454 protein-coding genes, 8 tRNA genes, 3 rRNA genes and 6 pseudogenes (2 of these 471 only partly in view) are annotated in these 452,495 nt (G+C 63.2%); 263 read left to right on the top strand and 208 right to left on the bottom strand.

Going from position 1 to position 452,495, the window contains the following annotated elements; all coding sequences use genetic code 11:
- The 7 genes from E2L06_RS08745 to E2L06_RS08715 form a co-directional block, all read left to right on the top strand.
- Positions 1-763, top strand: partial view of a hypothetical protein gene (locus E2L06_RS08745; protein ID WP_138780560.1) — the 3' portion only. 497 nt of this gene lie to the left of the window's left edge; only the last 763 of its 1,260 coding nucleotides appear in the window; the start codon falls outside the window, past its left edge; the stop codon is at positions 761-763.
- A complete protein-coding gene (locus E2L06_RS08740; RefSeq protein WP_138780558.1) occupies positions 760-1,764 on the top strand; it encodes a two pore domain potassium channel family protein in 1,005 nt (334 codons plus the stop codon). The genes E2L06_RS08745 and E2L06_RS08740 overlap by 4 nt, the downstream gene beginning before the upstream one ends.
- A 107-nt stretch (positions 1,765-1,871) precedes the next feature.
- Complete coding sequence (locus E2L06_RS08735; RefSeq protein ID WP_138780556.1) at positions 1,872-3,308, top strand: dihydrolipoyl dehydrogenase; 1,437 nt, start codon at positions 1,872-1,874, stop codon at positions 3,306-3,308.
- Positions 3,309-3,386: 78 nt separating this feature from the next.
- Positions 3,387-3,743 carry a DsrE family protein gene (locus E2L06_RS08730; RefSeq protein ID WP_138780553.1) on the top strand — a complete coding sequence of 119 codons (357 nt, stop codon included), beginning with the start codon at positions 3,387-3,389 and terminating at the stop codon, positions 3,741-3,743.
- A 119-nt stretch (positions 3,744-3,862) separates the two neighbouring features.
- Positions 3,863-6,322, top strand: a complete 2,460-nt coding sequence (locus tag E2L06_RS08725; RefSeq protein ID WP_138780551.1) for a DNA topoisomerase VI subunit B — start codon at positions 3,863-3,865, stop codon at positions 6,320-6,322.
- A complete protein-coding gene (locus E2L06_RS08720; protein ID WP_138780549.1) occupies positions 6,319-7,410 on the top strand; it encodes a DNA topoisomerase IV subunit A in 1,092 nt (363 codons plus the stop codon). Before E2L06_RS08725 ends, E2L06_RS08720 begins: the two co-directional genes overlap by 4 nt.
- A gap of 142 nt (positions 7,411-7,552) precedes the next feature.
- A complete protein-coding gene (locus tag E2L06_RS08715) occupies positions 7,553-7,861 on the top strand; it encodes a hypothetical protein (RefSeq protein ID WP_138780546.1) in 309 nt (102 codons plus the stop codon).
- A gap of 20 nt (positions 7,862-7,881) precedes the next feature.
- Here the strand turns inward: E2L06_RS08715 and E2L06_RS08710 are convergent, their stop codons facing one another.
- Both E2L06_RS08710 and E2L06_RS08705 read right to left on the bottom strand, forming a co-directional pair.
- The gene (locus tag E2L06_RS08710; RefSeq protein ID WP_138780544.1) at positions 7,882-8,586 is read right to left on the bottom strand and encodes an MBL fold metallo-hydrolase; all 705 of its coding nucleotides are present in this window, start codon (positions 8,584-8,586) and stop codon (positions 7,882-7,884) included.
- Between the two features lie 10 nt (positions 8,587-8,596).
- A complete protein-coding gene (locus E2L06_RS08705) occupies positions 8,597-9,334 on the bottom strand; it encodes a fumarylacetoacetate hydrolase family protein (RefSeq protein ID WP_138780542.1) in 738 nt (245 codons plus the stop codon).
- A gap of 280 nt (positions 9,335-9,614) precedes the next feature.
- Between E2L06_RS08705 and E2L06_RS08700 the strand changes: the two genes are divergently transcribed.
- Positions 9,615-9,689: transfer RNA gene (locus tag E2L06_RS08700), tRNA-Glu, on the top strand.
- A 413-nt stretch (positions 9,690-10,102) separates the two neighbouring features.
- Positions 10,103-10,558, top strand: a complete 456-nt coding sequence (gene lrp, locus E2L06_RS08695; protein ID WP_138780540.1) for an HTH-type transcriptional regulator Lrp — start codon at positions 10,103-10,105, stop codon at positions 10,556-10,558.
- Between the two features lie 181 nt (positions 10,559-10,739).
- Here the strand turns inward: lrp and E2L06_RS08690 are convergent, their stop codons facing one another.
- Complete coding sequence (locus tag E2L06_RS08690; RefSeq protein WP_138780538.1) at positions 10,740-12,770, bottom strand: PQQ-dependent sugar dehydrogenase; 2,031 nt, start codon at positions 12,768-12,770, stop codon at positions 10,740-10,742.
- A 263-nt stretch (positions 12,771-13,033) separates the two neighbouring features.
- On the opposite strand from E2L06_RS08690, the gene E2L06_RS08685 reads away from it, so the two are divergent.
- Positions 13,034-13,288, top strand: a complete 255-nt coding sequence (locus tag E2L06_RS08685) for a HalOD1 output domain-containing protein (RefSeq protein ID WP_138780536.1) — start codon at positions 13,034-13,036, stop codon at positions 13,286-13,288.
- A gap of 147 nt (positions 13,289-13,435) precedes the next feature.
- Positions 13,436-14,209 (top strand): MOSC domain-containing protein, encoded by a 774-nt coding sequence (locus tag E2L06_RS08680; protein WP_138780534.1) that lies wholly within the window; start codon positions 13,436-13,438, stop codon positions 14,207-14,209.
- A 105-nt stretch (positions 14,210-14,314) separates the two neighbouring features.
- On the opposite strand, the gene E2L06_RS08675 is transcribed toward E2L06_RS08680, so the two are convergent.
- Positions 14,315-14,644 carry a hypothetical protein gene (locus E2L06_RS08675; protein WP_138780532.1) on the bottom strand — a complete coding sequence of 110 codons (330 nt, stop codon included), beginning with the start codon at positions 14,642-14,644 and terminating at the stop codon, positions 14,315-14,317.
- A gap of 395 nt (positions 14,645-15,039) precedes the next feature.
- Here E2L06_RS08675 and E2L06_RS08670 point away from each other — a divergent pair, with 395 nt between their 5' ends.
- Positions 15,040-15,267: a DUF5795 family protein gene (locus E2L06_RS08670; protein WP_138780530.1), complete on the top strand. Its 228-nt coding sequence runs from the start codon at positions 15,040-15,042 to the stop codon at positions 15,265-15,267.
- Positions 15,268-15,300: 33 nt separating this feature from the next.
- Here E2L06_RS08670 and E2L06_RS08665 read toward each other — a convergent pair whose 3' ends face one another.
- The 4 genes from E2L06_RS08665 to E2L06_RS08650 all read right to left on the bottom strand — a co-directional run bounded on the left by E2L06_RS08665 (position 15,301) and on the right by E2L06_RS08650 (position 20,001).
- Complete coding sequence (locus E2L06_RS08665; protein ID WP_138780528.1) at positions 15,301-15,753, bottom strand: response regulator; 453 nt, start codon at positions 15,751-15,753, stop codon at positions 15,301-15,303.
- 110 nt (positions 15,754-15,863) lie between these two features.
- Positions 15,864-17,387 carry a DUF790 family protein gene (locus E2L06_RS08660; protein ID WP_138780526.1) on the bottom strand — a complete coding sequence of 508 codons (1,524 nt, stop codon included), beginning with the start codon at positions 17,385-17,387 and terminating at the stop codon, positions 15,864-15,866.
- A gap of 75 nt (positions 17,388-17,462) precedes the next feature.
- Positions 17,463-18,155, bottom strand: a complete 693-nt coding sequence (locus E2L06_RS08655) for a hypothetical protein (protein ID WP_171052330.1) — start codon at positions 18,153-18,155, stop codon at positions 17,463-17,465.
- Positions 18,156-18,483: 328 nt separating this feature from the next.
- Complete coding sequence (locus tag E2L06_RS08650; protein WP_138780521.1) at positions 18,484-20,001, bottom strand: DEAD/DEAH box helicase family protein; 1,518 nt, start codon at positions 19,999-20,001, stop codon at positions 18,484-18,486.
- A 548-nt stretch (positions 20,002-20,549) separates the two neighbouring features.
- On the opposite strand from E2L06_RS08650, the gene grpE reads away from it, so the two are divergent.
- Both grpE and dnaK read left to right on the top strand, forming a co-directional pair.
- Positions 20,550-21,509, top strand: coding sequence for a nucleotide exchange factor GrpE (gene grpE, locus E2L06_RS08645; RefSeq protein ID WP_138780519.1), 960 nt, complete (start codon positions 20,550-20,552; stop codon positions 21,507-21,509).
- Between the two features lie 178 nt (positions 21,510-21,687).
- Positions 21,688-23,628 carry a molecular chaperone DnaK gene (gene dnaK, locus E2L06_RS08640; protein ID WP_138780517.1) on the top strand — a complete coding sequence of 647 codons (1,941 nt, stop codon included), beginning with the start codon at positions 21,688-21,690 and terminating at the stop codon, positions 23,626-23,628.
- A gap of 168 nt (positions 23,629-23,796) precedes the next feature.
- Here the strand turns inward: dnaK and E2L06_RS08635 are convergent, their stop codons facing one another.
- Complete coding sequence (locus E2L06_RS08635) at positions 23,797-24,618, bottom strand: alpha/beta fold hydrolase (protein WP_138780515.1); 822 nt, start codon at positions 24,616-24,618, stop codon at positions 23,797-23,799.
- 203 nt (positions 24,619-24,821) lie between these two features.
- On the opposite strand from E2L06_RS08635, the gene E2L06_RS08630 reads away from it, so the two are divergent.
- The 4 genes from E2L06_RS08630 (at position 24,822) to E2L06_RS08615 (ending at position 28,688) form a co-directional block, all read left to right on the top strand.
- On the top strand, positions 24,822-25,508 hold the full coding sequence (locus tag E2L06_RS08630; protein WP_138780513.1) for a helix-turn-helix domain-containing protein: 687 nt from the start codon (positions 24,822-24,824) through the stop codon (positions 25,506-25,508).
- Between the two features lie 182 nt (positions 25,509-25,690).
- Positions 25,691-26,863 carry a molecular chaperone DnaJ gene (gene dnaJ, locus E2L06_RS08625; protein WP_138780510.1) on the top strand — a complete coding sequence of 391 codons (1,173 nt, stop codon included), beginning with the start codon at positions 25,691-25,693 and terminating at the stop codon, positions 26,861-26,863.
- 162 nt (positions 26,864-27,025) lie between these two features.
- Positions 27,026-27,859 carry a ZIP family metal transporter gene (locus tag E2L06_RS08620; protein WP_138780509.1) on the top strand — a complete coding sequence of 278 codons (834 nt, stop codon included), beginning with the start codon at positions 27,026-27,028 and terminating at the stop codon, positions 27,857-27,859.
- Between the two features lie 91 nt (positions 27,860-27,950).
- Positions 27,951-28,688: a hypothetical protein gene (locus E2L06_RS08615; protein ID WP_138780507.1), complete on the top strand. Its 738-nt coding sequence runs from the start codon at positions 27,951-27,953 to the stop codon at positions 28,686-28,688.
- 19 nt (positions 28,689-28,707) lie between these two features.
- On the opposite strand, the pseudogene E2L06_RS08610 reads toward E2L06_RS08615, so the two are convergent.
- Positions 28,708-30,256 (bottom strand): annotated as a pseudogene (locus tag E2L06_RS08610) (FAD-dependent oxidoreductase).
- A gap of 122 nt (positions 30,257-30,378) precedes the next feature.
- Entirely contained in the window at positions 30,379-31,584 is a 1,206-nt protein-coding gene (locus E2L06_RS08605) for an MFS transporter (RefSeq protein ID WP_138780505.1), read from the bottom strand.
- A gap of 238 nt (positions 31,585-31,822) precedes the next feature.
- On the opposite strand from E2L06_RS08605, the gene E2L06_RS08600 reads away from it, so the two are divergent.
- The 8 genes from E2L06_RS08600 to mce all read left to right on the top strand — a co-directional run bounded on the left by E2L06_RS08600 (position 31,823) and on the right by mce (position 38,220).
- Positions 31,823-32,476, top strand: a complete 654-nt coding sequence (locus tag E2L06_RS08600; protein WP_138780503.1) for an HAD family hydrolase — start codon at positions 31,823-31,825, stop codon at positions 32,474-32,476.
- A gap of 111 nt (positions 32,477-32,587) precedes the next feature.
- On the top strand, positions 32,588-33,514 hold the full coding sequence (locus tag E2L06_RS08595; RefSeq protein WP_138780501.1) for a hypothetical protein: 927 nt from the start codon (positions 32,588-32,590) through the stop codon (positions 33,512-33,514).
- Between the two features lie 207 nt (positions 33,515-33,721).
- Positions 33,722-33,847: a hypothetical protein gene (locus E2L06_RS22760; RefSeq protein WP_283241353.1), complete on the top strand. Its 126-nt coding sequence runs from the start codon at positions 33,722-33,724 to the stop codon at positions 33,845-33,847.
- 415 nt (positions 33,848-34,262) lie between these two features.
- Positions 34,263-34,847: a GNAT family N-acetyltransferase gene (locus E2L06_RS08585; protein ID WP_138780497.1), complete on the top strand. Its 585-nt coding sequence runs from the start codon at positions 34,263-34,265 to the stop codon at positions 34,845-34,847.
- An 86-nt stretch (positions 34,848-34,933) separates the two neighbouring features.
- The gene (locus E2L06_RS08580; protein ID WP_138780495.1) at positions 34,934-35,263 is read left to right on the top strand and encodes a hypothetical protein; all 330 of its coding nucleotides are present in this window, start codon (positions 34,934-34,936) and stop codon (positions 35,261-35,263) included.
- 84 nt (positions 35,264-35,347) lie between these two features.
- Positions 35,348-37,033, top strand: a complete 1,686-nt coding sequence (locus tag E2L06_RS08575; RefSeq protein ID WP_138780493.1) for a methylmalonyl-CoA mutase — start codon at positions 35,348-35,350, stop codon at positions 37,031-37,033.
- Positions 37,034-37,251: 218 nt separating this feature from the next.
- Positions 37,252-37,614 carry a hypothetical protein gene (locus E2L06_RS08570; RefSeq protein ID WP_249361395.1) on the top strand — a complete coding sequence of 121 codons (363 nt, stop codon included), beginning with the start codon at positions 37,252-37,254 and terminating at the stop codon, positions 37,612-37,614.
- 219 nt (positions 37,615-37,833) lie between these two features.
- Complete coding sequence (gene mce / locus E2L06_RS08565) at positions 37,834-38,220, top strand: methylmalonyl-CoA epimerase (protein WP_138780491.1); 387 nt, start codon at positions 37,834-37,836, stop codon at positions 38,218-38,220.
- Positions 38,221-38,470: 250 nt separating this feature from the next.
- On the opposite strand, the gene E2L06_RS08560 is transcribed toward mce, so the two are convergent.
- On the bottom strand, positions 38,471-39,109 hold the full coding sequence (locus tag E2L06_RS08560) for a ferredoxin--NADP reductase (RefSeq protein WP_138780489.1): 639 nt from the start codon (positions 39,107-39,109) through the stop codon (positions 38,471-38,473).
- A gap of 272 nt (positions 39,110-39,381) precedes the next feature.
- Between E2L06_RS08560 and E2L06_RS08555 the strand changes: the two genes are divergently transcribed.
- Both E2L06_RS08555 and E2L06_RS08550 read left to right on the top strand, forming a co-directional pair.
- Positions 39,382-41,139, top strand: a complete 1,758-nt coding sequence (locus E2L06_RS08555) for a 2-oxoacid:acceptor oxidoreductase subunit alpha (RefSeq protein ID WP_138780487.1) — start codon at positions 39,382-39,384, stop codon at positions 41,137-41,139.
- The gene (locus E2L06_RS08550; protein WP_138780485.1) at positions 41,136-41,999 is read left to right on the top strand and encodes a 2-oxoacid:ferredoxin oxidoreductase subunit beta; all 864 of its coding nucleotides are present in this window, start codon (positions 41,136-41,138) and stop codon (positions 41,997-41,999) included. The genes E2L06_RS08555 and E2L06_RS08550 overlap by 4 nt, the downstream gene beginning before the upstream one ends.
- Positions 42,000-42,186: 187 nt before the next feature.
- Here E2L06_RS08550 and E2L06_RS08545 read toward each other — a convergent pair whose 3' ends face one another.
- Positions 42,187-42,897: a helix-turn-helix domain-containing protein gene (locus E2L06_RS08545; protein ID WP_138780483.1), complete on the bottom strand. Its 711-nt coding sequence runs from the start codon at positions 42,895-42,897 to the stop codon at positions 42,187-42,189.
- Between the two features lie 186 nt (positions 42,898-43,083).
- Here E2L06_RS08545 and E2L06_RS08540 point away from each other — a divergent pair, with 186 nt between their 5' ends.
- From E2L06_RS08540 to E2L06_RS08525, 4 genes are all read left to right on the top strand, one after another.
- On the top strand, positions 43,084-44,652 hold the full coding sequence (locus E2L06_RS08540) for an AarF/ABC1/UbiB kinase family protein (protein WP_138780481.1): 1,569 nt from the start codon (positions 43,084-43,086) through the stop codon (positions 44,650-44,652).
- 70 nt (positions 44,653-44,722) lie between these two features.
- Positions 44,723-45,367, top strand: coding sequence for a metal-dependent hydrolase (locus E2L06_RS08535; protein WP_138780479.1), 645 nt, complete (start codon positions 44,723-44,725; stop codon positions 45,365-45,367).
- Positions 45,368-45,590: 223 nt separating this feature from the next.
- Positions 45,591-46,934: a hemolysin family protein gene (locus E2L06_RS08530; protein ID WP_138780477.1), complete on the top strand. Its 1,344-nt coding sequence runs from the start codon at positions 45,591-45,593 to the stop codon at positions 46,932-46,934.
- Between the two features lie 125 nt (positions 46,935-47,059).
- Positions 47,060-47,731, top strand: coding sequence for a hypothetical protein (locus E2L06_RS08525; protein ID WP_138780475.1), 672 nt, complete (start codon positions 47,060-47,062; stop codon positions 47,729-47,731).
- A gap of 62 nt (positions 47,732-47,793) precedes the next feature.
- On the opposite strand, the gene E2L06_RS08520 is transcribed toward E2L06_RS08525, so the two are convergent.
- Positions 47,794-49,308, bottom strand: a complete 1,515-nt coding sequence (locus E2L06_RS08520) for a hypothetical protein (protein ID WP_138780473.1) — start codon at positions 49,306-49,308, stop codon at positions 47,794-47,796.
- 191 nt (positions 49,309-49,499) lie between these two features.
- Between E2L06_RS08520 and E2L06_RS08515 the strand changes: the two genes are divergently transcribed.
- Together E2L06_RS08515 and E2L06_RS08510 are read left to right on the top strand one after the other, a co-directional pair.
- Complete coding sequence (locus tag E2L06_RS08515; RefSeq protein WP_138780470.1) at positions 49,500-50,987, top strand: replication factor C large subunit; 1,488 nt, start codon at positions 49,500-49,502, stop codon at positions 50,985-50,987.
- A gap of 140 nt (positions 50,988-51,127) precedes the next feature.
- Positions 51,128-51,325, top strand: coding sequence for a hypothetical protein (locus E2L06_RS08510; RefSeq protein WP_138780468.1), 198 nt, complete (start codon positions 51,128-51,130; stop codon positions 51,323-51,325).
- Positions 51,326-51,333: 8 nt separating this feature from the next.
- On the opposite strand, the gene bioD is transcribed toward E2L06_RS08510, so the two are convergent.
- The 7 genes from bioD to rbcL form a co-directional block, all read right to left on the bottom strand.
- Positions 51,334-52,032, bottom strand: coding sequence for a dethiobiotin synthase (gene bioD / locus E2L06_RS08505; RefSeq protein WP_138780466.1), 699 nt, complete (start codon positions 52,030-52,032; stop codon positions 51,334-51,336).
- Complete coding sequence (locus E2L06_RS08500) at positions 52,029-53,252, bottom strand: 8-amino-7-oxononanoate synthase (RefSeq protein WP_138780465.1); 1,224 nt, start codon at positions 53,250-53,252, stop codon at positions 52,029-52,031. The genes bioD and E2L06_RS08500 overlap by 4 nt, the downstream gene beginning before the upstream one ends.
- Positions 53,253-53,410: 158 nt before the next feature.
- On the bottom strand, positions 53,411-54,469 hold the full coding sequence (locus E2L06_RS08495; protein WP_138780462.1) for a transcriptional regulator: 1,059 nt from the start codon (positions 54,467-54,469) through the stop codon (positions 53,411-53,413).
- A 27-nt stretch (positions 54,470-54,496) separates the two neighbouring features.
- Positions 54,497-55,603 carry a biotin synthase BioB gene (gene bioB / locus E2L06_RS08490; RefSeq protein ID WP_138780460.1) on the bottom strand — a complete coding sequence of 369 codons (1,107 nt, stop codon included), beginning with the start codon at positions 55,601-55,603 and terminating at the stop codon, positions 54,497-54,499.
- Positions 55,604-55,670: 67 nt separating this feature from the next.
- Positions 55,671-57,197, bottom strand: coding sequence for an amidase (locus E2L06_RS08485; RefSeq protein ID WP_138780458.1), 1,527 nt, complete (start codon positions 57,195-57,197; stop codon positions 55,671-55,673).
- Between the two features lie 113 nt (positions 57,198-57,310).
- Complete coding sequence (locus E2L06_RS08480) at positions 57,311-57,808, bottom strand: hypothetical protein (RefSeq protein WP_249361393.1); 498 nt, start codon at positions 57,806-57,808, stop codon at positions 57,311-57,313.
- 123 nt (positions 57,809-57,931) lie between these two features.
- Positions 57,932-59,182, bottom strand: coding sequence for a type III ribulose-bisphosphate carboxylase (gene rbcL / locus E2L06_RS08475; RefSeq protein ID WP_138780456.1), 1,251 nt, complete (start codon positions 59,180-59,182; stop codon positions 57,932-57,934).
- A gap of 274 nt (positions 59,183-59,456) precedes the next feature.
- On the opposite strand from rbcL, the gene E2L06_RS08470 reads away from it, so the two are divergent.
- Positions 59,457-60,461, top strand: a complete 1,005-nt coding sequence (locus E2L06_RS08470; RefSeq protein WP_212750767.1) for a hypothetical protein — start codon at positions 59,457-59,459, stop codon at positions 60,459-60,461.
- Between the two features lie 46 nt (positions 60,462-60,507).
- On the opposite strand, the gene E2L06_RS21815 is transcribed toward E2L06_RS08470, so the two are convergent.
- From E2L06_RS21815 to sucC, 3 genes are all read right to left on the bottom strand, one after another.
- Complete coding sequence (locus E2L06_RS21815) at positions 60,508-60,660, bottom strand: hypothetical protein (RefSeq protein ID WP_171052329.1); 153 nt, start codon at positions 60,658-60,660, stop codon at positions 60,508-60,510.
- A 152-nt stretch (positions 60,661-60,812) separates the two neighbouring features.
- Entirely contained in the window at positions 60,813-61,685 is an 873-nt protein-coding gene (gene sucD / locus E2L06_RS08465; RefSeq protein WP_138780454.1) for a succinate--CoA ligase subunit alpha, read from the bottom strand.
- Positions 61,682-62,833, bottom strand: coding sequence for an ADP-forming succinate--CoA ligase subunit beta (gene sucC / locus E2L06_RS08460; RefSeq protein WP_138780452.1), 1,152 nt, complete (start codon positions 62,831-62,833; stop codon positions 61,682-61,684). Before sucC ends, sucD begins: the two co-directional genes overlap by 4 nt.
- Before the next feature lie 225 nt (positions 62,834-63,058).
- Here sucC and E2L06_RS08455 point away from each other — a divergent pair, with 225 nt between their 5' ends.
- Positions 63,059-63,931 (top strand): UbiA family prenyltransferase, encoded by an 873-nt coding sequence (locus E2L06_RS08455; protein ID WP_138780450.1) that lies wholly within the window; start codon positions 63,059-63,061, stop codon positions 63,929-63,931.
- 12 nt (positions 63,932-63,943) lie between these two features.
- Here E2L06_RS08455 and E2L06_RS08450 read toward each other — a convergent pair whose 3' ends face one another.
- On the bottom strand, positions 63,944-64,630 hold the full coding sequence (locus E2L06_RS08450; protein WP_138780447.1) for an RNA ligase partner protein: 687 nt from the start codon (positions 64,628-64,630) through the stop codon (positions 63,944-63,946).
- 103 nt (positions 64,631-64,733) lie between these two features.
- On the opposite strand from E2L06_RS08450, the gene E2L06_RS08445 reads away from it, so the two are divergent.
- The 3 genes from E2L06_RS08445 (at position 64,734) to E2L06_RS08435 (ending at position 67,029) form a co-directional block, all read left to right on the top strand.
- Positions 64,734-65,861 (top strand): RNA ligase, encoded by a 1,128-nt coding sequence (locus tag E2L06_RS08445; protein ID WP_138780444.1) that lies wholly within the window; start codon positions 64,734-64,736, stop codon positions 65,859-65,861.
- A gap of 74 nt (positions 65,862-65,935) precedes the next feature.
- A complete protein-coding gene (locus E2L06_RS08440; RefSeq protein WP_138780441.1) occupies positions 65,936-66,202 on the top strand; it encodes a DUF5827 family protein in 267 nt (88 codons plus the stop codon).
- Positions 66,199-67,029, top strand: coding sequence for an ATPase (locus E2L06_RS08435; protein ID WP_138780439.1), 831 nt, complete (start codon positions 66,199-66,201; stop codon positions 67,027-67,029). Before E2L06_RS08440 ends, E2L06_RS08435 begins: the two co-directional genes overlap by 4 nt.
- 26 nt (positions 67,030-67,055) lie before the next feature.
- Here E2L06_RS08435 and E2L06_RS08430 read toward each other — a convergent pair whose 3' ends face one another.
- Entirely contained in the window at positions 67,056-67,634 is a 579-nt protein-coding gene (locus E2L06_RS08430; RefSeq protein ID WP_138780437.1) for an MBL fold metallo-hydrolase, read from the bottom strand.
- Between the two features lie 177 nt (positions 67,635-67,811).
- Between E2L06_RS08430 and E2L06_RS08425 the strand changes: the two genes are divergently transcribed.
- The gene (locus E2L06_RS08425) at positions 67,812-69,008 is read left to right on the top strand and encodes a hypothetical protein (RefSeq protein ID WP_138780435.1); all 1,197 of its coding nucleotides are present in this window, start codon (positions 67,812-67,814) and stop codon (positions 69,006-69,008) included.
- Between the two features lie 98 nt (positions 69,009-69,106).
- Positions 69,107-69,181, top strand: a tRNA-Glu gene (locus E2L06_RS08420).
- A gap of 206 nt (positions 69,182-69,387) precedes the next feature.
- Here E2L06_RS08420 and gdhB read toward each other — a convergent pair.
- Positions 69,388-70,414 (bottom strand): annotated as a pseudogene (gene gdhB, locus E2L06_RS08415) (glutamate dehydrogenase GdhB); the annotation flags it as partial.
- A gap of 210 nt (positions 70,415-70,624) precedes the next feature.
- Positions 70,625-72,100: a methyl-accepting chemotaxis protein gene (locus tag E2L06_RS08410; protein WP_394348742.1), complete on the bottom strand. Its 1,476-nt coding sequence runs from the start codon at positions 72,098-72,100 to the stop codon at positions 70,625-70,627.
- Positions 72,101-72,138: 38 nt separating this feature from the next.
- Between E2L06_RS08410 and E2L06_RS08405 the strand changes: the two genes are divergently transcribed.
- On the top strand, positions 72,139-72,969 hold the full coding sequence (locus E2L06_RS08405) for an IS5 family transposase (protein ID WP_138782522.1): 831 nt from the start codon (positions 72,139-72,141) through the stop codon (positions 72,967-72,969).
- Positions 72,970-73,510: 541 nt separating this feature from the next.
- On the opposite strand, the gene E2L06_RS22365 is transcribed toward E2L06_RS08405, so the two are convergent.
- The gene (locus E2L06_RS22365) at positions 73,511-73,741 is read right to left on the bottom strand and encodes a hypothetical protein (RefSeq protein WP_138782521.1); all 231 of its coding nucleotides are present in this window, start codon (positions 73,739-73,741) and stop codon (positions 73,511-73,513) included.
- A 108-nt stretch (positions 73,742-73,849) separates the two neighbouring features.
- On the bottom strand, positions 73,850-74,797 hold the full coding sequence (locus E2L06_RS08395) for an oxaloacetate decarboxylase (protein ID WP_138780433.1): 948 nt from the start codon (positions 74,795-74,797) through the stop codon (positions 73,850-73,852).
- A 148-nt stretch (positions 74,798-74,945) separates the two neighbouring features.
- Here E2L06_RS08395 and E2L06_RS08390 point away from each other — a divergent pair, with 148 nt between their 5' ends.
- The 3 genes from E2L06_RS08390 (at position 74,946) to E2L06_RS08380 (ending at position 78,555) form a co-directional block, all read left to right on the top strand.
- Positions 74,946-77,639 (top strand): PAS domain S-box protein, encoded by a 2,694-nt coding sequence (locus E2L06_RS08390; RefSeq protein WP_138780431.1) that lies wholly within the window; start codon positions 74,946-74,948, stop codon positions 77,637-77,639.
- A gap of 299 nt (positions 77,640-77,938) precedes the next feature.
- Complete coding sequence (locus E2L06_RS08385; RefSeq protein WP_138780429.1) at positions 77,939-78,118, top strand: protein translocase SEC61 complex subunit gamma; 180 nt, start codon at positions 77,939-77,941, stop codon at positions 78,116-78,118.
- Positions 78,118-78,555 carry a transcription elongation factor Spt5 gene (locus E2L06_RS08380; protein WP_008012489.1) on the top strand — a complete coding sequence of 146 codons (438 nt, stop codon included), beginning with the start codon at positions 78,118-78,120 and terminating at the stop codon, positions 78,553-78,555. Before E2L06_RS08385 ends, E2L06_RS08380 begins: the two co-directional genes overlap by 1 nt.
- 159 nt (positions 78,556-78,714) lie before the next feature.
- Here the strand turns inward: E2L06_RS08380 and E2L06_RS08375 are convergent, their stop codons facing one another.
- On the bottom strand, positions 78,715-79,002 hold the full coding sequence (locus E2L06_RS08375) for a hypothetical protein (protein ID WP_138780427.1): 288 nt from the start codon (positions 79,000-79,002) through the stop codon (positions 78,715-78,717).
- A gap of 204 nt (positions 79,003-79,206) precedes the next feature.
- On the opposite strand from E2L06_RS08375, the gene E2L06_RS08370 reads away from it, so the two are divergent.
- Complete coding sequence (locus tag E2L06_RS08370; protein ID WP_138782520.1) at positions 79,207-79,959, top strand: PHP domain-containing protein; 753 nt, start codon at positions 79,207-79,209, stop codon at positions 79,957-79,959.
- Here E2L06_RS08370 and E2L06_RS08365 read toward each other — a convergent pair.
- From E2L06_RS08365 to E2L06_RS08355, 3 genes are read right to left on the bottom strand one after another with little or no spacing between them, the layout of a single operon-like run.
- A complete protein-coding gene (locus tag E2L06_RS08365; protein WP_138780425.1) occupies positions 79,953-80,396 on the bottom strand; it encodes a Mut7-C RNAse domain-containing protein in 444 nt (147 codons plus the stop codon). The two genes, E2L06_RS08370 and E2L06_RS08365, sit on opposite strands and share 7 nt — an antisense overlap.
- Before the next feature lie 10 nt (positions 80,397-80,406).
- The gene (polX, locus tag E2L06_RS08360; RefSeq protein ID WP_138780423.1) at positions 80,407-82,158 is read right to left on the bottom strand and encodes a DNA polymerase/3'-5' exonuclease PolX; all 1,752 of its coding nucleotides are present in this window, start codon (positions 82,156-82,158) and stop codon (positions 80,407-80,409) included.
- Complete coding sequence (locus tag E2L06_RS08355) at positions 82,155-82,595, bottom strand: DUF5788 family protein (RefSeq protein WP_138780421.1); 441 nt, start codon at positions 82,593-82,595, stop codon at positions 82,155-82,157. Before E2L06_RS08355 ends, polX begins: the two co-directional genes overlap by 4 nt.
- Positions 82,596-83,037: 442 nt before the next feature.
- Here E2L06_RS08355 and E2L06_RS08350 point away from each other — a divergent pair, with 442 nt between their 5' ends.
- The 3 genes from E2L06_RS08350 (at position 83,038) to E2L06_RS08340 (ending at position 86,054) form a co-directional block, all read left to right on the top strand.
- Positions 83,038-83,964, top strand: coding sequence for a rhomboid family intramembrane serine protease (locus E2L06_RS08350; RefSeq protein WP_138780419.1), 927 nt, complete (start codon positions 83,038-83,040; stop codon positions 83,962-83,964).
- A gap of 74 nt (positions 83,965-84,038) precedes the next feature.
- The gene (locus tag E2L06_RS08345; RefSeq protein WP_138780417.1) at positions 84,039-84,830 is read left to right on the top strand and encodes an endonuclease V; all 792 of its coding nucleotides are present in this window, start codon (positions 84,039-84,041) and stop codon (positions 84,828-84,830) included.
- 285 nt (positions 84,831-85,115) lie between these two features.
- The gene (locus E2L06_RS08340; protein ID WP_138780415.1) at positions 85,116-86,054 is read left to right on the top strand and encodes an SDR family oxidoreductase; all 939 of its coding nucleotides are present in this window, start codon (positions 85,116-85,118) and stop codon (positions 86,052-86,054) included.
- Between the two features lie 57 nt (positions 86,055-86,111).
- Here E2L06_RS08340 and E2L06_RS08335 read toward each other — a convergent pair whose 3' ends face one another.
- Complete coding sequence (locus E2L06_RS08335; protein WP_138780413.1) at positions 86,112-86,639, bottom strand: hypothetical protein; 528 nt, start codon at positions 86,637-86,639, stop codon at positions 86,112-86,114.
- A 115-nt stretch (positions 86,640-86,754) separates the two neighbouring features.
- Between E2L06_RS08335 and E2L06_RS08330 the strand changes: the two genes are divergently transcribed.
- The 4 genes and pseudogenes from E2L06_RS08330 (at position 86,755) to E2L06_RS08315 (ending at position 90,473) form a co-directional block, all read left to right on the top strand.
- Positions 86,755-87,105 (top strand): ArsR family transcriptional regulator, encoded by a 351-nt coding sequence (locus E2L06_RS08330; protein ID WP_138780411.1) that lies wholly within the window; start codon positions 86,755-86,757, stop codon positions 87,103-87,105.
- A 191-nt stretch (positions 87,106-87,296) separates the two neighbouring features.
- Positions 87,297-88,426 (top strand): IS630 family transposase gene (locus E2L06_RS08325; RefSeq protein WP_138778477.1). Its coding sequence is split into 2 segments (ribosomal slippage): positions 87,297-87,723 and positions 87,723-88,426, totalling 1,131 coding nucleotides; the frame shifts between segments, so codons are not numbered across the junction.
- Positions 88,407-88,753, top strand: a pseudogene (locus E2L06_RS08320) (DUF192 domain-containing protein). The gene E2L06_RS08325 and the pseudogene E2L06_RS08320 overlap by 20 nt, the downstream one beginning before the upstream one ends.
- Positions 88,754-88,940: 187 nt before the next feature.
- The gene (locus tag E2L06_RS08315) at positions 88,941-90,473 is read left to right on the top strand and encodes a (R)-citramalate synthase (RefSeq protein ID WP_138780409.1); all 1,533 of its coding nucleotides are present in this window, start codon (positions 88,941-88,943) and stop codon (positions 90,471-90,473) included.
- A gap of 169 nt (positions 90,474-90,642) precedes the next feature.
- Here the strand turns inward: E2L06_RS08315 and E2L06_RS08310 are convergent, their stop codons facing one another.
- Together E2L06_RS08310 and E2L06_RS08305 are read right to left on the bottom strand one after the other, a co-directional pair.
- Positions 90,643-90,843, bottom strand: coding sequence for a hypothetical protein (locus E2L06_RS08310; protein WP_138780407.1), 201 nt, complete (start codon positions 90,841-90,843; stop codon positions 90,643-90,645).
- A gap of 117 nt (positions 90,844-90,960) precedes the next feature.
- On the bottom strand, positions 90,961-92,625 hold the full coding sequence (locus tag E2L06_RS08305; RefSeq protein WP_138780405.1) for a 4Fe-4S ferredoxin N-terminal domain-containing protein: 1,665 nt from the start codon (positions 92,623-92,625) through the stop codon (positions 90,961-90,963).
- 538 nt (positions 92,626-93,163) lie between these two features.
- On the opposite strand from E2L06_RS08305, the gene E2L06_RS08300 reads away from it, so the two are divergent.
- From E2L06_RS08300 to E2L06_RS08290, 3 genes are all read left to right on the top strand, one after another.
- On the top strand, positions 93,164-95,731 hold the full coding sequence (locus E2L06_RS08300; RefSeq protein WP_138780403.1) for a calcium-translocating P-type ATPase, PMCA-type: 2,568 nt from the start codon (positions 93,164-93,166) through the stop codon (positions 95,729-95,731).
- A 263-nt stretch (positions 95,732-95,994) separates the two neighbouring features.
- Positions 95,995-96,639, top strand: coding sequence for a TMEM175 family protein (locus E2L06_RS08295; RefSeq protein ID WP_138780401.1), 645 nt, complete (start codon positions 95,995-95,997; stop codon positions 96,637-96,639).
- A 196-nt stretch (positions 96,640-96,835) separates the two neighbouring features.
- The gene (locus E2L06_RS08290) at positions 96,836-98,185 is read left to right on the top strand and encodes a TIGR00341 family protein (RefSeq protein ID WP_138780399.1); all 1,350 of its coding nucleotides are present in this window, start codon (positions 96,836-96,838) and stop codon (positions 98,183-98,185) included.
- A gap of 61 nt (positions 98,186-98,246) precedes the next feature.
- Here E2L06_RS08290 and E2L06_RS08285 read toward each other — a convergent pair whose 3' ends face one another.
- Positions 98,247-98,828 (bottom strand): HdeD family acid-resistance protein, encoded by a 582-nt coding sequence (locus E2L06_RS08285; RefSeq protein WP_138780397.1) that lies wholly within the window; start codon positions 98,826-98,828, stop codon positions 98,247-98,249.
- Between the two features lie 167 nt (positions 98,829-98,995).
- Between E2L06_RS08285 and E2L06_RS08280 the strand changes: the two genes are divergently transcribed.
- Together E2L06_RS08280 and E2L06_RS08275 are read left to right on the top strand one after the other, a co-directional pair.
- Positions 98,996-99,289 carry a DUF211 domain-containing protein gene (locus tag E2L06_RS08280; RefSeq protein WP_138780395.1) on the top strand — a complete coding sequence of 98 codons (294 nt, stop codon included), beginning with the start codon at positions 98,996-98,998 and terminating at the stop codon, positions 99,287-99,289.
- 12 nt (positions 99,290-99,301) lie between these two features.
- A complete protein-coding gene (locus E2L06_RS08275; RefSeq protein WP_138780393.1) occupies positions 99,302-99,871 on the top strand; it encodes a VIT1/CCC1 transporter family protein in 570 nt (189 codons plus the stop codon).
- Positions 99,872-99,896: 25 nt separating this feature from the next.
- Here the strand turns inward: E2L06_RS08275 and E2L06_RS08270 are convergent, their stop codons facing one another.
- The gene (locus E2L06_RS08270) at positions 99,897-100,442 is read right to left on the bottom strand and encodes a DUF1684 domain-containing protein (RefSeq protein WP_138780391.1); all 546 of its coding nucleotides are present in this window, start codon (positions 100,440-100,442) and stop codon (positions 99,897-99,899) included.
- A gap of 194 nt (positions 100,443-100,636) precedes the next feature.
- Between E2L06_RS08270 and E2L06_RS08265 the strand changes: the two genes are divergently transcribed.
- The 5 genes from E2L06_RS08265 to E2L06_RS08250 all read left to right on the top strand — a co-directional run bounded on the left by E2L06_RS08265 (position 100,637) and on the right by E2L06_RS08250 (position 104,628).
- Positions 100,637-101,530: an alpha/beta fold hydrolase gene (locus tag E2L06_RS08265; RefSeq protein WP_249361390.1), complete on the top strand. Its 894-nt coding sequence runs from the start codon at positions 100,637-100,639 to the stop codon at positions 101,528-101,530.
- Between the two features lie 70 nt (positions 101,531-101,600).
- Positions 101,601-102,401 carry an NAD(P)/FAD-dependent oxidoreductase gene (locus E2L06_RS08260; protein ID WP_212750766.1) on the top strand — a complete coding sequence of 267 codons (801 nt, stop codon included), beginning with the start codon at positions 101,601-101,603 and terminating at the stop codon, positions 102,399-102,401.
- Positions 102,398-102,742 (top strand): NAD(P)/FAD-dependent oxidoreductase, encoded by a 345-nt coding sequence (locus E2L06_RS22195; RefSeq protein ID WP_212750765.1) that lies wholly within the window; start codon positions 102,398-102,400, stop codon positions 102,740-102,742. The genes E2L06_RS08260 and E2L06_RS22195 overlap by 4 nt, the downstream gene beginning before the upstream one ends.
- A gap of 102 nt (positions 102,743-102,844) precedes the next feature.
- Complete coding sequence (locus tag E2L06_RS08255; protein ID WP_138780389.1) at positions 102,845-103,489, top strand: helix-turn-helix domain-containing protein; 645 nt, start codon at positions 102,845-102,847, stop codon at positions 103,487-103,489.
- Entirely contained in the window at positions 103,486-104,628 is a 1,143-nt protein-coding gene (locus tag E2L06_RS08250; RefSeq protein WP_343192872.1) for an ATP-binding protein, read from the top strand. The genes E2L06_RS08255 and E2L06_RS08250 overlap by 4 nt, the downstream gene beginning before the upstream one ends.
- Before the next feature lie 508 nt (positions 104,629-105,136).
- Here E2L06_RS08250 and E2L06_RS08245 read toward each other — a convergent pair.
- Positions 105,137-105,592, bottom strand: a complete 456-nt coding sequence (locus tag E2L06_RS08245) for a TRAM domain-containing protein (protein ID WP_138780387.1) — start codon at positions 105,590-105,592, stop codon at positions 105,137-105,139.
- Between the two features lie 323 nt (positions 105,593-105,915).
- Between E2L06_RS08245 and E2L06_RS08240 the strand changes: the two genes are divergently transcribed.
- Together E2L06_RS08240 and E2L06_RS08235 are read left to right on the top strand one after the other, a co-directional pair.
- A complete protein-coding gene (locus E2L06_RS08240) occupies positions 105,916-106,656 on the top strand; it encodes a recombinase family protein (protein WP_138780385.1) in 741 nt (246 codons plus the stop codon).
- A gap of 490 nt (positions 106,657-107,146) precedes the next feature.
- A complete protein-coding gene (locus E2L06_RS08235) occupies positions 107,147-108,499 on the top strand; it encodes a Cdc6/Cdc18 family protein (RefSeq protein WP_138780383.1) in 1,353 nt (450 codons plus the stop codon).
- A gap of 1,549 nt (positions 108,500-110,048) precedes the next feature.
- Here the strand turns inward: E2L06_RS08235 and E2L06_RS08230 are convergent.
- From E2L06_RS08230 to E2L06_RS08215, 4 genes are all read right to left on the bottom strand, one after another.
- Positions 110,049-111,215, bottom strand: coding sequence for an ISH3 family transposase (locus tag E2L06_RS08230; protein ID WP_138780381.1), 1,167 nt, complete (start codon positions 111,213-111,215; stop codon positions 110,049-110,051).
- A gap of 51 nt (positions 111,216-111,266) precedes the next feature.
- Positions 111,267-111,341 (bottom strand) — tRNA-Val (locus E2L06_RS08225).
- A 67-nt stretch (positions 111,342-111,408) separates the two neighbouring features.
- A complete protein-coding gene (locus E2L06_RS08220; protein WP_138780379.1) occupies positions 111,409-111,651 on the bottom strand; it encodes a hypothetical protein in 243 nt (80 codons plus the stop codon).
- Between the two features lie 189 nt (positions 111,652-111,840).
- Entirely contained in the window at positions 111,841-112,386 is a 546-nt protein-coding gene (locus E2L06_RS08215) for a cob(I)yrinic acid a,c-diamide adenosyltransferase (protein WP_138780376.1), read from the bottom strand.
- 132 nt (positions 112,387-112,518) lie between these two features.
- Here E2L06_RS08215 and E2L06_RS21810 point away from each other — a divergent pair, with 132 nt between their 5' ends.
- Positions 112,519-112,695: a hypothetical protein gene (locus E2L06_RS21810; protein WP_006186796.1), complete on the top strand. Its 177-nt coding sequence runs from the start codon at positions 112,519-112,521 to the stop codon at positions 112,693-112,695.
- Between the two features lie 137 nt (positions 112,696-112,832).
- Here E2L06_RS21810 and gcvPB read toward each other — a convergent pair whose 3' ends face one another.
- From gcvPB to E2L06_RS08200, 3 genes are all read right to left on the bottom strand, one after another.
- Complete coding sequence (gene gcvPB, locus E2L06_RS08210) at positions 112,833-114,344, bottom strand: aminomethyl-transferring glycine dehydrogenase subunit GcvPB (protein WP_138780375.1); 1,512 nt, start codon at positions 114,342-114,344, stop codon at positions 112,833-112,835.
- Positions 114,341-115,678 carry an aminomethyl-transferring glycine dehydrogenase subunit GcvPA gene (gcvPA, locus tag E2L06_RS08205; protein WP_138780373.1) on the bottom strand — a complete coding sequence of 446 codons (1,338 nt, stop codon included), beginning with the start codon at positions 115,676-115,678 and terminating at the stop codon, positions 114,341-114,343. The genes gcvPB and gcvPA overlap by 4 nt, the downstream gene beginning before the upstream one ends.
- Positions 115,679-115,882: 204 nt before the next feature.
- Positions 115,883-117,019, bottom strand: a complete 1,137-nt coding sequence (locus E2L06_RS08200; protein ID WP_138780371.1) for an AI-2E family transporter — start codon at positions 117,017-117,019, stop codon at positions 115,883-115,885.
- A gap of 146 nt (positions 117,020-117,165) precedes the next feature.
- Between E2L06_RS08200 and E2L06_RS08195 the strand changes: the two genes are divergently transcribed.
- Complete coding sequence (locus tag E2L06_RS08195) at positions 117,166-117,612, top strand: universal stress protein (RefSeq protein WP_138780369.1); 447 nt, start codon at positions 117,166-117,168, stop codon at positions 117,610-117,612.
- Between the two features lie 15 nt (positions 117,613-117,627).
- Here the strand turns inward: E2L06_RS08195 and E2L06_RS08190 are convergent, their stop codons facing one another.
- The 5 genes from E2L06_RS08190 to E2L06_RS08170 form a co-directional block, all read right to left on the bottom strand.
- On the bottom strand, positions 117,628-118,845 hold the full coding sequence (locus E2L06_RS08190; RefSeq protein WP_138780367.1) for a CBS domain-containing protein: 1,218 nt from the start codon (positions 118,843-118,845) through the stop codon (positions 117,628-117,630).
- A gap of 251 nt (positions 118,846-119,096) precedes the next feature.
- Positions 119,097-120,434, bottom strand: a complete 1,338-nt coding sequence (gene hmgB / locus E2L06_RS08185; RefSeq protein WP_138780365.1) for a hydroxymethylglutaryl-CoA synthase — start codon at positions 120,432-120,434, stop codon at positions 119,097-119,099.
- A gap of 89 nt (positions 120,435-120,523) precedes the next feature.
- Entirely contained in the window at positions 120,524-122,050 is a 1,527-nt protein-coding gene (locus tag E2L06_RS08180) for a hypothetical protein (RefSeq protein WP_138780363.1), read from the bottom strand.
- Positions 122,051-122,127: 77 nt separating this feature from the next.
- Positions 122,128-122,706 carry a DUF2150 family protein gene (locus tag E2L06_RS08175; protein WP_138780361.1) on the bottom strand — a complete coding sequence of 193 codons (579 nt, stop codon included), beginning with the start codon at positions 122,704-122,706 and terminating at the stop codon, positions 122,128-122,130.
- Between the two features lie 198 nt (positions 122,707-122,904).
- On the bottom strand, positions 122,905-123,756 hold the full coding sequence (locus E2L06_RS08170; protein ID WP_138780359.1) for a TatD family hydrolase: 852 nt from the start codon (positions 123,754-123,756) through the stop codon (positions 122,905-122,907).
- A gap of 232 nt (positions 123,757-123,988) precedes the next feature.
- Here E2L06_RS08170 and E2L06_RS08165 point away from each other — a divergent pair, with 232 nt between their 5' ends.
- Positions 123,989-125,560: a Na+/H+ antiporter NhaC family protein gene (locus E2L06_RS08165; RefSeq protein ID WP_138780357.1), complete on the top strand. Its 1,572-nt coding sequence runs from the start codon at positions 123,989-123,991 to the stop codon at positions 125,558-125,560.
- Entirely contained in the window at positions 125,557-125,829 is a 273-nt protein-coding gene (locus E2L06_RS08160) for a TRAM domain-containing protein (RefSeq protein ID WP_138780355.1), read from the top strand. The genes E2L06_RS08165 and E2L06_RS08160 overlap by 4 nt, the downstream gene beginning before the upstream one ends.
- A 27-nt stretch (positions 125,830-125,856) precedes the next feature.
- On the opposite strand, the gene E2L06_RS08155 is transcribed toward E2L06_RS08160, so the two are convergent.
- The gene (locus tag E2L06_RS08155; protein ID WP_138780353.1) at positions 125,857-126,333 is read right to left on the bottom strand and encodes an NYN domain-containing protein; all 477 of its coding nucleotides are present in this window, start codon (positions 126,331-126,333) and stop codon (positions 125,857-125,859) included.
- A 130-nt stretch (positions 126,334-126,463) separates the two neighbouring features.
- Here E2L06_RS08155 and gcvT point away from each other — a divergent pair, with 130 nt between their 5' ends.
- Both gcvT and gcvH read left to right on the top strand, forming a co-directional pair.
- Positions 126,464-127,561, top strand: a complete 1,098-nt coding sequence (gene gcvT / locus E2L06_RS08150) for a glycine cleavage system aminomethyltransferase GcvT (protein ID WP_138780351.1) — start codon at positions 126,464-126,466, stop codon at positions 127,559-127,561.
- A 1-nt stretch (position 127,562) separates the two neighbouring features.
- A complete protein-coding gene (gene gcvH / locus E2L06_RS08145) occupies positions 127,563-127,946 on the top strand; it encodes a glycine cleavage system protein GcvH (RefSeq protein WP_138780349.1) in 384 nt (127 codons plus the stop codon).
- 5 nt (positions 127,947-127,951) lie between these two features.
- On the opposite strand, the gene E2L06_RS22755 is transcribed toward gcvH, so the two are convergent.
- The 3 genes from E2L06_RS22755 to E2L06_RS08135 form a co-directional block, all read right to left on the bottom strand.
- Positions 127,952-128,074, bottom strand: a complete 123-nt coding sequence (locus E2L06_RS22755) for a hypothetical protein (RefSeq protein ID WP_283241352.1) — start codon at positions 128,072-128,074, stop codon at positions 127,952-127,954.
- A gap of 229 nt (positions 128,075-128,303) precedes the next feature.
- Entirely contained in the window at positions 128,304-129,482 is a 1,179-nt protein-coding gene (locus tag E2L06_RS08140; RefSeq protein ID WP_138780347.1) for a redox-regulated ATPase YchF, read from the bottom strand.
- A gap of 219 nt (positions 129,483-129,701) precedes the next feature.
- A complete protein-coding gene (locus E2L06_RS08135) occupies positions 129,702-130,433 on the bottom strand; it encodes a GNAT family N-acetyltransferase (protein WP_138780345.1) in 732 nt (243 codons plus the stop codon).
- 333 nt (positions 130,434-130,766) lie between these two features.
- Here E2L06_RS08135 and E2L06_RS08130 point away from each other — a divergent pair, with 333 nt between their 5' ends.
- Positions 130,767-131,216, top strand: a complete 450-nt coding sequence (locus E2L06_RS08130; RefSeq protein WP_138780343.1) for a hypothetical protein — start codon at positions 130,767-130,769, stop codon at positions 131,214-131,216.
- Positions 131,217-131,251: 35 nt separating this feature from the next.
- Here E2L06_RS08130 and E2L06_RS08125 read toward each other — a convergent pair whose 3' ends face one another.
- The 3 genes from E2L06_RS08125 to E2L06_RS08115 form a co-directional block, all read right to left on the bottom strand.
- Positions 131,252-131,833 (bottom strand): hypothetical protein, encoded by a 582-nt coding sequence (locus E2L06_RS08125; RefSeq protein WP_138780341.1) that lies wholly within the window; start codon positions 131,831-131,833, stop codon positions 131,252-131,254.
- A 443-nt stretch (positions 131,834-132,276) separates the two neighbouring features.
- Positions 132,277-132,972, bottom strand: coding sequence for a helix-turn-helix domain-containing protein (locus E2L06_RS08120; protein WP_138780339.1), 696 nt, complete (start codon positions 132,970-132,972; stop codon positions 132,277-132,279).
- A 357-nt stretch (positions 132,973-133,329) separates the two neighbouring features.
- Complete coding sequence (locus E2L06_RS08115) at positions 133,330-134,253, bottom strand: A/G-specific adenine glycosylase (RefSeq protein ID WP_138780337.1); 924 nt, start codon at positions 134,251-134,253, stop codon at positions 133,330-133,332.
- A gap of 102 nt (positions 134,254-134,355) precedes the next feature.
- Here E2L06_RS08115 and E2L06_RS08110 point away from each other — a divergent pair, with 102 nt between their 5' ends.
- The 3 genes from E2L06_RS08110 to E2L06_RS22750 all read left to right on the top strand — a co-directional run bounded on the left by E2L06_RS08110 (position 134,356) and on the right by E2L06_RS22750 (position 135,302).
- The gene (locus tag E2L06_RS08110; RefSeq protein WP_138780335.1) at positions 134,356-134,625 is read left to right on the top strand and encodes a hypothetical protein; all 270 of its coding nucleotides are present in this window, start codon (positions 134,356-134,358) and stop codon (positions 134,623-134,625) included.
- Positions 134,626-134,706: 81 nt separating this feature from the next.
- On the top strand, positions 134,707-135,030 hold the full coding sequence (locus E2L06_RS08105; RefSeq protein ID WP_130499877.1) for a hypothetical protein: 324 nt from the start codon (positions 134,707-134,709) through the stop codon (positions 135,028-135,030).
- A 143-nt stretch (positions 135,031-135,173) separates the two neighbouring features.
- Positions 135,174-135,302: a hypothetical protein gene (locus tag E2L06_RS22750; protein WP_283241351.1), complete on the top strand. Its 129-nt coding sequence runs from the start codon at positions 135,174-135,176 to the stop codon at positions 135,300-135,302.
- An 84-nt stretch (positions 135,303-135,386) separates the two neighbouring features.
- Here E2L06_RS22750 and E2L06_RS08100 read toward each other — a convergent pair whose 3' ends face one another.
- Positions 135,387-137,291, bottom strand: a complete 1,905-nt coding sequence (locus E2L06_RS08100) for a DHH family phosphoesterase (protein ID WP_138780333.1) — start codon at positions 137,289-137,291, stop codon at positions 135,387-135,389.
- Between the two features lie 138 nt (positions 137,292-137,429).
- Between E2L06_RS08100 and E2L06_RS08095 the strand changes: the two genes are divergently transcribed.
- The 3 genes from E2L06_RS08095 (at position 137,430) to E2L06_RS08085 (ending at position 138,918) form a co-directional block, all read left to right on the top strand.
- On the top strand, positions 137,430-137,840 hold the full coding sequence (locus E2L06_RS08095; RefSeq protein ID WP_138782518.1) for a MaoC/PaaZ C-terminal domain-containing protein: 411 nt from the start codon (positions 137,430-137,432) through the stop codon (positions 137,838-137,840).
- Between the two features lie 87 nt (positions 137,841-137,927).
- The gene (locus E2L06_RS08090; RefSeq protein WP_138780331.1) at positions 137,928-138,425 is read left to right on the top strand and encodes a Mov34/MPN/PAD-1 family protein; all 498 of its coding nucleotides are present in this window, start codon (positions 137,928-137,930) and stop codon (positions 138,423-138,425) included.
- 61 nt (positions 138,426-138,486) lie between these two features.
- Complete coding sequence (locus E2L06_RS08085) at positions 138,487-138,918, top strand: adenylyltransferase/cytidyltransferase family protein (protein WP_138780329.1); 432 nt, start codon at positions 138,487-138,489, stop codon at positions 138,916-138,918.
- Positions 138,919-139,003: 85 nt separating this feature from the next.
- On the opposite strand, the gene E2L06_RS21805 is transcribed toward E2L06_RS08085, so the two are convergent.
- The 3 genes from E2L06_RS21805 to E2L06_RS08075 all read right to left on the bottom strand — a co-directional run bounded on the left by E2L06_RS21805 (position 139,004) and on the right by E2L06_RS08075 (position 141,223).
- Positions 139,004-139,159, bottom strand: a complete 156-nt coding sequence (locus tag E2L06_RS21805; protein WP_171052327.1) for a hypothetical protein — start codon at positions 139,157-139,159, stop codon at positions 139,004-139,006.
- A 112-nt stretch (positions 139,160-139,271) separates the two neighbouring features.
- On the bottom strand, positions 139,272-140,999 hold the full coding sequence (gene ilvD / locus E2L06_RS08080; protein ID WP_138780327.1) for a dihydroxy-acid dehydratase: 1,728 nt from the start codon (positions 140,997-140,999) through the stop codon (positions 139,272-139,274).
- A 29-nt stretch (positions 141,000-141,028) separates the two neighbouring features.
- Positions 141,029-141,223, bottom strand: coding sequence for a hypothetical protein (locus E2L06_RS08075; protein WP_138780326.1), 195 nt, complete (start codon positions 141,221-141,223; stop codon positions 141,029-141,031).
- On the opposite strand from E2L06_RS08075, the gene E2L06_RS08070 reads away from it, so the two are divergent.
- The 10 genes from E2L06_RS08070 (at position 141,222) to E2L06_RS08030 (ending at position 149,625) form a co-directional block, all read left to right on the top strand.
- Positions 141,222-142,229 (top strand): beta-ribofuranosylaminobenzene 5'-phosphate synthase family protein, encoded by a 1,008-nt coding sequence (locus tag E2L06_RS08070; protein ID WP_138780324.1) that lies wholly within the window; start codon positions 141,222-141,224, stop codon positions 142,227-142,229. The genes E2L06_RS08075 and E2L06_RS08070 overlap by 2 nt on opposite strands.
- Positions 142,230-142,488: 259 nt before the next feature.
- A complete protein-coding gene (locus E2L06_RS08065) occupies positions 142,489-143,325 on the top strand; it encodes an HTR-like protein (RefSeq protein WP_138780322.1) in 837 nt (278 codons plus the stop codon).
- 80 nt (positions 143,326-143,405) lie between these two features.
- A complete protein-coding gene (locus E2L06_RS21800; RefSeq protein WP_171052326.1) occupies positions 143,406-143,567 on the top strand; it encodes a hypothetical protein in 162 nt (53 codons plus the stop codon).
- On the top strand, positions 143,564-144,004 hold the full coding sequence (locus E2L06_RS08060) for a hypothetical protein (RefSeq protein WP_138780320.1): 441 nt from the start codon (positions 143,564-143,566) through the stop codon (positions 144,002-144,004). Before E2L06_RS21800 ends, E2L06_RS08060 begins: the two co-directional genes overlap by 4 nt.
- A gap of 54 nt (positions 144,005-144,058) precedes the next feature.
- Positions 144,059-144,388: a transcription factor S gene (locus E2L06_RS08055; protein ID WP_138780318.1), complete on the top strand. Its 330-nt coding sequence runs from the start codon at positions 144,059-144,061 to the stop codon at positions 144,386-144,388.
- Positions 144,389-144,502: 114 nt separating this feature from the next.
- Positions 144,503-145,234: a GNAT family N-acetyltransferase gene (locus E2L06_RS08050; protein ID WP_138780316.1), complete on the top strand. Its 732-nt coding sequence runs from the start codon at positions 144,503-144,505 to the stop codon at positions 145,232-145,234.
- A gap of 81 nt (positions 145,235-145,315) precedes the next feature.
- Positions 145,316-146,578, top strand: coding sequence for a DNA polymerase IV (dinB, locus tag E2L06_RS08045; protein ID WP_138780314.1), 1,263 nt, complete (start codon positions 145,316-145,318; stop codon positions 146,576-146,578).
- A 133-nt stretch (positions 146,579-146,711) separates the two neighbouring features.
- Complete coding sequence (locus E2L06_RS08040) at positions 146,712-147,989, top strand: J domain-containing protein (RefSeq protein ID WP_138780312.1); 1,278 nt, start codon at positions 146,712-146,714, stop codon at positions 147,987-147,989.
- Between the two features lie 171 nt (positions 147,990-148,160).
- Positions 148,161-148,685: a multiprotein-bridging factor 1 family protein gene (locus tag E2L06_RS08035; RefSeq protein WP_138780310.1), complete on the top strand. Its 525-nt coding sequence runs from the start codon at positions 148,161-148,163 to the stop codon at positions 148,683-148,685.
- A gap of 70 nt (positions 148,686-148,755) precedes the next feature.
- The gene (locus E2L06_RS08030; protein ID WP_138780308.1) at positions 148,756-149,625 is read left to right on the top strand and encodes an alanyl-tRNA editing protein; all 870 of its coding nucleotides are present in this window, start codon (positions 148,756-148,758) and stop codon (positions 149,623-149,625) included.
- Positions 149,626-149,703: 78 nt separating this feature from the next.
- Here E2L06_RS08030 and E2L06_RS08025 read toward each other — a convergent pair whose 3' ends face one another.
- Complete coding sequence (locus E2L06_RS08025; RefSeq protein ID WP_138780306.1) at positions 149,704-150,513, bottom strand: high-potential iron-sulfur protein; 810 nt, start codon at positions 150,511-150,513, stop codon at positions 149,704-149,706.
- Positions 150,514-150,687: 174 nt separating this feature from the next.
- Here E2L06_RS08025 and E2L06_RS08020 point away from each other — a divergent pair, with 174 nt between their 5' ends.
- The 4 genes from E2L06_RS08020 to E2L06_RS08005 all read left to right on the top strand — a co-directional run bounded on the left by E2L06_RS08020 (position 150,688) and on the right by E2L06_RS08005 (position 154,053).
- Positions 150,688-151,926 (top strand): mandelate racemase/muconate lactonizing enzyme family protein, encoded by a 1,239-nt coding sequence (locus E2L06_RS08020; protein WP_138780303.1) that lies wholly within the window; start codon positions 150,688-150,690, stop codon positions 151,924-151,926.
- A 105-nt stretch (positions 151,927-152,031) separates the two neighbouring features.
- Positions 152,032-153,111 carry a S1C family serine protease gene (locus E2L06_RS08015; protein WP_138780301.1) on the top strand — a complete coding sequence of 360 codons (1,080 nt, stop codon included), beginning with the start codon at positions 152,032-152,034 and terminating at the stop codon, positions 153,109-153,111.
- 184 nt (positions 153,112-153,295) lie between these two features.
- Positions 153,296-153,544 carry a hypothetical protein gene (locus E2L06_RS08010; protein WP_138780299.1) on the top strand — a complete coding sequence of 83 codons (249 nt, stop codon included), beginning with the start codon at positions 153,296-153,298 and terminating at the stop codon, positions 153,542-153,544.
- A gap of 89 nt (positions 153,545-153,633) precedes the next feature.
- Positions 153,634-154,053: a CBS domain-containing protein gene (locus E2L06_RS08005; protein WP_138780297.1), complete on the top strand. Its 420-nt coding sequence runs from the start codon at positions 153,634-153,636 to the stop codon at positions 154,051-154,053.
- Positions 154,054-154,133: 80 nt separating this feature from the next.
- Here the strand turns inward: E2L06_RS08005 and E2L06_RS21795 are convergent, their stop codons facing one another.
- A complete protein-coding gene (locus E2L06_RS21795) occupies positions 154,134-154,277 on the bottom strand; it encodes a hypothetical protein (RefSeq protein WP_171052325.1) in 144 nt (47 codons plus the stop codon).
- 91 nt (positions 154,278-154,368) lie between these two features.
- Positions 154,369-154,554, bottom strand: coding sequence for a hypothetical protein (locus tag E2L06_RS08000; RefSeq protein ID WP_138780295.1), 186 nt, complete (start codon positions 154,552-154,554; stop codon positions 154,369-154,371).
- Between the two features lie 124 nt (positions 154,555-154,678).
- Here E2L06_RS08000 and E2L06_RS07995 point away from each other — a divergent pair, with 124 nt between their 5' ends.
- Both E2L06_RS07995 and E2L06_RS07990 read left to right on the top strand, forming a co-directional pair.
- Complete coding sequence (locus E2L06_RS07995) at positions 154,679-155,749, top strand: sodium:phosphate symporter (protein ID WP_249361386.1); 1,071 nt, start codon at positions 154,679-154,681, stop codon at positions 155,747-155,749.
- 353 nt (positions 155,750-156,102) lie between these two features.
- Positions 156,103-157,041 (top strand): ABC transporter ATP-binding protein, encoded by a 939-nt coding sequence (locus tag E2L06_RS07990; RefSeq protein ID WP_138780293.1) that lies wholly within the window; start codon positions 156,103-156,105, stop codon positions 157,039-157,041.
- A 9-nt stretch (positions 157,042-157,050) separates the two neighbouring features.
- Here E2L06_RS07990 and E2L06_RS07985 read toward each other — a convergent pair whose 3' ends face one another.
- Entirely contained in the window at positions 157,051-158,199 is a 1,149-nt protein-coding gene (locus tag E2L06_RS07985) for a COG1361 S-layer family protein (protein ID WP_138780291.1), read from the bottom strand.
- A 253-nt stretch (positions 158,200-158,452) separates the two neighbouring features.
- Between E2L06_RS07985 and E2L06_RS07980 the strand changes: the two genes are divergently transcribed.
- Positions 158,453-159,253 (top strand): ABC transporter permease, encoded by an 801-nt coding sequence (locus tag E2L06_RS07980; RefSeq protein WP_138780289.1) that lies wholly within the window; start codon positions 158,453-158,455, stop codon positions 159,251-159,253.
- Positions 159,254-159,312: 59 nt separating this feature from the next.
- Entirely contained in the window at positions 159,313-159,780 is a 468-nt protein-coding gene (locus tag E2L06_RS07975; protein ID WP_138780287.1) for a universal stress protein, read from the top strand.
- An 11-nt stretch (positions 159,781-159,791) separates the two neighbouring features.
- Here the strand turns inward: E2L06_RS07975 and E2L06_RS07970 are convergent, their stop codons facing one another.
- On the bottom strand, positions 159,792-161,267 hold the full coding sequence (locus E2L06_RS07970; protein ID WP_138780285.1) for an AMP phosphorylase: 1,476 nt from the start codon (positions 161,265-161,267) through the stop codon (positions 159,792-159,794).
- Between the two features lie 159 nt (positions 161,268-161,426).
- Here E2L06_RS07970 and E2L06_RS07965 point away from each other — a divergent pair, with 159 nt between their 5' ends.
- A complete protein-coding gene (locus tag E2L06_RS07965) occupies positions 161,427-162,089 on the top strand; it encodes a dienelactone hydrolase family protein (RefSeq protein WP_138780284.1) in 663 nt (220 codons plus the stop codon).
- 589 nt (positions 162,090-162,678) lie between these two features.
- Here E2L06_RS07965 and E2L06_RS07960 read toward each other — a convergent pair.
- Complete coding sequence (locus E2L06_RS07960; protein ID WP_138780282.1) at positions 162,679-163,095, bottom strand: cobalamin B12-binding domain-containing protein; 417 nt, start codon at positions 163,093-163,095, stop codon at positions 162,679-162,681.
- A 114-nt stretch (positions 163,096-163,209) separates the two neighbouring features.
- Here E2L06_RS07960 and E2L06_RS07955 point away from each other — a divergent pair, with 114 nt between their 5' ends.
- Entirely contained in the window at positions 163,210-163,716 is a 507-nt protein-coding gene (locus E2L06_RS07955) for a GNAT family N-acetyltransferase (RefSeq protein ID WP_138780280.1), read from the top strand.
- A gap of 12 nt (positions 163,717-163,728) precedes the next feature.
- Here the strand turns inward: E2L06_RS07955 and E2L06_RS07950 are convergent, their stop codons facing one another.
- Complete coding sequence (locus E2L06_RS07950) at positions 163,729-165,426, bottom strand: methylmalonyl-CoA mutase (protein ID WP_138780277.1); 1,698 nt, start codon at positions 165,424-165,426, stop codon at positions 163,729-163,731.
- 167 nt (positions 165,427-165,593) lie between these two features.
- Here E2L06_RS07950 and E2L06_RS07945 point away from each other — a divergent pair, with 167 nt between their 5' ends.
- A complete protein-coding gene (locus tag E2L06_RS07945) occupies positions 165,594-167,231 on the top strand; it encodes an acyl-CoA synthetase (RefSeq protein WP_138780275.1) in 1,638 nt (545 codons plus the stop codon).
- Between the two features lie 48 nt (positions 167,232-167,279).
- On the opposite strand, the gene E2L06_RS07940 is transcribed toward E2L06_RS07945, so the two are convergent.
- Positions 167,280-167,666, bottom strand: coding sequence for a Zn-ribbon domain-containing OB-fold protein (locus tag E2L06_RS07940; RefSeq protein WP_138780273.1), 387 nt, complete (start codon positions 167,664-167,666; stop codon positions 167,280-167,282).
- A complete protein-coding gene (locus E2L06_RS07935) occupies positions 167,666-168,835 on the bottom strand; it encodes a beta-ketoacyl synthase N-terminal-like domain-containing protein (protein ID WP_138780272.1) in 1,170 nt (389 codons plus the stop codon). The genes E2L06_RS07940 and E2L06_RS07935 overlap by 1 nt, the downstream gene beginning before the upstream one ends.
- Positions 168,836-168,966: 131 nt before the next feature.
- Between E2L06_RS07935 and E2L06_RS07930 the strand changes: the two genes are divergently transcribed.
- Positions 168,967-169,830 (top strand): 3-hydroxyacyl-CoA dehydrogenase family protein, encoded by an 864-nt coding sequence (locus E2L06_RS07930; protein ID WP_138780271.1) that lies wholly within the window; start codon positions 168,967-168,969, stop codon positions 169,828-169,830.
- A gap of 9 nt (positions 169,831-169,839) precedes the next feature.
- Here the strand turns inward: E2L06_RS07930 and E2L06_RS07925 are convergent, their stop codons facing one another.
- Positions 169,840-170,964 carry an acyl-CoA dehydrogenase family protein gene (locus E2L06_RS07925; protein WP_138780270.1) on the bottom strand — a complete coding sequence of 375 codons (1,125 nt, stop codon included), beginning with the start codon at positions 170,962-170,964 and terminating at the stop codon, positions 169,840-169,842.
- 136 nt (positions 170,965-171,100) lie between these two features.
- Between E2L06_RS07925 and E2L06_RS07920 the strand changes: the two genes are divergently transcribed.
- The 3 genes from E2L06_RS07920 (at position 171,101) to E2L06_RS07910 (ending at position 174,622) form a co-directional block, all read left to right on the top strand.
- Positions 171,101-172,657: an acyl CoA:acetate/3-ketoacid CoA transferase gene (locus E2L06_RS07920; RefSeq protein ID WP_138780269.1), complete on the top strand. Its 1,557-nt coding sequence runs from the start codon at positions 171,101-171,103 to the stop codon at positions 172,655-172,657.
- 77 nt (positions 172,658-172,734) lie between these two features.
- Positions 172,735-173,523 carry an enoyl-CoA hydratase/isomerase family protein gene (locus tag E2L06_RS07915; protein WP_138780268.1) on the top strand — a complete coding sequence of 263 codons (789 nt, stop codon included), beginning with the start codon at positions 172,735-172,737 and terminating at the stop codon, positions 173,521-173,523.
- 115 nt (positions 173,524-173,638) lie between these two features.
- On the top strand, positions 173,639-174,622 hold the full coding sequence (locus E2L06_RS07910; RefSeq protein ID WP_138780267.1) for an LLM class flavin-dependent oxidoreductase: 984 nt from the start codon (positions 173,639-173,641) through the stop codon (positions 174,620-174,622).
- A 26-nt stretch (positions 174,623-174,648) separates the two neighbouring features.
- Here E2L06_RS07910 and E2L06_RS07905 read toward each other — a convergent pair whose 3' ends face one another.
- Entirely contained in the window at positions 174,649-175,401 is a 753-nt protein-coding gene (locus E2L06_RS07905; protein WP_138780266.1) for an IclR family transcriptional regulator, read from the bottom strand.
- Positions 175,402-176,289: 888 nt separating this feature from the next.
- Between E2L06_RS07905 and E2L06_RS07900 the strand changes: the two genes are divergently transcribed.
- On the top strand, positions 176,290-177,120 hold the full coding sequence (locus tag E2L06_RS07900; protein WP_138780265.1) for a CoA ester lyase: 831 nt from the start codon (positions 176,290-176,292) through the stop codon (positions 177,118-177,120).
- A gap of 16 nt (positions 177,121-177,136) precedes the next feature.
- Here E2L06_RS07900 and E2L06_RS07895 read toward each other — a convergent pair whose 3' ends face one another.
- Positions 177,137-179,143, bottom strand: a complete 2,007-nt coding sequence (locus E2L06_RS07895; RefSeq protein WP_138780264.1) for an AMP-binding protein — start codon at positions 179,141-179,143, stop codon at positions 177,137-177,139.
- 101 nt (positions 179,144-179,244) lie between these two features.
- Here E2L06_RS07895 and E2L06_RS07890 point away from each other — a divergent pair, with 101 nt between their 5' ends.
- On the top strand, positions 179,245-179,967 hold the full coding sequence (locus E2L06_RS07890) for a class I SAM-dependent methyltransferase (RefSeq protein WP_138780263.1): 723 nt from the start codon (positions 179,245-179,247) through the stop codon (positions 179,965-179,967).
- 29 nt (positions 179,968-179,996) lie between these two features.
- Here E2L06_RS07890 and E2L06_RS07885 read toward each other — a convergent pair whose 3' ends face one another.
- From E2L06_RS07885 to E2L06_RS07840, 10 genes are all read right to left on the bottom strand, one after another.
- Positions 179,997-180,461 (bottom strand): MaoC family dehydratase, encoded by a 465-nt coding sequence (locus tag E2L06_RS07885; protein WP_138780261.1) that lies wholly within the window; start codon positions 180,459-180,461, stop codon positions 179,997-179,999.
- A gap of 33 nt (positions 180,462-180,494) precedes the next feature.
- Entirely contained in the window at positions 180,495-182,231 is a 1,737-nt protein-coding gene (locus E2L06_RS07880; RefSeq protein ID WP_138780259.1) for an acyl-CoA carboxylase subunit beta, read from the bottom strand.
- 6 nt (positions 182,232-182,237) lie between these two features.
- A complete protein-coding gene (locus tag E2L06_RS07875) occupies positions 182,238-184,016 on the bottom strand; it encodes an acetyl-CoA carboxylase biotin carboxylase subunit (RefSeq protein ID WP_138780257.1) in 1,779 nt (592 codons plus the stop codon).
- 2 nt (positions 184,017-184,018) lie between these two features.
- On the bottom strand, positions 184,019-185,185 hold the full coding sequence (locus E2L06_RS07870) for an acyl-CoA dehydrogenase family protein (RefSeq protein ID WP_138780255.1): 1,167 nt from the start codon (positions 185,183-185,185) through the stop codon (positions 184,019-184,021).
- 57 nt (positions 185,186-185,242) lie between these two features.
- On the bottom strand, positions 185,243-186,925 hold the full coding sequence (locus E2L06_RS07865) for an acyl-CoA synthetase (protein ID WP_138780253.1): 1,683 nt from the start codon (positions 186,923-186,925) through the stop codon (positions 185,243-185,245).
- A 188-nt stretch (positions 186,926-187,113) separates the two neighbouring features.
- A complete protein-coding gene (locus tag E2L06_RS07860) occupies positions 187,114-188,520 on the bottom strand; it encodes a UbiD family decarboxylase domain-containing protein (protein ID WP_138780251.1) in 1,407 nt (468 codons plus the stop codon).
- Positions 188,521-188,522: 2 nt separating this feature from the next.
- Positions 188,523-190,037 (bottom strand): UbiD family decarboxylase, encoded by a 1,515-nt coding sequence (locus E2L06_RS07855; RefSeq protein ID WP_138780249.1) that lies wholly within the window; start codon positions 190,035-190,037, stop codon positions 188,523-188,525.
- 2 nt (positions 190,038-190,039) lie between these two features.
- The gene (locus tag E2L06_RS07850) at positions 190,040-190,570 is read right to left on the bottom strand and encodes a ubiD operon protein (RefSeq protein ID WP_138780247.1); all 531 of its coding nucleotides are present in this window, start codon (positions 190,568-190,570) and stop codon (positions 190,040-190,042) included.
- A gap of 271 nt (positions 190,571-190,841) precedes the next feature.
- Complete coding sequence (locus tag E2L06_RS07845; RefSeq protein WP_138780245.1) at positions 190,842-191,870, bottom strand: NAD(P)/FAD-dependent oxidoreductase; 1,029 nt, start codon at positions 191,868-191,870, stop codon at positions 190,842-190,844.
- Positions 191,871-192,759: 889 nt separating this feature from the next.
- Positions 192,760-193,320, bottom strand: coding sequence for a class I SAM-dependent methyltransferase (locus E2L06_RS07840; protein ID WP_138780243.1), 561 nt, complete (start codon positions 193,318-193,320; stop codon positions 192,760-192,762).
- Positions 193,321-193,553: 233 nt separating this feature from the next.
- Here E2L06_RS07840 and E2L06_RS07835 point away from each other — a divergent pair, with 233 nt between their 5' ends.
- The 3 genes from E2L06_RS07835 to E2L06_RS07825 all read left to right on the top strand — a co-directional run bounded on the left by E2L06_RS07835 (position 193,554) and on the right by E2L06_RS07825 (position 194,888).
- Complete coding sequence (locus E2L06_RS07835) at positions 193,554-193,964, top strand: helix-turn-helix domain-containing protein (protein WP_138780241.1); 411 nt, start codon at positions 193,554-193,556, stop codon at positions 193,962-193,964.
- A gap of 126 nt (positions 193,965-194,090) precedes the next feature.
- Complete coding sequence (trxA, locus tag E2L06_RS07830; RefSeq protein ID WP_138780239.1) at positions 194,091-194,510, top strand: thioredoxin; 420 nt, start codon at positions 194,091-194,093, stop codon at positions 194,508-194,510.
- Between the two features lie 144 nt (positions 194,511-194,654).
- Complete coding sequence (locus E2L06_RS07825) at positions 194,655-194,888, top strand: hypothetical protein (protein ID WP_138780237.1); 234 nt, start codon at positions 194,655-194,657, stop codon at positions 194,886-194,888.
- Positions 194,889-194,945: 57 nt separating this feature from the next.
- Here the strand turns inward: E2L06_RS07825 and E2L06_RS07820 are convergent, their stop codons facing one another.
- Entirely contained in the window at positions 194,946-195,806 is an 861-nt protein-coding gene (locus E2L06_RS07820; protein WP_138780234.1) for a UbiA family prenyltransferase, read from the bottom strand.
- A 109-nt stretch (positions 195,807-195,915) separates the two neighbouring features.
- Between E2L06_RS07820 and E2L06_RS07815 the strand changes: the two genes are divergently transcribed.
- Positions 195,916-197,604 carry a thiamine pyrophosphate-binding protein gene (locus E2L06_RS07815; RefSeq protein WP_138780232.1) on the top strand — a complete coding sequence of 563 codons (1,689 nt, stop codon included), beginning with the start codon at positions 195,916-195,918 and terminating at the stop codon, positions 197,602-197,604.
- 1 nt (position 197,605) lies between these two features.
- On the opposite strand, the gene E2L06_RS07810 is transcribed toward E2L06_RS07815, so the two are convergent.
- On the bottom strand, positions 197,606-199,153 hold the full coding sequence (locus tag E2L06_RS07810; RefSeq protein WP_138780230.1) for a TrkH family potassium uptake protein: 1,548 nt from the start codon (positions 199,151-199,153) through the stop codon (positions 197,606-197,608).
- 226 nt (positions 199,154-199,379) lie between these two features.
- Complete coding sequence (locus E2L06_RS07805; RefSeq protein ID WP_138780228.1) at positions 199,380-200,246, bottom strand: hypothetical protein; 867 nt, start codon at positions 200,244-200,246, stop codon at positions 199,380-199,382.
- A gap of 187 nt (positions 200,247-200,433) precedes the next feature.
- Here E2L06_RS07805 and E2L06_RS07800 point away from each other — a divergent pair, with 187 nt between their 5' ends.
- Both E2L06_RS07800 and E2L06_RS07795 read left to right on the top strand, forming a co-directional pair.
- The gene (locus E2L06_RS07800; RefSeq protein ID WP_249361383.1) at positions 200,434-201,456 is read left to right on the top strand and encodes a TIGR04024 family LLM class F420-dependent oxidoreductase; all 1,023 of its coding nucleotides are present in this window, start codon (positions 200,434-200,436) and stop codon (positions 201,454-201,456) included.
- Between the two features lie 152 nt (positions 201,457-201,608).
- Positions 201,609-202,010 carry a hypothetical protein gene (locus tag E2L06_RS07795; protein WP_138780226.1) on the top strand — a complete coding sequence of 134 codons (402 nt, stop codon included), beginning with the start codon at positions 201,609-201,611 and terminating at the stop codon, positions 202,008-202,010.
- Positions 202,011-202,021: 11 nt separating this feature from the next.
- Here the strand turns inward: E2L06_RS07795 and E2L06_RS07790 are convergent, their stop codons facing one another.
- Positions 202,022-202,987, bottom strand: coding sequence for an NADPH:quinone reductase (locus E2L06_RS07790; RefSeq protein ID WP_138780224.1), 966 nt, complete (start codon positions 202,985-202,987; stop codon positions 202,022-202,024).
- Between the two features lie 150 nt (positions 202,988-203,137).
- Here E2L06_RS07790 and E2L06_RS07785 point away from each other — a divergent pair, with 150 nt between their 5' ends.
- Positions 203,138-203,704 (top strand): type 1 glutamine amidotransferase domain-containing protein, encoded by a 567-nt coding sequence (locus E2L06_RS07785; protein ID WP_138780222.1) that lies wholly within the window; start codon positions 203,138-203,140, stop codon positions 203,702-203,704.
- Between the two features lie 14 nt (positions 203,705-203,718).
- On the opposite strand, the gene E2L06_RS07780 is transcribed toward E2L06_RS07785, so the two are convergent.
- A complete protein-coding gene (locus E2L06_RS07780; RefSeq protein WP_138780220.1) occupies positions 203,719-204,840 on the bottom strand; it encodes a pyridoxal phosphate-dependent aminotransferase in 1,122 nt (373 codons plus the stop codon).
- Between the two features lie 207 nt (positions 204,841-205,047).
- On the opposite strand from E2L06_RS07780, the gene E2L06_RS07775 reads away from it, so the two are divergent.
- The 4 genes from E2L06_RS07775 to E2L06_RS07760 all read left to right on the top strand — a co-directional run bounded on the left by E2L06_RS07775 (position 205,048) and on the right by E2L06_RS07760 (position 208,935).
- The gene (locus E2L06_RS07775; RefSeq protein WP_138780218.1) at positions 205,048-205,716 is read left to right on the top strand and encodes a DUF6517 family protein; all 669 of its coding nucleotides are present in this window, start codon (positions 205,048-205,050) and stop codon (positions 205,714-205,716) included.
- Positions 205,717-205,930: 214 nt separating this feature from the next.
- Complete coding sequence (locus E2L06_RS07770; protein WP_138780216.1) at positions 205,931-207,277, top strand: FAD-dependent oxidoreductase; 1,347 nt, start codon at positions 205,931-205,933, stop codon at positions 207,275-207,277.
- 118 nt (positions 207,278-207,395) lie between these two features.
- Positions 207,396-207,614: a DUF2892 domain-containing protein gene (locus tag E2L06_RS07765; protein WP_138780214.1), complete on the top strand. Its 219-nt coding sequence runs from the start codon at positions 207,396-207,398 to the stop codon at positions 207,612-207,614.
- Between the two features lie 187 nt (positions 207,615-207,801).
- A complete protein-coding gene (locus E2L06_RS07760; protein WP_138780212.1) occupies positions 207,802-208,935 on the top strand; it encodes an aminotransferase class V-fold PLP-dependent enzyme in 1,134 nt (377 codons plus the stop codon).
- 26 nt (positions 208,936-208,961) lie between these two features.
- Here the strand turns inward: E2L06_RS07760 and E2L06_RS07755 are convergent, their stop codons facing one another.
- From E2L06_RS07755 to E2L06_RS07745, 3 genes are read right to left on the bottom strand one after another with little or no spacing between them, the layout of a single operon-like run.
- Complete coding sequence (locus E2L06_RS07755; protein WP_138780210.1) at positions 208,962-209,210, bottom strand: HalOD1 output domain-containing protein; 249 nt, start codon at positions 209,208-209,210, stop codon at positions 208,962-208,964.
- A 43-nt stretch (positions 209,211-209,253) separates the two neighbouring features.
- On the bottom strand, positions 209,254-209,835 hold the full coding sequence (locus E2L06_RS07750) for a DsrE/DsrF/DrsH-like family protein (protein ID WP_138780208.1): 582 nt from the start codon (positions 209,833-209,835) through the stop codon (positions 209,254-209,256).
- Position 209,836: 1 nt separating this feature from the next.
- Positions 209,837-210,082 carry a sulfurtransferase TusA family protein gene (locus tag E2L06_RS07745; protein ID WP_138780206.1) on the bottom strand — a complete coding sequence of 82 codons (246 nt, stop codon included), beginning with the start codon at positions 210,080-210,082 and terminating at the stop codon, positions 209,837-209,839.
- Positions 210,083-210,327: 245 nt separating this feature from the next.
- Between E2L06_RS07745 and E2L06_RS07740 the strand changes: the two genes are divergently transcribed.
- From E2L06_RS07740 to E2L06_RS07720, 5 genes are all read left to right on the top strand, one after another.
- A complete protein-coding gene (locus E2L06_RS07740) occupies positions 210,328-211,521 on the top strand; it encodes an MBL fold metallo-hydrolase (RefSeq protein WP_138780204.1) in 1,194 nt (397 codons plus the stop codon).
- Between the two features lie 8 nt (positions 211,522-211,529).
- Positions 211,530-212,087, top strand: coding sequence for a YeeE/YedE family protein (locus E2L06_RS07735; RefSeq protein ID WP_138780202.1), 558 nt, complete (start codon positions 211,530-211,532; stop codon positions 212,085-212,087).
- Entirely contained in the window at positions 212,087-212,545 is a 459-nt protein-coding gene (locus tag E2L06_RS07730) for a YeeE/YedE family protein (protein WP_138780200.1), read from the top strand. The genes E2L06_RS07735 and E2L06_RS07730 overlap by 1 nt, the downstream gene beginning before the upstream one ends.
- Before the next feature lie 21 nt (positions 212,546-212,566).
- On the top strand, positions 212,567-213,748 hold the full coding sequence (locus E2L06_RS07725; RefSeq protein ID WP_138780198.1) for an inorganic phosphate transporter: 1,182 nt from the start codon (positions 212,567-212,569) through the stop codon (positions 213,746-213,748).
- A 104-nt stretch (positions 213,749-213,852) separates the two neighbouring features.
- Positions 213,853-214,644 (top strand): 2-oxo acid dehydrogenase subunit E2, encoded by a 792-nt coding sequence (locus E2L06_RS07720; RefSeq protein WP_138780196.1) that lies wholly within the window; start codon positions 213,853-213,855, stop codon positions 214,642-214,644.
- A 101-nt stretch (positions 214,645-214,745) separates the two neighbouring features.
- Here the strand turns inward: E2L06_RS07720 and E2L06_RS07715 are convergent, their stop codons facing one another.
- Complete coding sequence (locus E2L06_RS07715; protein ID WP_138780194.1) at positions 214,746-215,597, bottom strand: universal stress protein; 852 nt, start codon at positions 215,595-215,597, stop codon at positions 214,746-214,748.
- A gap of 368 nt (positions 215,598-215,965) precedes the next feature.
- Between E2L06_RS07715 and E2L06_RS21790 the strand changes: the two genes are divergently transcribed.
- From E2L06_RS21790 to E2L06_RS07690, 6 genes are all read left to right on the top strand, one after another.
- Positions 215,966-216,115: a hypothetical protein gene (locus tag E2L06_RS21790; RefSeq protein ID WP_171052324.1), complete on the top strand. Its 150-nt coding sequence runs from the start codon at positions 215,966-215,968 to the stop codon at positions 216,113-216,115.
- Between the two features lie 2 nt (positions 216,116-216,117).
- Positions 216,118-217,149 (top strand): sulfite exporter TauE/SafE family protein, encoded by a 1,032-nt coding sequence (locus E2L06_RS07710; RefSeq protein WP_138780192.1) that lies wholly within the window; start codon positions 216,118-216,120, stop codon positions 217,147-217,149.
- A 70-nt stretch (positions 217,150-217,219) separates the two neighbouring features.
- Entirely contained in the window at positions 217,220-217,630 is a 411-nt protein-coding gene (locus E2L06_RS07705; protein ID WP_138780190.1) for a helix-turn-helix domain-containing protein, read from the top strand.
- A gap of 276 nt (positions 217,631-217,906) precedes the next feature.
- Entirely contained in the window at positions 217,907-218,830 is a 924-nt protein-coding gene (locus E2L06_RS07700) for a sulfite exporter TauE/SafE family protein (protein ID WP_138780188.1), read from the top strand.
- Positions 218,831-219,047: 217 nt separating this feature from the next.
- Entirely contained in the window at positions 219,048-219,707 is a 660-nt protein-coding gene (locus tag E2L06_RS07695) for a bacterio-opsin activator domain-containing protein (protein ID WP_138780186.1), read from the top strand.
- A 172-nt stretch (positions 219,708-219,879) separates the two neighbouring features.
- Complete coding sequence (locus E2L06_RS07690; protein WP_138780184.1) at positions 219,880-220,239, top strand: hypothetical protein; 360 nt, start codon at positions 219,880-219,882, stop codon at positions 220,237-220,239.
- A gap of 225 nt (positions 220,240-220,464) precedes the next feature.
- On the opposite strand, the gene E2L06_RS07685 is transcribed toward E2L06_RS07690, so the two are convergent.
- From E2L06_RS07685 to E2L06_RS07670, 4 genes are all read right to left on the bottom strand, one after another.
- The gene (locus E2L06_RS07685) at positions 220,465-220,728 is read right to left on the bottom strand and encodes a hypothetical protein (RefSeq protein WP_138780182.1); all 264 of its coding nucleotides are present in this window, start codon (positions 220,726-220,728) and stop codon (positions 220,465-220,467) included.
- Complete coding sequence (locus E2L06_RS07680) at positions 220,728-221,087, bottom strand: winged helix-turn-helix domain-containing protein (RefSeq protein ID WP_138780180.1); 360 nt, start codon at positions 221,085-221,087, stop codon at positions 220,728-220,730. Before E2L06_RS07680 ends, E2L06_RS07685 begins: the two co-directional genes overlap by 1 nt.
- A 96-nt stretch (positions 221,088-221,183) precedes the next feature.
- A complete protein-coding gene (locus E2L06_RS07675; RefSeq protein WP_138780178.1) occupies positions 221,184-221,672 on the bottom strand; it encodes a hypothetical protein in 489 nt (162 codons plus the stop codon).
- Positions 221,669-222,217 (bottom strand): hypothetical protein, encoded by a 549-nt coding sequence (locus tag E2L06_RS07670; protein ID WP_138780177.1) that lies wholly within the window; start codon positions 222,215-222,217, stop codon positions 221,669-221,671. Before E2L06_RS07670 ends, E2L06_RS07675 begins: the two co-directional genes overlap by 4 nt.
- Before the next feature lie 110 nt (positions 222,218-222,327).
- Between E2L06_RS07670 and E2L06_RS07665 the strand changes: the two genes are divergently transcribed.
- Complete coding sequence (locus tag E2L06_RS07665; protein WP_138780174.1) at positions 222,328-223,056, top strand: thioredoxin domain-containing protein; 729 nt, start codon at positions 222,328-222,330, stop codon at positions 223,054-223,056.
- 90 nt (positions 223,057-223,146) lie between these two features.
- Here the strand turns inward: E2L06_RS07665 and E2L06_RS07660 are convergent.
- Both E2L06_RS07660 and E2L06_RS07655 read right to left on the bottom strand, forming a co-directional pair.
- Positions 223,147-223,463, bottom strand: a pseudogene (locus tag E2L06_RS07660) (DUF302 domain-containing protein).
- 36 nt (positions 223,464-223,499) lie between these two features.
- Positions 223,500-224,171, bottom strand: a complete 672-nt coding sequence (locus E2L06_RS07655; RefSeq protein WP_138780172.1) for a helix-turn-helix domain-containing protein — start codon at positions 224,169-224,171, stop codon at positions 223,500-223,502.
- A 144-nt stretch (positions 224,172-224,315) separates the two neighbouring features.
- On the opposite strand from E2L06_RS07655, the gene E2L06_RS07650 reads away from it, so the two are divergent.
- From E2L06_RS07650 to E2L06_RS07635, 4 genes are all read left to right on the top strand, one after another.
- Positions 224,316-225,584, top strand: a complete 1,269-nt coding sequence (locus E2L06_RS07650; protein ID WP_138780170.1) for a hypothetical protein — start codon at positions 224,316-224,318, stop codon at positions 225,582-225,584.
- Between the two features lie 198 nt (positions 225,585-225,782).
- Positions 225,783-226,433 (top strand): class I SAM-dependent methyltransferase, encoded by a 651-nt coding sequence (locus E2L06_RS07645; protein WP_138780168.1) that lies wholly within the window; start codon positions 225,783-225,785, stop codon positions 226,431-226,433.
- A gap of 299 nt (positions 226,434-226,732) precedes the next feature.
- Positions 226,733-227,089 carry a thioredoxin gene (trxA, locus tag E2L06_RS07640; RefSeq protein ID WP_138780167.1) on the top strand — a complete coding sequence of 119 codons (357 nt, stop codon included), beginning with the start codon at positions 226,733-226,735 and terminating at the stop codon, positions 227,087-227,089.
- Entirely contained in the window at positions 227,086-228,126 is a 1,041-nt protein-coding gene (locus E2L06_RS07635) for an NAD(P)/FAD-dependent oxidoreductase (protein ID WP_138780165.1), read from the top strand. The genes trxA (E2L06_RS07640) and E2L06_RS07635 overlap by 4 nt, the downstream gene beginning before the upstream one ends.
- Before the next feature lie 48 nt (positions 228,127-228,174).
- Here the strand turns inward: E2L06_RS07635 and E2L06_RS07630 are convergent, their stop codons facing one another.
- Positions 228,175-228,630 (bottom strand): MaoC family dehydratase, encoded by a 456-nt coding sequence (locus E2L06_RS07630; protein ID WP_138780163.1) that lies wholly within the window; start codon positions 228,628-228,630, stop codon positions 228,175-228,177.
- 103 nt (positions 228,631-228,733) lie between these two features.
- Here E2L06_RS07630 and E2L06_RS07625 point away from each other — a divergent pair, with 103 nt between their 5' ends.
- The 4 genes from E2L06_RS07625 (at position 228,734) to E2L06_RS07610 (ending at position 233,571) form a co-directional block, all read left to right on the top strand.
- Positions 228,734-229,663: an NAD-dependent epimerase/dehydratase family protein gene (locus E2L06_RS07625; RefSeq protein WP_138780161.1), complete on the top strand. Its 930-nt coding sequence runs from the start codon at positions 228,734-228,736 to the stop codon at positions 229,661-229,663.
- A gap of 314 nt (positions 229,664-229,977) precedes the next feature.
- On the top strand, positions 229,978-232,668 hold the full coding sequence (gene ppc / locus E2L06_RS07620) for a phosphoenolpyruvate carboxylase (protein WP_138780159.1): 2,691 nt from the start codon (positions 229,978-229,980) through the stop codon (positions 232,666-232,668).
- Between the two features lie 144 nt (positions 232,669-232,812).
- A tRNA-Ser gene (locus E2L06_RS07615) sits at positions 232,813-232,897 on the top strand.
- A gap of 374 nt (positions 232,898-233,271) precedes the next feature.
- A complete protein-coding gene (locus E2L06_RS07610; protein ID WP_138780157.1) occupies positions 233,272-233,571 on the top strand; it encodes a hypothetical protein in 300 nt (99 codons plus the stop codon).
- A gap of 448 nt (positions 233,572-234,019) precedes the next feature.
- Here the strand turns inward: E2L06_RS07610 and E2L06_RS07600 are convergent, their stop codons facing one another.
- On the bottom strand, positions 234,020-235,213 hold the full coding sequence (locus E2L06_RS07600) for an MBL fold metallo-hydrolase (RefSeq protein WP_138780153.1): 1,194 nt from the start codon (positions 235,211-235,213) through the stop codon (positions 234,020-234,022).
- Positions 235,214-235,444: 231 nt separating this feature from the next.
- On the opposite strand from E2L06_RS07600, the gene E2L06_RS07595 reads away from it, so the two are divergent.
- From E2L06_RS07595 to E2L06_RS07560, 8 genes are all read left to right on the top strand, one after another.
- A complete protein-coding gene (locus tag E2L06_RS07595) occupies positions 235,445-235,690 on the top strand; it encodes a sulfurtransferase TusA family protein (protein WP_138780151.1) in 246 nt (81 codons plus the stop codon).
- 112 nt (positions 235,691-235,802) lie between these two features.
- The gene (locus E2L06_RS07590) at positions 235,803-236,222 is read left to right on the top strand and encodes a hypothetical protein (protein WP_138780149.1); all 420 of its coding nucleotides are present in this window, start codon (positions 235,803-235,805) and stop codon (positions 236,220-236,222) included.
- A gap of 225 nt (positions 236,223-236,447) precedes the next feature.
- Entirely contained in the window at positions 236,448-237,872 is a 1,425-nt protein-coding gene (locus E2L06_RS07585) for a cytochrome ubiquinol oxidase subunit I (protein WP_138780147.1), read from the top strand.
- Positions 237,865-238,866 carry a cytochrome d ubiquinol oxidase subunit II gene (locus tag E2L06_RS07580; RefSeq protein ID WP_138780145.1) on the top strand — a complete coding sequence of 334 codons (1,002 nt, stop codon included), beginning with the start codon at positions 237,865-237,867 and terminating at the stop codon, positions 238,864-238,866. Before E2L06_RS07585 ends, E2L06_RS07580 begins: the two co-directional genes overlap by 8 nt.
- A complete protein-coding gene (locus tag E2L06_RS07575) occupies positions 238,866-239,201 on the top strand; it encodes a hypothetical protein (protein ID WP_249361380.1) in 336 nt (111 codons plus the stop codon). Before E2L06_RS07580 ends, E2L06_RS07575 begins: the two co-directional genes overlap by 1 nt.
- A 327-nt stretch (positions 239,202-239,528) precedes the next feature.
- Entirely contained in the window at positions 239,529-239,951 is a 423-nt protein-coding gene (locus tag E2L06_RS07570) for a CBS domain-containing protein (RefSeq protein WP_138780143.1), read from the top strand.
- 152 nt (positions 239,952-240,103) lie between these two features.
- Positions 240,104-240,733, top strand: coding sequence for a metal-dependent hydrolase (locus tag E2L06_RS07565; RefSeq protein ID WP_138780141.1), 630 nt, complete (start codon positions 240,104-240,106; stop codon positions 240,731-240,733).
- 86 nt (positions 240,734-240,819) lie between these two features.
- Positions 240,820-241,380 (top strand): hypothetical protein, encoded by a 561-nt coding sequence (locus tag E2L06_RS07560; RefSeq protein WP_138780139.1) that lies wholly within the window; start codon positions 240,820-240,822, stop codon positions 241,378-241,380.
- A 27-nt stretch (positions 241,381-241,407) separates the two neighbouring features.
- Here E2L06_RS07560 and E2L06_RS07555 read toward each other — a convergent pair whose 3' ends face one another.
- Together E2L06_RS07555 and rdfA are read right to left on the bottom strand one after the other, a co-directional pair.
- Positions 241,408-243,357 (bottom strand): archaea-specific SMC-related protein, encoded by a 1,950-nt coding sequence (locus E2L06_RS07555; RefSeq protein ID WP_138780137.1) that lies wholly within the window; start codon positions 243,355-243,357, stop codon positions 241,408-241,410.
- A gap of 39 nt (positions 243,358-243,396) precedes the next feature.
- Positions 243,397-244,020, bottom strand: a complete 624-nt coding sequence (gene rdfA / locus E2L06_RS07550; RefSeq protein ID WP_138780135.1) for a rod-determining factor RdfA — start codon at positions 244,018-244,020, stop codon at positions 243,397-243,399.
- A 243-nt stretch (positions 244,021-244,263) separates the two neighbouring features.
- Between rdfA and E2L06_RS07545 the strand changes: the two genes are divergently transcribed.
- The 3 genes from E2L06_RS07545 (at position 244,264) to E2L06_RS07535 (ending at position 249,396) form a co-directional block, all read left to right on the top strand.
- Complete coding sequence (locus E2L06_RS07545; protein WP_138780133.1) at positions 244,264-246,519, top strand: NADP-dependent malic enzyme; 2,256 nt, start codon at positions 244,264-244,266, stop codon at positions 246,517-246,519.
- A gap of 1,387 nt (positions 246,520-247,906) precedes the next feature.
- Positions 247,907-248,917: a Gfo/Idh/MocA family protein gene (locus E2L06_RS07540; RefSeq protein ID WP_138780131.1), complete on the top strand. Its 1,011-nt coding sequence runs from the start codon at positions 247,907-247,909 to the stop codon at positions 248,915-248,917.
- A 263-nt stretch (positions 248,918-249,180) separates the two neighbouring features.
- On the top strand, positions 249,181-249,396 hold the full coding sequence (locus tag E2L06_RS07535; protein WP_138780129.1) for a hypothetical protein: 216 nt from the start codon (positions 249,181-249,183) through the stop codon (positions 249,394-249,396).
- Positions 249,397-249,516: 120 nt separating this feature from the next.
- On the opposite strand, the gene gvpM is transcribed toward E2L06_RS07535, so the two are convergent.
- The 8 genes and pseudogenes from gvpM to E2L06_RS07495 all read right to left on the bottom strand — a co-directional run bounded on the left by gvpM (position 249,517) and on the right by E2L06_RS07495 (position 253,923).
- On the bottom strand, positions 249,517-249,828 hold the full coding sequence (gene gvpM, locus E2L06_RS07530) for a gas vesicle protein GvpM (RefSeq protein WP_138780127.1): 312 nt from the start codon (positions 249,826-249,828) through the stop codon (positions 249,517-249,519).
- Positions 249,825-250,769 (bottom strand): gas vesicle protein GvpL, encoded by a 945-nt coding sequence (gene gvpL, locus E2L06_RS07525; protein ID WP_138780125.1) that lies wholly within the window; start codon positions 250,767-250,769, stop codon positions 249,825-249,827. The genes gvpM and gvpL overlap by 4 nt, the downstream gene beginning before the upstream one ends.
- Positions 250,766-251,110, bottom strand: coding sequence for a gas vesicle protein K (locus E2L06_RS07520; RefSeq protein ID WP_138780123.1), 345 nt, complete (start codon positions 251,108-251,110; stop codon positions 250,766-250,768). The genes gvpL and E2L06_RS07520 overlap by 4 nt, the downstream gene beginning before the upstream one ends.
- 14 nt (positions 251,111-251,124) lie before the next feature.
- Positions 251,125-251,502: pseudogene (gene gvpJ, locus E2L06_RS07515) on the bottom strand (gas vesicle protein GvpJ); the annotation flags it as partial.
- 77 nt (positions 251,503-251,579) lie between these two features.
- Positions 251,580-252,482 carry a hypothetical protein gene (locus tag E2L06_RS07510; RefSeq protein WP_138780119.1) on the bottom strand — a complete coding sequence of 301 codons (903 nt, stop codon included), beginning with the start codon at positions 252,480-252,482 and terminating at the stop codon, positions 251,580-251,582.
- Positions 252,479-253,045 (bottom strand): Hsp20/alpha crystallin family protein, encoded by a 567-nt coding sequence (locus E2L06_RS07505; protein WP_138780117.1) that lies wholly within the window; start codon positions 253,043-253,045, stop codon positions 252,479-252,481. Before E2L06_RS07505 ends, E2L06_RS07510 begins: the two co-directional genes overlap by 4 nt.
- Entirely contained in the window at positions 253,045-253,299 is a 255-nt protein-coding gene (gene gvpF, locus E2L06_RS07500; RefSeq protein ID WP_138780115.1) for a gas vesicle protein GvpF, read from the bottom strand. Before gvpF ends, E2L06_RS07505 begins: the two co-directional genes overlap by 1 nt.
- Positions 253,300-253,302: 3 nt before the next feature.
- Positions 253,303-253,923 carry a GvpL/GvpF family gas vesicle protein gene (locus E2L06_RS07495; protein WP_138780113.1) on the bottom strand — a complete coding sequence of 207 codons (621 nt, stop codon included), beginning with the start codon at positions 253,921-253,923 and terminating at the stop codon, positions 253,303-253,305.
- Between the two features lie 367 nt (positions 253,924-254,290).
- Between E2L06_RS07495 and gvpA the strand changes: the two genes are divergently transcribed.
- From gvpA to E2L06_RS07475, 4 genes are all read left to right on the top strand, one after another.
- Positions 254,291-254,578, top strand: coding sequence for a gas vesicle protein GvpA (gvpA, locus tag E2L06_RS07490; protein ID WP_138780111.1), 288 nt, complete (start codon positions 254,291-254,293; stop codon positions 254,576-254,578).
- 6 nt (positions 254,579-254,584) lie between these two features.
- Positions 254,585-255,610 carry a gas vesicle protein GvpN gene (gene gvpN / locus E2L06_RS07485; RefSeq protein WP_138780109.1) on the top strand — a complete coding sequence of 342 codons (1,026 nt, stop codon included), beginning with the start codon at positions 254,585-254,587 and terminating at the stop codon, positions 255,608-255,610.
- Positions 255,611-255,666: 56 nt separating this feature from the next.
- Positions 255,667-256,209 carry a gas vesicle protein GvpO, halophile-type gene (gene gvpO, locus E2L06_RS22360; protein WP_138780107.1) on the top strand — a complete coding sequence of 181 codons (543 nt, stop codon included), beginning with the start codon at positions 255,667-255,669 and terminating at the stop codon, positions 256,207-256,209.
- Positions 256,210-256,396: 187 nt separating this feature from the next.
- Positions 256,397-256,726, top strand: a complete 330-nt coding sequence (locus E2L06_RS07475; RefSeq protein WP_138780105.1) for a CHY zinc finger protein — start codon at positions 256,397-256,399, stop codon at positions 256,724-256,726.
- On the opposite strand, the gene E2L06_RS07470 is transcribed toward E2L06_RS07475, so the two are convergent.
- Complete coding sequence (locus E2L06_RS07470; RefSeq protein WP_171052323.1) at positions 256,727-258,052, bottom strand: winged helix-turn-helix transcriptional regulator; 1,326 nt, start codon at positions 258,050-258,052, stop codon at positions 256,727-256,729.
- A 131-nt stretch (positions 258,053-258,183) separates the two neighbouring features.
- Here E2L06_RS07470 and mutS point away from each other — a divergent pair, with 131 nt between their 5' ends.
- From mutS to E2L06_RS07460, 3 genes are all read left to right on the top strand, one after another.
- On the top strand, positions 258,184-260,904 hold the full coding sequence (gene mutS, locus E2L06_RS07465; RefSeq protein WP_138780101.1) for a DNA mismatch repair protein MutS: 2,721 nt from the start codon (positions 258,184-258,186) through the stop codon (positions 260,902-260,904).
- Positions 260,905-261,017: 113 nt separating this feature from the next.
- Positions 261,018-261,161 (top strand): hypothetical protein, encoded by a 144-nt coding sequence (locus E2L06_RS21780; protein ID WP_165396921.1) that lies wholly within the window; start codon positions 261,018-261,020, stop codon positions 261,159-261,161.
- A 123-nt stretch (positions 261,162-261,284) separates the two neighbouring features.
- The gene (locus tag E2L06_RS07460) at positions 261,285-261,740 is read left to right on the top strand and encodes a YbhB/YbcL family Raf kinase inhibitor-like protein (protein ID WP_138780099.1); all 456 of its coding nucleotides are present in this window, start codon (positions 261,285-261,287) and stop codon (positions 261,738-261,740) included.
- A gap of 13 nt (positions 261,741-261,753) precedes the next feature.
- On the opposite strand, the gene nucS is transcribed toward E2L06_RS07460, so the two are convergent.
- Positions 261,754-262,497 (bottom strand): endonuclease NucS, encoded by a 744-nt coding sequence (nucS, locus tag E2L06_RS07455; RefSeq protein WP_138780097.1) that lies wholly within the window; start codon positions 262,495-262,497, stop codon positions 261,754-261,756.
- 125 nt (positions 262,498-262,622) lie between these two features.
- On the opposite strand from nucS, the gene E2L06_RS07450 reads away from it, so the two are divergent.
- Positions 262,623-263,183 (top strand): hypothetical protein, encoded by a 561-nt coding sequence (locus E2L06_RS07450; RefSeq protein WP_138780095.1) that lies wholly within the window; start codon positions 262,623-262,625, stop codon positions 263,181-263,183.
- A gap of 4 nt (positions 263,184-263,187) precedes the next feature.
- Here E2L06_RS07450 and E2L06_RS07445 read toward each other — a convergent pair whose 3' ends face one another.
- Positions 263,188-263,670 (bottom strand): hypothetical protein, encoded by a 483-nt coding sequence (locus E2L06_RS07445; RefSeq protein ID WP_138780093.1) that lies wholly within the window; start codon positions 263,668-263,670, stop codon positions 263,188-263,190.
- A gap of 434 nt (positions 263,671-264,104) precedes the next feature.
- Between E2L06_RS07445 and E2L06_RS07440 the strand changes: the two genes are divergently transcribed.
- Positions 264,105-266,039, top strand: a complete 1,935-nt coding sequence (locus tag E2L06_RS07440) for a beta-CASP ribonuclease aCPSF1 (RefSeq protein ID WP_138780091.1) — start codon at positions 264,105-264,107, stop codon at positions 266,037-266,039.
- 257 nt (positions 266,040-266,296) lie between these two features.
- Here the strand turns inward: E2L06_RS07440 and bluB are convergent, their stop codons facing one another.
- The 6 genes from bluB to E2L06_RS07415 all read right to left on the bottom strand — a co-directional run bounded on the left by bluB (position 266,297) and on the right by E2L06_RS07415 (position 270,853).
- The gene (bluB, locus tag E2L06_RS07435) at positions 266,297-266,998 is read right to left on the bottom strand and encodes a 5,6-dimethylbenzimidazole synthase (RefSeq protein WP_138780089.1); all 702 of its coding nucleotides are present in this window, start codon (positions 266,996-266,998) and stop codon (positions 266,297-266,299) included.
- Positions 266,999-267,183: 185 nt separating this feature from the next.
- Positions 267,184-267,996: an endonuclease III gene (gene nth, locus E2L06_RS07430; protein ID WP_138780087.1), complete on the bottom strand. Its 813-nt coding sequence runs from the start codon at positions 267,994-267,996 to the stop codon at positions 267,184-267,186.
- A gap of 73 nt (positions 267,997-268,069) precedes the next feature.
- Entirely contained in the window at positions 268,070-268,483 is a 414-nt protein-coding gene (locus tag E2L06_RS07425; protein ID WP_138780085.1) for a DUF371 domain-containing protein, read from the bottom strand.
- Positions 268,484-268,549: 66 nt separating this feature from the next.
- Positions 268,550-269,893, bottom strand: a complete 1,344-nt coding sequence (locus E2L06_RS07420; RefSeq protein ID WP_138780083.1) for an alkaline phosphatase family protein — start codon at positions 269,891-269,893, stop codon at positions 268,550-268,552.
- Between the two features lie 157 nt (positions 269,894-270,050).
- Complete coding sequence (locus E2L06_RS22745; RefSeq protein WP_283241350.1) at positions 270,051-270,185, bottom strand: hypothetical protein; 135 nt, start codon at positions 270,183-270,185, stop codon at positions 270,051-270,053.
- 134 nt (positions 270,186-270,319) lie between these two features.
- Positions 270,320-270,853, bottom strand: a complete 534-nt coding sequence (locus tag E2L06_RS07415; protein WP_138780081.1) for an inorganic diphosphatase — start codon at positions 270,851-270,853, stop codon at positions 270,320-270,322.
- Positions 270,854-271,059: 206 nt separating this feature from the next.
- Between E2L06_RS07415 and E2L06_RS07410 the strand changes: the two genes are divergently transcribed.
- Complete coding sequence (locus E2L06_RS07410) at positions 271,060-271,419, top strand: PadR family transcriptional regulator (RefSeq protein ID WP_138780079.1); 360 nt, start codon at positions 271,060-271,062, stop codon at positions 271,417-271,419.
- On the opposite strand, the gene E2L06_RS07405 is transcribed toward E2L06_RS07410, so the two are convergent.
- Positions 271,416-272,033, bottom strand: coding sequence for a rnhA operon protein (locus E2L06_RS07405; protein WP_138780077.1), 618 nt, complete (start codon positions 272,031-272,033; stop codon positions 271,416-271,418). The genes E2L06_RS07410 and E2L06_RS07405 overlap by 4 nt on opposite strands.
- Positions 272,034-272,107: 74 nt before the next feature.
- Entirely contained in the window at positions 272,108-272,701 is a 594-nt protein-coding gene (gene rnhA, locus E2L06_RS07400; protein ID WP_138780075.1) for a ribonuclease HI, read from the bottom strand.
- A 162-nt stretch (positions 272,702-272,863) separates the two neighbouring features.
- Between rnhA and E2L06_RS07395 the strand changes: the two genes are divergently transcribed.
- Positions 272,864-273,826 (top strand): transcription initiation factor IIB family protein, encoded by a 963-nt coding sequence (locus E2L06_RS07395; RefSeq protein WP_006184711.1) that lies wholly within the window; start codon positions 272,864-272,866, stop codon positions 273,824-273,826.
- Positions 273,827-273,913: 87 nt separating this feature from the next.
- Here E2L06_RS07395 and gfcR read toward each other — a convergent pair whose 3' ends face one another.
- The gene (gene gfcR / locus E2L06_RS07390) at positions 273,914-274,567 is read right to left on the bottom strand and encodes a transcriptional regulator GfcR (RefSeq protein ID WP_138780073.1); all 654 of its coding nucleotides are present in this window, start codon (positions 274,565-274,567) and stop codon (positions 273,914-273,916) included.
- Positions 274,564-275,688, bottom strand: a complete 1,125-nt coding sequence (locus E2L06_RS07385) for a glucose 1-dehydrogenase (RefSeq protein WP_138780071.1) — start codon at positions 275,686-275,688, stop codon at positions 274,564-274,566. The genes gfcR and E2L06_RS07385 overlap by 4 nt, the downstream gene beginning before the upstream one ends.
- Positions 275,689-275,850: 162 nt before the next feature.
- On the opposite strand from E2L06_RS07385, the gene E2L06_RS07380 reads away from it, so the two are divergent.
- The 4 genes from E2L06_RS07380 (at position 275,851) to E2L06_RS07365 (ending at position 279,570) form a co-directional block, all read left to right on the top strand.
- Positions 275,851-277,122: an HAD family hydrolase gene (locus tag E2L06_RS07380; protein WP_138780069.1), complete on the top strand. Its 1,272-nt coding sequence runs from the start codon at positions 275,851-275,853 to the stop codon at positions 277,120-277,122.
- Positions 277,123-277,322: 200 nt separating this feature from the next.
- Entirely contained in the window at positions 277,323-278,003 is a 681-nt protein-coding gene (locus tag E2L06_RS07375; RefSeq protein ID WP_138780067.1) for a helix-turn-helix domain-containing protein, read from the top strand.
- A 56-nt stretch (positions 278,004-278,059) separates the two neighbouring features.
- On the top strand, positions 278,060-278,977 hold the full coding sequence (locus E2L06_RS07370; RefSeq protein WP_138780065.1) for a dihydrodipicolinate synthase family protein: 918 nt from the start codon (positions 278,060-278,062) through the stop codon (positions 278,975-278,977).
- Positions 278,978-279,030: 53 nt separating this feature from the next.
- Positions 279,031-279,570, top strand: a complete 540-nt coding sequence (locus E2L06_RS07365; protein ID WP_138780063.1) for an HAD family hydrolase — start codon at positions 279,031-279,033, stop codon at positions 279,568-279,570.
- A gap of 106 nt (positions 279,571-279,676) precedes the next feature.
- Here E2L06_RS07365 and E2L06_RS07360 read toward each other — a convergent pair whose 3' ends face one another.
- Entirely contained in the window at positions 279,677-279,910 is a 234-nt protein-coding gene (locus E2L06_RS07360; protein WP_138780061.1) for a DUF5822 domain-containing protein, read from the bottom strand.
- A gap of 103 nt (positions 279,911-280,013) precedes the next feature.
- Here E2L06_RS07360 and panB point away from each other — a divergent pair, with 103 nt between their 5' ends.
- On the top strand, positions 280,014-280,826 hold the full coding sequence (gene panB, locus E2L06_RS07355; RefSeq protein ID WP_138780059.1) for a 3-methyl-2-oxobutanoate hydroxymethyltransferase: 813 nt from the start codon (positions 280,014-280,016) through the stop codon (positions 280,824-280,826).
- Between the two features lie 208 nt (positions 280,827-281,034).
- Positions 281,035-281,229 (top strand): hypothetical protein, encoded by a 195-nt coding sequence (locus tag E2L06_RS07350; protein WP_138780057.1) that lies wholly within the window; start codon positions 281,035-281,037, stop codon positions 281,227-281,229.
- Between the two features lie 87 nt (positions 281,230-281,316).
- On the opposite strand, the gene E2L06_RS07345 is transcribed toward E2L06_RS07350, so the two are convergent.
- On the bottom strand, positions 281,317-282,093 hold the full coding sequence (locus tag E2L06_RS07345) for an alpha/beta fold hydrolase (protein WP_138780055.1): 777 nt from the start codon (positions 282,091-282,093) through the stop codon (positions 281,317-281,319).
- A 234-nt stretch (positions 282,094-282,327) separates the two neighbouring features.
- On the opposite strand from E2L06_RS07345, the gene E2L06_RS07340 reads away from it, so the two are divergent.
- A complete protein-coding gene (locus E2L06_RS07340; protein WP_138780053.1) occupies positions 282,328-282,576 on the top strand; it encodes an Hsp20/alpha crystallin family protein in 249 nt (82 codons plus the stop codon).
- Positions 282,573-284,833, top strand: a pseudogene (locus tag E2L06_RS07335) (CDC48 family AAA ATPase). The gene E2L06_RS07340 and the pseudogene E2L06_RS07335 overlap by 4 nt, the downstream one beginning before the upstream one ends.
- Positions 284,834-284,977: 144 nt before the next feature.
- Here the strand turns inward: E2L06_RS07335 and E2L06_RS07330 are convergent.
- The 5 genes from E2L06_RS07330 to E2L06_RS07310 form a co-directional block, all read right to left on the bottom strand.
- Positions 284,978-286,060, bottom strand: a complete 1,083-nt coding sequence (locus E2L06_RS07330; RefSeq protein ID WP_249361378.1) for a mechanosensitive ion channel family protein — start codon at positions 286,058-286,060, stop codon at positions 284,978-284,980.
- Between the two features lie 394 nt (positions 286,061-286,454).
- A complete protein-coding gene (gene bcp, locus E2L06_RS07325) occupies positions 286,455-286,928 on the bottom strand; it encodes a thioredoxin-dependent thiol peroxidase (RefSeq protein ID WP_138780049.1) in 474 nt (157 codons plus the stop codon).
- A gap of 226 nt (positions 286,929-287,154) precedes the next feature.
- Positions 287,155-288,108 carry a hypothetical protein gene (locus E2L06_RS07320; RefSeq protein ID WP_138780047.1) on the bottom strand — a complete coding sequence of 318 codons (954 nt, stop codon included), beginning with the start codon at positions 288,106-288,108 and terminating at the stop codon, positions 287,155-287,157.
- Positions 288,105-289,280: a DNA primase small subunit PriS gene (gene priS, locus E2L06_RS07315; protein WP_138780045.1), complete on the bottom strand. Its 1,176-nt coding sequence runs from the start codon at positions 289,278-289,280 to the stop codon at positions 288,105-288,107. Before priS ends, E2L06_RS07320 begins: the two co-directional genes overlap by 4 nt.
- Before the next feature lie 75 nt (positions 289,281-289,355).
- The gene (locus tag E2L06_RS07310; RefSeq protein ID WP_138780043.1) at positions 289,356-289,832 is read right to left on the bottom strand and encodes an N-acetyltransferase; all 477 of its coding nucleotides are present in this window, start codon (positions 289,830-289,832) and stop codon (positions 289,356-289,358) included.
- A gap of 187 nt (positions 289,833-290,019) precedes the next feature.
- On the opposite strand from E2L06_RS07310, the gene E2L06_RS07305 reads away from it, so the two are divergent.
- Positions 290,020-290,454, top strand: a complete 435-nt coding sequence (locus tag E2L06_RS07305; RefSeq protein ID WP_138780041.1) for an archease — start codon at positions 290,020-290,022, stop codon at positions 290,452-290,454.
- 128 nt (positions 290,455-290,582) lie between these two features.
- Complete coding sequence (locus E2L06_RS07300; RefSeq protein ID WP_138780039.1) at positions 290,583-292,043, top strand: RtcB family protein; 1,461 nt, start codon at positions 290,583-290,585, stop codon at positions 292,041-292,043.
- Here E2L06_RS07300 and E2L06_RS07295 read toward each other — a convergent pair.
- From E2L06_RS07295 to E2L06_RS07280, 4 genes are all read right to left on the bottom strand, one after another.
- Positions 292,040-293,047 (bottom strand): hypothetical protein, encoded by a 1,008-nt coding sequence (locus E2L06_RS07295; protein ID WP_138780036.1) that lies wholly within the window; start codon positions 293,045-293,047, stop codon positions 292,040-292,042. The two genes, E2L06_RS07300 and E2L06_RS07295, sit on opposite strands and share 4 nt — an antisense overlap.
- 6 nt (positions 293,048-293,053) lie before the next feature.
- The gene (locus tag E2L06_RS07290; protein ID WP_138780034.1) at positions 293,054-294,244 is read right to left on the bottom strand and encodes a M20 family metallopeptidase; all 1,191 of its coding nucleotides are present in this window, start codon (positions 294,242-294,244) and stop codon (positions 293,054-293,056) included.
- Positions 294,241-294,846 (bottom strand): flavin reductase, encoded by a 606-nt coding sequence (locus tag E2L06_RS07285; protein ID WP_138780032.1) that lies wholly within the window; start codon positions 294,844-294,846, stop codon positions 294,241-294,243. Before E2L06_RS07285 ends, E2L06_RS07290 begins: the two co-directional genes overlap by 4 nt.
- Before the next feature lie 158 nt (positions 294,847-295,004).
- Complete coding sequence (locus E2L06_RS07280) at positions 295,005-295,226, bottom strand: hypothetical protein (RefSeq protein WP_138780030.1); 222 nt, start codon at positions 295,224-295,226, stop codon at positions 295,005-295,007.
- 306 nt (positions 295,227-295,532) lie between these two features.
- On the opposite strand from E2L06_RS07280, the gene moaA reads away from it, so the two are divergent.
- The 15 genes from moaA to E2L06_RS07205 all read left to right on the top strand — a co-directional run bounded on the left by moaA (position 295,533) and on the right by E2L06_RS07205 (position 303,554).
- Positions 295,533-296,504 (top strand): GTP 3',8-cyclase MoaA, encoded by a 972-nt coding sequence (gene moaA, locus E2L06_RS07275; RefSeq protein WP_138780028.1) that lies wholly within the window; start codon positions 295,533-295,535, stop codon positions 296,502-296,504.
- 189 nt (positions 296,505-296,693) lie between these two features.
- Positions 296,694-296,776: transfer RNA gene (locus tag E2L06_RS07270), tRNA-Ser, on the top strand.
- Between the two features lie 73 nt (positions 296,777-296,849).
- On the top strand, positions 296,850-297,371 hold the full coding sequence (locus E2L06_RS07265; protein WP_138780026.1) for a 30S ribosomal protein S13: 522 nt from the start codon (positions 296,850-296,852) through the stop codon (positions 297,369-297,371).
- Complete coding sequence (locus tag E2L06_RS07260) at positions 297,371-297,892, top strand: 30S ribosomal protein S4 (RefSeq protein WP_138780024.1); 522 nt, start codon at positions 297,371-297,373, stop codon at positions 297,890-297,892. Before E2L06_RS07265 ends, E2L06_RS07260 begins: the two co-directional genes overlap by 1 nt.
- Before the next feature lie 3 nt (positions 297,893-297,895).
- A complete protein-coding gene (locus tag E2L06_RS07255) occupies positions 297,896-298,285 on the top strand; it encodes a 30S ribosomal protein S11 (protein ID WP_008012909.1) in 390 nt (129 codons plus the stop codon).
- A gap of 3 nt (positions 298,286-298,288) precedes the next feature.
- Positions 298,289-299,038 (top strand): DNA-directed RNA polymerase subunit D, encoded by a 750-nt coding sequence (locus E2L06_RS07250; RefSeq protein WP_138780022.1) that lies wholly within the window; start codon positions 298,289-298,291, stop codon positions 299,036-299,038.
- Between the two features lie 129 nt (positions 299,039-299,167).
- Positions 299,168-299,252 (top strand) — tRNA-Leu (locus tag E2L06_RS07245).
- 84 nt (positions 299,253-299,336) lie between these two features.
- Positions 299,337-299,690 (top strand): 50S ribosomal protein L18e, encoded by a 354-nt coding sequence (locus E2L06_RS07240; protein WP_008012913.1) that lies wholly within the window; start codon positions 299,337-299,339, stop codon positions 299,688-299,690.
- Positions 299,687-300,136 (top strand): 50S ribosomal protein L13, encoded by a 450-nt coding sequence (locus E2L06_RS07235; protein ID WP_138780020.1) that lies wholly within the window; start codon positions 299,687-299,689, stop codon positions 300,134-300,136. Before E2L06_RS07240 ends, E2L06_RS07235 begins: the two co-directional genes overlap by 4 nt.
- Positions 300,130-300,528 carry a 30S ribosomal protein S9 gene (locus tag E2L06_RS07230; RefSeq protein WP_008012916.1) on the top strand — a complete coding sequence of 133 codons (399 nt, stop codon included), beginning with the start codon at positions 300,130-300,132 and terminating at the stop codon, positions 300,526-300,528. Before E2L06_RS07235 ends, E2L06_RS07230 begins: the two co-directional genes overlap by 7 nt.
- Positions 300,529-300,540: 12 nt before the next feature.
- Positions 300,541-300,735, top strand: a complete 195-nt coding sequence (locus tag E2L06_RS07225) for a DNA-directed RNA polymerase subunit N (protein ID WP_138780018.1) — start codon at positions 300,541-300,543, stop codon at positions 300,733-300,735.
- A gap of 2 nt (positions 300,736-300,737) precedes the next feature.
- The gene (locus E2L06_RS07220) at positions 300,738-300,923 is read left to right on the top strand and encodes a DNA-directed RNA polymerase subunit K (RefSeq protein ID WP_138780016.1); all 186 of its coding nucleotides are present in this window, start codon (positions 300,738-300,740) and stop codon (positions 300,921-300,923) included.
- Complete coding sequence (gene eno / locus E2L06_RS07215; RefSeq protein WP_138780014.1) at positions 300,920-302,125, top strand: phosphopyruvate hydratase; 1,206 nt, start codon at positions 300,920-300,922, stop codon at positions 302,123-302,125. The genes E2L06_RS07220 and eno overlap by 4 nt, the downstream gene beginning before the upstream one ends.
- A complete protein-coding gene (rpsB, locus tag E2L06_RS07210; RefSeq protein WP_138780012.1) occupies positions 302,122-302,928 on the top strand; it encodes a 30S ribosomal protein S2 in 807 nt (268 codons plus the stop codon). Before eno ends, rpsB begins: the two co-directional genes overlap by 4 nt.
- A 188-nt stretch (positions 302,929-303,116) precedes the next feature.
- A complete protein-coding gene (locus E2L06_RS07205) occupies positions 303,117-303,554 on the top strand; it encodes a hypothetical protein (RefSeq protein ID WP_138780010.1) in 438 nt (145 codons plus the stop codon).
- Between the two features lie 75 nt (positions 303,555-303,629).
- On the opposite strand, the gene E2L06_RS07200 is transcribed toward E2L06_RS07205, so the two are convergent.
- Complete coding sequence (locus E2L06_RS07200; RefSeq protein ID WP_138780008.1) at positions 303,630-304,556, bottom strand: thiamine-phosphate synthase family protein; 927 nt, start codon at positions 304,554-304,556, stop codon at positions 303,630-303,632.
- A 116-nt stretch (positions 304,557-304,672) separates the two neighbouring features.
- On the opposite strand from E2L06_RS07200, the gene mvk reads away from it, so the two are divergent.
- Both mvk and E2L06_RS07190 read left to right on the top strand, forming a co-directional pair.
- Positions 304,673-305,659, top strand: coding sequence for a mevalonate kinase (gene mvk, locus E2L06_RS07195; RefSeq protein WP_138780006.1), 987 nt, complete (start codon positions 304,673-304,675; stop codon positions 305,657-305,659).
- Entirely contained in the window at positions 305,656-306,396 is a 741-nt protein-coding gene (locus E2L06_RS07190; protein ID WP_138780004.1) for an isopentenyl phosphate kinase, read from the top strand. Before mvk ends, E2L06_RS07190 begins: the two co-directional genes overlap by 4 nt.
- Positions 306,397-306,426: 30 nt before the next feature.
- On the opposite strand, the gene E2L06_RS07185 is transcribed toward E2L06_RS07190, so the two are convergent.
- Complete coding sequence (locus E2L06_RS07185) at positions 306,427-307,965, bottom strand: TrkH family potassium uptake protein (protein ID WP_138780002.1); 1,539 nt, start codon at positions 307,963-307,965, stop codon at positions 306,427-306,429.
- Positions 307,966-308,090: 125 nt separating this feature from the next.
- Positions 308,091-309,422: a Trk system potassium transporter TrkA gene (gene trkA / locus E2L06_RS07180; RefSeq protein ID WP_138780000.1), complete on the bottom strand. Its 1,332-nt coding sequence runs from the start codon at positions 309,420-309,422 to the stop codon at positions 308,091-308,093.
- A gap of 353 nt (positions 309,423-309,775) precedes the next feature.
- Between trkA and E2L06_RS07175 the strand changes: the two genes are divergently transcribed.
- Together E2L06_RS07175 and idsA3 are read left to right on the top strand one after the other, a co-directional pair.
- Positions 309,776-311,128: a ribonuclease J gene (locus E2L06_RS07175; protein ID WP_138779998.1), complete on the top strand. Its 1,353-nt coding sequence runs from the start codon at positions 309,776-309,778 to the stop codon at positions 311,126-311,128.
- 1 nt (position 311,129) lies between these two features.
- Positions 311,130-312,182 (top strand): geranylfarnesyl diphosphate synthase, encoded by a 1,053-nt coding sequence (idsA3, locus tag E2L06_RS07170; RefSeq protein WP_138779996.1) that lies wholly within the window; start codon positions 311,130-311,132, stop codon positions 312,180-312,182.
- Here idsA3 and E2L06_RS07165 read toward each other — a convergent pair.
- Positions 312,176-313,174, bottom strand: coding sequence for a sulfite exporter TauE/SafE family protein (locus E2L06_RS07165; RefSeq protein ID WP_249361377.1), 999 nt, complete (start codon positions 313,172-313,174; stop codon positions 312,176-312,178). The two genes, idsA3 and E2L06_RS07165, sit on opposite strands and share 7 nt — an antisense overlap.
- A gap of 38 nt (positions 313,175-313,212) precedes the next feature.
- On the opposite strand from E2L06_RS07165, the gene E2L06_RS07160 reads away from it, so the two are divergent.
- Positions 313,213-314,475, top strand: coding sequence for an NRAMP family divalent metal transporter (locus tag E2L06_RS07160; protein ID WP_138779994.1), 1,263 nt, complete (start codon positions 313,213-313,215; stop codon positions 314,473-314,475).
- A 104-nt stretch (positions 314,476-314,579) separates the two neighbouring features.
- Complete coding sequence (locus E2L06_RS07155; protein ID WP_138779992.1) at positions 314,580-316,298, top strand: glutamate--tRNA ligase; 1,719 nt, start codon at positions 314,580-314,582, stop codon at positions 316,296-316,298.
- A 4-nt stretch (positions 316,299-316,302) separates the two neighbouring features.
- On the opposite strand, the gene E2L06_RS21775 is transcribed toward E2L06_RS07155, so the two are convergent.
- From E2L06_RS21775 to tmcA, 4 genes are all read right to left on the bottom strand, one after another.
- Entirely contained in the window at positions 316,303-316,467 is a 165-nt protein-coding gene (locus E2L06_RS21775) for a hypothetical protein (RefSeq protein ID WP_171052322.1), read from the bottom strand.
- Positions 316,468-316,512: 45 nt separating this feature from the next.
- On the bottom strand, positions 316,513-316,998 hold the full coding sequence (locus E2L06_RS07150; RefSeq protein ID WP_138779990.1) for a DUF456 domain-containing protein: 486 nt from the start codon (positions 316,996-316,998) through the stop codon (positions 316,513-316,515).
- A 287-nt stretch (positions 316,999-317,285) separates the two neighbouring features.
- Positions 317,286-317,672: a hypothetical protein gene (locus E2L06_RS07145; RefSeq protein ID WP_138779988.1), complete on the bottom strand. Its 387-nt coding sequence runs from the start codon at positions 317,670-317,672 to the stop codon at positions 317,286-317,288.
- Between the two features lie 64 nt (positions 317,673-317,736).
- Positions 317,737-320,034 (bottom strand): tRNA(Met) cytidine acetyltransferase TmcA, encoded by a 2,298-nt coding sequence (tmcA, locus tag E2L06_RS07140; RefSeq protein WP_138779986.1) that lies wholly within the window; start codon positions 320,032-320,034, stop codon positions 317,737-317,739.
- A gap of 197 nt (positions 320,035-320,231) precedes the next feature.
- Here tmcA and E2L06_RS07135 point away from each other — a divergent pair, with 197 nt between their 5' ends.
- The 9 genes from E2L06_RS07135 to E2L06_RS07095 all read left to right on the top strand — a co-directional run bounded on the left by E2L06_RS07135 (position 320,232) and on the right by E2L06_RS07095 (position 329,345).
- Positions 320,232-321,845 (top strand): oleate hydratase, encoded by a 1,614-nt coding sequence (locus E2L06_RS07135; protein WP_138779984.1) that lies wholly within the window; start codon positions 320,232-320,234, stop codon positions 321,843-321,845.
- Between the two features lie 241 nt (positions 321,846-322,086).
- The gene (rpl7ae, locus tag E2L06_RS07130; RefSeq protein ID WP_138779982.1) at positions 322,087-322,449 is read left to right on the top strand and encodes a 50S ribosomal protein L7Ae; all 363 of its coding nucleotides are present in this window, start codon (positions 322,087-322,089) and stop codon (positions 322,447-322,449) included.
- An 11-nt stretch (positions 322,450-322,460) separates the two neighbouring features.
- Positions 322,461-322,685 (top strand): 30S ribosomal protein S28e, encoded by a 225-nt coding sequence (locus E2L06_RS07125; protein ID WP_006064297.1) that lies wholly within the window; start codon positions 322,461-322,463, stop codon positions 322,683-322,685.
- A complete protein-coding gene (locus E2L06_RS07120; protein ID WP_138779980.1) occupies positions 322,685-322,978 on the top strand; it encodes a 50S ribosomal protein L24e in 294 nt (97 codons plus the stop codon). The genes E2L06_RS07125 and E2L06_RS07120 overlap by 1 nt, the downstream gene beginning before the upstream one ends.
- Positions 322,975-323,439, top strand: coding sequence for a nucleoside-diphosphate kinase (ndk, locus tag E2L06_RS07115; RefSeq protein WP_097379945.1), 465 nt, complete (start codon positions 322,975-322,977; stop codon positions 323,437-323,439). The genes E2L06_RS07120 and ndk overlap by 4 nt, the downstream gene beginning before the upstream one ends.
- Positions 323,440-323,669: 230 nt before the next feature.
- Positions 323,670-324,047: a hypothetical protein gene (locus tag E2L06_RS07110; protein ID WP_138779978.1), complete on the top strand. Its 378-nt coding sequence runs from the start codon at positions 323,670-323,672 to the stop codon at positions 324,045-324,047.
- A gap of 313 nt (positions 324,048-324,360) precedes the next feature.
- Positions 324,361-324,963 (top strand): superoxide dismutase, encoded by a 603-nt coding sequence (gene sod, locus E2L06_RS07105; protein WP_138779976.1) that lies wholly within the window; start codon positions 324,361-324,363, stop codon positions 324,961-324,963.
- 173 nt (positions 324,964-325,136) lie between these two features.
- Positions 325,137-328,151 (top strand): FAD-binding and (Fe-S)-binding domain-containing protein, encoded by a 3,015-nt coding sequence (locus tag E2L06_RS07100; RefSeq protein WP_138779974.1) that lies wholly within the window; start codon positions 325,137-325,139, stop codon positions 328,149-328,151.
- Positions 328,152-328,244: 93 nt separating this feature from the next.
- The gene (locus E2L06_RS07095) at positions 328,245-329,345 is read left to right on the top strand and encodes a Xaa-Pro peptidase family protein (RefSeq protein ID WP_138779972.1); all 1,101 of its coding nucleotides are present in this window, start codon (positions 328,245-328,247) and stop codon (positions 329,343-329,345) included.
- A 22-nt stretch (positions 329,346-329,367) separates the two neighbouring features.
- Here E2L06_RS07095 and E2L06_RS07090 read toward each other — a convergent pair whose 3' ends face one another.
- The 9 genes from E2L06_RS07090 to E2L06_RS22740 form a co-directional block, all read right to left on the bottom strand.
- A complete protein-coding gene (locus tag E2L06_RS07090; protein ID WP_138779970.1) occupies positions 329,368-330,009 on the bottom strand; it encodes a helix-turn-helix domain-containing protein in 642 nt (213 codons plus the stop codon).
- 54 nt (positions 330,010-330,063) lie between these two features.
- A complete protein-coding gene (locus tag E2L06_RS07085) occupies positions 330,064-331,146 on the bottom strand; it encodes a glutamate--cysteine ligase (protein ID WP_138779968.1) in 1,083 nt (360 codons plus the stop codon).
- 121 nt (positions 331,147-331,267) lie between these two features.
- Entirely contained in the window at positions 331,268-332,605 is a 1,338-nt protein-coding gene (gene hcp, locus E2L06_RS07080; protein WP_138779966.1) for a hydroxylamine reductase, read from the bottom strand.
- Between the two features lie 164 nt (positions 332,606-332,769).
- Positions 332,770-333,402, bottom strand: a complete 633-nt coding sequence (locus E2L06_RS07075) for a fibrillarin-like rRNA/tRNA 2'-O-methyltransferase (RefSeq protein ID WP_138779964.1) — start codon at positions 333,400-333,402, stop codon at positions 332,770-332,772.
- Positions 333,395-334,255, bottom strand: coding sequence for an NOP5/NOP56 family protein (locus tag E2L06_RS07070; RefSeq protein ID WP_138779962.1), 861 nt, complete (start codon positions 334,253-334,255; stop codon positions 333,395-333,397). Before E2L06_RS07070 ends, E2L06_RS07075 begins: the two co-directional genes overlap by 8 nt.
- 117 nt (positions 334,256-334,372) lie before the next feature.
- Positions 334,373-335,500: a DUF63 family protein gene (locus tag E2L06_RS07065; RefSeq protein WP_138779960.1), complete on the bottom strand. Its 1,128-nt coding sequence runs from the start codon at positions 335,498-335,500 to the stop codon at positions 334,373-334,375.
- An 87-nt stretch (positions 335,501-335,587) separates the two neighbouring features.
- Entirely contained in the window at positions 335,588-336,388 is an 801-nt protein-coding gene (locus tag E2L06_RS07060; protein WP_138779958.1) for an inositol monophosphatase, read from the bottom strand.
- 134 nt (positions 336,389-336,522) lie between these two features.
- Positions 336,523-336,605, bottom strand: a tRNA-Leu gene (locus E2L06_RS07055).
- 127 nt (positions 336,606-336,732) lie between these two features.
- Complete coding sequence (locus E2L06_RS22740) at positions 336,733-336,861, bottom strand: hypothetical protein (protein ID WP_283241349.1); 129 nt, start codon at positions 336,859-336,861, stop codon at positions 336,733-336,735.
- A gap of 101 nt (positions 336,862-336,962) precedes the next feature.
- Here E2L06_RS22740 and E2L06_RS07050 point away from each other — a divergent pair, with 101 nt between their 5' ends.
- The 7 genes from E2L06_RS07050 to E2L06_RS07020 all read left to right on the top strand — a co-directional run bounded on the left by E2L06_RS07050 (position 336,963) and on the right by E2L06_RS07020 (position 342,378).
- Positions 336,963-337,448, top strand: coding sequence for a DUF309 domain-containing protein (locus tag E2L06_RS07050; RefSeq protein ID WP_138779955.1), 486 nt, complete (start codon positions 336,963-336,965; stop codon positions 337,446-337,448).
- 49 nt (positions 337,449-337,497) lie between these two features.
- The gene (locus E2L06_RS07045) at positions 337,498-338,295 is read left to right on the top strand and encodes a succinylglutamate desuccinylase/aspartoacylase family protein (RefSeq protein WP_138779953.1); all 798 of its coding nucleotides are present in this window, start codon (positions 337,498-337,500) and stop codon (positions 338,293-338,295) included.
- Positions 338,296-338,351: 56 nt separating this feature from the next.
- A complete protein-coding gene (locus E2L06_RS07040; RefSeq protein ID WP_138779951.1) occupies positions 338,352-338,696 on the top strand; it encodes a glutaredoxin in 345 nt (114 codons plus the stop codon).
- A gap of 120 nt (positions 338,697-338,816) precedes the next feature.
- Positions 338,817-339,401, top strand: coding sequence for a hypothetical protein (locus tag E2L06_RS07035; RefSeq protein WP_138779949.1), 585 nt, complete (start codon positions 338,817-338,819; stop codon positions 339,399-339,401).
- 121 nt (positions 339,402-339,522) lie between these two features.
- Positions 339,523-340,509: a patatin-like phospholipase family protein gene (locus E2L06_RS07030; RefSeq protein ID WP_138779947.1), complete on the top strand. Its 987-nt coding sequence runs from the start codon at positions 339,523-339,525 to the stop codon at positions 340,507-340,509.
- Positions 340,510-340,685: 176 nt separating this feature from the next.
- The gene (locus E2L06_RS07025; RefSeq protein WP_138779945.1) at positions 340,686-341,960 is read left to right on the top strand and encodes a sorbosone dehydrogenase family protein; all 1,275 of its coding nucleotides are present in this window, start codon (positions 340,686-340,688) and stop codon (positions 341,958-341,960) included.
- Between the two features lie 103 nt (positions 341,961-342,063).
- Positions 342,064-342,378, top strand: a complete 315-nt coding sequence (locus E2L06_RS07020) for a zinc ribbon domain-containing protein (RefSeq protein ID WP_138779943.1) — start codon at positions 342,064-342,066, stop codon at positions 342,376-342,378.
- A gap of 69 nt (positions 342,379-342,447) precedes the next feature.
- On the opposite strand, the gene E2L06_RS07015 is transcribed toward E2L06_RS07020, so the two are convergent.
- The gene (locus E2L06_RS07015) at positions 342,448-343,560 is read right to left on the bottom strand and encodes a glutamate-cysteine ligase family protein (RefSeq protein WP_138779941.1); all 1,113 of its coding nucleotides are present in this window, start codon (positions 343,558-343,560) and stop codon (positions 342,448-342,450) included.
- Between the two features lie 379 nt (positions 343,561-343,939).
- On the opposite strand from E2L06_RS07015, the gene E2L06_RS07010 reads away from it, so the two are divergent.
- On the top strand, positions 343,940-344,911 hold the full coding sequence (locus E2L06_RS07010) for a phosphoadenosine phosphosulfate reductase family protein (RefSeq protein WP_138779939.1): 972 nt from the start codon (positions 343,940-343,942) through the stop codon (positions 344,909-344,911).
- A gap of 139 nt (positions 344,912-345,050) precedes the next feature.
- Here the strand turns inward: E2L06_RS07010 and E2L06_RS07005 are convergent, their stop codons facing one another.
- The 4 genes from E2L06_RS07005 to E2L06_RS06990 form a co-directional block, all read right to left on the bottom strand.
- Positions 345,051-345,245, bottom strand: a complete 195-nt coding sequence (locus E2L06_RS07005) for a hypothetical protein (RefSeq protein ID WP_138779937.1) — start codon at positions 345,243-345,245, stop codon at positions 345,051-345,053.
- 118 nt (positions 345,246-345,363) lie between these two features.
- Positions 345,364-346,122 carry a hypothetical protein gene (locus E2L06_RS07000; protein ID WP_138779935.1) on the bottom strand — a complete coding sequence of 253 codons (759 nt, stop codon included), beginning with the start codon at positions 346,120-346,122 and terminating at the stop codon, positions 345,364-345,366.
- A 142-nt stretch (positions 346,123-346,264) separates the two neighbouring features.
- Positions 346,265-347,107: an aldo/keto reductase gene (locus tag E2L06_RS06995; RefSeq protein ID WP_138779933.1), complete on the bottom strand. Its 843-nt coding sequence runs from the start codon at positions 347,105-347,107 to the stop codon at positions 346,265-346,267.
- A 276-nt stretch (positions 347,108-347,383) separates the two neighbouring features.
- Positions 347,384-348,130 carry a proteasome assembly chaperone family protein gene (locus E2L06_RS06990; RefSeq protein ID WP_138779931.1) on the bottom strand — a complete coding sequence of 249 codons (747 nt, stop codon included), beginning with the start codon at positions 348,128-348,130 and terminating at the stop codon, positions 347,384-347,386.
- A gap of 34 nt (positions 348,131-348,164) precedes the next feature.
- Between E2L06_RS06990 and E2L06_RS06985 the strand changes: the two genes are divergently transcribed.
- From E2L06_RS06985 to E2L06_RS06975, 3 genes are read left to right on the top strand one after another with little or no spacing between them, the layout of a single operon-like run.
- A complete protein-coding gene (locus tag E2L06_RS06985; RefSeq protein WP_138779929.1) occupies positions 348,165-348,371 on the top strand; it encodes a hypothetical protein in 207 nt (68 codons plus the stop codon).
- Positions 348,334-349,242 carry an RsmB/NOP family class I SAM-dependent RNA methyltransferase gene (locus E2L06_RS06980; protein ID WP_138779927.1) on the top strand — a complete coding sequence of 303 codons (909 nt, stop codon included), beginning with the start codon at positions 348,334-348,336 and terminating at the stop codon, positions 349,240-349,242. The genes E2L06_RS06985 and E2L06_RS06980 overlap by 38 nt, the downstream gene beginning before the upstream one ends.
- A complete protein-coding gene (locus E2L06_RS06975) occupies positions 349,242-349,760 on the top strand; it encodes a hypothetical protein (RefSeq protein ID WP_138779925.1) in 519 nt (172 codons plus the stop codon). The genes E2L06_RS06980 and E2L06_RS06975 overlap by 1 nt, the downstream gene beginning before the upstream one ends.
- Before the next feature lie 22 nt (positions 349,761-349,782).
- On the opposite strand, the gene E2L06_RS06970 is transcribed toward E2L06_RS06975, so the two are convergent.
- On the bottom strand, positions 349,783-350,127 hold the full coding sequence (locus E2L06_RS06970; RefSeq protein ID WP_138779923.1) for a cupin domain-containing protein: 345 nt from the start codon (positions 350,125-350,127) through the stop codon (positions 349,783-349,785).
- A gap of 137 nt (positions 350,128-350,264) precedes the next feature.
- Between E2L06_RS06970 and E2L06_RS06965 the strand changes: the two genes are divergently transcribed.
- The 4 genes from E2L06_RS06965 to E2L06_RS06950 all read left to right on the top strand — a co-directional run bounded on the left by E2L06_RS06965 (position 350,265) and on the right by E2L06_RS06950 (position 353,581).
- The gene (locus tag E2L06_RS06965) at positions 350,265-351,116 is read left to right on the top strand and encodes a triphosphoribosyl-dephospho-CoA synthase (RefSeq protein ID WP_138779921.1); all 852 of its coding nucleotides are present in this window, start codon (positions 350,265-350,267) and stop codon (positions 351,114-351,116) included.
- A complete protein-coding gene (locus tag E2L06_RS06960) occupies positions 351,113-351,700 on the top strand; it encodes a DUF447 domain-containing protein (protein ID WP_138779919.1) in 588 nt (195 codons plus the stop codon). Before E2L06_RS06965 ends, E2L06_RS06960 begins: the two co-directional genes overlap by 4 nt.
- Before the next feature lie 215 nt (positions 351,701-351,915).
- Positions 351,916-353,145, top strand: coding sequence for a sodium:proton antiporter (locus E2L06_RS06955; protein ID WP_138779917.1), 1,230 nt, complete (start codon positions 351,916-351,918; stop codon positions 353,143-353,145).
- 244 nt (positions 353,146-353,389) lie between these two features.
- Positions 353,390-353,581, top strand: a complete 192-nt coding sequence (locus E2L06_RS06950; protein ID WP_138779915.1) for a 30S ribosomal protein S17e — start codon at positions 353,390-353,392, stop codon at positions 353,579-353,581.
- 189 nt (positions 353,582-353,770) lie between these two features.
- On the opposite strand, the gene E2L06_RS06945 is transcribed toward E2L06_RS06950, so the two are convergent.
- Complete coding sequence (locus E2L06_RS06945) at positions 353,771-354,028, bottom strand: hypothetical protein (RefSeq protein WP_394348736.1); 258 nt, start codon at positions 354,026-354,028, stop codon at positions 353,771-353,773.
- A 262-nt stretch (positions 354,029-354,290) separates the two neighbouring features.
- Between E2L06_RS06945 and asd the strand changes: the two genes are divergently transcribed.
- Together asd and E2L06_RS06935 are read left to right on the top strand one after the other, a co-directional pair.
- Complete coding sequence (asd, locus tag E2L06_RS06940; protein ID WP_138779912.1) at positions 354,291-355,325, top strand: aspartate-semialdehyde dehydrogenase; 1,035 nt, start codon at positions 354,291-354,293, stop codon at positions 355,323-355,325.
- 168 nt (positions 355,326-355,493) lie between these two features.
- On the top strand, positions 355,494-355,802 hold the full coding sequence (locus tag E2L06_RS06935) for a HalOD1 output domain-containing protein (protein WP_138779910.1): 309 nt from the start codon (positions 355,494-355,496) through the stop codon (positions 355,800-355,802).
- A gap of 12 nt (positions 355,803-355,814) precedes the next feature.
- Here the strand turns inward: E2L06_RS06935 and E2L06_RS06930 are convergent, their stop codons facing one another.
- Positions 355,815-356,246 carry a universal stress protein gene (locus E2L06_RS06930; protein ID WP_138779908.1) on the bottom strand — a complete coding sequence of 144 codons (432 nt, stop codon included), beginning with the start codon at positions 356,244-356,246 and terminating at the stop codon, positions 355,815-355,817.
- Positions 356,247-356,378: 132 nt separating this feature from the next.
- Positions 356,379-357,353: a D-2-hydroxyacid dehydrogenase gene (locus E2L06_RS06925; protein WP_138779906.1), complete on the bottom strand. Its 975-nt coding sequence runs from the start codon at positions 357,351-357,353 to the stop codon at positions 356,379-356,381.
- 204 nt (positions 357,354-357,557) lie between these two features.
- On the opposite strand from E2L06_RS06925, the gene E2L06_RS06920 reads away from it, so the two are divergent.
- Positions 357,558-358,949, top strand: coding sequence for an NAD(P)/FAD-dependent oxidoreductase (locus E2L06_RS06920; protein WP_138779904.1), 1,392 nt, complete (start codon positions 357,558-357,560; stop codon positions 358,947-358,949).
- Between the two features lie 363 nt (positions 358,950-359,312).
- Here the strand turns inward: E2L06_RS06920 and E2L06_RS21770 are convergent, their stop codons facing one another.
- The 7 genes from E2L06_RS21770 to E2L06_RS06890 form a co-directional block, all read right to left on the bottom strand.
- Positions 359,313-359,486: a hypothetical protein gene (locus E2L06_RS21770; RefSeq protein WP_171052321.1), complete on the bottom strand. Its 174-nt coding sequence runs from the start codon at positions 359,484-359,486 to the stop codon at positions 359,313-359,315.
- Positions 359,487-360,462: 976 nt separating this feature from the next.
- Positions 360,463-360,584, bottom strand: a 5S ribosomal RNA gene (rrf, locus tag E2L06_RS06915).
- A 130-nt stretch (positions 360,585-360,714) separates the two neighbouring features.
- Positions 360,715-363,633, bottom strand: a 23S ribosomal RNA gene (locus tag E2L06_RS06910).
- 224 nt (positions 363,634-363,857) lie between these two features.
- Positions 363,858-363,929: transfer RNA gene (locus E2L06_RS06905), tRNA-Ala, on the bottom strand.
- A 136-nt stretch (positions 363,930-364,065) separates the two neighbouring features.
- A 16S ribosomal RNA gene (locus E2L06_RS06900) occupies positions 364,066-365,539 on the bottom strand.
- The 16S, 23S and 5S rRNA genes sit together here with 1 tRNA gene alongside, the layout of an rRNA operon.
- A gap of 644 nt (positions 365,540-366,183) precedes the next feature.
- Positions 366,184-366,816: a metal-dependent hydrolase gene (locus tag E2L06_RS06895; protein ID WP_138779902.1), complete on the bottom strand. Its 633-nt coding sequence runs from the start codon at positions 366,814-366,816 to the stop codon at positions 366,184-366,186.
- A gap of 158 nt (positions 366,817-366,974) precedes the next feature.
- Positions 366,975-367,817 (bottom strand): NmrA family NAD(P)-binding protein, encoded by an 843-nt coding sequence (locus tag E2L06_RS06890; RefSeq protein ID WP_138779900.1) that lies wholly within the window; start codon positions 367,815-367,817, stop codon positions 366,975-366,977.
- Positions 367,818-368,080: 263 nt separating this feature from the next.
- Between E2L06_RS06890 and E2L06_RS06885 the strand changes: the two genes are divergently transcribed.
- From E2L06_RS06885 to E2L06_RS06855, 7 genes are all read left to right on the top strand, one after another.
- Complete coding sequence (locus E2L06_RS06885) at positions 368,081-368,443, top strand: helix-turn-helix domain-containing protein (RefSeq protein ID WP_138779898.1); 363 nt, start codon at positions 368,081-368,083, stop codon at positions 368,441-368,443.
- Between the two features lie 116 nt (positions 368,444-368,559).
- On the top strand, positions 368,560-369,630 hold the full coding sequence (locus tag E2L06_RS06880) for an ABC transporter ATP-binding protein (RefSeq protein WP_138779896.1): 1,071 nt from the start codon (positions 368,560-368,562) through the stop codon (positions 369,628-369,630).
- Entirely contained in the window at positions 369,627-370,469 is an 843-nt protein-coding gene (locus tag E2L06_RS06875) for an ABC transporter permease (RefSeq protein WP_138779894.1), read from the top strand. The genes E2L06_RS06880 and E2L06_RS06875 overlap by 4 nt, the downstream gene beginning before the upstream one ends.
- Positions 370,470-370,536: 67 nt before the next feature.
- The gene (locus tag E2L06_RS06870; RefSeq protein WP_138779892.1) at positions 370,537-370,758 is read left to right on the top strand and encodes a hypothetical protein; all 222 of its coding nucleotides are present in this window, start codon (positions 370,537-370,539) and stop codon (positions 370,756-370,758) included.
- A gap of 43 nt (positions 370,759-370,801) precedes the next feature.
- Positions 370,802-372,094 (top strand): histidinol dehydrogenase, encoded by a 1,293-nt coding sequence (hisD, locus tag E2L06_RS06865; RefSeq protein ID WP_138779890.1) that lies wholly within the window; start codon positions 370,802-370,804, stop codon positions 372,092-372,094.
- Between the two features lie 89 nt (positions 372,095-372,183).
- Complete coding sequence (locus E2L06_RS06860) at positions 372,184-372,381, top strand: hypothetical protein (protein ID WP_138779887.1); 198 nt, start codon at positions 372,184-372,186, stop codon at positions 372,379-372,381.
- A gap of 174 nt (positions 372,382-372,555) precedes the next feature.
- The gene (locus E2L06_RS06855; protein WP_138779885.1) at positions 372,556-372,930 is read left to right on the top strand and encodes an iron-sulfur cluster assembly accessory protein; all 375 of its coding nucleotides are present in this window, start codon (positions 372,556-372,558) and stop codon (positions 372,928-372,930) included.
- Between the two features lie 147 nt (positions 372,931-373,077).
- On the opposite strand, the gene E2L06_RS06850 is transcribed toward E2L06_RS06855, so the two are convergent.
- The 4 genes from E2L06_RS06850 to E2L06_RS06835 all read right to left on the bottom strand — a co-directional run bounded on the left by E2L06_RS06850 (position 373,078) and on the right by E2L06_RS06835 (position 375,685).
- Positions 373,078-373,278, bottom strand: a complete 201-nt coding sequence (locus E2L06_RS06850) for a dodecin (RefSeq protein ID WP_138779883.1) — start codon at positions 373,276-373,278, stop codon at positions 373,078-373,080.
- 76 nt (positions 373,279-373,354) lie between these two features.
- Positions 373,355-374,014, bottom strand: a complete 660-nt coding sequence (locus E2L06_RS06845) for a hypothetical protein (protein ID WP_138779881.1) — start codon at positions 374,012-374,014, stop codon at positions 373,355-373,357.
- Complete coding sequence (locus tag E2L06_RS06840) at positions 374,007-374,624, bottom strand: hypothetical protein (protein ID WP_138779879.1); 618 nt, start codon at positions 374,622-374,624, stop codon at positions 374,007-374,009. The genes E2L06_RS06845 and E2L06_RS06840 overlap by 8 nt, the downstream gene beginning before the upstream one ends.
- A gap of 74 nt (positions 374,625-374,698) precedes the next feature.
- A complete protein-coding gene (locus E2L06_RS06835; protein WP_138779877.1) occupies positions 374,699-375,685 on the bottom strand; it encodes a metal-dependent hydrolase in 987 nt (328 codons plus the stop codon).
- Between the two features lie 174 nt (positions 375,686-375,859).
- On the opposite strand from E2L06_RS06835, the gene E2L06_RS06830 reads away from it, so the two are divergent.
- Positions 375,860-377,071 (top strand): alanine--glyoxylate aminotransferase family protein, encoded by a 1,212-nt coding sequence (locus E2L06_RS06830; protein WP_138779875.1) that lies wholly within the window; start codon positions 375,860-375,862, stop codon positions 377,069-377,071.
- Between the two features lie 27 nt (positions 377,072-377,098).
- Here the strand turns inward: E2L06_RS06830 and E2L06_RS06825 are convergent, their stop codons facing one another.
- Together E2L06_RS06825 and E2L06_RS06820 are read right to left on the bottom strand one after the other, a co-directional pair.
- Positions 377,099-377,407, bottom strand: a complete 309-nt coding sequence (locus tag E2L06_RS06825; protein ID WP_138782515.1) for a hypothetical protein — start codon at positions 377,405-377,407, stop codon at positions 377,099-377,101.
- A gap of 234 nt (positions 377,408-377,641) precedes the next feature.
- The gene (locus E2L06_RS06820; protein WP_138779873.1) at positions 377,642-377,881 is read right to left on the bottom strand and encodes a DUF5816 domain-containing protein; all 240 of its coding nucleotides are present in this window, start codon (positions 377,879-377,881) and stop codon (positions 377,642-377,644) included.
- A gap of 182 nt (positions 377,882-378,063) precedes the next feature.
- On the opposite strand from E2L06_RS06820, the gene E2L06_RS06815 reads away from it, so the two are divergent.
- Positions 378,064-378,474 carry a universal stress protein gene (locus tag E2L06_RS06815; RefSeq protein ID WP_138779871.1) on the top strand — a complete coding sequence of 137 codons (411 nt, stop codon included), beginning with the start codon at positions 378,064-378,066 and terminating at the stop codon, positions 378,472-378,474.
- A 24-nt stretch (positions 378,475-378,498) separates the two neighbouring features.
- Here E2L06_RS06815 and E2L06_RS06810 read toward each other — a convergent pair whose 3' ends face one another.
- Together E2L06_RS06810 and E2L06_RS06805 are read right to left on the bottom strand one after the other, a co-directional pair.
- Complete coding sequence (locus tag E2L06_RS06810) at positions 378,499-378,942, bottom strand: universal stress protein (protein WP_138779869.1); 444 nt, start codon at positions 378,940-378,942, stop codon at positions 378,499-378,501.
- Between the two features lie 101 nt (positions 378,943-379,043).
- Positions 379,044-380,048 carry a mechanosensitive ion channel family protein gene (locus E2L06_RS06805; RefSeq protein ID WP_138779867.1) on the bottom strand — a complete coding sequence of 335 codons (1,005 nt, stop codon included), beginning with the start codon at positions 380,046-380,048 and terminating at the stop codon, positions 379,044-379,046.
- Between the two features lie 139 nt (positions 380,049-380,187).
- On the opposite strand from E2L06_RS06805, the gene trmB reads away from it, so the two are divergent.
- The 3 genes from trmB to E2L06_RS06785 all read left to right on the top strand — a co-directional run bounded on the left by trmB (position 380,188) and on the right by E2L06_RS06785 (position 382,500).
- Complete coding sequence (trmB, locus tag E2L06_RS06800; RefSeq protein ID WP_138779865.1) at positions 380,188-381,252, top strand: HTH-type sugar sensing transcriptional regulator TrmB; 1,065 nt, start codon at positions 380,188-380,190, stop codon at positions 381,250-381,252.
- Positions 381,253-382,039: 787 nt separating this feature from the next.
- Positions 382,040-382,309 (top strand): hypothetical protein, encoded by a 270-nt coding sequence (locus E2L06_RS06790; protein WP_138779861.1) that lies wholly within the window; start codon positions 382,040-382,042, stop codon positions 382,307-382,309.
- Positions 382,306-382,500, top strand: a complete 195-nt coding sequence (locus E2L06_RS06785) for a hypothetical protein (RefSeq protein WP_138779859.1) — start codon at positions 382,306-382,308, stop codon at positions 382,498-382,500. The genes E2L06_RS06790 and E2L06_RS06785 overlap by 4 nt, the downstream gene beginning before the upstream one ends.
- A 592-nt stretch (positions 382,501-383,092) precedes the next feature.
- Here E2L06_RS06785 and E2L06_RS06780 read toward each other — a convergent pair.
- Both E2L06_RS06780 and E2L06_RS06775 read right to left on the bottom strand, forming a co-directional pair.
- Entirely contained in the window at positions 383,093-383,842 is a 750-nt protein-coding gene (locus tag E2L06_RS06780; RefSeq protein ID WP_138779857.1) for a choice-of-anchor W domain-containing protein, read from the bottom strand.
- Positions 383,839-385,371 (bottom strand): hypothetical protein, encoded by a 1,533-nt coding sequence (locus E2L06_RS06775; RefSeq protein ID WP_138779855.1) that lies wholly within the window; start codon positions 385,369-385,371, stop codon positions 383,839-383,841. The genes E2L06_RS06780 and E2L06_RS06775 overlap by 4 nt, the downstream gene beginning before the upstream one ends.
- A gap of 413 nt (positions 385,372-385,784) precedes the next feature.
- On the opposite strand from E2L06_RS06775, the gene E2L06_RS06770 reads away from it, so the two are divergent.
- The 7 genes from E2L06_RS06770 (at position 385,785) to E2L06_RS06740 (ending at position 393,427) form a co-directional block, all read left to right on the top strand.
- Positions 385,785-387,242 (top strand): extracellular solute-binding protein, encoded by a 1,458-nt coding sequence (locus tag E2L06_RS06770; RefSeq protein WP_138779853.1) that lies wholly within the window; start codon positions 385,785-385,787, stop codon positions 387,240-387,242.
- Entirely contained in the window at positions 387,243-388,322 is a 1,080-nt protein-coding gene (locus tag E2L06_RS06765) for a carbohydrate ABC transporter permease (RefSeq protein ID WP_138779851.1), read from the top strand. It abuts the gene before it with no gap.
- Complete coding sequence (locus E2L06_RS06760) at positions 388,322-389,380, top strand: carbohydrate ABC transporter permease (RefSeq protein WP_138779850.1); 1,059 nt, start codon at positions 388,322-388,324, stop codon at positions 389,378-389,380. Before E2L06_RS06765 ends, E2L06_RS06760 begins: the two co-directional genes overlap by 1 nt.
- Before the next feature lie 4 nt (positions 389,381-389,384).
- The gene (locus E2L06_RS06755; protein WP_138779849.1) at positions 389,385-390,569 is read left to right on the top strand and encodes an ABC transporter ATP-binding protein; all 1,185 of its coding nucleotides are present in this window, start codon (positions 389,385-389,387) and stop codon (positions 390,567-390,569) included.
- A gap of 264 nt (positions 390,570-390,833) precedes the next feature.
- Positions 390,834-391,901 (top strand): Gfo/Idh/MocA family protein, encoded by a 1,068-nt coding sequence (locus tag E2L06_RS06750; RefSeq protein ID WP_138779847.1) that lies wholly within the window; start codon positions 390,834-390,836, stop codon positions 391,899-391,901.
- A gap of 127 nt (positions 391,902-392,028) precedes the next feature.
- A complete protein-coding gene (locus tag E2L06_RS06745; protein WP_138779845.1) occupies positions 392,029-392,274 on the top strand; it encodes a hypothetical protein in 246 nt (81 codons plus the stop codon).
- Between the two features lie 184 nt (positions 392,275-392,458).
- Positions 392,459-393,427, top strand: coding sequence for a sugar phosphate isomerase/epimerase (locus E2L06_RS06740; protein ID WP_138779843.1), 969 nt, complete (start codon positions 392,459-392,461; stop codon positions 393,425-393,427).
- A 12-nt stretch (positions 393,428-393,439) separates the two neighbouring features.
- Here the strand turns inward: E2L06_RS06740 and E2L06_RS06735 are convergent, their stop codons facing one another.
- Together E2L06_RS06735 and E2L06_RS06730 are read right to left on the bottom strand one after the other, a co-directional pair.
- Positions 393,440-393,745, bottom strand: coding sequence for a HalOD1 output domain-containing protein (locus E2L06_RS06735; protein ID WP_138779840.1), 306 nt, complete (start codon positions 393,743-393,745; stop codon positions 393,440-393,442).
- Between the two features lie 115 nt (positions 393,746-393,860).
- Positions 393,861-395,258 (bottom strand): deoxyribodipyrimidine photo-lyase, encoded by a 1,398-nt coding sequence (locus E2L06_RS06730; protein ID WP_138779839.1) that lies wholly within the window; start codon positions 395,256-395,258, stop codon positions 393,861-393,863.
- 280 nt (positions 395,259-395,538) lie between these two features.
- Between E2L06_RS06730 and E2L06_RS06725 the strand changes: the two genes are divergently transcribed.
- The 3 genes from E2L06_RS06725 (at position 395,539) to E2L06_RS06715 (ending at position 398,198) form a co-directional block, all read left to right on the top strand.
- Positions 395,539-396,702, top strand: coding sequence for a tubulin/FtsZ family protein (locus E2L06_RS06725; protein WP_138779837.1), 1,164 nt, complete (start codon positions 395,539-395,541; stop codon positions 396,700-396,702).
- A gap of 203 nt (positions 396,703-396,905) precedes the next feature.
- Positions 396,906-397,889: an MBL fold metallo-hydrolase gene (locus E2L06_RS06720; protein ID WP_138779835.1), complete on the top strand. Its 984-nt coding sequence runs from the start codon at positions 396,906-396,908 to the stop codon at positions 397,887-397,889.
- A 123-nt stretch (positions 397,890-398,012) separates the two neighbouring features.
- Entirely contained in the window at positions 398,013-398,198 is a 186-nt protein-coding gene (locus E2L06_RS06715) for a hypothetical protein (protein ID WP_138779833.1), read from the top strand.
- A gap of 33 nt (positions 398,199-398,231) precedes the next feature.
- Here E2L06_RS06715 and E2L06_RS06710 read toward each other — a convergent pair whose 3' ends face one another.
- The 4 genes from E2L06_RS06710 to E2L06_RS06695 form a co-directional block, all read right to left on the bottom strand.
- Positions 398,232-398,939 carry a 6-hydroxymethylpterin diphosphokinase MptE-like protein gene (locus tag E2L06_RS06710; RefSeq protein WP_138779831.1) on the bottom strand — a complete coding sequence of 236 codons (708 nt, stop codon included), beginning with the start codon at positions 398,937-398,939 and terminating at the stop codon, positions 398,232-398,234.
- Between the two features lie 214 nt (positions 398,940-399,153).
- On the bottom strand, positions 399,154-400,347 hold the full coding sequence (gene folP, locus E2L06_RS06705; protein WP_138779829.1) for a dihydropteroate synthase: 1,194 nt from the start codon (positions 400,345-400,347) through the stop codon (positions 399,154-399,156).
- Between the two features lie 134 nt (positions 400,348-400,481).
- The gene (locus tag E2L06_RS06700; RefSeq protein WP_138779826.1) at positions 400,482-401,690 is read right to left on the bottom strand and encodes an AMP-binding protein; all 1,209 of its coding nucleotides are present in this window, start codon (positions 401,688-401,690) and stop codon (positions 400,482-400,484) included.
- A gap of 214 nt (positions 401,691-401,904) precedes the next feature.
- A complete protein-coding gene (locus tag E2L06_RS06695) occupies positions 401,905-403,134 on the bottom strand; it encodes a Cdc6/Cdc18 family protein (RefSeq protein ID WP_138779824.1) in 1,230 nt (409 codons plus the stop codon).
- Positions 403,135-404,194: 1,060 nt separating this feature from the next.
- Here E2L06_RS06695 and E2L06_RS06690 point away from each other — a divergent pair.
- Complete coding sequence (locus E2L06_RS06690) at positions 404,195-404,971, top strand: RNA methyltransferase (protein ID WP_138779822.1); 777 nt, start codon at positions 404,195-404,197, stop codon at positions 404,969-404,971.
- Positions 404,972-405,026: 55 nt separating this feature from the next.
- Positions 405,027-406,064 carry a hypothetical protein gene (locus E2L06_RS06685; protein ID WP_138779820.1) on the top strand — a complete coding sequence of 346 codons (1,038 nt, stop codon included), beginning with the start codon at positions 405,027-405,029 and terminating at the stop codon, positions 406,062-406,064.
- 27 nt (positions 406,065-406,091) lie between these two features.
- Here E2L06_RS06685 and E2L06_RS06680 read toward each other — a convergent pair whose 3' ends face one another.
- Both E2L06_RS06680 and E2L06_RS06675 read right to left on the bottom strand, forming a co-directional pair.
- The gene (locus E2L06_RS06680; protein ID WP_171052320.1) at positions 406,092-406,751 is read right to left on the bottom strand and encodes an HTH domain-containing protein; all 660 of its coding nucleotides are present in this window, start codon (positions 406,749-406,751) and stop codon (positions 406,092-406,094) included.
- A gap of 70 nt (positions 406,752-406,821) precedes the next feature.
- Positions 406,822-407,775 (bottom strand): DMT family transporter, encoded by a 954-nt coding sequence (locus E2L06_RS06675; RefSeq protein ID WP_138779817.1) that lies wholly within the window; start codon positions 407,773-407,775, stop codon positions 406,822-406,824.
- Positions 407,776-407,955: 180 nt separating this feature from the next.
- Between E2L06_RS06675 and E2L06_RS06670 the strand changes: the two genes are divergently transcribed.
- Entirely contained in the window at positions 407,956-408,438 is a 483-nt protein-coding gene (locus E2L06_RS06670) for an Lrp/AsnC family transcriptional regulator (RefSeq protein WP_138779816.1), read from the top strand.
- 36 nt (positions 408,439-408,474) lie between these two features.
- On the opposite strand, the gene E2L06_RS06665 is transcribed toward E2L06_RS06670, so the two are convergent.
- On the bottom strand, positions 408,475-409,599 hold the full coding sequence (locus E2L06_RS06665; protein ID WP_138779814.1) for a DUF1214 domain-containing protein: 1,125 nt from the start codon (positions 409,597-409,599) through the stop codon (positions 408,475-408,477).
- Between the two features lie 227 nt (positions 409,600-409,826).
- Positions 409,827-411,695: a Glu-tRNA(Gln) amidotransferase subunit GatE gene (gatE, locus tag E2L06_RS06660; RefSeq protein WP_138779812.1), complete on the bottom strand. Its 1,869-nt coding sequence runs from the start codon at positions 411,693-411,695 to the stop codon at positions 409,827-409,829.
- 239 nt (positions 411,696-411,934) lie between these two features.
- Between gatE and E2L06_RS06655 the strand changes: the two genes are divergently transcribed.
- Positions 411,935-412,228: a hypothetical protein gene (locus E2L06_RS06655; RefSeq protein WP_138779810.1), complete on the top strand. Its 294-nt coding sequence runs from the start codon at positions 411,935-411,937 to the stop codon at positions 412,226-412,228.
- Positions 412,229-412,400: 172 nt separating this feature from the next.
- Positions 412,401-413,051, top strand: coding sequence for a site-specific integrase (locus E2L06_RS22955; protein WP_138779808.1), 651 nt, complete (start codon positions 412,401-412,403; stop codon positions 413,049-413,051).
- 370 nt (positions 413,052-413,421) lie between these two features.
- Here E2L06_RS22955 and E2L06_RS06645 read toward each other — a convergent pair whose 3' ends face one another.
- The 3 genes from E2L06_RS06645 to btuC form a co-directional block, all read right to left on the bottom strand.
- On the bottom strand, positions 413,422-414,282 hold the full coding sequence (locus E2L06_RS06645) for an IS5 family transposase (protein WP_138779806.1): 861 nt from the start codon (positions 414,280-414,282) through the stop codon (positions 413,422-413,424).
- Between the two features lie 293 nt (positions 414,283-414,575).
- Positions 414,576-415,937 (bottom strand): heme ABC transporter ATP-binding protein, encoded by a 1,362-nt coding sequence (locus E2L06_RS06640; protein WP_138779804.1) that lies wholly within the window; start codon positions 415,935-415,937, stop codon positions 414,576-414,578.
- Positions 415,934-417,031 (bottom strand): vitamin B12 ABC transporter permease BtuC, encoded by a 1,098-nt coding sequence (btuC, locus tag E2L06_RS06635; RefSeq protein WP_138779802.1) that lies wholly within the window; start codon positions 417,029-417,031, stop codon positions 415,934-415,936. Before btuC ends, E2L06_RS06640 begins: the two co-directional genes overlap by 4 nt.
- 60 nt (positions 417,032-417,091) lie before the next feature.
- Between btuC and E2L06_RS06630 the strand changes: the two genes are divergently transcribed.
- The 4 genes from E2L06_RS06630 (at position 417,092) to E2L06_RS06615 (ending at position 419,918) form a co-directional block, all read left to right on the top strand.
- On the top strand, positions 417,092-418,156 hold the full coding sequence (locus E2L06_RS06630) for a PGF-CTERM-anchored ABC transporter substrate-binding protein (protein WP_138779800.1): 1,065 nt from the start codon (positions 417,092-417,094) through the stop codon (positions 418,154-418,156).
- A gap of 107 nt (positions 418,157-418,263) precedes the next feature.
- Positions 418,264-418,545: a signal recognition particle subunit SRP19 gene (gene srp19 / locus E2L06_RS06625; protein WP_138779798.1), complete on the top strand. Its 282-nt coding sequence runs from the start codon at positions 418,264-418,266 to the stop codon at positions 418,543-418,545.
- Position 418,546: 1 nt separating this feature from the next.
- A complete protein-coding gene (locus E2L06_RS06620; protein ID WP_138779796.1) occupies positions 418,547-418,795 on the top strand; it encodes an H/ACA ribonucleoprotein complex subunit GAR1 in 249 nt (82 codons plus the stop codon).
- Positions 418,796-418,889: 94 nt separating this feature from the next.
- Positions 418,890-419,918 carry a presenilin family intramembrane aspartyl protease PSH gene (locus tag E2L06_RS06615; protein ID WP_138779794.1) on the top strand — a complete coding sequence of 343 codons (1,029 nt, stop codon included), beginning with the start codon at positions 418,890-418,892 and terminating at the stop codon, positions 419,916-419,918.
- A 2-nt stretch (positions 419,919-419,920) separates the two neighbouring features.
- On the opposite strand, the gene E2L06_RS06610 is transcribed toward E2L06_RS06615, so the two are convergent.
- The 4 genes from E2L06_RS06610 to E2L06_RS06595 form a co-directional block, all read right to left on the bottom strand.
- A complete protein-coding gene (locus tag E2L06_RS06610; RefSeq protein WP_138779792.1) occupies positions 419,921-421,051 on the bottom strand; it encodes a PAS domain-containing sensor histidine kinase in 1,131 nt (376 codons plus the stop codon).
- Between the two features lie 130 nt (positions 421,052-421,181).
- A complete protein-coding gene (gene cysS / locus E2L06_RS06605) occupies positions 421,182-422,684 on the bottom strand; it encodes a cysteine--tRNA ligase (protein ID WP_138779790.1) in 1,503 nt (500 codons plus the stop codon).
- A gap of 93 nt (positions 422,685-422,777) precedes the next feature.
- On the bottom strand, positions 422,778-423,824 hold the full coding sequence (locus tag E2L06_RS06600) for a PAS domain-containing sensor histidine kinase (protein ID WP_138779788.1): 1,047 nt from the start codon (positions 423,822-423,824) through the stop codon (positions 422,778-422,780).
- An 83-nt stretch (positions 423,825-423,907) separates the two neighbouring features.
- Entirely contained in the window at positions 423,908-424,411 is a 504-nt protein-coding gene (locus E2L06_RS06595) for a hypothetical protein (RefSeq protein ID WP_138779786.1), read from the bottom strand.
- Between the two features lie 93 nt (positions 424,412-424,504).
- Between E2L06_RS06595 and E2L06_RS06590 the strand changes: the two genes are divergently transcribed.
- Entirely contained in the window at positions 424,505-424,831 is a 327-nt protein-coding gene (locus tag E2L06_RS06590) for a NifU family protein (protein ID WP_138779784.1), read from the top strand.
- A gap of 66 nt (positions 424,832-424,897) precedes the next feature.
- The gene (locus E2L06_RS06585; RefSeq protein ID WP_138779782.1) at positions 424,898-425,158 is read left to right on the top strand and encodes a BolA family protein; all 261 of its coding nucleotides are present in this window, start codon (positions 424,898-424,900) and stop codon (positions 425,156-425,158) included.
- A gap of 26 nt (positions 425,159-425,184) precedes the next feature.
- Here E2L06_RS06585 and E2L06_RS06580 read toward each other — a convergent pair whose 3' ends face one another.
- Positions 425,185-425,997 carry an enoyl-CoA hydratase/isomerase family protein gene (locus E2L06_RS06580; protein ID WP_138779780.1) on the bottom strand — a complete coding sequence of 271 codons (813 nt, stop codon included), beginning with the start codon at positions 425,995-425,997 and terminating at the stop codon, positions 425,185-425,187.
- A 209-nt stretch (positions 425,998-426,206) separates the two neighbouring features.
- Between E2L06_RS06580 and E2L06_RS06575 the strand changes: the two genes are divergently transcribed.
- The 3 genes from E2L06_RS06575 to E2L06_RS06565 are packed head-to-tail and all read left to right on the top strand — an operon-like array spanning position 426,207 to position 429,698.
- Positions 426,207-426,668, top strand: a complete 462-nt coding sequence (locus E2L06_RS06575) for a PH domain-containing protein (RefSeq protein WP_138779779.1) — start codon at positions 426,207-426,209, stop codon at positions 426,666-426,668.
- Positions 426,658-428,262 carry a PH domain-containing protein gene (locus E2L06_RS06570; protein WP_138779777.1) on the top strand — a complete coding sequence of 535 codons (1,605 nt, stop codon included), beginning with the start codon at positions 426,658-426,660 and terminating at the stop codon, positions 428,260-428,262. The genes E2L06_RS06575 and E2L06_RS06570 overlap by 11 nt, the downstream gene beginning before the upstream one ends.
- A gap of 20 nt (positions 428,263-428,282) precedes the next feature.
- Positions 428,283-429,698, top strand: a complete 1,416-nt coding sequence (locus E2L06_RS06565) for an aspartate ammonia-lyase (RefSeq protein WP_138779774.1) — start codon at positions 428,283-428,285, stop codon at positions 429,696-429,698.
- A 116-nt stretch (positions 429,699-429,814) separates the two neighbouring features.
- Here E2L06_RS06565 and E2L06_RS06560 read toward each other — a convergent pair whose 3' ends face one another.
- A complete protein-coding gene (locus E2L06_RS06560; protein WP_138779772.1) occupies positions 429,815-430,894 on the bottom strand; it encodes a hemolysin family protein in 1,080 nt (359 codons plus the stop codon).
- 299 nt (positions 430,895-431,193) lie between these two features.
- Here E2L06_RS06560 and E2L06_RS06555 point away from each other — a divergent pair, with 299 nt between their 5' ends.
- The 7 genes from E2L06_RS06555 (at position 431,194) to E2L06_RS06525 (ending at position 439,183) form a co-directional block, all read left to right on the top strand.
- The gene (locus tag E2L06_RS06555) at positions 431,194-431,427 is read left to right on the top strand and encodes an HVO_2901 family zinc finger protein (RefSeq protein ID WP_092933652.1); all 234 of its coding nucleotides are present in this window, start codon (positions 431,194-431,196) and stop codon (positions 431,425-431,427) included.
- 190 nt (positions 431,428-431,617) lie between these two features.
- On the top strand, positions 431,618-432,106 hold the full coding sequence (locus tag E2L06_RS06550; protein ID WP_138779770.1) for a PH domain-containing protein: 489 nt from the start codon (positions 431,618-431,620) through the stop codon (positions 432,104-432,106).
- Complete coding sequence (locus E2L06_RS06545; protein WP_138779768.1) at positions 432,103-433,701, top strand: PH domain-containing protein; 1,599 nt, start codon at positions 432,103-432,105, stop codon at positions 433,699-433,701. The genes E2L06_RS06550 and E2L06_RS06545 overlap by 4 nt, the downstream gene beginning before the upstream one ends.
- 1,487 nt (positions 433,702-435,188) lie before the next feature.
- The gene (locus E2L06_RS06540; RefSeq protein ID WP_138779766.1) at positions 435,189-435,584 is read left to right on the top strand and encodes a DUF5805 domain-containing protein; all 396 of its coding nucleotides are present in this window, start codon (positions 435,189-435,191) and stop codon (positions 435,582-435,584) included.
- A complete protein-coding gene (locus E2L06_RS06535) occupies positions 435,574-436,620 on the top strand; it encodes a tyrosine-type recombinase/integrase (protein ID WP_138779764.1) in 1,047 nt (348 codons plus the stop codon). The genes E2L06_RS06540 and E2L06_RS06535 overlap by 11 nt, the downstream gene beginning before the upstream one ends.
- Positions 436,621-437,066: 446 nt before the next feature.
- The gene (locus E2L06_RS06530; RefSeq protein ID WP_138779763.1) at positions 437,067-437,873 is read left to right on the top strand and encodes an N-acyl homoserine lactonase family protein; all 807 of its coding nucleotides are present in this window, start codon (positions 437,067-437,069) and stop codon (positions 437,871-437,873) included.
- Entirely contained in the window at positions 437,870-439,183 is a 1,314-nt protein-coding gene (locus tag E2L06_RS06525) for a hydroxyacid-oxoacid transhydrogenase (RefSeq protein WP_138779761.1), read from the top strand. Before E2L06_RS06530 ends, E2L06_RS06525 begins: the two co-directional genes overlap by 4 nt.
- Before the next feature lie 20 nt (positions 439,184-439,203).
- Here E2L06_RS06525 and E2L06_RS06520 read toward each other — a convergent pair whose 3' ends face one another.
- The 6 genes from E2L06_RS06520 to E2L06_RS06495 all read right to left on the bottom strand — a co-directional run bounded on the left by E2L06_RS06520 (position 439,204) and on the right by E2L06_RS06495 (position 445,662).
- Positions 439,204-440,130 (bottom strand): hypothetical protein, encoded by a 927-nt coding sequence (locus tag E2L06_RS06520; protein WP_138779759.1) that lies wholly within the window; start codon positions 440,128-440,130, stop codon positions 439,204-439,206.
- An 80-nt stretch (positions 440,131-440,210) separates the two neighbouring features.
- Complete coding sequence (locus E2L06_RS06515) at positions 440,211-441,953, bottom strand: AAA family ATPase (RefSeq protein ID WP_138779757.1); 1,743 nt, start codon at positions 441,951-441,953, stop codon at positions 440,211-440,213.
- Positions 441,954-442,009: 56 nt separating this feature from the next.
- Complete coding sequence (locus tag E2L06_RS06510; RefSeq protein WP_138779755.1) at positions 442,010-442,843, bottom strand: MBL fold metallo-hydrolase; 834 nt, start codon at positions 442,841-442,843, stop codon at positions 442,010-442,012.
- A gap of 115 nt (positions 442,844-442,958) precedes the next feature.
- Positions 442,959-443,720, bottom strand: a complete 762-nt coding sequence (locus E2L06_RS06505) for a hypothetical protein (protein ID WP_138779753.1) — start codon at positions 443,718-443,720, stop codon at positions 442,959-442,961.
- Between the two features lie 236 nt (positions 443,721-443,956).
- Entirely contained in the window at positions 443,957-445,006 is a 1,050-nt protein-coding gene (gene dph2 / locus E2L06_RS06500; protein ID WP_138779751.1) for a diphthamide biosynthesis enzyme Dph2, read from the bottom strand.
- Between the two features lie 65 nt (positions 445,007-445,071).
- Positions 445,072-445,662, bottom strand: a complete 591-nt coding sequence (locus E2L06_RS06495) for a response regulator (RefSeq protein WP_138779749.1) — start codon at positions 445,660-445,662, stop codon at positions 445,072-445,074.
- Between the two features lie 250 nt (positions 445,663-445,912).
- Between E2L06_RS06495 and E2L06_RS06490 the strand changes: the two genes are divergently transcribed.
- Entirely contained in the window at positions 445,913-446,830 is a 918-nt protein-coding gene (locus E2L06_RS06490) for a permease (RefSeq protein WP_138779746.1), read from the top strand.
- A gap of 96 nt (positions 446,831-446,926) precedes the next feature.
- The gene (locus E2L06_RS06485) at positions 446,927-447,958 is read left to right on the top strand and encodes a hypothetical protein (protein ID WP_138779744.1); all 1,032 of its coding nucleotides are present in this window, start codon (positions 446,927-446,929) and stop codon (positions 447,956-447,958) included.
- A gap of 73 nt (positions 447,959-448,031) precedes the next feature.
- On the opposite strand, the gene E2L06_RS06480 is transcribed toward E2L06_RS06485, so the two are convergent.
- Complete coding sequence (locus tag E2L06_RS06480) at positions 448,032-448,214, bottom strand: zinc finger domain-containing protein (RefSeq protein ID WP_138779742.1); 183 nt, start codon at positions 448,212-448,214, stop codon at positions 448,032-448,034.
- 132 nt (positions 448,215-448,346) lie between these two features.
- On the opposite strand from E2L06_RS06480, the gene E2L06_RS06475 reads away from it, so the two are divergent.
- Entirely contained in the window at positions 448,347-448,991 is a 645-nt protein-coding gene (locus E2L06_RS06475; RefSeq protein ID WP_138779740.1) for an METTL5 family protein, read from the top strand.
- Positions 448,992-449,021: 30 nt separating this feature from the next.
- Here the strand turns inward: E2L06_RS06475 and E2L06_RS06470 are convergent, their stop codons facing one another.
- Positions 449,022-450,857, bottom strand: a complete 1,836-nt coding sequence (locus tag E2L06_RS06470; RefSeq protein WP_138782513.1) for a rhomboid family intramembrane serine protease — start codon at positions 450,855-450,857, stop codon at positions 449,022-449,024.
- A gap of 166 nt (positions 450,858-451,023) precedes the next feature.
- Here E2L06_RS06470 and E2L06_RS06465 point away from each other — a divergent pair, with 166 nt between their 5' ends.
- Positions 451,024-451,308 carry a DNA-directed RNA polymerase subunit L gene (locus E2L06_RS06465; RefSeq protein ID WP_138779738.1) on the top strand — a complete coding sequence of 95 codons (285 nt, stop codon included), beginning with the start codon at positions 451,024-451,026 and terminating at the stop codon, positions 451,306-451,308.
- Positions 451,309-451,393: 85 nt separating this feature from the next.
- Here the strand turns inward: E2L06_RS06465 and E2L06_RS06460 are convergent, their stop codons facing one another.
- A complete protein-coding gene (locus tag E2L06_RS06460; protein WP_138779736.1) occupies positions 451,394-452,269 on the bottom strand; it encodes a hypothetical protein in 876 nt (291 codons plus the stop codon).
- A 63-nt stretch (positions 452,270-452,332) separates the two neighbouring features.
- Positions 452,333-452,495, bottom strand: partial view of an imidazole glycerol phosphate synthase subunit HisF gene (hisF, locus tag E2L06_RS06455; RefSeq protein WP_138779734.1) — the 3' end only. It continues 653 nt past the right edge of the window; 163 of the gene's 816 nt are visible here — the last part of the coding sequence; its start codon lies beyond the right edge, outside the window; its stop codon occupies positions 452,333-452,335.

Here is a 452,495-nt window from a genome sequence, read left to right as displayed (position 1 = left end):
CGTCTTCATGGTCGTCACCGCCTCCTCGATCGCGCGCATTTTGAGCGTCTGGAAACACTACCAGGAGTTCGGCAATATTCTGGCGGTCAAACCCCGGTACGTGCTGGGAGAGAACGGCCTCAAGCGCGTCGAGAGTCCCATCGACGAGAAGGAAGACCTGCTCGACCTCGAGTCGAAGGCCGACTTCCTCCGTGCGTACGACTTCCACTACGATCACTGGTTCGAGCCCCACTTCGCGACGTGGCCGTACACGATTGATTTCCTCGAGAAGGGAGAACACCTCCGGTACGCCGGCTACACGGCCGGGAAGGAACTCGAGCGCCGATTCGGCCGGTTGGTCCCTGGAATCGACTTCGATCAGGCACAGACGCGGTCGGCGCTGCGGCTGGAACGGCCCCGGGTGCGGTACCACGATCGGCTATTCGAGACCCACGAACCCCTCTTCGACGCGCTCATCGAGGAGTTCGTCGACTACGCGGACGACCAGGAGTTCGAACCGGTCTTCGTGATGGTCCAGCAGCTTCGCTACGCGAAATACGAGGCCGAACATGGGCCGATCTACGGCGATCTCATGGAACGTCTCGACGAGCGCTACGACGAGCTGACGACAATCGACATGGCGACGCACCTCTCACCCGACGACGGCGACGTCGAGTCGCTGTACGTCGAGCGTGGAGAGGGTGGCCACTACAGCCCCGAAACGAACGCGGAAATCGCGGACGTGCTGGCCGACGTCGTCGAGCAGCGAGCGGTCGTCGAATGAACACGATCTATCTCGCCATCGGCGTCGCGTTGCTCGGTGGCGGGATCGTCGACATCCTCTGGACGACCCTCTGGGTTGACGGTGGTTCGGGGCCGATCTCCGGCCGATTCACGACCGGTGTCTGGAAGGGGCTCCGTCTCGTGACGCGGGACCACGACCGGGCGCTCAGCCTCGCCGGCCCGCTCATTCTCACCCTGACGCTCGTGCTGTGGATCGGCCTCATCTGGATCGGCTGGACGTTTATTTTCGCCAGCTACCCGACCGCGCTGGTCGACACGCGCACTGGCGGGACCGCCGACTGGTGGGGACGGTTCTACTACGTCGCCTACACGATGTTCACCGAGGGGAACGGCGACTACACCCCGCTGTACGGCGGCGACGTCTGGGAAGTCGCCAGCGCGTTCACGACGGCCACGGGCATGGCCTTCGTCACGCTCGGCGTCTCCTACGTCCTCACCGTGCTCGGGGCCGTCTCCGACAAGCGAGCCTTCGCCAGCACCGTCACGGGACTGGGCGGCCGGAGCGAGGCGTTCGTCCGTGCGGGCTGGAACGGCCAGAATTTCGACGGCCTCGAGCGAAGCATCGAGACGCTTGGCTCCGAGTTGAGCACCCTCGCCGAGCAACACAAGTCGTATCCGATCTTGCACTACTACCACAGCGAGAAGGGCGAACGCGCCTCGGCCGTGGCCGTCCCTATCTTCGACGAGTCGCTCATGCTCTTTCGATATGCCGTTCAGGACGACGCCAGTCCCGATCCTGCCATCGTCGAGAGCGCCCGCTCGAGCGCCCAGAGCTACCTCGAGACACTCGATGAGTCCTTTATCGACCCCGAGCCGGCGGTCCCCCGATCGCCGAACCTCGAGCGGCTCCGTGCGGACGACATTCCGACCGTTTCGGATCCGGAGTTCGCCGACGCCCTTGCGGACCAGACCGACCGCCGTCGGCGATTGCTCGGCGTCGTCGAAGCCGACGCGTGGGAGTGGCCGCCGCTCGAGGAGTGACGTGAGCCAGCCTGCTCAGGACGCTCGACTGGCTGTCGACGGGGGGCGCCCGCGTCCCGGAATATCCCGGACCGGTCTTCATTGCGCTTCGGGTCGTGTCCGGCGGTATGGAGGCGTACGATTTCCTCGTCATCGGCTCCGGGTCGGGGCTCGACGTGGCGAACGTGGCGGCAAATCAGGAGCAGTCGGTCGCGGTCGTCGAGAAGGGACGACTCGGCGGTACCTGCCTCAATCGTGGCTGTATCCCGTCGAAGAAGCTGTTGTATCGCGCCGAAGTGATGGAGACGATCGAGCGCGCCGACGAGTTCCATATCGACGCCACGGTGAACGACGTTCAGTTCGCGGACATCGTCCGCGACGTCACCGAGGACGTTCACGGCAGTTCGGACTCGATCCGGCGCGGTCTGCACTCGTCGGATCGGATTGACCTGTACGAAGCGGAGGGCCGGTTCGTCGACGAACGGACGATCGAACTCGACGGCGGGAGCCATGACGGTGAGCGCCTCGCCGCCGACACCGTCCTCGTCGCAGCGGGAACACGCCCGGCGATTCCACCGATCGACGGCATCGAAACCGTCGACTACCTCACCAGCACCGAGGCACTGCAGTTGGAGACCCTGCCGGATCACCTCGTGATCGTCGGCGGCGGCTACATCGCGGCCGAACTGGGCCAGTTCTTCGGGACGTTCGGCAGTGACGTATCCATTATCAGTCGGCGGCCGAACCTGCTTCCAGACGCCGACGAGGAAGTTGCCGTCGAATTCACCGAGCGCTACGCGGACCGATTCGACGTCTATCCCGGCTACGAGGCCACTGCGGTCCTACAGAGCGAGGACCCGATCACCGTCGAGGCGCGCCCGTATACCTACGATGATGGTGGCGGGGCACGCCCGGGAGACATGATTTCCGTCACCGGCGACGAACTGCTCGTCGCGGCCGGTCGCGTTCCCAATACCGACACGATGAACGTCGAGGCCGCCGGTATCGAAACCGATCGCGACGGGTTCGTACAGACCGACGAGTACCTGCGGACGACCGCAGACGGCGTCTGGGCGCTCGGCGACATCGTCGGCGAGTACCTGCTGAAACACAACGCGAACCACGAAGCCCGGGCCGTCATGCGCAATCTGTTCGGCGACGACCTCGAGCCGGTCGACTACACGGCGATGCCGTTCGCCGTCTTCGCCTCGCCAGAGGTCGCCGGCGTCGGGCTGACCGAACAGGAACTGCGCGCCGCGGACCGCGAGTACGCGAAACGAACGTATCGATACGAGGAGACTGCCCGCGGGAGCGCGATGAACGCCGAGGGGTTCGTCAAGCCGCTCATCTCCCTCGAGGGAGAGATCCTCGGCTGTCACATCATCGGCCCCGACGCCTCGAACCTGATCGAGGAAGTCGTCGTGGCGATGACGGCCGGTTCCGGGACGATCTACGATATCCGGGAGTCGGTCCACGTCCACCCCGCGCTCTCGGAGGTCGTTCAGCGCGCGTTCGCGGGGCAGTTCACTCGTGGTGGCCACGAACACGGACACGATCACAGCTAGTAGATCGTCGCCGGATCTGCAAACGCGGTACACGACCGACATCGGCTTTTCTATTCCCGGACCGCAGTCTCGGCTGCAATGGCAAACGCAGCGATCGTTATCTTGGCAGGGACGGAATCGCACGCCGACCTCGGCCGGCTCGTCAACGGTCTCGAGACGGCCGCGGAATTCGCTGATACTCCCGACGACGAGGTAGAGCTGATCTTCGACGGCGCCGGAACGCAGTGGATTTCGGAACTCGAAGACGAAGGGCACGACTATCATGACCTCTATCGGTCGATCCAAGACGAAGTGGTCGTCTGTGATTACTGTGCCAACGCCTTCGGCGTCGACGACGTCGCCGATCAGGCCGATATCATCACCGCTGACGAGAACGACGGCCATCCAAGTATTCGGTCGCTGGTCGACGACAAATATGAGATTATCACGTTCTGAGTAAGCAACGGTCTCAATTTCGGGTCCCACTGCCCATCGAACCAGCACGATGTCCCTTGTGATCCACTTTCACTCCGGTAGCACACAGCTTTTAGCCCCGCCGTTAGTACAGGAAGACGATGACGTCGTTCCAGTCGACACTCGGTGACGAGCCGGGGATCGCCGAGGAGCTGGCCGAAAGCCAGCAGTCGATCTCCATCGCCGAGTTCTTCGAGAAGAACAAGCACATGCTCGGCTTCGACAGCGGCGCTCGAGGCCTCGTCACGGCCGTCAAGGAAGCCGTCGACAACGCCTTAGACGCCGCCGAGGAGGCCGGTATTCTCCCGGATATCTATGTCGAGATTCAAGAAGCCGGCGACTACTACCGCCTGATCGTCGAGGACAATGGGCCTGGCCTAACCAAAGACTCGCTCCCAAAGGTCTTCGGGAAGCTACTCTATGGGTCTCGCTTTCACGCACGCGAACAGTCCCGTGGCCAACAGGGGATCGGAATCTCCGCTGCGGTGCTTTACTCGCAACTGACCAGCGGGAAGCCCGCCAAGATCACCAGCCGAACCCAGGGCTCGAGCGAAGCACAGTACTTCGAACTCATCGTCGACACCGACGCAAACGAACCCGAGATCAGCGTCGAGGAGACGACCACGTGGGATCGGCCCCACGGCACCCGCATCGAACTCGAGATGGAGGCCAACATGCGCGCCCGCGGGCAACTCCACGACTATATCAAGCACACGGCGGTCGTCAACCCTCACGCTCGCCTCGAGCTGCGCGAACCCCAGGAACACTTCAAATTCGAGCGCGCGACCGACCAGCTCCCCGAAGAGACCGAGGAGATCCGTCCACACCCCCACGGCGTCGAACTCGGGACCGTGATGAAGATGCTGGCGGCGACGGACTCCCAGACGGTCTCTGGCTTCGTCCAGGAGGAGTTTACTCGTGTTGGGAAGAAGACCGCCGACTCGATCATCGACGCGTTCCGCGACCGTCACTACGGCCGCGAGATGCGCTGGCGGCCGCCCACGGCACACGACGATGCCGATCTCGCCGCCGCAGTCGAGGACGCGACGGCGAACAAGGGCCCCGAGGCGACGACGGCCTTTGCCGACGCCATCGCTGACGCGGTCGCAGACGAGGACCGCATCGCTTACCACGAACTGCTCGCGGTCGTCGACGCGGCCGCCGAGGAGGTCGCAGTCGATCACGGAACGACGTTCGGCGACACCGTTCGCGAAAACGCCGTCGAGGCGGTCTGGCTCGAGCTTATCGACGCTACTGAGGGGGACACAGACGACGCTGATGCAGCCACCGGAGCGGACGGCGACTCGCGGCTGGTTGCTGACCTCTACGAACTCGCAGACGACGCGACGAGCACGCGGAAAGACGACGAGACGATCCACGCCTTCGCAGATCGGCTCGCGGGGAAATTCGATGATCTCGAGGATCGACGACACCGACTCACACGCGCGACGCTTCGAGAGTTCGTCGACCGAGCCGCAGACTTGACCGAGGAGTACGACGAGGTCTCCTTCGGCGAAACGGCCCGCGAAAACGTCGTCGAGGCCGTCTGGAACGTAATGGCGACGGTTCCCGACGACCCGCCGCTCGTCCGCGAACTGAACGGCGACCGCGACGCCACCAGCGACCTCGTCGACGCGATGCGCGAGACAGACATCATGGCACCGCCGACGCGGTGTCTCTCACCGATCTCCGAGGACCTCATCACCGCCGGCTTAGAGAAGGAGTTCGACGCCGATTTCTACGCCTCCGCGACGCGTGACGCCGGCGTCTCCGGTGGCGATCCGTTCATCGTCGAGGCCGGCATCGCCTACGGTGGCGACCTTCCCGCCGAGGGCACCGGCGAAGTCATGCGCTTTGCGAACCGGGTCCCACTGGTCTACCAGCGCGGTGCCTGTGCGACGACGGACGTGGTCAAATCGATCGGCTGGCGCAACTACGGCCTCGACCAGCCCGGTGGCTCCGGCCTGCCGAACGGGCCGGTCGTGATCATGGTCCACGTCGCCTCGACGAACGTCCCCTTCACCAGCGAGTCGAAAGACGCCATCGCTAACGTCCCCGAAATCGAAGACGAGATCGAACTCGCAATTCGGGAGGCGGCACGCGATCTCAAGAGCTATCTCAACAAGCGCCGGTCGATGCAAAAGCGCCGGAAGAAACAGAACGTCCTCGGGACGATCCTCCCCGAGATGGCCACGAAGGTCGCCGAAGTCACCGGCCGTGAGGAACCCGACATCGACGACGCGATCGCCCGCATCATGAACAACGTGCTCGTCGAACGCCAGACCAAAGCGAACGGCGACGGACAAGCCGTCTCGGTCACCGTCGAGAACAACTCGAGTACGAATGAATCCCTCGAGATCATCGACATCGTCTCGGCCGAACCCACGTCCCTCTCCGACGGCGCGACCGTCGTCGAGATGGACGGCGAGTGGTTCGTCAAGTGGGAACCCGAGGTTGGAAGTGACGACGAGGCCACGCTCGAGTACGAGGTCCCGGACGACGCGACGTTCGATCTGGACGTGAAAGGCGTCGAGAGCGAGAAACTTACCGTGAAACAATGAGTGCAGACAACGACCAGCAGGCACGAGAGCAGTTGATCGATCTCGCAGCGCAGTTCTACGACCAGTTCGAACTCGGCGAGATCCCCCACATGTCCGTTCCGACACGGACGAAGAACAACATCGAGTACGACGAGGACAAAGCCGTCTGGGTCTACGGCGACCGCGAGTCGACCCGGTCGGCCAACTCCGTCCGCGGCGCGCGGAAGCTCCTGAAGGCAGTCTACACCATCGAGTTCCTCGCCGACCAACTCGAGGAGGATCGCTCCTCGACCCTGCGTGAACTCTACTACCTCTCGGAGAGCTGGGACAACGAGGAAGCTCAGTTCTCGGATCAGGACGAATCGAACGGGCTCATCGAAGACTTAGAGATCGTCTCGGGGGTCACCCGCGAGGACTTCCACATGCGCCCCGAGGAGTCGGGCGCGACGCTCATGGGACCGCTGCACCTCCGCGAGCAGACCCGCCGCGGCGAACGCGAAATCCACTGTCAGAAAGACGTCGGCGAGGGCGGCTACCAGATTCCGAACAACCCCGACACGATCGACTTCCTCGATTGTGACGCCGACTTCATTCTCGCAGTGGAGACTGGTGGGATGCGTGACCGACTCGTCGAGAACGGCTTCGACGACGAGTACAACGCCCTGATTGTCCACCTCAAGGGGCAGCCCGCGCGGGCGACTCGCCGGATCACGAAACGGCTCCACGACGAACTCGACCTCCCCGTCACCGTCTTTACGGACGGTGACCCGTGGTCGTACCGCATCTACGGCTCGGTGGCCTACGGCTCGATCAAGTCCGCCCACCTCTCGGAGTACCTCGCGACCCCCGCAGCACAGTTCATCGGCATCCAGCCCGCCGACATCGTCGAGTACGACCTGCCGACCGACCCTCTCTCGGATTCGGACATCAACGCCTTGGAGAGCGAACTCGAGGACCCGCGCTTCCAGACCGACTACTGGGAAGAACAGATCGAACTGCAACTCGATCTCGGGAAAAAGTCCGAACAGCAGGCGCTGGCGTCGCACGGATTGGATTTCGTGACGGAGACGTATCTCCCCGAACGGCTCACCGAGATGGACGTCTTCTAGAGCGTCGTATCGAATCCTCTCTCGAGGCGCGGTTCTACTGCTGGGTTTCGACAGTCGCTCTGTCGTGTGTTCGGCCATGGCCTGTGTCTGCAGGTGTAACGGGTTCCCGGCTACATCGCCAGTCACCGTCTAGAATAGTGATATGGCAGACGAAAACGACAGCCAACGGCCGATGCACAGCGACCCGGACAAGGAGGCGATCGACGAGCCGACGACTTCCGGCGCGCAGGAGGCCGACGAGACCGCATGGATGATGAAAGAGGGTGTCTCGATCGGCCTGATCTCGATTGCACTCGTCCTCGTGCTGGCACTGGTGCTCCTGCAAGCGACTGACTCCGCGATCGACATCTTCGGATTGTTCATCGACAGCGCACTGGGTCAGTGGCTCGTGGTCGGCGTCCTCGCGCTCGTCGTTCTCGGGGCGTTTGCCTGGTCTCGTGTCGGCGTCTGAGCGCTGGCGTTGGGTAGCTGTTACTCGTCGAGAACGACCGGGACGCCCCGGTGTGCGACATCGACGACGAACGCGTCGGCGTCGGTTTCGATCGCCGCGAACGTATCGTAGTGCACCGGGAGCACGAGATCTGGCTCGAGCCGGGCAACCAACGCTGCCGCCTCGTGGCGATCCATCGTGAACGTGCCGCCGATCGGTGGGAGGAAGCAATCGACCGGAACGTCCTCGTGGACAGGCAGCACGTCGGTATCGCCGGGCCAGAACGCCGTGACGCCGTCGATGGTGAGGCCGAAGCCACAGCCCTGTCCCTCGGGATGGTAGGGACGACCGTCGTCGTCAGTGTGTGGTCCGTCCGGATCGTTGTACGCGGGCGTCGTGAACAGGTCGAGCGGCCCGAGGACGAACGATTCGTCCATCCCGACACGTTCCACGTCGAACGGGAGGTCGTCGGGACCTTCCTCGACACGGTCGATCTCGCTCGCGTCGATCGACTCGTGAACGACGACCAGCGCGTCCTCGCGGGCGACCCGTCGGATCGAGTCGGGATCGTAGTGGTGATCGTGGCTGACGAGGATCAGATCACCGTCTCGAGGCTCGAGTCCGTCTAACACGCCGTATTCCTCGGGACCGGGATCGATGTAGACGACGGCACCGGTCTGACCTTCGATCCGGATGGTCGCAAGGCCGAACCAGTCGACGGTCACGGCGTCGAATCGGACGGTCATGGAAGTTCTCTCAGGGAATCCGAACCGAGTGCTCGAGTGTCCCGACGCCCTCGACTTCGATCTCGATTTCGTCGCCGTCGGCGAGCGGACCCACGCCCTCGGGCGTGCCGGTCGCGATCACGTCACCGGGCTCTAAGGTGAGATAGGTCGTGATCTCGGCGATCAGCTCCGGAATGGAGAAGATGAGGTTCTCGCGGGAGCCGTCCTGTTTGAGTTCGCCGTTGACGCGGGTTCGGACAGCGGCATCCTCGGGGACTTCGTCAGGGGTCGCGAGAACCGGCCCCATCGGTGCGGCACCGTCGAAGGCCTTGCCGCGGATCCAGTTCTGTTCCTGGCGCTGGTCGTCGCGGTTCGAGAGGTCGTTGACGCAAGTAAAGCCCGCGACGACGTCCATCGCATCGGCTTCGGAGACGTGGCGACACTGCTCGCCGATGACGACGCCGAGTTCGGCCTCGTGGTCGATCCGGTCTTTTCCTGCCGGCAGGGTGACGGTGTCACCGTGGGCCGCGAGCGCGTTCGGCGGTTTGAGAAAGAGCATCGGCCGATCGGGAACCTCCGAATCGAGTTCGGCGGCGTGTTTGGCGTAGTTCTTCCCGATACAGACGACCTTCGAGGGCTCCGACGGCGGCAGGACGTCGATTTCGTCGCTCTCGAGGGCGTAGCTCTCGGTTGCGAAGTGGACGGTCCCGTTGTCGTACTCACCACGGCGGACTGCACCGGCTGGATCACGAAAGCGGACGTATTTCATGGTCGGTGGAATGGGTACCGGGGATCAAAAGCGTTGAGGAGGCGGCCAGTGTGCGGTGACAGCAATACGTCTCGCGCTCACGTCCCCGCGATCGGCTGGTTCGATCCAATCTGTTAGAACCCGAACGTGATCTCGGGATGGGACTCGGCGGAATGTCACGCTCTCAACAGTGACTGCTGCCTTGATGGGTGCGTGAGAGCGTGCCATCGTCGCCTCGGAACGGAACGCTTTTTACTAGCCCCCGGCAACGATGAGTTGCACACAAGGTGTGTGACGGATCGCTCCGTTGGTGTAGTCCGGCCAATCATTTCGGCCTTTCGAGCCGATGACCTGGGTTCAAATCCCAGACGGAGCATTTTACGGCGAGCAAACTCACGAGTCGTACGTGCGACCCTGGATTTGAAGTAGAGAAATGCGAGCGGTAGCGATCGTTTCGCGTAGTTCAAATCCCAGACGGAGCACTTCTACCGAACTTTCACGATTCGATAGCCGTCAGTTCCGGCAGTCGGTGACGGTGTCCGGATCGGCGGTCATCGACGAGTCAGCAGTCGACTCGAGCACGGCTGGAGACAGCCGTCACCAATGACGATCGGCATCCGAGAGAAGTGAACACGAACTGATCCCTCGCTGCCATGAACGCTGGCGTTGGTCTCACCAATTCACACCTATGCAAGAGACTGCCGCTCGACTCGCAACATCGACTCACTGACCTCGAGTAGAACTGGATGTTCGTAAACCTCTAGTACGTGGCGTACGTGGAGCCAGCTAATGACCTACGAGAATCTGGACGCGGACCTGGTAAACGAACTTCTCGGCGACGGTCGGGCAAGTCTCCGCAGTCTCGCCGAAAAACTCGACGTCTCCGTCACGACGGTCTCGAATCACCTCTCCGATCTCGAGGAGAAAGGCGTGATCGAAGGCTACACGCCGAAGGTCGATTACGACGCCGTCGGCTACGACGTCACGGCGGTCATGCAACTGAAAGCCGAAGGGAGCGCACTGCCAGAAATCACACGGACACTCAAAGACCACCGGCAGATGATCTCCGTCTACGAAGTCACAGGGGACTACGACGTCATCGCGATCGGGAAGTTCAAAGATACGGACGACATGAACGAAGAGATCAAATCGTTGATCACCGATCCCGATATCAAGCAGTCGAATACGAGCATCGTGCTCAACACCGTCTCCGAGAACGAACAGTTCGAACTCGAGACCGAGTAATCAGTTATCGTCGCCCGCTGCCGTCTCATACGGACTCCTGTCAGTAGGTGCCGGCCGGCCGCGATCGCTCTGCGATCCCACCGGTCACTCGCTACCGTAGACCGTCTCAGCCCCTGTTGTTCCGGGCCGAAGCGATACCGTCGTGCGTTCGATGTACGCTCGAGAGTGGGGAGAATGCCAGCTATGCTCCGTTCGTCTCGTTACCGACAGCCGCCGTCTCGTTATCCGCTGTCGGTTCAGCGTCGCTGTCGACACCGTCTTCGTCTGCCGGTTCCTCACTACCGTCGCCATCGGCTGGGACGAGTCGGTGGACCGCCCCGTCTCCTTCGACCGTCGACGTGCTGGTCGTGAGGACGTAGATCTCGCCGTCGGCACCCTCCCCGAAGGCGTAGACGAAGCCGGTCGGCCGACCGTTTTCGGCCGCCTCGCCCTCGAGTTGAAGCTGTTCGATGGGCCACAGTCCGTCCTGACCGGAGTCCTGTGTGGCGTCTCCCTCGATGTCCTGCCAGCCCTCGGGCGGCCGTGCGAGGAAGACGGTCCCCGGACTCTCGCCGTCGAGGCTCCAGTCGCCGAAGACGTACGTTCCTTCGAGGTCGCTGATTTCGTCGCCCTCGTAGAGGGTGCCACCGGTGACGGAGACGCCGATCTGACCGCTACTGACTCCCGCACCGCTGCCGGTTCCGCCGGCGGTTTCGTTGCCGGCCGCAGTCTCGTTGCCGCTCGTGGTTTCGTTCCCGGCGTCGGTCTCGTTGCCGCCATCGTCTCCGGCACCGGGTTCTGGCTCGCGGACGCTGATTTCGTGGGGATACTCGATCACTGGATCGAGGAGGGGTTCGCCACCGCGAACGTCCTCCGGCGTGCGCTGGGGACAGTTCTGCGGTGGCTCACTGGGCGTCTCTGTGCTAAAGCAGTGGGTTCCTTCCTTGACGTTCCAGCTGTAGTTGCCGCCCCGCTGGACGTGGTTGACGCTCTCGAAGAGATTTTGTCCGACGTCCGCGGCGAGGAGTTCGCCACTGTCGGTAAAGGACATCCCCCACGGGTTTCGGAAGCCCCAGGCGTAGTGTTCGCCGAGCTCGCCCTCCTGATCGACCAGCGGATTGTCGTCCGGAATCGCGTACGGCGTCTCGTCGCCCTCTTGATCGACATCAATCCGGAGGATTGCGCCGAGCAGGTTCTCCTGGGTGTCCTGACCGTTGCCGCCGTCGTTCTCGTCGTACCAGTCGTCGACGTGGCCGGTTCCGATGTCGTTTGCGCCGCCGCCGTCGCCGGTTCCCACGTAGAGGTAGCCGTCGGGACCGAAGCAGACGTTCCCCGAGTTGTGATTGAATTGCGGCTCCGGAATCTCGAGGATCACCCGCTCGGAGTCCGGATCTGCCGTCGCGTTGTCGTCGCTTGCCGTCTGGAACTCCGAGAGGACGAACGTGTGGTCGTACTCCTCGGGCGTTCCGTCCCGTGGTGGCGAGCTATACCGGACGTAGAACTGACCGTTGTCGGCGAACTCAGGGTGGAACGCGAGGCCGAGCAGCCCGCGCTCGTCGAACTCCATGAACTCGACGAGTTGGTCCGAGATGTCGAGGAACGGCTCGTCCTCGAGTCCGTCGGGTCCGTGGACGTAGATCTGTCCCGTCTGATCGGTGATGAACCGCCGGTCGGCGTCCTCGTCGGCGACCGTGAGGCTCGTCGGGGCAGTCAGCCCCTCCGCGACCGTCTCGATGCCGACGGTCGGTCCCTGACCGATCACCTGGTCTGGTGTCGCGGCCATATCGCCGTCGCCCTCCTCCTCGACGAGTTCGATATCGCCGCGCATCCTGCTGGAGTGAGGTCGGCAGTAGTACTCTCCCATTCCCTCCTGTGCGGTGAACTCGATGGTCTGGGTCTCGCCTTCCGTCACGAAGATGTCCGTCGAAATGAACTCCTCATCGCCCGCCTCGTTTTCGATGACGAAGTTGTGCCCCGCGCCGTCCAAGTTCTCCCAAACGAGCGTATAGTCGCGGCCCTCCACGAGTCGGAGCGTCGGGTTTCGTTCGTCCGCAATCGTCTCCGGTGCTTGTCCGACCCACCCGCTTATCTGACCGCCCAATCTGATTTCATCGGTGATGGCGTCTTGCTGGCCCACTACAGGAAGTGCAAACCCCGCCGCGGAAAGCGCCGCGGATGAGCGAAGAATCATCCGCCTCGAAACCGCCGGTGTGGAATCGTCGTTTCGTGTCATGATAACCGTTAACTGCCGTTCTGGATCGCGTCTCTCGCCCTGCACCCGAGATGTGTTGGTATCGCACAATAAACCGAATCGATCGTTCCTCGAATAAGTCGATCTTGTTCGAATTCCGATGCCCTAATCCGGTTTTATTGAACGCTAATAACCGATTTCGACCCTGCTACGGTCCGTATTCGGGTGTTTGCACCAATCCATAATGGTTGTTGATAATAAATATTCCGAAAGGTACTAATGGAGAGATGTGGCGGTAGCTGGCAATGGTGCAAACGCTTGCCGTCGACACTGACGAGGTGTCCGAACGAGTCGTCACTGGCGTCGCAACACTCGAGGGAACCGATCCGGTAGAGTTGCCGCCCCTGTTCGACGCGATCGATCCAGATGCACTCGCGTCGGTCTTCGCAACGACTGCAACCGGTATATGCCGCTCTGGCACCGTCGAATTCACGTATGCGGATCACCAGATTCAGGTCTCGTTTGACGAAACCGGGAACACTGTCGTGACGATCGATTGAGTGGGAGGCGGCACCTGCCTACCCTGCTTGCTGCTCTCCGTTTTTCCTCCGAAGTCAGGTCGTGAGCCACTCGCTCGCAAGATACTGCGGTGACGGGCCAGGGTGGAGTCGCTACTGTAATGCGACAGCGCCCGATACGAGCCATCAATGGCACGACTCGAGCGGCTCAGGGCCTATCCGGTGAAGGCACTCGACGGCATCGACCTCGAGCAGGCGGCCATCCTCGAAGGCGGGACTATCGAACACGACCGAGAGTTCGCGTTGTTCGACGCCGACGACGGGGTGATAAACGGGAAACGAACCGCCCGCGTCCACGACCTCGATACGGTGTTCGATCCGGAGACGGCCGTGCTCACGGTCGCAACGCCTGACGGAGAGTGCCAATGGTTTGACCTCGAGAGCGAGCCGAAGGCGGCTGCGGCTTGGTTCAGCGAGTGGTTCGACGGAACGCTCTCGCTCGAGCGGGATCGGTCGCTTGGATTCGTCGACCGACGCGAGATGGGGCCGTCGGTGATCAGCACGGCGACACTTCGTACCGTGGCCGACTGGTTCGACGAGACGACGGTCGATGACGTGCGCCGGCGACTCCGGACGAACGTCGAGATCGGCGGCGTCGAGCCGTTCTGGGAGGACCAATTCGTCGGCGCGGATGCGCCGGCATTCGAGATCGACGGCGTCCGGTTCGAGGGTGTCAAACCGTGTGCTCGATGTATCGTCCCCCAGCGCGATCCCGACACCGGTGAGGTGACAGCGGGCTTTCGAGAACGATTCGTTCGCCGTCGCGAAGCGACGTTTCCCGACTGGGCAGACGCCGACGCGTTTGAGCACTACTATTCGCTGACAATTCTTACGCGCGTTCCCGACCGCGACCGTGGTGAGTGCCTTCGCGTCGGCGATCCGGTCACGGTCGTTACGGATTGAGTCCTGTAGCGATCGGCCATCGACCTAGACGGTCTGCTGTCAGACGGGGTCAGTACACCCACGCCCGCCTTGCGGGTGGGCGGTACCCAGTGACGGGAAACCGTATCAGTGGTCGATCAAGGGATGCTCGAACGTCGTCTCGGCTCCCGATCGTTCGTCAGCTGATTCCTCCAGAGCCGTCTCGAGGTCCAGCGTGGCCAGTAGTTCGTTCCGCGCCGGCTCGTCCGGCCGTCGAAAGTAGTAGGTGGATGCACAACCGGCGATCATCCCCGAGAGCGGCCGCTCTTCGTCGTGGACGATCGAAACGAGGTCTCCCGTCACCGCGATCAGGGCGGCGTCGTCCGGCTTGTACAGGGCCGCACGGAGTTCGCCGGCGGTACAGTCGGCCGGTAGTTCGAGAGTGACGCCGTCGACGGTTGCCCATCGCGTCTCCATACAGCACTAGTCGGATACGTGCATCTATACGATTGTGCCCGCAGACACATGCCGGTCGTACCCGGGGTTCAAGCGTGGAGCGCCACCGCTGACCAGCGCGGCCAGGCGGTAAGTGGGTTCGTCCGGAGAGTCCATGGCTGGTCGATCGAAGGGGAGAGGCGATCGGGTGCTCGAGTTCGTGGCCGACTATCGTGTCGATACACTGATGAGACAGGAGGTGGGTCAACAGCCGCACAGCGTACACCCGGTCGTGGTCTCCGGAGGGTGACTCGTCCGCTCGGCGGGCCGCGTCGGTCCGGCGGACGAGACATCGACGCCGGTTCCGGCCCGCCCCGGATCGGTCTTTCTCTACGGTGTCAGGAAACGCTTTGAGCGTCCAGTCCAACACTGCGGGTGTGAGCGAAAATCGCGTCGTCGAAGGGCGAATGGTGACGGCCAGAAAACTCGCTGAGATCGTCGAAGGCGACTCCGTGATGGAGGTCGATTCGATCGAAGAGGCCGACCGAGAGTGTCCGGCGTGTGGCGGCTCCGTCTTGACGGTGACGTACATGCCATCCGTGACCGAACTCGTCACTGGCTGGAAGTGTCAAGACTGCGAGTGGAGCGAGACCGACCGAAACTGATCGGCCGCGAGACAGCGACTCCTCGTCGGCGACTCACGAGAAGACGGACGGCAGCGTCGCCTCGTCGATCCAGAACTCCTCGACGGCCCGTCCGAGTGCAGCGAACTCGACCGGATCGCTCGGTTTCGTGAGATACGCGTTCGCACACAGCTCGTAGCTTTTGCGGATGTCTTCGGCCGCTTCCGAACTCGTTAGGACGATGACCGGAACGGACGTCAGGTCCTGTTCGTCTTTGATGGCCTCGAGGACCTCGAAGCCGTCCGTTCTGGGAAGATTTAGATCGAGTAGCATCAGATCGATGCTGGGGCTGGACGTATCGCAGACGTGCTCTTGCAGGAACTCGAGGGCTGCGTCGCCGTCGACGACCGTGTGAAACGTCGGCTCGAACCCCGCCGTTCCAAACGCTTCCTGTATCAGACGGACGTCGCCGGGATTGTCCTCGACGAGTAAGATGGACACTGACTCGGAGTCGGACTTCTGAGACACGGGTCGGTTCGCTCGGATGGTGGGTGGCTGGCGAATTAAGGCTACGTACAAAGTGTGTTGGGTTCACGTCGTTCGCTTCAGTGATCGACGACTATCACTGCAGTCGTCTGCTACCGCTCGACGATCGTCCCACCGGCCAACCCGTCCCACTCGACGCGGTAGCCGAGTCGCGAGAGGATCGTGCTCGCATCGGAGAGGCCGTTTGCCTCGAGCACCGCCTCAGCGTCTTCGAGCGCCATCCCGGCCTCGAGATCGTCCTCGAGTCGATTGAGAACGGCAGGCCGAACCAGTGCCCGGCCGACCCGTTCGTGGTCGGGCGTGGCTTTGTCCGCGAGGGCAGCCGCGCTCACGCCGTGGCGCTCGGCGAGCGTCTCGAGCGTGACGACATCGTCGTCCGGCTGCAACGTGTCGGGAAGCTGTGTTGCATCCTCGGCAACCAGCTGTCGTTCGTACTCCCGGAGGACATCGGCGACGTCTTTGATCCGCACTGTCCCCGAGTAGGGGACCGCCCGGTGGTCGCGGGCGGCGATCTCCTCGCCGACGCCCAGCGACTCGTCGACAGCGACCAGCATGGCGACGTCCTCGAGATCGGCGAGCTGGCCGAGCTTCTTTCGAACGTACTCGGGCGTCCAGAAACCCATGATCTCGAAGTACACGCGGAAGTCGCCGTGTGCGTACTCGAAGGCGAAATCGGGGATCATCACCCGTGTGCCCGTCGCGAGCGGCTCGGGTTCGCGAACGAGTTCCCAGTCGAAATCGAGAGTGGAAAAGCGGGCGGCGAAGTCGGCTTCGACGCCGCTGTCGAAGCTGACCTCGGCGACTGGCTCGGCGTCGGGTACCCGAATCGGGTCCACGTCGGAGAGTTCGAGCGTCCGTTCCGTGCCTCGGTCGTCGATGGTTGCCTCGAGCCGCCACGCGTCGGCTTTCGCGACGGTTCGCAGAAGCCGTGCAAAGCGGGTGCCGTATCGGCGGGTCGCTCGAAAGAGGTGGGTCGGCCCGGTGACGACGACCTCGCGTTCGGAGAGCCGGTCCGTCCGATCGTCCTCGAGCCGGTGGATCTCGTACATCAGTCGCAGGCGCTTGATCGCCGAAATCAGCGCCTTGGGATCGCTCGAGCGCACCCGCACCTCGGTCGCGTCGAACAGCGCCGTCTGCGCCAGTGAGAGGTTGTACTGGGCGAGCAGCCCGTCGGGGTCCCAGCGCGGGTCGACCGCGGTCAGGACCTGGCGTTCCTCGAGATCGGCGTACAGCGCCGTCTCGAGGTCGTCGGCCGACACGTCGAGCGATTCGCTCGCACGAATGAGCGCCATCGCGCGCTCGTCTTCAGTGACGACATCGACCGCTTCGGCGGCCTCGAAGGCGGTCCGACGGGCGCGTTCGGGCTCGAGTTCGGTGTCCGTCTCGAACGTCGCCTCCCGATCGACCAGTGCGGCAAGGCCGCGAGCGAGTTTGAAATCGTCGGCCTCACGCTCGAGAGCAGTCACTGCGTCCTCGAGAGTCGCCCGCGGTTCGCCGACGTGACCCTGATACGTGCCGATGACACGGGCGGCAAGCGGCCGATGCTCGCGGCTGGCGAACTGTGGGTGATACCCCCCGCCGGCCCGCGAGACGCGCAGCAGGTCCTTCGTCAGCATCAGTCTCGAGTCGGGACGGCGACGGCAAAAGTCACCCGGACGGTGGTGACTCGAGACGAGCTGTCGCCAGCATCGTTAGAGGAAGCCGGCCGCGGCGAGCATGAGGGCAACGCCACCGAGGACCAGTCCGAGCCCGAGCGGTCCATCTCTGCGCACCGTCGACCGAAGCACTCGCTCGCCAGTCAGGCCGACCGACACCGACTCGGCCTCGACCACGCGTTGCGAGCGGGTTTCCTCGAGCGATCGCCCGTCGGCGACTCGGCCGACGACGCTGACCGGATCACCTGCCTTCAGCGTTCCTTCGGTGTACCGACTGCTCGGTCCGTCGGGATCAACGCTTGCCCCCTCGAGGACGCGACGGAGCAGCAGCGTCGTGGTCTCCGCACTCGAGACCGGGGAAAGGGGCATCCGAACGCGTGCGTCGCTCGACTCGACAGTGACCGTTCCGGTCTCGTCGTCGAGGACGAACGGGTGACTCTCCGTTCGGCGATCGTCCACGATCCAAAACGTGATCGAGCGTTGCAGGTTTCGGGCCTGTGTTTCGATCCGGGCGTCGTAGGCGACACATGACGTCTCCGTACACGGAGCGACGAGTTCGCCGTCGGAATCGATGGTGCCGGTGAGCGCGACCGTGTCACCGACATCACAGCCCCGAACAGTGGTCGAATCGGCGGATGTGAGCCGACGATACTGCGGATACCGGCCGATCGCCCGCCCGGCGATGGCGATTCCCGCGAGAAAGAGTGTGCCTCCAGCGATCGATGCCACCGTCGCATCGTCACCGAGCAGCGGGCACCGACCACGGCCCCGGCGGTAAGCCCGCTGAGACCGACGAGACAGATGCCCACGACGGATGCCCACCCCAGTCCCTGTTGTTCCAGCGAGATTTCGAAATTTGTCGTGACGCCACTCCGCGTTGCGATCACGGCGAAGAGTCCACCGAGAACGAGCATGAGAAGCAAAACCGTGAGCCCCGAAATGACATTCAGTTCCATGTTACTGTCGGCCTTCGAACCAGTTGCTTAATTATTGACCGATAGTACCAGAATACTGGGTCGCGTGACGGTCGCCATTTCTCCCTCACCGGACCGGAGCGCTACCGGCGTCGATCGGCGATGGTCTCTTCTCCTGTCTCGACGCTGACGATCTCGTAAAGGATTGCCCGCCCGACTCGAGACGGGCTAGTCGGCTGGCTGTCATCCGAATTATTTTCGGTGGCTCCCTCGACACCCGTCGGTCGCAGGATCCGCCCGAGTCGCTGGGTGAATTCCCGTTCGCTACCGCTGCCCGAGAGGACGACCGCGACGTTCGCGTCGGGCACGTCGACGCCCTCGTCTAACACGTTCGAGGTCGCGATCCGGGTATATGTCCCCTCGCGGAAGCGCTCCAAGATCTCTCGGCGTTCTGCCGCCCCGGTCTGGTGGGTGACCGTCGGGATCAGGAACCGCTCGCTGACGTCGTACGCGAGGTCGTTGTGGGCCGTGAAGACGATGATCCGCTCGTCGCGGTGGTCGTCGAGAACGTCGGCGAGCGCCTCGAGTTTGGCGTCGCTTCCAAGCATGATCTCACGCGCACGCTGGCGCGCGAGCAGCGCTTCGCGGGCTTCGGGATCGTTCCCGGATCGTTTGACGAGTTCTTGATAGTCCGACCCGCTGCGCATGTCGATGCCCGACTTCGCGAGGTAGCTCGTGAACACGTCCTGCTTGCGCTCGTATTCCTCGCGCTCGTCAGGAGTCAGTGCCACCTCGAGTCGCTTGATGTCGTAGTCGGCGAGGTGGTCGCCGGCAAGCGAATCCACGTCGACGCGGTGGACCAGCGGGCCGACGAGGTCCTCGATCACCTCGTGTGCGCCATCGGGTCGCTCGAACGTTGCGGTCAGCCCCAGCCGTGCCGGTGCGGCCAGCAGGCGTGCGATCTCGCGGTAGCCTTCGCCGCCGAGGTGATGGACCTCGTCGAAGACCACGCAGCCGAAGCGATCGCCCACGGAACCGGCCTTGAGATACGCCGAGTCGTACGTCGAAACGGTGATCGGCTCGAGACGCTGTTCGCCGCCGCCGAACCGACCGATCTCTCCTCCAAATTCGCGCTCGAGTTCGCGCTGCCACTGCTCGAGGAGGTCGATCGTGGGAACGACGATCAAGGTCGGGACCGCGAGCCGTTCGATCGCCTTCAACGCGATGACGGTCTTGCCGCTGCCGGTCGGCAGTTCGAGGACGCCGGCGGGGGCTCGCCCGATGGATTCGAGGGGCGGCCCGCTGGCCCAACGGTCGGTCTCGAGCCACGTCTCGAGCGCCGTCTGCTGATAGTCGCGGAGTTCGTACGCCGACGCGAGCGGTGCCACCGACTCGAGCTCGAGGACGCGATCGTCGATCGCGATGGCCGTTCCGTCCAGCACAGCCCGCAGGGCGGCATACTGGCTGGCGGGGATCCGCCAGCCGTCAGTGCGTGGATCCATCTCGAGATCGGGAACGGCCGTTCGGAGCGATGCTGGCGAGAGCGACGACTGCTCGAGTCCATCGATTCGGACCGTTCCGTCCTCATAGCGGAGCTCGATCGCTGTGGCGTCGTCCGCTGAAGCCCGCGTCACGGGACACATTCGGGGCAGGACACACATATACGGTCGGATGTTCGGTGTCAGCGTGACTGCCGTTTGGGTGACAAACGGGATGCTTTCGTCGCATCGAGAGCTGGAAACCGACGCTGTCGGTCAGAGCTCGTTTGCAAGTGACATTGTACCGACCACCAGTCGATAGAATATTAATTTATATAGCGTTCGAATATAGGTCCATAATATTGTATTTACCGTGAGTAGACAGTTCGTACTTACCAGTCAGATAGTTGTTGGCATGGTCTATGACGCGGGGGGAAGCGAAAAACGCGCGGTCCGGGATCGACTTAGATGGATTACCATCGGCTGGTAGGTCGACGACACAGCCACCGCACACGATCGATCTGGAATTCGAGTGGTACCAACTTTGTCATGGCTGTGGGAGGCGGAAGTGGTTCAGCGCGTTGATCTGTGACGAGTGCCGGGAGAAACACGACGTCTAGTGGTTATCTGGTTCGACCCGCACGTCGACGCGTGACGGAGTACTGGGCCTGGACGGAACACGGTAATCGGGTACCTCAACCCTTTTATTACCGCTGTTCGTTGACTGCCATATGAGCGAAGACGAGGGCACGAACGCGTCAGCCCAAGGTGTCCCGTCCGAGGAGCAATCCGACGACGGCGAGGCGGCCGACGTCGATCCCGAGACGGCGACGACCGGGGATTCGGAATCGGCAGCCGAATCGGTCGACTCGGAATCGGACGCGGCTGTTGATACTGACTCGAACGCGGGAGCCGAAACCTCCGACAACGAAACCGGTGGCGCTCCAGAAACGAGCGAGGACATCCAGCGTGTACTCGATCGCATCACCGAGTTCGACGACGAACTCGCCCACAAGGTCAACTCGATCATTGAAGAGGCCCGCGAACTAAACGGGACCGTGACCCACCAGCGCGAGGAACTCGAGGACCTCACGGAACGCATCGAGTCCCAGGCCGAGACGATCGGCGACCTCCAGGACGAACTCGAGGAGGCCGAAGCGACGATCGAGGAGTACGAAGCCGAGATCGACGATCTGAAAAGTCGGCTTAAGCGCAAGCAGGCGGACTTCCAGAACTACAAGAAACGGGCCAAAAAGCGCCAACAGCAGATCAAAGACCGCGCCACCGAGGACCTCGTCGAGCGACTCATCGGCGTCCGCGACAACCTCAAACGCGCACTCGAGGAGGACAGCGGCGACGCCGAGAGCCTCCAGCAGGGCGTCGAGATGACGCTGCGGGAGTTCGACCGCATCCTCGAAGACGAGAACGTTTCCGAGATCGATCCCGATCCCGGCACCGAGACCGACCCACAGCGCCACGAGGTCATGATGAAGACCGACAGCGCCCATCCCGAAGGAACCATCGCTGATGTCTACAACCCTGGCTACGAGATGGGCGAGAAGGTCATCCAGAACGCCCAAGTGACCGTCTCGAACGGCGAGCTCGAGGGAGACGGCCAGAGCAACGACGATAGTGACGATGGCGCTGACACGCCGACCGGCGACGACGTCGCCGACTCTGACGACTCCTAATCTACCTGCCCACCATCTCCGGAGCCGATCGCTCGAGTCCCTGTTCGGTCGTGGTGGCCGTTTTTACTGGAACCAAACTACTGGAATCCGACGTGTGAGTGGCTACAGCGACGTTTTATTCGCAGCCCGCTCGTCCCTAGTAACCTTTAAAACAAAGTGCGCACAATAGCCGTCCAGAATGGCGAGCAACAAGATTCTCGGAATCGACCTTGGGACGACGAACAGCGCGTTCGCGGTAATGGAAGGTGGCGATCCGGAGATCATCGTCAACGCGGAGGGTGAACGGACGACGCCCTCGGTCGTCGCATTTACCGACGACGACGAACGGCTCGTCGGCAAACCGGCGAAGAATCAGGCGATCCAGAACCCCGAAAAGACGATCGCCTCGATCAAGCGCCACATCGGCGAGGACGACTATACGGTCGAGATCGAGGGCGAAGAGTACACGCCCGAAGAGATTTCGGCGAAGATCCTCCAGAAGATCAAACGTGACGCCGAAGACTATCTGGGTGACGAGGTCGAGAAAGCCGTCATCACGGTCCCCGCATATTTCTCGGACCGACAGCGTCAGGCGACCAAAGACGCCGGCGAGATCGCCGGCTTCGAGGTCGAACGCATCATCAACGAGCCGACGGCCGCGTCGATGGCCTACGGCCTCGACGACGACTCCGACCAGACCGTGCTCGTTTACGACCTCGGTGGTGGCACGTTCGACGTCTCCATTCTCGATCTCGGCGGCGGCGTCTACGAGGTCGTCGCGACCAACGGTGACAACGACCTCGGTGGCGACGACTGGGACGAGGCCATCATCAACTGGCTCGCCGACAACTTCGGGGAAGAACACGGCATCGACCTCCGCGAGGACCGCCAGGCCCTCCAGCGGCTCAAAGACGCCGCCGAGGAAGCCAAGATCGAACTCTCCTCGCGCAAAGAGACCGAGATCAACCTGCCCTTTATTACGGCGACCGACGACGGCCCGATCCACTTGGAAGAGTCGATGACGCGGGCCAAGTTCGAGTCGCTGACCCAGGACCTTATCGACCGCACCGTCGAGCCGACCGAGCAGGCCTTAGCGGACGCTGACTACGACAAGGACGACATCGACGAAGTCCTGCTGGTCGGTGGCTCGACCCGGATGCCCCAGGTCTCCGAGAAGGTCGAGGAACTCATCGGCGAGGAGCCCCAGAAGAACGTCAACCCCGACGAGGCCGTCGCACTGGGTGCGGCGATTCAGGGTGGCGTCCTCGGCGGCGAGGTCGACGACATCGTCCTGCTCGACGTCACGCCGCTGTCGCTGGGAATCGAGGTCAAAGGTGGCCTCTTCGAACGGCTCATCGAGAAGAACACGACGATCCCAACCGAGGAGTCGAAGATCTTCACCACCGCGGCGGACAACCAGACCACGGTGCAGGTCCGTGTCTTCCAGGGTGAGCGCGAACTGGCCGCCGAAAACGAACTGCTCGGCGAGTTCCACCTGACCGGCATCCCGCCGGCCCCCGCGGGAACCCCACAGATCGAAGTTTCCTTCTCGATCGACGAGAACGGCATCGTCAACGTCTCCGCCGAAGACAAAGGCAGCGGCACGACCGAGGAGATCACCATCGAGGGCGGCGCCGGCCTCTCCGACGAACAGATCGAGCAGATGCAAGAGGAGGCCGAGAAACACGCCGAAGAGGACCAGCAGAAGCGCCAGCGCATCGAGGCCCGCAACACCGCTGAGGCCACGATCCAGCGCGCCGAGACGCTCCTCGAGGAAAACGACGAGCAGGTCGACGACGACCTCCGTGCCGACATCGAGGCCGCGATCGAGGACTTAGAGGAGACGATCGACGACGACGATGCCGACGCCGAGGCCATCGAGTCGGCGACCGAAGAGCTGAGCACGCAGCTTCAGGAGATCGGCAAGCAGATCTATCAAGAAGCCGGTGCCGCGGGTGCTGGCGGCGCTGCCGGCGGCGCAGCAGGCGCAGGCGCTGGCGGTGCAGGCATGGGTGGCATGGGCGGCGGCCCGAACCCCGGCCCCGACGCCGGCGCGGGCGCTGCCGGTGACGAAGACGAGGAGTTCGTCGACGCCGACTTCGAGGACGTCGACTTCGACGAAGACGAAGCCGACGAATAATACGGACTCCTGTCAGTTCGCTCCGGCGCGACCGCGAACCAGCTTGCAGTCGCGCCGCGAACTCATGACAGCAGACCGTATACTACCCAACGGCTCGCCGCCGACTCCGTGAATCGCCATTTCTGACTTGACAGGTGCCATTGACGGGTACTTCCGACTCGATCGCTCTCACTGGGTTGTTTCCGGGATCGGTATCCCGTTCGCACGAAGGAAGGACTCGACTGCTGTCGAAATCACGCTCGGTGCTTCGCCAGGACCGCTGTGGCTCACCCCGTCGAACTCGACGAGGCGGCTGTTCGGGAGCGCGTCGTGGGTAGCGCGGGCGCTCTCTCGGAGAAACTCGGGACCGTCGGTCCCGGTCAACACGAGCACAGGAGCGGCAACGTCGAGACTGGTCGGGAGCTGATACTGTTCAACAGCGCGGTTCATTCGGACGACCTCCTCAGCGAGATCGACACACGCCGGCCAGACTGGCCACTCTGCCAACCACGCGTCAAGATCGTCGATCCCGTTGGGATGGAGGACCTGTTCGATATAGCGCTTTACCGCCTCACGCCGGTTCCCTGCCTCGATGAGTGTCTGCATTCGATCTGCAAGGTCGGCATCACCTCGATAGTCCTCGAGAAGGATCGCCGGTTCGTACGCGACGACGGCCCCAACTGCTGCGTCCGTCGCTGCTTCGATCGCAGTAAGTGCACCGTAAGAGTGGCCGAACAGCACGGGTTCGCCGTCGACAGCGTCAACGAGCGCTCGTACGTATTCGACCTCGCGATTCAGCACGTCTCCGGCACTCGTCTCGGTTCGATCGTCGAGACACGTCCCGAACCCTGGTCGCTGTGGGACGATCGCGGCGTACCCGTCCAGGTGTGGGATGACTGGGTTCCAGTATTCACGGGGCGCCATTCCCCCATGGAGGAACACGAGCGGGTGGCCCTCGCCGTGGCGTTCGTACGTTACCTCGAGACCAGTTGTCGACCGTGTGGTCTGCATGCAACTTTGCGTTCGCGGCGGATCGGGCTAAGCGACTCTCTCAGTGGTGGGGGCCTTTAAGTCGGTGGTGGGTGTGCGATCGTGAATACCCCCTCTCGCCGAGACTGGAGACAACCGAGTGTGACCGCCGATTCTCACACGGCGTGTTCGTGGCTCATCGCAGGTTTCGACACCTCCATGAGGACAGATCGGAACGGAGGCATATGGGACTCGTTGCAGAGTTTGCTATTCGCTGCGATGCGCTCCCGCTCGTTGGGGTTGCGAGAGCAGTATCCGAGGCGACGATCGTTCTCAGGCTGCAGTTCAACCACGGTGACCAGCCGCTCTTTATCGCCACCGTGACGAACGGTTCACGGACGGCGGTTGAAGCCGCCTTGACCGATGCCGACGACGTTGACGAGTGGCTGTTGATCGGGGAGGCCGGCGACACGCGACGATATCAGGCAGTCCCGGCGCTCAGTTTAGCGGAACAGCTCGGCGACCACATCGACGACCTTGACGGACTCAAAGCGCTTGCCACCGCCGAAGCCACTATCGAACGGATCGAAGTGACCACGGACGGGTGGCGACAATCAGGGTGGTTTGCCAACAAAGACGCGTTCACTGAGTTTTCGTCCTTCTGGCAGGACGTTGCCGGGTTTCGGTTACACCGTCTCGTTCACGATGGCGATCCCGAACCGGCCGGTAATGGCCTCTCCGACCGGCAACTCGAGGCGCTCAGAACGGCCTACGAAATGGGGTATTTCGAGGTTCCACGGCGAACATCTCTAGAAGCGATTGCGGCAGAGCTAGACATCTCGGCATCCTCAGTATCGGAGCGGCTTCGTCGCGCTCACACACAGCTCATCGAGGAAACAGTAGCCACAACGTGGCCACCACTTCCGGACTGATACGGACGACTGTCAGTGCAGGCGCATCCACTTCCGTCATGTGGTGTGCCAGTACCCAATGACAGCAGACCGGATGACAGATGTGACACCATCACACATACTGACGCCAGTCCAGACGAGAAACGAGTGCTCCGGGGAACGTTCGTTTCAAGTGTCTCAACCGACTATCGGTGGAACAACGAATGAGCGAGGACTTCTACGACGTTCTCGGCGTGAGCCCCGACGCGTCCCCAGAGGAGATCAAACAGGCGTATCGGGAGAAAGCCACCGAGTACCATCCCGACGTCAGCGACGACCCTGACGCTGAGGAGAAATTCAAGAAGATCCAGAAGGCAAAGCAAGTCCTGACCGACGAGAAAAAGCGCCAGGCCTACGATCAGATGGGCCACGACCGCTACGAACAGGCCGAGAAACACGGCTTCGACGCCAGCGACGCGGGCGGTGCCGGCGGCATGGGCGGCGGCCCGTTCGGCGGGATGGGCGGCATGGGCGGCGGTGGGATGGGTGGTGGCGGTCTCGGCGACCTCTTCGAACAGGTCTTCGGCGGTGGCGGTGGCCGCGGTCGCCGCCGTCCCCGCAAGGGTCGGGACCTGCGGACCGAACTCGAGATCGACTTAGAGGAGGCATACGAGGGTGCCGAAAAGCAGTTCACGGTCGAACGGCCCGAGGAGTGTGCGGTCTGTGATGGGGCAGGCCATCCGCCGGAGGCCGACGCCGAAACCTGTCAGGAGTGTCAAGGACGCGGGCAAGTGACCCAAGTTCAGCAGACGCCGCTGGGTCGGGTCCAGCAGACGACGACCTGCCCCCGGTGTGAAGGCGAGGGGACGCTCTACTCCGAGACCTGCGATGAGTGTCGCGGCGAGGGCTACGTCCGCAGCGAGGCGACGTTGACCGTCGAGGTGCCGCCGGGCATTCAGGACGGGCAGACGCTCCGGATGGAAGGCGAGGGCGCGCCGAGCCCCGAAGGAGGCCGCCACGGTGACTTGCTGATCGACGTTTCCATCCGCGAGCACGAACAGTTCGAACGCGAAGGCGACGACCTGCGCTACCGGCTGCCGATCTCGTTCCCGCAGGCCACCTTTGGCGATACTGTCTCCGTGCCGACGCTCGACGGGGCTGTCGAGTTCGAAATCCCCGAGGCCACCCAGAGCGGCGAGACCTTCCGCCTCGAGGGGAAAGGCATGCCCCGACTGCGCGGGCGCGGCCAGGGTGACCTCTACGTGCAGGTGCAGGTCGTCACTCCCGACAGTCTGAACGAGGACCAGCGCGAGGCGCTCGAGGAATTCGCCGAGGCCGGTGGCGACGAGATTGAGGTCAAGGAGGGCTTCTTCGAGAAGATCAAACGGGCGTTCTAGATCGGCGTTGGGACTCGTACCCGCGTTTTGTCCCGTCGTCGCTTCTCATACGGTCTGCTGTCAGTCGAATCAGCTGCTGGTGATTTTATATGTGCGACCTCGGTACACACGAACGAATGGCGTCAGTGAGCGACGGGGTGGTGCTGTGACTCGAGGGACGACATGACGTCGATCGCCGATCTGTTCGTGCAGGTGGCCGGCAGCGACCCGGTGATACAGGGGCTCGTCGGCGGAATCGTCATCGCGACGCTGAATCTGTTCGGCGCATTGTTGGTGCTCGTCTGGCGAGACCCCTCGAAGCGGGCGCTCGACGGCGCGCTCGGGTTCGCGGCCGGCGTCATGCTCGCTGCGGCGTTTACGAGTCTCATCATCCCCGGGATCGAGCAATATGCCGACGGAAATCCGATCCCGACGCTCGTGGGCGTCGCGCTCGGCGCGCTCTTTCTCGACCGGGCCGACGGACTCGTGCCGCACGCACACTTTCTCCTGACCGGCCGCACGCGGGCGGACGAAGCCAATCCGAGTACGTCGCTGCCGCTGGACAACGAGCGACTGGTCCCCGTCGTCCTGTTTATCTTAGCGATTACGCTTCATAACATGCCCGAGGGGCTGGCCGTGGGCGTCGCCTTCGGCTCCGGTAACGTCGAAAACGGAATCGCGCTCATGCTCGCGATCGGGATTCAAAACATTCCCGAGGGGCTCGCCGTTTCGGTGGCGGCGATCAATGCCGGACTGGATCGGCGCTTCTATGCGGCCTTCGCCGGCATCCGGTCGGGCGTCGTCGAGATTCCGCTAGCGGTGCTCGGCGCGCTGGCAGTCAGCGTCGTCGAACCGTTGCTGCCCTACGCGATGGGCTTCGCTGCGGGGGCGATGCTGTTCGTGATCTCCGACGAGATCATCCCCGAGACCCACACCCGCGGCTACGAGCGGATCGCCACGCTCGGCGTGATGGCCGGCGTGATCGTGATGCTCTATCTCGACGTCAGCTTAGGGTGACAGCCCTCGATCCCGTCGTATGACGGCATTCGATGACGTCGGCGGGGAGCCGAGTCGGCGCGCTTTTTTGCCGCGCTTCCCAATTTCACATATGAACGCCGCGACGGTCGACGACCTACTTACCCGGGAACTCCGCGATGATCGAACCGGGCTCGTCGACGTGACGGGCCGGGAGTACGACTACCACTGGCTGTGTACCACCGCCTGGAAGTCCGGCAACTTCCTGCGCCACGCGGGCGTCCGCGAGGGCGTCACCGTCGGCGTCGTCGGCGATGGCCCGCTGGCCCTGCTTGCCTTTCTGGGGACGACGCTACTCGAGAGCCGGACCCGCTTCGAGCCACCGACTGACCTCGCCGCCGACGAAGAGTTCCGGGCGCTCGTTGCACCCGTCGCCGAACTCGACGACTACGACCTGCCACGGGGCGCACAGCGAGTCGGCTACGGCGACAAACCCGACGCACCGGACGTCCACCACTTCGACGCCGGCGTCTGGACCGAGAACCCGTCGTTCCCGCCGCTGTCGATCGATCCCGACACGGCGATCCTGACTGACGGCGAGCGGACGGTGAGCCACGAGCAGGTGCTCGCGGCCGCCCGCGGGGTCGTCGACGATGTCGGCCTCGAGGCCGGCGACCGCGTGGTCATCCGCGCACCGCTGTCGGACCCACGGACCGTCACGGCCGGCGTGATCGCGTCGCTGCTGGCCAGGGGGGTGATCGTGTTGCCCACTGGTGACGAGGAGCCGACCGAACGGGGGACGTACGCCGTCTCGAGCGACCCGGTTCCGGAACCGACGCGGATCGACCTCGAGTCGGTGTCGCTCCCATAGGCCGCCCTCGCCGCCGTGATCAGAGTTGTCGGTACAACGGCCCTTCGACGGCAGGTCCCGAGAGTACGTCACCGTCGTAGGTGAACCGCGAGCCGTGACAGGGGCAGTCCCAGGTCCGCTCAGCGTCGTTCCATCGGACGAGACAGCCCATATGTGGACAGGTCGCCGAGACGGCGTGGGTCGTTCCGTCCGCATTGCGATAGAGACCGACCGGTTGGCTCGTCCGCCGGACGACGCGGGCGTCGCCGGGTGGGATGGCAGCCGCACCGCCCTTCTCGAGACCGGCGAGCAGCGCCCTGATTCGATCGGCGACGAAGCTGCCGCCGACTTTAGCGTTCTCCTCGAGGAAGGACTTCGCTGAGGCCCCGGGCGTGAGCCGCTGTGGGTCGAACACGTCGGCCCAGGGACTCGAGTCCTCCGCGATGAGATCGGCGAGGATCATCCCCGCGGCGGTGCCGCCGGTCATCCCCCAGCCGCCGAATCCGGTTCCGACGTAAATGTGCTCGGCGAACGGATTGATCCGCCCAATGAAGGGAATTCCATCGACCGGCGAGTAGTCCATCGTCGACCAGCGATATTCGACCGATTCGACGGTGAAGTGCTCGCGGGCGAACGCCTCGCAGCGCCGGTACCGCTCGGAGGTCGGAACGCCATCGACGCTGGGTTTGTGGCTCTGACCGCCGACGAGGAGGAGTTCGTCGTCTCCGTCGTCGGCCGGATGCGTTCGGATCGTCGCCGGCGGCGAGTCGGTGCTGTAGTACATCCCTTCGAGGGGCGTCTCCGCGACCCGGACGCCCAGCAGGTACGCGCGGTGTGGGTGCATCCGCGCGAAGTACCCCGCGCGGTCGAAGACGGGGAGGTGCGTCGCGACGACCACGTCGTCGGCGACGACCTCGCCACGGTCCGTCTCGACGCGACACGGCGAGCCAGGGTCGATATCTTCTACGTGCGTCTCTTCAAAGACGTAGCTACCGTTCCCGTGGATCGATTCGGCGATCGCGAGGCAGGTACTTCCGCGGGTGGAACTCGGCCTGCTCGTCGAACCGGACCGCGCCGGCGACGTCGAACGGCAGGGGTGTCTCCTCGACGTACGAGGCTGGGAGGCCGACCCGCTGGGCGGCGGCCACTTCGTCGCGGAGCTGATCGATATCTGAGGCGGAGCTAGCGTAGGTGTACGCCGCCGTCCGCTGAAAGTCACAGTCGATATCCTCGGCCTCGACGCGTCGCTCGACGGCGTCGATCGCTGCCTCGTTCGCGTCGGCGTACTGTCGCGCCGTTTCTTCGCCGAACTGCGAGACGAGTCTGTCGTATTTCAGCCCGTGCTGGGAGGTGAGCTTGGCCGTCGTGTGGCCGGTGGTGCTCTCGACGATCCGGTCGGCCTCGAGCACCGCGACGGTCTTTCCGGCTTCCCGCAGTTCGATCGCTGCGGTCAGACCGGTGATGCCGCCGCCGACGACCGCTACGTCGACATCGAGGTCGTCCTCGAGGGGGGCGTACTCGGTCGTCGTCGTCGTTGTGAGCCACAGCGATTCCTCGCGCGGGGACGCCGGTGGGGACTGGTCCGACATGCAGATCAGTGGGTTGGGTTGCCCACGTCGAGCCACAAGGAACGAAGGGTGGCCAGTCCAAGGGACGATGTGCCGCTGTGACCGGATCGCCGAGCACACGAACAGCGCCGGAATCGTCGTGCTCAGCTGGCCGTCCTGTGGAGTCGGCTCGTGCCGAGTCCGACGGCGGCAAGACCGGCAACCGCCCCAGCGGCGACGAAGACGCCCCTGACGCCTGCGAGCGGGAGGAGCGCCCCGAACAGAACCGGCGAGAGGAACTGTCCGGTGTAGCCGAAGGAGGCGATGTACGAACTGAACTGGCCCTGTCGCGCCTGTGGTGCGAACGCCTCGACCCACGCGAACGTCGAGGGGAAGACTAACCCGACGCCGAGGCCGAACAGGACGACCGGAATCGCCGCGCCGACGGGGGTTCCAACGGCGGTCGCGATCCCGAATCCGGCGGCCCAGAGAACGAGCGCCGTCAGCACGAGCGTCGACCGGTCGACGTATCGCAGCAGACGGTCGTACGCGACGGCAGAGACGCCGCCGGCAGCGCCGTTCGCCGCGAGATAGAGGCTGATCTGCAGGGAGTCGGTCACGTCGATGCCGGCCAGGAACTGTGGATAGAATACGACGATCACGTACAGCAACGCGTTCGCGCCGAAGTACAGCAGGTACACGAGCGGAAGCGCCGGTCGGTCGCGGAACACGGCGAGCACCGACGCGACGTCGCCGGTCTCGTCTTGGTTCCCGCTCCCGTCCGTGGCCGCGCGAGTGTCGTCACCCGGGTCGGTTTCGGGGATCGTCAATGCCGCGACGACGCCGAGCGGTAGCGCGACGAGATAGATGCCAAACGGCAGGTTCCACGCGATTGCCCCGGCCGCGCCGCCGACCAGCGGCCAGACTGCCGCGCCGGCGCTGTTCGCGCTGCTGCGATAGCCCAGCGCCCGCTCCATCGCCTGTCCCTCGTAGCAGTCGTAGATGAGCACGGTCACCGACGTGTAGACCGCGGCGGTGCCGAGTCCGAGGACGACCCGGGAGGCAAGCAGTGGGTAAAACGAGTCAACGAACAGGCCTGCACCGCCGCCGATACCGTAGACGACGAGGCCGCCCACGAACGGCCGGCGGGCCCCGATCCGATCGACGAGCGTTCCCATAAGCGGGCTCGCAAGGACGATGACGCCGCCATGGGTGGTGATAACGAGTCCGGCTGCGAGCCCGGAGACGCCGAGTTCGCGCTGGATCCGCGGCACGACCGGGCCGAGGATCGCCCCCGCCATGACCGTCAGCGTCGCCGCTGCCACCAGTACCCAGAGCGTCCGCCGAAGCTGCTGTCTCGAGGATGCCACTGCCTGCTTCTCGGGAGACGAGTCGCAACAGGATTGTGGTCGGCCGCCGGGCCGTCGCACGAGTACCCGCTCGAGATCGGGGACCTCGGAGGGTGATGTCGACGGTGAGCGGTGGCGCGTCCGCGTGTGGCATACAAAGGGCCACGAATCTGGGCCACTAGGAGGCGGCCGACGATTTCCAACCAGGCGGGCCCATCAGATAGGGTTATAGCCTCGGAGTAGATATGATCCGGTAGCAATGCAATACGACGCGGTCCTGTTCGACTTCGACGGGGTCGTGGTCGAGACCCCCTCGTCCCAGCGGCTCTACGACGCGCTCGGCCGGACCTACGAAAAATTCGGTCGCTCCGGACCGGCGCCCGAGACGTTTCAGGAACTCATGCGCGGTGACTTCGAGTCGATCACCACACGGTGTCGCAGTCTCGGGATCAAGACGGACTCGTTCTGTGCGCAGGCCGCTCGAGAGATGGTCCGAACCCAGCGCGAAGAGGTCGAACGCGGGCTCCGCTCGGCCTACGACGATGTCGCTGCAATGCGGTCGATCGAGGCACCGCTCGGGATCGTCAGCGACAACCATCCGACCGTCGTCTCGACGCTGCTCGATCGGTTCGGGCTCCGATCACTGTTCGAGACCGTCTACGGCTGTCCGTTGACCGCCGACGGGTTGGCCAGACGCAAACCCAACCCGACGAACATCGAGGCCGCGATCGACGACCTCGAGGCCGAGGCCGCGCTGTACGTCGGCGACCGGGCCGTCGACGTCCGCGCGGCCGACAACGCCGGTATCGATTCGGCGCTCGTCTCGCGGGCCGACGACGATGGGACCGACCTGGACGTCACGCCCACCTATCAGTTCTCGTCACTGTCGCAGCTCCCGACTGTGCTCCGGTAGAAGGGACGCTCTCCGACACACGGTCCGACACTCGTCGCTCGAGCCGCGACGAGACGGGATCGACGCAGATTCCTGGCTGCGGTTTTTGCGCGTGCATGCCATACGTGACGTATGGAACCCGACGATACCTGGACGAGCATCCGGACCCAGTGTGAGGCTCTCGAGCCGGGTGCAGAACTGATTACCCCGGTCTCCGAGCGGCCGTTCGGCATCGAACGAACCGCGGCCGACCGGATCGTCGTCCGGTTCGAAGACAGCGGCGAGCGTCGATCGCTCTGGCGCGAGCAGTTCGTCGTCTTTCTCGAGCGCCTCGACGAGGGGACGGTCGCCATCGAACACCTTCAGCCGGGGGTCGAGCCGTACGCAAGTATCGTGACCCTCAGCGACGAGTACGGGGTCGACGACGGGACGATCAGTTACGACCCCGACGCAGTCGGCGGGCAGAGTCCGTTTCTCGTCCCGGCGGCGGATTCGCGCGCCCCACCCGAGCACGTCCACGACGACGCGGTGCTGTTGGCGGCGCTGCTCGAGCGCCTCGACGCCGACGACCCCGCGGCGCTCGATACCGACTCTCTGACGGACCTGTACGTCCTCGCGTCCGACGTCCAGCACGGCGCCGACCGGCTGCGCCGCTCGACGCGAGCGCCGTTGCTCGAGCGTCTGGGACCGGACCAGCAACTCCACGGTCGGTACGGAACCGTCCGGCGGACGACGCGGGAGCGTCGGCGGCCGAAGGACGCCGAAACCGTGTTCGCCGCACTCGACGAGCGCGGTATTCCCCGCGAGTGGGTCACCGGCATCGACCGGGATAAACTAGACATCGTCCTCGCGGTGACCGAACTGGAGGAAGACGAGGTCTACGACGTCGACGAGGACGTCTACGTCCAGAAAACGAGCGTCGACGAGGACGAGAAATACTCGCGGCTGCAGGGACTCGCCGACCGGATCGACGACCTCGAGGACGCTGAGGGCGCTGCCCTACGCGAGGAACTGGACGACATCGAGGATCGACTCGAGGAAGCGCTGTCGGCGGGGTAGCTCTTCGACCAGCACCGAGTCGGTCCTGCCGACACCCGTTTCAGTCAGCCGGTCGCGGGACGATCGGATCGAGCGACTGCTCGAGCGGGCACGGGAACGCGACGAGTGGACGCGAATACCAGTTCAGTGATGGCCGATCCGTCGAACCGGTTCCGGTGCGGACCAACGCACAGCTATCGTCTGCCGGTCCACCCACAGTCGACGCACGTGTACGAGTCATCGACGGCGATCGTGGCTCCCGAACAGACCGGGCAGGCGGCGTGCGTTCCGCCGTCGGCGATCGGTCTCTCGGAGGGACGCTCGGATCGGACTGCCTTCGAAACGGACGGATGACAGGCCGCACAGACTTCTCGAGTACGGCGGTGAGTCATGGTGTCGGATCGGTGTCGATGCGTAAAAAGCCGGGTGACCTCATCGCCACAACGGTCGCATTCTACCATAGTGTGCTATTTGTTGTCATTGTGGGTCATAAGTCTTTGCCATATATCGTCTCTCGTCGTATCGTTCGGACGTATCGCCCTCTTCTCCGGTAAATTAGTCGTGATTCATGGCCTGGAAGAGGGCATAACACAATATATGTCAAAAGCGATTTAGCGAAGATGGAGTTCGAGTCCGGACAGAGTTGTCCGATCAGCGTCGTCGAGGTGCCGCCCAATCGGCCCGACAGACGACGTGAGGGACGCGGGCTGTCGATCGACAGTATGGCAACCCACAAACCCTTTTGGCTGCACGTCGCCTATGTCAAATCATGTACGTTCGGGACGCGAAAAACAGAGAGGAGGTCTGGTTGCTGGATCACATCGAGGCGATGGGACTCGACGAGACGTCGTTTCGCTCTCGCGACTACGTCGTCGCCGTCGACGAGGCATCCGGCGAGAAGGCCGGCTTCGGCCGCATCCGCGTCCACAAGCCCGACGACTCGGATAACGTCTGTGAGTTGACCAGCATCGGCGTCCTCGAGAACTGGCGCGGGCAGGGCGTCGGGGCCCACGTCGTCGAACGACTCGTGGAGTACGCCGGTGACGAGGGGTTCGACACCGTCTACGCCCTGACCGGAGAGGGTGCCTATCTCGCCCAGTTCGGCTTCCAGCGGGTCGGGGAGTCGGATCTGCCGGCCGTGTTGCAGGACCGACTCGAGGCCAAACGCGAGGGTTCCGATCCGGACGCGGTACCGCTATCGATCGACGTCGATGAGTTCCGGATGCCCGAGCGGCTCCGGGAGGCGTTCAAGCACGCGCCGGACGGACGCGAGGACGTCAGCAACGAGGAATCACCGGAGGACTTCGGCATCGATCCCGATTCGGCGACGTACAAGTACGATACGGGCCGGTAACGATGGGACCGCCTCCAACGGCGCTGCGCCGGCTAGGTCGTCGACGCCACAACACATAACCGGATGGGGGAGGAGAAACAACAGTCATGACCGCGAACGGCTCAGAGGGTGCGACCGGAACCGAACACGCCGACAGCGACGAAGCGGACGATGTTCGCGTCTGGCTCGTCGAGCGAACCTACGGGGACGACGAACTCAACATTATCATCCTCGTGTACGCGACCGAAGACGGCCGGCGCTATCATCGCCGTGAGCGGGCACTGACGAGCTTTTCGGGCCCAGTTCGCGAGACCAAGGCCGGGTTGTGCGTCCCGCCCGAGGCACTCGGGTCCGTCGACGACCCCGACACGCAAGCTCGCTACGCCGAGGAAGCGTCGCGGATGGCCGCCCGACACGAGCCGGACGATACCGTCTAACCCGCTCTGTTCTATTCAGCGACACGACACGTCCCTGGCCGTGTTCATCAAAGTTCAAGCCCCGTGCCGTCCACGCTTTCGATAATGTTCGATCCCGACGAACTCGAGGAGATCCGTGCCAGCAAGGAGGAGTGGCACGAGGAAGAGGTAGAACCCGTCCTCGACCGCTTCGGCGAACGCAAGGAAACGTTTACGACCGATACGGGTGGCCAGGAAGTCGATCGGCTCTACACCCCGGCGGACGTCGACGATCTCGACTACGAGGAGGATCTCGGCAACCCCGGCGAGCCGCCGTACACGCGCGGTGTCTACTCGACGGGCTACCGCGGTCGCCTCTGGACGATGCGCCAGTACGCCGGCTTCTCGACCCCCGAAGACACCAACGAGCGCTATCACTACCTGCTCGATCAGGGTCAGACCGGCCTCTCGATGGCCTTCGACCTGCCGACCCAGATGGGCTACGACTCCGACGCCGACATGGCCGCCGGCGAAGTCGGCAAGGCCGGCGTCGCGATCGACTCGCTCGAGGACATGGAGACGGTCTTCGACGGCATTCCGCTCGATGAGGTCTCGACCTCGATGACGATCAACGCGCCGGCGTCGGTGCTGCTGGCGATGTACATCGCTGTCGGCGACCAGCAGGGCGTCGACCGCGAGGAACTCCGAGGGACGATCCAGAACGACATTCTGAAAGAATACATCGCACGCAACACCTACATCTACCCGCCGGAATCGTCGATGCGGATCATCACGGACATCTTCGAGTTCTGTGCCGAGGAGACGCCGAAGTTCAACACGATCTCGATCTCGGGCTACCACATCCGCGAGGCCGGCTCGACCGCGGCCCAGGAACTCGCCTTCACGCTGGGTAACGGCATCGAGTACGTCGAGACGGCGATCGAGGCCGGCCTCGACGTCGACGACTTTGCGCCCCAGCTCTCGTTCTTCTTCAACGGCCACAACAACATCTTCGAGGAGGTCGCGAAGTTCCGCGCGGCCCGTCGGATGTGGCACGACATCATCGACGAGCGCTTCGACCCGGACGATCCCAAGTCCAAACAGCTCAAGTTCCACACCCAGACCGCTGGCTCGATGCTGACCGCCCAGCAGATCGAGAACAACGTCGTCCGCGTCGCCTATCAGGCGCTCGCGGCCGTCCTCGGCGGCACCCAGAGTCTCCACACCAACGGCAAGGACGAGGCACTCGCGCTGCCGACCGAAGAATCCGTCCGCACGGCGCTGCGCACCCAGCAGATCCTCGGCCACGAGTCCGGCGCAGCCGACACCATCGACCCGCTTGCGGGCAGCTATTACGTCGAATCCCTGACCGACGAGGTCGAAGAAGAAGCCTACGAGATTCTGGACGAAGTCGAAGAACGCGGCGGCATGCTCGACGCCGTCGAACAACAGTGGGTCCAGCGTCAGATCCAGGATACGGCCTTCGACCGCCAGCGCGAAATCGAGGAGAAAGACCGGATCATCGTCGGCGTCAACGAGTTCGAAATCGAGGATGAAGAACCCGAGATGGACGTCGAAGAGGTCACCGAGGAAGACCAGCAACGCCAGATCGACAGTCTCGAGGAGACGCGCGCGGATCGCGACGACGAGGCAGTCGACGCGGCACTTGAGGCCCTGCGGGACGCCGCCCAGAGCGACCAGAACCTGATGCCGTACATCATCGACGCCGTCAAAACCTACGCGACGGTCGGCGAGATCTGTAACGTCCTGCGCGACGAGTTCGGCGAGTACCAGCCCGGCAGCGCGGTCTAACGGGACGACTGCGAGCGCAGTCCACGACCGAGTCACCGCGACTGGTCGTCTGTACACCCAACTGTGGGCTATCGGACGGGGCTGGTGTCGAGTCCTGCCAACCGTTATTCGTTGGTACTGTCTCTTCCGATCGGCCGTTTTATAGGACAGCGAACATGTAACGACGGATACCGCAACGGTAATACTGTCAAATTTCGTCACGCCAACATAGTTCACTAATGTATACCATTGAACAGACGGATTTCGGCTTTCAGATTACTTTTGCCGGGAAGATGGACGAGGAAGAACTCCGTGAGTGGGCCGCCGACTCTCGAGCGGCGCTTCGGAGTTCGCCCGACGAGTTCGGCGTCCTCGTCGACATGCGGGATCTGAAACTACTCAGCGACGACGAGCAGCGCGTCATGCGGGAGGGACAACAACACTATCAGGACGCAGGCATGGTCCGCTCGAGCGTCATTCTCGATTCGGCGATTCTGACACTGCAGTTTCGTCGACTGGCTGGTCGATGGCATCGATCCGGACTATCAATGAGTCATACGGACTCCTGTCGGTGGGTTCCGGCGCACCCGCAGGACGGGTAGCGGGTACGCCGGAACATCGGGACAGCAGACCGTATCAGCGATGAACCGGATGAAGACACCAAGCGAGGCGTCGAAGCTACCATTTGGACACGGACGGTCCACCTGCTCGTCACTCCCGCGTGCGTTAACTTATGGATCTGCGTTCTTCTCTGATCGACGCCGGTTCGATTCGACGGCGAATCACAACAATAACGCAGTCGCCACGAGGAACACAGCCTGATGCACTTCGATCACGCCGGCATCGCGACCGACGACGCACAGGCACTCGCGGAACTGTACGGTGATCTCTTCGGTCTCGAGGTCGCCCACGAAGAGGAGTTCGACGGCATGCGCGTCGTCTTTCTCGACTGTGGCAATGGCTACTTCGAGCTGCTCGAGCCGCTCGAGGACGACAGCACGATCGCGCGCTATCTCGAGGACGGCGGCGCGGGCATCCACCACCTCGCGCTCGCGACCGACGACATCGAGGCCGCCCTCGAGACGGCACGCGACCACGACGTGACGCTCATCGACGAGGAGCCACGCCCGGGCGCGTGGAGCCACTCGGTTGCGTTCCTCCATCCGAAAGACACCGGCGGCATTCTCGTGGAATTCGTCGAACACTGACAGCCGTCGGTGGTTGAGACGGGCTGCTGTCACGCTGTCCCGGCCCGACCGCAGGGTGATCACGGGACCACCAGCACTGCCGGACAGGGGTCCGGCTCAGTGATGCCAAACGCGGCTACCGCGTCTGCGACGAGATACACGTGGAGAGTCTACTGACCGTGAGCTGTGGCTCTGGTGTCTTGTCGGAATGTCTATCATTAGCAACGTCCACCGACAATCGAAAGTGGGGACGCTGCGAGCTCGGACAGTGCTATCCGAAGTTCTCGATCAGCGCGTCGTCGGGATCACCGCCGTCGCGTTCGATCGTGTCGGCGACAGTCGTGACGAAATCGTCGAAACCGAACGCATACAGCTGGCCGTCCTCGCGGTGGGTCACAACGGCGTCTGCCAGTTCAGCGTCCGCATCTTCGTCGACGATCGTGACCGTCGCGCCCGCGTTTTCGAGTGCCTCGAGTCGGGCTTCGTGTGCAGGGTCGTCGTCCTGATAGATCACGACGGCGTCGTGGCCAGCGTCCTGTGCCGCTTCGGCGATCGCGACCGCCGCGCCGACGCCGGGACCGCCGGCGACGGCGACCACGTCGTCGTCACCGTCGTAGGTGGTCCGGCCGAACGGCCCGTCGATGGCAACCGTTTCGCCACCCTCGAGGTCGGCCAGCCACGGCGAGAGGTCCCCGTCAGGATCGATGCCGACGGTGAGTTCGAACGTCTCCTCGACGGACGACGACGAGAGCGTGTAGTGGCGTGAGAGCACCTCGTCGTCGGGCTCGGCCCGGAGCAAGACGAACTGGCCCGGCTGGGCGTCGAAGTCTGCGGGTGTTTCGAGCTCGAGTGCGACGGTACCGGGACCGACTTCGCTGACTGATGCGACGGTGACTGGCGTCCCCTCCATATGAACCGGTTGAGTGGCCGATTGAAAAGACGTTCCGTTTCGCCCACAACGCTATCAACAGTTGCGTTCGTCTAGATGTATTGGAATGCGCGCTGCGAAACCAAATCCCTCCCTTTTCGTCGGCTATTTCTTTCTCCCGCTAGTTGTTTCGGCAATAGTATGAAACAATTAATTTAGTGTCATTGGACACCAAACGGCTCGAGCGCTGTTGCGGTGGTTCTGTTGGGGTTTCAGAAGCCTTTTCATTTATGGGGGGTAAGGCTCAGGACAACATGGCTGAGGATCTCAACTGGGCGGTCGGTGGCGAAGCCGGAGACGGTATCGACTCCACCGGGAAAATCTTCGCTCAGGCACTTGCCCGAGCCGGACGGCACGTATTCACGTCGAAAGACTTCGCATCGCGAATCCGAGGTGGCTACACCGCCTACAAGATTCGCACGTCGGTCGACCAGGTGCAAAGCGTCGTCGACCGTCTCGACATCCTCGTCGCGCTGACACAGCGTACCATCGACGAGAACCTCGACGAACTCCACGAAGGCAGCGCCATCATCTACGACGGCGAGCGCTCGTGGGAGGCCGAGATTCCCGAGGAGATGACGGCGGTCGACGTCCCACTGAAGTCGCTGGCCGAGGAAGCCGGCGGCGCGATCATGCGCAACATCGTCGCGCTCGGTGCGGCGTGTGAGATCACCGGCTTCGACGTCGAGTACCTCGACGAAGCCCTAGAGAAGCGCTTCGGTGGCAAGGGCTCGAAGATCGTCGAGAACAACAAAGAGGCTGCCCGGGCAGGTCAGGAGTACGTCCAGGAGAACTACGACCTCGATCACCTCGGCTACAACCTCGAGACGACCGACAACGACTACGTCCTCCTCAACGGCAACGAGGCGGTCGGTATGGGTGCACTCGCCGCCGGCTGTCGGTTCTACGCCGGCTATCCGATCACACCCGCGACCTCCATCATGGAGTACCTGACAGGGCGGATCGAAGAGTACGGCGGTCACGTCGTGCAGGCCGAAGACGAACTCTCGGCGATCAACATGGCACTCGGTGGCGCACGCGCCGGTGCCCGATCGATGACCGCGACATCCGGCGCGGGGATCGACCTCATGACCGAGACGTTCGGACTGGTCGCGACCAGCGAGACGCCGCTGGTCATCGCCGACGTTCAGCGCTCGGGCCCCTCGACGGGGATGCCGACGAAACAGGAACAGGGCGACCTCAACATGGCCCTGTACGGTGGCCACGGCGAAGTCCCACGCTTTGTCGTCGCGCCGACGTCGATCGACGAGTGTTTCTGGAAGACCGTCGAGGCGTTCAACCTTGCTGAAAAGTACCAGACCCCCGTGTTCCTGGTTTCCGACCTGGCGATGTCCGTCACCGAACAGACGTTCCCGCCGGAGGCCTTCGACATGGACGCAGTCGAGATCGACCGCGGCAAACTCGTCGACGAGGACGATGTCGACGAGTGGCTCGACGCACAGGGTCACTTCCGCGCCCACGCCGTCACCGACGACGGCATCAGCCCGCGTGCCATCCCCGGCATGACCGACGGTGCACACATGAGCACGGGCCTCGAGCACGACGAACTCGGCCGCCGAACCGAAGACGAAGACGAACGCGTCCACCAGGTCGACAAGCGCAACCGCAAGGTCGAGACGGCCCGCGAACGAGAGGACTGGGACTACCGCGAGTTCGGCGACGAAGACGCCGACAACCTCGTCATATCCTGGGGTTCCAACGAGGGCGCACTCGCCGAAGCGCTCGAGTATCTCGAGGAGGACGGCATCGACGTCCGCGTCATCTCGGTGCCCTACATCTTCCCACGGCCGGACCTCTCCGATGAGATCGAGGCCGCCGACGAGACGATCGTCGTCGAGTGTAACGCGAACGGACAGTTCGCCGACCTGATCGAACACGACGTGCTTACCCGCGTGAAACGCATTAACAAGTACACCGGCGTCCGCTTCAAGGCGGACGAACTCGCAGACGAGATTACCGCGAAACTCTCCGAAGAGGTGCCAGCACAATGAGCTCCGACGTACGATTCACCGACTTCAAATCCGACAAGCAGCCGACCTGGTGTCCTGGATGCGGCGACTTCGGGACGATGAACGGCATGATGAAAGCCCTCGCGAACACCGGCAACGACCCCGACAACACCTTCGTGGTGGCCGGGATCGGCTGTTCCGGCAAGATCGGGACCTACATGCACAGCTACGCCCTCCACGGGGTTCACGGCCGTGCGCTCCCGGTCGGTACCGGCGTCAAGATGGCCCGTCCCGACATCGAAGTGATGGTCGCCGGCGGCGACGGTGACGGTTACTCGATCGGTGCCGGTCACTTCGTCCACGCCGTTCGCCGGAACGTCGACATGACCTACTGTGTCATGGACAACCGCATCTACGGGCTGACGAAGGGACAGGCCTCGCCGACTTCGCGGTCGGACTTCGAGACCTCAACGACCCCCGAAGGTACCAAACAGTCGCCGGTCAACCCGCTTGCACTGGCGCTTGCCTCCGGCGCCTCTTTCATCGCGCAGTCCTTTAGCTCCGACGCGATGCGCCACGCTGAAATCGTCCAGAAGGCGATCGAACACGACGGCTTCGGCTTCGTCAACGTCTTCAGCCCGTGTGTCACGTTCAACGACGTCGACACCTACGACTACTTCCGCGACAACCTCGTCGATCTTCAGGAAGAGGACCACGACCCGACCGACTACGAGGCCGCCAAGGAAGTCATCCTCGACAGCGACAAGGAGTACCAGGGCGTCATGTACCAGGACGAAAACTCCGTGCCGTACCACGAGAAACACGGCGTCACCGAGGACATGTCCGAGATTCCCGACGGCGCGCCCGACGACGCGATGGACCTCGTCCGCGAGTTCTACTGAGATCGCTGATCGCGTCCATCGGGACTGATTCGTTAAGCCGTTTTTTCGCGACGTACTCGAGCCGACGACAGCCAGTCGCTCGTCCAGTGGTCGAACGACAGCGTGTCGCTACTGCCGGTCACTGTCACTGCACACTCGGTCCCCACCGATCCAGGCTTCAAAACCAATGTCTCGCGGTGTCCCGTGACTACTCGAGACTGACGAGATACTCGAGCATGTCGTCCAGCGGTGCGTTCGTCACGGCGAGCGAGTAACCGTCGATCCGCGCGAGGTCGGCCGCGTGATCCCAGAGATCGGCTTCCTCGATACCGTGAAGGATGACGGCGTTGGGCGTCGGATTGACGACGCGTAACGCCACGAGCGGCGACTCTCCGCGGGTCACGCCGGTAAAGACGAGGACGCGATTCGTGCTCTGTCCGTAGAGCCGGAAGAACTCCTCACTCGAGAGGCGCGTGATCGCCTCGATGCTGTCGATGACGGTGTGGCCGCTGACGCGGTCGGTGCCGCTCGAGGCCACTTCGGTCGCCTCGAGGTCGTCGTACAGTTGTGCGAGTGGAATCGAGGTGGCATACTCACGGAGGTCGTAGACCACATCGCTCTCGAAGCCCGCCGAGAGGACCCGACCGTACTGTCGGATACGCTCACCACCGCGTCGCTCGTCGATCGCGAGCAGTCCAGAGACGAGTCGGCCGACGACGCCGATGCCGGGGCTCTCTCGGCGGCCGCTCTCGTAGTCGGAGATGACCGACGAGGAGACCTCGAGTTCTGCCGCGAGATCGGTCTGTGAGATGTCGAAGTCGGTGCGCCACTTGCGCAGCGTCGCGCCAGGGTCGTCGCTCAGCGTGATCTCCCCGGCAATCTTCTCCGCGAGCTCCCGTTTCGGGCCGCGTCCGCTCATACCCGTCGGTCATCCGGTCGACTCAAGTAGCTACCGGAGACCGGTCGGAGACCGGCCGGTGTCCGACGACGTAGCCGGCGATCGTCGCGGCGGTATCTCCCGCCGGAGCACTGACGTATTTGTGCCCGGTGTTCGAAGACGACGTATGAACTGTCTCCCGATTGAGTGTTCGGTCCCCGACGACCGATGAAGGGCTACTATCTCCGCTACGTGCAGGTTCTCCTGCAGTTCTTTCCCCTCGCGATTGCATTTCTCAGGGACCGACGGCGGTTCCTGCTGTTCGGCCCGTCTCGGCAGGTCTCGACCGAGGTCCACCGCGATCGCGCCCAGCGACTCACGGAGACGATGCTCGAGTTGGGACCGGCCTTCATCAAGGTCGGCCAGGTGCTGTCGACGCGGCCGGACATCGTTCCGCCGACGTACGTCGAGGAGTTCGCGACGCTGCAGGACGAAGTGCCCGAAGACGCGGGCGGCGACCCGATGACCGTCGTCGAGTCCGAACTCGAGGACGTTATCGATCTCGAGACGCTCGAGCCGGTCGCCGGCGGCTCGCTGGCGTTCGTCTACACCGCCGACTACGAGGGCGAACGGATCGCCCTGAAGGTCCGGCGGCCGGGGATCGTCTCGCTGATCGAGCGCGACCTGCGGGTCATCAGGGGGTTCGTCCCGTTGCTCCTGTTGGTCGCCGACGAGCGCCAACGGTATTCGATCGAGAACCTCGCCGGCGACTTCGAGGATATCATCCTCGAGGAACTCGACTTCGCCCGCGAAGCGTCGATCATGGCGGAGATCGACGACAACTTCGCAGACAACGATCGGATCGTCGTCCCGGAGACCTACCCCGACCTGTGTTCGGAGCGTGTCGTCGCGATGGAGTATATCGAGGGAAGGAAGATCACTGACGAGCACGCGCTGGCCGAGGTCGGCATCGAACCGACCGAGCTGGCGACGTTGATCGCCCGCACCTACCTGAAGATGGGGCTCGTCGACGGCGTCTTCCACGCGGACCCCCATCCCGGCAACCTCTCGGTGACCGACGACGGCCGGCTCGTCATCTACGATTACGGCATGAGTCAGCGGCTCACGGACAAAGAGCAAGCCGACATCACGGCGCTCTACCGGGCCCTCGTCCGCCGCGACGTCGACGGCCTCCTGAACACGCTCATCGCGCTCGAGGTGCTCGATCCGTCGGTCGATCGGGTCCAGGTCCGGCGGGTGCTCGAGCTGGTCATCGAGAGCCTTGAGGGCCGTTCGGCGATTACCTGGCGGGAGATCATCACCGAACTGTTCGCGCGGCTCCACGAGTTCCCGTTTCGCATCCCGCCGAACGTGATGCTGCTCATGCGTGTCGGCACGGTCGGCGAGGGTGTCTGTCGCACCCTCGATCCCGAGTTCGACTTCATCGGCGTCACGCGCTCGTTTCTCGTCGACCACGGGTTCATCGAGAGCGAACTCGAGACGCTGGTCGCGGACGTGCGCGGTGATCTCCGCGAGTCACTGCCCGTCCTCGCACGGGCCCCGGCCCGATTCGACACCGTCTTTGGCCAGCTCGAGCGCGGCGACCTCGTCGTCAGGACTGACCCGCTCGAGCCGACCAGCGGCGGTGATCCGTCTGTCGGCTACGCCATCGTCGCCGGGGCGCTGTTCGTCGCCGCGTCCGTGTTGACCCTTCAGGACGGCTCGCTCGGGATCGTGGCTGGGCTCGTTGGGCTCCTGTTTCTCGGGCAGTACGTGCGCACGCGACGTCATCGGTGAGGGCGGGCCGACACGCTTTCGGGTCCAGTGTCCCCAACAGTCAAGCCCTCACGGTTCGAGTCGGGGGACTGTGCCATCGACCGTCGTCCACGTCGCGTTCGCCGGCCTGCTCGGGACTGCGTTGCTTGCCGACGCGTTCGATACCCGCGCGATTCTGGTCGTGATGGGTTCGAACGCGCTTTTCGATCTCGATACGCTGATCGGAATCGTCGTCCCCGGAACGCATCGGGCGGCGTTGCACAACGTCTGGATCGTCCTCGTTCCCGCGGCCGTTCTGTTGTGGGACGGTGCGATCCGCGAGGAGTCGCTCGTCCGAAAGCGGTGGGGCGACGCCGCCCCGCGCGTCGCGTGGGTCACACTGGCGGCGCTGCTGTTCGCACACGTCCTGTTCGACGCCTTTTTCAACGGCGTTAACCTCTTTTGGCCGCTTCACGACCGCTTTTACGACCTCTCCGGAACGTTGCTCGTGACCGACCAGCGCGGGCTCGTCCAGACGTTCGTCGAACTCGACGCCGGCGACGTCGCCGAGACGACCGCCCGCGGGACGACCGAGAACACCCACTACCGGACCGGGTTCGATCCAACCCGCGAGGAGCCCGCGACCGGCGTCGAACGGATCTTCCCCATCGCGGCAACCGGCGAACGGTTCGTCCTCACCGTCGCCGGCTTCGCGGCGGTTCTCGTGCGGGTCGTCGAAAAACGGCGAGCGGAGTGAGACGGAGCGCCGCCTGCCAGCGCCACGGTTTTGTAAGTGGTGTGCCAAGTGAGCGTATGATCGCGTGTGCCGGCGAGTTGGCGACCGCGCTAGTCCTGCCGCCGAGCGTCGTCTCTCGCGCTGTCGAATCGGACAGTCGAAGCCAGCGGCCCGAGTGGCGATCACGGCTCGTCACCGAGCTAGCGACGGTATCGGGACGTTCACGACCGTCGGAGAAGGGACGATGGTAGACCTCGCGTTCTCGTTCGGGCGGCTCCTCTTTGCCCTCTTTCTGGTCTTCCTGAACGGCTTTTTCGTCGCCGCGGAGTTCGCGTACGTCCGCATCCGATCGACACAGATCGAAACGCTCGTCGAGGAGGGGCGGTCGTCGGCGAAGCTCGTCCAGGAAGCCGAGGAGAACTTAGATGACTACCTCGCGACCACCCAGCTCGGGATCACGATCGCCTCGCTGGGGCTTGGCTGGGTCGGCGAACCGGCTATCGCTTCGCTGCTCGAGCCCGTGCTCGGCTCGCTCCTCCCGGCGGGCACGCTCCATCTGGTCTCGATCGCGATCGGGTTCAGTGTCATCACCTTCCTCCACGTCGTCTTCGGAGAACTCGCGCCGAAGACGCTCGCTATCGCAGAGGCCGAGCGGATCGCGTTGCTGGTCGCTGCGCCGATGAAGTTCTTCTACTACATTTTCATCCCGGGGATCGTCGTCTTCAACGGCACGGCGAACTTCTTTACGCGACTGATCGGCGTCGCGCCGGCCTCCGAGCGTGAGGAGAGCCACAGCCCTGAGGAGATCCTGCGCATCGTCTCGCGATCGGGCGAGCAGGGAGCCGTCGATACGGACGAAGTCGAGATGATCGAGTCGGTCTTCGACCTGGGCGAGACGCCCGCCCGCGAGGTGATGGTTCCCCGGCCCGACGTCGTCACCGTCGACGCCGATATGCCCCTCTCGGAACTGCGTGCCGTCGCCGCAAGTGGGAGCTACACCCGGTTTCCCATCGTCGACAAAGACGCCGACGACCCGGTGATCGGCTTCGTCCACGCGAAGGACGTGCTCCACGCGATCGAAACGGCAGCCGACACCGAGGCCGAGCCGACCGCGCGGGACCTCGCTCGAGACGTCATCTTCGTCCCGGAAACCCGCCGGATCGACGAGGTCCTGACGGAGTTTCGCCGGCGGAACGTCCAATTGGCCGTCGTCATCGACGAGTGGGGTGCCTTCGAAGGGATCCTGACGAGCGAAGACGTCGTCGAGGTCGTCATCGGCGAGATCCAAGACGAGTTCGACGTCGCCGAGATGGAACCCTCGATCGACGAACTCGAGGACGGCCGTTACGCCGTCGACGGCGGCGTCTCGCTGGCCGACGTCAACGAGGCGTTCGCGACGAGCTTCGAGAGCGAGGCGTTCGACACCATTGGCGGACTGGTGTTGAGTCGCCTCGGCCGCGCCCCCGAGATCGGCGACGTGATCGAGGCAGACGGCTACGAGTTGACCGTCGACGCCGTCGAGGGAACCCGCATCGCGAGCGTGACCGTCGACGAGGCGACGGCCGAGGTCGAGGAGTCGTCGGACTGAGTCGGCCGTGGTCGGCGGCTCGAATCGTCCAGTTGATACTCTGGATAGTCACGTCCGATCCGATGACTGTATCCAAAAGTAACATATTCCAGACATTTTATGGTGCAAGGCGGACTGGACCGGATATGGATCGCCGGACGTTCATCGGCGCGACAGGTATCGGAGTCGGAGTGACAGGCTGTCTCGACACGAATCGCACCGACTCGGCCGGCGGGAACGGGACGGACAACGGTCCCGAATCGCGCGGTTCGGACGATGTAGCGACCGGTTCCGACGAGGGCCATACAGGGCCCACCGAGTCGTCGAACGACACTGCTGGGAGTCCCGATGACTCGAGCGAGGCCGACGCGGAACCCGAGGAGTCGGACGATCCCGGTGATAAGGCCACTAAGTCGAAACGGGACGTGGCGTTCGACTCCTGTACTCGAGCCACGGTAACCGGCTCGTTCGAGGACGGCGACGTCGCCTTGGCGAGTACGGGATTCTACGATGATGGCCTCTACGGCAATACCCTCCTCGAGGACGGGGTCGTCTTCGGGGACGACGTCGACGCCCCGTTTTCGGGAACGGTCGTCTTCGAGATCGCCGACGACTCGAACGTCCGGGAGCGGCCACGCGATGGTGAGATCGTTATCGGGATTCCGGACTACGGCAGCGACGGCACCGTCATCTCGTCGCTGACGACTCGACGGGCAGACTACGAGCGAGTCACGCCGACACACGAAAACCCACACGCCGGGAACTGTCTCAGCGACCTCGAGGCCGACAGCGCCGACGCGACGCTCGAGGGTGGGTAACGCGGGGAAACTAGGGTCGGCGTGGCTCGCGGAAGCGAGGAAAGAACGGGCGACTACTGCGCTCAGGGCCACTCGACGATCGGGTCACCGGCCCCTGACCGACGGATGTACTCGGTTTGCATCTCGTGGACGGCGTCGGTAAACCGCATGCCAGCGTCGAGGTGGTCGGCGACGCGGGCCAGCTTCCACCGACTTGGGGTCAGTCGATCGGTCCAGCGCGTCTCGATCGGGGCGAGATACTCTTCGATGGCTTCACCGGGAACGCCCTGCTCGTGGAGTCCCCGACGAGCGAACTCGAAGACCTCCTCATAGATCACGGTTCGATCGGTGGTCCGGTCGCCGTCGACAGTGATCCAGGCGAGGTCGGCGTCGAGCCCGTCTTCGACCGCATTGTAGAAACTCCGTTCGGCCGCGTCGCGCTCGAGGCTCGCGAGCGGATGGTCGGCCGCACACAAGCCTCGAACGAGGCCGGCGACGAGCCACTGGAACCCGACGTTTTCGACGATCGTCGGCTGCGTGGGGAGGGGCCGATATTCGATGCGGATCGACCAGTGGTCGCCCTGGCCGACCGGCTGTCCACCGACGACGGCGCGGAGCCACCGCCAGTAGGTCCCCCGCTTGTGGCCGAGTTCCCAGAACCGGTCGGGAAACGTCTCGCGATCGCCCGCCTCGAGCCACTCGCGGAGAAACGGGGCACACGTCGGGTCGGCGACGAGCTCGTCGATCGTGTCGGCTGCGCTCCCGATCTCCTCGGGGAAGCGGACCTTCTCCCACGCGTGATTGATCGACTGCTCGAACACCGGAATCCGGAGTTCGTGATAGGTTTCCTCGAGTAGGCGAGACGGCTCCGCGACATCGTACAGATCCGGCGGCAGGAGCGGCGAGTTCGTCGCTAACGCGAGTACGGGACCGAGCGTCCGAACGGCGATGTTGTGATAGTCGGAGAACGATTCGGCGCGAGGGATCTGGATATGGGGCTGGATCGAACTCGTCAGCGACTCGAAGAGGATCGACGGGAACTGACACTCGGCTCCCGGAACGGTCAGGCTGACGGATCCTGCGGTTCGCTTCAACACGTCGTTGTCGATCGCGTAGTACCGAGGCGAGGCGGTCATGTTCTCGGCGATCGTGACCTCCTCGCGCTCGCGGACGGCCCCGAGGTACGCCTGCGTTCCGCCTTGGGGCGGGATCGTCCACATGGCATCTAGAACGATCTCCGTGCCCGCTCGATCCGCTGCTTGCTGGACGCGCCGGTAGCGGCGCTGGAGCTGTGTCGCCTGGGCGAGGACCCCCTCACCGTCGAACGGGCTCGGACTGGTGTTGAACTCGACGTTGTGCCGCCCGAGTTCCTTCTCGCAGGGCCCCTCGAGGACGGGATCGGGCACGCGAGCCAGCCGCCCGTCGTCGTCGACGGCGTACGCCTCGAGTTCGATCCCGAGGCCGAAGCTGGGGTTGTCGAGACGACCTGCACGAAGGGCGTCGGTGAGACGGACGGCTTGCTCGTCGACGCGTCGGTCGAACTCGCTTCGCGTCGCGTCTCGAAGCGAGCGCCTGACGAGGTCGGTGTGATCCGCCATCACCTGGATAAAGCTATCCCAGTCGCTTAGAAGTATGGTGCGACCGCGCCGCTTGCGGTGCCGTTGTCACGGTTGTAGTAGCTATTATATAGCCAGCGGCGAGGACGTCATACCGCGTTTCGACGTGAAAACGGTTAGCGAGGAGTGACGCTCCGCAATCCCTAAACGCCGAACACACCAACTACAGCGCAATGACCGACTGGACCGAAACGTACCGCCCGACGACGCTGTCGGAGGTACGCGGCAACAACAAGGCCCGCGACCAGCTGAAAGAGTGGGCCGAAACCTGGGACGACCACCGACAGGCGGTGATCGTCCACGGCAGCCCCGGCGTCGGGAAGACATCCGCCGCTCACGCGCTGGCGAACGATATGGGCTGGCCCGTGATGGAACTCAACGCCAGCGACAGCCGAGGAGCGGACGTCATCGAGAAGATCGCCGGGGAGGCCGCAAAGAGCGGGACGCTGACGGGCGGCGAGGCGGGCCGCCGACTGGTCATCTTGGACGAGGCGGACAACTTCCACGGGAACGCCGACTACGGCGGCTCGCGGGAGGTGACTCGCGTCGTCAAGAACGCCAACCAGCCGATCGTCCTCGTGGCAAACGAGTTCTACGACATGAGCCAGTCGCTGCGCAACGCCTGCGAGACGATCGAGTTCCGCGACGTCTCGAAGCGTTCGATCGTCCCCGTCCTGCGGGACATCTGCCGGCGCGAAGGCATCGAGTTCGAGGAGGAAGCTCTCGAGAAGATCGCCGAGTCGACCAGCGGCGACCTGCGCTCGGCGGTCAACGACCTGCAGGCAGTCGCCGAGGAAACCGAGCGGCTAACCGTCGAGGACGTGGTCACGAGCGAGCGCGACACCACCGAGGGGATCTTCGACTTCCTCGACGACCTCATCAAGGAGAAAGACGCCGAGGGCGCGCTGCGGGCCTCCTACGACGTCGACGAGACGCCCGACGACCTGTTGAACTGGATCGAGGACAACGTCCCGAAGGACTACGAGGGCGCCGAACTGGCCGACGCCTACGAGTTCCTCTCGAATGCCGACCGCTGGCTTGGCCGGGTGCGAGCCACACAGGACTACTCCTACTGGCGGTACGCGACGGACAACATGACCGCCGGCGTCGCCGCCTCGAGACGCGGTGACAAGGGCGGCTGGACGCGCTACGGCCCGCCGAGTTACTGGTCGAAACTCGGTCGCACCAAGGGAACCCGGAACACCCGCGATTCGATCGCCGAGCGCATCGCCGAGCGCGAGGGCGCGAGCGTCGCCACTGTCCGCCGGGAGATTCTTCCGTTCCTCTCGGCGATGACCCACCACTGCAAGAACCGGGAGCTGACGGTTCGCATGGCCGCGGCCTACGACCTCGACGAGTCGGACATCTCCTTTATTACCGGAAGCGGAAAAGATACCAACAAGGTCCAGTCGATCGTCGCGGACGCCGACGAGCTGAAAGCTGAGCAGACGGTCGAGCACTCGGGCAACGCCTTCTTGGAGGCCGAGCGCTCGAGTACAGAGACCGACGAGCCGACCGATGGTGACGACGATAGTGACGAACGCAGCCAGCAGACGCTTACGGGTTCGGCAGACGACACAGCAGCGGATGACACCGCAGCCGCCGATTCGGCGACCGACGAACCGGACGCCGATCAATCCGGACTGAGCGATTTCATGTAAGCTGGCGGTTTCATCGAGACCTTCGACAGTCGGTCAGCGGCCGATGGCCCAGATTCTATCGACATACAAATATAGGAATTTTTATTGATCGACACTCTTACGTCGATGAACGGTGAGAGTGGCTGTTGGTGACCCTCTGAATGACAGAATCACGTCGCTGCCCGCTTTGTACGGAAACGTACACCGACCGAACCGACCTTCGGGTCCACCTCGAGGTCGAACATCGGAAGTCCGAAGTAGTGTCACACCTCGTCGACGGCCACACCGAGGACAGGCCACTACCATCGGAGAGCGAGCAGTCGACAGTGGACGAAGAGCGGCCAGCGCCGTCGGCCTGAGGGTGTGATCAGCTGCTTTCTCTCGGCAGTAACTCCCGGAACGCTGGCGACAGTTCATCCCCGACACCGATAGCCATCTGACGCGGATCCGCAGTCGCATCGTCAGCCAGCGGCGGCACCGTCTCGACCGGGTAGCCGGTCATCCGCTCGAGTTCGGCTGGGTTGGTCCGTTCGGCGACCGTCTCGCCGGCATACTCGTTGCAGACGATACCGACGACGTCGATCCCGCGGGCCTCGAGTGCGTCGATCGAGAGTGCGGTATGATTGAGTGTCCCCAGGCCCGACCGTGTGACGACGACCGCCGCGGCCTCGAGGTCGGAAACGAGATCGATCACCTCGTGGTCGCCGGCCAACGGCACTCGTAGCCCGCCGATGCCCTCGACGATCGGGACTGCAGTCGCGTCGATCTCGCGTTCACATGCGGCACGGATCGTCTCGTAAGAGAGGGATTCGTCGGCGACCTCGGCCGCTACGCGCGGGGCCAGTGCTGGCTCGAGATATCGCGGACAGCTTGCAGCCTCGGGATCGGCACAGGCCGCGGCGACGAACGCCGCGTCGTCGTCGGGCGGATGACCCGTCTGGGCCGGCTTGATCGCCCGCGCGTCGTGGCCGGCCTCGCGAAGCAAGCGTGTGAGGCCAGCCGTGATAACCGTCTTCCCGACGCCGGTCCCGGTGCCGACGACGGCGATCGGCTGGGTCGCGGTCACAGCACCCCGACCTCCTCGCCCGCGGCGCGGAACGCCTCGAGACAGGTGATGACGTCGTCCTGATCGTGTGTCGCCATCGGGACGACGCGAATTCGGCTCGTCCCCTCGGGAACCGTCGGCGGTCGAATCGCTGGTGCGACGACGTCTCGTTCGCGGATGCCATCCGCGAGCGCGAGTGCGTCCTGTCGGTCACCGATGACCACGGGCAGGATCTGGGAGTTGCCCAACACCTCGAAGCCCATCGTCTCGAGGCCGTCGCGGAGATGTGCGACGTTCTCCCAGAGGCGTTCACGAACGTCGCTGTGGCGAGCGATATGCAACGCCTCGCTCGCGGCGGCAGCGGCCGGCGGCGCAAGCCCCGTCGAGAAGACGAACGAGCGTGCCTCGTTGATCAAACACTCGATCAGTTCGGTACTGCCGGCGACGTAGCCGCCCTGACTGGCCAGCGCCTTCGAGAGCGTCCCCAGCTGGATCTGGATGCGGTCCTCGAGCCCTTCGGCCTGGACGACGCCGCCGCCGTTCGCGTAGAGGCCGGTCGCATGGGCCTCGTCGACCATCACCCACGCGCCGTACTCCTCGGCAGCGTCACAGATCGCCGCGAGCGGGGCGACGGTGCCGTCCATGCTGAACACCGAGTCGGTGACGATCAGCCAGGATTCGTCGGCCGGGTTTCGGCCGTCCTGTCTCGCCTGATCGGCTCGCTCCGCGAGCTTCGATCGCAGGCTCGCCGCATCGCAGTGATCGTAAACGACGGTCTCGGCATCCGACAGCCGACAGCCATCGATGATGCTCGCGTGATTTAATTCGTCGGAGAAGACGATATCCGGCTCGAGCGCCGTGATCGTCCCGACGTTCGCGGCGTAGCCCGACGAAAAGGCCAGCGCGCGCTCGGTTCCTTTCGTCTCGGCGAGCAGCCGCTCTAGGTCCCGATGGACCATCGTGTCGCCCGTGACGAGCCGACTCGCGCCGGCTCCCGTGCCCACGGTCGCGGCAGCCTGCCGTGCGGCGTCTTGGACCCGCTGGTCGTCCGTCAGCCCCAGATAGTTGTTCGAAGCAAAGACCAGCGCCTCCGCCGAATCGAGCACGGGCAGGTCGCCGCCCGAGGGCTCGGCGAAGTAGCCGCGCTCGGCGACCCGATCGACGGGCGAGAGCGAGCGTTTCAAGTCGTGTTCCTCGAGGGTCTCGAGTCGGTCCTCGAGGTCGAACCCACGGTCGGCCATTCGGCTAAACGGACTCAGCGCCACGGTTTGACTCTCACGGTTCGGATCGATCGTCGGATTCTGCTCGATTCGGTCGGCTCCTTGTCGGTATGAGACTGTTCTTGGTCAGTGTGTGTATCCATCTCACAGAAAGGGCGAAGAAGCTCGTCGCGGTGTCGTCAGAAGCCGGGCATCAGTTCGGCAGGGCCGAAGACGCCGTATTCACCGGCGCGGTTCCGTCGCACGCCGGCCTTCAGATAGCCCAGCGCGGGCCCGTTGACGTTCGCTTCCATACTCGTCTCGTCGCCGAGGTGGAAGGTGTTCGTCGCGGTCTCGCCGTCGAAGGTTCGGCCGGTGACACGCACCGTGGTCGTCGTCGGCTTCTCGTCGTTGTACACGTCGAGGATGCCACCGACCGTGACGTCTTCGGCGTCGCAGACGCCCGCACGCTCGAGGAGCACGTCGTCTGCGTGTTCCATGTCCTCGAACTCGATGACGCCGTCGTGGTCGTCGATGATTTCTTCGATCTCTTCTTCGGAGAGTTCTCGAGCGGTCTCGATGTCGTAGTCGGGGAGGTGGGCGATGTCCTCGCGGACGGTGCCGCGGTTGTCCTCGTAGCCGGATTTGAGGCCGACGCCCCAGTGAATGTCGACGTCCGTGACCTCAACGAACGACTGGGCAGCGAGCGCCGCCGCGCCGGTCAGCAGGCCGGGCGTCGCGCCCGCGCCACAGATGAAGGTGATGCCGGCGTCCTCGAACGCCTCGCGGCGGTCGTCGAGCATATCGATCACGCGCGAGCGTTTGAGCACGTCGATCATGACGCCGGAGTAGTCACCCTCGATGAACCGCTCGGCGGTCCGCGGGATGAAGTCGTGTTCGTAGTTGGGCAGTGCGAGGAGGACGGCGTCGATCTCGTCGCCGTGGTCGATTACGTCCTGGATCGGATCCTCGCTCGGGCGGGCCTGTTCGGAGGCGACGACGCCGAGGTCTTCGCCGTGTTGTTTGACGCCGCCTTCGACGGCCGCCGCGTCCGCTCCGCCGTCAGTTGCAACCTCGTTATCGATGTTGCCCTCGGTTGCCTCGAGTAGTTCGTCGACGTCGAGGCCGTCGAAATCGATCGCGGTCCCGTGGCGGTCACACGCCGCAACGGGTGTCAGGGCGTCTTTGTACTGGCTCACTTCGAGTGCTCGTCGGCCGATACCGCCGGTTCCGAGTACCGCAAACGTAACGTCGTCCATGGTTATCGTGATAAATCGTGTCTTGAATCAGTCGTCGCTCGGTTCTGCGCCTGTTCGTGCTGCTGTCTCGGTCGACGACTCCGCGGCGTCGCTGTGGCGGGCCTTCACTTCCTCGGGGTCGAACTCGTTGGTCTCCCGGTTGGGCTCGAGCCCCGCGCGCTCGATGATCTCGATATCCTCGCCGGGTGACTGGCCCTCTGTCGTGAGGTAGTCGCCGGTGAGCAGGCCGTCCGCGCCGGCTTCCAGCGGCAGGTGCTGCTCGTCGGGGGCGAGGTTGACCTCGCGGCCGCCGGTCAGGCGGACCCGCGACTCGGGATGCAGGAGTTTGTACACCGCGACCGTCTTCACGATCTCTTCGGTCGAGATGCCGACACCCTGCTCGTACAGTGGCGTTCCCTCGACCGGGTTGAGGACGTTGACCGGCAGCGAGGAGATGCCGATGTCCTGCAGCGCGATAGCGGCCTCGACGCGATCGGTCGGGGTCTCGCCCATCCCGAGGATGACGCCCGCACAGAGGTCCATGCCGGCCTCCTTGGCGACCTCGAGGGTCTTCACCCGATCTTCGAAGCTGTGGGTGTCGACGATCTCGGGGAAGTAGTTCGGCGAGGTTTCGATGTTGTGATTGTAGTGGTTGATCCCCTCCTCGGCGAGGATCGCAGCCTCCTCCTCGGTGAGAATGCCAAGGGAGGCGTCGACCTCGAGATCACACTCGTCGCGCACGAGGCGGATCGACTCGATGACCTCCGCCCACTCCTCGGGCCGGTGTTCCTTCGAGACGCCTTTCTCCGCGACGACGATCCCGAAGCGCTGGGCACCGTCACGTTCGGCGCGTTTCGCGGCCTCGAGGACCTTCTTCGGGCCGAGGAAGCCGTAGGTGTCGATGCCGGTGTCGAAGTGGACCGACTGCGCACAGAACCCACAGTCCTCGGCGCAGTTGCCCGCTTTCGCGTTGACGATCGAGCAGGCATCGACCGTGCCATCACCGAAGTGATCGCGCACGGCCGCACCGGCTTCGGCGAGGACGTCGACCGGCTGGGCCATCAGCGCTAACCCGTCGGTCCGGTCGAGTCGCTCGCTGGCCACGACCCGCTCGAGTGCGTCGTCGACCGTCTCGTTTCCAGTCTCGTAAACCACACTCAGAATGGCGGTTAACGAGTATATAATGTTTTTGGACGGTCACGATCTCGTGATCGTCCGCCGCTCACAGGTCGGTGTCGACACCCTGCTCGAACGCGTGCGCACTCGAGAGCACCGTTGCGTCGTCGAAGCGTTCCCCGATCAGCATGAGTCCGACTGGTAGTCCGTCCGCCGTTCCGGCTGGCACCGACGTCGCCGGATGGCCGGTTACGTCGAACGGAGCCGTGTTGTGGAGCATGTTGAGCGCACGGTCGATCGCCTCGAGGCGCGAGATCGACTCGTCGACCGCGTGGGCGGTCTGTGGCGTCGTCGGCATCGCGAGGACGTCGACGTCCGCGAGCGCGTCGTCGTACTCCTCGGCCAGTTTTCGGCTGAGATTCTGCGCTTTCGCGTAGTAGTGGCCGTGGTACTCGTCCGCGAGGTACTCTCCGAGGACAAGCGTGAGTTTCAACGTCGTAATGTAGTCGTCAGCGTCCGACCGCCGTGCTCGCCCGAACGCGTCGGCCAGTTGTGTATCGTAAAAGCCCTTCCCGTAGTGGCCAACGCCCTCACTATCGACCGTCGCGGCCGTCTCCTCAAGTGCGATGGCGTTCCAGACGGTAAGCCCATCGAGGTGCATCGGCACGGAGACCTCCGTCACCGTCGCGCCGGCGTCCTCGAACGCGGCGAGTGCGTCGCGAACGGTGTCGTCGACGCCCGGCTCACCGGTCTCGCGGTCGAACCCCTCCTCGAGGACGCCGACAGTCACATTCGATGGATCGTCCGAAAGCGCCCCGCGGTAGTCGTCGGTCGGCACGGCTCCCTGGCGAGGGTCGAGGCCGTCCTCTCCGGCGATCACGTTCAGCACTCGCGCGCAGTCTTCGACGGTCGAACAGATCGGCCCGGCGTGGTCGAACGAGCGGCCGAGCCCGGCGATCCCGGTGTACGGAACCAGACTGTGTGTGGGTTTGTGGCCGACGACCCCGCTCCACGCGGCGGGGATCCGAATCGAACCGCCCTGATCGCCGCCGATAGCCATATCCACATCGCCGTTACCGACGGCAGCTGCCGATCCCGACGACGACCCGCCCGCGATGTAGTCCGAATCGACAGGATTCAATACCGGTCCGGTCGCTGAGAGTTCGCCGCTCCCGGAAAACGCCATATCCTCCATATTCAACTTGCCAGTGATGGTCGCGCCGGCGTCGAGCAGCCGCGTCACGATCGTCGCGTCCGTTGACGGAACGTATCCTTCGAAGAGCTTCGAGCCGAGCGTCAGCTCGACGCCGGCCAGATTGACGTTGTCTTTGAGCCCGACCTCGTAGCCCGCGAGCGGTCCGTCGTCCGCGCCCTTTACTTGGCACTTCGTAACGAAGGCGTTGAGCGGGTCTTCGTCGGGCCCCGGCCGGTAGCCGGGGTCGCGGTCCGTGTACTCGACGCGCGGTCGATAGTCCGGAAGCCGATCCAATCGCTCGTAGCCCAGCAACGTCTCGGTGATGGCGGCCTCGAAGTCCGAGACCTCCTGATCGGTCAGGTCGATGTGATGGCGTCGTGCGTACTCGCGGATCTCCGCCGGCGTCGGCGGCTGAACGTTTGGTGGCGATTCCGACATACGATCATGGTGGTCGATAACAATGAACAAAAAAGTTCGCCGGAACGGCGACGCTCGAGGGTCGATCGGAGCCCCCGCCGAGAGGCGGAAACCAGTTCTATCGCCGACCGCGGTCAGTGCCGCTCGGCGAAGAACGCCCGGAGCAGGGGGTACCACGCGCCGAAGACGGTCCCGAACGTCGACAGGCCGACGAAACTCTCCCAGTGGTGCATGGGGACCGGATACGCAACTCCCGTGATGAGTCCGAGCGCGAACGGGCCACCGTAGGCGACGACAGTTACCCAGAGGACGACACCGTATGCAAGGCCCACACAGGCACCGAGAAACGGACTTCGGTAGCTCTCGGCGAGCGGGCGCGGGACGTATCGGCCTCGCGAAAGCCAGGTGACGAGCGCGACGAACGGCCCGCCTGCGACGAGGCTGTGACAGAAGACCAGCGTCCACTCGTTTACCACCCCCTCGAGTCCGTAGATGTCGGCCACCGACCGAAGACTGCCGGTCGCGTGTAACACGCCACCGAGCGCCGCCCCGGCGATCAGGGCAGTCGTCACTGTGGTGAGGACTTTCGTTGACGACGGACTGCCACCACGACGTGACTGTCTATACGCCATTACTGTATCTCTCAGCTAGATTTATATGTATTTATCTGAATTCTAGAAGAATGTCTAGTTACGTGAGTGTTACCGGCCACGGCAGCGAGGGCGTTCTGCTCGCGGCGACCGATCTCGACGGCATCACCGTGGCGTCTCTGCCCCCCACTTCTCGAGGGCTGTCGCCAGTTCCGGGTGGTCGTCGGCGTAGTCCGCGAGCGACTCGCCCGCCATCGACGCGTCGACGGACTGCCGGAGGGCTTTCGCGCCTGCGTGGGTCCCGTCGGGGTGGCCGTGGACGCCGCCACCGGCCTGGACGATGATGTCGGTGCCAAGCGCCTCGAGGAGTTGGTCGACGACACCGGGATGAAGTCCGCCGGACGCAACCGGCAGCACTGGCTTCAGTCCGTGACACTCGCCCGTAAGCCAGGCGTTGATCCCGGGCGTGTCTTCGTTTGCGAGTTTGCCGAGTCCAGCAGTGCCGGTGTGGATGTGATCGACGCCACAGAGCCGGGCGATCTGGGCGATGACCCGCATCGAGACGCCGTGGTGCTCGAGCCGGTCGAAGGCGGCGTGCATCGCACGATGGGCGTGAATCGCCAGACCGTGGTCCTCGCAGCGCTCGCGGACGCTCTGGACGGCTGCCCAGCCGCAGGTGATCACGTCGATCATGACGAAACCACCGCCGTGTTCGGCCACGAGATCGACGCGGTCTAACATTTCAGTGGTTTCTGCGGTCACGTTCACGAGGTAGTCCTTGCGTTCGCCCGTCGCCTCTTGTGCACGGTCGCGAGCCGCGAGGCTCTCCGCCAGGCGGTCCTCGAAGGGATTGAACTCCTGATCAGTGAGGTTCTCGTCGTCTTTCAGTAGGTCGATGCCGCCGCGCCAAGCCTCCTCACCGATGTCGGCATGGGCTGCAGTCGAGAGGCCGACCTTCGGTTTCGGGACCGTCGCCAGTACCGGTCGCTCGCCGGCATCGAGTTTTTCGCGGGCGACGCTCGTGCCGAACTGCGGGCCCGGAAAGCCACTGACGATCGAGTCCGGCCAGTGGCAGTCCTCGAGCCGGATCGAGTCGACGGCTTTCATCCCCAGGATGTTCCCCGCGATACACGAGAGGATCTGGGGCATGCTGCCGGCCTCGAACAATGCATCGGGATAGGCGACGGTGATTGCGTTGCCGTCGATCTCGCAGGCCACCGCACCGAGATCCGTCAGTTCGTCTTCGTCGACGTGGAGTGCTGCCCAGGTACCGTTCGAGGACTCGGAGGCGACCCGGCTCGCCGCCGCCTCCATCGACATGTCCGCGGCCGGTTCGATGGTAAACTCACAGGTCAGGTCCGTCGTCGCTGGCTCGTACCCGAGGTCCAGAAAGTCGTCGTATTCGATCCCAGTCATGGTACCGGATCGCATTCACCGCGTCGACTAATAGGACTTGTGCCGATCGTCAGGTGGCCGGTATCGATCGGCCCGCTCTCCAATCCCGGTGTGTGAAACTCGATTCGCTGGATCGACTGCTTCGTTACCGTTCGACTGGGCGTTTGTCAACCTTCGCTCCCGCCATCCCCGGCTGACGGCCAGTAGACTAATACGTCACCGATGTAGTTTGACTGGACTGAAAAAATTCCAAAAGTTAAAGTCTCGTGATAATCCACTACCATAGAGCGAGCGCATGACAGATAGTACGATAGACACACAGGGGGGCGACGCCGGGTTCGACGTGGGCTCGAGCGCCGACCTGTTCGGGGAGATCGAATCGGAGGTCGAGTCGGGAGACGACACGCAGGCCGAAACCGTCGACGGAGACGACGCGACCGTCGACGACGAACAAACGGCTGCTGCCGTCTTCGACCAGCTTCGGACCGACGTTGGCGACGAGGACGGTACCGATGCCATTCTCGCGGACGAGAGCCCGGACGACATCATCGCGAGCGCCGACGAACCCGACCCCGAGCCCGATACGCCGGTCGATGCGGACCTGCTGGCCGCCGACGACGAGGTCGCCGACCTCCTGCTTACCGGCCGTTCGACGGACGACGACGGTGAGTTCCTCTGGATCGATCCCGACACGGACGATGAGGAAGAACACGAGCCGGACAGCGACTCCGACGCGGACGACGAACGCGAGCCGGACGAGTCGGCCGCGAGTGACACTGACGACTCTCCCTCCTCGAGCGAAAGCGACACTGAAACCGCCGGTGACAGTACAGTCCCCACTGACGACGCTGCGACACCCTCTACTCCCGACACGACAGACGCGCCTGCTGACGAGCCACAGACTGCGTCCTCGCCATCGATGCCTGACACCGAGGCGGACGACAGTCCTCCGGAGCGATCAGTCTCGAGCGACGACACTGTCGAGGACGAATCCGGTGAGGACGAACTCGCTGATATCGACTCGAGTGACGACACTGTCGAGGACGAATCCGGTGAGGACGAACTCGCTGATATCGACTCGAGTGACGACATCGCCGAGGACGAAGACATCGAGGGTGACAAAGACGACACCATCGACGCCGACGAAGACGACGCTGTCGACCAAGCACCCGAACTCGGGGATGACGCCGCCGCGCCCGAACCGTCGACGGACGACGACACAGCGGCCGAATCGGATCACACAGACGACGCGACTGGCCCGCTCTCGAAACTCCGCAAAACGTTGGGCGGACTGCTCTAGGAACTGCGCCCACCCAGTCGAGCGTCTCCCCTTTCCATCTGCTCGCTTACGGATCCGGGTGCCACGCGAGCCCCTCTCTTCGAACCGTATACGGGTGCTTGCCGCACTCGGGACAACACGTGCCGCCGCCGGGTGTGTCGGCCCGGTCCGGGATCGTATGTTCGTCTCCGCAGTTGTCACACTCGAGCCACGCAGGCATACCTGTCAGTACCAGAAATCCGTCTATGATCCTGCTGCGAGCGAGCGCCGGGTCACAGTCGCCACACCGGTGAACGGACGCATCCCGGCGCCATCGATCCGAGAGAAATGAAAGACGTCAGTCAGAGCCGTCTCGAACGCCCCTCGACTGCGTTAGTTGAGGAACTCTTCGATGTGGTCGGCGACTTCCTCGGGGGTGTCGCCAACCGGGACGCCGGCGTCGTTGAGCGCCGAGATCTTGCTCTCGGCGGTACCAGTACCGGAGCCGGAGACGATCGCACCGGCGTGGCCCATGCGCTTGCCCGGCGGCGCGGTGCGGCCGGCGATGAAGCCGGCGACCGGCGTGTCGACGTTCTCGTCGATGAACGCGGCGGCTTCCTCTTCGTCTTCGCCACCGATCTCACCGCACATAACGATCGCGTCGGTGTCGGGGTCGTTCTCGAACAGCTCGAGGGCGTCGACGAAGTTGGTGCCGATGATCGGGTCGCCGCCGATGCCGATAGCGGTGGTCTGCCCGATGCCACGGTTGGTCAGGTTGTCGACGACCTGGTAGGTCAGGGTGCCCGAGCGGGAGACGAGACCGACGTTCCCCTCGGAGAAGATGTTGCCGGGAAGAATGCCCAGTTTGGCCTCGCCGGGGGTGATGAGGCCGGGACAGTTCGGCCCGATGAGCCGCGTGTCGGTCTCGGTCAGGCGCTTGTTGACCCGCGCCATGTCCTGAGTCGGGATGCCTTCCGTGATCGCGACCGCGAGGTCGAGTCCGGAGTCGAGCGATTCGAAGATGGCGTCGCCGGCAAAGGCCGGCGGGACGAAGATGACCGAGGTGTCGGCGTTTTCCTCCTCGACCGCTTCGTGAACCGTGTCGTAGACCGGCACGCCACTAACTTCCTGGCCGCCTTTGCCGGGGACTGCACCGGCAACGACGTTGGTGCCGTACTCCATCATCTGTTCGGTGTGGAACTTGCCTTCCCCACCGGTGATGCCCTGTACCACGACGCGCGTGTCGTCGTCGACTAGTACGCTCATTGGTCGTTCACCTCCTCAGCGTACTCGACAGCACGCTGGACTGCGTCCTCGAGGGTCTGTTCGACCGTCACGAGGTCCTCGTTGAGAATTTCCATGCCTTCCTCCCAGTTGGTACCGGCCAGACGCACGACGACCGGCTTGGGGATCTCGTCGAACTGCTCGAGTGCTTCGTTGATCCCTTTGGCGACCTCGTCACCGCGGGTGATGCCGCCGAAGATGTTGAAGACGACGCTCTCGACGTTGTCGTCGGAGAAGACCATGTCGAGTGCGTTCGCAATTCGGTCGGCTTTCGCACCGCCACCGACGTCAAGGAAGTTCGCGGGCTCGCCGCCGTAGTAGTCGACGAGGTCCAGCGTCGTCATCACAAGACCGGCACCGTTGCCGATGATCCCTGTGTTACCCTCGAGCCGGACGTAGTCGAAGCCGTACTCGTCGGCTTTCTGCTCGAGTTCGTCGCCGCCGGCGGCTTCCTCTTCCATCTCGGCGAGTTCGGGCTGGCGGAACAGCGCGTCCTCGTCGATGTTCATCACGGCGTCGGCCGCGATGACCTCGTCGTCGGAGGTAACCATCAGCGGGTTGATCTCGGCGTCGGCGCCGTCCTTGTCGTCCCAGAGCTGGTAGAGCGTGGTGAGCACGCTCGAGACGTCACGGGCGACCGACTGGTCGACACCGGCGTCGTAGACGGCCTTGCGGGCCTGGTAGGGATGCATCCCGAAGGCGGGATCGATGTGTTCGCGGGCGATCGCGTCGGGGTCTTCCTCGGCGACCTCCTCGATGTTGACGCCACCTTTGGTCGAGACCATCGCGACGGGCTTGCCCTCGCCGCGGTCCATCGTGATCCCGACGTAGAGTTCGTCGGTGAAGTCGACCGCTTCCTCGACGAGGACGCGGTCCACGTGGTAGCCTTTGAGGTCCATTCCGAGAATGGACTCGGCTGCCTCGCGGGCTTCGTCATCGTCTTCGACGAGTTTGATCCCGCCGGCTTTCCCCCGACCGCCAACCTGTACCTGCGCCTTGACCGCGACTGGATAGCCGATCTCCTCGGCCGCGGTGACGACGCCATCGACGTCGGACGCGAGCTGCGAGTCCGGCGTCGGTACCCCGGCATCGGCGAAGACCTGCTTCGCCTGGTACTCGTGTAATTTCATACCATTCGAAGGGCCGTTCCGCCCTTGCTTAAATCCTGCCAGTTTCCGCTCGCTACTGACACGCATTCGGGGGCTCTTCCCGTAGATCGTTCACGATTTACCATCCACGATCGGCTGCGCGTGCCATCTACGCAGTCCGGCCCGCAAACGAGCCGGTGCCGATATGGGCCGGTCTGTCACAGCATTCAAAGTTCGGCTTCCCCTAGGGCCACTCGGGGCTCCCCCGTGACAAACCCTACCGCAACTCATCGACCCTCGGGGTGGGTGTCGTCGATAACGACCGTGCTCCGGTTTCTGGTCCACAGCAACCTCTTTATCTCGCTGGCAACGCTCAGCGTGGTCGTTACCACCGCCGTCCTCGCGGACCTGCCACTCGAGGCCCTGCCACTGTTTATCGTCTTCGCGGCCACGATGTTCGTCTACACCGTCAACCGCTTTACCGATCTCGAGGAAGACGAACAGAACGTCCCGGATCGCGCGGCGTTTACGAAGCGGTACGGCCGCGTTTGGTTGGCGGCCGGGATCGTACTCTACGTCGCCGCGATCGGGATCGCCGTCGCGCTCGGGCTTTCGGGAGCGGCGTACCTCCTGCTCCCGCTTGCGGTTGCGCTGCTCTATTCCGTCGGCGGCGTCAAACAGATCTTCCTCGTGAAGAACCTCTTCGTCGGGCTCGCCTGGGGTGCGCTCCCGCTCGGCGTCGGCTACTACTACGGCAGCGTCGGCTCGCTTTCGATCCTGTTCATGTTCGCCTACGTGACGGTCATGATCACAATCGCCGCGGTGATCTTCGACGTCAAAGACATCGAGGGCGACCGCGAGGAGGACATCCCGACGGTCCCGAACCAGTTCGGCCCGCACGCGACGCGCGTCTGGTCGCTGGTCGCGACCATTGCCGTCGCCACAGTGGTCGTCGCCCTCGTGGTGACGGGGGCGATCCCGCGACGATTCCTCGCCGTGCTCGCGATGAACGCCTACGTTTGCGCATACATCCCGTTTGCGACCCCCGACCGCGGCCCGCTGTACTACGGGTTCGTCGTCGACGGCGAACACGTCTTCCTCGCCGCGGTCGTGCTCGCACTCGAGTGGCTCGTCTGGTGACGTGGTGGCCGATCACACGTCGTCCGTGGCCCCGGTCGCGCGCAGGTACTCCTCGAGCAGCGTCGGGAACTGGCCGCCGCGGACGTACCGCAGGCCGAACTCGTCGGCCCACGAGATGATGCCTCGATCCTCCGTGACGACGCCGGCGTCGAGTTCGCGTGCGAGAATGAGTAAGTCGAAATCCTCGCGGGAGTCGAGGACGCCCTGCCGGAGCGCGCGACGATACTTGTCACGCAGATTCGACAGGACGCGATCGGCTTCGGTCATGTAGGCCTCCCGCTCGCCGTCGTCGGCATCTCGCGTGAGGTCTTCCGGATCGAGCTGTTCGACCTCGCGGATTGCCTCTTCGGAGACCCGCAGGCCGCGGTCGACCCGGTCGCTCATCTCGTCGATGAAGTTGTAGACGACGTTCGCGGGGATCGTGACGCCGTAGCGGTCGGGGCTCTTGCGGACGACCCAGGTATCGAGTCGCGAGAACACGGCGTCGTCGACGTCGCGCTCGCGCAACATCGTCCCCAGTTCGTCGTGGATCGACGGCGGCACGTAACAGGAGATGTTGAGCTCGAGGCGTGCGGTCGACACGAGATCGAGCAGGCGGAGCACGGCCGCCTCGAGCGACTCGTCGTCGCGGCGGATCTCCTCGGTGATGAACAGCGAGGTGTCGAGGACGAACCGCTGGCGCGGGAGGTCGCCGGACATACGTCTCGATTGGACGGTGAGCTACATAGGCCTCACCCCGGTTTCGACGAACCGAGCGGGGGCCGGCCCGATGTTTTTGGCGGTCAGCGGTGAGCATCGATGTATGGACCGCGACGAGTACCTCGAGCGGCTCGGAGCGACGACCGACGAGTCGGCTGACCTCTTCGAGCACTTCGAGCAGCGGTCGTTCGACGGTCGGACCTACCACGTCCTGTCGGACGCGCGCCACGGCCTCGAGCGCGGGACCGTCATCGTCGAGGACGCCGACGCCGTCGTCAGAGGGTATCCGAGCATCCCACGACTGCTCGTGCTCGAGCCGGGCGTTCAGTCGTTTTTCGAGGACCACGAGACCGTCGTCGTCGAGGAGAAACTCGACGGGTTCAACGTCCGGCTCGCCGACATCGGCGAGCCGCTTGCGTTTACCAGAAGCGGCTACGTCTGTCCGTACACGACCGCGCGGGCGCGCAAGCTGCTCTCGCTCGAGGCGTTTTTCGACGAGTATCCGGAACAGGTCCTCTGTGCCGAACTCATCGGGCCGGAGACACCCTACACGGCCACCGACTACGAGGGGGTCGACACCCACGACTTCCGCGTCTTCGGCGTTCGTGACCGCGAGTCGGGCGACCCGCTGTCCGTAGCCGATCGCCGCGCGATCTGTGAGACGTACGACTTCAACCAGCCGCGACTGTTCGGACGGGCACCGCCGGAATCCGCCGCCGAGCTGGTCCGCGACACCATCGCCGAACTCGACGCGGCAGGTCGGGAAGGCGTCGTGATGAAATCCGAGACCGGAGACGCGATGGTCAAATACACGACCGAAGCCCAACACCACGGCGAACTCGCCTACGCGTTCTCGCTGCCGTTCGACCACGGCCGGGATTTCGTCTTCTCGCGACTCATCCGGGAAGCGTTTCAGGCCGCCGAGTTCGACGAGGACGAGGATCGACTACAGGCGCGCGCACACGATCTCGGGGAGTCGATCCTTGTTCCGATGGTTGAGGCCATCCAGGACGTCGACGACGGCGAGACGATCGGCCACCGACATACGGTCAGAGGCGACGTCGGCTCGATCGACGCGCTGTTCGACCATCTACACGACCAGTCGATGACGCTCGAGATCGAGGCCGACCGGCGCGAGGACGGCCAGCGCGTCGTCGAGTTCGTCAAGGTGGCCGAATCCAGCCGGGACCGCATCACCTACTATCTCGAGGGCGGCACGCGAACCGAGTGACATGACGGTTCCATCGACGCTCTCGCTCGGGCGCGAACGAACCCTTTAGGCACCGGCCGCCGGAACGAACGTATATGCCCGTTCCCAAATCCGAGTTCGAGAACCTCCCGCCGTGTGACTTCTACACACCGGCTGAGTTGCTCGAGGACGACCAGATGTACACCGTCTACGAGATCGCGCGACTGCTCCAGGGTCTCGAGCCCGACGCCGATATCGACCGCGAGACCGAGGATATCCTGCTCGACTGGGCGATTCCATGGGTCATGACCAACGCCGACGACCTCGTGGTTGCCGAACCCCGCGACGAGGACGAACCCGGCTACTACGGCCTGAAAGAATGATCCTCCTCGTGGTCGGTGCCGACCGTGTCGACGCCGGCAAGACCACGTTTTCGGCCGGCCTGCTCGAGCGCACCGGCGCAGTCGGCTACAAACCCCGCGCCGGCAACGACTTCTGGTTCGATCACGACGACTGCCGACGCGCGCTCGCCGACGGCCGACTCTACGGCAAGGACGCAGCACGGCTCTCGGCGGCCGACGGCCGTGGCCGACCGCCCGAGCGACTTAATCCCGTCCACCGGCTCTGGCAGCCCAGCCCCGGCGGCGGCAGCGGCCTACTCGGCCGAAACGACCGCGAGTTCGTCGCCGACCGAATCGGCCGTGATCCCGACGATGCGCTGTTCGTCCGCAACGCGACCGTCGAGATCCCGGATCCAGTCGCCGACGCGCTCCCCCTTTCCGATGCCGTTCCCGTCGAAACCGTCGCAGAGTTCAACGACCTCGCCGAGCGGGAGTACGTCCCGGCGTTCGACCGCCTGGCGACCGAGATCGAGGACACGGACATCGCCGTCGTCGAATCGTATAGCGACATCGCGCTGCCGCTGTCGTCGCTCAATCCAGCACAGGTCGCCGCCGTCGCGGCCGTCGAACCCGGCCGCGTCCGCGTCTACGACGGCGACCGCTACTGTCGAGCCTGCGAGATCGCCAGCTCGAGCCCCAGGGACGGAGCCATCGAGAAGCGCGTCCCCGACGTCCTCGACTATCTCGAGCCGCTCGAGCGCGTCTCGTTGCCGCCACTCGGCGGGGACGAGCAGGGCGATCCTGCACGAACCGCTCACGCGTACGCGGACGCGTACGATTCGTTCCTCGACGCCGCCGGACGCGTCTGACTGGACTCTCCGTCGGGCCGAGTTGTCTAAGTCTGGCGAGCCATCTGCGCCGAGAGTTCGACGTGGCCATAGGGATCGTTGGTCACGCTCGGCCCGTGGCCCGTGTGCATCTCTTCGAGGTCGGGATCGATCCACTCGAGCACGCGATCGATGCTCTCGATCAGCGTCGGGCGGTCGCCTTCCTCGAGGTCGGTGCGGCCGAAACTGCCGTTCTGGAAGACGAGATCACCTGCGAACAACACGCCCGCGTTGGCCGAGTAAAAGCAGAGGTGGTCGTTTTTGTGCCCGGGCGTGTGCAGCGCCACGTAGTCGTGGTCGCCTAACTGGACCGTCCCCTCGTCGGCGATCGCGTGGTCGACGCCGTCGACTGTGGTATCGTACCCCCACGCATCGACGCCGAAGGCGTCTTTGACTGCTTCGAGGTTCCCGACGTGATCGCGGTGCGTATGGGTCAGGATGACGGCCTCGAGGTCGTCGACGCGCTCGGAAACGGCCGCGACAACGTCGAAGTTCGCACCCGTATCGACGAGGACGGGCCGCTCGCCGGTAACGAGAAAGACGTTGCTGGTAAACGCCTGCACACCCTGTGCGAGATTCGAGATCATGGGCCCTGCTACACAGTCGATCGATTTGTGGGTATCGACACAGGTCGAGCGTGGCGGGAACTGCTGCAATCGAGCGAGACGCCACGCGTCGCATGTGTCGGGCCAGTATCGACTGTTTCTCCCAGCCGTCTCGCTATTCACAAGCATTTTTAGCTCCGACACGTAGTGGATAGACGAATGAATCGGTCGGCCTCCGTCGGATTCGTCGTTCTCGTCGTCCTGACGCTCGTCGCCGGCGTCAGCGCACCGATCACGGTGGCCGACACTGGACCGATCACTTCTTCGGCCGCGGCGACACAGCCCTCGACGATAGCGACCCCACCGGATGGCGGCCAGTTCGCCGTCCAGGAGACCCCGAACTTCGACAAGACGACGTTCGAGATCACCGTTCACGAAAACGGCAGCGCGACGTGGACGTTCCGGCACGAACAGGTGTTCGCAAACGAAGACAACGAGACCGCTGCCGAAGAGAACTTCAAAGCCTTCGCCGAGGAATTCGAAGCCAACGAGACGGACCCCTACGACCAATTTGTCAATCAGTCGCGTCTGATGGTCGAGTCCGGGCAACGAGAAACCGGCCGGGAGATGGAAGCGACAAACTTCCGTCGTTCCGCGCAGATCGAAGAACCGTTCACGAGGGGCGTCGTCGAAATGTCGTTCACGTGGGAGGGATTCGCAGCCGTCGAAGCAGACCGGATCGTCGTCGGTGACGTCTTCGAAGATGTCTTCCTCCAATCGGCGAATCAGACGATCGTCATCGAGGCCAGCGGCGACCTCACGTTCCAATCGATCGAACCCTCCGACGGGCAGTACGCCGGGGACTCGCTCGAGGATGCAGAGTCCGTTCAATGGAGTGGACAACGCCAATTCATCGACGGCCGTCCCCGGGTGGTGTTCGACCGTTCCGGGAGTACCGACACGGGACTGATCACGGCGATGGGCAGCGGTCCCGGCTGGTATCTCCTCGCGGCCCTCTTCGGTCTCGGCCTCGCTGCCGCAGCCGTGATCTGGTATCGACGGTACGGACCCGGCGCTGACGAACCCGCTGCCGGGGAACCACCAGCCGAATCGACCCAACCTGCGCCAGCCACCGTCGACACGGCTGGCGAGTCCGTCGAGAACACTGACACAGTCACCGACGAGGAACTCCTGACGGACGAAGACCGCGTCGTCAAACTCATCCGCGAAAACGGCGGCCGGATGAAACAGGTCAACATCGTCGAGGAAACCGGCTGGTCGAAATCCAAGGTCAGCATGCTGCTCTCGGATATGGAAGACGACGGCACCATCAGTAAACTCCGCGTCGGCCGCGAAAACATCATCAGTCTCGAGGGCTTCGAGCCGGAAGCCACGAAATCGCCGTTCGAGGAGTGAAAGCAGACAGTCACTCTCATGCGACGATTTCCCACCCCGGTATCGAAACGGAATCCTTAAACATAACACCGCTCTACGATTGAGTGAAGACAAAGCCCGCTCCGATGGTGTAGTCCGGCCAATCATATTGCCCTCTCACGGCAATGACCAGGGTTCGAATCCCTGTCGGAGCATTCTACTCAACGCTTTCTCGTGATTGCTTCCCGTACACTCATCTCACCAGCAGCAGTGTCCCCATCCCCATCATACCACGGTGATCGGTCGGGAGGACCGTCTGCTGTCAGCGGTCTCGGCGCACCTGTATTTGTCTTCGCATAGAAGGGGTACATCTAACCGCGATGGTTGCAGCGGACAGTACTAATACAGAGCGGCGAGGAGATCAGGGCCAGAGACCGCGATTGGCGTGGGCGTCAACCAACCGCGAGAGTGCAACAATAGATGCTGCATCTCGCCACGTCACACCCCCCTTTTCGACCTCGACTCGGACATCCTCCCACGCGGACAGCATTTCCTGGTCGAGTTGTTCCTGTACTTCCTCGAGCGACCACGAGCGTCGGTTGATATCCTGGAGCCACTCGAAGTAGGAGACGGTGACCCCGCCGGCATTGGCGAGGATGTCCGGGACAACCGGAATGTCGCGTTCGGCCAGGATCGCATCCGCCGCGAACGTCGTCGGGCCGTTTGCACCTTCGACGATGAGATCGGCTTGAATACTGTCGGCGTTGGCTTCGGTAATCACGTCACCGATCGCTTCCGGAATGAGAAGATCGACGTCCAACGTGAGCAGTTCGTCGTTCCCGATCGTCTCGTCGGCGTAGTCGGTAACAGCCTCGGGTTCCTCGTCGTGTGACGGGATCGTATGTGGATCGAGCCCTGCTGGATCGTAGGCTGCTCCGTTGACGTCACTGACCGCGACGACGGTTGCGCCCCACTCATCGAGCAAGCGGGCTGCGTTCGCCCCGACGCTTCCGAACCCCTGAACAGCGACGGTCGTCTCCTCGAGCGGATAGTCATAGTAATCGCAAGCTTCGCGAGCGATGAGTGCGACGCTCCGTCCCGGGGCCTCCTCGCGGCCGTAACTGCCGCCGATGACGCGGCTTGCCAGTCACGACGCCGGGGAGCGTCTCCGCTTCTTGCATGCTGTAGGCGTCCATGATCCAGGACATCGTCTGGGAATCGGTCCCCATGTCGGGTGCAGGAATGTCCTTGTTCGGCCCGATCGTGTCTCGGAGCTCGTCCGTGAATCGCCTCGTAAGGCGTTCCTTTTCCGCCTCGCTGAGCTCTTTGGGATCGACGACGATCCCGCCTTTCGCACCGCCGAACGGCAGGTCCATCACGGCACACTTCCAGGTCATCCACATCGAGAGGCCGATACACTCCTCGCGAGTGACTCCCGGATGATATCGTCGACGAACGGGGTGGTCGATTCCCCGTCGGCGACCGTGGCCGGTGTAGCCAAACCGCTATCGTAACCACTGGGACTGATCGGACACCTGCATGCTACCCATCATTTCGGTAGGGCGCGATACCTGCATATTCGCGGCTCAGGCGGTCACTTCGAGGAACATCGGTTTTCCGATATTCGCGCGATAGAATCCGTGTGGTCGCTGGCAGTATCAGGCGGCGTCCGGCGAGGCGCTGGCAGTGGCTGCGTCAGTTTCGAAATAGCGGAGTGCCCGTGACAGCCGTGTCGCTTGGTCGCTGAGCTGTTCAGCACTCGTCGAAACCTCGGTCAGCGCTGTGGTCTGTTCTTCGGCCGCAGCAGCGACGCTTTCAGCACCCGTGCTCGTCGATTCGGAGATCGCTGCGACGTCGTCGACCATCGCGGCGACCTCCTGGGTCGAGGCGGCCTGCGCTTCGCTGGCTGCCGAGATCTCTTGCACCCCGACGTTGGTCTCCTCTGCGAGATCGGTGATCTCGGCGAGCGCGGCGACGGCGTCCTGGACCTGCTCACTGGCGTCTTTGATATCGGCGTTCGTGCGCTCGACCTCGGCGGCGGAGTCCTCGGTCCGGTTGCGGATCGCCTCGAGGCGGGCCTCAGCCTCCTCGGCCGCTTCCGCGACGTCTTCGGAGAGCGTTTTGACTTCCGTCGCGACGGCGGAAAACCCGTCGTCGCCGTTCGCACCCGTAGAGCGGGAGACCTCGATGTTTGCGTTCAGCGCCAGCATGTTGGTCTGGCGGGCGATCTCGGAGATCGTCGTGATCAGTTCGTCGATCTGCTGGACCTCGTTCTCGAGGCGGTTCATCTCGGCGACGGCGTCGGCAGCCTCGGCTTCGATCTCGGTCATCGCAGCGATCGCGGTCTCTGCGGCTGCTTGGCCGTCCTGGCCGGTGTCGACGGTCTGTTCGGCGATCTCGGCGACCTCGTTCGAGGAGACGGCGATCTCTTCGGTCGTCGTCGACAGCGAGTCGAGTTCCTGCGTGACCGAGCGGAGATACTCGTGTTGTTGGTCGGCACCATCGGCGATTTCCTGAATCGACGTGGAGACCTGTTCGGAGGCCGAGTGCACTTCTTCGGCACTGGCGGTCACCGACTCGAATGCGGTAGCAACGTCCTGTGCGAACGACATGAGGTCCTCGGTGGTCGACTCGAGTTTGGCGAGCATGTCGTTGAACTCGCGTGCGATCTCGGCCATCGCTTCGTTCTCGCTGTCGGGGTCCATCCGCTGTGTTAGATCACCGGCCGCACACGCCTGCATGACGGCCGCGTACTCGTCGGCTTTCTGCTCTAGGTGCTGGTTGAGCTGGTCGGTTTCTTCACGAAGCGTGACTGCCTCCTGACGTGCTTGGTCGACCTCTTCGATTTTCGTCTGAAGGGACTCGTTTTTGTCCTGCAGGTCGTTGACCGTCATCAGTCCCACGTTGACAACGAGCAAGACGAACACAGCCCCAAACAGGAAGACGAACCCTGTCAGCGCCTGAAAGAGGAGTTCCTGGCCGTCGAAGACGATCCACAGGGCGGCGACGTAGCCCAGCAGGAAAAACACCATCAATGCGAGAAGGCCCCGCCACCGTCGTCGGTAACTCTCTTCGTTTAGTCGCAGGAACAGCCGCCGGGGGCCGTGTTTAGACGCTAGTAATATTGCCTCTATGTCTGGATTTCTGGGAAATGAAGCGAGCACAGGTGGATGTGCACTCCGAACTGGCCCGCTTCACCGAACGATGCGTCGAATTATCTCAAAAAGCTGTCGGAAGCGATCCGAGAAAACCCCTCAGTAAAGGAAAAGATGGCTATGCTGATTGGGTAATCGTGGCGATTCACGGCCTTCGAGAATACCTCGATCACTCCTACCGACAACTGTTAGATGTGCTTCGGGAAATGCCTGCTATTGTCGCTAAACTTGGTCTTTCGCCAGACGAGCTACCGGATTTCACCACCGTTTGTGCTCGAAAGCAAGATCTCAAGATGCCTGTCTGGCGAATGCTGTTGCAGCTGACTGCGGAACTATTCGATACTGGAGAGGTACAGGCAATCGACTCGACTAGTATCGCTCATCGCTCGTCGAGTCACAACTACGCAAAGCGCGTCAAAGGGACGTTTGAGTCGGTCAAAACCACTATTCTTGTAGACTGTTCTACGCGGGCTATTCTCGATGTACACTGCTCGATGAACCTACCACACGACACGCAGATTGCGTGGCAAGTTCTGAAAAGAAATCTCAGTACCGTGGAAACTATCGTCGCTGATAAAGGGTTTGACTGGGACGAACTCCGCCACATGCTGCGAAAAGAGGGAATTAGACCGGTCATCAAGCATCGTGAGTTCTACTCGCTCGATGCAGCACACAATGCTCGGATTGATGATGAAACCTACCACCAACGGTCTATCGCAGAATCGATATTTTTCGCGCTGCGCAAACGTTTCGGTTCAACACTTAAGTCAAGAACGTGGTTTGGACAGTTCCGAGAACTCGTCCTTAAGGCCGCCGTGAGAAACATCGAACAATCTCTCAGGGCCTAACTCAGATGATATCGACCGTCTAAACAAGACCGCCGCCGGGTATACAGAATCGAACCGAGCATCACGACGGCTCCGGCAGCGATCAGCCCGAGTACGATCGTCGATACTGCGACCATCAGCACTCACCCGTGACTGTACTGTTCGCGTGGCTACACTGACGGTTCCAAGTCGACGACTCTGAGGGTCTACGTGGTTTTCGCGTCATCGGTTTCTGAAGTGATCCGCTTCGAAAGAACGAGCGTGTCTCATCGTTGGCTTCGTTCCGTCCACCGGCTTCGACGTGACTGGCTGCTCAGCGCCGGCTCGAGACTATCGCAGCTATCATCGGCACGATCTGACCGATCGATGTCGGTCGAACGTTGCTCGTGTGGAAACCGGAACGACGTGTCTCGCAGGTCGTCCGTTTCGAAGCCGCCATTTTCTTTCGAATATAGTGATAGTCATCCGACGAAACTATTTAATCTTAACGTAACCTTCTTGTGCACCTCAATTATGGAGCAAAAGCCCAGGAATTGGTGCGTGGCTGACAGGCTCTCGTCCGTTAGCCGCCGTATTTCCGATACCAGACTCGAGCCCCGATCGGTGACTCTCCGGCGTCGAGATCCAATCCGCGCACGACCAACTCACGAATCGCAATCGTGACGACGAGTTCGACCGTGTCACCCTCCTCGGGTTGCACCTCGAAGACGCAGTGTCCGCCCCGCTCGCTGACGTGCTCGATCGTGTCGACTGACCACCGGTCGATGTCGTGGGTCGGTTTTCGGGCGTGGATTCGGTCGTGGGGTCACGGACGAAGGGAGGTCAGTCAGGCAGTTGCAATTAGCGCCCCGGGTGGCGTTCGAGTCGCCGGTCTCCCTTCCCGTGCTCCTCGAGCGCCCGGCTATTCGGACTCGAGGTCGTCTCCGAGCGAATCTTCGTACTTGTCTTGTGCCTCGTCGGGGAGATACTGTCGTTCCCACTCGACGACCTCGGGAAAGCCCGAAAACTCGTGGAGGCTCCCGACGGGCTGGGAATTGAACGCGTCGTCGATGTCTCGCATCGCCGCCACGGGATCGTCCGCGAAGGTACTGAGATCCGCGTAGACGTTTGCGATCGTCGACAGCGTCGACGTAATGGGGAACAACACGATGTCGAAGCCCCACTCCTCGAGCGACGCGAGATCGACGTACGGCGAGGAGCCGAGATCGCCAACGAAGTTGTAGACGATCGGCCCGTCGACCTCCCGGCCGATGCGCTCGAGTTCAGTGTCGTCGGTTGGGCCCTCGACGAACGCGACGTCAGCGCCGGCTGCGAGGAAGTCGTTGGCGCGACCGATCGCCTCGTCGAGCGAGCCGTCACCCGTGCCGCGGGCGTCGGTACGGGCGATGAGGACGAAATCTTCGGCACGATCGTCACGAACGTTGGCCGCGGCTTCGATCTTACCGATCGCTTCCTCCCGTGGGATGACCTGTCGCCCTTTCGTGTGGCCACAGCGTTTCGGGACCGTCTGGTCTTCGATGTGGATTGCACCCACGCCGGCTTTGATGTACTCTCGAACGGTCCGGATGACGTTGGTCGCGTTGCCATAACCGTTGTCCGAATCAGCGATGAGCGGGACGTCGATCTGCTCCTGGATGTTGCCAGCGTTTTCGATCATCTCGGGCATTGTGATGAAGCCGGCATCGGGGTAGCCGGTCTTCGACAGCGACGTCCCGTAGCCGGTCATGTAGATGGCGTCGAAGCCGACGGCATCGGCGACTCTGGCGGTAAGCGGATCGTGAACGCCAGGACAGACCAGGAGTTCGTCGCGCTCGAGATACGTTCGGAGCGTGGCACCGGAGTCGGTCATGGCCGATCACACGGTGGTCGCGGCGAAGTCGGTGTCGATGCGGGCCGTCGACCGGGCGGGGCGATAGCGGCTCCCGTGTCTGTGACTCGATTGCGGCTCGAGCGGGGACTACCACACGATGTAAACCGATTGAGGTCCAACTACGGCTATGAGCGACGTGGCCGGCGTCTCGACCGAACTCTTTCGAAGCGAGGAGAGCGATTCCGACTCGCTTCGACGCTGTCGCACGCTCGTCAACGCCATCGACGACGGGATCTTCCAGCTGAACGCCGAAGGCCGGTTCGTCGCTATCAACGACGCCATCGTATCGCTGACGGGGTATCCACGAGCGGACCTCCTCGGCGAGCACGTGTCTACCGTCGTCTCAGCACCGGATGCAAAGCGCCTCGAGGACGCGATCCGGACGCGTCTCGAGGAGGATGTCGATCCCGATACGCCGTTCAACCTCGTTGTCGAGACTGCTGCTGGCGAGCGGATTTCCTGTGAACTTCGGGTGAGCCTGCTCGTGGCCAACGGAGAACTCGAGGGAGCCGTCGGCGTCGTTCGGGCGGTCGACGACCACGATCCGACGAACGAGCAACTACCGTCCGTCTGGACGGCGTCCGACTCGATCGCGTCCGTCATCGACGAGGCCAACGTCGGCGTGTTCGTCCTCGACGACGCGTTCGACATCGTGTGGGCCGACGAAACGATCGAGGAGTACTTCGGCCTCGAACGGGCTGAGATCATCGGCAGAGACAAGCCCACGCTGATTCGAGAGACGATCCGAGATCGCCTTGCCGATCCCGAAACGTTCGCGCAGACGGTACTGGCCACCTACGAGGACAACACCTCCGTCGAACAGTTCGAGTGTCGGGTGACGGCCGGGACAGATCGCAAGGAGCGTTGGCTCGAACACCGCAGCAAACCGATCGAATCCGGACCGTACGCTGGTGGGCGCATCGAACTCTACTACGACATCACGGATCGGAAAGAAGCACAGCAGGCCAGACAGGAGAGCGAAAAGCGGTTTCAATCGATCGTCGACGCCGTCGACGAGTATGCGATTTTCATGCTCGACCCCGATGGATACGTCCGGAGCTGGAACGAGGGGGCCAAGCGGATCAAAGGCTACAGTGCGACGGAGATCATCGGCGAGCACTTTTCGACGTTCTACACCGAGGCCGATCGGGAAGACGATATCCCGGAACGCAATCTGACGCACGCGCGCGAGACGGGGACGGTCGAAGGCGAGGGCTGGCGCGTCCGGTCGGACGGGTCGCGGTTCTGGGCGAGCGTGACGATAACGGCCATCTACGACGAGGGCGAGTTGCAAGGCTACGCGAAGATCACCCGTGATATGACCGACCGCCGTGAACGGGAGCAACGACTGCGCCACGAGTACGAACTCAGCGAGCGGATTCTGGAGACGAGCCCCGTTGGCATCGCGGTCGTGAATCGGGATGGATCGACGGCCAGGGCGAACGAACGGATGGCAGAACTGCTCGACCTCCCGAGCGACGACGAGTCAGTCTATACCACCGCCCAACGAGATATGTACGACACGAACGGCGAGTTCATCCCGATCGAGGAACGACCCGTCCCCCGCGTCTTCGAAACGGGAACCCCCGTGACCGACCGAGAGATCCGCCTGAATCGACCGGACGGACAACAGTGGCTCTCGGTAAATGTCAGACCGATCACCGACGAGCAGGGCGAACCCGAGCAGGTCGTCGAGACGGCAACCGACATCACCGATCTGAAAGAGCTCGCACAGCGTCGCAAACGGGAACTTGAGGAACGGGAGAAAGAACTCGACGCCGTCCAACTCGCGACGAACTTACTCGAGACCGCCGATCAACCGGCATCTGACTTGCTACAGGAGTTCGTGACTAGTCTCCCGCAGTTCTTCCGCTATCCGAACCGAACTGCTGTGTGCGTCTCGGTCGGCGACCACGAAGTGGTCACTGACACGTACGAACCGCTCGAGCAACGGATCACCGCATCTAGCAGCACTGCGAATGGGACGCCGATCGCGATCGATATCGTCCTCCACGACGATCCCGATCTCGCGGCCGACGACGCGGCTGGCTTTTCCGACGAGGAAGCGGACCTGCTCGAGACGCTCGCGACGCTGCTGAAACTGCACTTCGACCGCCGCGAGTACATCGAGGAGTTACAGGCCTCGAACGGGCGCTTGGAGCAGTTCGCGTACGCTGCTTCACACGACCTGCAGGAACCGCTCCGGATGGTCACCAGTTACTTGCAACTGATCGAAACCCGCTACGGCGAGGCCCTCGACGAGGACGGCGAGGAGTTCCTCGACTACGCCGTCGACGGCGCCGAGCGCATGCGCGAGATGATCGATGGCCTGCTCGAGTATTCTCGCGTCGAAACCCGCGGTGATCCCTTCGAAGCGGTCGATCTCGAGACGGTGCTGTCGGACGTCCTCGCGGATCTCCAGTTCTCGATCGAGGAACACGACGCCGAGATCACGGCCGAGTCGCTGCCGACCGTCGTGGGCGACGCCAGCCAGCTCCGACAGGTGTTTCAAAACCTGCTCGACAACGCCATCGAGTACAGCGGCGACGAGCCACCACGGGTCCACGTCGCCGCCGAGCGCACGGGCGACGAGTGGACGATCTCGATACGCGACGACGGGATCGGGATCGCTCCCGACGACGAGGAACGCGTCTTCGAAGTGTTCCAGCGACTACACACCAATGAGGAACACGCCGGCACCGGGATCGGGCTCGCGCTCTGTCGGCGGATCGTCGAGCGCCACGACGGCGAGATCTGGGTCGACTCCGAGCCCGGCGAGGGGACGACGGTGTCGTTTACGCTGCCAGCCACGGACTCGTAATCGACTGGCAGGAATCCGTATGGAACCAGCCCAGCGGAGACGTTCTCGATGGCAGGTGTCACGAACTATCGTGGCTACCATCGCGACCTCCCTCGAACAGCGACGCGAGGGGTCGACCGGCGGACACCTGTCTCGGCTGGCACGAGCTGATACGGACTCCTGTCAGTCGGTTCCGCCACACCCGAAGCGCGTCGTACGGCTACACCAGTAAACAGTTACAGTAGACCGTACGAAAGATCGGTCCACAGTCAGTAGACACGAAAGACAGATAAAAGACCCCACGCTGTGAATAGACAAATATGGACGTTCCGTACGACCTCACCTCGTACGTTCGGGTGTTGAAAATGGCGACGACGCCGACTAGCGAGGAGTTCCTTCAGGTATCGAAAATCGCCGGTGCAGGGATCTTGCTGGTCGGTCTCGTCGGATTCCTCATCGGCGCGGTCATGGTGTTGCTGCCCAGCGGTGGTGGCATCTAATGGGCATCTTCGCTGTCAAAACGACGGCGAGCCAAGAGCGCACCGTCGCGGACATGATTATCAACCGCGAGGAGCCCGAAATCCACGCCGCGCTCGCGCCCGACTCGTTGACCTCCTACGTGATGGTCGAAGCCGACGGCGACGCGGTTCTCAATCGCGTCCTCGAGGACATTCCCCACGCCCGGAGTATCGTCCCCGGCGAATCGGACATCTCCGAGGTCGAACACTTCCTCTCGCCCAAGCCGGACGTCGAGGGGATCGCCGAGGGCGACATCGTCGAACTCATCGCCGGGCCGTTCAAAGGCGAGAAGGCACAGGTCCAGCGGATCGACGAAGGCAAAGATCAGGTGACGGTCGAACTGTACGAGGCGACGGTCCCGATTCCGGTAACGGTGCGTGGCGATCAGATCCGCGTACTCGACAGTGACGAGCGGTGAACGCGCTCAGCAAGCAGTCAGCGCGGTGACACCGTACTGAACACGTCGACTCCGGCGAGCGGTAGCGAGTCAAGGGGTCTCTACACGGCACAGCGAGCTACCGGAGTGAGCGACCGAACCCAACGCAGTACCGGTAAAAAGCGCGACACGACTCGAACTCTATCGCTTCAATTCCGTTGCAACCGCTTTCATATCCACGACGGATTCGATCTGCTCGAGGAGTTCCTCGCGTTCCCGGACCGCTTCGGAACTGGCGCCGTAGGCGCGGACGTATTCGGCGCGGCTGTGTTCGGTAAAGACGTGACGGATCGCGAGGTAGCCGTCCGGCACGATAGTACCACAGACCTGACATTCGCGGCGCTGATGGTCGGTCGCCTGATGGACAACAGCAGACTCGACATCCTCGAACACTGCGCCACAGCCGTCGATTCCGCATTCCCAGGCCATTCGATACTTCCACTCACACGGCCGTCCTAATGATCTTTTCGCAGCAATAGTCTTCGGCCTGAATGACCGTCTCCAAAACAGAATCAATCACTGGTGCTGACAATAGCCGCTGTACTTCGCCCGTGGACGTGCGTCCTCTCTGGCCACCGCTAAATCAGAATCCATAACTCGATTGTGCCAGAAGTGACTGTCGTGAGCGACGGAGTGACGTTCCGAGTAGACTGTCACGTGAAGGTGCTCGACGAGCGCGTGGTCGAGCGGGCTAAACGGGCCGGCCTCGACGCACTCGTCTACGCACCTCACTTCACCCGCCTCCCGGAGATCCGCGAACGCGCCGCGGTCTACTCCGACGACGAGCTACTGGTTGTTCCCGCCCGCGAGGTGTTCACCGGTACCTGGCGAAACCGCAAGCACATCCTCGCACTCGGTCTCGAGGAGCCCGTGCCCGATTTCATTCCGCTCGAGACGGCGATGGCCGAGCTCGAGCGACAGGGCGCGACGGTGCTCGTCCCGCATCCGACCTTCGCAAACGTCAGCTTCGAGGAATCCGACTTCCGGACGTACACGGAGACGATCGACGCCCTCGAGATTTTCAACCCGAAACACTTCCCGATGCACAATCGCCGCGCACGCGACCTCGCGGAAGCGTTTTCGCTTCCACCGATCACCTCCTCGTACGCACACCTTCCGCAAACCGTCGGCGTCGCCCACACTGCCTTCGAGACACCGATCGAGAGCGAAGCCGATCTCGTGACAGCGCTACAGGACGGCGTCGCGCGTTGCGTCGTCTACGAAAACGGCCTCAATCGGTGGGCGACGACGGCGACGGAACTCGGCCATCTCGTCTACGAGAACACGTGGGAGAAGATCGATCGACTGTTTCTGTCGGGCACCGAACCGACCCATCCCGAGCATATCGCCTACGATGGGCGATTCGACGACGTGGCCGTCTACTGAATCCTCGCGAGCGTCTCCGCGACGCGATCCCAGTGACTCCCGCGCCAGAAGTACTGGCCACAGTCACGACAGACCCAAATTTCGCCGGCCGAATCAGGCACGTACTCCGGCGTCGATGCCGTCTCGTCGATACCGACAAGTGGGCCGTTACACCGGCCACAGAACGCAGGCTCGTCGACCAGCGAAAGGTCGACACCCGCCGCAGCGAGTTCTCGGAGTTGGTCCTCGACGTCGCGAGCCTCGAGGAGAATCGCATCGTCGGCCCGGGTCGCCAGCGCCACGTCCCGCGTGACGAGCGTCCGCGCTTCGTCTCGGCCGACCGCGAGGAGGTCGTCGTCGGCCTCGAGCCCTCGATCGCCGGCGTAAACGGTGTCGTGGTTGCACATCCGCAGGTAGGAGACGACACCGCCGCACATGACGTCGACGAGAACGCGCATAGAACGTCTGTTAGTGGAGGTACTCGCGGAATTCCGCGAGCTCCAAGGTGTTGATCACGTCGGCCGGTTCGGCCCAGCCGCGGCGTGCGGTGTGGACGCCCCAGCGCATGTACTCGAGGGTCGCAGGCTGGTGGGAGTCGGTGTCGATCGCGATTTTCGCCCCTTCCCCGATGGCGGCTTGAACGGCGCTGCCCCAGAGGTCCAGCCGGCGGGGGTCGCTGTTGACCTCGAGGGCGGTGTCGTGCTCGGCGGCGGCCTGTGCGACCGCCGTCACGTTGTAGTCGAGCCCCGAGCGCTGATTGAGCAGGCGGCCGCTGGGATGTCCCAGTACGTCGATCGCGGGGTTTTCCACGGCGTGGACGAGTCGCTCCGTGGCGGTCTCGGCGTCCTGATCGAGCGCGCTGTGCGTTGAGGCGACGATCACGTCCAGCGCGTCGATCACCTCGTCGGAGAGGTCGATTTCGCCGTCGGAATCGACGTTAGCCTCGATCCCTGCCAAGACCTCGAGTTCGGCGTCGTCGCCGACTGCACGAATCGCTTCGACCTGTTCCAGAATCTCAGCATCGGAGAGCCCCATCCCGCCGACGATGCCGGGACCCTCGGCGTGGTCGGCGATCCCGAAGTAGTCGTAGCCCCGTTCGGCGGCGGCTTCGACCATCGCTTCGATCGAGGTGTTACCGTCGGACCACTCGGTGTGGGTGTGGAAATCGCCGCGGATATCGTCACGGGTGACGAGCGCCGGTAGCTCGCCGTTTTCGGCGGCAGTGATCTCGCCGCGGTTCTCACGAAGCTCCGGCGGAATCAACGGCAATCCAAGCGCATCGTACATGCTTTCTTCAGTCTCACCCGCGACGCGTTCGCCGACGCGTTGCCCACTGTCGGGGTTGTCGATTTCACTGACGTCGAACGCGCCGTACTCGTTGAGTTTCATCCTGCGCTCGATCGCGTAGTTGCGCAGACTGACGTTGTGGTCCTTGCTGCCCGTAAAGTACTGCAGTGCGGAGCCGAATTCGTCTGGCGCGACGACGCGCAGATCGACCCGGATCTCGCCGACTCGGACGCTTGCCTTCTCGGGCCCGGACTCGATCTCGTCGTCGACCGAGTCCCACGCGACGAACTGGTCGATTACGTCCTCGCGCGCTTCAGTCGCCACGAGCGCGTCGACGTCGCCGATCGTCGCGCGCCATCGGCGGATCGAGCCCGCCACCTCACATCGCTCGACGGCATCGAGCGACTCGAGAAAGGCGAGCACGTCGTCGGCAAGCGGTCGCGCCTCGCCGAGCAACTGGCGCTGGCCGACGGTGCGAGCGAACTCGAGGTTGTCGAGGATGTTCTGCTCGGTTTTCGGACCGAACCCCTTGACCTCCTGGACCTCGCCGGCATCGGCAGCCGCCTCGAGGTCGTCTAGCGTCTCGACCCCGAGTTCGCGATAGAGCTTGCCGGCTGTTTTGGGCCCGACGCCTTCGATCCGGGTGATGTCGGCCATGTCAATCGGCAGCTCGGCGCGGAGTTCCGCGAGTTCCTCGATCGAGCCGGTTTCGACGTACTCGACGATCTTCGAGGCGATCGCGTCGCCGACGCCATCGATGTTCTCGACGGCTCCGCGGTCGCCGGCGTCGACCCGATCGGCGATCGGCGACGGGTGGGCGCGGACGTTCTCGGCCGCCCGGCGGTACGCGCGGGGCTTGTACTCGACGCCGTCGGCCTCGAGCAAGTCGGCGAACTCCTCGAAGCGGGCGGCGAGTTCCGCGTTGGTCGTCATCGACCCCTCCGTGCGCTGGCGTCGTCGTCTTGGCCGAGTGCCTTCTTCAAGAACGACATCCAGCGCTTGCGATCCTGCGCGTGTTGCAGTTTCTGCTCGCGTTCGAGATCCGTCGGCCCCAGACTCTCGAGGGCGTTGAGCGCCCGATCGATGCCGATGATGCTCTGGGCGAGCTCCTCGCCTTTCTCGCGGGTGATGTCGTCCTCCTCGATCTGCTCGAGGCGCTCGAGGCGCTCACGACGCAGGTTCTTTTTCGCCTGCTCGACGCGGTCGCGCTCGCCGGATGGAACCGTCTCGCGACGCTTGATCTCGAAGACGAACGTCCGGAGGTCGATCTCCTCCCCCTGGACCGTGATCGTCTCCGGGATGTCCGCGCCGACGGTCGCACCCTCGCGCTCGACACGCTCGAGCAGTTGCTTGCGCTCGTACTCTTGCACGACCGAATGTGTGCGGCGGGGAGGCAAAAATGTACAGTCCGCGGCGCATATCGTGTGCAGATACGCGGCTTCTGTGCGAACCTAAGCGATTTGAGTCATCCGTCGGTTATTTCAATCGCCGACCACCACCGCAGTACAATACGGAGTACGGAAACGGCCGTCTCCGACTCATACGGTCTGCTGTACCGAGTTCCCGGTGGGACCGCAGTGCGGGTCGCGGTCCCGCCGGCACTGACTGACAGGAGTCCGTATCAGAGATCGGATCAGCCGCGGATAGCGAAGAGACCGCCCGCGAGCCGGCATAACGATCCCATCGGAGTCACGTCCCGTCTGGCGATGGGAAACGAGCCGATCGACTCCACATCCTGATCGGATTGATCGCTATGAAATAATCCGGCCGAAACCCCAAATCCCTTAGCGACGCCGCACATACCTCCGGGTAATGGCCAAGTGCGACGTGTGTGGGAAAGACGAAAACATGCCGTACAACTGTCGGCACTGTGGTGGGACCTACTGTGCCGACCATCGGCTCCCCGAGAATCACAACTGTACGGGGCTCGAAAACTGGAACGACCCGCAGGGCGTCTTCGACAGCGGCTTCGACGAGAGCGTCGACTCTGGTGGGAACACGTCACGGGCCTCGAGTATCATAGACAAACTCCCGATCAATACCGGGCCGGGCGGGCCGCTGGCGTACTTTCGCGGGAACGCGACCTATACGTTCCTCGCGTTGATATGGCTGACGTTTCTCGCACAGTGGTTCGTGCTGTTGGTCGCCGACTCGGCACTCCACCGGTCGCTGTTCATGCTGACGTCGTGGAACGTCGCGTACGTCTGGACGTGGGTCACCTCCGTCTTCGCCCATAGTCCGGGTAACTTCATGCACATCGTTGGGAACAGCATCGTGTTGTTCTTCTTCGGACCGCTCGTCGAACGGTACATCGGCTCGCGTGACTTCGCGATCCTGTTCATCGTCAGCGGCGCGCTCGCCGGACTGGGCCAAGTCCTGATTTCGGCCGCACAGGGCGCTCCGACCGCCGTCCTCGGGGCCAGCGGCGCGGCACTCGCGATCATGGGCGTGCTGACGGTCCTGAACCCCGATCTCAAGGTGTACCTCTACTTCATCCTCCCGGTGCCGATCTGGCTGCTGACTGCCGGCTACGCCTTCTTCAGCGTGTTCTTCCTTTCGGTCGGTGGCGGCGGTCCGATCGCTCACGGGGCCCACCTCATCGGCCTCGTGATCGGTCTCGCCTACGGCCAGTACGTCAAGCGAAACCGGAACCTCAGCGCGCCGAGTCGCCTCGAGTTCGGCGGTGGCGGTCCCGGCGGCCCGGGCGGTCCAGGTGGCCCCGGACGCGGCCGGTTCTGACCGTTCTCGAGTTCCGCGCTCGCACCGCGACACCCCGCAACTGATTTTCGTCCGGCCGCTCTCACCGCAAACGAATGAGTCAGCCCCGGCCAGACCTCGCGCCCGATCCGGGCCTTTCGCGTACGGAGATGGAAACTCTCCAGCGCGAGATTGCCGACATCGCGGTCTTCGAGGACGACTTCGCGTTCGACCCCAGCGCGCTCTCGAATCCCCTCGCCGCCACCGCCAGCGGGAGCGAGCCACCGGTCGTCGTCGGCGTCGACCAGTCGTTTCTCACGAACGCGGCTGGCGAACAGGATCGCGCCTTAAGCGCCGTCGTCGCCACCCGCGGCGGTGAGGTAATCGAGCGCGTCCACGCCATCACCGACCTCGAGATTCCCTATATCCCCGGTCTCCTTTCCTTTCGCGAAGGTGGGCCGATCCTCGCGGCGCTCGAGGAACTGTTCGTCGACCCCGATCTCCTCTTGTTCGACGGCAGCGGCCGCATCCACTTTCGGCAGGCTGGCATCGCGACCCACATGGGCGTGGTCCGGGACGTGCCCAGCATCGGCGTCGCCAAGAGCCTGCTCTGTGGCCGCCCGCGCGAGGATACCGACGGTCTCCCGGCGGGCTTGAGAGTCGCCATCGAAGCGAACGCACGAGTCGACGCCCCCGACGGCACGCTGCTCGGCTACGCCGTCCAGACCCGCCAGTACGACTCGCCGAACCGCCACATCAATCCGCTGTACGTCAGCTCCGGCCACCGCGTCGGTCCCGAGACGGCGGCCGACACCGTTCTCGAGCTAGCTTCGTCGTACAAACTCCCCGAACCAGTGCGACTCGCCGACAAGTACGCCGACGAAGCCAAGCAGGAATTCGGAGAGTAGGCTTGCGGGCCAGTCACTGGCGACAGCTACCCAATCGACTGTCCGCGGCGGGTGGGACTGAAAGGGGCCGGGTCCCTCGGCGAAGCACGATGACGAAAGCACCGCAGCGACCATCGGGAGCGAGGAGCGCATCGAGGCGCGCGAGCCGAGAGATCCGGGGGCTTTCGGGGTAGTTGCTGTCGCCGAACAGGCAATCTCCCCGTCACGATATAATTCATATCCGAAACTAACGACTAGCGCGACAAACCGTCGATACTTAGGTATCGTCTCCCGAACCGGTCACGTATGGCTACCGCTGAGGACGTCGAGGGGACAGCCGACGACGGACCGGACGGCACCGTCGCCGAGGATGACCACGACCGCGAGACCGCTGCCGCCGAGACCGACCGCTACACGCGCAAGAAATCGGTGCTGATCACCGGCTGCTCGTCCGGGATCGGCCGCGCGACCGCTCGCGCCTTCCTCGCTGCGGACTGGCAGGTCTTCGCGACGGCGCGAACCGTCGACGATCTCGCCGACCTCGAGGAGGCAGGCTGTGAGACGCTCGCGCTCGACGTCACCGATCCCGAGGCGGTCGCGTCGGCCGTCGAGGAGACCGTCGACATCGCCGGCTCGATCGACTGCGTCGTCAACAACGCCGGCTACGCCCAGATGGGGCCGCTCGAGGACGTCGCCACGGTCGACCTCCACCGGCAGTTCGACGTCAACGTCTACGGCCCCCACCGGCTCACGCGGGCCGCCCTGCCACATATGCGCGCGCAGGGCGAAGGCCGAATCATCAACGTCTCGAGCGTCGTCGGCCGAATCTCGCTGCCGGGAGCGGGTGCCTACGCCGGCTCGAAACACGCCCTCGAGGCGATGAGCGACGCCTTACGCGGTGAAGCCGAGGAGTTCGGGATCGACGTCGTCGTGGTCGAACCCGGCCCGGTCGAAACGAACTTCAGCGATCGCGTCGACGAGGAACTCCCGGAAGACGAACGAACGCCGGCCTACGAGGGGCTGTACGACCTCTACGACGAGGCACAACTGATCGGCGGCGGCAGCGGCGGCCCCTTCGCCTCCGATCCCGACGACGTCGCCGAGGCGATTCTCGAGGCGGCGACCAGCCCCGATCCGCCGGCCCGGTACCCGGTCGGTCCGCTCGCCCAGTACGGCAGCTACGCGCGCTATCTCCCGGACCGACTGCGTGACGCGGTCTACGGTCTCCTGCGGAAACTGGCGTAGATCCGTTTCGGTCTCCGTCGACACTGTCTCGATCTCTCGAGACGACGTGACGATACGCTACTCGTCTCGATCGTATCGCTCCGCCGCCGACTCGAAGCCCAGTTCCGACTGCTCGCGGCCGCGACGTTCTTCGAGGGCTGCGATCGCCTCGGGGTCGAGTGCGGCATCGTCGGTGATCCGAGCCCACGAATCGTGAACCTTCGAATGGCACCACCGGCAGAGGTAGACCGTGATCTCGTGAGAGAGGGTGTCGCCGTCGCGCGCGTACGACAGGTGGTGCTCCTCGAGCAACGGGCGCTCGTCGTCGTGGGCCAGCCGCTTCTCTTCGAGACCGCAACGAACGCACTCGCGGTCGCGATTGCGCGAGCGAAAGTGCGGACAGTCGGCCCACGACCAGCCGGACTCGGGGTCGACGACGGGACACGCGTACTCGTCGCTCGCACGCTCGCGGGCGAACCCGGGGTCGTGCTCGTAGTGATCGAATGCGTATCGACAGGTCCCCTCACCGGTGAGATGGTCGCAGACACCTGCGAACTCGTAGGGATCGTCGACGCCGACCGAGGTTCCCTGCGGCGTTTTCTCCATCGTCGGCGGTGCTATGGCTCGAGAGGTGTTGAATCGTCCGGCCCGACCATGATACCGTCCCGGACAGTCAGGATTGGCGATGGGATTTTGCCGACGGGCTGCGTCACCACCGAGTATGCTACCGATCGACGACACCGAGACGCTCCTGTCGGCCGATGACGTGATCGACGTCATCGCTGCAATCGGGGATCGCGACCGACTCGAGGTCGCGTACACGGTGTACGACCACCCAGCAGAGGGCGTTACCGTCTCGGACATCACAGCCGAATTGGAGGCAACGGAGGACGAAATCCACGCCCGCGTCGACGCGCTCGTCGACGGCGGTGTCATCGCCGAACGGATGGCATGTCTGGTCGATTGTTCAATCGACGGTCCCCAGTACGAACTGACGCAGTTCGGTCGCCTGCTCTTTGAAGACGGCGTGCTGTCGTTGTTCGATGCCGCGTCAGCAGTCAGCGAGTTGTAAGCGCGTCGCTGCCGGCCTCGGCGGGCGGTCGGGACCTTTTTCTCGCCGCCATGCAGACTCGAGGGCGTGCGACTCGTCCACGAATCGACGTCCGACGGGCAGTCGATCCACAGCGCTGACCGCACCGCCCTAGTGTACTGTCAGCCGTGAGTTGAAAGGCTCATATTGTCGTGGATAGTAGGTTGGTGGCAATGACCCAGTCGACGTATCCAATCGAGTTGACCGAAGAAGAGCGAGATACACTGAACAGCATTACATCGCACGGCGTCCACCGGGCGCAGAAGATTACTCGCGCACGTATCCTCCTCCAAGCCGACGACGGTAAGAGTGACTCGGCGATCGCCGAGTCACTCGGCTGTAGCCCGAGTACTCCGTGGCGAACACGGAAGAAGTTCCACGAACGTGACCGGCTCGAAGCCATCGAACGCAAGGATCCTGACCGCACCTACGAACGCAAACTCGACGGTGAGGACGAAGCTCACCTTATCGCCCTCGCGACCAGCGAACCGCCCGAAGGCTACTCCCAGTGGTCGCTCCGGCTTCTTGCCGACGAACTCGTTGTCCTCGAGGAGATCGACCACGAGTCGATCTCCCACGAGACCATTCGTCAAGTCCTCAAAAAAACGAACTCCAGCCTCACCGATCCAAACAGTGGGTGATTCCGCCGGGTCAAGACTCCGAGTTCGTCTATCACATGGAGGACATCCTCTCGCTCTACCGCGAACCATACGATCCAGACCGACCTCTCGTCTGTTTCGACGAGCACCCGACACAGTTGATCAAGCACGTCAAGCAACCGCGCCCGGCAGAGCCGGGCACGGTTGCCCGTGAGGATTACCACTACGAGCGCAACGGCACCAAGAACCTGTTTCTGGCCTCCGAACCGCTCGCCGGCTGGCGAGCGGTAAGGGTCAAAGACCGACGAACCACCGAAGACTGGGTGCATTTCATCCAGCATCTCGTGGATCAGCACTACCCGGATGCGGACTGCATCCGGGTGGTGCTGGACAATCTCAACACGCACAACCCAGCTGCCTTCTACGAATATTTCGAACCGGCTGAAGCACGTCGGTTACTCGACAAGCTCGAATTCCACTTCACGCCAGTCCATGGCAGTTGGCTCAACATGGCGGAAATCGAGTTCAATACGCTGCAACAGCAGTGTCTCGACCGACGTATTCCCGATGCGGCGACACTCCGTCAGGAGGTCGCCGCATGGAAAAAGGAACGAAACAGCGGTGAAACGGATATTGACTGGCGATTTACGACCGACGATGCTCGCATCAAATTGAAACGCCTATATCCTTCAATTGACGCCTGACAGAGCACTAGCGACGACAGTCGACATCGCGGACTCGCTCGCCAGCCAGGCTCGCGGACTCATGTTTCGTCGCTCCGTCCCTGACGACTACGCGCTCGTCTTCCGGTTCGACTCGGCGAAGGTCCGTGATCTCCACATGCTGTTCGTCTTTTCCCCATCGACGCCGTCTGGGCCGTCGACGGCGTCGTCCGTCGCGTCGAGCGGTTGCGACCGTGGCGTAGCTTCGCCCGTGCTCGCGCTGATTTGATCGTCGAACTCCCCGCCGGGGCCGCAGCCAATGTCGAACCCGGCGACAGGCTGGTGCTCGAGGGCGACGACGAGCACTGACGACCCACAGCACAGGCGCGGACGCATGGCACTGCGCGACCGGCGGATTTAAGTCGGCATGATCCGTTAGCCTGCAGTACAATGGCACGCAATACGCCATCTGACGAGGATAGAGGAAGTCGGGGCAACCCGGCTGGGCGTGAAATTCTCCGACGAACGTAATCGCAGTTCCCCCAATCCACCACTCTTGCCTGTAAGTCATTCACCCGAACAGACGATCGCATCGGACCGTACAGTGCGCCTTCTCGACACGACGCTTCGCGACGGCGAGCAAGCGCCGGGCGTCTCGCTGTCGCCGGACGAAAAAGTCGAAATCGCTCGAGCCCTCGAGCGAGCCGGCGTCTCGACCATCGAGGCCGGCAGCGCCTGTACCGGTGCGGGTGAACGACAGGCCATCTCGCGGGTGACCGACCTCGATCTCGACGCTCGGATCACCAGCTTCTGTCGCGGACTCAAAGGCGACATCGACCTCGCACTGGAGTGCGGCGTCGACGGCGTCCACATCGTCGTTCCCGCGAGCGACCGCCACGTCGAGGACAAGGTCGGCACCTCCCACGAGGACAACCTCGAGAAAACCGCCGAGCTCGTTGCCTACGCCAAAGACCACGACCTCTGGGTCGAAGTCATCGGCGAAGACGGCTCGCGGGCCGACCTCGACTACCTCGAGGACCTCGCGGAAGCGTCGCTCGAAGCGGGCGCGGATCGGTTCTGTTTTGCCGACACCGTCGGCCACACCGGACCGGAACACACCTACGAGGCCGTATCCCGGCTCGCCGAGCTTGGGCCGGTTAGCGCCCACACCCACGACGACCTCGGACTGGGCGTGGCCAACGCGCTCGCGGCGATCTCGGCGGGTGCCGATCTCGTTCACTGTACGGTCAACGGCCTCGGCGAACGCGCCGGCAACGTCGCTCTAGAAGAGGTCGCAATCGCCTTAGCGCACGTCTACGACGTCGAGACTGCCGACCTCGAGGAGCTATACGACCTCGCACAGATCGTCTCGCGCGCAACCGGCGTCCAGTTGCCGCCGAACAAGGCCGTCATCGGCGAGAACGCCTTTACCCACGAAAGCGGCATCCACACCGACGGCACGCTCAAAGACGACAAGATGTACGAGCCCTACCCGCCCGAAACCGTCGGGCGTGAACGCCGGCTCGCACTGGGCAAACACACCGGTCGCGCGGGCGTCAAAGCAACGCTCGAGGAACACGATGTCGAGGCCGACGACGACGAAATCGCCGAAATCGCCACTCGCGTCACCGAACTCGGCGACCGCGGCCGCCGCGTGACCGACGCCGACCTGCTGGCCATCGCCGAGGACGTCACCGGCGAGGACCGCGACCGCGTCGTCGACTTGCTCGATCTCACCGCTACCAGCGGCGGTGCCGTCCCGACCGCCAGCATCCGACTCGAGGTCGACGGCGAGGAACGCGTCGCCAGCGGCACCGGCTCCGGGCCCGTCGACGCCGCCGTCTCGGCCGTCCGCGAAGCGCTTGGCTCGATGGCTGACGCCGAACTCGAGTCCTACCACGTCGACGCAGTTACCGGTGGCACCGACGCCGTCGTTACCGTCGAAGTGACCATGGTCCGCAACGACCGCTCGGTGACCGTCGCCCGCAGCGAGGCCGACATCACGCGCGCCAGCGTCACGGCGATGGTCGACGCACTCGATCGACTGCTGGCTGCCGATCAGCAGCCACTTGCGCCGGCTGACGACTGATACGGTCTGCTGTACCGCTGTCCCGGTGGGACTGCGGAGCAGTCGCGGTCCCACCGGCATTGACTACCAGTAGTCCGTATGACATCGCTGGTCGCCGGTCGACAAACGAGACGATTCGATTTTTACGAGTCGGGGCGACGGCGCGGCTGGCATCCGAACGCCTCCGAGCTCAGTCCTGTCGGAAGGGGTCACTGACGACGTTCCACGGATCGAGCAGGTAGACGCTCGCGAGAAACAGTGCGAGTACGACGACGAACAGGCGAGCAGCCCCGCTCACCGACGACGGAACTCCGAGGTCGAGCGTCGTGGCCATCACGACCGCAACCGCGATCCAGAGGCCCGCGACGATCAGTCGTTTTTGACTGTCCATAGTCGTCCGTTCGACTCGAGTCGCTTGAATACGGGTGGTTTCGGACAGTTCGATACCCGTGGCTCGAGAACAGTGGCCCGCTAACCGGACCCGACAGCGCCGGATCGAGGACGCGTGTTACGACGAGTCGATCACGCCGAGGCCGACAGTCTCGTCTTCGAGGACGTTCTGGCGCTTACTGACCATGCCGACATCTTCGTAGGAGGTCGGCCCGGGGACCTGGTGGGCGTTCGGTCCCGGTTCTTGCCCGAGGTAGGTGACGTTCGGGTTCGTCCCGATATCCTCGAGGAGTTCGAACTCGTTGCCCGAGGGCGGGATGAACGCTTCGAGTCGCTGCTGGGCGACGTCTTCCCGATCGTTCACCACGATGTCTGGGCTATCCTCGCCCGACCCCGCAGGCGGTCCCTGGAACTGGTCGACCGTGAGGCCGAGTTCGCTCAGTACTTCCTCGCTCTGGAGGGCGAGTCCGTGGTCCTCGAGGATCGAGACGACCTCGAGGATCGTCGCTTCCTGATTCACGAGCGTATCGCCCGGCGGTGCCTCCTGGTCGTACTCGACGTTCGTGATCTGGACCGCCGCCGCGAGGGCGATCGATTGCTCGTCGAGGCCATCGACGGCATCAGTGATCGACGCCAGATCGGTGCCGACGCCCTCGAGCATCGACGGGAGGTCGTTGGGCGAGGGCAACATCGTACTCAGCCGAATGAGGGTTCGCGCTCTGGCCGGGTTCTCCTGATATCGCGACGGGTCGCTGTTGGGGTTGTTCTTGTCACCGAACTGGATCACATTCGGCGGGCAAGCCGCTTCGCAGGCCGTGGTGCCGACCAGTTCCTCGCCGAAGTTGCCGTCCTGACGTGGTGGGTCGAAAACGCACTTCGACATGACGCCGCGGGGGGCCCGACTGCTGACGCGTCGATCGCGCTGGTCGTAGACCATGTCTGGGCCGAGTTCCTCTTCATCGACGTTCGGCTCCTCCCACTGGAAGTAGTTGACCCCGTACGGACAGGCGACCTGACAGTACCGACACCCGATACAGACGTCATAGTCGGTCAGCACCAGTCCACCCTCATCGCGAGTGTGGCGGGCCGTCGTCGGACACACCTTCTCGCATGGTGCGTCGGTACAGTGTTGACACGGGCGAACGAGGAAGTTGAAGTCGCGGTGGCTCTCGAAGTTGTCGGGGTCGGGCGACTCGACGTCGCCGTCCTCGAACGCGAGAACGTACATCCAGTTGGCCCCCAGATCCCAGTTGTGCTCTGCGTTGCAGGCAGTCACACAGGAGAGACAGCCGTCGCAGTACTCGAGGTCGATCGTCATTCCCCACTGCGTCGCGTCCTCGTCGGGGTGGACCTCACTGGGGTCTTCGACGGCCTCCTCGGGCTCTTGCTGGTCGACCGCCCCCCAGCCGAGACTGGCGAAGCCGACGCCTGCACCCGCCTTCTTGAGCATCTCGCGACGGGACTCCTCGCCGGTGGCAAGCTTCGAGAGCATCGCGCCGACCCCACCCTCGTCGTCCTCGTCGTCTGGACTGGCGATCGGTCGCTCGTCCTCGCCGAACTCTTCCATCACGTCGTCGTGATACCGCTCGTGGAACTCCTCTTCCGAGAGTTCTCCTTTCGTGACCCGCATCGCGTCTTTCCCCATCTCCATCCCGAGTTCGGTGTCGTACTCGGTTTCGTCGAGAAGGTCCTCGAGTTCGTCCTGCCACGATTCGCCGAGCGGATGAAACGGCTCGTCGGTCGCGTCGGACCCCTCACCCGCTGTCGGGTCGTCGGAACTCATCGTCCCCTCCCTGTCGAAGCTGTCGACTCACGTGCCGTCCCCGCTGGTCGCTGCCGGTTCCACCCTGCAGGTACTGACCGGGAAGATACTAGCGTCGGATACATTGGTTCCTCGTGGCAGCAAAACTACGTCAAGAATTAGCATAGTGGCCGGCCTTGCACACGACGGCAAATCACCAGATTCCTGCGGTTGACCCCGGTCATTTCCCACCAATAGTAACAACTGAACCGAGTGACACACCGATCGGACAGTCGTCGACCGGGTGTGCAGTGACCTTCAGTGGCGACTATCGCAGTAGGTGGGACTCCAGTTCCGCTATTCGGAGTTCGGAGTGAAAACCACGGTGATTTTTACCAAGCGAACGACCGGAAGGAGCGAGCGCAGAGGAAAAGCACATCGACGTGTCAAACTCTGATGGTGCCACCCTGATATCGGCTCTAACGCTACTCGAGCGCCAGCCCGTCAGTCTATCAGTCGCGACACGGCCGTCTCCACACCCGGGGTACGCCTATATGAATCGCGCTTGAAGATCGAGGCGATGGGCGATCTGCCATACGAGTTGCCGTGGTCGCGCGTTCTCGAGGCCCTCGACTCGAGTCCCGACGGGCTGTCGAGTGACGAGGTGCAGCGGCGACGCGAGGAATACGGGGAAAACGATATCGTCGAGGGTGGCGGGCGGTCGGCGGTCGACATTTTCGTCGCGCAGTTCGACAGCGTTCTGATCTGGGTGCTAATCGTTGCAGCCGTGCTCTCGATCTGGGCGGGCCACACTGTCGACGCAGTCCTGATCGGAATCATCGTCGTCGCGAACGGGATCTTCGGCTTCGTCCAGGATTATCGGGCCGAGCGGAGTCTCGAGTCGCTGCGCGAGATGGCCGCGCCGACAGCCACTGTCCGGCGGAACGGGGACACGAGCGACGTCGATGCGACAGCACTCGTCCCTGGCGACATCGTCATCCTGCGTGGCGGCGACGTCGTCCCCGCCGACGCCCGACTGCTCGAGGAGACCGATCTCGAGGTCGATGAAGCAGCGTTGACCGGCGAGAGCGTGCCGGTCTCGAAATCGACCGCGCCGGTCGAACCCGAAACGCCGCTCGCGGAGCGGACGAGTATGGTCTACAAGGGGACGAACGTCACCCGCGGCAAGGGTGTGGCCGTCATTACCGAGACGGGGATGGAGACAGCGGTCGGTGCGATCGCCCGCGAACTCGCCACGACCGAGGAGACGGAGACACCGTTACAGACCGAGCTCGATCAGCTGGGTCGCATGCTCGGCGGCGGCGTCCTCGTCCTCTCTGCGCTGGTTGCACCGCTGTTGCTCCTGCGTGGAACTGCTCCGATTCAGGCTGCGCTCACAGCCGTCTCGCTCGCTGTCGCCGCCATTCCAGAGGGGTTGCCGGCGGTGGTCACGCTTGCGCTCGCACTCGGCGTCCGGCGGATGTCCGACGAGAACGCGCTCGTCCGTCGACTCCCGGCAGTGGAGGCACTGGGTGCCGTCGACGTCGTCTGTACGGACAAGACCGGGACGCTCACGAAGGGCCAGATGACCGTCAGTAGACTCTGGGTCAACGACATGATCCTCGACGTCGACGGCGAGGCAGGGGACGAGCAACTCGCTGATCGCCAAGCCCTGCTCTTGCGAATCGGCGCACTCTGTAACGACGCGACGCTCGAGGAGGGTGATCCGACCGAGCAGGCCTTGCTCGAGGCGGCCGACCGTCGCGGACTCGATCTCGAGGAACTGCGGGACGAGTATCCCCGGACTGGTGAGGTGCCGTTCTCCTCGGATCGAAAGTGGATGGGGACGGTCCACGACGATGTCGGCTACGTCAAAGGTGCGCCGGAGGTCGTCGTCGACCACTGTGACCGGATTCTGACCGCCGATGGTCCGGTGGCGCTGACCGACGCACGCCGCGACCGGATCGAGACGACGATTCGCGAGTTCGGTGACGACGCGCTGCGCGTGCTGGCGATGGCCTACCACGAGGGCCCGACCGGTCCCGACGATCTCGCGGACGGGCTGACGTTCGTCGGGCTGGCTGGCATGATCGACCCGCCGCGAGCGGAGGTCGCCGACGCGATCGCAGCGACGGAACACGCCGGCATCGACGTGAAGATGGTGACCGGCGATAACGTCCGCACAGCCGGTGCGATCGCCAGCGGACTCGGGATCGGCTCCGAGGTGCTCGAGGGCCGAGAGATCGAACGGATGGACGACGAGGGGTTGCGCGAGCGGGCCGAGGCCGTCGACGTGTTCGCGCGCACGTCGCCAGAACACAAGGTTCGAATCCTGCGAGCGCTGCAGGACCGGGGTCATAACGTGGCGATGACCGGCGACGGGGTCAACGACGCGCCGGCGCTGAAAAACGCCGATATCGGCGTTGCGATGGGCATTCGCGGGACGGACGTCGCCAGACAGGCCTCGGACATGGTGTTGCTCGACGACAACTACGCGACGATCGAGCGCGCCATCGAGCGCGGGCGGACGATCTTCGATAACATCTGGAAGTTCGTCGCCTACCTCCTCAGTGCAAATATCGGTGAGGTGGCGCTCGTCTTCATCGCATCGCTGTACGGCTATCTCATTCTGCCCGCAGTGCAGTTGCTGTGGATCAACCTGGTGACCGACGGGCTGCCGGCGCTGGCACTCGGTTCGGATCCGAAAAGCGAGGACGTGATGGACCGATCGCCACGCGACCGCGAGCAGGGGATCATCGGTCGCGAGATGCTCGTCATGATCGGCGGCATGGGTGCCGTGACCACGATCGTCCTCCTTGCGCTCACGTTCTACACCCTCGAGGGAGCACCCGCCGTCACCCCACGCACGATGACGCTCGTCTTCACCGGCTTCGTCTTTCTCGAACTCGTCGGGCTCTACGTCATCCGGTGGCTGCGCGAAACGCCGATACTGTCGAACAGTTGGCTCACGGCTTCGGTTGCGGTTTCGATCCTGCTGCACCTCTCGGTGCTGTATACCCCGCTCTCCGAGTATTTCGGGACAGTGCCACTCGACGTGACCGACTGGGGTCTTATCGCCGCCGTCCTCGCTGTCTGTCTGCCTGGGTATCTCGGAGTTGCCGTCCTCGTCAGGCGCATGCAGGACTGATACGGTCTGCTGTACCGATTTTCCGGCGCACCCGCAGGACGGTCGCGGGTGCGCCGGGAATGACTTATAGCAGTCCGTATGACCACGGTTTAGAACGGCTGGCAGACCACCGATATCAGGAGCACAGCGCCGTGACACGCGAGTCGTGATTCGAACGCGTCGTTCGGATATCGGTCGCGAACTCGAGCAACTCGGCCTCGAGACGGTCGTCCGCCAGCCGTTGGTATCCATTAGCTATACCGATGGGTGCTGTAGTGTCGGATATGGACCATCTCTTTCGCCGAGACGCCGACGAAACGGATCGACTCATCGCGCTGAGCGACGGTGTGATCGCGATCGCGATCACGCTGTTGGTACTCGAAATCACGGTCCCGACCGTGCCGGTGGGAAGTTCGCTGTCGGTTCTCCCGGAACTCGTTCTCGAGCAGTGGGACGAGTTCGTCGGCTACGCGCTGAGCTTTCTGATCATCGGGCTCTACTGGATGCTTCACCGTCACGTCTTCGTCCACATCGAACAGCACGATCGAGGGCTTCTCTGGCTCAATCTCTTGTTTCTGCTGATGGTCGCGTTCGTCCCGTACGGGACGAGTCTGTTCACCACCTATCCGAATCAGTTCGGGATCTCAGTCTACGCGGGTGTGTTGGCACTGACCGGGTTCAGTCTCGCGCTCCTGTGGGGCTACGCGTCACGAAAGGAGCTCGTAGAGGAGGGGCTCACGTCTCGGGTCGCACTCATTCAGGAGGCCCGATTTCTCGCTTCACCACTGGTATTCCTCCTCTCGATCGGCGTTGCCGCCGTCGATCCAACGCTGGCTGTTCTCACCTGGGTACTCCTGATACCGATAAACGCTGTCTTGCAGTCACGGCTCGTCGACAGTCTGGAGCGGACATCGCAACAGCCCCAGTGAACGTTCATCGCCGGGTCCCGCCCACTCCAATGCCGTGATAATTCCGGACCAACGACTGTCTGACAAGAGATATCTTCCTTGTACTGGAGACAAACACGGATCTGTTCCCGATTTCCACGCGTCGGTCTGCTCGCTCGTGTTCACGGATCCCGTCATTTCTATTATACTTTATACGTGAGTCCGTCGTACCGTCCGTATGCGGCTCGTGCAGGTGTTGATTCCGGAGGGGAACCGCGATTCGGTCATAGCGGCATTGGACGAACAGGAACTCGACTACGCTATCTTCGAGGAGACGGGCCGAGGCGAGTTCGAGGCGATGGTGCAGTTCCCAGTGCCACCGACCGGCGTCGAACCAGTCCTCGACAACCTGCGAGCCGCCGGCGTCAGTGAGAGCGCGTACACCATCGTGTTGCCGACCGAGACTGTTGTCTCTACGCGGCTACAGGCGCTGGAGGCGCTCTATCCCGGGGATCGACTCTCGCGCGATGAGTTGAAGGCGAACGCGGAGAGTCTCGCACCGGAACTCGCGACGTATTTCGCGTTCATCGTGCTCAGTACCGTCATCGCCACGGGAGGGTTGTTGCTCGACTCCTCGGCGACGATCATCGGCGCGATGGTCGTCGCGCCGCTGATGGGGCCGGCGATCACCGCAAGCGCCGGCAGCGTGCTGGCGGATCGCGAACTGGCGACTCGAGGCGTTGCGCTACAGATCACCGGCCTCCTGCTTGCGATCGCCGTCGCCGCCGCGCTCGGGTGGCTGCTCAAGGGGACGGTAATCGTCCCGCCCGGAACCGACATCCGGACGATCCCGCAGATCGCAGAGCGGACGAGCCCTGATTTCCTCTCGCTGTTTATCGCGTTCGGGTCGGGAATCGCCGGCGCGATCAGCGTCTCGCGTGGCTCCGGGTCGACGCTCGTGGGCGTCGCGATTGCGGTCGCGCTCATCCCACCTGCGGCGACGGCGGGACTCGGCATCGCGTGGGGATACGCCGGGGTGGCCGGGAGCGCCGCGGTGCTGGTGTTGGTCAATCTCCTAGCGATCAACCTCTCTGCGCTAGTGATCTTCTGGTCCAGTGGATACCGGCCCGAAGTGACGGACCAACATGGTGCTGTGCGCGCCTCGGTTCTCAAGCGCGTCGCGGTGCTCGTCGTCGCGCTCGTCGGGCTGTCGGTCGTGCTCGGACTGGTCACGTACGGGTCCTACCAGACGTCGACGTTCGAGCACCAGGCGACCGCCGAAACGGAACAGTTCTTCGACCAGCCCGAGTTCTCGGAATACGAACTCGAGAGCGTCGAAATTGACTACGACTCCCAAGACATCATCCTCGGTGACGACCCGACCGTCACGGTTGTCGTCGGACGGCCGAGTGACACAGCCGTTCCACCGGATATCGCGGACCGCCTCGATGGGCGTCTCGAAGAGACGACCGGTCAGAACGTTGCCGTTCGGATCGGATTCGTCATCGGGCAGGAGTCCGACCCGATCCCGCCGACGACCGGGACCTCGACGAGTGCAGTGGCAATTAGTGCGCCCCGCGCGGAGTGACCGTTCGCACCGGTCGATCTGGATGGTTCAGGCGAAGCCACAAAAGCAGTTGACGATCGATTCACGCAGCAGTGGCCGATTCGTCGCTGATAACGCGTCGCTCGGCAGACCCGACAGACAGCAACGCGACGCCGCTGACGATCAGGTTGACGCCGAGCAACACGCCGATCGCCCACAGTGCGGTCGCCGGCCAGCCGGCCCAGAGCAAGCCGGACAGCAGGAGTCCGATCACGCCGCTGACGGCGATCCACAATCCGTTGGCTTCACGTGGCATGCTCAGCCCGGCGACGATCTCGAAGATCCCCGCGACGAACAGGTACGCGATCACGAGCAGCGTCAGCGTCGTCAGTCCGAGCACCGGGTTCGCCAGCAGGCTGATTCCCGCGACGACGTAAATCACCGCGAGGATCAACTGGACCAAACTGGCAGTCCAGCCGGGCACCGAGAACGCGTGGGCCACGTGAGCGAAGCCGCCGATCACGAGCAATGCACCGAGGAGCAACGACACCGACACGCCGGTGACGAACGGGAACAGGATCGCGAGCACGCCAAGGACGGCCAGCAAGACCCCACCGCCGGCAGGGACTCGCCAGTCGTGATCGGAATCGAGACCAGTCGAATGATTCGCTACAGTGTCTGCCATTGTCTCTCACCCATTATAAGATACGACGCTGACATCCGTAAACACCACTTCTCTCCGAGCAATAGCTCTCTCGAGGCGACCTGTCACGTGACTTTTCCGTCGTTAGGTCGGTCCGTCCGACTCCGTCGGCCCTCGTCACTAAGGGCATCGAGTGAGACAGATACAGCATGGCAGCCCCGATACGACGGCTCGTTCTCGATGTAATGAAGCCACACGAACCCGACATTCTCGAGTTCACCCAGATCGTCGCTGACCGGGACGGAATCGCCGGCGTCAACGTCGCGTTGATCGAGACCGATCGCGTCGTTCAGAATCTGAAGGTAACGCTCGAGGGTGAAGACATCGACGCAATCGCTGTCGAGGACGCTATCGCCGACCTCGGCGGCACCGTCCACTCGATCGACGCCGTCGTCTGCGGGATGCGCATGGTCGACGACCACGAGACGCCGCAGGACCCCTAACCTAGCTGAGCCGTGACTTCTATCCGCACGCTGCTCAAGGACGAGGACGTCAGGTCGATCTCGCGACGGTACTTCATCTCCAACGGGTTCGACGGCACGCTGACGGCCATCGGAGTCGTCGTCGGCGCGTACCTGTCGGGGGTCTCCGATGGGCTCACCGTCGTGACCATCGGGCTCGGCGCGGCCGTCGGGCTGGGAACCTCCGGCGTCTGGAGCGTCTGGGAGATCGAACGCGCGGAGAAACAGGCCGAACTCCTGCGGATCGAACAGGCCATGCTGACCGACTTAGAGGATACAGCGCTCCAGCAACAACGCGCGGGTGCCCGAAAGATCAACGCGGTCGCAAGCGGTATCGGCCCCTTGATTGGTATCCTCCTGCCGTTGCTCCCCTTCCTCGCCCACGAGGTCCTCTTTTCGCTGCTCGAGGCGACGCTAGTCGCGATCGGGATCGGCGTGGCCGTCCTGTTTACCTTCGGGGCATACCTCGGTTCGATCTCGAAACAGAACTGGATCGTCGCTGGCGTCCGGATGGGGCTGGCAGGGATCGTAGTTGCATTTCTCAACCTGTTTTTGCCCGGGTGACCGCAACGCGAGTCGCGACAGCCGGTCAGTGATCCCCGTAGTCCTTCTCGCCGGCCTCGATCGGTACCTCGAGCCAGTTGTCCATCGGCGGGAGCGGACACTCGTACTGATCCGAGTAGGCACAGGTTGGATTGTACGCCTCGTTGAAATCGAGGATCCAGTCGCCGTCGCTCGTCCGGTGGCTGTCGGACTCGAGGTCGAGATACCGGCCGGCCCCATAGGTCTCGTCGCCGCTGGTCGCGTCGCGGAAGGGCACCCACAGGCGGTCGTCGTCGGGCTCGGACTTGTAGGCCTGGAGCGTCACCTCCTCGCCGTCGACGGTGAACTGGAACTCGCCCCACTCGAGGTACTCCTGTTCGCCGTCCGTGCTCGTCCCGACGGTGATCCGTTCAGGGTCGTCGTACTCCTGCAGCGGAAGTTCGAACCGATAGTCCTCGGCAATTGAATAGTACTCGAGGCCGTCGAACGACTCGCGTTCGTCCGGCGGGAGCGGCGAGTGTGGGTGCTCGCCGAAGTACTGATCCTTCTGTTCGCGCTGGGTCTCGATCGCGTCGTGCCAGTCGGATGCCATCTGTACTGTTCGGTACGGACTCGACACATATGGTTCATCGGGCGACGTGAGTTGGTCGCTCCCGACTGGGCTCTGCAGGTTCGACTGCCAGAGAACGCGGTCGGTCGTCGCTCCCCGGCCGCCGCCGTTCTTTTATAAATACCCGCACTGATCCGGCAGTATTCACTCACGATAGCGGTGAGTATCGACGGGTAATGTCACAGTGGGCCGCCGATCCGTCTCACCGGGAACCAGCCCGTGGCAGCCGTCAGCTGACGACCACGTCGCTGGACGAGGATCGCCAGCTCGCCTACACCGAATACGGCTGTTCGGATGGCGTCCCGGTCGTCTTTCTCCACGGGACACCCGGCTCCTGTCGACTGGGGGCGCTCTTCGAGACGGCCGCACGGGAACAGGGGATTCGATTGCTCGCGTTCGAGCGACCCGGCTATGGCCACTCGACACCGTGGCCGTCACGCTCGTTGCGTGACGCCGGCACGGTCGTCAGCACCGTCCTCGACGACGCAAACGTCGAGAGCGCGGGTCTCGTCGCCTTTTCCGGCGGTGGTCCACACGCGCTCGCGACTGCTGTGACGCAACCGGATCGTGTCACCCGCGTCGATGTCGTTTCGGGGGCCGTGCCACCCGGCGTCAGCGAGGCCCCACCCGCGACACAGCGGCTGCTCGCAGGCTTGGCGACGCAGACACCAACCGTGCTTCGCGGCCTCTTCCGGGGCCAGGCGTGGCTCGCCGCCCGACTCGATCCATCGCTCGTCGTCTCCCAGTACACGGCAGCTGGGGGCGCGGCGTCGATCCCGGACGACGCCGCGGCGATCGTACAGGCGGATTTCGTCGACGCGTTCGCCCAGCACCGGAGCGGTGCCGTCACCGACTTCCGCAACACGGCGTCGGACTGGGGGATTCGTCTGGACGACCTCGAGACCGACGTGTGCTTCTGGCACGGCGAGGACGACACGAACGTCCCGATCGACGGCGTTCGCCGCCTTGCAGCACAGCTCCCGACCGCGCAATTACGGGTTCTCGACGGAGCTGATCACCTGCAGACGCTCCTCCGAACCGTTCCCGAGGTGTTATCCGCACGCCGATGAGGCGATCGATACCGATCTCGTTTCGCTCGACCGCTCTGCATCGCCATGCACACACCTCTGGACCAGCATGATGGAGTCACGACCAACCGAATCTATAGCGGACCGTAATATCTTGATCGTCGGCGGTGGGCTCGCCGGGCTCGCGTTCGCCACTTACCTCGCTCGCGCTGGCGCAGAGCCGACGATCGTCGAACGGCGCACCGAATGGGGTGACGGCGGCTACGGTATCGGCCTCTGGGGGGACGGCCACGCCGTCCTCAACGACCTCGACTGCCTCTCGGCCGTCCGCGAGGCAGCAACCGATCCGCGGACGGTGGCAGTTCGCGCGAGCGAAGACGGCGTCCTCGCACGACTGTCGATCCCGCCGGACCGAACCCTGCAGTTGGCAGTCCACCGTGGCGATTTCCACGCGACTCTCCGAGCGGGGATCCCGCGGTCGTGGCTCCGAATGGACACCGAGCCGACCACCATTACCGAGACCAGCGACGCCGTCGCCGTCACGTTCGACGACGGCTCGACCGAACCGTTCGATCTCGTCGTCGGGGCAGACGGTGTCCACTCGAGCGTCCGCGAGCAGTGTTTCACCGATTGGCGGGTGCGAGAACACGACACGTATATCTGGTCGCTGTGGTCCCGTGAGGACGTCGATATCGGCCCTGACATGACCAGCGTGTTGGACCCCGACAGCGAGGGATTCGTGGCCCGCATCGGTGATCGCGTCGGGTTCAATCTCGCTGCTCGCCTCGAGACGCCGCCGTCCCCACCGGCTCGCGACCTGCTCCGGACGCAGGCGGAGACGATCGGCTGGAAACTTCCGGCCCTCCTCGATCAAACAGACGCCGAGCCGTTTTCGACCGTGTTCGTGACGTGACGTGTGAGCGCTGGCACACGGATCGCGTCGTCCTGATCGGCGACGCCGCACACGCGGTGCATCCGACCTCCGGCATGGGCGCGTCGCTCGCGCTGCAGGACGCTCGCGTCCTTGCACAGGAACTGCTGACAACCACCGATGGACCGCCTCGCCGGGCGTTTCGTCGCTTCGAACGGCGACGCCGCCCGGACGCGAACCACATCCGGCGAGCGGCCCGACTCGAGGCTGCGGTGACGTTCCTCGAATCACCCCTGCTCCGCCGGGTGCGAAACGGACTAACGAAACACACGCCGCTGTTCGAACGGTTCGTACGACGAACCACACGCGAGACCGGTCGATGACGGCCTCGAGAAGACTGGCCGCCGGAACGGAACCGCACCGAAACGGGACGACGGATCAGTGTGATTGATATGTCGATTGACCGAACAGCTGATAGCGGTCGTATGAAACGCGTGCAGTTCTCGGTCACATACCCGGATCGGTTCGTGCACCCGCTTCAGCGGCGGCTCGTGGAGATGACGCCGATATCGCGGGCCGAGTTACTGATGTGGAGTCCGACGGACGACGCGACGACCCTGTTCTGGTGTGACGGCGATCGAGAGGCAACCGAACAGCTCGTCACTGGGCTCGACTCGCTGCTCGGCCACACCGCCATCGACGTCTCCGATGGCACCTGCCTGTTTCTCCGCCAGGCCGACTACGAGTTTGCGCCGGCCGTTCTCGAGACGATCGCGGATGCGGCGGTGATCTTCCTCCCGCCCGTCGTCTTTCTCGAGACTGGCGAAGTGAAATTCGAGGCGGCCGGCGAGTCGACGGCGCTCAGCACGTTCTACGCGAACCTCTCCGAACTCGGCGCGGTCACCGTCGAACAGGTCCACGCGTTCGAACGCCGATCGACGCCGTCGGCGCTGACTGATCGCCAGCGGGCTGCACTCGAGGCGGCCGTCTCGGTCGGCTACTACGACGTTCCGCGAACCGGAACGGTCGCGGACGTCGCGGGGGTTCTCGAGTGTGCCTCGAGTACGGCCGGGGAACTGCTGCGTAAGGCGGAGGCGGCCGTGGTTACGGATTTCCTCGAGCAACGCTGACGGGGACAATCGAGGAGTTCGTCTCGACGCACTTGGCGATCCTCGCAGAGACTGGGAGCGGGAAATCCTACACCGCATCCGTCCTGATCGAGGAGATTATGCGGCCCAGTTCCCGCGCTTCACTACTGGTGTTTGACCCGCACGGCGAGTACGGCACGCTGGACGAAATGCAGGGTCATGAGGCGTTCCAAAGGGAGAACGGGTACCAGCCGGATGTCGCGTACTATGATCCGGATCGGCTCCATGTTCGTATTTCCGAGTTGGAGATTGGGGACGTCATGGCGATTCTGGATAATCCAAGTAACCGGATGCAGGAACGGCTCTCGACAGCGTGGCGCTCGATGCAGAAACGAGAGAGCCGAACCTGGGGAGTCGATGACCTCATCCACGAGATGAAACAGATTTGCGATCCAGATGACTCCAGCGTCGGCGCGTTAGAATGGCGGCTTCGCCGGTCGATCCAGCGGAACGACCTGTTCCACCCCGAAAAGAACGTTCCGCTAGATGAAATCGTGGATCCATGTCAGTGTACGGTCCTCAAGATGGACACGCTGGACAAACGAGATCAGCAACTCATCACGACCGTTCTTGTCCGCCGGCTATATCAAGAGCGTCTTGATGACGTGCGAGAACGTGACTCTGATGTCGATCACCCGGTTTTCGCGCTGTTCGAAGAAGGGCATCGGTACGCTCCTGCGTCGGGAGATGCCCCGTCGCTCGGCATTATGCGGACGATCGCGTCCGAAGGCCGGAAGTTCGGATTCGGACTTGGAATCATCAGTCAACGTCCGTCAAAGATTGATCCGGACGTACTGTCGCAGTGTGGGACGCAGATTTCAATGAAAATTCGGAATCCGAACGACCAAGACGCGATCAAGAAGTCTGTGGAGGCGGCTGGCGAGGACGTCACCCGAGAACTACCTGGTCTGACGCCCGGACAAGCAATCGTCTCCGGCGACGCGATGAACACGCCAGCACTCATCCAAGTACGGCGTCGGCGCACAGAGCACGGTGCCGAGAGTCGCCCGATAATCGAAGACTGGCACGAAGCGTATGAGAAGAAACAGCGTGAGCCGTCTCACTCCGAAGCAGCTGACTTCGGAGGTGGTAATTCGACTGGCGTCCAAAGTCTGGACTAGCCCTGTCTGAATCACGGGATCGATGGGAAAATACGCTCTCGCACGATGATTCTCGCCACTGGTGAAGCCCACGAACTCCAGCGCGTTACATCGTTTTTCATACCGTAGGGTTCGGCCAGTATCAAGCCTCTACAGAGCGATTCTACTTTCACTGTAGCTGGCACACCTTTTTCATCCAAAACGTCAAACACACTGCTTGGAGCCGTGGATTCCCCTGTCACACGCTTCATGGCTCCACACTCGTTCCCCTATGACTGTCGAAAACCAGGCGCTCGGAAACTGCCCGTTCTGCAACGCTAGAGTCCCGAAACACCAAGCTATCATCGGGTTCGAGACGAACGGCGAGCAACGAGTCTTCGCAGAATGCCCTGAATGCGGTGAAGTCGTCGATCCAGAAAGCGGCGGTTGACGGTCAGATATTGCTGAGAAGAAGACTGACAGTACACGTTAATTACGGCTTTTCTGAACCGTAAAAGGGTCTTTCTCCCAGTGAGCTGTCCTGGAACGGCTACTCGTAGTAGTCTTTGCGTTCAATGACTTCGGCGAAGCCGACGTTCTTACTGACGTCCGTGATTTCGATTCGCACCCGTTCGTTTGGCTCGGTATCAGGCACGATAACAACGTAACCTCGTTCAACGCGAGTGATGCCATCTCCTTGATCACCAAGGCTTTCAATATCTACGGTGCGCTGCTCTCCTTTCTCAACAGGTAATTCTCGGTTCGTTTGCTCGTGATTCTGGGAGTGGTCTTCTGAGTGTTTGGCTGTTGAATCTGGTCGTTCCTTGTTTTGAGTTTGAGCTTCGCGTTTCGGTGACGCCGTCTGAACCACCGCTGCACGATAGGTCTGGTTTGGTTGTAACTGGCCTTTGGATACCTCACGGGCGGGTACTTCAATGATGTAGCTGTCGTCCGTTTCCTCTAGTTCCGCAGTGAATAGGCATAGTAAGTTATCTGGAAGGTCCATCAGAAACTGTCTTGTCTGTAAAACCTGTTCAAGAACATCTTGGTTCTACCGGTGATAGAATGGTATGCGATCGCTCTGGCTTGGTGAAGTCATCAAACACTTTTGTTCTCTCAGCAGATAGTAGCACAGTTTATTTGCCTAATAATTTGAAGAAAACAACATCCAGTACAGTAACTCTGTTTCTTGACGATAATAAGAAGACTGTGGAGTGGTTGGTGATTACGTTCCCGAATGGGAGATGCGACTGGGTCGAAAAACATTAGTTTCCCTTATCGTCAAGGAAACACCCTTACTTTATATGTACAAATCAGACAAGGTTAGGTATGGGAGAAACACCAGACTGTCGGAACGTCGCTGCGTATGTGCGTGTTAGCACAGCCGACCAGGATGCCGAGAGACAACGCGACTCAATCGTATCGAAGTACGAAGAGGACAACATTACGTGGTTCGTCGACGTCGAGTCAGGTGCATCTCTCGCCCGGGATCAGTACAACGATCTTCGAGATGAACTCGACGAATACGACGTAGTAGTTTCAACAGAGATCGATAGGCTCGGCCGATCATTCAGCGAGCTCGCGTCTTTCGTTGAGGAACTCCGTGATCGAGGGATCGGTCTAGATTTAGTGGAACAGCCAGTTGACACGACAGGGAAAGAAGACTGGATGGGCGATCTAATGCTGAACATCCTCATCACGTTCGCAGATGCAGAGAGGAGGATGATCAAAGACCGCGTTCAGCAAGGCATCGACAAAGCCCGCCGTGACGGAAAGCGCGTCGGTCGTCCGCCGTTCGGCTACGACGTTGAGGACGGGTTCATGTACCAGGTTCCAGACGAGTATGCCCGCGCACAGAACTTCATTAGGGAAGTGAAGAAGGGTCGGTCGAAGCGAGCGACTGCAGAATTCTTCGAAATCCCCGAGAGTGCTATCCAGTCGATCTTGAAGCGTAGTGAGCAGAACTACGAAATCGCGTTCGATAACAACGAGTGGCGGATCGAGCGAGCAAAGGTTGAGGCTGGGGAGAAAGATCTAGAACCGCTAGAAAGGGGAAGTAATGATTTTTGACTGGACTCTGTGGGAATGATCTGGACCTCACCCACACTGTATTCGAAATGAAATCTGTTATAGAACGTCTAGATAATCGACCCTCACACACCGTTTTCGAAATGAAATTAGGCCGTCAAACACAGATTCAGGGCCTCATACGCGATACTGCTAATAAATATTGATTCTACATGCCTCTTCTTCGAGTTCATTTCGATCACGGTGTCTTACTCAGCCAGTTTCACCACATAATCCGCTCTCAGACTGGAGACGGGACAGTCTTCGTCTTCAATTTCTGTGATTTCATTTCGATTGCGGTGTGAGAGTGATTCGCTTTTGGAGCATCCCCCTCTGCCCAATTTCATTTCGATCACGGTGTCCTCATTTCGATACTGCTCCTATTACTTCGATTTCGATAGCACCCAGAGTCATTTCGATCATGGTGCCTTCATTTCGACTACACCCCCTTCATTTCGAAAAAGGTATTGCAGCTTAGTGTTCATCACCGATAATGAACCACAACCCATCCGACATGCAGGGAGATGGGAGCGAAGATATCACAGATCAGTCTTCTGAGTCATCTATCGTCGATAGCATCCTTGATGGTGAACGAAAAACGGTCTTCGAGAATAAACAACTCGTTGACTCGAACACGATCGTCGATCACAACCGGATCTATGGCCGTGACAAACAACTAGCAGCTGAGGCCCGAGCGTTTCGTGACACCCTCGACGGCGAACGTCCTCCAGATCTCTTACTCTACGGGCCAAGTGGTACTGGAAAAACACTCACGGTGAAAGCGGTCGCTGAGAAAGTAAAAGAACGCGCCACTCAGAACAAGATTGACTTCGACTTTATCGCGGTCAATTTCAAAACGATGGAATCCCACTCGATAGACCGCGCTGTCTGGAAACTTGGCAATCAAACCGCCAAAAAAGCTGGAGTCTCCTGGGATATCCCTCGGAAAGGTGTCTCCACCGATGCAAAATATGTCCGCCTCTACGAGATTGTTGACCGGCATTTCGATGCACTTGTGTTCATACTCGATGAAATTGATACTCTTACCGGTCGCGCTAGTGATGATGAGCCTGCGTATTCCCGGTTACTCTACAGCTTGAGCCGAGTCATGGCCGAGCAGCATGTCGATACCCTCGTCTCAACGGTCGTGATCACGAACCATCCTAAATTCCGCGAGAATCTCGATAGCCGTACCGATAGCTCGTACAACCCGACTGGTATCCATTTCTCCGATTATGATGCTAACGAGCTCATCGAAATCCTCAACCGCCGACGCGACGCCTTCAAAGACGGGGCACTCAATGACGGCGTCATCGAACTCGTTGCTGCATACGGGGCGAAAAACGAGGGTGACGCACGTCGAGCGATCGACTTACTTCGTGATGCAGGAGAGTTAGCAAACAGGAACGGAGAGACAGTTGTTACAGAGCGGCATGTACACGCAGCCAATGACTCAGTCGTCAAAAACCGAGTGCTAGAAATCGTTGGTGGAATGTCACTCCAGAAGAAGCTCTCGCTCTATGCAGCTGCCGTTGTCGCGGATGTGAATAATGGCTCGGCACCAAGTCCAGCAATTTACACGTTGTATCAAGAGATCTGCCAACGAACCGACCGCGACGTCTATACGCAAGAAACCGTCAACAGCCACATCAACAAAGCAGGAACGTATGGTGTACTCGAAAGCGAGCGGACGAGTGGTGGCTTCAAAAGCGGTGTTCACCTTATGTTCACGTTCACAGAACCAGTCGACGCTGTAATTGAGACACTCGAAGAAGACGATACGTTCGACGAGATCGAGTTATCCACTGCTCGCTCGATTGCGCGACAATCTATCCGCAGTAGTTGACGCCCTTGTGATTAACAGTAGTCGAGAGTGTCACAGAACTCTTCTCATAGTGTTGATTACACCCACTTCGATGGTGAATTGGCCGACAAGTAGGTCTGCCTACTTACCGGCTAACTTCCGGTGGTCAAAGTAAGCAACCAGTTTGGGTGTAGTTCGATAGACACTCACCATAAGCCAGCAGATGCACCGGCAAAGATAGTCCCCAATAGAAAGACTGCTAATAGCATTAAGACTAGTACTGGTACCGAGATCTCTCTCCAGTTCATCTCTATATCGACTCTGATTACTCATGCAGTCAAAACTGGCTAACGGTCAATAAGTAAGTCTCCTGTACTTACCGCCGGTTCACGGTTTCCTGTCCGACTCTCTCCGAGTTCTCGGACACAACCCCGCGGTAACTACATGTGCGAATAAAATATTGCCACAGAAAACATATATAGATCGGTTACAGTAAATAATTGGAAGATGATGAAGAGGACTACTATTGTCACCCTACTTGATATCGTCACCTTTCTCGCAACTACCGTTTTGATCTGGGGGATAGAGTCTGTACGCACAGTCCCGCTACATCTTACGGGGTTTACTCTGGACCTCATTTTCTCTGTTTTCTCATTTCGATTCTCTTCCAGTGGGGCTGCTATGTTACTCTTCATCGTTGTGGGGATCATCTACAGTGCTCTCCTTTCGGCAGTTGTGGTGTTTCTCTTCCGAAAAACCAGAAAGTCATTCATGTAGTATCTGATCAAACTTCTGTACTGAACAATACATACTCTGTACTTGTCAAATTAGGATGCCCGCACAGTTGGTGTGTGAGGCGTTCTGTGACTAGACTATGTAACGGTACCTCGTTACTGTACCACGAATCAGTACCCTGATCCTGTACCATGCTTGTGTACCGTGGAATAGTACCATGATACAGTACCAGGACAGTGTACCATAACACTGGACCACACCTTTGTAACACCGATTCCCCGACGATGAGACCAATGCCGAATAATCGCTTCTCGTCGGCGAATCCGTTGACGAGGGAGGAATAGCGAACACTTCCTGTACCCTATAGCGGGTCTCGGACGAGCCGCGCGACCCGCAAGGACGCAGGCACTACAGGCAATCCAAGATGACGCGCGAGAATCGGCGATGTAAATTTCTGCGATGGTGTTTACTCGTATTGATCAGCGATGGGCGAATTATTCTCACTGCATGTGGGTTTAAGTGCTCCTTCAACCTAATGCGCAGACGTGCCTGGGGTGCGGGACAGAATCGCTATGTTTGTTAGCGAATTCAAAATCGGCCTTCGCCCAATGAGAGCGAAAACTACCGATACAGTGGGCTCAGGATGCGAATCTTGGTCCTTCAAAATCGCAGGCGCAAGAGTCAGTACCTCACAAGGCATCCTCCGCTGAGCCGGTCTGAAGTCTGAGTTCCGTTGTCGGTCTCAGTGATCAGTTTGAATCTCCTCGACGATCGGTGAGGAGCTGTCGCTGTCGGCGGCGATCAGCCGCCGACGCGACAGCGTTGCCACTTGGGAGAGGGCATACTCGGTCGGTGGTTAGCGGTGGAACCGGTCGTCCGGTGGTCGGTTTGCGGGGACGGCCCGACGCACTGCGAGGGCCGTCCACGCTGCCCGTCGAATCATGTTGATGAATTCCTTGAACGACCAGGACCAGAGGCGACGCCCGCCACGGCGGGGCGTCGCCACATATTCCCAGTGCAGATACCGCCAGACGTTCTGCAACAGCAGACTCACCACGACGTACAACAGCCGAACTACCGGATCTTGTGTCGACGTTGTCGCAATACTCTGTTCAGAGAGGCGGTAGCTGGCCTCGATACCGAAGCGTTTCGCGTAGTGGTATCGAGCGTCTCGTGGCGTCTCAATGAACGGCGCGTCAGCGGCGTAGCCGTGACGCGCCACGCCATGTTCGTCGTATCGTCCGTTCTGGTAGGTACAGTCGATGTAGACGGGAAACTCGACGGTCCAGCTGTGACCGTCGAGTTTCCCCGTCAGATTGTGCTGGATTATTCGGCTCCATCCAGTCGAGAGTTCCTGCTTGATCGTCTTTCCCCACCGGACGATCGGCATGACGTAGGCGTGATTGTGTGCCTGAAGCAACCTGAGACACTTGCTGTCGTAGAATTCGCGATCAAGATAGACGGCCTTGACTTCAGCGTCAAGGCCGTCGAGAACACCAAGAAACGCTGCAAGGATGCTGCTGGCAGTGTCGCCGTCTTCGAGACGGCGCACTGCCAGCGTGAATCGCTTGTTCTTCACACGCGCGTAGAGTGTGGCATAGGCATGGAAGGCAGTCGTTCCACGTTTTGCTTCCGAGTGATAGAGGCCGTTCGTCTCGTCTTCGTCACCATAGTAGGGTCGCAGGTGGAGGTCAGCTACGACCTCCACCTGCTCAGGCAGAATGTCGAGAACATCCTTCTGAAGCAGTGTATTGCCGGCTTGTTCAACCGATTCTAGATCGAACTTCTTGCGGAGGTGGTACAGAACTGTGTTTTGGTGAAGTGAATCTTCGCTCTTCTCGCAGAGTGTCGAGACCGAGGTCCCGTCGGCGCATGCGCCGACGAGGACCTCGTAAATGTCTTCAGACGTTGCTTCGGCGTTTGGAGCGAAGTCAAGATCGACTTCCTCGTCAATCGTGTTGACGAGGAAATTAAGAAGTTGGTCCTCGTGGATTGAATTGTCTGCTTGCTGGGTACTAGGCACACTTCATGCAAGCAGACTTTTCAACTAACCAGCTTTGTGAAGTACTGAGAGTGGGTTGGGGCAGATTTGAACTGCCGACTTCCTCCGTGTGAAGGAGGTATCATAACCGGACTAGATCACCAACCCGCACGAAACTATTTTCGTCGGTTCGACTTAAGGCTTCCTTTCATCGATCGTCGTCTATACTCGGGCGTCACCGCCTCACACGGTCACGTGCGCCCTTGACGGTCTTCCGAGCGCGCGTTTCGGCGCGATGCTCGAGTGCGCGCACGTCTTCACGGACGCGGTCGACGCGGCTGGGGTCGTGATCGGGTTCCCGGCCGACCCGAGCGCGGCCCCAATTCGTAAGTCGTGCTCGGTACTCGGACGCGCCGAGTCGGGCGTGGGTGATGGCTCGCCGCAGGTAGTAGAGGCTGTCGTGGAAGTGTTTGTTCATGGGATGTGCTGTCGTATATAGGTTGAGCGAGAATATAGTTCTGCCGCGGACAACAGAATTGGTGGGCGACGGTGATTGGCGGTGTGACTCGAGGCGACCGGTCTTGCCGAGTGGGGTTCCAGAGCGACTGAGACAGTAAGCCACCGAACGTCATTGCACAGCCGTCGTGCGATCGGTGTGGAAATCGATTCAGTCGCTACTATCGTAGTCGGGTGCGTCCTCCGGTTCGCCGTCGCGGGCGTTGACGACTCGCGCGAGGGTAAACAACCCATCCGAGAGCCGATTGAGGTACTGGATAGCATCCTCGTTGATCTTCTCTTCGATGGCGAGCGAGACTGCTCGTCGCTCCGCGCGTCGACAGACGGTGCGGGCGTGGTGGAGCGCCGCGCCGTGGTCGCTGCCAGTCGGCAGGATAAAGGAGGTCAGCGGCTCGAGTTCGTCGTCGTACTCGTCGATCCAGTCCTCGACGGTCTCGACGTGGGTGGGACGGATCACGGGGTCGTCGTCGTCGGGATCGGGGTTCGCGAAGTCCGCCTGCACGACGTGGAGGTGGTTCTGGATCGTCGCCAGTCGCTCGTTGATATCGTCGTGGTCGGTCGGCCGGATTGTCCCGATCAGTGCGTTGAGTTCGTCGACGGTGCCGTAGGCTTCGATGCGGGCGCTGGCCTTCGAGACGCGAGTCATATCTCGGAGGTCGGTCTCTCCTTCGTCGCCGCGACCGGTGTAGATCGTCATGGCTGAATCGACGGATGGCGGCCACTTAACTTTCGTGTCACCGGCACTGCCGTCGGCTCGGTCGCTCGAGCGCCGGGCGCGAACCCCGCCGGAACCAGTACGTTAAACTCGCTTCGCTGGCTACCACCGGCCATGGCTCTGGAACTCGAACACGAGTGTCCCAACTGCGGAGGAGAAAAGACGTTCTATCGCGCCGCCAGCACGACGCTGCACCTCGGCGAGAAGGTCAAGTGGCACTGCCCGGACTGTGACTACGGTTTCGTCCGCATCGGCGACAACGGCACCGCCGTCGACTCGAGCACGGCATAATCCGCCTTCTGCCTGCTTCCGTTCTCGCGCCGAGAGCCGTCTTTCTCGTTCCAAATCGATTCGAATTCGGGTTCCCTACCGCGGTTCCAAAACCGTCTCCACGTAGCGACCGCCGCAAAAATCAGCGCGGGAACGGGCTACGAATCGTCCGTGAGCGCCTGCCACGACAGCCGCGGGTTCCGCGCGGCGCTGGTCTGGTCGATCCGGCGGGCAGTGGTCCGTTCCGGCGCGGCCTCGAGCGTGTCGTCGTCCTCACCGGCGACGGCGTTGAACGCGGCGGCGAGTCGATCCAAGGTGTCCTTGCTCTCGATCTCGGTGGGCTCGGTCATCAGCGCCTCGGGGACGATTTCGGGCCACTTGGTCGTCGGCGGGTGGACGCCGTAGTCGAGCATGCGTTTCGCCACGTCGGCGGCGTCTTGCTCGCCGGCGCTGGCGACGAACTCGTGGTGGAACGGCCCGTAGGGGATCTCGTAGTCGATCCGCTCGGCGAGGTAGTTCGCGTTGAGCACTGCGGAAGCGCTTGCATCCAGGAGGCCCTCGTCGCCGAGGCGGGCAATGTAGGCGAAGGTCTTGACGAGGACCAGCCAGTTGCCGTCGAACCCGTGGACCTTGCCGATGGTGTGCTCGGGGTCGAAGCGTTCGTAGACCGATTCGCCCGTCTTCGACTTCTCGTCGCGCTCGCGAACGCGGGGTGCAGGGAGGAACGGGGCCAGCTTCTCGACGACGCCAACCGGACCCGCCCCCGGTCCACCGCCGCCGTGTGGCGTCGCGAACGTCTTGTGGACGTTGTAGTGCATCACGTCGAAGCCCATGTCGCCCGGCCGCGCACGGCCGAGCAAGGCATTGAGGTTCGCCCCGTCGTAGTAGAGCAGCCCGCCGACGTCGTGGACCATGTCTGCAATCTCGGCGATGTCGCGCTCGAACAGTCCAAGCGTGTTCGGGTTGGTCAGCATGAGTGCCGCGGTGTTCTCCGAGAGTGCGGCCTCGAGCGCCTCGAGATCGACCCGACCCTCGTCGTCGCTGGGCAGGGAGACGACGTCGTAGCCGCCGAGTGCGGCGCTCGCGAAGTTGGTGCCGTGGGCGCTCTCGGGGATGATGACCTCGTCGCGGTGGCCCTCGCCGTTGTGTTCGTGGTAGGCCGCCGCGACACGGATGCCGACGAACTCGCCGGCCGCGCCGGCGGGTGGCTGGAGGGTCACTGCGTCCATGCCGCCGATCTGGCCCAGATAGTCTTGCAGCCGGTAGAGCAACTCGAGAGTGCCTTGGACAGACGCTTCGGAGCGGTCGGGGTGGACGGCCGCCGACGGCAGTGCGGCCACGTCCTCCGTGAATTTGGGGTTGTACTTCATCGTACACGACCCCAGCGGATACGGACCGCTGTCGATCCCGTAGATCATCTGCGAGAGGCGCGTGTAGTGGCGCGCCAGTTCGGGTTCGGAGAGTTCGGGGAGTTCGAGGGAGTCCCGCGTGAGGTCGTCAGGTAGCGGCGAGTCGGTCGACTCCTCATCGTCACCGTTGTCACCATAGTCGATATCGATCCGCGTCAGGTCTTTCTCCGAGAGCAGTGGCTCGTACTCGCCGTTCTCGATGTATCGGGCCTGATCGTAGCGCGACTGTGCAGGTGTGGTCTCGCGGCCGTCGTCGCTCATCGTGCCACCTCCTCGAGCGCACCGACGAACCGATCGAGCTGCTCGTCGGGGACGCCGGCGACGCAGATCTGAATCTCGTGGTCGCCGACGACGTGGACCGCAAAGCCCAGTTGTTCGAGGTCGTCAGCAACGGCGCTGGCAGGCTGGTCGACGCGAGCGACGAACTCCCGGAAGTGCCGGCGGTCGTGGACCGGCGCTTGCACGCCGACGATGTCGTCGATGCGCTCTGCGAGGGTTTCCGCGCGCGTGACGGCCCGTTTTGCGAGGTCGACCATCCCGCTCGGCCCGAGGACGGCAGCATGGATCGCCGTTCGCAGCGCGACCCAGGCCTGGTTCGTACAGATGTTACTCGTTGCGCGCTCCCGGCGGATGTGCTGTTCGCGCGTCTGCAGCGTGAGCGTAAACGCCCGGCGGTCGGTCGCGTCCTCGCTGACGCCGACCAGTCGGCCGGGAACCTGCCGAAGGTAGTCTTCCTTGGTGGCAAACAGGCCCAGTCCCATCCCGTAGCTCGTCGGGAGACCGAGGACGCTCGCGTCGCCGACGACGACGTCCGCACCGACGTCGGCGGGGCGTTCGAGCAAGGAGAGCGCGATCGGATCGGTGCCGAGCGCGAAGAAGGCGTCTGTATCGGCCGCGAGCTCGCCGATTGCGCCCAGTCGTTCTTCGATCGTCCCGCGAACGGTTGGGGTCTCGGCATAGATCATGACGGCATCGTCATCGACAGCCGCCTCGAGGCCCGCGAGGTCGACGGTGCCGTCGTCGACCGGATACTCCTCGACGACGAGGTCGGTGCCGGCGACGTAGTTTGCGAGCGTACTCCGTCGTTCCTCGCGGAGCAGTTCGGGTACCAGCACCCGGTGGCCCGAAGTGTCACGAACGCGGTCGGCTAGCGTCGCGGCCTCGCCGAGTGCGGTTGCGGCGTCGTAGATCGAACAGTTCGCGATCTCGAGGCCGGTCAACTCGACCAGCAGCGACTGGTACTCGAATAAGGCTTGCAGGAACCCCTGCGAGATTTCGGGCTGGTACTGCGTGTACGAAGTGAGAAACTCCGAGCGATCCGCGAGGTGGTCGACCAGCGACGGGATATAGTAGCCGTAGTGGCCGCGACCAAGCAGTTCGGTGCGGTCCTCGTTGCGACCCAGGATCGAGCGCACCAGCCGTCGCGTCTCCCGTTCCGTTCGCGCGTCGATGTCGAACTGGCCGTCGAACCTGACGTCGGCCGGAATGTCGAAGAGATCCTCGACCGTCTCCGCGTCGACCGCCTCGAGCATCGCCGTGCGGTCCTCCTCCGTGTGGGGGGCATACGGACTCCCCGTGGCGTGTGATCCGTGCATGACTAACAGTGGTCTCGATCGATCGAGCAGGTCGACCCTCCCCGCCGTCGAGTGCGGCGTTCGATCCGAGACACGATACGCACCTCTAGCGGGCAAGGGGTAATGAACGCACTCGTTTGGTCGTCCGGCCACGTCGTGTGACCCCTCTGGCTCCACTCCCGTGTGAGATCGGTCGAAAGCGCTCGCGGCGGGGACCGCGACCGGTCATTCCTCGGAACTGTCGCCATCCACATCGCTCGGTGCTTCCGTGTCGGCACCTGTATCCGTCTCATCGGATTCGGCCCCCGTGGTCTCGGATGGGGCTCCGGCAATCGACGTCCCGGTACGCACGCGAGCGAACGAATCGAGGACGAGTTTCGCGCCGCCGAGGACGACGGGGCCGACAAAGAGACCCACAGCGCCGAAGACGACGAGGCCGCCGAAGATGCCGACGACGATGATCGCGGAGTTGAAGGCACCGGTTCGGCCGATCAGCGCGGGCCGAAGGTACGAATCCGAGAACGTGACGATCAGTCCGTAGACGACGATCGCCGCGCTGGCGGTCGGTCGTCCTATTGCGACCAGATAGGCCGCTACCGGAATCCAGATCCCGAACGCGCCGACCAGCGGGAGCAGCGTCAGGACGAACGTCGCGACGGTCAGAAAGACGACGGCGGGGACGCCCGCGATCGCCAGCCCGACACCGAGCATCACCGCCTGAATGGCCGCGACAGCGACGTTTCCGACGACCGAGGCCCACATGAGCCGATCCAGTCCGGTACGCAGCTCCGCGAGCACCGCGTCGTCGATGGGTAACACCCATTCGAGCCACGCGACGAACCGATCCCCGTCTCGCAACAGCGCAAAGAGGACGAACAGCGTGATCGTGATGCCGATGAAGATGCCGGGCAGACTCCCGGCGAGGTCGATCGCCCCCGTCGTGACCTGTCGGATACCCGTCGCGATCCGGTCTTGGTTCGATTCGTACAGGGCGACGAGATCGACCGCGTACCCGTTCGTCTCGAGGGCTCCCTCGATCGTTTCGACATCGATCTCCCCCTGTCTGATCGAGCGGACAAGTCGGAGCGACTGCTGGACGGCGATCGTGGCAACGTAAATAAGTGGCAATAATACGACGATTAGGGTCGCCGCCACGACCGTGATCGCCGCGACCGTCGGTCCGATGTAGTTCTCGAGGTGTCGCTGGACGGGCTGTAGAATGTAGGCGAGTACGACGCCGAAGAGGACGTACTGCAGGTATGGCAGGAGAACGAAGAGCGCGAGGAGCCCACTGACCAGCGCGAGTGCAGTCACTCCGGGCTGTTCGACGATCCAGTCCGGGGGCTCGGAACTGCCAGGCATGGCTACATATGTAATGTCCTGATACATTAGTCCAGTGATACAATCACTGGCACAGAAGCGACGCAAACCGGGACCGACCACGTCCGTCCGGTACGATATGCGAATCGGCCTCGTGATTCACATAGCTCGAGCACGAATGTCGGAGCATGAAGGCCCTCGTAGCTGTCGACGGCTCCGAAGAGTCCGAAAACGCCCTCGCCTACGCCACCGACATCGTCGACGCGATGGGCGGCTCGATCACGGTGGTCCACGCGATCGATCCCACCGCATACGACGAGGGCGGCAGCGAACCGACCGCGTCGCTCTGGGAGGACCAGCGATTGATCGTCGAAAGCGTCGAAGACGCCGAACAGCGGGGGATGGACATCACCGACGACGCGGCCGACCTCGCCGCGGAGCTCGGTCGCGACGCCGATGTCGAACTCCTCTATGGCAACCCGATCAGGGAGATCGCCAATTATGCCGAGGACGAGGGATTCGACGCGATCTACGTCGGCCACCGCGGCCGATCGGAGCGTGCTGGGCTGATGCTCGGCAGCGTCGCCAAGTCGCTCGTCGAACGGGCGACCGTTCCAGTGACCGTCGTGCGCTGATCGTATCCGAGGAAATCACTCCTCGAGCAACTCGCCGAAGCGTTTCTCCCAGAACTCCTCGCCCGGGGGTTTCTTGCTCCGGCCGTAGGTCTTCTCGTCGCGGATCTGGCGCTCGAGGATGTCGCTGGCTTCGTTGATCGCGTGGCTCGCACCGTACCCTTCGCCGGAGGCGATGTACAGCCCCCGATCGGTGTAGAGACGGATACGAGCGAGCAAGAGCGGTCGGCCGCGGCGCGTCTCGTCGTGCTCGTGGAGATGGACGTTCGCGTCCAAGACGTTCATCCCGTGGTCCCTGTCGTCGAATTTCTCGACCTGTGCGACGATCTCGTCGTAAGTAATGTCGTCTATCAAGTCAGTGCCGTAGATCTGGACGCCGCGGTTCCCGCCAGCCTCCCAGGTGAGCGAGTCGAGGACATCGGTCTTCGTCACGATGCCGTAGGGAGAGCCGTTCTCGGTGACGACCAGCGACGACGCATCGGCCGCGAACATCTCCTCGACGGCCACATCGAGGGTCTCGTCGGGTTGAATCGTCCGCACCGGCGCTGCCATGACGTCCCGGATCGGCAGGTCCAGCATCCGTGCGGCCTCGCCCTCTCGGGAACCGAACCCGCCGCGTCCAGCGCGACCGGTACTCGAAGAGATTTCACCGCCGAAGGGGTCCGTGCCACCTGCGTCGCCGCCCTGACTCTGGACCTCGGCGCGGACCGTCAGCCCGACCACGTCGTAGAGACTGAGGATGCCGACCGCCGTGTCGGTCTCGATGACCGGCAGGTGGGTGATGCGATGCTCCCGGAACGTGTGAAGCGCCTTTCCCAGCGTCGTTGTCGGGTCCAGCGAGACGAGGTCGCCGGAGTAGGCCTCGGCGACGGTCGCCGCATCGAGGTACGGCTCGACCTTCTCCAAGATCCCATCGACGGTGACGACGCCGAGCAGTTCGTGGCCCTCGAAGACCGGGAGCAGGTGTGCGTCGCTGTCGATCATCAGCTGTGCCACCTTCCGGATGTCCTCGTCGGGCGCGAGGTGTGGCACGTGCCAGACCAGCGAGCCGAGCTTTTCGTTGGGCTTGTGATGCGAGGAGGCGAGCTGTTTTCGCGTCACGACGCCCTCGAACTCGTCGTCACGTATGACGACGCCTTTGACCGCAGAATCTGCGAACGTCCCGACGAGCTTCGAGACGGGTGTCTCCGGTGTGAATTCGACGTACTCCGCTGAGACGATATCGGAAATATCCATGGTTTCGTATGTTTCCGCGCTGTTTGTCCCGCTCCGATACGGTGGCCGCGTGCCGCAGAGACCTCCTTCGTTACAGAGTACCAAATGCTCGAGGGTCGGTCTCGCCACCGTCGGTCTCGGTATCTAGCACGTCACGCGAGCCAGACACTCAGCCATGCTGACGTACTGAGCCGTCGGTCGACACGCTCGAGAGAGGAGCTTTCTCGCTCGCGCTGTGCGCTTGCTCGCAAAAATCGCGAAGAAAAACGCCGTTACTCCACGTATCGGTACTTCCGCTCGCCCATACGGCCCCAGCCGTCGAAGACGAACTCCTCGCTTGGCGTCGTGAACTCCTCGACATCGACGTCCATCTCGTGGTTGTGGACGTCGTGAATCTCCTCGTAGTCTTCCCACGCCATCTCGTAGCGATCGGCGAGTTGCTCGTCGACGTTCAGGGCCTCGAGTTCTTCTTCCCAGCCGTCCTGAATCGTCTCGGCATGGATTTCGGCCTGTGCGCCGCTACCGTAGGAGCCCACGAGCAGTTTCTCATCCGTCATGTCGCGGCCCGTCTCGAGCGCGTGTTTGAGCGCGCTCACGCGGGCGACGTGGACGGAGCCGGTGTACCAGTTGCCGACCTCGCGTGAGATCGTCAGCGTCGGGTCGATCGTCGCGTCGTACCACTCGGCGTAGCGGTCGGTGTCCTTGAGCGCGTCCATGTACTCCCGGAGCGCGTCGCGATACTCCTCGTCGGAGTCGAACGCTTCGGGACGTGGCTGGCGACCGATCTCCTCGGCGAGGTCGTCTTCGGTCGGCGTATCGCGAATAACGTGGCGGAACGCCAGCAGGGCGGCCTTCCGGACCATCCCCGGGAACGGGGTGTGGAACGGCGCGTAGACGAAATCGTCCTCGTGGACCTCGCCCGCGACGCTCTCGAAGTCCTCAAGCGCTTCGCGCATCCGCGCGAGGTAGACCTGCACGGAGCGTTTGCCGTCGACCGACGGGAACTGCTGGTTGGGTTTGAGGAAGTCAGTCTCGTCGGCCGAGCCATACCCCTGCTCGGTCGAGAGTTCGACGAGACTCGGGTCCTCGCTGATGAGCATCGCGACGGCCCCGGCACCCTGGGTCGCCTCGCCAGCATCGCCGCGGGCGTAGAGGGCGGTGTCGGTCGCGATGACCAGCGCCGAGCGACCGCGGTTGCGGCCCGCGCGGATCCAGTTGCAGGCGTCATCCAGACTCTGGGTCCCCGCGATGCAGGCGAACTTCCGCTCGCCTTTGTTGGCGTGGTGGAAGTCGCCGTCGTAGACTTGCTCCAAGCAGCCAGCGACGTACGTCGAAACCGGCTTCGAGTTGTCGAAGGCACTCTCGGTCGCGACGTCGATCCGGCCGATATCGTCGGGCTCGAGGCCCTTACGCTCCATCAAGCGGTGGGCGGCGTTTGCCCCCATCGTGACGATGTCCTCGTAGCTGTCGGGGAACGAACTGGCGTTGAGACCCAGCCCTTTCGTGTATTTTTCCGGGTCCTCGCCCTTCTCCGGGGCAAACGTCCCGGGCAGATCGAGTTTGAGGTTCCCAGTCCAGATCTCGACGGCGTCGATGCCGACTGCTGTCATACTTGTCTACTAGGTGTGATAGTACAAGGTATTGTCGTTCGGCGTTTCGTTGTTCGTCGAAAATAATGGTCCGAACGACTGAACTAATGTCAGCCACCTGCAGTCACTGTTTCCACGGCGGTTCTGTCACCCGTCTCGTTCGATGCAACGATTTCGATCTGATACTCTGAACCATACTGATCGTTCTCTTCGAATGTTTCCCCGCCGGTAGTCCCGCTGTACGTTGCTAATTGTTCGCCATCACGAGTTACGGTGACCGTCACCGTCTCTGCATCATCAGTTGCCCAGGTGACACCAAAGATTGCTTTATTTATACCAGCACTGCCCGTACACTTGTTTTGAGAATTGATCTTCGAGCACTCGCTCTCATCAGTAACGGTAAAATCGGTGATTTGTGGCGGACCAGTCTCAGCGCCTGTCACGGTCACCTCGAATGTAACCGTATCACCACTTCCGCCGCTCGAGACGAACCCCGTAACAGTGCCGTTAGACCACGCTTCGAGATCCGTTGTGTGTTCGCCGTTCTGTACGACACCCGTTCCCGGATCGAACTGTGCAATACCGTTGTCGCTAACCGCGTATTCGACAGTTGCGTCGTCTATAGCCGGAGTCGTCTCTACGAACACCGGAACCGTGTCTCCGGTGTTGGAGACAGTAACCGTACAGTGATCGTCCGTACAGGAAACCTGATCGTCTCCGCTGGCTATCCGTGTCGTGTCCCAGTGAACGTCGTACGCTTCACTGGTATTCGTGGTGCTCGTCTCGGACCGGCTGATATCGAACTCGTCACTGCCATCGTCGCTCGCATCACCAATTCCAACGCGGGCCATCTGCAACTCGTATTCGTCGTCCTCGAGCGTAATCGTGAGCGCCCCATCCGAGAAGCCGGTAACGGACGCGGCCGGCTCGTCTTGGAGGGACTCGTTCCATGCGTCCGGTGCCTGTGTCGGTACCGTGAGCGTGATCTCACCACCATCGGGCTCGATCGTTACGGGATCGGTCGGCCCGTCAAGGAGACGTGTATCGACAGCCGTCGCACCGGTCGACCCGGCCGACAGGTTCCCCTCGAGTAAGACGATCGTAATCCGATCGCCGTCGATAAGCGGTTGGTCGGTCAGCGATACCTGCGCATCGCTGAAGTCGTTGTACGCGAACCCGTGTTCGATTCGAGTCGTCGGTGCGCCCCGATATTCGTTGTAGTCGGGCTGGTAGCGAAGCGTCGTCGTCGAGTGCTCGCCGATCAGGTTCTCAGGATCGCTCGACCCGCCGTGGTCGCTGATTACGTCCGCGTTCCCGATGCGAAGGGTCTGGGTCCCCGTCGTCTCGAGCGTCCCCGCCGGAGCTGACGGATTCATCGAGAACGTTCGAGTCGGATACTGGGTTCCAAGCGTGATAGAAACGGACTCTGAGCCCCCGCTCGTTCCGACGTTCTTGATCGCGTTTCGAAGCTCGTGCATCTCGCCGTGGACCTGCTGGTTGTGCTCGTATTCGACCGCACTGTTTTCCGCAGGGACCGCGTTGACCTGATAAAGCGCGAGCGCGGTAAAGACGATCGCAAGCAGTAGTACCGCCCCGATCTGGACGGTCACTGCACGCTCGTCTCGCCGCGATTCCATAGCCGAGGATAGTCGTGATTGCTTAAACGTCTGGTGGCTACCGACCGGCGAAAAGCAGCGCGCGTCGTCTCGAGTCGCTACTCGTCTTCTTCGACGACTTCCGGATCGCTCATCGCACTCTGGAGGCTGTCGAGCCCGTTGATCCACTCCGTGACCAAGCCGTACTCGAGGTCTTCGGCGACGGTCATATCGAGTTCGTCGCCGTCGATAATGAGCGTGCCAGCCTGAGCGGCGTAGCCGAGGGCAGCATCGAGGTCTTCTTCGGCTTCGGCGTCGGCAGCGGCGCTGAGATAGTCGCTGACAGTGCCGTCTTCCGCTGGACCGTTGGCGACGTACTCCTCGGCCGCAAAGAAGACACAGACCAGACTCGTCTGGACGCCGTCGACGAGGATCAGTTTCTCCTCGTCGTCGATGTCGACTTCGCTGAGAACGATCTCGCGGACGTCTTCGATCTCCGCGAGCGTTTCCTCCTCGGCGAGTTCCCCATCGTCGTAGGCGGCGACGATCTTCGCGATCGCAATCGCCGTGTCGTCTTGCAGGTTCAACAGGAGTCGGGCCGAGTCTTCGTCTTCCGGATCGATGTCTTCGTCTTTGATGCGATCGATCCAGTTCTGCCAGCGTTCCTCCGAGTAGAACTCGGTCGGGGGATTGCTCATACAGACACCTACACCGGCCGCTTGAAATGCCTTTCTCTACACTAGCCGCATTCAGCGACCGTCACGATCTATTGAACGGCGGCGATAGCCGCTGAGGCACCGGTCTTTGGACACCGGCTCAGGACGACCGTCGTTCCCGACCGAACGCTATCCAGACACAGGCAGTCGAGTCCGTCGGCGTTGCCCTCGCGCGTCTGCTCACTCGGCCGACTCGAGCGTCGCGTCCGTGTCGATCCCGTACACCCGCTTCGGCGTCTCGACGTGGGCGTTGCGAACCGCCTCCTCGTAGCCGTTCTCGAGCAGCCACTTGACTCGCCGGGGGACCGTTTTGGGGCCGAGCACCGCTCCCGGTCGGTCGGGGTCGTCGATGTAGTCGGTCTCCATCAGGAACGGCTCGCCGCGCTCGGCAGCGCGCTCGAGCTCGTCTTTGTCGCAGATCACGCTTGGGGTCGGTCCCTCGAGGCGACCGCTCGCGTAGTGTTTGACGACCTTGTGTGCCGGCATGCCGGCCTCGACGGCCCAGTCGGCCACCTCGGTCATGTCTTCGCTGGCCTCGGCGTGGAGCTGGACGGCACACTCGAGGTCAGCCCCGTGTTCGAACGCCCGTCGCATGACCGCGTTCGAGGCGTCCCAGACGGCGTCGTCGACCTCGTAGTGAGGACGGCCGGATTTCAGCGCCAGCGCGTCGCCCGAGTCGACGTATTCGGCGGCGACGTCGATCCCGGCCTGCATGATGTCGCGAGCGTCCTCGGGCGAAAAGCCCCGATCGTCGACCAGCCGCGAGATCAGGCCCGGATGGACGCCCAGTACCGGCCAGGCCTGTCCGTCGAGTTCGCTCGAGGCCTCGTCGACGACCTCGATCGTGCGCTCGAAGACTGCTCGAAAGTCGTCGCCGGTCTCGGCCTCGACGCCGAGATGCCAGGAGGGTTTGTTCACCACGAGCAGGTGGGTGCCACCGACGCGAGCGAAGTCTTTGACGGCGTCGATGCCCCTGTGGTTATCCGGGTCGAGATGGAGGTGATCGTCCAGCACCGGCCGATCGTCGATCATACTCGAGATTCTGCAGGCCGCGCTCGAAAAGTCACCGACTTCGAGACACCGGTGGGAGACTGTGACCTGTCTCCATCGGTAGACAGAGAGGCAGTCTGGAAGGACGCCGAGTCGAATCCCTCCCCGTCGTGGGCAACCCGGTGCCGTGGACGGGTTCGTGGCCGTTCCTATTGGGAATAGTTATACTTGGGGATGCGAATAGTGATAGCGTACACCAATATGGTGATCCTGTATGAGTGATAGCGGAGACGGGTCGGCGGACGACGGACCGACAGACCAGTTTACACAACCGGATCGCGACAGCGGGCCGACCGTCGAGTTCTACGGCGGTCGGGGAATGAGCGCGTTCCCGATCGCGTTTTTCATCGTGTGGGCTATCGTTCAGACTGCCCTCTGGCGGATCGGCGACACCGGCGGTCTCATCGTCGGTATCCTGATCGGCCTGATCCTCGGCATGTTCTTCGTCCGGGGCAACTGGCAGTCCTACGCGAACACGATCTTCGAAGGGATGACCCAGCCGGTCGCCGTGACGGCGATCGTGGCGTGGATCTGGGCGGGGATGTTCGCCCAGCTTCTGCAGGACGGCGGCTTCGTCGGCGGCCTCGTCTGGCTGGCGGACACTGCCGGCATCGGCGCGGCGCTGTTCCCGGCGATCACGTTCGTCCTCGCCGCCGTCTTCACGACGGGGATTGGGACCGGTTACGGCGCGACCGTCGCCTTCGTCGGCCTGTTCTTTCCCGCAGGCGTGTTGCTCGGTGCAAACCCCGTCTTGCTGTTCGGCGCGATCCTCTCGGGTGCGATCTTCGGTGACAACCTCGCACCGGTCAGCGACACGACGATCGTCAGCGCCGTCACCCAGGACGCCGACATCGGCGGCGTCGTCGCCTCGCGGTTCAAGTACGTGATCATCGCCGCGGTGATCGCCTTCGTCGGCTACGTCGCTGCCGGCAGCGCGATGAGCGGCCTCGAGATCAGTGCCGAAGCTCAGGCGATCTTCCTCGAGAGCAGCGAGGCGATCGGTCTCGTCCACGTCATCTCGATGCTCGCCGTCATCGGGGCGGCGATCGCTGGCCGCCACATCGTCGAGGCGATTTCGTGGGGGATCGTGCTCGCAGTCGTGTTCAACCTCGGCTTCGGCCTGACGACCCTCGGCGACATCGTCATGTTCAACGCCCCACCGGACGCGCCGCTGTCCGAACCGCTTGCGAGCCTGCCGATCCTCACCGTCGTCGAGGACCCCAGCGCGATCGGCGTCACCGGCAGTCTGATGACCGGCGTCGCCGGCTTTCTCGAACTCTCGATCCTCGTCTTGCTGATTATCGGTGCGGCCCAGATCATGATCCGCGGCGGCGCGTTCGAGTCGCTCCTCGAGTGGTCGATCGAGAACCTCGCGACGAACGTCCGCAACGCCGAACTCACGATGGTGGGCTCGGCGGCGCTGATCAACGCGATCATCACTATCAACACCGCCGCCGAAGTCGCGATCGGCCCCTACATCTCCAAAATCGGTGAACGGTTCAACCTGAACGGGTACCGGCGCGCGAACATTCTCGACGGCCAGACCGCCGCGCTGGGCTACATCTTCCCGTGGTCGGGAGGGGTGCTGGCCGGCTACAGCGCGATGCAGGAGTTGCCCGGCAATTACGAGTGGCTCGATCAGTCGATGCTTGTCACGCCGATCGACGTCGTGCCGTTCGTCTTCCAGGGCTGGCTACTCGTTGCGGTGTTCATCGTCGCGGCACTGACCGGCTTCGGCCGCGAATACGTTATCGACCGCCAGAGCGAGGAGGTGGCCCGCGTATGAGCCTCTTCAGCAAGTACCTCAAGGGCTGGCGGCTTCGCGCGAACCGACCCGTCCTCGAGCCCGGTTCGGAGATCGACGTCTTCGTCGCCGAAACCAACGGCACCAGCGGCCGCGCGTACATCGGCGATACGGAGCTAATCGTCGACGGCGCCGGCCCGGAGACGGTCGAGAAGCAGGTCCGCGTGCGCGTGACCGAGTTCGACGAGACAACCGCGACGGGACAGGGCGAACTGCTCGAGGTCGTCGGCGAAAGCTCCTATAGCGGCTAAAACACCTCTTTTCCCGGCGCGCTCGAGTTACGGTTCCGGCTCGAGCGTCACCGCCTCGTCGGCGGCATTTCGCAGCGCGTCCGAGCGACCATACGCGCCCGGCGCGATCGCGATCGTCTCGACGCCGACGGTGCCCGCGTGCTCGAGGACGGGTTTGAAATCGGTATCTCTCGAGGCGATCGCGAGCCGATCGATGGTGCCGTCGCCGGCGAACGCGGTCGCGTCGACTGCCAATTTGACGTCGACGTCGCCGCTGGTGACGATCACTTCGAAGCCACGAGCTTCAGCAGCCTGAATGAGGCCTGGCGTGGCGTGTTCGTCGAGGTACAGCCGAATAACGCCGATCCGGCCGAGATCCAGTGCCGCGTCGCGCAGGTCGTCGAGATCGACGTCGAACTCGTCGCGGAAGACGTTCGGCCCGTCGACGAACAGGCCCACCGACGGCTCGGCGGTGTGCTGTGGGTCGATTAGGTGGGCGAGACGAGCGCGAACGCGGTCGAACATACTCGGTGTTCCCGTGGCCGCGAGATAGATGTGACGGAACGCGTCGACAGGCTGGCGGGCCGTGACTGCAAGGCTTGCCGCCGCCCGGCCGACGAAAAGACATTACTATGCTGCGGATGACGATTCGAGTATGCCGCTTCAGACGCCGCCGTTACGTGGGTTACACGACGAGCGCGGGGCGAAGTTTACGGAGTTTGGCGGCTGGGACATGCCGGTCGAGTTCGATTCGATCCAGACCGAGCACGCGGCCGTCCGGGAAGATGCCGGAATCTTCGACGTCTCGCACATGGGCCAGATTCACGTCACCGGCCCGGACGCGACGGAGTTGATGCAACGGCTGACGTCGAACGACGTCTCCCGGCTCGCGGTCGGCGACTCCCAGTACGCCGCGATCACCGACGAGGACGGGATCATCATCGACGACACCGTCGTCTATCGACTCCCCGACGAAGACGAACAACCGACCTACCTGTTCGTCCCCAACGCCGGTACCGACGAGTCGACCCACGAACGGTGGCTCAGCTACCGCAACGAGTGGGACCTCGAGGCGACCGTCGACAACCGAACCGACGAGTACGCCATGTTCGCCGTCCAGGGATCGGCCGCGCCCGAACTGGTCGAGCGCGTCACCGACGAGTCGGTCGCCGACCTCGCGCGCTTCGAAGCCCGGTATGCGACGATCGACGGCGTCGAGTGCTGGACCGCCCGGACGGGCTACACCGGCGAAGACGGCTTCGAGCTGATCGTTCCCTGGAACGCGGCCGAGGAGATCTGGACGGCATTCGACTGTCAGCCCTGCGGGCTCGGCGCCCGCGATACGCTCCGCATCGAGGCTGGACTACTACTCGCCGGACAGGACTTCGACCACGAGACCGATCCGCGGACGCCCTACGAGGCCGGCATCGGCTTTACCGTCGCGCTCGAGACCGAGTTCGTCGGCCGCGATGCCTTGGCCGAGATTGACGAAACCGGCGTCGACGAACGGCTCGTCGGCTTCCAGTTGATCGACCGCGGCGTCCCCCGCCACGGCTACGACATCACGTCCACCGAGAGCCGGGTCATCGGCACCGTCACCAGCGGGACGATGAGCCCGACCTTAGCGCAGGCGATCGGACTCGGCTACGTGCCGGTCGAGTACGCCGAACCGGGCACGACCCTACAGGTCGTCGTCCGCGGCCAGTCGAAAAAGGCAAGAGTTGAGACCACGCCCTTCATTGACACAGTATAACATGAGCTTCGACGTTCCCGATGAGAGACGGTACCTGGAATCGCACGAGTGGGCACTCGAGACAGACGGCGTCGTCCGCGTGGGTATTACCGACTTCGCCCAGGACGAACTGGGCGACGTGGTCTTCGTCGAACTTCCCGACGAGGGCGACGCCCTCGAGCAGGAAGGCGAGTTCGGCGTCGTCGAATCGATCAAGGCCGTGTCCGACCTCTACGCCCCCGTGGGCGGCGAGGTTGTCGCGGTCAATGACGACCTGTTCGACGCCCCCGAACTCGTCAACGACGATCCCTTCGGCGACGGCTGGATGCTCGAGATCGACCCTGACGATACAGACGAACTCGAGGACCTGCTGACGGCCGACGAGTACGAAGATCAGATCGCATAAACGAATTAGTTCTGTTCTTGCTCCTGAGCGATTCGGTGGAGTGCATCCGCGATTCCCTCCACGGCAGCGACGAATCGCCACGAGAGATAGAGTGCTCCAAGCAGGAAACCAAGCCAGATTATAGTCATAGTATGTTGGGCCATAAATAAATATATTGACAGAACCCCGTAGAGGACACCAATCCCGACGAACCACTTCTGGGGAACTGTCGGCGGAGACCAACTAGGCATATTTCAGCCTTGAAAATGTTCGTATATAAAGGCGGCTATTGCTACTCCGAAGTAGATCGCTATAGACGGATCACTGCGCCGTCTATGCACGTAACTGGAAGCGAGACTCGATTTGTAGTGGTGACTCTTAGTTCGTACTCACGATCTTGATCACATCGCCTTCCTCGAGTTCGTAGTTCTCCCCCACTTCTCGATTCGACTTGGCGTTGACGGCGTGCAGATAGCCGTCGCCGATGTCGGAGTGGACCGCGTAGGCGAGATCGACCGGCGTCGCGCCGTCGGGGAGCAGGAACGCGTCGGGCAGAATGTTGCCGCTGCCATCGGACCACTTCGCGGCGTCCTCGACTGGGTAGGCAGTGATGTGCTCGAGTAAGTCGTAGACCGCGTAGTCGAGTGCCGCCTGCACGCCAGTGCCGTCCCACTCGGCCATCGTGTCCGCAAGATCCGCGAGGGCGTCGCGCTGGGCGTCGTTGACGTCGTCGCCGATCGCGATCGTCTCGTCGCCGGGGTCGTAGTCGACGAGGCTGTTGTCGGCGGCCCGGCGGAGCGCGAGTTCACCCTCCGCGGTGGTCGGAATGACGGGCTTGTCCAACTCGAGTAGCCGTTCGACGTTTTCCTCGGGCGCGATATCGATCTTGTTCGCCGCGACGACGATCGGTTTCGTTCGCTGGCGCACGTCACGCGCGAGTGCCTCGCGGTGCTCGTCATCCCACTGGATCGGGTCGTCGGGGTAGTCCAGATCCCGAAGGACCATGGCGATCTGTTTCGGTGAGGCACCGAAGCCCGAGAGCATCTCCGCCAGCGCGTCGTCGATGTCGAAGTCGGGCGAGCGGGACTTGCGCTCGACGGACTCCCAGTTGCGCTCGACGATGCCTGCCAGCCAGAGGTCCATCTCCTCCTCGATGAAGTCGATATCCTCGAGCGGATCGTGCTCGCCGATGTCGACGGGTTCGCCCTTCTCGTTCGTGCCGCCGGAGGCGTCGACGACGTTGACGATCACGTCGGCGTTCGTCAGTTCGTCGAGAAACTGGTTGCCCAGGCCTTTTCCCTCGTGGGCACCCGGGACGAGCCCCGCCACGTCTAGGAGTTCGATCGGGACGTAGCGCTTGCCGTCCTCGCAGTTGTCGGCGTTACAGCGTTCGTCGCGCTCGAGACAGGGGCACTCGGTTCGAACGTAGCTGACCCCGCGGTTGGCGTCGATCGTCGTGAACGGATAGTTAGCGACGTCGACGTCGGCCATCGTCGCCGCAGTGTAGAACGTGGACTTGCCGGCGTTTGGCTTCCCGGCAAGTGCGATCGAAAGCATGCCCCTCCGTAGCACCGTCCGCAGGAATTGTCTTTCGATTCCAACGATGGCGGCCCGGTCGGGCCGGCGACAGTCTCGAGGCGATCACCAGCGACGCTGGTCACGCGAGCGAAGGTCGGCGGCCGGTCTCCGAAAGAGTAACCATCCGGGTTATACGGGCTGCTGTCGCTGGGGCCGACACGGCCACAGCCCGTCCGAACCGAGCGAGACGGACCGACCCTAGAGTTCCACGGCCATCATCACCTCGTCGGCGTACTGATCGTCGAGCTTGTAGTGATCCTCGCGAACCGCTTCGGTCTCCCAGCCGTGGCGCTCGAGGAAGTCGATCGCCTCCTCGTTGGAGGAGGGAACGCTCTGGTAGACTTTCTCGTAGCCGTTCGCGCCGGCCCACTCGAGGCCCCGCGAGAGGAGATGGGAGCCGACACCGTGCCCGCGGTACTCTTCGATAACTCCCACGGTGAGTTCGGCGGTGTGGCTCAGTTTCTCGAGTTCCGGCGCGTGGAGGTGGACCCAGCCGACGACGTCGTCGTCGACGGTCGCGACGAAGAACATTCGCGACTCGATCTCGTTGTGCCGGAGGAGGGCGCTTTCGTGGTCGATCTCGTCGGCGACGGTCTCGGCGACGATGTACGTTTTCTCCTCGGCGACCTGTCTGATCGCGCCGACGATCCCCGTCAGATCCTCTTGACGCGCCGGTCGGATGTGAAATTCGAGATTCTCGTCGACGTACTCTTCTTCCGTGCCTGCCTCGAGTGCAACCCTGAGCGTGCCGTCTGCTTCCTCGAGTCGCCCGTCTCGTTTCAGGATTGCGACGTGATGGCGGAAGCCACCGGGATCGAGCCCGAGTTGTTCGCGCGCCTCCTTGGGATCAACCGCTCCGCGTCGTTCGACGTACTCGTAGATCTGTTTGCGGTCGACGTGACCGAACTCGAGCGTCTCTGTCGTTCCCATGTCAATTGATACCACAAACCATTACTTAACGCTTGGCCGGCCGACCCAGCCAGTGCGATAGCCGACTCAGACTGCAGCGGGTGAGCAGTATTCATACTGGCAGACAGAAATCAGTGAGAAGTCACTCGCGAAACCCGGCCGTCTCCGGCCGTGATGGCCGCGTCTGAGCGAGCGATCTTCAGATAGTTCTGTCCGACAGGTTCCGTTCCCGGATCGCGGTGCTGTCCTTAAGACGACAACTGGTACAGCCGAGTGACCTTCCACCGGCAGGACCTCGACTCGAGTGCGCGAGATGTCGCTCGTGGGGTACAGGGCGTGCATCTCGCGGTCCCTATGATCGGCTCGAACCTGGGTAGTGCTGGCTGCGCGCTCGCCCTCGCCCTCATGGTCGGCTTGGTGGCCCACGAGTGGACACACGCGGCAGTCCTTCGGCTCACCGGAATCGACTACACTGTTTCCTATCTTCCCGGCCGTTCCGATGGGCTCGTGGCGCTAGTGACGACCCACCCGTGGGCCGCTGTCTTCCCCCAGCCGAGCGGAGACGAACCGGCTTGGTCCCTTCGCATCGCCGCACTCGCCCCCGCTGTGCTCGCCGTTCCCGTCTTCGGACTGGGGCTGGCAGGCTACGTGACGACCGAAACGCCGGTCGTCGCTGCCGCGGCTATCGGTTGGCTCGCCTGTGCGCTCCCCAGCCCACAGGACTTCTCGGTTGCGTTCTATGCTGACCGGCTCCTCGAGCGCTCCCGTGACCCGAACACGGCGACCACTTCCCGCGCCGACTGACGGTCGTCGTTCGGTCGCCGTGTTCGGGCGGGCGCTCAGTTGCTCCGGTCGCGGTCGAACGTGCCAGTCGACCACGCGTGGGCGCCCGTGATGACTGCGAACGCGACGAGGACGACCCACGCGCTGACGAGTCCGGCGGACGGCCCGATCACTGCGGTGACCGCCGCGAGACCCAGCCCACAGCAAACGACCGTTCCCGCGTACCGCCGTGGCCACTGGTCGGGTGACGAAGCCTGTGACGGTGGCTCGAGATACGGGTACAACCGTTCGGCATACGGCGTCGGCTCGACCCAGCCGCGGTCCTTATCGTAGTCGACGATGCCGTGGGTGTCGAGTTTCGGAAGATGTGACTGATACAGGGAGATGTAGACACGCTGGCGTTCGTCGGAACTCAGGTCGTCGATGGTCGTCTCCTGCTCCCAGGCGGCGACCTGTTCGGCGAGTTCGCGTAGCCGAACTCGGTCGTCCGCGGTTCGAAGGTATCGAAGCACGTCCCGTCGACGTTGTGTTTGAAGCAGATGATAAATATCGTCAAGTGAGAGCGCAGCCGAATTTTCGATCGACTCGGATGCTTGTGGTGAGTCACCGACGGCGTCCGTCCGGCTACGTCCAATCACGCGGATTCTCAGCCGATAGTATTCTCGGTTAACAAATAAAACTACGCACTCATACGATCCTGATCTCGGGTTCTCCGCGAGAACGCAGGATACGGGTCGTGAGACGACCCGTGACGAGTCCAACAGCAACGCGATCATACAGCCACGAATGATCGCGGATCGTGATTGAGCATGGGTGATCCACCGATACGCGCCGCAGTTCTCGGTGACCGTGCGGTCGGCGTCATGCCGACAACTGCCTATTGCTTTGTCCAGTAATAAATCTATTTATTGGGTCAATTGTGGCGTTCAGATCGGAAAGTGAGCTGTATGTTTGCTATATTGGCATTATATCGGGAGGAATAGGCATCCATTGTCGGTGGATTCAGCGGCATCGATCCGCGCTCACAGTAGACTGCGGGCTATCCGGCCTCGTACAGTGACAATGCGAGTCACCGACGGCGTTACCGGCCGATTTCTATCGGTGCCGTTCGCTCGGACAGCTCGGCACTGACGAGGGCGGCGTGACTTCGACGAAGCCGTTCCGACAGTGCTTGATGGGAAATACCCAGTTCCGCGGCCAACTCCTTGAGCGTCACCCCTCTCGGAACGTCGAAGTAGCCGAGTTCGTGGGCCTTGCAGATGGTCTCGTACTGCGTTTCGGTCAGGGGAGTCTGTGCCCGCGCGAGATCGTCGACGCCGCTAATCCGGGTGACGGTGGCCTGAAACTCGTATTGCTCGAGCAACTCGTGACACGCGGACACCGATTGACGGTCGTGAAAGAGGAGTTTCACCACCCACCGCCCGTCGGCACCACGAGCCGTCAAGATCGCGCCATCGTTCTCGGTGACGATCTGTTCGAACAGTTTCACGCCATCTCCAAACTCGAGTCGGAACAGCCAACGATCGTTCTGGCTGGTTACACCTCCCTCATTCGTTGCGGATCGTTCATCGCCGGCGACGCTCGCGACGACCTCAACCGAGGGATCTGCTTCGAGCGCCTGCTCGATCGTTTCGTGATCCGGCCCGTTCGTCCAGACGAGCGGTGCCGACCCACCGATCATCCCGTCGACCTGAAACTCGAACGTCGACACTCGATCGAACGTCCGGGCGAAGCCGAGTCGCGCAGCCGGAATCTCGAGCTCGACGACTGTGGTCATCATCGAAGCCCACCACGGAGACGTATAGACGGATTTGGTTTCCGGTAGCCTTTCCCGCCACCCAATTCCGACGACTATCACTGCTCCGAAACAGTTCACTCTAGTAATTACTTGTCGCTGAAAGTCCCACGGTGGCAGTCGAGCAGGGGACTCCCAGCAGTGGCGCGCCTCCGAAGCGAACTGGGACCGACGCTGTCGACTCCGAGACTCCAGGAGGGCAGTGGCTCAACAATTATTCTCACCCCCTGTAATTATCGGACACTTACAAGTAGTACCGTATCCTTGGTCCTAGTGGCCAACGAAAAAATTTGGCTGACAGGGAATACAGGCTGTGCGGCGTTTCTTCTCTCCACCGATCTATCGCTGGAGTCGTGCACTGTGGGTGCTCCCATCGCGGTCGAGTTCGACTAGCCCATCCGACTCGAGATCGGTGAGCAGCCCACTGAGCCACTCGCGACCGTACTCGCCGTCTGGAGTGTAATCGATACGGACGCGATGCCCGAGCGTGTCGAGCTCGAGCTCGTCGTACTCCCGGAGGGTGGCAATCACGCGGCCCCGGAACTGTCGGCGACTCCCCTCGAAACTCGGCTGTGTTGGGACGTCGGGAGCGGTGAAATCGCCGCTGGCATAGGCCCCACACCACTCGCGCCATGGACAGCCGGCCTTGTCACAGTGCGGCGTCTGCTCACAGGCGACGCCACCGAGTTCCATGATCGCGTTGTTCCAGACCCGCGAGCGCCCCGCGGGCATGAGGTCGCTCGCAGCGTCCTCGAAGGCCGCGTCGTCGTCCGGGACGTCGAAGGCCCGATAAAGTACGCGTTTCACGTTCGTATCGACGACCGCGTCGCCGTTGTTGAACGCGAAACTCGCCACCGCGTTAGCGGTGTAGGGCCCGACGCCCATCAGCTCCTGGAGTTCGTCAGGCGTGGCCGGGAACTCCCCGTCGTACGCTTCTTCGACCTGCTGGGCCGCCTCGTGGAGGTATTTCGCCCGGTTGTTGTAGCCTAGGCTATGAGCCGTCCAAAAGCTCACGACGTCCGCGCGATCAGCATCGGCCAGATCGTCGGTGGTCGGCCAGCGCTCGAGGAACGTCTCCCAGGCATCGACGACGCGGCCGAGCTGGGTCTGCTGGCTCATCACCTCGCTGACGAGGATCGCATACGGATCGTCGGTCTGCCGCCACGGAAAGTCGCGGTGGTCGGCCTCGTACCACGCGATCAGCGCCTCGCGAACGGCCTCGAGATCGTCGGGCAACGACCACTCCTGGGCCTCTGCTGTCATCGACGGGGATTGGGTTGTCGGCTGTAAGTGGGTGTCGCACTTCGCCGGCCTGAGCGCGACGTATCCCCGTAATTTTTCTGCCGAACGTCATATCTCACAAACATGTCCTCGCGATCGCTCGGCCCGACGCTGATCGCCGTCGGCTTCGGGATCATCGTCGTCCCGTTTCTCGTCATGTTCGTCCTGGCGATCGGTCCGTTCGGCTGGGTGCTCCTCGGCGGCGCTGTCATCGTTCTCGGGATCGTCATCTCGCTGCGGGAATCGGCCGGCTACGACGACGTCGATCGCACCAATCGGACGAACTGCGACGACTGTGGTGCACGGATCGATGCTGACGCCGACACCTGCGAGTATTGCGGCGCTGCCCGCTGAACCGCCGCGGCGGATCACGACGCTGTCTCCGTTCGGCGCTACCACGAAAGGTCTATCCGGCCCGCTCGACTCCCCTCCCGTATGAGCCTCGACGATTTGACCGACGACGTGACGGACTCGTACTCGAGCATCGGCGACGAACTGGCTGTCTCGCTCGACCGCGAGACGCGAAACGAACTCGCCTTGCTCGAGACGGCACTCGAGCCCGAGGAAACCGACGAACTCGTCCGCCGGGCGATCCACATGCTCTTTCAGTCGACCGTCGATACCGGCAAACTCGATTTTCAGCTGCGGACGGCCTACGACGTGACGTACGACGAATACCTCTCGGGGATGACCTTCGAGGAGATGACCGGCGCGGACCAGTACCCGTCGATGGACGACGAACGCCGCTACCAGTTCTAACGCTATCACGGCCACTTACGACCGGGACGCGACCGGCGTGACTGCGTCACCACGTCAACCCATCTCTATGTGTTCTAGGCACAATATATACTTTGGCCAACATAAGAGGTGCGCTTATCAGTCCTCGCTTCTTCGCGTCGCATATGGCAATCAGTCAACGCTCACCCGATGCCGACTACCGCTGTCCCGACTGTTCGGGCGTACTTACGGCCCGATACGACTCGCTGGTCTGTGACGACTGCGGCTACACGCCGCGCCACGGTTCCGACTGACCGATCGCTGGACGCTGGACAGCTCGAGAGAACAGTACAGTTGCGAAGCCGAAAACAGACTTCTATCACTCCGTCCGAACGACTTTAGTCGTCGATCGGGGCCGCACTCGAGAGCGCTTCGTCGATATCTGCCTCGGCCATCTTCTCGACCAAGGCGTCGATGACCTCCTCGCGCTTGCCGGAGACGAACTTGATCGAGCCGACGACGAGGTGGCCGCCGCCGGAGACACCGCCACCTGCGATTTCGGCCTCGAGTTCAGAGACCATGTTGGGGATGTCGAGTCGGACGCCGTCACTGCGGAGCACGGCGAAGTCCGGCCCGTAGCCGACCGTGATGACCGGATCGCCGGTCTCCTCGATCTTGCGGTCGTGGATCTCGCCGGTTGTCTTCCCCGGTGCGGGGTAGGTAAACCGGTGGGCGTAGTTTTCGACGTCGATCCGGTAGAGGTGTGCGCCGTTATCGAGTGTCTCGTGCTCGAGATGGGGCATCGCAGCCTCGAGCTGTTCGTCGACTTCCTCGCGGCCGCGCTCGGCGAAGAACTCGACGAGTTCGCGGTGGCGCTCTTCGTCGCCGTTGGCGATCTGAAGCAGGTCTTCGATCAGCTGGTCGCCGGAGTTGTAGCGCAGCCAGAAGGCAGCGTAGTCGAGTGCCTCACTGACGTCCTGCAGGCGGTCCTCGTCGTAGCCTTCCTCGGCAGCGAGTGCGAGGTAGTCGTCCATCGCGTCGGCCTTCGAGCGGTCCGAGATGCCGGCGACGGCGGGAATGTGACGAAGTTCGTCGGTGAGGTCAGGGTAGATCATCCGTGCGAGCTCGACACAGAGCATACCCGTCGTGATCCGGTAATCCTCGTCGTGGAGATACGGGTTGACGTGGGCGTCGAGTAGGTCCTCGACGGCGTCGGGATCGGGGTGGTGGTGGTCGACGACCGCGATCGGAATGTCGTAATGGGCTAGCGTCTCGTAGGCCGGCACGTCCTCGGCCGTCGAGCCGTTGTCCAGCATGAGCAAGAGCGGCAGTTGCTGGCCGTGTTTCTCGCGGTCCTCGAGCGCGAAGTTCAGGTCGCGCGTCGCGTCTTCCATCTCGTAGAACGGCGCTTTCGCGGGCAGGCGCTTGATGAGGTGGCGTGGCGCGTCCTCGTCCTCGTGGACGTCGGCAATAAAGCGCTCGAGAGCGATCTGGACGGGGACGGCGGCGCACATCCCGTCGCCGTCGGCGTGGTGGCGCACGCGGATGGGACGACCCTCCAGCACTGTCCGTCGGAGCAGTCGGGCGACCTCTTCTAAGTTGGGCCGCAGTTTCTCGAACGCTGGCCAGTCGATCAGTGGCGCGACCTCGTGGGGTTCGGCGCGGGCTTCGAGGGCGTCCTCGAGCCGGTCTCGAGCCTCGGCAGCGTCCTCGCCCTCGAGTTTCGAGAGGCCGTCGACCTCGATCTGGACCGAGTCCTCGCGGTGTTCCGGCGCGCCGGTGACGCGAACGACGTCGCCGATCTCGATGGCGGGATAGGCACGAACGCCGGCCTCCTCGAAGGCAGCACAGGGCACGACGCCGTTCTCGTCGGCGACGTGGAAGATCGTCGGGCCGCCGGTCTGCTTGACCTGTGTGACCTCGCCCTCGAGGTGGATCTGTTCGCCGAGGTTGTCCTCGAGACGGTGGGTCCCGGTCAGCGAGTAGTCGTGGCCGACTTCTTCGACCGAGTAGTCGTCGATCTCGACGGGTTCGAACGCCATGTCGCCGTTCTCACGGACGCTCTCGAGTTCGACGACGAGTTCGTCGCCGACGGCGAAGGTGCCCTCGAGGACGGACTCGTGGACGAGCCCGGAGACGGAATCAGAGAGATCGACGAAGACGCCGTAGTCGACGATACCGTTGATTTCGGCGAGGTAGGGACGGTCTTGCTCGACGTCCTCGGCGGTACAGTCGGGAGCGAGATCGTAGACGACGGAATCCCCGTCGTCTGCGCCGGGTTCCCCGGCGGAGTCACGTGTCATCTTGGTTCGCTGTTTGGAGGGGGTCGCGTATAACCCTTGTCAAGAATGGATGGTCAAGAATAGATGGCGGCTCGAGACGCCGTCCTCGACGTCGTGGTGAACAGTAGCTACAAGGGCACCCGTCGGGACCATCCAGGCATGAACGTCTCACACCCGCCCAAAGCGGGCGACGAGTACACGTTCGAACGGACGTTCGATCACGAGGACGTTCGTGAGTTCGGCGAGCTCTCGGGTGACCAGCAGCCGATCCACACCGAGCCCGACGAGCTGGGTCGGTTGACCGTCCAGGGGCTGCTCACCGCGACGCTGCCGACAAAGATCGGCGGCGACCTCCGCTATCTCGCACGGAGCATGACCTTCGAGTTCGTCCAGCCGGTCTATACCGGCGAGCGGATCACCTGTACGGTGCGTCTCGAGTCGGTGACCGACCGCGACGACTACTACGACGTGGAGAGTTCGGTGGTCTGTACCGACGAAAGCGGCGAGGTGGTGTTGCGTGGCGAGATCGACGGTCTCATTCCGATGGACGCCTTTTCTGAGGCGGCGTAGGCCACGCGGTTTGTCCCGCAGCAGCGAACAGGAACGGGAGCCAGCGGCATCGGAACGTTTAGCACTCGCAAAGCCCCAGGGAGAGACATGGGGCTGTTCGACGCGCTGTTTCGCTCGAGCGAGATCCTCGGTATCGCCGAGGAGACCCTCGAGTTCGCCCTCGAGTCCTCCGAGGAGACACACCCAAACGAGTACATGGGGTTTCTCCGGGGGACCGAGGCCGAGCGGCTGGATCTCGACCGGGACGGCTTGGTCATTACTGACATTCTCGTGGTGCCTGGAACCGAGACAAACAGCGTCAGCGCGACCGTCAAGACGAACCAGATCCCAAACGACGTGAAGGCGCTCGGAAGCATTCATTCCCATCCCAACGGCGTGATCAGCCCCAGCAACGCGGATCTGGATACGTTCGGCCGCGGGAGCGTCCACATCATTATCGGCGCGCCCTACCGCCGAACGGACTGGAAAGCCTTCGACTCGCAGGGCAAGCCGACCCAGTTGAACGTCCTCGATGTCGAGTTGCCCGAGACCGAGGAGTTCTTCGATTTCACGCAGGCGGACATCGACGAGGAACTGCGACGATGAAATTCTGTATGCTCGAGACGATGCCACCCCGACCGACGACGGAACCGAGAGTGAGACAGCCATGACGCGGACGGTTATCGCACAGGGGACATTCGATATCCTCCACCCTGGTCACGTCCACTACTTGGAGGAAGCAGCCGCGATGGGCGACGAACTGTACGTCATCGTCGCGCGCAAGGCCAACGTCGACCACAAGGCGAAACCCATCTGTCCCGCGACACAGCGACGCGACGTCGTCGGCGCACTCGAGGCCGTCGACGAGGCCATCCTCGGCCACGAGGAGGACATCTTCGTCCCGATCGAGGACCTCGACCCAGATGTGATCGCACTCGGTCACGACCAACACCACGACGACGAGGCGATCCGCTCGGAACTCGAAGCCCGCGGCATCGATTGCGAGGTTCGCAGGGCAAGCCCCGGCGATCCGACCGACGACGACCAGTTGCTCTCGACGCGACTGATCATCGACCGGATCCTCGAGCGACGGGGCTAGGATCGGGAGGGTCGTCTCGAGAAACGCCGGTCGCGGCCTTCTGTACGGGACTGCCAGCCATCGGGTCTGGCAGGTCTCTTCTACGTCAGTTTTGTAGGACGATCGGTGGCGGCAACCGGAGCGAATCGACGGTGTGTCCCGTTTCGACGAAGTGTTCGATCGCCTTCTCGGAGACCTCTTTTTCGGTGTAGCCGTCGGCAGTGCTTCGTTGCCAGTCGCACTCGAGACAGTACTTGAACATACATCGATCTACAAGAGAATCGTTCACATGGGCGGGAAAGCCCCGTGCAGGAAATCGAAAGGACCGGCACTGGCCGGGTCCCGAAACGGCAGACTTCGCTTGCGGCTGCCGACTAGTCGTCCTTGACGCCGGGGTTGGTCACCGCGCCGTTTTCGGCCGACCCGAAGTCGCGGCCGAATTTCGCTAAGACGCCGGTTTCGTAGTTGGGCTCGGGCTGGTCCCACTCCTCGCGGCGGGCCTCGAGTTCCTCGTCGGAGAGGTCGACCTCAAGGGTGCGATCTGCGATGTCGATCGTGATCACGTCGCCGTCCTCGATGAGACCGATCGGGCCGCCGACGAACGCCTCGGGGGCGACGTGGCCGATCGAGAACCCGCGCGTCGCGCCGGAGAAGCGCCCGTCAGTGATGAGCGCGACGTCTTCGGCGTGGCCCTGCCCGGCGACCGCGCTCGTGACGCCAAGCATCTCGCGCATTCCGGGGCCGCCCTGTGGGCCCTCGTTGCGGATGACGATCACGTCGCCGGTTTCGACGTGTCCCTCTTGGACGTACTGCATGGCATTTTCTTCGTCCTCGAAGACGCGAACGGGGCCTTCGTGGTGGAGGTCGTCGTCGCCAGTCACCTTGAGGACGGAGCCGCCGGGTGCGAGGTTGCCGGTCAGGATGCGGATGGCACCCTGCTCGTCTTTGGGCTCGTCGACGGTGTAGAGGAACTCGGCGTCGAGCTCGTCGATCGACGGCGGGTCGAGGCGCTCGAGTTCCTCGCCGATCGTGTTGCCCGTGACCGTCAGCGCATCGCCGTGGAGCAGATCGGCCTCGTAGAGGGCATTTAAGACGACCGGGACGCCACCGACCTCGTGGAGGTCTTGCATCACCCGCGTGCCGCCGGGCTGAAGGTTGGCGATCTTCGGGGTGCGCTGGCTGATCTCGTCGAATTCCTCGATCTCGAGGTCGACGCCGGCTTCGGCGGCCATCGCCAGCAGGTGGAGGACGGCGTTGGTCGAGCCGCCGATGGCGACCTGGAGCGCGATGGCGTTCTCGAAGGACTCCTTGCTGAGGAAATCGGAGGGTTTGCGCTGTTCTTCGACGACCTCGACGGCCAGTTCGCCGGCCTCGCGGGCGACGTCGTAGCGCGACTCGGCCTCGGCGGGCGGGCTGGCGCTGCCAAGCGGGGCAAAGCCGAGCGCTTCCGAGATCGAGGCCATCGTATTGGCGGTGAACATGCCACCACACGATCCCGCGCCGGGACAGGCGTGGCGCTCCATCTCGTCGAGTTCCTCGTTGGACATCTCGCCGTTGGCGACGGCTCCGACACCCTCGAAGACGTTCTGGACGGTGACCTCGCGGCCCTCGTGCTCGCCAGGCATGATCGACCCACCGTAGAGGAAGACACTGGGGAGGTCAGTCCGGATCGAGGCCATCATCATTCCGGGCATGTTCTTGTCACAGCCGCCGATGGTGACCAGTCCGTCCATGCGCTCGCCAAAGGAGACCAGTTCGACGGAGTCGGCGATCATCTCGCGGGAGATCAGCGAGGCTTTCATCCCCTCGGTCCCCATCGAGATCGCGTCCGAGATCGTGATCGTGCCGAACTCGATCGGCATCCCGCCGGCCTCGTCGATCCCGGTGAGCGCGGAGTCGGCGACATCGTCCAAGTGAACGTTACACGGCGTGATGTCCGCTGCCGGGTTCGGCACGCCGATCATCGGCGCGCCGAAGTCCTCGTCGTCGAATCCCATCGCACGGAACATCGCGCGGTGTGGGGCCTTCTCTGCACCCTCGGTCACCTCGCGGCTCCGTAACGCCTCGTCTTTGCCGTAGTCGAACTCGCTATCGCCGCTCATAGTCAGACCTTACGTTGAAAGGGCATAAGTCACCCCTTCTCGGTCAGCCCTTCCCGGGACAGCGGTTTGGCCGAACGCGTTCGGATCGAGACCCGGGGATGTCGTTCGTGGTGCCGATCCCCGCCGACCGGCAGGCGAGCCATCGTCAGATCGACAGCACTCGTTGCCACCGTCGAAACCCCCTTGCCGGGGGCCTCCATAGCCAGGAGCAAGATACTGATCATGACGACCGCGACCGTCAGCGTGGGCGCCCGACTCCACGTTGGCTTCCAGAACCTCTCGCTCGCCCGCGAGCGCCTCTATGGCGGCATCGGCGTCGGTCTCGAGGAGCCGCGGGTAACCGTCACCGCCGAACCGGCCACCGATATCAGGACCGATGACGCGCTGGTCGGCAGGTACGCACGTCGGGCCGTCGACGTTCTCGAGGTTCCCGGCGTCGCGGTCACGCTCGAGGAATCGCTGCCCCGCCACGTCGGCCTGGGCAGTGGCACCCAGCTGGCGCTGGCCGTGTTGACGGCGACGGCGCAGGCCCACGGTCTCGAGGCGTGCGTCCGCGAGCACGCCCCGGCGATGGGCCGGGGCGGCCGAAGCGGTGTCGGCGTCGCCACGTTCGAGGACGGCGGGTTCGTCGTCGACGCCGGTCACCCGACGAACCGGTTTACCACCGAGCCACCGGCCGAGGGCGACTGGACGGTCCCGCCGGTCGTCGCCCGTCACGACCTGCCCTCGGAGTGGCGTTTTCTCGTCGTCGTCCCCGATGCCGACCCCGGCCGAAGCGGCGACGACGAGGATGCGAGTATGCGTGCGGTCGTCGAGCGCGCCGACCCCGCTGTCGCCGACGAGATCGCCTGCGTCGTCATCCGAAAACTGCTCCCCGCTGCTGCCGCAGGCCGGCTCGAGGCCTTCGGCGAGGCGATCTCGGAAATCGGTCGCAAGAACGGCGTCTGGTATGCCGACGCGCAGGGCGGTGTCTTCCGACCGCCCGCGGGCGCGCTCGTCGAATCGCTCGAGGGCTGTCCGGTGCTGTCGGGCGTCGGCCAGTCGTCGTGGGGGCCAGTCGTCTACGGCGTTACCGACGTTGCCCACGCCGCAGAAGCCGAGGCCGCGGCGCGAGACGCACTGGCCGAGCGCGGACTCGAGGGACGAGTAATTCTCACAGAAGCGGCACGAACCGGGGCTCGCGTTCGGACGGTTGACAAACAGCAGTACAGCGATAGCGGCGTACAGTGAGACAGCCGCGAGCGAAGCCGTGCGCGGCGCTACGCGCCGCGGATAGTCGAGCGGCCGAAGGCCGTGAGACGGGCTGAGCGAGCGGGCCGACGACGGATGTGGAGTGACGCGAAGCGTCACGGAACGGACAGAGGAGGCTTTTGATCAACCTTTTACCGAGGGACATCGCGAGCGAGGCGCTGTGTGCCTCGCTCGCGATAGACTGCAGAGTAAAAGGTTGGCCCACAACTGGTAAACCGATTCGACCGAACGAATCCGTATGGAGCGGATGCCGCTTGGAATCTCGCGGCTCGATCGGATCATCGGCGGTGGCGCACCCGTTGGGAGCGTCGTCTTGCTTGCCGGCGAATCCGGGGCCGGCGCACGCGAGTTCTGCTACACCAGTGCCGCGATGAACGGCCTCGTCGAAACCGACGCCGACCTGTTTGACCTCTACTACGGCGACCTCGAGCCGGAAGTGACGGTCCCTGACGCCGTCCACTACGTGTCGTTTACGGACGAACGGCGTGCCATCGTCGACGAGATGGAAGTCGTCATGGACGAGGACCTGGTCGGGGCGGGGATGAACGACGTCTCCTTTGTCGAACTCGCCGAGGAGTACTTCCAGCTGACGCCGGTCCCTACCAACTGGTACGCTGACGGGATGGCCGACATCACCGAACTCGGCACGCACAACGAGCGTACCGACGTTCTCGAGGCGCTGGGGGAGTACCTAACCGATCACGCGACGGGCAATCTCGTCGTGATCGACTCGCTGACCGACCTCCTCGCCCTGGTTGACGACCGGCTCGATCTCTCGGATCTGATCGTCCTGTTGAAAGGGCTCAAACGGGCGTCACACCGCTGGGGCGGCGTGATCCTGTTGCTGATCAACTCGGACCCCCTCGAGCCGACCGATCTGGGGCGGCTCAAGGAGGCGACCGACGGCACGCTGCTGTTCGAGTGGGAGTCCGGCGGCTCCGAGCGGTCCCGGACCCTCGTCGTCGAGCAGTTTCGCGGCGTGCTCTCCCGGCTCGAGGACGAGAACATCGTCCGGTTCGAGACCGAGATTCATGACGGCGGCTTCGACATCAGTAACGTTCGAAAGATTCGATAGGCGTGACCCGCCGACTGCGAACAGCGATCGCAACCCGGCTGGCACAAATGCTTATGCGACTGATCTTCCTACGAGAACGCATGTCGGGCCAGAACCACGACGAGGGCGGCGTCTCGTTTGCACCGCCGGCCGCGGTCGACGACCGACTGACCGTCACAGTCACCGCCGCTCCGTCCGCGAACCGCACTGACGGTCGCAAAAACGCCGCGGAGCCGACAGCGTTCGGAGGCGACGATCGATGACCGACACCTCGAGTCACGACGATGATCACGACGATGACGAAGACCCAGCCGACGCGGACGGAACGGAACTCTCCCACGACGAAACTGAGGCCCTGATCGACGAGACCGAAGCGGACCCGAGCGATCGACCGACGCATGACGATTCGTTCGACCGACACGATAGCGACGAACTCGACGGCGACCGACTCTGGGCGCAACTCGAGACCGACGATTCCGACGCGCCCGAGACCGAGATTCCATACCGATCGGCCGACCGCGAGATCCGCGAGGTCGAGAAAGGGTCGTACTGTCACGGCTGTGAACACTTCGCCGACCCACCCGCTCTCGCGTGTACCCGCGATGGGTCCGAGATCCTCGCGGTTCCGTCGATGACGACGTTTCGGGTTGCAGATTGTCCGTTCGTCCTTGAGGACGAAGCACTCGAGCGTCCGGACTGAGACGGATCTGACGAAGTGGTGCGTTTTTGCGTGCCGAGTCCGTAGTCGACCGACATGCAATTCTGCGACGACTGCGGCTCGATGATGAAAGCCCAGGGCGACCGCATGGTCTGTACGAACGACGACTGTGGGGCCTCGAGCGAACGGGACCGCGAGCAGGAAGACGCGTTCGTCACGACCGAGTCCCAGACCGACGGCGACGTGATCGAATCCGACGAGAACGCGAACTTCGAGGGGAAACCGAAGGCGACCGACGTGATCTGCGACGAGTGTGGCAACGAGGAAGCGTGGTATACGCTCAAGCAGACCGCCTCGGCAGACGAGCCGCCGACGCGCTTTTTCAAGTGTACCGAGTGCGGGAAGAAGTGGCGCGGCTATAATTAACACTGGCTTTTCAGCAGCTTCGATTACTGGTGGCGATAGCAGATCGCTCGACGATCTGTTAGAGACACGGTACCAATACACAAGGAATAAGCAGTGGGTCTTCATACAGTGCGTATGGACGCGATAGATCGGCCGACGTTTGCGTCTGAAGCTAGCAGACGAATCTACGAATACGTCGAGCGACACGGGACCGTCGAACGCCACAAGCTCCGTGACGCCGTCTCGCTTCCGTCCGAGGAGTTTCGGGACCGACTCGAGGAGTTGAAAACGGACGGCTATCTCGAAGAGGAGGGTGGCACGCTCCGGATCGCACTCGAGTTCGGGGCAATCGAAAAGCACGACCTAGGCGAGTTCACCGTCACCGTCCGGCCAGCGCGCCAGCAGGACTTCGATGGTCTCATCGAGACCATCCGGGACGTCACCGCAGAGGAAACCTACGTCGTCGCCGAGACGATCGCCGAGCAGCTCCTGTACGACGACACCGTCAGCAGACACAACGCAGTGGAGTCCCGGGTATTCTTCGTCGCGACCGTCGACGGCGACGTCGTCGGCTGGACTCACCTCGATCTCCACCAGGTCGATCCGGTTCGCGAAGTCGCCCAGCAGACCGTCGGCGTCCGCAAAGCCTACCGGGGACATGGCATCGGGAGCACGCTCTTACAGCGGGGAATCGAGTGGGCCGAAGCCAACGGCTACCGCAAAGTCTACAACAGCGTGCCGGTCGTCAACGACGGCGCGCTCGAGTTCTTGACCGCACACGGGTGGAATACCGAGGCGATCCGCAAGGATCACTACACGATCGACGACGAGTACGTTGACGAAGTGATGATGGCCTACGAGGTGTAGTCGCCACCGTCGTGAACGGCCCCGTTCCCTACATTGGGGCGCAACGTTCACGTCTGTTCGCACGAATCGACGGGTAGGCGAATGTCCGATGGCCCGCGGTTGCCGGGCGTCGAACGCGAGGACGACGAGGACCGCATCGTCTGTCACGTCGACGCCGACTGCTTTTATGCCTCCTGTGAGCGACTGCGCGACCCCAAACTCTGCGGCGAGCCCCTCGTCGTCGGCATGGGCTACGAGGCCGGCGAGACCGTCGGTGCGGTCGCGACCGCCAGCTACGAGGCCCGCGAGTTCGGCGTCGAGAGCGCCCAGGCCATCTCGACGGCCCTCGAGCGACTGCCCAGACGCGCAGCGTACGAGGCCGGCGATTTAGACGACAGTGAACGCGACGAAACCGGCTACTACCGGCCCGTGGACATGGACTACTACGAGTCAGTCGCAGCCGACGTCCGCGAGATTCTCCATGACTGTGCCGACGTGGTCCGCGAGGTCAGCATCGACGAGGCCTACCTCGACGTGACCGACCGCACGGCCTGGGAGGTCGCGGACGGCTTCGCCCGCCACATCAAAGATCGCATCCGCCGCGAGGTCGGCGTCACCGTCAGCGTCGGCGTCGCCCCGACGATGAGCGCGGCCAAGATCGCCAGCGATTTCGACAAACCCGACGGGCTCACCGTCGTCCAGCCGGGCGAACTGCGAGACTTTCTCGAGCCGCTCGAGGTCGACTTGCTCCACGGCGTCGGCCCCGTGACCGCCCGCGAGCTTCGAGAGATGGGCCTCGAGACGGCAGGCGATGTCGCTGCGACCGATCCGGAGCCGCTGGCCGAGCGCTTCGGCGAGCGGGGCCGGGAGTTGTACGACCGTGCCCGCGGCGAGGACGACCGCCGCGTCGAGCCGAAAGGCGATCCCAAGAGCTTCTCCCGGGAGTCGGCGTTCGCCGAGCCGGTCGCGGAGCCGGGTCCGAAGTACGACCTGATCGAAACGCTCGCGGCGGCCGTCGCCGACCGTGCACAGCGGGAAGGTGCGCTCTACCGGACGATCGGCGTGAAAGCCGTCACGCCACCCTACGATGTCAACACGCGCGAGCGGTCGCTGCCCGGGCCGGTCGACGACCCCGACCTCGTCGACCGCATCGCGCACGATCTGTTCGCCGAGTTCAAGACCGAGCCCGTCCGCAAACTCGGCGTTCGGGTGGCCAACCTCGAGTTCGCGGCCACCGATCAGGCCAGTCTCGAGAGCTGGGAACGGAGTGAGGACGATTCCGATTCGACCGACGAGTCGTCGACGGTGAACCCGGCTGGCACCGATCCCACGACTGGGCAGTCGTCGTTGACCGATTTCTCGTAACCTATTCGGCCAATTACGCTTGTGGGGGAACCCCTCTCGAGTGACGAGGACAGGAATCTAAATCGGATCGAACATTGAAATTATAACCCCTCCCCGACAATCACGTGACAGACAACATCGTCTCCATGCTCACATGACAGAGGACTTCTACGACCTTCTCGAGATCCCGTCTGACGCCTCTCAGGACGAGATCAAAGACGCCTATCGTGAGCAGGTTCGGGTCTATCATCCCGATCTGAACGACGACGACCGTGCGCAGGCGCAGTTCACGGCGGTCAAAACCGCCTACGATATTCTCGGTGATCCGGTCGAACGACAGGCCTACGACCGACTCGGCCACGAAGAGTACGTCGCTAAACGGACCAGTGGCCTTCCGTCACCCGATGTCTGGACAAGCGACGACGGGGGCGACGAGGAGGCCGACGACACGGAACTGCGCTACTCGGAAGCCGAGACGCAATCGACCTCGTCGGCGACGGCTAGCTCTGCGACAGCCGGCTCCGCAACGGCCGGTTCGCGTACGACGGGTCGCTCGTCGACGACGGCCAGCGCTGGCACGGGTTCGACGGCAGGAACAGCGTCGGCCGGGACCACAAGCAAGTCCTCGAGCACGACGGGAACTGGAACCAGAAACGGAACAGCGACTGCCGGTGGCGGCGACACGGAAGCGGCTCGCGACACCGACCGGTCGGGCGAGACGAGCACACAGCCCGGATCACGAGCGGAGACGGTAATCGGCAATCCCGTCACTCGCTGGTGGCGTCGGCAGAACTTCTCGCTGCCGCTGCTCTGGCTGTCACTGCTCATTTACGTCGCCGGTCTCGCTCACGTTGCGGTCGCAAATGAGTCGCCGCTTGGATCGCTCTGGGCTGACCTGCGCGCAACTGGGGCGGACCCGGCTGGTATCTGGTCGCTGCTCTCGGAGAGTCGTCACGGACTCGAGACATCCATCGCCTTCGTCCAGCGCGTCGAGGTCGTGACGCCGCCGCTCGAACCGACGCTGTGGAACGCCACGTTAGCGGGTGTCGTCGCGCTTGCGCTGGGTACCCTGCTCGTGATGCGCGTGGTCCGTCGGGAGACGACGTGGAGTGCAGTGACGATCGACGAGACGATCATCGTCGCGCTCGCGCTGGGAACGACGACGATGCTGGTCGGCGGTCCACTGCTCGCGGGGGCAGTCCTCATGCCGTTGCTGTTCAGCGTGATCGTCCGCCACACGAGGCGGCTCCCAGGGTGGACACCGTCGTATCTGTACGTCGTGCCTGTGCTCGCTCCGGCCGCCGGATTCATCGCTACTGCAGCGGGTGTGGCCTCGCTGCCGGTCGACCTCGCTGCGTTCGTCCTCGTCCCGCTGCTTGGCGGGCTGGCGCTGCCTGTGCGGGCGACCGTTCTGAAATACATCGGCCGCTGAGACGAGCTGTGGTCACTGTGCTACGGCACCCGTGGCCCGTCGTGCGAGGTGCTGGCACTGACTGTCATCCGTCGGTATCCATTCGCAATCTCGAGCGACGCTCAGTGGTCGATATCGCCGGGCAGTCCCCCGTACCGAACGGTTGAAATGCGACAGGGGTCAATGGTTCGCATGGCCAAGTACTCGACCGGTTCGTCCGGCGGCGGTGGTGGGACGAACTGCGAACTCTGTGGTGCCGAGAGCGACTCGCTTCGGCTCGCGTCGGTCGCGGGAGCCGAACTCGAGGTCTGTCCGGACTGTGCACCACACGACGATTCGCAGACCCACGGCCGGGACCGGAACCGAAGTGGTGGAAACGCGGACGACGGCTCGAACGACGAGCCGAGTCGCAAACAGAAGGCAGCCCAGAACGTCGCGAAAGCGAATCCGGTCTGGGACGGTGACTCCGAACACTGGGAGAGCGAAGGGACGAATTACGACGACGACCCACTTCCGTACCTCGCTTCGGGCTACGGCGAGGTCGTCGTCGAGGCGCGCCGGGAGGCCGGCCTCCAGCGTGAAGAACTCGCCGAGGAACTCGGCGCGCCGGAGACGGACATCCTCGCAGTCGAACAGGGCCGTGCGACCCAGGCCGGCATCGGTGGCGGTCTGATCGAGGCGCTCGAGGAGCGACTCGACGTGACGCTGTCCGAGTAAGCACCGCTTTTCGGATTCGGAGATAGTTCTAGCGGGCAGACTTTTACTGGCGGCCGACAGACTGTGACCGATGACCGGGCAACGGGCGGCAGCGGAGCCGTACGCCACGCGGTTCGAGACGGAAGTGACGTCGATCGATGGCCGGCGCGTCTGGCTCGAGCGGAGCCACTTCTACGCAGCGAGCAGCGGGCAGCCGGCCGACCGCGGGACGGTCGCTGACATCGACGTCGTCGATGTCGAGCTAGTCGGCGGCGAATCGGTTCACGTGCTGGCCGAGGAGCCGTCGTTCAGGGTTGGCCACCGCGTACTGTGTTCGATCGACTGGGCGTTCCGCATGTACTGCATGCGGGCCCACACTGCCAGTCACGTCCTCATCGGGGCCACACGGCGGCTGGTTGCGGACGGCTCGTACGCCGGCCTCGAGATCGCCCCCGAGACGGTCCGCGTCGACCTCGAGACGGACGCGATCGTCGACGACGAGACGTTGATCGAGCTCGACGGGGCAGTCAACCGCGTGATCTGGGAGTCCCGACCGGTTTCGTGGGACGACATGCCGATCGCGGCGGCACGCGAGCGCGACGAGATCGCGTTCGACGCCTGTGCCGACGCTGGTGCCATCGAGAGCGGCCGAGTGCGTGTCGTTACGATCGAAGACGAACCCGACTCGCGGAACGAAACCCGCCTGTCCGGCCCGACCAGGCCGACGAACCCGTGGGACGTGACGGCCTGTGGGGGAACCCACGTCCGGAACACCCGCGAAATCGGCCCCGTCACCGTACTCGGCTGCTCGCGTCCCGCTGAGGGCGTGATCCGGATCGAATTCGCTGTTGGCCCGCAGGCGATCAGCCGTCGGCTCGCCGAGAAACGAGCCGCGTTCGCCGCGACATCGGCACTCGATGTCGATCTCGAGGCAGTCGGCGACGAACTCGAGCGCGTGTGAATGCGATAGCGTGAGAGGCGCGGCCTCGATTCGCTCGAGAGGAAGGTCACTCGAACCGGCTGTAACCGGTCGTCACTGTCAGCCCTCTTCACTACTGTGTTCCCAGAGGGTACACCAGTCTTCGACTGCGATGTAGCCTTCGACTTTCGCACAGGCACCCCACGTGTCCCCGTTCATATCCGGAATGAACTCCGCACAGTTCCCACAGGACTGGCCCGGGGGTGTTACTTCTTCTGCGATCGCCTCGACGGATTCCATCAAATTCACGTCCGCTTGCGTCTGTAGGGCGTCGGGATCGCGCTGCTCACCGGCCTGCGAGGTTGCATTTTGGTACTCGTCCGGAACCGGAGCGGTGGCTAATTCGTCTTCGGACAGCCCATCTGGAACCGACGGCTCGGGCAGTTCCTCGTAGATCGCACACCAATCCGCACCGTCGATATAGCCTTCGACCTCCGCACAGGCGCCGAACGTGTCACCGTTTTTGTCGGGGATGTAGTCGGCACAGTTCGCACAGCACATGCCCGGCTCGTGTGACGCGTGTTCGTCGGCCTCGTCGTACTCCGAGAAGCCGACGTCCGCTTTCGAGGTCAAGTCGTCAGGATCTCGCTCTTCCTCACCAAGTGACAGCGCCGTCCGGTATTCTTCCGGCACCGGGCCGCGTTCGAACTCCTCTTCTGAGACGCCCTCCGGGAGTTCTTCCTCTTCCGACTCTGGCGCTCCGCTTTCGTCTGCCCCGCCGTCACTGCCACCACCATTGCCTGTGTCATCGATGCACCCGCTCAACCACACGACCCCTGCGGTGCTGCCAGCAGTGGCAGCGAGATACGCCCGCCGGTTCCACTCGTCGATGTCGTCAGGCCACCGCCCAGATGTGTTATCACCCACCATAGTAATTCTATCTCTCCTGCGAGCATAAATGACAAGGGTACACACATCCGATTGTGACCTTCCGGTCGGCGTGTACCCGTGTTTCCCAGCAGTCGTTCACTGCTCGGCCACGTGTGGGTCACCTTGCTTACGGAGGGTGGAAACTATTACTATCTTAGGAGTGAACGATATCCCATGGGCATCGACTACTCACAGTTACGCGACCCGAACGCCGAGTACACGATGCGTGACCTCTCGGCGGAGACGATGAACGTCACGCGCGACCGCGGGGGTGGCCGCGACGTCGAGATCACGGACGTCCAGACGACGATGGTCGACGGCAACTTCCCGTGGACGCTCGTGCGGATCTACACCGATGCAGGCATCGTCGGCACCGGCGAGGCCTACTGGGGGGCCGGCGCGCCGGAACTGATCGAGCGAATGACCGCCTTCCTGCAGGGTGAGAACCCCCTCGACATCGATCGGCTGACCGAACACCTCGTCCAGAAGATGTCCGGCGAGGGCTCGATCGGGGGCGTCACGGTGACGGCGATTTCGGGCATCGAAGTCGCACTGCACGATCTAGCCGGAAAGATCCTCGAGGCCCCGGCCTACCAGCTCCTCGGCGGCAAGTATCGCGACGAGGTGCGGGTGTACTGCGACTGCCACACCGAGGAGGAAGCCGACCCGATCGCCTGCGCGGACGAGGCCGAACGCGTCGTCGAGGAGCTGGGTTACGACGCGCTGAAGTTCGACCTCGACGTGCCGAGCGGCCACGAGAAGGACCGCGCCAACCGCCACCTCCGGCCAGTCGAGATCGAACACAAGGCCTCGATCGTCGAGGCGGTCACCGAACGCGTCGGCCACCGGGCCGACGTGGCGTTCGACTGTCACTGGACGTTCTCGGCGGACAGTGCCAAACGGCTCGCAAAACGCTTGGAAGAGTACGACGTCTGGTGGCTCGAGGACCCGGTACCGCCGGAGAATCACGACGTGCAACGGGAGGTCACCCAATCGACGACGACGTCGATCGCCGTCGGCGAGAACGTCTACCGCACGCACGGCCAGCGCCGACTCATCGAGGACCAGGCCGTTGACATCATCGCGCCGGACATGCCAAAAGTCGGTGGAATGCGCGAGACCCGGAAGATCGCCGATTTGGCGGACCTCTACTACGTTCCGGTCGCGATGCACAACGTCGCCTCGCCGGTCGCGACGGTCGCCAGCGCCCACGTCGGTGCGGCGATCTCGAACGCGCTTGCGGTCGAGTACCACTCCTACGAACTCGGCTGGTGGGAGGAGTTGGTCGAGGAAGACATCATCGAGGACGGCTACATCGAGGTCCCCGAAGAACCCGGACTGGGCGTCACGCTCGATATGGACGCCGTCGAAGCGCACATGGTCGACGGCGAGGAGCTTTTCGACGAGGCGTAGCGCCTCGCCGCCGTCGCGAGCGCTGATCGACCCCGCGTCGGCGTCCCTACGCCGGATGAGTGTGCTGGTTGTTCCTTTATGCCGCTCGTCGGGGTCGCTATGGCCATGCCTTCGGAACAGCCAACCCGCAGACGAGCGCTGCGGACGATCGGGACGGCCGTGGCAGTCGGCGGACTTGGGGCGGGCTCGAGCGTCGCACAGGACGACCAAGACGGCGGCGACGGCGTCGACAGTCCGTACACGGCGGTGTATCGCGACACGATCGACTCCGTCGTCCTGGTTACGGTCACCGGTCCGCGCGGCGGTGGCGGCCTCGGTTCGGGGTTCGTCATCGACGAGCAACATGTTGTGACCAACGATCATGTCGTCTCGAACGCGACCGACGGCGGGGTCGAACTGCAGTTCAACACCGAAGCGTGGCGCACCGCGTCGATCGTCGGCACCGATCCCTACAGCGATCTCGCCGTCCTGCGTGTCGAAAACATGCCCGACGCCGCGTCCGAACTGTCGATCGTCGACCGCGAACCCGCCATCGGGCAGGAGGTACTCGCCCTCGGCAATCCGTTCGGCCTCGACGCCTCGATTTCCCAGGGGATCGTCAGCGGTGTCGATCGGGTCTTACCCAGCCCGTCCGGGTTCTCGATCCCGGCCGCGATCCAGACCGATGCGCCGGTCAATCCCGGCAACAGCGGCGGGCCGCTCGTGAGTCTCGAGCGGGAGGTGTTCGGGGTCGTCTTCGCCGGTGCCGGGCAGGCGATCGGCTTTGCGATCTCGCCGCGACTCGCCAATCGAGTGCTCCCCGCGCTCATCGAGGACGGCACGTACGAGCATCCTTACATGGGCGTCGCCGTCCAGCCCGTCGGGCCGGAGATCGCCGACGCAGTCGGCCTCGAGGAAGCCGCCGGCGTCCTCGTCGTGGAGGTCGTCCCGGACGCGCCCGCCGACGACGTCCTCGAACCGGCGACGCCCGACCAGCCCGGCAGCGGCGATGTGATCGTCGCGATCGACGGCGAGCAGGTTCAGAACCAGGCACAGCTGTTGTCGTACCTCGCACTCGAGACTGCGCCCGGCGACACGGTCGAACTCACGGTCGTTCGATCCGGTGAGGAACAGTCCGTGGAGGTGACACTCGAGTCGCGGCCGGAACCGCAACTGCCAGCGACACCGATCGGCCCCGGACGATGAATCGGTCCTGCGAACTGATCGCCGTCCGGATCGTGTCGTAGACGATCGACGGCGTCTCTCGAGTGTGTCCCAACGACGAATCGGTGTGACCGTCGGTATACGAGGCCGAGAGCAGCGTGTGTCATCTTCAGGCGGGGTATCACGTTGGCGTAGCCTTTTGCCGATCCGTCGCGTACCACGTGTGATGATACCACAACAACGCAGAAACGAATCGATCAGTGAACGGCAGGTCGCTGCAGATCTCAAGCGACTGAAACGACAGGTAGCGAAGACGGAAGCCGAACAACGCCGGCTGCGAAATACGATCCGGGGGCTGGCTCGCGAAACGGATGTCTCGCTTGGCTGTTCGTGTCCCCACTGTGAGCAGGCGTATATGCTCGTTCGAGACGGACTGATGTACTGTCCATCGTGTTCGAATCGACTCTCGGTGTAGTCGGGCAGCAGTCGAAACTGTTTGACTGTCATCTCGATCACCGCTAAAAACTATAGCACTCGTTGTGGGACAGGCACTGGAGGGAACCCATGCCTATTGACAACCTTGCACGGAGCGATGTCGTTACAGCGTCGACTGACGACTCTGTTCACGAACTCGCAGGGATGATGCACGACGAAGACGTCGGGAGTATCGTCATTACCGACGACGGGCCAGTTGGGATCGTCACCGATCGCGATCTGACGATGCAGGTACTCGCCGAGCAGGCAGATCCAGACGAGTTAGTGGCCGAAGACGTGATGTCGGACGGCCTTCAGACGATCGAGCACGACGCCGGATTTTACGAAGCCACCGAGCTGATGAGCGAACACAGTATCCGACGGCTTCCCGTGACGGATGCAGACGGTTCTCTAGAAGGGATCATCACAGCCGACGATCTCAACGAACTCCTCGCGGAGGAACAACAGGGGCTGGCGGAAGTCATCCGGGCACAACGGCCACCGTACTGACCGATCGCCCGGTTTCGGAGTCCAGCCGAACTCGCTTTCAGCCCACATCGTTGGCGTCGCAACGCCAACGATACGGGTCGTTACACTGTCGAAGCCGTCACGACCAACAGATGTCGACCCGTCCGGGCAAGCCAGACATCCGGAATGGACGATCTTCTAGACCTCTTCTGTTCGGAGATCGTGACGAACTCTTCGAGGGTCTCGTCGTCCGCGAGGGAAATCATACCCGTCACGACGGCAGTTCAGTCGATAGTCTGACTGACCGGATTCACAGTTCGCGGTCTCGAATCGCGTGCTCAGCCTCGCCGTGATCGATCACCCGTTCGAGGCCGACAGCAATCGCGTAGCCGCGATCTGCCGGGGACCTCGGAAGGACAGTGAGAACGTCGCCGTTAGTGTGTGAGTCGACTCGTAATACCCCTGGAGCAGGGCGAGTTCGTACCGACCGGTGAACAGCGCACGATCGTGGGGCTCGAGAGAACCGGCTGTCGATCGTGTCATTATCAGTGTGTATTCGGCGCTAAACAGTCACGTTTCGGTGATTTTTGTCTATACTATTGATAATTCTTTAGTTGATTTGGCGCATCCATCCGTGCAGGTGGCGGGGTTGTCAAATCAATCGTCATTGTCTCTTCCAGCCCAGGTGCTGGGAACGGTCGTTCTGTTCCTCTTTGCGATCCAGTTGCTTGGATCGGCGGTCGAGACGCTCTCACCGGTTCTCAAACGCCTTCTCGAGCAAATCATCGTCGGCGATCGCTCGGCGCTCGGCGTCAGTTGGATCGCATCATACGTGTTAGCAAACGGCTCGGTCGTCGCTGCCCTATCGCTTACGCTGTTCCGTTCGGAGCTCATCGTCTCGTCGCAGTTGTTTCTCATGGTCATCGGCTCACGACTCGGTGGGGCTGCGATCGTGCTCTTCATCGGGGCGTTCGATTATCTGAACGAAGAACTCGAGTCGGTGAGCGAGTCGGTGCGGCTCGGACTGCTGACGTTTTTGCTCACCTACTCAGTCTATCTGCCGGTGCTCGTGATCGGATACGTCTTGCTCCCCGTCGTCGAATCGTGGGGCGTCTCCAACCCCGTAATCGCCGGCGAGATAGGAATCGCCGATCGGCTGGTTCCTGAAACGGATGTGAACGTTCCGGATCTCGTCCCAGTATTCACTGAGGGAATCATCAGCGCTGTCGGAGCAGTCGTAGCGTTTCTCTTGGCGCTCGGGTTGATTTTCCTGAGCATGCGGCTCTTTGACCGCACCCTCGACGGCGTCGATAAACAGCGGCTCCGAGAACGGTATGTAAAACGATTGAACGACAAGTGGACCTCGTTCACGATTGGCCTTGTCTTCACCGGCCTCACCATGAGTGTTGCGTTCTCCCTCGGTGTGATCGTGCCACTCTACAATCGGGGACACATCAAGCGACACGAGATTATCCCGTACGTCCTGGGGGCAAATATCGGCACGCTGGTTGATACGCTCATTATTGCCGTTGCGCTGAACATTCCTGTCGGTGTAGTGACTGTCGCACTGTTGCTCGTTCTGGGATTTGTCATTTCCGTGCTCCCGTTGTTGTTCTACGACACGTACGTTACCACGATCTCCATCGTCTACGACAGAATTCTCAATAACGTCATCTACTTCATCATCTTTCTCCTCTCACTGGCGGTCGTTCCGGTGTTGCTCATCGTCCTCCGATGACCGTCATCAGGACACGAACAGACGTCTTGTCGCTATCTGCGTGCCGCGGTTGACTTCTAATGTGACTAGAAGAGAACCAATGGCGATACCGCCAACGAGAACGGACAGGTCCGTTTTGTGCATGTCTTTTGATAACAGACAACATTGCCCCACAGTATAGACTGTAATGAGGGATCGCGACCCGTGAACGTGTGGCCGGCCGGCTTTCTGCGTCTCGGGGCCACCGTCGAGTCACGCGGCCCGTACCGGTCGCAAGCGCGTTACAGCGGCCACCACGTGACGCCAACTCGAGACGATGCTGTCGCGACGCGGCGGGCCGTCACTATAAGCCTCGAGCCGTCGTGTCTGATGCTGTGACCAGCGCCGAGCCACCGCCGATCGAAACCGACGGGCTGACGAAGTACTACGGGGATGTCCGCGGGCTCGAGGACCTCTCGATCACCGTCGAACGCGGGGAGATCTTCGGGTTTCTCGGCCCGAACGGCGCGGGAAAGTCGACGGCGATTCGCGTCCTGCTCGGACTGTTGAACCCCACCGACGGCGAGGCCCACCTGCTTGGACACGACGTCACGGACCGAACCGAACTGCGCGAGGCGAAACGCCACCTCGGCTACCTCCCGAGCGACGTGACGTTCTACGACCGGGTGACGGGTGAGGCGGTCCTCGACTACTTCGGCCGGCTCCGTGGCGACCAGCGACGAGACGAACTACTCGAGCGGTTTCCCGTTCCCCTCGAGCGCAACGTCAAGGCCTACTCGAGCGGCAACAGGCAGAAACTCGCCATCGTCGCGACGTTCATGCACGATCCAGCGCTGGTTATCATGGACGAGCCCACGTCGGGGCTCGATCCGCTCGTCCAGAACGAGTTCTACGATCTACTCGATGAACGCCAGGAACAAGGTGGAACGAGCTTCTTTTCCTCGCACATCCTGAGCGAGGTCCGCCGCGTCTGCGATCGCGTCGGAATCATCAGGAAGGGGCGGCTGATCGAACTCGATACCGTCGACAACATCCTCGAAGCGGGTGGGACGGTCGTTACCGTTCGGCTGGCTGAGGATCCGCCGGTGTCGGAACTCGAGTTTCCGGGCACGGCACGCGTCGAACGACGGGACGGGACGTACCAGCTCGTTCTCGCACAGGGGTTCGACGCGCTGATCGACCGCTTACACGAGTACACCGTCCTCGATCTGACCGTCCGTGAGGCATCCATCGAGGACGTGTTCATGCATTTCTACGGCGAGTCCGACGAGGACGATCCAGAGCGCGAAGCGCAATCGGAGTCCGACAGTTGAGACGATCGATCACCGCCTGCGAAGCCACCAGATCGCCGCGAGCACGAACACGACCGCGACGGCAGCGAACGGAGCGACTGAGTCTACATCGGTCGGCTCGTCAGTGTCAGCGATCGTGACTTGCGCCGTCACTGGATCCGTACGAGTGCGATCCCCAGTCTCGGAGTTGTAGATGAGCGTGATCTCGACGCCGGTCGTCGTCTCGATCGCATCTGTGGACGACTCGAGGGCGAACCGAACCGTTTCCGACTCGCCGGCCTCGAGCCGTCCGATGTACGCCGTCGGCGACTCGCTCGAGAGCGGCGGTGTCACGTTCAGCGCGGCGACGACGTCGGTCACCGTCTCGGAGCCGTCGTTCGTCACCCGAACCCGATAGACACCAGACCCGTCGACCGGAATCCGGTCGCCGACCGGCGTGACATCGAACGAACGAGCATCGTCGACTGGGATCGGAACTGGCGAGGGACCGCCAGTCACGACTGTTTCGTCGGTGTCATCGTCATCGTCGTCGTCATCGTCGTTGTCGTCCTCGTCGATGGTGTACTGGACGGTTGCAAACACCGGATACTCCCCCGGTTCGACCTTGGCTGCACTGACGTCGATGGTGACGGTCTCGGTCTCGTCGTCGTCGAGTTCCTCGAGGGAGATCGACTGACTTGTCTGCGGTGCCGTCGGCGGGCCAAACGTCACCGTCCCTGTCGACTGTAACGTGACGACGACGTCTGTCACGTCCTCGTCGCCGTCGTTTGTCACCTCGAAGGTCATCGTCGTCGTCTCACCGGCACGGACGGACTCGTTCTCTGCGACGGCAACCGTGACGTTGTCGTCAGCCGGTCGTAGTACGGGGAGGCCTGCCGTCTCCGCCGTCGGTGGTCCCGTCTCCGAGGTGGCGATCGTCTCGTTACCTGCGGGTACAGGCGGTTCGGGTTGAGGGCGGACAGGGCGGCTGGTCGTCCCCTCGGCGGTGCCGTCTCCGTCGACCGTCGTGGCCGACTCGTTGCGCTCCGTGGCGTTGTCCGGCGCGCTGACTTGCGGCGTGACACTGCTGCCATCCGAGAGCGCAGCGACACTGCCGACGCCGCTGGCGACCACCACTGCGGCGAGCAAGAGGGCGACAGTGCGGCGCTGTCGCCATGTCGGCTCATACCTTCCAGTCATGTCTGGCGCACCCGCGACCCGTCATGTGGGTACGCCGGTACACAGTGGTAGCAGACTGCATCACGCTCCGCGCCCGTCATATCCGACCCGAAACGAGCGATTACAGAATAAACCACGAGGCCCGTTCCAGCCGCGAACGACAGACTTACTCGAGCGCTCGTCGGAAACAACGTGTTACGTCACGCCGTCTCGCCCGACAGTCCTGCACCTATAAGCCACTGTCACGCGTTGGGGCGCGACGGTTCGACGCCGTATGCTCGAGATGACATCCTTCGAGGCGGGTCGTCGGCTCCGCGGGTCGCTGTTACTCGCCGGTGCGCTGATCGCGTTGATCGTGCTTACGGTCGCGCTCTTTCCGTCGATCGAGGAGACGGGTGTCGATTTCGACGCCTATCTCGAGTCGTTGCCACCCGAGGCAACGCGGGCGTTCGTGGGGAGTGTGACGACGCTGACGACGATCGAGGGCTATCTCGTCTCACAGCTCTATCAGTTCGGCTGGGTGTTGTTGCTCGCGATTTATTATGCGTACGCCGCCGCATCGACGGTCGCCGGTGAGATCGAACGCGGCACGGTAGAAGTGATGCTGTCGTTGCCGATCTCGCGTACGCGGTTCGTCGTCGCGAAGTTTCTGTCACTCGTGCCGGGACTGGTCCTGGTCAACGCGATCACCTTCCTGGCGATCTATCTCGGCGTGGAACTCGTCGGCGAATCGGTGTCCGTGAGCCGGCTGTTTGCCGTCCACGCGTACTCCATCGCGTACTTACTCGCCTGTGCCGGCGTCGGACTGGTCGCCTCGGTCGCGTTCGATTCCGTTCGCCGGGCACAGACCGTGGGTGCCGGGGCGGTCTTCGGGCTGTTCTTGCTCGATACGTTTACGTTCGACACCGAGTACGAGTGGCTCGGCGACCTTGCCTTCTCACGCTACTTCGATCCGGGCGCGATTCTCGTCGACGGCGAGATTGTGTGGCCGGATCTGTCACTCCTCGCGATCGCTATCGTCGTCCTCGTCGTCGTGAGTAGCGAATTCTTCGAGCGGCGCGATCTCTCCGGCTGACAGACCACCTCCGGCGACCCGGAATACTCTTTTGACACTGGGGGTAGCACGACGTGATGATGCCACATACCCTTCTGGTCCCGTTCGACGGCTCGCCGCTGTCAAAACGCGCACTCGAGTACGCGTTCGACGAATACGACGATGGAAACGTCGTCGTGCTCCACGCAATCGACCCGAACGACCCCGGCTACAGCTCCGCCGTCGACGTCGACGTCCGAACCGAACCGCTCCACGGGTCCGAAGACTGGTACGACCGTGCCCACGAGGTCGAAGCACAGCTCTTCGATGAGGCGCGCGAACTGGTCGCCGACGCCGACGCTGACGGCGAGTTCACGACCGAATCGGCAGTCGGCGACCCGGCACGCGAAATCGTCGACTACGCTGACGCACACGACATCGACGAGATCGTCATCGGGAGCCACGGCCGCTCCGAGACGAGTCGAACCTTACTCGGGAGCGTCGCCGAACTGGTCGTTCGCCGCTCGCCGGTGAGCGTCAGCGTGGTTCGCGGCTCGGAGACGCGATAATCGACTCGCGCTCACCGCTGCTCGACGAGTGCGTCGGTCTTGCTCCGTACCCGGATCGGCTCGAGGTCCGCAGCCAGCGTCATCGTCGCAGCACGTTTGCTTTCCGTCTCGGCGTAGATCGTATAGAGATCGTCACCGACGTCGACCGCATCGGCCGTCGATTTGTGGATCGCGAGGCCGGCACGGGTGTCCTTCGGTGCTCCCGCACGTCGTGCGAGGTCACAGAGTTGCCTATTATCGACGCTCGTTACGACGCCCGACCGCTCGGCCTGCACGGTCGTCGATTCGGGCCCCGGCTCGAGGTCGGCAGGCTCGACGTCCGGATCGCCGTCCTGTGCCGCGACGATGCGCCGGAATCGATCGAGTGCCTGCCCCGACTCGAGGATGTCGGCTGCCGACGCGTCGACGCCACAGTGCTCGAGGAGCATCTCGGCCAGCCGGATCGATTTGAGCCGAAGCGACTCCGGGCCGTCCCCGCCCAAGACGGCGAGGACGTCCCGGGCCTCGAGGACGGGGCCGACGCCGTAGCCGATCGGCTCCGTTCCGTGGGTGATCGCGCAGGTGACCGCCACGTCGAGGTGGGAACCGACGCGTTTGACGTCGTCGGCGAGTTCGCGGGCGTCGGTGAGGCTCTCGACCTTCGCGCCCTCACCGTAGGGAATGTCGATCACGACGTGTGTCGAGCCGGCGCTGCGCTTTTTCGAAAGTACCGAGGCCATGAGTTGCCCCGGCGGGTCGATCGACAGCGGGTTCTCGGCACGGATGATCGCGTCGTCGACCGGCGAGAGATCGACGCCGCCGCCCCAGACGAGACAGCCGTTCGTCTCGGCCACGATCGACTCGATTTCGTCCATCGAAAACTCGACATCACAGAAGACCTCCACGACGTCTGCGGTTCCGGCTGGCGAGGTCACGGCACGCGAGGAGGTCTTCGGCATCGTCAGACCGGCGGCTGCGACGATCGAGACGATGATCGGCGTGACGCAGTTGCCGGCCACGCCGCCGATCGAGTGTTTGTCGGCGACGACTGGCACGTCCCACGAGAGTTGCCGGCCGATGTCGGTCATCGCCCGCGTGAGGTGTTTGGTCTCCTGAAGGGAGAGCCCGTTCGCATACACCGCCGACACGTACGCGCTCAGTTCGATGTCCGACAGCCGGTTCTCGTGGATGTCCTCGACGATCGCCTCAAGTTCGTACTCCTCGAGTTCGATATCGTTCAACTTCTTGCGGACGTACTGGACCGATTGCGGTGTTCCGGCGAGCGCCACGTCGACGACACCGTGGACGTGGTGTAGCGGCTCGGTCACCCCGAGGACACCCTCCTCGACCAGTTCGTCGGTCACTTTGACGATCCCGGTCGTCGTGCCGTTTTCGTCGATTCGGAGCCGATCGAGCGGATGGGCACCCAATTCGGTCGCGTCAATGGTGTTCAACAGAACGAGCGGGCGGGTCGTTCCGATGTCGATCCGGGCTGTCTCGAGGCGCATTTCCCCGTGATAAATGGTACCAACAAGCAAAACGATATGGGACGGATCTCAAGCCCCGACCGTGGCGAGTCGTCGCCGATGACCGACGGTGTCACGACACAGTCCTCGCGAGTGACCCATGGGTGGCGCTACTAAGACAGCAGGCGTCGAACGGAGACTATGTCGGGATCGAATCTCGTGTCCATTCCGGTCGACGACGTCGAACTCGAGGGGGAACTTATCGTCCCCGAGGGGGCGAATGGGCTCGTCGTCTTCGCCCACGGCAGCGGGAGCAGCCGAAAGAGCCCGCGCAACAACTACGTCGCCGACGTGATCCGACAGCGAGGGCTGGGAACGCTGCTGTTCGACTTACTGACCGAAGCCGAAGATCAGACGCGCGAAAACCGGTTCGACATTCCGCTGTTGACCGACCGACTCGTCGCAGTCACCGAGTGGCTGCGAGACCACCCCGAAACCGCATCGCTCCGGTACGGCTACTTCGGCTCGAGCACCGGTGCCGCGTCGGCCCTGCGAGGGGCGGCCCGCGACGCGACCGACATCGACGCCGTCGTCTCCCGTGGCGGCCGCATCGACCTCGCGTCAGGAGTTCTCGAGGACGTGACGGCCCCTGTCTTGCTCATCGTCGGCGGCAACGACACGCAGGTGCTCGACTTGAACCGCGACGCCGCCAACGCGCTCACCTGTGAAACCGAGATTCACGTCGTCGAGGGTGCAGGCCACCTCTTCGAGGGGCCGGGCCAACTCGAGGAAGTCGCCGAGGTCGCGGCCGACTGGTTCGAGACACAGCTGCAAGCGCGCCGAACAGCGGCTAACGACCGGTAGCCGAGGGAACAACCTCGCGCACGCTCTCGCGTCCACCCGGCTGTCGGGCTGCTTTCGAGAGTCGCGCCACTATTTTCATTACCCCTAGTAGAATAATATATTCTGTGGGTCGATCCCACGCGCTGTCACCTGCGAGACCAACCCGCGGTGGCGGGACAGACACCCCCACCGCACTTGTGCCATCGATATCGACCACTGACGCTCGTCTCGAGTGGCGATGCTCGAGTCGTCCCAACCGACTGTTCACAGAACGTATTCGCTGTAATGATATATCTGAATACTACTCAGACTTCTGTGAGGACTGTATGGTACGGTCCTCGAGCGGCGAAATATGGTTTCGGAGCCGTCCGCTATTCAACGCGTCTCGAAGCTAGTAGCTGTGACCGGGGTTTTAAACTATATAAAGGGGAAGCCACGAGTTTCATAACGTCGCCGCGGAGTTGACGCTCAACGATGGTCGCCGATGGGACCGAACTATCCATATAGTAAATATGTTTCGTGAACGGTGTATTCCTATATGTCTCTGCGTTCTGGTAGGTTTCGGAAGTCACAGGCTTCCTGGTATCTCGCGATCGACCGGTCGTCGCGCTTATCGGTCGGGAGCGTTCTCGCGGACGAACTCGATCGTCTCCTCGATCGACGTTCCGGGACCGAAGATCGCCGCCGCACCTGCCTCTTTGAGTTCATCGCGGTCTTCCTCTGGGATGACGCCACCGACGAGCACGAGCGTGTCGTCTTTCGCGCCGTACTCCTCTAAACCGTCCATGATCTTCGGCACGAGCGTGTCGTGGGCCCCGGACAGAATAGAGATCCCGAGCACGTCGATGTCCTCTTGGACTGCAGCCTGCACGATGTCGTCGGGTGCCTTGTGCAGGCCGGAGTAGATGACTTCGAAGCCAGCGTCACGGAACGCTCGAGAGATGACGTGTGCGCCACGGTCGTGGCCGTCGAGACCGACTTTCGCTACCATACATCGAATCGTCCGCTCATCGTTCTCGGTACTCATGGATCGCGGTTCGAAGAGGAGATGTATGATTCTATCGGATTCAGACAGTTTGGCCGTCGAAACGGCGCTTCCCACCGGGGAAAGAATTAATCTCGACTAGATGGTGGGTGACATATGACAATCCGCGACGCGACGACCGACGACGTCGACGCGATTCAACGCGTAGCCCACTCCTCGTGGGAAGCAGATTACCCGGATATTCTGAGCCGCGAGTCGATTCAGGAAGGGGTCGACGACTGGTACACCGAGGCGTTGATTCGTGACTCGATCATCTGGTCACAGGCGCTCATGCTAGTCGCCGAGCGAGACGATTCGATCGTTGGGTTCGCACACGCCACGTTCGAACCGGACGAACACACGGGGACGATCCTTCGTGTGTACGTCGACCCCGACCACCGCGGTGAAGGAATCGGACGCGACCTCCTGACCGAGACTCGAGACCGGCTGTTCGAGCAGAGCGTCGAGCAACTCCGCGCGATGGTGCTCGCAGCAAACGACGTCGGCAACGAATTCTACCGAACGTTTGGCTTCGAACAGACGGCAACCGAACCAGTTACGATCGGCGACGAGCGCTACGAAGAGTGTACGTACGTCCTCGAGCGCGAGTCCGAAAGCCAGTGACGGGAAGTCGCCTCAGACCGGGCTGATCTCTTCACGGTAGGCTCCGTGGTGATCCTGGAAAACCTGCATGATCTCACCCATCGTCGCGTAGGCCTTGACGGCGTCGACGATGTACGGCATGACGTTCTCGTCGCTTTCGATTGCGCCCGACAGCGCCTCGAGCGTGGCGTCGACTGCCTCGTCGTCGCGGTCGGCTTTGACCTGTTCTAAGCGCTCGAGTTGGCGGTCGCGCGTCGTTTCGTCGACGTGTAACAGCTCCGGCGAGGTGTCCTCCTCGATGGTGTACTCGTTGACGCCGACGACGACCTCTTCGCCGCGTTCGACGCGTTGTTGGTACTCGTAGCTCGCTTCCTGGATCTCGCGGTGGTAGTACCCTTGGTTGATGCCGTCGAGCACGCCGTCGCGGACCGAGCCGTCGCCCATCTCCTTGATCTCCTCGAGATAGGCCATGATCTCGGCTTCCATTTCGGTGGTGAGTTTCTCGATGGCGAAGGAGCCGCCCATGGGGTCGACGATGTCGGCCGCGCCGGATTCCTCGGCGATGATCTGCTGAGTGCGCAAGGCGACGCGGACGGCCTTCTCGCTTGGCAGCGCCAGCGCCTCGTCGAAGCTGTTGGTGTGTAGCGACTGGGTACCACCGAGGACGCCGGCCAGCGCTTGAATCGTCACCCGGACGATGTTGTTCAGCGGCTGCTGGGCCGTCAGCGACTGGCCCGCCGTCTGGGTGTGGAACTTCATGCGCTTCGATTCGGGGTTGTCCGCGCCGTACCACTCGTCCATCACCCGTGCGTAGACGCGGCGGGAGGCCCGAAACTTCGCGACCTCCTCGAAGATCGAGTTGTGCGAGTTGAAGAAAAACGAGAGTAGCGGGCCGAACTCGTCGACGTCGAGTCCGCGCTCGAGGCAGTCCTCGACGTAGGCAAAGCCGTCGGCGAGCGTGAACGCAGCCTCCTGGGCCGCGGTCGAACCGGCCTCGCGGATGTGATAGCCAGAAATCGAGACGGGGTGGAACTTCGGTGTCTCCTCGACGGCGAACTCGATCGTGTCCGTGACGACCTCGAGGGAGGGCTCTGGCGGGATGACCCACTCCTTCTGGGCGATGAACTCCTTGAGCATGTCGTTCTGGAGGGTGCCCCGGACCTCGTCACGGGGGACACCCTGCTGGTCGGCCAGCGCGATGTACATCGCGTAGATGACTGCTGCCGACGGGTTGATCGTAAAGGAGGTCGACACTTCGCCGATGTCGATGCCGTCGAACAGGACCTCCATGTCCCGGAGCGTGTCGACGGCGACGCCTTCCTTGCCGACCTCGCCCTCGCTCATCGGGTGGTCCGAGTCGAGGCCCATCAGCGACGGCATGTCGAAGGCCGTCGAGAGCCCGGTCTGGCCCTCGTCGATCAGGTAGTGAAAGCGCTCGTTGGTCTCCTCTGCGGTCCCGAAGCCGGCGAACTGGCGCATCGTCCACGTGCGCCCGCGGTACATCGTCGGGTACGGCCCCCGGGTGTACGGCGGTTCGCCGGGGAAGCCGAGGTCCTCGTCGAAGTCGAGGTCAGCGATGTCTTCAGGCGTGTAGAGACGATCGACCTCGTGGTTCGAGACCGTCGCGAACCGGTCTTTGCGTTCCCCGTGCTCCAAAAACGGCTCGAGCGTCTCGTCTTCCCACGACTCCCGTTGCTGGGAGATCTCGTCCAGCTCGTTCTCGTCGAACATTGTCTAGCGTATAGATGCAACTCTTCTAAAGTGTTACCCCCGTCGAGGCGGCTGTCTGGCGGAATCAGCGGCCGACACCAGATGTGAATCATATGCTAACCCGTTACACGATACTTCTTACCAATAGTAACAAAAGCTATAAGAACTGGACTTCTGATTACCAAGACATGGGTGTCAATCACACCACAGAAGTGGACAGTTTCGAGTGGGATATTCCGGAATCGTACGCGATCACGTCGGTCGTCGCAGACCATGCTGACTCGGTCGGCGATCGCGTCGCCGTCCGCTTCCTCGATGACGAGGGGGCCCGCGAAGAACGAACCTACGCTGACATTCGGGACGACATGAACCGGTTTGCCAACGGCCTCGAGTCCCTCGGCGTCGGACAAGGTGACCGGATCATGCACCTGTTCCCGCGCCATCCCGACGCCTTCGCCGTCCAACTGGGCGCGCTGGCGACCGGGTCGCTGTTGGTCCCCTGTTCGTCGATGCTGCGCTCGAAAGACATCGAGTTTCGGGCGAACGACTGCAACGCGACGAGCATCGTCGTCCACGAGTCGCTGACCGACATGGTCGAGCCGGTCCTCGAGGAGACGCCACTCGAGCGAGTCATCGTCCTCGACGGGTCCGAAGACGACCTGCAGGGCGAGGGATGGACGACGGTCGCGGCCGTCATGGCCGAGGGGTCGACCGACTACGACGGCCCCGAATTGGCCGCCGAGGACCCGATGACGATCAACTACACCAGCGGGACGACCGGCCAGCCGAAGCCGGTCCTGCACAAACACCGCTGGCAGTACTGTTTCAACCGGATCAACGCCCCCTACTGGTGGGGCATCGACGAGGACAGCGACCTCGAGGACGAACTGCTGTGGGCGACGACCGGCACCGGCTGGGCGAAGTGGTTCTGGAGCCCGCTCGGCGTCGGCCTGACGACGGGGTCGACCCAGCTCATCTACGACGGCGAGTTCGAGCCCGACACCTTCCTCGAGATCATGGAAGCGGAAGGCGTCACCAAGCTCTGTGCCGTCCCGACGCAGTATCGGATGTTCGCCAACGCCGACCTCGCAGACTACGACGTTCAACTGAACGATGCGCTCTCGGCGGGCGAGCCCCTTAATCGCGAGCCGATCGAGCGGATCCAGGATGCCTGGGGCGTGACCCCACGCGACGGCTACGGGCAAACCGAGACCGTCGCGCTCGTGACGAACTACCCCGGAATCGACGTCAAGCCCGGCAGCATGGGCAAGCCGACGCCGGGCGTCGGCGCGACGATCATCGACGTCGACGACGAGGACGAAGTCGAGGCCGGCGAGATCGGCGAGGTCGCCGTCCCGGTCGATTCGCCGGCAATCTTCGACGGGTACTACGAGAAGCCCGACCTCGACGAGGAGAAACTCTCCGGCGACTACTACCGCACGGGCGACCTCGCCTCCTGCGACGAGGATGGCTACTTCTTCTTCGAGGGGCGGGCCGACGACATCATCATCTCGTCGGGCTACCGGATTGGCCCCTTCGAGGTCGAGGACGCGCTCGTCAGCCACGATGCCGTCGCCGAGGCTGCCGTCGTCGACAGCCCACACGAGGAACGGGGCAGCGTCGTCAAGGCTTACGTGATCCTCGCCGAGGAATACGAGGGCAGCGACGAGTTGAAAGACGAACTACAGGACTTCATGAAAGAAGAGACGGCACCCTACAAGTACCCCCGTCGGATCGAGTTCACCGACGAACTCCCCAAGACCTCGAGCGGGAAGATCCGCCGCGTCGAACTCCGAAAAGAAGAGCAGAAGAAACACGGCCTGTAGCACGGTCGACGGCCGTTCGCGTGCGGTTTTTATCGCGAATCCGTCCCGTTAGTCCGCCGGGTGGAAGACGATCGTCCGCTCGCCGTCCGTCTCGTTCGGCTCGACGGTCGCGGTGACGCGGTCGCCGATCTCGACGTCGTCCTGATCGATGCCCCGCACGATCCCCGTGAGCCGGACGCCGTCGAAGTCGACGACAGCGGTGACGTAGGGTGCATCGTCCTCGAACTGCGGCGTCGGGACGAACACAGTCGTGTGCGTAACGATCTCGCCGGACGCTGGCAGGTCCCGCTCCGTGAGTTCGCGGTCGCCACAGTGGGGACAGGCACGCCGTGGCGGCAGCAGGCCGTGCTCGTTCTCGCAGGTGAGGTAATAGCCCTCGCCCTCTGCAAGCGCCTCGAGGAACGCGTCGTACTCGCCGTTGGTCACGTCAGTCATCACTCCATCACCTCCAGGACGTGAACGGTCGCACTGGCAACCGTCCCACCGGCGTTCTGGGCGACGCCGATCGTCGCGTCGTCGGAAACGGCGTCGGCACGCGGATGGGTGCCATCGAGCAGCGTCGCGACCGCCGCGACCTGTGCGGCTCCGGTCGCGCCCACGGGGTGGCCCTTCGCTTTCAGGCCGCCCGAGAGATTCACGGGCAGTTCCCCGTCACGGCGCGTCTCGCCGCGGCGGGCGGCTCCGATCGCCTCGCCATAGCTGTAGAGGCCGAGCGCCTCGAGGGCCAGCACTTCGGCGATCGTAAAGCAGTCGTGGACCTCAACGAGGGAGACGTCGCTGGGCTCGATATCGGCGTCGTCATAGGCTTCCTCGGCGGCTTCCCGTGTCGCAGGTGTCCGTGAGAGGGACTGACGATCGTGCAGCGCCATCGTATCGCCGCCGTGGCCGGCCCCCGTGATCGCGATCGATGCCTCGAGGTCGTGTTCCGCGGCGTACTCCGGGGACGCCAAGACGAGTGCGGACGCGCCGTCGCTGATCGGACAGGAGTCGTAGAGGGTAAACGGGGACGCGATCTCGGGCGCGCCGAGTGCCTCCTCGACCGTGATCTCCTGCTGGAGGTGAGCGTGGTCGTTGACCAACGCGTTGTCGTGGTTTTTGACCGCGATGTGGGCCAAGTCCTCGTGGGTCCCGCCGTACTCGTCGAAATAGGCACGTGCCATCAGCGCGTACGCGCCAGGGAAGGTGACGCCAGACCGGACTTCGTAGAGGTCGTCGGCCGCACCGGCCAGCCCCTTCGTCGCCCCAGCCGTGCCCATGTTCGTCATCCGTTCCATACCGCCGGCAACGACGACGTCGGCCTCGCCGCTTCTGATCGCGCGGACGGCGTCACGCACCGCGACCCCGCTCGAGGCACACGCGCTTTCGATCCGCCGCGAGGGGGCAGTCGTGCCGATCGCCTCCGCCATGAGCGGGCCCTGGTGACCCTGCTCTTCCGAGAGGGAGCCGACGAAGTTGCCGTAGAAGAGTTCGTCGACGTCTGCAGCCGGGACGCCGGCGTCCTCGAGGGCGGCGAGGCCGGCCTCTGCGAACATGTCTCTGCCCGTCCGATCGGGATGCGATCCAAACGACGTCATACCCGTTCCGGCGAGTCGTACCTGCGACATTAGCTACCAGAACCACATATCAGTTCACACGGTATAGCTGTGTCGGACGACGACCGCGTGCTGTATTCGGCCTTTCCGTTACTGACGAGAGTCGGGACATTTACTACGACAGTACCACCACCACTGAATGAATGGTATCAAACGTAGAGACGATCGACCGTGTCGGCGTCGTCGGTGCTGGCACGATGGGCAGTGGTATCGCACAGGTCGCCGCAACCGCGGGCTACGACGTCGTCATGCGCGACATCGAACAGGAGTTCGTCGAAAACGGCTTCGAGACGATCGACGACAGTCTCGGTCGCCTCGTCAACAGAGACGCCCTGACCGAGGACGAAGCCGACGCGGCTCGCGACCGGATCACGGGCACGACCGCGCTCGACGATCTCGCGGACTGTGACATCGTCGTCGAGGCGGCACTCGAGGATCTCGAGGTCAAACGTGACATCTTCGCCGACCTCGACGAGATCTGTCAGGACGACGCCGTCCTCGCGACGAACACGAGTACGCTCTCGATTACGTCGATCGCGAGCGCGACCGATCGGGCAGCGGACGTCATCGGTCTCCACTTCATGAACCCGGTGCCCGTGATGGAGGGCGTCGAGGTCGTCACCGGCGAGAAGACGGCCGACGAGGTCACGGAACTGGCCCACGCCTTCGCCGAAGACCTCGGGAAGACGACCTGGGAATCCGACGACAAACCCGGCTTCGTCACCAACCGCATCCTGATGCCCTGGATCAACGAGGGCATTCGGGCCTACGACGAGGGGGTCGCGACGAAAGAGGACATCGACGCGGGGATGGAACTCGGCACGAACGTCCCGATGGGGCCGCTGACGCTGGCCGATCACATCGGTCTGGACATCTGTCTGCACGCCTCCGAGACGCTCCACGAAGAGTTAGGCGACCGCTACAAGCCAGCCTACCTCCTCAAACGCAAGGTCGAGGCCGGCGAACTCGGCAAGAAGACTGGAAAAGGCTTCTACGACTACGAGTAAGTACTCGTCCTATTCGCCCAGGTGCCGTGAGATAACCTCCTTCTGTATTTCCGAGGTCCCCTCGTAGATCGTGGTGATCTTGGCGTCGCGGTAGTAGCGTTCGACATCGAAGTCCTTGGTGTAGCCGTAGCCCCCGTGGACCTGCACTGCCTCGTCCGCGACGTCGACGGCCGCCTCGCTGGCGAAGTACTTCGCCATACTTGCCGCCTGCGGGTCGAGTCCGTCGTCGTTTTTGCGAGCGGCGTCGCGCGTCAGCAGGCGTGCGGCCTGCACGTCGGTCTGCATGTCCGCGAGCTTGTGGGCGATCGCCTGGTGGTTGATGATCGGCTCGCCGAACTGTTCGCGTTCGTTGGCGTAGCTCACGGCAGCGTCGAGGGCCGCCTGGGCGACGCCGACAGCCTGACTGGCGATCGCGATCCGGCCACCGGTCAGGATCGAGAACGCAGACTTCAGCCCGTCACCGACTTCCGTCAGGCGATTCTCTTCGGGAATCCGCACATCGTCGAAGATGAGCGTCGTGGTGTCGCTGGCACGCAGCCCGAGCTTGTCCTCTTTCTTGCCGACCTCGAGTCCCGGCGTGTCCTTGGGCACCAAAAACTGGGTCACGGTGTCGGGGTCGTCGCGGTCGGTCTTCGCGAACAGGATGACGACGCCCGCGCGCTTGCCGTTCGTGATCCACTGTTTCTTGCCGTTGATGACGTACTCGCCGTCCTCGAGCCGCGCTTCAGTACTCATCTCGGCCGGGTTCGAGCCGGCGTCGGGTTCCGAGAGCGCGAACGCGCCGACCGGGCGACCGTCGACCATCTCCGGCAGCCACTCGTCTTTGTGCTCCTCGGTGCCGAACTGGCGGATGCACGACGTGGCCAGACAGTGGACCGACAGCGCCGTCGCGACCGCCAGGTGGCCGCGTGCCAGCTCCTCGTTGACGATGCTGTAGGTCACTTCGTCAGCGTCGAACCCGCCGTACTCCTCGGGGACTGTGAGCCCGGTCAGATCGAGCTCCGCGAGCCCATCCCAGACGTCCTCCGGAAACGTCTGGGCCTCGTCGTGCTCGTCGACCGTCTCGACGACTTCTTTGTCGACGAAATCGCGGACGGTATCCTGTATCAGCTGCTGCTCGGCTGTCAGCTCCATACCGGAGTGTTCGAGAGCGGGATAGTAAAGCGTCCGATTCCGTTATGCAACCGTCACCGATGCCGGTGTTACCGCTCGAGACCGCGGTGTGGCCCAGATAGGTAACTAAAAATAGCGCCTCCCGAGAGGGGTACGTATGACAGTTCGGCAGTCAAGAGAAGCGGCAGTCGAATGTATCGACGACGGCGATACGGTCGGCGTCGGCGGCTTCGTCGCCGTCGGGATTCCGGAGTACGTACTCGAGGCGCTTGGCGAACGATATGCCGAGACGGGCAACCCCGAAAATCTGACCCTCTATCATCCCGCGGCGGAAGGCGACCGACAGGGCCGTGGGCTCTCGCATCTGGTCCAGGACGGCATGCTCGAGCGCACGATCGCGAGCCACTGGGGCTTTACGCCCGACCTCATGACGAAAATCGTCGACAACGAGATCGAGGCCTACAACCTGCCCTTTGGCGTGATGGATCACATGCTCCGCGACACCGCCGCGGGCAAGCCTGGCACGATCAGCCACGTCGGGCTGGGGACGTTCGTCGATCCCCGCCAGGACGGCGCGAAGGCCAACGACATCACCGACGAGGACATCGTCGAGCTCATGACCGTCGACGGCGAGGAGTACCTCTTCTATCACTCGGTGCCGATCGACGTGGCGATCATCCGTGGGACGACGGCCGACGAGGACGGCAACATCACCATGGAACGGGAAGCGCTCGACTCGAACGTGCTGGCGATGGCTCAGGCTGCCCACAACTCCGGCGGCACCGTGATCGCTCAGGTCGAGCGCGTCACGGAGTCGGGCACGCTCACCGCCCGCGACGTGGCCGTCCCCGGCGTGCTGGTCGATTCCGTCGTCGAAGCGCCGCCGAGTCACCACCAGCAGACGTACGCCGAAGACTACAACCCCGCCTACAGCGGCGAGATCAAACAGCCGACCGACGACGATCTCGAGCCGCTCCCGCTCGACGTGCGGACGATCATCGCCCGCCGGGCCGCGATGGAGCTCGAGCCGGATTCGGTCATCAATCTCGGCGTTGGCGTCCCGGAACTCGTCCCAGTCGTTGCAGCCGAGGGCGGCGTCGACGACGAGATAACCCAGACCGTCGAGTCGGGGCCGGTCGGCGGCGCTGCCTCCGGCGGGATCAGCTTCGGGACCGCGGTCAACCACGAGGCGCTGGTCTCTTCGACTCAGCAGTTCGACTTCTACGACGGCGGCGGTCTCGATATGGGCTTTCTGGGGATGGCACAGGCCGACGCGATGGGCAACATCAACGTCAGCCGGTTCGGCTCGCAGCTGCCCGGCTGTGGCGGCTTCATCAACATCACCCAGAACGCCGAGAAGGTCGTCTTCTGTGGCACCCTGACGACCGACGGCCTCGAGATCGAGGCCGGCGACGGCGAACTCTCGATCGAACAGGAGGGATCGAGCTCGAAGTTCGTCGACTCGGTCGAGCAGATCACGTTCAGCGGCGAGTACGCCGTCGAGATCGACCAGCCGATCGTCTACGTGACCGAGCGCGCCGTCTTCGAACTCACTCCTGAGGGCCTCGAGCTCACGGAGGTCGCACCCGGCATTGACGTCGAGGATGACGTCATCGATCCGATGGGCTTCGAGCCGCTCGTGGCCGACGACCTCGCGGAGATGAACCCGGCACTGTTTGCCGACGAGCCGCTCGACCTGACCGACGCGGTCTAAGCTGTGCCAACGGAGCCGTCGCCCTCGGAGCGCGAAAGCAGGAACGGTTAAGCGATCGCGTCGAAAACCCGTTTTCCATGGTTGCGTACGATAACCTCTCGATCGATCACGACGACGGTGTCGCGACTGTCACACTCGACAGCACGGCCGGGCGAAACGCACTCACGCTCGAGATGGCCAACGAACTGGTGTCGGCGGCGACGACGCTCGGCGAGGACCCCGACACGCGGTGTATCGTCCTCACACACGCGGGTGATTTCTTCGGCTCCGGTGCCGATCTCGGCGCTCTCTCTGGCGACGAGTCCGATGCGGCACACATCCGGGAACTGGCCGGCCGAGCCCACGAAGCGATCGTCCAGTTCCACCGGTCGGAGACGCCGGTCGTCGGCGGCGTCAACGGCATCGCCGCCGGGATCGGCTTCAGCCTGGCGCTGTTTCCGGACCTGCTCGTCCTCGGCGAGGATGCGACGCTCAAGTTCGCGTATCCGGGCATCGGCCTGACCGGCGACGGCGGCGCGACGTTTTTCCTGCCGCGGCTAGTGGGCCTACGAGCCGCCAAGGAACTCGTCCTAAAAGACGACCCCATCAGCCCCGAGGAGGCCCGCGAGCTGGGGCTGGCCAACGAAGTCGTCCCCACCGATGAGTTCGACGACCGGCTGGCCGAGCTTACCGCCGAGCTTGCAGCGGGGCCGACCCAGGCGTTCGGGACGACGACCCGCCTGCTGACCGACAGCTACGAGCATTCCCTTGAGCGACAGCTCGCGGCGGAGACGAACGGCATCGCAGCCGCAACGCGAACGGAAGACTACGAGCGCGGTCTCGAGGCCTTTTTCGGCGACGACGAGCCCGACTTCGTCGGCCGGTAACACCCCATTCTGACGGCGAGCGTGGCAAATCGCTGCCGTCCCAGTTCGCGGTCGGACGTACTGCCCGAAACACTGAGCATGATTCTTTATGATAGTGTATGTCGAACCGGACGGTATGCATCTCGGAGTAGTCATCCCGCGGACTGGCTCACACGACCCGACCGATCTTGCGATCAGCGCCGAAGCACAGGGGTATGACTCCGTCTGGATGGGCGAGCTGTGGGGCTCGAGTTCGGTCGTGAAACTCAGCGAGATCGCCGCGCTGACCGACGAGATCGAACTCGGTACCGCGATCGTGAACGTGTTCTCGCGGACGCCGGCCGTCCTTGCGATGACCGCCGCAACGCTCGACCAGGTCGCCGACGGTCGTGCGTCGCTGGGCGTCGGCACGAGCACGCCCACTGCCGTCGAGACGATCCACGGGAAATCGTTCGAACGCCCGGTTCGGCGCTCGCACGAGACTATCGAGATCATCCAGCACATCTTGACCGACGACAAGCCGGTCGACTACGACGGCGAACTCGTCAGCGTCTCCGGTGTCCCGCCGCTGGATCGGGACGTTCCAGTCTATCACGCGGCGCTCGGCCCGGCGAACCGCCGCGTCGTCGGCCGCCTCTGTGACGGCTGGCTGCCACACAACATTCCCTTTTCTCAACTCGACGAGGCGTTCGAGGTCGTCGAAACGAGCGCTCGAGAACGCGATCGCGACCCCGGCGAAATCACGATCGCCCCGTACGTCCCGTCGGCTGTCTGCGAAGATTCCGAGGCGGCCTACGACGCCGTTCGCGGTCACATTGCCTATTACGCGGGCAGCGCCGAGGGCTACCGGAAGGCGATCGCCACCGCGTTCCCCGAGCAGGTCGAGCGCGTCGCTGAGGCCTGGCAAGCGGGCGACCGTGCCGACGCGACGGCGCTGGTCACCGACGAGATGGTCGACGACCTCGGCGTCGCCGGAACGCCGTCCGAGGCTCGCGAGCGGCTCCGAACGCTGGTCAGCGACACGATCGTCGACCGCCCGCTCGTGACGATCCCGGAGCAGGCCGCCGACGACGTGGCCGAAGACACGATCGAGGCGCTGGCACCGGTTGCCGACGACTGACGGCGTTCGAACGGACCGGAACCGAGTTAGACGTAATCCAGATTGACCTGCGTCACGTTCGCCGACCGCTTGACGATGTCGGCGATCTCCTCGCGGCGCGGCTCGTCGATGCGACTCTGTGGGCCACAGACACAGATCGCCCCGCGGATCTCGTCGCTTTTGTCTAGCACCGGGGCGGAGATACAGATCATGCCCGCGATGCGTTCGCCCTCGTCGATGGCATACCCCTGCTCGCGGATCGTCTCGAGCTGGTCGAAGAGCACGTCGGGGTCCGTGATGGTCTGGTTCGTCATCTCGACGAGCCCCTGCCGATCGATGATCTCCTGAACGCGGTCGTCGGGCATGTGTGCGAGAATTGCTTTCCCAGGTGCCGCCGCGTGCAACGGCATACGCGCACCGGGGTACGCGAACAGATTGACGGCGTCGGGGCCTTCCTGAACCGCGACGATCACACACTGGTCGTTCTCTTCGATCATCAACGTCACGTGTTCGCCGGTCTCCGCCGCGATGTCCTGCAGTTCATCGCTGACGGCCTGAAACACTTCCAGCCGGTGGCGCTGTCGGTGGCCTACCTCGAGAAACCGGGTCGTCGTCGAATACTCCTTGTCCTCGACTGTAACGTAGCCCGTCTCGACGAGTGCCTGCAGATAGTTGTGGACGGTGCTGACGGGCATCTCGAGGCGGTCTGCGAGTTCTGAGACCCGCCCACCGCCGTTTTCCGCGAGTTCGTCGACGATCCTGAACGCCCGTTCGACCGATCGGTTTGACGCGCCCGTCATCACACAGTGCATTCGACCGGACCCATAGAAGTATTTCGGCTCTCCCGAATGAAGTTTCAATGGTTTCGTGTCAATCGCGGACAAGAGCACAAAACGAACTCGGTCGGCGGCGCCAGTGCCTTCTCGAGCGATCACACACTGCTGGATTCATCCGTCGCTGTCAAACACTGTCGTCACTGAGCGCTTGCCGAACGAGCACCGAATTGCGTTTCGGGTGTGACGGAACTCGTTTTCCCCGATATCTACATCTATTCGTGGCAATTACGCCTCTCAAGTGTTGTGTCTGCTGAAACGCCCACATTCAGCTCTACTGAAAACAGATACCAATCAAAAATAGTCGCGTACCTGCGCCGGACCGATCAGCTGACAGTGATGGCCCGGTTGCGCCGTTCGTGAGATTACAATCATATGATTGTAATGGACGGGCGAAGACGGTGGCCGGTTCGTGCGAACCGGTCCCGCTCCAATCACAAACGCCGTTTGATGCACGTCGACGGAAAATTAGAATAGCTGAGACTATTCCATCACATTCTCATTCTAATCAGGATTAGACAATGCTTGGCGATCGTATAATTTGTAACAGTCACGTTGAGGTGGACACAAGTCTTGTTCTTCATTCAATCGGTAATACCCCCTCAAGAAGGAGATTCAGGACTCTATTCCCGATCTAGAAAGAAACTCGTGCTGTGGGTTTCGGAGATACGAAATGTGGCCATATATGTAAAATCTCAAATACTAAAACCATTGATCCGATTTAGTCATCATGTATTACATTTTAACTGCTTGTCGATCTTTCCCGACAGCGATGCGTTCATATTCGACCGCGCTCGTCATCGCTCCCGCATGCGAACCCATATGATTTAGTTACATGATATGCTCATCCATGGTATGGTTAGACGAAGTGTGCTGTTCTCACCCGGCGATAAGCCCGACCTCATGCGGAAGGCAGCAATGGGCGACGCAGATGTCGTCGTGTTCGACCTCGAGGATGCCGTCGCGCCGGCTGACAAGGGCCAGGCGCGCGAGGCCGTTCGCGAGGTCCTCGACGAGATCGATCCGGACTGTGAGGTCGCCGTTCGCGTGAATCCGATCGGCTTGGGCGCGATGACCGACCTCGAGATGATTCTCGAGGGGCCACGCCCGGACAGCATCATGGTGCCGAAAACGGAAGACGAGACTGATATCCAGCGGATAGAAGCGCGACTCGAGGACGCCGACGCATCGTGTCCGGTGCTGGCGCTGATCGAATCCGCGGCGGGCGTTCTTCGCGCCGACGAGATCGCAGCGGTCGACGCGACCGACGCGCTGCTGTTCGGAGCTGAAGACCTCGCAGCCGATATCGGTGCGACGCGTACGAGCGAGGGCACAGAAGTACTGTACGCGCGCGAGCGGACGGTGATCGCGGCCAGCGCCGCCGGTATCGACGCGATCGACATCGTCTACACCGACTACGGAGATACGGACGGCCTCCGCGAGGAAACGACGTTCGCCCGACAACTCGGCTACGACGGGAAAATGGCGATCCATCCGGATCAGGTGCCGGTGATCAACGACGCGTTCACCCCCAGCGACGACGACATCGAGTGGGCAGAGCGCGTTCTCGCCGCCCATACCCGGTCGGATACGGGTGTGTTCGAAGTCGACGGCGAGATGATCGATGCGCCACTCATCGCGCAGGCCGAACGGATCCTCGAGCGTGCCGAAGAAGCTGAAAACTGAAGCGGTCTCGAGTCGCTTATCGCGCCTGCTCGATCTCCTCGAGCGCCGCGGGATTCTCGATGCTGCTCATGTCCCCGAGATCTTCGCCGGTGTACGTCGCTTCGACCGCCCGGCGGATGATCTTGCCCGACTGCGTTTTGGGGAACTCGTCGACGAACAGCACCTCGCGCGGGCGGAACGGCTTCCCGAGTTCTGCGCCGACCTGCGCGCGCAGTTCGTCACGGAGGTCGTCAGTTTCCTCGATGTCGTTCTCGAGGACGACGTAGGTGACGACGGCGGTGCCGGTCGTTTCGTCGGGCGCGCCGATGGCGGCGGCCTGGTTGACGGCCTCGTGGTCGATGAGCGCCCCTTCGACTTCGGCAGGACCGACTTTTCGGCCGGCCACGTTGAGCGCATCGTCGGCGCGGCCGTGGAGGAACCAAAAGCCGTCTTCGTCCTTCTGGGCCCAGTCGCCGTGGTCCCACAGCGGCGGGTCCTCGAACGTCGACCAGTATTCCTCGAGATAGCGCTCGTCGCCCGACCAGAGCGATTTCGTCATCGAGGGACAGGAGGCACGCGCGACGAGGTAGCCGCGTTCGTGGTCCTCTCTGACGGAATTGCCCGCGCGGTCGACGATGTCGATATCCATCCCCAGTCCGGGTCCGCCGAGCGTACAGGGTTTGAGCGGTTCGCTCGGCATCGGCATCAGGAAACAGCCCATGATTTCGGTCCCGCCGGAGATGTTGACGATCGGGCACTCGCCGCCGCCGACGTGTTCGTAGAACCACTGCCAGGATTCGGGGTCCCACGGCTCGCCTGTCGAGCCGAGGATGCGGAGCGAGGAGAGGTCGTGACCCTCGAGCCAGTCATCTCCATGCTTGCGCAGCGCGCGGATCGCGGTCGGCGAGATGCCGAACTGCGTGACGCCGTGGCGGTCGATCAGGTCCCAGAACCGATCGGGCTCGGGGTAGTCCGGTGCACCCTCGTACATGACGACCGTGCCGCCGAAGGCGTGCGTGCCGATCAGCGTCCACGGGCCCATCATCCAGCCGATGTCAGAGACCCAGAAGAACCGATCAGCCGGTTTGAGGTCGAACCCGAAGTGTAGTTCCTTGGCCGGCTGAACGAGCGCGCCGGCATGGGTGTGAACAATTCCCTTCGGTTTCCCCGTCGTCCCCGACGAGTACAGCAGCATCGATTCCTGACTCGATCCGAGCGATTTCGTCTCGTACGCGTCGTCCTGGGAGGCGACAGCGTCGGTCCAGCGTTCGTCTCGCTCGTCGTTCCAGGGGACCTCGTCGGCACTGACCAGTCCCAGACGGTCGTAGACGATGGTGTGCTCGACGTGGCCCGCTTCCGCGATCGCCTCGTCGGCACTCGATTTGAGGCGAACCTCGCTGCCGCGACGCTGGAACCCGTCGCCGGTAAACAGGACCGAACACTCTGCGTCCGCGATCCGAGTCGCCGTCGCGTCGACGCCGAAGCCTGAGAAGATCGGGACCGCGATCGCGCCGACTTTGAAACAGCCATAGAGGATCGCGATGACTTCGGGCACCATCGGCATGTAGAGGCCGACCGTGTCCCCGGTTCCGACGTCGCGCTCCTCGAGCGCGTTGGCCACCTGATTGGCCTGTCGGTGGAGGTCGTGATACGTGATTTCTCGTACCTCGCCGTCTTCGCCTTCCCAGAGGCATGCGACTTCGTTCCGCGTCTCGCTGGTGGCGGCCGCGTGGCGGTCGACGGTGTTGTGGGCGATGTTGAGCTCGCCGCCGGGATACCAGTCGGTGAACTGCGGTCCCTCGCTATCGTCACGGACGCGGTCGTAGTCCTCGTCGAACTCGAGGCCGAGGTAGTCGATCACCTCGTCCCAGAACCACTCGAGGCCCGACTCCGGGACGCCGTCGACCTCGGTGGTCGTGCGCTCGATGAGCGCGTCGTAGTCGTCGATGTCGTACTCCTGCATGAACTGCTGGACGTTCGTCGATTCGATGAACTCCTGACTCGGTTCGTGGACGATTTCGTCGGTCGCTGGTGTCTCTGTCATTCGTGGGCTTAGATCACTGTGGTTGGGTAGCGGGCGATACGTCGATCCGATGGCGGCGAGCGATGGGAACGCATATTCGCTCATCGGTCGTTGCGGCGCGTATGAAAGCCGTCGTCCGGACGAACTTCGACGACAGCGTCTCTGCCTACGACGCCTACGAGCAGCGAACCGGCCGGTTTACCGCACTCGCTAGACTGCTAGCCGCCGAACTGTCGGCGCGAGCCGATGGGCCGTTCGACGCCGTTCTCGATGCCGGTGCCGGCACGGGCGCGAGCACGCGCGTCTTCGCCGAGCGGGCGCAACGAACGGTCGGACTGGATATCAGCCGCGAGATGCTGCGCGAACTCGAGGCTGCGCCCCGCGTCGAGGGTGATTTCGATCACCTGCCCTTCGTCGACGGCGCGTTCGACGGCGTTGCGTTTACCGCGTCGCTCTTTCTCGTCCCTGAGCCGGCGGTCGCGGCGCGGGAGGCTGCCCGCGTCCTGCGGCCAGGCGGCGTCGTCGGTGCCGTCGCGCCGCTTGGCTGGGTCGACGCTGACGGGACGGACGTCTTTGCCGACCTCGATCGGCAGTCTCGCTCGCCAACGGGTGCCGACGCGGTCGAGGCGGCGCTCGCCGACGCGTTCACCATCACCACGGGCACCTGGCGATTCGCGACGACGGCCGAGAACGTGCGGCGCTTCCACGCGATTCCGGCGATGGCGGCGCGTCTCTATCCGAGACTCGCCGCCGACGAGCGCGTCGCGAAGGCGCGAGAGTTGCTCGCGGGCCTCGAGGGAACCGTCGAACAGCGGTGGCGATGGATCGTCGGCGTCGCGGAGTGAGCCGGTTCGACCGCGCCCAGTCGGCATCGCTACGTTGCGTGCTCGCGTTTCAGTGAGAGTGCCGTCCGGTCGAACTCACAGACCAGCGGCTCCTCCTCCTCATTTACTTTGAACACTTCGACGTGCATAGTGACGATTCCGCGCTCGCCGTCGCTGGTCTCGTGTTTGTCAGTGACCGTCGACTGGACCCGGATCGTGTCCCCGTGATAGACTGGATTCGGGTGTTCGACGTTGTCGTACGAGAGGTTCGCGACGATCGTCCCGTCGGTGGTGTCGGGGATCGTGAGCCCGACGGCCAGGCTCATCGTGTAGAGCCCGTTGACCAGCCGCCCGTCGAACTGCGTCTCCGCGGCGAATTCGGCGTCGAGATGCAAGGGCTGCTGGTTCATCGTCATGTCACAGAACTGCTGGTTGTCGCGTTCGCTGATCGTCCGGCGTTTCTCGTGTTCGATGGTCTCGCCGACCTCGAAGTCCTCGTAGTAGCGTCCTGTCATGGCTGTCGTAGGTAGTAAACGGTTGGCAGGCGATCAGAGGATCGTCCCGTGTTTCTTGTCGGGCAGGTCCTTGTCGATGTCCTCGTAGAACGCAAAGCGGTTCGTGAGTTCCTCCCGCAGACTGCTCGGCGGGACGATCTCATCGATGACGACTTCGCTCGCCATCCGGTGGATGTCGATGTCCTCGCGGTACTCCTCGCGGAGTTCCTGTTCTTTGCGCTCGCGCTCGTCTGGGTCGTCGATCTCCGAGAGCTTGCGCGCGTAGACGGCGTTGATCGCCGCTTCGGGGCCCATAATGGCGATCTCGCCCGAGGGCAGCCCGATGACGCTCTCGGGGTCGTATGCAGGGCCGGACATCGCGTAGATGCCCGCACCGTAGGCCTTCCGGACGACGACCGACTGTTTGGGCACCGTCGCCGAGGACGTGGCGTAGATCATCTTCTTGCCCTGTTCTAAGATGCCGTCTTTCTCGACCTGCGAACCGGCCATGAAGCCCGGCGTGTCACAGAGGTACAGCAAGGGGACGTCGTAGGCGTCACAGGTCCAGATGAACTGGGCTGCCTTCTCGGCGGCGTCCGGGAAGATCGCGCCCGCGCGGTGGGCGGGCTGGTTGGCGACGATCCCGACCGGTCGGCCGTCGATCCTCGCGAAGGCGGTGATGATCTCCTTTCCGAACTCCGGCCGGAGTTCGAGCGTCGAGCCGGCGTCGACGATCCGATCGATGACGTCGAACATGTCGTAGCCCTTGTTTGGTTCCTGAGGTACGACGGCATCGATACCTTCGGGTGAGGCGGCCGGTGCCTGACCGTCCGTCTGGGGTGGTTTCTCGTCCGCGTTGTTCGGTAGGTAGCTCATCAGTTGAGCGACCAATTCTCGAGCGTGTTCCTCATCGTCGGCGACGAGGTCCGCACTCCCCGAGTATTGGGCGTGGACGTCCGGGCCACCGAGTTCCTGCAGGTCGATCTGTTCGCCGGTGACCATCTCGACCATGCGCGGACTGGCGATAGCCATCGCCGACATATCCCGGACCATGACGGTGAAGTCGGCGAACACGGGCGTGTAGGCCGCGCCGGCGATACAGGGCCCATAGAGGACACAGATCTGTGGCACGCGACCCGAGAGCATCGAGTGGTTGTAGTAGTACTTCCCGATACCCTCGCGGTTCGCGAAGAAGCCGGTCTGCTGGTCGATCCGGCCACCCGACGAATCCATCAGGTACAACACCGGCTTGCCCGTCTTCAGGGCGCGCTGTTGCATCCGGAGGAACTTCTCGACGCCCTTCGCGGCCATGCTGCCACGTTTGACCGTGTAGTCGTTGGCCATGAAGTGGACATCCCGGCCCTCGAACTCGGCCGCGCCCGTGATGAGGCCGTCGGCCGGCAGCTGATCGTCGGCGTCGAACTCCGCGAACCGGCCGTCCTCGAAGAGGAAGTCGTCGCCGAACCAGAGGTCGATCCGGTCGCGGACGAACAGTTTGCCCTCCTCGGGCAGTTGCTCCTTGTACTTCTCCGGGCCGCCCTCAAGGATCTCCTCGATCTCCTCGAGCAGCACTTCTTCGCGGTCGGTCGGTCCAAGGTCCCCATCGGGCTGGGCCTCGGCTTCGCCCGCCGCCGTCGCACCGGCGTCGCTGTCGCCGTCGTAGGACGCGCTGCTGATCTCGTCGCCGCCATCGGTGACGACGGTCACGTCCTCCCGGTACTGCGACGCCATGGCTTCGGCGATCGCCTGTGCCTCCGTTTCGGTCGTGTCGTCTGAAATCTTGATTCGCATCGGTGATCACTCCAGTCGGACGAGGGTATCGCCCATGTCGACGGAGTCGCCCGCCGCGATCGGGACCGATTCGACTGTCCCGCCACTGGCGGCGACCACGTCGTTTTCCATCTTCATCGCCTCGAGCACGCAGACGACGTCGCCCGCGGCGACCTCGTCGCCTTCCTCGACGGCGACCGAGAGGATGGTTCCCTGCATCTCCGCGGTGATGGCGTCGGCAGTGGCGACCTCGGCCGTGGATCCGCCGCCAGATCCGGCGGACCCACTGGATCCGCCGCTGTTATCGGCTGACTCGGCCGTCATCCGCACGCTCGCGTCTTCGATGACGACGTCAAACCGCTTGCCGTCGACCTCGACGGCGACCTCCGCGGTTGTCGATTCCGTACCGTCGCCGCCGGCCGCCTCCGCGGGCCCCCAGCGGTCGACAGCGTCTTCGAGCGCGTCGTCCTCGAGTTCTCGATCGAGGTACTTGGTGGTGTGATCGCCGGCGACGAAGGCGTCGTCGTCGAGCATCAGCCGGTGGAACGGGATCGTCGTGTGGACGCCCTCGACGTCGAAGTGCTCGAGCGCGCGCTTCGAACGCTCGAGACAGTGGGCACGATCCTCGCCGCTGACGATCAGTTTCCCGATCATCGAGTCGTAGTCGCCGCCGATCTCGTCGCCCTGTGCGACCGCGTGATCGAGGCGGATCCCGATACTCGTCGGTGGTCGGTAGGTCGTCAGTTGTCCGGGCGTGGGCGTGAAGTCAGTGGCCGGATTCTCGGCGTTGATACGGTACTCGATCGCGTGGCCGTCGATTTCGACGTCGTCCTGGGAAAATGCGAGGTCCTCGCCGGCGGCCACCCGCAGCTGCCACCGGACGATGTCGATGCCGGTCACTTCCTCGCTGACGGTGTGTTCGACCTGGATGCGGGTGTTCACCTCCATGAAGTAGAACTCACCGTCTTCGACGAGGAACTCCACCGTGCCGGCGTTCGTGTACCCGGCCTCGCGGACGCCCTGCCGGGCTGCCTCGCCGATCTCGTCGCGCAGGTTGGCGTCGAGCGCCGGGCTTGGGGCCTCCTCGATGACCTTCTGGTGGCGACGCTGCAGCGAGCAGTCGCGCTCGCCGAGGTGGCGGACGTTGCCGTGCTGGTCCGCGAGTACCTGCACCTCGATGTGTTTGGGTGCCTCGAGGTACTTCTCGACGTAGACCGAGTCGTTACCGAAATAGGCCTCGCCCTCACGTTTGGCGCTCTCGAGGGCGTCGTCGACCTCGGCCTCGCTGCGGACGATCTTCATGCCGCGGCCGCCACCGCCGCCTTCGGCCTTGATGGCGATGGGGTAGCCGAACTCCTCGCCGAGGGCTCGCACCTCGTCGGCGTCGTCGACCGGTTCGGTCGTCCCTGGGACGACCGGAACGCCGGCGTCCTGCATGACGGTTCGGGCCTTCGTCTTCTCGCCGAGGGTCTCCATGGCGTCGCTCGGCGGGCCGACCCACGTGACGCCGGGTGTCTCCTCGACGCGGCGGGCGAACGTGGCGTTTTCGGCGAGGAAGCCGTAGCCGGGGTGGATCGCGTCCGCGCCGGCCCGTTCGGCGACGTCGATGATCGTCTCCTGATCGAGGTACGACTCGCTGGCCGGTGCGGGGCCGACGTTGTACGCCTCGTCGGCGTAGTCGACGTGGCCGCCGTTGCGGTCGGCGTCGCTGTAGACGGCGACCGTCTCACAGCCGAGTTCCTCGCAGGCTGCCATCACGCGCACCGCGATTTCGCCGCGGTTCGCGACGAGAACTTTTTCGAACATGGTCAGTAGGATTTGGGGAAGCCGATCTGTTGGCCGATGTGGTTGTACGCCATCTGCTGGGAGACCGGGGCCAGCCGCGTGAGGTTGATCTCACGCCACCAGCGCTCGACGTCGTACTCCGTGGCGTAGCCCCAGCCGCCGAAGGCCTGCATCGACTGTTTGACCGCTTCGATGCCGGCCTCGACGGCCGTCGCCTTCGCGACGTTGGTCTCGTAGCCACACTCCTTGCCATGATCGTAGAGCCAGGCGGCTTTCTCGCGCATCAGCGCGGCCGTCTCCATCCGCGCGTAGGCCTTCGTGATCGGGAACGAGACGGCCTGGTGGCTCCCGATCGGCGAATCGAACACTTCGCGGTCGTTGGCGTACTCGATCGCCGTATTCGCGGCGAGCTTGCCGATTCCCGTCCCGGCCGCGGCGAAGCCGATGCGCTCGGGGTTGAGCATGTCGACCAGCGCCCACCAGCCCTCGTCTTCCTCGCCGAGCAGATCCTCCTCAGGGACGCGGACGTCCTCGAGGAACACCTCACACGACTTCGAGTAGTTGATGCCATGTTTGGAGATCGGCGAGACGTCGATCCCGGGGGTATCCATGTCGACGATGAACAGGCTAATGCCGTCGGTGCCGCGATCGACCTCCTCGAGCGGCGTCGTCCGGGTGACGATGATCATGTTGTCCGCCCGGTCGGAGAACGTGATCCAGGCCTTCTGCCCGTTGAGGACGTACTCGTCGCCGTCTTTCTCGGCGCGTGTGGCGACGTTCAGCGTGTTCGTCCCTGCTTCGGGTTCGGTAATGCCGATCGAGAAGTTCCGCTCGCCGGTGGCGATGTCAGTGAGGTACTTCTCTTTCTGGGCCTCCGTGCCGTTCTCGCGGATGCCGACGGCGGCCATGCCTGCGGTGAGAACCAGATACCAGGTACCGGCCATGCCACAGCCTTCGGCACAGAGCGTCTCCATGGCCAGCCCCATATCCTGCATTCCCATACTGGCACCGCCGTATTCCTCGGGAACCAGCAGGCCGTGGAAGCCAGCCTCCCCGAGCTCGTCCCAGAACCCCTGGGCAAACTCTTCGGTTTCTTCTTTCTCGCGCCAGTACTCCGGCCCGTATTCTGCTGCGACCGCTTCTGCGGTCGATCGGATCATCGAACGTTCTTGCGTAGACTCGAAATTCATGGTATAGTATATCGTATGTGGAGTCGTCTCTAATAATTCGTCCTTCGAGGCGGATGCTTACGTCGCCGCCTCGGCTTCGTCTTCCGCCTCGTCTTGCAGTTCGGTCCGGCGGATCTTTCCGGTGACTGTCTTCGGCAGTTCGTCGCGGAACTCGAGTTCGCGCGGGTATTCGTGGGCCGATAGCTCCTCTTTGACGTGAGTTTTGATGTTCTCCTTGAGGTCCTCGGAGGGCGTCGCGCTCTCGCTTGGCACGATGTAGGCTTTCACGATGTTGCCTCGCTCCGAGTGCGGTTTGGGGACGACGGCGGCCTCGGCGACGGCCTCGTGTTCGCCCAGCGAACTCTCGACCTCGAACGGGCCGATCCGGTAGCCCGACGAGAGGATGACGTCGTCGGCCCGCCCTTCGAACCAGAAGTAGCCGTCCTCGTCCTTGTGTGCGAGGTCACCCGAGAGGTACCACTCGCCGTCGGGACCGTCGACGAAACACGAGGCGGTCTTTTCCGGTTTGTTCCAGTACTCGGCGAAGAAGCAGGGGTAGTCCCCGCGCTCGGCGATCTCGCCGGTCTCGCCGGGCTCGAGTACTTCGCCCGTTTCGGGGTCGACGATGTCGGCCTCGATGCCCGGCAGCGGTTTGCCCATCGAACCGGGCCGGAGCTCCATCGTCGGGTAGTTGTTGATGATCATGTTGCCCGTCTCCGTCTGGCCGTACGTGTCGAGGATGGTGACGCCGAGTTCGTCCTCGCCCCACTCGACGACACCTGCCGACAGCGGCTCGCCGATCGAGAGCGCGTGACGCAGGTCGAGGTCGACGTCCGCCAGGACCTCCTCGTTCTCCCGGAGCATCCGGTAGGCCGTCGGGACCGAGAACAGCACGGTGATCGGGTATTCGTCGAGCAGATCGGCCCACTCCTCCGGGTCGAATTCGCCCTCGTAGGTGAACAGCGAGGTCCCCCAGAACCAGGCCCCGAGGGTATTGATCGCGCCAGTCAGCCAGCCCAGGTCGCCCGTGCTCCAGTAGAGGTCGCCGGGCTGGAGGTCGACGGCGTACTTCTGGGTCGCCGCGACGCCGGCGACCCAGCGCTGTTTGTGGAGGACGCCTTTCGCCAGCCCGGTCGTCCCCGAGGTGTAGTAGAGCAAGGCGTTGTCTTCGCCGCCGGTCTCAGCAGCGTCGTAGTCGGTGCTCGCGCCGTCGAGGGCCGTATTGAACACCACGTCGTCGGCGGGTGCGCCGTCGCCACGGTCGACGGTGATGACGTGTTCGACTGTCGGCGCGTCCTCCAGTGCCTTCGCAACCGTCTCACGGTTGTCGCTCGTCGTCACGAGGACTTTCGCGTCGCAGTCGTCGAGACGGTAAGAGATGCCGTCCGGCCCGAAGCGTTCGTTGACGCTTCCCCAGACAGCACCCCGTTTGAGCGTGCCGACCAGCGCCACGTAGTGTTCCGGAATCCGTGGCATATACGAGAACACGCGGTCGCCCTGCTCGACGCCCAACTGCTCAAGGACGTTCGCGAACTGGCTCGAGCGGTCGGCCAACTCCCAGAACGTTAGCTTCGTGAGCTCGCCATCGGTGTCGACCTGATAGAGTGCGACCGACTCACGCTCGGTAGCATGCCGATCGGCGACCTCGTGTCCGATGTTCAGTTCCGCCGGTGCGTCCCAATCCGCCTCCGCGTAGATATCGTCCCACGAGAACTGCTCCCGTTCAGTCTCGTAGTCCGAGAGATTGTGGCTGGACACCATACACCAACCCGGATATCGTTCCCCTATATAATGCCACTGGTAAATTCTGCGAAGAAAATAGACGAATATTGAATATGTTATTAGAATACGCTCGTTCTATTCCGCCCCCGTGATGCGTAAACGGTAGTGTTTACGTATCATACTATTTAATATGTGTTTGATATGGGTACTGTGGCTGGTACTATCATTCACCGCTCGCCGTGATCGTCTCCATCACTGTTGTCATCGTGGCGTGTCCACCACGCCGTTCGTGCGACCTCACGAACGGCCGGCGGAAACGACGTTTCGAACGTGACCCGCGGCGCGATATAGGAGTCCTCCCAGCGCGGGTCCCAGGCCGCATTGACGTACAACCGGGAGCCGGTCTCGCCGTCCTGTCGGTACCGGGGGCGCTGTGCCGCCGGCGCGGACGCGTCGCTGAAGATCCAGTCCCGCGAGGGGTGTGCTTTCACCCAGATGTCACCGAGGACGCGGCCGAGATCCGTCGGTGCGACGTCTTCGTCGACGATAATGACGGTATCGAACAAGGATGAGAACGTAAAGAGAATGTTCGCGAGTTGCCACTCGAAACCCGCATAGAGGACATCGGTGGCGACGACACAGATACCGAGTTCAGCCTCTGCAGGTAGCAGGACCCACTCCACGGGCGAGATCCCCCAGTAGTTGTTGACGCGGTGGGACAGCGTCGCCGCCGTCGTCACACCCGTCAGCTGGAGATCGTCCGCCAGAGGCTGCCCGGCGGGCGAAAACGGCACGACCGGCTCGTCGGTCGCGAGCACCCGCTCGACGGACAGCGCCAGCGGCGTGCTCTCGAGGCAGTGTTCCCACGCTTCGCGCCGGTCCGACTGGAAGTCGGGGTTGCGGTCGGCAACCGTCGTCTCGATGACGACCTCGGTTGCGCTCGGTACGAGGCCACCGTTCGTGGGAACGAGCGGGACGTCGTCGGCGACGCCACAGGCCTGGATCGGCACTGCGAGATTGTCGGTCACGGCGAGCAGGTAGGCGGCCGTGATGGCGGCGGGCGGCACACCGAGGGCGATCGAAATCGTCTCGTCGCCGTCTCCAAGCCCGGCCAGGGCTGCGGGCGTCCGGACTCTGAGCGTCTCCTCGCCAACGACCGATCCGTGGATCGGTGCCCAGTGTGTGCCATCGGCCGTCGCTATCGATGCGACACCCAGCGTCAGCACAGGCCAGACGTCGTCAGCGCCCTGTGGCAACGCCAGCGCCTGCACGCCGTCGAGGGTCCGCGACGCGGCCTGTCGGTCGTACGTTGGACCGTCAGTCTCGCCGGCCGGCCCGAGGCCCGTGATCGTCTCGAGTATGGAGACGAACGAGCCGTCAGGATCCAGACCGAGCCCGAGCGCCAGTCGCGACCACGGCTGTGCGTCTCGCCGCTGCATCCCATCAGGGCCGCTGAACGCGCCGCTCGCGAGATCGACGCCGTCGGCCCGATCGTATCGGATCGCCGGCCCGCTCGCGCGGAGCGCTTCGGCCGCGACGACATCGGGCGGAAGGTCGGCGAGTTCGTCGTCCGCGAGGATCAGCAGGTCGTCGTCGCCGTCGAGGCCACGCAGGTACTGCGCGAACGGGATCATAGTCAGTCGCCACCCCCGTACTGGCGCTGCTCGAGGAGATCGAACGGCTCCGGCGAGACGCCCGCGTCGACGAGAAGTTGCTGTGCGCGTGCGCGTAGCGACTCCGTTTCCGTTTCGGCGTCGTCGTCCGCCGGTCGGTCGCTGGTCGCATCGATGTAGGCTTTCGCGGTCTTGGCTTTCGAGGTGCCGACGTCGGCGCTGCCTTTCTCGTCGGGGGTCTGATAGATGTTGAGCGGGACTTTCGGCATCCGCTCGACGCCGAACTGGTGGAAGTCCGTGTCCGGGTCGGCGTTGAGCGCGATCGCCGACAGGACAGCCCGTGGGTCGTGTGCGTCGACCGTCGCATCCACGAACACGAAGAAATCGATGTGCAGCATGCCCCAGGTGGTAAACACGAAGTTCGCCAGCTCGTGGAGGACGCCGGGATACGACCGTTCCGTCGCGATCACCCAGACGGTTCGGGAGGTAAAGCGCCACGGCACAGCGGCGTCGACGTCGAAGCCGGCCGCCTGCAGACCAAGCGTCGCATCGGGGCCGGCAGCGGCCGTCTGGAGCGTGCTGCTCGAGTTCTGGCCGTAGCCGACGCCGGTCCCTTCGACGCAAAACGGGACCTGCGGTTCGGTCCGGTGGGTAATCGCGTCGACGGCGAACACGGGCATCGACCGTCGCGGACCGTTCATGTAACCGAAATAGTCGCCGAAGGGGCCCTCATCGAGGCGTTCGTTCGGGAGCACGTGTCCTTCGATGACAAGTTCCGCCGTCGCCGGGACGTACAGGTCGTTCGTCTCGCAGGCAACGAGGTCGACCGATCGGTCTTTCAGGCCACCAGCGAAGGCCGCCTCGCTTCGACCCGTCGGAATCCACATCTCCGTGCTGCACTGGACGGCCGGTTCCGCACCGACGACGGCCGCCACCGGCATCGGCTCGTCTCGCGGTTCGTACTCGTAATAATAGCGGTTCGGAACCTGTTCACCCGCCAGAAACAGCAGGCTGGCGAGTGCATCGTCGTGGAGCATCATCCGGTGGCTCGACCAGCGGCCCCACTCCGTCTCCGGGTCCGGCGCGACGATGGTGTGCAGGTTCGAGTACCGGCCGCCGTCGCTTCGATGCACGTAGGGCCAGGGAAACGAGAGGAGGTCGACCTCGCCGCCGGTGTGGACGACGTCCTTGCAGGGAGCACGTTCGGGGTCGACGAGCCGTGGCTCGCGGGGCGAGCGAAGGCGGTCGACGACCGCGTCGTAGTAGGCGGCCCCGGACAGACCGGCCGACAGCCCGAACGCCTGCGCGAGGTGATCCCACGGCCGACTCCGTGGCCCGCGGTACGGATCACCGACGAGCGCTGCGTCGCCGTCGGTTGCCCCGACCGACTCGAACAGGGGGACCTCGCCGTCGGTCCGGTTGGCGAGCATCGTGATCGCGCTCGCCTCGAGGTCCCACGACACCGGCTCGTCGAACGTGACGAGCGCGTCGTTGTCGGCTAACAGCCGGAGATAGTCGCGAAACGAATCGGCTGCCATGACTACTCCTGGTCCATCAGCGCACGCCGGAGCGGGTCGGCCTCGAACTCGGTGCGGACGGCGTCGTACGCCTCCAGCAGCGCGGGGTTGTGCTCCGCAAGCTGCTCGAAGGCGAGTTCGCGGAGCGCCTCGGCGGTCGATTCGTACTGACCGGACTCGACGAGGTAGGTGAGTACCACCCTGAGGTCGTCGGAGCGGGTGTTGACGATGTTCGAGGTCGTTTCCTGCTCGCGTGCGAGTCGCCGCAGGAGATCCTCGTTGATCCCTGCCGCGTCGATCTCGTCTATGAGTTCGACGTACCACTCTTTGCTGACAGTCTCGTGTGGGCCGGTCACGACCGTCAGCCGCTGTGGATCGGTTAGCTCGTCGGGCTCGCGAGCGATCCGGACGCGTGCCTCGAAGATTCGCTTGGTCTCGGCGTCGGTGATCTGCAGCGTCGTCTCCGTACACTCCTCGTCGGGCAGATGCTCCTCTGCGGTGATATAGTGGTCCAACGTGGCCTCCTCGCTCCGGTCATGTGTCCCGTGTCTCATACTCTCATGCACCACTGGATCACCGTTACTCGTCACCTCCCTAAAGAGACGTGGTTCCGCGCCTCGGATTCACAATCCGTCGGCCGCTCCAATACGAAAGCGCGTACGAAAACCTGAAACAGTCAGCAGTTACTGCTACGGACTCCTGTCAGTCAGTTCCGGTGCAACCGCGACCGTCCTGCGGTTGCACCGGTACATCGGTACAGCAGACCGTATGACGCACCCGCAACCGGCTTTCGGTTGTGCCGGGGAATCGAGGCCGGAGACCGGCTCAGTCGCCTTCGGCCGACGAGTGCTCGTTGGCCTGCTGGCGCAGGTCGGGCGCGATCCCGGGGACGTCCTGTGGCCCGACTGCACCCTCACCCTCGAGTTCCGCGAGCGATTTCGGGAACTCGCGCAGGCTCATATGGATCGCGATGCCGGCCTGTGCCCCCTGGCCCATCGCGACGGGGACCTGGTTGTGGCCCGGCGTCAGATCGCCGACGGCGTACAGGCCGTCGATCGACGTCCGGCCGTGGTCGTCGACGGCGACCGTGCCGTCGTCGTTCAATTCCGCGCCGAGCGACGTTGCCAGTTCGTTGTTGTACTCGGAGCCGTACATCGCGAAGCCGCCTTTGTACTCGCGGACGGAGCCATCGTCGAACTCGATGGCCTCGAGCCAGCCGTCGTCACCGTTCTGAATGCCGGTGACCTCCGCCTCGACGATGTCGACTGGGTGGCCCTCGAGCTGGGCCGCCGTGTCGTCGCTCCAGGTAGGCTCGTCGCCGCGCAACAGGACGTCGACATCGTCGGTGTAGTTGAGCATGATCATCGCGACGATGGCGGCGCTGTCGTCGTGGCCCATCACGTACACCGGTTCGTCGACGAACATGTACGCATCGCAGTGCAGACAGTAGTGGAGGCCACGGCCGGTCCGGGGCAGCGGTGGGTCGGGCCGACCGTCGGCAAAGCCGGTCGCGAGTACGACAGCTTCGGCGGTGACGGTTTCGTCAGCCGTCTCGAGTTCGAACGCGCCGTCGTCGCGGCGGTCGATGCCGGTCACGAACTCCGTGCGGTAGTCGGCGCCGTAGGATTTGATCTGCTCGATGGCGGTCTGGAGGAATTCGTTGCCCGATACCGATTCGGGAACGCCGATGACGTTGTGGGTCTCTTGCATCATCGCGGCACGACCGCCACCGCGATCGAAGACGGCGGTTTCGTGCCCGAGTCGCGTCGTATACAGTGCGCTCGTCAGACCGGCCGGGCCGCCGCCGACGACGGCGACCTCGTAGTCGTGGGACGTGGATGGATCAGTAGACATCAGATTACCTCCTGTCACCCCGTTACCAGTGGGTGACTATAAACACAAGCCAACGCGTCCGTCACCGGGTTACCAGTTGGTAACCGTGAGGACGGTGGAAAGGACAGTTCAGACAAGTGAATATCGACGGTGAATTGGTCGGTAAGTAGATCTGCTTACTGACCGCTGGGTGGTGATTGGAAAGTAAGGAGATGGTCAGTTGCTATCGGTTGTCTCAAGCGATGAATTGCAGTGCTTACATCGATCTCGGTCTAGTTCGTTCGGTGCACCGCATTTAGAACAATTCGTCCGAGCCGGTGGTTCGTCAGGATCGTTCCACGACAAAATCGCCATTATGATCAGGATGAGAAATACGAACAAGAACAAACCCAGTGGGCCGAATGAGAGGAGAAAGATAGCAACGAAGAAAATAGGGAAGCCAACGAGTACGTACACCAAAATAGTCGAGAGCCGATCCATAGTTTATCTTCTAAACTGTAGGAGCAAAAACCTTTATGATTAACAGATTACGGGTGACTGCTTACTTATTCACCTGTACTTATCGAGCCAAGACGCCTCCACAGTAGGTATGGAGTGGTTCTATGATACCACCACACAACTACGTCGTCGGTGGCGACGAACAGTTCTGATACGCACCTACATGCACGAGGCGCACGATCGATCGGCCATGGCCGAGTCGACACAGCAACTCGAGGTGTGGTGTGTGGGCGAAGACTGGTGGCCGACCACGGCGACCCTGATCGGCAAGAAGTGACGCCCCGTCGTCATCCACCGACTGTGTACTGTCGGCTTGCTTGGCTTCAACGCACTCGAAGCCGAGGGTAAACAACAGTACCACCACCGCGGGGACGACCCTCCGGCCGGACGGGCGATCGGTCGGTGTTCGATCTTACTCGAGCGTCGCGACCAGCAGGAACGTCTCCGGGCGGACGGCTTCGTGCTCGATGGTAAAGCCGTGCTCGCGAAGCGCGGTTGCAGCGTCATCGGCGGTGTAGCGTTCGTCGACCGGCGGGCCGTGCTCGCCGGAGCCGGTCCCCGCCCAGTCGAGGATGACGAGTCGGCCACCGGGCGTGAGGACGCGGCGGATCTCGTCGAGAGAGTCGTCACTTGCGAACTCGTGGTAGGTCATCGTCGAGAACGCGGCGTCGACGGCGTCGGCCTCGAAGGGCAGATCGCCCACACCGGTCGTGACGAGGTCGACGTTTTCGGGGGTGCCTTTGTCCCGATAGTAGTCGTGCATCTCTTCCTGGAGGTCGACCGCGTACACGTCGCCCGCGTGTGGAGCGACGACGTCGGTGTAGAACCCGGTGCCGCTGCCGAGGTCGACGACGGTGTCGGTCGAAGAGGGCTCGAGCGCCCACAGCAGTTCTTCGGCCGAAAGGAACCGATACCGTCGGTCGGCCTGCTCTAGCTTGTCAGCCCGTGATGAGTCGAACGTGTGATGTCCCATTCGTGTGAGATAGTGGGGCGTCCAAGAAAAATTCTTTCGACACTGGTGCTTGCTCGCTTCGAAGGGAGAGCACGCGGCGACGGCAGAATTGAAAGCCAACAGGCGATGTTTTACTGATAGTCTCGCGCAGTTGGGGGATCACTGGCACCCGAGTCTCGTGCCGACGAGATGCACATAGTATTGTGCATTTTATGAACAACTTTATTGGTGATTGGGTCCTACTAGTGATAACGATGACCGATTCGGTGAGCGAATATCTGGACCAGGAGCTACAGTGTATCGACCTCCTCGAGTGTGTCCACGGGCTCAAAGAGCTCGATCGAACCGTGTTCAGGCTGCTGGTAACTGCGGACGAACCGCTGACGGTCGACGACGTCGCCGACGGCATCGGTCGTGATCGGTCGACTGCCTATCGGTCGATCTCTCGGCTGCTCGAGACCGGGTTCGTCACCCAAGAACAGCGGAACTACGAGAGCGGCGGCTACTATTACGTCTATCGGGTGCGCGAGCCGGACGCCCTCGCAGCCGACATGCAACGACTTCTCAACGACTGGTACGCTCGCATCGGTATGCTGATTCAGGAGTTCGAGGATACCTACGAGGCCGCCCGTGACGGACGCTCGCCGGCCCAACACGACGAGTAGGTCGCTCCCGATATCGGTCGTCACCCGAATCGACGGTGTCTCCACTCGTCGCTTATCGCTCCTCCGTGCGCTGTATTGTGTCCACCACACAAAACAACTAAGGCGATGTATCCCGTATCGGCGGCTATGACCGACGATCAAACGCTCGAGGAGATTCGGCAACGGAAACTCGAGGAGCTTCGCGACCGCGCGGCGGGCGAAGCACCCACAGATTCGGCACAGGAGAGTCCGACGGAGCCGATTTCGATTCACGGCTCGGCAGAACTCGACGACACTGTCACGACACACGATGTCGTCCTCGTCGACTTCTACGCCGACTGGTGTGGCCCGTGTCAGATGCTCGAGCCAGTCGTCGAGACGATCGCCGCCGAGACCGACGCGGCCGTCGCGAAGGTCGACATCGACGCCAACCAGCAACTCGCTGCGGAGTACGGCGTCCGTGGTGTCCCGACGCTCGTGCTGTTTTCGGACGGCCAGCCCGCCGAACAGCTCGTCGGCATGCAACAGGAAGGACAGCTTCGCAGCCTCGTCGGGAAGTATACCTGATCGAATCGCTGCCCCACGCGACCCAGCGAGAGCGACGGGACGCCGATCGAACGTAGCTGTCTCTTTCTGTGCCGATGGAGTCGTGCAGTTGCCGCGCCAGCAAACCGCCACAACACCTTTTTTCCGCCCGATCGAACGCTGGGTATGGACGAGGAGTCTGCCTCTCGAGGGTCGCTGCTGGGGCTTGCGACGCTGGCGAGTTTCTGTTGTGTCGGCTCCGGAACCGTTGCCGTCGCTGGCGGGTCCGCCGTTGCTGGTGGTGCCACCGTTGTCGGGCTGAGTAGCGGACTCGTCCAGTTGCTGGCCACAGTCGTCACGCTCGGTCTCATCGGAGTGGTGTTTCGCCTGCGATCGGGCTGTCAGCGCTGCGAATCGTAGCCGATAGGCGCTATGGCACTGATTCAAAACAGCGCCGGCACCAATTCTGTTCGCTGCTCAGACGAGCCCGGCAAGGGGCTCGAACTGAACGGCTGCGACGAGAACGGCGAGAAAGAGATACGAGCCCCGGATGAGCAACATGGTCGCGAGTTCGGGGCCGGCCCGTCGTGCGATGCCCGCGACCGCTGCGAACACGAGCGCCGCGAGAAGCGCCGTGACGGGGAAGAGCCGCACGATGGCGAACCCGATGACGGCCACCAGGGCGACCGCCATCAACCCATAAGCGACGTCGTAAGCACGATCGGGGCCGACTGCGACCGCGACGGTTCGTTTCTCGATCGAGCGGTCGTACGCGTAGTCCTGTGCGTCGTCAATCACCTTGATGCCCGACAGGAGAGTGAGAAAGACGACGGCGAACGCGAGTGAGACGGCACTAATCGTCGTCGCTTGCACGTAGTAGCCGCCGAGCACCGACAGTGCAATCCCGAGCGGGTAGCCGGTCGTCGCCGTCACGGGGTTCGTATCGAGCTGTGGTGCGTGGTGGTAGGCAATTAGCCACGTCGGGACGACCAACATGGCCGCGATGGCGTCGACGAGGACCGCGAGAACGACACAACACAGCCCGACCGTCGCCGTCGACAGCCCGAGTGCGAGCCGACAGCCCCGTTCGGTCAGCGGATGGTCGTCGTCCTCGTCCCGGACGTAGAAATCGACGTAGCCATCCTTGACGTGGGCCGTATAGACTGCTGCGAACATCGCGACGAGATGAATCGCCGCGAGCAGCGGATCGACAGTGCCGGCGAGGATCGCACCGAACAGCGACGCCGCCAGCGGCGGCGTCATAAAGACGGGATGGACCTGCGACCAGAGTGCTCGAGCCGTCGAATCCATCCCAGTTCCGTCCCTCGCGATGGCCATACCCGAGCGACAACGAACTGTCGTATAATACCCGGGTCGGGACCACACCTGCTGGAACCGATCAGTCGAAACGCATAGCTTGATGTGAACTGCCGTGACACGGAACGGCATGACGGACGGCTACACCGGCGCGGAACTCATCGCCGATGCCCTCGAGTCCTACGGCATCGATTACGTCTTCGGAAATCCCGGGACGACCGAGTTGCCGATCATGGAGGCGATCGGAAAGAGCGACCTCGAGTACCGCCTCGGACTCCACGAGGACATCGCAGTCGGGATGGCTGGCGGCTACGCTCAGCGGCGACGGTATCACGCCCATCACGACGACTCGATCACGCCGGTCGGCGTAGCGAACCTCCACATCACGCCCGGGCTGGCCCACGGGCTTGGCAACCTCTATGCGGCCAAGATCGCCGGCGCGCCACTGGTCGTGACCGCGGGCAATCACAGCACCGACTTCCGTCACGAGGAGCCGATCCTCTCGGGCCGGCTCGCCGACATGGCCCGGCAGTTCTGCAAGTGGTCCGACGAGGTCCGCGACGTGGCGGCGCTGCCGACGATGCTCCGGCGGGCGTTCCGGGTCGCGATGACGCCCCCGACCGGCCCCGTCTTCCTCGCGTTGCCGCTGGACGTGACGATGGCCGAAACCGACGCCGAGCCCGAGCGGCTTGGCCCGATTCCGAACGCCGGCGGTGGCGATCCAGCACAGCTCGAGTACGCTGCCGATCTGCTGGTCGAAGCCGACGAGCCGGTGCTGGTCGTCGGCGATGGCGTCGCCCGCTCGGGTGCCGACGCCGTCGCCGCGGCGGTCGACCTCGCGGAGGCGACGGGAGCGCGCGTCCACGGCGAGATCCTCTCGAGCGAGGCCGACTTCCCGACCGACCACGAGCAGTGGGTCTCGTATCTACCGACGAGCGAGGAACTCGCCACGATGTTGCTGGACACCGACACGATCTGCTTCGTCGGCGTCTCGACGAACACGACGCTGACCCGCCACGACGAGGCGCTGGTCGACGCCGACACCACCTGTATCCACGTCAGCGACGACGCCTGGCAGGTTGGCAAAAATCAGCCCGCCGATGCGGCCGTGGTCGGTGATCCCGGACTCGTCTTGGAGGACCTTACCGAACGCGTTCAGGGGCGACTTTCCGAGGACGTCGTTGCCGAGCGACTCGAGGCAGTCGCCGAGGCCCCGGATCTGGTCGAAGCTAAGCTTGGCGACTACGGCGAAGGAAATGGAGACGACCCACGCGCTTCGAAGGCCCAACTGGTCGACGCCATGGAACGCGTCGCGGGCGACGCTGCCATCGTCGACGAGGGCGTCACCTCGAAGTTCGTCATGCTCAACCGGTGGGACCTCGAGCCCGAACAGTACATCTCGAACAAGGGTGGCGGCCTCGGCTACGGGCTGCCGGCAGCGGTCGGCGCCGCCGTCGCGGAAGCACAGCGGGACGGCCCCCGCGACGTGGTCGGCTTTATCGGCGACGGCTCCTACCAGTACTATCCCCACTCGATCTACAGCGCCGCTCGCTACGATCTCGATCTGACGGTCGTCATTTCGGACAACCGTAACTACCGCATCCTCAAGGACAACACGCTCGGCCTCATGGGTGGCACCGAGGACGACTACGACTTCGTCGGCATGGACTTCGAGCCGGGAGTCGATCTCGTCAAAAACGCCGAGAGCCACGGCGCACGCGCCGAACAGATCGAGACACCCGACGGGATAGAAGGGGCACTCGAGGACGCGCTGGCCCGCGACGGGCCGGACGTGCTCGACGTGCTGGTCCACGACTGAGCTACGAGCGCCAGTACGCCGGCGTCAGGATGACCAGCACGGAGAGGATTTCGAGGCGGCCGATCCACATCAGGAAGACCATGTAGAGCTTCGCGGCGTTGGAGAAGGGGTCGTAGCTGTTCATCGGCCCGACGACGCCGACGCCCGGACCGACGTTCCCCAGCGTCGCGATCACGGCACTCGTCGCCTCGAGTGCTGACAGCGAGAGCCCGGGCGTGCGATAGGAATCGAGGAACAACAGGACGCTCGAGACGACGAACAGCGTCAGGAACAGTGCGATGAAGACGAAGATGCTGTGGATCGTCTCCTCGTCGATGACGTCGCCGACGCCGCCCATCCGAACTGGACGAACTGCCCTCGGGTGGACGAGCTTGAAGAGTTCGCGTCGCATGGACTTCCCGACGACGTACCAGCGAACGATCTTGATCGAGCCGGCCGCCGAGCCCGCAGAGCCGCCCAGAAACATCGCGAAGAGGAGGATCACCTGTGTCGACTCGCTCCACGTGTTGAAGTCCATGCTGGCGTAGCCGGTCGTCGTCACGATCGCGAGCGTCTGGAAGAGGCCGTGGCGCAGCGATCGCTCGAGGCTGCCCGGAATCGTCGCGACTCCCTCGGGAACGGTCGTGAGGCCGACGCCGAGAAAGAGCAGCGCGGAGAGGAGGCCGCCGACGATCCCCATCGACAGCAGGTAGGATCGGAACTCGGCGTTGCCGGTCAGCCGCTCGAGGCGGCCACGCCAGGCGTACCAGTAGAGCGCGAAGTTCGTCCCGGCGACGACCATGAAGACCATGATCGCCCACTGGACGATCGGTTCGAACGCCTCGGCGCTGCGCCCCTCCGGCGAGAAGCCGCCGGTCGGCAGCGACGTGAGTGCGTGTGCGACGGCGTTGTAGAAGGTCATGTTCGGGGCCACTCCTGCGAGGTGAAGTCCGTAGTAGACGAGCACGGCGGCGAGCGTAAACCAGGCGTAGATCAGCCACAGCGCCCGCGCGGTCTCTCTGATCCGCGGTGTTAGTTTCTCGACTTCGATGCCCGGCGCTTCCTCGCGGATGATCTGGGTCCCACCGACGGAGAGCTCCGAGAGGATCGCGATCATGAGGACGAGAATACCCATCCCGCCGAGCCACTGGGTGAGCTGTCGCCACATCATGATCGACCGCGAATGAGTCTCGACGGAGATACTTCCCATGACCGTCGCGCCCGTCGTCGTAAACCCGCTCATGCTCTCGAACAGCGCGTTGACGGGATCTGCGATCGTCCCCGTCCCGGCGACGAGATACGGAATCGTTCCCACCAGCGGGACGACGAACCACGTCAGCGCGACCAGCAGAAAGGCCTCGCGATGCTCGAGCGTGGGGTCGGGCTCGAGGCGCTCGAGGACCGTCCCGACGGAAACAGCGACGACCAGCGCGACGAGGAAGGGCAGTGGGGATTCTCGGTAGTACAGTGCGACGACGGTCGGAAACAGGAGCGTCAGTGAGAGGTACTTCAGCACCGTTCCGACGAGACTACAACTGGATCGGACGTCGACGTGAAGCCTCCGAGTCATATTTGAGATGTCGAGTATCGTACCACCGGTCACTCACCGGCAACAGGCTGCAGTATCTGCGACAGACTCACCGTCTTGCAATAAATACTCCGTCTCGGTTCCCTATCCGACGGACCCGACGGCAGTGGGACCGCCCCTCAATATACGGACTACTGTACGTCAGTGGCGGGGCACCCACGATTGTTCTGTGGGTGCACCGGTCACACGGTCCAGCAGACCGTATAACTCACGAGATGAACTGCCGGTAGTGGTCGCCCATCGCCGCTCGAGCCGTCTGCGAGAACGTGGGGACGTAGTCCATGTTGATGTACGACCACGACTCGCCGACGGGGGCGACGGCCTCGCTCACTGCTCCCTGCTCCGTGGCGAACCTGTGTTCCCGCGGCGTATTTCGACTCTCCCGTGCCGAGTACCCGGTCGCCATCACGGTAATCCCGTGGTTGACGAACCAGCCGCTGGCCGCAGGATGATCCTGTGCGCCACAGCTGTGGGCGCGCAGTCCCGGCGATGGGTCCCGAATGGTCGCGTCCGCCGGGTAGTGTGGGAACTCCGCCCAGCCGAGTACCGCATGGCCGCACTCGTGGGCCGTGAAGTTCCGAATCAGCGGCCGGGGCATCCCGACACCCGCGCCAAACAGCCCGCCGAGTGCAGTGTTGACGTAGCCATACGCACCCGGCGCTCCGCTCTCACGACCGTCGTCGCCAGCGTACGACCGCATCGCCCCTGCACTGGCCCTCCCGTCGTCGATGACGAACAGCGTCACCGTCTCGGGCGTCCGATCGGCCCCGAGCGCATCGTCGACTTCGATCGCATCGAGCGTCGCCTCGTACGACGGCTCGATGTCGAAGTCGGCGACCGTCATCACGTCGAGGTCCACCGTGGCCGATCCCGGCGTCGCGTCCGTCCACGTCTGGGTGAACAGCCGTACGCCTTCGAACACGAACCGGATCGCGCTGTTGGTGGGCTCGATGGACGCGTGGCGGACGACTTCGACCGTGAGGGGATCGCCGTCGCTGGCCGAGACGGGGCCGGACGCGCCGACAGTCCCGGCGACAGCGGCAGACGCACACGCGAGAAATCGACGCCGTTCCATTGCACTCGTGATCTCACGAAGACATGATAAGCGTTCCGACGGTCCTCCTGACGAACCAGCGCGGATCGCTTTGCGCTCCAGTGACGGAACGGCTCCATGTGGGAGACGATGGAAACGCGACCGTTTTATGTGAGTTCGTGCCGCGGTGTGCGGTGATGAGACTGCGAGTTGCGACTCGAGGACTGACATGGAGGGGCGTGCCGTGACTGTCGATCTGGATCTACTGGTGCAACTCGGCGACTACGACCGGCCACAGGGAGTCGCTGAGCGGGCCGTCCAGGCCGAAGAACTGGGATTTGACCGGATCACCGTCGGCGAGACGACTGGCTGGAACATCGTCCCGCCGCTGACGCTTGCCGCCGCCCGCACCGAGGAACTTGGCATCTCGAACGACGTCATCTCGCCGTACGGGCGGACGCCCGCGATGCTCGCCCAGACGGCACTGACGATGCAAGACGCCGCTGACGGGCGGTTCCGGTTCGGGATCGGCCCGAGTTCACCGGCGATCACTGAGCGCTGGCACGGCGAGGAGTTCGACCGGCCGCTGCGCCGGACCCGCGAAGTGATCGAGATCATGCGCGGAGTCTACGAGGACGGCACCCCCGCCTACGAGGGCGAGATCTTCGAGATTCCCGGGCTGAACTACGAGCGCGGCCCTCACGAGAACCCGCCACCGATCGACCTCGGAACCCTTGGGCCGAAGGCCACCGAAATGGCCGGCCGCTTCGGCGACGGCTGGGCTCCACAGCTGTTCACGAAAGACGGCCTTCGAGACCGACTCGAGGACTTGGAACGCGGTGCCGACCTCGCGGACAAGGAGCTCTCGGATCTGCGTGTGGCCCCGATCGTTCGCGGGGTGGCGTCCGAGGATCGTGAGAAAGCGCGCGAAAAGGCCCGCAGCACGATCGCGTTCATGCTCGGGGCGTACGGTCCCTACTACGGGAATTCGGTCGCAGAGCAGGGCTACCCGGATGTCGTCGAGGAGATCCGGGCCGCGTGGGACGAGCGAGATACCGACGCGATGGCCGCAGCCTTACCCGACGAGGTTCTCGACGAACTGGCCCCCGCAGGCACTCCCGAAGAGGTACGCGAATGGGTCGAAGCCTACGGCGAGATCGACGGCGTCGACGCCGTCCGCGTCGGGTTCGTCGACGGACTGTCCGAGGAGGACAAGCGGACGACGATGGAAGCCGTCGCCGACCTCGCGTAGCTGCACAGCCATCGTTCCACGACAGGGACTCCCGACAGAGCGATTACTCGAGCACGTCTACGGGTCGTCGCTATCGGAAGCCGGTCGCAGACGAGCGATAGCCGAAGTGCTTTGACAGACAGTATAAGTACTGCCCGATACCTACGGATGGTATGATTCCACTCCTCCGTTCCCCCGAGACCCTCTCTGCGTTCGGCGAATCGGCGTCCGACGGCGTCGATACGGCGATGAAGCTGTTGGCCCATCGCCACCGTCGCTCGGTATTGCAGTATCTCGAGGACGGAGACGGCTCGGCCACGCTGACGGAACTCGCCGTCGAAGTCGCCGCCCGGGAAGCGGCAACGGAACCGAACGTGATCTCGGATCACGGCGACGTCTCTCCGCGAGAGAGACGGACCGCTCGCATCTCCTTGCACCACACCCACATTCCGAAGTTGGCCGCCGCGGACGTAATCGACTACGACTCCAAAACCGAGACGGTCACGCTCCGCGAGCGCGGCCGAATGCTGCTCGAGCGGGACGACGCCGTCCGCGGACTGGGTAACGTCGAGTAGCAGGTCGCTGGCTACGGCTCGACGACGAGTTTCCCCAGGAAACTCTCGTCCATGACGGCGCGTTGTGCGTCAGCGGCCTCCTCGAGGTCGTAGGTTCGTGCCACGTCGATCGACAGTGCACCCGTGTTCATCAGGTGGGCAACGCCCCGCAGCGGGACGCGCAGGTCGGGCGTGTTAAACATACTCATGAATTGATACGTAACGTCCTTCGAGCGAGCGGCACCGTCGTTCGTAAAGCCCGGATCGGGACTGTTTTCGCCGATGCCGACGACGCGGGCACCCGTCGCGGCCACGTCCGCGTCGAACTGCAGGTAGTCGTCGAGCCGGTGGTCGAGCACGGCGTCGACGCCGCCGTCGGAGGCCTCGAGGACCGCGTTCGCGAGGTCGTCATGGCCATAATCCAGGACCGTTTCGGCGCCGTAGTCGGCGAGCGCGTCGTGGTACTCCTCGGCGGCCGTCGTGATCACCCGCGCGCTCACGGCGGCTCCGATCTGGACGGCCGCGTGGCCGACGCCGCCCGAGCCGCCGTGGACCAGGCAGTACTCGGCGGGCTCGAGGCCGGCGTGGTCGATCAGCGCGCGCCAGGCGGTGACGGCGACGACGCCCGCCCCGCCGGCTTCGGTCAGATCCGCACCGTCGGGGAGGTGGACGACGCGGTCGGTCGGGATCGTCGCGTACTCGGCGTAAGAGCCCTGAAAGCCGCCGTTTCCGATGCCGGTGCCGTAGACGCGGTCGCCCGCTTCGAAGCCGTCGACGGCGTCTCCGACCGCGGCGACGACGCCCGAGACGTCGACGCCGGGCGTGAAGGGGACGCCGACCGGCTCGTACGAGCCGTCCCGGAAGTAGGTGTCGACGGGGTTGACACCCGCAGCGGCGACCTCGACCAAGAGTTCGTTCGCGGCCGGCTCGGGCCGGTCGATCTCGTCTACCTGCAGTACGTCCGCGTCACCGTGTTCGTGAAGGCGTACAGCGCGCATGTCGTTCGGGACGACGTAACGAGAGCGTATAATGGTACACGTCAGCAGCCAGCGACGGCGACGCCCGCCGGCTCCCGTGATCGCGCCCTCCCCGTGGCTTGTTGCACCAGCAAGTCCACCACTTGTCTGCGTGCCCGGCGTCGTCGTGGTATGAGCGAATCCGACAGCCAGCCGCTCGAGGGAACGACCGTCGGAATCTTCCTCGCCCCGGCAGGTAGCGAAGAGATCGAGTTCACCGACCCGAAGGCGGCCGTCGCCGACGCCGGCGCGACCGTCGACGTCCTCGGCAGTGAGACGGGCGAGGCACAGACGGTGAACAACGACCTCGAGTGGAGCGACAGCTACGACGTCGAGAAAGCGTTCACCGAGGTCGCCGCGAACGACTACGGCGCATTGATCGTCCCGGGCGGGGCCGTTGGCGCGGACACGCTTCGCACCGACGAAAACGGCGTGGAACTCCTCCGGCAACACCTCGAGGACGGCAAGCCCGCGGGCGTGATCTGTCACGGACCGTGGGCACTGATCGAAGCGGGCGTCGTCGACGGCCGGACGCTGACTTCCTATCACAGCCTCCAGACGGACGTGCGCAACGCGGGCGGCGAGTGGGTCGACGAGGAAGTCGTCGTCGACGACGGTCTAGTGACGAGCCGGAATCCGGACGATCTCGAGGCTTTTTGCGAGACGATCGTCGACGAGTTCGCGGCCGCGTCGGAGTAACAAAGCGGGTCGAACTACTGCACTGCGCGAGTCGCGTCGTCGATGATCTCGAGTGCTTCTTTCAGTTCCTCGGTCCCGGTCGCATAGGAGAGTCGCGCGTAGCCCGCGCCGTTTGCGCCGAAGGCGTCGCCGGGGACGACGACGACGCCGCGATCGAGCACTTCCTCACACCAGCCCTCGGGCACCTTCGGCATCGCGTAGAAGGCCCCCTCCGGGGTGGGCACCTCGAGGCCGGCGTCGGTGAGCCCGTCGAGCACGAGGTCACGGCGCTGTTCGAAGGTGTCGACCATCTCCTGAACCGGCTCCTGGGGGCCCGTCAGGGCGGCTTCGGCGGCGTACTGGGCTGGCGCCGAGGCACAGGCCTGGCCGTACTGGTGGACCCGGAGCATGCGCTCGATGCGGCGGTTCGAGGCCACGACCCAGCCGAGCCGCCAGCCGGTCATCGAGTAGGTCTTTGAACAGGCGCTAATGGTGACGACGTTGTCCGTCTCAGCGAATTTCAACGGCGAGTGGTGTTCGCCCTCGAAGACGATGTGTTCGTAGACCTCGTCGGAAATACAGAGCACGTCGTGTTCGTCGGCGATGCGGGCGAACTCGCGCATGTCTGCCTCGCTCTGGACGGCCCCCGTTGGGTTCGCGGGGCTGTTGACAATGAACGCTGCCGTCTCGTCGGTGATCGACTCCTCGACCGTCGCAGGGTCGAGGGTGAGATCGTCGCGCAACCCGACCGGCTTCGGCGTCCCGTCGGCGATGTGGGTCAGAGCGTCGTAGGAGACGAAGCCGGGATCGGGGAAGATGACTTCCTCGCCGGGATCGACGTGGGCCTGCAGCGCGAGATGGAGCGCCTCGCTGCCGCCCGAGGTCGCGATCACGTCTTCGGGGTCGATCTCGAGGCCGTAGTCGCGGTCGTACTTCGCGACGATCGCCTCGCGAAGCTGTCGCGTGCCCTTGTTGGACGTGTAGGCGTCGGCACGCCCGGATTCGATCGCTTCGATCGCCCCGCGGCGAGCGTGGGCGGGCGTCGGGAAGTCCGGCTGGCCGAGGCCGAGGTTGATCGCGTCCTCACCGGCGGCCTCGAACACTTTGCGAATGCCGCTGATCGACACCTGCTCGACTCGATCTGCGAAGTCGGTCATGGCTAAACGGGGGGAGTCAACCCCGATAACTCTTCATGTCTCGTCAACGCGAGGCGGGGCACCGGTCGCTGGCGTGGGACTCGCGACGCTGTCGTTGTGCCGGTGGCTGCCGTCGACGACTCTCGCTTGGGTTCGAGGTCCAACTGTCTTGTCTGTGTGACAGAACACACCACAAGGAATATGCCTGTCGTAGCGAATCCGTCGATAATGACTCCCTCTCGACGATCGTTCCTCGCCGCGGGCGCGACGGGGACGCTCGCACTGACGGCTGGCTGTCTCGACGTCGTACTCGGCAACGGCCCACTCGAGTTCGATGCCGACCGCGTCGCCCCGACCGCGGACGCGCTGGCGTCGACCGGCTACCAGGAAAGCGACGTCAGCGACGAGACGATCGAGCGGACGGTCGAACTCCCCGGCGGCATCGAACGCGAGGTCCGGGCGACGATCTGGCAATCGATCTATACGAAAGCCGTCGACTACGCCGGCCAGACGAGTGAGGGGGCTGCCTTCGCCGGCGTCTCGATCCCTGGCATGCAGATCGCGGGCCGATCGCTCAACCCGCTTGGCGAGTTATCGAACAAGGAACTCCTCGAGCGATTCCTCGGGGAGATCCCCAGCGATCACGGCGAGATCAGCGATCTCACGCACGAGGAGTCGTTCGGGCTCGAGATCCTCGGTGACGGCCGCACTGTCGACGTGTTCGTCGGCCAGAGCGAGCTGGAGGGCGAGACGGGCGAGATCGAACTCAAACTCACGTCGTTCGACCACGAAGGCGACCTGCTCGTCTTGCTCGGCACCTATCCGAAGGTGCTCACGGCCGAGTCGGCAAACGTCGAAGAACTCATGGAGTCAGCTGAACACCCGGTTACGAACTAACGGCGTGACTCGAGACCAAACGGGGCCGACTGCCGGGGTGGGACGACCTCGGGAAGCTATTTGACGCTCGTTGTCGTTCGCCCACGTGTGCGGTGGCTGCCGAGTGCGATCCTGTCCGCGGGTTACTGGACTCTCCTCGTGGAGCGGCAACTTGATTGCACAATATTGGGAATGTCCAGAAATAGTTTAGGCGCTGCCGGCCCACGTTTCACCTATGGCAGACACGTTCGTCGTCATCGGCGGTGACGCAGCAGGAATGAGCGCTGCGAGCAAGGCGAAACGCGAGAACCCGGAGCTGGAGGTAATCGTCTTCGAGAAAGGCGACTGGGTCTCGTATGCCGCCTGTGGGATGCCGTACTACGTCAAAGGGGATGTCGACGACCTGGACGACCTCGTCACGATAACAGCTGACGAGTTCCGCGACGAACGGGACGTCGACCTGCGGACGGGGGCGGAAGTCGTCGACGTCGACCCCGACGCGCAGACGGTAACGGTCGAGACTGATTCCGAGACGTACGAGCAGTCGTACGACGACCTCCTCGTGGCGACCGGCGCAAGCGCGATCGAGCCGCCCTTCGAGGGACTCGATCTCGAGGGCGTCTTCACCATCCACGACATGGACGAAGCCGACGCCATCGAGGACTACGTCAGCGAACGCGACCTCGAGACGGCCGCGATCGTCGGTGGCGGCTACGTCGGGATCGAGATGGCCGAGGCGCTGTCGGCCCACGGTATCGACGTCGCCCTCTACGAGATGCTGCCCCACGTCCTCCAGCCGTTCGGCGAGCCCGTCGCCGAGGTCGTCGAAGACCATTTGCGCGAACAGGGCGTCGACCTTCGCCTCGAGACGGCTGTCTCGGGCTTCGTCGGCGACGAGCGCGTCGATGGCGTTCGACTGGACGAGGAGACGGTTCCCGCCGACATCGCGATCGTCGGCGTCGGCGTCGCACCGAACGTCAACCTCGCCGAGGCGGCCGGAATCGAGCTTGGGCCGACCGGGGCCGTCGCGACTGACGAGTACAGCCGGACGAACTACGAGAACGTCTACGCGGCGGGTGACTGTGCCGAGGCACGCCACGTCGTGACCGGCGAGCCGGATCACGTACCGCTTGCTCTGACCGCGAACCGTGCGGGTCGCGCGATCGGCCAGACGATCACCGGCGATCCAACGCCGATCGGCGAGATCGCCGGCACGGCCATCGTCAAGGCGTTCGAACTCGGGGCCGCCCGGACAGGACTAACCGACGAGGAACGGGCCCGCGAGGCCGGGTTCGACCCAGTCTCGGTCACGATCTCGGCGGCGACACGTGCCCACTACTACCCGGAGGGCGAGGAACTGACCGTCACACTGTTGGCCGACCGAGAGAGCGGCACGCTACTGGGCGGTAGCGTCGTCGGCCGCGAAGGCGCGAAACGGATCGACACGGTCGCGACGGCACTCCACGCCGGCATGACGGTCACCGACCTCCAGAACGCAGATCTGGCGTACGCCCCGCCGTTTAGCCCCGTCTGGGATCCGGTTCTGACCGCGGCGAAAGTTCTCTCCGGGAAACTCGAGTAACGACGGCCGACCGCTCGCGCCGACGCGGATCGACAGCACCGACGGCCCTTGTCGGCAGTGTTCTGAGGGTGTCGGAATCCAAGAAACGTTTAACTTCAGGCTGTTCATACCAGTGACTATGCAAAACAATGTCGGCTCGGTAGACCGGCTCGTACGGCTCGTCGGTGGTGCGGTTCTCGTCGCCATCGGCATTGCGTCGATTGCGCATATCCTCCCTGCCGGAATGATCGTGGGCGTGATCGCGACGCTGGTCGGACTCGTCTTCTTCGGGACCGGGCTGACCCGGTTCTGTCTGCTCTACCAGCTGCTAGGCGTCGATACGTGTAAAGCACCCTGACCGGCGTCGGCTCGAGATCGATCCGTTCGGCTCACGCCGTCATCCGCCGTCCCCAGTATTTCGCAAGTAGCCCAAGATTATTGTCCACTCACTGCGTAGCCGTGCGCAATGGAATCGAACGAACCGGCGTCGAACGGTGTCGTATCGTCCCGTCCGACGGACGGACACTTACGACGGAGGACGACCGATGTCTGAGAACGTAACGATGACCCCAACCGAACTCCGGACCGACATCCCTGCCCTCCAGGATGGTCTCTACCTCAACTACGGCGCACACGGCCCGAGCCCACGGTACATCGTCGATGCTGCCGACGAGTTCGTTCGGACACACGAGTACGAGTCACCGATCGCGGACGATCCGTACGAGACCGCCTTCGAGGCGTTCGACCGTACCCGGGAGACGGTCGCGTCGTTCATCGGCGCCGAGCCCGACGAGATCGCGCTTACGGAGAGTACGACCGGCGGGATCAACGCGCTCGCGAACGCGATCGACTGGCAGCCCGGCGACGTCGTCGTCCGCACCGACCTCGAGCACCCCGCGGGCATCCTCCCCTGGCAGCGCCTCGAGCGGGAGGGCGTCGAGGTTCGCGTCGTCGAAACCGAGGCCGGGCGGATCGATCTCGAGCGGTTCGCCGAGGCTGTTTCGGACGCCAGACTCGCCTGTTTCAGCGCGCTTACGTGGACCCACGGGACGCAACTCCCTGTCACAAAGCTGGTCGACATCGCCCACGACGCCGGCGCGCTCGCGCTCGTGGACGCGGTTCAAGTTCCCGGACAGCTGCCGATGGATGTCGGGGAGTGGGGGGCCGACGCCGTCGCCGCCGCGGGCCACAAGTGGCTGCTCGGTCTCTGGGGCGGTGGCTTTCTCTACGTCGACCGAGCCGTCGCCGAGGACCTCGAGCCACGGGCCGTCGGCTATCGAAGCGTCGAAGACGCGAACGCTGACCCCTACGAGTACGCGGCCGGTGCACGTCGACTCGAGGTCGGCTCGGCGAACCCAGCCCCCCACGTCGCGCTCGGTGAGGCGATCGGCGCTATCGACGAGGTCGGAATCGATACCATCGGAGCCCGGATTCACCGCCTCGCAGGTCGTCTCGCCGACGGCGTTCCCGACGACCGGCTCCGTAGTCCGTCGACACCGGAGTCCGGCCTGGTGACGATCGACGTCGCGGAGCCGACGGCGACGGTCGAACGGCTGGCTGCGGCGGGAATCATCGTTCGCGAGCTGCCGTCACCGGATGCGATCCGGGCGTCCGTTCACGCGGTCAACACGGCGGCAGAGGTGGATCGGCTGCTCGAGGCATTGGAGCGAGAATGGTAACGTGACCGCGCGGCCGCCGTGTCGGATCAGTCGACTTCGACGTCCCCGTCGTCGGTGACGACGACCTCGTGGCCGCGGTAGGAAAAGCGCACTTCGAACGTCCGGTCGGCGTCGTCCGAGCCGTGGTCGATCAGTTCGTTCAACGCGTCGGGATCAACGACGTCCGCCAACGGTGGCGTCATGGAGGTGGGGTCGACATCGTCGGCTTCGGCGACCGCTTCGATGACGCGCGGTACTACCGGCGGCGACGAACGGTGAGTCGTGTGAAGGGTCATTGAGAGCGAGTAAACACAGTAATCGGGGAGTCGTCTCGGTGGTTTAGACCAACAGCTGGACGTCCGATTCGGCCATGTGCTGGAGGGCAGTCGCGGCGCCGACGCCAGTGGTGACGCCGTCGTAGAAGTCGTCCTCGTCGTACTCCATCAGCTCGATGGTCATCTGACAGGCCTGCAGTTCGACACCCTGATCGAGCGAGAGGTCGATCAGTTCCTCGATGGTTGCGGTGCCGTTCTCGTCGATGCGCTTTTCCATCATTCGCGTCGCCATCCGATCCATTCCGGGGAGGGCGGCGAGCGCGTTCGGCATCGGCATGTTGGGGTTGCCGACCGCACTGAGTTTCAGATCCGAGGACTTCTCCTCGTGGAGGATGTCGAGTCCCCAGAACGTGTGGAAGACGACCACGTCCCAGCCGAACGCGGCCGCGGTGCTCGCGAGGATCAACGGCGGGTACGCCATGTCGAACGTCCCCTGGGTCGCGACGATCGTCATCTTCTTCTGGCCGTCGCCGACCTCAGTCTCGAGGGAAGCGACTTGCTCCTCAAGCTCTTCGATCCGCTCCTGGAGGGCGTCCTCGCTCATCGGCTCGCCGTCTCCCGTCGCCGAGGGTGTATCCGTACTCATGTTATGCTGTCTTCTTGACGTAGTGTTTGTAGACGTCGCCGTCCTCGACCTGCTCGAGCATTTCGACGCCGTCCGTGCCAGTCGCCCAGCCGTCGAGGTCGCTCATGCTGCCCGAGTCCGTGGCGACTACCTCGAGGATGTCGCCTTCGGCGAGGTCGTCGATGGCGGACTTCGTTTTGACGACCGGCATGGGACACGATGCACCTTTGACGTCGAGCGTCTCCGTGATATCGAATGCTTCACTCATGATTGGGTACTCCGTGATCTGTATTGGAGTTACTCCACAATATCGCCTCGAAGGTTAAAAGAATGCCGGTTCTTGCACCACTCACAAACAACTGCTGCTGTGAATCGACGAGAATATCACCTAAAGCAGCCTTCTAATCGGCTTCAAGCGGAAATTTTCAGTCGAAGATGGGTCAATATTGCACAAACAGGGAACTACTATGCAAACCCTTATATGCTATCGGCCGATACCTGTGAGTACACGATATGAACGCCGACGATTTCCCTACTCCGGATGCCGATGTTGCGGCGGTGACTCCGGAGACATTGAAAAGTCGTATCGACGCAGGCGAGGAGGTGACGCTCCTCGACGTGCGCGCGGAATCGGAGTACGAGGAGTGGCACATCGACGGCGACAGCGTCGAGTCGATCAACATCCCATACTTCGAGTTCCTCGAGGACGAGCTCGACGAGGGCGTTCTCGCACAGATTCCCGACGACCGTGAAGTGACGGTCCTCTGTGCGAAAGGTGGCTCGAGCGAGTTCGTCGCGGGCACGCTCAAAGACCGCGGGTACGACGCAAACCAGCTCGAAGACGGGATGAACGGCTGGGCGCGCATCTACGAGCGCGTCGAAGTGTCCGACTACGAGGGCTCGGGTACCCTTTACCAGTACCAGCGTCCTTCGTCGGGTTGTCTTGGCTACCTCGTCGTCGACGGCGGCGAGGCCGCGGTGATCGACCCGCTGCGAGCCTTTACCGACCGCTACCTCACCGATGCCGACGAACTCGGCGTCGACCTGCAGTACGCGATCGATACACACATCCACGCCGACCACATTTCCGGCGTGCGTGCACTCGACGCCGTCGGCGTCGAGGGCGTCATCCCTGATGCGTCGGTCCAGCGTGGCGTCACCTACGCCGACGACGTGACGCTGGCCGAGGACGGCGACGAGTTCGAGGTCGGCGACGCAACCATCGAAACCGTCTCCACCCCCGGGCACACCTCCGGCATGACCTCGTACCTCGTCGATGACTCGCTGCTGGCGACCGGCGACGGCCTGTTCATCGAAAGCGTCGCCCGTCCTGACTTAGAAGAGGGCGACGACGGTGCACCCGAAGCCGCGGCCCAACTCTACGAGAGCCTGCAGGAGCGTGTCCTCTCACTGCCCGACGAGACGCTGATCGGTGGCGCACACTTCAGCGACGCCGCCGAACCTGCTGCCGACGGCACCTACACCGCGCCGATCGGCCAGCTCGAAGAGGAGATGGCTGCGCTGACGATGGACGAAGACGAGTTCGTCGAACTCATCCTCTCGGATATGCCCCCACGGCCGGCCAACTACGAGGACATCATCCCCACCAACCTCGGTCAGCAGGAGGCCGACGACGACGAAGCATTCGAACTCGAGCTCGGCCCGAACAACTGTGCTGCCAGCCAGGAATCGCTCGCGGGTGACTAATAATTTATATGGTAGCTGATCCAGTCCCCCTCCAGTTGGCCGCCGAACTGTTCCCGAACGGGATCAGTCGATACGCCATCGGCGGACTCCTCGTCGGTCTCGGCACGGTCGTAATCTATCTCGGGACCGGCATCCCCGCCGGTGCGAGTACGTTCCTCGAGTCGACGCTGTCGTACGTCTCCGGACAGTCCCGCTTCCAGCGGTACGTCTCATCTCGCGACTGGCGGCTCGTGTTCACGTTCGGCATCATTATGGGTGCGCTGGCGTTCTCGGCGACCGTCCAGTCCGGGCTGATTACGACGTCGCTCTACCAACCCGGGACGACCGGCCAACTGTACGAGGTCGGCGGCCTGACGCTCTGGTCGACGGACGTCCAGCCGTGGCGGCTGCTCGTCGGCGGCATCTTCGTCGGTATCGGGACACGCATTGGGAAGGGCTGTACGTCCGGACACGGCGTCTGCGGCGTCGGTTCCGCATCGAAGACCTCGATTACGGGTGTCATCACGTTCATGATCGTCGCGATCCTGACTGCACAGATCGTCGCCGCACTGGGGGTGAGCCCGTAATGGCGGACCGTCATCCCCTCTTCATGCCGCTGATCCTAGTCGGCGGCCTGATCTTCGGCTTCGGACTCGGATTCAGCCACATGGCCCGCCCGGAAGTGGTGCTGAACTTCCTCCAATTCGACGACTTCGGACTGGTGTTCGTGATGTTCGGCGCCGCGATCGTCACCGGGGTGACGTTCTTCCTCGCCCCACGGCTGCTCGGTCGGGCACCGCTGACCGGCGACCAGTTCGAACGCCGGCTGAAGTCGTTCGATCGGAACGTCCTGATCGGCGGATCGATCTTCGGCGTCGGCTGGGGGCTCTCGGGCATTTGTCCGGGAGCCGCCTACGCCAGCCTCGGCATTGGCAACGTCACCATCCTCTGGGCGCTCGCCGGGATGTTCCTCGGCGCGTACCTCCAAGGTCGGTGGCGAAGCCATGCCGCCGGTGCTGACTCCGTGACTGCAGGTGCGGACTAAACCGCTCTTTTCGATCCGCTAATGGACCTTACTCTCGTTTTGCTGTTCGTCACCGCCGGGTTCGCGAGTCTGTTTATGGCGTGGGTCATCGGCGCCGGCTCGAGCGGTGCGACACCCTTCGCGCCCGCCGTCGGTGCCAACGCCATCTCGACGATGCGGGCCGCGTTCATCGTCGGCATTTTCGGTTTCGCCGGGGCCGTCACGCAAGGTGCAAACGTCTCGGAGGCGATCGGTCGCGGACTGATCGGCGGTGTCAGCCTGCCGGCTGCCGGCGTGATCGCCGTCTTACTGATCGGTGCCGGCCTCATGGCTATCGGCATTCGAACCGGCTATCCGATCGCGACAGCGTTTACCGTGACCGGTTCGGTGATCGGCGTCGGACTCGCGCTCGGCGGGACGCCAGTCTGGGCGAAGTACCAGCAGATCGGGGCCGTCTGGGTGCTGACGCCGTTCGTCGGCGGCGGCATCGCGTACGTGATCGCGAGCGTGTTGCCACGACCTGACGTCCCCGAGCGAATCAGCGTCGCGGTGCTTGCAGGTCTCGTCGGCGGCGTCCTCGCGAACGTCACGTTTTCGTTTCTCGGCCCTGCCGGATCGGCCGGCACCGTTTCGGGCACCCTCCAGCGACTCACCGGGCTCGAGTCCGGCACTGCCGTGGTCGGATTCTCGCTGGCGGTGGCGCTCGCGATTGCAGGGCTCGTCTACTGGGACATCCGGCGGGACATGACCGGCGGGCTCAGGCGGGTGCTGTTGACGCTCGGCTCGCTCGTCGCGTTCTCGGCCGGCGGCAGCCAGGTCGGGCTCGCAGTCGGGCCCTTGTTGCCCTTACTCGACGACCTCGAGATGATCTCGACGATGGCCATCCTCGTCGGTGGTGGGGCCGGGATCCTCGTCGGTTCGTGGACCGGTGCGCCACGCATGATCAAGTCGCTGGCACAGGATTACTCGTCGCTGGGGCCGCGTCGCTCGATCGCGGCGCTCGTCCCGTCGTTTCTCATCGCGCAGGTCGCGATCTTGCTTGGCGTCCCAGTCTCGTTCAACGAGATCGTCGTCAGCGCGATCATCGGCAGCGGCGCGGCGGTCGGTGGCAGGGACGCGATCAGCCCGCGGAAGATCTCGATGACGATCGGCGCGTGGATCGCGTCGTTCGCGCTCGCGTTCGTGCTCGGCTACGGCGTGGTCGTCGTGTTCCCGATGGCGTAGCCAGGTACTGCCCTTTGCGTCCTCGTTGGTTCAATAGAGTATCGCCGCGGACGATAACCTTGGTCGGTGCGTACGAATTTAGTTCACGCTGTGCATGTGAGTCTATGAGCAGCCGAGGCCCCGAAATCGATCGCGTGTCTCCCCAAAAGCAGTTGACAGTGGATTATATGCAGATGGCGGGACACCGGAGCAACGTCCACGGGCTCGTCGAAATCGACGTCACCGACGCCAGGGAGCAGATCCGGTCGATCGAGGAAGAGACCGGAACGGACCTCTCGTTTACAGCCTTCATCATCTCCTGTTTGGCAGCTACCGTGGAGGAACAGCCGCAAGTCCACCGATATCATGATTGGCGGGGACGGATCTACGAGTTCGAGGACGTGGATGTCAATGTCCTCATCGAACGGGAAGTTGACGGCGAGCGAATCGGTGTTCCACACGTCATCCGGGCAGCGAATCAGCGGACGGTCCGGTCAATTCATGACGAAATCCGACGCGTCCAGACGGACACTTCGAACCGCCCCGAGGCTGGCATCGCCAAGCTCGCCCGCCGCTTTCCCGGAGTCATCCGCAGACAAATCTGGCGCCTCCCGCAATGGTTCCCCTCACGGTGGAAACAGCTCGCCGGCACCGTCGCTGTCACCTCTGTCGGTATGTTCGGCACCGGAAACGGGTGGGCCATCAGTCCCACGAACTACACTCTCCAGCTCACTGTCGGCGGCATCGGAACCAAACCACGTCTGATCGATGGCGAACTCCAGTCTCGGGAGTATCTGAGCCTCACCGTCACCTTCGACCATGACGTCGTGGACGGAGCCCCAGCCACGCGGTTCGTCCAGCGCCTCGGCGCACATCTGGAAGCCGGCACCGGTCTAGATGCCGTGTCCGCCGACTGAGCAACCTCTCGACGAGAGCCAAGACACTACATCCCGCTCAACTCCCATAATACATTTCTCTCCCCCGATTCCGCGCAAAGAAAACGCGCACCTAGCTACTATTACGCCGACCGAGGTGGCGGCACGAGGTAAACGTTCCCCGCAGCGCGCGTGATGACCGACTCAGAGACGCTGCCGAGCAACAGGCGGCGGAGTCGGCTTCGACCGCGCGAGCCAAGCAGGATCGTCGTCGCGTCGAACTCGGCTTCGGCCGCGATGATCTCGTCGGCCGGATCACCCTGCCGAACGTCGATCTCGGTCTCGATGTCCCACTCCTCGAGTTGGGCTGTGAGTTCGTCTAGCCGTGTGCTCGGTTCGTCGCCGTCGTCTCCCGTCGTGCCGGCGTCTTTCGGCGACTGGACGTGGACGAGCCGCGCCGACTGAGTGGCGTGGCGAAGCGTCGAGAACGCCTCGAACGCGCGCTCGGCGTTGTCGGAGAAGTCGGTCGCATAGAGGGTTCGCCGAAAGAGGTGCTCACGCCGGAGGTCGGGTTCGTCGGTCTCGCGCTCGATACGCGTAATGAGTAGTGGTACCACGGTCGTCCGCGCGAGATTCCGCGTCGTCGATCCGATGACGCGGTTCTCGAGCGGGCTCTTCCCACGCGAGCCGGCGATCGTCAGATCGGCTTCGACAGCGCCGGCGATCCCGTTGATGCGACGATGGGGCGTCCCACGGACGACGTGCGTGTCAACCTCGAAGCCCGCGTCCTCCATCACCGACTGATACCGATCGAGCGCACGCTGACGACGGCCTTCGAGGTCCATGCCTGGCATCCCGGCGTGGACGTTCGAGGGGACGACGGTGACGAGATGGATCGTGTCGATGCCGATTCGCTCGAGGCACTCGAGGCAGGTTTCGTTCTCGATCGCCGCTTCACTGGCTGCCGAGAGATCGGTCGCATAGAGCGCTCGCATGTCTCGAACGGATGCGATCGTCGTATAATATTGTTTGTATAGTTCAGAACCGATGAACATCAGTCGGTGCTATTCGGTTCGATAGCAGCGGAAGATCCCCACTGATTGTCCCCGAGTAATGAATTTCTTTAGCGCGATAAAATCCGCGCACGACCGTGTAAGCCGTTCGATTGCGGTCGATCAACGAGGGGCTTTGGACCGCCATATCCCTATAACTTACGCATATATTTCGGTTGGATAGCCGTGTGATCAGCTGCAGTAATATTGTGCGCTATTTCCAAAACTGTTAATACCAGCATCCGATTAGAGACTATTGAAGAGAAAACCATGATGGACACACAACTGCACACGATAGTTGGTGGGACGCAATGATCGGTGGGGGAAGTCTGACCGCATCGGTAGACGCTGGCATGCTTATCGGGGCTGTGCTCCTCGAGGCCATCGTCCTGTATATCGGCTACGGCGTAGTGGAAGAGTTGCTCGGAGAACCAGTGGTCAATCGCATTAAGAACAACTAACAATGGAAATACTTGGAATGAGCCTGGCGCTGATCGTGATGTTCGTCGGATTCGGTCTGCTCATCGGGATCCTGTTCGGATTCTTCGGGATGGGCGGGTCGTTCCTCGTGACGCCCGCACTGCTGGTGATGGGCTACGACGCGAACGTCGCGGTCGGGTCCGGTCTGGCCTTCGTCTTCGGGACCTCCGTGATCGCGACGCTCAAACACCGTGACCTCGGGCAGGTCGACTACAAACTCGGCGTCTTGATGATCGCCGGGACGACCGCCGGCATCGAAGTCGGGAAGATCGGCCTCGAGTACTTACAGCACATCGGGCTGGCCGGCTCCGTGGTCAGCGTCGCGTACGTGCTGTTGCTCGGTGGGATCGGTGTCTTCGTCACCTACGAAGCGATGAAAGGCAGTGGTGGCGGCATCGACCACGACGTCGACGAGGACGCCGATCTCGAGGACGAGGAAATTCCCGAGATTGCCCAGAAGATCCAGTCGTACAACGTGCCGCCGATGATCTCGATCCGCGGTGGGTTCAGGGTCTCGCTGTGGATGGTGCTGGCTGTGGCGTTCGCGACGGGGGTGCTGTCGGGCTTCCTCGGCGTCGGTGGCGGCTTCATCCGCATGCCCGCGCTGTTCTACCTGATCGGCGTGCCCGTCCCGGTCGCAGTCGGGACTGACCTCTTCGAGATCGTCTTCTCGGGCGGGATCGGGAGCTTCCTCTACGCCCAGTCCGGTGCCGTCAACCTCGGCATCGTCGTCCCGCTGCTGGCCGGGAGCGCACTCGGTGCCCGCGTCGGCGCAGCCGCGACCAACCTCGTCAACGAAGAGGACATCAAGGTCTACTTCGGGGTCATGCTGTTGCTCGGTGCGATCGCCGTCGCGGTGCGAGAGATCGGCGGGCTCCTCGAGATGCCCGTCCTCGACGTGGTGAGCCTGGCGATCATTCTCGGAGCCGCGCTGCTCGTCAGCGGGGCCGTCGTCTACAGCGGCGTCACCGTGCTCCGTGAGGGCACGGACGTGTCGCCGCCGACTGCTGACTAGGCAGTCACAGGATTGTATGGTTTCTACACAAGTCTTTTAACTGCGCGCCGCCTACACGGGCGTGATTACAATGCCGGATTCGATGTCCGAACAACTCCAGCAAGATATGCAGTGTGAAGGACTCCTCGAGTGCTTCCACGGCCTCAAGCACCTCGACAAGGAGTGCTTCCGGGCGCTCGTCGCTGCCGATGAGCCGATGACCGTCGATGAAATCGCCGACGCCGTCGACCGCGAGCGCTCGACCGCCTACCGGGCCGTCCAGCGGCTGCTGCAGACGGGGTTCATTCAGAAAGATCAGGTCAACTACGACCAAGGCGGGTACTACCACGTGTACTTCCCGACCGATCCGTCGAAGATCGCCGACAGCATGCAGCGGATGTTAAACGACTGGTACGCCAAGATGGGCCAACTCATCCAGGAGTTCGAGAACAAATACGAGCAGCAGACCGAGACGACTGCGCCCGCCGAGATCGAAGGCTAACGCCGGCCCGCCGAACTTCTCCCGTCGACATCTCCCTTCTCCGTTCTCCCCTCCCCGATCGTTTCTACCGGAAAATATCACCACAACCTATGACAGCGCCGCTCCGGGAGAACGGCGCGTACGGACACTCGAGGGGCGTCTTTCAGTGACTTCGCTGCGTTCGCGGTAACTCGGGTCGCTGTAGCTCTCGCCGAGGCGGACAGTCAAATACAGGTCGGGGCTGTATAGACCTGATACGCCGTCTCTCCGTCGGCTTCACTATCCACCCCACCTGCTATGAGCGTACCCGAATCTACGAACGATCTCGAACAGTTCCTCACGAACGTCTCCCAGCTTCGGTATCGGGAGGTGATGATGGTCGCCGCAACGCTCGCCGTTATCGTCGCGTCGATCGTTTTCTTCCCGGGCCTCGAGCACATCGGGAAAGGCGTTCAGTCCGACCTCTCGGTCGAGTTGCTTGCCCTGTTCGTCGGGGTCGCGATCGTCGCCGGCGTCGTCAAAGGGATGATCGGCTTTGGCTACTCGCTGATCACGACGCCGATCTTCGCGTCGGTCATCGACCCGACGTTTGCCGTCGTCGTCCTCGCGATTCCGCCGTGGATGCTCAACATGTACCAGGTCGGCGAAACCGATACGGGACGGGAATTCGTCCGCGAGGAGTGGCCACTGCTTGCCCTTGCCGTCGTCGGGAGCGTCATCGGCGTCGCGGCCCTGGCGGCGTTTAGCGCCGGGCCGATCGTCCCCTTCGTCATCGGCCTCGTCATCCTCGGCTACGTTGCCTTTCAGGTGGTCCAGAACTTCGTCACGGTCGAGGAGGCCCACCACCCGATCGCGCTCGGCTCCGCCGGCTTCCTCGAAGGGTTCCTGCTCGCGATCGCGAACCTCGGGCCGCTGCTGCCGGCGTACTTCCACACCTTCGAGCGTGACACCGAACGCTACATCGGCGGGCTCTCAATGGTGCTCGGAACGATCTTTACTGTCCGGATCATCCAGATGACGCTGTTTACCGACCTCATGACGACCTACCGGCTCTGGCTCGGCTCGGTGATCGCGGTCGTCACCATCGTCGGCCTGCTGGTGGGAACGTATCTCCGGCGCCTCGAGATCGACGAACAGCGGTTCAACTGGTTCGTCGTCGGGCTCCTGTTTATTATCTCGCTCAACATCTTCCGGAACACCGTGCCGGCGCTGTTCTTCTAGTGTAGCTTCAACCGTGAACGTGTGAGTACATCGTTCTACGATCAAACTGCCAGTTCAAACTCATTTTTCTGAAGCCCTGCAAGAGACACAGCGCGAATGCAGCACAACCACTCATCCAGCTATCAGAGCTACGGAGTGACCAGTACAGAGCGCTCTCCGATAGCAATTGGTACAATCAGGGCCAACCTCTACCCTTCCAGCCACCTGCAGTCACTGTATGAGCGTTATTCTCGAATTCACAATTGAGAACGACGCGTTCACGCTCGGGGAAGTCCTGTCTGGGCCGCCTCACATGCACATCGAACTCGAACGGATCGTCCCAACAGGTAACTCCACCGTGCCCTTCCTGTGGGTAAGGGGAGACGATTTCGAGGCCTTCGAAGAAAACGTGACTGCGCACGAGTCCGTCGACGAAATTCTCGCACTCGACAAAGTGGCGGATAGCACGCTCTATCGCGTTCGATGGCACGGGCAACACAACGACCTCATCCGGGGAATCACGGAGGCAGATGGGACGATTTTAGAAGGGCATGCTGATGACAGGTGGTATTTCCGACTCCGATTCCCCGACCACGATGCACTCTCACGGTTCCACAACTACTGTACCGACCGCGGAATAGCGATCCACATCGTTCGAACGTATACGGAAACCGACCGAACTGAGACCGTCAAGCGGTTCGGCCTCTCTCAGGAACAGCGTGAGGCACTCCTCGTGGGGCTTCGGAGGGGGTACTTCGATACGCCGAGTCAAGTGAGCTTGGACGAACTCGCCGACGAACTCGACGTCTCTCAACAGGCCATGTCGGATCGGATTCGTCGAGGAACGAAACAGGTCCTCAGCGAGGCGTTGCTGTCGAGCGCGACGGACTTCGAGTGATCCACCGAGCCGTTTTAAAAGAATTGTTGAGACTATGGATACGCTTTCTTTAAACGGGTCTCTACACCTTTCCAATGTCAGTATCCCGCCGCAGTTCCCCCATCGAGGCCGCGTCCAGTCGGGAGGGTGGTCCCAATACGAACAGCGAGCGGGTCTCGCTATGAATAGTATCATGAGTGAACGTAGTATCGAATTCGATACGGTGCTCGACCTGTGTCGAGATCGACACCGTCGTACCGTCCTTGCGTTCTTCGCCAACCAGCAACGGTCGTTAACGCTGAACGACCTCGTGAAGACGATTATCAAACACAATCATCACCTCTCGGTTTCGGCAGTTTCTGGAGACGAGTTATCGCAGATTCGACTCTCATTAGTTCACCAACACATTCCGGCGCTGGAAGCGGTGTCGGTTGTCGAGTACGATCCGGACCGGGAACTGGTGGAGCCAACAGAGCGGTTCGACGAATTGCAGCCTGCTCTGTCGGCTATCATTGAAGCCGATCCCGAACTCGAACCACCGTTCGAGTTGTAATCTCGATTAGCCTGCTATGAAACGGAGGAGACGGTCAGTTCTCAGCCAACAGATCGATTAAATTATCTCGGATCGGTAGGAATAAACGACATCGGGTTTCTACATCCATCCTCTAAGTCTTGCACTCCATCACTGTCAGTTCACAGTTCAAATCTGCCACTGCACGGATGCTGATACTTACAAGTTGAAGGTTGAAACACCACTAGTACAGTCTGTTTTGGCCGCTTACTTCGTCAGCGACGCGAGGATGAGTACCATCCCGCTCGAGACGACGGCCGCCTGCACGAGCGCGGCTGAGACGATCGTCGTCCCGAACACGAGGTAGATCAGTCCCTCACAGATCGCCCCTGCGCCGATGAACACGAAGCCGACGGCGACGTACAGCATCGGCGTGTTGTCGTTTCGGCGGTAGCCGTGATAGGCCAGATACGCGACGAGAAGACTCAACACGAGCGTGATCAGTTTGGCGATGACGAACGGCGCTTCCATCAGTCCTCACCCCGGAGCCCGTCCCAGAGCGACGTGAAGTTGTCGGCGAGTTCGTCGCGCGTCTCCAGCGTCAGCGAGAGGTCGCCGTCGGCGAGCTCGACGTGCAGTGATTCGAGTGCTGTTTCGAACTCGCTTCGGTGGGCACCGTCCGCGTCGACGGTGTGTCGTTCCTCGAGCAGGCCGTGTTCCTGCAGCCGCGAGACGCGACGATAGATCGTCGTCAGCGAGGCGTCACATTCCTCGCTCAACGCTTTCGCTGTCTTCGGCCCTCGATCCGCGGCGATGAGAATCTGCCGTGCGTAGTCGTCCGCAAGGAGCTGGAAGACGGCTGCCGAACTCGAGGACCCTCCGTGTTGCACACGGTAAGAACCGATTACTCAGCGTCAAATAGGCGGCGATTTGCTGGTACAGCGAATCGGCGTGAACGTTTTATACCGATTCGAACGCGTGGCCGGTCACGAACGACAGGTCGGACACGTCCGTCGGTTCCGAACGACGATCAATCCCGCCAGAATCGCTACGGAGACCGCGCCGAGCAACGGACGAAGCGGATCGAAGTACGTCATGAGCGCGGACGAACTGAACAGCGCGAGCAAGAAGACGTTACAGATCGGACAGCCGACGGCCAGAAAGCCGCCGACCAGCCCGCCGATCGCCCACCGGTCTTCGCTGCTTGCGGTATCGGCGTCAGTCGCGTCCTCGAGTTGCGCGTCGACCGTGTCGGTCGCGATCCGCTGTGCGGTGTAGACGCCAGCAAGCAGGGCGGTCAGCGTCAGAAACAGGTAATCGACCGGCGTCCGCGGGACCATTCGGACGTAGAGTGGGTTCGGGATGAGCCCGGTGACGAGTCCGAACAGCGCGAAGACACCAAGTCCGGCGGCCACTCCCCACGCCATCGCCCGTCGATCCGACCGGATCGATCGCACGAGGCTGCGTCCGATCATCGCGTCGCCTCCGTGTCGAACGCACACTGTTCGGGATGGCCTGCCCGACCGAGGAAGAATACCAGCAGCGCGAGGCCACCGATGCGAAGCAACGCGCCGTCGTACGGGAGGGCTGCCAGCCCGCCGGCGAAGCCGAGGAAGCCGAGGAGCCCCGCCCCACAGCTCGCACAGCCCGACGCGAGGAGGCCGGGCACGACGCCGGAGAGATCGGTGAGCCCTGAGAGGCCGCCAAACCGGAGCTGTGCGACGGCGTTGACGACGGCGACGCCCGAAAGCAGTGCATAGAGAACGATGATCCCGAGTCCCGTCCAGCCGTCGGAGCGGTACACCGTCTCGGTGAGCGAGACGAGGACGTACGCGAACCAGTCGAGACCGTCACCGAGCATCTGGAGTGAGAACTCGGGCATCGTACTCAGAATCAACAGGACGTAGGTGGCGACCGTGACGAACACCAACCCGAACGTCCCTCGCCACGTCTCGAACGGGTACGAAACCGCCGCAGCGAGATTCCGCAGGTAGTCACTCATCGAGTCGCGCGAGAGCATTCGGGTAGATCACTGTCGGGAACGGTGAAATGTTCGCCCTCGATTTGCTGAGTCTGGAAATCGCCGGATCAGTTAGGGGCCGGCGCTGTGAACGGACGCGAGTACAACGTATGTCGCTCGATCAGCCGTCTCGGCGGGCCGTTCTCGCCGGATCCGTTCTGACCCTCGGTGGTGGCAGTGTCTACTATCTCGCACGCTCCAACGAAGCAACCGCGCATGGAGCCGGCTCGTCGTTTCACTCGAGTACAGAGACATCGGCGTTCGGCATCGACCTCACCGGCAAGCCGATCATGGGCGCACCCGATGCCCCGCTCCAGATGTATTATTGGACGGACTTCCAGTGTCCGTTCTGTGAGCGGTTCGAACGGGAGACGCTCCCCGATCTCGTGTCCGAGTACGTCGAGTCAGGCGACCTTCGCATCGTCTTCATCGCCCTGCCGTACTTCGACGGCTCGATGCCTGCCACGGTCGCTAGCAAGTGCGTGTGGGCGCAGGTTCGCGACACGGACACGCCATCGGCGTACTGGAACTGGCACACGGCGATCTTCGAGGAACAGGGCCAGAAGAATTCAGGGTGGGCCTCGAGAAAGAACCTCCTCGAGTACACGCGGTCGGTCGACGGCGTCGATGCCGACGCACTCGAGACGTGTCTCGACGAGCGCCGCTCGGCGCTCGAAGCCCAGGTCAATGCGGATGCCGAAAAGGCGCAGTCGCTCGGCGTGTCGGGCACGCCGACGTTCGCCATCGTCGACCGCGAGGCTGGCGCGACCGAAACGCTCGTCGGTGCTCAGCCGAAAAAACGATTCGACGAGGCGATCGGCCGCCTCGATGACGCGTAACTCGCGTCCACGAAATCGCGATGGCTCGACTTACAGGGCCTCGAGAGCGCGTTTGAAGCGCTTGTGGGCGTCCTCGCCGATCGGCTCGAGTCAGGTAACGCCGATCAAGCGTTCCGGGTTTACGGCGCTGACGACGACGTCGCCGTCGTCGCCGTCGTACACGACGACGTTACACGGAAGCAACGTGCTGAGGTCGATATCGTCCTCGAGTCCCTGATTGGCAAGCTGGGATTACACGCGCCCAGAATCCTGTACTGCCGAAACTCCTCGTCGAGTTTCTCCGCGAACGTCGCCTGGACGTCGATGTCACAGAGAACACCGAATCCCTCGTCCTCGAGCGCATCGATGGTCGCTGAGACGACGTCGGCGAACTCACCGTCGACGTGCGTGTCGAGTGTATAGCTCACGTGTGGTGGTCATGGTACCAGTTAGAGCAGACCGTATCAGTCGGCGTCCGATGAGACACGCGCTCGCGAGACATCGAGCTGTTCGGTCGCGAACCACCTGATGACGCTGCCTTCCGCACGGTGGAGGAGTTCGCTACACGTCGCTTTCGAGATGCCGAGGTCGCGTGCCACGTCGGTAAGCGTCGCCTCTCGAGGCGTCGCGTAGTAGCCGCGCTCGAGCGCCGCTAGCAATACTTCCCGTTGTCGATCGGTCACGATGGGGTCGGCTCGTGTCTGGCCGATCTCGTGGACGGATTCGAGATCGTACTCGATCCCGATCTCGTCGAGCAGTCGGCCGAACTCGGAGAACCGATCCGACGCCGCGGTCACCGTCCATGTCGCCTCGCCGTCTCGGACGGTAAATGGCAGTTCGATCGGGACCCCCGTTTCCAACACCGGCCGAAGAATCGAGGGTCTCGACGTTTCGACGTGGAGCAATGCGTCCGCCGCCTCTTTCCAGAGCAGTTCAAAATCGACGATGTCCGTTCGATCGGCCATGTCGGTGATCACCGGAAGCGGGTCCGCCGTCTGCAATTCGATGAGGGCGATTCCCGTCCGCTCGCTGGCCAGTACTGAGACGACTTCGAACGTCGTCTTGGGGTGCGACTGCGAGATTTCGTCGATCCATGTTCCCGTGGGAATCGAAATCGTGAGGGTGGCTCGAGGCACGTGAGTAGTTCGGCGCTCCAGGACTGTTCACGTGTTTCCGAACATGTTTGGTCGAGCCTGACGAGTTCGGGGGCCCCGTGCGTGTTCGGATCAACCGATACCTGTCTGGCGCGGCTACGGTCGGATAGAGTCACGGTGTCTCCAATGCAAACACGTACGAATCCGTTTCTCGTCATGGCCGGATTGTACCTGACGGTTGGGCTGGTCGCCGTCGTGGGGACCCTCGCCGTCGAGTCCGGCCTCCTCGAATCGCTCCCCCGCCTCCGGTGGGTGCTGATCCACCTCGTGACGATCGGCGGGCTGACTCAGGCCGTCTTCGGCGTGCTGCCGTCGCTGGTGACTGGGGCCGACGAGTCGGCGCGACGCCCGAACGCCGGCCGTCGGTGGGTGGAATGGCTCTCGCTGAACGCTGGCTATCCGTTGCTCCTCCTCGGGATGGCGACCGGATCAACGACCGTCGCGGTCACCGGTGCGACGATCGTCCTCGGTGCGCTCGGACTCTTGCTCTCGACAGTCTTTCAGGCGAGCGCGCGTGCCACCGACCACGGAATCCGTCGGTACTATCGACTCGCGCCGTGGTTTCTCGTCGTCGGGATTCTCGCTGCGTTCGGAATGTTACTCGGCGTCCACGGTCCTGGCGGCTATTTCGGCTCGCTCGAAGCCCACGTGCACGCGAACGTCTGGGGATTTCTGGCACTTATCGTCGCCGGGGCCCTGTTCACGCTCCTGCCGGCGCTGCTCGGGACGGAGCTTCGGTATCCCCGACTCGTGTCGGTCACGTTCTGGGGGCTGACGATCGGCGTCGTCGGCCTCATCGCTGGCCCGTGGCTCGCACACAACGAGGTAACGGTCGTCGGGCTCGGTACCTATGTCGTCGGGACGGTTGCACTGCTGGCGAACGTCGTCGGCACGTACCGCAGCAGTGATCGCAGCCAGCCCCGCCGCATCGCGCTCGTCCTCGGAGCGTATCTGTGGCTCGTCTTCCCCGTGCCGTGGGCACCGCTCGTCCTCCTGTTTCCGGACACAGTCCCCGCCGGCGCGATCGAAATCGCGGCTATCAACGGGCTGGTCTTCGGCTGGATGCTCCAGCTCGCGATGGCGTTTCTCCCCGTCGTGGCAGCAGCGTTCGCACGACCCGTTTCGGATGGCAGTTTCGCCGAGACAGTGGCGGCGGTTGCTGCCGAGTGCCCGCAGCCGTCCTGGATTCAGGTCGGAAGCGTGAACCTCGGCATGCTCGCACTCTGGCTGACCCCGATTCCCTTCCTCGGTGGACTCGAAGCAAACACGACACTCGCGGGATTTACACTGATCGCCGTCGCCTGGGCGATGTTCGTGGTCTCGCTCTGGCGGTCGATCGTGTCGCCGACGAGTGACGGGACAGAACGAGAGAAGGCGGCCCGCGATGCGGCGTAATCTCTCACATCTTCACGCTGCACTGCCCCGTTCGTGGGCGATATCCATACCGTCACCTATCGCTCTCGACACGTTAGGGACGATTGGCCCCCCATATTGCGGGCTTTGTTCAATACTGGGTTCGATCGCTGACTGAACGGCCGACTGCGACTCAGCAGACACCAGGCCTTTGTCCGGGCGTGGCAAAACAGCCACGCGATGGTCACGCGCCGAACGATCCGCTCGCTCGCCCTCGCGGGCGGCCTTGCCGGTCTTGCCGGCGTCGCGTACGCGCTCCGCTGGCGGCAAAAGCCGTCGCCGTGTCCGTACTCCCAGCGCGTCTGGATCGATCTCCCCCGGCCGGTCATCTCTCGTTCCAGGTTGTGTGAGGTCCTCGAGCCACAGCCCGGCGAACGAATCCTCGAGCTCGGGCCGGGAACGGGCTACTACACGGGCACGGTCGCACGGGCGGTCGCACCGAACGGAACGGTCCACGCCGTCGACGTCCAGCGATCGATGGTGGCAGACCTCCGAACGCGACTGCGCGATCGCGGCCACGACAACGTCGCGCCGGTCTGTGGCGACGGGAGGGAACTCCCCTACCCTGATGACAGCTTCGATGCCGCCTATTTGGTTCTCGTACTCGGCGAAATCCCCGCCCAAGAGCGGGCGCTCGCCGAACTCGAGCGGGTACTGAAACCCGGCGGCCGGCTCGTCGTCGGGGAGTCGCTTCCCGATCCGCACTTCGTCACGTGCGAGACGCTTCGGGACCGTGCCGAGCGACAGGGGTTCCGGTTCGAAACCGATGTCGGCACGCGGGGCAGCTATTTCACACGGGTGGCCGTTCCGCCGTCGGCAACCGGTGACTGATACGGACCCCTCCCAGTCGGTTCCGGCGCACCCGCGACCCGTCATCGTCGCGGGTGCGCCGATACACAGTGGTAGCAGGCCGTATGACTCCGTCTCGATCCGATGATCGCCCCACCCGATTGTTGACATTCCATGCACAATTGCTCTAGGAGATAGTACCCGAACCGGATCGAAAACAGCCACATAGGCAATTTCGGACCATCGTGCGGCAGTATCACTGTAGTAACTGTTTCTCGACATGGTGGTATTGCGCAATATATGCAAAACCTTTAAAGGGAGACAGTCCGTAGAGAGTCGTGATGGCAACTGATGCACCTAGCGGCTCCGGACAGTCCCTCGACGAACCACTCCACGTCGAAAGCGAAGACCACTTCCAGGAGGTCACCAGCGGCTACGACGTCGTGCTCGTCGACTTCTACGCCGACTGGTGTGGGCCCTGTAAGATGCTCGAGCCGGTCCTCGAAGGACTGGCTGGCGAGACCGACGCCGTAATCGCGAAGGTCGACGTCGACCAACACCAGCAACTCGCCGGCTCGTTCGGCGTCCGCGGTGTCCCGACACTCGTCCTCTTTGCGGACGGCGAGCAGGTCGAACAGCAAACCGGCGTCTTGCCGGCTGAGCGACTCCGCAGCATGATCGAAGGCTATACCGAATGAGCGAGGCCATGATTGACACCGTCCACGACGTAATCGTCGTCGGCTCCGGCGTGTCCGGCCTTTCGGCGGCCGTCTACGCTGCGCGAGCCGACCTCGAGCCGCTGGTCCTCGAAGGCCCCGAGCCGGGCGGCCAGCTGACGCTGACGACAGACGTCGAGAACTACCTGGGCTTCCCCGACGGGATCGGCGGCATGGAGCTGATCCAGAACGGCAAAGAGCAGGCCAAACGCTTCGGTGCCGAGTTCGCCCACGGTACCGTCGAGCGCGCGACGCTCGAGGAGCGCCCGTTCGAACTCGAACTCTCGAACGGTGACGTCCTCCGCACGCGCGCACTGATCGTCGCCAGCGGTGCGAGCGCCCGCTGGGTCGGCGCGGAAAACGAAGACGAACTCATGGGCTATGGCCTCTCGACGTGTGCCACCTGTGACGGCGCGTTCCACCGCGGCGACGACGTCCTCGTGATCGGCGGCGGCGACAGCGCGATGGAAGAGGCGCTCTTCCTCGCGAAGTTCGCCGAGAGCGTCACGATCGTCCACCGCCGCGACGAACTGCGCGCCTCCGAGATCATGGCCGACCGTGCCCGCGACCACGAGGATATCGAGTTCCGCTGGAACACGGAACTCGAGACACTCCACGGCTCGCAAGAAGAGGGCGTCACCGGCGCGACGCTGGTCTCCCATCCCGACGGCCATCCCACAGAAAAGGCCGACAACGGGGTCGACGTCGACCGGGAGACCGTCGACGTCGGCGGCGTCTTCTACGGGATCGGCCACACGCCCAACACCGAGTTCCTCGAGGGAACCGGCGTCGAACGCGACGACAGCGGGTACCTCCAGACCGAATCGGACGACGAGGGTCGGGCGACGACCCACACAGCCGTCGACGGCGTCTTCGCCGCCGGCGACGTGGCCGACTCGCGCTACCGCCAGGCGATCACCGCCGCCGGCACCGGCAGCATGGCTGCCCTCGACGCCGAGGACTTCCTCGAGACGCTCGAGCACGAAGAACGTGCGCCGGCGATGGCACCGGAACAGTAGTCGACGACGACTGCGTCGCGAGCAGAGGCACGCCCTCGTTTATTCACGTCACTCCTCGTTTTCCGCCGTTCGGCGCGCGATCATCTCGAGGCCGATCCAGGAGATGACGACCTCGCCGTCCTGGTTGATCCCCTCGAGTTTCGTATCGACGTACCCACGCGTGTGGTCGCTCTCGGAGACGCGTTTCTCGAGGACTTCGGTTCGAATCGAGAGCGTATCGCCCGGTGTCACGGGCTGGTGCCACCGGAGTTCGTCGACGCCGCGAGCACCCATACCGGCCCGATCCTGCATCGGGCCGTCGACGAGCAGCCGCATGCAGATCGACGCAGTATGCCAGCCCGACGCGACCAGCTGGCCGAACGCCGAGCCCTCGGCGGCCGCCTCGTCGGTGTGAAACGGCTGGGGATCGTACTGCTCGGCGAACTCGACGAGCTCGGCTTTCGTCACGTGATACTCGCCGAATTCCTCGGTGTCGCCGATCTCGATGTCCTCGTAGTAGCGCATTGGCGCGTCATCCGATACGTATCGCCAAGAACCTGGGGGCCGAGACCGCCTGTCGCTGCCGGACTCCCAAACATCTATGCGCCACCGCCGTGGCTATTTCAGTATGACACTCGAGGGACACGCCGTCCTCGTTACCGGTGGGGCGGGCTTTATCGGATCGAACCTGGCGAACCACCTCGCCGAGGACAACGACGTCACCGTCGTCGACGACTGTTATCTGGGGACGCCCGCGAACCTCGTAGACGACGTGGAGTTCGTCGACGCGAGCGTCTTGGACGATGACCTGCCAACGGATGTCGACGTCGTGTTTCACCTTGCGGCGTTGTCGTCGTACGCGATGCACGAGGACGACCCGACGACGGGTGCCAGAGTCAACGTCGAGGGCTTCGTCAACGTGGTCGAACAGGCTCGAGCGGACGGCTGTGAGACCGTCGTCTACGCCTCGACGTCGTCGATCTACGGTAGTCGAACGGAGCCATCACCGGAGGACATGGCCGTCAGCGTCAACACCGGCTACGAGGCGTCGAAGCTCGCCCGGGAGCGTTACGGCGAGTACTTCTCGAACCACTACGATATGTCGATGGCCGGGATGCGCTTTTTCTCGGTGTATCAGGGCTACGGCGGTGCCGAAGAACACAAAGGCGAGTACGCCAACGTGATCGCGCAGTTCGCCGACGACATCGCCAACGGCGAGTCGCCGGTGCTGTACGGTGACGGCACGCAGACGCGAGACTTCACGCACGTCTCCGACATCGTCCGCGGTCTCGAGCTGGCCGCCGTCTACGACCTCGATGGCATTTACAACCTGGGAACTGGCGAGGCCTACGATTTCAACACCGTCGTCGAACTGCTCAACGACGAACTCGGGACCGACGTCGAACCGGAGTACGTCGAGAACCCGATTCCCGAGTCGGTGTACGTCCACGATACCTGTGCCGACGCCTCGAAGATCCACGACGAAACCGGCTGGGAACCCCAGATCGACTTCGAGGAGGGGATTCGGCGGGTCTGTGCGCAGTACACGGACGGGTAGCGTTGCGTTCCGTACTGCCGCCGACTTCCGTGCGAAGGAATTACGGGTGATATAATCGGCATCGTCGGCCGTCTCCAGATCGAAAGTGAATGCCGCAGGTGTGTATTCCTCTCACATCATATTGTACTATTAACATACGTAGTAAATAATCCTATAAAGATTGTCGTTCCGATACCGAACGGGTCGCTGTCCGAACACGTCGTCACTGCGTCCGATCGGCACATTCCACCACCAGTAACTATCAGGAAAAACGATGGACGTGAAGGCGATATCCCTGCGAGGGGTTTTTAATACGGCACGCACATCCACATGATATGCGACTCCATAACAGGGGCGTCAGACAGGACGTCCGCGAACTCGGTGCGTTACTCGGCGACGTCCTCGAGGGGCAGACCTCTCGCGGGGCCTTCGAGACGGTCGAGTCGTGCCGACGCGCCGCGATCGACTACCGTGCCGGCGACCTCGAGTCACGCGAACCGCTCGTCACGGAACTCGAGGGACTCTCGTCACACCGACAGCGAACCGTCGCACGTGCGTTCGCGACGTATTTCGAGTTGATCAACCTCGCCGAAGAGCGCGAACGGGTCCGAACCATCCGCACGGACTCCCAAGAAGGCACGCTCGAGGACAGCCTCGAGACCGCAGCCGAAGAACTCGGCGAGGCCGACGTCGAGACTGTCCGACAGATCCTCGATGACGTCTTGATCGAGCCGACCTTCACTGCTCATCCGACCGAGGCCCGGCGCAAGACCGTCAAGTCCAAACTGCGGGAGATCTCGACGTCGCTCGAGACCTTAGACGAGCGGCTCCTGACCGACAAGGAGGAGCGCCAACTCTGGCAGGACGTCGACGCCGAGGTGACGAGTCTCTGGCAGACGCCCCAGGTGCGCAACCGCCAGCCTGAGCCGGAAGACGAGGCCCGTAACGTCCAGTGGTACCTCGAAAACACGCTGTTCGACGTCGTCGGCGAGATCTACGACGAACTCGACGAGGCAATCGACGCCGAAGTCCCCGGCGATCTCGAGATTCCGAAGCTCTTCGAGTTCCGTTCGTGGGCCGGCAGCGACCGCGACGGCAACCCCTACGTCACCCCCGAGGTCACGGCGAACACGCTCGAGCGCCAGCGCTCGGTGATCCTCGATCGCTACCGCGACCAGCTCAAGCGCCTCTCCGGTGTCCTGAGCCAGGACGGGAGCCGGGTCGACGCCGGCTCCGACTTTCAGGCCTCCCTCGAGCGCGACCGCGAGCGCCTGCCCGGCAGCGCACGCACGGCCGAGCAGCGCTACCCCAACGAGCCCTACCGGCAGAAACTCAAACTCATGCGCGAGCGGCTCCGCCGCGTCGGCGACGTTCGACCGGGCGGGTACGACACCGCCGACGAACTCCGCGAGGATCTCAGAGTCATCGCCGAAAGCCTGCGCGCTAACGACGCCGACAGCGTCGCCGACGCCCACGTCGATCCGATCCGCCGGCAGGTCGCTACCTTCGGCTTCTCGCTGGCGAGTCTCGACCTGCGCGACCACCAGCAAAAACACACCGACGCCATCGCCGAGGCCCTCGAGCGCGAGGGGATCGACTATCGCGCCCTCTCGGAGGACGAGCGCGTCGAGTTCCTGACTGACGCCGTGTTGCAGGATGAATCGGTGATCGATCTGAGCGAGCCCGCCGACCTCTCGGACGACTCGGCGCGTGTCCTCGAACTCTTCGACAGTCTCGCCGACTGGCAGACCGAGTACGGGGTCCACGCCATCGACACCTACTGCATCTCGATGACTGAGGAGCCGAGTCACGTCCTCGAGGTGCTGTTCCTGGCCGATCAGGCCGGCGTCATCTCCCTGCCCGAACATTCGGGAATCGACATCGTCCCGTTGCTCGAGACCGAATACGCCCTCTCGGGAGCCAGGCGGATCATGGGCACGCTGTTCGAGAACGAGGCCTACGCGCAGGCGCTCGAGGCCCGCGGGCGCACTCAGGAAATCATGCTGGGCTACTCCGACTCGAACAAGGAAAACGGCTTTCTGGCGGCGAACTGGTCGCTGTACAAGAACCAGCGTCGGCTGGGGGAGATCTGTGACGATCACGACGTGACGATGCGGCTGTTCCACGGCCGCGGCGGCTCGATTTCTCGCGGCGGCGGGCCGATGAACGAAGCGTTACTGGCGCTGCCGAACTCGACGGTGACGGGCCAGGTCAAGTTCACCGAACAGGGCGAGGCCATCGCGGAGAAGTACGCCAACCCGCGCATCGCCGAGCGCAATATCGAGCAGATGCTCAACGCCCAGCTCCGGGCGCGCAAGCAGGCGCTAGACCAGCCCGAAGAGGAGATCCGCGAGGAATGGATCGAAGGCATGGAGATCATGGCCGACGCCGCCCGTCAGGAGTACCGTGACCTCTTAGAGAGCGACGGCTTCGTCCAGTACTTCGAGCAGGCAACGCCGATCACCGTCATCGAGGACCTCGATCTCGGATCGCGACCGGCCTCCCGGTCGGGCGAGCGCACCGTCGAAGACCTGCGGGCGATCCCGTGGGTGTTCTCGTGGACCCAGTCGCGGTGTATCCTGCCGGGCTGGTACGCTCTCGCAACCGGTGTCGAGGCCTACCTCGACGACGGCGGGTCGATGGACACCTTACAGACGATGTACGAAGAGTGGCCGTTCTTCCGGACGACGCTCGACAACGCCGCGCTCTCGCTGTCGCGGACCGAACTCGAGATCGCCGACCGCTACGCCGACCTGGCCGAGCCGGACCTCCGCGAACGGTTCTTCCCGCGCGTGACCGACGAGTACGAGCGAGCGACGGACCTGATCACCGAGATCGGCCAGCGTGACCAGCTCCACACTCGAGACTGGCTCGGCGAGAACTTAGAGCGGCGAAACCCGTACGTCGATCCGCTGAACATGCTGCAAGTCTATTTGCTCGGCCGAACCGATCGGACAGACATCGAGGAACGCTCCCTGCGGCTGACGGTCAAGGGAATCGCGGCCGGCATGAAGAACACGGGATAATCGGCCCGTCTCCCGGCCGGCACACGGGTTGCATTGCTGGCTGGCGAGTCGATCGGGGCCGGCATCGGCTGTTGGGCGGCACTCACTCACAGAGGGCGAGAAAATCGAAACGGGTAAAAACGTCTCTCGAGTAGAAGTGAGTGAGCCGAGATAGCCTAGCCCGGCCAAGGCGGCAGATTCGAAATCTGCTGTCCTCACGGACTCGGGAGTTCAAATCTCCCTCTCGGCGCTTCTCAGCGACACAAAACGGCGAGCGATGCGTGCTGCGACGCACCACGAAAAGCGAACGGTGACGCTGTGCGCGACGCATAGCAGTGCGCGGGTCTTTCGGTCGCTGGAAACGACGATTGATGAATTGAACGAGACCGAGGTTCTGCGCTTCCAGGTTTTCAGACGTAATTCGAATCCCGACGTGAGGCGAACATCGGTCTCGAGCGAGGACTATCAGTAGATAGTAGCACGATTTGCTTAGTCAGAAACCTGCCTGAAACCGAATCGAGTAGTTCGGCAACTATGTGTGCGAATGTAGCGTGTCGACAATGTAATTGATTTTCATATTTATCTAACACATTCTTTTTTACCCCTATTTACCTATAGACGAATATGTTGTACCTCGCACTGTTCGTAGCATTGATAGTAATTATTCTTACCGCATCATGGTCTTCTGTCCATAGGATCTCCGAAGGAGACCTCGAGATTCTGCTAGTGTTAGGGGAGGAACGGCAGATTCTCGAACCGGGGTTATACATAACTCCACCGTTTGTGTCAGAGACATATCCAATCGATTTCCAGACGATGCAGTATGAAACGGGCCACGGACGACGATCAATTCCATCCGAACTCCGTGACGAAGCCGAGATGATCGCTGCGGATCAAGCAAAAACTGCGGAGGCACGATCTTGAAAGGGGATCTTTACGCTTACTAACTGCATGCTATGTGCTTGCTCTGTACTTACCGCTGATTGACGGGCGACTCTGATTGAAGCCCCCTGTGCTACTCACGACAACTGTGATCGTACGAAACGCGAAACGAGGATCCGAGAGCGTGGACGAATCGAGTCACTGGCCGCTGTCGAACAGCCGGCTCATACTGTCGGACAGCAGTCAATACAACGTCGGTCGCGGATTCGCGGCCGTCTCCACCGGTGACGGCCGCAGCAGCGCGACCGATCGTCACGTCGTTCTGTCCGGCAGTGTCACTCGATCACATGGTGTGAGTCGCCACGGACGATCCGAGAGGGGTCGGTCGAGGGTGTCGATCGACTCCGCTTATACGGTCTGCTGTCACGATGTACCGGTGCAACCGCAGAACGGTCACGATTGCACCGGAACTGACTGACAGTAGTCCGTATTAGTCGCCTGCCAGCGATTCCTGGCTGGCAGCACAGTTGTTCGGGCCGAGCTCGAGTTCGAATGCTTCGTCGTCGTCAGCCTCCTGCTGGCCGAGGTTGGTGGGGATAATGTCCTCATAGTTGGCCGGCCGTGGGGGCATATCCGAGAGGATGAGCTCGACGAACTCGTCTTCGTCCATCGTCAGCGCGTCCATCTCCTCTTTGAGCTGGCCGATCGGCGCGGTGTAGGTGCCGTCGGCGGCAGGTTCGGCGGCGTCGCTGAAGTGTGCACCACCGATCAGCGTCTCGTCGGGCAGCGAGAGGACGCGTTCCTGGAGGCTCTCGTAGAGTTGGGCCGCGGCTTCGGGTGCGCCGTCGTCGCCTTCTTCTAAGTCAGGACGGGCGACGCTTTCGATGAACAGGCCGTCACCGGTCGCGAGTAGCGAGCCGTCGACGAGGTACGAGGTCATCCCGGAGGTGTGCCCGGGCGTGGAGACCGTCTCGATCGTGGCGTCGCCGACCTGGAACTCGTCGCCGTCCTCGGCGAGGGTTACGTCGTCGGCGTAAGTGACGCCACGCTGGACCGACGCGTCAGGGATGACGCCCTCGACGCCGACGGCGTCGAGTGCACGCACACCCGAGATGTGGTCGGCGTGGATGTGCGTGTCGATCGCGTACTGCAGGTCGACACCGAGCTCGTCAGCGTCGGTGAGGTAGCGGTCCGTGAACGCGCGTAGCGGGTCGATCACCGCGGCCTCGCCGCCGTCGACGACGAGGTAGCCAAGGCAACCCGACGAAGGACGCTGGTACTGGTAGAGCGTCCCCGCACCGTCGTACTCCGAGACCTCGACGCGCTCGTAAATCCGCGCCCAGCCGTTCATCCCGTCCTCAAGCTGGTTTGCGTCGTATCCGCGGTCTTTGAGCGTGGCCGCGACGAACTCGCTCGAGCCACCTTTCGCACAGAGGACCGTCACTTCGCGGTCGTCGGGAATCTGTGCAAGAACGTCCTCGTCGAGCTCGTCCTCGAGGAACTCGAAGTACGGGATGTTGATCGACTCGACGCTGTCGCCGTCGATGTGCCACTCCTCGTACTCCGATTCCGCACGCACGTCGAGCAGCGTTACGTTCTCGCCCGCATCGATGCTCGCTTTGAGTTCGCTGGGGGTGACTGATTCGACCTCGACGTCTGGCGTTGGGAAGTCCATGTCGTCCATTGTGTACACCAACGAGTACCGGCCCGTTCCACATAAATCTTTGCATGGTCGTTCAACTATTGCACAATACAGCTACGGTGGGAAGGAGTTGAAGACCATATTGAGCCTGCATAAATTAGTTATAGCGCGCATGGGCGAGTATAGATGTTCGAATATCGCGCAAGAATCGATGAGCTTTTGAAAGTGGAACCAATGTTGTGGGATAGCTCCAAGACAGAGCATAAATAGAACATGAGTTCGGAATACCAGATCGCGGAGACGCTCGACGTCAAAGGTGCATCGTGTCCCATGCCGGTTGTCCAAGCGAAGTCCGCCATCGACGACCTCGCCGAAGGCGAGATCCTCGAAGTAGTCGCCACGGACTCGGGCAGCATGAGCGACCTCGACGGCTGGGCAACCGGGACCGACGGTGTCGAGTTGCTCGAGCAGGTCGAGGACGGCGACGTGTACAAACACTACGTCGAGAAGACGGCCTGAGAGACGCGACGGCGATTCGACGCTGCGGACCCCGACGTCCACGCACGCCTCAGAGGTGGACACTGTTCTCGAAGGCGACGTTTGATGGGCCTCGGCACAGAACCTCGATGTGATGACCGCCGACGATCGGTACAAGCTGTTCGGTGTCTACGTCTCAGCGGCTGTCTTTGACGCGCTCGCCGACTACCTGTACGAGACAGCCGGCGTCGTCGACTACGAGAGCTACTTCGATCCGTCGGAGTCGACGATTCCCGTAGGTGATCCGGGTGCTGACGCGACCGACAGGCTCGTCTCGGATCTCGTCACCGAGTTCGCTGACCTCTATGACGAGGCGGCTTTCGAGACCGCTCGCAAGGTCGACTCCGACGCGTTCGGCCTCGCGTATCTCGCTGCCGATCCACAGACGGTCGCAAACGCCCGCGAACGCTTTCAAGCAGCTGCAACGATTCAGGAGGCTGACCTGCGGACGGTCCAGACCGCGATCCTGTCGGCATACCTCTCGCGGGCGAACGCAGGCGATAACGGGCACTAACCTCCGCGACCGCGATCAACACCGATTACAGAGTCGTGAACGAGACAGGCAGCCGCGCCTCGAGTATCGGTTCGTCGTCTGGGAAGACGGCATCGCGCGGTAGATAGCCTCTGTGGTTCGACAACCGCACCCAAAGGACTACTTCTGTCCGGCCCCTCTGTTGGACCGAACACGAGCCACCAGTCGGTGCGGTATCGCGTCCAGACAGCCCTCGAGCGTTCCGACATGATCGACCCAGTTACCGGCAGTCGGCTGCAGTTCGCACTCACGACGATCGTCCACATTATCTTCCCCGTGATGAGCATGGGGCTCGCCCCGTTTCTCGTCTACTTCACGTGGAAGGAACTTCGCACTGGAGCCGCCATCTACGAGCAGTTACGTCGGTTCTGGACCCGGATCTTCGCCGTCAGCTTCGTCGTCGGCACCGTGACGGGGATCGTCCTCGAGTTCGAGTTCGGGACCAACTTCGCGGCGTTTTCGACGACCGCCGGCGAACTGTTCGGCGGCCCGCTCGCGCTCGAGGGGATGATGGCGTTCATGCTCGAGGCGACGTTTCTGGGGATTTTTGTCTTCGGTCGCGAGCGCGTCGGGAACGTGCTCTACATGATTTCTGCGGTCGCCGTCGCCCTCGGAACGTGGCTATCGGCGGTCTGGATTCTCATTGCGAACTCGTGGATGCAAACGCCACGGGGCTACGAATTGGCGACCGAGAACGGCCAGCCGATCGTCCAGCTGGTCGATCCGATCGCGGCCTACGCGAATCCCCGGTTCCCGTGGATGTTCGTCCACATGCAAAACGCCGCCGTCGAATCAGTCGCGCTGTTCATGGCCGGTCTCGGTGCCTACTTCGTTTTCAGACACCACGTCTGGGGGTATCCGGTCGAGAACATCGGGTTCTGGGAGACGACGCTCAAGTTCGGCCTCATCGCGCTGTTGATCACCGCGCCGTTGCAGGTGTTTCACGGCGACCTGTACGCGCGCCACGTCTTTGAGACCCAGCCACAGAAGTTCGCCGCGATGGAGGCCGTCTGGGAGACCGATTCGTACGTCCCCGAGTACATCGTCGCGTTCCCGACGAGCATCCAGGACCTGCTCGATCCGCGGGCCAAGGACATCTTCGGCATCGGCATCCCCGGCGGCGCGTCGTGGCTCGCCAGCGGCGGCGACCCGCAGGCGACGATCCAGGGCCTCGAGCAATTCCCCGGTCCCCAGCCGCCCGTCGCGCTCGTCTTCTGGTCGTTCCGGATCATGGTCGCACTCGGCTTCTGGTTCATCCTGCTCGCCGTCTGGGGTGGCTACCGCTGGTGGCGGGGTGAGTTGCTCGAGGACGACCTCCTCCACAAGGCGCTGATGGCCTCGGCACCGCTTGGCATCCTCGCAGTCGAGTTGGGCTGGATCGTCACGGAAGTCGGTCGCCAGCCGTGGGTGATTCAGGGCGTCTTGCAGACGAGCGAGGGCGTCTCGCCGGGGCTGACGGGTGGCGAAGCCGCGGTGACGCTCGCTGGGTTCGCAGTCGTCTATTTCGGACTGCTCATGCTCTATACGTACGTCATCGCTCGTATCATCCGGGCCGGTCCACCCGATGGGGAGGACCTCGCGGTGCGAGAGACGCCGGAGACACCCACCTCGGAGGTAAGCGTTGATGACTGACACCGGGACGCTCGCGAGCGAGCCGCTGTTCGGGCTGCCGCTGGCAGACCTGTGGTTCGGCCTGGTGTTTTTCATCTTTTCGATGTTTCTGTTTCTCGATGGGTTCGACTTCGGGGTCGGCGCGCTGTTCGCGACACGTGCCGACGGCGACGAGCGCGAGCAGTTACTGGCCGCGATCGGACCGTTCTGGGACGGCAACGAGGTGTGGCTCGTCGTCTTCGGTGGCGCACTGTTCGCGGCCTTTCCGCCCGTCTACGCCAACCTCTTCAGCCGGTACTACCTGCTGATGTTCGCGATTTTAGGTGCACTCATCATCCGAGGGCTTGCGCCGGAGATGTACGAACAGCGCCACGACGACGCATGGCAGCGCTGGTGGGGACGCGCGTTCGTCGTCGGCAGCCTCACTGCCCCGTTCTTTCTGGGAATGTTTACGGCGAACTGGCTGCTCGGCGCGACGGCGATCCTGACGCTGCCGGGCGTCGTCGTCGGGCTGGCGGTCGTCGCGCTGACCGTCGTCGACGGCGTGGCCTTCCTTCGATTGAAAACGCGGGGCGACCTGCGCGCGGACCTCCAAACGGATGGCTACCGCGCACTCGGTGCGTACCTCGGCTTGCTCGTGGTGACGCTTGGCTACATCTACGCGACAGCACCCGACCTGCGGCCGGCGTTGCGTTCCATTCCGGTTGTCGGGCTCGTCGTCGTGACGGTCGTCCTCGCCGGGATATACGCCGCAGCGACACGGGCGGATCGCTACTACGTCGCGTTTACAAGCGCCGCCGGGCTCGTCTTCGCACTGGTCAGCGTCGTCGCCGGGCTGATGTATCCCGAAATCGATCGAGCCAGCGGCCTAACCGTCGAGACGGCGATCGTCTCGACGCTCCCGCTCAATCTCATGTCCATCGGAGCCGCGATCTTGCTCCCGCTCGTCTTCGTCTACTTCGGCGTCCTTTACACCGCGTTCAGCGGCCCGATCGAAGCGGGTGAGTCGTACTGATGGCACTCGAGGACGACGACAGCCGTTCCGACGACAGCGACCACCACGTTCGCGACGCGGACGCACCCGATCGATCCGAACGTCGGTCACCGACCGACTCAGAGACGCCACAGTCGTCACCGCCCCGACTCGGATCGCGGATCCTGGTCACGTGGCTCGAGCTCACCGTCGTCGGCATCTTAGGCGGCATCCTCGGTGTGTCGATCGGCGGCCCGCCCGGCTTCGTGATCTATCTGCTGACGACCCTGCTGAGCGTCGCCATCGTCTTTCACAATGTCAACGAACTCGTCAAGGAATGGCTCCGGGTGGAACGGCCCGCCCGGTCACCGGAATAGTCCATCCACGACGGCAGGCGGAGCCACACAGCGTGAACCGACAGAAACGGGTCGACCGACGAGAACGACAGCACCACCTCGGACCGCATACTGGACGGCGAGCGCCCGGCCCGCTCTCACCGCCGCGCATTGCTGAGAGTCTGCAGCTCTCTCGAGGACGTGCCTGCGATCGGTCGCAAAATGAAATCACGGAAACCGCCGATCACATTGGAACGTTGATAGCTGCGAGGGATTATGCTACTGGTCGTGGGACCGACGAGTGATACGGTCTGCTGTCACGAGTTACCGGAGCAGCAACCTACTGACAGCAGACCGTACGAGCCACCCATGCCAGTGCAAAATCTCGCACGAAGCGACATCGTCACGGCCGCGCCCGACGAATCGATTCAGGAACTTGCAACGACGATGCAAGACGAAGGTGTCGGCTGCGTCGTGATTACCGACGACGGCGCACCGGTCGGGATCGTGACCGATCGCGATCTGGTGATGCGACTTCTCGCGTCCGGAACCGATCCGAACCAGGTCGTCGCCGAAGACGTGATGTCGGAAGACCTGTGTACGATCGAAGATCGAGCGGGCTTCTACCACGCCACCGAACTGATGAGCGAACACGGCGTCCGACGGCTTCCCGTGACGGACTCGGACGGCGCTCTAACAGGCATCATCACGATCGACGACCTCAACGAACTCCTCGCGGACGAACAACAGGAGCTCGCAGGCGTCATCCGGCAACAGCGACCTCCGTACTGAATGTATGGCGGACTTAGCCGGCTGATGTACCTACCCCAATGACGACTGCCATACCGGCACGTCGACAGCGATATCGACACTCGTACGGTTCGTGTCGACATAGCAAACTAACCGACATACTCAAAGGGTTGTGTCGCCTGTAATGTAACACAATGATGCTGCCAACGCACGTGCTCGTCGGGCTGGCGCTTGCACTCCCCGTCGCGGTCGCCGCTCCCGAGCACGCCAACGTCGCGCTCACGGCAGGGCTACTCGGTGGCCTCATTCCGGATCTGGATATGTACATCGGTCACCGGAAGACGCTACACTATCCAGTCTACTACTCGGCACTCACCGCCGTCGCAGCACCGGTCGCCGTGGTCGTCCCGACGGCGGCGACGATCGCCGCAGCGATGGTACTCCTCGGCGCGGCCACCCACAGCGTGATGGACGTCTTCGGCGGCGGACTCGAGCTCCGACCCTGGGAAGCGACCTCGAGCCGGGCCGTCTACAACCATCACCACGACCGCTGGCTCGCGCCGCGGCGATGGATCCGGTACGACGGTGCACCCGAGGATCTGGTCCTCTCGATCGCCGTCGCTGGCCCACTGCTGTTCGCACTCGAGGGGGGCCTCCGCGCGGTCGTCGGCGCGGCTGTGGTGGTCGCGGTCGTCTATACCGCCGTGCGACGACTGCTCCCGGCGATCGCCGAGGTGCTGATCGCGGGCTATCTGCTGCAGACGATTCCGGACCATCTGTTGGCGCGGCTGCCCGCACGGTACATCCCCGACCACATCGACTGATCGCCGGCGGCATCGGTCGAACGATGCACGGACGTGATTTCTGTCGGAAGTCTTATCAGATCTGGCTGTAATCTGTGAGCAAACACATGCAAACGTCGGTAGCGACAGAGGCCGAACGTGGGATCCGATATTCGCTTCTCGCCGTGGTCGCTGTCGGGTACCGGCGGCGGGATCCGGGAGCGATCGTCAACGCACTCATCGCGCTTGTGGCGACGTACCTCCCCGGCCACCTCGAGCGCCGATACGACGTGACCTTCCGGCCGTGGCAACGCGTATATCTCAACAGCGCGATGCTCACCCACGCCATCGGCATGCTCGGTCCCTACGACGACGTCTGGTGGTGGGATCATATGACACACACCCACTCGGCGACGCTACTCGGCGGCCTCACCTTCGCCGCGGCCCGTCGAAACGATCGGGAACCCCACACTCGAGTCATCGGCGTCGTCACCTGCGCCGGCGTCCTGTGGGAGATCGGCGAGTACGCCATCCACGCGACGGCGAACCGCCTCGGCTGGGAACCGCTGCTCGTATCCTACGGAAAAGTCGACACCGCCCTCGATCTCGTGTTCGACCTCATCGGCGCGGTGTTGGTGGTCATCCTCGGCGACGCCTTCCTCGAGAACCTGACGGAGACCGACGAGTAGCGTGTGCGCCCCGCAGTGGCGTGCTGTCTATATCTCCCGCACGTACGAATACGAGTCCGAGAGCGCTTCGGCGTCCTCACGGAGCAAGGCGACGACGAGACAGTCGGCGTATTCCTCAAGGTATTCGACGAGGGCGGCGATCCGATCCGCGTCGATCGCCTCGAGCGAATCCAGCAGCATGAACGGAACGACGTCGTAGACGTCGTGAACCAGATAACCGGCGAGTGCAACGATCAGGCCCGTGACCTCGCGTTCGCTCTCCGAGAGGTGATCGATCGTGTCCTCGTAGCTCGTCCCGTCTGCGGTCGAGCGGACGATGTGCAGATCGAACGTCGTTTTCGTGACCGTCCGACGACCCTCACGGACCGTCTTCTCGCGGCGGTCGATCCAGATGCGATCGAGGTTCTCGTACTCGAGCAACGAGAGAATCGAGTCCATGTGCTCGTTGAACGCGTCGACGGCGGTTTCCTCGAGCCGGTTGACGCGGGTCCGACACTCGGTGAGGGCTTCCTCGACGGTCTCGCGTCGATCCTCGAGGTCGCCCCGGTCCGCGAGGGTGGCCTCGATCTCGTCGATTCGAGCCTGCAGGTCGTCGCGTTCGGCCTCGATGGTCTCGCGTTCGAGTTCGAGGCGATTCAGTTCGCGGTGAGTCTCGATGACGTCGCCATACTCCGCGTTCTCGAACGTGTCGGCGTCCGATTCGAGGTCAGTAACGCGGGCTCGCTGCTCGTCGCGCTCGGCCTCGAGTTCCTCGATGCGTTGCTGTCGGCGCTCGAGATCGTTCTCGATCGCCGAAAGTCGCGTTTCGAGTTCACCTCGTTTTTGCGCTCGCTCACGAAGCGTTTTCCGACGGCTCGCGAGGTCGTCGAGTTGCACCTGCAACTCGCTCCGTTCGTCGAGTTTTCGTTGGCGAAGCGATCGGAGCCGCTCGAGTGTCGACTCGATCCGGCCGCGATCGACGTGTGAGCCACACGTCCAGCAGACGACGTCGTCGGCGAGAAGTTGCTCGGTGATGTCGCCGTCGGTTTCGGTCTCCGAGTCGGCAGGTTCCTCGAGTTCGACCTCGAAGCCGTCGTCCCCGAGTCGATCCTCGTTGAATCGGATCACACTCTGGAGTTCGCTGACGGTCGTATCGAGCGACCGCTTCCGAGCGCGAAGCTCCTGAATCCGCCCCTCGAGTCGGTCCGGCGACGTCTGCTCGTCGTCGAGGGCGGCCAGTTCCGCCTGAAGGTCGTCGCGTTCGGCCTCGAGTTCGGCGTAACTCTCCCGTTCGGTCTCGAGATCGTATTCGATGGACTCGAGTTCGGTTCGCGCCGCCTGGAGGTCGGCAAACGCCGACTCGATCGCGTCTTTCCGGGCGTGGCTCGCCTCGATGTCGAGTTCGAACTCGTCGAGGTCGGTTTCGAGGTCGGTGATCCGGTCGGTTACCGACTCGATCTCGTCGTCGAGGGCGGTTCGCTCTTCTTCGAGCCCGGGGAGCTCGGTCTCGAGCTGTGCGAGGTGTTCGAGCCGGTCGTCGAGGTCGCGTTTGTCGGCCTCGAGGGATTCGATTTCGGCCTCGATCTCGTCCGTATCGATCGGGCGCATGATGAGTTCGCGCAGGTCGTCGCCGTTTCTGACGGCGCGGCGCGCTTCGTTGGACTCGAGTTGGAAGGCAAAGAGATCAGCTAGCTCGGGATCGTCGAGGTAGGGATCGCCGTCGAAGACGACCTCGCCGTTTCGTCGCTCGAGCACGCGCGTGTACTGCTGGCCGTCGAGCGTCAGTTCGACGTGACCGGCGTCTGCGTCACCTTTCAGTGAGGTGTGACGGCTCCCCAGCGCCGCCATGATCGTCTGGAGAAACGACGTTCGATTCGTCGCGTTCCGACCGGTCAACACGTTCACGCCGGGTGTGAGTGTGACCTCGGTGCTATCGATACCGCCGATATTCTCCGCCAGAACGGTAATCGAGGAGGTGACTGACGCTGGAGATGACACGAGGGGTGGTTCTCGCCAACGAATATAAATGTTGTTTGGTTACAGTTGTCCATCGGCGTCACAGTCACAGCCACCCTGCTCGAGGAGCGTGGCGATCGGATAATCCGCCCCGCAGTTGCCACAGATCGTCCGGACATCGACGAACACCTCGTAGTCTCGGTCTGCGATCTCCGCTGCCTTCCCTAACTCCTCGAGGGTGGATTCGGTGACGACTTGCGTTCGGCCAGCGAGTCGCTGGATCGTTTCCGTCTTTCGCTCGAGTCGGTCCTCGGTGTCGGTCTCGGGAAGCGACGCATCGCGAACGTTCGTCAGGTACGTATAGATCGTTTGGTGGGTGACGAAGTCCGACCTGACGGCATCGACGTCGACGCCCGTTCGTTCCAGTTCGCGGCGTTTTCTGACCGCGTCGGATCGAGAGACATCGTCGTCGGTGAGCGTCCGGTAGAGCGGGTCGATGTCGGAATCGAGCACCGACCCACCGGCGTCGCGGATGGCTGCTCGAAGGACGGCCCGATTGAACTCGTCAGCGAGATCTCGAAGGCTCGTTCGCTCCATCCCGTCGCCGACCCACGCCGCCTCGAGACGGTCACCCCACGACTCGAGGCCGTACTCGTCTATCACGCGTTCGACTTTGGTTTGGCGGCGACTCGAGTCGTCAGCCATACCGAATGGCAGTGATGCCCACCGTACAAATGTTGTGATTGGGACAGCAGTCGCAAGCGTCCCGAACGAGCGGTGGGTGGCTACCGAACTGACCGAGTGGAAACAGCCGCGACGAGTACTGCCTGGTCACGGATGACTCCCGACACGACCTGGCGGCTCTATCGACGTATGTTTTCGGTTAGCAGGATATTCGACTACAACCGTACACTTTTACCGGTGCAGCGGCGACACACGGATAGATCAATGGACGAAGACGCGCTCGAGTACCATGAGAACGACCCACCTGGCAAGATCGAAATCGCGACGACGAAGCCGACGAACACGCAGCGTGATCTCTCGCTTGCGTACTCGCCGGGTGTTGCCGCGCCGTGTCTCGAGATCGCTGACGACGAGACCGCTGCCTACCAGTACACGACGAAGGGAAACCTCGTCGGTGTCATCTCGAACGGGTCGGCCGTGCTCGGCCTCGGCGACATCGGCGCACAGGCGTCGAAACCCGTCATGGAAGGGAAAGGTGTTCTGTTCAAGCGCTTCGCCGACATCGACGTCTTCGACATCGAACTCGCCCACGACGACACCGACACGTTCGTCGAGTCGGTCGCCGCGATGGAGCCGACCTTCGGCGGGATCAACTTAGAGGACATCAAAGCCCCCGAGTGTTTCGCCATCGAGGAACGACTCCGCGAACGCCTCTCGATCCCCGTCTTCCACGACGACCAGCACGGCACCGCCATCATCAGCGGGGCTGCGCTGCTCAACGCCGTCGAGATTTCGGGCAAAGACCTCGCGGAACTCGAGGTGACGTTCGCGGGCGCGGGTGCAGCAGCGGTCGCGACGGCGCGGTTCTACGTCTCGCTGGGCGTCCGGCGGGAGAACATCACGATGTGCGATATCGACGGGATTCTGACGACCGAGCGGGCCGAAGCCGGCGATCTCAACCCGTACAACCGAGAGTTCGCGCAGGACCGCCTCGACGGAGAACTGGCGGACGCGATGGTCGATGCGGACGTGTTCGTCGGCCTCTCTGCCGGCGGCATCGTCAGCCAGGAGATGGTCCGCTCGATGGCCGACGACCCGATCATCTTCGCGATGGCCAACCCCGACCCCGAGATCGGCTACGAGGAAGCCAAAGCGGCCCGCGACGACACTGTCATCATGGCGACCGGGCGCTCTGACTACCCCAATCAGGTCAACAACGTGCTGGGCTTCCCCTTCATCTTCCGCGGCGCGCTCGACGTCCGCGCGACCGAAATCAACGAGGCGATGAAAGTCGCAGCGGCGAAGGCGCTGGCCGACCTCGCGAAACAGGACGTGCCCGACGCAGTGGTCAAAGCCTACGGCGATCAACCGCTGCAGTTCGGCCCGAAGTACATCATTCCGAAGCCGCTCGACGCGCGCGTCCTCTTCGAAGTTGCTCCCGCGGTCGCCCGCGCAGCGATCGAGTCGGGTGCCGCCCGCGTCGATCTCGATCTCGAGGCGTACGTCGAACGACTCGAGGCCCGCCTCGGGAAGTCCCGCGAGATGATGCGCGTCGTGCTCAACAAGGCCAAGTCCGAGCCGAAACGGATCGCGCTGGCGGAGGGAACCGACGAGACGATCATCCGTGCAGCCTCGCAGATGGTCGACCGCGGAATCGCAACGCCAGTTCTGATCGGTGACGAGAGTGAGATCCGCGAGACGGTTGGAAGTCTCAACCTCGAGTTCGAGCCCGACGTGGTCGATCCAACGAGCGGCGAGTACGCGGCCTACGCCGAGCATCTCTACGAGCGCCGGAAGCGAAGCGGCATCACCCATCGTGAGGCCACGTCGCTGATCCGAGACGATACCAACTACTTCGGGAGTGTGATGGTCGATCGCGGCGACGCCGACGCGATGTTGACGGGGCTGACGAATCACTACCCGTCGGCGCTGCGCCCGCCGCTGCAGGTGATCGGCACGGCCGACGACGCCGACTACGCGGCCGGGGTCTACATGCTCACGTTCAAGAACCGCGTCGTCTTCGTGGCCGACGCAACCGTCAATCAGGCCCCCGATTCGGACGTCCTTGAGGAGGTTACCCGCCATACCGCCGAACTGGCCCGCCGGTTCGACGTCGAACCCCGCGCCGCGCTCCTCTCGTACTCCGATTTCGGCAGCGTCGACAACGAGGGGACCCGCAAACCCCGCGAAGCGGCTCGCCGACTGCGCGAGGACCCGTCGATCGACTTCCCCGTCGACGGCGAGATGCAGGCCGACACCGCCGTCCTCGAGGAAATGCTAACCGGGACCTACGAGTTCAGCGATTTGGAGAAGCCCGCGAACGTGCTTGTCTTTCCGAACCTCGAGGCCGGCAACATCGGCTACAAACTGCTCCAGCGGCTCGGTGGAGCCGACGCGATCGGCCCGATGCTGGTCGGCATGGACGAGCCGGTTCACGTCCTCCAGCGCGGCGACGAGGTCAAAGACATCGTGAACCTCGCGGCCGTCGCGACGGTCGACGCCCAGAGCGACGATTCCTGACCGGCGAACGCGATTCGCCAGAATTGCAACCATTCGATCATCAGGCGCAAGCGGCCACCAGGGACCGAGCCTACAGTGATACGGTCTGCTGTACCGAGTTACCGGTGCAACTGCAGTGTGTGGGTCGCGGTTGCACCGGAAATGACTGACAGAAGTCCGTATGAAGGGGTGCCCGACACTCATCTCAGAGCGGCGTCACGAAATCTGTTCGGAAGGCAGAAGTCAATTACATTGATATGGATGTAATCCTGAACGAGACAGTCGAACGGCGTTCGGTTGGCGTCCGTGCCAGCCGTGCTGGTGATGGCCAACGGAGTACCCCGCACTGTGGGCAGTCGCTATTACGGACAGTACTATAGCTATCTGTTTTACATAATAGACGAAATACTGATAGATAGTGGTCTGCTCACCGAGGACCATCTGTCAGACCCAGCCGTACGTAATCATGTCACTGGATCACTAAAACCGCCATACTGGGAGTCTTCAGAACTTCTTCTCTTTTTCATCGCAGGCATATTACTGCGTATTTGTTGGACAGTCGCGATTCACCTCTCCGTATAATCGACCTCAGTTCCAAATGGTTACCGACAGTCCATTCGACATATATATCGCCAGACGGGCACTAATTCCCATTATACAATATATAATCGGACATAAGTGCGGTGATTATTTTGCTTTGGTTGGTTTCGGTACTGCATTCATTCGCATTCTGATAGGTGTCGAATTCTATAAGATAGATCTAATTTCATGATAAGCAATAGACGGTACGTCTCAAGGACATAACTCGATCGTGACACGGGAGCTGACGACACGCTCGAGTCACGGCAGTGGTCAGGCAGTCGGATCGCGAGAGACTGAGCTGCTCATGACGTCGCCGATCAGGAAAAGAAGAACAGACATCCTGGTTGCACAGCCGCTGCCGGACTCCAGAACCGTCGTTATCCCAGTCGTGAGCCGTCGCTCTTTGAGTCGTGTATCGGAAACCCGGGCGGAGCGGGGGAGCCGCCCTGGGCGTGAGAGACATGAGCGTACTCGAAGCGGGGGCGAGTCCACGTCCGAGCGATCCGGGCACGAACGCACGCAATCGGCTGTTCGCACGTCGCTTGGGCCGAGCGTGTACCCGGCGGGGGTTTGCAACCCCGCACGTTTGTCGATGCACGGTTCACCAATAGTTATGCAGCCGCTTGGCACGGCGTAGTGGTCTCGAACCACACGCAGGCAGCGTGTAACGCCGTGTAGCATCCTGTTACTTCCCGGCGGCCGTCCGTCCGCAGCCCGGATCTCGAGTCGGGTGAGCAGTCACAAAACGATCCCGAACGATTGGCGGCCAGTGGTTGCTTGCTTGCGACGCCTTCAGAACGATAGTGCTACGGTCCGTTCAGATCGTATGCGCGACGGGGGTCGACAACGGCCACTTCGACTCGGCATCGTGGGACTCGGGTACATCGGAACGACCGTCGGCGGGCAGTTTCACCGCCACTCGGACGCGACCGTCAGCGCGATCTGTGATCTCGAGGCGGACGTTCGCGACGAGGTCGGTCACGCGTTCGACGTTCCCGAAGACAGGCAGTATGCGTCGTACGAGCGGATGCTCGCGAACGCGCCGCTCGACGCGGTGCTCGTCGGAACTCCGCACACGCTCCACTACGAGCAAGTCCGTGCCGCGCTAGAGCAGGGCTGTCACGTCTACTGTGACAAACCGCTGACCACCGACCTCGGGCGAGCACGCGAACTCGTCGAGATCGTCGAACGAAGCGGTCGAATCGTGATGGTCGGCTATCAGCGCCACCTGCAAACGGCATTTCGAACGGCCCGCAGACGGTTCGCCGGTCGCGATCCGCAGTGGCTGACCGCCTCGATCACGCAGGGCTGGATCGAGGAGTCGTGGGACACTTGGCGACTCGATCCCGACCTGTCCGGCGGCGGATTCCTCTACGACACGGGTAGCCACGTGCTAGACGGCGTCCTCTGGACGACCGGTCTCGAGCCGACGTCGGTCGCTGCGAGTATGGATTTCCACGACGACCAGCAGCGAGTCGACCGGCGCGCACACCTCGATGTGCGCTTCGAGAACGGCGCGACCGGCACGTTCGCGTTCCACGGCGACGCTCCGTCGGTTCGCGAGCACGTTCACGTCTGGGACGCCGAGGGAGCGATCTATCTCGAGGGTACTCAGTGGGGCTCTCGGGAAGTCGTCGAAGTTGACGCCGACGCTGGGGAGTATGTTCCCTATGTCGATCCTCGCAGCGAGCAGACCCGGGCGGACGCGTTCATCGAGAGCGTCGCGAACGGGATCGAACCGCCGGCGACGGTTCGGGATGCACTCCGGGTGATCGCGCTGACCGAGGCTGCATACGAGGCGGCGCGAACGGGCGATCGAATCTCCGTCGATCGATAACCGACGAGAAGTGTGATGTTTATACTCTTATTTCGCCGGGAAAACTGTTTTTCCTCCGTCGGATCGGTCGAGCTGTATTCGGGACTGAACCCGGTTCCGTCTATGGGTACGAAGTGATTACTCCCGGCCGAGTCTCCGGATACAGGGGGTGGCTCCTATCGCCACCCGATTTGAACGGGAGAGACAGATAATACCCCCATAGAAGCCACCCACTTTCGGTTACAAGCCGGATAACTACAACCGGTGGTGGCCATCGAACGGGTATGATCACCTGCACCAACTGTGAGACCGCCCAGTTCCTGCAGATAACCCAGAGCCGGGTCTACTTCGAGGACGGTGAGATGATCAACGAGATCTCCGAGACCTACGAGTGTACCCTCTGTGGAGCGACTGGTCAATACATGTACGACGAGGATCGCGACGAGGAGACAGTCACTGGCGACGTCGAGCACACGACGGAGCGTCCGAAGTACGCCTGACTGCCGGCCCCCATCCCGGGGGCACGGACTGTCACATCCTCAAGCAGGTCGTCCGATCATGGGTGCAGTGGTGGTTCTCGTTTCTTGTACATCGGCGTGGCTCCGTCCCGATCCAGCGAGTCAGTTAGAGGCATCGTCAACACCCTCGTGAGAGCGACCGACACCGAGTTCGTCGAACGTGGGACGGCCCCGGCCGGGCGACCGGCCGTACTGGCGGCGGCTGACGGCCGCATTCCGGCGACTGGTGTCCCACTCCTCGAAGAGACCGTACTCGGTCATCGTCTCCATGCCGGCGATCGCCGCTGTGAGTTTGATTCCGACCAGCGGAATCTCCGCGACGGAGACGATCACGTCCGCACGGAGGACCGCGCCATCTCTGAGCAGCACGTCGAGTACGTCGACGAACGCCTCGTCGTCCTTTCGCGGTCTCATGGCTGTGAGTTCGGACGGTCAGTGTCGGACGCGGCTCCGTCGTCGCCACCGCCCAGTTCCGGCGCGAACGTATACGGCGGCCACGGCCCTGTGAACCTGACCTCGAGTCCCTCGTTTGCGGCCACGTCGTCGAGTATCGAGCCGATCGCATCCTCGTCGTCTTCGTGGGCCAACAGCGTGAGCCGACAGAGGGTTTCACTGCCACCGTTCGAGCCCGACTCGCCGCCGGCCAGGTCGTCGGCCAGCGATGCACTCGGCGAGCGCTCGAGGGCGTGGACTTCCCGCGCCTCGGCGGCCAGTCGCTCCTCGAGGTCGGCGGTCAGCGACTCCCGTCGCGCGGCACGCAGTTCCGCCAGCCGCTGGTCGAACTGCTTCTCGAGCAGGAATGCCGTCCCTTCCTCGGAGTCGCCGATCCGTTCGTCGAGGTCCCGCAGTCGCTCGTCGCGTTCGGTCAGCGTTTCGTCATCGATCGGATCGACTTCGACGACTTCGACGCGGTATTCCCAGTGGTCGGCCAGCCCGGAGAGCGCGCGCTCGAGGGTCGCTCGCTCCTCTCGGAGCCACTCGCGGACGGCGCTGTCGTCACCTCGAATGATCGTGTCGAACTGGAACGGGATCGGTGTTCCGAAGGCCTGTCCCGCCTCGTCGACGACCGTCTGATGGCGAACCAGCCACCGCCGGATCTGTGCGAGATTTGCCGAGTCGTAGATACCGTCACAGGCGTGGACGACGGCTCCGATACCGTCCTCGACGATGATCGAGACCGGTTCGCCGTCGACGCCGGTCGTCTCGAGGGAAGCGTCCGCGTCGGTCTGGACGAGACAGTACAGGTAGCGCCCCGTCTCGATATCCGGCAGCTCGGCACGCTCCTCGGCTGGCTGATCGTCGAGCGTCTCGAGATGCTCGTCGGTGCCGGGCTCATCAGTTCGATCGTGGCTCACTCACCCTCACCTCCGAACACGGAGTAGCCGGGTTGCTGGACAGCCGTCGGCTCGCCGTGTAGTTGTTCGATCGCATCGGTGACCAAGCCGTCCAGATCGCCCCGGAGGTCGTCGACGCCGTCTTCGATCCCCTCGTCGTCTTTGAGCTGTTCGATCTCGGCCTCGATCGTCGCGAGTTGGCTGCCGAGCCGTTCGATCTCCTCGTCCGAGAGGGTCCCCGACTCCATGCGACGGACCGCCTCGCGCTCGAGTGCGTCGATCAGGATTTCGACGACGGTGATGACCAGTGTCATCAGTCCGTCCCGGGCATCCTCGCCGTCGCCGACGTCGATCGCCGTCACGTGTCGTCCCCCTCCGATTCTGCCGCCGCGTCCCGAGCAGTCCCGTCGGTCTCGGATTCCGCGTCGGTCGCGTCCGTCTCGGCCTCGTCCGCGGTGACGTTGACGCTCCGAGTCGGATCGATTACCGGATTCGGTCGGTCCATCTCGGCGAGTTCGGGATCGCCGGCCGCCTCGGCGACGCGACGCATGTCCGTTCCCTCGGGGAACTCGAGGCCGTACTTCGCCGCGGTCTCGAAGGAGGCGATCGCGGCCCGCACTTGGACGCCAAGCAGTTGCGTGTCGCCGATCGAGACCGCAATATCGGCATTGATGACGATCCCCTTGTCGAGCAGCATCTCGACGACTTCCGCGAGATCAGCCTTCTGGCGGCTAGGCTGGAAGTCATCGACCATCGTGATCACCGCCGGTGAGACTGGGCCGAAGGTTGGTCGGACGCCCCTCACAGCCGTTCAGTCGCCGCGTTGGTGGGTCAGTCATGATTGGTTCTCCGTCGTCGTTCCCGCTCGAGTTCGAACCGACGGCCGTAGATCCGTTTTCGGGAGGGTGCCGTCGAGAGCTTCACGTCCTGTGGCACCGTCGAATAGCGGGCCCCGCCGCCGAGATCCCGCCGGTCGGTGGGGATCGTCGATGACGCTGTCGGATTCCGCGAGTCCGTGCTCGTGTCCTGCCGACGCATCTTCTCGCGGTTGAACTCGTAGAGTCGCTCGAATCGCTCGTGCGTCTCGAGGAGGGCCGTCCGGAAGGCGTCGATGCCGGCCATCGCCTGCTGCTGGATGGCGACCTGATAGGCTTCCGGGTCCTCGGCGACGTCGATATCGCCGAGCGCCGCCTTCGTCGCGGACACCGCGTCCATGTCCGTCTCGATGAGAGCCTCGTCGTCACCGACTAACTGCCCGTCATCGTCGTCAGCGAGATCCGACACCGTGTCTTCGATCATTCCGGCATCGTCGCCGTCCGCGAGGTCGTCGACAGCGTCGTCGAGTTCACGTTTCTCCTGCCAGATGTCGGTCAGATCCGTGGCGTTCCAGGCGTTCAGCAGGTCGATCGCGTCGAACAGTTTCGTGAATTCGACGGCGTCAGACACACCGTCGTCGTCGTTCGCGATCGCGTCGGGAATCTCGCCGACGTCGATCGCGTCCAGAAGTTCCTCCTCGTCGACCGCGTCCGGTAACTCACTGAGATCTAGCTCGTTGAGCAACTCGACGAGTTCGTCGGCGACCCGGACGAGGGTGTCGACGTCGCCGATCACCGTCTCGACGGTCTCGCCCTCGAGTTCGTCGAGGTCGTCGAGATTTCCGAGGGTGTCCTCGAGTCGCTCGAGGCCCGCGTCCGCCTCTTCGAGGAAATCGTCGGCGGATTCGGCATCACTCATTTGTCGTCCTCCCCCGCATCCGGTCCCTCGGTCTCTGTCGTCTCCGGCCTGACCTGAACGGTGAGTATCCCGTTTTTGATCGTCGCCCGAGAGTCCGTCTCTCGCCAGGGAACCTCGATCCGATCGAGTTCGGTCCCTCCAACGGCGACGACGAGGATCGAGTCGTCGAAGCCGACTGTAACGTCGTCCGGGTCGGCACCGGCGACGTCCGCCGTGACCAGCAGTTCGTCGTCGTCGGCGCGGATCGCCACGTTGTGATCGCTCGAGGGGCCCGCCGATCGAATCCGTCGCATCCGTGATCGATCCCTGTCGCCGCCCGGATGTCGTCCAAGCGGCGAGTCGTCGGCCGAGAGGTCGTCGGCCGGTCGGATCGAGATGTCGTAATCGAAGACGGCCCGATCGCTCCGCCGTCGCCCCGAGGCCGACGTCACGCCGCTCTCGAGCGACTCGAGCGCCGATAGCAGGCTCGAGAGCCAGTGGTCGCTCTCATCAGCGAGGTGATCGTCGGTGGTGCGGTGGTCGTCCGATTCGTCGCGGTCGTCGGTCGGGGGCTGGTCGGTCATTATCGTTTTACCTCCACACGGCCGCTTGCGAGCCGCTCGTGGACGTCGCGGGCAGTTTCGAGTTCCGCCTCGAGTTCCTCCTTGCGGCGCTGGTACTCCGCCTCGGAGCGCTCGCCGAGTTCGTACAGCAACTGGTTTTCTTTGAGGTCGTCCTCGAGGGCCTCGACGTCGTAGAGTTCGTCGAGCGCGATGGTGTGGAGCGCGTCGATGATACCGACGAACGGCCGGAACAGAAGGTCGTCGAGGACGAACATAGATTACTGAGCACCGATTTTGACGTCGACGAAACTGTACGGCGCGAACGGACCCGTATATCGGACCATGAGGTCGTCGCGGTCGTCCTCGAAATCGGCGACCGCGTCGTCGAACGCCTCACGTTCGTTGCGATCGACGAGATACGAGCGATTGAGGACGAGCCGATCGCTGAACAGATCATTCGCGACCGACTGTGCGGCAATTGGCCCGAGACGATCAGCGACCTCGTCTTCGATCGCCTCACGGTCGACGTCGGCGTCGTCCTCGCGAACGAGTTTGAGGCCGAGTTCGAACCGGCCCTCGATATCGGTCATCGCGCGTCGGAACGCCGGTCGCGCCCCACGCAGGACGTTCTTCAGTTCCCGATCCCCCTCGAAGGCCATGCCGAACTGCATGGGAACGACCGTCGTTCCACCGTCGTAGTCCATGATCTCCCGGAGAACGTCGTCATGGCGCTGTGCATCCTCGTCAGTTTCCTCGGGATCGGTCGTGTCGATATCGGAGACGACGGCACCGAGTCGCCGATGAGAGATCGTGTAGACGCGCTCGGCACCGGCGACGGCTTCGGTCTCGAACTCGACCGTATCGCCGTCGACGATTCCATAGACGTACCGGTTGGTCATCGGTGGATCACCCGTTGAACTGATGCGACGGACTCTCCGTCCAGTCTCGTGTCTGGTCGGCCGCGTCGAGCGTCACGGGGAGAGACAGACGATCGGAACACGCCGCCTCCGTCGGAGGGAGGATAACTAGCTGACATAGGCTTGATAGCTGTGCTCCGTGCGGACACCGCAACGAGCACTCGAGTATCGTCATGAACAATTCGTTGTTCCGGTGGGTTACGGTAGTGCTTGCAGTTGCATCCTCCACAGTCTCGAGGCCTGTCCAATACGAAGGTGGGCGCTCTCTGGGAAGCAGACGGGCTCGAGCCAGCGTGCTTGCAGCCGCAGTCCGAGTCGTGTTACGGAGGGCCGGTCAACATCAGGGAGTATGGCACAACCACAACGAAGACCCGACTCCTCGAGTCTCGCGGAGGTACTCGACCGCGTCCTCGATAAGGGCGTCGTCATCGACGTCTGGGCCCGGATCTCGGTCGTCGGGATCGAGCTGCTGACGATCGAAGCCCGCGTCGTCGTCGCCTCCGTCGACACCTTCCTGCACTACGCGGAGGAGATCGCAAAAATTGAGCAAGCCACGGCGGAGGGCGAACTCGAGGAGCTCGAAGAACTCGAGGTCGAGCCCCGCCCCGAATCGTCGCCGAAGTCAACCACCGAATAACCCCGCATGGCCGACGACGCCTCGCGCAAGCGCACGGTCCGCGGTCGTAAGATCAGGGCCAGTCGCGCACAGAAGGAAGGACGCAAAGCGAAGAAAGAGCTCGCGCGAACGGCATCGAGCGCCAGCAAACGAAACGGCGACAGTCCGCTTTCCGATCCGGGCGACGTCATCCCAGAACCGTTCGTCGAAACCGACGCCGTCGAACACCTCCAAGAGCGAATCGCGGGCTGGCTCGAGGCCGACCAGCCGGTCCACCTGCTCGGGCCGACTGGCTGTGGGAAGACAGCACTCGCGCTGTCGGTCGCTGCCGAACGCGGCCGCCCGGTCGTCTGGATCAACGGCGACGACGCAGTCGATACGGCGGCGCTGGTCGGTGCCCACGCCGGCGGCGAACGCTACAAAGAGCACGACCAGTTCGTCGGCGGGGTCAGCAAGCAGACCGAGATCGTCCGCGAACGCTGGGTCGACAACCCACTCTCGGTCGCCGTTCGAGAGGGCGCGACGCTCGTCTACAACGAGTTCTCGCGCAGCGACCCCGTCGCCCACAACGTCCTGCTCTCGGTCTTCGAGGAGGGCGTCCTCGAGCGACCCGGCAAGCGCGGCGAGGACCGGACGATCGACGTCCACCCCGAGTTCCGGGCGATCCTCACGTCCAACGACGTGGAGTACGCCGGCGTCCACGAACAGCAGGACGCGCTCCTCGACCGATTCGTCGGCGTCCACGTCGACTACTACGACGCCGAGACCGAACGCGAGATCGTCCGCGCACACGTCGACCTGTCGGACGACGACATCGCGACCGTCGTCGAGACGACGCGAGCGCTTCGCGACGGGCTCGAGATCGTCGTCGGTACGCGGGCAGCGATCACGGCGGCGAAGGGGCTTGCCGTCTTCGATGGGCACGACGAATCCGGCACGTTCGACGACGAGACGTTAGCGACCGTCTTCACTGACGTGCTCGCACCGAAGGTCGCGGGCGAAGACGGCGGCGACATCGATACCCTGCGATCGCAGATCAGCGAGACGATTTGACCCACAGACGGCAGCATCGAATCAGACGACTTACAGAGCACACCGAACGCAGACCAATGGCCGAAGCCGACACCCAATCACAGGCGCAGTGTAAGGCTCGCACCGAAGACGGCGAGCGCTGCTCGCGGCCGGCACAGGACGACGGCTTCTGCTATCAGCACGACGAGAGTGATCCAACAGTGAGCGACAGTCAGACAGCCGAGGCCGAGGAACAGCCCGACGAACAGGCCGAAAGCGGTGACGTCGAGCAACCCAGGTCTCGCGGCACGACGACAATGACAGCGGAGGAAAAGACCGATCCCGGGGCGGTCGACGCGGACGTCGACGCCGCCGAGGAGATCGCGGGGATTCTCGCCGTTCGAGAGACCGTCCAGTCGACCGCCGGCCAGCTCATCGGCCACGAGTTCGACGGCGTCAGCGAGATCTCGCCGACCGACGACGGCTGGCGGGCCGTCGTCGAGGTCGTCGAACGACGGGCCGTCCCCGATACACAGGACATCATCGGACGTTACGAGATCGAACTCGACCCCAGCGCGACCGTCCACGGCTACCGCCGTGTCGACCGCTACCGGCGCGGCGACACCGCCCAGTTCGAGTGACGATTCGACGCCGGTCGAGTTCGCTCGCGGGCGCTTGAGCGGTAGCTGCAGCTGTGTCGCTCACTGCCACCGTTCTGCCTTCGCCATGTGAGCAGATACCACGACAGTCGACGCCTGCTCGCTCTCGACGTCGCATCCGACCGCAACCTCGAAGACATCTCATCCCGTCGACTCGACCGAACACGCCATGTCGAGCCCGCCCGTCCGCGGCGTCGACGTCGGCCCGGAAACCCGGTGTGCTCACTACCGCACCGACCGTGACGTCGTCGCGTTCAAATTTGCGTGCTGTGAGTGTTACTATCCCTGTTTTCGCTGTCACGAGGAACGGACGGATCACGAGGCGGTGCCGTGGCCGCGTGACCGATTCGACGAGCCGTCCGTCCTGTGTGGCGTCTGTGATACCACGCTTCCCGTCCCGGACTATCTCGAGGCCGACTATCGCTGCCCGGCTTGCGATGCGGCGTTCAATCCCGGCTGCGAGAAGCACGCAGAACTGTACTTCGAGACGAGCCCGTGATCAGTCGTCAGCCGGCGCGGCACTTGCGTCGGCAGCCGGCGTCGGGTCGTCGGCCAGCGCCGCCGCGACGCGCGGCGGCAGGCCGTTGACGATCGAGCGGCCGTCCCGCTCTCGGACGACCAACCCGTCGTCCTCGAGTGCAGCAAGGTGGTGAGAAACCGTACTTGGGTCGCGGTCGAGCTCGTCCGCCAGCTGGCTGTTATGGACCCGCCCGCAGTCAGCGATCGCCTCAAGGACGGCCCGCTTTGCGGGGTCTTCGAGGGCGGCCTGGAGTTCGGCATCGTCGTCCTCGAGGAAGTAACGGCGCTTCCCGTTGACCGTGCGCGTCGTGAGCAGGCCTTCGTCCTCGAGAATCCGGACGTGATACCGAACCGTCGAGAGGGGGATCTCGGTCCGGTCGCTAACCGCCGAGAGGTAGGTACCTGGCCGGTCCCGAATCGTCTCGTAGATCGCGCGTCGGCGATCGTGCTCGAGCGGATCGGAGTCGTCGTAGCGGCTGTAACGAAAGATCGGCAGGGCTTTCCAAAGATCAGTCCCCGCACGTCGCAGGTTGTCAGTTCCTGGCCGTCGAAGATGGACCGCCTCGCGGAGGGTGCTCAGCCAGCCGGCGGCCGCGGTACCTGCGCTTCCGGCGACACCGGATGTCCCAGCCCCGGCCGCGTTGCTCGCTGCAGTGCCGGACGCGATTGCACCTAACAGCCCGACCAGGACGGCGTTCGCTGCTGCTTCGCCCGTACTCGGTGGATCGGCGGGACCGCTAGCGTCGTCACCGCGACCGGCCGTCTCGTTGGGTCCCTGCTCCCCGGTATCGGGGCCGTCGGGATCGGCACTCGGGGTCTGGGCCGCTCGCGTCGAGTCCGATCCCACACCGAGAGAGGCGTTGGCAGTCGCGTTGCCGCCGTCAATCACCTCCGGCGTTTCGTTGACGGTGCCGTCTACGGTTTCCGCAGTGGCGTTGAGGGTGTCGTCGAGCGTCTCGGCCGTCTTTTCTACCGTCTGAGTCGTCTCGTTGGTCGTGGTCTCGAGGTCGTCAGTGGTGAGTTCCGTCGTGCTCGAGACGGTGTCGTCGAGGGTCTTGGTTGTGTTTTCCACCGCTGCGGTCGTCTCGTTGGTCGTAATCTCGAGATCGTCAGTGGTGGGTTCCGTCGTGGACTCGAGTTCGTCGGTCGTCTCGTTGAGCACGGACTCGAGCGCGTTCGTCGACCCGACTGTCCCCACTCCGGCGGCCGACTTGCCGGCTGCAACGCCTGCCATTGCACCGCTGAGGACCACGGCAACGAGAATTATCGCGAAGGCGTGACTCGAGATCGACGACACCCCTGTCATAGCTGTCATCGGTCTGTCTGCGACCGACCGTAATACGCTTTTCCCGTTTCGTGATAGTCACGTAAGCCGACTGACGGCCACGCCGCGCGGATCCAGCAAGCTATTTCCGCGTCGGACGGCCGACTCCGGGTATGGATCCGGCGCTTGGCCCGCCCGACGCGATGGCCGAGAAACGCGACGAGCTGACGCCGATGATGGCGCAGTATCACGACCTCTGTGCACGCTACGACGACGCGATCGTCCTCTTTCAAGTCGGTGATTTCTACGAAACCTTCTGTGGCGCGGCCGAACGTACCGCGCGTCTGCTCGAGATCGCCCTGACGAGCCGTGAGGACTCCACCGGCGAGTACCCGATGGCCGGCATTCCGATCGACAACGCCGAGTCGTACATCGAGGACTTACTCGAAGCCGGCTACCGGGTCGCCGTCGCGGATCAAGTCGAAGAGCCCGGCGAGACCTCGGGCGTCGTCGAGCGGGCAGTCACGCGCGTAATCACGCCGGGGACGCTCACCGAGGACGAACTACTTGCCAGCGACGACAACAACTTCGTGGCGGCGCTCGCCCGCGACGACGAGCGACTCGGCCTGGCCTTCCTCGACGTCTCGACCGGCGACTTCTACGCGACGAGCGCGACGGCGACCGAATCGATCGCCGACGAACTGAGCCGCTTTGCCCCCTCGGAGGCGGTCGTCGGTCCCGACGCGCCGGCAGCGCCCGTTCCTGACGACTGTATGGTGACGCCGTTCGACGCGCGTGCGTTCGACCGCGAGCGGGCCGGCAAAAAGCTCGCCGCATACTTCAGAAATCCCGACGCTCTGCTCGCAACCGACGCCGAAATCCGTGCCTGCGGCGCATTACTAGCCTACGCCGAGTACGTCCGCGGCGGCGACCACGAGGGCGAGCGCGGCGACGACGAACGCGTCGACGCCGTCTTCGAGGGCGACGCCGACCAGCGCCTCGAGTACATCACGCAGCTCACCCGCTACGACCCCCGCGAGTATCTCTTACTCGACGCCGTCGCCCTGCGCAGCCTCGAGCTGTTCGAACCCCGGACGGTCCACGGCCGCGACGATGCGACGTTGATCGGCGTGCTCGACGAAACCGCGAGCGCCCTCGGCGGCCGCCGGCTTCGCGATTGGCTCCGCCGACCGCTGCTCGAGCCCGCACGAATCGAGGCGCGCCACGACGCAGTCGCGGAACTGAAAGCGGCCGTCCAGCGACGCGAACAGCTTCACGAGCGGCTGCGGGAGGTCTATGACCTCGAGCGACTGATCGGACGGATCTCCCGCGAGCGGGCCAACGCGCGAGACCTGCGTTCGCTGCGGGATACGCTCGCGGTCGTCCCCGAGATCCGTGCCCAACTCGAGGACGCCGACTGCGGACGGCTACGGGAGCTCCACGAGGCGCTCGATCCGCTTTCGGACGTCCGCGAGTTGATCGAGGACGCGATCGTCGCCGAGCCACCGATCGAGATTACCGAGGGCGGAATCATCGCAGAGGGGTACGATGACGACCTCGACGAGGTGCGCGCGACCGCCCGCGACGGCAAACAGTGGATCGACGACTTAGAGGCACGCGAACGCGAGCGCACCGGCATCAGCTCGCTGAAGGTCGGCCACAACTCGGTGCATGGCTACTACATCGAGGTGACGAATCCGAATCTCGACGCCGTCCCCGACGACTACCAGCGCCGCCAGACGCTAAAAAACTCCGAGCGCTTCGTCACGCCAGAACTGAAATCGCGCGAAGACGAAATCGTCGGCGCCGAGCAACGGGCCGATGACCGCGAGTACGAACTCTTCTGTGCGGTGCGCCGCGAGATCGCCGCCGAAGTCGAACGCGTCCAGGCCCTGGCCGACGCGCTGGCGACGCTCGACGCGCTCGTCTCGCTCGCGACCGTCGCCGCCCAGTACGACTACTGCCGGCCGGAGCTGCTCGAGCGCGAGGAACGGGACGGCCTCGAGATCGATATCGAAGGCGGTCGCCACCCGGTTGTCGAGCGTACCCAGGAGTCGTTCGTCCCCAACGATGCCCACCTGACCAGCGACCGGCGGCTGGCGGTGATTACCGGCCCCAACATGTCCGGCAAGTCGACGTACATGCGCCAGGTGGCCCAGATCGTTCTGTTGGCACAGGTTGGGAGTTTCGTCCCCGCTCGCGCCGCCAGACTCACGCCGGTCGACCGGATCTTCACCCGCGTTGGGGCCAGCGACGACATCGCCGGCGGGCGGTCGACGTTCATGGTCGAGATGGACGAACTCGCGACGATCCTCCGAGACGCCGACGAAGGCTCGCTCGTCCTCCTCGACGAGGTCGGGCGAGGCACCTCGACTGCTGACGGCATGGCCATCGCGCAGGCGATCACCGAACACCTCCACGACGCAGTCGGCGCGACGACGCTTTTCGCGACGCATCACCATCCGCTGACCGAACTGGCAGACGACCTCGCGGCCGCCTTTTCCCTCCACTTCGAGGTCGATCAGGACGACGGCGAGGTCGCCTTCCACCACGAGATCGCGCCCGGCGCGGCCACGGGCTCATATGGCGTCGAGGTCGCGACTGCGGCCGGCGTGCCCGAGGATGTAGTCGATCGAGCGCGGGAACTGGTCGCCGACGCAGCCGCCGCGGAGGCCGGGACGGGCGACGATGGCAGCGAGGCAGCTATCGGCACTGGCTCGAGCGATGGACCGGCCCCAGACACCGACGAGAACGCACCGGAGACAGCGACTGCAGACGGCGGGGACGTACCGGCGGACGTGGCGGCCGAACTCCGCGCGCTCGATCTCGCCCACCTCACGCCCGTCGAGGCGCTGACGGAACTCGATCGGCTCAAACGGCTGCTCGAGGAGTAAGCCGGTCGCTCCGTCGGTCGCGTCGATCCAAGCCGTCGACGTGGAACGCCAAGCAGACCGCGTATGGCACCATCCGGCACAACACACAACCGTGACAGCGACGACATCATCCCATGACGTATCGAACGACTATCGGCTGGTCGCTCATCACGTCGGGCATCGTCACCCTCCTGCTAGCGTATCTCCCGGGAAAATCGTGGTGGTGGGGTGTTATGTTGCTGGTACTGGGGATCGTGATCTTCACCGTTCGTCGGTAGCCGACCGCTTGGACGGGTTCGGGCCGCTTACGTCGGTTCGATCGCCCCACAGCCAGCCCTCGAGCCGGCTGTAAGGTTCTTCTGTCACGCCGGTGAACAGCCGAGATGAGAGGTGAAACAGAGATGGGAGACCTATCACTGTCGAGTCCGGCGTTCGACGATGGCGAGCGCATCCCCGCGGCGTACGGCTACACGAACGACGACGTCAACCCGCCACTCGAGATCGACGGCGTCCCCGACGACGCCGAATCACTCGCATTGATCGTCGACGATCCGGACGCGAGAGCGCCCGCCGGGAAAATCTGGGATCACTGGGTCGTCTGGAACGTCCCGACGACGACGGAAACGATCGCCGAAGACTGGGACGCCGCCGACGCGACCGAGGGAACGAACGACTACGGCGAGCACGGCTACGGCGGCCCGAACCCACCGGACAGGGAACATACCTACCGGTTCGAACTGTACGCGTTGGACGCATCGCTCGACCTCGGATCCGACGCCGGCGCAGACGAACTCCGGTCAGCGATGGACGGCCACGTCCTCGCGGAGACACGTCTCGAAGGAACGTACCCGGCCTGACGGCTTCCATATCTCACTCGGCCGGCGGCTCAAGCGAGACGAATTCGAGGCCGTGATCGTCGAGCAGCCGCGCCGCGCGATCGGTCACCGACGGCGCGACCAGAATCCCGCGGACCGTCGCCTCGGCGTGGAGATCCCGCTCGAGGGCGTCGACGTACCGCCGGAGCTGGCTCACCGCGTCGGGACCGACCCGCCGGCGTTTCAGTTCGACGACGACCGCCCGCCCAGCGTCATCTTCGCCGTAGATGTCGACCGCACCCGCCGGCGTGTCGCGCTCGGTCGCCAGCGGTGTAAAGCCGGGCTCGAGCAGCCCGGGTTGTTCCAAGATCTGCTGGCGGAGGTCCTCCTCGGTACCGACGAGGGCGAGGTCGTTCTCGTCGGAGCCAGACAGCGCGGAGACCTGGTGGATCTCCTGAAACCGGACAGTGAGACGTTCGTCCGGCGTCGATCGGCAGCTCTCGAGGACGAGCACCTCGTCATCCGTGAAGACGTCGTGGTCACAGCCCGGCGGCTGCCAGTTGACCGGCTGCTGGCCTTCGTCGGTATGGACCAGCGCCGCGCCGTCGGGTTTGAACATGACGTGGCGGTCGCCCGCCTCGAGATAGCTCGTCGCCCGGCCGTCGTAATCGACGGTACAGCGCCCGAAGACGGTCACGATGGCGTCGCGATCGAATCCGCGGGCGATCACATCGCGGGCCGTCGCCGGCGTCGGCCGCTCGACGGTCTCGGTTCGTTGCCCGTGCTCTGACTCCGTCACTGGCAGCGGTAATGGCGGGACAGATAAAAGCCCCCCGCTGTCGGGTGGATTTCGTCTCGAGTCGTCGCCCTCGAGTCAAGACGAACGCAGAAGGTATATTGACCTCCCACCCCGCACACGACACGATGGCGAATCTCCCCACCCGTCGCGGATTCCTCGCAGCTGCTGGCACCGGTACAGTCGCATCGATTGCCGGCTGTTCACAACTCGAATCGATCACGCAGAACGACTCGGGAAGTGCAGATGGCCCGCTGACAGTGACTGTCATGCCGGATCAAGAGCAACTGACGAGTTACGAGCAGGACCTCCGACAATCCATCGAGAACGGCAGCATTACGCAGCAACAGGCCGGTCAGCGGTTCCGTGACAAACAGCGCGAACTAACCGAAGAAGCCGGGGCGGCGATCCAGGACCTGGCAGCTGCCAATGACGACGTGACGATCGAACAGTCGTCCCCGTCGTACGGCTTCTTCCTCATCGATGCACCCGCCGCAACCATCATTGGCGCGCTGCAAAGCGGCGACATCAGTGCAATCTATCCCCGCGATCGGTACGAACAGTTCGCGCAGCGACGAGACCAACTCCAGCAACAACAGGCGGCAGCCGACAGCCAGCAGGGAGCGACGAACAACTCGACCGATGTGAGCGGCGACACGAACGAGTCGACCACCGGCACCGAGTCGTAACTGCTTATTCGACGCTGAACGGACTCTCGCGTTCGGTCCAGTCCCAACCGGGAAGGCGTTCCTGAAAGCCGGCGGCCAGTGCAGCCTCGCAGTCGTCGACGCCGGCGTTTTCACCTTCCTCACCGTGGACGTGGACGTCTGCATAGTGGTAGGTCGCCTCGCCGAGCGTCCGGAGCGGCTGGCGGCCGGCGATCGTCCCGGCCAGTTCGCGACCGAGGACTTCGTCGACGATGAATCCTGGATAGTCACCGTCGACGTCGAGCCCTCTGAGGAGCGCGACCAGCGCGGCGACGTTAACGGCCAGATCGCCGTCGGCGAAGACGGCGTCGACTTCTGTACGGTACTGTGCCGTCGTCACCGCGTCGACGTCGGTCTCGAAGATGTCGCCGAGGTCGTCGCGGACATCGTTGATGATCGGGACGACTCGATCGGCGCGGGCCACGATCCAGTCGCGTTCCTCACTGACGCGAGCGGGTGTGATGTGCATGGGATATCGACGACGGCCGCAGCTGCCAAAGCTCTATATCATCCGTCGCACCCACCGACCCGGACGGCCGCGATACTCCTGTTGGCCAACAGGAGACCGGCTACGGACCCTGTCTTGCGAAGGCTTTTATACTACGCAAAGAATAGCCTCGAGTAAGCGGGTTCTCCCTGGAATCTTCCCGCACGAACCAGGATAACCGATCCGGGAGCGTCTTCGTCAGGCATGGAGTAGGATACGATGATCCACGAGACGAGACGGAGTGTGAGCTACGTTGTCCCATCCGGACGACACTCACCACCGATGTTGACACGGCGACGGCCGATCGGCGGCCGTCACGACACCGAGTTCCGTCAGTTGTCTCCGATCGCTTCCGCCCGGCCCGGCAGCGTCCTCGATCCCGGACGGCGAGTTCACGCAAGCCACATTGGCGACTTATGAGCACTGTAGAGCAGCAACTCGACGATCTCAAAGCACAGATCACGAGCGAGTTACCGAGCGATATCTCGGTCTCCTCGGTGAAATACGAAGGCCCCGAACTGGTGGTCTACACTCGCGACCCGAAAAAGTTTGCCCAGCAGGGCGATCTCATCCGACAGCTTGCGAGCAAGCTTCGCAAACGGATCACCGTCCGTCCCGACCCGAGCGTTCTCTCCCGTCCCGAGCAGGCACGTGAAGAGATCATGGACGTTATCCCCGAGGAAGCGGGCGTGACAGATCTCGACTTTCACGCCGACACCGGCGAGGTCGTCATCGAGGCCGAAAAGCCAGGCATGGTGATCGGCCGCCACGGCTCGACGCTCCGCGAAATCACGAAAAACGTCGGCTGGACGCCCGAAGTCGTTCGCACCCCGCCGATCGAATCCTCGACCGTCTCGAACGTTCGGAGCTTCCTCAAACAGGAGCGCGACGAGCGCCGAGACATCTTGGAGAAGGTCGGTCGACAGATCCACCGCGAGGAGATGTCCGACGACGAGTACGTCCGCATCACCACACTGGGCTGCTGTCGTGAAGTCGGCCGGGCCTCCTTCATCCTCTCGACGCCCGAAACCCGGATTCTCATCGACTGTGGTGACAAACCCGGCGCGGAAGGCGAAGTGCCCTATCTCCACGCACCCGAGGCACTCGGCGCTGGCCCCCAGACCATCGACGCCGTCGTCCTCACGCACGCTCACCTCGACCACTCCGCGCTCATCCCGCTTTTGTTCAAGTACGGCTACGACGGCCCGATCTACTGTACCGAACCCACGCGGGACCTGATGGGACTGCTGACTCTCGACTATCTCGACGTTGCGGCCAAGGAAGGCCGAAGCCCACCCTACGAAAGCGAACAGGTCCGCGAGGCGATCAAACACACCATCCCGCTCGAGTACGGCGACGTCACCGACATCGCGCCGGACGTCAAACTCACCTTCCACAACGCCGGCCACATTCTTGGCTCGGCCGTCTCGCACTTCCACATCGGCGATGGCCTCTACAACGTCGCCTTCTCCGGTGACATCCACTACGAGGACACCCGCCTGTTCAACGGCGCGACCAACGACTTCCCGCGGGTCGAAACGCTCGTGATGGAGTCGACATACGGCGGCCGCAACGACTACCAGACCGATCAGGAAGACTCCGAGAAGAACCTCAAGGAAGTCATCAACGAGACCTACGAGAAAGGCGGCAAGGTCGTCATTCCGGCGTTCGCGGTCGGGCGTTCCCAGGAGATCATGCTCGTCTTGGAGGAGGCGATGCGTGAAGGGGAAATCCCGTCAATGCCGGTCCACCTAGACGGCATGATCTGGGAGGCGACGGCGATCCACACCACCTATCCCGAGTACCTCCGTGACGACCTGCGCGACCGCATCTTCCACGAGGACGAGAACCCCTTCCTCGCCGAGGAGTTCAACCACATCGACGGCGGCGAAGAGGAACGCCAGGACGTCGCCGACGGCGACTCCTGTATCATTCTCTCGACCTCGGGGATGGTCACCGGCGGCCCGATCATGTCCTGGCTCTCGCATATCGGCCCAGATCCGGACTCGACGCTCGTCTTCGTCGGCTATCAGGCCCAGGGTACCCTCGGCCGACGTATCCAGAACGGCTGGGACGAGATTCCGACCAGCGAAGTCGGTGCCATGGGCAACGGCGGCGGCCGCGGCACCCTCTCGCTGAACATGAACGTCGAAACCGTCGACGGCTTCTCCGGCCACGCCGACCGCGCCGGCCTCGAGAACTTCGTCAAGACGATGAACCCACGCCCCGAGAAGGTGCTCTGTGTCCACGGCGACGAACGCTCCACGCAGGACCTCTCGAGCGCACTCTACCACAACTACGACATGCGCACCTTCGCGCCGAAGAATCTGGAAACCTTCCGTTTCCTCTGAAAGCCCTCGCGAGCGCCGCCAGGCGCTCGCTCGCCCTTTCAATGTCCACCAGGATCGCACCGCAGCGCGGCGCGCGAACCTGCGCGCCGCGCGGTCGGCCTGCCCTCCCCCGTGACTCGAGCGCGCGCCTCCTACTCGAGGCGCGCGCTCGAGACGGCCACGGTGGTTGGTCGGTCGCTGTAACAAGCTGCCTGCGCTCGGGCTCCGAAACTTCGGCGACGGACAGGCTACTCGGATCGATGATGGCGATCAGATAGTTACGAAGAGTCGGCTGACGGCACAGTCTCGTCCTGATCGGCCGTCATCGTTTCGTCACCCTCCCAGCGTTCCTCGTGGACGAGCGTCTCCATATCGAGTCGCTCGCGCCATCCCTCCTGCTGGAGGACCGGTTCCTCGGGGAAGCCATCTTCCGGATAGCCTATACAGAGATACGCGACCGGCTTGACGTGTGGCGGAATGTCGAGGACTTCCTGGACCTCGTAGGGGTAGAGGACGCTCACCCAGCCGACGCCGACGCCCTCCGCGCGCGCTGCCAGCCAGAGGTTCTGCACCGCGAGACACGTCGAGTAGACGTCGGTGCGCTTCATCGAATTGCGACCCAGCACGTGGGGTGCGCCGCGGGTCGGATCACAGGTCACACAGATGTTGATCGGGGACTCGCAAATCCCCTCGAGTTTCAGTTCCGCGAACTCGCTTCGCCGCGGTTCCTCGTAGCCCTCGCGGGCGGCCGCGATGGCGCGTTCTGCGATCGACGCGATTTCCGTTTTGGTCTCATCGTCGCTGACGACGACGAGATCCCACGGTTGCGAGAACCCGACGCTTGGCGCGTGGTGGGCGGCCTGCAGCAGTCGCTCGAGCACTTCATCCGGGATCGGGTCGCCACGAAACCGCCGGATGTCGCGCCGGGCGTAAATCGTCTTGTACACTGCCTCCCGTTCCGCGTCCGTGAATGCAACCATTGTTTCACATCTGAAACCAATATTGTATAAATCCGATGACTGGCCGCCGACGAGGCGGCTCGAGCAGGGCTGATTAGAAAACACGCTACCCCCGATGAGCAGTCATACTGTCCGGCAGTAGTCAGGAGACCACTCGAGCGCTCGGGTCGGGTGCGCTCCGTATGAATAGGTTTCTCCGAGATGTCTCATTCGGGGGCATCGGTCGGATCGACGACCTCGCCCGTCGCAGGATATACGCCGACCTGCTCGCAGAGATCGGCCATCGGGCACGCCTCGGGATCGTCCAGACAGGCTGGTTTCCGCGCGGTGCAGTACTCGCGGCCGAACTGGATCGTCGCTGTGTGCCCGAACCCGCACTTGGCCGCGGGCACGTCGCGCTCGAGAACCTCGCGAACCGTTTCGTGATCGGCGTCCGGTGGCGCGATCCCAATCCGTCGGTAGATCCGGTGAACATGCGTGTCGACGGGGAAGACGCCGCCACGGCCACCCGAAAAGAGCAGGACGCAGTCAGCGGTCTTCGGGCCGACACCACGAACCTCGAGCAGCGTCTCGCGAACCGCTGACGGCTCCTCGTCTTTGACGAACGTATCGAACGCGTCGGCGGAGCCGAACGCCTCGAGCACCCACTCGGCGGTGTCGATGATGGTTTCGGACTTCTGATTGTACAGCCCCGCCGAGCTGATCGTCTCAGCAAGCGTCGACTGCTCGGCGCTGGCAAGCGATTCGGCGAGGTCGACGTCATCGCCATCGTACCGCTCGAGCAGTGCATCGTGAGCCGGCTGGCTCGCCTTGTCGCTGGTGTTCTGACTCAGAATCGTCCGGACGAGACAGGTGAATGCGTCCTGGCCGCCGTAGGTCTTCTGCCAGTACAGCTCACCCAGTCGGTCGACGACCACCTCTGCGCGGGTGTCGGCCGTCGCGGGATCGAACTCGGCGGCCGCACCGCCGCCTGCCGTGCCACCACTGATGTTGACGGCTGGCTCCGGATCGTCGCTCATATTCGGACGGTAGAACGGACGGGACAAAACCGCGACGGAAGCGGTGGGACTCGAGCGAGCGCTGCCAACCCGGTCACTCGACGGTGATCGTCACCGTCGCCTCGGCACCGTCGGCCAGCGCCGCGACGAGGTCGCGGTCGAATCCTTCGGCTGCGAACTCGGCGTCTACCACGATCGTCCGGTCGTCGACGTAGTCGCTCGTGCGGCCGACCGCGCTGCGCTCGTTGGTCAGCTCGAGGTCGGGGTGTCCACGTCCGGAGACCGACTCCGTGTAGCCGTCGGCCTCAAGCGTGACCGTGATCGTCGCGTCGGCGTCCTGACACGCAGCGACGAACTCAGGGTCGAAATCAGCCGGGGAACGGTCGGCCTCGATCGCAAGGATGCAGTCGCCCGCAGGAGTGAGATAGTCGTCGGTCGTCACTTCGAAGGTGCTCGCGTGTTCGGCACTGACGTGCTCGTGACCGCGAGCCTGAATAACCTCTTCCATGCAACGGGGTTCGTTGCCGGTCGGAAAACGGGATCGAATCGGGCTCGTCTCGAGTCCGTGTATCGCTTAGACGAGGCTCGCGCCGTCGAAGTCGCCGCGGCTGTAGTCGATCTCCATCAGTTCGAGGATCGTCGGCGTGATGTCGAACAGGTCGGCACCGTCGATCGTCGCCTCCGGATCGTCGATATAGAGCGACGTGTTGTCGAAGCTGTGCATTCCGTTACGCGGGCCCGTATCGAAGACCTCGGCATCGCCTTTGAAGCCGGATTTGAGGTCGAAGCCTTTGTTCGGGATCGCGACCAGATCGGGCGCGATGTCGTCGTGGTCGCCACGGAAGGCTGCTTCCTTCTCGACGACGCGGTCGACGACCTTGTTGCCGTCGGGGCCTTCGAGCGCCTCGAGGTCGGCTTTGAGCTGGTCGCGGACCTCGTCGTACTCGTCTTCGGGGACGGAGCCGCGGGGCTCCCGTCCCTCGAGGTTGATGTAGAAGCGACCGGGGATGAACGAGTAGGCTTTCGTATCGGTCGAGATGTCACCCAGTTCCTCGGGGTCGTCGGTGCTAAAGGAGAGCCAGCCCTCCTCGCGAAGCCACTCGTTGAAGTGAACTTCGTAGTCGAGGCTGGTGAAGCCGTGGTCGGAGGCGACGACCATGGTGACGTCGTCGGGGAGTGCCTCGCGCAGCCGGCCGATGTAGTCGTCGACCTTCTGGTAGAACTCGAGGAAGTCGTCTTTGTACTCGCCGTCGCGCTCGTAGTCCTTGAAGAGGAAGTGGTTGACACGGTCGGTCGTCATGAAGACGCCAAAGAAGAGGTCCCAGTCGTCTTCCTCGATGTAGTGTTTGAACGCCTCGAAGCGCGCGTCGACGGTCGCGTGAGCGTCCTCGATGAACTCGGCTTTGTCCTCTTGGTGGCCGAGTTTCGGATTGACGTCGATGCGGTAGTCGAGCGTCTCGAGGTAGCTCCGGACGTCGTCGGGGTAGGCTGCCTTCTCGAGGTCGGGTGAGAGAAAACCCGAGACCATCCGCTGGACGTCACGCTGTGGCGGGAAGGTGACGGGGACGTTCAGCACTGTCGCCGTGCGACCGGCTTCCTGCACGCGGTCCCAGACACGGTCAGCCTGGACGTCACGCCCCATCGGGACGTACGTGTCGTAGGTGCCGACTTCCCGGTCCTGGAAGCCGTAGACACCGGTCTCGCCGGGGTTCTTCCCGGTCGTCAGCGACGGCCAGCAGGCGCTGGATTCCGGCGGCACGATACTCGAGATCTCTGCCGCCGTGCCGTCGTCGGCGAGCGCCGCAAAGTTGGGAAACAGTTCCTCGTGCTCCGAGAGGAGACTATACGGTACGCCGTCGACCCCAATAAACGCGACTCGGGGATCACCGTCGCCCCGTAATCGGTCGAACAGACCCATGGCCGGACGTAGTTCGACCGGATACAAGAAGGTTCGTTTCGAGACAGTGTTTTGCGAATACCTACGACGGCGGACGCAGACGACCGGTTGTAATTGGCGACCGGCGCAATCGAGATCGCTGTGTCGAGATCGGCGTCGGCTGCTGACGCGAACGCGGTCACTCGTCGCGGTCGCTCGAGTCGGCGGGCTCGAAGTTGGCTGGAACGACCGTGAGGTGGGCCATGCCGACGCCGGTGTCGACTGCGTCGTCGGCCGGCGATCCCGATCGTGGGGCGGGGTTGGATGCTGCCATACAGTGAGACATACGGGGAAGACAGGGATAAAATTACCCATGCTCATAACGCATCCGGAAACAGGCCGGAGATAACTCTGGGGAATTGAGCGGTGGAGCGAACGACAGAAACGAAAAACGACCGGTGGCGGTCGTTACTCGAAGTGCTCTTCGTAGAGGTCCTGGGCGTGTTCGATCGCGTCGTAGGCAGCCTGCTTGTCCTCCCAGCCCTGCGTCTCGACTTCCTTGCCTTCCTCGAGGTTCTTGTAGGTCTCGAAGAACTCGTCGATCTCGTCGAGTTGCTGCTGTGGGATGTCGTCGAGATCCTCGATGTGATCGTAGCGTGGGTCCTCACTCGGAACGGCGATGACTTTGTCGTCCTGCTCGCCGTCGTCGTCCATCTTCATCAGCGCGACGGGACGGGCTTCGATGACACAGCCGGGGAACGTCTGGTCCTTGACGAGGACGAGCACGTCGAAGGGGTCCTCGTCGTCGTAGTACGACTGCGGGATGAAACCGTAGTCACTCGGATAGTGGACGTTGCTGTGGAGCACGCGGTCGAGGACGACGCCCGGCACGTCCTTGTCGTACTCGTACTTGTTTCGCTCGCCCTTGAGACATTCCACGACGGCGTAGATCTCTTCGGGTGCGTTCGGTCCAGTTTCGAGGTCTTCCCAGAGGTTGACCATGTACCGGAAGATCCACCGTCGATGAAAAAGTACTTTCGTAATCGACTGTCAGTATTCGAGTGACGGTTGCCAGATACTCGACAGACATCGCGAAGGCCCGTTACACCCGTTTCCGGGCTCGTATCGGCCGGTTGCTGGGTGTCCGACCGGCTGATACGAAGGGATAGTTGACAAGTCTTAAATAGTCTGGTGACAATTGCACAAGTATGTCAGAGGCACAATCAATCACCGGCGAACAGAGTATTGCACGCGAACTTACCGCGTTCCAGAACAACATCCTCGTCATCCTCGCGAAAGAGCCGATGTACGGCCTCGCGATCAAGCGCGAACTCGAGGACTACTACGGAACGGAAGTAAACCACGGGCGTCTCTACCCCAACCTCGACGAACTCGTCGAGTTGGGACTGGTCGAGAAGAGCGAACTCGACAAGCGGACCAACCAGTACTCGCTGACTGACGACGGCTACGACGCCGTCCTCGACGGTATCGAGTGGACGCTCTCGAAGGTCGTCACGGGCGACGACCGCGCCGACGAGATCCGCGACCTCGTCGAGAACAGCTACTAGACTCGACGCTCCGGGACCTGCTCTTCAGCAGTCTCGAAGATCAGCTCGATCGATTCGTCGATCACGTCCCGTTGTTTTTCCGACGGCCAAGCGTTCCTGACGAGGTACTCCGACCGGAACTCCGCGAGTTCCTCGCCAGTCAGTGATTCGATCGGCTTCGCGTAGTGGTTGCCCGCGAAATCGGCCAGGATTGCCGCGTTGTCACCGTGAACGTCGCCGTGGGCGTCCCTGACCGTCGCGACGAGGTCGCGGTTGTGGGTGTCGACGTCGTCCCAGTCGTCCGGATCGCCCGCCCCCTCGAGCGGAATCTCGACCGCGCGGTCGATGTCCTCGATGCGGTCGGTTCGGATGACGCCGTCCTCGTGCCACTCTTCGGGATGGAGCACGAGTACGTCGTCGCCGTCGTCGTCGCGGATGCGAGATGTGAAATCGTGTTCCTCGAGGAGGTCGTCACGGCGGTCCTCGTAGGCTGTAGCCTCGTTGTCGTCGACGGTGGTTCGTGTCAGTCGAGTTAATCGTTCGACCTCGTCGACGACATCCCGGGGAAGGTCCGTCTCGTCGCTTGCCGCTCCGTCACCGTCCTCATCGCCGTCGATCGCGTTCGGATCGGTCATGGGAACACGTACGCACGCGAGCGGTTTTCCGCTTGCCGATCCAGACTTGCGCGCTGGCCCGCGTGGTGTCAGCGTTAGGCCTGATCCAGCGCCTCGTTGACGAGCCCGTCCGCGCGCTCGTTGACGTCGCGAGGGACGTACTCGAGGGTCCACTCGTCGAACGCGGCCAGTAGTTCGTGGACGGTTACGCGCTTTTCGCGGAGTTCGGGATTGTTGGTGTCGTACTCACCACGGACCTGCTTGACGATGAGTTCGGAGTCACCGCGGACGTGGACATCGTCGTAGCCGTAGTCGCGGGCGGCCTCCAGCCCGGCGATCAGTGCCTCGTACTCGGCCTGATTGTTCGTCGCCGTTCCGATCGTCTCACCGTCCTCGGCGACGATTCCATTACTCGTGACGATCACCCAGCCGATCGCGGCGGGGCCGGGGTTGCCACGCGAGCCACCGTCGAAGTAGACGTGGGCGCGCCCGCCACCCTCGCGCAGCAGTGCCTCGAGATCCCGCGGGTCCGAGCCCTGAATCACGATCTTGTCGTCGTAGGCGACAGCTGTCGCCCCGCCCCGGCTGGCCCGCCAGCGCTCGTGGTCCGTGTTACCAGACTCGACAGGAACGCCCGCGTCCTCGAGCCGCTCACGAGCCGTTTCGACATCGCATTCGATAACCGGCATTCGTGTCCGGCATCGGCCAGAATGGGATAAAGGTTTTCCGGTTCCGAATCGTAAACCCTGGGTGTAAACGCTTGTACCCCCTGTTTTCGGGCAATACGGATCAAGCCAGCAAAACCCTTGCCAAACATTTATATATGGTGGTGATACTACTATAAAAGTGCGATGACACGGTCCACCCGCCAGCGGGAGCGAACGCGCGAGACGGACGAGACCGAGGATCAAGAAGGGGTACGTGCCTGCCCCGAGTGTGAATCGGACAATCTCGTCAAGGACTCCGACCGGGGAGAGCTCATCTGTGAAGACTGTGGGCTCGTCGTGGAGGAGGAACAGATCGACCCCGGCCCGGAGTGGCGGGCGTTCAATCACCAGGAACGGCAGGAAAAGTCCCGCGTCGGCGCGCCGACGACCCAGACGATGCACGACAAGGGGCTGACGACGACGATCGACTGGAAAGACAAGGACGCCTACGGCCGCTCGATCTCCTCGAAAAAGCGCAGCCAGATGCACCGGCTGCGCAAATGGCAGGAACGGATTCGAACCAAAGACGCCGGCGAGCGCAATCTCCAGTTCGCGCTCAGTGAAATCGACCGGATGGCCTCCGCACTGGGGGTGCCACGCTCGGTTCGCGAGGTCGCGTCGGTTATCTATCGACGCGCGCTCAAAGAAGACCTCATCCGCGGGCGCTCGATCGAAGGTGTCGCGACATCGGCGCTGTATGCTGCCTGTCGCAAAGAAGGAATCCCACGAAGCCTCGAGGAAATCTCGGAAGTCTCTCGCGTCGAACGCAAAGAGATCGGTCGCACGTATCGATACATCTCGCAGGAACTCGGCCTCGAGATGCGTCCCGTCGACCCGAAAAAATACGTCCCGCGCTTCTGTTCTGAACTCGAACTGTCCGAAGAGGTCCAGACCAAGGCCAACGAAATCATCGAGAAGACGGCCGAGGAAGGGCTGCTGTCGGGCAAGTCACCAACGGGGTACGCCGCGGCTGCGATCTACGCTGCGTCCCTTCTCTGCAACGAGAAGAAGACCCAGCGCGAGGTCGCCGACGTCGCACAGGTGACCGAGGTGACGATCCGGAATCGGTATCAAGAACAGATCGAAGCGATGGGCATTCACGGCTAGCCGAACTCGGCTTTACTCCCGATTTTATCGCGTCGAAAATCAGATCCGAGCGGCCGCACCGTCGATCAGTCTGTCATAACCGGTCGATTACTCGTCTTTGCCGACGCTGATAACCTGCAACAGCGAGTAGACGGGAACGCCCTCGAGTTCTTCGACGCCCTGTTTGTCGGCGATGACGACACACGCAAGCGGCTCTCCGCCTTCGGCGCGGATGGCCTCGATGGTCTCGCGCATGGTGGTGCCGCTAGTGACGATGTCGTCGACGACGTAACACTCGCGGTCGCGGATGCCGGCGAAGTTCCGGCTGAACGTGCCGCCGAGTTCCTCGATGTCGCCTTCCTCCCACTGGTGTTTCGCGGGCGTGTAGGTTCCGAGGTCGGTCTCGAGTTCGCGCGCGACCAGCGTCGCGATGGGGCCACCGGCCTTTTCGATGCCGATCGTCAGATCGACGTTCTCGCCGTGTTTGGCGAGCATATTAGCCATCGCCGAGGCGATGTGACTCATTCGCTCGCTGTCGCGGCCGATCGCCGACCAATCGACGTGGATGTCCTGTGGGCCGCTCACGCCGTTTGCCGGCGGCTGAGCCGGGTCCTCGGTCTGCTGGGGCGTCGTGCCGCTGCGCTCGACGAGCCAGCTCGCGGTCTCACGCGAGACGTTCAGTTCGTCCGCAATTTCGCCTTTCGAGAGCCCTCGAGCCGCGAGCTCGGCCGCGCTCTCGATGAGGTCGTCGACGTTTTTCATATAGTCGTGAATTCGACCGCTGTTTTTATAGTCGTGTCGTCATCCGGGGTTCCTGCCGACTCGTCGTCGGCAGTCGCGGCGTGTGCCGCCGCATTTGGGAAGGCCCGATCGGCTGCCTCGAGGCCGTAGATCCCGGTCACGATCGCCTCGAGCAGCCAATCTGGAAGCGTCTCGAGCGTTTCGATCGCCGCCTCGAAGTGGCCGCGGTTGGAGTTGACGCTGCCGACGATGGCCTTGTTGTGAAGGACGAGTTCGCGATGCAGGCGGCCGCCGTCGATTTCGAACGTCCAGTCTCCCGGGACGCCGAGGAGAGCGGCAACTCCGTTAGGAGCGAGCGCGTCGATGGACTCGAAGGCGTGTTTGGCGTAGCCGGTGGCCTCGTAGACGAGGTCCATCGGCTCGTAGGCGGCGGGAATCTCGGCGACTGGCGTCTCCCGGGAGTCGATGTAGGTCGCGCCGAGTCGCTCGATGACGTCGATCACCGGATGTGGCCGGTCTTTCCGGCCGAGACAGTAGACCCGCTCGAAGTCGTCTGCCGCCGAAAACATCGCGGCGGTCAACAGTCCCAGCGAACCAGTGCCGAGGACGAGTGCTGAGTCGGGCTGCCAGTCAAAGGCCGAGCGACTCGCGCGGGCGTGCTCGAGCGCCTTCTCGGTGATACTGAGCGGTTCGACGAGAAAACCCCACGGAGCGAGGTCGGCCGAGATCGGCACCAGAAACTCGGCCGGGCTCGTGATATATTCGGCCATGAACCCGTGTGCACCGACGATCCCGCGTTCGACGTACGCGCCCTCGGGAGCCATGTCGGGCTCGCCACGCTCGAAATACTCGTTGGTCTCGGTTCCTGGTGGCGGCCGGCGGACCGTCGGGACGACGTACTGGCCCGCTTCGAGCCCGGTGCCGTTCGGGTTGTCGACGACGCCGACGGCCTCATGGCCGAGGACGAGCCGGTCGTCGCCCTCGGGGACCCCGCCGTGGCTCCCCTCGATGACCTCGTAATCGGTTCCATCGACGCCCACGCGGTGGATCCGCACGAGCGCCTCGCCGGGGGCTGGTTCTGGAACGGGCCGCTCGACGACATCGGGGACGCCCGCTCCGGGCTGAACTGCGATGGCTTTCATACTCACCCAGTAGGAACCGTGAAGGTAAATATTTATTCCCATCCGAGTTAATTGATATGGTATGAACGGTCCTGACAGTCAGGTGTATCCGAACGCCGATCTAGCGTCCCGATGCGACCGCCAGCGGAAACGATTATCCGACTGCCCATGCCTGTAGCCTCCATGGAGCGATACGATCTCGTCTACCAGCTCTACGACGAGTACGACACGAAGACCTTACGGGAGTTTCAGGAGTTCGTCGACGTCTTCCCGGCCGTCGACTCCCGGGTCGCCCTCGAGCACTGGCAAGGGGCGACCGAGGAACTCGAGGAGCGAAAAGACGAGATCCGGTCGTCGTTTGCAGCCGGCGAGACGTTCGCGGAGATCGCCGCCCGCGCGACCCGCGATCAGGCCTTCACTGCGCTCGATCTCGAGGCGAAGTACGGCCGGGCGGTCAACGTCCTCGTCCTCGACGTCGACGAGACGCTGCGCTCTGCGGGTGGGACCGACAACGAGATCCCCCGCGAGACGCTGCACTTGCTGACCGAGTTCTACGACGCCGGCGTCCCGATCGTCATCTGTACGGGCCAGACCCTCGAGAACGTCAAGGGATTCGCGATCCAGGGGCTGGGCAGTGAGATCGTCCACTCGGGTGACCTCTCGATCGTCTACGAGGCGGGAACGGGCGTGTTCACGCCGGGCCACGGCGCGGACACGAAGCAGTTGCTCTACGAGGACCTCGAGGAGGAGATCCGGACCGTCTTCGACGATGTGCGCTCGCGCGTGCTGCCCGAAGCACCCGAGGACCTTCGGCGTGGCTGTCACCTGCAGGGCAACGAGTTCAACGTCACGATGAAGCCCAACTACGAGACCGGCTCCGCGGATGCCCGCGAGATCATCGACGAGGCGCTGGTCTATCTCATCGATCTGCTGGCCGACGCCGTTGGAGACGCCCTCGAGAACGGCGACGGTGACGGCGAGTCGGCACTCGACGACGAGACGATCACCGACTGGACCCGCGCCTTCTACGCCGCACAGGACCCCGAAATCAGGGCGGTCCTCGAGAGCGAGGGGTCCTACCCCGACCTCGATGACGACACGATCCCCGACGCGCTCGCAGCAGTCTTAGAGCGGATCGACGTCGCCTACTACGAGGCCGACGCGGCCGAAATCGGTAGCCTCGAGTTAAACAAGGTGGTCGGCGTCGAGCGCGCACTGGACGTGCTCGGAGTCGACGACCCGTTCGCGCTCGTGATGGGCGACTCCAAGAGCGACCTCCGCGTGATGCAGTGGGTCGCCGAAAACGATGCCGGCATCGCGGCTGCCCCGGAACACGCCTCCCAGGACACCCTGGAACACGTCCTCGAGACGGACGAACTCGTCTTCGACCGCGGGAAAAGCGTCGACGTGCTCCGGACGGTGTACGCGCTCAACCGGCTGGCTCGGCTCAGCTAAGCAGCAATCTCGGACCGGGACCGCCGGCATTCCCGTTCCACAGCGGTGTTCAGACCGTCACGACTCGTGACGTGCTCGCTTAAACTGCCGGCACACAAAGGCCGGTCCATCAATTCGATTCGCGCCCTCTATTGTCTCAGCGCGACCACGACAGTGGCGTCGTTCGCCGACCGGCTTCGACACCACGAGGTACATTACTGATGACGACGATCGCAGAACTCTCGCTTTCGGTGGCCGAGTTCGCACTTGCACAGACAGTCGAGCAACGGCCGGCCCTCGAGGTTCGCGTCGAAAGCGTCGTCGCGGAGGGGCCGGCCCGGACCGCACCGCTCGTCTGGTTCTCGAACGTCGATCCCGACGCACTCGAGCCGGCCCTCGAGTCGGATTCGACCGTCGCCGAGTATCGGCAGTTACTCGAGCGCACCGCCGACGGCGACCTGTTCTACCGGCTCGAGTACGCCGAGACCGCCGAGTCGGTCTGTCGGTGTGTCTACAGCCACGACGGCACGGTCCTCGACGCACACGTCCGCGACGAGCAGTGGACGCTCCGGCTGCTCTTTCCCCATCGCGAGGAGCTGGCAACGGCCGTCACAGCGATCGAAGACCACGGTGTCAGTATCGATGTCAGACGCATGGTCGAAGCCGGGCAGGACGAGCAGTTCGAGACGACGGCAGCGCTGACCGAACCCCAGCAGGAGGCGATCGCAGAAGCCTACCGGCAGGGCTACTACGACGTGCCACGCGAGATCTCGCTCGAGGAACTCGCGAACGAACTCGACATCTCCCATCAGGCGCTCTCCGAGCGGCTGCGACGGGCGAACCGCGTCCTCGCGGGCGAACGGATAGACGAGTCGGCAAGCGAGATCGCGACCCCGGACTGACGACGAGTGCGAGAGCCGGCGGGCGTTTTTTGACCGTGCTCGACGGAGAACGCGGTATGTCACACCACGATCCCGGCGCTGCCGATCCGCTGTCACTTCACGGTGTCGTTCCCCCGACCGTCACCGCGTTCAGAGACGAGGAGTCGGTCGACTACGAGGGGACGGCCGCCCACGCCCGGTTCGTCGTCGACCGCGGCGCTCACGGCGTCTTCCCGCTTGGGACTAACGGAGAATTCCCACTGTTGTCGGGCACGGAGCGCGATCAAGTTGTCGAGGCCGTCGTCGAGGAAGTCGGCGGCGAGGTGCCGGTCATCGCCGGCGTCGGCGCGCCGAGTACCTATCGGACCGTCGCCCACGCCGAACACGCAGAATCCGTCGGTGCGGACGGGATCGTCGTCGTCACGCCGTACTACTACCCACTGGACCACGAGGGGGCCATAGAGCACTACCGGCGGGTCGCCGCGGCCGTCTCCCTGCCGGTCTACATCTATCACATCCCGAGCAAGACCGGCAACGAGCTGTCCCTCGAGACACTGTCCGAACTCGCAGCGATCGACACCGTCGCCGGCGTCAAAGACTCGAGCAAGAACGTGCCGTGGCTCGCCCAGGCGATCGACGCTAATCCCGACTTAACCTTCCTCGCCGGCTCGGACTCGCTGGTCTTCACCGGGCTCGAGGTGGGCTGCTCGGGCGCGGTCAGCGCCGTCGCGAACGTCTTCCCGGAACTCGTCGTCGACTGCTACGAGGCCTACGATGCGGGCGACGAGGACCGCGCACGCGAACTCCAGAGCACGATCTTTCAGGTACGAAACGCGCTCAAGACCGGCGGGGCGTATATGTCCGGCGTCAAAACGGCGCTGCGCATGCGCGACTTCGACGCCGGCCCGTTGCGGAGTCCGCTGCGGCTGAAAGACGACGAGTCCGCGCAAGAAATGCGCGAGCAACTCGAGGAACTGGACCTCGCTGGGCTCTAGGTTGGTCGGCTGTCGGCGAACAGTATATTCACGTCCCGCCCGTACTCACGTTCGTGACCGGATACGACGCCGTCGTCTACGATCTGGACGGAACGCTCGTCGAGCTCGACGTCGACTGGGAGGCCGTCGCCGTCGACGTTCGGGAGATCTATCACCGTGCGGACATCGAGCCGCCGGGTGACGGACTCTGGGGAATGCTCGAGACAGCCAGCGACGTCGGACTGGCAACGGACGTCGAGGCCGCCATCGCGACCCACGAACACGACGGGGCACGAACGTCGGCCCGACTCGCCCACGCCGACGACCTTCTCGAGCGGTCGCTGCCGGCAGGCGTCTGTTCGCTCAACTGCGAGCGGGCCTGTCGGATCGCGCTCGAGGAACACGCCCTCTCCCCAGCGGTCGATGCCGTCGTCGGTCGTGATACGGTCGAGACGTGGAAGCCGAACCCGGAACCGTTGCTCGCGACCGTCAGCCGACTTGGGGCCGACCCCGAACGAGCGCTCTTCGTCGGCGACTCCGCGCGAGACCAGCAGACCGCAAAACGGGCAGGCGTCGACTTCGAATACGTCGGTGAGGGGCCGTCGGGCGTGTGAGACGGTCTGCTGTCACGATGTCCGGAGGAACCGCGATCGCCCTGCGGTCTCACCGGCACCCACTGACAGGAGTCCGTACGAGAGGCGGGTCGAGTATTCGGGTCGACTACGTCTGGTTTCGTTTCGCGTAGGCAAACACGATGAGCGACGTGACCAGCCAGACCGGGGCCCCGACCCGGATCGCAAACTCGGCGCGGTCCATCCATGTCGGGAGGGTTGCGGTCGTCGACAGTACGGCGACGATCGGCGCGCCGATCAGGATCGTGATGACGAAGGTCATCTGCATGACCCAGGCGTAGTCGACGCCGTCGGGTGTGGTCGTTTCGACGCGTTCAGGCACGCTCGAGTATGGCAACCCGGTCCTCTTAAGCGCCGCGGGTGTGGCCCACGCGACGCCGACGCGAGAACAACGACGTTTAATCATCGGACACGAACCTATGGGTATGCCTACCGTGCGGGATCTCAAAGCGAAGGCGGGTGACGAGCCGATCACGATGTTGACGGCCTACGACGCGCCGACGGCGGCGATCGTCGACGAGGCCGGCACCGACATCATCCTCGTCGGCGACAGCCTCGGCAACACGAGTCTTGGGTACGAGACGACGCTGCCGGTCACTGTCGACGACATGGTACGCCACACCGCAGCGGTCGCGCGTGTAACCGACGACGCCCTCGTCGTCGCCGACATGCCGTTTCTCTCGATCGGCGTCGACGAGTCCGACAGCATCGAGAACGCCGGCCGGATGCTCAAAGAGGCCGACGCACAGGCGGTCAAGCTCGAGTGTGGTCCCCACACCGTCGACCTGACCGCGAAGCTGGTCCAGCTCGGCATTCCCGTAATGGCCCACCTCGGACTGACGCCCCAGCACGTCAATCAGTACGGCGGCTATCCGCGTCAAGGGACCGAACAGGAAGCCGCCGAACGCATTCTCGAACTGGCTGAGGCCCACGAGGATGCGGGTGCGTTCTCACTCGTTTTAGAACACGTCCCTGCGAACCTCGCAGCCAACGTGACACAGGCGCTGGATATCCCGACGATCGGGATCGGTGCCGGGCCGGACTGTGACGGGCAGGTGCTCGTCATCGACGACGTCGTCGGCCTGAGCGAGTGGGCTCCCTCGTTTTCGAAACAGTTCGGCAACGTCCGTGCGGAGATGGAGTCAGCCGTCGACGACTACGTGTCGGCCGTCGAAGACGGTGCGTTCCCCGCTGAGGAACACAGCCACGAGGAAGGCGATCTCGAAGACCTCTACTGACTGTCGGTCGTCATCCGCGAGCCTGTCCCGCTGCACGGAATCTCCTCGGCAGGCCGGCCGTGAATCGATCGCCGGTGGCAGGCGGTCGGATCGCGTTCGCGCTGCAATTATAATGTGATAATATAGCATATAGGTATAGTGTCGATATAGGGCCAGTGTTTATATATTCGGACGGTGGAGGTGCAGCTACAACGCGAGGATCGCACCCATGCACGATTCACAGATGGGAGTTACGCCCGAATCGACCACCGAACGCACGTCGTCGCTCCAGCACATCACCGTCGAGCAGGATGACGTGGCGGTGTGTACGATGTTCCCACAGTATGCCGACGAGAACGCGGCCGCGACGCAGTGGATCACCGCCACTGCCGATTCGTTCGTCTCCCTCGAGGCACGGCAGTAGTTCACGGCACAGGCGATGTGTCGCCGGGTATCTCCGGTACCAGCGCGTCTCCCACATCGCTCGCCCCGTATGCTGTCTGGCCGCCCCCTACTCGAGGGTCCCAGTCAGAAACTCGTCGACGGCCTCGTTGAACGCCGCCGGCTGTTCGACCATCGCCAGATGCGCCGCATCGTCGATTTCGGCCAGCTCGCACTCGTCGATCTCGTCGGCGAGGTACTCGTGAAACCACGGTGGCGTCAACTGGTCGTACTCGCCGTACACCGCAAGCGAAGGGGTGTCGATCTCGCCGACCCGATCACGAACGTCGAACTCGTGGCTCGTCAGGAAGTCCCGCTGCGTGACCGCCTGCCCGGTGTCGTACATCTGTGCCATCGAGCGCTCGCGCACTTTTGGATCGGGATCGTGAAAGAGTCGATCCGGCCCGTGGAGGAACTCGACGGCCTGATCGAAGTCCGATTCGAGCCACTGCAACAGATCCTCGAGAACGCCGAGACGAGCGCCGGTTCCCGTCAGTACGGCCGCCGCGGGATCGAACTCGCGCTCGAGCAAGGTGTGTAAGACGATAGCACCGCCAAGCGAGTTCCCGACGAGGACCGCCGCATCGGTCTCGTCGACGACGGCCAGTACGTCGTCGGCATAGGCTGACAGCGCAGTGTAGCCGGCGCTCGCGTCGACATCGTCCGATTCGCCGTGCCCGCTCAGGTCGAGCGTGACGATCGGGTACCGATCGGCGAGTGCGTGCTGGCCGTTCCAGACCTCGTGTGATCCACCAGCCCCATGGATGAAACAGAGCGGCGGTCCGTCACCGCCCCGGTCGACGACTTCGTATGCCGTGTCCCGATCGTTGTGTGATACCGTTTCCATACATGATGAACGAGCGGAACGGATATAAAGGCTCGAACCACGGCTGACCGGCGACCGCCAGCAGCAGAGATTGACACGGACTGGATCAACCAACGGACAGAACGGCTCGACCGAAAACCGTCATGCCTCGCTGTGAACCGCAAACAGAGGACTCTCTCAGTAGTTCGGTCCCGTCTTGCGATTGTCGGCGAAATATTTATATATCTCTAGTGCTTACCTTGGGTTAGTTGAAGCATGAATCTCGATCAATTCACCCGGGACGAGGGGCAGTTAGCCCGTCGGTACGAGTACGACGACGCGACGGTGATGGCCGTCGACTTCGGCACCGAGGCGACTGACGCCTCGGTCGATGTCGTCGACGATACCGTCATCATCGTCGTCGCTGACGACCAATACGAGATCGATCTTCCCGACAGCGTCGAAGACGCGCACACGTTTATGAAAAATGGCGTGCTCACTGTCGAACTGGAGGACGAACGATGAAACTCACCGTCAAGCCACTCAAGCAGAAGGATGCCGGTCGCGGACTGGCCGCGATCGACCGCGTCTCGATGAACGAACTCGACCTCGAGAACGGCGACTACATCGTCATCTCGGGCAACGGTGACGGGCAGGCCGTCGCGCGCGTCTGGCCCGGCTACCCCGAAGACGAGGGACGCGGAATCGTCCGGATCGACGGTCGCCTCCGACAGGAAGCCGATGTCGGGATCGACGACACCGTCAGCGTCGAGCCCGCCGACGTCAAACCCGCCAAGTCGGTTACCGTCGCGCTGCCACAGAACCTCCGCATTCGGGGGATATCGGCCCACTTGTCCGTGACAAGCTAAGTGGTCAGGCCGTCACAGAGGGCCAGACGGTACCGTTCTCGCTGTCGTTCGGGCCGATGGCCAGCTCCGGTCAGTCGGTCCCGCTGAAGATCGCGAGCAGCTCACCGTCGGGCACCGTCGTCATCACGGACTCGACGAGCATCGAGATCTCCGAGACGCCAGCCGAACAGGTCAGCGCCGGCGGCGGTCCGTCGGCCGAAGGCGTCCCGAACGTCACCTACGAGGACATCGGCGGCTTAGACGAGGAACTCGATCAGGTCCGCGAGATGATCGAGTTGCCGATGCGCCACCCCGAACTGTTCCAGCAGCTCGGCATCGAGCCACCGAAGGGCGTCCTCCTGCACGGCCCGCCGGGCACCGGGAAGACCCTGATGGCGAAAGCCGTCGCCAACGAGATCGACGCCCACTTCGAGACGATCTCCGGTCCGGAGATCATGTCGAAGTACTATGGTGAAAGCGAGGAGCAACTCCGCGAGGTCTTCGAGGAGGCAGAAGAGAACGCGCCCGCGATCATCTTCATCGACGAACTCGACTCCATCGCCGCCAAGCGCGAGGAGGCCGGCGGTGACGTCGAACGCCGCGTCGTCGCCCAGCTCCTCAGCCTGATGGACGGCCTCGAGGAACGGGGCCGCGTCACCGTCATCGGCGCGACCAACCGCGTCGACGCGCTCGACCCCGCGCTCCGGCGTGGCGGACGCTTCGACCGCGAGATCGAGATCGGTGTGCCGGACAAGGAAGGCCGCAAGGAGATCCTGCAGGTCCACACCCGCGGGATGCCCCTCGATGAGTCCATCGATCTCGAGCACTACGCCGAGAACACGCACGGCTTCGTCGGGGCTGACTTAGAGAGCCTGGCCCGCGAGAGCGCCATGAACGCGCTCCGGCGCATCCGGCCCGAACTCGACTTAGAGTCCGAGGAGATCGACGCCGACGTCCTCGAGTCGCTGGAGGTCGGCGAGGATGACTTCAAGGAGGCACTCAAGGGCATCCAGCCCTCCGCGATGCGCGAGGTCTTCGTCGAGGTCCCCGACGTCACGTGGAACGACGTCGGTGGACTGGGCGATACCAAAGAGCGCTTGCGCGAGACGATCCAGTGGCCGCTCGACTACCCCGAAGTCTTCGAGCAACTAGACATGGAGGCCGCCAAGGGCGTACTCATGTACGGTCCACCGGGCACCGGGAAGACCCTGCTCGCGAAGGCGGTCGCCAACGAGGCCCAGTCGAACTTCATCTCGATCAAGGGCCCTGAACTGCTCAACAAGTACGTCGGCGAGTCCGAGAAGGGCGTCCGCGAGGTCTTCGAGAAGGCACGGTCGAACGCGCCGACCGTGATCTTCTTCGACGAGATCGACTCGATCGCGGGCGAACGCGGTCAGCGCCAGGGTGACTCCGGCGTCGGCGAACGCGTCGTCTCCCAGCTGCTGACCGAACTCGACGGACTCGAGGAACTCGAGGACGTCGTCGTCATCGCGACGACCAACCGCCCGGACCTGATCGACAGCGCCCTGCTCCGGCCCGGCCGACTCGACCGTCACGTCCACGTGCCGGTCCCCGACGAGGACGGCCGCAAGAAGATCTTCGAGGTCCACACCCGCGGCAAGCCGCTAGCCGACGCGGTCGACCTCGAGTGGCTCGCCAGTGAGACCGAGGGTTACGTCGGTGCCGACATCGAAGCGGTCTGCCGTGAAGCCTCGATGGCCGCCAGCCGCGAGTTCATCAACTCGGTCGACCCCGACGAGATGGACGACACGCTCGGCAACGTCCGCATCAGCAAGGACCACTTCGAGCACGCCTTAGAGGAGGTCAACCCGAGCGTGACCCCCGAGACGCGCGAGCAGTACGAAGAGCTCGAAGAGGAGTTCCAGCAGGCCGAACCGACCCAGGACGAACAACTCGGCCGAACCTTCCAGTAAGGACGACCGTTGCGGCCCGCCCGGTTTTTCCGCCACCCCTCGAGCGCGACTGCGATCGCTTTCAGTGGCTGTATTTTCAGGAGGTGGTGCCGGCGCTCTCGAGCGGCTGCCAACACGGGAGACCGTAGCTACGGCCGTGGACGGTCAGTCGCGGTCGGAATACGTGAGTTCGGTATCGCCGTCCTGGGCGTCGGGAATCCGAAAGCCGCCTTCAGCACGGGTTCCAACCGTCCGCTGTGGGTACGGGATGGCGACTCCCTCGCGGTCGAAGGCGGCTTTGAGCGCGTGAACCGCCGCCTGAATCGTCGTCCATTTCTTGTGTACGTTCGGCTGTTTGATCCAGAACCGACACTCGAGCGTGATGGCTGAATCGTCGAACGACGTCGGAACGACCTGTGGTTTCGGGGCTGGCGACACGTCATCGATCCCCTCGAGCGCCTCGCGGGCGATGGCTTCGGCGTGTTCGAGATCGGTCTCGTAGTCGACGCCGACCTCGAGTCGGAGTCGCAACCGGTTTCGTTTCGTCCGGTTGACGACCGTCGCGCTCGAAACCTTATCGTTTGGCAGTACGATGATTTCGCCGTCGAAGCTTCGGATCCGGGTGTTGATGATCGTAATGTCGACGACGAGTCCCTCATGATCGGCGACCTGGACCCAGTCACCGATCTCGAACGGGCGAGAGAACATCAGGACGAAGCCGGCGATCAGCGACCCCAACGTCTGTTGGGCTGCCATCCCCATGACGATGCCGAGGAATCCCGCCCCGACGAGCAAGCCACTGAGGTTGATCTGCCACAACGACAGCGCGGCCAACCCGACCGCGATAAAGATCGTCACCTGCAACACGCGGAAGACGACCCCCTCCTGATGGGCGCTCACGTAGTTCGCGTTGGCGAGCCACTCGTCGAGTTGCTGTTCGAGATACCGCGTCCCGATCACCGCACCGCTGATGAGCGTGACTGTCAGCGCGACTCGCGCGACGAGTGGAACCACTGTTGTAAGCACCGAGACCACGAGAGCTGCGAGCCATCCGTACCCCCAGATGACGAGCAACACCAGTCCCGTCGCGAGCAACACGGTCGCTTGTAGCGATCGGATCACTGCCCGCATCGGAAACGGAACGTCGGCCAGTCCATCGAGGACCGCGAGAACCGAGCCCACGTCGCTCTCCTCGAGTCGGTCACCAGCGACCGTCACGAACCGCCGCACGAGCGCCGGTGCGACCACGAACCCGCCGACGATGGCGACGACGAGAACGGCAACCGTCGATGCCAGCCGTGCCTCCGTCGTCGTAATCGACTCGAGCGGCGGTAAAATCGGTTCGGTTTACTCGGTGATGGACACGATTGGGTCAAGAACAGTCGGTCACGTGGAAGAACGTATTGATCCGCCAGAGAGTCTCGCAAAAGGATAGGTGACTGTGTTCGCTCACAGAGGGTGCCGTCACGAGATCCCAACGCCCCTGTAGGGCAGATCGCGGGTTTCGACCACGACTGACTGTGATTCATACTGTCGGACAGCAGTCAATACGAAGTCGCTCGCTGATTCGCGGCCGTCTTCACCGGTGACGGCCGCAGCAGCGCAACCGGTCGTCACGTCGTTCTGTCCGGCAGTATCAGTCTCAGTGGACTGCGTCGACCGGCTCGAGCGCCGCCAGCACCTCGTCGGCGTGGCCCTCGGGCGAGACACCCTCGTAAACTGCCTCGATGTGGCCGTCGGGACCGACGACGTAGGTGTTGCGGAAGACGCCATCGAAGGTCTTGCCGAACATTCGTTTCTCACCGTAGGACTCGTACAACGTCGCGACTTCGCCGAGTTCGTCCGAGAGGAGATCGAACTCGAGGTCGTAGTCGGCTGCGAAATCGGCAAGGTCGTCGACGGGATCGTCACTGATGCCAACGACGGCCACGTCGCGGGCTGCAAACGTCGAGAGCACGTCGTTGAACTCGCAGGCTTCAGTGGTGCATCCGTCCGTGTTCGCGCGCGGATAGAAGTAGATGACGAGCCGTTGGCCCTCGAAATCCGAGTGGCTGACCGTCTCGCCGTGCTGGTTTGGCAGTTCGAACGGTGGTGCCTCGTCACCGATATCAAGCATGCCTCGGAGTTAGCGACAGCAGTTGTATGTGTTATGGTTCACTATCGGAAACTATGTGGGAGACTGGTTGACAAGTAGTCCACTATCGGAAATTATGTTGGGTTTGTTGGACAAACAGGGTTATCCATTCATCAGACGCAAACGATCGTTGTCAGCGACGCGCCATCTCGCGTGATCGCGTCGCCACTGACTGGTGGGCAACAGTAGCTCCCGCAGTCACAACTCGTTATTCGAGGCGTTCGGCCGCCTCCCGATCGACGAGCGGCGCGGCGTTTTGCTCCGGTAGCGTGACGATGTCGTCGCTGGTCAGGGTGTACTCGCGGTCGTCGACGCCGAGGATCTCGCCGATGTCGCGGGTAATCCGGACGGTCGTGCGATCGACGGCAGCACCCTCCCTGTCAGCAGACGAATCAGCGTCGGATTCCGCGGCTGTCGAGCCGGCAGCGTCAGCGTTCGAGTCAGCGCCGTCGATAGCAGCCGCACGTTCTGCTGACTGCGACGGACTGGCCGCTGCCGAATCGGCCATAGCGTCTCCATCGGCCCCGTCCGCACCACTGATCGGCGGATCGTCCCCGCCCATGACATCCGCGGGTGAGACACCGCTCGAGGCGTCTCCTGCTGGATCCTCGCCAGTGGTGGGATCGATGTCTGCCGGTGGCTCTTCCGGCGGGGTGGGTGGAGCGTCGTCAGCAGGCGGCTGGTCGGGTGCTGGCTCGGGCGAGTGTGAGTCGAGGTGTGTCGACTCGTCAGCCGCCGCGGTCGCGTCGGCTCTGCCCTCGGTGGGCGGTTCCTCGACGCCCTCGAGGACATCCAGCACTCGACTTTTGTTCGCGCTGATGCGGTCGATGAGGTCATCGAAGAGGTCCGCTTCTTCGGCGGTCAGCCCCTCGTCGTCGGCGGCCATGCCAGCCGCGGCGAGACTGGCCTGCTTGACGAGTTTACCCATGCGGCGCTCGTAGATCGCCTCGACGACGTCCTTGGCGGTCTCGATCTCGTCGGTCAGCCGGCCGACTTCGGGCGAGGAAAATGGATCTTCGGCCCCCTCGGCGACGCGGTCGCGTTCGTCCTCCAGGTCGGCGATGTACTCGCCGACCTCCTGATAGAACGAGGGGCGCAAGTTCTGGAGGCTGTCCTTCTTTCGCTCCTTGCTCTGGACCGAACGCAGCTCGTCTAGATTCATTCTTTCTCCTTCTCGGCGCGGCCGCGTGCCATCAGGAACACGGCGACGTATTCGGGTAGTGTTTGGTCTCCCTCCGCGACTGTAAAGCTATCTCCACAAAGTTCGACCTCGCCGCCGTCGGTAACGTCGACGGTGATCTCGTGGCCGACGAAGGTTTCGGGGACGGCGTCGACGAGCGGGTCGAAATCGTCGATTTCGTCGCGTGCGAGGCGGACCGTTTTCAGCCCGCTGCCACCGTGGAGGCTGCCGGGCAGCCGGATGAGCCGGTTCGTGTCGGTCGTGACGGGTTCGTCGATGGGTGCGTTGTCTCGCTCGACGGCTTTGCTCGCGAACCGCTCGGCTAACTGTGCGACCGCGGTGTGAACGGTAATGTTGCCCGCCTCGAGTCCCTCGCGGTTGTTGCGGGCCGCGTTCAGCGTCGCCGTCGCTTTCCCCTCGCCGATGCCGTCGAACGCCTGCAGGCGCTCGAGGGCTGCGTCCTCCTCCATTTCGAGCAGCTCGTCGATGAAGGCCATGAAGTGGTCGTGGATGCGAGCCCCCCAGCCGCCCTCGATCTGGAGGGTGCGGCGCTCGGTCGGGGTCTTTCGCCCCAGGCCGGCGACGGTTTCGGTCTCGATCAGGTCGTCGTACTCGAGACCGATACCGCGGACGTAGTCGACGATCTCGCGACGGTGTTCCCGCTCTAAGTGCAGGACGTTCTCGTCGCGGACGTGGACGTGATAGCCCCGCCCACCGGAAAAGACGATCTCGAGGTCCTCGAAGGCGAAGTCGTCCTCGAGGAACTCGAGGAGACGACCGAGGGCGTCCTTACATTTGGCGAGCATCTCGGCGTAGCTGTCCTCGCCGAGCGTGACCGACGGCAGGTGGTCGGCGTCTAAGTCGAAGACGAGGTCCGCGGATTGCCAATCTTTTTCGTGCATCGAACTCGCGCCGGGGTCGCGAAAGCGCCCCGCGGAGAAGTAGACGTGGCGCGGCCGCTTGCGGACGAGAAACTCCGAGAGATCGCCTAACTCGAGCAGCGAACGGTGACGGACCATCGTCGTATCCGGGCCGTCTGTCCACGGGATATAGCCCCACTCGCGTTCGTTGGCCGCGGGCGGCGGCGTGATCTCCGTTCGTCGGTAGTGATCGCGAAATCGCCCGCGAAGATAGGCCCTCGTTCGCTCTTCCATACGCTTCGCCTACTCATCGTGGGTCCGGTATAACTGTATTGGACTGTCCCTGCGAGGCGGAGCGTCGCGGACGCGTCAGCGTCGGATGAGATCGGAAATTCGATCGGCGAGCCCGACGTCCGAGCCGAGTTTCAGGTAGTAGGCGTCGCCGCCATCCTCGTAGTAATTGTCGATCCGGCGTTTGATCTCGAAGCCGAGGTGTTCGTAGAACTGCAACGCGTTCTCGTTGCTCGTGCGGGCGTGACACGTGATCGTCTCGTGGTCCTCCGCGACGTGGGCGATGAGTCGCTTGCCGATGCCTTCACCGCGATAGTCCGGGGACACTGCCAGAAAGAGAATATAGCCGTCACGTCGAACGGCCGCGAACCCGATGAGTTCCTCGTCCTGAACGTAACAGTGGACTGTCGAACGGCGATACGCATCGGTAAAGAAGTTATATCGCTGCTTGAGCACGCCTTCCTGACGGTTGATCTCCTCCTTTAGCTGCCAGGCTTCGTCGACGAAGTCGTCGCTCCCCGGCGCGACGACGCGACTGTCGATGTTGACGCTCACTATCATACTCTACCACCGTAATCAATATAATTCCACCGGCAGCCGATGCTGGGAGCCGTCAGACACAGCTGCCACGTCCAATGATAGCCTGGCAGAGAGGGCAGTTCACACATCGCATGTCAGAACGATCACCGCCGGCGACGCGTCGAAACGACGGGCATAGAAGGTCGGCCGACGAAGCGAGGCTATGAGATTCGAACTGCGCGACCACACGGCCGACATCGCGGTCTCGGCGACCGGCGACACGCTCGAGGCGACCTTCGCGGCGGTGGCCGGTGGCCTCGCAGCCGCCTCCTGTGACGAGATCCCGTCCGACGGCGGCGAGCGCTTTTCCCTGTCCGTGACAGCCGAAGGCCGCGAGGCGCTCCTGTTCGACTATCTCGATGAACTGATCTATCTGCGAGACGTCCGGGCGGAACTCCCCGTCGACCACCGCGTCGACTCGATCGACGTCGTCGAGTCGGCCGACGGCACCGAGGAGTGGTCCCTCGAGGCCAGCGCCCGCGGTGTCCCGCTTTCCGAAATCGACGCCCGCGAGGTGAAGGCCGTGACCTACTCCGAGATGCGCCTCGAGCGCACCGATGACGGGAGTTGGGGAGCATACGTCGTCTTCGACGTCTAAGCGACAGTCCCACCGGCACGCCGGTGGCCGACTCGAGAAGGGGGTCCACCCCGTCGAACCGCAGGCCAGCGTTCGATAAACGAGGCGAGAGACGAACATCTTTCTTCGCGGCGGTCGGACGTTCGCGTATGACCACCTTCGACGCAAACGGCATCACGCTCAAGCGGGTGCGCGAGTACGTCTGGGAGATTCCCCAGGAAGACGGCATGCGAACCCCCGCGCGAGTACTGGCCAGTAAAGAACTCCTCAAGGAGATCGAGGAGGACAAGACGCTCGAACAGATCAAAAACACGACCCACCTGCCCGGCATCACCAACTACGCGATCTGTATGCCCGACGGGCATCAGGGGTATGGCTTCCCGGTCGGCGGGGTCGGCGCACTCGACGCCGAAAACGGCTGTATTTCGCCGGGCGCGGTCGGCTACGACATCAACTGCGGCGTCCGGATGATGCGGACGAACCTGACCTACGACGACCTCAAGGGCCACGAAGAGGAACTCGTCGACTCCCTCTTCGCCAACATTCCGTCAGGACTCGGCGGCGGCGGGGTCGTCGAGGCCGGCGTCGACACCGTCGACGAGATCCTCGCCCGCGGCGTCGACTGGGCCCTCGAGAACGACTACGCCGTCGAGGACGACCTGCTCCACTGCGAAGACGAGGGGATGCGCGATGGCGCAGCCCCAGAAAAGATCAGCCAGAAGGCCAAAGACCGCGGGAAAAATCAGATCGGTTCACTGGGGTCGGGGAATCACTTCCTCGAGGTCCAGCGCGTGACCGACGTCTTCGACGACGCGGTCGGCGAAGCGTTCGGCCTTTCCGAAGACCAGATCGTCGTCCTGATCCACTGTGGCTCCCGCGGGCTGGGCCATCAGACCTGCAACGACTACCTGCGGAAGATCGAGCAGCAACACCAGGGGCTATTGAACCAGTTGCCGGACAAGGAACTCGCGGCCGCGCCCGCGGGTTCACAGCTGGCCGAGGACTACTACGGTGCAATGAACGCGGCGATCAATTTCGCGTGGGTCAACCGCCAGCTGATCATGCACCGCACGCGACAGGTCTTCGAGCGCGTCTTCGACCGGCCGTGGGAGGACATGGAGATGGACCTGCTGTACGACGTGGCCCACAACATCGCCAAAAAGGAGACACATACGGTCGATGGTGAGGAGCGCGAGCTCTACGTTCACCGCAAGGGCGCGACGCGAGCGTTCCCCGCCGGCCATCCCGACGTCCCGAAAGCCTACCGGGACGTCGGCCAGCCCATCATCATCCCCGGCAGCATGGGCGCGGGCAGCTACGTCCTCCGGGGCGGCGAAAACTCGATGGACCTCACGTTCGGGTCGACCGCCCACGGAGCGGGCCGACTGATGAGCCGCACGCAGGCCAAAAACGAGTACTGGGGCGGCGACGTCCAACAGCAGTTGGAGGAACAGGATCAGATCTACGTCAAGGCCCAGTCGGGCGCGACGGTCGCCGAGGAAGCGCCGGGCGTCTACAAGGACGTCGACGAGGTCGTCCGCGTCTCCGACGAACTGGGGATCGGCGACAAGGTCGCGCGGACGTTCCCCGTCTGTAACATCAAAGGCTAAGCGTCGGCGAGCGCCTCGAGCAGTAACTCCGCAAGCGGTTCCTTGGCCGCCTCGTTCTGGACGTTGAGCGCCGAGCAGTCGACGAGTTCCTCGACGAGGTCGACGCCGGCGGTCGTGTTCGTCGTGATCCCGGCTACGAGGTCGGGCGAGTGTCCGAACGCCTCCTCGATCCCGACGACTGCGTAGGGGTCGGATGCACAGAGGACAGTGAAGGCGACGTGATCCGCGAGCATGTCGACGACGGCTTCCCCGTTGTACGGCTCGAGCGGGCTGGCCCCGACCTCGGCGACGATGACGTCCGCCTCCTGGAGCCGGGCGAAGACGGGTCGGACGGCCTCCCGGAAGGTGTCTTCGGGGACGACCGTCGTCGGCAGGCCCGCGTCGACGAAGTCGTAGATGGGGTCTGCGCCTGCCACCTCCATCGACAACACGTCGCCGTAGGTGCCCGCTCCAGTCAGTTTGCAGGCGGCGACGTCGTACCCGTTTTCGACGAGTACGCGGGTGATCACCCGACCGGTCATGGTCTTGCCGGCCGACATACTCGTGCCGAGGACGAGGACGACCGGTACCTCGGACGGTGTCGATGTCGCCGTCAGGCCGTACTCGCGCATCCGGGCGATGTCGTCGTCGACGACGACGTGGCCCTCGTATTCGACCTCGACCGGCGACTTACTGAACGGCGACGCCGAGGTGACGCGACCGAGAACGCCGCCGCCGGTCAGGATATTCAACAGGCCATCGTCGCCGACATCCCGCCAGCTGCCGACCAGTTCGCGGGTCGCGCGACGGGTCCCCAGCGCGCCGACGATCGTCTCACCCTCCATCAGTTCGACGCGTCGGCCCTGCGGGTTCTCCACCCTGACGCCAGGGTTGGGGCGTTTGGTCACCCGGGCGAACACGTAGTCACCCGTTTCCCACTGTGACGTGGGTCGGGATTCGATATCGTACGAGCGCTGCTCGAGATCGGCGATTCGCGTGACTGAGGTGTGAACGTCTGCGTTCATGCGTAACTAATTGTGGTCGGTTGGAAGCGGTTCGTCGTGCAAACAGGCGGCAAGCAGCGAGACTCGGTCGACGAGTGCCTCGAGATCGACGTACTCGTAGGTCTGGTGGGCGCCGTCGCCGACCGCGCCGAACCCGTCGATCGTAGGCGCGTGCTGGCTGGCGTCGTTCCCGTCGCTCGCACCACCCGAGTGCGTGCCCTCGAGCGTGAGTCCGAGTCGGTCTCCGAGCGTCTGGACACGCTCCCAGAGCAAGCGATTGCCCGCCGTCGGTTCCATTGGCGGTCGCCCGAACCCACCGTCGATCGACAGTTCGGTTCCCGGTGTCGTGGCCTCGAGCGATCGAATCTCCGCCGAGACGGCCTCGGCTGCCTCGTCAGTGGGTGCGCGCACATCGACTTCGGCCCGTGCGTTCGGCGCAACGACGTTCGAGCGCAGCCCCGCTTCCACCTGCCCGACGTTGACGGTGACGCCCGAGTCGATATCGGTGAGTTCGTGGAGCCGATGGATGACGGTGCCGAGTTCCTCCGTCGCGCTGGCTCCCTCTTCGGGCTCGAGTCCGGCGTGGGCGGCCTTCCCCTCGATCGTGACCGTGAAGTGACCGACCGCCTTCCGTGCGGTCTTGATCTTGCCCTCCGGGCCGCTGGCGGGCTCGAGGACGAACACGCGGTTTGCCCGCTTTGCGAGGTCGATGATCCGGGACTTGGATTCGGGGCTCCCGATCTCTTCGTCGCTCGAGACGAGGACGTGAACCGGCAGCGACGGCTCGAGCGAGAGGTCGTCGAGGGCCCGAAGCGCGAAGACGACCTGCGTCAGGCCGCCTTTCATGTCGAGCGCGCCCGGACCCTCGAGGATATCGTCGCGAATTTCGGGTGGGTCGTCGTCGACGGTGCCGAGCGGCCAGACGGTGTCCGCGTGCCCGATCACGAGCTGGATCTCGTCGTCGTCTCGGCCCGGCGTCCACGCCTCGAGCCGGCCACCGGTCTCGTCGCCCGGAACGCGGTCGGTCTCCAGCCCGACATCGCGGAGGTCACTCGCCAGCCGCTCGAAGAAGTTGTCGAACGTCTCGGGGTTCTCCGTGGGCGTCTCCATCTCGACCAGTTCGAGGAGGTACTGCGACAGGCCCTCACGATGTGCGTGTGCCCACTCTTGCATCCGCTGTTCGGCGGTGGATTCCGGTTCCGGTTCCGAGGCGGTCATCGCTCGAAGCCCTCCGGGAACGGGAACGCCTGGCTTTCGTTGATCGCGGCGAACCGATCGGGATAGAGGTGTGCCAACACCGGGGCCTGCTCGAGCAGCGTTTCGGGCTCGATGTCGTCGCTTCGGTAGGCGTCGGTATGGACGTGTTTGCCGACGACCGTGCCGGCGACGAGTTCGCCGTCGTCGAACTCGACGATCCGGTCGAGTTCGCACTCGAGGACGCCGTAGGCACCAGCCACGGCGGGCGCGTCGACGGCGTCGGCGTCGACCGTGTCGATTTCGGTCAGCGAGGGTTTATCGCCCTCGGCGGTCCGGGGTGCCGCGGCGAGGCTGGCGTCGAGGATGTCGTCGGGCCGAGGATAGCTCACGGTGAACGCCTCCGTCCGCTCGACGTTCCGGTACGTTCCGTGCTCGGGCGTACAGATGAACCCGAACTGGTCCGCCCAGCCCAGCGGGATCGCCATGTGTTTCGGGGCCAAGTCGTCCGAGCCATCTTCGTCACGCGTCCCGACGATCACCAGCGGTGCCGCCGTATACAGCGTCTCGAAGAACGATTGATCCGGCTGCAGCGTGACGAGGTCGGGATCGTTCGAGAGAGTCATTCAGTTGTCTATGGGTTACATAGACACCCACACCCCATACTGGTTTTGTTAATTATATAAAATCAGGAATAACGCGTCGTGTTGAAGGCCGACCGACTCGGCTCGCGCTGTCCGACCGCGAGTCTGATCGAACGCCCATAGCCACCGATCCCGGGCAGTTACTTCAGCCGGAACGGGTTCTCGTCGTCGCCGTCGTCCTCGTCCCCAGTCGACTCTCCCTCGTAGGGTTTTCGCGCCGTAATCGTCACCGTCGCCTCGGGGTCGTCTTCGTCGGCCCACGGGCTGTCGTACGCCGAAAGCTCGAGGTCGGTGACGTCCCACCCCTCGGCTTCGATGAGCTCGACGAGCCGACGCTGGTCTGTGAGCATATCCTCGTCCATACGTCGGCTTCGAACGTGGGCGAGGTAGGTCTTCTGCCGGTTTGCTCCCGAATTGGCCGTCACGACAGCTCATCGAGAGCGACGAGTTCCTCGAGCGAGCGTGTCACGGAGTGCGACCTCAGTGGCAGGGACGGCGAGTCCGCGATGGTGCTCATGCCAATGAGAGCCACACGGAGCGACATGATACTGGGGCTGAGCATCCCACACGACCGACCGGCAATGTCCGCACGTTCCTGCAACCAAAATCGGTTACGAGATCCCGAACACGCCGGCGCACTTAAGCGGATTCGAATGTAACCGAGTAGCATGCTCGCCGACGAGTTCGGACGGGAGGTCACTGGTGTCCGCGTCTCCCTCACCGATCGGTGTAATTTCGACTGTGTCTACTGTCACAACGAAGGGTTAGGCGATACCCGTGGGCCGATGGAGCCGGCGGACAACGAGATGGACACCGACGACATCGTCCGCTTTCTCGAGGTCGCTGCCGAGTTCGACGTCGAGGCGGTCAAGTTCACCGGTGGCGAGCCACTGCTCCGACAGGATTTAGAAGAGATCATCGCACGCACACCGGATCAAATGGAAGTCTCGCTGACCACGAACGGCTCCTTTCTCCCCGGCCGCGCCGAGGGCCTCGTGGACGCTGGCTTAGAGCGGGTCAACGTCTCCCAGGACGCGCTCGATCCAGCGGACTTCGCCGAGATCACGAAGAGTGGCGCGTACGAGAAGGTCATCGAGGGCGTCGAGGCGGCGCTCCAGGCAGGACTGGACCCGGTCAAACTCAACATGGTCGTCTTCGAGCACACGGCGGGCTACGTCCCGGAGATGGTCGACCACGTCGCCGAGAACGACGGGCTCCAACTGCAGTTGATCGAGTACATGCCCGAGCTGACGGGCAAGCCGGAGTGGAACATCGAGATCGAACGGGTCCACGGCTGGCTGGCCGAGCAGGCCGACGAGATCGAACACCGGGCGATGCACGACCGGAAACGGTACTGGGTCAACGGCGGAATGGTCGAGATCGTCGATCCCGTCGAGAACCCGACGTTCTGTGCGAACTGCCACCGGGTTCGGGTCACCCACGAGGGATACCTGAAGGGTTGTCTCAACCGCAACGACGATCTCAGATCGATGGGCGAGATGACCACATCCGAGATCCGCGAGGCGTTTCGCGAGGTCGTCGCGAATCGGGTGCCATACTACGGTGAGTACATGGTACAAAACGAGGAGGGAGAGTGGGAGATAAACGAGAAGTATATCGAGGAGTACGCTGGGGTCTGAGTTCTCACCACAGCGGTAGTCAAAGTGGGGATCGTGAGGTATCGACTCGAGCATGAAATTGGTGTGAGAGAGTGACATAACCTGCCGCTGTCTTTCGTTGCCCTTAAGTATTCGACGGGGGTAGGAGCGAGTGCAATACGTGTAGGGGAGCGATCCCCGAGTCCGAGAGGGCGACGATAGACCGACCGTGTTGTGGTAGCCAAGCGGCCCAAGGCGCATGGTTGCTAACCATGTGGCGTCAAGCCTCCGGGGTTCGAATCCCCGCCACAACGTCGGAACCTTCGCTGGCGTTTTCCCGCCAGTCGATTTGCACCGCACGCAGACTAGAGACAGATACACGACATCATGAGCGCGGAAGAACCTCAAGAACAAGAAGACGACGAAGATCTCCGTTACTTCGTCCGCATCGGGCAAACCGACCTCGATGGGACGAAGTCCGTCGAGCGCTCGCTCTCGGAGATGAACGGGATCGGTCGACGGACCGCCCGGCTCATCGCTGAGGAAGCGGGTGTCGACCGAACGGCGACGTTCGGCCGACTCGACGACGACGTCATCGACGAGGTCGTCGAGGTCGTCGAGAACTACGCCAACGAAGTACCTGACTGGCTCAACAACCGCCAGTCGGACTTCTACACCGGCGAAACGACCCACGAGATCGGCAACGATCTTCAGTTGACTCGACAGCACGACATCAACCGGATGAAGATGATCGACTCCTACAAGGGCACTCGCCACAAGCGCGGCCAGAAGGTCCGCGGGCAGCGCACCAAGTCCACCGGTCGTACGGAGGGCACCATCGGGGTCAACGTCGAAGAGATCCGCGAAGAACAGGCCGAAGAGGCCGCCGAAGAGGGTGAGGGCGAATAATGCCACTCGGCACCGACACCAAGCAGTACGAGACGCCGAATCACCCCTACCAGGGTGAGCGCATCGCCTCCGAACACTCCCTTGTCGACCGCTACGGCCTCAAGAACAAGGAAGAACTCTGGCGTGCCCAGTCCGAGCTTCGCTCCTACCGGCGCGAGGCTCGTGACCTGCTCGGCCAGGCCCAGGACGACGAAACCGTCATCCGCCGCTCCGAGGAGTTCCTCGGCCGGCTCAAGCGCGTCGGCATCCTCAACGAAACCGACGAACTCGGCGACGTCCTGTCGCTCGAGATCGAGGACGTCTTAGAGCGCCGACTGCAGACGGTCGTCTACCGATCCGGACTGGCGAACACGACCCAGCAGGCCCGTCAGTTCATCAGCCACGGCCACATCGTGGTCGACGGTCAGCGCCACAGCGTTCCCTCTTACGTCGTCGACGTCGACGAAGAGGACCTGGTGGCCTTCGACGAGAACAGTCCGCTCGCGGACGAACTTCACCCCGAACGCGCGGAGGGTCAGTAAACCATGAGCCAGGACGACGACAAGTGGGGCATCGCCCACGTGCACGCATCGTTTAACAACACCGTCATGACCGTGACCGACCTCACGGGCGCGGAGACGATCGCCAAGTCCTCCGGTGGGACGGCGGTCAAACAGAACCGCGACGAAGCGTCGCCGTACGCGGCCATGCAGATGGCCGAGTCCATCGCCGAAGAGGTCAAAGCGGCCGGCATCACGGGCCTGCACGTTCGCGTGCGTGGCCCCGGCGGCAACCTCCAGAAGTCCCCCGGTCCCGGCGCGCAGGCGACGATCCGCGCGCTCGCACGCTCGGGCATCGAAATCGGGCGCATCGAGGACGTCACGCCGATCCCACACGACGGATCGCGCGCACCGAAAGGCAAGGGCGGCTACTAGATCATGACAGAGGAGTACGACGTCGAGTTCGTCGAACGCGAGGATCGTGAGGCACGATTCCTCGTTCGCGGCGTGACACCCGCGTTCGCCAACGGCATCCGTCGCGCGATGGTCGCCGACGTGCCGACCATGGCAATCGACACCGTCCGGTTCGTCGAGAACTCGTCGGTCATGTTCGACGAGCAACTCGCGCTCCGACTCGGGCTCGTCCCACTGACGACGCCACCGGTCGGCGAGTTCGCCGAGGACGACACCGTCACGCTCTCGATCGACGTCGAAGGGCCGGCCACCGCCTACTCCGGCGACCTCGTCTCGAGCGACGAGCTCGTCCAGCCAGCCGACGAGAACGTCCCGATCATCGAACTCAAAGACGGCCAGCGCCTCGAGGCCGAGGCCGACGCCGTCATCGACCGCGGGAAAGACCACGCCAAACATCAGGGTGGGGTCGCGGTCGGCTACCGACACCTCCAGCGCGTGGAGGTCGACGGTGATCTCCCCGAGTTCGAAGAGCAAGAGAGCCGGATCATCCGCGGTGTGATCGAAGACGACGGCGAGCTCGTCTCGACAAGCGAGTTCGATCACGACCTCTCGAACCGATACCCTGGCAAGCAGGTCCGGGTCGAGGACGTGCCCAACGCCTTCGTCTTCCACGTGGAGACTGACGGCTCCTTTACCGTCGACGAGCTGGTCACGCGAGCCGCAGAGACGATCGCGGCTCGTGCGACCGAACTCGAGGACGCAGTACAGCTATAGATATGAACCGACGCCCCCGACCCGAACAGGACGCGCCGTTCGCCGACGCCGTGAGCGACGAGATCGGCGATCGCTCGTCCACTGGAATCGAAAGGGGTTTGAAGGGGCGACGGATATGTGGAAGTGCGAGCAGGGATAGCCAAGTCAGGCCAACGGCGCAGCGTTCAGGGCGCTGTCTCGTAGGAGTCCGCAGGTTCAAATCCTGCTCCCTGCATCACTTCTCACGAATCGATTCCACCGTCGACGACACAAGCGTGTCTCGTCGACGTGCCAGCAGTTGCAGATTTGGAGGAAACCAATGAGTAGCAAGACCAATCCGAGGCTCACCGATCTCATCGCCGAGCTGAAGTCGACGTCCCGCGAAGCGGACGCCGACGTCTGGCGAGACGTTGCGGATCGACTCGAGAAGCCCCGGCGCACCCACGCTGAGGTGAACCTGGGCCGCATCGAGCGGTACGCACGCGAAGAAGAGACTGTCGTCGTTCCCGGCAAAGTGCTGGGCTCCGGCGCACTACAGAAAAACGTCACCGTCGCCGCCGTCAACTTCTCTTCGTCCGCAGAGACGAAGATCGAACAGGTCGGCGAACCGGTACCGCTCGAGCAAGCGCTCGAAGAGAACCCAGAAGGCTCCGACGTCCGGGTGATTCGATGAGTCTCGCAGAGTTCGACGCCGATACCGTCGTCGACGCCAGTGACTGCATCCTCGGTCGCGTCGCCAGCGAAGTCGCCCAGCGCGCGCTGGACGGCGAACGCGTCGCGATCGTCAACGCCGAGGACGCGGTCATCACCGGCGACAAAGAAGACATCTTCGAGACGTACCGCACGCGACTGCAGCTCGGCTCCGACAGAGGGCCGTACTACCCGCGACGACCGGACACGATCTTCAAGCGGTCCGTCCGCGGCATGCTGCCGTACAAGAAACCACGCGGCCGCGAAGCGCTCGACAGCGTCCGCGTCTACGTCGGCAACCCCTACGAGCACGACGACGACCGCGACTCGGAAGTGCTCGAGGGAACGTCGCTGGATCGCCTATCGAACATCCGCTTCGTCCACCTACACGAAGTGTCCGAACAGTTAGGTGCTAACGTCACATGGTAACCAACACGAGTGGCAAGAAAAAGACGGCCGTCGCGCGAGCGACGGTCCACGAGGGCGAGGGTCGCGTTCGAATCAACTCCCAGCCCGTCGAACTGGTCGAACCCGAGATGTCCCGGCTCAAGATGCTCGAGCCGTTCCGCATCGTCGGCGAGGACCTGCGTAGTGAGATGGACATCGACGTTCGCGTCGAGGGTGGCGGCATCAGCGGCCAGGCAGACGCCGTCCGCACCGCCATCGCACGCGGCATCGTCCAGCACACGAACGACGCCGAACTCCGTGACGCGTTCATGGAGTTCGACCGGTCGCTGCTGGTCAACGACGTTCGCCAGTCCGAACCCAAGAAATGGGGCGGCCCGGGCGCTCGGGCGCGCTACCAGAAGTCCTACCGCTAAGGTGATTCAGGCATGATGGTACCGGTCCGGTGTTTCACCTGTGGTAACGTCGTCGGCGAACACTGGGAGGAGTTCGACGAACGAGCCAACGAGGGCGACGAAGACCCCGAAGAAGTCCTCGACGAGCTCGGCGTCGACCGCTACTGCTGTCGGCGAATGCTCGTCAGTCACAAAGACCTGGTCGACATCGTCTCCCCGTACCAGTAACAATGCAACAACAACAGCACAACCGCTACGAGAAAGCACGCATCCTCGGCGCGCGAGCGCTACAGGTCTCCTATGGCGCGCCGGTGTTGATCGAGACCGACCAGACGGAACCGATTCTCATCGCCGCCGAGGAGTACGACGCCGGCGTGTTACCGTTTACCGTCAAGCGGGGGTACGACCGAAAATGACGCTCATCACGGACATCCGACTGCGACGCATCCTCGACTCGCGAGGCAACCCGACCGTCGAAGCCGACGTCGTGACCGAAAGCGGCGGGTTCGGCCGTGCTGCAGCCCCCAGCGGGGCCAGCACTGGCGAGTACGAAGCCGTCGAGCGACCGCCGGGCGAGGCGATCGCCGCGGCTCGAGAACACGCCGTCCCCCGACTCGTCGGCGAGGTCTACGCGGGCAACCAGCGTGACGTCGACGCCGCATTGCACGCCGCCGACGGCACCGACGACTTCTCGGAGATCGGTGCCAACAGCGCGGTCGCCATCTCGATGGCCGCCGCGAAGGCCGGTGCCGACGTGCTCGGCGCGCCGCTGTTCCAGCACCTCGGTGGCACGTTCCGTGGCGAAACGTTCCCGATTCCGCTCGGCAACGTCGTCGGCGGTGGCGAACACGCCGCCGACGCGACCGACATCCAGGAGTTCCTGGCGGCACCCGTCGGTGCACCGAGCGTCGAAGACGCCGTCTTCGCCAACGCGGCCGTCCATGCCGCCGTCTCGGACCTGCTGTCCGAGCGCGGCGTCCCCTGCGGTAAGGGCGACGAGGGCGCGTGGGCACCGTCGATCGACGACGGCGAGGCGTTCGAGATCGTCGACGAGGCGGTTTCGATGGTCGAAGACGAGGTCGGCTTCGAGATCAAGTTCGGCCTCGACGTCGCCGGCGCGGAGCTGTACGACGCCGACTCGGGTACGTACGAGTACAGCGACGGGAGTCGCGACACCGACGAACAGATCGAATACATCGCCGACCTCGTCGAGGAGTACGACCTCGTCTACGTCGAGGACCCGCTCGACGAGGACGACTACGACGCCTTCGCCGACCTCACCGACAAAGTCGGCGATCGGACGCTGATCTGCGGTGACGACCTGTTCGTCACGAACACCGACCGTCTCGTCGAGGGGATCGATCGCGACGCGGCCAACAGCATCCTGATCAAGCCGAACCAGATCGGGACGCTGACGGACGCCTTCGACGCGATCGAGCTCGCGACCGAGAACGGCTACGACTCGGTCGTCTCCCACCGGTCGGGCGAGACCGAAGACGCAACGATCGCACACCTCGCCGTCGCGACCGACGCCCCCTACATCAAGACGGGTGCCGTCGGCGGCGAGCGAACCGCAAAGCTCAACGAGCTCATTCGAATCGCAGACGACGCGACATGACAGACAACGACGCAACCCAGGAAGGGCTCGACGCCGCCGAGGAAGAGGTAGACGAGGAGCCAGCCGAAGGGGCTGGCCCCGCCGCCGAGGCAGACGTCGAGCCAGTAGACGAACAGCCCGCCGACGCCGAGGGATCACCCGCGGCCGAGGCCGAAGAAGCCGACGACGCCGCCGAGGAGGACGCCGGTCCGACCCTCGACGACGACGTCATGTCCGACGAGGAAGCGGATCTACTGATCCCCGTCGAGGACTATCTCGGCGCTGGCGTCCACATCGGGACCCAGCAGAAGACCGACGACATGGAGCGGTTCATCCACCGCGTCCGAACTGACGGTCTCTACGTGCTGGACGTCTCGAAGACCGACGGCCGTATCCGCACGGCCGCGGACTTCCTCGCCAACTACGACCCCGAACAGATCCTGGTCACGTCCTCGCGCCAGTACGGTCGGTTCCCGGCCGAAAAGTTCGCCGAGGCTGTGGGCGCTCGCGCCCGCACCGGCCGGTTCATCCCGGGCACGCTGACGAACCCGAAGTACGACGGCTACATCGAGCCGGACGTGCTCGTCGTCACGGACCCGATCGGCGACGCCCAGGCCGTCAAGGAGGCCATCACGGTGGGCATCCCGGTCATCGCGATGTGTGACTCGAACAACCAGGTCAGTAACGTCGACCTTGTCGTCCCGACGAACAACAAGGGTCGAAAGGCCCTCTCGGTCGTCTACTGGCTCCTCGCAAACGAGGTCCTCGACCGCCGCGGCGCAGAGCCGTCTTACTCGCTCGAGGACTTCGAGAGCACGGTCTAACGCGTTCGATATCGGCGCTGTTCGTTTTCTCACCGTATCGCGACAACCAGCCACAGCGCCCGAATCGACGGCCGACGGCAGACCACCGGTGAGACGTGACTGTCTCGGTATCTGGCTATCCCAACAGCATCCCCATAGCTGTAACTTCATCAATAATATTTATGCGTGACTGACAGAATAGCGGGACAATGTCCTCGCCGCCCTCCACCCGAGACTGGCACCTCGCCGTCGCGACCGTGCTGGTCGTCAGCACGCTGATCGTCGCCGGCTGTACTGGTTCTCGAGACTACACGACGACGATCAGCGAGCCCGAAACCGGCGACGTCATCGAGAACGTCTCCGTCGACACCATCAACCAACTAGACGGCGCTCGCTTCGACGTCGACTATGCCCTCAACGCGACCGAAAACGACTCCACCTCGCTCGTCGTCTACAAGGTCCGAGAAAACGGATCGCTCGAGGTCAAGAACATCAACGGTCTTTCGCCGACCAGGTATCACACCGGCTTCTCCGTTGCCCCGCCACAGCCGGACGATCCCGTCAGGACGTATCGGGTCAGGGTCGAACGTGGTGACACCGCCCTCGACGCCGTGACGATAACGATCGGTATCGAGGAGCGTTCCTGATACGGACTCCAGTCAGTGCCGGTAGGCCTGCGACCGCCCAGCGGGTGCACCGAGACATCGGGACAGCAGCCCGCATCAGGCTCGCTCCGCGGTCTCGAGCAACTGCGCGACCAGTTCGGCAGCGTCGACGGCCGTCGCCCCGAAAACGTAGGTCGCGGGTTCGATTCCGAATGCGCCGCGGTGGTAGGCGACGCGAGGAACTGCCCCGCGGTCTTCGAACCGTCGTCTGAGATGTTCGCCGCGGTCCTCGTAGTCGGCGTCGAACTCGAGCGGGTCGATCCCTACCTCCGTCGCAGCCGCGAGTAGGTCGTCGACAGTGGCGACGTTGGTCGCGCCACGAATGCTCGAGTCGACTTCGTTGGCGGCCAGTACTGCCGTCGCGACGTGTTTCGAGGCTCCGAACTCGGGGTTGGCCGGGATCTCGATCCGGCCGCCCATGGCGTAGATCCGGCCGGGAATCGCAGCGACGTCGGTCTCGTCGTCGGGATCGGGGAGGCTCATGCCGACGTTCGTGCCGACGTTCGGGATCGAGTCAGCCATGCCGGGGATCGCAGCGAGCGTCCGCGCGGCGGTGCGGACGTTCGAGAGCACGTCGCGTTCGGCGCGCACGTCGGGATCGAGCCCGCGAACACAGAGATCACAGCCCAGTCCCTGAAGCTCGGGCATCGCTTCCTCGTGGAGTTCGCAGATGGGGCCGCGGTCCTCGAGGCTGCGGATCAACGCGAGGAGTTCGGCGAGTGCGTCGTAGCCGTCTAGTTCGCCACTTGTGAGGCCGTCGGCGATCCGGTCGACCGTGGCGACGGTTTCGGGGTCGTCTCGAAAGCGGTCGTCGCCGCCACCTTCGCCGCCGACGTACTTGCTGACCGCGGCCTGAGTCACGCCGAGTTCGGCGGCGATCTCCTTCTGGGTCAGCCCGCGGTCGGCGAGTCGCGTGGCCACCATTGCCCGCACCGTCGGCAGGAACCGGTCGACGACGAGTTCGCTCGGCAAGACGAGTGTCATACGACCGTCCTGTGGACCCACCGTCATAAGTCCGCCTGCGTTCCGGTCGACACCGCGCCGACTGCGAGCGCCGAGACAAAGATAGCTATTAAGCGCCGTCGTGCGAACGGCCGGGCATGACACTCTCGAGCGCTCCCGGCAAGGTGTATCTGTTCGGGGAGCACGCGGTCGTCTACGGCGAGCCTGCCGTCCCGTGTGCGATCGAGCGGCGAGCGCGGGTGGAAGTACAGCGACGCGACGACGGCAAACTCCGCGTCCACGCCGAGGATCTCAGTCTGAACGGCTTTACCGTCGAGTACGACGGCACGCCGGGGAACGGCCCGGATGTCGATGTCTCGGAGTCGTTGATTAGCGCTGCGATGGGCTACGTCGACGGCGCGATCGAACAGGTCCGCGACGTGACCGGCGAGGACGACGTCGGCTTCGACGTGACGATCGAAAGCGACATTCCGCTTGGTGCGGGGCTTGGATCCTCTGCGGCGGTCGTCGTCGCGGCCATCGACGCCGCGGCGCGCGAACTCGGCGTCACCCTCGAGTCCGACGAACTCGCCGAACGGGCCTACCGAACCGAACACCAGGTCCAGGACGGACAGGCCTCGCGGGCGGACACGTTCTGTTCGGCGACCGGCGGCGCGGTCCGCGTCGAGGGCGACGACTGTCGCTCGCTCGAAGCGCCCGACCTGCCGATCGTGATCGGCTTCGACGGTGGGGCCGGCGATACCGGTCAGCTAGTCGCCGGCGTACGCGAACTCCGAGACGAGTACGACTTCGCGGCCGACACGGTCGAAGCGATCGGCGACATCGTCCGGAACGGCGAACAGGCGCTCGCCGACGGCGACATCGAGGAGATCGGTCGGCTGATGGACTTCAATCACGGTCTGCTGTCGGCGCTTGGAGTTTCTTCACGGTCGCTTGACACGATGGTCTGGGCGGCCCGCGACGCAGGTGCCCACGGCGCAAAGCTCACCGGTGCTGGCGGCGGTGGCTGTATCGTCGCGCTGGATCCAACGCCCGAAACCGAGACGGCACTGTCCTTTACCCCGGGCTGTGAGGACGCGTTCCGTGCCGAGCTCGCCGAAGAAGGGGTGAAGCAACTCGAATGATCGTCCTGAAACTCGGCGGTAGCGTCATCACCGAGAAGGACCGCCCGGAAACGCTCGACGGCGACGCACTCGAGCGGGCTGCCGACGCGATCGCGGCGGCACTTGAAGGCGGACTCGAGGATCTCGTCGTCGTCCACGGTGGCGGGAGTTTCGGACACCACAACGCCAGCGAACATGGCGTCAGCACGACCGAGGGGACCCACGATGCGGACGCGGCACTCGCGATCCACGGTGCGATGAAGACCTTGAATCAGTTCGTCCTGCGTCGGTTGCTCGAGCGCGACGTGCAGGCAGTGCCGGTCCACCCGTTTTCGGCGGCCCACCGCGATCGCGAGGGGACGCTCGACCTGCCGACCGGACAGGTCGAAACGATGCTCGGCGAGGGGTTCGTCCCAGTGCTCCACGGCGACGTGATCGCCCACGCGGGCGCGGGTGCAACGATCGTCAGCGGCGACGAACTCGTTGCCGAACTCGCTGCGGACCTCGACGCCGATCGGATCGGCCTCTGTTCGACGGTGCCCGGCGTGTTAGACGACGCGGACGCCGTTATCGACCGGATCGACAACTTCGATGCCGTCGCCGACGTCCTCGGAGCCAGCGACGCAACCGACGTGACCGGTGGGATGGCCGGCAAAGTGCGGACATTACTGGCGCTCGAGGCAGAGGCATCGATCTTCGGGCTCGAGGCGCTGACTGTGTTCCTCGAGGGCGACAATCCAGGGACGACGATCGACTGACAGCAACAGGGGGAGTCGAAACGACTGTTTTCAACGGGTCCAGAAGCCGCCGGTGAACAGCACGAGCACAGGGATGATCTCGAGGCGGCCGATCCACATGAGAAAGACCAGCAGGAGCTTCGAACTGTCCGGGAACGCGAGGTAGTTCCCGTAGGGGCCAACCGAGCCGAATCCGGGGCCAATGTTGCCGATCGTCGCGAGACTGGCGCTGAACGCCTCGAGCGGCGTCAGCGTGTAACCGATGCGACTCGCATCGAGCGCGATGAACAGCGTCGCGATGGCGAAGATGAAGAGGTACATGAACGTGAAGCCGAGCACGCCACGGATCGCGTCTTCGTCGACGACGTTGCCGCCGAGCCGGATCGGCCGGACGACCTCAGGGTGAGAGGCCGTGAGCAGTTCACGTCGGAGGACCTTGAAGACGATGAGCCACCGCACGACCTTGACGCCACCGCCGGTCGAACCGGCCGAACCGCCGACGAACATGGCGAAGAGGAGTACGATCTTCCCCGTCGAGGACCACTCGACGAAGTCGCTGGTCGCGTAGCCTGTCGAAGTGAGTAGCGACACGATCTGGAAGGCGCTCTGTCGCAGCGAGTTCTCGAGGACGCCCTCGGTCACACCGCCAAGGTCCGCCAGCGCCGGTGCAACGCCAGTATAGAGCATTCCAGCGAGGAGGACGGTCAGCCCGGCGATCGCGGCGATATAGGCGCGAAACTCGGAGTTGCGAACGAAACGGTGGCCCTCGCCGCTGAAGACGTGCCAGAACAGGGCGAAGTTCGTCCCGGCGATGATCATGAAGGGGATCGCCGTCCACTGAACGATCGCGGAAAACGCCGCGACACTGCCGGCTTCGGGCGAGAATCCACCGGTCGGGAGCGTCGTAAACCCGTGGGCGATCGCGTTGTACAGTCCCATGTTGGGTGCCATCCCCGCGAGGTGAAAGCCGTAGAGCAACGCGATGTAGACGGCGGTAAAGACGAAGTAGACGAGCCAGAGGATTCGCGCCGTCTCGGCGATCCGCGGCGTCAGTTTCTGTAGCTCCGGGCCCGGCGCTTCCGACTCGATGAGCTGGGCACCGCTGACAGCGACTTCCGGGAGGATCGCGACCATCAACACGATGATCCCCATCCCGCCGAGCCACTGGGTGAGCTGTCGCCACATCATCACGGCGTGGGAGTGGCGGTCAAGCGAGATTTCCCCGAGGATCGTCGCTCCGGTCGTCGTAAAGCCGGACATCGACTCGAACAGCGCGTTGACCGGATCGGCGAGCGTCGACTCGGTCCCCACGCCCGCGAGTACGTACGGGACCGCACCCACGGCAGCGACGGCGAGCCACGAAATCGCGACGAACAACATTGCCTCCCGGATCTGCATGTCCGGCTCGAGTTCGAGTTGCTCGAGACCGTGGCCGACGGCGATCGTCAGCGCGATCGTCGCGACAAACGGGAACACGGGCTCGCCGTAGATGAGCGCCACGACGACCGGAATCACCAGCGGGACGGCGAGATACTTGAGGACGGTTCCAACGAGTGCGACGCTGGCACGCCAGTCAGTGCGCAGTCGCATAGAACACCCCACTCGCGTAAGTACGCCTGTACACGGTATTTAACGGCATTTCAGCTAGCATTTATTAATCCATCGTAACCGGCTTTCGAGCGTGTGTGCCGGCGGAACGACGAAACGGCCGCGCTCTATATCAGGTCGACAACCTCGTCGAGTACGGTCGCGTCGACGAAGACGATGACGTGATCACCGGGCTGGACAGCCGTCGAGCCCCGAGGCGTGATGTGTTCGCCGCCGCGGGAAATCGCACCGATGACGACGCCGTCCGGCAGCTCGGCCGCCGCGTCGGCGATGTCCTGCCCGACGAGGACGCTGTCGGGGCCGACCTCGATCTCGATGACCTCCGCACGGTCGTGCTCGAGCATCGCGATTTTCTCGGTGTGGTCGGTCCGGGTAAAGCGGATGATCTCCTCGGCGGTCTCCTCGCGAGGGTTGACCGCGACGTCGACGCCGACGGTCTCGAAGAGGTCGGCGTACTCGGGCGTCTCGATGATGGCGACGGTTCGATCGACGCCGAGTCTGTCGGCCAGTAGCGAGACGAGCAGGTTCTTCTCGTCGCTATCCAGGGCCGCGACGACGACGTCAGCCTCGCCGACGTGTTCGCGGGCGAGAAACTCGGAGTTGGTCGCGTCGCTTTCCATGACCATGGTGTTCGGCAGCGCTTCGGCGACCTCGCGGGCCCGTTCGTGGTCCTGTTCGATCAATCGCGGGCGAAAGCCGTGGTCTTCGAACTCGCGAGCCGCCTGAAATCCGATCTCGCTCGCGCCGACGATGACGACTTCCTCGGTGTCGTCCGGCGTCGTCGCGACCTCATCGGCGAAGTCGTTCATCGAGTCCGGACTCCCGATAACGACGACGCGATCACCTGCCCGGATGACGGTATCGCCGCGCGTGACGATCATCTCGTCGTTCCGGAAGATCGCGGCGAAGGTCAGCGAGTCATAACAGTCAGCCTCGCTGACCGTCCGGTCGGCGATCGGGCTGCCTTCCGGAATGTCGAACTCGGCCATGCGGACGAGCCCACCAGCGAACGTATCGACGTCGTGGGCGCTCGGCAGCCCCGAGATCCGGAAGATCGTCTGTGCGGTCAGGAGGTCGGTACAGACCATGAAATCGACGCCGAAGGCCCCCTGTGAGCCCTGCCAGGTCTCGAGTAACGTCCGCCGGCGGACACGGGCGATCGTGAAGACCTCGGAGGTGGCTTTTGCCGCGCCACAGACGACCGCGTTGGTCTCGTCGTTGTCGGTACAGGCGATGACGAGGCCGGCTTGCTCGAGGCCAGCCTCGCGCAGTACCTCGAGGTCGGTTCCGTCGCCACGGATCGTGAGGACGTCGAGCTCGTAGGTGAGTTGCTCGGTCACGTCACCGTCCTGGTCGACGACGACGACATCGTGGGTGTCCTCGAGGTTCGCAGCGATCGAGCGACCGACTTCACCGGCACCGACGATGATTACGTACACGACGATCCCTCCGAAAGCATGAGTACTGGAAACGGATTTCGGGGCGACCGGCAAATGGATTACGATGCGCGAAGCTGGGTAGTTTGCTCTCTCGGTACCCGATCAGCGAGGCGGATACTGACTGACGGGCTAACCCACTGTGTTTTTAAGACCTGGGCGTGTACGAGCACATAGCGAAACCCGCGGGCAAGTGCGTTCGGGGCTCACGATGTCGTGAGCCGGCTGGAGACGGGTTGTCTCCGCGGACGCATAGCGGGATGGCCGACGTGCTGCAAGACGCCGGGGCCGAACAACCGGGAGTCCGCGGACCGTTTCGATGAGAGTCCACCACGCGGCTTTCAGTGCTACGAACCATGGAAATCGAAATTGCAACGATTGGCGGCTACGAAGCGGTTGGGCGGCAGATGACTGCCGTCCGCGCCGGCGACGACGTCGTCATCTTCGACATGGGTCTGAACCTCTCGAAGGTACTGATCCACGATAACGTCGAAACCGAGCGGATGCACAGTCTCGACCTGATCGATATGGGTGCGATCCCCGACGACCGGGTCATGAGCGACTTGGAGGGCGACGTTCAGGCGATCGTCCCCACCCACGGGCACCTAGATCACATCGGTGCCATCTCGAAGCTGGCCCACCGGTACAACGCACCGGTCGTCGCCACGCCGTTTACGATCGAACTGGTCAAACAGCAGATCGAGGGCGAACAGAAGTTCGGCGTCGAGAACGACCTGATCAAGATGGAGGCCGGCGAGACGATGTCGATCGGCGACTCCGGCAAGGTCGACCTCGAGTTCGTCAACGTCACCCACTCGATCATCGACGCGATCAACCCCGTCCTCCACACGCCCGAGGGCGCGATCGTCTACGGGCTGGACAAACGGATGGACCACACCCCCGTCATCGGCGACCCGATCGACATGAAGCGGTTCCGTGAGATCGGCCGCGAGGGCGAAGGTGTCCTCTGTTATATCGAGGACTGTACCAACGCCAACAAGAAAGGCCGGACGCCGTCGGAAAACGTCGCGCGCGAACACCTCCGGGACGTCCTCTACAGCATGGAGGACTACGACGGCGGGATCGTCGCGACGACGTTCTCGAGCCACATCGCACGCGTCAAATCGCTCGTCGAGTTCGCCGACGACATCGGCCGCCAGCCCGTCTTGCTGGGTCGGTCGATGGAGAAGTACTCGGGCACTGCAGAACGATTGGACTTCGTCGACTTCCCATCGGATCTTGGCATGTTCGGCCACCGCAAGTCCGTCGACCGCACGTTCAAGCGGATCATGAACGAGGGGAAAGAGGACTATCTGCCCGTCGTCACCGGCCACCAGGGCGAGCCCCGCGCGATGCTCACCCGGATGGCCCGCGGTGAGACCCCCTACGAACTGGACGACGGCGACAAGGTCGTCTTCTCGGCCCGCGTGATTCCCGAGCCGACCAACGAGGGTCAGCGCTATCAGGCCGAGAAACTGCTCGGCATGCAGGGCGCGCGGATCTACGACGATATCCACGTCTCGGGCCACCTCAACCAGGAGGGCCACTACGAGATGTTAGATGCACTCCAGCCCCAGCACGTCATCCCTGCCCACCAGGACATGAAAGGGTTCTCGGGCTACGTCGACCTCGCCTCGAACGAGGGCTACCAGATGGGACGAGATCTCCACGTCACGCGCAACGGGAACCTCATCCAGCTCGTCGACTGATATGACGAGTCCCGAGGCACGCGAACAGGCGGTGCTCGAAGCGGTGCGCAAGCGTCGTGAACTCGTCAACGACGCGATTCCCGAGGAGCTCCCCATCCAGCGACCCGAGCGGCTCTACGAAGCCTCTCGATACCTGCTGGACGCGGGCGGCAAGCGACTCCGGCCGACCGTCTTCTTGACGACGGCAGAGGCGCTGGCCGACGTCGAGACGCTCTCGACCGGGTATCGGTCGTTTCCCTCACTCGACGACAGCGGCCCGGTCGACGTGATGGCTGGCGCCGTCAGCGTCGAGGTCATCCAGTCGTTTACCCTGATCCACGACGACATCATGGACGACGACGACCTCCGGCGTGGCGTCCCCGCCGTCCACAAGGAGTACGATCTCGAGACGGCCATTCTGGCCGGCGACACGCTCTACTCGAAAGCGTTCGAGATCATGCTCGAGACGAACGCGAAGTCGGACCGCGTCGTCGACGCGTTCGAGGTCCTCGCGACCACCTGTACTGACATCTGCGAAGGGCAGTCCCTCGACGTCACCTTCGAGGAGCGTACCGACGTCTCGCCCGACGAGTACCTCGAGATGGTCGAACAGAAGACGGCCGTCCTGTACGCAGCGTCGGCGTGTCTGCCGGCGATCTTGCTCGGCGCTGACGACGAGACGATCGACGAACTCTACGGCTACGGGCTCGACGTCGGCCGCGCGTTCCAAATTCAGGACGACGTCCTCGACCTGACCGTCCCCAGCGAGCAACTCGGCAAACAGCGCGGCAGCGACCTCGTCGAGAACAAACAGACACTGATTACCGTCCACGCCCGCGAGCAGGGCGTCGACGTCGACAACTTGGTCGACACCGACGACGTCGACGCGGTCACCGAAGCCGAAATCGACGACGCGGTCGCCGAACTCGAGGCGGCCGGCTCGATCTCCTATGCGAACCAGACCGCCCGCGACTTAGTCGAGCGTGGCAAGAACCGACTCGAAGTCCTGCCGGACAACGAGGCACGCGACCTCCTCTGTGACCTCGCGGATTACCTGATCGAACGCGGCTACTGACGCTTCCGCGTCGGTCGTTTTTTCGGACGGAGCGACGGTCGAGCGGCTACACTCAACGGCCGTTGCTCGTCGAGAACAGTGGTCAGATCACCTGCACGACGCCGAGTGCGAGCTTTAGCCGGCTCGCGGCGATCCGGTGGTGAGCCACCAACCGACGCCGACGCCCCGAGGTAGGCGGCCGTGATCGGCACGAACAGCGACGCAACGACCGCGTCCCGAAGCAGGTCGTTGAACGCGGTACACAGCGCGGTGAAGACGACGATCTGGGTGACCGCGATCGTCACGAGCATCGGTACACCGACCAGGACGAGCGCGGGGGTCGACAGCGCGGCCCCGCCGATCCCCAGAAGGCCCCCGAAGACGCCGATCACGAGCCCGATCCCGGCGAACGCGGTGAGATCGCGACGATACCGCCCGGGTTCGAGTCGCGGCTCGAGATCGCGGTGCTCCCGGTAGACGATGTTCCCGCCGCCGACCGCGAGCAACGCGGCGAGCACGTGCCCGTAGGCCCGCCGCGAGAGATAGGCGTTGGCCCGGACGCTGATCCACGTGCCGACGGCGGCCGCGCCGACCGCGCCCGCGGTGGGCCAGTCGATCTCGCCCGACCGGGCGTAGACGACGCTGTCGAACACGGCGCCGACGGTGAAGATCGCGCTGGCGGTGCCCGCGACCTCGTCGCTCGAGAGCGATGTCAGGAGGGACAGTCCGGTGACGATCAGGATCCCGCCGGAACCGTGGATTGTCGGGGAGAACCGACCGTCCTCGTGACCCCGTCGCTGTACGGCGTTTCGGAACCGGGCAGTTGAACATTCCGGGCGTAGACACTCCCCTCTGGGACTGTTTACTGTAGGTGTACTACACTCAGCGACACCCGTACTCGCTCGCTTTTCGAGATTGGGCGTTACGACGCAACCATGATGCGAACACAACCACAGTCCGACGAGCCACAGCGTATCGAATCCCCACGGGAGCAGTTCGTCAGCGTCCGGCACCTACGACGAATCGACCGTCGAACGCAAAGCACCGACGAATGAGTATCCGCAACTTTTCTCCACTCGACTACGCGGCCGGACAGGTACAACAGTACGGACTGGCGTTCGTGATGGTCGCCAGTTACTTCGGCTCGGGGTCGGTGTTCATCGCCAGCCAGGCCGGCGTGATGCACGGCTACACGCTGTTGTGGGCCGTTGTCGGCGCTGCGTTGCTCGGCTTCATGGCACAAGACATGAGCGCCAGGCTGGGGATCCACGGCGAGCCCTTGATGGTGTTCGTTCGGGAGAAGCTCGGCCGGCCGGGGGCGACGGCGATCGCGATATTCCTGGCGATCGGCTGCGTAGCGTGGACCCTCGGCCTCGTCGCCGCCGTCGGCGCAGGTTTCTCGTTCCTGCTCGGCGGCGCGATCGGCTGGCAACCGATCGCCGTCGTGACGACGTTCGTGGCGATCGGCGTCGGCGTTCTGAACTACGACACCGTCGAGAACGTGATGATCGGCATGATGCTGTCACTGATGGTCATCTACGTGATCGTCGCGCTCCCGAGCGGCGCGAACCCGGGTGACGTCGCGCTCGGGTTCGTCCCGACGACGGACACGTTCGGCGCGGTGGCGATGGCCGCCGGGTTGCTCGGGACGACCGCGCTGTGGCCGAACTTCTTCCTTGAGTCTATCCTCGTCCACCAGAAGGGCTGGACGGACCAGAGCGACCTGCCCGACGCGCGGGAGGACCTGGCGATCGGATACGCGGTTGGCGGCGTGACGACGATCGCGATCCTGATCGCCGCCGCGGCGCTGCTGCGCCCGATGGGCTTTACGCAACTCGAGACATTCATCACGCCCGGCGAGGCGCTGGTCGAGGTGCTTGGCGTATGGGCGATGGTACTGTTCATCGGCGGCGTGATCGCGGCCGCGTTCAACAGCATCATCCCGATCATGTGGGCGCCCGCGTACATGATCCCGCAGGCGGCCGGAGTGGACGTCCAGAAGGGCGATCGGCTGTTCACAATCGTCTTCGCGGGGCTGACCGGTGTCGGCGTCCTCTCGCCGATGATCAGCCGGGTCATGGACCTCTCGGTCGTCGACATGGTGATCCTGTTCCCGATGTACAACGGTATCTTCGGGCTGCCGGTCGCGGCCGTCCTGTTGTTCTGGGCGGTCAACGACCGCGAGACGATGGGCGAGTACCGCAACTCTCGGAAGCTGAACGTCGTCAACGCGCTGCTGGTGCTGCTGGCCATCGTGTTGGCCGCACTGGCGATGCAGGACTTCCTAGACCTGCTCACCGGGGGCGGGTTCTGACCGCGCCTGAATCCGTCGTCACCGGTTCGTGGCAGGCCGCGTGGCCGTCGCTCGCCGAGCCGACACCGCGAGGGTTTTGGTCCGGGCACGAATACCGCTCGATAATGAACGACGAGTTACGCGAGCGTGTTGAGCGCGAGGTCGAAAAGCACGCACTATTAAATGCCGTCAAACACGAGAGCGACGCCGACGTCGGCGCGATTATGGGGCCGCTGATGGGCGACAACCCCGAGTTCCGCGAGCACGGCGACGAGATTCCGGGGATCGCCGGTGGCGTCGTCGGACGGGTCAACGATCTTGATTACGAGGCCAAACGCGCTCGCCTCGAGGAACTCGCCCCCGAGGAACTCGCCGAGATCGAAGCCAAAGAGGAAGAAGACGAACACGACCTCCCCGACCTTCCGAACGCCGAGGAGTACGACGAGATCCGAATGCGGTGTGCGCCCAACCCCAACGGCCCGTGGCACGTCGGCCACGCCCGGATGCCCGCCGTCATCGGCACCTACCGCGACCGCTACGACGGCTGGTTCTGCGTGCGCTTCGACGACACCGACCCCGAGACCAAACGGCCGGATCTCGAGGCCTATGACGACATCCTCGAGGACCTCGACTATCTCGGCTTCGAGCCCGACGCGACGTACAAAGCGAGCGACCGCCTCGAGACCTATTACGACCACGCCCACGAGCTGATCGAACTCGGCGGGGCCTACACCTGCTCGTGTTCGGGCGAGGCGTTCTCGGAGCTGAAGAACTCGGGCGAGGCGTGTCCCCACCGCGAGAAGGACACTGAGACGGTACTCGAGGAATTCGAGGCCATGATCGACGGCGAATACGAAAGCGGCGAGATGGTCCTGCGGGTCAAAACCGACATCGAGCACAAGAATCCGGCGCTGCGCGACTGGGTGGCCTTCCGGATGATCGATACGCCTCATCCCCGCGAGGAAGCCAGCGAATACCGATGCTGGCCGATGCTGGACTTCCAGTCGGGCGTCGATGACCACCTCATCGGGATCACGCACATCATCCGAGGGATCGACCTGCAGGACTCCGCGAAACGCCAGCAGTTCGTCTACGATTACTTCGACTGGGAGTACCCCGAAGTGATCCACTGGGGCCACGTCCAGCTCGACGATTACAACGTCAAGGTGAGTACGTCAACCATTTCGGAACTGATCGAGCAGGGCGAACTCGACGGCTGGGACGACCCACGCGCACCGACGCTCAAGAGCCTGCGTCGGCGCGGCATCCGCGGCGAGGCCATCGTCGAGGCGATGACCGGGCTGGGAACCTCGACCACCGATGTCGACCTCGCGATGAGTTCGATCTACGCGAACAACCGCGACCTGATCGACGACGAGACCGACCGCCGCTTTTTCGTCCGCAACGGCGTTCAGCTTCCACTCGGTGGCAGCCCACCTGACGAGGCGAACCCGCCGCTGCATCCCAACCACGAGGATCGCGGCGTTCGAGAGATTCCGGTCAGTGATGCCGTCTTGCTCGAGGAGGGAGACCTCCCCGACCGCGAGGAACGGATCTGGCTCAAGGGGCTGGGCTGTTTCCAGTATACGCGTGACACGCTCCAGTACACCGGCGACGACATCGACGTCGTCCGCGAGGGGGACGTGGACGTCGTTCACTGGGTGCCGGCCGAGGAGAGCGTGCCCGTCCGCATGCGGACGATGGAGGGCGATGTCTCCGGCCACGCGGAACCGGGCGTCGGCGGGCTCGAGTCCGACGAACTCGTCCAGTTCGAACGCGTCGGCTTCGCGCGGATCGACCGCCACGAGGACGACGAGACCGTCGTCTACTACGCTCACCCCTGAAACCTTACTCGAGCAAGTCGTCTGCTCGGTCCGGATTCGGATCGGCGACGACGCCGTCCTGTCGACCCAGCACGCGGGCGTGAGCGGCACAGACGAGGCGGTTCTCGTCCCAAGGGATATGCAACTCGACCGTGGCTGGACGCTCGCAGTCGGTTTCGGAACACTCCATTTCCCGTGTGAACGACGCCCACGGCTTCAGTCTTTTTTGTGTCGGTCAGAGCAGGAAGACGCCGATGACGAACCCAAAGAGGATCGACGCCGTCAGCAGGACCTGCACCGCCGTCGATGCAAGGACGCCGACGGTCGTGTAGACGGCTGAGCGCGTACTGCCCTCGAGTTCCCCGTCGCGGACGAACTCGAGGACGAAGACGGTCCCGAAGAGGCCGACGAGCAATCCCAGCGGGCCGGTGACGACCATGAGGACGATGCCGACGACGGCGGCGGCCGCGGTTGTGATCCACGACGCGCCGCCTGCTCGGGCGGCGATCGAGCCGCCGAAGAACTCGATGAGCGCCGTGACGAGAGCAAGGACGGCGAGGACGACGAACGTAAGGACGCTCAGCTCTGCGAATCCGGAACCCCACCAGTAGACACCGAGGCCGGCGAGCGAGAGGAGGCCACTCGGAACCATCGGCACGGCTGCGCCGACGATGGCACCGGCGAGCAACGCGATCGCGAAGATCGTCACTGCATCAACCATACCGGCTGGAAGGGCCCGATCGCCAAAGCCATACTGCCGGCTGTCTCGAGGCGGCGTGTTCGTTGCTACGTCACCCGGCGGTGGCGACTCGTCGCGTAGCCCCTGATACTGTCGAACAGAACTATTTGCAGATCGACTTCTCACTGGCTGCTGTCCGACAGTATGAAGGCGCTTCCCGAACCCGCCCTGTAGCGGCTGTTCATCTGACCGTCTGACTCATAGGACTGCTGTCAGTCAGGCCGGCGCACCCGCAACCCGTCCTGCGGACCCGGTGACAGCAGACCGTATCAGGGCTCGTCGAACTCCACGAGGACGCCCTGTAGCGCGGCTGCGATCTCCTCAAACCGGTCTCGCGCCATCGCGTCCGTCGTGACGAACACCCCGTGGTCGCCGACGATCACGCGGGTGAGGTAGCCGCGTTCGAAGACGCGAATCGTGAACTGGTAGGGTCCGAGTTCGGAGTCCTGGTAGGCCGTCTGTGACTGGAAGCCGAGCCGTTCGGTGTCCGCGAAACCGACGAGGTCCGCGTCTGCCTCGAGGTCGCCACGAAGGTACAGCTGTTCGACCTCGTCCTCGCTGAAGTACGTGACGCTGCGCAGTTCGTCGCCGACGACCGTCCGGGCCGCGCTCGTCAACTCGGTCCGTTCGTCCGCCGAGAGGTGACTCGAAGACATACTGATAGCTATTCCGAGTGCTAGTAAAACTCATGATAGCAATTCCCACATAATGGGAGCGTGGCTAGCGGAACCGATCGCGCACCTCGAATGCGGCCTCGGTCCCGTACCGATCGACCAGCGGACAGACGGCGTCGCCGAGCGCTCGCATACACTGTCCCGTCGAGTGATACCCGAGCCGATCGGCGACGGCCTCCCAGTCGCGACTCTGGAGGACGCGTAAGACGAACAGCCGTTCCTTGCGGTCGCTCAAGTCGACGGCGTCGGGGTCGTCAGCAAAGTACCGGACGACGAGTTGCCGGAACGGCCCCGGATCAACGTCGAACAGGCCCGGCCCGTAGGCTGCTCCCGCGACGACCCGCCACTCGTGGTCAGTCAACGCAAGTGGCGGTCCCGCCCCATCGGCGACGCTGCGGAGCACCGCGCGGGCGACGTCGGGCTCGAGGTCGTCAAGCGCATCGGAACAGAGGGCAGCAAACCGGCGGACGAACCAGTCGGCGTGACGATCGTGAAGCGTCCGACCCGCGTCGCTCGTCGGTGCGAGCATGAGCGCCGAGTACTCGCCGCTGGCGTCGTTGCGCGTCGTCGAGATGTGGACCGCCCGATAACCGTTTTCGCGCCAGAACGACAGCAGGCCGGGCGTCGCGCCGAAACCGGTGCCGAGCCAGTCGACCGAGGGTTCGAACTCCTCGTGGATGCGCTCGAGCAGACGTGACCCCAGTCCCCGCGAGCGGGCCGCGTGGTGGGTCGCGATGCGGACGACGCGCAATCCGGCTGGCTCGGCTGCCGCTTCGTCCCGCAACTGGCTGGTCAGCACGTCCGGCAACATGTTGCCACGGACCCGACCGCCTTCGTACATCATGGAGCGGGTTTCCGGCGAGAGGTTTCCCTCGCGAGCGAGCAGTGCCACGCTAACGACGTGGCCGTCGTGGACGAGCGCGCGAGCCTCGAGATTCGGCGCGTCGAGCAGCCGCGCGAGATCGGCGGGCTCGGTTCGGTAGTGGGCGAGCACGAGCAGGCCGAAGGCTTCCCGGAGCAGGCGCTCGTCGGACAGCAGGTCGTCGGGCTCGAGTCGCCGATAGTCGACCGTCTCGGGTGTAGCGTCGGCCACGAGCGAGTCGACCGGCGGACGGGCGTCGAGCAGCAGGGCGCGGAAAGCCCATACCTCGACCGGGTCGCCAGCCGCATACCGGATCGGCTCGACGAGTTGGCAGTCGAGTACCTCGTGGTCACTCTCGGCGAGTCGGTCGCGGAATCGGACCGAGAAGCCCCGTCCTGCGCCCTCGTAGCCGTGGATCGTCGTCGCGAACGCAACGCGATCGGCCGCCAGCAGCGACTCGAGCGTGGCGACCGGCAGCGCGGCGGCCTCGTCGACGACGACGATGTCGGCCGACTCGAGGGCGTCGACGGCCGCGGCGGGCTCGTGAAAGCGGACGCGACCCCCGGCGGCAGTCTCGATGCGTTTCGATTCGACCGTGGTCGCGACGCCCAGTGTCTCGCAGAGTTCACCGGCGCGATCGAACGCCTCCCGCGCGTTCCGGAACTGCGGCGCGGTAACAAGCACATCCTGGCCATCAACGGCGAACGCCCCCGCAGCGAGTCCCGCCGCGCTCGACTTGCCACGGCCCCGATCGGCCTCGAGGACGACGGCCCGCGGTTCCTCGCGATCGGGGGACGCAGCGTCGGCGCTCGCCAGGGACTCGAACGCCGCGACGGCCTCGGCCTGATCGGTCGTGAGGCAGGCCTCGTAGGTAGCCGCCGGGAATCTGTGGTCGTCGGACGCGGGCCGCGACTCCGTTTTGGCGGGCAGACGAGGTGCCGGGTGGGTGCGTCCGTCGTCCTCGATCACGCCGGCGTCGCAGTCGACGATTGCGATTCCGCGATGTGCACGCAGCGTCTCGACGAGACGGCGGCGAAACCGACCTGTCACGTCCGACAGCGAAAACGGGGGCACGGCCAGCGACTCGTCGAACTCATCGCGTCGATCGGGCCACGCATCGAGCGGCGGCGTCAGGAGGACGAGTAGGCCGCCGCCAGCGACGGTGCCCACGAGTTTGCCGACGGCGTTGGGCCGGAGTTCGGCGTGGGCGTCGATCGTCACGACGTCACGCGTCGTCCCGAGCAGGTCGCCGGCCCGTGACTGGGGGACCTGTTCGCAGCGGAGTCGATCGTCCGGGCCGACGAGGGTGGTCCGCGTGATCGGGACCGAGAGGTCGTCGAGGACGGTTTCGAGGGCGTCGTAGCCCCGCTCGAGACCGCCCGCGAGAACCAGGAGTCTGCGCTCGTTCGTCCGTGTCGCTTCCGCGCGGAGACCGCGGGCGAGTTCGACGACGGACGCGTCCGCGTCCGAGTCCAGGTCCATGTGTCCGCCTTGGGAACTCGAGCGTAATAGCGGTGTTCGATATCCACGGCGGCCGTGGCACGCAGGCACGTATGGATTTTCCCGGACGTTCCTGTGACCGCTGATCCAGGGGTCCTTCTCGTCGGTCGTTCTTTCCACACGGGAATCAATTTGTAGGCTCTTATACAATTAGTGACGAGCGATAGTACGTGGGTAACATGACCAGCGATGCTGACGACAGCGGCACCCGACGGCAACCGGATGCTACCGCGAGAGAGGCCTACTTCGTGGGCGGTGGGATCGCGTCCCTTGCGGGAGCCGCGTTCCTGGTTCGTGACGGGGCGATGCCCGGAGAGAACGTTACCGTCCTCGAAAAACTGGACGTGATGGGCGGTGCACTCGACGGCTCCGGAACGCCGGAGGAGGGATACGTCATCCGCGGCGGCCGGATGTTCAACTATCCGACCTACGAGTGTACGTGGAACCTCCTAGAGACGATTCCCTCGCTCGAAGACCGCGACAGGTCGATCAAGGACGTGATGGACGAGTTCAACGAACGAAACCCGACGTACGCGATAGCGAGGTTGATGGGTGACGACCAGGAGGTACTGGACGTCTCGTCGTACGGCCTGGAGATGGAGCACCGGTTCTCGCTGTTGCAACTCGTCCTCACGCCCGAGACACAACTGGGGGAGACGCGGATCGAGGAGTGGTTCTCCGAGTCGTTCTTCGAGACGACGCTCTGGTACATCTGGGCGACGACGTTCGCCTTCCAGCCGTGGCACAGCGTCGCGGAGATGCGCCGGTACATGCACCGCTTCATGCACGAGTTCCCCCGACTGAACACGATGGAGGGGATCCACCGGATCAAGTACAACCAGTACGACTCGATCGTTCGCCCCCTCCGGCGATGGCTCGAAGAGCACGGTGTCGAGTTCCAGAGCGACTGTGAGGTGACGGATCTGGACATCGTGCCCGCTCGGGCCGGCAAGACAGTCGAGACGATCCACTACGAATCCGACGGGGCGACCGAAACGATCGACGTCGAGCCGACCGACCTCGTCTTCGTGACAAACGGGTCGATGACCGACGGGTCGGATCTCGGATCGATGACGGACGCACCCGACCTGAACACGACGGGTGCCTCCTTCGAACTCTGGAAGAACATCGTCGAGGACCATCCGAAGTTCGGAACACCGTCGGCGTTTGCCGACCACGTCCCGGAGACGAAGTGGCCATCCTACACGGTCACACTCGACGAACCGGACTTGCTCGACCACATCGTCGACGTTACGGGTGAAGAACCTGGAAACGGACTGATCACGTTTACCGAATCGAACTGGCTGATGTCGATCGTCGTCGCCGCCCAGCCCCACTTCGCGAACCAGCCCGACGACGTGAAGGTCTTCTGGGGATACGGCCTCTTCCCCGAAGAAGACGGAAACAACGTTGCGAAGAAAATGGAGAACTGCACCGGCGAGGAGATCCTCGAGGAACTCTGTTACCACCTCGGCTACCTCGACGAACTGCCGTCAGTTCTCGAGGACGCGACCTGCATTCCCTGCAATATGCCGTTTATCACGAGCCACTTCATGCCGCGAACCTCCGGCGATCGACCGGCTGTCGTCCCGGCAGGATCGAACAACCTCGCGTTCATCGGTCAGTTTGCCGAGGTTCCCGACGACGTGGTGTTCACCGTCGAGTATTCGGTTCGCTCCGCCATGATGGCAGTCTACGAACAGCTCGAAATCGAGGCCGAGGTGCCGCCAGTGAGTGCCCACCAGTACGAGCCGGAGGTGCTGATGGACGTCGGAAGAGCCGCGTTCAGGTAGCCGACGGGCCACCGATGCAGCCGACTCCCGACTGTCCGTCTCGCCCGTGCGGAACCGTCGCACAGCCCCAGCCGTTTGAACACGCTTTTAAGGAGGGCAGCGCTACTCAGGTGTACACCCTACGCGGGGTTGATGATGCTCCTAGCCCTACAGGACTTCCGCCGGAGTCGTTCCGGCACGGGTACCCAGTGCCCGGATGGCAGGGGAGCGCGAGCCCACGTGTAGGAGAGGTGAACAACCAATGTCAGTCTACGTAACCACCGACATCCCAGCCGACCTCGCAGACGACGCCCTCGAGGCGCTCGAGGTCGCACGAGACACCGGACGAGTAAAGAAAGGAACCAACGAAACGACGAAGGCCATCGAGCGCGGCAACGCCGACCTCGTCTACGTCGCCGAAGACGTCTCCCCCGAGGAGATCGTCATGCACCTGCCGGAGCTTGCCGAGGAGAAGGGCATTCCGGTCGTCTTCATCGAGACTCAGGACGACGTCGGCCACGCCGCCGGCCTCGAGGTCGGCTCGGCCGCTGCGGCGATCGTCGACACCGGCGAGGCCGACGGCGACGTCGAGGACATCGCCGACAAGGTCGAGGACCTCGACTGAGGTGATCAGAGATGAGTGCTGAAGAGGAAGAAAGCGGCTCTACGCCCGCCGAGGTCATCGAGATCGTCGGCAAGACCGGCATGCACGGCGAAGCCATGCAGGTCAAATGCCGGATCAAGGAGGGCGAGAACCAGGGACGCATCATCACCCGTAACTGCCTCGGGCCGGTCCGTGAAGGGGACGTACTCCAGCTCCGCGAGACCGCCCGCGAGGCCGACTCCATCGGAGGACAATAATGGTCGAAAAACGAACCTGCGACTACACGGGCGAAGAGATCGAACCCGGCACGGGCATCATGTACGTCAAAACTGACGGCACCGTGCTCCACTTCGTCGACTCCAAAGCGGAGAAAAACTACAAGCTCGGGCGCGAACCCCGAGATCTGGAGTGGACCGAAGAGGGTCGTCGCGCCAAGGGCCCAGTCCAGGACGAGACGCCTGCCGCCGAGGCCGACGAAAGCGAAGCCGAAGACGAAGTTGACGCGTCCGCCGAGGACGAGAGCGACGAAGTCGAGGCTGAGGAAGCATGAGCGATCACGAACGCACCTTCGTGATGGTCAAGCCCGACGCCTTTGCGCGCGGTCTCGTGGGCGAGGTCGTCTCCCGACTCGAGGACCGCGGGCTCAAGCTCGTCGGCATCAAAGTCGAGAACATGCCCCGTGAACGGGCAGAGGAACACTACAGCGAACACGAGGACAAGCCGTTCTACGACGACCTCGTGGACTTCATCACCTCGGGTCCGGTCGTGCCGATGGTCTGGGAGGGCCAGGACGCGACCCGACAGGTCCGCCAGATGATCGGCGAGACCGACCCGCTCGAGGCCGCACCCGGCACGATCCGGGGTGACTACGCGCTCGACCTCGGTCGGAACGTCGTTCACGCCGCCGACCACGAGGACGAGGGCGCAAACGAACGCGAAATCGCGATCCACTTCGACGACGACGAGCTGATCGACTACGATCAGCACGACGCCGAGTGGCTCTACGAGTAGTCGCTCTCGAGCCGATCGCTGTTTCCGATTTTCTACGGCGTTGAACCCGTTCGAAAGCGTTCGCTGTATCTAATACGGAACCGAGCGATGTGTTTCCCGGATTATACCACTGCCAAATATACTAGAGTAGAAGACACGTATTCATCTAGGGAGACGTAACATCTAATGTCACGGCTAGAGAAGAGGCGCTTGGTGGTTTCGAATGGTAACACACAGGAGGTGGGTCGTGAATGCGTGAAACGGACGGGCAGGTGACCCCGTTGATGGCGGACGCGACGCCATCGTTGGATCTCGTTTTCGAACTGCTCTCGAACAGTCGACGACGGTACGCGCTGTACCATCTGACAGACCAGTCGGACGGCGTCGCAACGCTCGAGACGCTCGCCGAGAACGTCGTCGCCTTCGAGCAACGGACGGGCACGATAAACAGAGAACACACGGCGGACCGGCAAGCGAGCGTTCGACTGGCACTTACACACACCCACCTCCCGAAACTCGAAGACGCGGGCATTCTCGAATACGACCGCCGAAGTGAGATGATTCGATACTGGCGACAGCCGTCGGTCGAGGAGTGGCTCGAACACGCACACCACAAGGAAATCACGTAACACTGGTGAGTCGGCAGTGACGAGTGGCGAGTGTGATACTGTCGGGGAGAACTATCTGAAGATCGCTCGCTCAGGCTCGGCTGTCACCGCTGGAGACAGCCGGCTTTCGCGAGCGACTTCTCACTGACTTCTGTCCGACGGTATGAGACGACCGATCACCGACCGCTGAAACCTTTAATACTCAGCCTGTGGTTGATCGACGTGAGTATCGGTAAATCGCAAGACGGGACGGCCGTGGCTTTATGAGGTGATAACGTCCCACTCCTCAAAACTTAACAGGCGAGGAACCGATACGAATCATGAGGAGAATACTATGACTGATCACGAACTTCCACCACTTCCATACGATTACGACGCACTCGAGCCATCGATTTCCGAACAGGTCCTGACCTGGCATCACGACACGCACCATCAGGGCTACGTCAACGGCCTCAACGCGGCCGAAGAGACCCTCGCAGAGAACCGCGAGGAGGGTGACTTCGGTACGACGCCCGGAGCCATCAGCAACGTCACCCACAACGGCTGTGGACACTATCTCCACACCCTGTTCTGGGAGAACATGGCTCCCGACGGCGGCGGTGAGCCCGAAGGCGACCTCGCTGATCGCATCAAGGAAGACTTCGGCTCCTACGAGGGCTGGAAAGGCGAGTTCGAGGCCGCTGCTGGTGCCGCCAGTGGCTGGGCACTGCTGGTATACGACCCCGTCGCGAAGCAGCTTCGCAACGTCGCAGTCGACAAACACGACCAGGGCGCACTCTGGGGCTCCCATCCCATCCTCGCGCTGGACGTCTGGGAACACTCCTACTACTACGACTACGGACCGGACCGTGGGGAGTTCATCGATGCCTTCTTCGATGTCGTCAACTGGGAGAAGGCCGCAGAAGAGTACCAGAAGTGTCTCGACCACTTCGAGTAAGCGACGAGTTGTCAACCCCCTGTTTTTATCGGCCGCAGACAATCGACAGCGGACGCGATCGCGCTCGGTAGTGTTCGGGTGCCGTCGATGAACCGTCGGATCTGCGACTGGCGCCGCCTGGCTGGTTGTGACTACCATGGTTTAACTACATGTGGAATGATGTCTCACCCCATATGGCCGCCGAAGACAGCGTTGACGCGATCGCCGAGGATCGAGAGCGGCAGCGATACCAGCCATCCGTTGAAACCGAACCGGTCGAGCCAAGTGGATCGCTTGCGGCTGCCCTCCAAGCTGCCTGCGACGGGGCCGTACGCTTCGACGAGTACACGCGCGTGCTCTACGCGACCGACGGCAGCGTCTATAGCGCACAGCCCGCCGGCGTCGTCTTTCCGCAGGACGTTGGCGATGTGCGCGCGGCGGTTCGTGTCGCGGCCGACCACGACGCGCCGGTGCTCCCGCGGGGCGCTGGCACCTCGCTTGCCGGCCAGACTGTCGGCCCCGGCTGTGTCGTCCTCGACCTGTCGCGCCACATGGATGAGATTCAGACGATCGATCCGGACGAACAGACTGCCGTGGTCCAGCCGGGCGTCGTCCAGGACGATCTCGACGCTGCACTCGAGCCCCACGGCCTTCGCTTTGCGCCGGATCCGGCCTCGTCGAACCGCGCGACGATCGGCGGTGGGATCGGCAACAACTCGACGGGCGCACACTCGGTGCGATACGGCATCACGGACGCCTACATCGAGGAGTGTGAGGTCGTCCTCGCGGACGGATCGCTGATCCGCACGCGAGACGTCGTCCTTGACAGTCCGGAGTGGGATCACATCGTTTCGAAAGACGACCGCGAAGCTGCGATCTACCGGACGGTTCGGGCGCTGGTCGAGGACAACGCCGACGAAATCGAGTCGCGCTATCCCGAACTCAAACGTAGCGTGAGCGGCTATAACCTGCAGAAGGTGATTCGAGAGGATGAAGCGGGTGAGCAGATCATCAACCTCTCGAAACTGCTCGTCGGTGCCGAAGGGACCCTCGGCATCGTTGTCGAAGCGACGCTCTCGCTCGTGACCCGGCCCGACGAGACCGCGCTCGCGGTCTGTTGTTACGACGAGTTGCTCGAGGCACTGGCCGCCGTCCCCGAGGCGCTCGACTTGGACGCCAGTGCGGTCGAACTCATGGACGACGAGGTATTCCGGCTCGCCGCCGAGTCGGCGGAGTATGCCGAGTACGCGGAGCCGATTCCCGAGGGGACCGAGGCAGCACTGATGCTCGAGTTCGACTCCGAGGTCGTCGAGGACCTGCCGGACGCCATCGCGGGTGCGACGGCGACGCTCGTCGGCGAGGGGGCAGCGTTCGACGCACTCGAGGCCTTCACCTCCGAGGAACAGGACCGACTCTGGAAGCTCCGGAAAGCCGCCATCCCGCTGTTGATGAGTATGGAGGGCGATCCGAAGCCGTACCCCTTCGTCGAGGACGCATCCGTTCCGCCCGCAGAACTCGCCGAGTACGTCGCGGGATTTCAGGAGATCCTCGAGAGCCACGACACGACGGCGGCGTACTTCGCGCATGCGGGTGTCGGGACGCTTCACATTCGGCCGGTCCTCAATCTGAAAGACGGCGATGATGTCGAGACGATGCGCGCCATCGCCGACGACGTGACCGATCTCGTTGCCGAGCACAACGGCTCATTCTCGGGCGAGCACGGCGACGGCCTCGCACGGACGGAGTTCAACCCCAAGCTGTACGGCCCCCAACTCTGGGACGCGTTCAAGGAGCTCAAATCGGCGTTCGACCCGGACTGGCGGCTAAATCCTGGCAAAGTCGTCTACCGTGATGAAAACTCGACTGACATCCGCGAGCACCTCCGATACGGGCCGGACTACGCCACCCTCGAGCCGCGGACGACGCTCGACTTCGACGACGAGGGTGGCTTTTCCCACCTCGTGGAACTCTGTAACGGCTGTGGGACCTGCCGACAGACCGGCAGCGACGTGATGTGTCCAACGTATCGCGCGACCGAAGAGGAAATCGCAACGACGCGGGGGCGAGCCAACCTGCTTCGGGCGGCGATCAGCGGCGACATCGATCCCAGCGAACTCTACAGCGAGCGGTTCCAGTCGGAAGTGCTCGATCTCTGTATCGGCTGTAAGGGCTGTCAGAGCGACTGTCCCACCGGAGTCGATCTCGCGAAGCTCAAAGCCGAAGTCAAACACCAATACCACGAGCGCGAAGGGACGGGTTTCCGGGAACAGTTGTTCGCGAACGTCGATCGGCTGTCGGCGCTGGGCAGCACGTTCGCACCGCTTGCGAATCGTGCCACGAAGGTGCCGGGTGCGCGAACCGCCCTCGAGAAGACCGTCGGAATCGCGGCCGAGCGGACGCTGCCGACGTTCCAGCGGGAGACGCTGGTCGACTGGTACGGGGAGCGGGGACCCCAGGTCGACGCGGAGACGGCGACTGCGGGGGTCGTCCTCTACCCCGACACGAACACCAACTATTCGAATCCGGCGGTCGGGAAAGCAGCCGTCGAGGTCCTCGAGGCGGCGGGGGTTCGCGTCGCGGTTCCCGAACTGGGGCCGACCGGGCGCGCGGCCTACTCACAGGGGCTACTCGAGGCCGCTGCCGACCAGGGCCGGGAATTGCTCGACGACCTCGAGCCGTATCTCGATCGCGGCTGGGCGGTCCTGTTCGTCGAGCCCTCGGACGCGGCGATGGTCGTCGACGAGTATCGCTCACTGCTCGACGACGAGCGCGTCGAGACGCTCGCCGCGAACGCGTTCGGCGTCTGTGAGTACATCGACGACCGCCGACTGGACGAGGAGGTGTCGTTCGACGAGACCGTGACGGCGGAGGGGCCGCTCACGTTTCACGGCCACTGCCACCAGAAGGCCCGCGGCGCTGACCACCACGCCGTCGGCGTACTCCGACGGGCGGGCTACGCCGTCGACCCCGTCGACTCGGGCTGCTGTGGCATGGCCGGCAGTTTCGGCTACGAATCCGACCACTACGACCTCTCGCGGGCGATCGGCTCGATACTACGAGACCAACTCGAGGAACGTCGGCACGCTGATCGCACCGAGACGACGGTCGTCGCTCCCGGCACCTCCTGTCGGACACAGATCGGCGACTTCGAGGGCTACGATCGGCCCACCCATCCCGTCGAGGTGCTCGCCCGCGCGCTCGAGACGTAGCGATCCAGCGATCCCGAGCAGCCCTCGATTCGCGATCGACTGCCGGGCCGTGCCGTCCGACAGTATCAAGGACCACCCTCGCCAGCACCCGACATGGACAAACGCGAACGTCTCGAGGCGTACCTCGAGTCCCACGACCTCGATTCGGTCTGGTTTGCACGACCGAACTCGTTTGCATGGCTGACCGGCGGGACCAACGTCGTCGACCGCGAGGGCGACAGCGGCGTCGCTGCGGTCGGCTACGACGGGACCGACGTGACCATCGTGGCGAACAACATCGAAGTCGATCGGATCGTGAGCGAGGAAGTCCCCGATCTGGAAACCGGGGAACTCGTAATCGAGGAGTTCCCCTGGCACGCGTCGTCGCTGGACGAGGCCATCGCCGAGCACGTCGGCGACGAGCGGGCCGCGATCGACGTCGATCTCCCCGGATTCGAGCGCGTCGATCCGACGCCGCTGCGCCAGCCGCTGACCGAGCGCGATCAGGAGCGCTATCGTGACCTCAGCAGGCAGACGGCCGCCGCCGTCGAAGCCGTCTGTCGCGAACTTCAATCCGAGGACACGGAACACGAAGTCGCCTCCGCACTGCGAGTCGCACTCTCGGCCCGTGACATCGAGGCCCCCGTCGTCCTCGTCGGCGGCGCAACCCGGGCCCAGCAGTATCGCCACTACACGCCGACCGACGCCGAACTCGGCGAGTACGCGCTCGTCTCCGTCACCGCCGAACGGGCCGGCCTCCACGCGAGCTGTACCCGCACCGTCGCGTTCGATCCGCCCGCGTGGCTCGAGGAACGCCACGAAGCCGCGGCCCGCGTGGAGGCGACGGCACTTGCGGCGACACAGGACGCTGCAACTAGTAGTGACACTGCTGGCGATGTCTTCACTGCGATCCAGCAGGCCTACGACGCGGTGGGCTACGAGGGCGAGTGGGAGCATCACCATCAGGGCGGGGCCGCCGGCTTCGCTGGCCGCGAGTGGATCGCCACGCCGGACCACGATGCGCCGGTCGAAGCGCCGATGGCGTATGCGTGGAATCCGACGGTGCAGGGCGCAAAAAGTGAGGGGACTGCGCTCGTTACCGACGACGATATCGAGGTACTGACGGCGACAGGACGGTGGCCGACGACGTCCGTCTCTGCAGTCGATCGAAACCTCGAACTGGAGCGACCCGCCGTGCTCGAACTCGAGGAGTAGTCTGTCGCGTCGACCCGATCGACTAGCCGTCTTCGTCGGTGGTCTCGTCCTCGTCGGGCTCCATATCGACGGATTCGACTTCGACCTCGTCGTCGAACTCGAGGCGATCGGACTCAGCGTCTGAGTCCGAGTCCTCGCCGAGCGTCGGTGTGCTGTCGTCGACGGTGATCGTCACCGGCTCGGGCTCCTCGAGGGGTTCCGAATCGTGTGCGCGCTCGCGATCGAGGACGTGATCGAGTCTGAAGATGGTGTTCAACTCCTGTTGGACCTGATCGACGACATCGCCGACGAGGTCGCTTGGCTGGATCGCGGTGTACTCGTAGGGGTTGTTGCCGGCCCCTTCGCTGGCGCGTTTTTCGCGGCTGACGCGGGTTTCCTCGTGGAGTTCCGCGAGTGCCTCACGGACAGTACTCGGATAGAGTCCGGTCCCCTTCGCGACCTCCTCGGAGGTACTCCCGGGATTCGCCAGCAGATAGACGTATATCTTCGCCCGGGTTTCCGTATCCAGGATCCACGAGAGCAGATCGACGATCCGCTGGTCGAGCTCCTCGACGGCCGGACTGCGGCCGATCTCGGTCTCGACGATGTCGTCCGGTCCCTCGAGTGATTCGTCTCTCCCGTCGGCATCGTCGGCCGGATGGTCGTCTGCGTCGTCGGAACTCATGTGACGTCTCGTACAGGATGAGGCCTCGCGCGGAGTTAAACCTTTGTGGGAACGTCACTCGGTTTGCAGGAACAGCGACTCACACAGCGCGTCTGACCCCTCGTCCTCGAGCAGCCGACGCTGTCGATCTGCACCGCTTTCGCGCTCGTAGACCCGTTTGATGCCGTCGATACCCAGCCGCTCGCACTCGCGGTCGACGAGCTCGCCCAAGTCGACGGTGCCCTCGAGATCGCGGTCGATAAACGACGCGTCCTGGCCGTAGCGGATAGCCCGCCACTTGTTCTCGTCGAGCAGTTCCCGGCGGTGCTGGTGCCCGCTGGTGCCATCTTCGTACTCCTCGGCCAGCGCACAGACGAGTGCGTGGGCGTACTCGACGAACGCCATGACGATATCGGGGTCGGCCTGGCCGTCCGGCGTCCGCAGTTCGACCGTGCCGTGTTCGGTGTGGGGGCGCACGTCGTACCAGAGTTCGCCCCGATCGTTGATCGAGTCGGTCTCGAGCATCAGCCGCTCGAACCGGTCGAACGCCTCGAAATCCTCGAAGTGAGTTGGCATCCCTGTGTTCGGCAGCGCCTCGAAAATCTTCGCGCGCGCAGACTGGAGACCGGTGTCGAAGCCGTTCCAGTAGGGCGAATTTACAGAGAGCGCGAGCATGATCGGGACGGACCACCGCAGTTCGTTGGCGATCCAGACCGCCTTGTCGGCGTCGTCGACGCCGACGTGGACGTGGACGCCCGCGGTCGTGTTCCGATGCTGTGGATACTGAATCCGGTCGAGCTGTGCCTGATAGCGGGGTTTCTCGGCGTGCTCGAGGTCCTGCCACTTCGCGAGCGGGTGGAGGCCGGCAGCGGCGATCCGGTAGCCGTGGGCCTCGGCGTGATCGACTAACGCCTGCCGGATCTCGAGCAACGACTCGCGGGCGTCATCGGGGTCCTCGATCAGCGGCGTCTGCGTTTCGATGACGAATTTAAAGAGTTCGTGATCGAGCCGTCCCTCGAGGATCTCGGGCGGGTCGTACTCGTAGACGAGGTCGTCGGTCCCGCTGGTGGGCCGGCCGTCCTCGTCTACGACGAAACACTCCTCTTCGATCCCCAGCGTTCCCATGCGCGTAAACGCGTCTCGCGACCCGCGTTCCATCGTCTCACGTTTTCGGGCGCGGTGGTAAATACCGTTTGGACTCGAGAGCGTGTCGCCGTCGGTTACAGGCAGTGCCGGCCACCGAAGCGGGCCAGCCACGCCCGATCGGGGTGTGGTCAGGTCAGTCGTCGGCCGGCCGTCCAGCCGCCGAGGATCCAGGCAACGGCTCGTCGAGCATCTCTCGGAGGTCGGCTTCCGGCTCGCCGATCGGTTGAAGGCCGAACTCCGCGTTGAGCAACTCGACGAGTTCGGGTGTGAGGAAATCGGGCACCGTCGGGCCGAGGCGGATGTCCTCGACACCGAGACTGAGAAGCCCCAACAGAACGGCGACGGCCTTCTGTTCGAACCACGAGAGGACGACCGACAGCGGCAGCTCGTTGACCCCACAGTCGAACGCGTCGGCGAGTTCGGCCGCGATCTTCACCGTCGAAATCGAGTTGTTGCACTGGCCGAGATCGATGTAACGTGGAATGTCGGTGCCAGGGACGGTCCCCAGCTCGAGGTCGTTGAACCGGAACTTGCCACAGGAGGTCGTGAGGACGACGCAATCGTCGGGAATCAACTGGACGAGTTCGCGGTAGTAATCCCGGCCAGGCGTCGGGCCGTCACAGCCGGCGACGACGAAGAACCGGCGCAGGTTTCCTGACTCGACCGCGTCGACGATCTCGTCGAGCTGGTCGAGCACCGGTTCGTGGTGGTAGCCAGTCGTCACGGTTCCGTCCTGTGCCCAGTCGGCCGCCGGTAGCGATTTGGCGGTCTCGATCACGGGCTCGAAATCGTAGCCGTCGACGGACTCGACGTCCTCGAGGCCGGCGAGGCCGGTCGTAAAGAACCGGTCTCGATACTCCTCTCGGGGCGGCTGGACGCAGTTCGTGGTGCCGACGATCGCGCCGGGGAAGTCCGCAAACAGCACGCGCTGGTCGTGCCACGCCCCGCCGACGTTGCCCTTCAGACTGTCGAATTTCGCGAGTTCGGGATAGCCGTGAGCGGGCAACATCTCCGAGTGAGTGTAGACGTTGAGCTGTTCGTCGTCGGCTTCGACCTGTTCCAAGAGCCGCTTTAAGCCGTAGAGGTCGTGTCCCGTGACTAGAATGGACTTCCCTTCGACGTCGTTCTGGGACACCGTCGTCGGTTCGGGAACGCCGAGTTCCTGCGTGTGGGCCTCGTCTAACAGTTCCATCACGTCGACGGCGGCGTCGCCGGCACGCATCGCGAGGTCGACGTGGTCGTCCATACTGAAATTGACGTTCGTCAGCGTCGAGTACAGTGCTTCGTGGACGAAGCCGTCGACGTCTGGATCGCGGTAGCCCATGTCTCGCGCGTGAGTCGCGTACGCGGAGATCCCTTTGAGGCCGTAGATAACCAGTTCCTGCAGGCCGTTGAGATCGGGTTCCTTGCCACAGACGCCAACGGTCGTACAGCCGCCCTCGGGGGTCTGCTCACACTGGTTGCAGTTCATACGCGACGAGTCGGGGGAGAGCCGAATAAGTGGCGAGTAGAATTCTCGCCGCGTCGAAACCCACGGGAAGACGTTCGTGCGATCTTTTATAAGGGACTTCGAGGAGGAGGGGCGACCGAGCGACTGACGGTGAAAGGAGAGTCGCCGAAGCGGTTCAGGACGGCCTACCGTGGTCGCGCGACGATCCCGAGGTGATCCGCGTGATACTTCTCGAGCCGTTCCGTCTCCAGAATCTCGTACTCCTCAGACAGTTCTTCGCGAACGTCCGCGAAGACGGCCGCCGGCTCGCGGGTCACGTCCTCACTCCTCGCTTTCACCGCCAACAGGAGTCGGCCGTCCTCGGTCAGGAAGCGCCGGTTCTCGAGCGCCACGCGAGCCTGCCCGCGCGTCGCAACGTCTTGGACGATGACGTCGACATCCGACTCGACAATATGGGCGTAGGTCTCGGGTTTCCGGGCGTCTTTCAGCAGCGGAAAGAGTCGTGGGCGGCTCTCCGCGGCCTCGAGCAGATCCCGTGCCGGCCGTGCCGCGAACTCGACGGCATAGGTCGGACCAGCGAAGTCGGCGACGTGGCTCACGGTCGTCCCGCTCGCCGCGCCCAGATAGAGGACGGTTTCACCGCCCGCGAGGCCGGTGTCCATCTCGAGGTCGAGCATCGCGCCGAGTTTCGACCGGTTCGGGTTCCAGGCGCGCCACTCCCCGTCGGTGGGCTCGCCGTAGACTGGCTCGCCGCGAGTTGCGAGTCGGTCGGTGCCGTCGAACGCGTGGCGCTCGACACCTGCCGGAAGCTCACTCATCGTTTGCACCTCCGTCGTCCGCCGTCCGCGCCTGAATCGTCTCGACCCGGTCTGCGAGTTCGGCCTCGAGTTCGGGCTTTAACTCGCCCGAGTAATGGTCGACGCGGGCGGCGATGGCGAGTTTGCCAGCGACCGCGCGTGCTGCAGAGCCCCGGTCGTCGGGATGGGTGCCACGGACTGCGTCGTGGGTGTAGATGATCCCGTGTTTTGGCGAGGGCGCATGTCCTCGCAGGTGGGCGAACAGGGCGTCTTCCGCACCGAGGACCTGAATCGTCCCGCTGGGCTTCTTCGCGAGATCCTCGAGTCCGCCGGCCAGCGAGATCAGTCGTGCCGCGAGGACTGGATCGGCAAGTGCTGCGAGGTTTGGCGCGATGGCCGGCGTCTGGCGTTGGATGAACTCTCGGAGGTCGTCCGCCTCGTCGGCGAGGTCCGCGACGCGGGTAGCAAGCGAGCGGACCGCGGGTTCCTCGAGGGCGTCGTCAGTCTCACCGCGTGCCAGTTCCCGGGCGTACGCGACGCCGGTTCCGGCCTCGGGGTCGATCGTGCCGGCCCACTCGGCCAGCCGTTCTGCGAGTTCGTTTGCCGTCCGACTGCAGTCGTCCATTGCCCGTACTGCGTGGACGAGCTGGCGGTCGTCGGCCCGTTCGCGTTCGGTCACCGCGGCCCGCGTGGCTTCAGTCGTCGCCTCACGCAGCGCGTCGTAATACTCGTCTTCGTCACTCGCAAAGCCCGCCTCGACTGCGAGTGCCGGCCAGTCGCGGGGCTCGCCGGCGCTGCCCTCGCGAACCGCGGTCGCCATCGCGTCGGGATCGTCGCGGTCGACAGCCGCGAACCACCCATCCGTCTTACTCATGCACGCTCGTTCCCGCCGCGGGCGATTAAAGGCCCCGTTCGTGGCGTTCGGATCGCACGTTCGGGCAGCGCTGGCTCGTGGCGGGCTCGAGGAACCTAGAACGAGAAACAGGACGATTCAGACGCCGAACGTCGCTCGCAGCATGTCACGGGTCCCGGGACCGAGGCCGACGGCGACGACGGTGATCATGAGCAAGATCGCGTAGCGGGGGTTGTCCTCGAAGACGGTCTCGTCGAAGATCCAGATGACGAAGACGGCGGCGGCGAGCTTGACGAACAGGAACGGCCAGGCCGAGCCGGTCGCCGAGACGACACTGGCAGGTAGCACGTCGGCCGTCGTGTTGGCGATCGCCGCGTTGATCGGGTGCTTCGGGACGAGATTGGCCGGGAGCCCAAGCGTCGTCGCCCAGTCGAGGCCGACGACGTTCGCGACGCCGTCGACCGCGTGCGCCCAGATGACGACGACCCCCATGTACTGCGTGCCGCGGTTCAGTTCCGGTGCGAACCGCTCGATCGCAACCCAGGTGATCGCAGTGACGAGCGTCGCCCCGACGAGGACGACCAGCGGGATCAGCGGATAAAACTCCGAGTAGGGCTCTGTGGCCGCCGTGTAGCCGAGATAGGCGATAGAAACCGTCAGCAGGGTCGTCCCGATTCCTGCCAGCGGATACTCATAGCGCGACACGTAGTCGTTGCGATCGAGCCAGATGGAACTGACGAGCGTCGTAAGGGCGATGAAGAAGACCGTGAAGTAGATCAGTGGGCTGATAATAAAGCCGGACCAGGGAAGCTGGATAGCCATCTCGCCGGAGTACGCGTAGGATGCGGCATTGGCGTCCTCGACGACCCGGAGGGCACCGCCGAAGAGCATGAACGGGAACAGCGCGAAAAAGCCCGCGCGGAAGCGTTCGATCTCGAGGCGGCGAAGAATGAAGATGATCCCGATCAGCAATAGGACGAGTGTCGGGATGTAGCCGGCATACGAAATGAACGTGTAGCCGGGTTCGGCGGTCGGCCCGGCGTTCGGGCCGGCCTGTCCGCAGGCTACTTGCTGACCGTCGGCCCACGCGACACAGGACCAGCTGTGGGCGTCGGCGACGACCGGCCCCCAAAAGTACTGCCAGATCAGGTTGACGTACACTCGCTGAGGGAACAGGACCGCGCCGAGGACCACGATGGCGGCGAGACTCGCGACGGTCGCGGCCCAGACGCGCTCGGCCCCGTACCGGTCGATGAAGTCGTCCATACCCGAATCCGGTAGTGGGGGCCGCTTACCGTTTCCGGTTTTCAGCGAGCGAGACTGTCGGGCCAATCGGGTCGTGAGCCGATCAGCTCATGCCTCTATTTCGCGGGCCGCCGCGAGCAATTCGTCGTGAATCGCGCCGTTTGACGCGACCAATCCGTCGCTGTCGTGTCGCCAGCGCTCACCCTCGAGGTCGGTGACGACGCCCCCGGCCTCACGAATGAGGTAGACGCCCGCAACGGTGTCCCACGGGTTCGCTTGCAGGTTGGTCATCGTCCCCTCGAGTGCGCCCGCGGCAACCATCGCAAGCTCGAGTTGGGCACAACCGAACCGTCGCATATCGCCGAACCGTTCGACGAGGGCGCGATTTGCCGCGGCGTACTGGTCGCGCTGGTCGAAGTCCCACCAGAAGGTCGGGCAGACGGTGGCCGCTTCGGGATCGGCGCAGTCGCTGACCGATAGCGGCTCGTCGTTGCGATATGCGCCTTCGGGGCCGACGCGGTAGCGATCCGAGAGGGCGGGACAGTCGAACGCCGCACCGACCGGTTCGCCGTCGACGACGGCCGCCACGGCAGTGCCGAACGCGCGGATGCCGCCGACGTAGTTGTTGGTCCCGTCGATGGGATCGACGATCCATGCCGGCCCCGTTTCAGGGACCTGCTTCAACGCGTCGGCCTCCTCGCCGACGATCGGATCGTCCGGAAACGTCTCTCGGATCGTTTCGATGACGGTCTCCTGTGCGTCGCGGTCTGCTTGCGTGACGACATCGGTCTTCTCGCCTTTGTGCTCGACTGCGATATCCGTCCGAAACGAGTCGGCCGCAACGGCAGCACCCTCGCCTGCCGCACGGACGGCAACTGCTGCACGACTGGCAGTATCGGCGTCGCTCATGCCCTCTCTCGGCGGCCCTGCCTCAAAAGTGGCCGTGATGTTGCCTCGACGAACCAGTCGCTCGTCCTCGTTGATGGCGACGTACAGAAGTTTGCGAGGGCAAGACGCTCCGTCTTGCCGCGCACTATGGTGAGTGCGAGGGGAGGGGATCGAACCCACGAACTCCTACGAGAGCGGATCTTGAGTCCGCCGCCGTTGACCGCTTGGCTACCCTCGCACGCATCTCGCTCTGAGACGCTCACAGGGGTTAAATCGTCCGATTGTCGCTCGAGCGATGCTCGAGGAGCAGACGCATCGCTTGCGGACCGAGACGCTCCGCGCCGGTCAGAGCGCAATAGGCCCGGTCACGTCGCTCGGCTCTCGATATCCGTCTCCGTGTATCGCCGATCGCAGTTCAGACACTGATAGCCCCCTTCGATGTGCGCGTAGAGGCGTTCCCCGCAGTGCTGGCAGCGGCCGTATGGCTGAGCCATTAGGCCAATATGGACCTCGTAATGGGATAAATACCGTGCTTACACTCGCTACGGACTGCCTAACCGACGGAACTACCCGCCCGCCGCCCCTCGAGTCGACCATGGACGACCACACCCGTGACCCGACCGTCGACCCGCCGGCCGGGACGCCGACGGGCTGGAACGAGTCCGCGGGTCGCTGGGAACACGCGACGTTGCGCCGGGCGACCATCCACGGGGTGCGGTTGTTCAACGACGGCGCGTTCCACGAGTCCCACGACTGCTTCGAAGACGAGTGGTACAACTACGGCACCGGCACGCTCGAGAGCAAATTCTGCCACGGGATGGTCCAGGTGGCCGCTGGCGCGTACAAGCACGTCGATTTCGAGAACGACAGCGGGATGCGGAGTCTCTTCGAGACGGCGCTGGGGTATCTCTCCGACGTGCCCCACGACTACTACGGCGTCGACGTTCTCACGGTTCGTACTGCGCTGACCAACGCTCTCACAGAGCCGGCACGGATCGACGGCTGGCAGATCCCGCTCGACGGCGAGCGGCCAATCGCGGACACTGTCGACTACGAGTACGTCGAGGCGCTCGAGGACTGATCCATCAGAGACCGAATCGCCTTTGGCCTTTCAGGCGTACTAATAGGTAATGAGAGTTGCACAGCTCGGGTCGGGAACGCCGGAAATCGCAGTCGTCGCGGGCGTCCACGGGGACGAGCCCTGTGGCGTCCGGGCCGTCGAACGGTTGCTCGACGAACGCCCGAGCGTCGAACAGCCTGTCAAACTCATCGTCGTAAACGAGAAAGCGCTCGAACGACGGGTGCGGTTCATCGACGAAGATCTCAATCGCACGTTCCCCGGCGATCCGAACGCAAAGACACACGAAGGCCAGCTTGCACACGAACTCGTTACCGAACTCGAGGGCTGTCTGACCTTCTCGATGCACTCCACGCAGAGTCACGCCGAACCCTTCGCGATCGTCAACGGCGTCAGCGAGACGGCCAAAGCGATCGTCCCACAACTGCCCGTGACCGCGATGGTCGAGACGAGCAACTTCGCGGAGGGACGGCTCTTCTCGACGGTCGACACCGTCGAAGTCGAGTGCGGCCTGCAGGGCTCGGAGACGGCCGCCGAAAACGCCGATCGGCTGACGCGGGCGTTCCTCACCGCGGTCGATGCGTTACCCGGCGATACCGTCCGCCGCGATCTGCCGGTCTATCGACTCACCGACGTTATCGACAAGGAACAGGCCGACACCTACGAGGTGTTCGTCCAGAACTTCACGGAGGTCGAAGCCGGCGCGCCGTTCGCCGCGGCCGACGGCGAAAAACAGATCGCCGACGAGCCGTTCTATCCCGTGCTCATGTCGCCAAACGGCTACCGAAACGTCTTCGGCTACACCGCCGAGAAAGTCGACGTCCTCGAGTCACCGACCGCGGCCGATTGAGAATCTGAAATCGCGAGGACACAAGGCATATCCCCCTCTCCCCCATACGAACGTGTATGGAGTTCCCACCGAACCAGGGTCTCGACCAGGAGGAGGTCAACGAGCAGGTCGCCGAAACGCTCGAGGAAAACGAAATCGTCCTCTTCATGAAAGGGACCGAACTGATGCCCCAGTGTGGCTACTCCCGCAAAGCGCTCGGGCTGATCAGTCAGCACCGCGACGAGTTCGAAACCGTCGACGTCCTCGAGTCGCTCGACGAGTATCGCGTGGCGCTCAACGAGCAAAGCGGCTGGGAGACGATCCCACAGACGTTCGTTGACGGCGAATTCGTCGGCGGCTCCGACATCCTAGAGGAACTCGATGAACGCGGTGAACTCGCGGAGACGCTCAACGCAGCGTAACGCGTACGACCGTGAACACAGATTTGTCACGAGTCGTCCCTCACGGATTTAATAGCAGGTCATATAAGTCGCGGTCTCGTAGTAACAGACCACGACTGTCGCCGTAGACACCTTCCCACTATGTCAACAGAGGAATCCAGACACGTATATCGGCTGCACTCAACGCTCGAACTGCCTCTCGAAGATCTCCACGACCACATCGACAACGCAACGTTCCCCGACGGGGTCGACGACGTCGAGATCACGCGGCGCAACAACACGCTGATTCTCAAAGCCGTCGCCGAGGATCAGTCCGTCAGCAAGTACACCCCGACGGCCCAACTCAAAGCCAGCGTCACGGAAAACCGGGTCTACGAAGAGGATCCCGACGAGCGCCGACAGAAGTCGTTTAGCTGGGACGAGGACGAAGAAGAGGAGATCGAATCCGAACTCGTCGAGTTCGCCGCGTTCAAAGGCGACCGCGAGACCGTCCTGCAGAACTCGCTGCTGCAGTACCAGATGTTCCTCGTGCTCTGTGGCATCGCCGAAGCTGCCGAGAAAGGCACCCTGACGGCGATCTCCGAGCACGATGGCGACCTCGAGGCGACACGGATCGTCGACGGCGAACCGCGACCCGCCGACATCGAAGTCGTCGAAGGCCCCCGCGACCACGGCTCGGGCCAGGGCGGCGTCAATTGGCGGGACAACAAGTTCATCACGGACTGAGGCCGAATCGACGCGGAGCGTTCTCTGACTGAACCACACGTAGAACGTACCGAGGAGTGGCTTCTCTGCACACGAATCTGCACCCGTAGCACTAACTCGCGGTCCGTGGTCACCGTCACGCATGGGCGACGGTGCCGAGACCGGCAGTACGACTCGAGTCGCGATCGCCTGTCAGGGCGGCGGGAGCCACACGGCGTTCACCGCGGGCGTGCTCAAACGACTCCTTCGCGAATGTGAGACACGCCACTACGAACTCGTCGGCATGAGCGGCACGTCCGGTGGCGCCATCTGCGCGACCGTCGCCTGGTACGGGCTCGTCACGAACGGGACCGAGTACGCAGTCGAAACGCTCGATGCGATCTGGCGGGACTTCGCGGCGCGCTCGCCACCGGACAGGATCGCCAACGACTGGCTCGTCTGGCTGGCGGAGTTCGCGGCACGCGGGGGGCCGTTGCCGCTGTTCAGTCCGTACGAACTGCCCGCTGCCGAACTCGGGCGAGATCGGTTTCTCGACACGCTCGAGTCCCACATCGAGTTCGACCGCGTTCCGGCGCTCGCCGCCGACACGTCGGTGGATCTGATCCTCGGCGCGGCGGACGTCACCGAAGGCGAGTTCGAAACCTTTCGCAACGAGGAAGTCACCGCGAAGACGGTGCTCGCGTCGGCAGCGATTCCGACGCTGTTCGAAGCCGTCGGGATCGACAGCCACTGGTACTGGGACGGGCTGTTCTCGCAGAACCCGCCGGTTCGCGACTTCCTGACAGTGCCAGAGACCGCAGCCGACAAACCCGACGAGATCTGGATCATCCAGATCAATCCCAAACAGCGCGAAGACATCCCCCGGTCGATGGAAGACATCGCCGACCGGCGCAACGAACTGGCAGGCAACCTCTCGCTGTATCAGGAGGTCTACTTCATCGAGACGATCAACGACCTGATCGAAGGTGGGAGCCTCCCGCAGGAGTACAAGCCGATCGACGTCGAGTTCATCGACCTCGGCAGCGACCTGTCGTCGCCGTCGAAAGTCGATCGGGATCCAGCGTTCATCGATCGGTTGATACAGCGGGGCCAGCGGCGTGCCGAGCGGTTCCTCGACGACCGGTCGTGAGGGCTCGCGGGCTCGCCGGTCTCCGAGCCGTCGGTCACGATGCCAGTCACAGCCCGTCTCGGACTCGAGTCGACGACCGAATCGACGACGATGCTGGCGATCCGTCGGATCACCGTACCGTTCACCGACGGCAGAACGGTGTATTTCCGTCTCGGTGTGGTACAGAATCTCCCAAAATGAACCTACCATTCAGCCGACGCCGGTTCCTGACGGGAGCAGCCGTCGGCGTGGCGACCGGGGTGGTCGGCACCACATCGCGATCGGTGGCCGCTGACGTCAACACGAACGAGCCGGACGCGATCGTTGCACTACCCGACACAGTCGGTCTCGAGATAGTTATCGACGGGCTGGGATTTCCGCTGGCCGTCGACTTCGCACCCGATGCGGACCGGCGGTATATTGCGGAACGCGACGGTCAGGTTTGGGTCCACGAGTCCAATGGACTCCGTGGCAAGCCGTTGCTTGACCTGCGCGAGACGGTCGTCACCGGCGGTGAGCGGGGACTGCTCGGCATGACGCTCCATCCCGACTTCGCCGAGAACCGTCGCCTGTTCGTCCACTACAGCGCACAGCGGCAGCCCGGAACGCCACGGCAGTTCGATCACACAGGTATCCTCGCGACGTTCGAGGTAACCGACGACGGGACGCGAGTGCGGCCGGACTCCGAACGCGTCGTCCTCGAGATCCCCCAGCCGGCGGACTTTCACAACGGCGGTGATCTCGCGTTCGGACCGGACGGCTACCTCTATGCCGGGATCGGTGCGGGCGGCGGAGGTGGCGGCGGTGGACAGGATGTGACGACGGATCTGCTGGGAAGCGTGATCCGCATCGACGTCGACGGCCGCTCGGCCGCCGGGGAGTACGCCGTCCCCGAGGACAACCCGCTGGTCGGTCGCGACGGACTTGACGAGTACTACGCCTGGGGGTTTCGAAACCCCTGGCGGCTGTCGTTCGACGACGGCGACTGCTTCGTCGCGGACGTTGGCGAAAGCGACTACGAGGAGGTAAACATCGTCGAGAACGGGGGCAACTACGGCTGGAACGTCAAAGAGGGGACCCACTGCTACCGAGCGGACGACTGTCCGGACGAGCCATCCGGGCCCGGTCTCGGCGGCCAGTTTCAGGACCCCATCATCGAGTACCCACACCCACCGGCCGAGACAGGTGTCAGCGGCATCTCGGTCATCGGCGGCTACGTCTCCCGCGACTCCACACTGCCGGCGCTCGAGGGCGCGTACGTCTTCGGCGATCTCGCGGCGGACGGCCGGCTGTTCGCTGCCACTCGCCCCGACGACGATGGCAGCGTATGGCCGACAACTGCCATCGAGATCGACGGCGAGAGGAGCCTCGAGCGGCTGTTCTCGTTCGGCCGCGACGACGCGGGCACGGTGTACATACTTGGATTCAGGGCCGGTAGTGGTGGTCTCTATCGCGTCGCCCCCGCTGCGTGAGTACACGGCGTTCTTCGGGAGCTGAGTCATCGCTCGAGTACAACCCCATCGATTGAGTCGGTCAGTAGTAACATTTTTACCCCTAACCGCGAACCCGACGCCTATGGACGATCCGGGATCGTATGCACTTCTCGGCCGCCTCACCCTGGCAGCGTTCGTCATGATCGCGCCGACGCTTTGCTTTCTGGGGTTGACCCGCGGCCTCGAACGGTTGCGAGACGACGACCTGATCAACGAGTGGGCGCGGACGCACGGCCACGCGGAACACGACGTCACAGACCACGACGACATTTTCGCGGCGCTGGCGAACGAGCGCGGCGTCGACGCCGGTGACTCGTCGTCCGTTCGGTGTGCTGTGTGTGGAACGCGAAATCAGGCTGGTGTGAGGTACTGTCACAGCTGTCAACACCAGCTGTAGGCGGTTCTTCCCGCAGTGGATGGCAGACTCGGTATGTGATGGGGTCCGCTATCGAGTACTGCTGGGAGACTAATCGCTCGCGACCGTCCGCGCCTGCCGAACGTCCTGCTCGAGGCGCTCGGCGTACTCGAGTCGGAGCTGCCGTGCCTCCTCCAGGTCGACCGGTCCCCGGCCGTCGATCTCGTGTGATATCGGCTCGTAGGCCGCGACGTCGAACCCCATCCGCTCGAGGTAGGATCGAACCGCGTCCGACGCCAGTCCCTCTCGGATCGCGGCGTTGACGTACTCGATCACCGCATCGAACTCGGGCAGGACGACTTCGTCAGTCGTGATGGCACCGGAATCGCCCTCGATGCGGATGGTGGCATCCTCGAGGTGAGCGCTGACCTCGGCGATCCTGTCGGCCAGTCGGACGACCTGACTCGGAAGGGCGGTATCGGGTGAGCGCCACTCGACGGTCGAAAACGTTTCTCGGAGCTGTACGGGCGTCCAGACGGCACTTTCGGGGTCGAAACTTGACTGGATGGTCGCCCGATCAGCACCCGCCTCGATGGCCGCCGTCACGAACTCCTCGTATCGCCGCTCGAGCCGGCGGGTCCACTCGGCTGCGTCGTCAGCGTAGGGCCACAGCCGGCCCTGGTGTGGGACACCATCGTATGCCATCCAGCGGTAGAGTTTCGACCGCGCCCCGCCGGCCAGATACCGGCCCCGAAAGTACGGCGATGAGTTGACCAACGCCAGCGCGGGATCGAGCGCGATGAGCGCGTTCAACTGGTCGATCTCACGGCCCGGCTGTTGCTCGACGTGGATGTGGGTGCCCGCACAGTGGCGGACGTACTCGAACTCGTCACCGATGACCGTATCTTGGATCCGCGTCCGATCACTCGGGCGATCCTGCACTTCGTCGTGGTTTACCGGTGTCGCGAGCGGGACGAGGCCCTTGTCGAGTTCGTCGGCTCGATCCAGCACGCGTTCGATCCGATCGAACAGTTCGTCGCGTAGCTCGGCCGACGTCTCACACGGCGTCGTTTTGATCTCGAGCAGCGGCTCGACGAACTCGCGCTCGGCTCCCGCCGACGCCTCGACGAGTTCCGCCGGTTCGGCCAGCCGCCCCTCGTCGTCGATGACCCAATACTCGACTTCGATGCTCCGTCGTATCGGCTCGGATTCATGTGCTGACACAGTGTCCTCCGGATTGCGGCATCGTCTCATGCGGACCAGTGGTCCCCCAGCGCTCTCGACTGTACATCACTTGCCCGCTGCCGACCGATTGCTAACTAACCACACGCCCACATCGGGAAGCCACTACAAGAAATTTTCGCGAGTGGTAACATTCGCACACGAGGCGGCGACAGAGCCGGCTCGGCCCGGCCGTCCCCCGTCTCGTACCGTGTCGATTGCATGTAGTCGTGGTTTGGCTCTCGAGACCGACCGATTCGCCGGTATCGCCGCTGCTATCCGCGTCGGCCGACCGGAACCAGGCACCGACGGGTCCGAAATGGCGACAGAGCTTTCCGCCGACCCAAAGAATTTACCTCTCCTAATTATATCTAATTACGAGATGAGCGAGAATTTCCCTGACTACGTCGACGTCGACTATGCCGACGGTGAAGGCGAAGATCCCGAGGACTACACCCACATTCAGGACAAGATCGAGAAAGCGATCGAGGTCACTCGCGAGGGCCTCGAGTCCTACGAGAACCCCGCGGTCATGTGGACCGGCGGCAAAGACTCGACGCTGACACTCTATTTCATCAAGGAGGTCGCCGACCGCTTCGACCTCGAGGTACCGCCTGCGGTCTTTATCGACCACTACCAGCACTTCGACGAGATCCACGACTTCGTCGACCACTGGGCCGACGAGTGGGACCTGGAGGTCATCTACGCGCGCAACGAGGACGTCGGCGCGTACGTCGACGAGCACGATCTCGAGCCGGGCGACGACATCGACATTTCGGATCTCTCCGAGCACAACCAGCACCACGTTCGTGACATCCTCGAGTACGAGGAGGACACGTTCCCGTTCCTGCTCGACACCTACGTCGGCAACCACCTGCTGAAGACGGTCGCGCTCAACGACGCCTTAGAGGAGTACGACATCGACGGCGTCATCTCCGGCGTCCGCTGGGACGAACAGGAAGCCCGCGCAGACGAGACGTTCTTCTCGCCGCGTCACGACCCCGACATCTACCCACCCCACGACCGCATCCAGCCCATCCTGCAGTTCGACGAGGCCGCCGTCTGGGACGCGTTCTGGAACTTCGTGGTGCCGGACACCGTCGAGAACTTCCCCGAGGAGGGCTACGTCCCCGAAAGCGACGACGACCTGCCGGAGGGCGTCGCACAGGACGACATCCCGATTTCGCCGAAGTACTTCGCCGGCTTCCGCTCGCTCGGCAGCGAAGTCAGCACCGAGAAGAGCGACCAGGAGCCCGCCTGGCTCCAGGACCTCGAGGGCACGACCGAGCGCGCGGGCCGCGCCCAGGACAAAGAGGATCTGATGGAGCGCCTGCGCGATCTGGGCTACATGTAGGCCGGTCGCGGTCGAGGATCGTATCACTCGCTACCTGCTGATTTTGCGTTTTCACCGCTCGAGAGTGTCGCGAGCGACGGCTTGGAGAGAACAGATGGTGGTCCGATATCGATACAAAGCAAGCGCTACGTCTCGGCCGTTAGCGACCTGCTGCGCGGTACTCGCCGTGTTTGACGCCGAGTGCGAGCATGATCAGGCCGAAGGCGATCATCGACGGCGCGACCATCATCAAAACGGTGCTCGTGCCCATCATTGGGGCGGCAGCCAGCCCACCGACGCCGAGCGCGATTATCACGATGAACACGGCCGCCGTCTTGGGAAGATCGAACTTCATATGCGGGGGTTAGGAATCGGCCACCTAATGGTATCGGGAATCGGCAGTCCGTTCATGCTGTCGGCCAAGAGGCACTCATTTTGTCCGGTACGATCGAAACCGTGAGAACGAACCGCAGTTACTCCTCCGAGGGACGAACCAAGTCCGCCAACGTCACGGCACCCCCGAGGAGCCAGCCCAGCGGGAACGAGAGACCGAGCCACATCGCCGCGTACGCCGCCCCCTCGAGGCTGAAGTTGCTCCGCAGATAGTCGTTGATGCCGCCAACGACCAGTACGTTATCGAGCGCCCAGGCAGCGAACTCGTAGCTGGGATCGAGGACGTACGGGTGTAGCGACGGCGTCACGAGCGCCGCGACGACCGGCGGCAAGAACAGCGCCGTCATCGCGAACGGATAGGCGAGCAGGACCGAGAGCGGCCGGCCGCCGAACTTCGAGGTGACGGCTGCGAGCGTCGTCGAGACGATTGCGACGGCGCTGGCGGCCGCAATCGCGAGGAAGGCGTCAAAGGGGACCCGATTCAGCACGTATGCGATCACCGACAGCGTCCCCCAACCGACGAGTGCGACGGCCGTGACGCCGACGATGCCGATCCGCGTTCGCGTCGAGTCGAGTTTCGCCGCGTAAAAGCGGGTCGCGAGGCCGAGGACAGTCAACGGATAGAGGACGAGCAGGCCGAGGATCCCCAGGGCGCTCCAGGTGTGATAGGCGACCTTCTGTGGCAGGCTCTCGGGCTTCCACTTGCCCATGACGGAGTGGCCGCGGCCACGTTGCCTGCGGAAGACGAGTTCCATCCAGGCCCCGTGTAACCGCCGAATGTCGGTCCTGACCGCACCGACAAGCCCACCACCGCCACTGCGTTGTGAGCGGGTAGACATACGCGAGCCAAAAAGCTGACGTACCGTAAACTTTCCTGCTTTTTCTTCAGAGCCGATATATAGTTTTTCTGCTACACTCGAAAATATGATACTAGAGCAGAACAAGGAGGCGATTTCGGCGGGTTAGCCGTCTCCGTGCCGATCAGTTCCAGGGGGCAAAGTCGGGGTCGACCTCGCGATTCGTCTCGTCGATAGCGTCGATGGCGTCGACGTCTTCATCGTCGAGGTCCACCGCCAGCGATCCCCAGTTGTCCGTAATGTGATCTGTGCTGGTCGCTTTCGGAATCGCCGTCACGCCCTTCTCGCGTGCCCAGGCGAGGCTGACCTGGGCCGCGCTTGCGTCGTGTTTGTCGGCGATCTCCTGAATCACGGGCTGGTCGAGGACCTGTCCACGGGCGAGCGGCGAGTAGCCGACGACCTCGACGTCGTGGGCCTCGCAAGCCTCTCGAAGTTCAGCCTGTGGCAGCAGCGGGTGGAGTTCGACCTGATTCGCGAAGATCGGCTCGTCACAGACGTCGACGGCTTCCTCGAGCTGTTCGGGCTGGAAGTTACTGACGCCGATGCGCTCGGTCAGGCCCTCGTCGACGAGCTCGGAAAAGGCCCCGAGGGTCTCTTCGGCGTCGTACGTCCGGGACGGCCAGTGGACGTACAGCAGATCGACGGAGTCGACGCCCAGTCGGTCGAGACTCTCGCGGGTCGTCTCGATGACGTCGTCGCGTTCGAGGTTGTCGATCCAGACCTTGGTCGCGAGGAAGATCTCCTCGCGGTCGACATCCGCAGCCGCGATTCCGTCACCGACGGCGTCCTCGTTGCCGTAAATCTGGGCGGTGTCGATATGTCGATAGCCCATCTCGAGGGCCGTCTGAACGCTTTCGGCACACTGCTCGGGGTCCTCGTTTTGCCAGGTGCCGAGACCGAGCATCGGCATGCCATCAGCGATTGGACACGTCTCTGGCGGAATCGTATCAGCGTCGGAAGTCACCATGTCCGACCGAACGGGCAGAACGCGAAAAGAGGTTTTGGTACCGGCCAGCGGTTCGCCTTGCGACAGCGAAAGCGGTGACCATGTTCCTCAAAAGCGATACGCACAGCCAGCTCGATCGCTGTCGATAGGCGTTATCGTGGTCGCCGTGCGGGTCGGTCGACTCGTTGCTCGTCCAGCGTTCGCACCGCGATACGCTCGCTGGCGAACAGCAGAGAAGCGACTCTCGAGGTCTAGCGCGGCCCGACCGAGCAGTGAGCGGCGAGCGACCAGCAGCGATTACTGGTACATCCGTAACGGCTGGGCCTGAGAGCTCTCCTCTCGCCCGATCGCCTGCATCTGCTGTGCCAGCCGCTCCCGTTTCGCCCGGATCTCCTCGGCTCTGTCGACGAGATCCTGCACGTTGACATCGATGTCGGCGATCGGGCTGACACCGTCCTCGAGCAGCACGCTCGCGGCTTCGGGGTCGGGGAACTGCGGATCACACTCGACGACGAGGCCGATACTGTCGTGGCTCTCCTGTGCGGCACGGTTGATGAGCGCCCCCGTCGGCCCGGTGATGACGCCGTCCTCGGGCGGGATCGGGATCTCGGCGGCCTCGAGTCGCTCGTCGCCGTCGCCGGTCGTAACCCCGTAGAGGTCGGGTCGGCTCCCCTCGTCACGGTCAGCGGGGAGGCCGCTGAGATAGATCGGCGTCGCAGCCTGATTGACGATCCAGTTGGTCAAACAGGCAGCAACGGTTTCGACGGCCTTGGAGGTGATCGGTGCGTCGCTCTGAAGGGCGATCAGATCCTGTTCCTCGCTGACGTAGAGCCGTACTGGCGGGCGTACCGTCCGGTCGCCGCCCCGGTAGACCCCGATCCGGGGCAGCCCCTCGCAATGGACGCTCGCGTAGTAGCGCATCTCGAGTTGCTCGACGAGGTGGTCGGTCGCGATCTTGCCGACGAGACCGACGCCCGGAAACCCCTCGACAAGCGTCGGGTTCTCGAGGTCCGGTTCCGGCCCATGAATGCGAATACCAGTCATGCGTAAATCGAGGGGTGTCAGCCGTATAAAATCGATGGCGGCTGCCGTCGCTCCGCCCCGCACCGGGAGAGAGCGGGCGACCAGCGCCGTCGGTTCCAGACTGGCACTGGCACTCGCACTCGAGTGGAACGGAAGCGTCGTCGATGCGACTGTTGCCGCCCGCTTCGAAACCCACAAACGCCGGGCACTCGAACTCGCGGCCGATGGAGCCACTCGAGCGGTATCGATCGATTATCGATGATTTCGACGCCTTTCTCGCAGCCTGCGAGCGGCCGCTTGGCAACGCCGTCCGCGTGAATACGATCAAGGCCTCGGTCGAGCGAACGCTCGCGGCCTTAGACCGAGAGGGCGTCGGCTACGACCAGGCCGACTGGAACCCTCGCGTCTTGGACCTCGAGACCGAGTCGCCGGGATCGACGTGGACCTCGTTTCACGGCTTTACACACGGCCAGGAAGAGGTTTCGGCGGTACCGGCGGTCGTCCTCGATCCCCAGCCCGGTGAACGGGTCTGGGACAGCTGTGCCGCACCGGGTGGGAAAGCGACCCAACTGGCGGCACTGATGGACGACCGCGGAACGGTCGTCGCCAACGACAACAATCTCGGACGCATCTCGGCGCTGCGATTCAACGCCGAACGTCTCGGCGCGACCAGCCTCGCGGTAACCAACGCGGACGCGCGCAACTACTCGCTCGAGCGGTTCGACTTCGATGCCTTCGACCGGACGCTGGTCGACGCCCCCTGTTCCTGTGAAGGAACGATTCGAAAGAACCCCGACGCGCTCGACAACTGGTCGGAAGGCCACATCTCTTCGGTCGCAGGCATCCAGAAGGGGATCATCCGCCGGGCGATCCAGGCCACCCGCGAGGGTGGAACGGTCGTCTACTCGACGTGTACCTTTGCCCCCGAGGAAAACGAGGCCGTCGTCCAGCACGCTCTCGAGACCGAATCCTGTCGCGTCGTCGACTTCGAGCTCGGCCTCGAGCACTCGCCCGGACTGACCGAGTGGGATGGCACGACCTACGACTCGAGTCTCGAGAAGGCGGCTCGGATCTATCCCCACCAGAACGACACCGGCGGCTTCTTCGTCGCGAAGTTGGAGGTGACCGCGTAATGAGCGACGAGCACGCGAACGACGGGCAGCGGTTCGATCGCCTGCCCGCAACCGCAGCCGAGCGGACCGTCGAGGGGCGCGCGACGCGCGCGGCGGTCGTCGACTACTTCGCGGATCGCTTCGGGATTCCACCGGCGACGTTCGACGACTACACCTTCTGGGAGAAAGGCGCGGGGAAGATCTGGATCTACGCCGGCGACGCGCCGACGCCGATCGAGATCGAAGCGATCGGCATGACCTGCCTGCGGACCCGACAGGAACACTGGAAGCCCACGACGGACTTCGTCCAGCGCTTCGGCCGGGAAGCGAGCGACTGCGTGATCGAACTCGACCGCGAGCAGGCCCAACGGTTCGCAACCGGCGAGGATCAGGAACTCGAGTGGGACGGCGACTGGGGGTATCTCATCGCCGCCCACGAGGTCGCCGGCGAGCTGGAGCCGATCGGCATCGGCCTCTACGTCCACGGCGAACTCCGTTCGATGGTGCCGAAGGGCCGACAGCGCGACCTCGAGTCCTAATAGCCCTATCGACGCGATCGGACTACAGCGGTGCGCCCACCAACACGAGCTTTGCGCGCTCGTCGCCGCGGTTGTGGATCTGTCGCGTTTCGCCGGAATCGAGTCGAATCGCCTCGTCGGGCTCGAGCGTCACCGTCTCGTCGGCATCCGGCAACTCGACGTCGACCGTGCCACTGATGACATAGTACACCTCCTCCTGCCCGGACTCGGTCTCGTCGTGTTCCATTCCCTTGCCGTCGGGCTCGAGTTCGAGGACGGAGATACCGAGTTCGTCCGTCTCGAGGGGCGCTTTGAGAAACCACATGCCGCCCCACTCGTCGTCGATGACTGACTCGGGATCGGTCTTGGATGCGATATCGTATCCCATACCCGGACCTCTTCGTTTCGAAACTTAACTTCGGGGGCGCGAGTCGCTGTTGGGGCGGCGAGAGGCGTCGCAACGCGATCGAGGCCGTACGGTCCAGTGTCCGACAGTATAAGCCACCACAGCACACAACGGGACGTATGCGATCGTCAGCGGCGAACGCGGAACTGGCGCTGCTTCTCGAGGTGGCGGGCACCCCTAAACCGGGCAACGTCGACCGCCATCGCGACCTCGCGGATCTTCGATTCGAACACTTCCTCGCCGGTGCGGTTGGTGCCCGCGAGGGGCTCGCACTGGCGGCCGATGGGGCCGCGGTCGGGCCGGCCTTCGAACGGGCCGTCGCGGGGATGGCCACACAGGAGGGCGACAACACGCAGTTCGGCGCGCTCCTGTTGCTCGTGCCGCTCGTCCGGGCCGCCCGTGAGGACCTTTCCCAGCCCGTCGCCGAAGCCGTCGTCCGCGAAACAACGGTCGGCGACGCGGCGGCATTCTACCGCGCGTTCGACCACGTCGACGTGGGTGTCGCCGACCCACCTGCGGACATGGACGACCTCGACGTCCGCCGCGGCTCGGACGCAGTGTCGGCCGTCGAGGAACACGGGCTGACCCTCTTCGACATCATGGAGCGAAGCGTGCCGGGCGACGATGTCGCCCGCGAGTGGGTTCAGGGATTCGACCGCTCCTTTGCGGCGGCCCGGCGACTCGCCGAGGCCGACGGCCCGGTGACCGACCGAACCGCGACGGTCTTTCTCTCCCTGCTCGCCGAACGGCCCGATACGCTCGTCGCGACACGACACGACGATGCGACCGCACGGGAAGTGACCGACCGGGCGGGGGAACTGGTCGCGGACGACGCCCTCGAGACGGACCCCGCTACTGTGGAAGCCTTCGCTGACGACCTCGTCGAGCGCGGAATCAATCCGGGGACGACGGCCGATATCACCGCGGCCGGGCTGTTCATCGCCCTCGAGCACGAGGCGATTACTGTATGAGCGACGAGGGAAAGCCGACGGCGGCGGCGTGGCCCGTGACCCTCTCGGGCGTGACCGAATCGGTCGTGACCACACTGGGACCGAACGGGCTGTGGAACGCTGCCCCGCTCGGCCTCCACGCCGGGGATCCCGTTACCGCGCGGACGTGGGGCAACACCCGCACGCGCCGCAATTTCCACCGGCAGGGCGAGGGCTACGTCCAGTTCGTCGACGATCCGGTCGTCTTCGCCGACGCCGCGCTCTCGATCGTCGAGTTCGAAGAGCCGATCCTCGAGTCGGCGTGTGCCTGGGCCCGCGTGGTCGTCGAACAGGTCGACGCCGGCAGCGAGGGTGGCACCGACTGGGAGGTATGGGTGCTTCGGCCACTCGAGTCGGGCATCGAACGTGAGACTGTCCCGACGATCGATCGCGGATTCGGAGCCGTCGTCGAAGCGACCGTCGCCGCGTCGCGACTCGGCGTCGCTGACTACGACGAAGCCGAGCTTCGGGACCGGCTGGTGTACTTCGAGTCAGTCGTCGACCGCGCCGGCGGTCCGCGCGAGCGGGAGGCGCTCGAGCGCGTTCGCGACCACTCGTCGTGGTGACCGATCGCAGTGAGCGCACTATCCGAGTGCGGGTGTGATGGCCGACAGGCGGTTGGTTCCCTCACCGGAGGTGGTTCCGTCAGGGAAGAGGATTTTGTCGGTCGCGGTGATAGCTCGGAACATGTCGGCCGCGCTATCAGATTATCGTAAGTGGGCCATCAGGTCGACCGCCACAGGCCACACTGAACGCCGCAGTTCGGGAGGTCGATGAGTCGGTGTCGATCCACGTCGACCTCGAGCTTATCGCACTCGTCGCGGCTATCGTCGGGTTCGGCACTGCAGCCCAGTTTCTCGCTGCGAAATACCGCGTTCCCAGCGTGTTGTTTCTGATCGTCGCGGGCATCGCGATCGGCCCCGAAGGACTCGGGATCGTGACGACCGATACCTTCGGAGACGCGCTCTCGACGATCGTCGGGGTGAGCGTCGCCATCATCGTCTTCGAGGGGTCGTTCCGGCTCACGTTCGAGACCGTCCGAACCGCACCGCGGGCGGCCAGGCGGTTAGTCACGATCGGTGCAGCGCTGTCGTTTCTCGGGACCGCGCTTGCCGTCTGGCTCTTGCTCGATGCGAGCTGGGACATCGCGCTTCTCGTCGGCGCATTACTGGTCGCGACCGGGCCGACGGTGATCACGCCGATCCTCGCGGTGGTTTCCGTCCGCGAACCCGTCGCGACGACCCTCGAGACGGAGGGGATCGTCAACGACGTCACCGCTGCGATCCTCGCGATCGTCATTTTCAAAGCGATGACGGCGCAGGAACTCGCGCCGAGAGGGTTCGTCTTCCTCTTCATAGAGCGTCTCGGGATGGGAATCGTCACGGGTCTCGCGATCGCGGGCGTCGTCTGGTATCTCCTCACGCAAGTCGACCTGCCGGCAGAGGCCGAACCACAGACGGCCCGGTTGCTCGCGTTAGCCGGAGCCGTCATCGCGTTCGCGATCGCGGATTCGGTGTTTTCCGAGGCCGGCATCGCGGCTGCGGCCACCGCGGGCTTTACCCTCGGCAACCTCGAGTTGCCCCACCGAGAGAGCATGCTACGATTCAACCAGGACGTGACGCTGCTCGTCCTCTCGTTCGTGTTCATCACGCTCGCGGCGTTGCTCGAGTTCGCTGAGCTTCGTACGCTTGGGAGTGCGGGGCTCGGGGTCGTGGTAGTGGTGGCAGTGGTGCTCCGTCCGCTGGTAGTCTTTCTCTCGACGACTGGCAGGGAGTTCCCGGTCCGCGAGCGCCTGTTTCTCAGCTTCGTCGGCCCGCGCGGGATTATCCCGGCCTCGGTCGCAACCCTGTTTGCGCTCCGCCTGCAGACGACCACGCCGCCATCGGATCCCGCTGGCGCTGATCTCTTGTTGGGGACCGTCTTTCTCGTTATCCTCGTCACGGATCTCATCGAGGCGGGCTTTGCGAGACAGATCGCTGTCGCGTTCGGCGTGGTCGAGACGAAGGAGTAGGACATCCTTGAGTCTGGTCGTCGGGCGAACCGTCACCCGTCGGAGCCGGCAGTCACTGGCCACACGACGTGGAACGCAGAACCGCGGCTCTCGCGGGAGATAGGCCGCGAAAACTCACGATCATGTGATTGTACAGTCTCGATACCAACGATTTCGGCGTGCTCCGACGAAACGGGCCCGCTCTCCCCGGTCGCCAATCAGTGGAAATGGTGCGTTATAAGGGCCTCTAGACGGAATCCCCTGTATGGCAATCAAACCGGCCTATGTCAAGAAGACCGGCAACCTCCTCCTGGAGCGGTACCCGGAGGCGTTCACGACCGACTTCGAACAGAACAAGGAAAGCGTCGAGAAGCTCACCAACGTCGATTCCAAGGGCGTTCGCAATCGTATCGCGGGATACGTGACCCGAAAGAAAGGCGCCCAAGTGCCTGCGTAAGCCAGTCTTCGTAGAGAGGTAGTTACTTCATAGCCGCTCGTCAGACAGCGACAGCGATCGGACTAACCGACCCGTTCTCACGGACACATTATAGACCGACGGCAACCGGCGGGAAACAGAGATCTCGAGACTCGCTGATAGCCAAGAAACGATACTGAGAGAGACCGGACGATGGCGTCGAAAATCGCGTTACTCGCCGAACCCGGGCTCCATGTAGGCTGCGGCAGTGAGCGCCACGAGGGCGATGCCGAGGCCGAACACGAGCGCGACGGCACCGGTCAAGATGTCGAGCTGGTAGCCGATCACGGGGAATACGCCGCCGTTGTAGCCCGTCCACGCGATAAAGACGGACAACAACGCAGTGACGGCCGCGACAGCCGTCGCACCCATGCTGAACGGCGTCTCGAGCAGTCCTCCGTTGCGGGTACTCGCGGTCGAACTCGTCATCGGAACCACCTCTGGCCAGTGGCCTCGCGTCGATCCTGTCGGTAGTGCATCGGTTGCTAGGTACTGCTCCCGTTTCTTAATATCTTCTATCCGAAGAGGCGACTCTCTCGTGACAGGTACCCTCGCCGACCACCGAACCACCGTCTCGACTGTCACTCGACGCTCCGCCACTCGATACTCATCCGCTCGAGTAATTCCGTCGACTGACATGCGCTACCGAAAACCCAAACGGTTTTGCGGACACGACTCGGAGTGGCGGAAAATGGCAGTACGAGTAGGCGTACTCGGTGCGACCGGAGCCGTTGGACAGCGACTCATCCAGTTGCTCGACCCGCACCCTGATTTCGAGATCGCAGCACTGACCGCAAGCGACGCCAGCGCCGGCAAGACGTACAGACAGGCCGCAAAGTGGCGCGTCGATAGCCCGATTCCGGACGACGTCGCCGACATGACCGTGACGGCGACCGACCCCGACGACGTTCCCACTGACGTCGACCTTCTGTTCTCGTCGCTCCCCTCGAGCGTCGGCGAGGCCGTCGAGCCCGACTTCTGTGAGGCGGGCTACGTCGTCTCCTCGAACTCCTCGAACGGCCGGATGGACGAGGATATCCCCCTCGTGATCCCCGAAGTCAACGCCGAGCACCTCGACTTGCTCGAGGTCCAGCGCGACGAGCGCGGCTGGGACGGTGCGATGGTGAAAAACCCCAACTGCTCGACGATCACCTTCGTCCCCACGCTCGCCGCCCTCGAGGAGTACGGCCTCGAGAAGGTCCACGTCGCGACCCTGCAGGCCGTCTCGGGCGCGGGCTACGACGGCGTAACCTCGATGGAGATCATCGACAACGCCATCCCCCACATCGGCGGCGAAGAGGACAAACTCGAGACCGAATCGAAGAAACTGCTCGGCAGTTTCGACGGCGCGGAACTCTCGCTCAACGACGTCGAGGTCGGCGCCTCGTGTAACCGCATCCCGACGATCGACGGCCACCTCGAGAACGTCTTCGTCGAGACCGCCGAGGATCTCACCCCCGACGAGGCTGCCGAGGCCATGCGCGAGTACCCGAGCCTCGACCTGTACTCCTCGCCGGACCAGCTGATCGAGGTCTTCGAGGACCCCGAACGACCACAGCCGCGTCTCGACCGCACGCTCGGCAACGGGATGTCGGTCGCTGCCGGCGGGATTCGCGAGTCGACGTTCGGCCTGCAGTACAACTGTCTCGCACACAACACGATGCGCGGCGCAGCCGGCGCGAGCGTGCTCAACGGCGAACTGCTGCTCGAGAACGGCTACCTCTAGCGTCGACGGCTAACTCAGCCGATTTTTATCCGGCGACTCGCAGGGTCGACGAGACGCAGTCGGCTCGGATGACCTGTCGTCTCCGAACGACCTGTTGAGAGCTACCCCGACTTAAAACGTTGGCCATCCAATCGGAGTCACTTCGTGAGTTGACCCGATAGACGAGGTATGGAAACTGAAACCGCTCTCTGCAAGTCGCGTCTGCAGGACGAATGCGATACCCATCAGACCCAGCCGGATCAGCCGCTCAGCGAAGCGGTCATCGAAGCGATCGCGGCGGACTCCGGTCTGGACGCCCTCGAGATTGCGGACGAGTTCGGCCCGCTGTACGACGTCATCGATCCGGCTGCGCTCGATTCGCTGTTTCAGTCCACGACTGAGACAAGCCGGACCGGCGGCTGCGTGACGTTCGTCTACGCCGGCTATCGGGTCAGGGTCGACCAAACGGGACGAGTCGAGCTATCGGAACGACAGTGACACCAGTTCCGATTAGTCGTCGACTCGCGGCAGTGCAACCACGGGGACCGAGGCTTCTTTGACCAGCCGCCGGGCGACATTGCCGGTAAGCAGTTCTACGAACCGGTTTTCCTCACGAGGCTCGAAGGCCACGGCGTCAGCGTTGCGCTCTATCGCCGCCTCGAAGATGGTCTCGACGACATCGGTACCGAACAGGATCGCCGTCTCGACCGTTCCAGCACGCTCTTCGAGCGGCTTACGGGCGCGCTCGAAGATTTCCCGTGCATACTCCTCGCGCTGTTCGACCGAGGCCTTGTCAGGCGCACCGCCGGCTTTCTCGATCACGTTGACGACGAGCACCGTACTCGAGGGGGCGAGATACGGCGCGAGCGCGGTCGCGGTTTCCTCGCCGTCGTCCGGATCGGCCACGGGGACGAGGACCGTCCCGTCGAACGAGAGCGTCATCGGATACCTCCCGCTCGAGTACATCCGTCAGCTAGTGATAGTTCCATGGTCGTCTTTCGCAGAGAGAGCTAAAAAAGGGGAGTCAACTGGGGTCGGTCCGCTGGACAACTCTCGGACACGATCGGCCGTCGATCAGGGGCGGACTTGGTTCTCGAGGTCGGCGTCGTCTCCCTCCTCATCCAGTCGTCGGCGGTTCTCGGCGACGATGTCGGCCAGCCGGTCGTAGTACTTCGGCGTGTGACCGGCGTTGTGAGGCGTGAGTTGGACGTTCTCGAAGGTCCACAGCGGGTGGTCCTCCGGCAGTGGTTCGGGATCGGTGACGTCCAGGGCGGCCCCGCGAATCCAATTCGAGCGCAGCGCCTCGACCAACGCGTCCGTCTCGATGACCGGCCCGCGGGCAACGTTGACCACGACTGCGTCGGGATCGATCGTCACGAACGCCTCGCGGTCGAGCAATCCGCGGGTCGTCTCCGAGAGGGGACACGCCAACACGAGGTAGTCCGTGCGCGCGAGCGCATCGTCGAACGCCTCGTCTTCGAAGCCGATCACCTCGTCTGTCGGTCCACCCTTTGCGGGTGTGTAGCGGACGCCGATCGTCTCGACGCCGAACGGCTCGAGTCGCTCGCAGACTGCCTGCCCGATCGCGCCCAGTCCAACGACGGTGACGGTCGATCCCTGCAGCTCGTGGGCTTTGTAATGTCGCCACTCGCGGCGGCGCTGGCGGCGCGCGCCAACGTGGAACCGCCGAGTGAAGTGAAGGATCGACCCCAGCACGTGCTCACCGATGTTCGGCCCGTGGACGCCCGCGGCGTTGGTTACCGTAACGTCTCGATTTTCGAGTTCCTCGAGGGGGAGGTGGCCGGTCCCGGCATACGCGCAGGCGAAGACCTCGAGATCGTCGGCATGCTCGAGGAGGTCCGCATCGAGCGTCATCCCGGTGACGAACGTCGCCGTCTGAATCGCCTCGCGCTCGTCGGCCGGCGTGCGCGCGAGTGCGACAGTGTGGTCCGGCAGTCGATCGCGGATCGCCTCGGCGTACTGTTCGATTGGTATCCCGTGGGTTCCTTTCCGAAGCACGAGCACGTCCGGCGCGTCAGCATCGCTCATGATCATGCCCTTGCCCAGCGCGATGAAAAGCGTTCGTCTCGCGGCACGTCGGGTGCTCGAGCCTCTCCTCGCACTCGAGACGAGATCGTGCGGGTCCCTCAGCCCGTTGTCCGGCAAGCGATCCGACGGGAGACTGACCCCGACGCAGTCGGTCGAAACTGTCCCTCGCAGTTTTTATAATGGCTCACTGAGTCCAAACGGCGTATGGAACGCGTAGACGTCGCGATCGTCGGCGGTGGCCCCGCGGGCGCGTCCGCGGCCGAACAGGCCGCCGCCCACGGCGCAGAGACGGTGCTCTTCGAGCAGGGGGTTCCTCGTGAGGATCGCGAGGAACTCGGTCCGGATTCGACGGACGCCGCCGGGATGCTCGACTACTGGATCGACATCATGGGGTTCGATTACCGGGAAATCCCCGACGACGTCATCCACCAAGAACTCGAGGCCACGAAGTTCATCGGCCCGAACAGCGCCGTCGAGTTGCGGACGACGGGCATGGACGCCAGCTATCCCAAGTTCGGCTATACCTTCCACCGCGCACGCATGGACGACTGGCTCTACGACCGCGCGACCGAGGCCGGTGCCGACCTGCGCGTCGGCGTCGGCGTCAAATCCCTCGAGACCAACCTCCGGGCGACGAGTCCACACGGGCCGACCCACACGCTTTCGCTCTCGACCGGCGACGAACTCGAGGCCCAGTACGTCGTCCTCGCGGACGGTCCCCAGCGACGGATCACGCTCGAGGCGCTCGATCAGTTTACTGCACCCGGCCGAAGCGTCTCCGACTACCTCTCGCCGCCGGAGGCGAACCACATCGCCTACCAGGAGTACCGGGAGTTCCCCGAGGAGTTGTTCGCGGAGTTCGAGGACACTCTCACGTTCTGGTGGGGGTACATGCCCGGCGAGACCGCCTATCCGTGGGTCTTCCCGAACGATGGCACGGTCGCTCGCGTCGGGCTGACGATGCCGATCGGAATGGACCTCGAGGACGTCGATACTCCTGGCAGCTACAAGCTCTTGCGGCCCGACGACGAGAAAATCCCGTCGGGTGCGGAGTACATCCGCCGCCTGCTCGAGCAGGAGTACGGCGACGAGTACGACATCGAGGACGACATTCCTCGCGTCGAGGACCGTGGGAAGTCCAAGGGGACGGAAACCTATCCCATCTCGTCGACGCGACCGATCGAGTCGCCCGTCGGCGCGAACATCGCCGTCGCCGGCGGCGCGATGGGCACCACCTCGGCGTTCCACGAAGGCGGCTACCACGTCGCCGTTCGTACCGGCAAAATCGCTGGCCGGTTGGCTGGGACGGACTCGCTCGAGAACTACAACGATGTCTGGAAACGCGCGGTCGGCGACGAGATCCTGCGCAACGTCGCGTTCGCTGACATCGTCGAGGACTACGGCCCGGACGACTGGGACTGGGCGTTCGACACCGTCTCCGACATGCAAGGCGGCCGTCACGACAAAGTCCTACTCAGCAAGCGGTACGCCGCCGGATTCGACGCTGCAAAGATCCTCACGGCCTACAAACGACAAAAATACAGGTACCGTGACGGCCGCTACGTCCAGCTATCGGAATCCGATTACTTCTACTGAGACGACCGGCTATCGGGACTTTCGTTGCTGCGTCGACCGTGTGTCGGTTCCAAATCGGGGACTGTAACGGCACTTCACCGACCGTTCGCCGTGATCGTTTTCCAGGACGGCGTGGAACCGAATGGAAAGTCCCTGTAGCGCGCACTAGCTTTGATACTGCCGGACAGAACGACGTGAAGCCGGTCGCAGATTCGCGCCCGGCTTCGTATTGACTGCTGTCCAGTAGTATGGCTACCGAAGCCAATGCCTACTCGTCGCCATTATTACTTGACATATTCGTGCCCGCCACTACTGTCTTGCTAGTGGCTAGCAGCGTTACCTTCCACTCCCCACATGAGACCCTCGAGAACGGCGATCGACGCGTTACGGCAACTCGTCTGGGTCAGTCTCGATCACCTGAAGCTTTGACGACTCGCAGTCACAGAACGTCGACTGACCAAGCGGCTGGAGACTACCATCGGGCCAGATCTGGACAATACCGATCTCTCCGCAGTGGTCGCACTTCGCCGCCGCGCGTTGCTTGTCATTGTTGTCCACAGCGCCACCTCGGGGGACCTCCCTACCACAGCGAGCGACGAAAAACCCTGGTAGCACCCTCGACAGCCCAACGAGCACGGCGCGAAGCGGCTGCACCAAGTGACCAGCGGCTACGAAGCAGACTGTGTACCCATTCCAGTACCTGTTTCAGCTCCGTTCGGTATCTGAAGATTACGATACTGATGCTTCAGAACCGACAACAGAAGCCCCCGTCCTCGAGATTAGACCTGTCTGCAAGCGGGACTCGAGTCGCTCGACGACTTCTCGACACCGACAACCAGTGACTCGAAGGAAACGGGTGTCACTGCCCTCGAACTTGGGGTGCCCACCAGCAGTGTACTCATGTGTGATCGCGACGGTAGTCACACGCGGTGAGGTGAGGACGGCTCGAGCCTGCAAGAGTTAAACGGGCCGCGTTCCTAGTGCAACTGCGTGCCTTTAGTCCCCGTCCGAGCAGACCCATTCGGGTGCGATGACAGCACGGCGAACCCGGGCACGCGACAGTAGTACTCCGGAGAACGCATCGCGTTCTCCCGCCCGGCACGAGGGTTAGCCAGCCGACGCGGCATGCCGCCACGGGATGAGGCTGGACGTTAGTGTTCCGGGCGTACACTTCATACGGAGCGATATCTCCCTCGAACTCACCCGCTCTGCGATCAGCGAGCCAGTATAGGTTTGATTCTCTCCTCGACTATATTCCTATCCGCGTCCTGCTTCGTATAACGATCTTCTAGATGAGGCGTTTTTGAGGGAGGTATTGGGTACCGACAGAAAACGGCATGAGCTGACCTCTTTCAACCCGTGCCTCTCGTTGCTGTTCAAATACTAGCAATGATTGTTTTCTACCGCGTTCATCGCCGAATAGGAGAGCCACTCTCAGCGTTACCACTGCTTGCTACCGGGCGTATATGCAGAAAACCCCACACAGCTCCTGCAAACGCAGTTGCTCTGTGGGGTTGAAAGTATCGAGTATGAGTGGAGGCGGCGAAACGAGTTTCCCAGAGGGTCGCCCACTCCAGTACTCACCGTAACGCAGGCGGGCTTATCTTCCGTGTTCGGGATGGGTACGGGAGGAACCCCGCCGCTGTGGCCGCCGTAACGCCGACCAGCGGAATCGAACCGCCGTCATTCCAATATCGGTGGTGTGTCCAAGACCGTTGTATACGTGTAGTCCAGTTTGCGTCCGGACCCGTTCGCGCGTCACGGATCCAATGCGATTGTAGTTATGAGTGTGTGGCTTGGCCAGTTAGTGCTCGCGGACTCAACACCTCGTTGCCTTGGTGCGTACATCCCGAGTCTATCGAACTCGTCTTCTACGAGTGGCCTCGGTGGTATCTCTTTTTCAGGTGGGTTTCGAGCTTAGATGCGTTCAGCTCTTACCCCGTGGTGCGTCGCTGCCCGGCACGTGCCCTTTCGGACAGCCGGTACACGAGTGGCACCCATTCGTAGTTCCTCTCGTACTATACGAACGTTCCCGTCAGATACCGTAACACCCCCAATAGATAGCAGCCGACCTGTCTCACGACGGTCTAAACCCAGCTCACGACCTCCTTTAATAGGCGAACAACCTCACCCTTGCCCGCTTCTGCACGGGCAGGATGGAGGGAACCGACATCGAGGTAGCAAGCCACCCGGTCGATATGTGCTCTTGCGGGTGACGACTCTGTTATCCCTAAGGTAGCTTTTCTGTCAGCAATTGGCCGCATCAAGCAGCCTAATTGGTTCGCTAGACCACGCTTTCGCGTCAGCGTCCGTCGTTGTGCCGGACACTGTCAGACTTCCGTATGCTCTTGCGCTCTTCCCCGCGTCTCTGACACGGGTGAGGAAATCTTGGGGCGCGCCCGATATCTTTTCAGGCGCGTACCGCCCCAGTCAAACTGCCCGGCTACCAGTGTCCTCCGCCAGGAGTGAGAGTCGCAGTCACCATCGGGTAGTATTTCAATGCTGGCTCGGTGGCCCGCTAGCGCGGGTACCTGTGTAATGCCTCCTACCTATGCTGCACAATGGCGACCACGTCTCAGTGACAGCCTGCAGTAAAGCTCTATAGGGTCTTCGCTTCCCCTTGGGGGTCTCCAGACTCCGCACTGGAACGTACAGTTCACCGGGCCCAACGTTGGGACAGTGGCGCTCTCGTTGATCCATTCATGCAAGCCGCTACTGAAGCGGCAAGGTACTACGCTACCTTAAGAGGGTCATAGTTACCCCCGCCGTTAACAGGTCCTTCGTCCCCTTGTACGGGGTGTTCAGATACCTGCACTGGGCAGGATTCAGTGACCGTACGAGTCCTTACGGATTTGCGGTCACCTATGTTGTTACTAGACAGTCGGAGCGCCCGAGTCACTGCGACCTGCCCCATTGCGGGGCAGGCATCCCTTATTGCGAACGTACGGGACTAACTTGCCGAATTCCCTAACGTCGGTTGCTCCCGACAGACCTTGGCTTTCGCCGCCACGAGTACCTGTGTCGGATCTCGGTACGGACAGTGTGCTTGCCTTTTCACGGGCTCTAGGTTGACCTGACTTGCGCGATCCAGCCATTCATTCGCTTCGTGCCATTACGGCTTCCACGAATTTCGACTGTTCGACTGGGCGAAAGCCCAGCTCAGGCGGCCCCAAAGCGTCGGCTTTGAGTGCACACTGGCATAGGAATATTAACCTATTTCCCTGTTGTCAGCTTCGACTTACGGGCTGACTTAGGACCGGCTAACCCTCAGCTGATCAGCATTGCTGAGGAACCCTTACTCGTTCGGCCGTCGGGGTTCTAACCCGACTAACGCTGCTACTATGACCAGGATTTTCGTTACTGAACGGTCCACACGAAATCTCTTCCGTGCTTCCACCCGAACAGAACGCCAACCTACGGGATCGTGTTGTGACACACGCCGCTAGGTCTCGGTGGTAGACTTGAGCCCCGATCATTTTGGGCGCCTCAAACCTCGGCCGGTAAGCTGTTACGCTTTTCTTAGAGGGTAGCTGCTTCTAAGCTCACCTCCCGGCTGTCTAGGGCTTGAGACCACCTTCGATCGCACTTAGTCTACACTTGGGGACCTTAACCCAGCTCTGGGTTGTCTCCCTCACGGTACACAGGCTTACCCCGTGCACCGGACTCCCTGCGTCAAACGGCGTTCGTAGGTTCGGAGTTGGACAGGGGGGCGCACTCCTCTCGGAGTGCGATCCCCCAATCCGTCGCTCTACCCCACGAACTACCTCGGCAGAGGTGATGCTTCGACATCTTTCGGTTGGAACCAGCTGTTTCCGGACTCGATGGGCCTTTCACCCCTAGACGTAGATCACGAGAGGGTATTGTAGGACACCAACTCTAACAGGCCTCCACGTGCCTTTCGGCACGCTTCACCTTGTCCACGCCTAGATCGTCCGGTTTCGGGTCGTGCCCGTTTGACTCCCCGCGCTTGAACACGGCGGCCCTCGCACATAGTGCTGCGGCCATGTCGGTTTCCCTTCGCCTTCCCCGATGATCGGGTTAGACTCGTCAAACAGGCACACTCCCTGGTTCGTTTTTCAAAACGTACGACAGAACACCGGCTTCCCAAACTGCTTACTACAGGTTCGCACCTGATTCATTATGTCCGGGACCTTGTGTGCCCTGTCGCTCCATCGCCAACTGATTTCACGCCCTATTGCACCTCCCTTCGTGGGGTGCTTTTCAGCGTTCGCTCACGCTACTTGTTCGCTATCGGTCTTGAGGAGTGTTTAGTCTTCGCGGTCGATGCCCGCGATCTTCACGAGGGATATCCAACCCCCGATACTCTGGAGCTGACTCGTTCCGTACTTGTCGACAATACGGGACTGTCACCCTGTTTCGTGCTCTGTTCCAAGAGACTTCGTGTCGACGTTCGGGAAGTGATCGTCAGTCCGAACACCACATTGCCTGACGGCTTCGGTTTGGACTGTATCGCGTTCATTCGCCATTACTAACGACATCGCGTTTGCTTTCTTTTCCTGTCGATACTAAGATGTTTCAATTCTCGACGTTCCCCATTGCGCGAAGCAATTGCGGTGGGGATTCCCATTCGGAAATCCTGAGTTCTTCGCCTCCGTGCGGCTCCCTCAGGCTTATCGCAGCTTGGCACGTCCTTCTTCAGCTCTCAAGCCGAGCGATCCACCAGCTGGCACAGTAGCCACGTTCATCGGATCGGCGTTGCGACAGAGTCGCAACATCGTGACCCGGGAACGGGTCCAGTGGACGCCTGGACTACACGTACACACGGTCTCATCTGCACGCCAGTAGACAGCTGGCCTGCATTAACCCTTCCCAGCCACACTTACGCGGGCTGGTGCATCGGTTCGGTCGTACTCCATCATCAAGCCGTCCCCCACTTAAGGGGCACGATTCGATGAGCAGTACGAAGCATGGACCCACAGGGATTCGAACCCTGGGCATCCTCCTTGCAAAGGAGGCACTCTCCCACTGAGCTATGGGCCCACGTCCACCCAAACGGGCGGACAGAGATTGCGTTAGCCTTGGTAGTTCTAAGGTGCCCGATCGGCCACTCGGTGGTCGATCGAACGTGCGGAAAACCGCTAAGGTGGGCCAGGCGCGACGGCCTGGTCCCGGTCTGTGGAGGTGATCCAGCCGCAGATTCCCCTACGGCTACCTTGTTACGACTTAAGCCCCCTTGCGGAGCCCAGATTCGACCTCGGAATCGAGGCCTCATCCGGACCCCACTCGGGTGCTTTGACGGGCGGTGTGTGCAAGGAGCAGGGACGTATTCACCGCGCCCTTCTGAGGCGCGATTACTACCGAATCCAGCTTCATGAGGGCGAGTTTCAGCCCTCAATCCGAACTACGACCACGTTTCGGAGATTAGCGCCCCCTTTCGGGGTTGCATCCCACTGTCGTGGCCATTGTAGCCCGCGTGTCGCCCAGCACATTCGGGGCATACTGACCTACCGTTGCCCGTTCCTTCCTCCAGTTTGGCACTGGCAGTCCTCCTAATGTACCCAACCACCACAAGGGTGTTGCTGGCAATTAGGAGTGCGGGTCTCGCTCGTTGCCTGACTTAACAGGACGCCTCACGGTACGAGCTGACGGCGGCCATGCACCTCCTCTCAATGGCTCCAGTAAGGTCATCAACCTGACGTTCACTGCACATTGTCGATGCTGGTGAGATGTCCGGCGTTGAGTCCAATTAAACCGCAGGCTCCTCCGGTTGTAGTGCTCCCCCGCCAATTCCTTTAAGTTTCATCCTTGCGGACGTACTTCCCAGGCGGTCTGCTTCACGGCTTCCCTACGGCACACCACAGGCTCGTAGCCTGTGGCACACCTAGCAGACATCGTTTACAGCTCGGACTACCCGGGTATCTAATCCGGTTCGTGACCCGAGCTTTCGTCCCTCACCGTCGGATCCGTCTTTCCAGAGCGCTTTCGCCACCGGTGGTCCGTCCAGGATTACGGGATTTCACTCCTACCCCGGACGTACCCTCTGGATCTTCCGGTCCCAAGCCACACAGTTTCCACCGGACGCCCGCGCGTTGAGCGCGCGGATTTCCCGATAGACTTGCGTGGCCAGCTACGGACGCTTTAGGCCCAATAAGAGCGGTCATCACTCGTGCTGCCGGTATTACCGCGGCGGCTGGCACCGGTCTTGCCCAGCACTTATTCGTGTACCTCCTTACGGTACACAAAAGCGAGGACTATATGCCCTCGCACCTGGAGTCCCCTTATCGCACTTTCGTGCAGTGTAAAGGTTTCGCGCCTGCTGCGCCCCGTAGGGCCCGGTATCTTGTCTCAGATACCGTCTCCGGGCTCTTGCTCTCACAACCCGTACCGATTATGGGCACGGTGGGCCGTTACCCCACCGTCTACCTAATCGGCCGCAGCCACATCCTATGGCGCCGGAGCGTTTCTGACTCTCGCCACTTCCAGGCTGAGAGTCGTATTCCGGATTAGCCTCAGTTTCCCGAGGTTGTCCGGATCCATAGGGTAGTTTGGCCACGTGTTACTGAGCTATCTGCTACGAGTCTCAACTCGTGCAACTAGCATGGCTAAATCGGACTCCAATAGCAATGACCTCCGGCAGGATCAACCGGAATGAAATGCTCTTCCCCAGCGAAGCTGGGGGAGTTGGCGGTGAATGTAAATACACTCACACATGGGTCCACACGTTCGCTGACGCAGATCGAACGACCGATCGGGCGTCACCGAACTACCAAGGCTAACATCAGATCCCATCTGTACGGCGGACCGCAGGGGTGGAATCCTCATTTCCTTCGGACGTACTCGTAGGCCATCAGGGGTACATAACCCCTTCGGACCCGAACCGTCCGAGACGAGATGACGAACCGAGTTGAACGGCCCGTCGCTCACGTGTTCTTCGCGTTTACACCCGAACACCCTTGTACATATAAGGGCGTCGGATCGCATCCACGCCGGAAATCGCAGCCGGCGTGGGTGTGTGCGATCACAACTGAACGCCCAGACACATATAAGGCCTCCGAACCGTCACGATCGGAAACTGATCGTGACAGCCGAGGTCCTGAGGGCGGGTGTAATCCTCCCTCCGTGCCGGGAACCGGCCAGAGGGAACGTGGCGGCGTGCGCCACGTTGTTCGCATTCATATCGAATGCCGGGTGTATATAAAAGGCCGTCGTCTCGAGCGATCACTGCACGACGTTGGACAGTCACAAGATGTGACGCCTCGAGCAGTGCGAGTCGAACCACGACGGTGAACGAGACCTATCGGCGGCCGGGATGATTTGACCGCGAGGAGCCGAAGACGTGGCTGAGGAACGCTCGGGCGACGCGGAGCCCACCAGAGAGTGTCTCACGGAGGACCGGCGCGCCGTCGGCGAGCCACACGACCAGCACCACGCCGGCGAGTCCGAACTGGAGCAACAGATACGTCGAGAGGTCGCCGGCGAGCACGGCGTTCCAGTAGCGACCGAAGAAGTAGAGGAATCCCTCGATGACGCCCTGCCCAGGTGGTCGGCCCTCGACCGATGCGATCGGCCAGAGCATGAGTTCGACCTGGAGGACGCCTTGCCGGAACACGGAGTCGACGATGTCCGCGAACGGATGGGACAGGTAGCCGAGCCCGAACGCGAGTCCAGCGCGTGGGCGCGTGGCCGCGTGTGCGATCGTGCCGACAACTATCGCTAGCGGCACCGCGAAAAAGATCGAGTGACCGACAGCGTAGCCGCTGTCGAACACGCCCAGCTCCCAAGCGAGTGGTTTGTCGATCAGATCCGGGAGGACTGACGCGAACACGACTGCGAACGCCTCGAGCCCGGTCGGAGAGTCACGAAAGACGACGTGACAGCACAGCGAGTAGGCGAGATAGGCGACGATCGCGTGTTCCCACGGCCACATAGGACGGTGGTGTCGTGGGTGATGAATAGTTATGCAGCGCTTTTTGCCGTCCGAAAGAGCAGTTCGATCGTACGGATAATGGTGGCCGGTGTCTCAGTCGGCGACACGGTAGAGCGGTAAGATTACGGATCACGTACACCGGGGAAGAAGAGAGCCGACTACGTCCAGACCGATCGGTTGTCACGGATGAACGTCAGAAGATCGGTCGGTGGCCGGTCGAGAACGGATCGAACGTCGTCCGTCATGCGGTCGGCTAGTCCGAGCCGAGCAGTGGTGTAGATCGCAGTCATCACTCCGACTTTCGCAAGGTCTCGGTCACGTCGATAGCGTGAAGCAAGAAACAGAGGGATCGACGGATCGGTGTATTCGACCTCGTGGTCCAGAACCGACGAAAGGAGACGGCACACCGTTTCGTAATCGATGGCTTCCGGTCCCGTGAGGTCGTACGCGCCGGTGGAGCCGGTCTGAATCGCTCGAACGGTGACGGCAGCGACGTCACGTGCGTCGACGAAACTCGTCTTCCCGCCACCGGCGGGGACGGCCAGTCGTCCCTCGCGAATCTCCTCGCGGTGGGTCGTCGACAGGTTCTGCATGAAAAAGGACGCGCGCAAAAAAGTCGTTTTGAGTCCGGTCTCGGTGAGCCACGACTCGAGACAGGCGTGGGGAACGAACGAGTTTCGATCGGCACCGATGACCGAGAGGAAGACGACGTGTTCGACACCGGCACCGACGGCAGCGGCCAGAGCGGGGATTACGTCCCGACGGACTCGGGATAGCGCCGGCGGTCGCACGAGAAACAGCGTGTCGACATCGGCGAATGCGTCGCGGTAGGTCGCCGGGTCGGTGAAATCGAACGCGACGGTCGCACAGCCAAGCCGGTCCCGAGCCCGAGCAGGATCACGGCTTGCGGCGGTGGCTGAGACGGTCGGCACGTCCCGGATGCCATCGATAACGTGGCGGCCGACGGTACCGGTCGCCCCCGTGACGAGAACGTGGTTCATCACTGGTCACCAGCGAGCGGCGATTGTACGGGAGACCATTCGCGTGCGGGAGACAGCCAGAAGATTGCGCTCGAGTCCCTGCAACAGAACGGGCGGCCGGTTCGAGCCAGCGACCCGAAAATCGCGAGTTGCATATCTGCCACGTCGGCGAGTCAAAGCATAAACTTGTAACTTCGAAGTATCGAAGTACTGGTGTCGAGAATTCACGTTATCCGGGGGTTCGAAACACGAAGTATTCGGTCCAGGACCGACAAGGACTCCATATGGCCGAAAACGACGAGGGGAAATCGAACGACGTCGAGACGGTACCGGGGCTGGACGCCGGGCGGACGCGGGAAACGGCGAGCGCGCTCCGCGATCGACTCGAGCCCGACGAACGCGAGCAGGTCGAACGCACCGTCGCGCAGTTGTTGGATCTCGAGGGACGGCTCGACGTGCCAGCGAACACGCTCTCGGAACGGCTCAAAGAGCTGGTCGCGGCCGGCCTGCTCCGACGTGAATCCTACGACGAGGTGCCGCCGCGAGTCGAGTACGAACCGACCGAGAAGGGCCGTGCGGTGTTCCCGGCGTTCGGGCACCTCCACGCGTGGGCCATCGAGTACGACCTCGAGCCGGTCGGAGACTGACTACGTTTTGCACCTGAAAGGGCTTTTAACGACCAGAGCGACAATAGTTCGAGTATCGAAGTAGCGAAGTGATTTCGAACTCACAGGTATATGCCTGTGGTAGCCCTAGAACGACTGTGACCGACTACGCTATCGAGGCCCGCGACGTGGTGGTGACGTACGCGGACGGAACCGAAGCGGTTCGCGGTGTCGACCTCCTCGTGGAGACGGGGGAGTTTTTCGGCTTTCTGGGTCCGAACGGCGCAGGGAAGACGACGCTGATCAAGACGCTGGTGACGTTGTTGCGGCCGACCGATGGCTCGGTGACGGTCAACGGATTCGACACCGTCGCAGAGCCCCGGAACGTGCGCGCGACGGTCGGGTACATGGCTCAGGAGACGAGCATCGATCCGGAGTTGACGGCTCGAGAAAACCTTCGGTTTGCGTGTGACGCATACGGCGTACCGCGAGCAAAGCGGGCCGATCGGATCGACGAGTTACTCGAACTCGTCGAGCTGACCGACGTCGCGAACAAGGTCGCCGACGACTTCTCCGGCGGGATGAAAAAGCGGCTGGACGCGGCGACTGCACTGGTCCATCGGCCGCCGCTGGTGTTCCTCGACGAGCCGACGACCGGTCTCGATCCGGCCGCACGAAACCGGCTCTGGGAGTATTTCCGACGGATCAACGACGAGGGGACGACCGTCTTCCTGACGACCCAGTATCTCGAGGAGGCCGACCAGCTGTGTGATCGGCTGTCGGTCATTCAGAACGGCTCGGTCGTTGCGGAGGGGACGCCCGAATCGCTTAAACGACGCGTCGGCGGCGAGATTCTCGCCGTCGAACTGGCCAACCCCGAGACGAGCGACCGCGCTGTCACGATCGCCCGCGAGGAGGGATTGTTCGAACCGAGCGCGACGATCGAGCCGACAGAAGAGGGACTGGCCGTGACGGGCCGCAACGCGCGAACGCGGGGCACGGACTTGCTGGTCGCCCTTCGTGACGCCGATATCGGCGTACTGGGGTTCGACGTTCGGGCACCGACGCTCGACGACGTATTCCTCGCAGTGACCGACGATCGGAACGGGGACGACTCGGAACCTAGACACGAGTCACCGCCGACCGATGCCACGGCACCAGGAACGATCGGTGACGGCGGGCACGACTCGAACGGCGATGACGGGACGGAGACCGAAGTGGACCGATGAGCACACCGAACATCAGTCGCCATGGCGGGAGCTTCGCGAGTGACGTGTGGGTCACGTTCGTCCGGTGGACGATCAAGTCAGTGCGGAACCCGTTCGTGCTCGTCGTCTCGCTCGTCCAGCCGATCATCTTCCTGGTGCTGTTCACGCAGGTGTTCGGCGGCGTCGCGACGAGTGCGCTCGAGGGGGTCACTTACGAAACGTATCTCGTGCCGGCGATCGTGATCCAGGTCGCGCTGGTGGCCGCGGCGACGTCGGGGATCGGGCTGGTCAACGACATCGAGAACGGTATGTTCGAGAAGACGTTGGTCAGTCCGATGAACCGAACAGCGATTTTCCTCGGAAAGACGCTCGCCGAGGTCGTACGCATCGTCGTCCAGGTCACGATCGTGCTCGGACTGGGCGTGTTGCTCGGTGCCGAGATCGCCACCGGACTGGTCGGGGCCGTCGCGATCGCGGGCATCTGCGTCCTGTTCTCGGTCTGGTTCACCGCGTTCTCGAACGTGTTGGCCGTAGTGACCCGCGATGAGGAATCGACGATCATTGGGGCGAACCTGCTCCAACTTCCCTTGCTGTTCGTCTCGAGCGCGTTCCTCCCGCTGGCGGCACTGCCGGAGTGGATTCAGACGGTCGCGATGTTCAATCCGATCACCTACGGCGTCGACGCGGCCCGCGCGGTGATGCTCGGTGAGGACACGATGACGGTGATCGAAGTCACCCAGTTCGGCGGGCTGTGGGACACGCTCGTGCCGGCGCTCGCTGTCCTCGTCAGTCTCGCGCTCGCATTCGGCTCAGTGGCCATCTACGCGATCGGCCGCGCTGCCAGCGCCGACGTTCGCTGACGGCTTCGGTGCTCGCTACTGTCGAACCAACCGATATCATTTAGCGAGCCCAGTCGTACCGATTGCTATGGACCAGTCGGGATTCGTCAAGCTCTCGCTCGTCGGATTCGCGCTCGTGATCGTGAGTTTCGTCATCCGTGGGCTGAGCCGGATCGTCCTCGGAGTCGAAACTGCGGATCTCATACAGGCACCGCTGGCGATCGTCGGCTTCGGACTGCTCGTCTATCTGTTCGTCAGGGCAACGCTCGACTTCGTGGGCCTCTGGCCGATCGAAACCGGAGACGCATAACCGGAAGGAAACCGTTTTTCGACCGCCGCGCCAAGTCCGGGGCATGACAATCGACGTGCAGGCGATTTCCGATCTCGGGCCGGACGACCGCGCGGCCTTCTTCGAGCGCGACGCCGGCATCGAGGCGGTCAGGGGAGACGTCCGTGACATCGTCGACCGAGTCCGCACCGAGGGCGACGTCGCCGTCCGCGAGTTCACGAGCGAGTTCGACGGCATCGAGGTCGGCAACCTCGAGATCACCGACGAGTGCGAGCGGGCCGCCGACGAGATCGACGACGGAATTCGGGAGGCGATCGAGACAGCCGTCGCGAACGTCCGCGAGTTCCACGCGGCCCAACTCCCCGACGACTGGCAACGGGAGTTCAGCGAGGGGCGCACGCTTGGACGACGCTTTCGCTCGCTCGAGCGTGTCGGCGTCTACGTCCCCGGTGGCTCGGCGGCCTATCCCTCGAGTGCGATCATGGGAATCGTGCCGGCGGTCGTCGCTGGCGTCGATCACGTGTCGGTGGTGACGCCGCCGGCCGACGAGCTGAACCCGGTGACGCTGGCGGCGATTCACATCTCAGGTGCGGACGCGGTCTACAGCGTCGGCGGCGCGCAAGCGATCGCAGGGCTGGCCTATGGAACGGAGACGATCACCAACGTCCAGAAGATCGTCGGCCCCGGCAACAAGTGGGTAACTGCGGCCAAAGCCGAGGTTCGGGGCGATGTCGAAATCGACTTCCTCGCGGGCCCGAGCGAGGTCGTCGTAGTGGCAGACGAGAGCGCGGACCCAGCGTTCGTCGCCGCGGAACTCGTCGCTCAGGCCGAACACGATCCAAACGCCTCGGTCGTGGCCGTCACGGACGACGAGGCGACTGCCGACGCCGTGGCTGCGGCCGTCGACGAACAGGTCGGCGACCGCGACCGCGAGGAGATCATTCGGGAAGCGCTCGCGAACGATGCAAGCGGCGTCCTGTTCGGTCGCTCGATGAGCGAGGCGATCCTCTTTACCGAGGCGTACGCGCCCGAACACCTCGCGATCATCGCCGACGACGACGAGTCGATCTTGGAACGAATCGACAGTACAGGGAGCGTCTTCCTCGGACCGAACACGCCAGTCGCAGCGGGTGACTACGCCAGCGGTACCAACCACGTGCTGCCCACCAACGGCGGGGCGCGCGTGACTGGTGGGCTGTCAGTCGAGACGTTCCTCCGGTCGACGACGGTCCAGCGACTCTCCAGCGAGGGGCTGGCCGACCTGGGCGAGACGGTCACCACCCTCGCCGACGCCGAAGGACTCGAGGCCCACGCCGCGAGCGTTCGGCTCCGGCTGGGCGAAGCGTCGGACGAATAGCGACCGGTAATCCGTGATTGATCGGCCGGAAACAGGTTACGGAACCGCATATCGGTTTTACGTAGCTGGAACACGGAGTAGGCAGTGAGATGGAACCGCGTGTCGATCCGACGGACGGGCGCGTCCTCGAGCGCAACTACGATTATGCACAGCGGAACGTGCGGCTCCTCTCGATGTGGTACGACTGCGAACTCGAGCGGATGCTCGAGTTGCTGGCGAAACACGATATCGAGCTGTCGCGAAACGATCGGCGGCAGTTCGGTGCCTGGTACCGGTTGCTGCGGTAACGCTCGAGGTGTTGTCAGTATCACTGCGCGTCGCGGCACGCCCGATCGAACGACAGAGCTGTGAGCCGTGTGAAGCGGGCAGTCGGGGCGAGACAGCGGCATAACCGAATTTGGCTAGTACATCTGCCTGCTGAGGGCGTCACAGTTAACATCGTTGCGCCGGAATGGGATGGTATGAGCACGGACAGTATGGACGGCGGGGAGGCTGATACGCGTCCGAAGATCGAAGTAACCGAAGACGCGGCCGAGCAGGCCATTTCGCTGCTCGAGGGTGAAGGCCTCGATGTGTCGGAAGCGGGCCTCCGGCTGTTCGTCCAGCAGGGCGGCTGTGCCGGTCTCTCCTACGGGATGCGCTTCGACGACGCACCCGACGAGGACGATACGATCTACGAACACCACGATCTGCGCGTGTTCGTCGATCCGGCGAGCCTGAAGTACATCGAAGGGAGCGTCCTCGACTACGAGAGCGGGCTGCAGGCCGAAGGATTCCACGTCGACAACCCGAACGTCGTCAGCGAGTGTGGGTGTGGCGAGTCGTTCCGCACGTAACCGCTCCCGTACACCGCCGGCTGACGCGGACGCACCACCTCGAGAACACACGACACAGCGTTTCCCCGTCTCGGATCAGACTGCTCAAAAAAGCAGCGACCGACTCCTCGCCGGTCGACTCACCGCATCGACTCGATAGCCGGTGCGTTACTCCTCGAGTTCGAACGCGACGGTGACTTCGGCCTGGTACTCCCGGTCGTCGGCGCTTGCGATTTCGACGCCGAGTTCGTCGACTTCGATCCAGTGGACGTTCTGGATGGTTTTTTCTGCGCGGTCGATGGCGTCGTCGGCCGCGGCGTCGAAGCTTTCGGGGCTGGTTCCGATGAGCGTGATCTTTTTGAATACCATCGCCCCCGTTTCTACACCGTAACCCGACGTAAAACTGCACGTCGTTTCCGGGTCGTGGGAGTACTCGATGCGTCGATTAGTCAGTTCGCGCCTCGAGTCGCTCGCGGATCGCGCCGGAGACATCGGTGAGGTAGGCACCGCCCCACAGCGCAACGATCAGACCGCCGATCGAATTAAACACGAAATCCAGCATCGTATCGTTGAGGCCGTACTGCGTGAGCACGGCGTCGATGCCGAACGCGTCGGCCGACAGCGCGATGGCGAACTCGAGGACCTCCCAGAGGACGCCAAAGGCGAGGACGAACAGCAGGATGAAGACGGCGACGAACCGCTGAGGGAAGTGGATCCCATCGGCGTGCTCGTGGAGCGCGCGGACGGTTGCATAGCCGACGCCGGCGACCAGCGACGCCGACAGCGCGTGGGTCATGTGATCCCACCACCAGACCTGACTGTAGAGCGTTCTGGTAGCACCGGGGAGTCCGACAGTACCGAAGGCGTGGAGGAAAACAGCAGTGGTGATCCAGAGCGTGAGCCGCGGGTCCATCGGAATCTCGTAGTCGCGCTCGAGGATCGGCGGGAGTTGCGTCACGGCCAGCGCCACGCCGGTGTTGATCACGATGCCGGCGTTCCCCCGGTCGATACCGACGAACAGCATGCCGACCAGCCCGATCTCCATGAGGTAGGTGAGCTGGCGCTGGCGCTCCCGGGATGGGAGTAATCTGTCGAGGTTACGCATTGGTATCCTCCGCGGCGGCCATTTCATCGGGTGGACGACACTGCTCGTGGCGGCCGAGCCGCCGGAAATACAGTTCGAAGACGATACCGGCACCGAGCCCCGTAACCGTGGAATAGACGAATTCCCACATCACGGCGTCGTGGTCAGTGGGGAACGGGACACCGAGGAGTCCGGCGGTGCTCCACCGAAAGAGCGCCCAGAGGGCGGCGGCGGCCATCGTCGTGACGGCGACAAAAATGACCGCGAAACTCGAGGTCATCCGCACGGTCGTAAACGTCTGCAGTTCGACGGCGAAAACGAGGGCGATCGTGGCGACCGAGAGATACGAGGCGACGTGTCCCGTCAGCCGGTCGGAGCCAAGCGCCAGTCCGAGGACGGGCAGCGCCGCGAGCAAGAGCACCTCCCAGGGGATCATCGCCTCCCACGAACGGACGGCAATCGGCGGCAGCAGTGCCAGCGCGACGAGCGCCACGGCAAACGTCGCCCAGAGGATACCGCCGGTCACGAACTCACCGAGACCGATGAGCGCGATCGCGACGACCAGGAGCCACGAGAGGGCCGCGTTGGTCCGGCCGTCGACGATCAGTTCTTCGAGTGAAGCCTGAGACACAGTGAATCGTACTGACCGTTCTCACAAAAACGTAGTCGTCATGCGGTGGCCCGAAACAAAGACACGTGAGGCGGTCATGCTGGTACGACGAGCAGGTAGACGGCTGCATACGCGGCCAAGGCGACGGCGATAGCTGCCACCGTCGTGAGCCCGGTCTCGAAGACCGCGTCGGCGGACGGACGCCACCGATCGCGCGCGCCGAAGGGACGCCAGTAGGAGTCCTGGACGACGCCACAGAGGAGGCCGACGCCGAGGATCGAGAAGACGAAATGATAGGATACCTCGAGCGTCGGCGGCGTCACGGCGAGTGCGGCGACGCCGTAGACAGCGCCGACGGCGGCCCGGCGGTCGACGGCCGCGAGGATCGATCGATCGGTGACCCGATACGCCACCGCGATCGCGAACGCGATCGTGGCGAGTTCGATCGCGAACGCCCCAAGCAGGTGCAGCGTCGGATCCGGATGGAGCACGACGCGTGACTCGAGGCCCGGCGAGCCGAAGGGGAACAGCCAGTCAGGTGGCGAGCCGGTCACGAGATCGCCCCACGGGTGCGACCAGAGGCCCCAGAGTGCGGCGAGGGCCACCGTCGCCGGTGGCAGCGTCGACAGCCGGGAGACTCCACGGGAGACGAAGATTCCGCTGGCTACGAACAGCACCATCACGAACGCGGCGAGGGGACCGTCCCAGACGAGCGCGACCGCAACGAGGGCCACGAGAGCCGCGAGTCCGACGACGTGGCCGACGCGCTCGCGCGCCGAGTGCCCGCGGACGGCGAGCAACCCGAACGCCGGCGCGACGACCGCCCCGACCACCAGCGAGTGGGTGACCGATCGGTGGACGGCCCGGCTCGCGCCCCAGAACGCCGCCGGGGCCCCGAGATCGCCGCCGAGGGCCTGCCACTCGAGGAGGCCGACGAGTGCGTACGCGACGTCGATATCCGGAATCGCGGCGAACGCGCCTGCGACAGCGCCGACGAGTAGGGCCGGCCGGCGATCCCACCCCCGCCAGTCCGCAGCAAGTGCCGCGACGGCGAACGCGAGCAAGGCGTGCCCGACAAACATGGATATATCGGGTATGCGGCGGGTCCTCTTAAACAACTCGTAGCTGTGTCAACACTACCCACCCGATAATGAGTCCGGGACAGTGTACCCGACACCAGATCGCCGGTGTCGAACGGAGAGCTATCGTTCGCCGCTGCCGGTAGGTCTTTGCAAGTGGCACGCGAGCACACGCCCATGGCTCAGCAACCGTCGACTGAGGCGACTGGCGCACCGTCCGTTGGCGAACTCACACCTCCGGATCGGACCCTGATGGGTCCTGGACCGAGCGACGTGAACCCGCGCGTACTGCGGGCGATGAGCACGCCGCTCGTGGGACATCTCGATCCCTCCTTCATCGAGATCATGAACGAAGTTCAGGAGCTGTTGCGCTACACCTTCCGGACGGACAACCAGTGGACGATTCCGGTCTCGGGGACCGGCTCGGCCGCGATGGAAGCAGCGATCGGTAACGTCGTCGAACCCGGCGATACGATGCTCGTCCCGACCAACGGCTACTTCGGCGGCCGAATGGCCACGATGGCACAGCGGGCCGGCGGCGAGGTCGTCGAAGTCGACGCACCGTGGGGCGAACCCCTCGAGCCCGACATCGTCGCAGACGCACTGGCAGAATACGACCCCGATATCTTCGGGTTCGTTCACGCCGAGACGAGTACGGGCGTGCTTCAGCCTGACGTCGCCGAGCTGACGGCTGCGGCCCACGACCACGACGCGCTCGTGATCGCCGACACCGTCACCTCGCTGGGCGGCGTCGAACTACGCGTCGACGAGTGGGACATCGACGTGGCCTACTCTGGTCCACAGAAGTGTCTCTCCTGTCCGCCGGGTGCGAGCCCACTCACGCTCTCGGACGAGGCGATGGAAAAAGTCCTCTCGCGTGAGGAAGACCCCCGCTCGTGGTACCTCGATCTCTCTTTGCTCGAGGGCTACTGGGGCGACGAGCGCTCCTATCATCACACTGCACCGATCACGAACGTCTATGCGCTCCGGGAGGCCCTGCGACTCGTCGCCGAGGAGGGGATCGAAGATCGCTGGGCGCGCCACGAACGGCTCGCCGGTGCGCTCAAAGCCGGTGTCGAGGCGATGGGCCTCGAGATGAACGCCCCCGACGAGTACTGGCTGCCGAGTCTCAACGCCGTCCGCGTTCCCGACGGCATCGACGACGGCGCGGTCTGTGATGCCTTACTCGAGCAGTACGACCTCGAGATCGCGGGCGGACTCGGCGATCTCGCCGGCGAGATCTTCCGGATCGGCTGTATGGGCCACTCCGCACGGCCCGAGAACGTCATCTACGTCGTGACCGCGCTGGGTGACGTCTTGGAGTCGATGGGCGCAGATGTCGAGCCTGGTAAAGCCGTGACTGCGACGCGACGCGCGCTGAAAGAATAGGGAGTCGACTGCGGTATTCTGCCGTTTCTATGCCGATGCTCGGGGTCCTGGGGGCGCTCGTTCGACCTGATAGTCTTCCCCGTCGACGACGATGATGGCCCACTCGTAGTTCGGATTCGTCCGCTCGAGCCGTGCCTCGAGGTCGTCGGCGTCGTTTGGTTCGGCGACGAAACAGTGGAACTGTCCCGACGACGCAGACGGAAGCTCTCCTGTCTCGAGAACGGTGTTTACGTGGACGACTTTCCACGCACGTTCGGCGCGGAATTCGGGGCCGTTGCCTTCGACGGTGTAACCCAACTCTGCGAAGATCGACCTGGCCTGCTCGACGAGTCGCATGTTAACAGGACCCATTCGATACCATCTATGGGACCATCCCTCATAAATGTTAGTACGTGACAAAGATTCGCCGTATCACTGCGCGTCTTCGAAGCAACCTGCACTAGTTTCGGTCATCTGTGTTACAGGATCGGTGGTCGCGACTGATAATAGGGAACAGTCGTCTGCCAACAGCGAGGCCACGACGAAACGCGGGCAGTACGAACGATGACCACGAGAGCGGCGGACGGACCGTTACTCGTGGGCGGCGTCCCACTCGGTCGGTTTGCGGAAGTTTCCACACTGGTTGCACTTGATCCGACCCATCGCGTCCATCGCGGTATCGAGTGACTCGCAGTTCGTGCAGAACCAGCCATAGCGGCGCTCAGCGTCGCTAGACTCGTAGGCGACGAGGAAGGGCCCCTTCGATCCTTTGTCGCCCTCCGTCTCCGAGATGTAGACGGTGTCGCCGTCGTCGGTCGACCAGGTTTGCATGCCCAGCGATAGCGTCGCTTCCGATAAATGATTGTCTTTCCGGCATGGATGCGCCGACACACGGCGAACGGTACCCTCACGTGCGGCCGAAATCACACGCCAGAGCCGACAATGTGATAGGTTCCCAAGGATGACAGTCCGTACTGAAAGGTTTACCCGCGCGGAAATCGTCCAGTTGGCTAATGTCGCTGGTCGTCGTTCCTGTTCGATATCCCCTGTCAAAGCACTCGCGACGAACGCTCGAGCGGGCCCTCGAGATCGCTCGCACGCGAGATGCAGCGCTGACGGTTCTCCACGTGAATCTCTACCAAAACGGGAAGAAAGTGACGCGGGTCGATCTGAAAAACGCCGTCGAGAAGGCGTTCGGCCGGATCGAACGGGCCCGGTATGTCGTCCGGACCGGCTTTCTCGTCGAGGAGAGTATCCTCGACGAGGTCGCCGCCGAGGGTGCCGATATCGTCGTGATCGGCTCCAAACAGGCGAGTCGGCTTCGACGGATCTTCCAGCGATTTACCGATAACCCGAACATCGACCAGTATCTACGAAACCACCTCGACTGTGAGGTCATCACAGTCGAAAGTGCACGCGCCTAAGAGGTGTCAACGGGCAGTCGCCGATTACTCGTGAGCACCGGCGTTCCGAACGACGAACACCGGGATCGAGGCGTTGTCGACGACCCGCTCGGAGACGCTGCCAAGCGAGGTGACTTTCTCACGGGGACTCTTGCCCCGCGTCCCGATGACGATCAGATCGATCTCCTGTTCGTCGGCATACTCGAGGATCGTCTTCGACGGCGTCCCGTGTTGGACATCGCTGACCGTCTCGAGGCCCTCGTCGGCCGCTCGCTCTGCGACGGCGGCGACGGCCTCCTGTCCTTCGTCCTGGAGCGAGTGCTCGAGGTTCGTACTGGTCTCGTCGTCGGCAGCGGCAGTGATGCGGCTGTCGACGACGTACAGCGCGTGCACCGTCGCGTCGTTGTCGGCGGCAATCGCCAGACCGTGGGTGAGCGTCTCGGAAATCGTGTCGCTTCCGTCCGTGGGAATGAGAATATCGTCGTACATCTGTCGGTCGAGTTTCGAATTGGGCCGGACCCAGTATAAATTACACCCACACTACGAGTCGATGGGAGCGGTCCGGCCGCACACGGCGGATCGGTCCGCCGTCACCGATCCGCCGGATCCGCTGGCCGCTCGCCTGGCTCGACGGGCGCGTCGGTCGCCGAGTGCTCGAAGCCCGATTCATCGACGGCCAGCCGCGCGACGCCGCTGGTCTCGTCGAAGACGTGATGGCGGCGGGGGTATGCGAACTCGACGTCGAGGTCCGCGAATCGCTCGCCGATCGCTTCCTGGACCGCCGACCGGATGATCGGCTGTTTGTAGGGATGTTCCATCCAGAAGAAGAGCTCGAGGACGATCCCGTGATCGCCGTACGTTTTGATGTTGCATTTGGGTGCCGCGGCGTACCGGGCGCTGCCGATCCGGATGTCTGGCCCCCCGGAGATGACGTCGTTGACGGACCGGGCAGCCCGTTCGGTAGCCTGCCGTGCTGCCTCGAGGTCACTGTCGTAGGTGATCTCGAGGGTGAGCGAGGTTCGCGTGCGTTCGTCTTCCGCGGAGTAGTTTACCACGTCGCGCGCGTGAATATCGGAATTCGGAATGACGATAAAGGTGTTCTTGAGAGTGAAGATCTTGGTGTAGCGGATCGTGATGTCCTCGACGAACCCACGGTGGCCGGCGTCGGTCACCTCGATCATGTCGCCGATCTCGTAGGGACGGTCGGCCAACACGTAGAAGCCGTTGATCAGACTGCCGACCACGGGTGCGAGGACGACTGCGATCACGGCCGAAATGACGGTCACCGAGAGGAGGATCTGCGTGTTGCCGACGCCGATAATGCTGGCAGCGATGGTGGCGGTCCAGATGAGGGTGGCGACTCTGACGCCGCTGAGAACCGATCGCGTGACGCTCGGTCGCTTGATCCGGCGTGCGACCGTCCGGCCTGCGAGGCGAACGATGACCTTCGAGAGGTACCAGCCGGCGGCGAGCACGACGAGTGCGAGGACGATCTGGATCACGTCCAGGGGGACCGTTCTCGGGAGCAGCTCCTGAATCGCTTTGGCCACCGAGTTTTCGGCGGCGCTCTCGTTGGCCTGAAGGACCCCGCGCATGCCAACACACTCTGGCCCGCTGTGGTTAAGCGTTCTGACCCTCTCTCCGAGCGACCGGTCGTGAAACAACCCGATTTCGAAAACGCGTGCTACTCGATGTATAATAAATCATTTAGTCACCGATGTCGTAGGGACGGATATGGCACCAGACGAACTTCGCTCGACGGTCGAACGCGTCGGCGACCGGTTTAATCTCGGCGAGTACGAGATCGACGCCTATCTCACTGTCTTAGAGCAAGGTCAGCTCACTGCAAGCGAGATCGCAGACCGAACGGAGATCCCCCAGCCCCGGGTGTACGACACCGTCCGCAGCCTGAGCGACCGTGGACTGGTCGAACTGCGCGAGTCCCGCCCGATGAAGGTCGTCGCGATCGATCCCGCGGAAGCCTTCGACGACGTCCAGACCTCCTTCGAGCAGATGATCGCCGACCTCGAGGCCCGCTACACCGCGCCGGCCAGAGACACGGAGGCCGTCTCGCTGGTCAAATCGCGGTCGACGATCCTGCGTTACCTAGAGGAGGTCATCGACAGCGCGGAGTTCGAACTCGCACTGTCGCTCACGCCGGACCTGCTGACCCGGTTCGAGGCGGATCTCCGTGATGCGGTCGACGCCGGCGTAAGCGTGGACCTGATCGTGACGCCGGCCAGCGAGGCCCCCGATCCGGACGCGTTCGACTACGGCGCGGTTGCCTCGACCGCACGCGCCCGACGCGGGATCACGACGCCGGTCGTCGCGGTTGCCGACGGCAACTACTCGATGTACGCGACCCAGGACGCCCTGCGTGACGACCAGGATCGGTACGGCGTCATCTTCAACCGGTCGGCGCTTGGCTTCCTCATCTCCGGGTTCTTCGGGACCGTCCTCTGGACAACTGCCGATCGAACGCTCGGCGAGGACGACACTGCACGGTCGTACCCCCGGAAGTACGCCTCGATCCGCCGGTGCGTGAAGGATCTGCTCGATGAAGGCGGCGATTTCTACGCGACTATCGACGGCCGCGACGTCGAAATCGGTGGCCAGCGGATCGTTCGCGGACAGGTCCGTGATATCGCCTTCGAGGTCAGCGAAGAGGTCGCCAGTCTCACGATCGACACCGAAGACGGCGAGGAGGTCACTGTCGGCGGCCGGGTCGCCGCCCTCGAGGACGTCGAAGCCCACGAGATCCACATCGGCCGGAACGAGCCACCAGCGCTCGAGGACTGAGACGGTCTACTGTCCCGATGTCCCGGCGCACCCGCAGGACGGGTCGCAGGTGCGCTAGCAATAGCAAGCCCGTCCGAGAAAACCGGGTCGCTCGAGATGCCGCGATGGCGTCGTGGACGGAGACGCAGTTATAACAACAACTGAAACGGTTGACATACCGATCGCGCAGCCCTCGTGCGATCGGGTGTGCAGTGACGTTCATACTGTCGGACAGCAGTCAATACGACATCGGTCGCGGATTCGCGGCCGTCTCCACTGGTGACGGCTGCAGCAGCGCGACCGATCGTCGCGTCGTTCTGTCCGACAGTATCAGTGGCTACGATAGCACCGGAAGACGGAAACAGCGAAATCACAACTCAGGACCGCTTCACCCGAATATCACGAACCGGGAGTTGTGCCTCATTAATCGGGTAGGCGCATGGTACTGATATCTAATAGCACCCTACAAGTAGTGTCAAATGAACATACCGCGTATAACAATTAGACGATTTCCTGCACGTTGCCATAAGACCGTGCTATTCGAAAGCGGCCCAGCAAGATCAGCCCCAACGAGAGGCGACGATCCGTCGAGGAGTGGACCAGACCGAGCGAACGGCGGGCAGTGGTCGGCGAACAACCGGCACCGATCCAGACGGAACATCCGGCGAGAACGAGCGAGCGGTGATCGTCAATGAGCAGCACAGCAGCACCAGCACGCGAGACTCCGGATGCGGTGTCTGGATGACACCGCATCGGCGGTGACAATGACGACGTCGAATCACTCTCACAGGACGTCGCCTTCGAGATGTTGAGTTGCAAACGCCGGCGAGACGTGCTCCGCTATCTTCGACATACCGGCGGGAGCTCCGAACTGCGCCCGCTCTCGCGGCAGATCGCCGCGTGGGAAAACGACGTCCCGCTCGAGGCAGTGACCTACAAGGAACGGGCGCATGTCTACACGGCGCTTCGGCAAGCGCACCTCCCGAAGTTGGACAGCTATGACATCGTCGAGTTCGACCCCGATCGCGGAACCGTCGCCCTCACCGGGCGAGCGATCTCGACGTGTACCTGGACGTGAATTCCCGCGGCGAGGTCAGCTGGAGCACGTACTACGTCGTTCTCGGCAGCTTCTCGATCGCGTTCGCCGCCCTCATCCTGCTCACCGCCTTCCCGTTCGGTTTCCTGCCAACCGGAGCCGGCGTCCTGATCGTCGGCCTGCTCTATCTCGGATCGGCGATCGCACACCGGCTCTACGAACGTCGAACGTAGATCAGCAGCGGCACCCAGTCGCCGCAAGAACACTTCGCGTCGATCTAGGAATTCTGGCACCGGCTGTTGTTTTCGACAGTCGGAAACACCTCGTGTTTTAGATTTTAAGCCGACAAAGGGGTATATATCTCGAAGAAAACGAAACAAACAGCTCTTGTACCCACATTCGCCGATACTTCGTGCAGAAAAGTAGGAGTATTGGTTCAACTGATCACATGACAGGGGATGCTTCGTCGATACAGGCGGCTCGAGTAGCCAGGCCTACCACTGACAGGTTATGACTGGGAACTGATCACTTCACGAACGACACAAAAGAAGACAGTAATCTTCAGAGGGTAAACTCACCAGCGGTTATGATGCTGTTCTTGCTCTCTGCCGTGCCGTTGAGAAGCGCCATCATACCGGTGCCGCCGACTGCGGCGCCCGCGCTGATGCCGCCGAGGCCGGCGAGAATCTTGCGTCACGCGAGTCGAAAGGTGTCGTCAGCCATCGTCGTTCGCCCTCATTGGGAGAGGGCCCACCGGCAGAGTCAAACCGCAGCGGGTCGGGTGGCCGGCACCGGCGTGGTCCGGGTCTGATTCGGGACGGTCGGTTACTCGAAGACGACGTCGAACGCGACGCCTTCGTTGCTGCCGGAATAGTCGCCCTGGAGGGTCACGGTCGCCTCACCGCTGAGTTGGAAGGACGTCGAACCGTCGAGGTCCGTGTTCACCAGGAGGTGTTGGATCTCCCGACCGCTACCGTCGTTCGATGCCGTGACACTCGTCGGGCCGTCCAACGAGACCGGGCTTCCGCCAATGGAAAGGCTATCGATAGACGCCTCGACAGTCGCCTCGTCGGCTTTCCCCTGGATCGCCATGCGGCCGTCCGGTTGCGGGTCATCGAGGGTGTCGCTGAGGTCGGTCCCATCGAACGTGAACGAGAGTTCATCGCTGCTCTCGTCGTAGGAGACCGACCAGTCGACGGTTTCCCCACTTGTCCACACGTAGTTCGCCGACTCGAATTCACCAGCGGTGCCAGGTTCGTCACCGACAGCCAGCTCCCAGGCACCGGAGGAACTGTTGTCCCCGTACCGGGCGCGGGCACCGCCGCTGATTGTTCCATCCCCGTTGAACTCGCGTTCGATCTTCGCGAAGCCGTCGCCGATTTCGGTCGTCGTTTTCTCGAAGTCGTCACACCGCTTCGCTTTGAAGTCGAAGTTGGCTTCGAACTTCCCTTTGCCCTTGAACTTCACGTGCTTGGGGATCCACCACTCGAAGCCGATGTATCCCGTATTCGAGTAATCGATACACCAGTCATCCTCGTCGTGAGGCCCACAGGCGCCGAACATGACGCCGGTCATTGGACAGCGGCCACGACCGTGCTTGCCGTGTTTGCCGTGCTTGCCGTGTTTGCCGTCCTTGCCGTCCTTGCCGTGCTTACCGTGCTTGCCGTGGTCTTTGAACGCGGCGCCATCGCAACGCCTTCTCGAGCGCGGTCGTAGACGTTCAGCTTCGTCCTCTCGCCGCCAGCGACTTCGATCCGGCAGAGCGGCAGGTTGCTCTCCCATCTGAACCCGACGGGTTTCCCCTTCTTGTTCTTGAGTATCTTCTTGATGGTGACACAGAGTTCGGGGAGAAGACCATCCGGCCCGTCGCCGACGCCATCGATAACCAGCTTGGTGCCCTCGCCGAGGTTCTCGATATCGTGGACTTTCGGCTTTTTGACGTAGTCCTTGATATTGTCGTCTGTGATCCAGATGGGATCGCAGTTGGAGTCCCGCGGGTACGCATAGTAGTGGATGCCATCCTCGTCGAACGGCGACGCGACGTACGGATCGCCCGAGATGTGCACGCCCTTTTTCAACTTTCGGAGCACTCGCTTGAGCGACCCTTGGACGATTACGGGCTCGTATTTCTGATACTTGTTGTCGCCACGGTTATTGTATCCGTTGCCGCCGTTACCGTTCTCCGCACAGCAGACGTCGATATTGCTGATACCCTGTCCCGTGGGCGTCGAGAAGGTGGCACCATCGAGGATGACCGGTACGTCGAATACGTAGACGTTCTCGCCCTGATTACCACCTTTCACGCTGACGATCTGGACGGGACCGCTCGACGAGAGTGTGACCGTCCCACTTGTTCGACTATCGACGGTGATCGTGACACATCCCTCCGCAGTATCGTTAGCCTCGAAGTTCCCTCCGAAGACCTCAGATCCGTCGATGTCACCGGACTCGAACCGCTCGAGCTCATCCTCGTAATCGTCGCAGTCGTAATTTCCAGTGCCACCGAACCGATCGTCGGTCTTCGTGACGATGATCTCGTCAATCTCGGGAGTATCGTCGTCGACCGTCCCCATGACGACGGGGAAAGTACCGTTGTTCCCGCCGTTGTTCGGCGGCTTCACCCCGCCGAACTCGTCGTACCAGACACGCGCCCGTGCGAGGTGTTTGAGTTTCTTGTTGACCTTGACTTTCCCCGGATGGTCACAGAGGTGATAGCTGAGCGTCACCTCGCCACGGTATCCCGGTTTGATGCCGTGGAAATTGATGAGCGGGTCGCCAGGATCGGTGTAGTCGTCGTCAGTGCGAAGACCGGAGCTGAGGGGATCCCCGATGTTGACGAGCCCATCTTCACCGCAGTAGTCTATATCCGAATCCTGAATCCGATTGTTATTTCCGTCAGGGAACGCCTCGAGATCCCACCACTTGCCTTTCTTGCCGAACGATTCCTGCCAGTCGACCGCGACCGGGACGTCGTACTCGTCGTGATTGTCGTGCTGTTCGCCTGCGGTAACGCCGTAAGCACCGAGCGCGAGTCCGACGCCGGATGCGCCCATGCCCGCGAGCACGTTTCGTCTCGCGATGTTTCGTTTAGTTTCTTCCGACATGCTTTCTCTGCGTGCCCGGGAATCCCCAGGGGATCACGCATGAGATAGTGTCCGGAGAGACCACCGTATATATACACGAGCAGATGGGGGCGAAAAGATCGTTTGGCGGTTGTATAGGGGCACCGATACGATGTCTATGGACTGCTTGTGCCGTATTTAGCGCATGACAAGCATGTGCCGAGAGTGAGAAAGGAGTGGCTATGGAGTTCCGAGATTCATCGATCGGTGTGCGAAAATCGTACTGCAGCCGATCGCAGCGACCGCGACCGACGATCCCTGCCACCTGACTGGACTGCCCGACAATACGGATCGCATACTATTCGAGTATACCAGCACACAATCGCGACTGTCCCACTTAGTTACATCGTGCAAGCCGAGCAATTATGATGTGATATCTCGTTCAATCACTTTGGATGGGACAGAATACCACAGGGCGAGACAATCGTCATCGGATGTCCCGTCGAGCGTTTGTAAAGGCCGCGTCAGTATCGACCGCGACCGGCGCCATAGCCGTTACCGGCTGCCTCGGTCGCGGTCGCCAACCGGGAACGGTGGTAATGACCGCCGCCTCGGACGTCGCGGGGATCATGCACAGCGATGGCGACGAGCCATCGATCCAGCAGGCGCTGTGGGACGCCGGCCTTGACGAGGATATCCGCGTCGAGATCCAGACCGTCGTCAGCGACTCCGCAGCACGGATGCAGACCACCCAGTCGGCGCTCGAGGCGGGCCGTGCCCCACCCGACATCCACATGATGGACAGCGGCTGGACGGTTCCGTTCATCCTGCGGAACCAGACGGTCAATCTGACCGAACAGCTCCCGGACGAGACGCTGCAGTACGTCAACGACAACTATCTCGAGGCGATCCTCGAGACGGCGCGCGACCCCCAGAGCGGCGATCTCCACGCCCTGCCGCTGTTTCCGGACCTCGGGTTTACCCTGTATCGACAGGATCTCATCGAGGACGCCGGCTACGATACTGGCGGGTGGGCGACGGACCCACCGCGCTGGGAGGAGTTTTCGGCTGCGGTCCGCGACGCGAGGGATCAGGCCGGCCTCGATTACGGGTTCACGACGCAGGCAGCCGCCTACGAGGGACTGTCCTGTTGTACGTTCAACGAGGTGATGACGTCGTGGGGCGGGGCGTACTACGGCGGGGCAGACAACCTGTTTACTGCCGGTGATCGGACGATCACCGTCAACGATCAGCGGGTCATCGACTCGATCCGGATGATGCGCTCGTTCATCGAGGGGGAAGAGGCGAACACCCTCGATGGGTACCCCCAGATTTGCCCGTCGGCGGTCGTCCAGTGGACGGAACAGCAGTCACTCAACCCGTTCGCCGCCGGCGAGGCGGTCTCGAACCGCAACTGGTCGTACGCGATCGCGGAGACAGGTACGGAGGACGGGTTTGGCGAAAACCTCGGGGTGATGACGAGACCGTACGCGGTCTCCCAACAGGAGGCCCAGTATTCGGACGTCGGCGGCACCGCCGCGGCACTTGGCGGCTGGAACCTCGCAGTGAGCCCGTTTTCGAACCGCGAAGAGGAGGCGCTGCAGGTTCTCGAGGCCTTCGCCAACCAGGAAGTCATGCTCAGCGTCTTCCGACTTGGCGGGTTCCTGCCGCCGAACCTCGACCTGGTCGCGGAAGCCGATGCGAGCGACGTCGGTCCCGTCGCTCGCTACGCCGACGTGGTCACGTCGGCCAGCGAGAACGCGATCCCACGACCCGCAACTGACCTCTGGCCGGAACAGTCGGCGCTGATCTATCAGGCGGTCAACGCGGCCTACCGCGGCGCGCAAGCGCCCGAGGCGGCGATGAACGACCTCGCGAACGAACTCGAGCAGAGCGAAGCGGAGGTGTCATGAATGGTAACTGAAACCGACGATGGGACGGTGGCCGACACCGAGCCCGTGACTGACGGCGGAACGGTGACCGGCGGCGAGACAGGACCGAGCCACGAACACGAGCGGACCGGGAACGCCGCCGTCAACTGGATGGAGAACCTGAGCGAAGCGGCCTACGCGTACCTGCTGTTGTTGCCGGCTTTCGCGTTGCTGACGCTGATCGCGTTCTATCCGATGATCCGGACGTTCGTCATGTCGCTGCGCGCCAACCAGACGCGGGGGTTGGACCCGCTCGGTGGCTTCGTCGGCATCGAGAACTACGTCGATATCCTCGCCGGGAACGCACGGCTGGCACGACAGTTTCTCGACGTCGGGCTGACGTCGTCGTTTCCCTTCGTCGAACTCGGCACGCCGTTCTTCCAGCAGGCGCTGTTCGTCACGCTCGCCTTTGCGGTCATCAGCGTCGTCGTCGAGACGGTGATCGGGTTCGGGCAGGCCTACGTGCTCGATCAGGAGTTCACGGGGCGGCGCTGGGTTCGCGTGGCGATCATCCTCCCGTGGGCGGTGCCGATCGTCATCCAGGGGATGATCTTCTTCCTGCTGTTCCAGCCGACGGTCGGGTTCGGCTCCGACCTCATGCAGAGTCTCGGCCTCTTCAGCGGGACGCCGCTGGCCAACAGTCAGGACGCGTTCATCATCATCCTCGTGGCCGACATCTGGAAGTCGTCGGCGTTCATGGCCCTGCTGATCCTCGCGGGACTCCAGAGCGTCGACCGGAGCCTGTACGACGTCGCCCGCGTCGCCGGGGCCTCGCCGTGGCAGCGGTTCAAACTGATCACGCTCCCGCTCGTGATGCCGGCCCTGCTGGTCGCAATGTTGTTCCGAACGATGGACGCGATGCGGGTGTACGGCCTGATCGAGTCGACTGCCGGCTGTACGACCGTGCCGTCGCTGAGCTGTCTCGTCGTCGAAGCGATGTTCGGCGGCACGCGGATCTACGCGACGGCCGCCGCCGTGGCCTTTGCGACGGCGTTGGTCATCGGCCTGATCATCGGCGTGTATGTGCTGCTCTTCCGCGACACCGACGGAGGGATGTACTGATGACTGATCCAACCGATTCCACTGATCCGACGACCACCACCGACTCGAGCGACACCAGCGGTATCGACGATGGCAGCGACGGCCAGCCACGTGATCCGACACTCCGCCGTCCCGACGGCGGCGCGGTCCTCGAGGACGACCGTGATGCGGACCTCGACCGCGGCCCGTTCCAGCAGTGGGTGTCCGACTCCATCTCACACCCCGAGCGGGTCTACCGGGCGATGTTCTACGTCGCAGCGATCTTCTTCCTGTTTACCACGCTGTTTCCCTTCTACTGGCTGCTCATGGTCGCACTGACGCCGGAGGGACAGCTTCAGGACATCGTCTTCACGCCCAACGGCTTCAATCCCGGCGCGTTCGTCGAAGTCTTCCAGGTCATCCCCTTCCACATCTACATGTTCAATAGCTTCGTGATCGCGCTGGCCTCGACGATCGTCGTCCTCGTCATCGCCAGCCTCGCGGGGTATGCCTTCGGCCGTCTCGAGTTCCCCGGCCGAACGCCGCTGATGCTGCTGGTGTTGGTCATCTCGTTTTTCCCGCCGGCAGCCTTCTTCATCCCGCTGAACGACCTCTTTAACACCTCGTTCGCCATCCTCAGACCGATCACTGGCGACGGGACCCTCTACAACACGCCCTTCGCGCTCGTGACGCCGCTGTCGGCGATCTTCATGCCGCTGGCGATCTTCATCCTCACGACGTTCTACTCGCAGATCCCGGACGGACTCGAGGACGCAGCCCGCGTCGAGGGGACGACCCGACTCGGCGCGCTCTTCCGGGTTATCATCCCGCTGTCGGCACCCGGCGTTGCGACTGCCGGCGTGTTGACGTTCATCGCCGTCTACAACGAGTTCTTCTTCTCGTTCCTGATGACCGACGGCCAGCCCGAAAACTGGGCACCGATCCTCGACGGCATCCTCGCTTATCAGGGACAGTATCAGGTGTTGTACAACCTCATGGCCGCAGCGAGCATCCTCGGGGTGATCCCCGTCGCGATTCTCGTGGTCATCGCACAGGAAAAGATCGTCAGCGGGCTCACCGCGGGCGCACTCAAGGAGTAACCCAATGGCACGAGTACGACTCGAACACATCACGAAACGCTACGACGACGTCACCGCGGTCGACGACGTCAGTATGGAGATCGAAGACGGCGAGTTTGTCACATTCGTCGGCCCCTCGGGCTGTGGGAAGTCGACGACGATGGAGTCCGTCGCCGGACTGACCCAGCCGACCGAAGGCAAGGTGTACATCGGCGACGACGATGTCACGACTCTCGCACCCAAGGATCGAGGCGTCGCGATGGTGTTCCAGAACATCGCGCTGTTTCCCCACATGGACGTCTTCGAGAACATCTCGTTCGGACTGCGGCTCCGGACGTACGAAGACGAGGAGATCCGCCGTCGCGTCGAGCAGGCCGCCGACATCGTGCAACTCGAGGGGATGTTAGATCGGATGCCCGACGAACTGTCCGGTGGCCAGCGCCAGCGGGTGGCGATCGCCCGCGCGATCGTGCGCAACCCCGATGTCTTCCTGATGGACGAGCCGCTTGCGAATCTGGACGCGAAACTGCGCGTCCACATGCGAACTGAACTCCAGCGGCTCCACCGGGAGCTGGGGACGACGATCATCTACGTCACCCACGACCAGGCCGAGGCGATGACGATGTCGAACCGGATCGCCGTTCTCAACGAGGGGCGACTCCAGCAACTCGCTCCGCCGCTGACCTGCTACAACGAGCCCGCAAATCGGTTCGTCGCTGGCTTCATCGGCTCACCCTCGATGAACTTCGCCGAGGGCGAACTCGTCGACGGCGGCCTCGAGACGACCAACTTCACCGTCGATCTGGACGCCGCACGGCTGCCAGGAGTATCGATCGGCGACGCCGTCACGCTGGGGATCCGGCCGGAAGACGTTCATCTGACGGAGTATGCGGACTCGCTTGCCGCGTCGACCGATCCGATCGACGCCAAGACCGACGTGCTCGAGCCCATGGGCGACGAGGTGTTCGTCTACCTGCTGCTGGCCGAGGATGTAGCAGGGTCCATGGAGGAAGACCCCGCCACGTCACCGAACCAGTTGCTGATGAGCGTCACCCCCGACACGGAGATCGAAGCGGATCAAGACGTCGACGTCGTGTTAGATCGCTCGAAGATCCACCTCTTCGATGCAGCCACCGGTGAGGCACTGGTCCACGGCATTACCGGTCTCGAGGGACCAGAGTCAGGCACGGCGCCGACAGAAGCCGAATAGCGACTGGTCCTGTAGATCACGACCGTAGCCGAGTGCGTCGCCCGTCGCCACCGGTGACGAGCGGTCGCACGCGCTCGAGGACTGTGTGATTCCGTTCATCTGGCAGGATGGCGACTAACTCGCATGACAGTTGGACGGGCCGATCTTCGGCTCATGCTGTTTGGCGATGGAGGGAAGTCGCTCGAGCCGAATGGTTTGGTATAGCGGGGAAGGGTGTATCAGTCTGAAACGAACCGACCGACGACAGCATAAAATGAGTTCGAAATGACACGAAAGCGATCCGATATCAAAGCCGGAATCGTCGGGCTCGGCAACATCGGCCAGTATCACGCAGAACGACTCGTCGAGCACGGCGTGACACTCGTCGGTGGCATGGACGTCGCCACCGAGGCTCGGACGCGCTTCGCTCGCCGGTACGACGTCGATGTCTACGACGATCACCACGAGTTGTACGATACCGTCAACGCCGTCATCATCACGACACCGAACAAGTACCACGAAGAATACGCGATCGATGCCTTCGAACGCGACATTCACGTGTTACTCGAGAAGCCACTGGGTCACTCCCTCGAGAGTGCAGAGCGGATCGCCGAGGCGGCGGCGGACTCGGAGGGATACGCCATGGTGGGGTTTAACAACCGGTTTGCGAACGCAGTCCGGATCGTCAAAAACCGTATCGACCGGGGTGAACTCGGCGACGTATCGCACCTCGAGGCCAACTACGTCCGGCGACGTGGGATCCCGGGCCGGGGGACGTGGTTCACTCGCCGCCAGATCGCCGGCGGGGGCGCGCTCATCGATCTGGGTGTTCACGCCATCGATCTGGCGTTGTATCTGCTCGGGTACCCCGAGGTCGAGGAGGTAAGCGGCGTTGCCCGCAGCGAGTTCGGCTCCCGCGAGGAGTACGCCTATCTCGACATGTGGGCCGACGACGCAGGCCCCGAGGGGTTTGATGTCGACGACTCCGCCAGCGCCTTCATTCGGTGTGCGGGCAACCGAACGATCTCGCTCGAGGTCGCGTGGGCGACTAACCGACCGGCCACCCACGAGTTCGTCGTCCGCGGCACCGACGCCGCTGCTCGATTCGACCTCCTCGAGGGTGATCTTTCGATCTACTCCGCGAGCAACGTCGGCCCGGATCACCTCGAGAATACGACCATCGAAACGCGCCAGAACGACACCCACTCGGACGAGCAGCAGGCCTTTTTCGACCGGATCATCACCGACGGGAAGCGTCAAAACACCGTCGAGGAAGCACTCGCAGTCCAGCGGATCATCCACGGAATCTACGACTCGAGCGAAACGGGCCGGACGGTCACGCTCGAGGACTGATAGCAGGGTGTGACAGCACCGGCGTCATCGCAGCCGTCCTCGGCCACGCCGGCGACTCGATACCAGAGAGCGGCTACCGAGCAGTATCGGGCACGATGTTTACGGTTCTGAGCCACCAAGGGGAGATATGGAAACACCGCCCGAACTGGAAGCTGCAGCCGGTGAGACGACGGATATCACGATCACCAACCGCGAATACGAGGACGAGAGCGTCATCGCCGTCGATTTCGGTCCCACCGGTGAGACGCCGGCGGTGGACATCGTCGACGACACGGCGATCGTCGTCGTCGGTGACGAGCAGTTCGAGTTCGCCGTCCCCGAGGACGCCAGCGACGTGACCGTCAACGACGGGATTCTGACGATCAGCGGCTAATACGGGCTGCTGTCACTGGGTACCGACACCTACAGAGCGGAGGTGCGCCGGCACCCACTGACAGCCGTCCGTATGACGCCGTCACGACCGACACCGCGAGCGGGGACGGTCCTCATCCTCCGCCACCCGCAACCGAGTGCCTGCCAGCCGTCGTTTTATCTCGCCGGGTGTGGTCGCTGCCCCCATGGAGCTCGGCGTTCACACTCCGCCGCTGGCCGACGAATCGCTCGAGGAAGCGCTGCCGTATCTCGACGACCTCGGCGTCGGCGCGATCGAGCCCGGCGTCGGCGGCCACCCGGGGCAAGCACACCTCACCCGATCGGCGTATCTCGACGACGAGAGCGAACAGGCCGAACTCAACGAGCTGCTTGCGGAGTACGACATGCGGATTAGCGCGCTCGCGACGCACAACAACCCCTTGCACCCCGACGACGAGCGCGCCGAACACGCCGACACCGAACTCCGCGAGGCGATCCGACTGGCCGCTCAACTCGAGGTCGATGCCGTCACCTGCTTCTCGGGGCTTCCGGCGGGCAGTCCGACCGACGAGACGCCCAACTGGATCACCGCACCCTGGCCGCCACAACACGCCGACGCGCTCGAGTACCAGTGGGAACAGGCGACCGAGTACTGGGGCGAGATTGCCGATTTCGCCGCCGACCACGAGGTCGACGTGGCGATCGAGATGCACCCAAATATGCTAGTCTATGAACCGCACGGGCTGGCACGGCTGCGCGAGGCAACCGGCGATCGGATCGGCGCGAACTTCGATCCCTCACACCTCTACTGGCAAGGAATCACGATCACTGACGCGATCCGGTATCTGGGCGAGCGCGACGCGATCCACCACGTCCACGCCAAGGACACGCAGATCTACGACGCACGGGCCCGCGAAAAGGGTGTGCTCGATACGACCCCATACGACGACGAACCCAATCGGTCGTGGCTGTTTCGCTCGGTGGGCTATGGCCATGGCGAAGCCCACTGGAAGGACATCGTCTCCACCTTGCGTATGGTCGGCTACGACGGTACGCTGAGCATCGAACACGAGGACTCCCTGACCAGTTCGCGGGAGGGCCTCGAGAAAGCGATCGATCTGCTCGGGCGGGCACTCTTCGAGACCCAACCCGGTGAGGCATACTGGGCGGAGTGAGTCGCCGAGTGGCTACCCCTCGACCGATCTGTCGAGCGAGTCGGTCGACGACCGCTCGTGAACTTCGACACCCTCGGCACGGACGACGACCTCGTAGCCTTCGTACGCGAAAGAAACCACTGTGTTACTGGCACCACCGACAGTGGTGGAGAACATATCGTCAAGCGCCTCGGGGTTGACGACCGTGAACAGCGGGTCGTATTCCGGGGGCTCGACGTCGGTAACGTCGATGCCCTCCGCGGCGGCGATGGCCTCGATGATCGCCTGCGACGGCGACCACCCCCCATCGGACACCGACGTTTCGTCCGGCGTAGACATACTAGCGCCGTAGAGGTACATATTGATAAGTATAGTGGCTAATTCAGCAGTTGAACGACTGATAGTAACATTCCCACCCGAATTCTGGGTGATGGCTGATCGAGCGGCGCGCCGATCACTCGCCGCGGGCCCGCTCGAACAGGTCGATCGCTCGCTCCCGGCGGTCGGCGTGGTCGACGATCGGTGCCGGATACGCGGGGGCGACCTGCTCTCGTTCAGCCGGCGCTAATTCGTGCCAGCCGTGGATTTCCGCTGCAGTCGCGTCGGCGAGTTCGGGGACGTACTCGCGGATGTACTCACCGTCGGGGTCGTACTCCCGGCCCTGTTTCATCGGATTGAACACCCGGAAGTACGGCTGGGCATCGGTGCCGGTCGAGCCCGCCCACTGCCAGCCGCCGACATCGTTTGCGGTGTCGTGGTCCGCGAGTTTCCGTCGGAACCAGTCGTAGCCTGCCCGCCAGTCGGTCAGCAGGTCCTTGGTCAGAAACGAGGCGACGAGCATCCGCACGCGATTGTGCATCCACCCCTCCGTGCGCAGCTGGCGCATCCCCGCGTCGACGATCGGATACCCCGTCTCGCCGGCTTGCCAGGCCTCGAGTTCGGCCGGGTCGTTCTCCCACTCGATCTCGTTCGTGTAGCCGCTGAAGTTCTCGGTGACAGTTTCGGGGTTGAACGCCAGCACGTGGGCGTAGAACTCCCGCCAGGCGAGTTGGCGCTGGAACGCACGGACACTCTCGCGGTCGTCGTCCGTCTGTGCCCGCTCGAGCGCTCGTTCCGTCGCCGCGTACAGTTCCCGCGGGCCGATCGTCCCCCATTTGAGATGGGGGGAAAGCCGCGAGGTTCCACTCTCGGCGGGGTAGTCACGTCGCGCCGCGTAGTCGTAGATCGGCCCCGCACAGAACGCCGCGACGCGCTCTCGAGCGGTCGCCGTCGTCACCGTCGGCGGCGTCGCCTCGGGGTCGTCGAACCCCAGATCCGCGAGCGACGGGATCGGGTCGCCCGAGACAGTAGCGAGGTCGCTCGGATCGGGCTCGTCGGCCGGGTCCCGTTTCTCGCGGTCGCGCCACTTCTTCCAGAAGTACGAAAACACCGAGTAGTGTGCGCCCTGATTCGGCGTGATCGACCCCGGTTCGTGGTGGATCGCGTCGTGGATCGACTCACACGTGACGTCCGCATCCTCGAGCGCTGCCCGAGTCGCCCGGTCGCGGTCCTGCGCGAGCCCGGTGTAATCCTCGTTCCAGACGACGCGCGTCGCGTCATACTCGGCTGCGACCTCGGGGACGACCGCACTCGCCTCGCCACGGACGACGAGCAGGTCGCTTCCGTGCTCGCGGTACCACGCCCGCAGGTCGTCGAGGGCCTCGAGCAGACACGCAACCCGGATCGGCGAGGCGTACTCGAGGACGGTCGGATCGAGGACGAACAGCGGGACGACCGGGCCGTCGTCCCCGGCATGTGCGAGCCCGCGATTGTCGCTCGGACGGAGATCCCGGCGGTGCCAGTGTACGATCACACGTGACCTGACGACTCGAGGGACGAAAACATCGCGTTTCCGGCGATCCGTGACCGACGGCAGGGCACCAGCGGTCCGCCATTTATCTTCGATCGATGAAAGTCGTAGTTAGAACAGTGTAATCAGTCCATGAACGTCTTTGCTCCATTCGTATGCCGGTCATAACAATGCCTGCGTCCCCGGACAGCCGTGGTGTGGAAACGGTTCCCATGACAGCGGGGCGCGCCGGTCCTCCCCGATCGGTCGCGGCCACTCCAGGGAACGGCCACGAGAGACAGCTATGAAACTCGCACTCATCGGCTTCGGTCAGGCAGGCGGGAAGGTCGTCGACGAGTTCCTGGCGTTCGACGCTCGGATCGACGGCGGCTTCGTCGAATCGGCGATCGCAGTCAACTCCGCGACGACGGACCTCAAAGGGCTCGAGCACGTCCCGACCGAGAACCGCGTCCTCATCGGGCAGGCTCGCGTCAAGGGTCATGGCGTCGGTGCGGACAACGAGCTCGGTGCGGCGATCGCCGAGGAAGACAGCGACGAGATTCAGGGCGCGATTGATCGGATTCCGATCCACGAGGTCGACGCGTTCCTCATCGTCGCCGGCATGGGCGGGGGCACCGGCAGCGGCGGCGCACCGGTCCTCGCGAGACAGCTGAAGCGAATCTACACCCAGCCGGTCTATGGGCTGGGCCTCCTTCCAGGAACGGACGAAGGCAGCATCTACACGCTCAACGCCGCCCGGTCGTTCCGGACGCTCGTCGACGAGGTCGACAACCTGTTGGTCTTCGACAACGACGCCTGGCGCAGCGCCGGCGAATCCGTCGGCAGCGGCTACGACCGCATCAACCGCGAAATCGCCGAGCGGTTCGGCCTCCTCTTTGCCGCCGGCGAGGTCCAGCAGGGCGACCACGTTGCGGAAAGCGTCGTCGACTCCTCGGAGATCATCAACACGCTCTCGAGCAGCGGCGTCTCCACGATCGGCTACGCGAGCGAGACCGTCGAGACGAACGACGGACTCCTTTCCTCGCTGACCAGCAGCGACGAGACGTTCGACGAGGGTGTAGCGACCAACCGACTGACCAGCCTCGTCCGGAAGGCCACCCTCGGCCGGCTGACGCTGCCCTGTGACGTCGCCAGTGCCGACCGCGGCCTCGTCGTCGCCACCGGACCACCGTCCTACTTGAACCGCAAAGGCGTCGAGCGTGGCCGCCAGTGGCTCGAGGACGAGACCGGCAGCATGGAGATCCGTGGTGGCGACTACCCCCTCGCCGAGCGCGACGAGGTCGGCGCGATCGTCCTGCTGTCTGGTGTGACCGACGTGCCACGGATCGACCAGCTCCAGCAGGTCGCGATCGAAGCACAGGAGACGACCGCGGACGTCCAGGCCAGCGCCGACGAGGACTTCGCGTCGCTGATGGACACCGGCGGCGAACTCGACGCGCTGTTTTAACAGACGAGCGATCCGGCTCAGCCTCGAGCGAGCCGTTCCGTCGTCGTGTTCGAGCGGGGCGACTAATACTGTCGGACAGCAGTCAATACGACGTCGGTCGCGGATTCGCGGCCGTCTCCACCGGTGACGGCCGCAGCAGAGCGACCGATCGTCACGTCGTTCTGTCCGGCAGTATAAGGAATCTCGAGACGGACACTCGCGTCATGGCTGCTGATTCCGTTTCGCGAATCGAGGTCGGCGGGGACGGCCCCGAAGGGGGCAACAGCGCGTATCTCGTCGCCGACCGCGCCGTCGTCGATCCTGGACCGCCGACCGAGCGGGCGTGGCAGGAGCTACAGGCGGGCCTCGAGCGCGCCGGCGTCGCTCCGGCCTCCCTCGAGTACGTCCTCGTCACCCACTGGCACGCCGATCACGCCGGGCTCGCGCCACGACTGGCCGAGACAGCCGACGCGACGCTCGCGATGGGTGCCGCGGACGCAGCACTGGTAGCCGACTACGCACGCGAACGCGAGCGCCGCCTCGAGCGTGACGCCGAGACGATACGACGCTGTGGCGTGCCGACCGCGGCAGTCGACAGCGTGATCGACGGCGACGCGGTCTCCCCGATGCCCGACGAGACGCCGGTCGAACGGCTCGCAGACGGAGATCGAGTTGCGGGACTCGAGGCCGTCGCGACGCCTGGCCACACGCTCGGTCATACGGCCTTCGCCAGCGACGACGTTCTGCTAGTCGGCGACGCCGTGTTGCCGACCGTCACGCCGAACGTCGGGGGCAGCGATACGCGGACGCTCCGAGGTAGCGGTCGCGAGTCAGGGGCAGCGTCCACGATCGAGGCAGGCGACCATGATCCGCTCGGAGCGTTTCGCAGCACGCTCGAGCGACTCGCCGACCGCCCCGAACGGCTGTTGCCCGGTCACGGCGCCGCGATCGAGCAGGGACGCATCGAGGAGCTTCTAAATCATCACCGGGAGCGGTCCCAGCGGGTGCTCGGGGCGCTCGAGAACGACGAGTCAACGGCGGCCGCGAAAACGCCGTGGGAGGTCGCCCGCGAGCTATTCGGCGATCTCGAGGGTATCCACGTTAAGTTCGGTGCCGGCGAAGCGGCGGCACACCTGCAGGCGCTCGAAAGAGGGGGGCTGGTCGAACGGGTCGCCGACGATCCGATCCGGTACGACGTCGTCCGTTGAGCGTCGATAGAACGGGGCCCTCGAGGACGTAGGAGCCGATTACTGTGTCAGATCGAGATCGAATCCCGTGTCAGTTCGGATAACGAGACAATAACGAATTGTGATATTCGCAACTGACCGGCTATGCAGGGTCAGAAAAACGATCCGAAGCGGCAGTCGACGATGCGGAAAGCGCTCGCGGCGGTTCTGTGCCGGCGTGACGATCGCACGATCATCGAGGAGTGTCGGCGGTGTGGAACGACACTCGAGTCGGCGTCGACGTGCCCGTCCTGTGGCAGCAACGATATCGTCGAGTATCGACTCTCGTGAGCCACACGTAGTCGACACAGGGAGAGCGAATCCTTACGGCTCGGAGATGGGAACCGCATCGGTGTCGATCTCGTCTCGTCGGCCGTCGAGTACCGCAAAGCGCTCACCACGGCGCGACTCGAGCCAGACGAGCAGCCGCTCGGCCCACTCGAGTTTGTGCGCTTTCATGGGATCGACCGCAGGATCGTCGAAATCCCAGCCGACGAAGATGAGACTCGCGGCGTCGAGGTGGTCAGCGAGAAAGGCCGCTCGATCGCCGTCGGTGAAGCCGCCGTAGTTTCCGACTGGCCCGCGGGGTGCGGCCTGCGTCGTCGGGAGGACGGCGGCAGCGTCACAGTCGGGAACGACCTCGCGGATCGCCTCGAGATTGTCGCCGTGGGCGTGGACCGCGACCGGAACGCCCCGTCCGGTGAGGTCCACGACGGTCTCGGGGTTCTTATCCAGGTCGGTCACCATGCAGTCGGCCTCGATCCCGTGGCTCGCGAGGGTATCGACGGCGGTCGAGGCAGCGACGACGGCGTCGGCCGCACGCGCTCGCTCGAGAGCCCGGTCGGTCTCGAGCGACGGGCCGGCACCGGCGACAGCGACAGTTGCGTCACGGCCGATCGAGAGGTCGTCGGGGTCGAGCGACGTCTCGAGCAGCGACGCGAGGAGATCACGCCCGCGCTCGTCGCCGGCGCGGTCGTAGCCGAAATCGCGCAGGATCGCCTCGTAGACCGGTTCCCACTCGTCGAACTCCATATGCGATTTCGTCGCGCGATCGCTTTGTGTGTTCGGTCTCAGTATCCGCGACTGTCAGCCGGCGATGTGCGCTGCCCGCCGGAGTCGTCACTGCTCGGCGTAACACCACAATAATTCCGTGTTGTGGGCCGGGGGTCACCTCCAAAGTACCCCTACCCGGGAGGCTACCCGGCGTCCACTCGTCCATTTTGAAGCATCCGGCATAAGCTTTCTCTTAACGCAGCACTCCTGACAGCTTCTCACCGAGATCCCCAAGACAGTCGGTTTCGGACGAGAGCGCGCCAGCAACGCCGGAAACGTTAGCTGTCGATCCCGCAAGCAGGCACGTCCCGTCAGCCACGCGTCTGACGACTGCCCCCTGCTCGGCCGCGATAACTGCAAGCCGATCGTTCGCGTCGGGACCGAGGCCCTCGAGCTCGAGGAGTTGGCCCTGCCAGTCGTCGGCAATCGCGGGATCGATGCCGCGCTCGCGGAGCTGCGTTCGGAACTCGCGAGTCGAATTGACGTCCAGTTGTGAGATCGTGAGCCCGTCCGCGGTCGCGCTCGCACGCTCGGTAAACGCCTTGCCGATCAGGGCCGCGTCCCGCGTCTCGGCGACATCGTGGGTCCGGATCACGTGCGCGCCGCGTTCGACGGCCATCGAGGTCGCTGCGAGACTGACCGGCAGTCGCTTGTCTGTCTCGCGGCCGGCGATTTCGCCGAGGAAGTTCTTCCGGTTGATCGAGACCAGCATCGGCCGCTCGAGCGCGCGGAACTCCCGCAGTCGGCGGAACGTCTCGCGGTCGTCGTCGAGCGTCTGGGCCTCGCTCCAGCTGCCAAAGGCAGGATCAATGATGGTCTTGTCGGTCAGGCCGTTCTGTTTCAGCGCCTCGTAGACCCGATCGACGTAGTCAGCACCCGCAGCCCACGCGGGCGATTTCCGGGCTCTCCAGTCGGTTTCCTCGACGGCACCCGGGCGCTCTATATCCGGCGGACTCGCCATCTTCGCGACCGCGGCGTCGTGGTCCTCGCAGACGGTGGGCATCTCCGGATCGGCGAAGCCACAGATGTCGTTGACCATGTCGAAGCCTCGCGACAGGGCCTCGTCGGCGACCGCCGCATAGCGGGTCTCGATCGAGAAGATCGCGTCGCCGGAAACGCTCTCGATCGTCTCGCACGCGAGGTGGAGCCGGTCGAGTTCCTCCTCGGCTGAGAGCACGTCGAAGCGTTTGTTGGCCGACTCGAGGCCGATGTCGACGATGTCGGCCCCTTCGCCGATCAGTTCCTCGTCGACGTACTGAGCTGCCTCGCTGGGGTCGTCGTAGACGCTCGGATCGTACGGCGATTCCTCGCTGACGTTCAACACGCCCATGATCCGAGGTGGATACTCGTCACCGATGCCCAAGCCAGCGGCGTCGACGCTGTCCATATCCGGTCTGTGGCGGCGACGCCAAAAGATATCGTGGTTCCGGCGAACGATGATCGTCCCATTCCGCCGGATACCACACTACTGGACAGCAGTCACGACGACGCCGGTCGCATGCGTGCGGTCGTCAGGCAGTATCATGTCGCCGTCTCGAGGGCGGGACCGGTGTCGTCCTCGAGAAAGACCGTCCCCTCGCGGGCGGTCGCGGGGACGCCGGTCCTGAGCCAGCGTGTGCCGTCAATGATGACGGTCACGTCGTCGGTCATCGCCGGTCGCTCGTAGTAGGCGTCCATCGCACCGGGCCCGCTGACGGCGAGTTCTCCACCACTGGGTCCGCTGACGATTCGCGCTCGAGCGCTCGACAATGGTCGCCCGAGCCAGCCGGCATCGATGTCCTCGTGCGTGCGAATGTGGGTAATTCCGGTCTCCGGACGGCCGACGAGTCGGACGGCGTCGTCGGTCTCGGCCACCTGTTCGGGGGTCGTCGTGGGTGTCGCGTCGACGATCGCGAGTCCGCGTCTGGCCATGCTCGTCTCGCTCGCTCGCAGGTCCTCGTACTGCGCAGGCGTGACGAACGCTCGATCGACGTCGGTAGCGACGAGCAACGACCGGATCGTGTCCGGGCCCGGGCTGGCGACCGGTTGGTATCGCCCGCCGCTGACGAGCGTCGCGTTCGCGCCGAACAACAGTTCGATCGGGTTCGAGAGTGGACACGCGCCGAGGTGCGCCTCGAGTGTGGCACTCTCTTCGTCTCGACAGATCGTTGCCCCGGCGTCTGCACTCGCGTGGAGGGTGGCGTGGGTGTAGACGACGGCGATCGGCTCGTCGGTATCCCGCTCGAGGTACGCGATCAGTCCCGGTGCGTCGTCCGGTCGTCGCACGACATCGATCCCGGTCCGCGAGTTCGAGCCGTTCATCCCACCGTTATCGAGGAAGTCGGGAAGATCGATCCCCATCCGCGCGTCGCTGTCGGCAGTGACCGCGACGCGCAACGGCTCGCTGCTCGCGAGCAGGCCCATGATCGGGCTCGAGTCGGTGACGAGCGCCTTCGCCTCGGTCTCGTTCAAGACGTGTCTGACGTCCCAGCTTTCGTACGACTGAGGGAGGGTAACGGGGACGCAACCGGCTCTAAGCGACCCGTAGACGGCGATCAGCACGGCTCGAGGGGTCGCCGCGTGGATCACCACGCGGTCGCCAGCCGTGATGTCCCGGTTCGTGAGCCCACCCGCAAACGAGCTCGTCGCGGACCACAGCTGTGAGAACGTCATCGAGCCGTCGCGCTCGAGTGCGACCGCCGTCCGGTTTGCCATCACGGACGATTGGAGTTCGGTAACGAAGTTCGTCATCAGTTGTAGTTTGATATCGGACTATAGTGCTATAAGATATCATCTCAATCTGAATTAACACCCATTTGTTCATGTAGTAGTGATTTCTGCCACCACGTGACCAATATATAAGGACCAGTAGTCGTCTGGGGAGACTGATTGGAAAATGTAACCGTTCCAGGTGGGACGAGAATTGTCGACAGACCAAACCCAGGCGCAACCAGCAGCGGGCCCGCTACTCGTCGTCTTCCAAGACGGCCAGCCGCGAGTCCCGCAGGAGGACTTTCTTGACGATCGAGGGATTCTCGAGCAGCCGGTGTTTCGCGTGCGCGCCGCGGCCGCGCCCGCGCCCTTCGCGTTCGGACTGGATGACGTTGAGAAAGTTCTGTTCTTGCAGGATCTCCTGGACACGGCGTTCGGAGAGGACGTCGAAGTCGAGTCGACGGGCAACTTCCTTGTACTGGTTGTAGATGATCTTCGTCGGGAACTCCTTTTCCGAGCTGTTCTCGGTCAGCAGCGTCAGCGAGTAGAGGATCGCCTTGGCCTGCTGGGGCGAGCCCTCGATGAGTTCGTTAAAGCGGTCGGCCTCGGTCTTCTCTTTGGCGTCGCGGACGTGGTCGGCCGTGACCTGAGACTCATTTCGCTTCTTTGCAATCCGGCCGGCGTTCCGGAGGATGTCGATCGCCTTGCGCGCGTCACCGTGTTCCTGGGCCGCGAGGGCGGCCGTTAGCGGAATCACGTCGTCGGAGAGCACGCCGTCGTGGAAGGCGTCACGGCGTTTCTCGAGAATTTCGACGAGTTGATTCGCATCGTACGGCGAGAAGACGAGTTCGTCCCGCGAGAGACTCGACTTGACGCGTTCGGAGAGGTGATCGGGGAAATCGATCTTGTTCGAGATGCCGATGATGCCGATACTCGAGTCCGAAATCCGGCGATTCTCCCCGGCCCGCGACAGTTTGCGGAGGACTTCGTCGTCCTCGAGCATGTCGATCTCGTCCAGAATGACGATGGTGACGTCGGTACAGTGGTCGACGGCTTGCCAGAGGCGCTTGTAGTAGTCGCCGGTTCCCAGGCCGCGGTCGGGAACGGTGATCCCGCTCTCGTCTGGATCGTTGACGAGTTGGGCGATCGTCTTGACGATCGACGCCTCCGTGTTCTGTTCGCCACAGTCGATGAAGGCGTACTTCACGGTGACATCGTCGTGTCTGGCTTCCGTAATGACGCGTTGGGTGACCGACCGCGAGATAAGTGACTTGCCGGTTCCGGTCTTGCCGAAAATAAAGAGGTGGTTGGGCTCGCTCCCGAAGATCGCCGGGTTCAGGGCGTCCGCAACCCGTTGCATCTGCTCGTCGCGCCCGACGATCCGATCCGGGCCGGGCAGGTGCGTGATCTCGAGCAGGCGCTCGTCGGCAAAGACCGGATCGTCGTACCGAAAGAGCGGGTCTCGATCGTCGTTGGCGGACATTGCACTACTCCGCCCCTTTCAACTGGACTGAAATAAAGCTGTGGAGATCGATCGCGAGTGTAAATTCGCCGTCAGAGCGACTCAACAGGCAGGTCGTGGCCGCCTGACCGAAAATCTCCCGAAACGCCGGCCTCGCGCTTCTAACCGGCCGCGATGGACACCCCCACCCCCGTCGCGGGTGTAAGGCTCGGAGGCACGACCCGGTCAGCGACCCGTTGTCCCGGGTTCCGGACCGACAAGCCCGCCCGACAGCCACAGACGGAATACCCTCGAGACTGCCACAAACCCTCTCGAGGGAGAGTCGAACAAACGATTTGCCGATCAGCGACCGGGGACACACCCCCCTCGCGTTTGTAACGGCGAGAGGGAGGGGGTGGTCGAGATGAATCACCAGATTTCGGCAGTAAAATCCCGATTCTGCACCAATGTTACATCCGCGACACTGGTGTGTTCCAAATCAGGGTCCCCAGACGTAGATGGCGTTACAAACGCGAGGGGGGTGTGTCCCTCTCACACTCGGCACTTCGACCGAATATCCGTGTCACGACCCGTTCTGACGTCTCTCAAGCCGAAAATACATCCGCTAGTGTCCCCCGTCTGCTTTCCTGTCGTTCGGTTTTTGGAGACAGACCTGCTCGGTAGCGTCTCTATAGACGTATGTACTCTATCTCATTCACTAGCAGTCACTATCGTACCGCCCTCTAGAATATCTAGTATCTAGATTACGAACGTCTATATCTAGTAGAACCTCTAGACTATAGTCTAGAGAAAGCGAGAATAGAGATAGTCAACTACAGAGCAGTAGATCAGTACTGCGACCGTCGTTTACTGGCCCACTACCGGTGTCGAAACGACACACAGCCACGCAATCAGTAACAGACTCACCCCCGCCTCGCCAGCGCCATCGAACTGTGAACGCGTCTCTTTTGGCAGTCCCGCGCTGAAACCCGGCTATGAATCCGACGGTTACAGCGTTTCGGTCACGACCGCCGTTTGCGACCGAAGCGGACGGCGACCTGACAGCACTGCCCTGTCTCGAGCACGTCACACCCTCGAGCCAATGACCGACAAGTCGCCACCAGCCGACCCACCTGCAAGTCGAACGCCGCCGGCAGTTGCGGTCGTCGACGCACAGTCGCCCGGCAACGTCGGGACCATCGCCCGCGCGATGAAGAACTTCGGCTTCGAGGAGCTCTTGCTCGTCGATCCGCCCGAACTCGACCCCGACGGCGAGGCCTACGGCTTCGCCGGCCACGCTCGCGAGGATATCCTCCCGAACGCCGACGAGATCAGTTTCGATTATCTTGTAGAACACTATCACACGATCGGCTGTACGGCGGTGACGAACGAAGACGACAACAGCCACATGCGATTTCCCTACTCGACGCCCGCAGACCTCGCCGACCGGTTGCCGACTGTCGAGGCACCGACCGCCCTCGTCTTCGGGCGCGAACGCGTCGGCCTGACGAACGAGGAACTCGCCCGGATCGACGAAATCTGCTCGATCCCGGCAAACGCCGACTATCCCGTCCTCAACCTCGGGCAGGCTGCCACGATTACGCTCTACGAACTCCGATCGCTAACCCTCGACGACGAGACACAGTTGCCCGACCTCGAGTGCGTTCGCGCCCCTGAACCGACCGTCGACCGGCTTTACGATCAGTGGGGTGCGCTGCTCGAGGAACTCAACCATCCCGACGAGAAGCGCGACAAGACGATGCGGATGCTCCGTCGGGTGTTCGGACGGGCCGACTTGACCGAACGCGAGGCGAACACGCTGCTTGGGATTCTCCGTCGGGCGACCGAACGGCCGGCCGAGAACAGTGACAGTGTGTGATACGACGTCTCGCAAGTCAGTACAATAATACGGTTTCAGTGACCATCACCACAGGATGACTGAAATTCGTCGACGAAACGCGCTCGGATTGCTCGCTGGCGGAATGGCGCTTCTCGCCGGCTGTTCGTCGTCATCCGATGGTAACGGAAACGGCGATGACACGGGTCCCTCCGACGATGGGACAACTGACCCGACTGGCAACGAACTGCCACCGTACGCCTCGATGCTACCGACGACTGATCAGCCGGAGTACTTCTACGGAGCGATCGACGTCCAGACGATGTCTACCCTGGTCGAAGACCAAGGTGCCGAGGCGGGTAAGGAGCCGACGGACCCACTCGTTGGCAATCCCGTAGCCGTTGCGCTCGTCAGCTGGTTCGGGCTCGGACAGCTCGCCGACTCCGCCGGACTCGACGCGTATAACGACAACAACAAGACCGAAAACGGCGAGGAACAGTTCATCTACGCCGACGGCGTGTACGCACTCGTCGGTTCGTACGACCGCGACGGTATCACCTCTGATCTCGAGGCTGCTGGATACTCCCTCGAGACCGAGTCCGACGGATACGCTGTCTATGCTGACAGCGGAAGCGACGAGATCGTCGGTATCACGGAGACTGTCTACGCATACTCATATCCCACCGGGACCGATTCGTCGTTCGACCCGGCGGCCGCCGTCGAGCGAACAGTCGCGACAGCAGCCGGCGACCGAACACCGAAACACGAGGCCGACGATGACTTCGAGCAACTGCTTCGTGCCGGCGAAAACAGCGGTATCGCCTGCTGTCTCTACACCGAGAACGACGCGTTCGCGTCGGGGACGCTCTCGGACGATCAAACGAGCGACGAGAATGGGTTACAGTTCGAGTTCGGTGCGTTCGAGGGCGCGTACGGCGTCCATCAGAACCTTTCGGTCACCAATAGCGATACCGCAACCGCACGCGCCACCGTCAGCTACAGCAGTGACGAGTTGGTCGACGAAGAGAAACTCGAGTCCTCACTGGGAACGGAAGCGAACACGGCCACAGTCAACCGCGCCGAGACGACAGTGACGGTCGACGCCGAGTACGGCGGGGAGTTCGCTCGCGAGTGATTGCGTGTGGTCGTCCTGGCGCGCTGACTACCGGGTCGCGACGGGTGACGGCTCACGTTCGTTCGTGAGTTCAGCCGGCTGTGGCTCGTATCGTCCGGTTTCGGTGACGGTTCCGATCCACCCACAGTCACTGCAGGCGAACAGTCCCTGGCCGTCGACCAGCGTCCCGCCACAGTCGGGACACGTATCCGTCGCAGACGCGCGCATGTCCTCGCGTGTGACCGAGCCGAGCGGTTCCGGCACCTCGCCGGTTCTGAGCGTGGCGATCGCCTCGTCGGTCGTATACGTTTCCTCGGTTCGCTCATCCGTGTGGGGGAAGACGCCGACCAGTTCATCGTCGGCGTACACCTCGAGACACAGAAGCGGCGTCACCAGCCGCTCGCGCGTCTTACCGGTCACCTGCGAGGTCGTCGATCGTTCGCGGAACGGCGGCCGGACGCTGACGCCGCGCTCGTCGGCCCACTGGGCGAACCGTTCGTAGTTGTCGATGACTTCCTGATAGGGACTCTCATCGGAGAGGGCGACTTCCTGGGGCCAACTGCGCAGGAGCAACTCGTCGATCGCGCCCTCGGACTCACAAGCTTGGAGCGTCTCGATCTGCTCGTCGATCGGCTCGAGCAGTAACGGTGCGCGCACGTGACAGACCGCTGTAAGCGCCGCTGTGTCGGTGTCAATCGTCTCAGACATTGGTCATGCAATCGGCCAACGTCTGTGTTGATAAGCGTTTCTCCGATCGCAAATATTCGGTAACACCCGCTCACGAGGTCGTCGCCGACCGGCGCTCGAGGAGCGAGCGGAGCAACGACCGGAGTGCCCGGCGTTTGATGACGACGAAGCCGGCGAGGATCGTTACCAGCCCGACGAGCGTCAGCGAGTCGACGACGTGACCCAGTGCGAGCCAACTGACGCCCATTGCGACGACCGGTTCGGCGTAGCTGACGAGGGTGACCTGCGTCGCGCCGCTTCGCTCGAGCAGGTCGAAGTAGAGGAGAAACGCGAACACGCCCGAGACGACCGTCAGGTAGCCGAAGGACGCAAGCGAGGCGGCCGTCACCTCGACCGCCGCGACCGACTCCCCGCGTAAGAGCGCCCAGCCCAACAACACGCCGGCTCCGACGAGCATCGCCCAGGCCTGGAGCGTCTCGAGCGGCAGCGCCGCCGCGTCGATCGGCCGAACGAGGACGCTCCCGAGGGCGAAGGCGATCGCCGAAGCGAACACGAGGGTAGCGCCGACAGTCGCGTCACCCGCGAGCGCAGTCGGCGAGGGTTGGACGATCGCGATCACGCCGACGAGTCCGAGTACGAAGCCGACGACGCCGGCGGGTGCGAGTCGTTCCGACGGGAGGACGATGCCAGCGAACGCTGCCGTCAAGATCGGTGCCGTGCTGACGACGGTCGCTGCGACGGCACCCGAAACGTACAGCTCGCCGAGATACAACAGCCCGTGATAGAGCGCGATGACAAAGACGCCGGCGACCGTGACGGCCAGCCACTCCGCCCGCCCGCGTGGCCGCGTGCGATCGGCCGCGACAGCCGCGTACCCGAGGACGATCACGCCCGCGAGCGCGTAGCGAAGCCCGGCGAACAGCAGTGGCGGCACGTACTCGAGGCCGATCTCGATCGCGACGAACGAACTTCCCCAGCAGAGCGCAAGGATCGAAAAGAGCACTGCCTCGCGGTACCCGTCTGGCACTGATCCGAGTGTATTCATACCCGATTCGGAACTGACTGTGATATTTAGATCCTTCTACAACCAGCCGCAAATTCCCGAATTACAAATCACACATACGAATATCATCCGAAGACGGATCCACAGTCAGGATCTGTCTTGTAGATTTCTCCAATTACATCGGTCGGAAGACACATGTCGACCGCCGCCCGACGCTGTCGTATGGACGACCGCGACGTGCGCCTGCTCAAGGCCATCGCCGAACTCGAGACGGGAAGCCCCGAGCGGCTCCACGAAGCGACCGGCATTCCGGTCTCGACGATCCACTACCGACTCAATAACCTCCGCGAGGAGGGAATCATCGCAAACGACCGCTACGACATCGACCTCGAGGAACTCGGCCTCGGCGTCACCGTGCTGGTCGAGATCCACGCCGACTATCAGGGCTCCTACGAGGAGTTCGCGGATCGGCTGTTGACCGTCGAGGGCGTCACGAACGTCTACTTCACGATGGGCGAGACGGACTTCATCGTCGTCGCGCGACTGAGCGACAGCGAGATGGTCGAGCGGCTGATCGCCGAGTTCGAACAACTCGAGGGCGTCGACCGAACCGTCTCGACGTTCGTCATCTCGGCGGTCGAAGAACGGGACGCCTTGCAGAGCTACAGTCTCGAGACGCTGCTCGAGGAGCTAGTCGACACCTGACGAACGGCGTGAAACCTCCCGAGCGCGCCGCGTCTCTCACTCGAGGGGCTCTGCTTCGGGGAACTGATAACTCCCGTCGAGGATCTCCGCGCGCGGCTCGTAGAGCCGGACCGTATAGTTCCACCCCGCCGGCGTATAGAGGAAGTTCGGCTGGTCGGGATCGCCGCCGAAGTGAATCGTGACGCTGCCGTCGTCGGCTCGCTCCGCGGTTACGTTGTTGATCGCGTACGCGTCGTACTCGTTTTCCTCGAGGTACCAGTCGCTGTTGTAGACGGTGACCGACCAGTATCCGTCGACGGGGACGTCCTCGACGGTGAGCGTGTACGGCGTGTCGCCGTCGTTCCGTTCGGGCGTTCGCCAGAGGACGAACTCGTCCGTCTCCGGACTGCCGCCCCAGCCGACCGCGGTGCCGAGGAAGTGCTTGACGGGATCGACCTCGTCGGCGTCGCCCCACACACCCTGGGAGTCCTCCATCGTCTCTCCGACCGTGATGAGCGCATTGCGGATTCCCTCGAGCGAGTCCTGATCCCAGTTGGGGATCTCGAACGTGCCAGGGGATCGTTGACTCGCCGTGATCTCGTCCTGGATGGCGTGAACGGTCTCGACGTCGTCCGGATCGTTCGGGTCGACCAACGTGCGGACCAGGACCAGACAGTACCGCGTCCCGACTTCGTCCTGTGTCAGCGTGTATTCGCCGGCGGTCGTGGACGAACCCTTCACGTAGTGATCTTGATTGATGACGATCAGCAACTGGTAGCGGTCACCGGTGTCCGGTTGGGTGACGGTGACTGGCTCCGTCAGATCGAAGACGCCAGCCGAGTAGAGCGTATCACGATTCATCTGGATGACGTCCTGCTGGTCGATGGGAACTGGCTCTCGGATGTGATAGAACTCGCCGAATCCGCCCAGCTCGGCGTAGCTCGCGAAGTACGTGTCCGACTCTGCGCGCGTGTAATTCTCCCACGTTACCGGGACTGTCTCGTCTGTCTCGTTTTCAGCCTGGTGGGTGTTCGTCTCCGAGGAGCGTTGGCTGGCTTTAGCGCTGCCGCCGCCCATCGCGAGTACGCCGGCGAGACCTGCCCCGCGAAGCGCGGTTCGGCGCGTCGTTCGCATCGATTCGGAGTCCGATTCGTCTCTCGTGTGCTGTGTCCCGTTGCACATACTCATGTCTCTCCGAGCGCCCCACAGCGGCCGTGTGGGCGACTCAACGGGTCACACACCAGCGCTCCATATAATACGAAGACACGACTTTCTTTCACTATATTGACATGGTGGGGGTATAGACTGAAGGATAATCATTGCGCTCACTCCGCTGGCTCCCTGTGCCGTCCCTGCAGCGGAGCGTCGCGAACACCGCGCCAGTAACAGAATCGAGGTATCGACGCCTGCTAGGCGCGTTTCTGAATCTCTTCGCGCAGCAGTTGGCTCACCAGGTCACCGTCCGCCTTGCCACGGAGCGCGCCCATACACTCGCCCATGAGTCCGGAGAACGCCTGCATGCCTTCGTCTTCGACCTGGGCCTCGTTTCGTTCGACGACCTCGACAATGGCTTCACGGACCTCTTCTTCCTCGGCACCGCCGAGCCCGGCGTCTTCGGCTGCCGTCTCGGCCGTCTGGTCCGGTTCTTCGGCTAGCACTGTGAGCAGATCCGGAACCCCCTCGTTTGGCAGGTCGCCGTCGTCGACCATCTCGAGGACGTCCTCGATGTGCTCGCGGGTAAGCGCCTCGACGGGGACGTCGTCGCGCCGGAGTTCGGTCAACGTCGACTCGAGCGTCGTCGCGGCCAGCGTCGGATCAATGCCGTCAGCAACTACGTCTTCGAATAGCGGCATGTACTTCCCGTAGGCGACCTGCTCGGCCAGCCCCTCGCCGAGATCGTACTCGTCCTGATAGCGCTCGACCTTTGCGGTGAGGAGTTCGGGTTCGGGAACCTCGCTCGGATCGGGTTCGACCGGCGGGACGTCCGTCTCGGGATACATCCGCGCTGCGCCGGGCAACGGCCGCAGGTAGCGAGTGGTGCCGTCGTCGTTCGCACCGCGGGTTTCTTCGGGCACGCCCTCGAGCGCGGTCGCGGCCCGATCGGCGACGGCCTCGATGGCGTTTGCGGCGATGTCGGTCCCGTCGGCGACGATCGCGACGGCGTCCTCGGGATCGACACCGACCGCGTCGCGCAGGGTCGTGACTTCTTCCTCGGTGACGCCGTAGGCTGGGAGTTCGTCGGTGTGGAAGATCCCGCCCGCGCCGTGGCGCTTGGCGTGATCCGAGAACTCGGTGCCGAGGCGGCGATCAGGTGCGATCTCACGGCCGACGAGGCCGTCGAAGCCATAGAGGGGAACGGCCATCACGGAGCCACCCGAATTCAGCGCGCCCTGAATGACGCCGCTGTCGGTGTCCTCGAAGACCGCAGTCACGTCCTGCGTGTCGCCGACCGACGCGTCGCGTGCCTCGAGTTCGTCCCGGATCTCGACGAGTTCGGCCTGCCGGCCGACCTCGTTGCGGACGATATCGTCGATGTCGTCTAAGCTCTGGACGCCCTTGATCTCGACGCGGGCTCCCTCCTCGATGGAGACGTTGACGTCCTGGCGGATCGTCCCGAGACCACGTTTGACCTTGCCGGTCGAGCGCAACAGCATTCCGATCCGTTCGGCGGCCTCGAGTGCCTGTTCGGGCGAGGAAATGTCCGGACAGGTGCCGATCTCGACCAGCGGAATCCCGAGTCGATCGAGGCTGTAGCGGACCCCATCGTCGGTTTCTTCGACGCGCTGGGCGCTTTCCTCCTCGAGCATGAGATCCTCGATGCCGACGGCCCCGTCGCTCGTCTCGATTTCGCCGTCGGTGGCGATCAGCGACGAGCGCTGGAAGCCACTCGTGTTCGAGCCGTCGACGACGATTTTGCGCATGACGTGGGCCTGATCGACCGGGTTCATGTCCATCAGCTGGGCGATCTCGAGCACCGTCTCGAGGGCTTCGTCGTCGAGTTCGTGGGGTGGCTCGTCGTCTTCCTCGACGAGACACGTCGAGTCGTAGGCGAGGTATTCGAACTCGCGTTCGACCATGCTCTCCTCGACGGCGGCGTCGTCGAGTTCGCCCAGTTCGCTCCGGGTGGGGTGGAGATAGCGTGTGAACGACCGCGTCGCCGCGTCGGGCTCGCGGAGGTCGGTCGGACACTGACAGAACAGCTTCGTCGCCGTATCGAGTTGCTGGTGGATCTCCAGCCCGGCGACGAGTCCGAGGGCCTCGTAATCGTACTCGGTCATTGGCGGCCACTCGGAGTCGGAGGGGTAAAAAACCGTCCAGTCCGCTCGCGGGTTGTCAGTGTCAGATCGCCGCTCATAATTACAAGTCCGAGTCCGTAACCATAGGTGCGTACTTACCGCTGGACAGTCTACCAGTGACAATAGATGTTCTCGCTGCCGTGCAAGATACAGGGCGCGAATGCGGCACGAGATCACGAACGACCATAGCATTATCCCGCTCGCTTTCCTAGGGAACAAGGATGGCAGACACGGAAAACGGACGAGAAAAGCAAGCAGACGACGAGAACCGACGTGAGGACGGAGTTCCAGACTCGCTTCCCGAGTGCCACCGTCGCGGCTGCACCGAGAGGGCGACGTTTGTCGTCCTCGAACGATATCAGGAAGAAACCGGGCACGGTGCCGTTGAGGCAGAGGCCGTTCTCTGTCAAGAGCATGCCGACGAAGAGAGCCCCACGAATCTTGAGGGCAGTTACGCGGATTACGTGTTTCGTGTCGAGCCTCTCCAAGAGACGCTGGACATGGACACAGCATGAGCAAACGGATGTAGTTCGATCACTCCTGTCGTGCTGAATCCAATGCTCTCTATTCAGCATCGCCGAACAATCTCTATTTGAATGATTTCTCTGGGAACCGTGCACACCTCCGGCTGTAATGACACAACATCAGTCTGAGTCATCAACATGGGCGATGCGGCATTGACGAGCGTTGACGACACGCCATTCCCACGAAGATGTACTCACTGACCGAGAGTTCGAGTTACTACTCGAAGCCTGTTCGGAGTTACCCAGTCCACGTGATTTCCAAGCGCGGTTCATCTGTTTGGTAGCAGGTCGGCTTGGATTGCGAGCGAGAGAGATTTCTCACCTCAATACCACGTGGTTCGACTGGGATCGGAAGCTTCTCCAGATTCCACAGCACGAGCCGTGTTCTTGTGGGCACTGTCGTCGTCAAGCAGCTCAGGAAGCGAGCCACTGTGACGACCTCACAGAGGCCGAGGCAGTAGGGGCACGGTGGCACCCAAAGACCGTCTCCTCCGCACGGGCGATCCCCTTCGACCTGTCGTTACGTCTCGAATTGTGTATCGAACGGTTCGCCAATCGCTACGATTCGTTCCCGCATCCGCGCTCGACAATTAATAGACGGGTGAAAGAAGCAGCCGAGTGTGCCGATCTTCGAGGGCGTGTCTACCCACATTGTTTACGAGCAACCGCTGCGAGCTACCATACCTATCAGGGAGTTGCGCCAGTTCCTCTTCAGGCAGTGATGGGCTGGAGCGATCTCGCCATTGCCCAGAAATACATCCGAATTTCCGGAACAGCGACCGCAGATGCACTCCGACAAGCGCATCATCGATAGCTAACAGGCTACTCACTACTCTTGTAGCCTCTGCTGAATAGAAGGCGCGAAGGTACGTGGATAATTCTTTGTAACATCATCATGTGGCTTGCTGTATGAATTCACAGGCACTCAAAAAATCAGCTATTGCAGGGGTTATTTCTCTCACAATCACATTGGTTCTAACCTATATTGCTTCACTAATTTGGCCGACACAACTGTTTGCTGCTGTCGGATTAGCCTCATTCTTTTCAGCATTTGGTAGTGCGTACGGCGCACATATAGAATATCTTGAAAGTTGAGGGGGATAGCACACGTTGTGAATACCCTACTATCCTGTAGCTGTCACTGTGCTGAATAGATCCTCTCGGCCTTGTTTGAACGCGTGATTTCACAGGTGAGAGTCCTCTATGACGCGTTCGATGTTGCGGACCGCGGATTTCATGACAAGTTCACGGAATTGATCGAACCAGGTTCTCGACCAGAGCGTATCGCCGTATCTGCGTCGGAGTCCGAAAAACACCGATTCAGCGTTGGAGCGCTGGTGGTACGCCCGATCCTTAATTAGCAAATTTCTTGCCCACCCCCGCATCCCAGGATCTCGCTGCGGAATCAGCGGCGTGATACTTTCCGCACGCAACCTCGTGCGAAGTTCCTCCCAGTCGTAGCCCTTATCGGCAGCGACAGTCGCCAAATCGTCGAGATTCCGCACTAACACCTGCCAGCCGACTTGTGTATCGTGCGGTTGTTTCATCGAACAGTGTATGTCGATAATCGCACTGGTTTCACAATCAATGAGCAGCGTCGTCTTCACCGCCTCAAACGTGTAGTCCGTCCGTTTTGCGTAGTGCTGGCTGGCCTGGACGCGATCGACACCGGTTGCGTCGATCGCCTGCACATCACCGAGATCATACAGTTCGACGGACTGATCAAGGATCGCTCGCCACCGCTTCATCGGAATCGCCTGCTTTCGCGTACACACGGTCGAGAAGTGAGGGACCGTTTCGGGCGTCAATCCGAGTGATTCCGTCACTCTTGGCATCTCGCGGAGGACGTCCATCAGCTTCCGGTACGGATGTCCGAGATACTCTTTCAACCCTTGAACGGCGAGAATTACCCAGTCAGCGTAGCCTTCTTCTCCCGGACGGTAGGCCGGAGCTGGCGTACCAACGACGGCTTTTTCGGCGAGCGATACAATCTTCTCTGTGAAGCGGGAGGTCTTCGTGTGCACAACGAATCCGTCCCGCTTCATTTCCTAGTAGATTTGGTATTTTCACCGAGCTACTAGCACGGCGACAAGAGTTCGATCGATTATACACTGCTAACGTTTGAGCGTCTAAACAAGGCCTATCCTCTCTATTCAGCAGGTCGTTTCTGACGTCTATCCGATAGGAGGGTAGCTGCTCCGGTAACACCTTCACCTGTACTTACCGCGAGTCGTGAGTTCTTCGGAACAAGGAACCGTGCTACTACCGACTGAGAAGTCAGTTCCGACTCCCCACGACCGGTGAGAGACGTGCCGAAAACACGTGACAGCACCCCGTCTCAGCCGTCGGCGTCGATCGAGTCGACCGACTGCCGCGAAGGCGAGTCGCTCACTGCCGCGTCGGCGACCGCCTCGCAGATGCCCTCGAGCGTCGCGTTCACTGCCCGCTCGCGACATTCGTTGTACCGTGCTCGAGCGTCCGCACCACCAAAGCCCAGCTCGGAGAGCGGCCGCGTCTCGACGACGACCAGTCCGGCTGTGGCCTCGAGCACATCGAGCAGGGGCTGGCTGCCAGCACCGAGAACGAGATCAGCAAGCACCGTCACGTCGGCCTCCCGAACGAGCGCTTCGGTGGCGGCGCGGTCGTCGGCGGCCAGTCGCGCGAACGGCGCGGTCTCGATCGTCTCGACGCCCAGCGAGCGGGCGATTTCGGCTGCGGCGTCGCCACTCGAGACGGGACCGAGCGTCACGTCGATCCCCGCGGCCTCGAGTCTGGCGACGACGCCGGCAGCGGCGGTCCCCGTGCCGAGCACGTGAACCCGATCAGGCTGTGACGCTGCCTTCGGCTCGCGGGCGTCCGCCAGCGCGGTCACTGTCTCGGTCCCCGTCACCGGGTTCGGCGTCACGACCGCGTTCGCATCGAACGAGTCCGCGAGCGCCTCGCCGGTCAACACCGTCGACGGCGGGCCATCCCGGGCGACCGAGCCATCCGAAAGCAACACCAGCCGATCGCAGTACCGCGCCGCGAGATCGAGGTCGTGGATCGCCGCGACGACGGTCCGGCCCTCGTCGACCAGTTCGCGGACGAGCTCGAGCGTCTCGACCTGGTGGTTGACGTCGAGACTCGCCGTCGGCTCGTCTAACAGCATGACCGGCGTCGCCTGGGCGATCGTCCGAGCAAGGACGACCCGCTGGCGCTGGCCGCCGCTGACCTCGTCGATCGGTCGGTCGGCTAACTCCGCTGTGCGGGTCCGCTCTAAGGCGCGCTCGACTGCGGCGCGGTCCTCGAGTGTCGCCGACGAGAACCGCGAGCGATGTGGATGACGCCCCATCTCGACGACATCGCGGACAGGGAACGAAAACGACAGCGACGTGTCCTGGGGCACGACCGACACCAGCCGGCTCGAGGCCCGCGAAGAGAGGCCGTGAACGTCAGCATCGTCGATGGTGACGGTTCCGGAATCGGGCTCGAGCGCGCCGCTGATCGCGCGCAACAGCGTCGTCTTCCCGGCCCCGTTGGGACCGACGAAACCGACGAATTCGCCGGGTTCGATGGTGAGTGAGACGTCCTCGAGCACCGAGAGCTCGCCGAAGGACAGCGAGACATCTTCGACGGTGATCGTCGCTGGATCCGGCCGCGATTGCTCGTCGCCCTCGAGGTCGGAATTAGCTGTGTCGGGTGGCTGTCTGGACCCGGTCATAGCGAGTGCACCTCTCGGCGACTGAGCAGGAACAGGAAGAAGGGTGCGCCAAGCGCCGCCGTGATGATTCCGACCGGAACGACGGCCGGGCCGATACGCGCGAGCGTATCGGTCGCGACCAGAAACGATGCGCCGGCGAGTGCGCTGGTCGGCAACAGGATCCGATGGTCTGGGCCGACGATCAGCCGCATGATGTGTGGCACGACGAGGCCGACGAAGCCGATAACGCCTGCGACTGCGACGCCGGCAGCGGTGACGATGCTCGCGAGCACGAGCAAGAGGAGTTTGGTCCGCTCGACTTCCACGCCGAGGTGGTGGGCGTCTTCCTCCCCGAGCAACAGGACGTTCAGCTCCCGCCGAAACGCACAGAGCGCGAGCACGCCCGCCAGCGTGATCGGCAGGGCAAATTCCACGTCTCCCCACTGGCTGTTGTTGAGATGGCCCATCATCCAGTAGACGGCCTGTCGCAGCGAGTCGCCGCTGTGGACGAGCATATACGAGATCATCGCACCGAGAAACGTCTGGATCGCGACGCCGGCGAGCAACAGCGTCGCAACTGGCGTTCGACCGCCGTCGGTCGCGATCGCATAGACGAGAAAGGCCGTCGCGAGCGCGCCGATAAAGGCCGAGATATGGAGGCCGCCAAACGGGATGAGCCCCGGAAAGACGATCGCTGCGACCGCACCTGCTGCAGCACCCGAGGAGACGCCGATGATCGACGGATCCGCCAGCGGATTCCGGAAGAATCCCTGCATCACCGTCCCAGCAGCACCGAGTGCGAGCCCGACGGTCGCCGCGAGCGCGATCCGTGGCAGTCGAATGTCTTTGACGATGATCTGGTGCGTCACCGGCACGTCGAACGAAAAGACCGTAGCGTACTCGAGCCCTGGGGCCGGGACGGAGACGCCGAGGACGGGAAGCGACGCACTGCTGATCGTCACGCCCACGGGGACGACGACCGCGTTCAACATCGCCATCGCGACGGTCACGACATCGATCCTGACCGGTCCGAGTGCGGCGCTGGTGAGCACGACCGTGACGAGCAGGACTAACAACCCCGCCGACCACACTGCCGTTCGGACCGATCGGTACATACGCACCAACCTGCCTTGCAGTAGGCAAATATTTGTTGAAGTAGCAGTGAGGTGAGAGCGATGCGACGCCACATAACCGTCCTGTTAGCCCTTCTACTTGTTGTTTCTGCGTTCGCGCCCGCCGCCGCCGGGCAGTCGAACGCCGACACTGAATCGACCGTCGACGTAACGTGTGAGTTCCCGCTCGAGCTGACCGATGCGACGGGCACGACCATCACGCTCGAGGAGCGACCCGACTCGATCGTCACGCTGCAGGCCAGCGACACCCAGACGGTGTACGAAATCGGTGCCGAGGACCGTCTCGTGGGACTGCCCTACAGCTACGCAACCAGCGATTTCGACCGCGGAGACCGTGTGAACGTCGGTGACGGCTGGACGGTCAAGCACGAGCGGGTTGTCAACCTCGATCCCGACCTCGTGTTAGCGGCGAACGCGACGAAGGACGGCGACATCGAACAGCTTCGGAACGCGGGCCTTACCGTCTATCAGTTCAGCGACGCCGAATCGCTCGACGACGTTCGTGAAAACGTCCGGACGGCTGGCAAACTCACCGGCGAGTGTGACGGTGCCGAAGAGACGATCACCTGGATGAACGAGCAACTCGAAATCGTCGAACGGACACTCGAGGGGGCGGACCGCCCGACGGCGTACTACGCGATGGGTGATGGATACACCGCCGGGTCGGGAACGTTCATCAACGAGGCCCTGACGACGGCTGGCATGACGAACATCGCAGCGGAGGCGGGTGTCCAGTCATACAACCAGATCAACCCCGAAACAGTCGTCGACGAGAGCCCCGCCTGGATAATCTATCCCAACGACCGAGAGCAGGTCCCGATCCACGAGTCGATCACGGCGACGCCCGCCTACCAGAACGACAACGTCCTCCCGGTGAAGGCAAACTACATCAGCCAGCCCGCGCCGCGGGTCGTCTACGCGATTACTCACATCGTCAAGACGGTCCATCCGGAGGCCTACGAAGCGGCGAACGAGGAACTCGACGCCGCACCCGAGGACGACACCCCATCGGACGACCAGCAAACCGACAGTATACCCGGATTCGGCGTTCCCGCCGCTCTCATCGCCATGCTCGCTGCCGCCGGCATCATCGCACGGCGACGATAACACGGACAGTCGGGACCGCGTGGCCGGCGTTCTCGAGTCTGAGCGACGGCGGCGTCCGACGTATCGTTTTGAAAAGGGTTTACTCGCCGGACCGCCCAGAGGGGCGCATGGTCGAGAACGTCATCTGGCCCGCCTATCTCGATGCGGACCTCTCGCGGAGCGACGGACGGCGCGTGTCCCAGGACTTGGCAGTCGAAGAACCGACGGTCGACGAGATCGCGAAGGCCGTCCAGCAGATCGGGTACGACGCCACGATCGAGCGGGACAAGGCCTACTCCCGGGAGAACTGGGCCGACCGGGGCCGGGTCGTCGTCCGCGGGGCCGACGACTCGACGAAAAACGACCTCGTGCAAGCCGTCGCGGCGTACGTCGTCGCGATGCGCGAGTGAGATGCGCCGGGTTGGCGCGGTCGTCCGCACGGCACAGGGGCTCGCAGTACTCCGCGCGGACGAAACGGACGACGATGCGTCTTCGGAGTTCCGCGACGAGATCGGGACGACCGTCCTCGACGACTCGCTCGAGGAGGTCGGCCGCGTCGTCGACGTCTTCGGGCCCGTCTCGCGGCCCTATCTGGCGGTGACGCCCGACGACGACGTCCACCTACCGTCGCTGGTGGGGTCGACGCTGTACGCGCGGTAGCGTCGCTGCCGCGTGTCGGGTTCGACCGTCGGCGACGACTCGTCGCCGACCCGGAGTGGAAAAGCCAATACGAACGGGGTGCAAACGCCGCGGCATGAACGATCGGACGCGGGTCCTCGTCGCCGTCGGCACGACGGTTCTGCTCTTCCTCGGCGTCCAGCTCGGCGCGCTGGCGCTGATCGACCCCTTCACCGAATCGGGCCGGCAAGCCGTCGAGGATCCTCAGAACCCGACCAACAGTATCCTCTACTTCGGGGTGATGCTCGTCGCAACCGGGCTGATGCTCGCAGCCTTCAAGTACGACCTCGAGTGGCTCATCCGGCTGCTGATCGTCGGCGTCAGCGTGATGATCTCGTGGTACGTCTTCGTTGAACTCGTCCCGGCGTTGCTCGCACCGCTGGTCGGTTCGGGTGTGGCCGACGCACTCGCGATCGTCGCTGCGCTGGCCGTCGGCGCGGCGCTGTGGGTCTACCCCGAGTGGTACGTCATCGACGCGACGGGCGTCGTGATGGGTGCCGGTGCTGCCGCCCTGTTCGGGATCAGCTTCGGCCTCCTGCCGGCGCTGCTGTTGCTCGCAGTGCTCGCGGTCTACGACGCCATCAGTGTCTACGGCACCGAACACATGCTCGACCTCGCCGAAGGTGTGATGGACCTCAAGATCCCTGTCGTCCTCGTCGTCCCGATGACGCTGTCCTATTCCTACCTCGCGGCCGGCAGCACTGACGACGTGCTCGAGGACGACCGCGACGCCGAGGCAAGCGCCGCCGACGGCGGTACTGAACCCGATACTAACGTCGACTCCGGTGCTGACACAGACCAGGGTGCCCTCGAGCGTGATGCCCTGTTTATCGGCCTCGGCGACGCCGTCATCCCGTCGATTCTCGTCGCCAGCGCCGCAGCGTTCCTCGAGATCGAGACGCTATCGGTACCCCTGATCGCGTTGAACCTGCCCGCACTCGGCGCGCTGGTGGGGACGATCGCCGGCCTGCTCGTGCTCATGTATATGGTCCTCAAAGGACGCCCCCACGCCGGATTGCCGTTGCTCAACGGCGGCGCGATCGGTGGCTACCTGCTCGGCGCGCTCGCGAGCGGACTTTCGATCGCCACGGCACTCGGATTCTAGAACTACAGTTCGCGCATCGAGACGCCTCGGATCTCGAATCTAGCACCGTCGTTCTGGCCTGCCGTCACCGATACTGACCAACCATGTGCGTCGACGACCTCGCGAACGATCGCGAGCCCGAAACCGGAGCCGCCCTCGGCAGCCTGTGCCGACTGCGTGTGCCCCGACTCGCCCGTCTCACTACTGTCGGCCGAATACCCCGATTCGAACACCCGTTCGCGGCGGTCGGGCGGAATCCCCGGGCCGTCGTCTTCGACGTAGAACCCGTCAAGCACAGTGTCTCCCCCACCGTCGGTACTCGACCGCTCGAGCGGGCCGACCTCGACAGTCACGTCGTCGCCGGCGTGTTCGATCGCGTTCCGAAAGAAGTTCTCGAAGAGATGGCTCACCAGCGACTCGTTGGCCCTGATCGCGACGGTTCCGGTGACTGAAAAGGTCGCCGACTCCGTGTGGACGTGTTTCCACGCGCCCTCGACTGCCGTCGCGAGCGGGATCACCGCCAGTTCGTCCGCCGCGACTTCGTCGATTGCCACGAGTGCCAGCGCATCGTCGATGATCGACTCCATGCGCTCGAGTGACGAGCGTAACTGACTGCGGCTGCCGTCATCGGCCTCGAGGTCGACATCATCGTCTTGTTCGAGAGTGTGAGCCTCTGCCAGTGCGACCGACAGCGGGTTTCGAAGGTCGTGTGAGAGCAGTCTCGCGAACGACTCCATGCGTTCGGCCTGCGCCTGGGTTCGCTGCTCGAGTTGATGTCGCTCGGTGATATCGACGTGCATGACGAGCACGAACCGTTCACCCTCGTGGTCGTACGGCGTCGCCCGCATGACGAACCAACGCTTGTGGTTGGGCGTGTGACAGGGGTACTCGAGCGAGAACTCTTCGCAGTCGCCAGCCGCGACCGCTCGAACTCCTCGTGCCGTCTCTTTTGCCTCATCGTCGCGCTCACTGGCTTCGCAGACCGCCAGATAGTTCGTCCCGACCCCACCCGCGTCTTCGGGCAGCCCCTGTTCGTCACCGAACGCGTCCCACGAACTGTTCGTGTAGATGATCTCCCCCGAATCGTCAAGGATCGCCACGTGTGCAGGTAAGGCATCGAACCCAGCGGTGACGACCGAGCGAGAATCAGTCATTATAATCTAGATAAGCGCCATCCACTTTAGCAGACAGGTTATAGGTAATCTGGTTGTCACGATGTGTGGCCTGACGGTGCGTTACTGTCGGACGACTCGATCAACCAGCATTGTGTGACAGCAGACCGTCTCACTCGCCCGACGGAAGCCGGTAGGTAGCCCCCTCGTCGGTGTCCTGCACTTCGATGCCGAGCGCCTCGAGTTCGTCGCGCAGTTCGTCGGCGCGGTCGTAGTTGCCAGCGTCGCGTTCGGCCTCGCGCACGTCGAGGATGAGTTCCACGACGTCGCCGGCGAGCGTGGCCGAGCCCGTCGTCTCGCCCGTAAAGGAGAGGCCCAAGACGTCGCCCAGTTCCTCGAGCGTCTCGACGGCGCGTCGAAGTCCGCGGTAATCGGAGCTGTCCTCGGCGTCGACCGCCTCGAGATGGCGGTTGATCGCCGTCGCGACCGACAGCAGCGCGGACTGTGCCTCGCGGGTGTTGAAGTCGTCGTTCATCGCAGTCGTAAACGCCGCGCGTGCGTCGTCGATCTCGTCGCGCAACGTCGCGTCGTCGACCTTCGAACTTGCCTGCGGCGAATCCAGTACGTCGACGGCGGCCTCGTAGGCGCGCTCGAGCTGATCCCACCGTTCTTCGGCCTCGGAAATCGTCTCGTCGGCGTACAGCTGTTTGCTGTTGTACGACCCTGCGGTCAGGAACGTCCGCATGACGTTCGTCCCCCAGCGGTCGATCGCCTCGTCGACGGTGACGAAGTTGCCCAGACTCGAGGACATCTTCTCGTCGTCCATCTGGAACAGTTCACAGTGGAGCCAGTAGTTGGCGAACTGCTGGTCGGTCGCGGCTTCGGATTGGGCGATCTCGTTTTCGTGATGCGGGAAGACCAGATCCCGGCCGCCGACGTGGAGGTCGAGCGTCTCGCCCAGATGGGTCATGCTCATCGCCGAGCACTCGATGTGCCAGCCGGGCCGGCCCTCGCCCCACGGCGAGTCCCAGGTCAGGCCTTCGGGCGGGGTCTCCCCGTGGTCGACGCCCTCGTGGCTGTGTTCGTCGATCGCGTCGGGGTCGACCCCGTCGGCCTTCCAGAGCGCGAAATCCGCCGGGTTCCGCTTCTCGGTGCGTTCGTCGGGGTCGCCCTGGGACTCGATCTCGTCGAGTTCCTGGTTCGAGAGTTTACCGTACTCCTCGAAGCTGGTCACGTCGAAGTAGACCGAGCCGTTGGACTCGTAGGCGTAGTCCTTCTCGATCAGGGTCTCGACGAGGTCGATGATCTCCGGGACGTGCTCGGACACGCGGGGATAGACCTCCGCACGCAGGAGGTTCAGCGAGCGCATATCGTCGATCGTCCGCTGGATGTAGGTCTCGGCCACCTCGCCTTCGCTCTCGCCTAAGTCGTCCTCGCCGATCCGGGCGACGATCTTCTCGTTGACGTCGGTGAAGTTCTCGACGTGACGCACGTCGTAACCGAGGTACTCGAGCCAGCGGTGCATGACGTCGACGTGGACCCACGAGCGTGCGTGGCCCAGATGTGGCGGATCCGAGACCGTCAGGCCACAGTAGTAGAGCAAGACGTTCTCGGGGTCCTGTGGCTCGAACGGCTCTTTTTCGCCCGTCAACGTGTTCGTCACGTGCAGGGTCATTACGCTCATTTCCCCCGGCTGAAAGTTAAAGCGTGTGATGCCCTCCGGGGGCGACGGCGGGCCAGTACCGGCGGCGAGCCGTGCTGACCGTCGCTACGGCTCGGAGCGATCTATCTGTGGCAGCAAGAATCGAACGACGTTACCACGGGGTGTGTTCTCCTCGAAGACGAGCTCGCCACCGAGCGAGTCGACACACCACTGCATCACCCACAGCCCGACGCCGGAGCCGTGGTAGGTGGTACTCGCCGTGACATCTTCTTTGAGAACGTTGATCTCCACGTCCTGGATCGCTGGGCCGTGGTCACTGACAACGACCTCCGCCTGCTCGGTGTCCGAATCGATGGCGACCGACACCTCGACGGACGGGACGTCGCGATCGTTATGCTCGATCGCGTTGTCGATGGCGTGACTGATCGCGTGGCGGAGGCCCGTATCGGCGTTTACACAGACGTCGGCCTGCACGTCGACGGTGATCTCGGCCGCCGTATCGTCCGCTCGAACCTCCGCGACGATCTCCTGAACCAGCTCGCCGATATCCGTGGGCGAACGCTGCGTCGCGTCGGGCGTTGCGATCTCCTCGATCTGGCGAATCGAGTCGCTCAGCGTCCCGATTTCCGACGCGATCTCGAGGATCGTCTCGACTTCCTCCTCGAGTGTCTTTTCCTTGATCGCTTGTTTGAGGCGATCAGCATACCCCATGAGCACGTTCGTCTCGTTTCGGAGATTGTGTCGGACGACACGATTGAGGAGACGCAACAGGCGTTCTCGAGCCTTGTACTCGGTAATCTCTCGAACTTCGGCGATGATACACGTGGCGCCGTCGATCGTCGTCCGATTGAGCCGAACGCGAATCCAGACCAGTTCTCCTGTGGGCCGTTCGATCCGCCATTCGAACACCTGCGACTCGCCGGCAGCAGCAGCGCACAGTCGATTGACCGCCTCGTCCTGGGAAAACTTCGTCGACGGTGCTGTGAACTCCTCGATTTCCATCTCGAGGAGTTCCGCTCGCGAATATCCGTACAACTCCTCGATCCGATCGTTTACGTCGAGGGCGACGCCGGTTTCCGGGTCGCGCAAGACGATACCGATATCGAGGTCGTCGAAGGCTGCCGGTAATGACAGGCCCTGGGATCTCCCCATATGACTTCACAAAAAGTGTGAATATAAAAACCCATAACCAACGGAAGTAGCCCTCCGCGACTGCCCTCGTCGATCGAGTGCCCTCATCCGGACTGCGAACCCACACGCTCGAGCGCGTCCTCGACCGTCCGCAGCGCGTTTGCGCCCTCGAGTCGCTCGACCACGACCACCAGTGCGTCCCCGGCGACGCCGGCTGCAGTCGGCGACAGTCCCTCGGCGGTAAGCCGCGCAAGCACGGCCGCGAGCGCGGCCGCGTCGACGTCGCCGGTAGCGACGATCGCGGTCCGATCGCCGCCGACAGGACCCAACGCCTGCCCGCCGACCCTCACGAGTGCGTCGGCGTCGTCGCTCGCGTCCTCGAGCGGGCCGATCCCGCTTTCCATCCGGACGCGGACGTCCCGCGAGTCGGTCTCGTAGGCCGGCAACTCGTCGGCGTAGCGGCGCAGCGCCGTCGCGATCGCGTCGGTCTCGCCGTCGACGGCGAGCACGCGGGCGGCGGCGGTGTAGTTGACCACGCCGGCCCGCAACGCGGTCCGGAGGAACGGCCGGCGATCGACTGCCCGGCGCGTCTCGGCTGCCAGTGACATATCGGGGACGGCGTCTCGAGCCGACATAAAGTCGCCGCCCTGATCACGGCTGATGCCCGACAGTATATACCGCTCCAGTCCTTCGCCACAGCCATGAGCGAGCCCGAGTCGGACCAGTCCCCCGAGGACGCCGTTCGCGAAGCGGTCACGCTGTTCCTTCGCCGCAACTTCCCCCAGATCGAGGGCCACGGCGGCGACTCCTCGATCACCGAGGTCGACCTCGAGGAGCGCCACGTCGGGATCAACTTGAGCGGCGCATGTAGCGGCTGTGGGGTCAGTCCGATGACGACCCAGGCGATCCAGCGGCGGCTCCCGACCAAGATCGACGCGATCGATCACGTCACCGTTACGACCGGCCTCGACGGGCTGGGCGAGCAGGGCTCGTCGGGCCCGGACGTGCCGCCGGATGTCCCGTTCTGAGCCCCACTCACCGTGTCGCTGGCCGCGACCGCGGCGTTTTTGGCTCGAGCCACGTATGCACCCAGTATGAAGCCAACAGCCGTCGAGGAACTCATCGAATCGAATCTCGAGGACGCCGAGGCGACGGTCACCCATGCCCGCGACAAACACGACGAGGACCACCTCGCCGCGACGGTCGTCTCGCCGGTCTTCGAGGGCCTGCCGCTGGTTCAGCAACACCAGCAGGTCTACGACGCACTCGAGGAGCACATGACGACCGACATCCACGCCCTCGAACTCTCGACGTACACGCCCGACGAGTACGCCGACCTCGAGGCCGAGCAGTAACCGCTATCGAATCGGCCGCGCGGTCGTTACTCGCCGGGCCACTCGTCGGCGGCGAGTGGCTCACCCTCGAGGAAGGCCGCGATACCTTCGTTTGCGTCGTCCGTCGTACAAAGCGTTGCAAACTGCTCGTTCGAGTAGTCAAGCGCCTCGTCGTAGTCCAGCTCGACCATCTCGTAGAACGCCTGTTTGCCCAGCTGGACCCCCATCGGGCTCTTCTGTGCGATCGTTTCAGCGAGCTCCATCGCTGCCGTCAGGTGGTCGCCTTCGGATGCGACGCGATTGATCAGCCCCCACTCGAGGGCCGTTTCGGCGTCGATCAGTTCGCCGGTCAGGATGAGCTCGAGACACCGTTTTCTGGTGAGTGCTTTCATCAGCGGGACGGCTGGCCCCATACAGAACAGGCCGACCTTGGGTGCCGTCGCACCGAACTTGGTACCTTCGGCGGCGACGGCCAGATCACAGGCCGCGACCAGCCCGATCCCGTTGGCGGCCGCGTGGCCGTGGGCCGCGGCGATCACTGGTGTTCGCATCTCGGTCAGCGTGTGAAACGGTTCTTCCATCCGTCCAACCCACTGCTCGTATTCCGACTCGGTCTCGTGGTCCCCGTGTTCGGAGAGGTCGATGCCGGCCGAGAAGCTCTTGCCCGCGCCGTCGACGACGATCGCTCGCACGTCGTCGTCCTCGTCGAGTGCGTGTAGCGCCGCGTCGAGATCCTGCGCGAGGTCGGTGCTGAACGTATTCATCGCCTCGGGACGGGCAAGCGTGATCCGCCCGACGTGATCGTTACGGCTGCAATCGACAGTCTCCCACTGATCGCTCGTCGCTGTCTCGGAAGCCATGTGAGCTACTTGACTATATGTTGTGATAAATGATGTCATTACTCACTACACACTCGCAAGGTCTACCCCACCAGCGAACCGGGACGACGATCGTGACTCAGCGACGGATGGCTCGCAGTTACCCGGTCGTGCGGGTTGGCCGTCGATACCGGAGCAGATCGCTCGCGTGGAACCGTGGCTTTATCCACCAGAAATGACATTTCATTCCTATGGAAACCCTCCATCCCCGCATCAGACTCCTCTGGATCGCCCGTGGGGCGCTCGCCGCGGTCGTCCTCGGCGTCGTCCTCACCGCCATCGATCAGTGGCAGGTCACTGTCCCGTTCCTGGCGATCGGCGGCATCGTTGCACTCGGACTCGTCATCGGGGTCGGCTACGCCCTCCGGCTCTACCAGGTCTGGCAGTTCGAACTGCAAGACGACGCCCTCTATCTCGAGCGCGGCGTCGTCACCATCGTCGAGACCGCCGTTCCCTTTGTCCGCGTCCAGCACGTCGACACACAGTTCGGCCCCATCGAGCGCGTCCTCGGCCTCTCGAGCGTCGTCGTCTACACGGCTGGGTCCCGAAACGCGGACGTTCGCATTCCGGGGCTGACACCGGATCGCGCACGAACGCTGCAGAATACGCTTCGTGAACTGGCCGTCGAAAGCGAGGCCGACGATGCCGTCTGAGACGAACCGCTTGCATCCGCTGAGCGCGGTGACGCTGGCGCTCCAGCGCGGTTTCACCGGGCTGTCGATGCCGTTTTTCGTCGTGATGATCCTCTCGACGATTTTCGACGGCGTCGACATCGACTGGATCTTCATGTTGGCCCCGGTCGGGTTCGTCGTCGGGGTCGGCTACGGTATCGCGTACTACTATCGGTTCACGTACGCGATCACGTCACGGACGTTCGACGTTACTTCGGGCGTGTTCTCCCGGCGCTCGCGCGAGATTCCGTATCGCCGTATCCAGAACGTCGACGTCTCCCAAAGTGTCTTGCACCGAATTTTCGGGCTCGCCGTCGTCTCCCTCGAGACTGCCGGCGGCGGCGAGACGGAGGCGACGCTGAACTTCGTCAGCGAGGCCGAAGCCCAGCGGCTTCGCGCCGAGATCCGCCGGCAAACCGCTCGAGCGGACGAGGCGAGCAGCGACGAGCGCGCGGTACCCGCCGGGGGCGGCGACGAGACGACGCGCTACGACCGCTCGCGTTCTGATCGCGGGCCGACGCTCCTGTTCGAACTCGAGCCGACGGAACTGCTGGTGTATGCCCTGACGTCGTTCCGGTGGGGCGCGGCGGTCTTCCCGATCGCGCTGGTGATCTTCCTCACGAGCGCCGACTCCGGCTCGGGGCTGGTCCCCGCGTTCGTCCTCGAGATCGCACGTCCCGTCGGCGGGCCGGCGTCGCTCGACGGTGCCACTGTGGGATCGCTGCTCGTCTTGGTCGCGGTCACTGCACTCCAGTGGTCGGTCGCGACGTACGTCGCGAGTGCGATCTACACGGTCGCGAACTACTACGGGTTCCGCCTCGGACGAGCGGGTGACGACTTCGTCTACGAACGGGGATTGGTCCAGCGCTACAGCGGCTCGATCCCCGTCGACAAGGTTCAGTCGGTGACCATCACCGAGAACCCGCTCCAGCGACTGGTCGGCTACGCCGGCCTCTGGGTTGAAACCGCCGGCTACGGACCCGAGAGCAGCGGTGGCAGCCAATCAGCTGTCCCGCTTGCCGAGACCGACCGCAGCTATCGCTTCGCCGAGAACCTCACCGGCGTCGAAACGCCACGGTTCCAGCGGCCACCGACGCTGGCTCGGCGGCGGTATTTCGTCCGCTATTCGCTCATCGCAGCCGCTGTCGTCGCCGTCGCCTTCGGGCTTGCACAGGTAACAGGGCTCGAGCGCTGGTCGCTCGCTGCAGTCGTCTTCGCCGCCGTTCCCCCCGCGGCCCACCTCAAATACGTCAATCTCGGCTACCACGTCGGCGAAGCACATCTCGTGATTCGATCGGGGTTCTGGAACCGCCGGACGACCGTCATCCCCTACTATCGGATCCAGACGGTCTCGACGCGGCGGTCGATCTTCCAGCGCCGGCTCGGCCTGGCGTCGCTCGCCGTCGACACGGCCAGTTCGCGGACGTTTTCGTGGGGGATGCCGACGATCCCGGACCTCGAGTGTGAGACGGCCCGCGAGCTCCACGGCGTTGGGCGGGAACGACTCCAGTCGGCCATCCGAGAGCGTGCCCGCGCGACCGATACCGGTCCCGGGCTTTCGGTGGATTTTACCTGACTGACTGAGAGTTCTCGCGTATGGGAGACGAAGACGAATACCGAATCGAGGAGGACAGTCTCGGCGAGATGCAGGTGCCAGCGGACGCCTACTGGGGCGCACAGACCCAGCGCGCGATCCAGAACTTCCCCATCTCGGGGATCACGTTCAGCCGCCGGTTCGTCCGTGCACTCGGCGTCGTCAAGAAAGGCGCTGCACAGGCCAACCGCGATCTCGGCCTGGTCGACGACGACGTTGCCGAGGCGATCATCGAAGCCGCCGACGAGGTCATCGCCGGCGAACACGACGACCAGTTCCCGGTCGACGTCTTCCAGACCGGCTCCGGCACGTCCTCGAACATGAACGCCAACGAGGTCATCGCCAACCGCGCCGCCGAGCTCATGGGCAGCGAGATCGGTGACCGCGTCGTCCACCCCAACGACCACGTCAACTACGGCCAGTCGTCAAACGACGTCATCCCGACCGCGATGCACGTCGCCTCCCTCGAGGCCGTCGAGAAAGACGTCATTCCGGCACTCGACGCGCTCCGCGAGGCGCTCGAGGAGAAAGAAGACGAGTTCGACGACGTCGTCAAGACCGGCCGCACACACCTGCAGGACGCGACGCCGGTCACGCTCGGCCAGGAGTTCGGCGGCTACCGCACCCAGGTCGAGAAGGGCCTGGCCCGCGTCGACCAGGTCCGCGACCACCTCGCAGAACTCGCCCTCGGCGGCACCGCAACCGGCACGGGTCTGAACACCCACCCCGAGTTCCCCGGTCGCGCAGCCGAGTACATCACGAAGGAGACCGGCGTCCAGTTCCGCGAAGCCGACAACCATTTCGAGGCCCAGGCCGCCCACGACGCGATGAGCGAGGCCCACGGCGCGCTGCGAACTGTCGCCGGCTCGCTGAACAAGATCGCAAACGACCTGCGCCTGCTCGCCTCCGGGCCGCGCAACGGCTTGGGTGAGATCGAACAGCCCGAGAACCAGCCCGGCTCCTCGATCATGCCCGGCAAGATCAACCCGGTCGTCGCCGAGGCCGTCAACCAGGTTCACAAGCAGGTCGTCGGCAACGACGCCGCCGTCTCCGCCGGCGCTGCCGAAGGCCAGATCGACCTCAACCTCTACAAGCCCGTGCTGGCGCACAACTTCCTCGAGTCGGCCGAACTCATCTCGAACGCGAGTCAGGTGTTCGGCGACCGGTTCGTCCGCAAACTCGAGGCCAACGAGGAGTACTGTGCGGACCGCGTCGAGCAGTCGATGGCGATGGCCACGTCACTCAACGTCCACATCGGCTACGACAAGGCAAGCGAGGTCGCCAAGACCGCGCTCAAGGAAGACAAGACGGTCCGTGAGGTCGTCCTCGAGAAGGGCTACCTCGACGAGGACGAAGCTGACGAGGTCCTCGACCCCCGCAAGATGACCGAGCGCGGCATTCTCGGCCAGGACGACTAACCGAGCCGACGGCGCTTTTTTCGCTCTGTGATTCGCCCGCTCAGGGCCGTGCAATGAGGACCGACGTGTCGACCGTCCGCACGACACGATCGGTCGTGCTCGCGAGGAGACGCTCGTTACCCTCGATCGGCCGCTTCGACCTGTCGCTGATCGAGCGGGTCCTCGATGTCGCCCATCACCGCCTCGAGCAGGTCGGTCACGGTGACGAGGCCGACGACATCACCGTCCTCGATCACCAGCGCGAGTTCCTGGTTTTCCGCCTGGAACTGATCGACTGCGTCGCTGACATCCGTATCGGGAGAGAGCGTCATCGGCGGTGCTGCCAACTCCGCGAAGTCGACATCGCCGCTCGCTAGTTCCTCGCGATGTCCGACGAGGATCGGTGTATAGATGATCCCACGGAAGTCGGTCAGGTCGTCGCCGACCAGCGGATACCGCGTCTGTGGACGATCTTCCATCCTGCGGAAGTTCTCTTCGGGGCTCGCTTCCGTCGAGAGCGCGACGATCTCCTCGGCGTCCACCATCACCTCGCGGATCGCCTGCTCGCCGATCTGAAACGCGTTCATCACCTCTTCGCGGCGTTCCTCGGGGAGATCACCTCGCTCGAGGACTGAGCCGAGTTCGTTCCGGAGATCGGCCCGGGACTCGATAACGTCCTCCTCGGTCTCGAGCCACGCACCGGTCATCTCGATTCCGAAGAGTTTGAGCGTCCACTTCGCGACGCCGTCACCGATCCAGATCAGCGGCGAGATCACCCAGTGGAACCAGTACAGCGGCGTCGCGCCGTACCGACAGACCATCCGGGAGCGCTCGACGCCGAGATACGTCGGCGTCTGTTCGCCGTGGGTCAGGTGGACGAGATTGATGATGAGGAAGGCGATGATCGCCCCGCTGCCGATCGCAGCCAGCGGCGTGTTCACGAACAGCGGCTCGAAGATCGCGGCCAGCGCCGGCTCCGCGACGATCCCGACGGCGATGCTCGAGGCCGTGATGCCCACCTGACACGTGGTGAGGTAGATTTCGAGACTGTCGGTCATCTCCCAGGCCCGCTCAAGTGCGGGCGTGTCCCCGACGAACTCCTCTTTGGTGAACTGCCGAGCGCGAGTCAACGCGAACTCGATCGCGACGAAGAAGGCGTTCGCCAGAATTAGCAACACCCCTGCCAACAGCCGGCCGCCGATGACGAGCGAGTTCATTACCGAACGGTTGTGTCGCCAGACAGAAATCACTCAGGGCGACCATCGCTGGTTTGATCACGTCACGTGTCCCTACCTCCCAACACCACGACATCTATAAGCAGTGTCTGTTCACAAAGAGCACAAGACGATCGATTCGCCAATAGATGGACAACACGATATCGAGTAAACACGAATTTTGACTGTTCTTTTTTACCAGCCCCTCAACGATAAATCGGGGCATTGACGCCGAATCACGCCAGAATCTAGTGGAATAAAAAACCCAAGCAGTTTTGGCGAATGCTCGCGTCAGATGAAATATGCACACCTGTCGCAACTGCAACCAGTCGTTCCAGACCGAACTCGCCCTCGAGCTACACCGCGATACGTGCAAAAAGGGACAACTCTTCTGTCAGGTATGTGGGGATCGATTCCGAGAAGGGGATGCGACCCAGGATGGCTGGCACTACGAGTGTCCGAACGAGGATTGTGACGGCGACGGACTACAGGACGACCTCTATCGCGTCGAAGACGTTCGAACAACGACCCACTGACCCGATCCCCGTCGTGTCCTGTGCTCTATAATCTCGTATCCGAGCGATAGCGCTCTCGACGGCGACGAGTTCCTTTCTTCCGGTTGCCCGTGGCTACGTCGAAGACGACAGCTCAAACCGGCTCTCTCATGCGATGCGAACGACCGCCGCTTTCCCACCCTTTAATCGCGTCTGTGCGCTCACACCACGTATGGAACGGCTCACGCCGCGGGTTCGGGTCGTCTGGCTTTCCCTTGCACTCGTGCGAGCCGCGATTCTCGGCAGTCTCCTCGTCGGCGGCGCGATCGCCCTCTCGCGGACCGGGCTCGCGGACGCCGCGCCGGTTCCCCTGGTGTCGACGGCCGTGGGGCTCGCCGTCGTGCTCGCGATCGTTCGCATCGCCATCGCCTGGCGGCGCTACGGCGTCTGGCGGTTCGAGCTTCGAGACGACGATCTGTACATCCACCGGGGTGTCTTCACGCGAACCAAGACAGTCGTCCCCTTTGTCCGTGTCCAGCACGTCGACTCCCGACGGTCGCCGCTCGAGCGAACGGTCGGCCTCGCGACAGTCGTCGTCTACACCGCCGGTTCGCGGAGTTCGGATGTCGCGATCCCCGGCCTGACGCCGGCACGCGCCGAGGCGCTGCAGGAGTCGCTTCGCCGACTCGCAATCGAGAGCGAGGGTGAGGACGCGGTATGAAGAAACTCCATCCCGCGTCGGTCGCCGTTCGATCGCTCTCGCGCAGCCTCAACACCGGCTTCGTCTTTTTCCTCATCGGCGTCGTCGTCTCGCCCGGCGGCAACGGGATGGATCTGCTGTCGATCCTCGGCCTCGTCGTCGTCGGGATCATCACGGGGATCGTCTACGAGTTCGCCTACTACCAGCGGTTCAGATACGAACTCACCGCGGACACGTTCGACGTCACCTCCGGCGTCCTCTCGCGTCGCACCCGCGAACTCCCGGTAAGACGGATCCAAAACGTCGACATTAGACAGAACGTGGTCGACCGACTCCTCGGCATCGCTGCCGTCCACATCGAAACCGCCGGCGGCGGAGAGACCGAGGTCAGTCTCCGGTACGTTTCCGAGGCAGAAGCCCATCGCCTCAGACGGCAACTGCGACAGGGCGCACGTACCGAAGCCGAGGCCGAGGCCGCGGACGGCGACTCGCTCGCAGAGACGGAAGTCACTGGCGAACCCACGGCAGTTCGAGATGACGACGAAGAACTGCTCTTCGAGATCACTCCCCGCGAACTCGCGATCCTGAGCGTCTTCACCATCGATCCCGGCGCAAGCGTGCTGGGCGGGATCGCAGTTTCGTTTGCCAGCGGATTCGATCCTGCCACGCTGGTCCCTGCAGGTCGCATCGAGGGACTGCCGGGACCAACAACTGGTGTCTTTGCGCTCGCGTGGGGGCTCCTCCTCTTCGTGCTCGCTGCCTGGATCATCAGTGCCACCCTCACGTTCACCCGCTACTACGGCTTCCGACTCACCCGCGCCGGCGACGAACTCTACTACGAGCGCGGCCTCCTCCAGCGCTACAGCGGGACGATCCCCCTCGAGAAGGTCCAGGCACTGACAATCTCCGAGGCGATCCCCTTCCGCTGGTTCGGCTACGCCGCCTTGAGCGTCGAGACGGCCGGCTACGCCCCCGGCCAATCGGGCTCCCGCGGGACCGAATCCGCGATCCCGCTTGCCGATACCGATCGCGTCGCTGCGCTCGCCCGTGCGATCGAGCCCTTCGGCCCGGTCGATCTCGAGTCGCCGCCCAAACGCGCTCGAGAGCGGTACATGGTTCGCTACCTGCTGGTCGTTGCCGCCCTCATCGCCGGTGCGTACCTCGCCGCGCGATACACGCCGCTCGAGCGCTGGTACGTCGCCGCCGTCCTCGTCACGGTCGTTCCTGTCGCCGCCCATCTCAAATGGACGAACCGCGGCTTCCGCGTCGGTGATCGGTACTTCCTCTCGCGGACGGGATTCTGGCGGCGAACGACCAAAGTCGTCCCCCACTATCGGGTCCAGGCCGTTCTCCACGAGGCGACGATCTTTCAACGCCGTCGCCATCTCGCCAGCGTGACCGCCGATACCGCCAGTTCCGCCTCGTTTTTCGGCCGGGCCGCGACGGCTCACGATGTCGACGCTGACCGGGGACTCGAGGTACAGTCCGATATCGAAGAGCGGCTCCAAGAGCGGCTTCAGAGACGAATGCGCCGACGCACCGTCGATCGGTGGTTTCGAAACTCAACAGAACCGACCGACGACGCGTCGGTAGTCGACGAAGACGAGGACACCTGACGACGGTCTTCCCGCGTTTCGCTGTCGGTACCTCGGCACTCTGTATACCGTTATGTGGTTCATGAGTCCGAGAGTAGACATTGCTCAGCTTGAGGCACTGGAAGCGAAATACACCGATAGGCGTCACAACGGCGGAATACACCGTTTGCACGCTGGCTGTACAATCGGTTTACAACCATGTTCAGAGACATCTATCGTCGCTCTTCCATCGGTGACTGGTGTGGGGTTCCGGACGGCCACGCTCGGTTTCTTGCATTGGCTCCGAGTAGAACCGACGCTAGGGCTCGGCTGCGACGTTGACTGCTCGACCGCTATCCGCCCCCTGGATAGACTACCGGACGAGCGTTGTCTGCACTCTGTTGTTGGACGACGGTCCATGACTACCCGACCGCGTCGAGTGTAATCGGTATGAACCTGTTGTCTGGCAGGATCGATCGCGTCGAATCGCGTCGACGGTTCGTCCGGCAGTATCCGTCGGAGTCGGACCGAGAACCGCTGACGCGCTCTGTAACGCCAACGAGAACGTGATGCGATCGCCACAGGCGCGTTCTAAGACGGTTCGATCATGACTGATGCCCGGGCAAAACAGGACGTCCACTGGCTCGATACCGGCCTCAAGCGTCCTGCGTGACGTCCTGTGACCAGAAATCGGGACCCCGATTCACAGACAATCACCGGACGTGCGTTCAAAACTCAGCTCCTTCGTCGCACGTGGCCGTGTGTAACGGCATTGCAGTCATGGTCTGCTGTGAGTCATTTCCGGTGCAAACGCGATCGTTCTGCGGTTGCACCGGTAAATCGTTACAGCAGACCGTATCAGTGGAACGTGCTGGAACCAATCGAAACGGTGACTAACTCACATTCGGCCGGACAGTTCGAACCCATGCCATCACTACGGAGATCGATCCGTGGCCGAGACTCGATGCGTTCTGACGGCACCCTTCGCACTCCATTTCGATCCTGTCACATTGATGTGACGTCGACTCGAGCGACGAACAGGTACACTATTGCAGACCGGTCAGACAAACGGGGAGACCGACGACCGGGTGAACCCTCGTCGAGGTCCAGTACCCACGCAAGGCTGTCCGAGGGGGTCGTCGAATCGCTGTCGTCGGCAGCGGAGAGGCTGTTACTCCAAACGGACCGGTCTCGCTCGAGTCATGGTGCCGACCGCGGATCGAGGTGTGATTGCTGGCTGGTGCTCCGCTCGAGCGAGAGAATGATACCGCTCATTGATTGCGACGAGACAACTCAGCCACACGAATGCCGACTACGTATTGGGCCGGCAAGGCTGCAGCCAAAATAGCATATCTAGAACTGTGGGACTAGTCTGCAAGATCTTGTAGCCGAATCTGTGGGACTTTCGGTAATGTGTATCTTGATCTGTAGGACGACAACTGGTGCTATTTGGGTGCTAGCACCTAAGATAAATATACTTAGCTCGAATAATGGGTAGATTGAATATCGTCGCGTCTGATGAATGCTGTATGAGCGATTCGGCCGACACGTCTCGAGAAACTGTCAAAACCTACGTCCCGGCATACCAGAAAGCGGAGTGGCAATCCCACGCTGACGACCTCGACATGAGTCAGAGCGAGTTCGTCCGGACGATGGTCCAAGCCGGACGCAAAGGGTTCGACCCCGACTCAGCGGAACCCGATTCTCCGGGCCCAGACCCTGGGGGTAACGCCCTCGAAAGACAGGTTCTCGAACTACTAACTTCTGACACGTATTCGTGGGACGAACTGCTCGAGGCGGTCTCCGACGATATCGAGTCACGACTGGATGAGACCCTCGAGGAGCTACAGGCGACCAACCGAATTCGATACAGCGGTCGCCACGGTGGGTACACGACCATCGACGGTGGTGGCGATGGCGACTGAACCCACTGGCGACACGCCGGCGGACGTGGCAGATCCGATCGCGTACTTCCTCGACGACCAGCGGTATCACGGCAAGAGCGAGCGAACGCTCGAGGCCTACGAGCGAGTGCTGCGGCGATTCGAGGCCTTCCTTCGCGAGCGCTTCGATGTCGATGCGGTCGGCGCGGCCCAACGGCGCGAATGTATGGCCTGGGTCCATTCGCTGCGCGGGGAGTTCGAAGACAGCACGATCGCGACGTACGCCTCCTATCTCAATCGGTTCTACGACTACATGACCCGCGTCGGCGTCTTCGACGATAACCCGATGGCGCTCGTTATGGAGGAGCTGTCCGAATCGATCGAGACGAATCCGACGCGACGCGACATCTCGGTGCCGGAAATGCAGTCGTTCGTCGCCGAGATCGCCCACCCTCTCGAGCGAGTCGTCGTCGTCACGCTCCTCAAGACGGGGATGCGCGTTGGCGAGCTCTGTAACCTCGATCTGCGGGATCTTCACCTCGAGACCCAGGGACTCGACCTCGCGTGGACGCCCCGCGTCGGGCTCGAGCAACGACCTGAATCAGTGTTCGTCTCGTCCGAGCCGGCCCGCGGCACGACCGTCAACGGCGAGGAACGGACGGCATCGAACAAGCGAAAGCGCGATACGGTCGTCCCCGTCGATAGTGAACTCCGACGGGTGTTATGCGAGTGGCTGGCGATCCGCCCGGACGCGGTGTCGTCGGCACGGCCGCTCTTTCTCGATACCCGCGACTCGTGGGGCGAGCGGCTCACGCCGTCGGACGTCCGCTATCTCGTCGAGAAACACGCCCGTGACCACGGCTGGTACCGAACCGGTGGGGGGACCCAGGAGAACGTCACACCACACTACTTCCGGCACTTCTTCACTACGCATCTGCGGGATCGAACCGGTGATCGGGGGATCGTGCAGTATCTCCGTGGTGACGTTGCCGGCGATGTCATCGACACGTACACCCACAACTGGGGCGATCGCGTCCGGGAGACCTATCTCGAGTCGATTTACGCCGTCACCCGGTGATGCGTGTCGGCTCGCGGGGATCTCACTGGAGTGTCGGCACAGTGCACTGTGATTCGTCCAGAGCGGCTTCGACAGTACGGGCTACTACGTAGTGGCCGCTCCTCACATCGACACGTTCCGGTTCTGTGATGAATAGTGGATAGATTCTAACTACGATCGTACTCAGCGCGACCGTCTCGAATCGAACTTATAAATCGGATATGGCTATATCAATTTGCGCCTCGAGGCCCCATTGTCGCCGGCCGCGTCAAATGAATCGCTACGTGCGTTCGATCGACGTGTACCCCTTGTCTGGCAGTCGTTGCCCGCAGTTCACGATCGACTAGAGATAAGAGTTCGCCGACTGGGCTTGCATCAGCGAGTCGTCTCGATGTGCTACCGGCGACAAACTCTCTGCCCGAATGATTATTAGGCAGGTTCTGGTTGCCTAGTTGTGGCACTATACCATGGTTGATGTTACCATACACGTTCTCGACCGCGGTGGACTCGACGTCGACATGAACTACATGATGGAAGGGCACGTGCTCGGCACACACGACGAGCCCAACCCCGACATCGATTACGGGGAGATTCCGGTCTGGAGCCTCGTGATCGACCACCCCGAGGGGACGATCCTCTGGGATACCGGGTCGCATCACGACGCACTCGAGGGCCACTGGCCCGAGGGACTCCTACAGGCGTTTTATCCACACGACGCTCACGAACATCGGCTCGACGACGACCTGAACGAGGCCGGTTTTGGCATCGACGACATCGATTACGTCTTCCAGACCCACCTGCACCTCGACCACGCCGGCGGGCTCGAGTTCTTCGACGGGACGGACGTCCCGGTCTTCGTCCACGAGCGCGAGCTCAAGTTCGCCTACTATAGCGCGAAGACCGACGAGGGAAGCGGCGCGTACATCCTCGAGGACTTCGACCACGACCTGAACTGGCACGTGTTACACCAGGATCGCGAGCAACACTTCGAGGACGTGGAGTTCGTCCGCTTCCCCGGTCACACACCCGGACTCACCGGGACGGTGATCCACATAGACGACGAGGGAACGCTCGTCTTCACCGGTGATCAGGTCTACATGGCCGACAACTTCGAAGACGAGATTCCGCTCGGGGCGCACCTCCTCTGGGGAAAGACCGAGTGGGTCGAGAGCCTCCGTCGTATCAAGGCACTCGAGCGGCGTCACGACGCCGAGGTCGTCTACGGACACGATCCCGAGCAGTTCGAGGCTATGCAGCCGGGGTGGGGGCTGTGAGCTACGAGCGGTCCGTCTCCGCCAGCCCGCATGAACTCACGCCCGAAACCGTCTGGCACGTCCAGATGCCACAGATTCGCGTGGGCCGCGGCGCAGTCAGAGAACTTGGCTTTCAGCTCGCCGATCTGGGCGTTGCAGACGATGCACGCGGGCTGATCGTGACCGACGAGACGCTCGCCGAGATCGGCCACGCAGGCCGGGTCGCCGACCACGTCGAAGACGCAGGATTCGATGTCGACGTCTACGACGGCTCGGAGCGCGAACCCTCGATCGAGGCCGTCGAAGAGTGTATCTCGTTCGTCCGCGAGGAGATGGGCACGGACGGCTACGACTTCTACATCGGACTCGGCGGCGGCAGCTGTCTCGACACCGCGAAGACGACGCGCGCGGTCGTTGCCAACGGCGGCGAAATCCTCGACTACGTCGCCGAACCGACCGGCTCCGGCGAGGCACTCTCTGAGTCCGGCCCACCCCTCGTCTTGCTCCCCACGACGGCCGGCACCGGCTCGGAGATTTCGCCGGTCGCGATCCTGTCGGTTGCCGAGAAAGAGATCAAGGAGGGCATCTCGAGCAATAACGTGCGGGCCGACGCCGCGGTGCTCGATCCGACGCTGACCACGTCGCTCCCTCCTGATCTCACCGCGAAAACAGCGATGGACGCGCTCGGTCATGCCATCGAGGGATATACTACACATCGATACGACAACTTACTCCGCCCCGAGGACCCCGCCGACCGACCGGTCTACGCCGGTCGTACTGGCTTTACCGAACTGTTCAGCGAGAAGGCGATCGACCTCCTCTCGAGCAACGTCAGACGAGCCGTCAACAACGGCGACGATCTCGAGGCTCGTGAGGCGATGTTGAAAGGGGCGCTCTACGGCGCGATCGCCGGTCTCACGGCCGGTGCGAGTCTCTGTCACGCGATGGCGTACCCGGTCGGGAACAAGTACCACACCTACCACGGCGAAACGATCGCCGTGCTCACGCCGGCGAGCACGTTGGGGTACAACGTCGCCAGTGATCCAGACCGCTTTGCGACCATCGCCGAGATGCTCGGCGCGGACACCGACGGATTGAGCACGCGAACGGCGGCCGATCGCGCACGCGAGGAGTTCGTTGCACTCCAGCGCGATCTGAACGTCCTCCCGAGCGGGCTCAACGAACTCGCCGGCATCACCGACGACGAGATCGACTGGCTGGCCGAACAGACCGTCGACACCCAGCAGCGACTGCTGCGGTGTAATCCACGGCCGGTGACGAAAGACGACGTCGCGGACATCTTCCGCGACTCACTCCACAACTGGGAGTAGGACAGAATCGCGAGTACGCCTTATTGGCCGACCGCGAGCTCCGTCTCGAGATCGGGGCCGTTCAGCAGCGCGCGGACGCAGTCGACCGTGTCGGTCGTTTCTACCGTGTTCTTGAGCAGGACGGTCTCGCTTGGAAATAGCTGTTCGCCGAGCAAGAGGCCGTGGTCGCGGGCGGTCGAGCCAGTCACAGTCAGGTAGACGCCTAGCCCCGCGTCGGCGATCGCTGCCTCTTCCTCGCGGCCGTCGTCCGGATACCAGAAGTCGATACCGTCGAGGAGCCGCGTGCCAAGCACGGCCTGAACGAGCCGTTCGTATCTGGGCTCGATACAGAGCGGTCCCTCGTAGGTCTCGAGGAAGTCCCGATCGATAGACTCGGCGGACGGCGCGACTTCGGGCGTGGCAAGCAGCGTGTGGTAGACGGTATCGCCGAGCCCGGTGACGACTTGCACGTCGGTGTCGGCGGGATTAATGCGGGCGTTCACGTCGGCGATCCGGTCGAGCGGCTCCGGTCGCAACTCGACGACCTCCTCGAGAACGAGGTCGGCACTGTCGAATCCGAGCGCGAACTCGTGGGTCCGAAGCGCGCGAAACGGCTCCTCTCGGCCGACGAGCTGGACCGCCGCGTCGTCGGGCGCGCCCTCGACGTTCGATAGCGGGATCGTGACGCTGTCGAAGACTATCCGGCGTGGCTTGCCGGCGCGGTCGTCGCGCAACAGCGTATATTCGGGTGCGGTCGAATCGTCGACAGTACTGTAGTTTGCGAGACGATGGTAGACGTCCTCCTCGTCGGGCTCGATAGTCCCTTTCGTGAGTGCCTTTTCGTGACGAAGCGTCGATGTAATGTCGTCGGCGAGGTCGGGGACGCCGAGGCGATCTGCGATCCGATCGAGTACAGACTCGAGCGGTCGCCCCTTTCGTGGAACAGCGATCGGTATCGTCTCGCCCATCGACCGGTTCTCAATCGGCGACGGATAAACGAGTTGCGTTTCCGCTACAGTCCGAAATCGATGGGTGACGCCTGCGCCGCTCAGTTGGAGAACATCGAGCCGAGTTGGTCGCGCCAGTCCTGAATGTCCGTTACGTCCTCCTGGACTGCTTCGAGGTCGTCCGCGACGGTTTCGAGATCAGATTCCACGTCGTCGACGGTATCCGTGAGATCATCGACATCGTCGTCGATCCCCGCGACGGTGTCGTCCAGTTCGGCGACGTCGGCGGTGACATCGCTCAGCTCCGTCTCGAGATCGGCGTTCCAGTCCGTGAGGTCTGCAACGTCGGCGTCGAGTTCCTCGACCTGCGACGACGTTCCCTCGAGTCGCTCGTCTACCGATTCGATCTCGTCTTCGAGTGCTGCGAGATCGGTCTGTAACTCCTCGATGAGCTGTGCGCCCGTGCCGTTGTCCTCGAGGAACGTCTCGAGTGCGTCGGTGTAGGCTGCGACCTCCTCGACGCGGGACTGGAGGTGCTCGACTTTCGCGATTTCCGGCCCCGAGGGCTCGAGGTCGAGTTCGGCCTGAATCGCCTCGAGATCGGCGTCGTCGACCGTCCCGTCTTGGATCTCGGTCGCAAGGCGAGCCGCAACTGAGCCGTCGAACTCGACGGTCGCGGTTTCGACTTCAGTGGCCGACTCGACTGCGTCGTCGGCGTCCGCCGTCACCTCGTCGTCGACTGTTCCAGCCGGTGCTTCCGTCTGCTCGGCTGCCAGTTCGGCCGTGTCGTCGCCGTCCTGCTCGTCCGGCTTTGCCTCGTCAGGTGCGTCGGGCTCGACCGTCGGTGGTTCCTCATCGTCGGTCGTGTCCGCTTCGAGATCGGATTCCGATTCGTCGACACTCGCTTCGGCCGGCTCGTCCGCGGCGTCGGCAGTCTCGAGTTCAGTGTCGGCGACGTCCTCCTCGTCGTCCTCGTCAGCCGTCAGTTCACCGTCATCGTCAGCGGCCGATTCGGCATCCGCTTCAGTAGCCGATTCAACGTCCTCCTCGGCGGTCGGTTCGGCGTCCTCATCAGCAGCCGATTCGGTATCCTCTTCGACGGCCGATTCGGCGTCGTCCTCGTCAAACCCGAGATCGATATCGGGCTCGTCCTCTTCAACGGACAGTTCGTCGTCCTCGTCGAACCCAAGGTCGATGTCCGGCTCGTCTTCCCCTACGGAGAGCCCGTCATCCTCGTCAAATCCGAGGTCGATGTCCGGCTCGGGATCGGTGTCGATGTTACCGAGGTCGAGATCGAGTCCCGAGGCGTCGTCTTCGCCGTCTTCGTCGTCTTCGTCGTCCTCGTCACCTTCGAGACCGGGAACGGTGTCCGACTCGCCGGCGATCATATCCTTGACGGGCTGATTGCGGTCCTCGGAGACGATGTTGCCGATGACTTCGTCGTCCACTTCGTCAGCATCCGAGCGGTCGTCGTCGCCAGCCTCGAGGTCGACGATCGCCGGCTCCGTGAGAAACGCCGCGGCACGACTGTCGTCGTCGATCTGGATCCCGTAAACGGTCTCGAGGTCGCCGCCGGGCTCGAGCGTCGCCGTGAACTCGACGTGGTTGTCCTGGTAGGCCGTCCAGTCGTCGCTGTGATAGTCGGGGTGAAAGCCGACTTTGTCCATCGGGAACGATTCGGGAATGTCCTCGGAGAGCTGGATCGTGACTGGCTCGTCACGGGCCGATTCGATCTCGAATCGAATCGCCGGAACGGGAAACTCGTCCGCTTCGAACGTCTTCTGGACGGAGATCCCATCGGCGCTGACCTCGATTACGTCGTCCGTATCGGCGGTGCTGGTCATATGGAACCAACGTTACCATACCATTACTATAAAATGTGCGGACAGTTTGAGAATCGTTACAAATCGACGCGGTCGCCGATCTCGGCGATCTCGAGCCGTTGTGGATACGCGAAACTGGCGGCGTGGTGGTGCAGTGCCGTCGGATCAGCGGTCAGACCCTTCCACATATCCCAGTGACTCGGGAGAAGTCGGTCACACTCGAGGGCGGTGGCACACTCGATGACCTGGTTCTCGTCGTTGTACCAGCGTGTTCGTTTGGGCTCGCGGGTCTGTTTGTCGGGGATCTGTCCGACGGTACCGAAGGCAAACACCGCGAGATCGATGTCGTACTCGTCGCCGATTCGCTCGAACTCGTCGGTCGGTTTCGTATCGCCGCCGTGGAAGAAGGTCCCGGCGTCGTGTTCGAACACGTAGCTGACGGGATGGGTCGCGTCGGGATCGTTGGCCGCCTCGACGTGGACGGTGAACTCGCCGATCTCGAGGGTTTCTCCTTCGGCGACTTCGGCCAGCTGCTCGTCGGTGACGTCCCATTCGTCGGTCCATGCCTCTTCGTCGCGGGCTTTCGCGACGCTGTCGTCGGGTGCATAGAAGGTCGCGCCCGTGTTCGCGAGGATCGGGGCCTGACTCGGGCCGTGGACGTGGTCGGTGTGTTCGTGGGTCGCGAGGACGGCATCGGCCTCCGCGACGTCGTCGGGATCGAACGGGACGGGGATCATCCGGACCGTCCGCGGCGGGTCGCCGAGTCCGAGATAGGGATCGATGTAGATCGTCGTTCCCTCGGTCCCCTTCAGGACGAAGCCGTTACAGCCGAGATACCAGATCGCGACACCCTCTGGCGTCGCGTCTTCGACGTCGCGGACGAGCCAGTCGTCCCAGTCGCTTTCGATCATACTCGAGGCTGTGGGGACCGATTGGGTAAGTGTTGTCGTCTCCGCGACCTCCCGTGTTGCTCGGTACTGGAATCTGACCGACGTTTGTCTTTGCCGTCACCCAGCCCCGGTTGAGTCACGGAGAGCGTGGCTGGGCGCGATAGATCAGCTGGTGTGTCGATCGAGCGGCGTCGTCGACACGTCGTTCGACGGTCACTGTCGCTGGCGCGTCGCGGGACTGGATCCACTCGGGATCGACAACTGGCTGATCCGTGTCGACGACCCGTCCCGTCTCGGCGTCGTAGTCGACGAGCGTGGCGTCTGCCAGCATGGGTCCGTGCACGTGCACGAACGAGGTCAGCACCTCGTCGACACGGTCGCGAGCGATCCCGCGTTCGGTCGACTCGGTGTTACGAGCCACGACGCGACGGGCCAGTGTTTCGGTCTCGAACGGGCCATCCGCGTCGGCAAGTATCGCCAGGATCGTCCGCCGACGGTCGGCGGCAAGCGCGCGGAACACTGCATCGAGCGTTGCGTCGTCGGCATCGTGGCGGGTCGAAACGATCGCTTCGAGGTGCGGGTCGTCGAACGCTGGGTGCGCGCCGAGCGTGATCGTCTCGTCGTCGGATTTCTCGAGGAAGCCGCCATCGGTCAGCGCTGGGACCAGCCGATGATGGAGGTCGGTGAGCGCCTGCCGGTAGTCGTCGTCAGTCACCTCTGTGGGCTGTTTGTCCATTGTTACTGCTGCGAGATGGCGCGCAAGCTCGTCTTTCCCGATCCCGTCGGGCGACCGCTGGTGGACGAGTCGGAGAACGGTTCGTCGACGGGCGTCAGCGAGGACGTCGAAGAACTCATCACGGGCAGCGGCCGTCGATCCGCTCGAGGCTGAGTTACTCATCGACTACTGGTCAGTGACTAACGGGCAAAAGAACTCCCCCAAACTGCTTTGGAATCTGCACCATAGCACAGGATCCCCACACTTTATTCGACGATATACACTCATTCTGTGGGTAAGGTAATACTATATTTCGTCGCGTTCAGCGAATGTCTCATTCTACGAACCCATCACGGACGAAACCCATCACAGGAACTGGGGGTGTAACAGCGTCAAACGAGTGCCGACGGCCGGGCGCGTTACCAGGTGCCGTGGAACGTATCGAACGAGAGACTGTCGAGTGGCTCGTCGCCGACGGCGATCCGGTACTCGCCGGGGGTGAGCATCGGCTTGTGGAACTGCGGCCCGTCGTCGGTCGTGATCCGCGGACAGCCGGTGTTGACGAAGGCGTCCATGTCGAAGTTGCGCAGCCGATCCGGCGTCACCTCGTCCATCGTGATGAGGTAGGCGTTGTCGTTGTCCGCGAGGATTTCTTGAGCGATTTCCCAGCGCCCCTGTCCGATCTTGGTACAGAAGATGACGCCCCACTTCTCGGCGTCCATCGCGCGATGTATCGCGCCGTAGCGCTGTTTCATGAACTTCTCCGTATCCGCGACGGTGACGACGTTATTGACCGGGTCGGCAATGACGACGTGTTTGTCGGGATGTTCCATTGCTAGCCCGAGCGGGTGGAATTTCCCACCGCCGACGTAGAGCACTTGATCGGCGGGTACGTCCGCACTCGCGTAGTTACAGCCGAGTACCTGTCCCTCGTGGGTCAGCCGGTCGTCGCCGCGACGGCTGTGGACCTCGTAGCCTCGTTCCTCAAGGAACTCCGTCATCTCCTCGTAGCGGTTCATGTGCTGGGCCGTCGTGACGAGGCCGACACCTTCGGTCTCCTCGGGCGGTTCGAGCGTCTCGAGCGCTTCCTCCATGATCGGCGTCACCTCGACGTTCGAGAACAGCGGGACGTAGATCACCTTGTCCGTGTCCTTCATCGGCGAGTGGCCGAAGTGAACGAACACGTCGGTCCGTTTCATCAGATATGTGTCGAGGTCACAGGCCCCATAGCAGGGCTGGCCCGAGAGCATAAACGTCACATCGTCGTCGGCCAGTTCCCGCAGGTCGTCCGCGACGGCTGGCCCGCGCCGTTTCAGTCCTTCGGGGAACTGTAGCCCGACTTTCTTCGCGTCTCGTTCCTCGATCGCCTCGACGATCTGCTCGAGTTCGTAGTCCCACTTACGGTCGTGTTTGAGACTCATCCCGGTGTTTCGGAGGTCGCCCTCGCTGTACTCCGACTCCTGACTCATTGACAGCCCTTGCGGCCACGAACGTATATACTGCACGCTGTCGAGAGCGGAGAATATCGTCGGTGTCAGGATCGCTCGCTTGCCCGCGGTGGTTGCGTGGCCGTCGAGAACTCACACGTCGCGAACGCGGCCCGGAAGTCGTCGCCGTCGAACGAGTCCACCAGTTCGTCAAGTTCCGAAAACACGTCGTCGAGCTGTCGTTGGACTGGTTCGTGTTCTGCGTCCGCTGTGGCATCGGCACCAGTTTCGAGTGCACCACGTTTGGTCGCCAGCGTCGCACATTCGGAGATCAGTTCGTCGTAGCGGCCACGACGGACCAGCCTGTCGACTGTCTCGAGCAACTCGTTCTTGTCGACTGGTTTGACGAGTGACTCGCCGGCAGTGGGCAGATAGTCCGAGCCGTATTGGTTGTCACGGAGCACCGCGACCGTCTGTGTCATCGCGTGGCGTTCGAGTTCGGCTGCGACGATCGACCCCGACTCCGTCCGGAGGTCGCGGTCGACCAGCACTGCGTCGGCGTCCTCGAGAAGCGCGAGCGTCTCGTCGCCATCGGTCGTCGTTGTGACCCGATAGTCCTCGGTGAGCCACGACCGTAGTCGGTCGACGATGACGGGATCGTCGTCCGCAACGAGAACGGTATTCGTATCACCAACCATAATTTGAGATAGTAGTAGCTCGTGGATCGGTTGATATCAAACTATGGAATAGTGTTCTCTGACACGGATCACCGGTCGCGGTTGAATCGGCTGTCCACCCGCGATTAGCGGTTCGAATTCTCTGAGCTGCCGACGCCACCAGCAGCGAGTTACATGACTCATGCGTGCTCGGTCGCAGAAATATACAGTCGATCGTCCGGTTCGTTTTCCGTCCCAACAGTCATAGTACTGGAGTGTAAACGGGTGGTCAATGGTAGCGGAACAGGCCCCTGACGGGTATCTCTTCGACCTCTATCGTCGATACATCGGTGAACCGGAGGACCGAACCGACATCTACGTCGGCTTCGGTCTGTTCCTGGGCGGTATCGGTTTGGCAGTCGTCGCACTGGTGCTCTTTCTCTGGGGCAACACGCACGAAGCCCGGTCCGCCAGCTACTTCGCGTGGGTCGGTCCTGCATACGCACTCGCGATGGTGTCTCTTCCCGTCGTGATGCTCGGGATCACCACGCTCCTCCCGTCGGAGCGACGGGTGCTGTACACGTCGATCGGTGGCGCAGCGATCACCCTCGCTGCGGTCGCTGGCTTCCTCTTCATCTATCCACGGCACTGGAACGGCTACGGAAACGACTACACCGTTCAGGTGGTCGCGGCGTACGCCGTCGGGCTCGCTGGCATCACCGCCTCGACGGGTGCGGCACTGATCGCCCACTATCTCGATATGGCACAGCAGGCCGACGTGGTGGCAGTCGACGACGAGGACGACGATCCTGACGTGACCGACGCGGAGGTCCAACAGGACATCGACGACGCGATGGACGGCGTCGAACTCTCGTGGGGCGGCGTCGAGAAGACCGAGCACAAGCGACTGAGTTTCTCCGAGGACGATTTCGACGACGTCAACGTCGATACCAACGTCGGGACCACGACGACCCGTTCGTCGGGTGTCGACGCACAGGTTGCCGGCCTCAAAGGCCTCAAAGGCGGTGAGACGAAGCAGACCACCTCGAGTTCGACGGTCGACGATCAGACGGCGAAACTCAAAGAACTCCGCGAACAACAGCGGGCCGAAGAACTAGCGACGGCTGACGACAGCAGTACTATCGAGACGGTGACATTTCCGTTCTCGAAACTGCTCGATCGGATCCGGCAACTAGTGAAGCGAAATTAAAGCGACGGTCCGGAAAGAAATAGCAGCGTCTTTCATAGTATCAGATCTGTAAGTGGCGTACATAGATTTATAATCCGTCGGTTTCCTTCCCCACACATGGCCAAAGGCCTAGACGTCGGGACGATGAACATCCTGTCTGCACAGCAGGATGGAACCGACACGGTATTCGTGCAACAGCGTAACTCATTCGTCGAGATCGAGTACTCGGATATGGCCGAGCAGATGCTCTCGCGAAGCGAAGTCCTTCATATTCGCAAAGACGACAAGGTCTACGTCGTCGGCGACGACGCCTTGAACTTCGCGAACATCTTCAACAAGGAGACCCGTCGGCCAATGAAACACGGGATCCTCTCGAACGACGAACAGAGCGCGATCCCGATGATGAAGCTCATCATCGAACAGGTCATCGGCGAGCCTGCCTATCCGGACGAGAAGCTCTATTTCTCGACGCCAGCGGACCCGATCGACTCGGACCTGTCGACGCTGTATCACCAGAAGACGATCGAGTCCTTCCTCGATGACATGGGCTACGACGCCGAGCCGATCAACGAAGGGATGTCCGTCATCTACTCCGAACTCGCGGACAACAACTTCACCGGCCTCGGCATCTCGTTCGGTGCCGGAATGACGAACGTCTGTCTGGCCTATTACGCCGTCCCCGTCATGAAGTTCTCCGTCGCCCGTGGTGGCGACTGGGTCGACGAGCAGGCCGCCCGCGCGACTGGCACGCCCGTCGACAAGGTCACCTCGATCAAGGAAGACGGCTTCGACCTCGACTTCACGACCGACGTCGGCGGCGTCGAGGGTGCGCTGTCGATCTACTACGAGAACCTCCTCGAGTACGTCATCGACAACATCGTGCAGGAAGTCGACGAGGAAGACATCGAAGAAGGGCTCGACATCCCTGTCGTCGTCACCGGCGGGACCTCGAGCCCCGACGGCTTCGAGGCCCTGTTCCGCGACCACTTAGAGGAGGCGAACATTCCGTTCTCGATCAGCGGCGTTTCGCACGCGAACGAACCGCTGTACAGCGTCGCTCGCGGTGGGCTCGTTGCGGCTCGCTCGGACGAGGACGTCGACCACGAGGAGGAAGCGGACGAGGCGGAAGCAGCGCCTGCAAACGAGTAAGCCGTCGACGCAGTGGGGTTTCTTTTTCGCGTTTATCGCGGTCAGTCAGCGCAGCGAACGAACGGAGTGGCCATCAGCGGTCGGTCGATTCGTCGTAAAACCGGTTGAGCGCGTCCCGCCAGGATTCGATCTCCTCGCCGGTCGGCTGGTGTTCGACGGGAATGTCGGCGAACCCACAGCGGGAACACATGACCGTCGATACCTCGCCGAGCGAGAGTTCTTCGATCGCACCCCCACACCGTGGACACTCCTCCATACCTGTAACTTCCACGGGATGTCCTTAACTCTATTCGAACGTGTCGTGAAACGGAAGCGTCTCTCCTCACACGACCAGCGACACGCCCGTGACCTCGGGAGATCCATTACGCTCGAGCACCGACACCTGCTCATGTCCAGTCTCTCTCGGCGCACGCTTGCCCGTCGACTCGAGTCTATCGAGGACTTTTCGGAGCCGTCGCCACACCTCGAGCAGTATCTTACCCCGCCGGAACTGGCCGCGCACCTCTGCCATCTGGCAGGATTGCAGGGCGATCTCGAGGGACAGGTCGTCGATCTCGGAACTGGAACCGGGATGCTCGCGATCGCGGCTGCGCTGGCCGGTGGTGACCGCGTTGCAGCGGTCGACGTCGACGCCGACGCGCTCGCGGTTGCCCAACGGAACGAACAGGCAGTCGTGGATGATGACGACCGCGGCCGCGCTATCGACTGGCTCGGCGGCGACGTCACCCGGCATCCCTTTTCGTGTACCGACGCGACTGTACTCTCGAACCCCCCCTTCGGCGCACAGCGTGGGAACCGACACGCGGATCGTGACTTCCTCGAGACGGCACGCGAGATCGGGGCGGTCTCCTATACGATCCACAACGAGGGCAGCCAGGAGTTCGTCGAGTCGTTCGCCGCCGACGAGGGCGGGGATGTAACCCACGCGTTCCGGGCTGAGTTTCCGCTTCCCAAGCAGTTCGACTTCCATACCGAAACAGAAGCGACGCTCGAGGCGGAGGTCTTCCGTATCGAATGGCCAACTCGAGTATAACGAGTCGGACATCAGCACGCAGTAGCGGTCTCAGGAGCCGTTGTACGTTTCTTTGCTCGCGATCGCAACCCGCGTCCCGTCGGCGGCCGCGTAGATCGTCTCCTCGTCGCGCTCGAAGGTGAGGCTGCCAGCCGTCGTCGTCCCGTTTTCGGCCGGGATCGGCGTCGTCGCGGTGACGGTATCTTCGCTTGCGTTGACCGCAAGGACGAACGTCCCCTCATCGGTGCCGACAGTCACGTTTCGGCCGGCGATCCGTGCGTCGGCCCGTGAGTCGTTGGATTCGTACGCGAGCTGGCGATCGTTTCCGTCCTCCCAGAGCCAGACCTGATAGACGGTGTCGTTACCCACCGGTTTCCAGCCGCTGCGCTCGATGTGGACATCCTCGCGCCACCCGGGGCCACCGATAGTGACCGTTTCCTCGCCCGTAAAGGCGATGCGCTGGGTGCTGATCACCTCGAGCCAGATCTCACGTCGCTCGCTGGCGACGATCACCCCGCTCGACTCGAGGCCCTCGTCACTCTCGATGGCGTCGATGCCGAGCCCGGAGACGTATTCGTTCGGGACGCCCTCGACGTACTCGATCGTGTAGTCCCGGATCTCGAGGGCCGAATCCGACGACGCCGTCGCGTCGTCGACGATGAGGAAATTCGCAGGGACGGCGATGCCGCCGAGGATCGCAAGCACGCCGACGACCGCCAGGAGCGCGGCTCGCCTGCGAGTGAGTTTCGACAGGATATTCGAGTCACGATCGCGGCCGGTTTCGCTGGCGAGTTCGCGCACGCGCTCGAGATGGGCCGCGACGACGTGATCTCGGGCACTCCCGGCGAGCTCGAGCGGCCGGGCAACCGACGACGGCTCTGTATCGGCCGACCGTATGGTCTCGTCTGCCGGCTGTGCGAGCACCTCTCGGAGTCGCGGCGAAAGAAGGGGTGTGTCGGAGGCGGTCATCGAGAGCGTGACCACGAGCGCGAGTATCGCGACGACGGCGACACCGGGCCCCTGATAGAGCACGAACGTATTCTCGCCACCGAACCAGTAGATCGCCCACAGTCCCTTCGAGAAGCCAAAGAGGAGCACGGCGAGCCAGAGCCGTAGCGGATCAGGACGGCTGTGGCGGCGTCTGAGGAGGGCGATTCCCAGGACGAAACCGACGAAAAGCCCGATCGCGTGGCCCTGAATGGCGATGCTGGCCCACGACGGTGCCGACGGTGGGCTCGGTTCGGCAGTGTAGACGCGGATCGGCTCCTGGAGCGCGTAGTAGAGCCGTAAGACGACGCCCTGGACGCCGAGTGTGGCAACGATCGTCACGATCGGATACTGGACGAGCGCAAAGCCTGCGAGTGCGAAGACGACACCGGAAAAGCCGATCACGGGACCGAGCGCGAACAGGCTCATCGCGAGTCCGATGCCGATGACGACAAGCGGGAAGACGACGACTGCCCGAACGCGCGGATCGGCGGCCCACGAGTCGGTTCGCACCGGATCGCGCTCGTCCGGATAGTGGCCCCAGGCGTACTCGGCGATCGGCGCGACGACGGCGGTTCCAGCGAGGTTCCCGATGAGGTGGCCGGGACCCGCGTGGGAAAACGACGCCGTCGCCATCCCGAGCGGGTAGAAATACGACCACGTGCGGAAGGGAATCGTCACGGGATCGTCGAAGTCCGCAAGCCCGCTCTGGACGAACAGGTAGACAGCGAGGACGAACGCGATCACGACCAGCGAGCCCCACGGGACCCCGTAGACGAGCCGCGCTCGAGCCACGTCGCGCCAGCGTCGCACTGGTCGGTGAACCCACCTGACGACCGCGATCGACCCGATCAGCGACGCGGCGACGACGACCGCAAGCAGGGCCGCGAGGGTGCGCATATGCCGTGGTTCGAACGGCGTCGTATAGTGGTTTGCCTTCAGCGAAGATCGTTCGGTCCCGGATCGATCGACCTCGCTGTCACGGAGCTGGACACCGACCACGACATGGCCCGTGCCGAGGGCTGGCTTCGAAAGGTACAAGCGGCCGACGGCCGCACTGACTGACATGGAACTGCGGGTCACCGAGAGCACCGAGGACGAACTCTCGATCGAAATCGCCGGCGAGGACCACACGTTCATGAACGTGCTCAAGGGCGCGCTGCTCGAGCACGACGACGTGAGCGCAGCGACCTACGACGTCAATCCCGAACAGTCGGGCGGCCAAACCGAGCCCATCCTGACGATCAAGACCGAGGGCGGCGCGGATCCGCTCGAGTGTCTCGAGGACGGAGCCGTGACCGTCCGCGAGAAGGCGACGTCGTTCCGCGACGCGTTCGAAGCGGCCGCGTAAGCACTGTCGTCTCGGCTCGGGTTCGACCTGATCTTTCTCTTTCGGTGCCGTGATTCGGACGAGCGTCCGGCCGCCGATCGCTCGCTCAGTCCGAACTGCTACACGCCGCGTAGAAGACATAGACGGAGCCGTCGACGACGTGGAGATCGAGTCCTTCGCGATCGTAGGTGCCGTCGGCGGTCTCCTCACGGAGAGCCGCGGCCACGTCGTCGGCGAGTGCTTCCTCGTCGTCGTAGTCGGCAATCGACAGCGTCCCCGGGAGCCGGCCGGCGTAGGGCTCGCCCTGGCAGTCGGCGCCGAACTCACTCGCTTCGACCGGCTCGGGTCTCGACTCCTCGTACTCGATCGCCACGAACGCACGATTCATGTATTCGGCATAGTCCGCGAGCCCGTCGTCGTATGTTCGTGAGGCGGTCTCGTTGCGATCGGCCTCGAGTCGATCGTGGACCGCCCGTTCGGTCGCCTCGAGATCGATGCCCGCGGCCTCGGCTCCCTCCCCAGGTGCGTCCGGCGGCGATGGTTGTCCGACCCCCGGCAGCACCGACGGCGGCACGATCCCTGTCACGAACAGCGCGATGACGAGCCCGATCACGGCGAGTACTGGGAGGTAGGGTTTGGCGACCGCGAGCCAGCTCGGCGTCGTCAGATCGCGCTCGAGCCCCTCGTAGGTCTGCTCGATCTTCTCGAGGTCGGGGTTGCCACAGCGAGAACACGGCGGGGTGTTCCGGACGTGTTCGCGGCCGCAGTTCGTGCAGGCCCAGACGTAGTCGGGGCCGGTGTCGACGGTACCGGCTGGCGTCGGGTCGCCGTCAGGCGCACCGCTGCCAGCCGCGTTGCGGTGGCGATCGGGGTTCTCGTCGGCCCGGACGACCGCCTTCTCGAAGGTATTGTGCCCACAGTTGTCACAGGGAGGGTCGTTCTCCGCGTGTGGTTTGCCACACCACGTACACCGCCATTTCACTGTTAGAAAAGCACGACTGCGACGAAATAAGCGTATTGGACGGAAGCGTGGCGACTGCCGGGCTCAGCGTCGCACCGGGACGCCGTGCTCGTCGAGGTAGGCCTTCGTCTCCTCGATCGAGTACTCGTCGAAGTGGAAGATCGAAGCCGCGAGGCCGGCGTCGGCACCGGCCTCGGTAAACACGTCGTACATGTCTTCGGGGCTGCCACAACCCGAGGAGGCGATC

The sequence above is a fragment of the Haloterrigena sp. H1 genome (assembly GCF_005938085.1).
Classification (GTDB): Archaea; Halobacteriota; Halobacteria; order Halobacteriales; family Natrialbaceae; genus Natrinema.
This window is presented reverse-complemented; position numbering and strand designations above follow the sequence as displayed.

Bases quoted from the DNA above. Each gene is read 5' to 3' on its own strand.
- E2L06_RS08740 (WP_138780558.1), top strand. From the start codon at position 760: ATGAACACGATCTATCTCGCCATCGGCGTCGCGTTGCTCGGTGGCGGG.
- E2L06_RS08735 (WP_138780556.1), top strand. From the start codon at position 1,872: ATGGAGGCGTACGATTTCCTCGTCATCGGCTCCGGGTCGGGGCTCGAC.
- E2L06_RS08730 (WP_138780553.1), top strand. From the start codon at position 3,387: ATGGCAAACGCAGCGATCGTTATCTTGGCAGGGACGGAATCGCACGCC.
- E2L06_RS08725 (WP_138780551.1), top strand. From the start codon at position 3,863: ATGACGTCGTTCCAGTCGACACTCGGTGACGAGCCGGGGATCGCCGAG.
- E2L06_RS08720 (WP_138780549.1), top strand. From the start codon at position 6,319: ATGAGTGCAGACAACGACCAGCAGGCACGAGAGCAGTTGATCGATCTC.
- E2L06_RS08715 (WP_138780546.1), top strand. From the start codon at position 7,553: ATGGCAGACGAAAACGACAGCCAACGGCCGATGCACAGCGACCCGGAC.
- E2L06_RS08710 (WP_138780544.1), bottom strand. From the start codon at position 8,586: ATGACCGTCCGATTCGACGCCGTGACCGTCGACTGGTTCGGCCTTGCG.
- E2L06_RS08705 (WP_138780542.1), bottom strand. From the start codon at position 9,334: ATGAAATACGTCCGCTTTCGTGATCCAGCCGGTGCAGTCCGCCGTGGT.
- lrp (WP_138780540.1), top strand. From the start codon at position 10,103: ATGACCTACGAGAATCTGGACGCGGACCTGGTAAACGAACTTCTCGGC.
- E2L06_RS08690 (WP_138780538.1), bottom strand. From the start codon at position 12,770: ATGACACGAAACGACGATTCCACACCGGCGGTTTCGAGGCGGATGATT.
- E2L06_RS08685 (WP_138780536.1), top strand. From the start codon at position 13,034: ATGGTGCAAACGCTTGCCGTCGACACTGACGAGGTGTCCGAACGAGTC.
- E2L06_RS08680 (WP_138780534.1), top strand. From the start codon at position 13,436: ATGGCACGACTCGAGCGGCTCAGGGCCTATCCGGTGAAGGCACTCGAC.
- E2L06_RS08675 (WP_138780532.1), bottom strand. From the start codon at position 14,644: ATGGAGACGCGATGGGCAACCGTCGACGGCGTCACTCTCGAACTACCG.
- E2L06_RS08660 (WP_138780526.1), bottom strand. From the start codon at position 17,387: ATGCTGACGAAGGACCTGCTGCGCGTCTCGCGGGCCGGCGGGGGGTAT.
- E2L06_RS08650 (WP_138780521.1), bottom strand. From the start codon at position 20,001: ATGTGTGTCCTGCCCCGAATGTGTCCCGTGACGCGGGCTTCAGCGGAC.
- grpE (WP_138780519.1), top strand. From the start codon at position 20,550: ATGAGCGAAGACGAGGGCACGAACGCGTCAGCCCAAGGTGTCCCGTCC.
- dnaK (WP_138780517.1), top strand. From the start codon at position 21,688: ATGGCGAGCAACAAGATTCTCGGAATCGACCTTGGGACGACGAACAGC.
- E2L06_RS08635 (WP_138780515.1), bottom strand. From the start codon at position 24,618: ATGCAGACCACACGGTCGACAACTGGTCTCGAGGTAACGTACGAACGC.
- E2L06_RS08630 (WP_138780513.1), top strand. From the start codon at position 24,822: ATGGGACTCGTTGCAGAGTTTGCTATTCGCTGCGATGCGCTCCCGCTC.
- dnaJ (WP_138780510.1), top strand. From the start codon at position 25,691: ATGAGCGAGGACTTCTACGACGTTCTCGGCGTGAGCCCCGACGCGTCC.
- E2L06_RS08620 (WP_138780509.1), top strand. From the start codon at position 27,026: ATGACGTCGATCGCCGATCTGTTCGTGCAGGTGGCCGGCAGCGACCCG.
- E2L06_RS08615 (WP_138780507.1), top strand. From the start codon at position 27,951: ATGAACGCCGCGACGGTCGACGACCTACTTACCCGGGAACTCCGCGAT.
- E2L06_RS08600 (WP_138780503.1), top strand. From the start codon at position 31,823: ATGCAATACGACGCGGTCCTGTTCGACTTCGACGGGGTCGTGGTCGAG.
- E2L06_RS08595 (WP_138780501.1), top strand. From the start codon at position 32,588: ATGGAACCCGACGATACCTGGACGAGCATCCGGACCCAGTGTGAGGCT.
- E2L06_RS08585 (WP_138780497.1), top strand. From the start codon at position 34,263: ATGTACGTTCGGGACGCGAAAAACAGAGAGGAGGTCTGGTTGCTGGAT.
- E2L06_RS08580 (WP_138780495.1), top strand. From the start codon at position 34,934: ATGACCGCGAACGGCTCAGAGGGTGCGACCGGAACCGAACACGCCGAC.
- E2L06_RS08575 (WP_138780493.1), top strand. From the start codon at position 35,348: ATGTTCGATCCCGACGAACTCGAGGAGATCCGTGCCAGCAAGGAGGAG.
- E2L06_RS08570 (WP_249361395.1), top strand. From the start codon at position 37,252: ATGTATACCATTGAACAGACGGATTTCGGCTTTCAGATTACTTTTGCC.
- mce (WP_138780491.1), top strand. From the start codon at position 37,834: ATGCACTTCGATCACGCCGGCATCGCGACCGACGACGCACAGGCACTC.
- E2L06_RS08560 (WP_138780489.1), bottom strand. From the start codon at position 39,109: ATGGAGGGGACGCCAGTCACCGTCGCATCAGTCAGCGAAGTCGGTCCC.
- E2L06_RS08555 (WP_138780487.1), top strand. From the start codon at position 39,382: ATGGCTGAGGATCTCAACTGGGCGGTCGGTGGCGAAGCCGGAGACGGT.
- E2L06_RS08550 (WP_138780485.1), top strand. From the start codon at position 41,136: ATGAGCTCCGACGTACGATTCACCGACTTCAAATCCGACAAGCAGCCG.
- E2L06_RS08545 (WP_138780483.1), bottom strand. From the start codon at position 42,897: ATGAGCGGACGCGGCCCGAAACGGGAGCTCGCGGAGAAGATTGCCGGG.
- E2L06_RS08540 (WP_138780481.1), top strand. From the start codon at position 43,084: ATGAAGGGCTACTATCTCCGCTACGTGCAGGTTCTCCTGCAGTTCTTT.
- E2L06_RS08530 (WP_138780477.1), top strand. From the start codon at position 45,591: ATGGTAGACCTCGCGTTCTCGTTCGGGCGGCTCCTCTTTGCCCTCTTT.
- E2L06_RS08525 (WP_138780475.1), top strand. From the start codon at position 47,060: ATGGATCGCCGGACGTTCATCGGCGCGACAGGTATCGGAGTCGGAGTG.
- E2L06_RS08520 (WP_138780473.1), bottom strand. From the start codon at position 49,308: ATGGCGGATCACACCGACCTCGTCAGGCGCTCGCTTCGAGACGCGACG.
- E2L06_RS08515 (WP_138780470.1), top strand. From the start codon at position 49,500: ATGACCGACTGGACCGAAACGTACCGCCCGACGACGCTGTCGGAGGTA.
- E2L06_RS08510 (WP_138780468.1), top strand. From the start codon at position 51,128: ATGACAGAATCACGTCGCTGCCCGCTTTGTACGGAAACGTACACCGAC.
- E2L06_RS08500 (WP_138780465.1), bottom strand. From the start codon at position 53,252: ATGGCCGACCGTGGGTTCGACCTCGAGGACCGACTCGAGACCCTCGAG.
- E2L06_RS08495 (WP_138780462.1), bottom strand. From the start codon at position 54,469: ATGGACGACGTTACGTTTGCGGTACTCGGAACCGGCGGTATCGGCCGA.
- E2L06_RS08485 (WP_138780458.1), bottom strand. From the start codon at position 57,197: ATGTCGGAATCGCCACCAAACGTTCAGCCGCCGACGCCGGCGGAGATC.
- E2L06_RS08480 (WP_249361393.1), bottom strand. From the start codon at position 57,808: ATGGCGTATAGACAGTCACGTCGTGGTGGCAGTCCGTCGTCAACGAAA.
- rbcL (WP_138780456.1), bottom strand. From the start codon at position 59,182: ATGACTGGGATCGAATACGACGACTTTCTGGACCTCGGGTACGAGCCA.
- E2L06_RS08470 (WP_212750767.1), top strand. From the start codon at position 59,457: ATGACAGATAGTACGATAGACACACAGGGGGGCGACGCCGGGTTCGAC.
- E2L06_RS21815 (WP_171052329.1), bottom strand. From the start codon at position 60,660: ATGCCTGCGTGGCTCGAGTGTGACAACTGCGGAGACGAACATACGATC.
- sucD (WP_138780454.1), bottom strand. From the start codon at position 61,685: ATGAGCGTACTAGTCGACGACGACACGCGCGTCGTGGTACAGGGCATC.
- sucC (WP_138780452.1), bottom strand. From the start codon at position 62,833: ATGAAATTACACGAGTACCAGGCGAAGCAGGTCTTCGCCGATGCCGGG.
- E2L06_RS08450 (WP_138780447.1), bottom strand. From the start codon at position 64,630: ATGTCCGGCGACCTCCCGCGCCAGCGGTTCGTCCTCGACACCTCGCTG.
- E2L06_RS08445 (WP_138780444.1), top strand. From the start codon at position 64,734: ATGGACCGCGACGAGTACCTCGAGCGGCTCGGAGCGACGACCGACGAG.
- E2L06_RS08440 (WP_138780441.1), top strand. From the start codon at position 65,936: ATGCCCGTTCCCAAATCCGAGTTCGAGAACCTCCCGCCGTGTGACTTC.
- E2L06_RS08435 (WP_138780439.1), top strand. From the start codon at position 66,199: ATGATCCTCCTCGTGGTCGGTGCCGACCGTGTCGACGCCGGCAAGACC.
- E2L06_RS08430 (WP_138780437.1), bottom strand. From the start codon at position 67,634: ATGATCTCGAATCTCGCACAGGGTGTGCAGGCGTTTACCAGCAACGTC.
- E2L06_RS08425 (WP_138780435.1), top strand. From the start codon at position 67,812: ATGAATCGGTCGGCCTCCGTCGGATTCGTCGTTCTCGTCGTCCTGACG.
- E2L06_RS08395 (WP_138780433.1), bottom strand. From the start codon at position 74,797: ATGACCGACTCCGGTGCCACGCTCCGAACGTATCTCGAGCGCGACGAA.
- E2L06_RS08390 (WP_138780431.1), top strand. From the start codon at position 74,946: ATGAGCGACGTGGCCGGCGTCTCGACCGAACTCTTTCGAAGCGAGGAG.
- E2L06_RS08385 (WP_138780429.1), top strand. From the start codon at position 77,939: ATGGACGTTCCGTACGACCTCACCTCGTACGTTCGGGTGTTGAAAATG.
- E2L06_RS08380 (WP_008012489.1), top strand. From the start codon at position 78,118: ATGGGCATCTTCGCTGTCAAAACGACGGCGAGCCAAGAGCGCACCGTC.
- E2L06_RS08375 (WP_138780427.1), bottom strand. From the start codon at position 79,002: ATGGCCTGGGAATGCGGAATCGACGGCTGTGGCGCAGTGTTCGAGGAT.
- E2L06_RS08365 (WP_138780425.1), bottom strand. From the start codon at position 80,396: ATGCGCGTTCTCGTCGACGTCATGTGCGGCGGTGTCGTCTCCTACCTG.
- polX (WP_138780423.1), bottom strand. From the start codon at position 82,158: ATGACGACCAACGCGGAACTCGCCGCCCGCTTCGAGGAGTTCGCCGAC.
- E2L06_RS08350 (WP_138780419.1), top strand. From the start codon at position 83,038: ATGGCCAAGTGCGACGTGTGTGGGAAAGACGAAAACATGCCGTACAAC.
- E2L06_RS08345 (WP_138780417.1), top strand. From the start codon at position 84,039: ATGAGTCAGCCCCGGCCAGACCTCGCGCCCGATCCGGGCCTTTCGCGT.
- E2L06_RS08340 (WP_138780415.1), top strand. From the start codon at position 85,116: ATGGCTACCGCTGAGGACGTCGAGGGGACAGCCGACGACGGACCGGAC.
- E2L06_RS08335 (WP_138780413.1), bottom strand. From the start codon at position 86,639: ATGGAGAAAACGCCGCAGGGAACCTCGGTCGGCGTCGACGATCCCTAC.
- E2L06_RS08330 (WP_138780411.1), top strand. From the start codon at position 86,755: ATGCTACCGATCGACGACACCGAGACGCTCCTGTCGGCCGATGACGTG.
- E2L06_RS08310 (WP_138780407.1), bottom strand. From the start codon at position 90,843: ATGGACAGTCAAAAACGACTGATCGTCGCGGGCCTCTGGATCGCGGTT.
- E2L06_RS08305 (WP_138780405.1), bottom strand. From the start codon at position 92,625: ATGAGTTCCGACGACCCGACAGCGGGTGAGGGGTCCGACGCGACCGAC.
- E2L06_RS08300 (WP_138780403.1), top strand. From the start codon at position 93,164: ATGGGCGATCTGCCATACGAGTTGCCGTGGTCGCGCGTTCTCGAGGCC.
- E2L06_RS08295 (WP_138780401.1), top strand. From the start codon at position 95,995: ATGGACCATCTCTTTCGCCGAGACGCCGACGAAACGGATCGACTCATC.
- E2L06_RS08290 (WP_138780399.1), top strand. From the start codon at position 96,836: ATGCGGCTCGTGCAGGTGTTGATTCCGGAGGGGAACCGCGATTCGGTC.
- E2L06_RS08285 (WP_138780397.1), bottom strand. From the start codon at position 98,828: ATGGCAGACACTGTAGCGAATCATTCGACTGGTCTCGATTCCGATCAC.
- E2L06_RS08280 (WP_138780395.1), top strand. From the start codon at position 98,996: ATGGCAGCCCCGATACGACGGCTCGTTCTCGATGTAATGAAGCCACAC.
- E2L06_RS08270 (WP_138780391.1), bottom strand. From the start codon at position 100,442: ATGGCATCCGACTGGCACGACGCGATCGAGACCCAGCGCGAACAGAAG.
- E2L06_RS08265 (WP_249361390.1), top strand. From the start codon at position 100,637: ATGTCACAGTGGGCCGCCGATCCGTCTCACCGGGAACCAGCCCGTGGC.
- E2L06_RS08260 (WP_212750766.1), top strand. From the start codon at position 101,601: ATGGAGTCACGACCAACCGAATCTATAGCGGACCGTAATATCTTGATC.
- E2L06_RS08255 (WP_138780389.1), top strand. From the start codon at position 102,845: ATGAAACGCGTGCAGTTCTCGGTCACATACCCGGATCGGTTCGTGCAC.
- E2L06_RS08245 (WP_138780387.1), bottom strand. From the start codon at position 105,592: ATGGACCTTCCAGATAACTTACTATGCCTATTCACTGCGGAACTAGAG.
- E2L06_RS08240 (WP_138780385.1), top strand. From the start codon at position 105,916: ATGGGAGAAACACCAGACTGTCGGAACGTCGCTGCGTATGTGCGTGTT.
- E2L06_RS08235 (WP_138780383.1), top strand. From the start codon at position 107,147: ATGAACCACAACCCATCCGACATGCAGGGAGATGGGAGCGAAGATATC.
- E2L06_RS08220 (WP_138780379.1), bottom strand. From the start codon at position 111,651: ATGAACAAACACTTCCACGACAGCCTCTACTACCTGCGGCGAGCCATC.
- E2L06_RS08215 (WP_138780376.1), bottom strand. From the start codon at position 112,386: ATGACGATCTACACCGGTCGCGGCGACGAAGGAGAGACCGACCTCCGA.
- E2L06_RS21810 (WP_006186796.1), top strand. From the start codon at position 112,519: ATGGCTCTGGAACTCGAACACGAGTGTCCCAACTGCGGAGGAGAAAAG.
- gcvPB (WP_138780375.1), bottom strand. From the start codon at position 114,344: ATGAGCGACGACGGCCGCGAGACCACACCTGCACAGTCGCGCTACGAT.
- gcvPA (WP_138780373.1), bottom strand. From the start codon at position 115,678: ATGCACGGATCACACGCCACGGGGAGTCCGTATGCCCCCCACACGGAG.
- E2L06_RS08200 (WP_138780371.1), bottom strand. From the start codon at position 117,019: ATGCCTGGCAGTTCCGAGCCCCCGGACTGGATCGTCGAACAGCCCGGA.
- E2L06_RS08195 (WP_138780369.1), top strand. From the start codon at position 117,166: ATGAAGGCCCTCGTAGCTGTCGACGGCTCCGAAGAGTCCGAAAACGCC.
- E2L06_RS08190 (WP_138780367.1), bottom strand. From the start codon at position 118,845: ATGGATATTTCCGATATCGTCTCAGCGGAGTACGTCGAATTCACACCG.
- hmgB (WP_138780365.1), bottom strand. From the start codon at position 120,434: ATGACAGCAGTCGGCATCGACGCCGTCGAGATCTGGACTGGGAACCTC.
- E2L06_RS08180 (WP_138780363.1), bottom strand. From the start codon at position 122,050: ATGGAATCGCGGCGAGACGAGCGTGCAGTGACCGTCCAGATCGGGGCG.
- E2L06_RS08175 (WP_138780361.1), bottom strand. From the start codon at position 122,706: ATGAGCAATCCCCCGACCGAGTTCTACTCGGAGGAACGCTGGCAGAAC.
- E2L06_RS08170 (WP_138780359.1), bottom strand. From the start codon at position 123,756: ATGATCGACGATCGGCCGGTGCTGGACGATCACCTCCATCTCGACCCG.
- E2L06_RS08165 (WP_138780357.1), top strand. From the start codon at position 123,989: ATGAGTGATAGCGGAGACGGGTCGGCGGACGACGGACCGACAGACCAG.
- E2L06_RS08160 (WP_138780355.1), top strand. From the start codon at position 125,557: ATGAGCCTCTTCAGCAAGTACCTCAAGGGCTGGCGGCTTCGCGCGAAC.
- E2L06_RS08155 (WP_138780353.1), bottom strand. From the start codon at position 126,333: ATGTTCGACCGCGTTCGCGCTCGTCTCGCCCACCTAATCGACCCACAG.
- gcvT (WP_138780351.1), top strand. From the start codon at position 126,464: ATGCCGCTTCAGACGCCGCCGTTACGTGGGTTACACGACGAGCGCGGG.
- gcvH (WP_138780349.1), top strand. From the start codon at position 127,563: ATGAGCTTCGACGTTCCCGATGAGAGACGGTACCTGGAATCGCACGAG.
- E2L06_RS22755 (WP_283241352.1), bottom strand. From the start codon at position 128,074: ATGACTATAATCTGGCTTGGTTTCCTGCTTGGAGCACTCTATCTCTCG.
- E2L06_RS08140 (WP_138780347.1), bottom strand. From the start codon at position 129,482: ATGCTTTCGATCGCACTTGCCGGGAAGCCAAACGCCGGCAAGTCCACG.
- E2L06_RS08135 (WP_138780345.1), bottom strand. From the start codon at position 130,433: ATGGGAACGACAGAGACGCTCGAGTTCGGTCACGTCGACCGCAAACAG.
- E2L06_RS08130 (WP_138780343.1), top strand. From the start codon at position 130,767: ATGATCGGCTCGAACCTGGGTAGTGCTGGCTGCGCGCTCGCCCTCGCC.
- E2L06_RS08120 (WP_138780339.1), bottom strand. From the start codon at position 132,972: ATGACCACAGTCGTCGAGCTCGAGATTCCGGCTGCGCGACTCGGCTTC.
- E2L06_RS08115 (WP_138780337.1), bottom strand. From the start codon at position 134,253: ATGACAGCAGAGGCCCAGGAGTGGTCGTTGCCCGACGATCTCGAGGCC.
- E2L06_RS08110 (WP_138780335.1), top strand. From the start codon at position 134,356: ATGTCCTCGCGATCGCTCGGCCCGACGCTGATCGCCGTCGGCTTCGGG.
- E2L06_RS08105 (WP_130499877.1), top strand. From the start codon at position 134,707: ATGAGCCTCGACGATTTGACCGACGACGTGACGGACTCGTACTCGAGC.
- E2L06_RS22750 (WP_283241351.1), top strand. From the start codon at position 135,174: ATGGCAATCAGTCAACGCTCACCCGATGCCGACTACCGCTGTCCCGAC.
- E2L06_RS08100 (WP_138780333.1), bottom strand. From the start codon at position 137,291: ATGACACGTGACTCCGCCGGGGAACCCGGCGCAGACGACGGGGATTCC.
- E2L06_RS08095 (WP_138782518.1), top strand. From the start codon at position 137,430: ATGAACGTCTCACACCCGCCCAAAGCGGGCGACGAGTACACGTTCGAA.
- E2L06_RS08090 (WP_138780331.1), top strand. From the start codon at position 137,928: ATGGGGCTGTTCGACGCGCTGTTTCGCTCGAGCGAGATCCTCGGTATC.
- E2L06_RS08085 (WP_138780329.1), top strand. From the start codon at position 138,487: ATGACGCGGACGGTTATCGCACAGGGGACATTCGATATCCTCCACCCT.
- E2L06_RS21805 (WP_171052327.1), bottom strand. From the start codon at position 139,159: ATGTTCAAGTACTGTCTCGAGTGCGACTGGCAACGAAGCACTGCCGAC.
- ilvD (WP_138780327.1), bottom strand. From the start codon at position 140,999: ATGAGCGGCGATAGCGAGTTCGACTACGGCAAAGACGAGGCGTTACGG.
- E2L06_RS08070 (WP_138780324.1), top strand. From the start codon at position 141,222: ATGACGACCGCGACCGTCAGCGTGGGCGCCCGACTCCACGTTGGCTTC.
- E2L06_RS08075 (WP_138780326.1), bottom strand. From the start codon at position 141,223: ATGATCAGTATCTTGCTCCTGGCTATGGAGGCCCCCGGCAAGGGGGTT.
- E2L06_RS08065 (WP_138780322.1), top strand. From the start codon at position 142,489: ATGGAGCGGATGCCGCTTGGAATCTCGCGGCTCGATCGGATCATCGGC.
- E2L06_RS21800 (WP_171052326.1), top strand. From the start codon at position 143,406: ATGTCGGGCCAGAACCACGACGAGGGCGGCGTCTCGTTTGCACCGCCG.
- E2L06_RS08060 (WP_138780320.1), top strand. From the start codon at position 143,564: ATGACCGACACCTCGAGTCACGACGATGATCACGACGATGACGAAGAC.
- E2L06_RS08055 (WP_138780318.1), top strand. From the start codon at position 144,059: ATGCAATTCTGCGACGACTGCGGCTCGATGATGAAAGCCCAGGGCGAC.
- E2L06_RS08050 (WP_138780316.1), top strand. From the start codon at position 144,503: ATGGACGCGATAGATCGGCCGACGTTTGCGTCTGAAGCTAGCAGACGA.
- dinB (WP_138780314.1), top strand. From the start codon at position 145,316: ATGTCCGATGGCCCGCGGTTGCCGGGCGTCGAACGCGAGGACGACGAG.
- E2L06_RS08040 (WP_138780312.1), top strand. From the start codon at position 146,712: ATGACAGAGGACTTCTACGACCTTCTCGAGATCCCGTCTGACGCCTCT.
- E2L06_RS08035 (WP_138780310.1), top strand. From the start codon at position 148,161: ATGGCCAAGTACTCGACCGGTTCGTCCGGCGGCGGTGGTGGGACGAAC.
- E2L06_RS08030 (WP_138780308.1), top strand. From the start codon at position 148,756: ATGACCGGGCAACGGGCGGCAGCGGAGCCGTACGCCACGCGGTTCGAG.
- E2L06_RS08025 (WP_138780306.1), bottom strand. From the start codon at position 150,513: ATGGTGGGTGATAACACATCTGGGCGGTGGCCTGACGACATCGACGAG.
- E2L06_RS08020 (WP_138780303.1), top strand. From the start codon at position 150,688: ATGGGCATCGACTACTCACAGTTACGCGACCCGAACGCCGAGTACACG.
- E2L06_RS08015 (WP_138780301.1), top strand. From the start codon at position 152,032: ATGCCTTCGGAACAGCCAACCCGCAGACGAGCGCTGCGGACGATCGGG.
- E2L06_RS08010 (WP_138780299.1), top strand. From the start codon at position 153,296: ATGATACCACAACAACGCAGAAACGAATCGATCAGTGAACGGCAGGTC.
- E2L06_RS08005 (WP_138780297.1), top strand. From the start codon at position 153,634: ATGCCTATTGACAACCTTGCACGGAGCGATGTCGTTACAGCGTCGACT.
- E2L06_RS21795 (WP_171052325.1), bottom strand. From the start codon at position 154,277: ATGATTTCCCTCGCGGACGACGAGACCCTCGAAGAGTTCGTCACGATC.
- E2L06_RS08000 (WP_138780295.1), bottom strand. From the start codon at position 154,554: ATGACACGATCGACAGCCGGTTCTCTCGAGCCCCACGATCGTGCGCTG.
- E2L06_RS07985 (WP_138780291.1), bottom strand. From the start codon at position 158,199: ATGACTGGAAGGTATGAGCCGACATGGCGACAGCGCCGCACTGTCGCC.
- E2L06_RS07980 (WP_138780289.1), top strand. From the start codon at position 158,453: ATGCTCGAGATGACATCCTTCGAGGCGGGTCGTCGGCTCCGCGGGTCG.
- E2L06_RS07975 (WP_138780287.1), top strand. From the start codon at position 159,313: ATGCCACATACCCTTCTGGTCCCGTTCGACGGCTCGCCGCTGTCAAAA.
- E2L06_RS07970 (WP_138780285.1), bottom strand. From the start codon at position 161,267: ATGCGCCTCGAGACAGCCCGGATCGACATCGGAACGACCCGCCCGCTC.
- E2L06_RS07965 (WP_138780284.1), top strand. From the start codon at position 161,427: ATGTCGGGATCGAATCTCGTGTCCATTCCGGTCGACGACGTCGAACTC.
- E2L06_RS07960 (WP_138780282.1), bottom strand. From the start codon at position 163,095: ATGAGTACCGAGAACGATGAGCGGACGATTCGATGTATGGTAGCGAAA.
- E2L06_RS07955 (WP_138780280.1), top strand. From the start codon at position 163,210: ATGACAATCCGCGACGCGACGACCGACGACGTCGACGCGATTCAACGC.
- E2L06_RS07950 (WP_138780277.1), bottom strand. From the start codon at position 165,426: ATGTTCGACGAGAACGAGCTGGACGAGATCTCCCAGCAACGGGAGTCG.
- E2L06_RS07945 (WP_138780275.1), top strand. From the start codon at position 165,594: ATGGGTGTCAATCACACCACAGAAGTGGACAGTTTCGAGTGGGATATT.
- E2L06_RS07940 (WP_138780273.1), bottom strand. From the start codon at position 167,666: ATGACTGACGTGACCAACGGCGAGTACGACGCGTTCCTCGAGGCGCTT.
- E2L06_RS07935 (WP_138780272.1), bottom strand. From the start codon at position 168,835: ATGTCGCAGGTACGACTCGCCGGAACGGGTATGACGTCGTTTGGATCG.
- E2L06_RS07930 (WP_138780271.1), top strand. From the start codon at position 168,967: ATGGTATCAAACGTAGAGACGATCGACCGTGTCGGCGTCGTCGGTGCT.
- E2L06_RS07925 (WP_138780270.1), bottom strand. From the start codon at position 170,964: ATGGAGCTGACAGCCGAGCAGCAGCTGATACAGGATACCGTCCGCGAT.
- E2L06_RS07920 (WP_138780269.1), top strand. From the start codon at position 171,101: ATGACAGTTCGGCAGTCAAGAGAAGCGGCAGTCGAATGTATCGACGAC.
- E2L06_RS07915 (WP_138780268.1), top strand. From the start codon at position 172,735: ATGGTTGCGTACGATAACCTCTCGATCGATCACGACGACGGTGTCGCG.
- E2L06_RS07910 (WP_138780267.1), top strand. From the start codon at position 173,639: ATGCATCTCGGAGTAGTCATCCCGCGGACTGGCTCACACGACCCGACC.
- E2L06_RS07905 (WP_138780266.1), bottom strand. From the start codon at position 175,401: ATGACGGGCGCGTCAAACCGATCGGTCGAACGGGCGTTCAGGATCGTC.
- E2L06_RS07900 (WP_138780265.1), top strand. From the start codon at position 176,290: ATGGTTAGACGAAGTGTGCTGTTCTCACCCGGCGATAAGCCCGACCTC.
- E2L06_RS07895 (WP_138780264.1), bottom strand. From the start codon at position 179,143: ATGACAGAGACACCAGCGACCGACGAAATCGTCCACGAACCGAGTCAG.
- E2L06_RS07890 (WP_138780263.1), top strand. From the start codon at position 179,245: ATGAAAGCCGTCGTCCGGACGAACTTCGACGACAGCGTCTCTGCCTAC.
- E2L06_RS07885 (WP_138780261.1), bottom strand. From the start codon at position 180,461: ATGACAGGACGCTACTACGAGGACTTCGAGGTCGGCGAGACCATCGAA.
- E2L06_RS07880 (WP_138780259.1), bottom strand. From the start codon at position 182,231: ATGCGAATCAAGATTTCAGACGACACGACCGAAACGGAGGCACAGGCG.
- E2L06_RS07875 (WP_138780257.1), bottom strand. From the start codon at position 184,016: ATGTTCGAAAAAGTTCTCGTCGCGAACCGCGGCGAAATCGCGGTGCGC.
- E2L06_RS07870 (WP_138780255.1), bottom strand. From the start codon at position 185,185: ATGAATTTCGAGTCTACGCAAGAACGTTCGATGATCCGATCGACCGCA.
- E2L06_RS07865 (WP_138780253.1), bottom strand. From the start codon at position 186,925: ATGGTGTCCAGCCACAATCTCTCGGACTACGAGACTGAACGGGAGCAG.
- E2L06_RS07860 (WP_138780251.1), bottom strand. From the start codon at position 188,520: ATGATCCCGTTCGCGCAGTACCTGCGTGGCCTCGACGGCGACGACGAC.
- E2L06_RS07855 (WP_138780249.1), bottom strand. From the start codon at position 190,037: ATGGCAGCCGATTCGTTTCGCGACTATCTCCGGCTGTTAGCCGACAAC.
- E2L06_RS07850 (WP_138780247.1), bottom strand. From the start codon at position 190,570: ATGAGACACGGGACACATGACCGGAGCGAGGAGGCCACGTTGGACCAC.
- E2L06_RS07845 (WP_138780245.1), bottom strand. From the start codon at position 191,870: ATGTCTACTGATCCATCCACGTCCCACGACTACGAGGTCGCCGTCGTC.
- E2L06_RS07840 (WP_138780243.1), bottom strand. From the start codon at position 193,320: ATGGGACATCACACGTTCGACTCATCACGGGCTGACAAGCTAGAGCAG.
- E2L06_RS07835 (WP_138780241.1), top strand. From the start codon at position 193,554: ATGACCGATTCGGTGAGCGAATATCTGGACCAGGAGCTACAGTGTATC.
- trxA (WP_138780239.1), top strand. From the start codon at position 194,091: ATGACCGACGATCAAACGCTCGAGGAGATTCGGCAACGGAAACTCGAG.
- E2L06_RS07825 (WP_138780237.1), top strand. From the start codon at position 194,655: ATGGACGAGGAGTCTGCCTCTCGAGGGTCGCTGCTGGGGCTTGCGACG.
- E2L06_RS07820 (WP_138780234.1), bottom strand. From the start codon at position 195,806: ATGGCCATCGCGAGGGACGGAACTGGGATGGATTCGACGGCTCGAGCA.
- E2L06_RS07815 (WP_138780232.1), top strand. From the start codon at position 195,916: ATGACGGACGGCTACACCGGCGCGGAACTCATCGCCGATGCCCTCGAG.
- E2L06_RS07810 (WP_138780230.1), bottom strand. From the start codon at position 199,153: ATGACTCGGAGGCTTCACGTCGACGTCCGATCCAGTTGTAGTCTCGTC.
- E2L06_RS07805 (WP_138780228.1), bottom strand. From the start codon at position 200,246: ATGGAACGGCGTCGATTTCTCGCGTGTGCGTCTGCCGCTGTCGCCGGG.
- E2L06_RS07800 (WP_249361383.1), top strand. From the start codon at position 200,434: ATGGAGGGGCGTGCCGTGACTGTCGATCTGGATCTACTGGTGCAACTC.
- E2L06_RS07795 (WP_138780226.1), top strand. From the start codon at position 201,609: ATGATTCCACTCCTCCGTTCCCCCGAGACCCTCTCTGCGTTCGGCGAA.
- E2L06_RS07790 (WP_138780224.1), bottom strand. From the start codon at position 202,987: ATGCGCGCTGTACGCCTTCACGAACACGGTGACGCGGACGTACTGCAG.
- E2L06_RS07785 (WP_138780222.1), top strand. From the start codon at position 203,138: ATGAGCGAATCCGACAGCCAGCCGCTCGAGGGAACGACCGTCGGAATC.
- E2L06_RS07780 (WP_138780220.1), bottom strand. From the start codon at position 204,840: ATGACCGACTTCGCAGATCGAGTCGAGCAGGTGTCGATCAGCGGCATT.
- E2L06_RS07775 (WP_138780218.1), top strand. From the start codon at position 205,048: ATGACTCCCTCTCGACGATCGTTCCTCGCCGCGGGCGCGACGGGGACG.
- E2L06_RS07770 (WP_138780216.1), top strand. From the start codon at position 205,931: ATGGCAGACACGTTCGTCGTCATCGGCGGTGACGCAGCAGGAATGAGC.
- E2L06_RS07765 (WP_138780214.1), top strand. From the start codon at position 207,396: ATGCAAAACAATGTCGGCTCGGTAGACCGGCTCGTACGGCTCGTCGGT.
- E2L06_RS07760 (WP_138780212.1), top strand. From the start codon at position 207,802: ATGTCTGAGAACGTAACGATGACCCCAACCGAACTCCGGACCGACATC.
- E2L06_RS07755 (WP_138780210.1), bottom strand. From the start codon at position 209,210: ATGACCCTTCACACGACTCACCGTTCGTCGCCGCCGGTAGTACCGCGC.
- E2L06_RS07750 (WP_138780208.1), bottom strand. From the start codon at position 209,835: ATGAGTACGGATACACCCTCGGCGACGGGAGACGGCGAGCCGATGAGC.
- E2L06_RS07745 (WP_138780206.1), bottom strand. From the start codon at position 210,082: ATGAGTGAAGCATTCGATATCACGGAGACGCTCGACGTCAAAGGTGCA.
- E2L06_RS07740 (WP_138780204.1), top strand. From the start codon at position 210,328: ATGAACGCCGACGATTTCCCTACTCCGGATGCCGATGTTGCGGCGGTG.
- E2L06_RS07735 (WP_138780202.1), top strand. From the start codon at position 211,530: ATGGTAGCTGATCCAGTCCCCCTCCAGTTGGCCGCCGAACTGTTCCCG.
- E2L06_RS07730 (WP_138780200.1), top strand. From the start codon at position 212,087: ATGGCGGACCGTCATCCCCTCTTCATGCCGCTGATCCTAGTCGGCGGC.
- E2L06_RS07725 (WP_138780198.1), top strand. From the start codon at position 212,567: ATGGACCTTACTCTCGTTTTGCTGTTCGTCACCGCCGGGTTCGCGAGT.
- E2L06_RS07720 (WP_138780196.1), top strand. From the start codon at position 213,853: ATGAGCAGCCGAGGCCCCGAAATCGATCGCGTGTCTCCCCAAAAGCAG.
- E2L06_RS07715 (WP_138780194.1), bottom strand. From the start codon at position 215,597: ATGCGAGCGCTCTATGCGACCGATCTCTCGGCAGCCAGTGAAGCGGCG.
- E2L06_RS21790 (WP_171052324.1), top strand. From the start codon at position 215,966: ATGATCGGTGGGGGAAGTCTGACCGCATCGGTAGACGCTGGCATGCTT.
- E2L06_RS07710 (WP_138780192.1), top strand. From the start codon at position 216,118: ATGGAAATACTTGGAATGAGCCTGGCGCTGATCGTGATGTTCGTCGGA.
- E2L06_RS07705 (WP_138780190.1), top strand. From the start codon at position 217,220: ATGCCGGATTCGATGTCCGAACAACTCCAGCAAGATATGCAGTGTGAA.
- E2L06_RS07700 (WP_138780188.1), top strand. From the start codon at position 217,907: ATGAGCGTACCCGAATCTACGAACGATCTCGAACAGTTCCTCACGAAC.
- E2L06_RS07695 (WP_138780186.1), top strand. From the start codon at position 219,048: ATGAGCGTTATTCTCGAATTCACAATTGAGAACGACGCGTTCACGCTC.
- E2L06_RS07690 (WP_138780184.1), top strand. From the start codon at position 219,880: ATGAGTGAACGTAGTATCGAATTCGATACGGTGCTCGACCTGTGTCGA.
- E2L06_RS07685 (WP_138780182.1), bottom strand. From the start codon at position 220,728: ATGGAAGCGCCGTTCGTCATCGCCAAACTGATCACGCTCGTGTTGAGT.
- E2L06_RS07675 (WP_138780178.1), bottom strand. From the start codon at position 221,672: ATGATCGGACGCAGCCTCGTGCGATCGATCCGGTCGGATCGACGGGCG.
- E2L06_RS07670 (WP_138780177.1), bottom strand. From the start codon at position 222,217: ATGCTCTCGCGCGACTCGATGAGTGACTACCTGCGGAATCTCGCTGCG.
- E2L06_RS07665 (WP_138780174.1), top strand. From the start codon at position 222,328: ATGTCGCTCGATCAGCCGTCTCGGCGGGCCGTTCTCGCCGGATCCGTT.
- E2L06_RS07650 (WP_138780170.1), top strand. From the start codon at position 224,316: ATGCAAACACGTACGAATCCGTTTCTCGTCATGGCCGGATTGTACCTG.
- E2L06_RS07645 (WP_138780168.1), top strand. From the start codon at position 225,783: ATGGTCACGCGCCGAACGATCCGCTCGCTCGCCCTCGCGGGCGGCCTT.
- trxA (WP_138780167.1), top strand. From the start codon at position 226,733: ATGGCAACTGATGCACCTAGCGGCTCCGGACAGTCCCTCGACGAACCA.
- E2L06_RS07635 (WP_138780165.1), top strand. From the start codon at position 227,086: ATGAGCGAGGCCATGATTGACACCGTCCACGACGTAATCGTCGTCGGC.
- E2L06_RS07630 (WP_138780163.1), bottom strand. From the start codon at position 228,630: ATGCGCTACTACGAGGACATCGAGATCGGCGACACCGAGGAATTCGGC.
- E2L06_RS07625 (WP_138780161.1), top strand. From the start codon at position 228,734: ATGACACTCGAGGGACACGCCGTCCTCGTTACCGGTGGGGCGGGCTTT.
- ppc (WP_138780159.1), top strand. From the start codon at position 229,978: ATGCGACTCCATAACAGGGGCGTCAGACAGGACGTCCGCGAACTCGGT.
- E2L06_RS07610 (WP_138780157.1), top strand. From the start codon at position 233,272: ATGTTGTACCTCGCACTGTTCGTAGCATTGATAGTAATTATTCTTACC.
- E2L06_RS07600 (WP_138780153.1), bottom strand. From the start codon at position 235,213: ATGGACGACATGGACTTCCCAACGCCAGACGTCGAGGTCGAATCAGTC.
- E2L06_RS07595 (WP_138780151.1), top strand. From the start codon at position 235,445: ATGAGTTCGGAATACCAGATCGCGGAGACGCTCGACGTCAAAGGTGCA.
- E2L06_RS07590 (WP_138780149.1), top strand. From the start codon at position 235,803: ATGACCGCCGACGATCGGTACAAGCTGTTCGGTGTCTACGTCTCAGCG.
- E2L06_RS07585 (WP_138780147.1), top strand. From the start codon at position 236,448: ATGATCGACCCAGTTACCGGCAGTCGGCTGCAGTTCGCACTCACGACG.
- E2L06_RS07580 (WP_138780145.1), top strand. From the start codon at position 237,865: ATGACTGACACCGGGACGCTCGCGAGCGAGCCGCTGTTCGGGCTGCCG.
- E2L06_RS07575 (WP_249361380.1), top strand. From the start codon at position 238,866: ATGGCACTCGAGGACGACGACAGCCGTTCCGACGACAGCGACCACCAC.
- E2L06_RS07570 (WP_138780143.1), top strand. From the start codon at position 239,529: ATGCCAGTGCAAAATCTCGCACGAAGCGACATCGTCACGGCCGCGCCC.
- E2L06_RS07565 (WP_138780141.1), top strand. From the start codon at position 240,104: ATGATGCTGCCAACGCACGTGCTCGTCGGGCTGGCGCTTGCACTCCCC.
- E2L06_RS07560 (WP_138780139.1), top strand. From the start codon at position 240,820: ATGCAAACGTCGGTAGCGACAGAGGCCGAACGTGGGATCCGATATTCG.
- rdfA (WP_138780135.1), bottom strand. From the start codon at position 244,020: ATGGCTGACGACTCGAGTCGCCGCCAAACCAAAGTCGAACGCGTGATA.
- E2L06_RS07545 (WP_138780133.1), top strand. From the start codon at position 244,264: ATGGACGAAGACGCGCTCGAGTACCATGAGAACGACCCACCTGGCAAG.
- E2L06_RS07540 (WP_138780131.1), top strand. From the start codon at position 247,907: ATGCGCGACGGGGGTCGACAACGGCCACTTCGACTCGGCATCGTGGGA.
- E2L06_RS07535 (WP_138780129.1), top strand. From the start codon at position 249,181: ATGATCACCTGCACCAACTGTGAGACCGCCCAGTTCCTGCAGATAACC.
- gvpM (WP_138780127.1), bottom strand. From the start codon at position 249,828: ATGAGACCGCGAAAGGACGACGAGGCGTTCGTCGACGTACTCGACGTG.
- E2L06_RS07510 (WP_138780119.1), bottom strand. From the start codon at position 252,482: ATGAGTGATGCCGAATCCGCCGACGATTTCCTCGAAGAGGCGGACGCG.
- E2L06_RS07505 (WP_138780117.1), bottom strand. From the start codon at position 253,045: ATGACCGACCAGCCCCCGACCGACGACCGCGACGAATCGGACGACCAC.
- gvpF (WP_138780115.1), bottom strand. From the start codon at position 253,299: ATGTTCGTCCTCGACGACCTTCTGTTCCGGCCGTTCGTCGGTATCATC.
- E2L06_RS07495 (WP_138780113.1), bottom strand. From the start codon at position 253,923: ATGACCAACCGGTACGTCTATGGAATCGTCGACGGCGATACGGTCGAG.
- gvpA (WP_138780111.1), top strand. From the start codon at position 254,291: ATGGCACAACCACAACGAAGACCCGACTCCTCGAGTCTCGCGGAGGTA.
- gvpN (WP_138780109.1), top strand. From the start codon at position 254,585: ATGGCCGACGACGCCTCGCGCAAGCGCACGGTCCGCGGTCGTAAGATC.
- gvpO (WP_138780107.1), top strand. From the start codon at position 255,667: ATGGCCGAAGCCGACACCCAATCACAGGCGCAGTGTAAGGCTCGCACC.
- E2L06_RS07475 (WP_138780105.1), top strand. From the start codon at position 256,397: ATGTCGAGCCCGCCCGTCCGCGGCGTCGACGTCGGCCCGGAAACCCGG.
- E2L06_RS07470 (WP_171052323.1), bottom strand. From the start codon at position 258,052: ATGACAGGGGTGTCGTCGATCTCGAGTCACGCCTTCGCGATAATTCTC.
- mutS (WP_138780101.1), top strand. From the start codon at position 258,184: ATGGATCCGGCGCTTGGCCCGCCCGACGCGATGGCCGAGAAACGCGAC.
- E2L06_RS21780 (WP_165396921.1), top strand. From the start codon at position 261,018: ATGACGTATCGAACGACTATCGGCTGGTCGCTCATCACGTCGGGCATC.
- E2L06_RS07460 (WP_138780099.1), top strand. From the start codon at position 261,285: ATGGGAGACCTATCACTGTCGAGTCCGGCGTTCGACGATGGCGAGCGC.
- E2L06_RS07450 (WP_138780095.1), top strand. From the start codon at position 262,623: ATGGCGAATCTCCCCACCCGTCGCGGATTCCTCGCAGCTGCTGGCACC.
- E2L06_RS07445 (WP_138780093.1), bottom strand. From the start codon at position 263,670: ATGCACATCACACCCGCTCGCGTCAGTGAGGAACGCGACTGGATCGTG.
- E2L06_RS07440 (WP_138780091.1), top strand. From the start codon at position 264,105: ATGAGCACTGTAGAGCAGCAACTCGACGATCTCAAAGCACAGATCACG.
- bluB (WP_138780089.1), bottom strand. From the start codon at position 266,998: ATGGTTGCATTCACGGACGCGGAACGGGAGGCAGTGTACAAGACGATT.
- nth (WP_138780087.1), bottom strand. From the start codon at position 267,996: ATGAGCGACGATCCGGAGCCAGCCGTCAACATCAGTGGTGGCACGGCA.
- E2L06_RS07425 (WP_138780085.1), bottom strand. From the start codon at position 268,483: ATGGAAGAGGTTATTCAGGCTCGCGGTCACGAGCACGTCAGTGCCGAA.
- E2L06_RS07420 (WP_138780083.1), bottom strand. From the start codon at position 269,893: ATGGGTCTGTTCGACCGATTACGGGGCGACGGTGATCCCCGAGTCGCG.
- E2L06_RS22745 (WP_283241350.1), bottom strand. From the start codon at position 270,185: ATGGCAGCATCCAACCCCGCCCCACGATCGGGATCGCCGGCCGACGAC.
- E2L06_RS07415 (WP_138780081.1), bottom strand. From the start codon at position 270,853: ATGGTCAACCTCTGGGAAGACCTCGAAACTGGACCGAACGCACCCGAA.
- E2L06_RS07410 (WP_138780079.1), top strand. From the start codon at position 271,060: ATGTCAGAGGCACAATCAATCACCGGCGAACAGAGTATTGCACGCGAA.
- E2L06_RS07405 (WP_138780077.1), bottom strand. From the start codon at position 272,033: ATGACCGATCCGAACGCGATCGACGGCGATGAGGACGGTGACGGAGCG.
- rnhA (WP_138780075.1), bottom strand. From the start codon at position 272,701: ATGCCGGTTATCGAATGCGATGTCGAAACGGCTCGTGAGCGGCTCGAG.
- E2L06_RS07395 (WP_006184711.1), top strand. From the start codon at position 272,864: ATGACACGGTCCACCCGCCAGCGGGAGCGAACGCGCGAGACGGACGAG.
- gfcR (WP_138780073.1), bottom strand. From the start codon at position 274,567: ATGAAAAACGTCGACGACCTCATCGAGAGCGCGGCCGAGCTCGCGGCT.
- E2L06_RS07385 (WP_138780071.1), bottom strand. From the start codon at position 275,688: ATGAAAGCCATCGCAGTTCAGCCCGGAGCGGGCGTCCCCGATGTCGTC.
- E2L06_RS07380 (WP_138780069.1), top strand. From the start codon at position 275,851: ATGGAGCGATACGATCTCGTCTACCAGCTCTACGACGAGTACGACACG.
- E2L06_RS07375 (WP_138780067.1), top strand. From the start codon at position 277,323: ATGACGACGATCGCAGAACTCTCGCTTTCGGTGGCCGAGTTCGCACTT.
- E2L06_RS07370 (WP_138780065.1), top strand. From the start codon at position 278,060: ATGTCACACCACGATCCCGGCGCTGCCGATCCGCTGTCACTTCACGGT.
- panB (WP_138780059.1), top strand. From the start codon at position 280,014: ATGCCTACCGTGCGGGATCTCAAAGCGAAGGCGGGTGACGAGCCGATC.
- E2L06_RS07350 (WP_138780057.1), top strand. From the start codon at position 281,035: ATGCACGATTCACAGATGGGAGTTACGCCCGAATCGACCACCGAACGC.
- E2L06_RS07345 (WP_138780055.1), bottom strand. From the start codon at position 282,093: ATGGAAACGGTATCACACAACGATCGGGACACGGCATACGAAGTCGTC.
- E2L06_RS07340 (WP_138780053.1), top strand. From the start codon at position 282,328: ATGAATCTCGATCAATTCACCCGGGACGAGGGGCAGTTAGCCCGTCGG.
- bcp (WP_138780049.1), bottom strand. From the start codon at position 286,928: ATGCTTGATATCGGTGACGAGGCACCACCGTTCGAACTGCCAAACCAG.
- E2L06_RS07320 (WP_138780047.1), bottom strand. From the start codon at position 288,108: ATGAATCTAGACGAGCTGCGTTCGGTCCAGAGCAAGGAGCGAAAGAAG.
- priS (WP_138780045.1), bottom strand. From the start codon at position 289,280: ATGGAAGAGCGAACGAGGGCCTATCTTCGCGGGCGATTTCGCGATCAC.
- E2L06_RS07305 (WP_138780041.1), top strand. From the start codon at position 290,020: ATGAGATTCGAACTGCGCGACCACACGGCCGACATCGCGGTCTCGGCG.
- E2L06_RS07300 (WP_138780039.1), top strand. From the start codon at position 290,583: ATGACCACCTTCGACGCAAACGGCATCACGCTCAAGCGGGTGCGCGAG.
- E2L06_RS07295 (WP_138780036.1), bottom strand. From the start codon at position 293,047: ATGAACGCAGACGTTCACACCTCAGTCACGCGAATCGCCGATCTCGAG.
- E2L06_RS07290 (WP_138780034.1), bottom strand. From the start codon at position 294,244: ATGACCGCCTCGGAACCGGAACCGGAATCCACCGCCGAACAGCGGATG.
- E2L06_RS07285 (WP_138780032.1), bottom strand. From the start codon at position 294,846: ATGACTCTCTCGAACGATCCCGACCTCGTCACGCTGCAGCCGGATCAA.
- E2L06_RS07280 (WP_138780030.1), bottom strand. From the start codon at position 295,226: ATGGACGAGGATATGCTCACAGACCAGCGTCGGCTCGTCGAGCTCATC.
- moaA (WP_138780028.1), top strand. From the start codon at position 295,533: ATGCTCGCCGACGAGTTCGGACGGGAGGTCACTGGTGTCCGCGTCTCC.
- E2L06_RS07265 (WP_138780026.1), top strand. From the start codon at position 296,850: ATGAGCGCGGAAGAACCTCAAGAACAAGAAGACGACGAAGATCTCCGT.
- E2L06_RS07260 (WP_138780024.1), top strand. From the start codon at position 297,371: ATGCCACTCGGCACCGACACCAAGCAGTACGAGACGCCGAATCACCCC.
- E2L06_RS07255 (WP_008012909.1), top strand. From the start codon at position 297,896: ATGAGCCAGGACGACGACAAGTGGGGCATCGCCCACGTGCACGCATCG.
- E2L06_RS07250 (WP_138780022.1), top strand. From the start codon at position 298,289: ATGACAGAGGAGTACGACGTCGAGTTCGTCGAACGCGAGGATCGTGAG.
- E2L06_RS07240 (WP_008012913.1), top strand. From the start codon at position 299,337: ATGAGTAGCAAGACCAATCCGAGGCTCACCGATCTCATCGCCGAGCTG.
- E2L06_RS07235 (WP_138780020.1), top strand. From the start codon at position 299,687: ATGAGTCTCGCAGAGTTCGACGCCGATACCGTCGTCGACGCCAGTGAC.
- E2L06_RS07230 (WP_008012916.1), top strand. From the start codon at position 300,130: ATGGTAACCAACACGAGTGGCAAGAAAAAGACGGCCGTCGCGCGAGCG.
- E2L06_RS07225 (WP_138780018.1), top strand. From the start codon at position 300,541: ATGATGGTACCGGTCCGGTGTTTCACCTGTGGTAACGTCGTCGGCGAA.
- E2L06_RS07220 (WP_138780016.1), top strand. From the start codon at position 300,738: ATGCAACAACAACAGCACAACCGCTACGAGAAAGCACGCATCCTCGGC.
- eno (WP_138780014.1), top strand. From the start codon at position 300,920: ATGACGCTCATCACGGACATCCGACTGCGACGCATCCTCGACTCGCGA.
- rpsB (WP_138780012.1), top strand. From the start codon at position 302,122: ATGACAGACAACGACGCAACCCAGGAAGGGCTCGACGCCGCCGAGGAA.
- E2L06_RS07205 (WP_138780010.1), top strand. From the start codon at position 303,117: ATGTCCTCGCCGCCCTCCACCCGAGACTGGCACCTCGCCGTCGCGACC.
- E2L06_RS07200 (WP_138780008.1), bottom strand. From the start codon at position 304,556: ATGACACTCGTCTTGCCGAGCGAACTCGTCGTCGACCGGTTCCTGCCG.
- mvk (WP_138780006.1), top strand. From the start codon at position 304,673: ATGACACTCTCGAGCGCTCCCGGCAAGGTGTATCTGTTCGGGGAGCAC.
- E2L06_RS07190 (WP_138780004.1), top strand. From the start codon at position 305,656: ATGATCGTCCTGAAACTCGGCGGTAGCGTCATCACCGAGAAGGACCGC.
- E2L06_RS07185 (WP_138780002.1), bottom strand. From the start codon at position 307,965: ATGCGACTGCGCACTGACTGGCGTGCCAGCGTCGCACTCGTTGGAACC.
- E2L06_RS07175 (WP_138779998.1), top strand. From the start codon at position 309,776: ATGGAAATCGAAATTGCAACGATTGGCGGCTACGAAGCGGTTGGGCGG.
- idsA3 (WP_138779996.1), top strand. From the start codon at position 311,130: ATGACGAGTCCCGAGGCACGCGAACAGGCGGTGCTCGAAGCGGTGCGC.
- E2L06_RS07160 (WP_138779994.1), top strand. From the start codon at position 313,213: ATGAGTATCCGCAACTTTTCTCCACTCGACTACGCGGCCGGACAGGTA.
- E2L06_RS07155 (WP_138779992.1), top strand. From the start codon at position 314,580: ATGAACGACGAGTTACGCGAGCGTGTTGAGCGCGAGGTCGAAAAGCAC.
- E2L06_RS21775 (WP_171052322.1), bottom strand. From the start codon at position 316,467: ATGGAGTGTTCCGAAACCGACTGCGAGCGTCCAGCCACGGTCGAGTTG.
- E2L06_RS07150 (WP_138779990.1), bottom strand. From the start codon at position 316,998: ATGGTTGATGCAGTGACGATCTTCGCGATCGCGTTGCTCGCCGGTGCC.
- E2L06_RS07145 (WP_138779988.1), bottom strand. From the start codon at position 317,672: ATGTCTTCGAGTCACCTCTCGGCGGACGAACGGACCGAGTTGACGAGC.
- tmcA (WP_138779986.1), bottom strand. From the start codon at position 320,034: ATGGACCTGGACTCGGACGCGGACGCGTCCGTCGTCGAACTCGCCCGC.
- E2L06_RS07135 (WP_138779984.1), top strand. From the start codon at position 320,232: ATGACCAGCGATGCTGACGACAGCGGCACCCGACGGCAACCGGATGCT.
- rpl7ae (WP_138779982.1), top strand. From the start codon at position 322,087: ATGTCAGTCTACGTAACCACCGACATCCCAGCCGACCTCGCAGACGAC.
- E2L06_RS07125 (WP_006064297.1), top strand. From the start codon at position 322,461: ATGAGTGCTGAAGAGGAAGAAAGCGGCTCTACGCCCGCCGAGGTCATC.
- E2L06_RS07120 (WP_138779980.1), top strand. From the start codon at position 322,685: ATGGTCGAAAAACGAACCTGCGACTACACGGGCGAAGAGATCGAACCC.
- ndk (WP_097379945.1), top strand. From the start codon at position 322,975: ATGAGCGATCACGAACGCACCTTCGTGATGGTCAAGCCCGACGCCTTT.
- E2L06_RS07110 (WP_138779978.1), top strand. From the start codon at position 323,670: ATGCGTGAAACGGACGGGCAGGTGACCCCGTTGATGGCGGACGCGACG.
- sod (WP_138779976.1), top strand. From the start codon at position 324,361: ATGACTGATCACGAACTTCCACCACTTCCATACGATTACGACGCACTC.
- E2L06_RS07100 (WP_138779974.1), top strand. From the start codon at position 325,137: ATGGCCGCCGAAGACAGCGTTGACGCGATCGCCGAGGATCGAGAGCGG.
- E2L06_RS07095 (WP_138779972.1), top strand. From the start codon at position 328,245: ATGGACAAACGCGAACGTCTCGAGGCGTACCTCGAGTCCCACGACCTC.
- E2L06_RS07090 (WP_138779970.1), bottom strand. From the start codon at position 330,009: ATGAGTTCCGACGACGCAGACGACCATCCGGCCGACGATGCCGACGGG.
- E2L06_RS07085 (WP_138779968.1), bottom strand. From the start codon at position 331,146: ATGGAACGCGGGTCGCGAGACGCGTTTACGCGCATGGGAACGCTGGGG.
- hcp (WP_138779966.1), bottom strand. From the start codon at position 332,605: ATGAACTGCAACCAGTGTGAGCAGACCCCCGAGGGCGGCTGTACGACC.
- E2L06_RS07075 (WP_138779964.1), bottom strand. From the start codon at position 333,402: ATGAGTGAGCTTCCGGCAGGTGTCGAGCGCCACGCGTTCGACGGCACC.
- E2L06_RS07070 (WP_138779962.1), bottom strand. From the start codon at position 334,255: ATGAGTAAGACGGATGGGTGGTTCGCGGCTGTCGACCGCGACGATCCC.
- E2L06_RS07065 (WP_138779960.1), bottom strand. From the start codon at position 335,500: ATGGACGACTTCATCGACCGGTACGGGGCCGAGCGCGTCTGGGCCGCG.
- E2L06_RS07060 (WP_138779958.1), bottom strand. From the start codon at position 336,388: ATGAGCGACGCCGATACTGCCAGTCGTGCAGCAGTTGCCGTCCGTGCG.
- E2L06_RS22740 (WP_283241349.1), bottom strand. From the start codon at position 336,861: ATGGCTCAGCCATACGGCCGCTGCCAGCACTGCGGGGAACGCCTCTAC.
- E2L06_RS07050 (WP_138779955.1), top strand. From the start codon at position 336,963: ATGGACGACCACACCCGTGACCCGACCGTCGACCCGCCGGCCGGGACG.
- E2L06_RS07045 (WP_138779953.1), top strand. From the start codon at position 337,498: ATGAGAGTTGCACAGCTCGGGTCGGGAACGCCGGAAATCGCAGTCGTC.
- E2L06_RS07040 (WP_138779951.1), top strand. From the start codon at position 338,352: ATGGAGTTCCCACCGAACCAGGGTCTCGACCAGGAGGAGGTCAACGAG.
- E2L06_RS07035 (WP_138779949.1), top strand. From the start codon at position 338,817: ATGTCAACAGAGGAATCCAGACACGTATATCGGCTGCACTCAACGCTC.
- E2L06_RS07030 (WP_138779947.1), top strand. From the start codon at position 339,523: ATGGGCGACGGTGCCGAGACCGGCAGTACGACTCGAGTCGCGATCGCC.
- E2L06_RS07025 (WP_138779945.1), top strand. From the start codon at position 340,686: ATGAACCTACCATTCAGCCGACGCCGGTTCCTGACGGGAGCAGCCGTC.
- E2L06_RS07020 (WP_138779943.1), top strand. From the start codon at position 342,064: ATGGACGATCCGGGATCGTATGCACTTCTCGGCCGCCTCACCCTGGCA.
- E2L06_RS07010 (WP_138779939.1), top strand. From the start codon at position 343,940: ATGAGCGAGAATTTCCCTGACTACGTCGACGTCGACTATGCCGACGGT.
- E2L06_RS07005 (WP_138779937.1), bottom strand. From the start codon at position 345,245: ATGAAGTTCGATCTTCCCAAGACGGCGGCCGTGTTCATCGTGATAATC.
- E2L06_RS07000 (WP_138779935.1), bottom strand. From the start codon at position 346,122: ATGTCTACCCGCTCACAACGCAGTGGCGGTGGTGGGCTTGTCGGTGCG.
- E2L06_RS06995 (WP_138779933.1), bottom strand. From the start codon at position 347,107: ATGGTGACTTCCGACGCTGATACGATTCCGCCAGAGACGTGTCCAATC.
- E2L06_RS06990 (WP_138779931.1), bottom strand. From the start codon at position 348,130: ATGACTGGTATTCGCATTCATGGGCCGGAACCGGACCTCGAGAACCCG.
- E2L06_RS06985 (WP_138779929.1), top strand. From the start codon at position 348,165: ATGGCGGCTGCCGTCGCTCCGCCCCGCACCGGGAGAGAGCGGGCGACC.
- E2L06_RS06980 (WP_138779927.1), top strand. From the start codon at position 348,334: ATGGAGCCACTCGAGCGGTATCGATCGATTATCGATGATTTCGACGCC.
- E2L06_RS06975 (WP_138779925.1), top strand. From the start codon at position 349,242: ATGAGCGACGAGCACGCGAACGACGGGCAGCGGTTCGATCGCCTGCCC.
- E2L06_RS06970 (WP_138779923.1), bottom strand. From the start codon at position 350,127: ATGGGATACGATATCGCATCCAAGACCGATCCCGAGTCAGTCATCGAC.
- E2L06_RS06965 (WP_138779921.1), top strand. From the start codon at position 350,265: ATGCGATCGTCAGCGGCGAACGCGGAACTGGCGCTGCTTCTCGAGGTG.
- E2L06_RS06960 (WP_138779919.1), top strand. From the start codon at position 351,113: ATGAGCGACGAGGGAAAGCCGACGGCGGCGGCGTGGCCCGTGACCCTC.
- E2L06_RS06950 (WP_138779915.1), top strand. From the start codon at position 353,390: ATGGCAATCAAACCGGCCTATGTCAAGAAGACCGGCAACCTCCTCCTG.
- E2L06_RS06945 (WP_394348736.1), bottom strand. From the start codon at position 354,028: ATGACGAGTTCGACCGCGAGTACCCGCAACGGAGGACTGCTCGAGACG.
- asd (WP_138779912.1), top strand. From the start codon at position 354,291: ATGGCAGTACGAGTAGGCGTACTCGGTGCGACCGGAGCCGTTGGACAG.
- E2L06_RS06935 (WP_138779910.1), top strand. From the start codon at position 355,494: ATGGAAACTGAAACCGCTCTCTGCAAGTCGCGTCTGCAGGACGAATGC.
- E2L06_RS06930 (WP_138779908.1), bottom strand. From the start codon at position 356,246: ATGACGCTCTCGTTCGACGGGACGGTCCTCGTCCCCGTGGCCGATCCG.
- E2L06_RS06925 (WP_138779906.1), bottom strand. From the start codon at position 357,353: ATGAGCGATGCTGACGCGCCGGACGTGCTCGTGCTTCGGAAAGGAACC.
- E2L06_RS06920 (WP_138779904.1), top strand. From the start codon at position 357,558: ATGGAACGCGTAGACGTCGCGATCGTCGGCGGTGGCCCCGCGGGCGCG.
- E2L06_RS06895 (WP_138779902.1), bottom strand. From the start codon at position 366,816: ATGTGGCCGTGGGAACACGCGATCGTCGCCTATCTCGCCTACTCGCTG.
- E2L06_RS06890 (WP_138779900.1), bottom strand. From the start codon at position 367,817: ATGAACCACGTTCTCGTCACGGGGGCGACCGGTACCGTCGGCCGCCAC.
- E2L06_RS06885 (WP_138779898.1), top strand. From the start codon at position 368,081: ATGGCCGAAAACGACGAGGGGAAATCGAACGACGTCGAGACGGTACCG.
- E2L06_RS06875 (WP_138779894.1), top strand. From the start codon at position 369,627: ATGAGCACACCGAACATCAGTCGCCATGGCGGGAGCTTCGCGAGTGAC.
- E2L06_RS06870 (WP_138779892.1), top strand. From the start codon at position 370,537: ATGGACCAGTCGGGATTCGTCAAGCTCTCGCTCGTCGGATTCGCGCTC.
- hisD (WP_138779890.1), top strand. From the start codon at position 370,802: ATGACAATCGACGTGCAGGCGATTTCCGATCTCGGGCCGGACGACCGC.
- E2L06_RS06860 (WP_138779887.1), top strand. From the start codon at position 372,184: ATGGAACCGCGTGTCGATCCGACGGACGGGCGCGTCCTCGAGCGCAAC.
- E2L06_RS06855 (WP_138779885.1), top strand. From the start codon at position 372,556: ATGAGCACGGACAGTATGGACGGCGGGGAGGCTGATACGCGTCCGAAG.
- E2L06_RS06850 (WP_138779883.1), bottom strand. From the start codon at position 373,278: ATGGTATTCAAAAAGATCACGCTCATCGGAACCAGCCCCGAAAGCTTC.
- E2L06_RS06845 (WP_138779881.1), bottom strand. From the start codon at position 374,014: ATGCGTAACCTCGACAGATTACTCCCATCCCGGGAGCGCCAGCGCCAG.
- E2L06_RS06835 (WP_138779877.1), bottom strand. From the start codon at position 375,685: ATGTTTGTCGGGCACGCCTTGCTCGCGTTCGCCGTCGCGGCACTTGCT.
- E2L06_RS06830 (WP_138779875.1), top strand. From the start codon at position 375,860: ATGGCTCAGCAACCGTCGACTGAGGCGACTGGCGCACCGTCCGTTGGC.
- E2L06_RS06825 (WP_138782515.1), bottom strand. From the start codon at position 377,407: ATGCGACTCGTCGAGCAGGCCAGGTCGATCTTCGCAGAGTTGGGTTAC.
- E2L06_RS06820 (WP_138779873.1), bottom strand. From the start codon at position 377,881: ATGCAAACCTGGTCGACCGACGACGGCGACACCGTCTACATCTCGGAG.
- E2L06_RS06815 (WP_138779871.1), top strand. From the start codon at position 378,064: ATGTCGCTGGTCGTCGTTCCTGTTCGATATCCCCTGTCAAAGCACTCG.
- E2L06_RS06810 (WP_138779869.1), bottom strand. From the start codon at position 378,942: ATGTACGACGATATTCTCATTCCCACGGACGGAAGCGACACGATTTCC.
- E2L06_RS06805 (WP_138779867.1), bottom strand. From the start codon at position 380,048: ATGCGCGGGGTCCTTCAGGCCAACGAGAGCGCCGCCGAAAACTCGGTG.
- trmB (WP_138779865.1), top strand. From the start codon at position 380,188: ATGGCACCAGACGAACTTCGCTCGACGGTCGAACGCGTCGGCGACCGG.
- E2L06_RS06780 (WP_138779857.1), bottom strand. From the start codon at position 383,842: ATGACCGGCGTCATGTTCGGCGCCTGTGGGCCTCACGACGAGGATGAC.
- E2L06_RS06775 (WP_138779855.1), bottom strand. From the start codon at position 385,371: ATGTCGGAAGAAACTAAACGAAACATCGCGAGACGAAACGTGCTCGCG.
- E2L06_RS06770 (WP_138779853.1), top strand. From the start codon at position 385,785: ATGGGACAGAATACCACAGGGCGAGACAATCGTCATCGGATGTCCCGT.
- E2L06_RS06765 (WP_138779851.1), top strand. From the start codon at position 387,243: ATGGTAACTGAAACCGACGATGGGACGGTGGCCGACACCGAGCCCGTG.
- E2L06_RS06760 (WP_138779850.1), top strand. From the start codon at position 388,322: ATGACTGATCCAACCGATTCCACTGATCCGACGACCACCACCGACTCG.
- E2L06_RS06755 (WP_138779849.1), top strand. From the start codon at position 389,385: ATGGCACGAGTACGACTCGAACACATCACGAAACGCTACGACGACGTC.
- E2L06_RS06750 (WP_138779847.1), top strand. From the start codon at position 390,834: ATGACACGAAAGCGATCCGATATCAAAGCCGGAATCGTCGGGCTCGGC.
- E2L06_RS06745 (WP_138779845.1), top strand. From the start codon at position 392,029: ATGGAAACACCGCCCGAACTGGAAGCTGCAGCCGGTGAGACGACGGAT.
- E2L06_RS06740 (WP_138779843.1), top strand. From the start codon at position 392,459: ATGGAGCTCGGCGTTCACACTCCGCCGCTGGCCGACGAATCGCTCGAG.
- E2L06_RS06735 (WP_138779840.1), bottom strand. From the start codon at position 393,745: ATGTCTACGCCGGACGAAACGTCGGTGTCCGATGGGGGGTGGTCGCCG.
- E2L06_RS06725 (WP_138779837.1), top strand. From the start codon at position 395,539: ATGAAACTCGCACTCATCGGCTTCGGTCAGGCAGGCGGGAAGGTCGTC.
- E2L06_RS06720 (WP_138779835.1), top strand. From the start codon at position 396,906: ATGGCTGCTGATTCCGTTTCGCGAATCGAGGTCGGCGGGGACGGCCCC.
- E2L06_RS06715 (WP_138779833.1), top strand. From the start codon at position 398,013: ATGCAGGGTCAGAAAAACGATCCGAAGCGGCAGTCGACGATGCGGAAA.
- E2L06_RS06710 (WP_138779831.1), bottom strand. From the start codon at position 398,939: ATGGAGTTCGACGAGTGGGAACCGGTCTACGAGGCGATCCTGCGCGAT.
- folP (WP_138779829.1), bottom strand. From the start codon at position 400,347: ATGGACAGCGTCGACGCCGCTGGCTTGGGCATCGGTGACGAGTATCCA.
- E2L06_RS06700 (WP_138779826.1), bottom strand. From the start codon at position 401,690: ATGACGAACTTCGTTACCGAACTCCAATCGTCCGTGATGGCAAACCGG.
- E2L06_RS06695 (WP_138779824.1), bottom strand. From the start codon at position 403,134: ATGTCCGCCAACGACGATCGAGACCCGCTCTTTCGGTACGACGATCCG.
- E2L06_RS06690 (WP_138779822.1), top strand. From the start codon at position 404,195: ATGACCGACAAGTCGCCACCAGCCGACCCACCTGCAAGTCGAACGCCG.
- E2L06_RS06685 (WP_138779820.1), top strand. From the start codon at position 405,027: ATGACTGAAATTCGTCGACGAAACGCGCTCGGATTGCTCGCTGGCGGA.
- E2L06_RS06680 (WP_171052320.1), bottom strand. From the start codon at position 406,751: ATGTCTGAGACGATTGACACCGACACAGCGGCGCTTACAGCGGTCTGT.
- E2L06_RS06675 (WP_138779817.1), bottom strand. From the start codon at position 407,775: ATGAATACACTCGGATCAGTGCCAGACGGGTACCGCGAGGCAGTGCTC.
- E2L06_RS06670 (WP_138779816.1), top strand. From the start codon at position 407,956: ATGGACGACCGCGACGTGCGCCTGCTCAAGGCCATCGCCGAACTCGAG.
- E2L06_RS06665 (WP_138779814.1), bottom strand. From the start codon at position 409,599: ATGTGCAACGGGACACAGCACACGAGAGACGAATCGGACTCCGAATCG.
- gatE (WP_138779812.1), bottom strand. From the start codon at position 411,695: ATGACCGAGTACGATTACGAGGCCCTCGGACTCGTCGCCGGGCTGGAG.
- E2L06_RS06655 (WP_138779810.1), top strand. From the start codon at position 411,935: ATGGCAGACACGGAAAACGGACGAGAAAAGCAAGCAGACGACGAGAAC.
- E2L06_RS06645 (WP_138779806.1), bottom strand. From the start codon at position 414,282: ATGAAGCGGGACGGATTCGTTGTGCACACGAAGACCTCCCGCTTCACA.
- E2L06_RS06640 (WP_138779804.1), bottom strand. From the start codon at position 415,937: ATGACCGGGTCCAGACAGCCACCCGACACAGCTAATTCCGACCTCGAG.
- btuC (WP_138779802.1), bottom strand. From the start codon at position 417,031: ATGTACCGATCGGTCCGAACGGCAGTGTGGTCGGCGGGGTTGTTAGTC.
- E2L06_RS06630 (WP_138779800.1), top strand. From the start codon at position 417,092: ATGCGACGCCACATAACCGTCCTGTTAGCCCTTCTACTTGTTGTTTCT.
- srp19 (WP_138779798.1), top strand. From the start codon at position 418,264: ATGGTCGAGAACGTCATCTGGCCCGCCTATCTCGATGCGGACCTCTCG.
- E2L06_RS06620 (WP_138779796.1), top strand. From the start codon at position 418,547: ATGCGCCGGGTTGGCGCGGTCGTCCGCACGGCACAGGGGCTCGCAGTA.
- E2L06_RS06615 (WP_138779794.1), top strand. From the start codon at position 418,890: ATGAACGATCGGACGCGGGTCCTCGTCGCCGTCGGCACGACGGTTCTG.
- E2L06_RS06610 (WP_138779792.1), bottom strand. From the start codon at position 421,051: ATGACTGATTCTCGCTCGGTCGTCACCGCTGGGTTCGATGCCTTACCT.
- cysS (WP_138779790.1), bottom strand. From the start codon at position 422,684: ATGACCCTGCACGTGACGAACACGTTGACGGGCGAAAAAGAGCCGTTC.
- E2L06_RS06600 (WP_138779788.1), bottom strand. From the start codon at position 423,824: ATGGGGAGATCCCAGGGCCTGTCATTACCGGCAGCCTTCGACGACCTC.
- E2L06_RS06595 (WP_138779786.1), bottom strand. From the start codon at position 424,411: ATGTCACTGGCAGCCGAGACGCGCCGGGCAGTCGATCGCCGGCCGTTC.
- E2L06_RS06590 (WP_138779784.1), top strand. From the start codon at position 424,505: ATGAGCGAGCCCGAGTCGGACCAGTCCCCCGAGGACGCCGTTCGCGAA.
- E2L06_RS06585 (WP_138779782.1), top strand. From the start codon at position 424,898: ATGAAGCCAACAGCCGTCGAGGAACTCATCGAATCGAATCTCGAGGAC.
- E2L06_RS06580 (WP_138779780.1), bottom strand. From the start codon at position 425,997: ATGGCTTCCGAGACAGCGACGAGCGATCAGTGGGAGACTGTCGATTGC.
- E2L06_RS06575 (WP_138779779.1), top strand. From the start codon at position 426,207: ATGGAAACCCTCCATCCCCGCATCAGACTCCTCTGGATCGCCCGTGGG.
- E2L06_RS06570 (WP_138779777.1), top strand. From the start codon at position 426,658: ATGCCGTCTGAGACGAACCGCTTGCATCCGCTGAGCGCGGTGACGCTG.
- E2L06_RS06565 (WP_138779774.1), top strand. From the start codon at position 428,283: ATGGGAGACGAAGACGAATACCGAATCGAGGAGGACAGTCTCGGCGAG.
- E2L06_RS06560 (WP_138779772.1), bottom strand. From the start codon at position 430,894: ATGAACTCGCTCGTCATCGGCGGCCGGCTGTTGGCAGGGGTGTTGCTA.
- E2L06_RS06555 (WP_092933652.1), top strand. From the start codon at position 431,194: ATGCACACCTGTCGCAACTGCAACCAGTCGTTCCAGACCGAACTCGCC.
- E2L06_RS06550 (WP_138779770.1), top strand. From the start codon at position 431,618: ATGGAACGGCTCACGCCGCGGGTTCGGGTCGTCTGGCTTTCCCTTGCA.
- E2L06_RS06545 (WP_138779768.1), top strand. From the start codon at position 432,103: ATGAAGAAACTCCATCCCGCGTCGGTCGCCGTTCGATCGCTCTCGCGC.
- E2L06_RS06540 (WP_138779766.1), top strand. From the start codon at position 435,189: ATGAGCGATTCGGCCGACACGTCTCGAGAAACTGTCAAAACCTACGTC.
- E2L06_RS06535 (WP_138779764.1), top strand. From the start codon at position 435,574: ATGGCGACTGAACCCACTGGCGACACGCCGGCGGACGTGGCAGATCCG.
- E2L06_RS06530 (WP_138779763.1), top strand. From the start codon at position 437,067: ATGGTTGATGTTACCATACACGTTCTCGACCGCGGTGGACTCGACGTC.
- E2L06_RS06520 (WP_138779759.1), bottom strand. From the start codon at position 440,130: ATGGGCGAGACGATACCGATCGCTGTTCCACGAAAGGGGCGACCGCTC.
- E2L06_RS06515 (WP_138779757.1), bottom strand. From the start codon at position 441,953: ATGACCAGCACCGCCGATACGGACGACGTAATCGAGGTCAGCGCCGAT.
- E2L06_RS06510 (WP_138779755.1), bottom strand. From the start codon at position 442,843: ATGATCGAAAGCGACTGGGACGACTGGCTCGTCCGCGACGTCGAAGAC.
- E2L06_RS06505 (WP_138779753.1), bottom strand. From the start codon at position 443,720: ATGAGTAACTCAGCCTCGAGCGGATCGACGGCCGCTGCCCGTGATGAG.
- dph2 (WP_138779751.1), bottom strand. From the start codon at position 445,006: ATGAGTCAGGAGTCGGAGTACAGCGAGGGCGACCTCCGAAACACCGGG.
- E2L06_RS06495 (WP_138779749.1), bottom strand. From the start codon at position 445,662: ATGGTTGGTGATACGAATACCGTTCTCGTTGCGGACGACGATCCCGTC.
- E2L06_RS06490 (WP_138779746.1), top strand. From the start codon at position 445,913: ATGGTAGCGGAACAGGCCCCTGACGGGTATCTCTTCGACCTCTATCGT.
- E2L06_RS06485 (WP_138779744.1), top strand. From the start codon at position 446,927: ATGGCCAAAGGCCTAGACGTCGGGACGATGAACATCCTGTCTGCACAG.
- E2L06_RS06480 (WP_138779742.1), bottom strand. From the start codon at position 448,214: ATGGAGGAGTGTCCACGGTGTGGGGGTGCGATCGAAGAACTCTCGCTC.
- E2L06_RS06475 (WP_138779740.1), top strand. From the start codon at position 448,347: ATGTCCAGTCTCTCTCGGCGCACGCTTGCCCGTCGACTCGAGTCTATC.
- E2L06_RS06470 (WP_138782513.1), bottom strand. From the start codon at position 450,857: ATGCGCACCCTCGCGGCCCTGCTTGCGGTCGTCGTCGCCGCGTCGCTG.
- E2L06_RS06465 (WP_138779738.1), top strand. From the start codon at position 451,024: ATGGAACTGCGGGTCACCGAGAGCACCGAGGACGAACTCTCGATCGAA.